At 36.7% G+C, this 461,373-nt stretch carries 404 protein-coding genes, 10 tRNA genes, 1 pseudogene and 1 riboswitch (2 of these 416 cut by a window edge); of the genes and pseudogenes, 186 read left to right on the top strand and 229 right to left on the bottom strand.

Features of this window, described 5'->3' with window-relative positions:
* Nucleotides 1–274: the beginning of a chromosomal replication initiator protein DnaA gene (dnaA, locus tag ACQWU4_RS16265; RefSeq protein ID WP_429936807.1), read on the bottom strand. It extends 1,181 nt beyond the left edge of the window; only the first 274 of its 1,455 coding nucleotides appear in the window; its start codon is at nt 272–274; its stop codon lies beyond the left edge, outside the window.
* A gap of 136 nt (nt 275–410) precedes the next feature.
* On the opposite strand from dnaA, the gene ACQWU4_RS16260 reads away from it, so the two are divergent.
* The 5 genes from ACQWU4_RS16260 to ACQWU4_RS16240 all read left to right on the top strand — a co-directional run bounded on the left by ACQWU4_RS16260 (nt 411) and on the right by ACQWU4_RS16240 (nt 5,747).
* Entirely contained in the window at nt 411–821 is a 411-nt protein-coding gene (locus ACQWU4_RS16260) for an acyl-CoA thioesterase (protein WP_429936956.1), read from the top strand.
* Nucleotides 822–938: 117 nt separating this feature from the next.
* Nucleotides 939–1,787, top strand: coding sequence for a prephenate dehydratase (gene pheA, locus ACQWU4_RS16255; RefSeq protein ID WP_429936806.1), 849 nt, complete (start codon nt 939–941; stop codon nt 1,785–1,787).
* Between the two features lie 378 nt (nt 1,788–2,165).
* Nucleotides 2,166–2,873, top strand: coding sequence for a hypothetical protein (locus tag ACQWU4_RS16250; protein WP_429936805.1), 708 nt, complete (start codon nt 2,166–2,168; stop codon nt 2,871–2,873).
* Between the two features lie 103 nt (nt 2,874–2,976).
* Nucleotides 2,977–5,187 carry a DUF2339 domain-containing protein gene (locus tag ACQWU4_RS16245; RefSeq protein ID WP_429936804.1) on the top strand — a complete coding sequence of 737 codons (2,211 nt, stop codon included), beginning with the start codon at nt 2,977–2,979 and terminating at the stop codon, nt 5,185–5,187.
* 119 nt (nt 5,188–5,306) lie between these two features.
* The gene (locus tag ACQWU4_RS16240; protein WP_429936803.1) at nt 5,307–5,747 is read left to right on the top strand and encodes a hypothetical protein; all 441 of its coding nucleotides are present in this window, start codon (nt 5,307–5,309) and stop codon (nt 5,745–5,747) included.
* 59 nt (nt 5,748–5,806) lie between these two features.
* Here the strand turns inward: ACQWU4_RS16240 and ACQWU4_RS16235 are convergent, their stop codons facing one another.
* On the bottom strand, nt 5,807–7,084 hold the full coding sequence (locus tag ACQWU4_RS16235) for a replication-associated recombination protein A (protein ID WP_429936802.1): 1,278 nt from the start codon (nt 7,082–7,084) through the stop codon (nt 5,807–5,809).
* Between the two features lie 101 nt (nt 7,085–7,185).
* On the opposite strand from ACQWU4_RS16235, the gene yidD reads away from it, so the two are divergent.
* Together yidD and lgt (ACQWU4_RS16225) are read left to right on the top strand one after the other, a co-directional pair.
* Nucleotides 7,186–7,437, top strand: a complete 252-nt coding sequence (gene yidD / locus ACQWU4_RS16230) for a membrane protein insertion efficiency factor YidD (protein ID WP_429936801.1) — start codon at nt 7,186–7,188, stop codon at nt 7,435–7,437.
* Between the two features lie 423 nt (nt 7,438–7,860).
* Complete coding sequence (gene lgt, locus ACQWU4_RS16225; RefSeq protein ID WP_429936955.1) at nt 7,861–8,727, top strand: prolipoprotein diacylglyceryl transferase; 867 nt, start codon at nt 7,861–7,863, stop codon at nt 8,725–8,727.
* Between the two features lie 69 nt (nt 8,728–8,796).
* Here lgt (ACQWU4_RS16225) and ACQWU4_RS16220 read toward each other — a convergent pair whose 3' ends face one another.
* Nucleotides 8,797–10,296, bottom strand: coding sequence for an NAD(P)H-hydrate dehydratase (locus ACQWU4_RS16220; protein WP_429936800.1), 1,500 nt, complete (start codon nt 10,294–10,296; stop codon nt 8,797–8,799).
* A 223-nt stretch (nt 10,297–10,519) separates the two neighbouring features.
* Between ACQWU4_RS16220 and mscL the strand changes: the two genes are divergently transcribed.
* Nucleotides 10,520–10,960 carry a large conductance mechanosensitive channel protein MscL gene (mscL, locus tag ACQWU4_RS16215; protein WP_429936799.1) on the top strand — a complete coding sequence of 147 codons (441 nt, stop codon included), beginning with the start codon at nt 10,520–10,522 and terminating at the stop codon, nt 10,958–10,960.
* A gap of 51 nt (nt 10,961–11,011) precedes the next feature.
* Here mscL and ACQWU4_RS16210 read toward each other — a convergent pair whose 3' ends face one another.
* The gene (locus tag ACQWU4_RS16210) at nt 11,012–11,971 is read right to left on the bottom strand and encodes a D-2-hydroxyacid dehydrogenase (RefSeq protein WP_429936798.1); all 960 of its coding nucleotides are present in this window, start codon (nt 11,969–11,971) and stop codon (nt 11,012–11,014) included.
* A gap of 101 nt (nt 11,972–12,072) precedes the next feature.
* Nucleotides 12,073–12,477, bottom strand: a complete 405-nt coding sequence (locus ACQWU4_RS16205; RefSeq protein WP_429936797.1) for an LNS2 domain-containing protein — start codon at nt 12,475–12,477, stop codon at nt 12,073–12,075.
* Nucleotides 12,478–12,842: 365 nt separating this feature from the next.
* Between ACQWU4_RS16205 and idi the strand changes: the two genes are divergently transcribed.
* From idi to gcvT, 3 genes are read left to right on the top strand one after another with little or no spacing between them, the layout of a single operon-like run.
* A complete protein-coding gene (gene idi / locus ACQWU4_RS16200; RefSeq protein WP_429936796.1) occupies nt 12,843–13,352 on the top strand; it encodes an isopentenyl-diphosphate Delta-isomerase in 510 nt (169 codons plus the stop codon).
* A 3-nt stretch (nt 13,353–13,355) separates the two neighbouring features.
* Nucleotides 13,356–13,826, top strand: a complete 471-nt coding sequence (locus ACQWU4_RS16195; RefSeq protein ID WP_429936795.1) for a hypothetical protein — start codon at nt 13,356–13,358, stop codon at nt 13,824–13,826.
* Nucleotides 13,827–13,835: 9 nt separating this feature from the next.
* On the top strand, nt 13,836–14,912 hold the full coding sequence (gene gcvT / locus ACQWU4_RS16190; protein ID WP_429936794.1) for a glycine cleavage system aminomethyltransferase GcvT: 1,077 nt from the start codon (nt 13,836–13,838) through the stop codon (nt 14,910–14,912).
* An 80-nt stretch (nt 14,913–14,992) separates the two neighbouring features.
* Here gcvT and ACQWU4_RS16185 read toward each other — a convergent pair whose 3' ends face one another.
* Both ACQWU4_RS16185 and ACQWU4_RS16180 read right to left on the bottom strand, forming a co-directional pair.
* Nucleotides 14,993–15,340, bottom strand: a complete 348-nt coding sequence (locus ACQWU4_RS16185; protein ID WP_429936793.1) for a hypothetical protein — start codon at nt 15,338–15,340, stop codon at nt 14,993–14,995.
* The gene (locus tag ACQWU4_RS16180) at nt 15,337–15,693 is read right to left on the bottom strand and encodes an arsenate reductase family protein (protein WP_429936792.1); all 357 of its coding nucleotides are present in this window, start codon (nt 15,691–15,693) and stop codon (nt 15,337–15,339) included. Before ACQWU4_RS16180 ends, ACQWU4_RS16185 begins: the two co-directional genes overlap by 4 nt.
* Nucleotides 15,694–15,814: 121 nt before the next feature.
* Between ACQWU4_RS16180 and ACQWU4_RS16175 the strand changes: the two genes are divergently transcribed.
* The 6 genes from ACQWU4_RS16175 (at nt 15,815) to ACQWU4_RS16150 (ending at nt 21,946) form a co-directional block, all read left to right on the top strand.
* Nucleotides 15,815–16,282: an acyl-CoA thioesterase gene (locus ACQWU4_RS16175; protein ID WP_429936791.1), complete on the top strand. Its 468-nt coding sequence runs from the start codon at nt 15,815–15,817 to the stop codon at nt 16,280–16,282.
* A 3-nt stretch (nt 16,283–16,285) separates the two neighbouring features.
* The gene (locus ACQWU4_RS16170) at nt 16,286–17,152 is read left to right on the top strand and encodes a sugar phosphate isomerase/epimerase family protein (RefSeq protein ID WP_429936790.1); all 867 of its coding nucleotides are present in this window, start codon (nt 16,286–16,288) and stop codon (nt 17,150–17,152) included.
* Between the two features lie 24 nt (nt 17,153–17,176).
* Complete coding sequence (locus ACQWU4_RS16165; protein ID WP_429936789.1) at nt 17,177–18,019, top strand: GLPGLI family protein; 843 nt, start codon at nt 17,177–17,179, stop codon at nt 18,017–18,019.
* 25 nt (nt 18,020–18,044) lie between these two features.
* Nucleotides 18,045–18,112: riboswitch (Fluoride riboswitch) on the top strand.
* 31 nt (nt 18,113–18,143) lie between these two features.
* Entirely contained in the window at nt 18,144–19,448 is a 1,305-nt protein-coding gene (locus tag ACQWU4_RS16160; RefSeq protein ID WP_429936788.1) for a voltage-gated chloride channel family protein, read from the top strand.
* Nucleotides 19,449–19,763: 315 nt separating this feature from the next.
* Entirely contained in the window at nt 19,764–20,642 is an 879-nt protein-coding gene (locus tag ACQWU4_RS16155; RefSeq protein WP_429936787.1) for a LysR substrate-binding domain-containing protein, read from the top strand.
* A gap of 362 nt (nt 20,643–21,004) precedes the next feature.
* Nucleotides 21,005–21,946: a YeiH family protein gene (locus tag ACQWU4_RS16150; RefSeq protein WP_429936786.1), complete on the top strand. Its 942-nt coding sequence runs from the start codon at nt 21,005–21,007 to the stop codon at nt 21,944–21,946.
* Between the two features lie 117 nt (nt 21,947–22,063).
* Here the strand turns inward: ACQWU4_RS16150 and ACQWU4_RS16145 are convergent, their stop codons facing one another.
* The 9 genes from ACQWU4_RS16145 to ACQWU4_RS16105 all read right to left on the bottom strand — a co-directional run bounded on the left by ACQWU4_RS16145 (nt 22,064) and on the right by ACQWU4_RS16105 (nt 28,770).
* Nucleotides 22,064–22,231 (bottom strand): hypothetical protein, encoded by a 168-nt coding sequence (locus tag ACQWU4_RS16145; protein ID WP_429936785.1) that lies wholly within the window; start codon nt 22,229–22,231, stop codon nt 22,064–22,066.
* A gap of 291 nt (nt 22,232–22,522) precedes the next feature.
* Entirely contained in the window at nt 22,523–22,708 is a 186-nt protein-coding gene (locus ACQWU4_RS16140; protein WP_429936784.1) for a hypothetical protein, read from the bottom strand.
* A 129-nt stretch (nt 22,709–22,837) separates the two neighbouring features.
* On the bottom strand, nt 22,838–24,079 hold the full coding sequence (locus tag ACQWU4_RS16135; RefSeq protein ID WP_429936783.1) for an MFS transporter: 1,242 nt from the start codon (nt 24,077–24,079) through the stop codon (nt 22,838–22,840).
* Between the two features lie 72 nt (nt 24,080–24,151).
* On the bottom strand, nt 24,152–25,720 hold the full coding sequence (rny, locus tag ACQWU4_RS16130; RefSeq protein WP_429936782.1) for a ribonuclease Y: 1,569 nt from the start codon (nt 25,718–25,720) through the stop codon (nt 24,152–24,154).
* A 228-nt stretch (nt 25,721–25,948) separates the two neighbouring features.
* Nucleotides 25,949–26,236 carry a cell division protein ZapA gene (locus ACQWU4_RS16125; protein ID WP_429936781.1) on the bottom strand — a complete coding sequence of 96 codons (288 nt, stop codon included), beginning with the start codon at nt 26,234–26,236 and terminating at the stop codon, nt 25,949–25,951.
* A complete protein-coding gene (locus ACQWU4_RS16120) occupies nt 26,236–26,538 on the bottom strand; it encodes a hypothetical protein (RefSeq protein WP_429936780.1) in 303 nt (100 codons plus the stop codon). The genes ACQWU4_RS16125 and ACQWU4_RS16120 overlap by 1 nt, the downstream gene beginning before the upstream one ends.
* 141 nt (nt 26,539–26,679) lie before the next feature.
* The gene (locus tag ACQWU4_RS16115) at nt 26,680–27,462 is read right to left on the bottom strand and encodes a porin family protein (protein WP_429936779.1); all 783 of its coding nucleotides are present in this window, start codon (nt 27,460–27,462) and stop codon (nt 26,680–26,682) included.
* Between the two features lie 3 nt (nt 27,463–27,465).
* Nucleotides 27,466–28,197, bottom strand: coding sequence for a bifunctional demethylmenaquinone methyltransferase/2-methoxy-6-polyprenyl-1,4-benzoquinol methylase UbiE (ubiE, locus tag ACQWU4_RS16110; protein ID WP_429936778.1), 732 nt, complete (start codon nt 28,195–28,197; stop codon nt 27,466–27,468).
* Between the two features lie 3 nt (nt 28,198–28,200).
* On the bottom strand, nt 28,201–28,770 hold the full coding sequence (locus tag ACQWU4_RS16105; protein ID WP_429936777.1) for a hypothetical protein: 570 nt from the start codon (nt 28,768–28,770) through the stop codon (nt 28,201–28,203).
* A gap of 101 nt (nt 28,771–28,871) precedes the next feature.
* On the opposite strand from ACQWU4_RS16105, the gene ACQWU4_RS16100 reads away from it, so the two are divergent.
* Both ACQWU4_RS16100 and ACQWU4_RS16095 read left to right on the top strand, forming a co-directional pair.
* Nucleotides 28,872–29,939: a 3-oxoacyl-ACP synthase III family protein gene (locus tag ACQWU4_RS16100; RefSeq protein WP_429936776.1), complete on the top strand. Its 1,068-nt coding sequence runs from the start codon at nt 28,872–28,874 to the stop codon at nt 29,937–29,939.
* A 66-nt stretch (nt 29,940–30,005) separates the two neighbouring features.
* Entirely contained in the window at nt 30,006–31,211 is a 1,206-nt protein-coding gene (locus tag ACQWU4_RS16095; RefSeq protein WP_429936775.1) for a metallophosphoesterase, read from the top strand.
* Between the two features lie 112 nt (nt 31,212–31,323).
* On the opposite strand, the gene ACQWU4_RS16090 is transcribed toward ACQWU4_RS16095, so the two are convergent.
* The 4 genes from ACQWU4_RS16090 to ACQWU4_RS16075 all read right to left on the bottom strand — a co-directional run bounded on the left by ACQWU4_RS16090 (nt 31,324) and on the right by ACQWU4_RS16075 (nt 36,630).
* Nucleotides 31,324–31,848, bottom strand: coding sequence for a hypothetical protein (locus tag ACQWU4_RS16090; RefSeq protein ID WP_429936774.1), 525 nt, complete (start codon nt 31,846–31,848; stop codon nt 31,324–31,326).
* A gap of 19 nt (nt 31,849–31,867) precedes the next feature.
* Nucleotides 31,868–32,620, bottom strand: coding sequence for a polysaccharide deacetylase family protein (locus ACQWU4_RS16085; protein WP_429936773.1), 753 nt, complete (start codon nt 32,618–32,620; stop codon nt 31,868–31,870).
* 84 nt (nt 32,621–32,704) lie between these two features.
* Nucleotides 32,705–33,670 (bottom strand): NAD-dependent epimerase/dehydratase family protein, encoded by a 966-nt coding sequence (locus ACQWU4_RS16080; protein ID WP_429936772.1) that lies wholly within the window; start codon nt 33,668–33,670, stop codon nt 32,705–32,707.
* Between the two features lie 104 nt (nt 33,671–33,774).
* Nucleotides 33,775–36,630, bottom strand: a complete 2,856-nt coding sequence (locus ACQWU4_RS16075; RefSeq protein ID WP_429936771.1) for a TonB-dependent receptor plug domain-containing protein — start codon at nt 36,628–36,630, stop codon at nt 33,775–33,777.
* Nucleotides 36,631–36,868: 238 nt separating this feature from the next.
* Between ACQWU4_RS16075 and ggt the strand changes: the two genes are divergently transcribed.
* From ggt to tsaA, 3 genes are all read left to right on the top strand, one after another.
* Nucleotides 36,869–38,557, top strand: a complete 1,689-nt coding sequence (gene ggt / locus ACQWU4_RS16070; RefSeq protein ID WP_429936770.1) for a gamma-glutamyltransferase — start codon at nt 36,869–36,871, stop codon at nt 38,555–38,557.
* A gap of 222 nt (nt 38,558–38,779) precedes the next feature.
* Nucleotides 38,780–40,060: a dicarboxylate/amino acid:cation symporter gene (locus ACQWU4_RS16065; RefSeq protein WP_429936769.1), complete on the top strand. Its 1,281-nt coding sequence runs from the start codon at nt 38,780–38,782 to the stop codon at nt 40,058–40,060.
* Nucleotides 40,061–40,106: 46 nt separating this feature from the next.
* Entirely contained in the window at nt 40,107–40,565 is a 459-nt protein-coding gene (tsaA, locus tag ACQWU4_RS16060; RefSeq protein WP_429936768.1) for a tRNA (N6-threonylcarbamoyladenosine(37)-N6)-methyltransferase TrmO, read from the top strand.
* Nucleotides 40,566–40,570: 5 nt separating this feature from the next.
* On the opposite strand, the gene ACQWU4_RS16055 is transcribed toward tsaA, so the two are convergent.
* The 7 genes from ACQWU4_RS16055 to gyrB form a co-directional block, all read right to left on the bottom strand.
* Nucleotides 40,571–41,461 carry a diacylglycerol/lipid kinase family protein gene (locus ACQWU4_RS16055; RefSeq protein WP_429936767.1) on the bottom strand — a complete coding sequence of 297 codons (891 nt, stop codon included), beginning with the start codon at nt 41,459–41,461 and terminating at the stop codon, nt 40,571–40,573.
* Nucleotides 41,462–41,465: 4 nt separating this feature from the next.
* Nucleotides 41,466–42,290: an RsiV family protein gene (locus ACQWU4_RS16050; protein WP_429936766.1), complete on the bottom strand. Its 825-nt coding sequence runs from the start codon at nt 42,288–42,290 to the stop codon at nt 41,466–41,468.
* A gap of 98 nt (nt 42,291–42,388) precedes the next feature.
* Entirely contained in the window at nt 42,389–44,326 is a 1,938-nt protein-coding gene (locus tag ACQWU4_RS16045; RefSeq protein ID WP_429936765.1) for a transglutaminase domain-containing protein, read from the bottom strand.
* Nucleotides 44,327–44,328: 2 nt separating this feature from the next.
* Complete coding sequence (locus tag ACQWU4_RS16040) at nt 44,329–46,221, bottom strand: DUF3857 domain-containing protein (RefSeq protein WP_429936764.1); 1,893 nt, start codon at nt 46,219–46,221, stop codon at nt 44,329–44,331.
* Nucleotides 46,222–46,240: 19 nt separating this feature from the next.
* Nucleotides 46,241–48,178 carry a transglutaminase domain-containing protein gene (locus ACQWU4_RS16035; RefSeq protein ID WP_429936763.1) on the bottom strand — a complete coding sequence of 646 codons (1,938 nt, stop codon included), beginning with the start codon at nt 48,176–48,178 and terminating at the stop codon, nt 46,241–46,243.
* Nucleotides 48,179–48,619: 441 nt separating this feature from the next.
* Nucleotides 48,620–49,042: a DUF5684 domain-containing protein gene (locus ACQWU4_RS16030; protein ID WP_429936762.1), complete on the bottom strand. Its 423-nt coding sequence runs from the start codon at nt 49,040–49,042 to the stop codon at nt 48,620–48,622.
* 84 nt (nt 49,043–49,126) lie between these two features.
* Entirely contained in the window at nt 49,127–51,061 is a 1,935-nt protein-coding gene (gyrB, locus tag ACQWU4_RS16025) for a DNA topoisomerase (ATP-hydrolyzing) subunit B (RefSeq protein WP_429936761.1), read from the bottom strand.
* A 230-nt stretch (nt 51,062–51,291) separates the two neighbouring features.
* Here gyrB and ACQWU4_RS16020 point away from each other — a divergent pair, with 230 nt between their 5' ends.
* Together ACQWU4_RS16020 and ACQWU4_RS16015 are read left to right on the top strand one after the other, a co-directional pair.
* Entirely contained in the window at nt 51,292–52,635 is a 1,344-nt protein-coding gene (locus ACQWU4_RS16020) for a cytochrome ubiquinol oxidase subunit I (protein WP_429936760.1), read from the top strand.
* Complete coding sequence (locus tag ACQWU4_RS16015; RefSeq protein WP_429936759.1) at nt 52,632–53,636, top strand: cytochrome d ubiquinol oxidase subunit II; 1,005 nt, start codon at nt 52,632–52,634, stop codon at nt 53,634–53,636. Before ACQWU4_RS16020 ends, ACQWU4_RS16015 begins: the two co-directional genes overlap by 4 nt.
* 63 nt (nt 53,637–53,699) lie before the next feature.
* Here the strand turns inward: ACQWU4_RS16015 and lysS are convergent, their stop codons facing one another.
* From lysS to ACQWU4_RS15995, 4 genes are all read right to left on the bottom strand, one after another.
* Nucleotides 53,700–55,394, bottom strand: coding sequence for a lysine--tRNA ligase (lysS, locus tag ACQWU4_RS16010; protein ID WP_429936758.1), 1,695 nt, complete (start codon nt 55,392–55,394; stop codon nt 53,700–53,702).
* A gap of 189 nt (nt 55,395–55,583) precedes the next feature.
* A complete protein-coding gene (gene rlmF / locus ACQWU4_RS16005; protein ID WP_429936757.1) occupies nt 55,584–56,510 on the bottom strand; it encodes a 23S rRNA (adenine(1618)-N(6))-methyltransferase RlmF in 927 nt (308 codons plus the stop codon).
* A gap of 3 nt (nt 56,511–56,513) precedes the next feature.
* Nucleotides 56,514–56,888: a c-type cytochrome gene (locus tag ACQWU4_RS16000; RefSeq protein WP_429936756.1), complete on the bottom strand. Its 375-nt coding sequence runs from the start codon at nt 56,886–56,888 to the stop codon at nt 56,514–56,516.
* Nucleotides 56,888–57,097: a hypothetical protein gene (locus ACQWU4_RS15995; RefSeq protein ID WP_429936755.1), complete on the bottom strand. Its 210-nt coding sequence runs from the start codon at nt 57,095–57,097 to the stop codon at nt 56,888–56,890. Before ACQWU4_RS15995 ends, ACQWU4_RS16000 begins: the two co-directional genes overlap by 1 nt.
* A gap of 169 nt (nt 57,098–57,266) precedes the next feature.
* On the opposite strand from ACQWU4_RS15995, the gene ACQWU4_RS15990 reads away from it, so the two are divergent.
* From ACQWU4_RS15990 to ACQWU4_RS15915, 16 genes are all read left to right on the top strand, one after another.
* The gene (locus ACQWU4_RS15990) at nt 57,267–57,833 is read left to right on the top strand and encodes a hypothetical protein (RefSeq protein WP_429936754.1); all 567 of its coding nucleotides are present in this window, start codon (nt 57,267–57,269) and stop codon (nt 57,831–57,833) included.
* 71 nt (nt 57,834–57,904) lie between these two features.
* Nucleotides 57,905–58,549 (top strand): hypothetical protein, encoded by a 645-nt coding sequence (locus ACQWU4_RS15985; RefSeq protein WP_429936753.1) that lies wholly within the window; start codon nt 57,905–57,907, stop codon nt 58,547–58,549.
* A gap of 250 nt (nt 58,550–58,799) precedes the next feature.
* A complete protein-coding gene (locus ACQWU4_RS15980; RefSeq protein WP_429936752.1) occupies nt 58,800–60,224 on the top strand; it encodes an anthranilate synthase component I family protein in 1,425 nt (474 codons plus the stop codon).
* A gap of 39 nt (nt 60,225–60,263) precedes the next feature.
* On the top strand, nt 60,264–60,872 hold the full coding sequence (locus ACQWU4_RS15975; RefSeq protein ID WP_429936751.1) for an anthranilate synthase component II: 609 nt from the start codon (nt 60,264–60,266) through the stop codon (nt 60,870–60,872).
* Between the two features lie 38 nt (nt 60,873–60,910).
* Nucleotides 60,911–61,900, top strand: coding sequence for an anthranilate phosphoribosyltransferase (gene trpD, locus ACQWU4_RS15970; RefSeq protein WP_429936954.1), 990 nt, complete (start codon nt 60,911–60,913; stop codon nt 61,898–61,900).
* 127 nt (nt 61,901–62,027) lie between these two features.
* Entirely contained in the window at nt 62,028–62,807 is a 780-nt protein-coding gene (trpC, locus tag ACQWU4_RS15965) for an indole-3-glycerol phosphate synthase TrpC (RefSeq protein WP_429936750.1), read from the top strand.
* 18 nt (nt 62,808–62,825) lie between these two features.
* Nucleotides 62,826–63,479, top strand: a complete 654-nt coding sequence (locus tag ACQWU4_RS15960; protein WP_429936749.1) for a phosphoribosylanthranilate isomerase — start codon at nt 62,826–62,828, stop codon at nt 63,477–63,479.
* A 31-nt stretch (nt 63,480–63,510) separates the two neighbouring features.
* On the top strand, nt 63,511–64,035 hold the full coding sequence (locus tag ACQWU4_RS15955; protein WP_429936748.1) for a hypothetical protein: 525 nt from the start codon (nt 63,511–63,513) through the stop codon (nt 64,033–64,035).
* The gene (locus tag ACQWU4_RS15950; RefSeq protein ID WP_429936747.1) at nt 64,019–64,579 is read left to right on the top strand and encodes a GNAT family N-acetyltransferase; all 561 of its coding nucleotides are present in this window, start codon (nt 64,019–64,021) and stop codon (nt 64,577–64,579) included. Before ACQWU4_RS15955 ends, ACQWU4_RS15950 begins: the two co-directional genes overlap by 17 nt.
* On the top strand, nt 64,569–65,747 hold the full coding sequence (trpB, locus tag ACQWU4_RS15945; RefSeq protein WP_429936746.1) for a tryptophan synthase subunit beta: 1,179 nt from the start codon (nt 64,569–64,571) through the stop codon (nt 65,745–65,747). Before ACQWU4_RS15950 ends, trpB begins: the two co-directional genes overlap by 11 nt.
* A 119-nt stretch (nt 65,748–65,866) precedes the next feature.
* On the top strand, nt 65,867–66,601 hold the full coding sequence (trpA, locus tag ACQWU4_RS15940; protein WP_429936745.1) for a tryptophan synthase subunit alpha: 735 nt from the start codon (nt 65,867–65,869) through the stop codon (nt 66,599–66,601).
* A 75-nt stretch (nt 66,602–66,676) separates the two neighbouring features.
* Nucleotides 66,677–67,414, top strand: a complete 738-nt coding sequence (lipB, locus tag ACQWU4_RS15935; RefSeq protein ID WP_429936744.1) for a lipoyl(octanoyl) transferase LipB — start codon at nt 66,677–66,679, stop codon at nt 67,412–67,414.
* Nucleotides 67,415–67,432: 18 nt separating this feature from the next.
* Nucleotides 67,433–68,296 carry a helix-turn-helix domain-containing protein gene (locus ACQWU4_RS15930; protein ID WP_429936743.1) on the top strand — a complete coding sequence of 288 codons (864 nt, stop codon included), beginning with the start codon at nt 67,433–67,435 and terminating at the stop codon, nt 68,294–68,296.
* A 60-nt stretch (nt 68,297–68,356) separates the two neighbouring features.
* Complete coding sequence (locus ACQWU4_RS15925; RefSeq protein WP_429936742.1) at nt 68,357–68,959, top strand: short chain dehydrogenase; 603 nt, start codon at nt 68,357–68,359, stop codon at nt 68,957–68,959.
* Nucleotides 68,960–69,331: 372 nt separating this feature from the next.
* Nucleotides 69,332–70,285, top strand: coding sequence for a protein-glutamine glutaminase (locus tag ACQWU4_RS15920; RefSeq protein WP_429936741.1), 954 nt, complete (start codon nt 69,332–69,334; stop codon nt 70,283–70,285).
* Nucleotides 70,286–70,354: 69 nt separating this feature from the next.
* A complete protein-coding gene (locus ACQWU4_RS15915; RefSeq protein ID WP_429936740.1) occupies nt 70,355–70,666 on the top strand; it encodes a hypothetical protein in 312 nt (103 codons plus the stop codon).
* 88 nt (nt 70,667–70,754) lie between these two features.
* Here ACQWU4_RS15915 and ACQWU4_RS15910 read toward each other — a convergent pair whose 3' ends face one another.
* Complete coding sequence (locus ACQWU4_RS15910; RefSeq protein WP_429936739.1) at nt 70,755–71,507, bottom strand: SDR family oxidoreductase; 753 nt, start codon at nt 71,505–71,507, stop codon at nt 70,755–70,757.
* Nucleotides 71,508–71,750: 243 nt separating this feature from the next.
* Here ACQWU4_RS15910 and ACQWU4_RS15905 point away from each other — a divergent pair, with 243 nt between their 5' ends.
* The 4 genes from ACQWU4_RS15905 to ACQWU4_RS15890 all read left to right on the top strand — a co-directional run bounded on the left by ACQWU4_RS15905 (nt 71,751) and on the right by ACQWU4_RS15890 (nt 74,085).
* Nucleotides 71,751–72,383 (top strand): NAD(P)H-dependent oxidoreductase, encoded by a 633-nt coding sequence (locus tag ACQWU4_RS15905; protein ID WP_429936738.1) that lies wholly within the window; start codon nt 71,751–71,753, stop codon nt 72,381–72,383.
* 31 nt (nt 72,384–72,414) lie between these two features.
* Entirely contained in the window at nt 72,415–72,849 is a 435-nt protein-coding gene (locus ACQWU4_RS15900) for a MarR family winged helix-turn-helix transcriptional regulator (RefSeq protein WP_429936737.1), read from the top strand.
* A 1-nt stretch (nt 72,850) separates the two neighbouring features.
* Nucleotides 72,851–73,273: an organic hydroperoxide resistance protein gene (locus tag ACQWU4_RS15895; protein WP_429936736.1), complete on the top strand. Its 423-nt coding sequence runs from the start codon at nt 72,851–72,853 to the stop codon at nt 73,271–73,273.
* A 161-nt stretch (nt 73,274–73,434) separates the two neighbouring features.
* Nucleotides 73,435–74,085 carry an NERD domain-containing protein gene (locus ACQWU4_RS15890; RefSeq protein WP_429936735.1) on the top strand — a complete coding sequence of 217 codons (651 nt, stop codon included), beginning with the start codon at nt 73,435–73,437 and terminating at the stop codon, nt 74,083–74,085.
* Between the two features lie 37 nt (nt 74,086–74,122).
* Here ACQWU4_RS15890 and def read toward each other — a convergent pair whose 3' ends face one another.
* Complete coding sequence (gene def / locus ACQWU4_RS15885) at nt 74,123–74,752, bottom strand: peptide deformylase (protein ID WP_429936734.1); 630 nt, start codon at nt 74,750–74,752, stop codon at nt 74,123–74,125.
* Between the two features lie 242 nt (nt 74,753–74,994).
* Here def and ACQWU4_RS15880 point away from each other — a divergent pair, with 242 nt between their 5' ends.
* The gene (locus ACQWU4_RS15880) at nt 74,995–75,567 is read left to right on the top strand and encodes a hypothetical protein (protein ID WP_429936733.1); all 573 of its coding nucleotides are present in this window, start codon (nt 74,995–74,997) and stop codon (nt 75,565–75,567) included.
* A 219-nt stretch (nt 75,568–75,786) separates the two neighbouring features.
* Here the strand turns inward: ACQWU4_RS15880 and ACQWU4_RS15875 are convergent, their stop codons facing one another.
* The 8 genes from ACQWU4_RS15875 to ACQWU4_RS15840 form a co-directional block, all read right to left on the bottom strand.
* Nucleotides 75,787–76,659, bottom strand: a complete 873-nt coding sequence (locus tag ACQWU4_RS15875) for a ChaN family lipoprotein (RefSeq protein WP_429936732.1) — start codon at nt 76,657–76,659, stop codon at nt 75,787–75,789.
* Between the two features lie 229 nt (nt 76,660–76,888).
* On the bottom strand, nt 76,889–77,917 hold the full coding sequence (locus ACQWU4_RS15870) for a hemin-degrading factor (protein ID WP_429936731.1): 1,029 nt from the start codon (nt 77,915–77,917) through the stop codon (nt 76,889–76,891).
* 4 nt (nt 77,918–77,921) lie between these two features.
* The gene (locus ACQWU4_RS15865) at nt 77,922–78,572 is read right to left on the bottom strand and encodes a class I SAM-dependent methyltransferase (RefSeq protein ID WP_429936730.1); all 651 of its coding nucleotides are present in this window, start codon (nt 78,570–78,572) and stop codon (nt 77,922–77,924) included.
* A 2-nt stretch (nt 78,573–78,574) separates the two neighbouring features.
* Nucleotides 78,575–79,348, bottom strand: a complete 774-nt coding sequence (locus tag ACQWU4_RS15860) for a heme ABC transporter ATP-binding protein (RefSeq protein ID WP_429936729.1) — start codon at nt 79,346–79,348, stop codon at nt 78,575–78,577.
* The gene (locus tag ACQWU4_RS15855) at nt 79,348–80,388 is read right to left on the bottom strand and encodes a FecCD family ABC transporter permease (RefSeq protein ID WP_429936728.1); all 1,041 of its coding nucleotides are present in this window, start codon (nt 80,386–80,388) and stop codon (nt 79,348–79,350) included. Before ACQWU4_RS15855 ends, ACQWU4_RS15860 begins: the two co-directional genes overlap by 1 nt.
* Nucleotides 80,372–81,250 (bottom strand): heme/hemin ABC transporter substrate-binding protein, encoded by an 879-nt coding sequence (locus ACQWU4_RS15850; protein WP_429936727.1) that lies wholly within the window; start codon nt 81,248–81,250, stop codon nt 80,372–80,374. Before ACQWU4_RS15850 ends, ACQWU4_RS15855 begins: the two co-directional genes overlap by 17 nt.
* Nucleotides 81,251–81,270: 20 nt before the next feature.
* Nucleotides 81,271–82,380 (bottom strand): HmuY family protein, encoded by a 1,110-nt coding sequence (locus ACQWU4_RS15845; protein ID WP_429936726.1) that lies wholly within the window; start codon nt 82,378–82,380, stop codon nt 81,271–81,273.
* A gap of 15 nt (nt 82,381–82,395) precedes the next feature.
* Nucleotides 82,396–84,501, bottom strand: coding sequence for a TonB-dependent receptor plug domain-containing protein (locus ACQWU4_RS15840; RefSeq protein WP_429936725.1), 2,106 nt, complete (start codon nt 84,499–84,501; stop codon nt 82,396–82,398).
* A 93-nt stretch (nt 84,502–84,594) separates the two neighbouring features.
* Between ACQWU4_RS15840 and ACQWU4_RS15835 the strand changes: the two genes are divergently transcribed.
* Both ACQWU4_RS15835 and ACQWU4_RS15830 read left to right on the top strand, forming a co-directional pair.
* A complete protein-coding gene (locus ACQWU4_RS15835; protein ID WP_429936724.1) occupies nt 84,595–85,389 on the top strand; it encodes a choice-of-anchor J domain-containing protein in 795 nt (264 codons plus the stop codon).
* Between the two features lie 202 nt (nt 85,390–85,591).
* Nucleotides 85,592–86,887: a T9SS type A sorting domain-containing protein gene (locus ACQWU4_RS15830; RefSeq protein ID WP_429936723.1), complete on the top strand. Its 1,296-nt coding sequence runs from the start codon at nt 85,592–85,594 to the stop codon at nt 86,885–86,887.
* 150 nt (nt 86,888–87,037) lie between these two features.
* On the opposite strand, the gene ACQWU4_RS15825 is transcribed toward ACQWU4_RS15830, so the two are convergent.
* From ACQWU4_RS15825 to ACQWU4_RS15815, 3 genes are all read right to left on the bottom strand, one after another.
* The gene (locus ACQWU4_RS15825) at nt 87,038–87,328 is read right to left on the bottom strand and encodes a putative quinol monooxygenase (RefSeq protein WP_429936722.1); all 291 of its coding nucleotides are present in this window, start codon (nt 87,326–87,328) and stop codon (nt 87,038–87,040) included.
* 88 nt (nt 87,329–87,416) lie between these two features.
* Complete coding sequence (locus tag ACQWU4_RS15820; protein ID WP_429936721.1) at nt 87,417–88,304, bottom strand: sulfite exporter TauE/SafE family protein; 888 nt, start codon at nt 88,302–88,304, stop codon at nt 87,417–87,419.
* 168 nt (nt 88,305–88,472) lie between these two features.
* The gene (locus tag ACQWU4_RS15815; RefSeq protein WP_429936720.1) at nt 88,473–88,880 is read right to left on the bottom strand and encodes an RrF2 family transcriptional regulator; all 408 of its coding nucleotides are present in this window, start codon (nt 88,878–88,880) and stop codon (nt 88,473–88,475) included.
* 146 nt (nt 88,881–89,026) lie between these two features.
* Here ACQWU4_RS15815 and ACQWU4_RS15810 point away from each other — a divergent pair, with 146 nt between their 5' ends.
* The 4 genes from ACQWU4_RS15810 to ACQWU4_RS15795 all read left to right on the top strand — a co-directional run bounded on the left by ACQWU4_RS15810 (nt 89,027) and on the right by ACQWU4_RS15795 (nt 91,865).
* On the top strand, nt 89,027–89,455 hold the full coding sequence (locus tag ACQWU4_RS15810; RefSeq protein ID WP_429936719.1) for a DUF4268 domain-containing protein: 429 nt from the start codon (nt 89,027–89,029) through the stop codon (nt 89,453–89,455).
* Nucleotides 89,456–89,654: 199 nt separating this feature from the next.
* The gene (locus ACQWU4_RS15805) at nt 89,655–89,816 is read left to right on the top strand and encodes a hypothetical protein (protein WP_429936718.1); all 162 of its coding nucleotides are present in this window, start codon (nt 89,655–89,657) and stop codon (nt 89,814–89,816) included.
* Between the two features lie 108 nt (nt 89,817–89,924).
* A complete protein-coding gene (locus ACQWU4_RS15800; protein WP_429936717.1) occupies nt 89,925–90,566 on the top strand; it encodes a hypothetical protein in 642 nt (213 codons plus the stop codon).
* A 60-nt stretch (nt 90,567–90,626) separates the two neighbouring features.
* Complete coding sequence (locus tag ACQWU4_RS15795) at nt 90,627–91,865, top strand: serine hydrolase domain-containing protein (RefSeq protein WP_429936716.1); 1,239 nt, start codon at nt 90,627–90,629, stop codon at nt 91,863–91,865.
* Nucleotides 91,866–91,921: 56 nt separating this feature from the next.
* Here ACQWU4_RS15795 and gldG read toward each other — a convergent pair whose 3' ends face one another.
* The 4 genes from gldG to kbl all read right to left on the bottom strand — a co-directional run bounded on the left by gldG (nt 91,922) and on the right by kbl (nt 96,320).
* On the bottom strand, nt 91,922–93,592 hold the full coding sequence (gldG, locus tag ACQWU4_RS15790; RefSeq protein ID WP_429936715.1) for a gliding motility-associated ABC transporter substrate-binding protein GldG: 1,671 nt from the start codon (nt 93,590–93,592) through the stop codon (nt 91,922–91,924).
* 4 nt (nt 93,593–93,596) lie between these two features.
* Nucleotides 93,597–94,325 (bottom strand): ABC transporter permease, encoded by a 729-nt coding sequence (locus ACQWU4_RS15785; RefSeq protein WP_111960437.1) that lies wholly within the window; start codon nt 94,323–94,325, stop codon nt 93,597–93,599.
* Between the two features lie 57 nt (nt 94,326–94,382).
* A complete protein-coding gene (locus ACQWU4_RS15780) occupies nt 94,383–94,934 on the bottom strand; it encodes a CopD family protein (protein WP_429936714.1) in 552 nt (183 codons plus the stop codon).
* A gap of 189 nt (nt 94,935–95,123) precedes the next feature.
* Nucleotides 95,124–96,320 (bottom strand): glycine C-acetyltransferase, encoded by a 1,197-nt coding sequence (gene kbl / locus ACQWU4_RS15775; RefSeq protein ID WP_429936713.1) that lies wholly within the window; start codon nt 96,318–96,320, stop codon nt 95,124–95,126.
* A 161-nt stretch (nt 96,321–96,481) separates the two neighbouring features.
* Between kbl and ACQWU4_RS15770 the strand changes: the two genes are divergently transcribed.
* Complete coding sequence (locus ACQWU4_RS15770) at nt 96,482–97,360, top strand: cupin-like domain-containing protein (RefSeq protein ID WP_429936712.1); 879 nt, start codon at nt 96,482–96,484, stop codon at nt 97,358–97,360.
* A 167-nt stretch (nt 97,361–97,527) separates the two neighbouring features.
* Here the strand turns inward: ACQWU4_RS15770 and ACQWU4_RS15765 are convergent, their stop codons facing one another.
* From ACQWU4_RS15765 to ACQWU4_RS15720, 10 genes are all read right to left on the bottom strand, one after another.
* Entirely contained in the window at nt 97,528–99,465 is a 1,938-nt protein-coding gene (locus tag ACQWU4_RS15765) for a M1 family aminopeptidase (RefSeq protein ID WP_429936711.1), read from the bottom strand.
* A gap of 87 nt (nt 99,466–99,552) precedes the next feature.
* Nucleotides 99,553–101,022 (bottom strand): D-alanyl-D-alanine carboxypeptidase/D-alanyl-D-alanine endopeptidase, encoded by a 1,470-nt coding sequence (gene dacB / locus ACQWU4_RS15760; protein ID WP_429936710.1) that lies wholly within the window; start codon nt 101,020–101,022, stop codon nt 99,553–99,555.
* 160 nt (nt 101,023–101,182) lie between these two features.
* On the bottom strand, nt 101,183–103,630 hold the full coding sequence (priA, locus tag ACQWU4_RS15755) for a replication restart helicase PriA (RefSeq protein ID WP_429936709.1): 2,448 nt from the start codon (nt 103,628–103,630) through the stop codon (nt 101,183–101,185).
* A gap of 501 nt (nt 103,631–104,131) precedes the next feature.
* A complete protein-coding gene (locus ACQWU4_RS15750) occupies nt 104,132–105,040 on the bottom strand; it encodes an AEC family transporter (RefSeq protein WP_429936708.1) in 909 nt (302 codons plus the stop codon).
* An 82-nt stretch (nt 105,041–105,122) separates the two neighbouring features.
* Nucleotides 105,123–107,600: a beta-mannosidase gene (locus ACQWU4_RS15745; protein ID WP_429936707.1), complete on the bottom strand. Its 2,478-nt coding sequence runs from the start codon at nt 107,598–107,600 to the stop codon at nt 105,123–105,125.
* Entirely contained in the window at nt 107,593–107,979 is a 387-nt protein-coding gene (locus ACQWU4_RS15740; RefSeq protein WP_429936706.1) for a GxxExxY protein, read from the bottom strand. Before ACQWU4_RS15740 ends, ACQWU4_RS15745 begins: the two co-directional genes overlap by 8 nt.
* 376 nt (nt 107,980–108,355) lie before the next feature.
* Nucleotides 108,356–109,018, bottom strand: coding sequence for a copper homeostasis protein CutC (locus tag ACQWU4_RS15735; protein ID WP_429936705.1), 663 nt, complete (start codon nt 109,016–109,018; stop codon nt 108,356–108,358).
* A gap of 22 nt (nt 109,019–109,040) precedes the next feature.
* Nucleotides 109,041–109,613, bottom strand: coding sequence for a hypothetical protein (locus ACQWU4_RS15730; protein ID WP_429936704.1), 573 nt, complete (start codon nt 109,611–109,613; stop codon nt 109,041–109,043).
* Nucleotides 109,614–109,671: 58 nt separating this feature from the next.
* Entirely contained in the window at nt 109,672–110,664 is a 993-nt protein-coding gene (locus ACQWU4_RS15725) for an isoaspartyl peptidase/L-asparaginase family protein (protein WP_429936703.1), read from the bottom strand.
* 145 nt (nt 110,665–110,809) lie between these two features.
* The gene (locus ACQWU4_RS15720; protein WP_429936702.1) at nt 110,810–113,077 is read right to left on the bottom strand and encodes a family 20 glycosylhydrolase; all 2,268 of its coding nucleotides are present in this window, start codon (nt 113,075–113,077) and stop codon (nt 110,810–110,812) included.
* 103 nt (nt 113,078–113,180) lie between these two features.
* Between ACQWU4_RS15720 and ACQWU4_RS15715 the strand changes: the two genes are divergently transcribed.
* Nucleotides 113,181–114,002 (top strand): DUF4197 domain-containing protein, encoded by an 822-nt coding sequence (locus tag ACQWU4_RS15715; protein WP_429936701.1) that lies wholly within the window; start codon nt 113,181–113,183, stop codon nt 114,000–114,002.
* A 225-nt stretch (nt 114,003–114,227) separates the two neighbouring features.
* On the opposite strand, the gene ACQWU4_RS15710 is transcribed toward ACQWU4_RS15715, so the two are convergent.
* Nucleotides 114,228–114,881, bottom strand: a complete 654-nt coding sequence (locus ACQWU4_RS15710) for a 3-oxoacid CoA-transferase subunit B (RefSeq protein ID WP_047398140.1) — start codon at nt 114,879–114,881, stop codon at nt 114,228–114,230.
* A 121-nt stretch (nt 114,882–115,002) separates the two neighbouring features.
* On the opposite strand from ACQWU4_RS15710, the gene ACQWU4_RS15705 reads away from it, so the two are divergent.
* A complete protein-coding gene (locus ACQWU4_RS15705; RefSeq protein WP_429936700.1) occupies nt 115,003–116,805 on the top strand; it encodes an ABC transporter ATP-binding protein in 1,803 nt (600 codons plus the stop codon).
* A 55-nt stretch (nt 116,806–116,860) separates the two neighbouring features.
* Here the strand turns inward: ACQWU4_RS15705 and ACQWU4_RS15700 are convergent, their stop codons facing one another.
* On the bottom strand, nt 116,861–117,562 hold the full coding sequence (locus ACQWU4_RS15700; RefSeq protein ID WP_429936699.1) for a CoA transferase subunit A: 702 nt from the start codon (nt 117,560–117,562) through the stop codon (nt 116,861–116,863).
* 157 nt (nt 117,563–117,719) lie between these two features.
* On the opposite strand from ACQWU4_RS15700, the gene ACQWU4_RS15695 reads away from it, so the two are divergent.
* On the top strand, nt 117,720–118,238 hold the full coding sequence (locus ACQWU4_RS15695; RefSeq protein ID WP_429936698.1) for a DoxX family protein: 519 nt from the start codon (nt 117,720–117,722) through the stop codon (nt 118,236–118,238).
* 134 nt (nt 118,239–118,372) lie between these two features.
* Here ACQWU4_RS15695 and ACQWU4_RS15690 read toward each other — a convergent pair whose 3' ends face one another.
* A complete protein-coding gene (locus ACQWU4_RS15690; RefSeq protein ID WP_429936697.1) occupies nt 118,373–121,111 on the bottom strand; it encodes a fibronectin type III domain-containing protein in 2,739 nt (912 codons plus the stop codon).
* A 292-nt stretch (nt 121,112–121,403) separates the two neighbouring features.
* Here ACQWU4_RS15690 and rplS point away from each other — a divergent pair, with 292 nt between their 5' ends.
* Nucleotides 121,404–121,760, top strand: a complete 357-nt coding sequence (gene rplS / locus ACQWU4_RS15685; RefSeq protein ID WP_034704964.1) for a 50S ribosomal protein L19 — start codon at nt 121,404–121,406, stop codon at nt 121,758–121,760.
* 199 nt (nt 121,761–121,959) lie between these two features.
* Here rplS and ACQWU4_RS15680 read toward each other — a convergent pair whose 3' ends face one another.
* From ACQWU4_RS15680 to rpsA, 4 genes are all read right to left on the bottom strand, one after another.
* Nucleotides 121,960–122,955 (bottom strand): alpha/beta fold hydrolase, encoded by a 996-nt coding sequence (locus tag ACQWU4_RS15680; RefSeq protein ID WP_429936695.1) that lies wholly within the window; start codon nt 122,953–122,955, stop codon nt 121,960–121,962.
* Between the two features lie 82 nt (nt 122,956–123,037).
* Complete coding sequence (locus tag ACQWU4_RS15675) at nt 123,038–124,018, bottom strand: EamA family transporter (protein WP_429936694.1); 981 nt, start codon at nt 124,016–124,018, stop codon at nt 123,038–123,040.
* A 128-nt stretch (nt 124,019–124,146) separates the two neighbouring features.
* Complete coding sequence (locus tag ACQWU4_RS15670) at nt 124,147–126,747, bottom strand: T9SS-dependent M36 family metallopeptidase (RefSeq protein WP_429936693.1); 2,601 nt, start codon at nt 126,745–126,747, stop codon at nt 124,147–124,149.
* A gap of 285 nt (nt 126,748–127,032) precedes the next feature.
* The gene (gene rpsA / locus ACQWU4_RS15665; RefSeq protein WP_184160952.1) at nt 127,033–128,823 is read right to left on the bottom strand and encodes a 30S ribosomal protein S1; all 1,791 of its coding nucleotides are present in this window, start codon (nt 128,821–128,823) and stop codon (nt 127,033–127,035) included.
* A 365-nt stretch (nt 128,824–129,188) separates the two neighbouring features.
* Between rpsA and ACQWU4_RS15660 the strand changes: the two genes are divergently transcribed.
* Nucleotides 129,189–130,496, top strand: a complete 1,308-nt coding sequence (locus ACQWU4_RS15660; protein ID WP_429936692.1) for a DEAD/DEAH box helicase — start codon at nt 129,189–129,191, stop codon at nt 130,494–130,496.
* Nucleotides 130,497–130,682: 186 nt separating this feature from the next.
* On the opposite strand, the gene ACQWU4_RS15655 is transcribed toward ACQWU4_RS15660, so the two are convergent.
* Nucleotides 130,683–131,576, bottom strand: a complete 894-nt coding sequence (locus ACQWU4_RS15655) for an SMP-30/gluconolactonase/LRE family protein (protein WP_429936690.1) — start codon at nt 131,574–131,576, stop codon at nt 130,683–130,685.
* Nucleotides 131,577–131,844: 268 nt separating this feature from the next.
* Here ACQWU4_RS15655 and ccoG point away from each other — a divergent pair, with 268 nt between their 5' ends.
* Nucleotides 131,845–133,287: a cytochrome c oxidase accessory protein CcoG gene (gene ccoG / locus ACQWU4_RS15650; protein ID WP_429936688.1), complete on the top strand. Its 1,443-nt coding sequence runs from the start codon at nt 131,845–131,847 to the stop codon at nt 133,285–133,287.
* Between the two features lie 28 nt (nt 133,288–133,315).
* Here ccoG and ACQWU4_RS15645 read toward each other — a convergent pair whose 3' ends face one another.
* The gene (locus ACQWU4_RS15645) at nt 133,316–134,050 is read right to left on the bottom strand and encodes a hypothetical protein (RefSeq protein ID WP_429936687.1); all 735 of its coding nucleotides are present in this window, start codon (nt 134,048–134,050) and stop codon (nt 133,316–133,318) included.
* A gap of 549 nt (nt 134,051–134,599) precedes the next feature.
* A complete protein-coding gene (locus ACQWU4_RS15640) occupies nt 134,600–135,481 on the bottom strand; it encodes an AraC family transcriptional regulator (protein ID WP_429936686.1) in 882 nt (293 codons plus the stop codon).
* A 185-nt stretch (nt 135,482–135,666) separates the two neighbouring features.
* Here ACQWU4_RS15640 and ACQWU4_RS15635 point away from each other — a divergent pair, with 185 nt between their 5' ends.
* Nucleotides 135,667–136,011 carry a MerR family transcriptional regulator gene (locus ACQWU4_RS15635; RefSeq protein WP_099766499.1) on the top strand — a complete coding sequence of 115 codons (345 nt, stop codon included), beginning with the start codon at nt 135,667–135,669 and terminating at the stop codon, nt 136,009–136,011.
* 188 nt (nt 136,012–136,199) lie between these two features.
* A complete protein-coding gene (locus tag ACQWU4_RS15630; RefSeq protein WP_429936684.1) occupies nt 136,200–137,474 on the top strand; it encodes a hypothetical protein in 1,275 nt (424 codons plus the stop codon).
* Here the strand turns inward: ACQWU4_RS15630 and rluF are convergent, their stop codons facing one another.
* From rluF to ACQWU4_RS15600, 6 genes are all read right to left on the bottom strand, one after another.
* On the bottom strand, nt 137,475–138,197 hold the full coding sequence (rluF, locus tag ACQWU4_RS15625) for a 23S rRNA pseudouridine(2604) synthase RluF (protein WP_429936683.1): 723 nt from the start codon (nt 138,195–138,197) through the stop codon (nt 137,475–137,477).
* Nucleotides 138,198–138,330: 133 nt separating this feature from the next.
* Nucleotides 138,331–139,029: a tRNA pseudouridine(55) synthase TruB gene (gene truB, locus ACQWU4_RS15620; protein ID WP_429936682.1), complete on the bottom strand. Its 699-nt coding sequence runs from the start codon at nt 139,027–139,029 to the stop codon at nt 138,331–138,333.
* Nucleotides 139,029–139,478, bottom strand: a complete 450-nt coding sequence (locus ACQWU4_RS15615; protein ID WP_429936681.1) for a hypothetical protein — start codon at nt 139,476–139,478, stop codon at nt 139,029–139,031. The genes truB and ACQWU4_RS15615 overlap by 1 nt, the downstream gene beginning before the upstream one ends.
* Nucleotides 139,479–139,482: 4 nt before the next feature.
* On the bottom strand, nt 139,483–140,301 hold the full coding sequence (locus tag ACQWU4_RS15610; RefSeq protein WP_429936679.1) for an undecaprenyl-diphosphate phosphatase: 819 nt from the start codon (nt 140,299–140,301) through the stop codon (nt 139,483–139,485).
* Nucleotides 140,302–140,400: 99 nt separating this feature from the next.
* Entirely contained in the window at nt 140,401–140,697 is a 297-nt protein-coding gene (locus ACQWU4_RS15605; RefSeq protein ID WP_429936678.1) for a DUF3098 domain-containing protein, read from the bottom strand.
* 2 nt (nt 140,698–140,699) lie between these two features.
* On the bottom strand, nt 140,700–141,599 hold the full coding sequence (locus ACQWU4_RS15600; protein WP_429936677.1) for a cell division protein FtsX: 900 nt from the start codon (nt 141,597–141,599) through the stop codon (nt 140,700–140,702).
* Between the two features lie 91 nt (nt 141,600–141,690).
* Here ACQWU4_RS15600 and rsmA point away from each other — a divergent pair, with 91 nt between their 5' ends.
* Complete coding sequence (gene rsmA / locus ACQWU4_RS15595) at nt 141,691–142,461, top strand: 16S rRNA (adenine(1518)-N(6)/adenine(1519)-N(6))-dimethyltransferase RsmA (RefSeq protein WP_429936676.1); 771 nt, start codon at nt 141,691–141,693, stop codon at nt 142,459–142,461.
* Between the two features lie 69 nt (nt 142,462–142,530).
* Here rsmA and ACQWU4_RS15590 read toward each other — a convergent pair whose 3' ends face one another.
* The 8 genes from ACQWU4_RS15590 to ACQWU4_RS15555 all read right to left on the bottom strand — a co-directional run bounded on the left by ACQWU4_RS15590 (nt 142,531) and on the right by ACQWU4_RS15555 (nt 155,191).
* A complete protein-coding gene (locus ACQWU4_RS15590; RefSeq protein ID WP_429936674.1) occupies nt 142,531–144,903 on the bottom strand; it encodes a choice-of-anchor L domain-containing protein in 2,373 nt (790 codons plus the stop codon).
* Nucleotides 144,904–145,011: 108 nt separating this feature from the next.
* On the bottom strand, nt 145,012–148,605 hold the full coding sequence (locus ACQWU4_RS15585; protein WP_429936673.1) for a choice-of-anchor L domain-containing protein: 3,594 nt from the start codon (nt 148,603–148,605) through the stop codon (nt 145,012–145,014).
* Nucleotides 148,606–148,776: 171 nt separating this feature from the next.
* Entirely contained in the window at nt 148,777–151,140 is a 2,364-nt protein-coding gene (locus ACQWU4_RS15580) for a choice-of-anchor L domain-containing protein (RefSeq protein ID WP_429936672.1), read from the bottom strand.
* Between the two features lie 228 nt (nt 151,141–151,368).
* Entirely contained in the window at nt 151,369–151,923 is a 555-nt protein-coding gene (locus tag ACQWU4_RS15575) for a DUF1003 domain-containing protein (protein ID WP_429936671.1), read from the bottom strand.
* 12 nt (nt 151,924–151,935) lie between these two features.
* A complete protein-coding gene (locus ACQWU4_RS15570; RefSeq protein ID WP_429936670.1) occupies nt 151,936–152,706 on the bottom strand; it encodes a TIGR02757 family protein in 771 nt (256 codons plus the stop codon).
* Between the two features lie 7 nt (nt 152,707–152,713).
* The gene (locus ACQWU4_RS15565) at nt 152,714–153,628 is read right to left on the bottom strand and encodes a ribonuclease Z (RefSeq protein ID WP_429936669.1); all 915 of its coding nucleotides are present in this window, start codon (nt 153,626–153,628) and stop codon (nt 152,714–152,716) included.
* 88 nt (nt 153,629–153,716) lie between these two features.
* Nucleotides 153,717–154,304: an RdgB/HAM1 family non-canonical purine NTP pyrophosphatase gene (gene rdgB / locus ACQWU4_RS15560; RefSeq protein ID WP_429936668.1), complete on the bottom strand. Its 588-nt coding sequence runs from the start codon at nt 154,302–154,304 to the stop codon at nt 153,717–153,719.
* Between the two features lie 56 nt (nt 154,305–154,360).
* The gene (locus tag ACQWU4_RS15555; RefSeq protein WP_429936666.1) at nt 154,361–155,191 is read right to left on the bottom strand and encodes a CPBP family intramembrane glutamic endopeptidase; all 831 of its coding nucleotides are present in this window, start codon (nt 155,189–155,191) and stop codon (nt 154,361–154,363) included.
* A 252-nt stretch (nt 155,192–155,443) separates the two neighbouring features.
* On the opposite strand from ACQWU4_RS15555, the gene ACQWU4_RS15550 reads away from it, so the two are divergent.
* Nucleotides 155,444–157,039 carry a peptide chain release factor 3 gene (locus ACQWU4_RS15550; protein ID WP_429936665.1) on the top strand — a complete coding sequence of 532 codons (1,596 nt, stop codon included), beginning with the start codon at nt 155,444–155,446 and terminating at the stop codon, nt 157,037–157,039.
* Between the two features lie 64 nt (nt 157,040–157,103).
* Here ACQWU4_RS15550 and ACQWU4_RS15545 read toward each other — a convergent pair whose 3' ends face one another.
* Both ACQWU4_RS15545 and ACQWU4_RS15540 read right to left on the bottom strand, forming a co-directional pair.
* Complete coding sequence (locus tag ACQWU4_RS15545) at nt 157,104–159,428, bottom strand: reprolysin-like metallopeptidase (RefSeq protein WP_429936664.1); 2,325 nt, start codon at nt 159,426–159,428, stop codon at nt 157,104–157,106.
* 14 nt (nt 159,429–159,442) lie between these two features.
* A complete protein-coding gene (locus ACQWU4_RS15540) occupies nt 159,443–159,937 on the bottom strand; it encodes a hypothetical protein (protein WP_429936663.1) in 495 nt (164 codons plus the stop codon).
* Between the two features lie 341 nt (nt 159,938–160,278).
* On the opposite strand from ACQWU4_RS15540, the gene ACQWU4_RS15535 reads away from it, so the two are divergent.
* Complete coding sequence (locus ACQWU4_RS15535) at nt 160,279–161,229, top strand: DUF4349 domain-containing protein (protein WP_429936662.1); 951 nt, start codon at nt 160,279–160,281, stop codon at nt 161,227–161,229.
* Between the two features lie 195 nt (nt 161,230–161,424).
* On the opposite strand, the gene ACQWU4_RS15530 is transcribed toward ACQWU4_RS15535, so the two are convergent.
* Nucleotides 161,425–161,790, bottom strand: a complete 366-nt coding sequence (locus ACQWU4_RS15530; protein WP_429936661.1) for a hypothetical protein — start codon at nt 161,788–161,790, stop codon at nt 161,425–161,427.
* Nucleotides 161,791–161,810: 20 nt separating this feature from the next.
* Nucleotides 161,811–162,950 (bottom strand): acyl-CoA dehydrogenase, encoded by a 1,140-nt coding sequence (locus ACQWU4_RS15525; RefSeq protein WP_429936659.1) that lies wholly within the window; start codon nt 162,948–162,950, stop codon nt 161,811–161,813.
* Between the two features lie 246 nt (nt 162,951–163,196).
* Here ACQWU4_RS15525 and ACQWU4_RS15520 point away from each other — a divergent pair, with 246 nt between their 5' ends.
* A complete protein-coding gene (locus ACQWU4_RS15520; protein WP_429936658.1) occupies nt 163,197–164,975 on the top strand; it encodes an AMP-dependent synthetase/ligase in 1,779 nt (592 codons plus the stop codon).
* 402 nt (nt 164,976–165,377) lie between these two features.
* On the opposite strand, the gene ACQWU4_RS15515 is transcribed toward ACQWU4_RS15520, so the two are convergent.
* Nucleotides 165,378–166,034 carry a hypothetical protein gene (locus ACQWU4_RS15515; protein WP_429936656.1) on the bottom strand — a complete coding sequence of 219 codons (657 nt, stop codon included), beginning with the start codon at nt 166,032–166,034 and terminating at the stop codon, nt 165,378–165,380.
* Between the two features lie 1,191 nt (nt 166,035–167,225).
* Between ACQWU4_RS15515 and ACQWU4_RS15510 the strand changes: the two genes are divergently transcribed.
* A complete protein-coding gene (locus tag ACQWU4_RS15510; RefSeq protein ID WP_429936654.1) occupies nt 167,226–168,419 on the top strand; it encodes a hypothetical protein in 1,194 nt (397 codons plus the stop codon).
* 157 nt (nt 168,420–168,576) lie between these two features.
* Here ACQWU4_RS15510 and ACQWU4_RS15505 read toward each other — a convergent pair whose 3' ends face one another.
* A complete protein-coding gene (locus ACQWU4_RS15505) occupies nt 168,577–169,353 on the bottom strand; it encodes a zinc ribbon domain-containing protein (protein WP_429936652.1) in 777 nt (258 codons plus the stop codon).
* 2 nt (nt 169,354–169,355) lie between these two features.
* Nucleotides 169,356–170,453, bottom strand: a complete 1,098-nt coding sequence (locus ACQWU4_RS15500) for a Nif3-like dinuclear metal center hexameric protein (RefSeq protein ID WP_429936651.1) — start codon at nt 170,451–170,453, stop codon at nt 169,356–169,358.
* A 62-nt stretch (nt 170,454–170,515) separates the two neighbouring features.
* Here ACQWU4_RS15500 and ACQWU4_RS15495 point away from each other — a divergent pair, with 62 nt between their 5' ends.
* Nucleotides 170,516–171,343 (top strand): ion transporter, encoded by an 828-nt coding sequence (locus tag ACQWU4_RS15495; RefSeq protein WP_429936649.1) that lies wholly within the window; start codon nt 170,516–170,518, stop codon nt 171,341–171,343.
* A 263-nt stretch (nt 171,344–171,606) separates the two neighbouring features.
* Here the strand turns inward: ACQWU4_RS15495 and ACQWU4_RS15490 are convergent, their stop codons facing one another.
* The 3 genes from ACQWU4_RS15490 to dnaE all read right to left on the bottom strand — a co-directional run bounded on the left by ACQWU4_RS15490 (nt 171,607) and on the right by dnaE (nt 183,565).
* Entirely contained in the window at nt 171,607–173,193 is a 1,587-nt protein-coding gene (locus tag ACQWU4_RS15490) for a GEVED domain-containing protein (RefSeq protein WP_429936648.1), read from the bottom strand.
* A gap of 234 nt (nt 173,194–173,427) precedes the next feature.
* Complete coding sequence (locus ACQWU4_RS15485) at nt 173,428–178,563, bottom strand: T9SS type A sorting domain-containing protein (RefSeq protein ID WP_429936646.1); 5,136 nt, start codon at nt 178,561–178,563, stop codon at nt 173,428–173,430.
* A 331-nt stretch (nt 178,564–178,894) separates the two neighbouring features.
* Nucleotides 178,895–183,565, bottom strand: coding sequence for a DNA polymerase III subunit alpha (dnaE, locus tag ACQWU4_RS15480; protein ID WP_429936645.1), 4,671 nt, complete (start codon nt 183,563–183,565; stop codon nt 178,895–178,897).
* Nucleotides 183,566–183,840: 275 nt separating this feature from the next.
* Here dnaE and ACQWU4_RS15475 point away from each other — a divergent pair, with 275 nt between their 5' ends.
* The 3 genes from ACQWU4_RS15475 (at nt 183,841) to ACQWU4_RS15465 (ending at nt 189,266) form a co-directional block, all read left to right on the top strand.
* A complete protein-coding gene (locus tag ACQWU4_RS15475; protein WP_429936644.1) occupies nt 183,841–185,964 on the top strand; it encodes a S8 family peptidase in 2,124 nt (707 codons plus the stop codon).
* A gap of 75 nt (nt 185,965–186,039) precedes the next feature.
* Complete coding sequence (locus ACQWU4_RS15470; protein ID WP_429936643.1) at nt 186,040–188,112, top strand: alpha-ketoacid dehydrogenase subunit alpha/beta; 2,073 nt, start codon at nt 186,040–186,042, stop codon at nt 188,110–188,112.
* A 128-nt stretch (nt 188,113–188,240) separates the two neighbouring features.
* The gene (locus ACQWU4_RS15465) at nt 188,241–189,266 is read left to right on the top strand and encodes a bestrophin family protein (RefSeq protein WP_429936642.1); all 1,026 of its coding nucleotides are present in this window, start codon (nt 188,241–188,243) and stop codon (nt 189,264–189,266) included.
* Between the two features lie 2 nt (nt 189,267–189,268).
* Here the strand turns inward: ACQWU4_RS15465 and ACQWU4_RS15460 are convergent, their stop codons facing one another.
* The gene (locus ACQWU4_RS15460) at nt 189,269–189,727 is read right to left on the bottom strand and encodes an Lrp/AsnC family transcriptional regulator (RefSeq protein WP_429936641.1); all 459 of its coding nucleotides are present in this window, start codon (nt 189,725–189,727) and stop codon (nt 189,269–189,271) included.
* 158 nt (nt 189,728–189,885) lie between these two features.
* Here ACQWU4_RS15460 and ACQWU4_RS15455 point away from each other — a divergent pair, with 158 nt between their 5' ends.
* A complete protein-coding gene (locus ACQWU4_RS15455) occupies nt 189,886–191,112 on the top strand; it encodes an aminotransferase class I/II-fold pyridoxal phosphate-dependent enzyme (protein WP_429936640.1) in 1,227 nt (408 codons plus the stop codon).
* Nucleotides 191,113–191,157: 45 nt separating this feature from the next.
* Here ACQWU4_RS15455 and ACQWU4_RS15450 read toward each other — a convergent pair whose 3' ends face one another.
* The gene (locus ACQWU4_RS15450) at nt 191,158–192,162 is read right to left on the bottom strand and encodes a glycosyltransferase (RefSeq protein WP_429936639.1); all 1,005 of its coding nucleotides are present in this window, start codon (nt 192,160–192,162) and stop codon (nt 191,158–191,160) included.
* 195 nt (nt 192,163–192,357) lie between these two features.
* Between ACQWU4_RS15450 and ACQWU4_RS15445 the strand changes: the two genes are divergently transcribed.
* Together ACQWU4_RS15445 and ACQWU4_RS15440 are read left to right on the top strand one after the other, a co-directional pair.
* Entirely contained in the window at nt 192,358–193,371 is a 1,014-nt protein-coding gene (locus ACQWU4_RS15445) for an SDR family NAD(P)-dependent oxidoreductase (RefSeq protein ID WP_429936638.1), read from the top strand.
* 39 nt (nt 193,372–193,410) lie between these two features.
* Nucleotides 193,411–194,226, top strand: a complete 816-nt coding sequence (locus ACQWU4_RS15440; protein ID WP_429936637.1) for a helix-turn-helix domain-containing protein — start codon at nt 193,411–193,413, stop codon at nt 194,224–194,226.
* 155 nt (nt 194,227–194,381) lie between these two features.
* On the opposite strand, the gene ACQWU4_RS15435 is transcribed toward ACQWU4_RS15440, so the two are convergent.
* Both ACQWU4_RS15435 and ACQWU4_RS15430 read right to left on the bottom strand, forming a co-directional pair.
* Nucleotides 194,382–194,789 carry a branched-chain amino acid ABC transporter substrate-binding protein gene (locus ACQWU4_RS15435; protein ID WP_429936636.1) on the bottom strand — a complete coding sequence of 136 codons (408 nt, stop codon included), beginning with the start codon at nt 194,787–194,789 and terminating at the stop codon, nt 194,382–194,384.
* A gap of 85 nt (nt 194,790–194,874) precedes the next feature.
* Entirely contained in the window at nt 194,875–196,041 is a 1,167-nt protein-coding gene (locus tag ACQWU4_RS15430; RefSeq protein ID WP_429936635.1) for a THUMP domain-containing class I SAM-dependent RNA methyltransferase, read from the bottom strand.
* 135 nt (nt 196,042–196,176) lie between these two features.
* On the opposite strand from ACQWU4_RS15430, the gene ACQWU4_RS15425 reads away from it, so the two are divergent.
* Nucleotides 196,177–196,905 (top strand): class I SAM-dependent DNA methyltransferase, encoded by a 729-nt coding sequence (locus ACQWU4_RS15425; RefSeq protein WP_429936634.1) that lies wholly within the window; start codon nt 196,177–196,179, stop codon nt 196,903–196,905.
* Nucleotides 196,902–197,630 (top strand): ZIP family metal transporter, encoded by a 729-nt coding sequence (locus tag ACQWU4_RS15420; RefSeq protein ID WP_429936633.1) that lies wholly within the window; start codon nt 196,902–196,904, stop codon nt 197,628–197,630. The genes ACQWU4_RS15425 and ACQWU4_RS15420 overlap by 4 nt, the downstream gene beginning before the upstream one ends.
* A gap of 85 nt (nt 197,631–197,715) precedes the next feature.
* On the opposite strand, the gene ACQWU4_RS15415 is transcribed toward ACQWU4_RS15420, so the two are convergent.
* Complete coding sequence (locus tag ACQWU4_RS15415) at nt 197,716–199,119, bottom strand: OmpP1/FadL family transporter (protein WP_429936632.1); 1,404 nt, start codon at nt 199,117–199,119, stop codon at nt 197,716–197,718.
* 29 nt (nt 199,120–199,148) lie between these two features.
* Nucleotides 199,149–200,213, bottom strand: a complete 1,065-nt coding sequence (locus tag ACQWU4_RS15410) for a prolyl-tRNA synthetase (RefSeq protein WP_429936631.1) — start codon at nt 200,211–200,213, stop codon at nt 199,149–199,151.
* Between the two features lie 144 nt (nt 200,214–200,357).
* On the opposite strand from ACQWU4_RS15410, the gene proS reads away from it, so the two are divergent.
* The 5 genes from proS (at nt 200,358) to dnaJ (ending at nt 206,580) form a co-directional block, all read left to right on the top strand.
* Entirely contained in the window at nt 200,358–201,833 is a 1,476-nt protein-coding gene (gene proS, locus ACQWU4_RS15405; RefSeq protein WP_429936630.1) for a proline--tRNA ligase, read from the top strand.
* Nucleotides 201,834–201,951: 118 nt separating this feature from the next.
* Nucleotides 201,952–203,241 carry a DUF937 domain-containing protein gene (locus ACQWU4_RS15400; protein WP_429936629.1) on the top strand — a complete coding sequence of 430 codons (1,290 nt, stop codon included), beginning with the start codon at nt 201,952–201,954 and terminating at the stop codon, nt 203,239–203,241.
* Between the two features lie 114 nt (nt 203,242–203,355).
* Nucleotides 203,356–204,687, top strand: coding sequence for an Nramp family divalent metal transporter (locus ACQWU4_RS15395; protein WP_429936628.1), 1,332 nt, complete (start codon nt 203,356–203,358; stop codon nt 204,685–204,687).
* Nucleotides 204,688–204,851: 164 nt separating this feature from the next.
* Nucleotides 204,852–205,388, top strand: coding sequence for a nucleotide exchange factor GrpE (locus tag ACQWU4_RS15390; RefSeq protein WP_429936627.1), 537 nt, complete (start codon nt 204,852–204,854; stop codon nt 205,386–205,388).
* A gap of 73 nt (nt 205,389–205,461) precedes the next feature.
* Nucleotides 205,462–206,580 (top strand): molecular chaperone DnaJ, encoded by a 1,119-nt coding sequence (dnaJ, locus tag ACQWU4_RS15385; RefSeq protein ID WP_429936626.1) that lies wholly within the window; start codon nt 205,462–205,464, stop codon nt 206,578–206,580.
* 105 nt (nt 206,581–206,685) lie between these two features.
* On the opposite strand, the gene ACQWU4_RS15380 is transcribed toward dnaJ, so the two are convergent.
* Entirely contained in the window at nt 206,686–207,585 is a 900-nt protein-coding gene (locus ACQWU4_RS15380) for a DUF808 domain-containing protein (protein ID WP_429936625.1), read from the bottom strand.
* A 165-nt stretch (nt 207,586–207,750) separates the two neighbouring features.
* Between ACQWU4_RS15380 and ACQWU4_RS15375 the strand changes: the two genes are divergently transcribed.
* On the top strand, nt 207,751–209,142 hold the full coding sequence (locus tag ACQWU4_RS15375) for a serine hydrolase (protein ID WP_429936624.1): 1,392 nt from the start codon (nt 207,751–207,753) through the stop codon (nt 209,140–209,142).
* An 81-nt stretch (nt 209,143–209,223) separates the two neighbouring features.
* Nucleotides 209,224–210,093 carry an alpha/beta hydrolase gene (locus ACQWU4_RS15370; protein WP_429936623.1) on the top strand — a complete coding sequence of 290 codons (870 nt, stop codon included), beginning with the start codon at nt 209,224–209,226 and terminating at the stop codon, nt 210,091–210,093.
* 38 nt (nt 210,094–210,131) lie between these two features.
* Here the strand turns inward: ACQWU4_RS15370 and ACQWU4_RS15365 are convergent, their stop codons facing one another.
* The 6 genes from ACQWU4_RS15365 to ACQWU4_RS15340 form a co-directional block, all read right to left on the bottom strand.
* Entirely contained in the window at nt 210,132–210,827 is a 696-nt protein-coding gene (locus ACQWU4_RS15365) for a DedA family protein (protein WP_429936622.1), read from the bottom strand.
* An 87-nt stretch (nt 210,828–210,914) separates the two neighbouring features.
* Nucleotides 210,915–212,027 carry a peptide chain release factor 2 gene (prfB, locus tag ACQWU4_RS15360; protein WP_184161135.1) on the bottom strand — a complete coding sequence of 371 codons (1,113 nt, stop codon included), beginning with the start codon at nt 212,025–212,027 and terminating at the stop codon, nt 210,915–210,917.
* Between the two features lie 104 nt (nt 212,028–212,131).
* Nucleotides 212,132–213,169, bottom strand: a complete 1,038-nt coding sequence (locus ACQWU4_RS15355; protein ID WP_429936621.1) for a tetratricopeptide repeat protein — start codon at nt 213,167–213,169, stop codon at nt 212,132–212,134.
* Nucleotides 213,170–213,184: 15 nt separating this feature from the next.
* Nucleotides 213,185–214,291, bottom strand: coding sequence for an NAD(P)/FAD-dependent oxidoreductase (locus ACQWU4_RS15350; RefSeq protein WP_429936620.1), 1,107 nt, complete (start codon nt 214,289–214,291; stop codon nt 213,185–213,187).
* 119 nt (nt 214,292–214,410) lie between these two features.
* Complete coding sequence (locus ACQWU4_RS15345; RefSeq protein ID WP_429936619.1) at nt 214,411–215,775, bottom strand: ATP-binding protein; 1,365 nt, start codon at nt 215,773–215,775, stop codon at nt 214,411–214,413.
* 132 nt (nt 215,776–215,907) lie between these two features.
* Complete coding sequence (locus ACQWU4_RS15340) at nt 215,908–216,903, bottom strand: alpha/beta fold hydrolase (protein WP_429936618.1); 996 nt, start codon at nt 216,901–216,903, stop codon at nt 215,908–215,910.
* A 181-nt stretch (nt 216,904–217,084) separates the two neighbouring features.
* Here ACQWU4_RS15340 and ACQWU4_RS15335 point away from each other — a divergent pair, with 181 nt between their 5' ends.
* The 3 genes from ACQWU4_RS15335 (at nt 217,085) to ACQWU4_RS15325 (ending at nt 219,608) form a co-directional block, all read left to right on the top strand.
* On the top strand, nt 217,085–217,996 hold the full coding sequence (locus ACQWU4_RS15335; RefSeq protein ID WP_429936617.1) for an ABC transporter ATP-binding protein: 912 nt from the start codon (nt 217,085–217,087) through the stop codon (nt 217,994–217,996).
* Nucleotides 217,989–218,834, top strand: coding sequence for an ABC transporter permease (locus ACQWU4_RS15330; RefSeq protein WP_429936616.1), 846 nt, complete (start codon nt 217,989–217,991; stop codon nt 218,832–218,834). The genes ACQWU4_RS15335 and ACQWU4_RS15330 overlap by 8 nt, the downstream gene beginning before the upstream one ends.
* A 141-nt stretch (nt 218,835–218,975) precedes the next feature.
* Complete coding sequence (locus ACQWU4_RS15325) at nt 218,976–219,608, top strand: hypothetical protein (protein WP_429936615.1); 633 nt, start codon at nt 218,976–218,978, stop codon at nt 219,606–219,608.
* Nucleotides 219,609–219,652: 44 nt separating this feature from the next.
* Here the strand turns inward: ACQWU4_RS15325 and msrB are convergent, their stop codons facing one another.
* The 4 genes from msrB to ACQWU4_RS15305 all read right to left on the bottom strand — a co-directional run bounded on the left by msrB (nt 219,653) and on the right by ACQWU4_RS15305 (nt 222,133).
* Entirely contained in the window at nt 219,653–220,750 is a 1,098-nt protein-coding gene (gene msrB, locus ACQWU4_RS15320) for a peptide-methionine (R)-S-oxide reductase MsrB (RefSeq protein ID WP_429936614.1), read from the bottom strand.
* 10 nt (nt 220,751–220,760) lie between these two features.
* Nucleotides 220,761–221,213, bottom strand: coding sequence for a DUF417 family protein (locus ACQWU4_RS15315; protein ID WP_429936613.1), 453 nt, complete (start codon nt 221,211–221,213; stop codon nt 220,761–220,763).
* Between the two features lie 79 nt (nt 221,214–221,292).
* Nucleotides 221,293–221,565: a hypothetical protein gene (locus ACQWU4_RS15310; RefSeq protein ID WP_429936612.1), complete on the bottom strand. Its 273-nt coding sequence runs from the start codon at nt 221,563–221,565 to the stop codon at nt 221,293–221,295.
* Nucleotides 221,566–221,578: 13 nt separating this feature from the next.
* A complete protein-coding gene (locus tag ACQWU4_RS15305; protein WP_429936611.1) occupies nt 221,579–222,133 on the bottom strand; it encodes a sigma-70 family RNA polymerase sigma factor in 555 nt (184 codons plus the stop codon).
* Between the two features lie 297 nt (nt 222,134–222,430).
* Here ACQWU4_RS15305 and alaS point away from each other — a divergent pair, with 297 nt between their 5' ends.
* The 4 genes from alaS (at nt 222,431) to ACQWU4_RS15285 (ending at nt 229,359) form a co-directional block, all read left to right on the top strand.
* The gene (gene alaS, locus ACQWU4_RS15300) at nt 222,431–225,034 is read left to right on the top strand and encodes an alanine--tRNA ligase (RefSeq protein ID WP_429936610.1); all 2,604 of its coding nucleotides are present in this window, start codon (nt 222,431–222,433) and stop codon (nt 225,032–225,034) included.
* A gap of 157 nt (nt 225,035–225,191) precedes the next feature.
* A complete protein-coding gene (locus tag ACQWU4_RS15295) occupies nt 225,192–227,606 on the top strand; it encodes a hypothetical protein (RefSeq protein WP_429936609.1) in 2,415 nt (804 codons plus the stop codon).
* Nucleotides 227,607–227,643: 37 nt separating this feature from the next.
* A complete protein-coding gene (locus ACQWU4_RS15290; protein WP_429936608.1) occupies nt 227,644–227,880 on the top strand; it encodes a hypothetical protein in 237 nt (78 codons plus the stop codon).
* A gap of 9 nt (nt 227,881–227,889) precedes the next feature.
* Nucleotides 227,890–229,359 (top strand): M20/M25/M40 family metallo-hydrolase, encoded by a 1,470-nt coding sequence (locus tag ACQWU4_RS15285; RefSeq protein ID WP_429936607.1) that lies wholly within the window; start codon nt 227,890–227,892, stop codon nt 229,357–229,359.
* Nucleotides 229,360–229,536: 177 nt separating this feature from the next.
* Here the strand turns inward: ACQWU4_RS15285 and ilvA are convergent, their stop codons facing one another.
* The 7 genes from ilvA to folP all read right to left on the bottom strand — a co-directional run bounded on the left by ilvA (nt 229,537) and on the right by folP (nt 237,816).
* A complete protein-coding gene (ilvA, locus tag ACQWU4_RS15280) occupies nt 229,537–230,796 on the bottom strand; it encodes a threonine ammonia-lyase IlvA (protein ID WP_429936606.1) in 1,260 nt (419 codons plus the stop codon).
* 10 nt (nt 230,797–230,806) lie between these two features.
* Nucleotides 230,807–231,853: a ketol-acid reductoisomerase gene (ilvC, locus tag ACQWU4_RS15275; RefSeq protein ID WP_429936605.1), complete on the bottom strand. Its 1,047-nt coding sequence runs from the start codon at nt 231,851–231,853 to the stop codon at nt 230,807–230,809.
* 53 nt (nt 231,854–231,906) lie between these two features.
* The gene (locus ACQWU4_RS15270; RefSeq protein ID WP_429936604.1) at nt 231,907–232,188 is read right to left on the bottom strand and encodes an ACT domain-containing protein; all 282 of its coding nucleotides are present in this window, start codon (nt 232,186–232,188) and stop codon (nt 231,907–231,909) included.
* 19 nt (nt 232,189–232,207) lie between these two features.
* The gene (ilvB, locus tag ACQWU4_RS15265) at nt 232,208–233,932 is read right to left on the bottom strand and encodes a biosynthetic-type acetolactate synthase large subunit (RefSeq protein WP_429936603.1); all 1,725 of its coding nucleotides are present in this window, start codon (nt 233,930–233,932) and stop codon (nt 232,208–232,210) included.
* A gap of 11 nt (nt 233,933–233,943) precedes the next feature.
* Nucleotides 233,944–235,623, bottom strand: a complete 1,680-nt coding sequence (gene ilvD / locus ACQWU4_RS15260) for a dihydroxy-acid dehydratase (protein WP_429936602.1) — start codon at nt 235,621–235,623, stop codon at nt 233,944–233,946.
* Between the two features lie 177 nt (nt 235,624–235,800).
* Nucleotides 235,801–236,697: a branched-chain-amino-acid transaminase gene (ilvE, locus tag ACQWU4_RS15255; protein ID WP_429936601.1), complete on the bottom strand. Its 897-nt coding sequence runs from the start codon at nt 236,695–236,697 to the stop codon at nt 235,801–235,803.
* A gap of 339 nt (nt 236,698–237,036) precedes the next feature.
* Nucleotides 237,037–237,816, bottom strand: coding sequence for a dihydropteroate synthase (folP, locus tag ACQWU4_RS15250; protein WP_429936953.1), 780 nt, complete (start codon nt 237,814–237,816; stop codon nt 237,037–237,039).
* A 394-nt stretch (nt 237,817–238,210) separates the two neighbouring features.
* Between folP and ACQWU4_RS15245 the strand changes: the two genes are divergently transcribed.
* Genes ACQWU4_RS15245 through tpiA form a run of 4 tightly spaced genes read left to right on the top strand, consistent with a single transcriptional unit; the run spans nt 238,211 to nt 241,095 of the window.
* Nucleotides 238,211–238,774 (top strand): DUF1599 domain-containing protein, encoded by a 564-nt coding sequence (locus ACQWU4_RS15245; protein WP_429936600.1) that lies wholly within the window; start codon nt 238,211–238,213, stop codon nt 238,772–238,774.
* A gap of 6 nt (nt 238,775–238,780) precedes the next feature.
* Nucleotides 238,781–239,890: a BT_3928 family protein gene (locus ACQWU4_RS15240; protein ID WP_429936599.1), complete on the top strand. Its 1,110-nt coding sequence runs from the start codon at nt 238,781–238,783 to the stop codon at nt 239,888–239,890.
* 49 nt (nt 239,891–239,939) lie between these two features.
* Nucleotides 239,940–240,290, top strand: coding sequence for a TerB family tellurite resistance protein (locus ACQWU4_RS15235; RefSeq protein ID WP_429936598.1), 351 nt, complete (start codon nt 239,940–239,942; stop codon nt 240,288–240,290).
* A 43-nt stretch (nt 240,291–240,333) separates the two neighbouring features.
* Complete coding sequence (tpiA, locus tag ACQWU4_RS15230) at nt 240,334–241,095, top strand: triose-phosphate isomerase (protein ID WP_429936597.1); 762 nt, start codon at nt 240,334–240,336, stop codon at nt 241,093–241,095.
* A gap of 131 nt (nt 241,096–241,226) precedes the next feature.
* Here the strand turns inward: tpiA and ACQWU4_RS15225 are convergent, their stop codons facing one another.
* The 3 genes from ACQWU4_RS15225 to dnaG form a co-directional block, all read right to left on the bottom strand.
* Nucleotides 241,227–242,489 (bottom strand): esterase-like activity of phytase family protein, encoded by a 1,263-nt coding sequence (locus ACQWU4_RS15225; protein WP_429936596.1) that lies wholly within the window; start codon nt 242,487–242,489, stop codon nt 241,227–241,229.
* Between the two features lie 339 nt (nt 242,490–242,828).
* Nucleotides 242,829–243,515 (bottom strand): ATP-dependent Clp endopeptidase proteolytic subunit ClpP, encoded by a 687-nt coding sequence (clpP, locus tag ACQWU4_RS15220; protein ID WP_047487818.1) that lies wholly within the window; start codon nt 243,513–243,515, stop codon nt 242,829–242,831.
* A 123-nt stretch (nt 243,516–243,638) separates the two neighbouring features.
* Entirely contained in the window at nt 243,639–245,624 is a 1,986-nt protein-coding gene (gene dnaG, locus ACQWU4_RS15215) for a DNA primase (protein WP_429936595.1), read from the bottom strand.
* A 223-nt stretch (nt 245,625–245,847) separates the two neighbouring features.
* On the opposite strand from dnaG, the gene ACQWU4_RS15210 reads away from it, so the two are divergent.
* From ACQWU4_RS15210 to ACQWU4_RS15175, 8 genes are all read left to right on the top strand, one after another.
* Nucleotides 245,848–246,309 (top strand): hypothetical protein, encoded by a 462-nt coding sequence (locus ACQWU4_RS15210; protein WP_429936594.1) that lies wholly within the window; start codon nt 245,848–245,850, stop codon nt 246,307–246,309.
* Nucleotide 246,310: 1 nt separating this feature from the next.
* A complete protein-coding gene (gene tsaE / locus ACQWU4_RS15205; protein WP_429936593.1) occupies nt 246,311–246,718 on the top strand; it encodes a tRNA (adenosine(37)-N6)-threonylcarbamoyltransferase complex ATPase subunit type 1 TsaE in 408 nt (135 codons plus the stop codon).
* A gap of 68 nt (nt 246,719–246,786) precedes the next feature.
* Entirely contained in the window at nt 246,787–247,980 is a 1,194-nt protein-coding gene (locus ACQWU4_RS15200) for an alanine dehydrogenase (RefSeq protein WP_429936592.1), read from the top strand.
* Complete coding sequence (locus ACQWU4_RS15195) at nt 247,980–248,351, top strand: hypothetical protein (protein WP_429936591.1); 372 nt, start codon at nt 247,980–247,982, stop codon at nt 248,349–248,351. The genes ACQWU4_RS15200 and ACQWU4_RS15195 overlap by 1 nt, the downstream gene beginning before the upstream one ends.
* A 49-nt stretch (nt 248,352–248,400) precedes the next feature.
* The gene (locus ACQWU4_RS15190; RefSeq protein ID WP_429936590.1) at nt 248,401–249,174 is read left to right on the top strand and encodes a sensor histidine kinase; all 774 of its coding nucleotides are present in this window, start codon (nt 248,401–248,403) and stop codon (nt 249,172–249,174) included.
* Nucleotides 249,149–249,859: a LytR/AlgR family response regulator transcription factor gene (locus ACQWU4_RS15185; protein WP_429936589.1), complete on the top strand. Its 711-nt coding sequence runs from the start codon at nt 249,149–249,151 to the stop codon at nt 249,857–249,859. Before ACQWU4_RS15190 ends, ACQWU4_RS15185 begins: the two co-directional genes overlap by 26 nt.
* A gap of 194 nt (nt 249,860–250,053) precedes the next feature.
* A complete protein-coding gene (locus ACQWU4_RS15180) occupies nt 250,054–252,336 on the top strand; it encodes a cation:proton antiporter (RefSeq protein WP_429936588.1) in 2,283 nt (760 codons plus the stop codon).
* A gap of 217 nt (nt 252,337–252,553) precedes the next feature.
* Complete coding sequence (locus tag ACQWU4_RS15175) at nt 252,554–253,069, top strand: hypothetical protein (RefSeq protein ID WP_429936587.1); 516 nt, start codon at nt 252,554–252,556, stop codon at nt 253,067–253,069.
* Nucleotides 253,070–253,079: 10 nt separating this feature from the next.
* On the opposite strand, the gene ACQWU4_RS15170 is transcribed toward ACQWU4_RS15175, so the two are convergent.
* The gene (locus tag ACQWU4_RS15170) at nt 253,080–253,730 is read right to left on the bottom strand and encodes a hypothetical protein (RefSeq protein WP_429936586.1); all 651 of its coding nucleotides are present in this window, start codon (nt 253,728–253,730) and stop codon (nt 253,080–253,082) included.
* A 149-nt stretch (nt 253,731–253,879) separates the two neighbouring features.
* On the opposite strand from ACQWU4_RS15170, the gene ACQWU4_RS15165 reads away from it, so the two are divergent.
* Complete coding sequence (locus tag ACQWU4_RS15165; protein WP_429936585.1) at nt 253,880–254,362, top strand: hypothetical protein; 483 nt, start codon at nt 253,880–253,882, stop codon at nt 254,360–254,362.
* 188 nt (nt 254,363–254,550) lie between these two features.
* Complete coding sequence (locus tag ACQWU4_RS15160) at nt 254,551–255,393, top strand: prephenate dehydrogenase (RefSeq protein WP_429936584.1); 843 nt, start codon at nt 254,551–254,553, stop codon at nt 255,391–255,393.
* 111 nt (nt 255,394–255,504) lie between these two features.
* Here the strand turns inward: ACQWU4_RS15160 and ACQWU4_RS15155 are convergent, their stop codons facing one another.
* Nucleotides 255,505–256,179 (bottom strand): hypothetical protein, encoded by a 675-nt coding sequence (locus tag ACQWU4_RS15155; protein WP_429936583.1) that lies wholly within the window; start codon nt 256,177–256,179, stop codon nt 255,505–255,507.
* 221 nt (nt 256,180–256,400) lie between these two features.
* On the opposite strand from ACQWU4_RS15155, the gene ACQWU4_RS15150 reads away from it, so the two are divergent.
* Genes ACQWU4_RS15150 through ACQWU4_RS15140 form a run of 3 tightly spaced genes read left to right on the top strand, consistent with a single transcriptional unit; the run spans nt 256,401 to nt 258,905 of the window.
* Nucleotides 256,401–256,673, top strand: coding sequence for a DUF2089 family protein (locus ACQWU4_RS15150; protein WP_429936582.1), 273 nt, complete (start codon nt 256,401–256,403; stop codon nt 256,671–256,673).
* 10 nt (nt 256,674–256,683) lie between these two features.
* A complete protein-coding gene (locus ACQWU4_RS15145; protein WP_429936581.1) occupies nt 256,684–257,265 on the top strand; it encodes a YIP1 family protein in 582 nt (193 codons plus the stop codon).
* Between the two features lie 5 nt (nt 257,266–257,270).
* Nucleotides 257,271–258,905 carry a serine hydrolase domain-containing protein gene (locus tag ACQWU4_RS15140; RefSeq protein ID WP_429936580.1) on the top strand — a complete coding sequence of 545 codons (1,635 nt, stop codon included), beginning with the start codon at nt 257,271–257,273 and terminating at the stop codon, nt 258,903–258,905.
* A gap of 102 nt (nt 258,906–259,007) precedes the next feature.
* On the opposite strand, the gene ACQWU4_RS15135 is transcribed toward ACQWU4_RS15140, so the two are convergent.
* The 7 genes from ACQWU4_RS15135 to ACQWU4_RS15105 all read right to left on the bottom strand — a co-directional run bounded on the left by ACQWU4_RS15135 (nt 259,008) and on the right by ACQWU4_RS15105 (nt 266,221).
* Nucleotides 259,008–260,426, bottom strand: coding sequence for an L-serine ammonia-lyase (locus ACQWU4_RS15135; protein WP_429936579.1), 1,419 nt, complete (start codon nt 260,424–260,426; stop codon nt 259,008–259,010).
* Nucleotides 260,427–260,530: 104 nt separating this feature from the next.
* Nucleotides 260,531–261,877: an ammonium transporter gene (locus tag ACQWU4_RS15130; RefSeq protein WP_429936578.1), complete on the bottom strand. Its 1,347-nt coding sequence runs from the start codon at nt 261,875–261,877 to the stop codon at nt 260,531–260,533.
* 106 nt (nt 261,878–261,983) lie between these two features.
* Nucleotides 261,984–262,625, bottom strand: coding sequence for an alpha/beta hydrolase (locus tag ACQWU4_RS15125; RefSeq protein WP_429936577.1), 642 nt, complete (start codon nt 262,623–262,625; stop codon nt 261,984–261,986).
* A gap of 450 nt (nt 262,626–263,075) precedes the next feature.
* Nucleotides 263,076–263,702 (bottom strand): YceI family protein, encoded by a 627-nt coding sequence (locus tag ACQWU4_RS15120; protein ID WP_429936576.1) that lies wholly within the window; start codon nt 263,700–263,702, stop codon nt 263,076–263,078.
* Nucleotides 263,703–263,780: 78 nt separating this feature from the next.
* Nucleotides 263,781–264,347: a YceI family protein gene (locus ACQWU4_RS15115; RefSeq protein WP_429936575.1), complete on the bottom strand. Its 567-nt coding sequence runs from the start codon at nt 264,345–264,347 to the stop codon at nt 263,781–263,783.
* 146 nt (nt 264,348–264,493) lie between these two features.
* Entirely contained in the window at nt 264,494–265,543 is a 1,050-nt protein-coding gene (locus ACQWU4_RS15110) for a glucokinase (protein WP_429936574.1), read from the bottom strand.
* 114 nt (nt 265,544–265,657) lie between these two features.
* Nucleotides 265,658–266,221, bottom strand: a complete 564-nt coding sequence (locus ACQWU4_RS15105) for a hypothetical protein (protein ID WP_429936573.1) — start codon at nt 266,219–266,221, stop codon at nt 265,658–265,660.
* Nucleotides 266,222–266,461: 240 nt separating this feature from the next.
* Between ACQWU4_RS15105 and ACQWU4_RS15100 the strand changes: the two genes are divergently transcribed.
* Nucleotides 266,462–267,838: a DUF1800 domain-containing protein gene (locus ACQWU4_RS15100; RefSeq protein WP_429936572.1), complete on the top strand. Its 1,377-nt coding sequence runs from the start codon at nt 266,462–266,464 to the stop codon at nt 267,836–267,838.
* Between the two features lie 25 nt (nt 267,839–267,863).
* Entirely contained in the window at nt 267,864–269,048 is a 1,185-nt protein-coding gene (locus ACQWU4_RS15095) for a DUF1501 domain-containing protein (RefSeq protein WP_429936571.1), read from the top strand.
* Between the two features lie 146 nt (nt 269,049–269,194).
* Here ACQWU4_RS15095 and ACQWU4_RS15090 read toward each other — a convergent pair whose 3' ends face one another.
* The 3 genes from ACQWU4_RS15090 to ACQWU4_RS15080 all read right to left on the bottom strand — a co-directional run bounded on the left by ACQWU4_RS15090 (nt 269,195) and on the right by ACQWU4_RS15080 (nt 272,806).
* Nucleotides 269,195–270,949, bottom strand: coding sequence for a hypothetical protein (locus ACQWU4_RS15090; protein ID WP_429936570.1), 1,755 nt, complete (start codon nt 270,947–270,949; stop codon nt 269,195–269,197).
* 246 nt (nt 270,950–271,195) lie between these two features.
* Nucleotides 271,196–271,303, bottom strand: a tRNA-OTHER gene (locus tag ACQWU4_RS15085).
* Nucleotides 271,304–271,423: 120 nt separating this feature from the next.
* On the bottom strand, nt 271,424–272,806 hold the full coding sequence (locus ACQWU4_RS15080; protein WP_429936569.1) for an RtcB family protein: 1,383 nt from the start codon (nt 272,804–272,806) through the stop codon (nt 271,424–271,426).
* 157 nt (nt 272,807–272,963) lie between these two features.
* Between ACQWU4_RS15080 and ACQWU4_RS15075 the strand changes: the two genes are divergently transcribed.
* The 7 genes from ACQWU4_RS15075 to ACQWU4_RS15045 all read left to right on the top strand — a co-directional run bounded on the left by ACQWU4_RS15075 (nt 272,964) and on the right by ACQWU4_RS15045 (nt 278,122).
* A complete protein-coding gene (locus ACQWU4_RS15075) occupies nt 272,964–273,296 on the top strand; it encodes a HopJ type III effector protein (RefSeq protein WP_429936568.1) in 333 nt (110 codons plus the stop codon).
* A gap of 120 nt (nt 273,297–273,416) precedes the next feature.
* A complete protein-coding gene (locus ACQWU4_RS15070; RefSeq protein WP_429936567.1) occupies nt 273,417–274,436 on the top strand; it encodes a helix-turn-helix transcriptional regulator in 1,020 nt (339 codons plus the stop codon).
* A 291-nt stretch (nt 274,437–274,727) separates the two neighbouring features.
* Nucleotides 274,728–274,862, top strand: coding sequence for a hypothetical protein (locus ACQWU4_RS15065; RefSeq protein WP_429936566.1), 135 nt, complete (start codon nt 274,728–274,730; stop codon nt 274,860–274,862).
* Nucleotides 274,863–275,051: 189 nt separating this feature from the next.
* A complete protein-coding gene (locus ACQWU4_RS15060; RefSeq protein WP_429936565.1) occupies nt 275,052–275,801 on the top strand; it encodes a nucleotidyltransferase domain-containing protein in 750 nt (249 codons plus the stop codon).
* A gap of 39 nt (nt 275,802–275,840) precedes the next feature.
* Complete coding sequence (locus tag ACQWU4_RS15055; RefSeq protein WP_429936564.1) at nt 275,841–276,572, top strand: ATP-grasp domain-containing protein; 732 nt, start codon at nt 275,841–275,843, stop codon at nt 276,570–276,572.
* 90 nt (nt 276,573–276,662) lie between these two features.
* Nucleotides 276,663–277,064 carry a hypothetical protein gene (locus tag ACQWU4_RS15050; RefSeq protein WP_429936563.1) on the top strand — a complete coding sequence of 134 codons (402 nt, stop codon included), beginning with the start codon at nt 276,663–276,665 and terminating at the stop codon, nt 277,062–277,064.
* Entirely contained in the window at nt 277,064–278,122 is a 1,059-nt protein-coding gene (locus ACQWU4_RS15045) for a nucleotidyltransferase domain-containing protein (protein WP_429936562.1), read from the top strand. Before ACQWU4_RS15050 ends, ACQWU4_RS15045 begins: the two co-directional genes overlap by 1 nt.
* Nucleotides 278,123–278,143: 21 nt before the next feature.
* Here the strand turns inward: ACQWU4_RS15045 and ACQWU4_RS15040 are convergent, their stop codons facing one another.
* Nucleotides 278,144–278,488 (bottom strand): TfoX/Sxy family protein, encoded by a 345-nt coding sequence (locus ACQWU4_RS15040; protein WP_429936561.1) that lies wholly within the window; start codon nt 278,486–278,488, stop codon nt 278,144–278,146.
* Between the two features lie 164 nt (nt 278,489–278,652).
* Between ACQWU4_RS15040 and ACQWU4_RS15035 the strand changes: the two genes are divergently transcribed.
* The 7 genes from ACQWU4_RS15035 to ACQWU4_RS15005 all read left to right on the top strand — a co-directional run bounded on the left by ACQWU4_RS15035 (nt 278,653) and on the right by ACQWU4_RS15005 (nt 288,794).
* Nucleotides 278,653–279,168, top strand: a complete 516-nt coding sequence (locus ACQWU4_RS15035; protein WP_429936560.1) for a DUF2975 domain-containing protein — start codon at nt 278,653–278,655, stop codon at nt 279,166–279,168.
* A gap of 1 nt (nt 279,169) precedes the next feature.
* Nucleotides 279,170–279,373, top strand: a complete 204-nt coding sequence (locus tag ACQWU4_RS15030; protein WP_040995723.1) for a helix-turn-helix domain-containing protein — start codon at nt 279,170–279,172, stop codon at nt 279,371–279,373.
* Nucleotides 279,374–279,518: 145 nt separating this feature from the next.
* Nucleotides 279,519–280,391, top strand: a complete 873-nt coding sequence (locus tag ACQWU4_RS15025; protein ID WP_429936559.1) for an ABC transporter ATP-binding protein — start codon at nt 279,519–279,521, stop codon at nt 280,389–280,391.
* Between the two features lie 2 nt (nt 280,392–280,393).
* Nucleotides 280,394–283,561 carry a M1 family aminopeptidase gene (locus ACQWU4_RS15020; protein ID WP_429936558.1) on the top strand — a complete coding sequence of 1,056 codons (3,168 nt, stop codon included), beginning with the start codon at nt 280,394–280,396 and terminating at the stop codon, nt 283,559–283,561.
* 253 nt (nt 283,562–283,814) lie between these two features.
* Nucleotides 283,815–284,255, top strand: coding sequence for a MarR family winged helix-turn-helix transcriptional regulator (locus ACQWU4_RS15015; RefSeq protein WP_429936557.1), 441 nt, complete (start codon nt 283,815–283,817; stop codon nt 284,253–284,255).
* A 5-nt stretch (nt 284,256–284,260) separates the two neighbouring features.
* Nucleotides 284,261–286,675: a TonB-dependent receptor domain-containing protein gene (locus ACQWU4_RS15010; protein WP_429936556.1), complete on the top strand. Its 2,415-nt coding sequence runs from the start codon at nt 284,261–284,263 to the stop codon at nt 286,673–286,675.
* A 52-nt stretch (nt 286,676–286,727) separates the two neighbouring features.
* Nucleotides 286,728–288,794, top strand: coding sequence for a M13 family metallopeptidase (locus ACQWU4_RS15005; protein WP_429936555.1), 2,067 nt, complete (start codon nt 286,728–286,730; stop codon nt 288,792–288,794).
* 324 nt (nt 288,795–289,118) lie between these two features.
* Here ACQWU4_RS15005 and ACQWU4_RS15000 read toward each other — a convergent pair whose 3' ends face one another.
* Nucleotides 289,119–291,371 (bottom strand): polyribonucleotide nucleotidyltransferase, encoded by a 2,253-nt coding sequence (locus tag ACQWU4_RS15000; protein ID WP_429936554.1) that lies wholly within the window; start codon nt 291,369–291,371, stop codon nt 289,119–289,121.
* A gap of 422 nt (nt 291,372–291,793) precedes the next feature.
* On the opposite strand from ACQWU4_RS15000, the gene ACQWU4_RS14995 reads away from it, so the two are divergent.
* Complete coding sequence (locus ACQWU4_RS14995; RefSeq protein WP_429936553.1) at nt 291,794–293,215, top strand: sugar MFS transporter; 1,422 nt, start codon at nt 291,794–291,796, stop codon at nt 293,213–293,215.
* 138 nt (nt 293,216–293,353) lie between these two features.
* Entirely contained in the window at nt 293,354–293,713 is a 360-nt protein-coding gene (locus ACQWU4_RS14990; protein WP_429936552.1) for a DUF4260 domain-containing protein, read from the top strand.
* 55 nt (nt 293,714–293,768) lie between these two features.
* Here the strand turns inward: ACQWU4_RS14990 and rpsO are convergent, their stop codons facing one another.
* Nucleotides 293,769–294,038 (bottom strand): 30S ribosomal protein S15, encoded by a 270-nt coding sequence (rpsO, locus tag ACQWU4_RS14985; RefSeq protein WP_048509788.1) that lies wholly within the window; start codon nt 294,036–294,038, stop codon nt 293,769–293,771.
* Nucleotides 294,039–294,212: 174 nt separating this feature from the next.
* Between rpsO and ACQWU4_RS14980 the strand changes: the two genes are divergently transcribed.
* The 6 genes from ACQWU4_RS14980 to ACQWU4_RS14955 all read left to right on the top strand — a co-directional run bounded on the left by ACQWU4_RS14980 (nt 294,213) and on the right by ACQWU4_RS14955 (nt 297,963).
* A complete protein-coding gene (locus ACQWU4_RS14980; protein ID WP_429936551.1) occupies nt 294,213–294,764 on the top strand; it encodes a pyruvate decarboxylase in 552 nt (183 codons plus the stop codon).
* 384 nt (nt 294,765–295,148) lie between these two features.
* A complete protein-coding gene (locus tag ACQWU4_RS14975) occupies nt 295,149–295,292 on the top strand; it encodes a bacteriocin-like protein (protein WP_429936550.1) in 144 nt (47 codons plus the stop codon).
* 9 nt (nt 295,293–295,301) lie between these two features.
* On the top strand, nt 295,302–295,490 hold the full coding sequence (locus tag ACQWU4_RS14970; RefSeq protein WP_429936549.1) for a bacteriocin-like protein: 189 nt from the start codon (nt 295,302–295,304) through the stop codon (nt 295,488–295,490).
* Nucleotides 295,491–295,552: 62 nt separating this feature from the next.
* Nucleotides 295,553–295,708, top strand: coding sequence for a bacteriocin-like protein (locus tag ACQWU4_RS14965; protein ID WP_429936548.1), 156 nt, complete (start codon nt 295,553–295,555; stop codon nt 295,706–295,708).
* Nucleotides 295,709–295,880: 172 nt separating this feature from the next.
* Nucleotides 295,881–297,203 (top strand): magnesium transporter, encoded by a 1,323-nt coding sequence (gene mgtE / locus ACQWU4_RS14960; RefSeq protein WP_429936547.1) that lies wholly within the window; start codon nt 295,881–295,883, stop codon nt 297,201–297,203.
* Between the two features lie 22 nt (nt 297,204–297,225).
* A complete protein-coding gene (locus ACQWU4_RS14955; protein ID WP_429936546.1) occupies nt 297,226–297,963 on the top strand; it encodes an ABC transporter substrate-binding protein in 738 nt (245 codons plus the stop codon).
* 282 nt (nt 297,964–298,245) lie between these two features.
* Here the strand turns inward: ACQWU4_RS14955 and ACQWU4_RS14950 are convergent, their stop codons facing one another.
* Nucleotides 298,246–298,695: a GAF domain-containing protein gene (locus ACQWU4_RS14950; protein ID WP_429936545.1), complete on the bottom strand. Its 450-nt coding sequence runs from the start codon at nt 298,693–298,695 to the stop codon at nt 298,246–298,248.
* A gap of 13 nt (nt 298,696–298,708) precedes the next feature.
* Entirely contained in the window at nt 298,709–300,136 is a 1,428-nt protein-coding gene (locus ACQWU4_RS14945) for a TonB-dependent receptor (RefSeq protein ID WP_429936544.1), read from the bottom strand.
* Nucleotides 300,137–300,190: 54 nt separating this feature from the next.
* On the opposite strand from ACQWU4_RS14945, the gene ACQWU4_RS14940 reads away from it, so the two are divergent.
* Both ACQWU4_RS14940 and ACQWU4_RS14935 read left to right on the top strand, forming a co-directional pair.
* Nucleotides 300,191–300,958 carry an MBL fold metallo-hydrolase gene (locus ACQWU4_RS14940; protein ID WP_429936543.1) on the top strand — a complete coding sequence of 256 codons (768 nt, stop codon included), beginning with the start codon at nt 300,191–300,193 and terminating at the stop codon, nt 300,956–300,958.
* Nucleotides 300,959–301,024: 66 nt separating this feature from the next.
* Nucleotides 301,025–301,104, top strand: a tRNA-Leu gene (locus ACQWU4_RS14935).
* A 226-nt stretch (nt 301,105–301,330) separates the two neighbouring features.
* Here the strand turns inward: ACQWU4_RS14935 and ACQWU4_RS14930 are convergent.
* The 4 genes from ACQWU4_RS14930 to ACQWU4_RS14915 are packed head-to-tail and all read right to left on the bottom strand — an operon-like array spanning nt 301,331 to nt 304,549.
* Entirely contained in the window at nt 301,331–301,891 is a 561-nt protein-coding gene (locus ACQWU4_RS14930) for a DUF6705 family protein (protein WP_429936542.1), read from the bottom strand.
* A complete protein-coding gene (locus ACQWU4_RS14925) occupies nt 301,891–302,454 on the bottom strand; it encodes a DUF6705 family protein (RefSeq protein WP_429936541.1) in 564 nt (187 codons plus the stop codon). The genes ACQWU4_RS14930 and ACQWU4_RS14925 overlap by 1 nt, the downstream gene beginning before the upstream one ends.
* A complete protein-coding gene (locus ACQWU4_RS14920; RefSeq protein WP_429936540.1) occupies nt 302,454–303,038 on the bottom strand; it encodes a DUF6705 family protein in 585 nt (194 codons plus the stop codon). Before ACQWU4_RS14920 ends, ACQWU4_RS14925 begins: the two co-directional genes overlap by 1 nt.
* A gap of 17 nt (nt 303,039–303,055) precedes the next feature.
* On the bottom strand, nt 303,056–304,549 hold the full coding sequence (locus tag ACQWU4_RS14915; RefSeq protein WP_429936539.1) for a hypothetical protein: 1,494 nt from the start codon (nt 304,547–304,549) through the stop codon (nt 303,056–303,058).
* 539 nt (nt 304,550–305,088) lie between these two features.
* On the opposite strand from ACQWU4_RS14915, the gene lgt (ACQWU4_RS14910) reads away from it, so the two are divergent.
* On the top strand, nt 305,089–305,925 hold the full coding sequence (gene lgt, locus ACQWU4_RS14910) for a prolipoprotein diacylglyceryl transferase (protein WP_429936538.1): 837 nt from the start codon (nt 305,089–305,091) through the stop codon (nt 305,923–305,925).
* Between the two features lie 286 nt (nt 305,926–306,211).
* Here the strand turns inward: lgt (ACQWU4_RS14910) and ACQWU4_RS14905 are convergent, their stop codons facing one another.
* From ACQWU4_RS14905 to ACQWU4_RS14895, 3 genes are all read right to left on the bottom strand, one after another.
* A complete protein-coding gene (locus ACQWU4_RS14905) occupies nt 306,212–306,913 on the bottom strand; it encodes a LytR/AlgR family response regulator transcription factor (RefSeq protein ID WP_429936537.1) in 702 nt (233 codons plus the stop codon).
* Entirely contained in the window at nt 306,894–307,967 is a 1,074-nt protein-coding gene (locus tag ACQWU4_RS14900; RefSeq protein ID WP_429936536.1) for a sensor histidine kinase, read from the bottom strand. The genes ACQWU4_RS14905 and ACQWU4_RS14900 overlap by 20 nt, the downstream gene beginning before the upstream one ends.
* A 65-nt stretch (nt 307,968–308,032) precedes the next feature.
* Entirely contained in the window at nt 308,033–308,425 is a 393-nt protein-coding gene (locus ACQWU4_RS14895; protein WP_429936535.1) for a DoxX family protein, read from the bottom strand.
* Between the two features lie 728 nt (nt 308,426–309,153).
* Between ACQWU4_RS14895 and ACQWU4_RS14890 the strand changes: the two genes are divergently transcribed.
* Complete coding sequence (locus ACQWU4_RS14890) at nt 309,154–309,582, top strand: cold-shock protein (protein WP_429936534.1); 429 nt, start codon at nt 309,154–309,156, stop codon at nt 309,580–309,582.
* 98 nt (nt 309,583–309,680) lie between these two features.
* On the opposite strand, the gene ACQWU4_RS14885 is transcribed toward ACQWU4_RS14890, so the two are convergent.
* Nucleotides 309,681–310,136, bottom strand: coding sequence for an SRPBCC family protein (locus tag ACQWU4_RS14885; RefSeq protein ID WP_429936533.1), 456 nt, complete (start codon nt 310,134–310,136; stop codon nt 309,681–309,683).
* Between the two features lie 484 nt (nt 310,137–310,620).
* On the opposite strand from ACQWU4_RS14885, the gene ACQWU4_RS14880 reads away from it, so the two are divergent.
* Genes ACQWU4_RS14880 through ACQWU4_RS14870 form a run of 3 tightly spaced genes read left to right on the top strand, consistent with a single transcriptional unit; the run spans nt 310,621 to nt 313,106 of the window.
* A complete protein-coding gene (locus ACQWU4_RS14880) occupies nt 310,621–311,502 on the top strand; it encodes a hypothetical protein (RefSeq protein ID WP_429936532.1) in 882 nt (293 codons plus the stop codon).
* A gap of 15 nt (nt 311,503–311,517) precedes the next feature.
* The gene (locus tag ACQWU4_RS14875) at nt 311,518–312,309 is read left to right on the top strand and encodes a hypothetical protein (RefSeq protein ID WP_429936531.1); all 792 of its coding nucleotides are present in this window, start codon (nt 311,518–311,520) and stop codon (nt 312,307–312,309) included.
* 2 nt (nt 312,310–312,311) lie between these two features.
* Entirely contained in the window at nt 312,312–313,106 is a 795-nt protein-coding gene (locus ACQWU4_RS14870; protein WP_429936530.1) for a hypothetical protein, read from the top strand.
* A 155-nt stretch (nt 313,107–313,261) separates the two neighbouring features.
* Here the strand turns inward: ACQWU4_RS14870 and ACQWU4_RS14865 are convergent, their stop codons facing one another.
* From ACQWU4_RS14865 to queG, 3 genes are all read right to left on the bottom strand, one after another.
* Nucleotides 313,262–313,912: a murein L,D-transpeptidase catalytic domain-containing protein gene (locus ACQWU4_RS14865; protein ID WP_429936529.1), complete on the bottom strand. Its 651-nt coding sequence runs from the start codon at nt 313,910–313,912 to the stop codon at nt 313,262–313,264.
* 6 nt (nt 313,913–313,918) lie between these two features.
* Complete coding sequence (locus tag ACQWU4_RS14860; RefSeq protein WP_429936952.1) at nt 313,919–314,596, bottom strand: TIGR02117 family protein; 678 nt, start codon at nt 314,594–314,596, stop codon at nt 313,919–313,921.
* A gap of 358 nt (nt 314,597–314,954) precedes the next feature.
* Nucleotides 314,955–315,908 (bottom strand): tRNA epoxyqueuosine(34) reductase QueG, encoded by a 954-nt coding sequence (gene queG / locus ACQWU4_RS14855; protein WP_429936528.1) that lies wholly within the window; start codon nt 315,906–315,908, stop codon nt 314,955–314,957.
* Between the two features lie 163 nt (nt 315,909–316,071).
* On the opposite strand from queG, the gene ACQWU4_RS14850 reads away from it, so the two are divergent.
* On the top strand, nt 316,072–316,371 hold the full coding sequence (locus tag ACQWU4_RS14850) for a rhodanese-like domain-containing protein (RefSeq protein WP_429936527.1): 300 nt from the start codon (nt 316,072–316,074) through the stop codon (nt 316,369–316,371).
* Nucleotides 316,372–316,398: 27 nt separating this feature from the next.
* Nucleotides 316,399–317,016, top strand: a complete 618-nt coding sequence (locus ACQWU4_RS14845; protein ID WP_429936526.1) for an HD domain-containing protein — start codon at nt 316,399–316,401, stop codon at nt 317,014–317,016.
* 590 nt (nt 317,017–317,606) lie between these two features.
* Here the strand turns inward: ACQWU4_RS14845 and ACQWU4_RS14840 are convergent.
* The 18 genes from ACQWU4_RS14840 to ACQWU4_RS14755 form a co-directional block, all read right to left on the bottom strand.
* Entirely contained in the window at nt 317,607–318,374 is a 768-nt protein-coding gene (locus tag ACQWU4_RS14840) for an alpha/beta fold hydrolase (protein WP_429936525.1), read from the bottom strand.
* Nucleotides 318,375–318,385: 11 nt separating this feature from the next.
* Nucleotides 318,386–319,330 (bottom strand): NAD(P)H-dependent flavin oxidoreductase, encoded by a 945-nt coding sequence (locus ACQWU4_RS14835; RefSeq protein WP_429936524.1) that lies wholly within the window; start codon nt 319,328–319,330, stop codon nt 318,386–318,388.
* Nucleotides 319,331–319,465: 135 nt separating this feature from the next.
* Entirely contained in the window at nt 319,466–320,830 is a 1,365-nt protein-coding gene (locus tag ACQWU4_RS14830) for a peptidylprolyl isomerase (RefSeq protein WP_429936523.1), read from the bottom strand.
* An 87-nt stretch (nt 320,831–320,917) separates the two neighbouring features.
* Nucleotides 320,918–321,841 (bottom strand): PfkB family carbohydrate kinase, encoded by a 924-nt coding sequence (locus ACQWU4_RS14825; protein ID WP_429936522.1) that lies wholly within the window; start codon nt 321,839–321,841, stop codon nt 320,918–320,920.
* 27 nt (nt 321,842–321,868) lie between these two features.
* Complete coding sequence (gene gldD / locus ACQWU4_RS14820) at nt 321,869–322,426, bottom strand: gliding motility lipoprotein GldD (protein WP_048503284.1); 558 nt, start codon at nt 322,424–322,426, stop codon at nt 321,869–321,871.
* A gap of 44 nt (nt 322,427–322,470) precedes the next feature.
* Nucleotides 322,471–323,505 carry an A/G-specific adenine glycosylase gene (mutY, locus tag ACQWU4_RS14815; RefSeq protein ID WP_429936521.1) on the bottom strand — a complete coding sequence of 345 codons (1,035 nt, stop codon included), beginning with the start codon at nt 323,503–323,505 and terminating at the stop codon, nt 322,471–322,473.
* 70 nt (nt 323,506–323,575) lie between these two features.
* Entirely contained in the window at nt 323,576–324,049 is a 474-nt protein-coding gene (locus ACQWU4_RS14810; protein ID WP_429936520.1) for a hypothetical protein, read from the bottom strand.
* Nucleotides 324,050–324,113: 64 nt separating this feature from the next.
* The gene (locus ACQWU4_RS14805; protein ID WP_429936519.1) at nt 324,114–325,475 is read right to left on the bottom strand and encodes a DUF5458 family protein; all 1,362 of its coding nucleotides are present in this window, start codon (nt 325,473–325,475) and stop codon (nt 324,114–324,116) included.
* Nucleotides 325,476–325,496: 21 nt separating this feature from the next.
* Entirely contained in the window at nt 325,497–325,943 is a 447-nt protein-coding gene (locus ACQWU4_RS14800) for a type VI secretion system contractile sheath small subunit (RefSeq protein ID WP_429936518.1), read from the bottom strand.
* 271 nt (nt 325,944–326,214) lie between these two features.
* Complete coding sequence (locus ACQWU4_RS14795) at nt 326,215–328,314, bottom strand: M13 family metallopeptidase (RefSeq protein WP_429936517.1); 2,100 nt, start codon at nt 328,312–328,314, stop codon at nt 326,215–326,217.
* Between the two features lie 310 nt (nt 328,315–328,624).
* Nucleotides 328,625–330,682 (bottom strand): M13 family metallopeptidase, encoded by a 2,058-nt coding sequence (locus tag ACQWU4_RS14790; RefSeq protein ID WP_429936516.1) that lies wholly within the window; start codon nt 330,680–330,682, stop codon nt 328,625–328,627.
* An 80-nt stretch (nt 330,683–330,762) separates the two neighbouring features.
* The gene (locus ACQWU4_RS14785) at nt 330,763–331,161 is read right to left on the bottom strand and encodes a hypothetical protein (protein ID WP_429936515.1); all 399 of its coding nucleotides are present in this window, start codon (nt 331,159–331,161) and stop codon (nt 330,763–330,765) included.
* Nucleotides 331,162–331,189: 28 nt separating this feature from the next.
* Nucleotides 331,190–332,440, bottom strand: a complete 1,251-nt coding sequence (locus ACQWU4_RS14780; RefSeq protein WP_429936514.1) for a CinA family nicotinamide mononucleotide deamidase-related protein — start codon at nt 332,438–332,440, stop codon at nt 331,190–331,192.
* 125 nt (nt 332,441–332,565) lie between these two features.
* Nucleotides 332,566–333,108: a lipocalin family protein gene (locus ACQWU4_RS14775; protein WP_429936513.1), complete on the bottom strand. Its 543-nt coding sequence runs from the start codon at nt 333,106–333,108 to the stop codon at nt 332,566–332,568.
* Between the two features lie 72 nt (nt 333,109–333,180).
* Nucleotides 333,181–333,915 carry a LytR/AlgR family response regulator transcription factor gene (locus ACQWU4_RS14770; protein WP_429936512.1) on the bottom strand — a complete coding sequence of 245 codons (735 nt, stop codon included), beginning with the start codon at nt 333,913–333,915 and terminating at the stop codon, nt 333,181–333,183.
* A gap of 104 nt (nt 333,916–334,019) precedes the next feature.
* A complete protein-coding gene (locus ACQWU4_RS14765) occupies nt 334,020–334,436 on the bottom strand; it encodes a DUF6326 family protein (protein ID WP_429936511.1) in 417 nt (138 codons plus the stop codon).
* Nucleotides 334,437–334,461: 25 nt separating this feature from the next.
* A complete protein-coding gene (locus tag ACQWU4_RS14760) occupies nt 334,462–335,157 on the bottom strand; it encodes a DUF4386 domain-containing protein (protein WP_429936510.1) in 696 nt (231 codons plus the stop codon).
* 86 nt (nt 335,158–335,243) lie between these two features.
* Entirely contained in the window at nt 335,244–337,031 is a 1,788-nt protein-coding gene (locus ACQWU4_RS14755; RefSeq protein WP_429936509.1) for a tetratricopeptide repeat-containing sensor histidine kinase, read from the bottom strand.
* Nucleotides 337,032–337,433: 402 nt separating this feature from the next.
* Here ACQWU4_RS14755 and ACQWU4_RS14750 point away from each other — a divergent pair, with 402 nt between their 5' ends.
* The 3 genes from ACQWU4_RS14750 to ACQWU4_RS14740 all read left to right on the top strand — a co-directional run bounded on the left by ACQWU4_RS14750 (nt 337,434) and on the right by ACQWU4_RS14740 (nt 341,076).
* Nucleotides 337,434–338,108 carry an SIMPL domain-containing protein gene (locus tag ACQWU4_RS14750; protein WP_429936508.1) on the top strand — a complete coding sequence of 225 codons (675 nt, stop codon included), beginning with the start codon at nt 337,434–337,436 and terminating at the stop codon, nt 338,106–338,108.
* Nucleotides 338,109–338,262: 154 nt separating this feature from the next.
* Nucleotides 338,263–339,864: a DUF4139 domain-containing protein gene (locus ACQWU4_RS14745; RefSeq protein WP_429936507.1), complete on the top strand. Its 1,602-nt coding sequence runs from the start codon at nt 338,263–338,265 to the stop codon at nt 339,862–339,864.
* A gap of 18 nt (nt 339,865–339,882) precedes the next feature.
* Nucleotides 339,883–341,076 (top strand): vWA domain-containing protein, encoded by a 1,194-nt coding sequence (locus ACQWU4_RS14740; protein WP_429936506.1) that lies wholly within the window; start codon nt 339,883–339,885, stop codon nt 341,074–341,076.
* A gap of 106 nt (nt 341,077–341,182) precedes the next feature.
* Here ACQWU4_RS14740 and ACQWU4_RS14735 read toward each other — a convergent pair whose 3' ends face one another.
* Nucleotides 341,183–341,872, bottom strand: coding sequence for a hypothetical protein (locus ACQWU4_RS14735; RefSeq protein WP_429936505.1), 690 nt, complete (start codon nt 341,870–341,872; stop codon nt 341,183–341,185).
* 193 nt (nt 341,873–342,065) lie between these two features.
* Here ACQWU4_RS14735 and ACQWU4_RS14730 point away from each other — a divergent pair, with 193 nt between their 5' ends.
* Nucleotides 342,066–342,641 (top strand): Crp/Fnr family transcriptional regulator, encoded by a 576-nt coding sequence (locus ACQWU4_RS14730; protein WP_429936504.1) that lies wholly within the window; start codon nt 342,066–342,068, stop codon nt 342,639–342,641.
* Nucleotides 342,642–342,674: 33 nt separating this feature from the next.
* Here the strand turns inward: ACQWU4_RS14730 and ACQWU4_RS14725 are convergent, their stop codons facing one another.
* On the bottom strand, nt 342,675–343,880 hold the full coding sequence (locus ACQWU4_RS14725; RefSeq protein ID WP_429936503.1) for an NAD(P)/FAD-dependent oxidoreductase: 1,206 nt from the start codon (nt 343,878–343,880) through the stop codon (nt 342,675–342,677).
* Between the two features lie 115 nt (nt 343,881–343,995).
* Here ACQWU4_RS14725 and ACQWU4_RS14720 point away from each other — a divergent pair, with 115 nt between their 5' ends.
* The gene (locus ACQWU4_RS14720) at nt 343,996–344,376 is read left to right on the top strand and encodes an STAS/SEC14 domain-containing protein (RefSeq protein ID WP_429936502.1); all 381 of its coding nucleotides are present in this window, start codon (nt 343,996–343,998) and stop codon (nt 344,374–344,376) included.
* Between the two features lie 84 nt (nt 344,377–344,460).
* Here the strand turns inward: ACQWU4_RS14720 and ACQWU4_RS14715 are convergent, their stop codons facing one another.
* Nucleotides 344,461–345,663 (bottom strand): MFS transporter, encoded by a 1,203-nt coding sequence (locus ACQWU4_RS14715; protein ID WP_429936501.1) that lies wholly within the window; start codon nt 345,661–345,663, stop codon nt 344,461–344,463.
* 195 nt (nt 345,664–345,858) lie between these two features.
* Between ACQWU4_RS14715 and ACQWU4_RS14710 the strand changes: the two genes are divergently transcribed.
* Nucleotides 345,859–346,719 (top strand): AraC family transcriptional regulator, encoded by an 861-nt coding sequence (locus ACQWU4_RS14710; RefSeq protein ID WP_429936500.1) that lies wholly within the window; start codon nt 345,859–345,861, stop codon nt 346,717–346,719.
* Nucleotides 346,720–346,763: 44 nt separating this feature from the next.
* On the opposite strand, the gene ACQWU4_RS14705 is transcribed toward ACQWU4_RS14710, so the two are convergent.
* Entirely contained in the window at nt 346,764–347,027 is a 264-nt protein-coding gene (locus ACQWU4_RS14705; protein WP_429936499.1) for a hypothetical protein, read from the bottom strand.
* 191 nt (nt 347,028–347,218) lie between these two features.
* On the opposite strand from ACQWU4_RS14705, the gene ACQWU4_RS14700 reads away from it, so the two are divergent.
* Nucleotides 347,219–348,520 (top strand): serine hydrolase domain-containing protein, encoded by a 1,302-nt coding sequence (locus ACQWU4_RS14700; RefSeq protein ID WP_429936498.1) that lies wholly within the window; start codon nt 347,219–347,221, stop codon nt 348,518–348,520.
* A gap of 67 nt (nt 348,521–348,587) precedes the next feature.
* On the opposite strand, the gene lipA is transcribed toward ACQWU4_RS14700, so the two are convergent.
* Both lipA and ACQWU4_RS14690 read right to left on the bottom strand, forming a co-directional pair.
* Nucleotides 348,588–349,454: a lipoyl synthase gene (gene lipA / locus ACQWU4_RS14695; RefSeq protein ID WP_429936497.1), complete on the bottom strand. Its 867-nt coding sequence runs from the start codon at nt 349,452–349,454 to the stop codon at nt 348,588–348,590.
* Between the two features lie 240 nt (nt 349,455–349,694).
* Nucleotides 349,695–350,255, bottom strand: a complete 561-nt coding sequence (locus ACQWU4_RS14690) for an RNA polymerase sigma factor (RefSeq protein WP_429936496.1) — start codon at nt 350,253–350,255, stop codon at nt 349,695–349,697.
* A gap of 113 nt (nt 350,256–350,368) precedes the next feature.
* On the opposite strand from ACQWU4_RS14690, the gene tyrS reads away from it, so the two are divergent.
* On the top strand, nt 350,369–351,664 hold the full coding sequence (tyrS, locus tag ACQWU4_RS14685) for a tyrosine--tRNA ligase (RefSeq protein ID WP_429936495.1): 1,296 nt from the start codon (nt 350,369–350,371) through the stop codon (nt 351,662–351,664).
* Nucleotides 351,665–351,762: 98 nt separating this feature from the next.
* Here tyrS and ACQWU4_RS14680 read toward each other — a convergent pair whose 3' ends face one another.
* The 6 genes from ACQWU4_RS14680 to ACQWU4_RS14655 form a co-directional block, all read right to left on the bottom strand.
* Entirely contained in the window at nt 351,763–352,524 is a 762-nt protein-coding gene (locus ACQWU4_RS14680) for a hypothetical protein (protein WP_429936494.1), read from the bottom strand.
* A 48-nt stretch (nt 352,525–352,572) separates the two neighbouring features.
* Nucleotides 352,573–353,577 (bottom strand): T9SS type A sorting domain-containing protein, encoded by a 1,005-nt coding sequence (locus tag ACQWU4_RS14675; protein WP_429936493.1) that lies wholly within the window; start codon nt 353,575–353,577, stop codon nt 352,573–352,575.
* A 55-nt stretch (nt 353,578–353,632) separates the two neighbouring features.
* Nucleotides 353,633–354,097, bottom strand: coding sequence for a hypothetical protein (locus ACQWU4_RS14670; protein ID WP_429936492.1), 465 nt, complete (start codon nt 354,095–354,097; stop codon nt 353,633–353,635).
* Nucleotides 354,098–354,461: 364 nt separating this feature from the next.
* A complete protein-coding gene (locus tag ACQWU4_RS14665) occupies nt 354,462–354,959 on the bottom strand; it encodes a hypothetical protein (protein WP_429936491.1) in 498 nt (165 codons plus the stop codon).
* 106 nt (nt 354,960–355,065) lie between these two features.
* Nucleotides 355,066–355,575 carry an outer membrane protein gene (locus ACQWU4_RS14660; protein WP_429936490.1) on the bottom strand — a complete coding sequence of 170 codons (510 nt, stop codon included), beginning with the start codon at nt 355,573–355,575 and terminating at the stop codon, nt 355,066–355,068.
* A gap of 197 nt (nt 355,576–355,772) precedes the next feature.
* Nucleotides 355,773–356,774 (bottom strand): T9SS type A sorting domain-containing protein, encoded by a 1,002-nt coding sequence (locus tag ACQWU4_RS14655; protein ID WP_429936489.1) that lies wholly within the window; start codon nt 356,772–356,774, stop codon nt 355,773–355,775.
* Between the two features lie 242 nt (nt 356,775–357,016).
* Here ACQWU4_RS14655 and ACQWU4_RS14650 point away from each other — a divergent pair, with 242 nt between their 5' ends.
* From ACQWU4_RS14650 to ACQWU4_RS14635, 4 genes are all read left to right on the top strand, one after another.
* A complete protein-coding gene (locus ACQWU4_RS14650; RefSeq protein ID WP_429936488.1) occupies nt 357,017–359,020 on the top strand; it encodes a tetratricopeptide repeat-containing sensor histidine kinase in 2,004 nt (667 codons plus the stop codon).
* Nucleotides 359,007–359,645: a response regulator gene (locus tag ACQWU4_RS14645; RefSeq protein WP_429936487.1), complete on the top strand. Its 639-nt coding sequence runs from the start codon at nt 359,007–359,009 to the stop codon at nt 359,643–359,645. The genes ACQWU4_RS14650 and ACQWU4_RS14645 overlap by 14 nt, the downstream gene beginning before the upstream one ends.
* A gap of 274 nt (nt 359,646–359,919) precedes the next feature.
* A complete protein-coding gene (locus ACQWU4_RS14640) occupies nt 359,920–360,138 on the top strand; it encodes a hypothetical protein (RefSeq protein ID WP_429936486.1) in 219 nt (72 codons plus the stop codon).
* Nucleotides 360,139–360,155: 17 nt separating this feature from the next.
* Nucleotides 360,156–360,395, top strand: coding sequence for a hypothetical protein (locus ACQWU4_RS14635; RefSeq protein WP_429936485.1), 240 nt, complete (start codon nt 360,156–360,158; stop codon nt 360,393–360,395).
* Between the two features lie 32 nt (nt 360,396–360,427).
* Here ACQWU4_RS14635 and ACQWU4_RS14630 read toward each other — a convergent pair whose 3' ends face one another.
* Both ACQWU4_RS14630 and ACQWU4_RS14625 read right to left on the bottom strand, forming a co-directional pair.
* Nucleotides 360,428–362,113 (bottom strand): helix-turn-helix domain-containing protein, encoded by a 1,686-nt coding sequence (locus ACQWU4_RS14630; RefSeq protein ID WP_429936484.1) that lies wholly within the window; start codon nt 362,111–362,113, stop codon nt 360,428–360,430.
* 188 nt (nt 362,114–362,301) lie between these two features.
* Nucleotides 362,302–362,724 (bottom strand): hypothetical protein, encoded by a 423-nt coding sequence (locus ACQWU4_RS14625; protein WP_429936483.1) that lies wholly within the window; start codon nt 362,722–362,724, stop codon nt 362,302–362,304.
* Between the two features lie 224 nt (nt 362,725–362,948).
* Between ACQWU4_RS14625 and ACQWU4_RS14620 the strand changes: the two genes are divergently transcribed.
* The 3 genes from ACQWU4_RS14620 (at nt 362,949) to ACQWU4_RS14610 (ending at nt 365,561) form a co-directional block, all read left to right on the top strand.
* Nucleotides 362,949–363,587 (top strand): alpha/beta hydrolase, encoded by a 639-nt coding sequence (locus tag ACQWU4_RS14620; RefSeq protein ID WP_429936482.1) that lies wholly within the window; start codon nt 362,949–362,951, stop codon nt 363,585–363,587.
* Between the two features lie 120 nt (nt 363,588–363,707).
* Complete coding sequence (locus tag ACQWU4_RS14615; protein WP_429936481.1) at nt 363,708–365,030, top strand: PDZ domain-containing protein; 1,323 nt, start codon at nt 363,708–363,710, stop codon at nt 365,028–365,030.
* A gap of 3 nt (nt 365,031–365,033) precedes the next feature.
* Nucleotides 365,034–365,561, top strand: coding sequence for a hypothetical protein (locus ACQWU4_RS14610; RefSeq protein WP_429936480.1), 528 nt, complete (start codon nt 365,034–365,036; stop codon nt 365,559–365,561).
* Here ACQWU4_RS14610 and ACQWU4_RS14605 read toward each other — a convergent pair.
* The 3 genes from ACQWU4_RS14605 to ACQWU4_RS14595 form a co-directional block, all read right to left on the bottom strand.
* Nucleotides 365,554–366,588, bottom strand: coding sequence for a L,D-transpeptidase (locus tag ACQWU4_RS14605; protein ID WP_429936479.1), 1,035 nt, complete (start codon nt 366,586–366,588; stop codon nt 365,554–365,556). The genes ACQWU4_RS14610 and ACQWU4_RS14605 overlap by 8 nt on opposite strands.
* 113 nt (nt 366,589–366,701) lie before the next feature.
* Nucleotides 366,702–367,460 (bottom strand): response regulator transcription factor, encoded by a 759-nt coding sequence (locus tag ACQWU4_RS14600; protein ID WP_429936478.1) that lies wholly within the window; start codon nt 367,458–367,460, stop codon nt 366,702–366,704.
* A gap of 529 nt (nt 367,461–367,989) precedes the next feature.
* The gene (locus ACQWU4_RS14595) at nt 367,990–368,505 is read right to left on the bottom strand and encodes a GNAT family N-acetyltransferase (RefSeq protein ID WP_429936477.1); all 516 of its coding nucleotides are present in this window, start codon (nt 368,503–368,505) and stop codon (nt 367,990–367,992) included.
* Nucleotides 368,506–368,620: 115 nt separating this feature from the next.
* On the opposite strand from ACQWU4_RS14595, the gene ACQWU4_RS14590 reads away from it, so the two are divergent.
* Together ACQWU4_RS14590 and ACQWU4_RS14585 are read left to right on the top strand one after the other, a co-directional pair.
* Complete coding sequence (locus tag ACQWU4_RS14590; RefSeq protein ID WP_429936476.1) at nt 368,621–369,286, top strand: metallophosphoesterase family protein; 666 nt, start codon at nt 368,621–368,623, stop codon at nt 369,284–369,286.
* Between the two features lie 31 nt (nt 369,287–369,317).
* Nucleotides 369,318–369,998, top strand: coding sequence for an aspartate/glutamate racemase family protein (locus ACQWU4_RS14585; RefSeq protein ID WP_429936474.1), 681 nt, complete (start codon nt 369,318–369,320; stop codon nt 369,996–369,998).
* Between the two features lie 106 nt (nt 369,999–370,104).
* Here ACQWU4_RS14585 and ACQWU4_RS14580 read toward each other — a convergent pair.
* The 20 genes from ACQWU4_RS14580 to ACQWU4_RS14485 form a co-directional block, all read right to left on the bottom strand.
* Nucleotides 370,105–370,178: transfer RNA gene (locus ACQWU4_RS14580), tRNA-Asp, on the bottom strand.
* Between the two features lie 33 nt (nt 370,179–370,211).
* Nucleotides 370,212–370,285 (bottom strand) — tRNA-Asp (locus tag ACQWU4_RS14575).
* Between the two features lie 33 nt (nt 370,286–370,318).
* Nucleotides 370,319–370,392 (bottom strand) — tRNA-Asp (locus ACQWU4_RS14570).
* 134 nt (nt 370,393–370,526) lie between these two features.
* Complete coding sequence (trxA, locus tag ACQWU4_RS14565) at nt 370,527–370,844, bottom strand: thioredoxin (RefSeq protein WP_027374941.1); 318 nt, start codon at nt 370,842–370,844, stop codon at nt 370,527–370,529.
* An 85-nt stretch (nt 370,845–370,929) separates the two neighbouring features.
* Nucleotides 370,930–372,105 (bottom strand): cysteine desulfurase family protein, encoded by a 1,176-nt coding sequence (locus tag ACQWU4_RS14560; protein ID WP_429936473.1) that lies wholly within the window; start codon nt 372,103–372,105, stop codon nt 370,930–370,932.
* 2 nt (nt 372,106–372,107) lie between these two features.
* Nucleotides 372,108–372,572, bottom strand: a complete 465-nt coding sequence (locus tag ACQWU4_RS14555) for a hypothetical protein (RefSeq protein WP_429936472.1) — start codon at nt 372,570–372,572, stop codon at nt 372,108–372,110.
* A gap of 23 nt (nt 372,573–372,595) precedes the next feature.
* Nucleotides 372,596–373,183: an HAD family hydrolase gene (locus ACQWU4_RS14550; protein ID WP_429936471.1), complete on the bottom strand. Its 588-nt coding sequence runs from the start codon at nt 373,181–373,183 to the stop codon at nt 372,596–372,598.
* Between the two features lie 5 nt (nt 373,184–373,188).
* Nucleotides 373,189–373,914 carry an SDR family NAD(P)-dependent oxidoreductase gene (locus ACQWU4_RS14545; protein ID WP_429936470.1) on the bottom strand — a complete coding sequence of 242 codons (726 nt, stop codon included), beginning with the start codon at nt 373,912–373,914 and terminating at the stop codon, nt 373,189–373,191.
* A complete protein-coding gene (locus ACQWU4_RS14540) occupies nt 373,911–375,233 on the bottom strand; it encodes an FAD-binding protein (protein WP_429936469.1) in 1,323 nt (440 codons plus the stop codon). Before ACQWU4_RS14540 ends, ACQWU4_RS14545 begins: the two co-directional genes overlap by 4 nt.
* On the bottom strand, nt 375,230–376,117 hold the full coding sequence (locus ACQWU4_RS14535) for a decaprenyl-phosphate phosphoribosyltransferase (RefSeq protein ID WP_429936468.1): 888 nt from the start codon (nt 376,115–376,117) through the stop codon (nt 375,230–375,232). Before ACQWU4_RS14535 ends, ACQWU4_RS14540 begins: the two co-directional genes overlap by 4 nt.
* Before the next feature lie 108 nt (nt 376,118–376,225).
* Nucleotides 376,226–376,915: an OmpA family protein gene (locus ACQWU4_RS14530; protein ID WP_429936467.1), complete on the bottom strand. Its 690-nt coding sequence runs from the start codon at nt 376,913–376,915 to the stop codon at nt 376,226–376,228.
* 25 nt (nt 376,916–376,940) lie between these two features.
* Nucleotides 376,941–377,432 carry a hypothetical protein gene (locus ACQWU4_RS14525; RefSeq protein WP_429936466.1) on the bottom strand — a complete coding sequence of 164 codons (492 nt, stop codon included), beginning with the start codon at nt 377,430–377,432 and terminating at the stop codon, nt 376,941–376,943.
* Between the two features lie 125 nt (nt 377,433–377,557).
* Nucleotides 377,558–379,240, bottom strand: a complete 1,683-nt coding sequence (locus ACQWU4_RS14520) for a S8 family serine peptidase (RefSeq protein WP_429936465.1) — start codon at nt 379,238–379,240, stop codon at nt 377,558–377,560.
* An 88-nt stretch (nt 379,241–379,328) separates the two neighbouring features.
* Nucleotides 379,329–379,952 carry a WbqC family protein gene (locus ACQWU4_RS14515; protein WP_429936464.1) on the bottom strand — a complete coding sequence of 208 codons (624 nt, stop codon included), beginning with the start codon at nt 379,950–379,952 and terminating at the stop codon, nt 379,329–379,331.
* Between the two features lie 58 nt (nt 379,953–380,010).
* On the bottom strand, nt 380,011–381,660 hold the full coding sequence (lepB, locus tag ACQWU4_RS14510; protein WP_429936463.1) for a signal peptidase I: 1,650 nt from the start codon (nt 381,658–381,660) through the stop codon (nt 380,011–380,013).
* 124 nt (nt 381,661–381,784) lie between these two features.
* Nucleotides 381,785–382,486 (bottom strand): 4-hydroxy-tetrahydrodipicolinate reductase, encoded by a 702-nt coding sequence (dapB, locus tag ACQWU4_RS14505; protein ID WP_429936462.1) that lies wholly within the window; start codon nt 382,484–382,486, stop codon nt 381,785–381,787.
* A 66-nt stretch (nt 382,487–382,552) separates the two neighbouring features.
* The gene (locus ACQWU4_RS14500; RefSeq protein WP_429936461.1) at nt 382,553–383,209 is read right to left on the bottom strand and encodes a DUF5683 domain-containing protein; all 657 of its coding nucleotides are present in this window, start codon (nt 383,207–383,209) and stop codon (nt 382,553–382,555) included.
* Nucleotides 383,209–384,099: a ParB/RepB/Spo0J family partition protein gene (locus ACQWU4_RS14495; RefSeq protein ID WP_429936460.1), complete on the bottom strand. Its 891-nt coding sequence runs from the start codon at nt 384,097–384,099 to the stop codon at nt 383,209–383,211. Before ACQWU4_RS14495 ends, ACQWU4_RS14500 begins: the two co-directional genes overlap by 1 nt.
* A 119-nt stretch (nt 384,100–384,218) precedes the next feature.
* Nucleotides 384,219–384,992 carry a ParA family protein gene (locus ACQWU4_RS14490; RefSeq protein WP_429936458.1) on the bottom strand — a complete coding sequence of 258 codons (774 nt, stop codon included), beginning with the start codon at nt 384,990–384,992 and terminating at the stop codon, nt 384,219–384,221.
* A gap of 162 nt (nt 384,993–385,154) precedes the next feature.
* Nucleotides 385,155–385,994, bottom strand: coding sequence for an energy transducer TonB (locus ACQWU4_RS14485; protein ID WP_429936457.1), 840 nt, complete (start codon nt 385,992–385,994; stop codon nt 385,155–385,157).
* A gap of 381 nt (nt 385,995–386,375) precedes the next feature.
* Here ACQWU4_RS14485 and ACQWU4_RS14480 point away from each other — a divergent pair, with 381 nt between their 5' ends.
* From ACQWU4_RS14480 to ACQWU4_RS14460, 5 genes are all read left to right on the top strand, one after another.
* A complete protein-coding gene (locus ACQWU4_RS14480; RefSeq protein ID WP_429936456.1) occupies nt 386,376–387,977 on the top strand; it encodes a hypothetical protein in 1,602 nt (533 codons plus the stop codon).
* A 79-nt stretch (nt 387,978–388,056) separates the two neighbouring features.
* Complete coding sequence (locus ACQWU4_RS14475; protein WP_429936455.1) at nt 388,057–389,958, top strand: hypothetical protein; 1,902 nt, start codon at nt 388,057–388,059, stop codon at nt 389,956–389,958.
* A 159-nt stretch (nt 389,959–390,117) separates the two neighbouring features.
* Nucleotides 390,118–390,945 carry an N-acetylmuramidase domain-containing protein gene (locus ACQWU4_RS14470; protein WP_429936454.1) on the top strand — a complete coding sequence of 276 codons (828 nt, stop codon included), beginning with the start codon at nt 390,118–390,120 and terminating at the stop codon, nt 390,943–390,945.
* 321 nt (nt 390,946–391,266) lie between these two features.
* The gene (locus ACQWU4_RS14465; RefSeq protein ID WP_429936453.1) at nt 391,267–392,061 is read left to right on the top strand and encodes an FkbM family methyltransferase; all 795 of its coding nucleotides are present in this window, start codon (nt 391,267–391,269) and stop codon (nt 392,059–392,061) included.
* Between the two features lie 9 nt (nt 392,062–392,070).
* A complete protein-coding gene (locus tag ACQWU4_RS14460; protein WP_429936452.1) occupies nt 392,071–393,549 on the top strand; it encodes a lipopolysaccharide biosynthesis protein in 1,479 nt (492 codons plus the stop codon).
* On the opposite strand, the gene ACQWU4_RS14455 is transcribed toward ACQWU4_RS14460, so the two are convergent.
* The 4 genes from ACQWU4_RS14455 to ACQWU4_RS14440 form a co-directional block, all read right to left on the bottom strand.
* Complete coding sequence (locus ACQWU4_RS14455) at nt 393,542–394,591, bottom strand: hypothetical protein (protein WP_429936451.1); 1,050 nt, start codon at nt 394,589–394,591, stop codon at nt 393,542–393,544. The genes ACQWU4_RS14460 and ACQWU4_RS14455 overlap by 8 nt on opposite strands.
* Nucleotides 394,592–394,662: 71 nt before the next feature.
* Complete coding sequence (locus ACQWU4_RS14450; RefSeq protein ID WP_429936450.1) at nt 394,663–395,517, bottom strand: glycosyltransferase; 855 nt, start codon at nt 395,515–395,517, stop codon at nt 394,663–394,665.
* 91 nt (nt 395,518–395,608) lie between these two features.
* Nucleotides 395,609–397,009, bottom strand: coding sequence for an aspartate ammonia-lyase (aspA, locus tag ACQWU4_RS14445; RefSeq protein WP_429936449.1), 1,401 nt, complete (start codon nt 397,007–397,009; stop codon nt 395,609–395,611).
* 70 nt (nt 397,010–397,079) lie between these two features.
* Nucleotides 397,080–398,105, bottom strand: a complete 1,026-nt coding sequence (locus ACQWU4_RS14440; RefSeq protein WP_429936448.1) for an N-acetylmuramoyl-L-alanine amidase — start codon at nt 398,103–398,105, stop codon at nt 397,080–397,082.
* A gap of 135 nt (nt 398,106–398,240) precedes the next feature.
* On the opposite strand from ACQWU4_RS14440, the gene ACQWU4_RS14435 reads away from it, so the two are divergent.
* The 3 genes from ACQWU4_RS14435 to ACQWU4_RS14425 all read left to right on the top strand — a co-directional run bounded on the left by ACQWU4_RS14435 (nt 398,241) and on the right by ACQWU4_RS14425 (nt 398,533).
* Nucleotides 398,241–398,325 (top strand) — tRNA-Ser (locus ACQWU4_RS14435).
* A 27-nt stretch (nt 398,326–398,352) separates the two neighbouring features.
* A tRNA-Pro gene (locus ACQWU4_RS14430) sits at nt 398,353–398,427 on the top strand.
* 32 nt (nt 398,428–398,459) lie between these two features.
* Nucleotides 398,460–398,533, top strand: a tRNA-Arg gene (locus ACQWU4_RS14425).
* 568 nt (nt 398,534–399,101) lie between these two features.
* Here ACQWU4_RS14425 and ACQWU4_RS14420 read toward each other — a convergent pair.
* The 4 genes and pseudogenes from ACQWU4_RS14420 to ACQWU4_RS14405 all read right to left on the bottom strand — a co-directional run.
* Nucleotides 399,102–400,061 (bottom strand): annotated as a pseudogene (locus ACQWU4_RS14420) (recombinase family protein); the annotation flags it as partial.
* A 68-nt stretch (nt 400,062–400,129) separates the two neighbouring features.
* Nucleotides 400,130–400,336, bottom strand: coding sequence for a hypothetical protein (locus ACQWU4_RS14415; protein ID WP_429936447.1), 207 nt, complete (start codon nt 400,334–400,336; stop codon nt 400,130–400,132).
* Nucleotides 400,337–400,434: 98 nt separating this feature from the next.
* Entirely contained in the window at nt 400,435–400,701 is a 267-nt protein-coding gene (locus ACQWU4_RS14410; RefSeq protein ID WP_429936446.1) for a hypothetical protein, read from the bottom strand.
* 358 nt (nt 400,702–401,059) lie between these two features.
* The gene (locus tag ACQWU4_RS14405; protein WP_429936445.1) at nt 401,060–401,452 is read right to left on the bottom strand and encodes a helix-turn-helix domain-containing protein; all 393 of its coding nucleotides are present in this window, start codon (nt 401,450–401,452) and stop codon (nt 401,060–401,062) included.
* Between the two features lie 796 nt (nt 401,453–402,248).
* Between ACQWU4_RS14405 and ACQWU4_RS14400 the strand changes: the two genes are divergently transcribed.
* The 7 genes from ACQWU4_RS14400 (at nt 402,249) to ACQWU4_RS14370 (ending at nt 412,372) form a co-directional block, all read left to right on the top strand.
* Nucleotides 402,249–403,802 carry a T9SS type A sorting domain-containing protein gene (locus tag ACQWU4_RS14400; protein ID WP_429936444.1) on the top strand — a complete coding sequence of 518 codons (1,554 nt, stop codon included), beginning with the start codon at nt 402,249–402,251 and terminating at the stop codon, nt 403,800–403,802.
* A 3-nt stretch (nt 403,803–403,805) separates the two neighbouring features.
* Nucleotides 403,806–406,718 carry a hypothetical protein gene (locus ACQWU4_RS14395; RefSeq protein WP_429936443.1) on the top strand — a complete coding sequence of 971 codons (2,913 nt, stop codon included), beginning with the start codon at nt 403,806–403,808 and terminating at the stop codon, nt 406,716–406,718.
* Between the two features lie 11 nt (nt 406,719–406,729).
* A complete protein-coding gene (locus ACQWU4_RS14390) occupies nt 406,730–410,470 on the top strand; it encodes an RNase A-like domain-containing protein (protein ID WP_429936442.1) in 3,741 nt (1,246 codons plus the stop codon).
* Between the two features lie 18 nt (nt 410,471–410,488).
* The gene (locus tag ACQWU4_RS14385) at nt 410,489–410,782 is read left to right on the top strand and encodes a hypothetical protein (RefSeq protein ID WP_429936441.1); all 294 of its coding nucleotides are present in this window, start codon (nt 410,489–410,491) and stop codon (nt 410,780–410,782) included.
* A 222-nt stretch (nt 410,783–411,004) separates the two neighbouring features.
* Nucleotides 411,005–411,568, top strand: coding sequence for a hypothetical protein (locus ACQWU4_RS14380; RefSeq protein ID WP_429936440.1), 564 nt, complete (start codon nt 411,005–411,007; stop codon nt 411,566–411,568).
* Nucleotides 411,569–411,578: 10 nt separating this feature from the next.
* Nucleotides 411,579–412,010 carry a DUF5958 family protein gene (locus ACQWU4_RS14375; protein ID WP_429936439.1) on the top strand — a complete coding sequence of 144 codons (432 nt, stop codon included), beginning with the start codon at nt 411,579–411,581 and terminating at the stop codon, nt 412,008–412,010.
* Nucleotides 412,011–412,129: 119 nt separating this feature from the next.
* Nucleotides 412,130–412,372, top strand: coding sequence for a hypothetical protein (locus tag ACQWU4_RS14370; protein WP_429936438.1), 243 nt, complete (start codon nt 412,130–412,132; stop codon nt 412,370–412,372).
* Nucleotides 412,373–412,584: 212 nt separating this feature from the next.
* On the opposite strand, the gene ACQWU4_RS14365 is transcribed toward ACQWU4_RS14370, so the two are convergent.
* From ACQWU4_RS14365 to ACQWU4_RS14355, 3 genes are all read right to left on the bottom strand, one after another.
* A complete protein-coding gene (locus tag ACQWU4_RS14365; RefSeq protein WP_429936951.1) occupies nt 412,585–413,190 on the bottom strand; it encodes a hypothetical protein in 606 nt (201 codons plus the stop codon).
* Between the two features lie 84 nt (nt 413,191–413,274).
* Nucleotides 413,275–414,099, bottom strand: coding sequence for an alpha/beta fold hydrolase (locus ACQWU4_RS14360; RefSeq protein ID WP_429936437.1), 825 nt, complete (start codon nt 414,097–414,099; stop codon nt 413,275–413,277).
* Between the two features lie 20 nt (nt 414,100–414,119).
* Nucleotides 414,120–414,491: a nuclear transport factor 2 family protein gene (locus tag ACQWU4_RS14355; RefSeq protein ID WP_429936436.1), complete on the bottom strand. Its 372-nt coding sequence runs from the start codon at nt 414,489–414,491 to the stop codon at nt 414,120–414,122.
* 92 nt (nt 414,492–414,583) lie between these two features.
* Here ACQWU4_RS14355 and ACQWU4_RS14350 point away from each other — a divergent pair, with 92 nt between their 5' ends.
* Nucleotides 414,584–414,928, top strand: coding sequence for a winged helix-turn-helix transcriptional regulator (locus tag ACQWU4_RS14350; protein WP_429936435.1), 345 nt, complete (start codon nt 414,584–414,586; stop codon nt 414,926–414,928).
* 507 nt (nt 414,929–415,435) lie between these two features.
* Here ACQWU4_RS14350 and ACQWU4_RS14345 read toward each other — a convergent pair.
* Nucleotides 415,436–415,822 (bottom strand): nuclear transport factor 2 family protein, encoded by a 387-nt coding sequence (locus ACQWU4_RS14345; protein WP_429936434.1) that lies wholly within the window; start codon nt 415,820–415,822, stop codon nt 415,436–415,438.
* A 216-nt stretch (nt 415,823–416,038) separates the two neighbouring features.
* Between ACQWU4_RS14345 and ACQWU4_RS14340 the strand changes: the two genes are divergently transcribed.
* Together ACQWU4_RS14340 and ACQWU4_RS14335 are read left to right on the top strand one after the other, a co-directional pair.
* A complete protein-coding gene (locus ACQWU4_RS14340) occupies nt 416,039–416,482 on the top strand; it encodes a nuclear transport factor 2 family protein (protein ID WP_429936433.1) in 444 nt (147 codons plus the stop codon).
* A gap of 13 nt (nt 416,483–416,495) precedes the next feature.
* The gene (locus ACQWU4_RS14335) at nt 416,496–416,846 is read left to right on the top strand and encodes a hypothetical protein (RefSeq protein ID WP_429936432.1); all 351 of its coding nucleotides are present in this window, start codon (nt 416,496–416,498) and stop codon (nt 416,844–416,846) included.
* Nucleotides 416,847–416,856: 10 nt separating this feature from the next.
* Here the strand turns inward: ACQWU4_RS14335 and ACQWU4_RS14330 are convergent, their stop codons facing one another.
* The 3 genes from ACQWU4_RS14330 to ACQWU4_RS14320 all read right to left on the bottom strand — a co-directional run bounded on the left by ACQWU4_RS14330 (nt 416,857) and on the right by ACQWU4_RS14320 (nt 419,742).
* On the bottom strand, nt 416,857–417,369 hold the full coding sequence (locus tag ACQWU4_RS14330) for a GNAT family N-acetyltransferase (protein WP_429936431.1): 513 nt from the start codon (nt 417,367–417,369) through the stop codon (nt 416,857–416,859).
* Between the two features lie 11 nt (nt 417,370–417,380).
* A complete protein-coding gene (locus ACQWU4_RS14325; RefSeq protein ID WP_429936430.1) occupies nt 417,381–418,193 on the bottom strand; it encodes a transporter substrate-binding domain-containing protein in 813 nt (270 codons plus the stop codon).
* A 115-nt stretch (nt 418,194–418,308) separates the two neighbouring features.
* Nucleotides 418,309–419,742: a PLP-dependent aminotransferase family protein gene (locus ACQWU4_RS14320; RefSeq protein ID WP_429936429.1), complete on the bottom strand. Its 1,434-nt coding sequence runs from the start codon at nt 419,740–419,742 to the stop codon at nt 418,309–418,311.
* A 161-nt stretch (nt 419,743–419,903) separates the two neighbouring features.
* On the opposite strand from ACQWU4_RS14320, the gene ACQWU4_RS14315 reads away from it, so the two are divergent.
* The 3 genes from ACQWU4_RS14315 to ACQWU4_RS14305 are packed head-to-tail and all read left to right on the top strand — an operon-like array spanning nt 419,904 to nt 421,672.
* A complete protein-coding gene (locus ACQWU4_RS14315; protein ID WP_429936428.1) occupies nt 419,904–420,413 on the top strand; it encodes a hypothetical protein in 510 nt (169 codons plus the stop codon).
* Nucleotides 420,401–421,219 carry a helix-turn-helix domain-containing protein gene (locus ACQWU4_RS14310; protein ID WP_429936427.1) on the top strand — a complete coding sequence of 273 codons (819 nt, stop codon included), beginning with the start codon at nt 420,401–420,403 and terminating at the stop codon, nt 421,217–421,219. Before ACQWU4_RS14315 ends, ACQWU4_RS14310 begins: the two co-directional genes overlap by 13 nt.
* A gap of 6 nt (nt 421,220–421,225) precedes the next feature.
* Nucleotides 421,226–421,672 carry a nuclear transport factor 2 family protein gene (locus ACQWU4_RS14305; RefSeq protein ID WP_429936426.1) on the top strand — a complete coding sequence of 149 codons (447 nt, stop codon included), beginning with the start codon at nt 421,226–421,228 and terminating at the stop codon, nt 421,670–421,672.
* 603 nt (nt 421,673–422,275) lie between these two features.
* Here the strand turns inward: ACQWU4_RS14305 and ACQWU4_RS14300 are convergent.
* Nucleotides 422,276–425,941, bottom strand: coding sequence for a hypothetical protein (locus ACQWU4_RS14300; protein ID WP_429936425.1), 3,666 nt, complete (start codon nt 425,939–425,941; stop codon nt 422,276–422,278).
* An 827-nt stretch (nt 425,942–426,768) separates the two neighbouring features.
* Between ACQWU4_RS14300 and ACQWU4_RS14295 the strand changes: the two genes are divergently transcribed.
* The 5 genes from ACQWU4_RS14295 to ACQWU4_RS14275 all read left to right on the top strand — a co-directional run bounded on the left by ACQWU4_RS14295 (nt 426,769) and on the right by ACQWU4_RS14275 (nt 438,317).
* Complete coding sequence (locus tag ACQWU4_RS14295) at nt 426,769–430,074, top strand: hypothetical protein (protein ID WP_429936424.1); 3,306 nt, start codon at nt 426,769–426,771, stop codon at nt 430,072–430,074.
* A 36-nt stretch (nt 430,075–430,110) separates the two neighbouring features.
* Nucleotides 430,111–433,845: a DUF6443 domain-containing protein gene (locus tag ACQWU4_RS14290; RefSeq protein WP_429936423.1), complete on the top strand. Its 3,735-nt coding sequence runs from the start codon at nt 430,111–430,113 to the stop codon at nt 433,843–433,845.
* A gap of 1,529 nt (nt 433,846–435,374) precedes the next feature.
* Nucleotides 435,375–436,652 (top strand): erythromycin esterase family protein, encoded by a 1,278-nt coding sequence (locus tag ACQWU4_RS14285; RefSeq protein WP_429936422.1) that lies wholly within the window; start codon nt 435,375–435,377, stop codon nt 436,650–436,652.
* A complete protein-coding gene (locus tag ACQWU4_RS14280) occupies nt 436,652–437,554 on the top strand; it encodes an ABC transporter ATP-binding protein (RefSeq protein ID WP_429936421.1) in 903 nt (300 codons plus the stop codon). The genes ACQWU4_RS14285 and ACQWU4_RS14280 overlap by 1 nt, the downstream gene beginning before the upstream one ends.
* Complete coding sequence (locus ACQWU4_RS14275; RefSeq protein WP_429936420.1) at nt 437,547–438,317, top strand: ABC transporter permease; 771 nt, start codon at nt 437,547–437,549, stop codon at nt 438,315–438,317. Before ACQWU4_RS14280 ends, ACQWU4_RS14275 begins: the two co-directional genes overlap by 8 nt.
* A gap of 46 nt (nt 438,318–438,363) precedes the next feature.
* Here the strand turns inward: ACQWU4_RS14275 and ACQWU4_RS14270 are convergent, their stop codons facing one another.
* Complete coding sequence (locus ACQWU4_RS14270) at nt 438,364–438,855, bottom strand: hypothetical protein (protein WP_429936418.1); 492 nt, start codon at nt 438,853–438,855, stop codon at nt 438,364–438,366.
* Between the two features lie 78 nt (nt 438,856–438,933).
* Here ACQWU4_RS14270 and ACQWU4_RS14265 point away from each other — a divergent pair, with 78 nt between their 5' ends.
* From ACQWU4_RS14265 to ACQWU4_RS14255, 3 genes are all read left to right on the top strand, one after another.
* The gene (locus tag ACQWU4_RS14265; protein ID WP_429936417.1) at nt 438,934–440,952 is read left to right on the top strand and encodes a M43 family zinc metalloprotease; all 2,019 of its coding nucleotides are present in this window, start codon (nt 438,934–438,936) and stop codon (nt 440,950–440,952) included.
* A gap of 303 nt (nt 440,953–441,255) precedes the next feature.
* A tRNA-Pro gene (locus ACQWU4_RS14260) sits at nt 441,256–441,330 on the top strand.
* 33 nt (nt 441,331–441,363) lie between these two features.
* Nucleotides 441,364–441,437 (top strand) — tRNA-Arg (locus ACQWU4_RS14255).
* Nucleotides 441,438–441,544: 107 nt separating this feature from the next.
* Here ACQWU4_RS14255 and ACQWU4_RS14250 read toward each other — a convergent pair.
* The 8 genes from ACQWU4_RS14250 to ACQWU4_RS14215 all read right to left on the bottom strand — a co-directional run bounded on the left by ACQWU4_RS14250 (nt 441,545) and on the right by ACQWU4_RS14215 (nt 455,206).
* Complete coding sequence (locus ACQWU4_RS14250; RefSeq protein ID WP_429936416.1) at nt 441,545–442,387, bottom strand: SH3 domain-containing protein; 843 nt, start codon at nt 442,385–442,387, stop codon at nt 441,545–441,547.
* A 17-nt stretch (nt 442,388–442,404) separates the two neighbouring features.
* Nucleotides 442,405–443,232, bottom strand: coding sequence for a 50S ribosomal protein L11 methyltransferase (gene prmA, locus ACQWU4_RS14245; protein WP_429936415.1), 828 nt, complete (start codon nt 443,230–443,232; stop codon nt 442,405–442,407).
* A 298-nt stretch (nt 443,233–443,530) separates the two neighbouring features.
* A complete protein-coding gene (locus ACQWU4_RS14240) occupies nt 443,531–444,244 on the bottom strand; it encodes a 3-ketoacyl-ACP reductase (RefSeq protein ID WP_429936414.1) in 714 nt (237 codons plus the stop codon).
* 460 nt (nt 444,245–444,704) lie between these two features.
* Nucleotides 444,705–446,270, bottom strand: a complete 1,566-nt coding sequence (locus tag ACQWU4_RS14235; protein WP_429936950.1) for a calcineurin-like phosphoesterase C-terminal domain-containing protein — start codon at nt 446,268–446,270, stop codon at nt 444,705–444,707.
* A 53-nt stretch (nt 446,271–446,323) separates the two neighbouring features.
* Entirely contained in the window at nt 446,324–447,772 is a 1,449-nt protein-coding gene (locus ACQWU4_RS14230) for a SusD/RagB family nutrient-binding outer membrane lipoprotein (RefSeq protein WP_429936413.1), read from the bottom strand.
* Between the two features lie 10 nt (nt 447,773–447,782).
* Complete coding sequence (locus ACQWU4_RS14225; protein WP_429936412.1) at nt 447,783–450,743, bottom strand: SusC/RagA family TonB-linked outer membrane protein; 2,961 nt, start codon at nt 450,741–450,743, stop codon at nt 447,783–447,785.
* Between the two features lie 568 nt (nt 450,744–451,311).
* Complete coding sequence (locus ACQWU4_RS14220) at nt 451,312–452,058, bottom strand: glycerophosphodiester phosphodiesterase family protein (RefSeq protein ID WP_429936411.1); 747 nt, start codon at nt 452,056–452,058, stop codon at nt 451,312–451,314.
* A 61-nt stretch (nt 452,059–452,119) separates the two neighbouring features.
* A complete protein-coding gene (locus ACQWU4_RS14215; RefSeq protein WP_429936410.1) occupies nt 452,120–455,206 on the bottom strand; it encodes a carboxypeptidase regulatory-like domain-containing protein in 3,087 nt (1,028 codons plus the stop codon).
* A gap of 238 nt (nt 455,207–455,444) precedes the next feature.
* Between ACQWU4_RS14215 and ligA the strand changes: the two genes are divergently transcribed.
* Nucleotides 455,445–457,451: an NAD-dependent DNA ligase LigA gene (gene ligA, locus ACQWU4_RS14210; RefSeq protein ID WP_429936409.1), complete on the top strand. Its 2,007-nt coding sequence runs from the start codon at nt 455,445–455,447 to the stop codon at nt 457,449–457,451.
* Nucleotides 457,452–457,696: 245 nt separating this feature from the next.
* The gene (locus tag ACQWU4_RS14205; protein ID WP_429936408.1) at nt 457,697–460,165 is read left to right on the top strand and encodes a DUF7619 domain-containing protein; all 2,469 of its coding nucleotides are present in this window, start codon (nt 457,697–457,699) and stop codon (nt 460,163–460,165) included.
* Between the two features lie 54 nt (nt 460,166–460,219).
* Here the strand turns inward: ACQWU4_RS14205 and ACQWU4_RS14200 are convergent, their stop codons facing one another.
* Together ACQWU4_RS14200 and ACQWU4_RS14195 are read right to left on the bottom strand one after the other, a co-directional pair.
* On the bottom strand, nt 460,220–460,681 hold the full coding sequence (locus ACQWU4_RS14200; RefSeq protein WP_429936407.1) for a hypothetical protein: 462 nt from the start codon (nt 460,679–460,681) through the stop codon (nt 460,220–460,222).
* Nucleotides 460,682–460,736: 55 nt separating this feature from the next.
* Nucleotides 460,737–461,373, bottom strand: the final stretch of a protein-coding gene (locus ACQWU4_RS14195; protein ID WP_429936406.1) for an ATP-binding protein. Its footprint extends 1,079 nt past the window's final position; the window shows 637 of its 1,716 coding nt (coding positions 1,080–1,716); its start codon lies off the right edge, out of view — the gene reads right to left on this strand; the stop codon is at nt 460,737–460,739.

Genomic DNA, 461,373 nt, shown 5'->3' with positions numbered 1-461,373 from the left:
CAGAGTACCACAATTTCACTCCTTTTCCAAGATTTTTCTTCAGGGCAGCAGAAAGCAGGGATAGGTAATTATCCTCAATGTATTCCTTGTAAAAATCGCTCGGCACTATAAGCGTAAGGTTATTGGCAACCAACGAAAGTGGCTGTACCTTATCGAATAGCATATCGAAGGATTTTTCAAGCTTTTTCAGGTCAGAATTGTCTTCAGCTGCGTTCAAATTATCACGCATGAACTGAATGCATTTCTGCCATATCATCATTAAATTTTCATCCATATTTATGCCCCGATTAATTCTTTGTTAGTACTTTTTTTAGAAGGAAGACAAAGGTCCAATTTTTTCTTTTTAAAAAAAAATATTGCAGGTATTGATTATTTAAAAATATATTTGTATGCATAAATACAGACCGAGAATGATACATACAACACACTCAATACGAGTACGTTACGGAGAAACAGACCCAATGAAATATGTGTACTATGGGAACTATGCCCAGTACTTCGAAATTGGCAGAGTAGAACTCTTCAGAAGCATAGGAATGTCATACGATGAAATTGAAAACCAAGGAATTTGGCTTCCTGTTTCAGACTATAAAATTAAGTATATCCGTCCGGCGCTGTATGATCAGAAATTAGAAATTCACACATATGTAAAAAAAATTCCGGGTGTAAGAATAGAATTTGAATATGAAATTTTCAATGAGGAGCAGATAAAAATCACAGAAGCATCCACTACTCTATTCTTTCTGGATGCAAAAACCAATAAGATTATAAGGTGTCCGGATTTTCTGATGAAGCTTATTGAGGAGAACTGGAGCAGGTAGCAGACAATTAGTTTATAGATAAGATGTGCAGTATATAATCCTTGATGGGATGGTTATTTTTAAACTAATTTGCATCTTTGCACTTCTTATATAATTCTAAATATTATTACAACGCATATGAAGATCGCATTTTTGGGCCCTCATGCAAGTTTCACACAGCTTGCGGCCACGCAGCTTTTTCCGGGGGAAGAACTTTTACCGCAGGCTAATATTTTAGACTGTTTTAATGCTGTTAATAACGGAGAAGCTGAAAAAGCAGTTGTGCCCTTGGAAAATTCCATTGAAGGAACCGTTTCCATGACGCTGGATTATCTCTATAAAACACCATCCATCAAAATTGAAGCAGAAGGTGTAATGCCAATTGCCCACCATCTGATGATCCATCCTGAAAACAATATGGAGGATATAGAAAAAATATATTCGCATCCACAGGCTTTAGCACAAAGTTTCCATTTTCTGGACACTCATTATAAAGAAACAATAAGACAGGATTTTTCATCCACAGCAGCAGCAGCAAAGCATGTGTCCGAAAATAAGGATTTGAAAATAGCAGCAGTAGCCAATCAGTTTGCTGCCAATTTATACGGCCTAAAGATTGTCCACAGGAATATCCAGGATTTTGAACAGAATCACACCCGTTTTATTGTCATTACCAAACAACAACCCGCTTATCAAAATACCAGTCTTGAAGTATTAGGTGAAAAATCCGGAATGCTGATCAATCTTCCGGAAGATCATGCCGGAGGCCTTCACCAGGTTCTTTCTGTTTTTGCCTGGCGAAAAATGAATCTCAGCAAAATAGAATCGCGAACACTGAAAACAGGTCTCGGCAATTATTTCTTTTTCATTAATGTTGTTGGAAAATGGGAAGAGGTACTTCATGGAAACGCCCTTCTGGAACTCCAATCGATTAATGCGGAAGTAGATTTCCTGGGAAATTATAAAGAATTTCTACTCGAAAGTTAAAAAAATTTACATCTGAACAAAACTGACACTGCTTTTTATGGCAGTGTTTTTTTTTGCTGACTATCAGCCTGTAACGTCATGTGTCTTTAAAAACACTGCCATAACTGCAGTTTCGGTTGTCACAAAAAGTGACAATTAAACAATTATTAATAAAATAATTAATTCATAACATAGAGATATATCAAAATAAATTATTTACTTTTACCTCAATTGTGTTTTAAAAATAATCACACATAACGTTATTATAAAACAACATACAGTGAAAAATAAAAATATATTTAAAATATTCACATCATAATGAATAAATAATTAAACAAATCACAAAGCAAGGCATGATTTTTGCATTACTTAATCAGAAAACTAACTAAAAACTTACTTATGAAAACCAAAATCTACAGCTTACTTTTAGCTCTATCTGCAGTTTCTGCATTTTCTCAAGTTGGAATCAATACGGCAGCTCCAAGTGCTACATTAGATGTGAACGGAACTATGAAGGTGCGTGACATACCTTCAACGCCAGCTCTGCCTGGCTATGAAATTTTAGCCCTTAACAGCGGAAGCGCACAGGTTTCCAAGGTTGACCCGCAATTACTTTTTGATTCAAATGTTAACACTTCCGTATACGCAGCGAAGAAATCTTCCGGAATCACCCTTCTTAGTCTCGGCCTTTTCCCTACAGGTTTCAGGGCGGTTAACTTTTTGGCAGCTGAAAGATCAGCAGGATCCGCTTCTTTATTTTCGGATAGTGATAATACATACATCATCCCATCGAACGGGGTATATGCTGTAGGATTTACTTTCCGCTATGGCAGCGGTCTTCAGGCAGCTATTCTTACCAATACTCCCGGGATAGGTATTTTAAGAAACAGAGGCGGAGTAGGAACTCTTGTTGACAGCCGTTCATTCAGTGGCCTTACAATTCCTCTTCTTTTGAGTTTAACAATTTCTGAAAGCAGCATCAATTCACTGTACACATTCGAGACAGGAGATAAAATCTCATTCGGACTTACGGGGTCTTCAGCTCTTGATGTAGGATTATTGGGAACAAGTATAGGTTCCTTCTATATCTACAAAGTATCGAATTAAAAAATAAATTTAATCACTCTGCACGGTTAATCCATCACAGAATATGTGGTGGATTAATTTTTTATCCTGTTACATTTACTCTATATTTGATAAAAACTAAAGAATGAGTGGAGTTTTTCTAGCCATATTAATCATAGTTATTATCTTTTTTATCTTCAACAATCTTAATAACAAGATCCGGAAGCTTGAAAAGGAGGTTTTTGATCTGAATTTAAAAATCAATCAACCCCAACAAGATGCAGCTGCCCAGCAGCAACCGGTATCTAACGAAGAAATACCAATACCCCATCAGATACGCGAAACCGTAACACCAATAGAAAATACTCCGGAAGAACTTCCCTCAACTCCTCAAAAAGACTGGCTGGAACCTGTTTTTAACTTTTTAAAGCAAAACGTCCTGACAATCATCGGTATTTTCACACTTGTACTTGGGATAGGCTATTTTGTAAAATATGCTATTGATAAAAACTGGATCGGAGAAACTGCAAGAGCAGGAATTGGTCTGGCTGTGGGAGCAGGAATTATGCTGACCGGACATTTTCTCAGGAAAAACTATGCTGTTTTCGCATCCATTATTACCGGAGGCGGAATTGCCGTTCTGTATTTTACCACTACCATTGCATTCCGGGAATATCACCTGTTTACTCAAAATATAGCATTTGTCATTACCACTCTAATTACTATAATCTCAATCCTGCTGGCATATTATTACAGAAGCGAAGTATTAATTATTTTTGCCCTGCTCGGAGGATTTTCGGCTCCTTTGATGATCAGTACGGGACAAAGCAATTATCTTTTCCTTTTCACTTACCTCACTCTCCTGAATATCGGAATGCTTACTATTGCATTTCTGAAAAACTGGAAAAGCGTGGGATGGACCTCCTATATTTTCACCTGTATTTATCTCTTTTCCTGGACGGTAAAACAACCTGAGCTGCTCAGTATTGTTTTTTATATCATCAATTATATTATTTTTTACATTTTTGCACTTCAGGATTATTTCAAAAAAAATATACTTTCAGTATGGGATACTTTAATGCTGGTATTAATTAACTTTTCCAGTATTATTGGCTTGATTTATATATTTAATACGTTAAGCTACGAACCTATAATCATCTTCCCTCTTCTTTTTGCTACCGCCAATGCTTTCCTGCTTTTAAAAGAATACGGAAAAAAGAATTTTGGGTTCAGTTATTCTATTTTTGCAGCACTTACAATCAGCCTTATTACTGTAGCAGCAGCCCTTCAGTTCAAAGCACATCTTATTACAAGCGTTTGGGCTGTAGAAGCCTCATTACTCCTTTATATATGGAAGAAGAGCGGACACAGTATCTTCAAAACATGTTTTTATGTCCTTTTCCCGCTTGTTATTATTGCACAAATCATGACATGGTCGGAATATCTGAACAAAGAAAATCTGGGCATTATATTTAATCCTGTATTTTTAACCAGCCTTGTAACTGTTACAACAACAATCATAAATCTCTTTTTGTTAAAAAAAATCAACGAGGCCCGGAAACAGGATGACAGCTTTTTTGAAAACCTTTTTGCTGTTGTAAGCTACACCGTTATATATGTTGCACTTCTGCTGGAAATCACTTATCACATTTCGGATATGCCCTGGCCGGCTATTACAAGTATTGGTCTGCTGTTTAGTATTTATTACATTTTTATTCTGTTGCTATTCAAGAAAAAACTGGGAATTGAAAGCATTATACAAACAGGTCTTATTTATCTGTTTCTCATCCTGATTGCTTTAAATGCCTCATTTGCAGCATCAGCTGTTGTTACGGCAGTTTTAGAGAAAAAACTCACATCCGGTTTTTATATGATCCACCTTCTTCACTGGGCTCCTTTTATATATATGCTGTGGAATACGGCTTCCAGTTCAGATTTCTACAAAACCAAGATCTCTTACTGGATGATTTCAATAGTGCTTGTTATTGCTATAAGCTGTGGGTTCTATCATACTTATATTCTAAGTTCGGTAGATGACATTTCACTTGTATATAAAGCACAAGAACATTTCAACATACTTTATCTTCCCATTATATGGACCGTCCTTGCAAGTATATTCATTTATATCAGTTTAAAAAGGAATATTCCCGAGTACAGCAGGATCGGCTTTGTCCTTATAGGGATTATGGTGCTTAAACTTTACAGTTATGATGTCTGGCAGATGGATAATATTTCAAGAATTACAGCATTTATTATACTAGGTATTATTTTACTATTAAGCTCATTTACTTTCCAGAGGCTTAAAAACATTATAAAAAATATGGTTGATAAAAAGGAGGAAAACCCTAAAGATTAAAGTTAAATTTTGAATAAAAACTTTTATTTCTAAATAATATTTAAAATATCCCAAAAATTAATTCATATTTTATAAAAATTATTTATATTTATCCAGTTTTTAACAGTTACATATCCGTTATGAAAAAAATACTCTATTCTTTTTTAATATTATCATCCGCAGCATTATCTGCCCAGAAAAACCCTTCTGTAAAGTTTGCTGTTGCAAATGATATTGTAGGAACAGTAGGCATGTTCACTGCAAAAAAATCCATTATTCAGAGTTCAAATGTTTATAAAAGCCCTGCAGGATTGCCTCAAGGTCTAAAAAAATACAGCTTCATTGCCGAAAAAGGACTGACGGAATTTAAAATCAAAAATGGCTACGAAGGTTTAGATACAATGTCATTAGCCCAGCTTAATTCCCAGTACGGAGTGCCTGAAAATACACCTGTTCTTATTGAAGGGTATGAATTTGCTGACAGCAGTATGAAAATCTATGGAGATATGATGGGTAATGCAGAAGTTAAAGATTACAATGGAAGAAAAACAGTATTCCTGAGTGCAAGCGCTTTAAAATAGATTATACATAAAATTATACAATAAAATAAAAGGATACTCTAAGAGTATCCTTTTTCTTTTTAGTATCTGTCGGTCCATTTTTTCTTAAGTTCTTCATAAATCTTCTTTTCTGTGGCATTATTTCCCGGCTGGTACAGTTTTGCATTTTTAATTTCTTCCGGCAGAAAATCCTGTTCTACAAAGTTGCCTTCGTATGAATGCGCATATTTGTATTCCTTACCATAATCAAGGTCTTTCATCAGCTTGGTAGGAGCATTTCTCAGATGCAGGGGAACGGGCAGATTTCCTGTTTGTTTAACGAGAGCCAATGCATCATTAATGGCCATATAAGTAGAATTGCTTTTAGGAGAAACAGCAAGATAAACAGCTGTCTCACTCAAAATAATCCTGGATTCCGGGTTCCCTATCACATTGATTGCCTGAAAGCAGTTATTGGCAATAACCAAGGCGTTTGGATTGGCCAGTCCAATATCTTCAGCCGCCAGGATCAGCATTCTCCGGGCAATAAACTTAATATCCTCCCCTCCAGCAATCATTCTCGCCAGCCAGTAAACTGCACCATTCGGATCGCCTCCGCGCATAGATTTTATAAAAGCAGAGATAATGTCATAATGCTGTTCACCGTTTTTGTCATAAAGTGCCATAGTTTCCTGAAGGACACCCAAAACGTCTGCATTGCTGATCTCTTTTATTTCTGAATTTTTATACTGATTCAGAACAAGCTCCACAGAATTGATCAGTTTTCTGGCATCACCCCCAGAATATTGTATAAAGGCTTCTTTTTCATCAATTTTAAAATCTGTTCCTTCATCTTTGTTGTACCGATTTGAAGCCGTATCAATCAGATCTTCAAGCTTTTCATAGCTCAATGCTTTTAAAATATACACCTGGCTCCTTGACAAAAGTGCAGATACTACTTCAAAACTTGGGTTTTCCGTAGTGGCACCAATTAAGACGATCCAGCCTTTCTCTACAGCATGCAACAATGAGTCCTGCTGGGATTTATTGAAACGGTGGATTTCATCTATAAACAGAATAGGAGATTTTCCTGAAAAGAGATTCTGCTTTTTAGCATCCTCAATCACATCCCGTACATCTTTCACACCAGAAGAAACTGCTGATAGTTTATAAAACTTCCTGCCTGATTTTTCAGAAATAATTTCAGCCAGAGTTGTTTTCCCAGTACCGGGAGGTCCCCAGAGAATCAGGGAATTCAGTGTATTGTTTTCGATCATTTTTCTGATCGTGCCTTTTTCACCGGTAAGATGTTCCTGCCCAAGAACCTCATCGAGGTTTTTGGGTCTTAATTTTTCGGCTAATGGTATATTCTGGCTCAAGATAATTTAATTTTTTGGGTAAACAGATCCAGGTTTTTGCCCCTGAAACTTCTAACAAAATTAAACCAATTTTAATTTATTTACCCTATTTTTGCATTGTTTTGAAACTTACATTCAATAAAATCATCAGTTTTCCTTTGGTAATTTTGATAAAATTTTACCAGTGGTTTATCTCGCCCCTACTTCCTAAGAACTGCCGCTATGAACCTACCTGTTCCCATTATATGGTGGAAGCCCTTCAGGTACATGGTATTTTCAAAGGATTATGGATGGGGATTAAAAGAATTTCAAGATGTCATCCCTGGGGAGGCAGCGGCTACGATCCTGTGCCACCTAAAAAATTAAATCAGTAACAAACTATTAAATCAATAGAAATGAGTAACCTATTTTTCAGAATTTACCTCATCGTATTTGCATTCTTTACACAGTGCATGTTTGGCCAAGATTATCCGGGAAATTTATCTGACGGAACTCTGAAGGTAAATGGAGGGAATGTCCCGGTAAAAATCTATTCCACAACAGAAATAGGTGATCTGAATGCTTTTCCAGACAAAAATACAGACAGCAATGTTCTGGTAATCCTGAACGAATCAAATTTTGAGCCCGCTTACCTGAATTACAGCATTAATACTCTAGAAAAATACAAGGACCTTCACTACCAGTTTTTCGATAAAAATTTTAAAGTGATCGAAAGTCCTGCTACAAAAGATAACATCACCAACTTTAAATATGCCGTAAAAACAGTAAAACCTATCAGCGGATCGGAAAGTGTAGCCCTGGAAACTCCTTTCAAAATATGGGACCCGTCAAAAGGGATCAAGATATGGTCAGCTACACTGCATTTTTATAGTTTGATGTTCGTTTTTGCTTTTGGTTTTGGTTATATTTTAATGTTAAGAATTTTCAAAATCGACAATGTAAATCAGAAATACCTGGAGCCGCTCTTTACCTGGACCCTGATCGGAACTATTTTAGGGGCAAGATTAGGCCACGTTATTTTCTATCAGCCGGAACTCTTCAAAGAGGATTTCTGGAGTGTATTTTTGCCGATCAGTACTAAAAACGGTTTTAAATTCACAGGATTTTCCGGACTTGCAAGTCATGGAGCAACCATTGCACTGATCTTCACCACTTTATATTATTCATTCAAGATTATAAAAAAGAATCCATTCTGGGTATATGACAGATTAGGAATTGTTGTTGCACTAGGAGGTGCATTTGTAAGACTGGGGAACTTCTTTAACTCTGAAATTGTAGGAAAAGCAGTAGCTCCCACTTCTCCTCTTGCGATTCTTTTCCCACAACAAAGCAGTGAATATGGACCAACTGTTCCTCGCTATCCGGGGCAGCTTCTTGAAGCAATAGGCTATGTATGTCTTTTTGTTTTACTGTGGATATTATACAGAAAAACCAATAAAAAATATCAGCAGGGATGGTTGTTCGGATTATTCTTTATCATCCTTTGGGCAATCAGATTCTTTGTTGAGTTCCTGAAAGAACCTCAGGGAGACGAGTTCATCCAGATTGGCGGATTGAATACGGGACAGGTACTTTCCATTCCGTTCATGATTGCCGGGGTTGTTATTATGATCATTTCAAAAAAGTTTAAGATTACTCAGGCAGAGAACGAAAAACCTGAATAATCAGCTTATCATAGAAAAATTAAAGCTTTTCAGATTGAATTCTGAAAAGCTTTTTTATTTAGACAGAGCTTATTTTCCCAAAAGTTTAAATACATTTCCCAACTCATTAATAACATCCGTTGGAAGCATAGATTCCCTGGAATATTTTTCAGCAGCAAAATCAGCAGCTTTTCCATGAAGCCAGACTCCTAAAATTACAGCATGCTCTTCAGAATATTGTTGGGCCGCAAGTGATGTTATAATGCCTGTAAGAATGTCACCGCTTCCTCCTTTTGCCAGACCCGAATTTCCTGTAATGTTATAAAATATTTTTCCTTCCGGAGTAACCACCTGGGTATGATGATCTTTTAAAACAATATAAATCCGGAATTCTTTTGCTTTATTTTTTGCTAATTCAAGTCTTGTAAAGGAATTCTCAGATTTGCCAAAAAGCCGTTCAAATTCTTTAGGATGCGGAGTTATTATTGATTTTTTGGGAATTAATTTTAAATTTTCTTCGTTCTGAGCAATTATATTCAAGGCATCGGCATCCAGAACCAAAGGCTCCGAATAACCTTTCAAAAATTTTAAAAATGCTTTTTGAGTTTCAGTATGAGTTCCCAGCCCTGGGCCGATTCCGGCAAATGAATCTTTTTCTGTCTCAAAACTGGTGATGTATTTTTCTCCTTTTTCAATAAACATAGCTTCCGGACAAGAGGTCTGGAGAATTTCATATCCGCATTTGGGAGCAAGGGTAAATGTAAGCCCTGCACCGGTTTTCAGAGCGGATCTTGTGGAAAGTACAGCAGCTCCGGTTTTACCATAACTTCCTGCTGCAATTGTGACTTTACCGTAAGTTCCTTTATGTGAAAACTCTGATCTTGGCTTGAAAATATTTTCAATGGTCACATCATCAATAACAAAATCTTCAGTTTCAGTATTAAAAACATATCCTTCACTTAATTCAATATCTAAAATGATAACTTTTCCGGCATATGAGCCTGTTTCAGGATGTAAAAAAGCTTTTTTCCAGGTCTGAAAGCTCAAAGTATAATCTGCTTTAAAAATAGCGGAATCCTTCTGGGAAACTGTATCTGCGAAAAGTCCGGAAGGAATATCAATTGAAATTTTAATATTACTCCGCTCATTTAATTTTTCAATGGCCTCTTTATACTCTCCTTCTATATTCCTTGACAATCCTGTACCAAAAAGGGCATCAATAATGATTGTTTTATGATCAAAATTATTCTGATCTATATCTTTGAACTCTTTCACCGATATTCCCGAAAAATCTCTCAGCCTTTTAAAGTTCACCGTACCATCTTCTGAAAACTTTGATTTTGAATCTTTAATGAAAACATCTACATCAAATCCCTTTAAATAAAGTATTCTCGCAACAGCAAAACCATCACCGCCATTATTCCCGTTTCCACAGAAAACAGCAAATTTTCTATGATTTTTACAGTTTTCAGAGATCCAGCCTGCCAATGCCTCTGAAGCCCTTTCCATCAGCTGTATGGATGAAACAGGTTCATTTGAAATGGTAAACTGATCCCAACGGTGTATCTGTTCTGCAGTAAAAATTTTCATAAGTATTACAAACTTTTAACCAAATTACGAAAGTTTTCCCGGACAGTTTACAGTAATTCATTACAACAATAAAATATTAACCAAAATTGCAAATTCATTGAAAAAAGCTAATTAATTACAGTTAACAATTCAATAATTATTGAATAAAAAACTTTAAAAAGTAATGTTTTTTACATTTTTAAATTATATTTTTGTGTGTATACTAATTAAAAAAATATAAATTATGGGATTTGTTAAAGAGTTTAAAGAGTTTGCTGTCAAGGGCAATGCTTTTGATCTGGCCGTTGGGGTAATCATCGGAGGAGCATTCGGAAAAATTGTAACGAGTGTTGTAGATGATCTTATTATGCCTTTGGTGGGGGCAGTTATAGGTAAACCGGATTTCAGCAGCTTATACCTTGTACTTGCTGATCCTAGCAATGGCGTAAAACCGGGTATGGTATTAGAGAATGCAAAGAAAGTAGATGGTGCGAGTATTTTTGCCTATGGAAATTTTCTGACGGTAGGTATTAATTTCTTATTACTTGCCCTGGTAGTTTTCATTATGGTAAGAATGATTAACAAAATGAAGAAGACAGAAGCGGAAGCTCCTGCAGGACCTACCGACGACCAAAAATTATTAACTGAGATCAGAGATTTACTGAAAAGTAAAAACAACATATAAAACAAAAGCACCTCAAATTGAGGTGCTTTTTATTTCTATCTAGTTCAGCCGTTACTGGATCTGTAAAATACTTGAAATCTGATCTGCCAAAGAAAGCCCGATTCTGTCCTGGGCTTCCAAAGTAGAAGCACCTGTATGCGGAGTCAGGGAGATCTTTGAGTGGTTCAGTATTTCTTTAGAAGGTGTAGGCTCATTGATGAAAACATCCAATCCTGCAAATTTCACTTTACCTGAATCCAGAGCCTCAATTAAAGCCGATTCGTCAATAACACCACCTCTTGAGCAGTTCACAATTGCAACACCGTCTTTCATGATATCGAATTCACTTTTCCCAATCATGTATCCGTCTTTCTGGGCCGGAACGTGAAGTGTAATAAAGTCTGAATGTTTCAGTACATCCTGAAGCGGCTCTGTTTCAATATCTACATTAATGAACTGGTTATTGTAGAATTTTACTTTGATGCTTGCTCTTCCTACATTATTATCTGCTGCAATTACTCTCATCCCTAATCCTAAGGCAATTCTGGCAACCTCCTGCCCTATTCTTCCCATCCCGACAATTCCGATGGTCTTTCCTCTTAATTCGATACCGGCAGTATATGTTTTTTTAAGACCTGCAAATTCTGTATCTCCTACTAAAGGCATTTTTCTGTTTGAATCCTGAAGAAATCTTGCTCCCGAAAATAAATGGGCAAAAACAAGCTCAGCAACAGATTCTGATGAAGCAGAAGGGGTATTGATGACATGAATTCCTTTTTCTCTTGCATAATCCACATCAATATTATCCATTCCTACACCTCCTCTTCCGATAATTTCGATAGATGGGCATCCGTCAATAATATCTTTTCTCACCTGAGTAGCACTTCTTACCAACAGGGCACGAACTTTATGCTCATTAATGTAATCCACCAAAAACTCCTGCGGAACTTTTGCCGTGATTACTTCAAAACCTTTCTCAGCCAGAGCATCAATTCCAGATTGATCCAGACCGTCGTTTGCTAAAACTTTCATAAATACAATTTGATATTAAAAAGTGAAAAGATTTAAAAATTAAAGAATTTTCGGTGCGGACACTTTTCTCATTTAATTTTTAAATCTCTGTATATGTTTTCTTAATCTTCTTTGAAAACTTCAATAGTAACCTGCTTTTCTACAAGGTCTGTAAATTTGCCTTTATATCTTGTAGCTCTTACCAGGTGATTGTCTATCCAGTGATAATTTCCTCCTCTTGGTTTGCCGCAGAGTACGCTGTGGTATTTGAAGCCATGCTTATCCAGCCAGTCGATGGTAATCTGCTTCAGGTTTTCTGTTCTTGAAGTAAAGAAACAGATCTGGTGTCCTTCGTCATACCACTTGTTGATGGTTTCAAGTGCATCCGGATAAGGCTCGCACGTAACCATTCTTTCGGGTTCTTCATTCGGAACATCGTCTGTAATGGTACCGTCTATGTCTATTAAGTAATTTTTTACCCCGTCCTTAAGAATCGGACTTAAATGCTCTTTGTATTCTAATTCCATCGTTAAAAATTCAGATGCAAAGTTACAGCTTTTATAGGTAAATGCAGTATTAAATTGAGTTTAAGTTAAAATAATACTATAAAAAATCATATTCAATGAATAATTTAAATAATTTATTCTATATTTTAATCTTTATGGTTAAAAATTTTCTTATTTGTATTCAATTCACAGTTGTTCTAGTTTTTTTGTAAGTAATTTCTGAAACCACCCCATCTTTCAAAATTTAATTTTGAAATCCACCCCTCCACAGGATGGAAATGTTGTGCCTGCACTTATTGAAGCCTGCCTACTTACCTTTGGCCTCCAAAATATGATGTTTCTCCAAAAATTTTCAAAATACATTTATTACACTTACATTTGTAGAAATGGAAGAATTTGTAGTTTTAGTAAATCCCGAAGATAAAGTTCTGGGTCTTATGGAAAAGCAGCAGGCTCATATTAACGGTCTTCTGCACCGCGCATTTTCTGTGTTTTTGTTCAACAGCAAGGGTGAAATGCTTCTTCAAAAAAGAGCACCGGGAAAATATCATTCTCCCAGCCAGTGGACTAATGCAGTGTGCTCTCATCCAAGAGCAAATGAAACCTATCTTGAAGCTGCCCAACGCAGAGTAAAGGAAGAACTGGGAATTGAAACTGAGCTTTCAGAAAAATTCAATTTTATCTATAAAGCAGATGTAGGAGGTGGTCTTTGGGAACATGAACTGGATCATGTCTTTGTAGGAAGCTATGAAGCTGATTTCAACTTAAACCAGGATGAAGTGGAAGAAGTAAGATTTATTTCCATGGACAATCTTGATCAGGAAATGATTGAAGCTCCTGAACATTTTACCGAATGGTTTAAAATTATCCTTGAAGAATATAAACACCATTTTTAACTGATGAAAAAAATATTTCTTGTATCTGCTTTTTTATCGGCAAGTCTGTTTTTTGCCCAGAAAGCAAAAGTGTATGACAGCCCCGGCTACTCCATTAATGTCCCGGAAGGCTGGAAATCTACCAATGACAGTGATATTGTCAATATTTTCCCTACCAATGAGATCGGAGCTATTACCATTTCGGAATATCATGACCTGAATCTTCCAAAAGCAGAAATGAAAAAATTTATTCTGGCTCTTTATAAGTCTGAAGATCCGGAGACCAAAATAAAGGAAAGCAAAGGCAGAAAAGGATATACAGAATATTCTTACGAGTATTTTGACGAGAAAGAGAAGCTCGTCTGGACCACTAAAGCTTTTCAGAAGGATAAAGACCTGTATCTGGTATCCATCAACTGCGGCCAGAAGTTCTGGAACGGAAATTACATGAACCTTTTTAACGAAACTTTCAACAGTTTTAAAATAAAGAAATAAAGATTAAATATGAAGAAAACAGCCTTATACGATAAACACGTTTCTTTGGGCGCTAAAATCGTACCTTTTGCAGGTTTTGAAATGCCTGTACAATATTCCGGGGTAACGGAAGAACATTTTGCAGTAAGAGAAAAAGCAGGATTGTTTGATGTTTCGCACATGGGACAGTTCTTTATTGAAGGACCGGGATCCAAGGACCTTTTACAGTTTGTTACAACAAACAATGTGGATGCTCTGGAAAACGGAAAAGCTCAGTATTCTTGCCTTCCCAATGAAAACGGAGGGATTGTGGACGATCTTATTGTTTACAAAATGGAAGATGACAAATATTTTGTGGTGGTAAATGCGTCAAATATCGATAAGGACTGGAATCATATATCAAAGTATAATACTTTTGGGGCTAAAATGACGAATGCTTCTGATGATATGTCATTATTGGCTGTTCAGGGACCTAAGGCTACCGGGATTTTACAGAAGCTTACAGAGACCAATCTTTCTGAGATTCCTTACTATCATTTTTCAGTAGGAAGCGTTGCCGGGGTAAATAATGTAATCATTTCGAATACAGGATATACAGGAAGCGGTGGTTTTGAGATCTATTTCAACAATGAAAATGCTGAACAGCTTTGGGATGCCATCATCAATGCCGGTGAAGCAGAAGGAATTATTCCTGCCGGACTTGCTGCAAGAGATACTTTAAGACTGGAAAAAGGGTTCTGTCTTTACGGAAACGATATTGACGATACCACTTCTCCTATTGAAGCAGGATTAGGATGGATCACCAAATTCGATAAGGATTTTGTTTCTAAAGACACTTTCGCAAAACAGAAAGAAGAAGGCGTTACAAGAAAATTAGTCGGGTTCGAGCTTACCGATAAAGGAGTTCCAAGACATGATTATCCTGTAGTGGATGCAGAAGGAAATGTGATCGGAAAGGTAACTTCAGGGACACAGTCGCCAATGAAAAAGATCGGTTTAGGGCTGGCTTATGTAGACAAGCCTCACTTCAAACTGGGATCTGAAATCTTCATTCAGGTAAGAAACAAGAACATTCCTGCAAAAGTAGTGAAAGCTCCTTTCGTATAATTGTTCAAAAAATATATAAAAAGAGGCTGTAATGAATAATTACAGCCTCTTTTTTTCTGACTAAAATATTGATAAACCAATTATTTCTCAGGCACATGCTGAAAACAATAATCATTTCCGATGCGTGTATAATGCTTGCATCTTGTTCCGGCTTTCGTCGTTCCCAGACATCGGTTTCCTTTATCTGTACCGCTTACTTTTTTAGCAGGTTTGGAAACAAGCCCGTACACTGTTGTCTTGGGAGGATTACATATTTTACAGGGCTGTAGTCCAATTTCCAAAGCTTTATTCACTTCAAGACCGGACGAGACATTTTTCACCATTCTGCATGATGACAAGTGATATTTCGTCCCTGAAGGTGTTCTATAAACAGTCTGTCCATAGAGACCTAAGGAAGCAAAAAGCAATATGGAAATCAGATATTTCATTCATTGATTCCAAAGAATTCTTTTAAAGCTTCAACATTTTTCTTGTCGTTTCCAACAAAAATTTCATTGTCTGTCAGGAAAACAGGACGTTTCAAAAATGTATAATGATCCAGCAGTAAATCTTTGAAGTCTTTCTCTCCAAGAGATTTCACATCCAGCCCTCTTAGTTTGATCTGGGTAGATTTTTTACTGAATAAGGCTTCATAGGATTTTGTTTTCTTATGCATAGCTGCCAGTTCTTCCTTGGTAACCGGTTCTTTTTTAATTTCACGGAGTTCCCAGTCTGTAAGGTCAAACTGTGCTAAAATCTTTCTGCATGTATCACACGTATTGAGATAAAATACTTTCTTCATTGTTACTTTTAAATCTGTTATAGGTTAAATTTCCTTCTTTATTGAAGTTTTGTCTTTCAAAAGTAGGATTTAATCTAAAATTCTGGAAATTATTAAATAACTTTATTCAAATTTTATAAAAATGCAGAACAAGCCTATTACTTTTCAGTTTATTTCAGAGCCTTCAGATGTAAATTACGGAGGAAATGTACATGGAGGAAGCGTTATGAAATGGATTGATCAGGCAGGTTATGCCTGTGCCACGACATGGAGCGGAAATTATTCCGTAACCGTTTATGTAGGCGGAATCCGTTTCTATGAACCTATTAAAATTGGCGAAGTGGTAAAAGTAGATGCTCAGGTTATTTATACAGGATCATCGAGCATGCATATTTCGATTAATGTTTTTTCAAGAAATCTAAAACAGCCCACTTTTGATAAAAAAACCCACTGTATCATTGTATTTGTGGCAGTAGATGAAAACGGCAAAAAACTTCCTGTACCCGCATGGGTTCCTGAAACCGAAGAGGAAAAACAAAAGGAACAATATGCAAAACGCCTGATGGACCTGAGAACACAGATTGAAGATGAAATGAAGCCCTTCTTATAACCAATGCAGAGAAAAGATTTCATTAAGCTTTCATCATTGGGATTTCTGGGTTTGTATTCCTGTGGAATTTCCAATGTAAGCCGTAAAAAGCCTTTAGCTGTCCAGCTTTACACAATCCGGGATGCTGTTTCTGAGAATCCTGAAAAAGCACTGGAAAAACTGGCCGCTTTAGGTTTTACAGAACTGGAAATCTATGGGTATAACGGTACATTCTTTGGAAAAAACAAAGCTGAATTTCAAGCTATTCTTAAACAGACCGGTTTGAAGGTCATCAGCTCACATCATACTACAGGAACGATCTATAAAGACAAAGGAACTTTACTGTACGGATGGGAAAAATCTGTAGAGGATTTACATTTCATAGGCTCGAAATATATGGTATGTTCCTATCTTTTCCCGGAAGAAAGAACTGTTGAAAACTATAAGAAACTTCCTGAATTATTTGGAAAAGCGGCTGAAACAACTAAAAAAGCCGGAATTCAGTTTGCTTATCATAACCATGATTTTGAATTTGAAGAACTGGAAGATCATAAAAGCGTTTATGATTTTATTTTAGAAAATACATCGCCGGAACTGGTTAAAATGGAACTGGATTTATACTGGATTTCAAAAGCAGGGCTTGATCCTCTGGCTTATTTTGAAAAATATCCCGGTCGTTTTCCTTTATGGCATGTGAAAGATATGAAGGCCGGAACAAATAAGTTTACAGAAATAGGAAACGGAATCATAAATTTTAAAAGAATTTTTGAAGCAAAAGAAAAAGCCGGGCTCAAATATTGGTTTTTAGAACAGGATTCAAGCGATAAAGATATTTTTGACAGTATTGCCATCAGTAAAAAATATATACTCGATCATTCTTATTTTAAATAAATTACCAATCAACGTTTGCCAGTTATGAAAAAAATTTTAGCTCTCATTGGTCTGTTGACGATTATTTCTCTGAGCTCCCAAACTCATCGGTTTGTTTATGAGCTTCAGTTAAAAATGGATTCCACAGAATCTGATTATCAAAAATTTAACATGAATCTGGATATCAATTCCAAAGATGTAAAATTCTATGGACGTAATCTTCTGATCGCCGATTCTCTGAACAAAAAATTCGGGAATATGGATAACAGGCATGTTGACATGACCGGGCAGATTGTCAAGAGAAAGATCAATACGTTTGATAATGAGAACTTTATCAACGTTAAATTTGGGTATTATTCTTTTAAAACCAATGATAAAATAACGTGGAATATTTCTAATGAAACCAAACAGGTTCAGCATTATACATTACAGAAGGCAACAGCAAGATTTGGAGGTAGAAGCTGGATTGCATGGTTTAATAAAGATATTCCTTTCAATGAAGGACCATTTAAATTTTCCGGACTTCCGGGTTTAATTTTTGAAATATACGACTCTAAAAAGAATTTCATTTATAATCTTGTAAAAAGTCAGGAACTTCCCGGCATCTATCCTACCAATGATTTTCTTGAATCTAATTTCGGAAACAAAGCCATTCCAATTAACGAAAAGCAAAAACAAAAGCTTTTATTGGAGTTTTACAATGACCCTTTTTCATTTGAGAGAACAAATTTCAACAAAACAGCAAATAGCAATTTAAATATAAACATCGGAGGAAAAGAAATACATTCTATTGATGAGCTGAATACACAGGTAAAAAACATGCAGGAGATTATAAAAAAATACAATAATCCAGTTGAAATTAATAAAGCTGTTCATTATAAAAATTAATATTTCAAAATAATAGCTATATTTGCAGCATAAAGGAAATGGTGCTCTTCCTTACCCAACCGCTTTACAAAAGCTGATGACGCCTGATTAACAGATTATTAACCAATAATTGATCAGGATTATTATGTCAGAAAAACAACAAAAATTACACAGAAAAGCAATTTTTCATACTCAGTATTTCTTTAGAAAATATCCGGCCCTGCCTTATATTTTAAAATGGTTCTGCATCAGTCTCATTATTGGTGCTCTGACAGGAACTGCATCAGCAGGATTCCTGACTTCCCTGGAATGGGCAACTGACTTCAGGGAAAATTACATCTGGCTTATTGCATTACTTCCTGTTACCGGGCTTCTTATCGGACTTTTATATTTTTACTATGGTAAGGATATAGAAGCCGGAAATAACTTACTGATTGATACTATCCACAATCCGAAAGAGATTATTCCGTTTAAAATGGCTCCGTTTGTATATTTGGGAACAATAGCTACCCATTTATTTGGTGGTTCCGCAGGCCGTGAAGGAACAGCACTTCAGATGGCGGGAGCAATTGCAGATCAGCTCAGTAAGCCTTTTAAGCTTGACAAAAGTGAAAGAGGGATTCTTCTCATCGCTGCTATTGCTGCAGGTTTCGGATCAGTTTTCGGAACACCTTTGGCCGGTGCAGTTTTCGGGCTTGAGGTTTTCCTGATCGGAAAAATACGGTATAATGCTATTTTCCCCGCTTTTTTATCAGCAATTCTGGCAGACTGGATCACAAAGCTTTGGAATGTTAAACATACTCATTATCATATTGATCTTATTCCGAAACTGGAATTTCTGCCTGTTTTATACAGTATTCTCGCCGGAATTGCATTCGGGATCTGTGCGGCAGGCTTCAGCAGAATCATTCATTGGATGAGTTCCGTTTTTAAATCTAAAATCAAATATCCTCCTTTCCGTCCGGTGATTGGCGGAATTATTATTGCTCTTGCCGTTTTTGCGATGGGAACAACAAGATACATCGGGCTGGGAATTCCGGTGATCTTAGAATCCTTTGAAAAACAGCTTCCATTATATGATTTTGTGTTAAAAATGATCTTCACGATTGTTACCCTTTCGGCAGGATTCAAAGGCGGTGAAGTAACTCCTTTGTTTTTCATTGGTGCAACACTTGGGAGTGCATTATCCTTATTTATTCCCTTACCCTATGGATTACTTGCAGGAATGGGCTTTGTGGCTGTATTTGCAGGCGCTACCAATACTCCGCTGGCCTGTATATTGATGGGAATTGAGTTATTCGGAACAGAATGCGGTGTTTATATAGCTATTGCATGTGTGGTTTCTTATCTTTTCTCTGGACATCACAGCATTTATACCAAACAAAAGATCGGAGAAGCCAAGAACAGAAGATATGAAAGTGACAGAGACAAGGTTTTTTCAGATTTGTAAGAGGGGTTTGAGAGTGGGGGGAGTGTTTTAGTGTTTTAGTGTTTTAGTGTTTTAGTGTTTTAGTGTTTTAGTGTTTTAGTGTTTTAGTGTTTTAGTGTTTTAGTGTTTTAGTGTTTTAGTGTTTTAGTGTTTTAGTGTTTTATGTGAAATAAAATACTTGATATATATTGTACTGTTTTTTTTCTAATCTGCAATCTCAGTCCCAAAACACTCAATTTGTATCTCGTTTACCCTCCATTCTCAAACTCTATTACACTCAACCCCTCTCGCTTTCCGCATAATTTCATTAAATTTGTTACTATAAGTTCACCATCAATGTTTGACTACAGATTAAAAGTTTTTCACACAGCTGCATCAAGACTGAGTTTTACAAGAGCATCGGAGGAACTGCATATTTCACAGCCTGCAGTCACCAAACATATTAAAGAAATTGAAAATCAGATGGGTACAAAACTGTTTGACAGAAAAGGAACTTCCGTACAGCTTACCCAAAGTGGGAAAATTTTATACGAATATGCAGAAAAGATCCGGAATATTTACCGCGATCTGGAATTCGAGATCAGCAAGATCAATGAACAGCATAAAGGAAAACTGATCATTGGAGCCAGTACAAGCGTTGCACAGTATATTTTACCTGAAATACTGGCCAAATTCAATGCATATTATAAGGACATTAAAATTGAGCTGATTACCCACAATACGGAAATTATTTCCGAGCTTTTAAAGGAAGGAAAAATAGATCTGGGCATTATTGAAGGGGAATCACAGTCTTCTTTTTTTGATTATAAAATTTTTAAAGCTGATGAAATCGTTCTTACGGCAAAGGCAGACCATCCACTGGCTCATAAAGCCCTGGGTTTAAAGGATCTTTATGAATTAAACCTGATTTTCCGTGAACAGGGTTCCGGCACTCAGGAATTTATTCAGAATCGCTTAAAGGAAAAAGGCATCAATATAGAAGACCTGAATACGATAATGCAGCTGGGAAGCAGTGAAAGCATCAAAAATTATCTTTTACATTCAGACTGTATGGCATTTTTGTCTATCAGCACCATTTTGAATGAACTAAAGAACAATACCCTAACCATTGTCGATATTAAAAATTTCAGCATTGAGAGGAATTTTCACTTTATTCTTCCGAAAGGAGATCAGTCTGAAATGATTAAGCTTTTTCTGAGGTTTGTGGGAAGTTAGTTTTTTAGGCAGCAGGTTGCAGATGACAGGTTGCAAGGATTACTGTCACAGTTGAAAACTTGTTCTTTAGATTTTTATTACAGTCCATTTATTCAATGGTGAATTTTACTTCGTAAGGGAATAGTGAATTTTGGGATCTGATTTCAGAATTTAACTGCAATTCAAAAAACTATGCACTAACAGCTAGCAACCAGTAACGGACAACTATCTCCAAACTCATTTACTCTCAAATTCTCCTACACTCAAACCCTCCTGCACAGAACTCAAATATCATAACAAAAAGTTATCCATTATAATAAAATACAATTTACTTTGTAATACTATATTTCGGAATTTTGGAGTCTGATTTCAAAACTTATTTTATGAAAGAGCTCATCCAAAATGAAACGATCCGAAAAACTGTCTTTATTATACTTGCCGCGATATGTCTTACTCCTCTGGTATCTTCTCCTATTGCACTGGCTTTAGGTTTTGGTCTGGCTGTATTTATTGGAAATCCGTTTGAACAGCATCTTCACAGATACATTCATCTGCTGCTTCAGGTTTCTATTGTAGGATTGGGTTTCGGACTTAAACTGGATGAAGCGCTTCAGGCAGGAAAGACAGGATTCTTTTTAACAGTCGTGAGTATTTTTACTGTAATGGTTCTCGGATATTTTCTGGGAAAAGTATTTAAACTGGAAAAAAAGCTTTCCTATCTGATTTCCGCAGGTACGGCAATCTGTGGAGGAAGTGCTATTGCAGCTGTTTCTCCTATCATCAAGCCCGGTACAAAAGAAATTTCTCTGGGACTGGCCATTGTTTTTACGTTAAATTCTATAGCCCTGTTCATTTACCCTGCTGTTGGGCATCTTCTGCAGCTTTCCCAGGAACAGTTCGGGCTTTGGTGTGCTGTAGGAATCCATGATACAAGCTCTGTAGTAGGTGCTGCCGGTAAATACGGAAATGAGGCTTTAAAGATTGCTACCACCGTGAAATTGGCCCGCGCTTTATGGATTATTCCGGTTTCTGTAATAACTATGTTTATCTTTAAAAATAAGGAGTCAAAAATAAAGATTCCGTGGTTTATCGGATGGTTTATCCTTGCCATCCTGCTGAATACTTATTTTCCGCTATTCGACGGTTTCAGCAGCTCTGTAGTAACTTCATTGGCAAAATCCGGGCTGAATCTTACCCTGTTTTTCATTGGTTCTACCCTCTCGACTCAGACTTTAAAAACAATAGGTATCAAGCCATTGGCTGCAGCTGTTATTTTATGGATTGTGATAAGTGTGGGAAGCCTTCTTTATATTATTAGCCAATAAGACAATTATAATTAATAATTTATATGAAATGACAAAAACCTTTTGGAAGGTCCAAAAGGCTTTTGCGTATTAAATGTGGAAATGTTTATTTCTTACTGAAATAAGTCTTCAACCGCCTTAATCAAGACAGTTATAAACCTGCGGGCATCCAATATACTGTACGCAGTACAATGGTCCTGTTACAGCTCCTGAGCAGCTGCATCCGCATTGTGAAAGATCAGGTTTTCCGATTCCTCCGGTAATGTTCTTCAGGTCTGTCTTTCTTAATTTTTTAGCATTTTTCATAATGTACGTGATTTGGTTTGAGATTTAATACTATAGTTTTGTTACTTCTCAAAGTTAAACAAATATTAATTATTCGCAACATAATTTAATTAAATTTTCAATAAAACCCTGATTTCATTGTTATTATTGAGTGAAAATAGAAATTTCAGCTTAAAACATTTTTAAACAATTTCATAAGTCAATCATTTCTGCTTTACTATAATGGATAAAAAACCTCCTACTTATTTCTTCCCAATAAAAATAAAACCTTCCAATTTCTTGAAAGGTTTTTATTAAATGAAATATTTTCTATTAGCAGGTCATTACCTGCAGACACTTCTTATATGTTGCACAATAAGACGGACCTGTTACTGCTCCTGTACAGCTGCAACCACATTGCGAAAGATCCGGGGTTATTACGCCGCTAATACCTCCTACAATGTTTTTAAGATCATCTTTTCTTAATTTTTTCGCATTTTTAAAAATTTCCTGTGACATGATGTTTTGATTTTTAATTAAACATATAATTTAGCTTACTTTCAAAAGTAAATAAATAATAATTACTTAAAGCACAAAAAAATGTTAATTAACTCATAATCTTATATTTAATACCAGAAATCGATTCGTTTATTCGGTGAATTCAAGGTCTTTGTCATGAGTTTCCGAGATAGTCAGCGAAGAATAAAAAGCCAGCCCGAATACAACAATTCCTACGATTGCCGCACTTATAATTACAGTGAAATTATTTTTCAGCAGATCAAATGCCAGGATCATTACAGGTACCAACCCTCTTACCATATTGGGAACAGTAGTGGTTGCCGTATTTCTGATATTGGTTCCGAACTGTTCTGCTGCAAGGGTCACGAACATTGCCCAATACCCTGTACCCAAGCCCAGCCAGATACAGAAGATGTAATATTTTGTTTCTGTATCGGTATTCCCGAACAACATGATAGCCACACCAATTATTGTAAATAAAAGCATATAAAAGATAGCCATTTTACGGGATTTCAATGCGTGGGAGATAAAACCACTCATAAGGTCACCAACAGAGATGCCTACATAAGCCCACATAATGGCTTTTCCGGGATTCAGGTCCTTTATACCCAATTCAGGGGCAAATTGATTGGCTAAAACCGCCAGAATACCTATACAATACCATGTAGGCAATCCTACAGCTATGCATTTGAGATATCGGATTAAACGTTCCTTATTCGTAAAAAAGGAAAGAAAATTTCCTTTAGAGACGCTTTTATGTTCTAAATTCTTATAAATACCTGACTCTGAAACACTCACTCTCAGAATCAGCAGCATGATTCCCATAATTCCGCCGATGATATATGAAATATTCCATCCTCCGGCCAGTTCTACGGTAAGCTGGGCCACCACCGCTCCCATTAATCCGAAACCGGCAACCACAGAAGTTCCGATTGCTCTGAGATTCTTCGGCAGGCTTTCAGAAACGAGGGTAATTCCTGCTCCAAGCTCTCCGGCCAGTCCTATTCCTGCAATAAATCTTAAACCCGCATATTGGTACACAAGATGCTCTTTGGGAAAATAAGGTAAAAATCCGCAGGCAATATTCGCTAAGGAATACACCAGAATAGAACCAAAAAGAACGGAAAGTCTTCCTTTTTTGTCTCCAAAAATCCCCCAGAATACTCCGCCGATAAGAAGTCCTACCATCTGGCAGTTAAGGATAAAGGTTCCGTCAGCATCCGGATTGAGGCCTAAAGCTTTTAAACTAGGGATTCTTACAATACCGAATAAAAGAAGGTCATAGATATCTACGAAATAACCAAGGGCGGAAATGATAACAGGGATTGAAAAAATGTACTTCAGTTTTGAAGACAAAGGCAGTTCTTGCATTTTTAAGTTTTGATAAAAATAAAAAACCTTCCAGTTTCCTGAAAGGTTTTTATCAAATATCTTTATCTGTTATTATCTTGCAATATTCACAGCTCTTGTTTCTCTGATTACCGTTACTTTTACCTGTCCCGGATACGTCAGTTCATTCTGGATCTTTTCAGAGATGTCATAAGACAGCTGGTTGGCTACTTCATCGTTTACTTTTCCACTTTCTACCATTACTCTAAGCTCTCTACCTGCCTGGATTGCATAAGCGCTTGATACTCCATCAAAGCTTAGTGCTGCAGATTCAAGATCTTTCAGTCTCTGGATATAAGATTCAAGCACCTGTCTTCTTGCTCCCGGTCTTGCTCCTGAGATGGCATCGGCAACCTGAATGATCGGTGATAATAATGACTTCATTTCAATTTCGTCATGGTGAGCTCCGATTGCGTTAACAACTTCTGCATTTTCACCATATTTTTCAGCCCACTGCATTCCTAACAGAGCGTGAGGAAGCTCAGATTCCTGCTCAGGTACTTTACCGATATCGTGTAAAAGACCTGCTCTTTTGGCTAATTTTACGTTTAACCCTAATTCTGCAGCCATCGTTGCAGCAATGTTTGCTACTTCTCTTGAGTGCTGTAATAGGTTCTGTCCGTAAGAAGAACGGTATTTCATTCTACCTACGATCTTGATCAGTTCCGGGTGCAATCCGTGAATTCCAAGATCAATAATTGTTCTTTTTCCTACTTCAATGATTTCTTCTTCAATCTGCTTTCTTGTTTTTTCTACTACTTCTTCGATTCTCGCCGGGTGGATTCTTCCGTCAGTTACCAACCTGTGAAGGGATAGTCTTGCGATTTCTCTTCTCACCGGGTCAAAGCATGAAAGAAGGATCGCTTCCGGGGTATCATCAACGATGATCTCAACTCCTGTCACAGCTTCTAAAGCTCTGATGTTTCTACCTTCTCTACCGATGATTCTTCCTTTTACCTCATCAGATTCAATATTGAAAACCGATACTGAATTTTCGATTGCCTGTTCTGTTCCGATTCTCTGGATCGTCTGGATAACAATTTTTCTTGCTTCGTTCTTAGCATTCAGCTGTGCTTCTTCCATGATTCCCTGAACGTGTGCCTGAGCTCTTGTTTTAGCTTCAGCCTTCATAGTCTCCACCAATTCTGCTTTAGCTTCTTCTGCTGTATAGTTGGCAATTTTTTCAAGGATTTCCACTTTTTTGGTAGTAGCCACATCCAGTTCCTGCTGTTTTCTTTCTAAGATTTCATTTTTCTTAGCGTAATCTGCAATCTGCTTGTCAAGGTCCTTTTCTAGTTTTCCGGTCTTGCTAAGCTCATCATTAAGCTTGTGTTCCTTGTCTTTGATTCTTTTCTCAACCTCCTGCATTTTTTTCTCACGGGATTGGATATCCGCATCGTGCTGGGATTTCAGTTCCAAAAACTTCTCTTTGGCCTGCAGATTCTTTTCTTTCTTTATGGATTCAGCTTGAACATTTGCTTTTTCTATAAGGTTTTCGGCATTTTTCTTTGCATCGTCTACAATAAATTTTGCCTTAGTATTAAGCGAGCTTTTGGAGAAAAGAGCTCCTATCACTGCACCTACCACTAAGCAAATAACGCCGACTATAATGGCTGTTGTCATAATATATATTGAGTTTAATTGTCTTACACTTATCTAAATAAAAAAAACCTACAACAATTCAGGGATTGAGAGTAAACTCCTAATCAACACGATTTGAACTGATTTCCCCTGTCTGTAATCCGGAAATCCGGCACGCCATTCAGCGGACATTTGCTCGGTAATTGTTTAGCGTTGAGTTTACCTTAAATGTGTTAGAATTATTGTAGGCAGTCTTGGTGGGAAAAAAATCTATTTCCCAGTTTCATTCAACAACTGATTAATCTTCACTAATCTTTCGTTGGTAGAATTTATATTTTTTTCGTAGTTCAGAGAAACTACTTCAGCATTGGTTCCCAGTTTCAGGGCACACATTGCCAAAGCATCCTGTTTGTCTCTTACATCGAAGTTCTGTTCAAAATCTTTAATCATACTTTCAATCTGCTTTCCAACTTTACGCAGAGTTTCTTCCTCTGCGGCCGGCACGTTCAGCGGATAAACCCTTCCTGCAATGTTGATGGTTATTCTTCTTACATCCATTATAATCCACTGTTTTGAAGCTGTGCAATACAGAAATCAATTTCTTTTACCAATCTGTTGATATGGTTTTTCATTAATCTGTTGTGTTCAGGATTCCCTGATATTGCTGAATAAAGTTTTATATTTTTTTGTTCTTCTGCTAATACCTGATTTCTTCTTCTTTCCTCATCATATTTCTTCTTCAGATCTTCATGCTCAATCGTTAATTCAGATAAACTTTCAGTAAGATTTTTATAGTTCTTTTGTAAAAGCAAAATCTTTTTCTCTAATTCTGAAAAATTATTTTCTAAATCTTGAAGCATTTCAGGTTTTCTATATTCTAACTAATAGCAAAAGTAAAAAAATAATAACAGTAACAAAAATAAAAGTCCCTATATTTTGATTAAGTATGAAAAAAAGGAGATGCATAAGCACCTCCTTTTGTATTTTTATTGTAATATTTCTTATTCGAATTTCAGAACGAACATTACAGCTCTTGTCTGAAGTGTAGACATTGCCGTTGCCCAATATGGAGGTGTGTTCACATTATCAGCTACTTTCTCGTTGTTCATGAAGAATGTTCCCCTGATCGCCGGAGTAAGTTTAAATTTGTTGAAATAAAACTGGATCCCCATTTCAGCAGACCATGCAAAGTTATGCGTAGTGGATCTGAAAACCTGTTGTAAGTTATCATCCTCAGAATCTGAATTGGACTGAAGGTTTACTACATAGTTCACCCCTGCCGCAATGTAAGGTCTGGAATTGTACCATCTCTGACCATGAAGTTCTAATAGTACAGGAACGTCTACCAATGTAGATTTGATATCTCTTGTTTTATCTTTATCCGTTAGCGGAATTGGAGTAAAAGGTGGGTTCGTCAATGTTCCGGCAGCGTACTGGTCATTAGACTGGGTATTGAAAATCAACTGCCTCTGAGCAAATTGCAAGCCTGGTTCCAATCTTAAATCCAGATAGTCGTTCAGTCTCCATTTGGCGATCAAACCAGCACCAAAACTGTAACTTTCTTTGGATTTAACAAGATTCTGATTACCCTCCGAACCATATCTCGGATGAAGGACGATACGGTAGTCCAGCCTGTTGCCGTTTAGGTAAAACCCCCAACTGAATTTCTGCTCGTCAAAGTCTTCCAACTTATCCATTCTGTTTCGGGTTCTGAATTGTGCATCTGCAAAAACTGCAATATTGACTGAGGCTAAAACCAGTGCTCTTAATAGAAATTTATTCATAGGTTACTTTGTTGCTTTATAAATTGTGGCTATACCTAAACTTAGCTTTTTATATTCTACTTTCTTAAATCCCGTATCTAAAAGAATTTGCTTCATCTTTTCCCCGAAAGGAAAAGCATTTACAGAATCCGGAAGGTATGTGTATGCCCTATTATCTTTGGAAACCAGTCTGCCGATGGCAGGTAATATATTTTTGAAATAAAACATATAAAATGGTCCTAAGAACCCCTCAACCTTTGAAAACTCCAGTATATAAACACTCTTGTTATCTTTAACTACTCTTCTTAATTCTGCCAAACCTTTGGTAAGGTTTTCAAAATTCCTTACTCCAAATGCAACGGAAACAGCATCAAATCTATTGTCCTCGAAGGGTAAATTTTCTGCATCTCCTTTTTGCATGGAAATTTTGCCGTCTAATTTAAGTTTTTTTATTTTAATAACGCCAACATTCAGCATTTGTTGTGATAAATCTAAACCAATTACTTTTGCATCGGTTCCTTTTTCAATGGTAATTGCTAAATCTCCCGTTCCTGTAGCCACATCCAGCACTTCCTGCGGATTGTCTTGTTTCATCATTTTCACCAGTGTATTTCTCCATAAAACATCAATTTTCATAGATAAAACATGATTCAGAAGGTCATATTTCGGTGCAATATTGTCGAACATATCCTCTACCTGGCTTTTTTTGGTAGCCTCGGAATTGTAGGGAGTAACTTTGGTAATATCTTTTGTCAAAACTTAAAACTTGTAATATTCTTTGTAATAATTTAGGAAATCCTGCTTTCTGAAGATCTTTGATCTGGATTCCACTTTCTGAATGTTTTTGATCACTTTATCGTAATCTTCATCTACATTATAATAAAAATCTTCGGTATAAAGCCTGTTGAAATGTCTCGCTCCTCCGAAATAATCTTTTCCGTCTATCTTGATTTTGTCCAGGGCCAAAAGTAATGAATCTTTTTTAAGATTGTACCCATAATATTGATCATTAATATAATAATCCTGATGTGCTATATTAATCAGTCCGCGGATTTTATTTACTTCAAATGCAGAATCATACAGCATTTTTTTATTCTGATCAAAAACCTGGATTGAATTTTTTCCCTTTTTAATATCTACATGAACGTACTGCCCCGCGGAGATAATCCCCTCGGAACCGTTATTGATCTTAAAATAATATGTATTAGAAGTAGGGTTGTCTACTACAAAATAATTTTTCTTGGCTAAAAAAAAGAAGTAGATCCCAAAGGCAACGATAAACACCACAGCTGCAATAAGTAAGCCTTTTAAGGATGAGTTATTTTTCATACGATTGTAAAGTACAATTTTTGCAAATTTAATAATATTTTTAATTCTCCGTTATTAATATTAATTATTAACTTTGCATCTTTAAAAAATCATATAAACGAATGCCGAATACGATCATTATTGGTTCCGGATCCTATATTCCTAACAGAGTTATTGGTAGAGATTATTTCATGGATTCTGAGTTCTACACTGAAGACGGAGTTAAGATTGAAAAACCTGCAGAAGAAACCATCGCAAAGTTTGTAGAAATCACAGAAATAGAAAACAGAAGATTTATTGAAGACGATCTTTCCAATTCACAAATTGGCTCTGCTGCTGCCAAAGCTGCCCTTGAGGACGCTAAAGTAGATGGTGAGGAACTGGACTATATCATTTATGCAAGCAACTTCGGAGAAGTTACTGTAGACGGATATGTGAATTTTATGCCGAATATGGCTGCAAGAGTAAAAAATAAGCTGGGCATTAAGAACAGAAAATGCATTACTTATGATATGATCTTCGGATGTCCGGGATGGGTGGAAGCTATGATCCTTGCCGACAACCTTATCAAAGCAAAAGCTGCTAAAACCATTCTTGTAGTAGGTGCAGAAACGTTAAGCCGTGTTACCGATCCGCATGACAGAAACAGAATGATCTTTGCTGACGGGGCGGGTGCAGTTGTAGTACAGGCTACTGATCAGGAAAACGTAGGTATTATTTCTCACAACACAATCTGTGACAATGGTCCGGAACTGTGCTATCTTGAAAATGCACCTTCCATTAACCAGAATGTAGACCAAAGACGTCTTTATGTAAGAATGCAGGGAAGAAAAATTTATGAGTACGCTCTTAAAAATGTTCCGGCTGCTATCAAAGAAACAATAGAGGACGCTAATCTATCCCTTGGAGATATTGATAAGATCCTGATTCACCAGGCCAATGCAAAGATGGATTATGCGATGATTGAAAGACTTCATAAGCTTTATGACGTGAAAGATTATGATCATGCAATCTCTCCTATGACGATTCAGGACTTTGGAAATACATCTGTAGCAACCATTCCAACAATGTATGATTTAATAATTAAAGGAAAAATGGATGGTCAAACGTTTAAGGATAAAGGTAACATTGTGATGACTTCGGTAGGTGCCGGAATGAACATCAATGCTATCGTTTACAGATTTCCTTAAAAATATTTAATTTAACAAAAAAATATAAAGCACAGGGAGATTCTTTGTGCTTTTTTAGATTTTATTATGCAAAGAAATTTTTTAATTATTGCCGCCATCTTCCTGTTCCTCGAGGTCTATATCTATCAGGCTATAAGAACATTAACTGATAATTCCTGGATAAGATTGGGATATTGGGTGATATCTTTAGCAGTTTATGGGATCTTCGCTTATGAAGTCACTCATTTCCAAAGATCGGACAGAAGTACCGTAAGAGCACAGATCATGATTTCATTATTCCTGATCTTTATTCTGCCTAAAATTTTTGTGGTCCTGTTTTTATTGATCGACGATATTTTCAGAACCGGAGGATACCTGATCGGATTAACACAGCCGAAGGAAAACTTTTTCCCGGAAAGGAGGAAGTTTCTTAGTATGGTAGGCCTAGGGCTCGGAGGTGTTCTTTCTGCCCTTTTTATTGACGGGATTACCTTTGGGAAATACAGGCATACAGTAAGGAAAATAAAAGTAAAAATCCCGGGTCTTTCAAAAAGCTTCAACGGTTACAAAGTGATCCAGATTTCTGATGTCCACAGCGGCAGTTTTTCAGATCCGAGTAAACTTCAACATGCCATTGATCTGATCAATGAGCAAAATCCCGACCTTGTGCTTTTTACAGGAGATATGGTGAATAATGTTTCGGAAGAATTCGAGCCTTTTATCCCGTTATTTTCAAAGATTAAAGCAAAAGACGGCAAGTTTGCCGTATTAGGAAACCACGACTACGGTGATTATGTGAGCTGGACTTCTCCGGATGCCAAGAAAAAGAACCTGGAGACTCTCATTGATTACGAAAGACAAGCCGGTTTTGATATGCTTAGAAACGAAAACAGGGTAATTGACAGAAATGGAGAGAAGCTTTACATTCTCGGTGTTGAAAACTGGGGACTGAAACCTTTTCCTCAATTCGGAAAGATTGATGAAGCATTAAAAGGAGTACCAGAATCTGCTCCGAAAATCCTGATGAGTCACGACCCTACCCATTTCGATTATGTGGTTAAAAAACACCCGGGAAACATCCATCTGACACTTTCAGGACACACCCATGGAATGCAGTTTGGTCTGGATCTTAAAAATGTAAAATGGTCTCCTGTACAGTACCGCTACCCAAAATGGGCAGATTTATATGAAAGCGAAGGAAAGATGCTGTATGTCAACAGAGGGTTTGGTGTTCTTGGTTATCCCGGAAGAGTTGGGGTTCTACCGGAGATTACGCTTTTTGAGCTATCTTAAAAATTAGAGAAAAGTCAATTTAATCAATACTATATTTAGTAAATCATTATAAAAACCTGATTTACTAAATATTTTTTTAGATATATACTTTGTTGATATTCCATCTAAACCATTAATTAATAATGCCATTCTTTTTGAAAAGATTCATTTTTTCAAGCCCATGATTATTCATTCTTACCTTGGTTAAATTTCCTCCATTCATTTGAAGATGATTATAGAGTTCATTGATTAATTTTTCGATTCCAGGAGTATTTTCGTCATCAAATTCATAACTCTTTGAATCAGTAATAATCTCTAACCCTGTAGTTCTTCGCCTATAAACCAATGGTATGCTAAATGAATTGATTGAAATAATATCATCCCATTTTATAAATTCCGATGATTTTTCTCGATTTATGTAAAATCCACTATCAGTATATTGAAAAATACCGTTAAAATTACTTAATTCATCCATTTCTCTTTCAACAGATTCATAATCATATTTCTCATCTGCAGTATAAAGCTTTGCACCTGCAAAACAAAGAATAACAAAACAGGAAAAAATGATCAAATAAGAGATTCCTTTACTGTCAAAAACAGGATAATTAAAAAAAATCCAAACTACAACAAGACAGACTATCAGAATCAGTTTTTTCATATTCTTTAATAAAAGATCATTAGAAAATATAGTCCTTCATACGCGAAGTAGCCATATCATTCTCGTTGATCCAGGTAAGGAGGGCATCTAACTTGTCCTCCATTTTTTTGCCCGAAAAAAGGCTTCTGTAAAACGGAATATCAAACCTGTATTTTTTAAAGTCTGTGAACTGCCAAGAATTGAGATAGATCAGAACAAAATCATCATTTTTCAGGGTTTCAAAAACCATATTCTGATAATATTTCATAGGCAGGATCTGAAACACAAAATCATTATACGGCAATTGGCTGTATGGTGAGATACTTTCAGGAACAATACTCAGCCCATCCTCTTCATTAATTTCTGTATCTCTTTTCAGCCTCTTGAATGGAAAAAGAATATCTGCATTATCAATATTGGAGACATAATTAAACTCTAATGATTTCAGATTTTCCTGGGATAATTTAAAATCTTTCTGCCTGATTCCTCTGATCTGTTTTTCCAGAAGGTCCTGGATATTCTTTTTGATTTCTTCAATTTTCTGAAGATCGGAACTCTTATTATAAAAAGCAATTTCATGCCCTTTGGATGAAATTGCTTTTATTAAATTCTGCAGTTTTTCCGCAATGGAAATTTCCACAAAAAAACTTGCTTTTATGTCATGAATATCTAAAATCCGAAGAATAGCTTTTGTATTATCTTCTGCAATTTTCAGTCTCTCCACATCAGAAATTCCTGCTCCGTTTTTTGGTTCAGCTTCAATATTCAGGATGTTAAAAGTCAATAAAATCATTTAAATTAAATTTTAGATAATATTTATAATTAATTAAAAATCAGATGTTAAAATTATTTTTATTTAAACATTAACTTTAAGTAATTAATTTTTGTTTAATTTCACTTTAAGATTCTTGATCATGTCTTTTGACATCTCAGAAATTCCGAAATCATAAGTAAGTCCCCAGTCCTTTTTTGCCACAGAATCATCAATTGAAGCCGGCCAGGAATCTGCAATCGCCTGTCTGAAATCCGGTTCATAACTGATTGAAAAATCAGGAATTTCTTTCTTGATTTCTTCCGCCAATTCTTTCGGGGTAAATGACATTCCGCCCAAATTATAAGATGAGTGTACGGTAAGATTTTCTTTTGGCGCTTCCATCAATTTTAATGTTGCATTAATTGCATCATCCATATACAACATAGGCATTCCTGTGTTTTCGGAAATGAAACTGGTGTACTTCCCTTCTTCTATCGCTTCATAAAAAATTTCAACAGCATAATCCGTAGTTCCTCCTCCCGCAGGTGTCTTCCAGGAAATAAGTCCCGGATATCTGATACTTCTTACATCTACTCCATACTTATCGAAATAATATTCGCACCATTTTTCCCCGGCCATTTTAGAAATTCCGTAAACTGTGGTAGGATTCAAAACTACATCCTGCCCTACATCATGTTTTGGAATTCCTTTCCCGAAGACAGCAATTGAACTAGGCCAGAAGATCTTTTTAAGCAGTCCTTCTTTTGCCATTTCACAGAAATGAAGAAGAGGCTCAAGATTAAGTTTCCAGGCGAAAATCGGCTGTTTTTCTGAAGTTCCGGATAAAAGGGACGCCAGATGATAAACAGTTGTAATTTCATAGTCTTTGATCACCTGTCTTACCAGCTGGGTATTCGTCACATCCATTCTTTCATAATGTCCGGCAGCAGTAATTCCTTTCTGCCATCTGTCAAGTCCTGATGCTACTACATTATCAGCTCCGTGAATTTCAACAAGCCTGTTAGTCAGTTCGGTGCCGATCTGTCCCAAAGCACCAGTAATCAATATTCTTTCCGTATAGGATTCCATTTTACATATTTTTTAGAATTGTACAAAAGTAAAAAAATCATATCAACCAAAATAAAAAAGGTATGCAAAAACATACCTTTTTCATAATATCTAAAAAGAGACCACTAAAAGCTCAGATTGACTCTCGCAAAAAGAAATCTCCCGTTCATTCCGAACTGGGATGTGTTTCTGGAATAAACGAACTGGTTTTGATTAGTAAGATCTATAGGAGCAGCATTAGCAACATAAATTAAATTACCGGAACCATCTAAAGCAGGTGTTTTTACTATAGTAGGTCCATAATTTTTATCCGGATAAATATCAAATAAGTTATTAGCACCAATAGTCAGCCTAAAACTGTTGCTGAATTTGTAGCCTACCGATAAATCTGTAATTACTTTTCCACCCCAAACAGGATGTTCTGTAGCAACAGCCTGTCCGTTAATAATCTCACCACTTACAATACCGTCTCCATTGGCATCCATTGCATTCGGATCTGTAACCTTTCCGAAATACACATTTCTCAGAAGCACATTAAATCTACTAATTTCCAGAGAGTTATTAAGAGAAGCTTTAAATCTGGGAATAGCTTCCTCAAGATAAATTCTACTCGATTCTGAGTAATAACGGTTAATCTGCCCAGCTTTAATTAAAGCATCAGAACCATGAATCTCTCCTATCCTGTTCGTTTTGGACACTGTCACTGCCAAATCGGAATTTAACGAAACACTTTCAGAAAATTTTCCTCTGTGAGAAATCACCCCTTCTACTCCTTTAGTCTGGGTATCAATAGCATTAGCAAAAAATGTTGCTGCGTTGGCATTGGCCTTATCAAAAAGATTCTGCAGGTTTTTTTCAGGGCTTCCATCTGGATAGGTTCCTGCCGGTCTTGAGAACTGATCGGTAAGAACCACTCTGTTCTTAATTTTAATATAATAGCCATCTACGGTAAAAGTAAGATTAGCCTGTGGAATTTTTGCTGTAAAACCCGCAGAATAACTCGTTGACTCTTCCTGTTTCAACTGTGGAATACCTAGAAGTCTTGCAGCTTCTGAATCATTTGAAAATGTACCTACCTCGAATGCAGTCCCTCCTACAAACTGAGTTGCCGTAGCATTGAAATAAATCTGCTGTAAGGAAGGCGCTCTAAATCCGGTTGAATGAGCCGCTCTTAAATTAATCTGATCGGTCAACTTATATCGTGTTGCTATTTTATAATTGAACGTAGACCCAAAATCTGAATAGTTTTCATAGCGTAAAGCAGCACTCAAAAGCCATTTATCCGTAACATCCAGTTCAGTATCCACATACGCCGCCACAGAACTTCTCCCTTTATTTAAAGCATTTTCAGGCCTGAAACCCGGAAACACCTGAGATCCGCCTGGTCTGGTAGCTCCTAAAAAATCAGTTGGTTTTAAAGAAGCAACAGTTGATGGAGTCTGGATCAGTCCATTGATATCATACAAAGCCCATGAAGCTTCTTCTCCATTTTTTATTTTATACCGTTCAAATCTTGCTTCACCACCGAAAGCCACATTAAAGCCCTTTAACCAATCAATTTTTGTATCGAAATCTGCATTGATTGTATTTTGCATAAAGCTCAATCCTCCTGCATCAAATTCTGTTTTACCGGGATATGCCATGGATGCATTAGCTGTATTTTTAATCGTATAATCAAAAGTATTCTGTCCGAAAGTATTACTTATATCATAATTGACATTCCCCAATTTCCCTTTAACTCCACCTGCAAACGAAAGATCAATAACATCTGAAGCTATTTCCGGCAAGAAACCGTTCGGATATATGGCTGTAGAAGTTCTGTTTTGATTAGGCCTTCTGAAAAAGCCCGCCGCATTACCATCTCGGTAAGAAATTCCTCCAAAAGCATACCCTTTCACAGATGATGAAAGGTCAAATTCAGAATTCATAAAAAACTGACCGGACGTCAATTTTGACTGTCCAACCCGCATATTAAAATCGTCTCTGGTTAATTTTCTATAAGCCAGTTCATTTTCAGTAACATCAATTTTCAATAAATTCTGTAACTGTGAAATAGTATTGGCGGCCTGAATATCCGCTTGCTGCTGTGCTGTAAAATAACCAACCGACGGAGCATACTGATGAATATAACCTATGATCTGCTGTGTATTCGGGGTATTAGCAATGTTTCCAAAAAGTGAAGAAATATTCACCCCTTGTTCCAGAGCTCTCTGTTCAATTGCATTATATGCATTAAAAATATCTCCGGTTGCCGCCTGTGCTCTTCTTGTATCATCTCTGCTCAATAAACTTGCCGTGAAATTGATGAATCCATTTGTCCCGATTTTAGTGCCATAATTAAGATCTACCTGATATTTTCCACCGTCCCATCCTCCATGATGATCATTGGCTCCTTTTGAATTAAAAGCTCCTGCCGTAATAGCAGCCGTAAAAGCATTGGTATTCTTTTTCATGATAACATTGATAACTCCTGCAATAGCATCAGAGCCATATTGTGCAGAAGCTCCGTCTCTCAGCACTTCCAACCTTTCAATGGCAAAAGCAGGAATAGCATTAAGATCGGTCCCTACCGAGCCTCTTCCCGGCGAACCATTGATATTAACCAAAGCAGAGTTATGTCTCCTTTTTCCATTGAGAAGAACCAATACCTGATCAGGTCCAAGTCCTCTTAATTGAGCAGGATCCACATGATCTGTTCCATCTGCTACAGTCGTTGAATTAGATGTAAAAGAAGGTGCTGCATAATTCAAAATCTGGTTAAGATCCATCTGAGGACTTAAAACCGCCTGAGATCCAATATTAATAACATCTACCGGTACCGGAGTATCCGTAGCAACCCTGGCTTTATTCCTTGAACCAATAGTGATCTTCACTTCATCCACCTGATTAGTCTTTATCGAATCATTAGTTTGAGCGTTGGCATTTGCAGAAATAAAGAATAATACTCCAAGCAAAGCAATTTTTTGGTAATTTTTATTCATATGTATTTTTTAATGTAAGCTCAATTTACAAAAAATATATTAAAACCACCAAAATCGTAATTGTTTTTAAAATAAATAACAGTTTTTAATAAACATTCATCACAAAAATTCATAATTCAATTAACAAGTGAATAATTTAATAAATAGCTTCATTTTTTATGACTGCCATAGATACAAACCACTATTAAAGGTATTTGGTTGTTTAAAAATTATCTACTTTTGTCTCAAACATAATCTTATGAAGAGAGTATTTCTGGCTGCCGTACTTATGGCATTTAATTTTTCCCCTGCGCAGTTTACAGGTTTCAACATTATCAAAGAAGTAAAAGTTAAAAATAAAGGGGTCGTGGTTTCTGCCCATCCTTTAGCAAGTGAGGCGGGATCAAAAATTATGAAGATGGGCGGAAATGCCTATGATGCTGTTGTAGCAACACAATATGCCCTTGCAGTAGTATATCCTCAGGCCGGAAATATAGGCGGAGGCGGTTTTTTGGTTGGCGTTAAAAATAATGGCGAAAAATTCACCCTGGATTACAGAGAAACTGCTCCCAAAAAAGCTTCCAAGGATATGTACGTTGATAAAAACGGAAAAGCCAATACGGATCTTTCGCAATACGGAAGACTGGCTGTAGGTGTACCGGGAAGCATCTCCGGATTTTTTGCGACTTTGAAATATTGTAAGCTTCCGATGGATAAAATTATCCAGCCAGCAATCGATCTGGCCGAAAAAGGTTTTGCCATTACAGAAATGGAAGCCGATATGCTGAATACCCACAGAGAAAACTTCTTAAAGCATAACAAATCCTCCATCGCATTTGTAAAAGATGTTCCGTGGAAAGCAGGTGATATTTTGGTTCAGAAAGAACTGGCTGAAACACTAAGATTAATTCAGAAATTAGGAGCAAAAGGGTTTTATGAAGGGAAAACAGCCGAATTAATGGTTTCAGAAATGAAAAAAGGCAATGGAATTATTACTTTGGAAGATCTTAAAAATTATAAAACAGCAGAAAGAAAACCCCTGGAATTTGATTATAAAGGAAGCCGTGTGGTAACAATGCCTCTTCCTTCCAGTGGAGGTGTATTACTTGCCCAAATGCTGACGATGGCCGGATATGAAAATCTGGAAAAATATCAGCAGAACTCTACGGAAGCCGTGCAGATCATGACAGAAGCTGAAAGAAGAGCCTTCGCAGACAGGGCTGAATATATGGGTGATCCGGATTTTATTGAAGATAAAACAGCTTATCTGACTTCCGATGCCTATCTGAAAAACAGATGGAAAAGTTTCAGCTTCAGTAAAGCCACTCCAAGTTCGGAAGTTGGAAAAATAATCAGCCAGCCAAATGAATCGACACAGACGACTCACATTTCCGTTATAGATAAAGATGGAAATACAGCTTCTGTAACGACGACTCTTAACGGATATTACGGAAGTAAAGTTGTGGTTTCCGGAGCAGGTTTCTTTTTGAACAACGAAATGGATGACTTCTCTATTAAACCGGGAGTTCCGAATATGTTCGGAGCCGTAGGTGGCGAAGCCAATTCCATACAGCCCAATAAAAGAATGCTTTCTTCCATGACTCCTACCATCTTACTTAAAAACGGAAAACCTTATATGGTTGTAGGTACACCGGGAGGAACTACTATCCCTACTTCAGTTTATCAGTCTATTGTAAATGTTGTAGATTTTAAGCTGAATGCCAATATTTCTGTCAATGCACCGAAATTCCATCATCAATGGCTTCCGGAAAAAATTACGGTAGAAAGTAATTTCCCTGAAAGCACAATCACTGCCCTTAAAAGCAAAAATTATGTGATTGATAAAATAAAATATATCGGGAAAACCGAATTGATACTGATGGACGACAACGGCAATATCCATGCTGTGGCAGATGGCCGCGGTGATGATTCTGTTGCCGTGGAATAATTAAGATACAGGATTCTATCATAGATGCTTCGACTTTGCTCTACATGACAATTTCTAAACTTTACAATTATATATTAGAGATGTTATGTAGAGCAAAGTCGAAGCATTATTTATTAATAAGGTTATGAATAGAAATTTACAATCGGGTTATTTTAACTGATGTTTGTCATGTTTTAAGATAAAATTCTTAATTTTCCGCGTTCAAAATTTAAAAAATATCACTTGAAAGCGAAAAATATACATAACCAGCTTTACTTCCAGGTCATTATTGCAATAGTCGCAGGAATACTTTTAGGAAGGTATTATCCGGAACTGGGTGAGAAAATGAAACCACTGGGTGACGGATTCATCAAACTGGTGAAAATGATTATCGCTCCGGTGATTTTCATTACTTTAACGTTGGGAATTGCCCATATGACCGATCTCAAAAAAGTCGGACGTATTGCAGTAAAAGCAATGATCTATTTCTTTACATTTTCAACTTTAGCTCTGATTATCGGACTGATCGTAGGAAATATTTTACAGCCGGGACATGGTTTGAATATTGATCCTGCCACTCTTTCAGGGGATGTTTCCCAGTATCAGCAAAAGGCCCATGATTCAACGCTGACAGGTTTTATCATGAATATCATTCCAGAGACACTTTTCAGTCCATTAGTTGGTGAAAACATACTTCAGGTGCTTCTGGTAGCTATTTTAATGGGTGTTGCATTAGTCTTGACTAAAGAAAAAAGTCAGAAAGTAACAGATTTTCTGCAGGATCTTTCAACACCTGTTTTCAAAATTGTTCATATGCTGATGAAACTGGCTCCTATCGGAGCTTTTGGAGCAATGGCATTTACTATCGGGAAATATGGTCTTCATTCGGTACTGAATCTTATATTTCTGGTAGGAACATTTTATATTACCTCTATCCTATTTGTTGTCATTGTTTTAGGTGCAGTAGCCTGGTATAACGGGTTTAATATTTTTAAGCTGATGTTTTATCTGAAAGAAGAACTTCTTCTGGTTTTAGGAACCAGTTCTTCTGAATCTGCACTTCCGGGAATTATGGAAAAGCTGGAAAAAGCCGGCTGCTCAAGGGCAATCGTAGGACTTGTGGTGCCTACCGGATATTCTTTCAATCTGGATGGTACCAATATTTATATGACACTGGCTTCTCTTTTTATTGCTCAGGCCCTAAATATTCATCTTCCTCTGGATAAACAGATAATGCTGCTTTTGGTCGCTATGTTAAGCTCAAAAGGAGCAGCTGGTGTTACAGGAGCAGGGTTTGTAACTTTGGCAGCAACACTTGCCGTTGTTCCTGAAATTCCAATTGCGGGAATGACATTAATTTTAGGGATTGATAAATTTATGAGTGAATGCAGGGCTCTAACAAACGTAATTGGGAACTCTGTAGCAACAGTAGTTGTAGCCAACTGGGAAAAACAACTGGATAAAACACAGCTACAGTATTGCCTTGACCACCCACATGAAATTGAGAAAAAATTAGAAATTTAGAGTATAAACCATCACCAAAAACACGCGATAATTAAAATTTTAAGATATGGAAATAACACTTCAACCTATAGCAACAGTTAAAAACTCCCGTACAGAACCAATAGACGATAATTGGGAAACAATCATTGCCGAAATTGAACTGGCCGATCATATTCCAACAGAAGCTTTTAACAGTATTTCAAATTTCTCCCATCTTGAAATTATTTACTATTTCGACAAGGTAAAAGAAGAAGACATTGTTTTTTCAGGGCATCCGAGAGGGAATACAAATTATCCGAGAACAGGCATTTTCGGACAACGCAAAAAAGACAGGCCAAATACAATAGGACTTGCCACAGTTGAATTACTGGAACACAATGAGAGAACGATCAAGGTTAAATTTCTTGATGCTATTGACGGAACTCCGGTACTGGACATTAAACCTGTATTTAAGGAATTTCAGCCGAAAGGTGAAATCAAGCAGCCTGCATGGGTAGCAGATCTTATGAAAAATTATTGGAAATAAGGAAATTACACCAGAATATTCAGGCTTGAAGGTTGTACTTTCACATGAACCGGTGATTTTATTTTATTAAATTCACCATCGAGGTGCCAGTTTTTAGTTGTTACCTTGAATGAAATCTCTGAAACAGGAAGATAGGTTACATATTCATCATCCTTCAGCCTTTTGGTAAACATCCTGAAGGCAAAAAGAGCCGAGTAGGTCAGTGGGAATTTTTTCACAAGAACCATATCTACCAATCCGTCACTTTTACTTGCCTGCGGAGCAATATAAGCGTTGTTTCCGAACTGGCGTGTATTGGCTATGTTCAGCATCAGGTACCGCCCGTTGTACTGTTGGTAGGCTTCATCAAAGAATTTAACCTTGATTGGTTTATAATTGAAGAATGTTTTCAGGGAAACCTTGATATAATTTTTGAATCCGCGGCTGGTCTTTTCAAATTCTTTAACCACCTTCCCATCAAATCCGGTTCCTGAAACATTGATAGACAATCTGTCATTAACGGTAAAAGTATCAATCTTTCTGGACGCTTTAGCTTTGATTTTTTCCAAAAGCTCGTCAAGGTTTTTACTGAATTTAGTCTCATTGGAAAAGCCGTTACCGGATCCGGCCGGAAATATCGCAAGGATCTTATCTGTATTAATAAGACTTTTCGCAACAGTGGAAATCGTTCCGTCACCTCCGATAGCTACAAAGATATCGACATTGTCAAAATTCGTCCTGATAAAATCATCAGTCCCCGGAATAGATTCGGAGATATAATATAAAGGATTACTGACCTTTTTCTTGAGCTCGTCAAGAAACGGCTGATAATTTTTTTTGGCCGAAAAAGGATTAATGATAAAAGCTGCTCTTTCCATTACCGCAAAAATAGAAAATGCTTCCAGATCCGGAAGCATTATTTTATTTTATTTTCATTCTTTCTTTGAATTGTGTATTCAATGTTCCTTTCAGTTCTTCCCAGGATACAGGAATCACAATATCTCCGGCCGCAAAAGCTGTAATTTCGTACGGACTGTAATGGAAGTACAGGTTTTTCTGATCAAAGTAAAAATTATCAGTAGCAGGGATGGCTTCCACCAAAAGCATATCTGAATTTTTCACTTCACCATTACCATCTGTTGTTCCGCTGTTGATCTTATTGATATTTTTCATCAACATGGCTTCAAGTTTAGCTTTTGGCATTGAAGTAATATCTTTAAGCTCCAGTTTTTTATTGTTTTTAAGATCAAAAACTCTTTCTGAAAATCCATAATTATCATGAGCTCCTCCCTCGTATGAGCTCCACACATACCCAATATGCATGTAGTCATTATCATTGGAAACCAGATTCATATGGGAGTTTGTATACCAGTTCTGTGCATAGGAAATATCTGAAATCCAATCTTTACTGTCACTTTTTACGGATTTGAAGTACTTATTTTTATCACTATCCAGATAGGACTGCAGTCCTTTTTTAGAAAAATCTTTGATTCCCTTATTCTGAAAATAGATACTATCCAACAACCGTTTGTCTTTCAAAGTTGGAAAAACAAGCAGTTTGGAGGCGAAACTTACGGTAAGTGAATCTGCAATCTTTGAAGAATCACTGACTTTCACGGAATCGACTGTAAATTTTTCTGCCTGGGGAGTTTCTTTTGTATCAGAATTTATGGTCTGTTCTCCTTTTTTACAAGCTGAAAAAGCAAGGAAAGAAGAAACTGCCAGAACGGCAATTGTATTTTTCATAATTATTTCTTTTGAGTGTGAATGCAAAAACCATTCAAAAAAAGAATGGTTTTGCAAAAATTATTTTAATTCTTAAATATCTGAAGGAAATTTCTCCTCTATGATTTTTTAATCAGGCTTATTACCTGGTTTTCACTTTTTGAAGCTGTCTCCCAAATTTGCTTGAATGCAGGATAGTACTCTTTGGGATAATCCGGACTTACAATTTTTGTGGTAGAGATTATTTCCAGCTTGTTACCTTTTTGTTCGGCAATATAGCTGTATTCAATTTCTTTATCCTGTGTTACAATTTTTTTACTTTTCGGCATTGCCTCTATAGTATAGTCTTCCGGTATTTCCAGGGTTACTTTTTTCACTTTGGTAAATGAGGAAATAAAGTCGATATCATATTTTCTCTCATCAGTCTGATCAAATTCATTGGAGTTTTTGTTCAGGAAAAGCATCGGGTTGATGATCATTTTCTTCCCAACTTTATCTATAAGATTATCTGAAGTGAATTTCATAGTACTTTCAAAATCTCCATTTTCCAGAGCTTTCGACTCAATTCCTGTAAAATCTATTGAATAATTATCTTTATACTGTTTTTTATATTTTTCAGCATTTTCATCATAGCTTTCTTTAACAAACATGGCATATGAACCGGTATCTTTATCAGTATACGTTCCGGAAATGCTCCCGTCTTCGTTGATCTTTGCTTCTGTAGTAAGATAATTGAAGCTGGTTGTAGCATTTTCCATCTGCAATAGGGTAGCTTTCTCTTTGGCCATCAGAACACCATACTGATTCCAGTCTCTTGGAGGAAGATTATTTACAGATCCTTGTTTTGCAGTAGCGTCATAGAGATAATATCTGTCCTTTATTTTAACAGCTGCTATAACAAAATTCATCCCGACGATGCTTGGTGAAACTAAATTGATCAAGCCGTTGTCCACAGTGGAGATTACAAGAGGATCAGCTTTTAATCCAGCTTCCCTAAGCATCATGATAAGGAAAAGATTAATTTCAGCAGCATTTCCTGTTTTAGTTTCTACCAGTTTTTTTATTCCGTCTTCTGTATAAACCCCTCGGTCTTTGTTCCAGGTAAATGTATTTTTTACATATTTAAAAATGGCATCTGCTTTTTCAGTATCTGAATTCAGACCTGAAATAATTGAGGTTACATTTTCTTTAGCCAGTTTTGTTTTTTTCAGTTCTTCCCCAAAATCGTCATCTTTATAAAGCTTTTCTTTGATTTCTTCCCATGAAGAGGAATACATTTTAAGTTGACCAAAATTAGTTGAATGAAGTTCTGCACTTACTTTCGTACGGTAATTCCTGTCATTCTTAACAAATTTTTCAGTTTTGAACCCTTTTAGGTTTTCATATCCGAATCTATAGGTCTTAAATGGCATTCCATACATTGTTTTCTCCTCTACCATTCTATATTTTGGAGCTAATGAACCTGTATAATTTACATTATAAGCTATATGTGAGGGGCTATCCAGAATATACTCTGTGTACAGTGAAGGTGCATCAGATTCTATTATGATCTGTGGAACCGAATATAAAAAGGGAGATAAAACTTCATACTGATATTCTATAACAGACCCATTTTTCACATTAGGAAAAGCAAATTTTGTGATGGTTGTATACTTGCTTTCCTTACTTTTATATTTTGAACTTTTATCTACTTTTGTACTTGCTGCCGCTCCATTTTCAAGATTATAGACGAAGGCTTTCATTTTGCTTAACGTTTCTTCATCACCTCCGGCATTTTTAAACAGTGGAATTTCAAGGTTCAACCAGTCTTCTGCTTTATCTTTATCATAGATTTTTACTCTGTAAAAAACATTCTTCTTAAGATTTCCTGTAGAAGTATCAATATTAAAATGGACTGATTTATATAAAATTTCTGCAGGCGCATTTTCATCCAGCGTTGATTTTACTTTGGAAAGATCAGCATTATCAAATTTCGGAGGGTCCAGAAATTCATGCTTCTGACCGTTTACAGAGATCAGAATTCCGAAGCAGAAAGCCGTTAATAAGTTTTTTTTCATGATTAGATTTTAGTCAGTAGTATTTTAGAATTATCAGTATTCAGAGTTTTTTTTCTGAAACTTACGTAATCGTTATATTTTTCTTTCGGAAATATTCCTTTATTAATTTTAATGAATCGTGTAACTTTCAACGATTCTCCGTTTTTCACAATATTCAGTTTATAGGTTCCAAATTCAGAATTGATGGTTACATTTTCCGGAACTTCATCAATTTTGTAATTTTTGGGAATTGCAAAATCAATTTCATATTCATCCTGAAAAGACTGTCCTATTTCAAATGGAAGCTCCCTGTTTTCATCAGATTTATAAAAATTATTGGTAAAAATAGGTACTGCTCTGAAAATCAAATTTGCTCCCGTATTTTTGGAATAATTATTTGCTTTAAAATCCAGATTGAATTTTATGACAGCATTATCTTTATCATTGACAAGATCTTTCATTTCTGCTTTTTCAAAATTCAGAACATCGAATCTTTTTTTCAAAACCTCAGTTTTTTCTTTTGGTGACAGATAGGTATAAGCCAGATTATTATCATACTGACTTCCTGTATAGGCAAACTGAATCTCTCCGTTGATGCTGTTATCTTCTGAAAGATTAATTTTTAGAGTCTGCTTTTCTCTGTTCTGCTCAGCTGTATATGAAGGTGTATTGATAAGTTCTATTCCTTTTTTAGTTACAGCAAGAACATTTCTGTCTGTAGTACTGTAGCCCAGATGATTGAAAGCAATCTGCTGTGAAGTATTTTCAAGCCAGATATTTCCTTTTTCTGTAGGTACCATCAGAATTGCATGATTCCCTCCCATTGATGGAAAATCCGGATCAAAAGAAATATCAGATGAACCGGAATTGATCACACAATAGTTTGATGGAATTCCTGCCTCATTCAATAAGGTTTTCATATAATTGGTCAATCCTTTACAATCGCCATAGCCCTTTTTCTGAACTTCATCGGGAAACATTGGAAGCCATCCTCCAATACCCAATCCTACAAATATATACCTGGTTTTCGACTGCATATATTGATACAGCTTTTTAACTTTTTCTTCTGTTGAACCTTCTAATTTTAAAGCAGCCACTTCTGCTTTAATAGCCGGAGTAGATGCAGAAACAGGCTCAACAAGATTAGTATAATACCAGGTTCCAAAATCTGTCCAACTGTTCAAAGTTCCTTGCTTACCTTCCAGATTGAATTTGGCCAAAGTAAAACTTACTTTAGGCAATATTTTCTCAGGCTGAGGCAGCATCTGCACATCATCTATTGCAGGAACATTCTTGTAAGAATAAGTCTTTTCATTACCACTATCAGCAGCAGTTACAGCTGTATAATTATATTTTGAAGGATAAGTTTTAGTCTTAAGATCAATTCCTGATTTATTGATTATTTTGAACTGAGCTTCTTCCAGAGATATATTCGGGGAGGAAAACGGTAAAAAATCGGGAATGAAAATGGTATTTTCATTTGTGATCTGATATGAGAAATCTACTGTATAAGGATAATAGGCTGAAGTATATGACAATGCAAGAACCCTGTTATCTGAATAAAATACTCCCTGGGTATTGTTGGCAAAGTCACCAAAATCAGATTTGGAAAAATTTTTTATTTTTTTTCCGGATTCATCATAAACAGTCACTTTCACATCGGAAATATTATCGCCTTTCTGATAGGGAATATAAATCTGCGCTTTAGAGTCACCATCTTTATTTAAAACGGTTGTTACCTTATTATATTGATATTTGATTTCGTCAATCTTATTGATCTGAGCTGTTGTAAAATCCTTTCGGATAACAATATCTGCATTTTTCTTTAAATTTTCAGGAATGGCAGAAACCGGATAGGTTTGTGCAAAGTATATTGAGGCTGTGGATAATGCCCCCAGAATTAGTATTTTCTTCATTAATTTTTTATTTGTATTCTTATTTTTTCACCAAAATAATCACTTGGTTTTCAGAGTCTGACATCACTTTCCAGACCTGCTTAAAGAAAGGATAATATTCTTTTGGATAGTTCTGGCTTGCAATATTAATTTTAGAGGTAATAATCAGTTTATTTCCTACAGTTTCCGACTTATAAGAATAGGCTATTTCTTTATCATCTGTCTGTATTTTTTTATCTTTTGGAAAACTTGTTACTTTATAATCTGCAGGAATCTCCAATTCTATTCTTTTCTCTTTCTCAAAGGCTGAAATAAAATCAATCTGGTACCTTCTTTCATCAGTCTGATTAAATGTATCATTTCCTGAAGTAAGGAACAGAAAAGGATTGATTACAATTTTACTTCCAACCACATCCATTAGGTTATTTCCTGAAAATTTCATCTGGGTTTCAAAATCACCATTCTCGGTAAGTTTGGATTCTACCTCTTTGATATCTGCTCCATATTTTGTTTTAAAGGATTCATTATACTTATCCTTATTAAAATCAAATTCATCATAAGCCTCAATAGCAAACATTCCATTATCTTTTTGAGTAAATGTTCCTTTGATTATAGAATTTTCTAAATCTACAGAAGCTTTGATCACCTGCTCTTTTTTGCTGATATTAGTATTGGAAAAAGAAAGATCTGTTCCCTTATCTTTTTCTATTAATATTCCGAAGTCATTCCAATCTCTCTCTGGCAAAAGATTTGCCTTAGAAGCATAAGATGTTCCATCATAAAAATGGATTTGGTCATTAATTTTAACAGAGGCCAGTACAAAATTCACCTCATCCAGACCGGGTGCAGTAATATTCAAAATCCCATGATCTGTTGTAGAGATCAAAACAGGATTGGCTTCAATTCCTGCATTTCTAAGGAGCATAATAAGAAAGAGATTAATATCTGCACTGTTTCCTGATTTTGTTTTCAGAAGCTTGCTTAATCCCTGACTGGCTATTACATCATCGTTCCTGTTCCACTTATAATTTTCTTTAACAAAATTGAAAATTTTATTCGCTCTTTCTAACGGATCATAGTAGGTTTTGATGCTTTCAGGTAGTATATCCTTTACATTACTATTCAAATAGTTTCCAAAATTATCCGAAGTATAAAGTAATTCCGCAATTTTATTCCAGCTTTTAAATGTAGTATATCTATAGTTTCCGGCTGAATAACTTTTTACCTCAGGTCTTACCTTTGCTCTGTTTCTGTTCAGGTCTTTTACAAAACTTTCCTTCTGTTTTGATTTTGTATTTTCATAGCCAAACCTGATTATATCATATGAAACACCAAGATGAGCTTCAGAATTGTTATACTGATGATCGGGCTTTATAACCGTACCTGTTGTATCAAAAGTATAATCAAGATTCTCATGCGGATACTCCAGATTAAATTCCTGATATACTACAGGAATATTATACTCCAGAAAATAGCTGGTGTTAAAAATATTTGATGATGAGATTTTGTACTTATACTCTATTACGGCTCCGTCTGATACATTGGGAATTGCCAGCTTGAAAAACCTTAAACCTTTTGTAAAATTTTCTTTAAGCTGCTCTTTTTTATCAATCAAAATTTTTTCTACCTTATTATTAACAAGGTTATATACCTTCACTTCATATTTATCCAATACATTACCGGAATAAATAGGAATTTCTATATTTAGCCATTCTTCTGCATTTTTCTTGTCATAAATTTTTATTTTAGAATAGTATTCTTTCTCGACAAGAAAATTTGGTCCAATGGAATTATTTGCAATATGATATCGAACACTATTGTAAAGGATTTCCGCTGGAGCACTTTTTTCTATCAGTGAATTTGTTTTCTTTAAATCAGTTTCATCAAAAGCAGGCTGGACAAGAAATTTATGTTGCGAAAAAAACATATTGAATGCGAAACAGCATACTGCTATATTGAATTTAGTATTGGTTATCATAGTTTTTTTAGTTTTTAAGATTTTCATAGAAAATTTCATCAAATTTATAGATCCACATTATGGTAAAATCCTCCTGGATAAGAGTATTAGCAGTTTTCTTTAAATTTTCAAGGAATGGTAGACCGAATAAGTTTGTGCAAAATATATAGAGTTTGTAGACAAAGCCTCTATAATCAAAATTTTCATCATAGTTATTAAAAGTTGAGCAAAAATAATAAAATCTTAATAACTGTTAATTTTTTATTTTAAAATAAACAAAAATACTTTATAAAAGACTAATATACAGCAGTTTATTTTATGGTAAATTTTAACAAATTACATCTCTCATTAAGGATTTTTATAATTTTCTCACAATAATCTCATCATAATTTTTCAATTATGAAATTGGAAACAAAAAAAGACTCCATTTCTGAAGTCTTCAAAATATCTTTTTATTGATTGTTAATCATTTGGAATTCTGTTGCTGTCATATTTATCACTGCTAAAAGCAAGAACCGGAACGAAAATAAATCCAAAGAAGAACAAAAGAATAGTATAAACCGGAGTCTCTTTTCCAAAAGCTTTCGCCAGCCTATCATTTACCACCCATCCTGCATATATATTAACAAAAGGAATTATCAGTAAAATAATCCACCATATGGGTTTCTTTACAATATCCAATAATACGATGATATTGTAAACCGGGACAAAAGCCGCCCAGGCATCTTCTCTTCCGGCTTTCTGAAATATTTTATACATACAGTATCCGTAAAATATATAAATCAGTAATCCGAAGATCATACTTCCCAATCCCAGTCCTGCAGCTGCAGCACCTGACATTGTATCTACCCCGTCATAAGGGTCTGTTTGTAAAAGAGTTAACATATTATTATTTTTTATTGGTTTTCACCAAATATAAAAAAAGCTTCTAATACATAGAAGCTTTTTTTAATATATTTTTAATAATAATTATGCATCAATCTTTGCATATTTCGCATTTTTTTCGATAAATTCTCTTCTTGGTGGCACTTCATCCCCCATCAGCATTGAGAATATACTATCAGCCTCTACCGCATTATCAATCGTTACCTGCTTTAAAATTCTGTGCTCAGGATTAAGGGTTGTTTCCCAAAGCTGCTCAGGGTTCATTTCCCCAAGACCTTTATATCGCTGAACTTCTACTCCTTTTCCGTCCGGAGCCATTTCTAAAGTAAACTCTTCACGCTCTTTTTCGTTGTAGGCATATATCTTTTTGTTTCCTTTCTTCAATAAATATAAAGGTGGCTGAGCAATATATATATATCCGTTTTCAATAAGTTCCTTCATAAATCTGAAGAAGAACGTAAGAATCAGGGTAGAAATGTGGGATCCATCGATATCGGCATCGGTCATAATCACAATTTTATGATATCTCAGCTTAGCCATATTTAAGGCCTTACTGTCTTCTTCTGTTCCTACAGAAACTCCAAGAGCTGTATAGATGTTTTTAATCTCTTCGTTATCATATACTTTATGAAGCATTGACTTTTCAACGTTAAGAATCTTACCTCTCAAAGGTAAAATAGCCTGGAAATGTCTGTCTCTACCTTGCTTAGCAGTTCCACCTGCGGAATCTCCCTCTACTAAGAACAGTTCAGATTCTGCCGGATCTTTAGATGAGCAGTCTGATAATTTCCCCGGAAGTCCGGAACCGCCCATAGGAGATTTTCTCTGAACCATTTCACGGGCTTTCTTCGCTGCCTGTCTTGCTTTTGCTGCTAAAACGACTTTCTGAACAATAATCTTTGCTTCAGTAGGGTTTTCTTCCAGGAAATTGGTAAGCATTTCCCCTACAATTTTATCTACAGCACCGGAAACTTCAGAGTTACCTAATTTAGTTTTAGTCTGTCCTTCAAACTGAGGCTCCATTACCTTTACAGAAATTACGGCAGTAAGTCCCTCACGGAAGTCATCACCGGTAATTTCCACTTTTTCTTTTTGTGGAATTCCTAAATCATCAGCATACTTTTTAAGGGTTCTCGTCAAAGCACGTCTGAAACCTGCAAGGTGAGTTCCTCCCTCATGGGTATTGATATTATTAACGTAAGAGTGAAGGTTTTCACTGAATGAAGTATTGTAACGCATCGCCACTTCTACAGGAATATCATCTCTTTCACCTTCCATGAAGATTACATTCTCCATGATAGATTCCCGGTTTCCGTCAATATGGGCAACGAATTCCTTTAACCCGCCTTCAGAATAGAAAATTTCTGTTTTGAAGGATCCGTCTTCCAATGTTTCTCTTTCATCGGTAAGGGTAATTGTAATTCCTCTGTTAAGATAAGAAAGCTCTCTTAAACGGCTTGCTAAAGTATCATAGTTGTATACCAGTTCTGTGAAAATACTATCATCAGGCTGGAAGAACTGTTTGGTTCCTCTTTTATCACTGTGACCAATTTCTTCAACCCCGGTTTGTGCTTTTCCTCTGGAATATATCTGCTGATAAACGTTTCCGTCTCTGTAAACGGTAGTAATCATTTCATTGGAAAGTGCATTCACACACGAAACCCCAACTCCGTGAAGTCCTCCGGAAACTTTGTAAGAATCTTTATCGAATTTACCTCCTGCTCCAATTTTTGTCATTACAACCTCAAGAGCAGATTTTTGTTCTTTTTCGTGGAAATCTACAGGAATACCTCTACCGTTATCACTAACCTCGATCCCGTTTCCTTCTTTAATGCTGACAAAGATCGTGTCGCAGAATCCTGCCAATGCTTCGTCAATAGAGTTATCTACTACTTCATAAACCAAATGATGGAGACCTCTTACTCCTACATCACCAATGTACATTGAAGGACGCATACGAACGTGCTCCATTCCTTCCAATGCCTGAATACTACTAGCTGTATATTGTTTCTGACTCATATAAATTATTAAAATCCTGCCAAATGCAGAGACTCACAAAGATCGTGATTTTTTTCGACTTATGAAAGTTAAAATATGTCAAAAAAGAGTAGAATTATAATGAAAACAAGAACTGAATTTTATCTAAAAAAGTTTAAAGTTATTACCTATTTCTCAAACACCAACTGTGTTAAATCATATTCTACATCCGTATTTTATGCTTAAATTTATTTACTCAAAAGTTGATTATTATGGATGATTTTATTGCAGCCCGGGCGCAGATGGCTCTCTCGCTGGGCTTTCATATCATTTTTTCCTGTGTGGGAATGGTAATGCCCTTTCTGATGGCCTTTGCCCACTGGAAATATCTCAAAACCAATAATGAAGTATATAAAGGCCTTACAAAAGCCTGGAGTAAAGGAGTAGCAATTCTCTTTGCCACAGGTGCCGTTTCTGGCACTATGCTTTCTTTTGAGCTTGGACTTCTGTGGCCTGGATTCATGAAGCATGCGGGACCCATTTTCGGAATGCCGTTTTCTCTGGAAGGAACTGCATTTTTTATTGAAGCCATTGCCATTGGATTCTTTTTATATGGTTGGGAGAAATTCAATAAATGGTTTCATTGGTTCTGTGGATTTCTGGTAGGTTTAAGCGGATTGGCCTCCGGTATCCTTGTCGTTGCAGCCAATGCCTGGATGAATTCGCCTGCAGGTTTTGATTATATTAATGGACAATATTTAAATATAGACCCTATTAAAGCCATGTTTAACGAAGCATGGTTTCCTCAGGCTCTTCATATGACCGTTGCAGCTTTCTGTGCTACAGGATTTGCCGTTGCAGGAGTTCACGCTTTGTTGATTATGAAAGGAAAAAATGTAGAATTCCATACAAAAGCTTTCAGAATTGCTGCCGGATTTGCTTTAATCGGGGCCTTTGGAGCGCCTTTAAGCGGTGACGTTGCAGCAAAATCCGTCGCTGAAAGACAGCCTATTAAACTCGCTGCCATGGAAGCTCACTTTGAAACTGAAAAAGGAGCATCATTTGTACTGGGCGGAATTCCTGATGAAGAGAAAGGAGAAGTGAAATATGCCGTTAAAATTCCCAAAGTATTAAGTTTTCTTGTTAGTAATGATTTCAATTCCGAAGTAAAAGGATTGAAGGATTTTCCCCGTGACGAATGGCCTCCGGTGGCTGTTGTTCACTACGCTTTTCAAATCATGATTTTTTTCGGCGTTGTGATGATCTGCATCGGGGCTGTGTACCTCTACTCTTTCTTCTTCAAAAAGGAATGGCTGAGTAAAAACTGGCTTTTAAAAACATTTCTGATCGCTACCCCTTTCGGATATATTGCTTTGGAGGCAGGATGGACCGTTACCGAGGTAGGAAGACAACCGTGGATCATCTACGGAATCATGAGAACGGCAGATGCAGTAACGCCAATGCCCGGAATACAGTATTCATTCTACTTCTTTACTGCTATTTTCGTATCATTATCACTGATTATCATCTTCCTTCTGAGAAGACAGATCCAGATGGTACCGAAACTTTATGATCCTACAGACGCTCAGTTTAACGATAAAAACAAAAAATCATGATTTATATTGTTATAGGTTTTCTATGGCTTTCTATCTGTCTTTATATCATTTTGGGCGGAGCGGATTTCGGAGCCGGAATTGTAGAGCTTTTTACCCATAAAAAAGCCCGCCATAAAACAAAGGAGATCATGTATGAATCCATCGCACCGGTATGGGAAGCCAATCATATGTGGCTGATTATTGCGATCGTTATTCTTTTCGTTGGATTTCCCGAGATTTATACAACAATGTCTACTTATCTCCATATTCCTCTGGTACTGATGCTTTTGGGAATTATTGCAAGGGGTACTGCTTTTACATTCAGACATTATGATGCGGTGAAAGACAATATGCAGGTTTTATATACGCAGGTTTTCTATTATGCAAGCCTTCTGACTCCATTTTTTCTGGGTCTGATTGCAGCAGCTACTGTTTCGCATTCTATCAATCCAGATGCGGTTGGATTTTTAGATTTATATATCTTTAGTTGGCTGAATTGGTTTGGTGTTTCCGTAGGACTTTTTACGGTAGCTCTATGTGCTTATTTAGCTTCCATATTTTCATTAAGGGAAACCCGTGACAAAGCTGATCTTACACTGATGATCAGAAAGTCTAAACAGACTATGATTTTTGTAGTAATTACAGGAATACTGGTATTCTTAACTGCCTATGCTTCGGACATTCCTCTTTTGATGTGGATATTTTCAAAACCGTTAGGAATTATGGCTATTGTTTTTGCTACAATTGCCCTCTTTCTTATCCTTCGGGCTATGAATCAGCGGAAATTACTTCCGGTACGGGCATTAGCAGGATTTCAAATGGTGATGATCCTTATTGCAGCTACTTATCAGCATAATCCTGATATTATTTTATTAGGAAACGGACAGCACCTTTCATTATTGGAACATATGGCACCTGCAAAAACAATATCAGCTTTGGGATGGGCTCTGATGCTGGGTTCATTGTTTATTCTGCCGTTTTTGTTTTACCTGATGGCTTCGTTCAGTAAACTGAGAAAGTAAAAATTCAAATAAAAAAAGACTACCAGAAAGTAGTCTTTTTTTATTTTTTATAACAATATAAGGTTATACTAATTTCATCAAAAGATTCTCATCAATCTTCTCCACTTTCACCAAATTATTCTTAGTCAAAGTCTTAGATGCCTTATCCCATTTCTTACCGGATAACTGGCTTTTTTGTTTTACATCATTTAATGGTAGCTGCTCCCCTGATTTTAAAATTTCAAGGATTACTTTTTCATCTTCTCCCAATTCAATTTGAGGTACTACTTTTTCCGGTCTCATCTGAGGGAAGAATAATACTTCCTGAATCGATGCATTATTGGTAAGGAACATAATCAGCCTGTCCATACCGATTCCCAATCCTGAAGTTGGAGGCATACCGTATTCCAATGCTCTTAAGAAATCCTGGTCGATGAACATTGCTTCATCGTCCCCTCTTTCTGATAAAGCCATCTGAGATTCAAAACGCTCTCTTTGGTCAATAGGATCATTAAGCTCTGAATAAGCATTCGCAATTTCTTTTCCGCAAACCATTAGCTCAAAACGTTCTGTTAACCCTTCTTTGCTTCTATGCTTCTTTGTCAACGGAGACATTTCAACCGGGTAATCTGTAATGAAAGTTGGCTGGATGAAGTTTCCTTCACATTTTTCACCGAAAATTTCATCAATTAATTTTCCTTTACCCATGGTTTCATTCACCTCAATTCCGATTGATTTGGCAAAATCAAACAATTCCTGTTCAGTTTTCCCTGTGATATCGAAACCTGTGTATTTTTGAATAGCTTCCGTCATGGAAACTCTTGGATAAGGAGCTTTCCAGTTGATAGTATGTTCCCCGAAAGTAGATTCTGCACTTCCGTTTACCTGAGTAGCACAGAATTCCAGAAGTTTTTCCGTGAAATCCATCATCCAGTTGTAGTCTTTGTAAGCTACATAGATTTCCATTGCTGTAAATTCAGGGTTATGTGTTCTGTCCATTCCTTCATTTCTGAAGTTTTTAGAGAACTCGTAAACCCCGTCAAAACCACCAACGATCAATCTTTTCAGATATAATTCATTGGCAATTCTTAAATATAATGGAATATCCAAAGCATTGTGATGCGTGATGAAAGGCTTTGCAGCTGCTCCACCTGGAATTGACTGCAAAATAGGAGTTTCCACTTCAAAATATCCTGCATCATTAAAGAAAGTTCTCATCGCATTGAACATTTTTGTTCTTTTTACGAAGATTTCTTTTATCTGTGGATTAACTGTTAAATCTACATAACGCTGTCTGTATCTTAGTTCAGGATCTGTAAATCCATCGTGCACCACTCCATTCTCATCAGTTTTAGCCTGAGGAAGCGGACGAAGAGCTTTGGTAAGAAGTGTAAAATTCTTTACCAAAACCGTCATTTCACCTACCTGAGTTGTGAACAGAGTTCCTTCAATTCCAATAATATCTCCGATATCCAGAAGGTGCTTATATACTTCATTGTATAATTCTTTATCATCTCCCGGGCAGATCTCATCTCTGTTAAAATATACCTGTATCTTACCTTTAGAGTCCTGCAACTCAGCAAAAGAAGCCTTTCCCTGAATTCTGCGGGACATTAATCTACCAGCGATCTTCACCTGTTTATTCTCAGAAAAATCCTGTTTTATAGATTCTGTAGTATCTGTAATAGTATACTCCTCCGCCGGGAATGCATTAATTCCCATTTCAGTAAGCTTGTTCAGCTTTTCTCTTCTAATGATTTCTTGTTCTGATAATTGCATTTCTTATTTTTCTAAAAGCGTACAAATTTAGGCATTTTTAGTGAGTTGTCAATGAGGAATTATGAATTTGCTTTTCAATGAATTTTCGAATATGAATTATCACTGACTATTAATATTTTAAATACAAATCGTCATTTGTGATATGTTTAGCTATAAATTGGCTTATGCAACAAAATTAACCATTGAGATTCAAAACCAATCTTTCCTGTCCTTTTGGGGAACAAAGGTCCACGCCAGCATTCTGCTGATTTTCTGTCCCTGTGCCATATCAATGGTTTTTACCTCTAATGCTTTAACCTTCTTTAAAAGTGTTGTTAATTTGTACAGATTGTCTTTCTTAGACACTAAACATGTAAACCAAAGGACTTGTGAGGAATACTGAGCACTTTCCTCGATCATTTTGGTAATGAAAGCAATTTCACCGCCTTCGCACCACAATTCCGACTGTTGGCCGCCGAAGTTAAGCAGAACCTTTTGGGACTTTGATTTTCTGATATTCTTTGTTTTCCTCAGGTTTCCCTTCAATGCAGATTCTTCAGAATCATGAAAAGGAGGGTTACACATGGAAAATGTAAAACGGTCTCCGGCCTCAATAATATTTTTGAAGATATGATGAGAATCAGGCTGTGGTTTTAATTGAATAACAGAGGATAAATCCGGATTATCATCTAAAATTCGCTGTGCATTTTCCAGAGAATCCTGACTGATATCTGTTCCCAGCATTTTCCAGCCATAAGATCTGTGAGCCAGTAAAGGATAAACAAGATTGGCCCCTGTTCCGATATCTAAACCTGATATAGAATTACCTGTGGGAATTTCAGAGCGATGTTCACCTAAAAGGTCTGCAATATAATGTACATAATCTGCACGACCTGGAATAGGAGGACAAAGATTGGTATCAGGAATATCCCAGTTTTTGACATTATAAAAATGTAACAGCAATGCTTTATTAAGCAGTTTAACGGCTTTTGGAATACTGAAATTAATAGTTGCCGTCTGATAGGAATTTATGAATACATAATGTTTCAGTTCCGGCACACAAGAAATAAGCTGATCAAAATCATAAGGATCACGATGCAGATTTCTTGCGTGCAGACTGGATTTTTCGGTAGGCATTATTTATTTTTTCTGACTCAGAATATATTCTACCATTTTTTTAGCATCTTCTTTAGACACCTGTGGATGGGCAGCCATCGGAACACCTCCCCAAACTCCGCTTCCGCCTTCTATAATCTTGGAAGCCAACAGTTCAATATCCTTTTCGGAGTATTTTTCTGCAATCTCCTTGTAAGAAGGTCCTATCATTCTCTCATTTACGGAATGGCAGCCTGAGCAGTCCAATGTTTCGATGATCTGGTCACCGGAAAGATTAGTTTTTGCCGGCTCCGAAACAGCGGACGTTTCAGAAGCCACAGCAGGTACCTCCGTGGTTTCTTTTTTAGAACAGGAAAGAATTAAAAATCCTACAGCTCCTGTCAAAAGGAATTTTTTCATTATTTTTTTGCTGCAGTAGAATCTGTTTTAGCAGCTTCAGGAGTTGTTGCAGCAGCCGGAGCAGCTTTCTTAGCCGTAGAGTCCACTACTGTTGGAGCATCAGGTTCCGGCAGCATTGTGTTGCTGTCCTGTAATGTATTTTCTGACTTTTTAGAGCAGTTTACCACGAATAAACTTCCGATGAATGCAATTGCTAATACTTTTTTCATTATTTTTTCTATAAAATTTAGACAAAAATATAAAAAATAAGCTTTTAAATGAATGACATTTTCCCATTTAATACTATTTTACTGTATTAAAGCCTTCAAAAAAATGTATTTCATCCATGAATTGAACTATCCTATTTTTAGTAATTTAGTCCTGCAAACAAAACCACAAATGAATTATCACAAAGAAAAGAAATCAAACAGGAGGCTTATCTGGATCTCATTCATTCTAAGTTTTTTTCTTTTATTTTTTGCAATTAAGATTTCCTTATCTGAATTGCCTGAAAGAAGCAGTATTACAGAAATAAAAGGTATTTTAAAAGATGTTAAAATAGAAAAAGGAAGAAGAAGCAGAGCTTTAGTAATTCATTTAAATGAATATCCTGAAATTAATTTTATGATTGGAGGTGTTGTATCGGATCAAATATCCTTTTATGATTTGATGAGCGAAAACAAACCGGGAGATTCAATTATGTTCTTTATTGAGAAGCAGGAGTATAACAGAAAAATATTAAAATCAGAAAACATCCCGTTTCCAGGAAACCTTTTGTATAAAAATAAGGTAAGTATTGTGGAAATCCATAACAGGAATACAGAATATTTATCTTTAAACAATTATAATAATGCGCACCGAAACAATAATTATCTGGTAATTGCAGTTCTCGGATTTTTTGGACTATTGATGCTGCTTGTCGGAATTAAAGGCATTAAATATTATAAAACAAATTTCAGTAAATAGGTAACATTTTCTTAATTTGTTTTTATTGTTTGAATTTTTTTAACTTAGTCAAAAATAATTCAGGCTCTCAAATGATTTTTATATCTAAAATCCTGTTTTTCACCAGCCATCATGGTTTTTATACTGTGATTATCCTTCTGGTGTTCTTTGGACTGCTTTCATTTGTCACAAAAAAAGGTTGGTTTCTGATACCGATTATTCCCTTGGCCATTCTGAATGGTTTTGCCGGACAATATCTGAATGCTTGGTTTTTAAACAAATACGGCGTTGAAAGTACAGCAATCATCACTTCAGATGTAGAAACCAACTCCACTCTGAACGATATGTATATTCATGACTATGAGGCCATTGTAAAAAAACAGGATGGCAAATATACCTCAACTTATTTTTCGACAACCAGTGCAACAATCTATCCTATTGAAAATGCTATCAGAATTCCTCGGACGGAGCAGCATTTTCCGGTTAAGTATATTCCGGGATACGAGAAAAACATTGTGATTCTTTATTATCAGTCCGAAGAAGGAAACGCTTTACTACAATATGAAAAAATGGCTCCTGTGAACTCTGCAAAGATCAAATATGAGGCAGACAGAACAAATAAGGAGTTTATTGAAGAATATATTTCGGCATTGGAAGAATACATAAAATCCTATGACAGTGAAGAATACGAAGTAAAAATTGAAGAATTAAAAAAGGAATTAAAGCAGCTAGAATAGAAGCATTCAATATTAAGTTTTGTATTTTTTCGCCATTTTTTTGTTTTTATATTGAAAAAAATTTCTACATTTGTCCCATGTTAAATATGAGCAACAAAAATTGGTGGTGGCTTTCAAACTCTTCGTCGGGTCTGGAAGTATTGTCATGTTGCTAATCGTATAGCAGATAATTAAAACAAACAATATATAGGCTTTGACGGATTCCGTTGAAGCTTTTTTTATTTCACTCAAAACAAAAAATACAAGTCAGATGACCACTCAGAAAATAAAAATAAAAACCGGTTCAAAAAAAACACTCGGAGATCTTTATACTCCCATGAACATCTATCTTCAGATCAGAGACAGATTCCGGGACACCATTCTTCTGGAAAGCTCAGATTCCAAGAATATTGATAATAACTTTTCATTTATTGCTGTAAATGCTGTGGCAGGAATTGAAGTTAAAAATCTTACTGAATTTGAAGTCAAACTTCCCGGCTCAGACCCTGTAAAACAACCGATAGGTGAACGTAATATCACTGATATTTTTGATGAATTTCAAAGTGTTTTTGATTGTGAAATTACCCATGATCCTATCGAACAGACGGCTCAAAGCCTTTTTGGATATACAAGCTTTGAAGCAGTGCAGTTTTTCGAAGATATCACTTTAAAACCACAAAGTCCGGAAGTGGAAATTCCTATTCTTCGCTACAGATTATATCAATACGTTATTGCCATCAATCATTACAATGACGAAATGCATATCATTGAAAATCAGATTCCCGGTTTAAAATCTGAGCTTTACCTGCTGGAAAACCTGATCAGAAACCAGAATACTCCGGTTTACCCTTTCGAAAAAACCGGCAGCGAAACCTCTAACCTTACTGATGAAGAATATATCGAACTGGTAAAAACAGCTCAAAAACACTGCATGAGAGGTGATGTTTTTCAACTGGTTTTAAGCAGAAGATTTGAGCAGAAATTCAAAGGAGATGAATTTAATGTTTACAGAGCACTCAGAAATATCAATCCTTCCCCGTACCTTTTCTTTTTTGATTATGGAAACTATAAATTATTCGGTTCAAGTCCCGAAAGCCAGCTGATCATCAAAGACCATAAAGCAATCATCCATCCTATTGCAGGAACTTTTAAAAGAACAGGGCATCTGGATACGGATCTTCAATCCATTGAAGCTTTAAAAAATGATCCTAAAGAAAATGCAGAACATACCATGCTGGTGGACCTGGCCAGAAATGATCTCGGAAAACTCGGTAAAAATGTAACCGTTACCAAACTGAAAGAAATCCAGCTTTTCTCCCATGTTATCCATATGGTAAGCGAAGTGACTGCCGATCTTCCCGAAAATCTTAATCCTCTGGATATGGTTTCAGCAACTTTCCCTCAGGGAACATTAAGCGGTGCCCCGAAACACAAAGCCCTTCAACTCATTGATCAGTATGAAAAAGATTCCCGCGGTTATTATGGCGGATGTATTGGTATGATCGGTTTAAACGGAACCTGCAATCAGGCGATCATGATCCGTACTTTTTTAAGCAGAAACAATACCCTTTATTATCAGGCCGGAGCCGGATTGGTAGCAAAATCTGTCCCTGAAAATGAACTGCAGGAAGTGAACAACAAATTAAATGCATTGAAAAAAGCAGTTGACAAAGCAGGTAAATTAGTGATGAATTAAAAGCATCTGCTATTATTTTAAACCATAAAAAAGCGAAAAATGAACAACAATATAAATCAACCGGCAACTAACGGACAATTAAAAGTGCTGGTTTTCGATAACTACGACAGTTTTACCTATAACCTCGTTCAAATCATTGAAAGAATTCTGGGTCAAAAAGTGGACGTTGTAAGAAATGACCAGATCACTTTAGAAGAGATAGGAAAATATGATAAAATCATCCTGTCTCCAGGCCCTGGAATACCGGAAGAAGCAGGAATTCTACTGGATCTGATCAGAGAATATGCGCCTACTAAAAGTATCTTGGGGGTATGTCTTGGGCAGCAAGCCATTGCAGAAGCTTTTGGCGGAAGTCTTATCAATCTTTCTGAAATCTTTCATGGAGTGGCAACTTCTGCCGAGCTTGTGAAAGAAAATACCAAAATTTTCAGAAATCTGTCCTCAGGAATAGAAGTCGGTAGATACCACAGCTGGGCCGTTAACCCGGAAGGATTTCCGGAAGAGCTGGAAATTACAGCAGTAGACAAGGACGGAATGATCATGGCATTACAGCATAAAAGCTATGATGTACACGGTGTACAATTCCACCCGGAAAGCATTTTAACTCCTGACGGAGAAGTTATTATCAAAAACTTTCTCTTAAATTGAAAACTACAGAAACGCTTAATACTATAAAAACACCTCAGATGAAAGAGATCCTCCAATACCTGTTCAATCACAACACTTTGTCCAAATCTGAGGCAAAGGCTACAATGATCGAAATTGCTCAGAATAAATTTAATGATGCCGAAGTTACTGCCTTTATCAGTGTTTTTCTGATGCGGAATATTACCCTGATGGAACTGGAAGGCTTTAGAGAAGCTCTCCTGCAGATGGCGGTTCCTGTACTTCTCAGCAATAACGATACGATGGATATTGTAGGAACCGGAGGTGACGGAAAAAATACGATCAATATATCCACATTAGCAAGCTTTGTCGTGGCCGGAACAGGACAGAAAGTGGCAAAACATGGAAATTACGGTGCTTCTGCCACTACCGGATCATCTAACGTAATGGAAGAGCTTGGCTATCAGTTTAAAAACAATTCTGAGCAGCTGAATGAAGATCTTGAAAAAGCCAATATATGTTTTCTGCACGCCCCTTATTTTCATCCGGCACTTCAGTCTGTCGGTGCATTAAGAAAAGCGTTAGGATTAAGAACATTTTTTAATCTTCTTGGTCCGTTGGTTAATCCTGCAAAACCAAAGTTTTCGGTGATCGGGGTTTATAACCTTGAAATTGCAAGAATCTATCAATATCTTTTACAAAAGGAAGAACGGGAATTTATCCTCCTTCACGGTCTGGACGGATATGATGAAATAAGCCTTACCCAGGACAGCAAGATCATTACAAAACACGGTGAAGAAATTCATTCCGCTGAAGATCTGGGATTCATTTCTGTAAGTCCGGAAAGCATCAAGGGAGGAGAAACACCTCAGGAATCCGCAAAGATTTTCAGAAATATTCTGGAAGGAAAAGGTACAGTACAGCAGAATTCCGTAGTTCTTGCCAACGCATCAACAGCTCTTTTCCATACTCAGAAATTCGGAACGTACGAAGATTGCCTTTTATTGGCCAAAGAAAGTCTGGAAAGCGGGAAAGCACTGAGAAGTCTGGAATTATTAGTTAATAGTTAAAAGTTACTGGTTGATAGTTACTAGTTGATAGTAGAAATTTTAAATGTCTTTGGACACCTCTAGCTTCTAACTTCTAACTTCTAACTTCTAACTTCTAACTTCTAACTTCTAACAAAAAAACAAACACATGACAATACTGGATAAAATTATTGAAAGAAAAAAAGAAGAAATTGCAGTTTCAATGGCGAAAATTTCAACTGACCATCTGAAAGATTCTGAATTTTTCGGAAGACCAACCTTTTCGCTCAAAGAATCTGTTAAAAATAAAAGCGGAATTATTGCTGAGTTTAAAAGAAAATCTCCTTCAAAAGGAATCATCAATGATAAAGTTCAGCCTTTGGAAGTAACTTCTGCCTATGAAAATTTTGGAGCCTCAGGAATTTCTATCCTGACCGACAAAGATTTTTTTGGGGGAAGTTTTGATGATATTTTAAGTGTGAGAAATCATATCAGTATTCCTGTTCTCAGAAAAGATTTTATGGTGGATGAGTACCAGTTTTATGAAGCCAGAAGTATCGGTGCTGACGCCGTTTTACTGATTGCTGCATGTTTATCTCCAACTCAGGTTAAGGAATTTACAGAGCTTGCCCATCAGCTGGGTCTGGAAGTACTTCTGGAAATTCATACGGAAGAGGAACTGAAGCATTTCAATTCCGGGATTGATCTTGTTGGCATCAATAACAGAAACTTAAAGGATTTCAAGGTTGATCTTCAGCATTCCGTCCTTTTAAAAGACCAGCTTCCGAAAGAGGTTTTATCTGTTGCAGAAAGCGGGATCTACAATGTAGAAGATTTTAAATATTTAAAGGAAAAAGGATTCGACGGTTTTCTGATGGGAGAATATTTTATGAAAAACGAAGATCCTGCAAACAAATTTGCTGAGTTTGTTTCCAATATAGCAATGTAACAGTTTAGCAATTTACCAATGAATAAGAACCTGAAACTGAAAGTATGCGGATTGACTCAACTGGATCAGATTCATGAACTGGTTTCCATGAAAACAGATTTCCTCGGTTTTATTTTTTATGAAAAATCACCAAGGTATGTTTTGAACCATCTGAAGCCGGAAGATATTTCAAAGATCAGCCATCCGGGAAAGACAGGAGTTTTTGTCAATGAAGAAATAGATACGGTTAAAGATATTGCAGAAAAGGCAGGATTAAACCTGATTCAGCTACATGGCGATGAAAATAAAGATTTTGTTGTACAATTAAGACAACAGCTGAAACCCGGGATTAAAATTATAAAGGTGATCAGAATCGGAAATAATGACCCGGAAACGAGAAAAGATACAGAACAAATTATTAATTCTCACGTTTCAATAGTAGATTATTTTCTTTTTGATACGGACAGTAAAGCATTCGGGGGAACTGGAAAACGGTTCGACTGGGCATTGTTGAATGAACTTGACATCCCGCTTCCTTATTTTCTGAGCGGCGGAATTTCAGAGGAAAACATTAAAAATGTCAGTTCACTGCTCAGGAAACCTTTTGCAATAGACATTAATTCAAAATTTGAACTGGAACCGGGAATTAAAAATTTAGAAAAAATAAAAAAATTCATTTCGAAAGCGTTCTGAAAAGACCGCAAAAAAATACACATTAAGAAAGATGATGAACATCCATCTGTTAAAAAAAACATTTTATAAAACCTTATTTCCGCCTAAGTTTGGAAACAAAAAGATTCAGGCTCTGTATCATTTTGTTTCTCAAAACGACAGCGATACGGAATATTGGACTATAGACGGACAGCTGCAGGAATTTATAGCAATTATCAAAGACTTTGATGAAAGTGATATCCAGTATTTCTTTGAAAGAATCAGCATGTGGAACAGCTATTATCTTGTCATTATTTCAGACAAGTTTTTAGACAGCCACGTTAAAGCAAATATCAAATACGATCTGGGAAAGATTTATGCTAAAATTTTTCTGCTTTATGAAGATTCTGATCCTTATTTTTTAATTGACAATCTGGAAATTGCTGTTACGATGTATGAATCAAAAATAGATATTGCCACTTTAATCGATCTGATCAGTAAAATTGAATTACTTCATCATAAAAAACTGATTACAAGACAACAACGAAATAATAACATTCAATTTATCAACAGTCTAACCGATGAATTATCAAATTAAAAATCCGGACGAGTTAACCGATCACAAAATAAACCATATTCTAAACCTTTGGGAGGTTCCCGAATGGAATGAAATGACAGCTTCGGATTTCCGCAGTTTTTTTAAAGATTCTGAATTTCATTTTATATTAGATTCGGAAGATGAAATACTGGCTGTGATTAGGCTTAATCTTGATTTCACTTTGGAAATCTCCGGAAAGAAATTTTCTTTTGCAGAAGCAGTCGGACTGGTTTCTGCCCAGGAAAAAAAAGGATATGGGTCAAAACTGGTTCAGTTTTTTAAAGACAATCTGATTCAAAGGAATATTGAAAGCATTGGATTTTGTGCAACTGATCTGCGGCCCTTTTATCAGCGGTGTGATATTGAAATACTGGAGAATAAGGCCAAAGCTATACTTGAAAGTACCGATAACGGCTGGATAAACTCTGATGATGATGATATTCTAATTTTTAATACTTCGGGAGAAATGATAGAGCTCCTAAAAGGTCTTGGACCGGAACAAAATGCTTATTTAATACCTAAAGAACAATACAATGAATTATAAAAACCCTGATGAACATGGATATTATGGTGAGTTCGGAGGTGCTTTCATCCCTGAAATGCTTTATCCGAATGTAGAGGAACTGCAGAAAAATTATCTTGAGATCATAGAATCTGAAGAATTTCAGAATGAGTATCAGGATCTCCTTAAAAATTATGTAGGACGTGCTACACCGCTTTATTTTGCCAAAAATTTAAGCAATAAATATAATACTCAGATTTATCTGAAAAGAGAAGACCTCAACCATACCGGAGCCCATAAAATCAATAATGCCCTTGGACAGGTTCTTCTGGCAAAACGCCTTGGAAAGACAAGAATTATTGCAGAAACCGGAGCAGGACAACACGGTGTGGCAACAGCAACAGCCTGCGCTCTGCTTGGTTTGGAATGTATTGTTTATATGGGAGAAATTGATATTCATCGCCAGGCTCCGAATGTGGCAAGAATGAAAATGCTGGGGGCAGAAGTTATTCCCGCAACATCAGGCTCAAAAACGCTTAAAGATGCTGTAAATGAAGCTTTAAGAGACTGGATCAACAATCCTGTGACCACTCATTATGTGATCGGAAGTGTGGTTGGACCTCATCCTTTCCCTGATCTTGTTGCCAGATTTCAGAGTGTCATTTCAAAAGAGATCAGAGAACAGCTGAAAGAGAAAACCGGAAGAGAAAATCCTGATTACGTTATTGCCTGTGTAGGCGGGGGAAGCAATGCTGCAGGAACTTTTTATCACTTTGTAGAAGAAAAAGAAGTGAAAATTATTGCCGCAGAAGCAGGCGGATTAGGCGTTAATTCCGGGAAATCTGCCGCCACTACTTTTTTGGGTACTTTAGGCGTTCTTCACGGAAGCAAAAGTCTTGTGATGCAAACTGACGACGGACAGGTTATTGAACCCCACTCTATTTCTGCAGGACTTGATTATCCGGGAATCGGACCGTTCCATGCTCATCTGTTTAAGGAAAAACGGGCAGAATTTTTCAGTATCAATGATGATGAAGCTTTAAAATCCGCTTTTGAATTAACAAAGCTGGAAGGAATTATTCCCGCACTGGAAAGCTCTCATGCACTGGCTGTTCTGGATAAAAAGAAATTCAGCGAAAATGATATTGTGGTGATCTGCCTGAGTGGCCGTGGAGATAAGGATATGGAAACGTATTTGAAGAACCTGTAAATCCTGTACAATGTAAAAAGTATTCATGTAAAATGATTTTAAATGCATAAAAGCTTAAACATTTTGAATTAGGATCATCAATACATTTTACATGAATACATTAATACAATAAAAAAGAAATGAAAAAACTAAACATATACTTCACAGCAGGAATTCCACAACTGGAAGACACCGCTGATATTATTAAACTGATCCAGAATTCCGGTGCCGATATGATGGAGATCGGAATGCCCTATTCTGATCCTGTAGCAGACGGTCCGGTGATTCAGCAGGCCCACGAACTGGCATTAAAGAACGGAATGACTATTGAAAAGCTGTTTTCCCAGCTGAAAACAGTAAAAAATGATATTCAAATCCCGATTATTCTGATGGGATATATCAATCCTGTTTTAAGTTTTGGATTTGAAGAATTCTGTCGTGAGTGTTTGGAGAGTGGAGTTTCAGGGTTGATTATTCCCGATCTGCCACCTATTGAATTTGAAAATAACTATCAGCAGATCTTAAAAAAATATAACCTTAATTTTACGTTTCTGGTAACTCCTGAAACTTCCGATGAAAGAATTCTTTATCTGGATTCTTTAAGTTCAGGATTTCTGTATGCCGTAAGTTCCTCTTCTACAACAGGAAATGATAATGCCATCCTGAAAAACGAAAATTATCTGTCAAGACTTGCCTCACTTCCCATTAAAAATCCTGTAATGATCGGTTTCGGGATCAAATCAAAAGATGATTTCGAGAATGTCACAGAAAAAGCAGCTGGTGGAATCATCGGGACGGCCTTTGTCAATACCCTTCTGAACCATAAAGACTGGAAGAATGCTGCCATAGATTTTATCCATGCTGTAAAAGGGTAAAATTCACTAAATTTGTATGTCAAAAATAGTATGGAACCATGATTCCGTATTCCATTAAAGAACTGACATCAACGTATGAATACAAATCAAAATAAATCAGTAGAATTTGAAGATCTTGGTGTAAAAGAATATCAGTCTGCCTGGGACTACCAGGAGAGTCTGATGAAGAATATCATTGATACTAAAATAAAAAACCGCGATTTACCTGCAGAACAGCATATAACCACTCCGAACCATTTTTTACTGGTGGAACACCCTCATGTTTATACATTAGGCAAGAGTGGTCATGAAGAAAATATGCTTGCCGGCATCGACAAGCTGAAAGAAATAGATGCTACTTTTGTAAAAGTGAACCGTGGCGGAGATATTACCTATCACGGATACGGACAGGTTGTAGGCTATCCTGTACTGGATCTTGAAAACTTCTTTACAGACATTCATTTATATATGAGAAACCTTGAAGAAGTGATCATCAGAACTATTGGTGAATACGGCCTTAAAGGGGAACGTTCCAAAGGTGAAACCGGAGTATGGCTGGATGTGGGAAAACCTTATGCCAGAAAGATCTGTGCAATGGGAGTAAAAGCTTCGCGTTGGGTTACGCTTCATGGTTTTGCTTTGAATGTGAATACGGATATGCGCTATTTTGAATACATCATTCCATGCGGTATTAAGGACAAGCAGGTGACCTCTTTAAAAAGAGAGCTTGAAAGAGAGCTTTCTCCGGAAGAGATGGAGGATCTTAAAGCAAAGATCAGAAAGCATTTTGCAGATGTTTTTGAAGCCGAACTTGTCACTAAGGTGGTTCAATAATACTTCCTGCACACAACAATGATTTTTCATTTCCCTCCTAAAAAGGCTGATATTAATGACAATACGTTTCTCGTTGTTGAAAACACGTTCTTTGCCAAATTTAAAAGAGAAAATACAACAACAACCAAAACAGTCTTCCTTACTCAGGATACATTGGTATTTATATTGAAGGGAAATAAACATTTACATATAGATAATGAAACGATAACAGTCAATTCTCGTGAGATCATTTTCTTAAGGAAAGGAGTGTATGCAATGGCGGAATATTTTGAGGAAGGACTCAATTTTGAAGCTATTTTATTATTTCTAAATCCTCAGATTGTACAGGAAGTGATCTCAGAGTATAGGCTTAACATCAGTCATTCCGTTTCTGATGTTCAGTTTTTAAAGCTATCCACGAATAAAGTTATTGAAATATATAAAGAGCAGCTGCAGGAATATTTTACCAACAGCAGCTTAAAGGATAAAGGCATTTTACTTCTTAAGCAAAAGGAAATCCTGTTGTATATTCTCAAAACAATGCCGCTGTCCCAAACCATGCCTTTCTGGAGTTCCGTACTCTCTGCTTCAACTGAAAGCATGACCTATACTGTTGAGAAGTATTTATTTCAAAAATTATCGTTGGAAGACTTTGCCAAACTTACCAACAGGAGTATTTCTACTTTTAAAAGAGAGTTCAATACAGCTTACGGCTCACCTCCTAAAAAATGGATCAACCAGAAACGTCTGGAGCACGCAAAACTTCTTTTAAACAATACCAAAGAGACTATTTCTCAAATATCAGATCAATGCGGGTTTGATAATTCCTCTTATTTTACGAGATTATTTAAAAACACCTATGGACTGACTCCTTCCGAGTTCCGGACCAATTGTTCTATATAATGAACTTTTTGTACTAACCCATCTATTATTCATATAATTAGCTTTGAAACAAAAAATTATATGAAAATATTGATTGTAGGTGGTAACGGAACCATAGGAAAAAAAGTAAAAGAATCTTTACAGGGCACTCACGAAATTATTACAGCCGGCAGGAACAGCGGAGACATCAGGGTAGATATTTCTGATAAAAATTCCATTCAACAAATGTTTGAGCAGCTGAAAACCGTTGATGCATGTATCTGTACAGCAGGGACAGGTTTTTATGGTGATTATTATTCAATGTCCGAAGAAGATATGATACCCGGAATAAAGGGGAAATTAATGGGCCAAATAAATCTTGTCCTCATTGGCAAGAATTTTCTTTCCCGGGAAGGCTCATTTACACTTACCTCAGGGATTGCCGCAGAGCATCCTGCAAAGAACGGAACAGCTGTGGCCATGATCAACGGTGCGGTAAACAGTTTTGTTCTTGCATCAGCTCAGGAGCTTAAAAATGATTTGAGAATCAACGTTGTAAGTCCAGGACTTGTAGAAGATAGTTTTGAAAGATATGGGAATCTTTTTCCGGGGTACAATCTTGCACCAATGAATAAGATTATCAATGCTTATATTTTAAGTGTATTAGGTGCGGTAAATGGCAAAATTTTAAAGGTTTATTCTTAGATCTGCAAAATCTGCGAGATATAAAAATTAACAACAAAAGCTTAACTCTACAGATAAAAAACTGTTTCATAGCTTCTGGTTCTTTTCTACAGAATAGTATCCCGCCATCAACTGTGCGGGATTTTTACATTTTCACAATTATTCAATCTTATTGAGACATTAATAACAAAAATCAACAACAAATAAGTAAATAACGAATTTAATTCAACATATAATAAAATAATTAAAATTTTATTTAAAAATAATTTGCTGGTATTTTATTTTTATTTACTTTTAATATCACAATAAAGTGAACTATTTTCAATTTATTTTCACAAAACGACACACCAAAACTTAGATAAATTTATCACTAACCACCAAATTATGAGAATTATGAAAAAACTTCTGTTATCAATGATGGTATTTGTGGCAGCACTGTCATTTAATGCCTGTACAGACTCTAATGCAGAGCAGCAAATGAGTCAGAATGAAACAATTGACAAAAAATTTACAGATCTCGGGAAAACAGTTCCGGTAGGGATAGAAGATGAAAATGGTACACTGAAAGTATCATTTATTGTTACGGCACAGTTCTATACCATTACTCCCACGAAAGAAAATGAAGAGTACATTACTTTAATCAGAGAGGCTGTAAAAAACGAAACTCCTATCCAGGTCTTCATCAAACCAAATACCCATGAAATTGCCAAGGTAGAAAAAGGAAACGAAGAAGATGTTCGCTTTTTTAAATCCAATCTGACTAAAGAGGTTAAAAATGAGGCTAACAAATTAACGAGTGTTCTTCCTAATGTAGCTACGCTAAATAGCATGTTCGCCCTGATTAAAAACCAGGCTTGCGGTACTTCTACAGCATCTTCACCATGCATCACATTCAGATATCCCGTAGACGGATGCTATGCAAGAGCTCATAAAATGAGACAAATTCTGATCAACAACGGCTATGACTGTGAAAAACAGTTTGTATATGGTAATTTAAAGGCATCTACAGGTACCTGCTGTGTTGCATGGAGTTATCATGTTGCCATTCTGGTAAGCTATAAAAATGCATCAGGTGTTACTGAAAAAAGAATTATAGATCCTTCCCTGTTCCCAAGCGGACCTGTGACTGATACAGCCTGGAGAAATGCCTGTATCAATACCAGCTGCGGATCTGCGTCAGTATCTTCTTATGCCAATACAGCAGGAAACGTATACTACAGAAGCCCTAGTGCATCTTATCTTTATGATAATAATTTAGTAAATACCAATTGTGTACTGAATATATTCTCATCACTTTCAGGATGTTCTCCGTCACCGGCTCCAAGTGTTGCGAGCTGTGGATTCTAATAACTTAAACAGCTTCTGCTGCTTTTTTTCATAACTTAGTTGCAGGAGCTGTTTACAAAATATTTTTCTATGAAAGTCTGGACTTATATACTATTACTATTATTTATGATCACATCCTGTTCCGGTAACTCAAGTTCGCAGAACCTGACCTGGTATAATAATTCAGTTATCACCAATGTAGCTGAAGATCCGGAGAAACCGGAAGAGTTCACACGCATATCTATCGGGATAAGTCCGCAGATCTTTTATTTATCAAAAAAAGGAACTGACTATAAAGCGCTTCTTGAAAAAACAAATCAAAGCCACAAAAAAGGAAAAGCATATAATATAGGTATTGAAAATAATACAAATATTATAAAACAGATCAATGAAATTCCCTGATCTGAGTACTTTCCGGCCAACAAACTGCATTTAAAAGCAGACTGAAAAATAAACGGATCCCATCACTGGTATGATGGGGATTTTTAATTTATCTTATAACAGAAATGCCTGCATCTACTTTTATTTCTGCTCCGTGAATGTAAGAAGCCTCTTCGGAAGCCAGAAACAGTACGGTATTAGCAACCTCTGCCGGCTCGCCCTGCCTTTTGAAGGGAATGGTAGGAATAATACCGTGAACTGCATTTTCAATCTGTTCTGCATTTAAGCCGGTATTATTAAAAATATTAGTTTTAATATGCCCTGGGCTGATTCCGTTTACCCGGATTCCGCGTTCTGTAAGTTCTACAGCAAAGGTTTTGATAAAGGATTGTACCGCTGATTTTGCCGCAGAATAAATGGAGAAATTAGGCATGGCAATCTCAGTAGCTACGGAAGTATTGAAAACAACAGAACTTCCCCGTCCCATTAAAGGCAGCATTTGCTGTACAGTAAAGAAAGAACCTTTTACAAGCGTATTGAAAAGCTCATTAAAATGTCCTTCATCTACGTTTTCAACCGGAAAAAATTTCCCGTATCCTGCATTGGCAAAAACGAGTTCAATGGTATCCGTATACTTTTTCACCTCTTGTTGCAAATTCATCAGGTCTTTCATGTTTCCTGCATCAGAAACAATTCCGAAGGCCTGATCACCCAACCTATTTAAAACTTTGTTGACTGTCTCTTCACTCCGCCCTGTGATAATTGCCTTTCCACCTTCACTGATGAACTGCTGGGCTGTTGCGAATCCCATCCCATTGGTTCCGCCGGTGATCAGGGCTGTTTTGTTTTTAAATCTCTGCATTGTTTTTTATTTAAAATTCTATTGCAAAGTTTCAAATAAAACCTATCGTAAAAAATCCGATTCCTGCTGAAAAATTAAGCTGACAGATTGAGCTAATTTGGTTTTTCTAAAATCAGCATAAATTAAATCTATCAAAATTAAATTGTACACAATACAATTGACTGTATATTTGCATAGTTATTTCCAGCTCAGTATTGAAACAAAGAGTTTAATAACAGAAAAAGATAATTTAAAATAATAGAAATGTCATTAATAAAAGACTTACAATGGAGACATGCGGTAAAAGCATATGATCCGTCAAAAAAAGTATCACAGGAAGATCTTAATACAATTTTAGAGGCAGCCAGACTGGCTCCAACCTCATCAGGGCTTCAGCCTTTCCGTATTATTGTTGTGGAAAATCAGGAGTTAAAAGAAAAAATGACTGCCGGAGCTTTAAATCCTGAGGTTATGAGAGATTCTTCTCATGTTCTGGTATTTGCGGCGTGGGACAGTTATTCCAATGAAAAAATCGATCAGGTATATGATTATCATACCGATGTAAGAGATTTGCCAAGAGGACGTTTCGGAAGTTATACAGACAAAATTAAAGCCATGTATAATGCACAGACTTCTGAACAGCATTTTGCGCATACAGCACGCCAGACTTATATTGCTCTGGGATTTGCTCTTGCCCAGGCGGCAGAATTAAAGATCGACAGTACACCTGCAGAAGGATTCAGCAATGAAGTGGTGGATGAAATCCTTGGTTTAAAGGAATCAGGATTAAAAAGTGTCAGCCTTTTATATCTTGGATACAGGGATGAAGAAAAGGACTGGCTGTCCTCAATGAAAAAAGTAAGGGTTCCGATGGAGGAATTCATCATTAAAAAATAATATATTTATTACATCTTTCATGTTCAGCCTTATGGAAAATTCAAAATCATTACAGTTAGAAAACCAGATCTGCTTTCCTCTTTATGTGATTGCAAAGGAAATTACAGGACTTTATCGCCCCTTCCTTGACGAGATTGATATTACCTATCCACAGTATCTCGTGATGATGGTGTTGTGGGAAAATGATGGTCTTGCAGTAAGCCATATCGGTGAAAAACTGTTTCTGGACAGCGGAACTTTAACTCCTCTTCTGAAAAGGCTTGAGAGTAAGGGAATTATTTCCAGAAAAAGAAAAAAAGAGGATGAAAGAGTGGTAGAAGTATTTCTTACAGAATCCGGCAGAAACCTGCAGCAGAAAGCCTGTGAAATTCCCGGAAAAATACAGAATAAAATTGGTGTGGAGACTGAAGATCTGCTGCACCTTAAAGAAACAATCTTAAAAATATTAAACAAAATAGAAAAATAAAATGAAAACATTATATACAACAGCAGTAACAGCACAAGGCGGAAGAAACGGACATGTAAAAAGTGAAAACGGAGTTTTGGAACTGGATGTGAGAATGCCTAAAGCTTTAGGCGGCGGTAATGATGATTTTGCCAATCCTGAAATGCTTTTTGCAGCCGGATATTCAGCGTGTTTTGACAGCGCACTTAACAGAGTGATCAGTCTTTCAAAAGTAAAAACAGGTGAAACAACCGTTACTGCTCAGATAAGTATAGGGCAATTGGAAAACGGAGGTTTTGGTTTAGCTGCAGAGCTGGATGTGAATATTCCGGGAGTTTCTATCGAAGAAGCACAGTCTCTGACTGAAAAAGCACACCAGATTTGTCCTTATTCCAATGCTACGAGAAATAATATGGAAGTAAAGCTTTCAGTTACAAATAACTAAGCTTAATTTCTTTAATTAAAATAAAATCTGTTTCTTATAGGAACAGATTTTTAAATATTATACAAACAAATATGGATAATAATTTTTTAATTATTTTTCTATTAATTCTGGGCATCTTATTCTTACTCATTAAATATTATACTCCAAAAATAAAGGGGTATATGGGCGAACGTACAGTTTCTAAAACCTTGAAAAGACTGAATAATGAGAAATATATTGTCCTGAATAATATTGAATTAAAGATTAAAGGCTCCACTTCCCAAATAGATCACATCATTGTTTCAGATTACGGGATATTTGTTATTGAAACCAAGAATTATAAAGGCTGGATTTTAGGCTATGAAAAAGACAGGTACTGGACTCAGGCTATTTATAAGTACAGGCGCAAGTTTTACAATCCTGTTTTACAAAACCAGGGTCATATCTATGCTTTAAAACATGTATTGAAAAATTATCAATTTCTGAGATATTATTCGATAATCACCTTTACAAAAAGAGCAACGCTTAAGACCAAGACATACACTGACGTTGTGTATACCAATAAATTAGTCAAAACAATTAAAAAATACGATTCAGCTTATCTTAGCGAACAAACCAAGAACGAAATTGTAGCAACCATTCTCACTGCAAGAACAAACAACCGGGATCAGGATAAAAGAATAATAGCCAAATCTAACATTAACAGGAATGGCTCATGCCCAGACTGCGGTGGAAATCTTATCAAAAGAAATGGTAAATATGGATTTTTTTGGGGATGTGCTAATTTTCCGAAATGTAAATACACAAGAAATGAAAAGCAATACTTTTATTAAAGTAAAATTTCCTCACTTCATATATGAAAACAAAACATTATCTCGTCGTTGAATCACTCCTTTTAAAAGCATCCACTTTTTTGTAAGAATCATTTTTCTCTTTCTCTTTTTTATCAGAAATCAGGATCCCGAAAAGATGGTCTATCTCATGCTGGAAAATAACCGCAGTAAAACCCTCCACAATCTCTGAATATTTCTGTCCTTTCAGATCAGTATACTCTAACTGAATGACTTTACTTCTGTAAAACTGATCCCTGAATTCTGGAATAGATAGATCGCCTTCCGACCCAAGATTCTGCAATTCTGATTTCCAGACAATTACAGGATTAATAAAATATTCCAGAGGATTTCCTTCTTTATCAAAACGCTGAACCCAGATCACTTTTCTGTTGATTCCTACCTGTGGTGCCGCAATTCCCACTCCTCCATCTGTTGAAAGCAGAGATTCTTTCATTCTTTTAACAAGAGTTGCCGCATTCGGATCAGCCGGATCTATTTCTGTAGAAAGGCTTAATAAGGTTTTATGCTGATGGGAATCGGTAGTTTGGTAAATTGGCAGTGCAGTGCTCATATCTCCCTGATTGATAATTGAAATTTCACCTGAAGTTAGTTTCTGGGCATTGATTAACCCGATAAAAAAGATGAACAGAAAAGATATTTTTTTCATTTTTATAATTTGTGATGTAAAGATAGAGATTGTGTTTAAATATTTTTATAATCTAAAATGTTAGCCGAATTTTTTATGTTTTTTAACCCCGCATATATTTCATATTCACCTGATTTTTGTAAGTTAGTGAAGTGAAATTAAGCTTGGTTTCAGAAATCAAAAACAAATTTTTAACTATGAAATTATTTTTTTTACTTATTTTTTTCTGTTTTTCATTTGTTATAGGACAGGAAACTGAAAAAATGCATATAAAAAGGGGAGATTTTCCTGAAGGCGTTTATAAAACTTTGGAAGACGTTCTGAACAAACAGCCAACTTCAACCGAGGAGGTGTATTTCAAGGTTGCTGATAAAAACGACAATTCTGATTTACCCGAAAAAGCATTCTTTTATTTTAAGAAAAACGACAAAAAAATTAATCTTCCATTAGCTGTTTCTTATAAGGGTGAAATGTATTTTCAAACTTACAGAAAGTATACCAACAAAAAAGACAAAGGCTATGATCCGGATGCTTATTCCAGATTCTGCAAAGTTACCAATTATGGAAGATTCCTTTATTTTGAAGAAGATATGAGAGGTTTTTTCTCTAAAATTCTTTTAGGAACAATAAATCCAATCACCTATTCAATAAATGGTAAAACAAAAGGAATTGTTTTGGATCTCGAGAATAAAGAATTTAATATGTTAAGAGATTGTGAAGACTTAAATGATTTTTTTAAACAACACGGAATTGCAGAGATTACATGTGATCCTGAAAAATTTACCATTCTGGATCTGAGGACAAAAATTGATGAAATAAACAGGCCTTATCAATAAAACTAAAGATCAAGTTCCGAATATGCACGGATACTTTAAATCAGTTTCAGCAATTATAATAGTATCCATACCTATTTAATTTACCCTATTTTTAACTTATTCGGCTTCAATATACTCAGCCTGATAGTTAATAACATTCGTAATATTATTAACTATCAGGCTGAGTATATTGATTTTTTTTATAATTCCAAGTCTTCCGGTTTAAAAGACTTTAGTATTTTAAAATGTTTTCGTCATATCCGTCGGAATAATCAGGTTGAAATCCGTCGGGACATAATCTTTTGCAGGAACTTTCAGTTCAGGATCTTCAGATTCAAAAACAGAGATCACCGCCATTTTAAGATTTGGATTTTTCTGTTTGATATACCAGTAAATTCCACCGAATTCCTTACTGTGATAGTTTCCGTTGTAGTGAATGAAGGTTTTTCCGGCCTGCCTGTTCTTCAAAATAGATTCCGCCATGGTAGCATCTTTTGTAGCCTGTGCAGAAATGAAATTCATCACTTTTGTTCCTTCGGCATGATCGCCCATCATCGCCTTCATTTCCTGATAGCCCGGTGTATCCAGCGTTACCTTAATGGGAAGCTGTGCAATATAGGTTTTCTCCTGAGCACTTAATTTATTCAGAGATTCAAGGCCTTCTTTTGCAGTCTGGGAAGCATATCTTCTTGGAATATTAGTGGCGATGAAATTCAGTTTTTTAGTTTTGGCGAAATCAACCAACGGTTTGTAGTCTGTAGCATAATTATTCCATAAACGGGCTGAATCTTTCAGTGTTTTGGCATCAAAATTACCGCTTAAATATTGATTCAGCTGTGATTGGTTATCTCTTTCGAACATTTCTGCTCCTAAAATGACCTGACCGTTTTTCTTTTGAAACAAACCTTCGGTAATCTTCAGCTGAAGCCAGTGATTGATAGAACTGTTATGATTTTCCCCAAAGAAAACAATATCATATTCAGCCAGCTCTTTAACCAGTTTATCTGTTTTTACTTCTTTTCCTTTTTTGTCATAGAACTGGTACGCTTTCAAATCCTGACCACTTAATGAACAGAAGCCAGCCAGCAGAATGGCAATGAATATATTTTTCATTTTTTATTTTATTTAAAGACAAATTATACAAATGTTTCCGCACAAATATCACAAATCTTTATACTTAATTTTTAAGCCACATTTTTTTAACACTTAAGTTTTATCTTAAGAATATAAAAAGTAAATTTAAAAAAGTCTTTTGTGACTTTTGTGGTTTAAAATTAATGATTTCATAAAAAAGGCCGCCTTGAATAAAAAACAAAACGGCCCATTCAAATCATCTAACTATTTATTTTTCTAGTTCTGCAACAAGGTCTTTCCATTCTTGCAGCTCTGGAATTCCAGGTTTTCTTTTTCCGAAGAACTGAACGATGAAATCCCCTTCTTTATTGAATACTTCAATAGCCGTTACTTCCCCGTCTTCAGTAGGTTTTTTAACGATCCATGCCTCAGCGATTTTCGTTACGTCCAGGTGTAAGTTGAAATCCGGGTCCATTACATTGAACCATTGCTGATGCCAAAGTGTTTTCTTTACATTTCCGGTGTGAATCTGGATAATTCCTCTGTTTCCAACGAATACCATGATTGGAATATTTTTTTCTGAAGCATCTTCAAGAACATTCACTACTTTGGCATTATCGATCTTTTTGGCAAATCCTTCCGGAGCCAGTCTCAATGCCTGAGTTCTGCTTACCCCGAATTTTCTGGTCATCATAAAGAAATCATGGGTGTCTTTCAATTCTGTCCATGCTTTTTTGAAGCCTTCTGCATCTATTTCAGAATCTGCTTTTTCAGGAGCTTTCGGAGCTACTGCCTCAATCGTTAAAGCCTGATTCTGATCCTCTGCTTTGAATTTTTCCACAATAGCATCAAAAGCAGCTTCATCGCTGTTCTTTGTCAGATAGATTTTATGAAGAGCAAGACCGTCTTTTCCGAAAAACTGAAGGCTTTTTTTGTCTCCCTCCACTACTGCGAAAGCAGATTTCCAATGATTAAGGAATATTCTGAGATCGATATCCTCTCCTACAAAAAGCTGTGCATGCGGGCTGCTGAAATCGCCATTCAGGTAAGTTCCTTTTCTTTCATGTACACATTCATCATTACGGGTAAGAGCCATTACTTTACCCAACTTTTCTGCTTCGGTAAGGATAGCAGGAAATTCAGGGTTCAGTACTGTTACTCCTTCACCTATACTTGTTGCCAGTAATTCAGCTTCACTTACGCCAAGCTGTGCTGCTGCATTTCTTATTCTTATGTGTGGATTTTCTGCTTTCAGAGCTTCCCATTTTTCCTTTAGATCGTTAACTAATGTGCTCATTATTTTATTTTTTTATGGTTAAAACTGTATAAATTCTATGTATGGTTTCGTTTCCTGATTTGCTTGGTATATCTTCTTCTTTTTCGGAAATTTTCATTCTCTTGAAATGGCTTTTGGAAACCAGCTGCTCCATTTCACTGTTGCTGTACATGGTAAAATTGTATTCTGTAAAAGGCAGTGTTTCCATGAATTTTTTCTGTCCGAAAGTAAGAACGAAGGTTCCATCCTTCTTTAAAACCCTGTAGATCTCATTGAGAAATTCAACCGGGTCTTCCCAGAAATAGACTGTATTAACTGTGAATATCTTGTTGAAAGTCTTATCTTCAAAAGGGAGTTTTTTTCCTTCATACAAAACAAAATCAGCCTGATTTTCAAATTCTTTATTGATTTTTATGGCTTCGTCGTGCATGGTTTCGGAAATATCAATTCCTGTATATTTCAGATTCCGGGCTCTGTTTAGAATATTTTTCAGATGTCCGGCATTTCCGTGTCCTATTTCAAGGATATGTTCATCATCTTCTATTAAAAGGGTTTTGATACTTTCTAATGTCATGCTGATGTTGGTGGCATGCATCATCTCACCGATCTCTATACCTTTTTCTCCCTGTGGATTGGCAAGGTTCTGAGCAAGGATTTTTAATTCATCTTTTTCCATGGTTATCCAAAAATGATCATTGGGTTATTGGTAATAGGGTGTCCGCAGATGGTGCAGGGAAAATTGTAAGCTTGACTGATGGTTTCAGCGGTAAATACTTCCTGCGGTATTCCGTATGCGGAAACTTTTCCTGATTTCATTAATAAAATTTTGTCTGCAAACTGGGCAGCAAGATTAAGGTCGTGCAGCACTACAATGGCACTGTTGGCTTTTTTGGTAAAGTTTTTAATAGTTTCTAAAGCTTTATATTGATGCTTTATATCTAAATTATTCAGAGGTTCATCCAGAAATACCAGTTTATGGGCAATATCGTTTTCGAGCTGCGCCATTACTCTGGAAAGGTGTACACGCTGCTTCTCACCTCCTGAAAGTGTATTGTATTCTCTGTCTTTTAAATGATAAACATCTGTTTCGTTCATCAGCTTATCTATTGCTTCAAAATCTTCTCTGTGCGGCTGCGAATCGAAATATGGATAACGCCCCATCATGACAACATCTTTTACTTCCAAAGGAATTTCATTGGAATTATGCTGGGAAAATTTAGATTTATGCTGAGATAATTCTTTTACTTCCCAATCGGTAATGGGTTTGTTCTTAAATAAGATTTTCGGTTTTCCCTGTTTCACTTCATTGGCCAGAACACTGAGAAGGCTGGACTTCCCTGCTCCGTTGGGTCCTACAATCGCTAAAAATTCGCCATAATCCAAAGAGACATCTACGCCGTCAAGAATATGGAAATTCCTGTGAAGGTAATTGATCTGATGCGCTTTTATCATTAGAGTGATTTTTTGAATTTAATTAAAATAGCGATAAAAATAGGTCCTCCGATCAGGGAGGTCAAGATACCAATCGGTAATTCTGACGGTGCCACAATGCTTCTGCTGAATGTATCTGCAATCAACAGTAAAATACTTCCTAAAATAGCCGATAACGGCAGGATAAATACATAATTTGATTTGAATAAAAGCCTTAAAATATAAGGTACGATAAGACCGATAAAACCTATCGTCCCTGAAAATGCAACGCAAGTTCCTACCATCAGGGAGGTGATAATTACGATCTGTTTTTTCAGTTTTTCGACATTTATTCCTAAATGTTCGGCATCTTTTTCTCCCAGCATCATGGCATTCAAAGCTTTTCCTTTTGGCAGCAAAACAGCATATGAAATGATCAGAACAACCGTTAAAACAATATTCTTTGTCCAGGTTGCAGCGGCAAGGCTTCCCATATTCCAGAAGGTAAGATCTCTTAGCTGTTCATCTTTTGAGATGTAAATAAGAAATCCTGTAATGGAAAAACCGATTGATGTAATGGCAACACCGCTTAAGAGCATCATGACAACATTGGTTTTTCCTGCACTGGTAGAAATCCTGTAAACAAGCATCATGGCTAATAAGGCTCCTAAAAAAGCAGAAATTCCCACTAATGAAAACTGTACCATTTCAGGAAGATATTGCTTGAAATGTCCTCCTAAAACAATAGCAATGGCAGCCAGTAACGTCGCTCCTGAAGTTAAACCTATCGCTTCACCCGTTGCTAAAGGGTTTTTGAATAATCCCTGCAGGGTTGTTCCTGAAACAGCCAGCATACTTCCTACCAATATTGCCATTATAATTCTGGCAGCTCTTACATCCCAGATCACATATTTATCGTTTAAGGCCAGGTTGGGATCTCCGTTTATAAACTGTGTCAGGACAGTGAACGGCGAAACACCATTGAAGTCGTAAACACCAATATAAAGTGCCACAATTGCCAGAATACCCAGCAATATGGCACTTATAGTAAGATAAAAGTATAATTTACTTTGCGTTCTCAATTAAAAGTTTGTTTAATTCTACTGCTGCCTCTCCCAGTCTAGGTCCGAAACCTGAAACCAGTCCTCCGTCCATTGCGATGATTTTTTTGTTTTTACCTGCGTTAGTCTGTGCTACACCCGGCATTTTAAGAGCACCATCGTTTCCTCCTGCACCCTGAAGTCCTGTTGAGAAAAAGAATAAAATATCCGGATTAGCCTTTACTACTGCTTCCGGTGTCAATGGTTTGAAGTCTTCAAAGTCATTTACAGCATTTTCTCCACCTGCAAGGCTGATTAAAGAAGCCATTGGTGTATTTTTACCTGACACCATCAACATGTTTCCTCTTGCGTAGATGAACAGTACTTTTGGTTTTTTAGCAATTGGCTGAATTTGTTTCAGATCAGCGTCGATTTTATCGTTTAATTTCTGATAATCTGTATTTCCTACTGCTTTAGCTACGTCAGCGATCAGTTTTTTAGTCCCTTCTACCGTGTATTCCTGCTTGAAAATTTCTGCCTGAATACCTGATGACTTGATCTTGTTCATCAGTTCGGGATTGATATCTTTTTCTGAGGCTAAAATCAAGGTAGGACTTACCGCCATGATAGGCTCGATTGTCATGGATCTTACGTGTCCCAGGTCCTTAGCTGTAGCTTTTAATGTTTCAGGGTATGTACTGGTAACATCAGTTCCTACAATTTCTTTTTCATGGCCCAGTGCGCTTACAATTTCTGTAATTCCGCCGCTCAGGGTAACAATTTTGTTATTGCTTTTCGGGGCTTCGGAAGAGGTTTCTGTTGTATTTTCTTTTTTAGCACCTTCTTCTTTTTTGCATGAATAAACTGCCATCAGAATGGAGGCTGCAAGGATTATTTTTTTCATGATATACTATTATTTGATTATTATAAAGGGTCGAATTCAAAATTGGTTGTTCCGCGGTTTCCGTCTTTGTCCTTCATTGTATTGAATCTTAGCTTAAAGTAGAATCCTTCGGCATCTTTCAGGACAAAAAAACGGTCTGCGTAAACATGAGGCTGCGGGTTATCCGTTGTTCCTGTGGTAGTTCTCCATTTGTCACCAAGTGCTCTCTGATCATTAAATACAAATTTTGACTGGTCTACATCTCCCAGCTTAAATGAGTTATAAGCCTGATCAAGATTTCCTGCCGGAGTTACCTGATACACTCCTACTCCATTAAGCGTATTTGCAACTATAAAATCTGCGAAAAAGTAACTTCCTGCACTTACATTAGGGGCTGTGAAGACTTCATTGGTAAAGGTGGTGAACCCTAGATCCCAATCTTTTTTCTTAGGCTGGATTTTTACCGTTGTACCCGTATTAAAACTGAAGTAAGTAAAACTGTAATCTGTATCTTTCGGCACGAAATACTCACTGTAGCTTGTTGTATTTCCTACATCAGCATAGCGTATTTTGTACCCGTTCAATGCTCTGAAAATCTGGATCTTTTTCCAGCCTCTTGCAGCACCTGACAAGCTAACAGAACCAGGCCCGATATTATCCGGCGACGGAATTTCTCTTCCGAGATTCAACAGATAGACCGGATTTTCTGCATCATTCTCTTTAATGGCTGCAATTCCTGAAGTCTGTGTAAGGAAACTTCCGTTGGGATTATCAATATACTGCATATTGGCGGAATCAAATGTTCCTACCAAAGCACTTTGTTTAAGGGTTGCAACATCTGCTTCCGTTACGGCTTTAATATCTGTCTTATTGGGTATTTTTGCCACAGTCATGGCAAGAGAACCGTTAAGTATAACATTAAATCCATCTCCGGTATAGAAACCAAGATCCCAGTCTGTTCTTTTGTTAACAGAAGGTTTTTCATAATCACTTAAATCTATCCAGACCTGGTTGGGTTCGGTAGCCCCTCCTACTTTTACTTCTACTACCGATCCGGTAATAGGTGGTGCAGGCACAGGATCTTCATCTGCAGAAACACAGGACTGTAAAGCAACAGCTGAAAAAAGAGCGAATATTTTTAAATAGTTCATAAGGGTAGCTTTTGTTTAGAATTGATAAATTAATCTTGCAAAATAACTTCTTCCGTAGTACAGATTAAGACGGTCTGCAGCTCCGGTATGGGCTGTTCCGGCAGTAGCAGTAGTATTGATAGTGGTCACATCAAATATGTTTTTCACTCCTACAGAAAGTTCCATGTGATCTTTCCAGAATGGCTGGCTTACAATAAAATCCATCATATGGAAATCATCTGTTTTTCCCAATCTGAAGCCTGTTGCCTCGCTTTCAAGTACATAATTTCTTCCTGGACCTGTATATTTATAGTAAAGGGCAAAAGCTGTTTTTGCATTTTTTAATTTATAGTTTACCGATGCTCCTGCCTGAGCAAGGTACTGGTAATCTGTAGGGGATGTATGGTAAAGTCCGCTGAGAGCAACTGAAGTTCCGCTTACAGAACCTCTTAAGGATAAAGCCAGCTGATCTTTTCTAAAGTCTATATTGGCCGAGAAAAGCATATTTCTGTATTTATCCATATTCATATACTTATATGTAGACGGATCTTTTATAAGCACCATTTCTATTCTGTCCCGTACGTCCAGGTATAATGCATTGATGCTGTAGGCAATTTTCCAGTCATTTGCTGTAAAATTCTGATCCCAGAAAGCTCCTGCAGAAAAACCTTTTTCAGGATTCAGATCAGGATTGCCCTGTACATCGTGGTTTATATTAACGAAGTAAGTATAAAGCTCGTCATAAGTAGGAAAACGGTTTGCAGTACCTGCTACAGCTCTTATGTTTGAATTTTCTGAAGTCTTATATCTTGCTGAAAGTGAGTAATTAAACTGATTGTCAAAATTTTCACTTACGGAAAGTCTTGCTCCCGGTCTTACAGAAAGCCTGTCTGAAATATTCCATTCGGCTGAAAGGAAATTTGAGTAAGTAAAGATCTTTCTTTTCACAGCTTCACCAAAGAAATCTCCGGCAATAAGGGCTGCATATCCGTTGGTATAATCCAGTTCATAGCCAAGCTGGAAATCGAAAGTTTTATTGTTGAGAAAATTACTGAACATTCCTCTTGAATAAATCACATCTGTTTTGTAATAAGATCTGTCTTCCCTGCTGATTCTGACAGCTCTGTTTGGAATATCGTAATTGTAGTCCTGATATTTTCTGTCCTGATTCTGGTAAGAAAAGTCTCCCATATAGCGGATATTCCCAATATTGGTCTGAATATTAAACTGATGGGCCCATCGTTTGGTATTGTACTCTCTGTCTATACTTTCGTAGAGGGCACCGCCCATTCCGTCGTTAAGAGGAATTCTGTTTACTTCCGGATTGTAGAAATTGAATTTTTCATACAGATAAGACAGTTTATAATAAAATGAGGTCTTGTTTTTCGAGTACCGTATTAATGCAGAAGCATCATATTGGTCTTTAGGATTCCATTCAAATCCTCTTTTATTATCTCTTTCAAAATATTTATATCCTTTACTTTCTCCTTCATACCCCATAAACTGGTTGTGATTGAAGCTGATATTGGCAAACCAGTTATTATCAATATTATAATCTACATTCAGATTCTGAATATGTCTTCCGTTTCCTTTTTTCTTCAGGTCATAATTGTCTCTTACGGTTTCTTCCTGAAGTGAAGCTCTTACGCTTATCTTTTTTGTACTGCTTTTTTTGGTGATGATATTGATAACTCCGGCTACTGCTCCGTTACCATATTCTACTCCCATGCTTCCTTTTACAATCTCTATTCTTTCTACATTGTTCAGTGAAAGTTTGGTAAGATCGATATTGCTTCCCAATCCTGTATCTCCTACTACGGGAATATTGTCTATCAGTACTTTTACATAATTTCCATCAAGCCCCATCATACTGGCTGTTGAATTTCCCGATCTGGTATCCGGTGTGATCTGGATATTAAGGCTTTGATTTAAAACATCGGCAACATTGGTTGCAGCCATATTTTTGATCTGTTGGGCATCTATAACCTCAACTTTATATATTGATTTGTTGATGGACTGCTGGGTGTACTGTCCTGTAATAACAACTTCCTCTATTTTATTTTTATTAAGAGAATCTTTTTCTTGTGCATTCATCCAAAAAGCAATGGACAATGATAGAACGGAAAGCACTTTCTTCTTCATAGAGTAAAATTTTTGGCAAATATAATGCTTTATTTAGAATAGTTAAAAATAAATACTTATTTTTGTAGAACAATTCTAAATAAAAATAACGTTATGAAATTAAAACTACTTTTAGGAACATTAATGTTTACGGCTTTTACAGTGAATGCACAAGTAGCGATGATTAATGAAAATTTTGATTCATTCACAACAGGTACAGGTGCAGCCTGGCCACAGAACGGATGGTCAAAAGTAGTTCCTCCGGGAGCAGGACCTTTTATATATGCAGACGGAACCACAGATAAATATGCTCAGTTTTATACACTTATGGCTCCCAATACTCCAGGATACCTTATCACTCCTCAGATTATCGCTCCTGACGGAACAAAATCATTGAAATTTACTTATTCAATGACAACCGGATCTGCAGGAACCGGAACTCTGGAAGTTGGTTTAATCTCTGCTGCCACTACCGCAGGTACCGCAGGTTTCACTTCTATCAGCCCGGTTTATGCATTAAATTCTGCAACTGAGCAAACAGTAACCATCAATGTTCCGGCATCTGCCAACCAGTATATCGCATTTAAATTTACCGGTGCTGTACAACATGCTGCACTACAGGTAGATGACGTTATCTATACTGCGGCTTCAACTCTTGCTGTTTCAGATAATGTAAAATCTAAAGAAGAAGTTCGTTTTGCTGTGAATCCTGATCATACGGCTTTACAGTTCATATCTAAAAAAGAACCTAAAAATATCCAGATTTATTCTGCAGGAGCTCAAAAAGTTGCTGAAGGTAAATTGAAAGGTCAGCAATTTGATATCAGCGCCCTTCAGGCAGGAGTTTATTACATATTGGTAGAAACTGCTGAAGGTTTGGTAATTAAATCTAAATTCATCAAAAAATAAGGTTTTATTATTATTAGACTAGTATTATGCCTTTGTGAAGCCGGCCGGAAAGTATTTCCGGCCGGCTCGTTTTAATAAGCCAATCTTTTTTTATGAAATAATAAGTGTAAAACAAGACAAAAGTCATGTTTTTATTTAGAATGATTAAAAATAATTATATACTTTTGTAGAATCATTCTAAATAATAATTTAAAAATAAGTTATGAAAACAAAACTATTATTGGCTTCGGTATTGGCACTTTCTGTTCAGCAGACTGTTCTGGCCCAAACTGATGCACTAGGATACACGCAGGCAAATATGACGATGGGACCTTCCTACCAAAATCGTGTGTTTTTTAATCTTGCAAATGGTAATATGGTTTCTCAGTCCGCCAATACCTGGGATATTGCTTTTTACAGAAATTCCAATTATGCCTTCGGATCCAGAGTTAATGATGCTTTGAATATTGAGGTATACACGGCTTCTACAAACTTGGCAGACTGGGATAATATCAATATCAACAATATATCGAGCTGGGGAGCGCCTTTATATAATCCTGATCAAACGACTGATATAAGCCAGGGAGCTTTTGAACAGGGCCCTGTTACATCTCCCAATCCTAATATCCCATCAACAGGTTGGGGAATATACAATGCTTTAAATCATCATATTGAGGGGAAAGCGATTTTTGTTTTGAAATATACAGGCTCCAATTCATACATTAAGTTTGCTATTGAAGATGCTTTTGCAGGATATACCTTCAAATATTCCAAGTGGAACGGAACTTCATGGGATCCAACTGAAACAAGAACTATAGCTAACGGATCAGATGATGCTTATTTTAACTACTTCTCATTCACAACAGGGGCAAAAGTACCTAATATGGAACCATCCAGAAGTGCATGGGACTTTATGTTTACAAAATATTACACTTTCTATAATAATGTAATGATGTATCCTCTTACAGGAGCTATTCAGGGACCAAGTGTAAAAGTAGCGAAGGTACAGCCTGAAACACAGGAAACAGCTTCATTTACTACTCCTGCTGACAGTAATTTCTCTTCCAATATCACTACAATCGGTCACTCATGGAAAGGGATCGGGACTGTTAATAATAATGTAGTATATTATATAAAAAAAGGAAGTGATTATTATAGAATGTACTTTACTACCAATGGCGGAGCCACTACCGGAGATATGTATTTCAAATACAAAAAGATCACTGCAACTTTGGGAATAACTGAAGTGAGCAAAAAAGCTTCTTTCGGGATCTACCCCAACCCTACAACGGCTGATAAAAAAGTAACCGTACTTTTCGATGTGAAGGAAAAGGCCAACAACAAAGGAAGCATCGAAGTTTATGATCTTACAGGAAAAAAGGTATATACTGCCGAACTGACCAATCAGGCCGGTTTCTATAAGCAGGATCTGAACTTATCCCACCTTACTGCCGGAAATTATCTGGTAAAGATCAACTTCGGGGGTAGTACGGAAACGAAAAAACTTATCGTAAAATAATCTCAAATTTTAATACTTTCTATTTTTTCTAATCAAAAGGCGGTTTCAGATTCTGAAGCCGCCTTTTATTTTGAAGATTGATAAATCAAATTACTGAACATTGTATCAGCAATTAATTATTAAATCTTTTAATTTTTTAGTATTCTTAAATCAATAGATTTTAAACCCTTTATACACCTCTGCAGAGCTTTCCATAATTTTTGAAGCATCTCTGCGGAAATCCAGAAGATGATCCTGTCCGTTATGTCTGTTATGGTGCTCAACGCTTTCCCACAATTCTATCAGGAAAAAGGTTCCTTTATTATCTTTGTCTTCAATAAGATCGTACTGAAGGCATCCTTCTTCTTTTCTGGTTTCTTTTACAAGGTTCTGAAACAGTTCTACAGCATCCATCAGATAGTTTTCATTAAACTTAAAAAGCGCTATTATATGCAAATTCATATTCTATTATTTAATGGTGTAAAAGTAGAATATTTTCAAAGCCAAAACGGTTTTTCATGTATTTATTTTTCTGCAAAACAGATAAATTTTACTTGAAAACTGATTTATAAATAGTTATAGAACTCATGACAATAACAAGGACTCCTATAACCAGGAACATTTTCTTAACGGGAAGCTTTGCCGTGAGCATGGCAGAAAAAGGAGCAGTAATGATTCCTCCTATCAAAAGGCCAAGAATAATATTCCAGTGCTGAATCCCAAGGGTAAGGAAGAACGTTACGGCAGCTGTAATGGTTAATATAAATTTAGCAACAGTAGAACTCCCGACTGCAAATCTGGGTGTGAAGGCATTTTTGATCAGAGTTCCGGTAACCAGCGGCCCCCAGCCTCCTCCGGCAAAGGAATCTATAAAACCTCCGATCACGCCAAGTCTTGTAAGATTGGTTTTTCTTTTCATAGCCTTATTCTGTTTATCTTTAAAGGCATTGGACAGAATCTGAATTCCAAGATAAAGGGTATAAAAGGCAATCAGTGTTTTTGTGATTTTAGCATAATACTCGCCTAAATAAGTTAAACTCACAGCTCCTATAATAGCTCCTATAACTGCAGGGATGGCCAATTTTTTAACCAGATGCTTACTCACATTTTTAAGTTTGATATGACTTAAACTTCCTGCTGCAGTAGTAAAACTTTCAGCAGAATGAATGCTTGCACTTACAATATGGGGCGGAATATTAAGGAACATAAGGGTTGTCGTACAGATCACCCCATAGCCCATTCCCATAGATCCGGCTACAATCTCAGCAAATACCCCCACCAGAAGCATCCAGTAAAAAATATAATTATCTTTGGCTAAAATATTCAGCAGCTCGTCCGTATATCCTAGCTCATACATGGATAAAACGGTGATCAGCAGTATCAAGGCTGTGATAAGGAATACATTGAGTCTTATCTGGATTTTTCTTGAAATTATCATATCAGAATATCATTACAATTTCCGGTCTATATTTTCACTCATCAGATATTAAAAAAATGAAATAAGACCTTTTTTGATCATGATTAAAGTATTTGGGTCACTGCAAATATCTTATAAAAATATTACTCTACCAAATAAGTAGACTAATTATTCAAAAAAAGGACCGGGTTAGTCAACCAGATCCATCAAAGTTTTTTTCTCGAGAATATTCAGGGAGGCATCCCGGACTTCTATCAGTACGTCATGCAGCCCGCAGTGATCTTCATTACAGTCTTCACATTTTTCATAAAAGTTTAAACTGACACATGGCAGCATGGCAATAGGACCGTTCACCAGACGAATAATCTTCGCCAGCTTTACTGTTTCAGGATTTCCTTTTAAAAAGTACCCTCCTCCTTTTCCTTTTTTACTGTCAAGGATCTCCGCTTTTTTCAATTCCAGCAGAATATTTTCTAAAAACTTTAAAGGGATCTTTTTGTGTTCCGCAATTTCGGAAATAAGAACCGGGCCGTCATTTCTTTTTTCTACAAGATATGACAGTGCCTTAAAAGCATATTGGGATTTTTTTGAAAGCATTACAGCAAAAATAAGAAAATAGTTTGAATTAGATAAATGATTGAAGATGCAGATATAAAAGCACAAGGAAAGATAAGAAAGCAAATCAGCGAATTTGCATTTTTGCCCTTTTTGACTTTCCTTATTAAATCCTTAAATTTGTTCGCATGTTCAGTAAACAAGAAGCACAGCAATTAAAAAAGGAATTTTGGACGGCTTTTGGAAAGTCTTTTCCGAGAAAATGGATCTTATATGATACCAAAATCAAAGACCTGTCATTTAAATTTTATGCAGACAATAAAAAAGCAGAGGTTTCGCTGGATATAGAAATGAAGGACGAAATTTTCCGTAATGCTTATTATGAGAAGATCTGGTCTTTGGAAGATATTTTGAAAGATTTTATAGGCGATTTTCAGAAAGAAGAATATTTTACCCTTGACAATGGAAAAGTGATCAGCAGAATCTGGATTGAAAAATATAATGTTTCTATCTTCAATAAAAATACCTGGCAGGAAATTTTCGAATTTTTCTATGAAAAAATGGATGGTTTTGAAAGGTTTTACTATGAATATGAGGATTTTATAAAGGATGTCTGATTCAAAATATTTTTGATATCACTCCGATTCTTTTCTACTTCAGCCCGATAGAAATCATTATCCGGACATTCAATATATTTCTGTATTTAAGGCTGGTCTGTTCCTTCCTTTCTTCTTATAAAAAAATTCATAATAAAAAATCAGATATAATTTCGTAATTCTCTGATTTTAAATATATTTGAACCCACAAAACTAACCCATGAAAATCGAATACAGAAATGAGAATTTTACGCTCATAAGCAGTCCGCACGCCTATGAGAAAAGTTCAAATGGTACAAACAGTTTTTATTTTACGGAATTCAAAATAAAAGATAAATGTCATTCTGACCAGCTTCTTCATGCCTTTCTGACATATGAATAAAAATTCATACCACATAATGTAAAAATGGCCCTGAAAATGCAATACCTATATGTGCATGCATATGCACTTTTATCATTTCCGTAACAACTATACATTAAACTACTAACCATGAAAAAAGTATATAAAAACATCTTTGGAGAAGTAATCTCAAAAGCGAAAGCCGAGAAATTGGACGACTATCACCTATATTATTATGAAAAAGATTCTGACGCACTGAAAGAGATTGAGTTCCTTACCGAAGACGAAATATACAGCATCAATTATTTTATGAGCCACGATGAAAATGAGGAACAGATTATAAATTATCTTAAAGAGAAATCTGACCTTTTTGATATTGAAAAAAGAGAATCTGCCGGAAATTTCATTATTGCCACCAACAAAATGTATTCATTAACCGTAGATGAAAAGCCGTTGATCTCAAAAACAGTTTTTCATCATGATGATCCTGAAAATTTTATCTGCTCTCAAATCCTTGATAATAAAACCCTGAAACCTATACCGGAAAGAACAACAAAATGCTGGTATACTTTTGATGAAAACGGTGAAAAATATGCAGCCATAGAGTTCAGCTATCAGGAAGACGGAAAGCTTGAGCTGGCTATAGATAAAACACCAAACCCTGATGATGATCTTGAATGGGAACATTATGAATATTCTACTTTCAAGGATCTGCAGAGCAAAATTCCAACTGATATAAGTTATTATAAAACTGCTTTACTGCTTCCTGAAATTAAAGAAAAGCAAAAATAATATACTTCAGGCCTGTAATAAAAATATTATACTGACTGTCATACTATTAATAAAAAGCATATGAAAAGAATTTTATTACTCGTTGCCGGATATATTTTAACATCATGCAATACTCAAAAAGTTGATCAAGCTTACACAGGAAAAAACATCAGAGATTCTCTGCATACAGAAATAAGCAGTATATACCGGCAGGGAATCTTCAATGGATTTGCTGTGGCTATAGTTGATGGCCAATCTGCACTTTATCAAGAAGGATTTGGCTTTTCAGACGTAAAAAATAAAAAGGCCTATACAGACCATACGCTTCAAAATATTGCTTCAGTTTCGAAAACTTTTGTCGGGATTGCCCTCCTTAAGGCCCAGGAGCTGGGAAAACTTCACCTGGATGATCCCGTTCAGAAGTATTTACCGTTCAAAATGGTTAATCCGAATTTCCCACAGGCAAAAATTACTATTCGCCAATTGGCAACCCATACTTCATCCATTACCGATAATGAATTCTATCTGTCCAAAACTTACTATTTAAAACCGGATCAGAATCTGGAAGGCGTAAAGTTGAATTTTGATGAGGAACAGGTTTTCAACCCTTCAGACTCCATCATTTCAATGAAAGCATTTTTAGAAAATGTGCTTGCAGAAAACGGAAAATGGAACAAAAACAGTTTTTCCCTTCATCAGCCCGGAAACATTTATGAATACTCCAATGTAGGTACAACACTGGCAGCTTTTATTATAGAACAGGCCACCGGACAGAGTTTCAGTGATTTTACCCAAAAGTATATCCTTAAACCTTTAAAAATGAATGACTCAGGGTGGAAATTTGAAGATATCAGTTTTTCAGAATTTTCCAGTCTTTACGAAGATCCCAAAACCCTTCTTCCCTATTATCATTCCATAACATATCCGGACGGCGGACTGATCACAAATATCAATGACCTGGGCAAATACCTGACTGAATTGATCAAAGGTTATAACGGCAAAGGAACAATTCTGGCTCCTGAAAGCTACAAAGAGTATTTTAAACCTCAACTTAACGCAGAAAACTTTACAGAAAGAAATGAGCAGAATCCATATAGTGAATCTTACAATTCCGGTATGTTCATAGGCTATGGTTACACAGGGTATATTGGTCATACCGGAGGAGATCCCGGTGTGATGTCTATTCTGTTTTTCGATCCTAAAAATAACCTGGGCAGGATTATGATCTTTAATACTAATTTTTCAGACAAAAAAGGAAATGATGCTTTTTACGGAATATGGAATGTGCTTGAAAAGTATCAAAGTAAACTCAGAAAATAACTTTATTCAGATATTACAAAAAAAGCCGTCTCAAAAATGAAACGGCTTTTTATATTTTATCCAAATTTCTTCTTCCTCATCCAGAAGAACAACCCTCCCAGCAGGCCAATCACTACTAAAGGCAGTAATAAATTCAGCCATTGCCAGTTTGTTTTTTCTTCTGTAATACGGTTTCTGTCCAGAAGTCTTTCTTCAATATTCCTGTTTCTTAAAGCCATCAGATTACTGTCGTCCAGAAGATAATCCAAAGCATTTCTCAGAAACTGTTCGTTACCGAATTCCTGATTAGTAAGACGGTCAATTCCCATCGGAAGCGGTTCTCCTTTATGCATTTTGTTTCTTCCCACATCTCCGTCAGCAATTACGATCATTTTATTTTCAGGACTCTGGCTCTTAAATCCGGGATAGCCTTTTCTTTCAATTCTTGATGCATAGGCAGAATTAAATTTCCCTTCCAATGCAACGGCAAAAATCTTCGGTGTACTTGGTTTTTCCATTTGTCCAAGGCTGTCTACACTCGCAATTTCTTTAAGATCCACATAGTTCGGAACCTGTTTCAGAAGTGTTCTCTCACTGGATTCAAAAAGAACTTTTGTCTTAATATTTTTTCTTCCGCCCAATGTATCAATGGAAGTCGGGAATTCAAATTTTACCGGGTTGATATTTTTCGTGACCGGATTATCATTTTCAGCAATTCCCAGTGGGAAATAAGGCCACGGAAGACTTGTATACTGAGGGTTTCCTCCTACTTCTCCCGTTACCAGTTTCAGCAATGCAAATTTCTTTACATCTTTTACCAAAGCCGGATTGATCCTGATTCCGTAATTGAAAAAGAAATCCGTCATATTGATATCCACAGGGAACGGCATTACCTTTTGAGACCTTGTCAATGTATCCATTTCAGCGTTTACAGCATCAATCATCCAGAGTGTTTTCCCACCATTCATAATAAACTGGTCAAGGATCACTTTTTCATTATCTGTGAATGCTTTTCTTGGTTTTGCAATAACCAGGGCACTCATTTGCTTAAGTAAAGGAAGATCTTGAAGGGTAAGCTCTGTCTGGTTTTTGGGAATAACAGGACCTGCATCATAGTTTTCAAGAGCCAGCTGCATAAAACTATGGAACTCTTCCGGTCCTAGTTCATCATGATTTACCAGAATTCCTACTTTCTTTCTCTTATCGGCTGCAATATTCTTGATATTTGAAACAAGGCTGTATTCCAATCCTTCTATAGATCTTGTCAGCTGCTGATCGGCATCTATCCCCGCCTGCTGTACAACCAGTGGAATAGATACTCCTCTTTTATCATATTTTATAACTGCATAAGGAAACAATGTGATCTGTGAAATTTTCCCGTCTTTAACATCAGGAAGAACCGAAGGCTGCATTCCCATTGCCATCAGGGTATCCTGAGACATCTTTGTTTTGATAGGATCAATGAATTTAAAATCAATTTTCGGATTGATCTTTCTGAATTCTTCCAGCATAAAACGGGTTTCACTCTGAAGCTGCTTAAAGCTTGCCGGGAAATCACCTTCAAGGTAAACATCTACCGTAAGCGGTTTTTTCACCGATTCCAATACTTTTACTGTATTGTCTGAAAGTGTGTATCTTTTTTCTTTGGTTAAATCCAGTCTGATTCCGGAAAACGTAAGCAGAAGAACCAAAGGTATCACTGCAATCAAGAAAATTCCCAACGGGGATTTAATATTGAACTTCTTCATACTGCTACTTCTTTTTAGTGATAAAATGGTTGGACAATAATAATGTAGCACCGATAATCAGGATAAAATAAGCTACATCTTTAAGATCGATAAGCCCTCTCGTAAACCCAAGAAAATGCTGATAGAATCCTATATTCTGAAGGATAAAATCTGCACCGCCCAAGAGTTTATAGCTTGCAAGCTGCTCTATTCCGAAATACATAATAAAGCACATGAAAACGCCCAGCAGATAAGCCATGATCTGATTCTGGGAAAGCGATGAAGCCAGAATACCAACTCCTGAAAAAGCAGCAATCAATACAATCAGCCCAATATAACTTCCAAAGGTCATTCCAAGGTCAATATTTCCGGCAGGAACACCCAGAACATATACAGTATAAAGATAAATCAGTGATGGAATAAGGCATAAAACCCCAACAATCCATACAGAAAGAAACTTCCCTGCTACCAGATCTGAAACTTTTAAGGGTTGAGAAAAAAGCCAGTTCAATGTTCCTGTCTGCTGCTCTTCTGCAAAAGTTTTCATGGAAAGTGCAGGAATAATAAACATCAGCAGCCACGGAACGAGGACGAAATAGCTCTGTAAAGAAGCCATTCCTATATCGAAAATATTGGAATCATTCTCGAAAAAAAACAGGAAAAGAGCGGTTATGAGACTGAATGCAGCGATGATCACCCATGCACTCCAGTTTCCAAAGTAACTCCAAAGTTCCTTTTTTAAAATTGCAATCATAGTTTTTTTGTACAATGTAAAAGCAGATGTATTTATGTATACATCCGGCTTAAACTATTATTTGTTTTTTTTATTCTTATTAACGAGTTTAACGGTCATCATGATCAGAAATACAAGAACGAAAAATCCTGCAATTAATTGCCACCAGTACTCAATAACTGAGGATTTCAGAATTACCGTAAAAACCACGAGGAACAAAATGAACGTAGCAATTTCGTTAGCCTGTCTCAACTTGATGTTAGGTGTTTCTATGGTTTCTCCGTTCAATTCTTTCAGTTTCAGTACTTTTTTCCAGCACCAGTAATGATAAACGGCAAGACCGATCAGGAAAGTAAGTTTTAAATGAAACCATGGCATTTTCATGAGCCCGGTATTCAGAAAGATCATGATCATTCCACAGACTGCCATAATAATACCTGCAGGAACTGTAATGATGTTCCACAGCCTCCTTGCCATGAAAGTATACTGCTCCCGCAGTATTTTCTTTTTCTCCTCTGCAAACTCATCCGTATCCTTATAGTAAACGAAAATTCTTACGAGATAAAAAATTCCCGCAAAATAGCTTACCATGAAGATAATATGCAGTGCTTTGATTATTGTATAAAGCATTTTTTAAAATAATGGCAAATATAATGTTAATAACAAAAATATTTGGTAGAAATAATATAAAAAATACTTCGACTCTGTTCATCATGACATTACTTATACTGACTGTTTTTATTTTATTAAAAATTTAAACGAAGTAATGAACACTGTCATGCTGAGCAAAGTCGAAGCATTGATATCCTGAATTTTTAATTAAGAAATAACTCCAAGCTCTTTTCCTACTTTTTCAAAAGCTGCAATGGCTTTATCAAGATGTGCTCTCGTATGGGCGGCAGAAAGCTGTACCCTGATTCTAGCTTTTCCCTTCGGTACTACAGGATAGAAGAACCCGATCACATAAATTCCTTCATCCATAAGCTTTTCAGCCATTTTCTGGGCAAGAGGGGCATCATATAGCATTACCGGAACAATGGCAGCATCGCCATCCGGAATATCAAATCCTTTAGCAACCATCTGGGTTCTGAAATATTCAGCATTTTCCATTACCTGGTCACGAAGTGAAGTATCGGCAGAGATCATATCCAGAACTTTCAAAGCAGCACCAACAATACCCGGAGCTAAGGAGTTTGAGAATAAATATGGACGTGAACGCTGTCTCAACATGTCGATAATCTCTTTTTTACCTGAAGTAAAGCCTCCAAGAGCTCCACCTAAAGCTTTTCCTAATGTAGAGGTAATAATATCTACTCTTCCCATTACTTCATTAGCTTCATGAGTTCCACGGCCGGTTTTCCCGATGAAACCTGTAGCGTGAGAATCATCAACCATTACCAAAGCGTTATATTTATCAGCAAGGTCACATACTCCTTTCAGGTCTGCTACGATACCGTCCATAGAGAAAACTCCGTCTGTAACAATGATCTTAAAACGGTGGTTCTTTTCGGAAGCAGCAATTAACTGAGCTTCCAGATCTGCCATATTATTGTTTTTATAACGGTATCTTGCCGATTTACAAAGGCGTACCCCGTCAATGATTGAAGCATGGTTCAGTTCATCTGAAATAATTGCATCTTCTTCAGTAAATAACGGTTCAAAAACACCTCCGTTCGCATCAAAACATGCAGCATACAAAATAGTGTCTTCAAGACCCAGAAAATCCGCAATCTTTTTCTCCAACTGCTTGTGAATATCCTGTGTTCCGCAGATAAAACGTACCGACGACATTCCATAACCATGAGATTCTATCATATCCTGAGAAGCTTTCATTACTTCCGGATTGTTAGACAGACCCAGATAATTGTTCGCACAGAAGTTTAAAAGCTTCTTTCCATTGGCTTCAATTTCTGCACTCTGCTGGGAAGTGATGATTCTTTCTCTTTTGTAAAGACCATCATTTTCAATGTTTTGCAGTTCGTTCTGTAAATGTTGAAGATATTTTTCAGAGATCATTTTTTGATAATTTTTTAGATGTGCTAATTTAATAAAAAGGCTTTAAAGTATCAGCTTTTACAAGTTTTAATTCTAAAAAACAGGATTGAATTTCAGTTTTAACATTATTAGTCTACTAATTTAGTAGGATAATAATTATATTTGTTCTAAAATTGAGGAATATGAGATTGAATCCGATACAAAAAGTAAAGAAAATAAGCTCCAGAAGCTTTAAAAACAATCACATGAAGCCACGCTTTCCTGTTATTATGGAGGATTTTATTGATCCCGAAAGTCCTGCCTTCAGGAAATGGAATTATGAATATTTCAAGGAAATAGCCGGTGATCATAAGGTCAATATCTATGGAAGCGAACTGGAATCTCTGGATAAAGTGGCAAGCAGCCCTATTGGCCAAAGCACTTTCGCAGAATATCTCGATCTGATAAGTACAACTCCAACAGAATACAGACTTTTTTTATTTAATCTGCTTACTATCAAGCCGGAACTTAAAGATGATATTCACTATAATGATGTGACTAACGGGAAAATATTAAAATGGCTGCCTTTTATGTTCTTCGGGGGTAAAGGTTCTATTACCAGAAATCATATTGATATTGATATGTCCCATGTTTTTATTACTCAGTTTCAAGGGATCAAAAGGATCTGGCTTTTCCCTTGGGAACAGTCGGATCTCATGTATAAGCTGCCTTATAATTTTCACAGCTTACCTAATATAAAAGATCCGGATTACAGGGAATTTCCGGCTCTACTCTATCTGAATGGTTATGAAGCTGTACTAAATCCGGGGGAAACACTTTACATTCCCTCAGGGTGGTGGCATTATATACAGTATGAAACTGAAGGATACTCTGTTTCTGTAAGGGCGCTTCCTTCAAGTGCTCTGGAAAAATGGCGCGGTTTTAAAAATATGGTAATCACAAGGAATTTTGATAATGCAATGCGCAGACTTTTCAAAGAAAAGTGGTTCAGCTATAAAGTAAAAACTGCGAGAAAAAGAGCTACAACAGCAGCCAGAAAACAAAAAAGCTTCCTGATCTGAAAGCTTTCATTATCGTTTTAACAATTAAATTATTTAACAATGGAATTTATATATGTAATATTATCAGCTGAGCGACCGTTGTATATTTTTTATCCGATTTTTTAAATTACTTTCCGGCATAAATAGAAAAACCTCCATTGCTGAAGGTTTTCCGGACAGTTAAAAAATTATTTCTTTATAAATTTGCCTGTATATTCTAAATCTTTTGCCAGAATATGTATAATATAAGAACCAGGGATCAGGTCTGAAATCCCAATTGCTTTTCCGGGCTGATAAACAGCTCTTTTTATCAGTTTACCATCTATGCTGTAAATTGAATATTCAACAGATTTGCTAACTCCTCTTATATAAAGTTCATTTTTGGCCGGATTTGGGTATAATGCAAAATCTTCCTTCTCTACAGATGACACGCTTAATGTATTGTCTTGAATCACTGTAGAATTTTTCTCCAGAATCTGGTATTCATAATTGAATTCAACACTGGCTACAGTGAAAGGAACTGTTTCCAGAAATCCCTGATTATTAGAAGTATGATTCAGAGCAAAATAGGCAGTTTCTCCACCGGTCCCGTTCACTTTGATCGGTAATGGCAATTCAAAAAAGCTCACAGTAGAACTGCTCTGGATCTGAGAAGCTTTAAACAGGATCTGATTTCCGGTTTGTTTCCATTTTATAGTGTAGCTGGGATAACCTTCTCCATATAACCAGTCATTAAAGAATCCTGTAAAATCTTTTCCGGTAGACTGCAGCAGCGATGCATTAAAATCTGCAGTTTTTGCATAATTATAAGCTAAATTCGGTCTTGCATGATATTCTCTTAACGCCTGGTAAAAAGCTGTATCTCCGAGAATCCATTTAACCATTCTTAAAATATAAGCCCCTTTTGCATACGTCAGCCTGTTATCGAATATCCTGCTTACATTGGGCAGGCTTGTATCGGGAACGTAAGTAGATCCATTGGGAGCAGAGGTAATATTATTGATTTCTCCCAGCAGGAAATTCTTGAATTCAGCACTGGTCATTAATAACTTTTCATTGGCAAGAATAGCTCCGAAAGTAGCGAAACCTTCATTCAGCCAGATATCATTCCATGCACCGCAGGTAACCTTATCTCCAAACCATTGATGCGCGAGCTCATGAGCAATAAGTCCCTTGCTCCAGCTTCCCATGGACGACATGGTCTGGTGCTCCATTCCACCTCCAAACTTAAACTGCATATGTCCATATTTTTCATTACGGAAAGGATAAGGCCCGAAATAGGTCTCGAAAGTATTCATAACCTGTTTTGTCCAGTCAATATTTGCCATACTCGCAGGATCGGCATTGGTTGACGGATATACATAATTCACAAAAGGAAATGGCGGGTTTCCCATCGTATCATTAAGTTTAACGAAATTGGTAATGGAAAGTGCAATCAGGTAAGCTGCCGTAGGATAAGCTGTTCTCCAGAAAGTAAGTTTCTGGTTGCCGGGAAGCGTTGTTTCAGACATTAATTTTCCGTTGGCCGCTACGTTATACTGTGAAGGGGTTGTAATTTTAAAATCAAATCTTTCAATCTTGTCATTCATGCTCTGTTTGGTCGGAAACCAGTCCTGTGCACCGTAAGGTTCACTCAGCGTACATAAAATAGGTGTACCGCTTTGCAGAGTAGTTGAAAAAGCATTTCCGGTAGTCGGAGCTCCTGAATAGTGAATCGTCAGTGAATCCAGTGTATTGGCAGGAATAGAGGCAGGGAAATCAATTTTTATTTCTTTTGTAGGCAGCTGCTGGAATGTAATATTACTTCCGTGATACTGTACCTGGGAAACAACCATATTATCAGTCAGGTCGAAATAAATACTGCTCATATTCAGATTTGGTTTGAAATGAGAGGTAACAGATCCCGAAATATTGTACACTGCTGGATCTAAAGTAACATTCATTCTTTGATACTGAAGATCGTAGTTTAAAGTATTAGGATTAATATTGTAAGCGGTCATTTTTTTCGTAAAAGATTTCATTTCTTTTGCGATCAGACCTTTCATTTCAATATTTTGATCCTGTGCCTGTCCATAGAACTGCTGGGAAATCAAAAACCCCAGAATCAGAAGATAAAATTTTCTCATACTCAGAATATTAGATTGTAACCAAAGATAAAAAAAACCTTCTAATCATTGATTAAAAGGTTTTTAGAATAATAAAATAAATATCTTTTAAAGATCCAGAGCCGGCTCAAGAATTTTTTCCATTCTTTTCTTTACCATATCTACAGATCCAGAATAATTGTTTACCATTAATGAAAACACCAGAGTTTTTCCTGAGTTGGTTTTCAGATATCCTGCCAATGTTTTTACTTTATTTAAAGTCCCTGTTTTGGCAAAAACCTGTCCGTTTCCTGTACCGATGAACATTCTTTTCAGTGTTCCGGACTGTCCGCCTACAGGCAGTGAAGTGAAATAGGTTTTGTAGTATTTTTCATCCATTAAAGATGTCAGAAACTTCACCTGGGAAATCGGGGTTACATTATTACTTCTGGAAAGTCCGCTTCCGTCCATATAATTTAGACCCATCATATCAAAATTTTCATCTTTCAGGTGGCTGGTTACCACTATTCTTCCAGATTCCGAAGTCTGGTCACCCATTTTCTGGAAACCTACTGTTTTCAGTAAAGCTTCTGCCAGTGAATTGTCACTGTGCTGGTTTGTATAAAATACAATATCACCTAATGTAGGAGATTTATAAGCCGAAACCAGTTTTCTGCTTTCCGGAGTTGCGTCCGTCATTTTAGGAGTTACTTTTCCTGTAACACCAATTCCGCTTTTTACCAGTGTTGTTCTGAGTGTATTGGCAAGATAAGCCGGAGCATCAGGAATTTTTGTTGTTAAAATACCGTCTCCTTCATATTTGTCTGCATATACCATCTGGTTCGCATAAGGAGACATATAGAAATACTTTTTGTCAGAAACCAGCCCTGATTTTTTCATAATCAGTTTTTCGTTGGCAGGATTAATCTCGCGGGTAGTTCCTACAGGTAAATAATAATTATTGTTTTCAAGCCATACAACATTTTCCGGAAGCCTTGTAATATTGCCTTTGAAAAGCGCTGTCTGAATGATAATATCACCGTTTACCTTTCTGATACCTTCGCGGGAAAGTCCGCCCATGAAATCTGAAATAATATCTCTGTAAGACCATGCTCCGGCTTTATTGGTTCCTAAAGAAGGGTCACCGCTGCCAATGAGATACAGATTTCCGTTTAAAGTTCCGGTTTCATCAATAGTCCCTGAATATTCCAGCTGAGTCATCCAACGGTAGTTCTCCCCTAAAAGGTTCAAAGCTGTTTCCGTGGTAAGAAGCTTTGTAGTGGAAGCCGGAACTAAAGGAGTATTTTCGTTGTACGAAGAAATGACCTTCTTCGTTTTCGGGTCGTACACTACGAATCCCCATTCTGCATTTTTCAGCACAGGGTCCGCCATCATTGTGTTTACATTAATATCTACAAGCTCTTTGGCCGACAAAACCGTTCTCTCCGCTATTGAAGTAACCGGAGAAGGGAGGTTCAAAGAATTCTTCTGATTATCGTAAGCCTGAGAGTAAAGAACTGTAGAAACGGTAGATTGAGCAAGGAAAAACCCAGAAGCCAATACCGCTACGCTTGAAATATATTTTCTGTAATTTACCATCTATCTTGTTTTGGTTCCATAGTTTGACAGTCTAAAAAATGATAAGTTAAATCATAAAGTTAAAGAGTCAAACACTTTATCAACGTCCAAAAGTAGAAATTATTGTGAGAAAAAGGATTACAGAGGTCTTATAAAAGAGTGTAAAGTTTGTTAAAAGTTGTTAAAAATCCACAAAAACATCTTTTTTAATACTTTGATAAGCAGTGATTTCATCAAATTCATTCAAACTTAACAAAACCATTTTTTTAAATTCATCATACTTTTTTCCGCGTGGAAGTTTAAGCATAATCTGGAACTGGTATAAATTATTCAGCCTTGCAATTTGTGCTCTTTCCGGTCCCAGAACACATTCTTCCGGAAGATATTTTCTTAAAACGGATCCCAAAAACTGAGAAGCTCTGTTCACTTTATCTTCTTTTCTGTGCTTCAGTTCAATCATAATCAGCTTTGTGAAGGGCGGATAATGAAATTTCTGACGCTCAGTAAGGATATATTTATAGATTTTCGCAGGATTATTCATCTTGATCAGCTGAAAAACAGAATGCTCCGGATTATAGGTCTGAATTAAAATTTTCCCTTTACCGGAAACCCTTCCTGCTCTTCCCGAAACCTGGGTGATCAGCTGATAGGCTCTTTCTTCTGCTCTGAAATCCTGAACATACAGCAGGGAATCCGCTTTGGGAATGGCTACAAGTTCAATATGATCGAAGTCCAGACCTTTTGATATCATCTGTGTTCCCACAATAATATCTGTTTCTCCTTCTTCTATTTTTTCGTACAGTTTTTCATACGCAAATTTCTTACGCATGGAATCTACATCCATTCTGTCCACCTCATTGTCAGGAAACATCTTGGACACCTCCTCATGAATCTGCTCTACTCCTACTCCTCTTTCATTAAGGTTTTCGGAATGGCATTTCGGACAGGTTCTTGGTTTTGAAGCTCTCTGTCCGCAGTAATGGCACTTCATTTCATTGGCAGCCTTATGATAGGTCATTACCACATCACAGTTAGAGCAATAGTTAACATAGCCACAAGTTTCACATTCTATAACATTGGCATAACCACGGCGGTTGTGAAGCACAATGGCCTGATTTTTTTCGTCCAGTGTTTTTTTGATCTCATCAATCAGGTGTAAAGAAAAATTCCCGGAAACTTTTTTGGATTCCTGGGCTTCTTTAAAATTGATAAGTTCGTATTCAGGCAGATTCACGTTCCCAAATCTTTCGTTCAGGAAAATATATTTTATTTTATCTTTTCTGGCGTTATAATAACTTTCTACGGAAGGCGTTGCAGATCCCAGAATAACTCCGGCTCCGTATAAATTTCCAAAAACAAGAGCAGCATCTTTTGCGTTGAAATAAGGTGAAGCTTCTCTCGGTCTGTATGCAGAATCATGTTCTTCATCAACAATGATAAGTCCAAGGCCCTGAAAAGGCAGAAATAAGGCATTCCGTGTTCCTATAAGAATTTTGATATCATTCTGCTTTATTCTTCTCCAGACTTCCACACGCTCAAAATCCGTCAGCTTCTGATGATAAAAACCAAGTTGTCTGCCGTATTTTTTTTCTAATCTCTGAGTAATCTGTTTGGTAAGAGAAATTTCAGGAAGCAGGAAGAGAACATTTTTACCTTCCTGAATGCATTCTTCAATTTTTTCCAAATAAATATGGGTTTTCCCTGAAGAAGTCACGCCGTGCAGCAATATATTTTTTCCTTCTTCAAAGGCTTCATCGATCTCAAGTTTAGCTTCTTTCTGTAGTTCAGAAAGTTCTTCAAGTTCTTCAATTTCGCCCTCGTAGCTTTCAATCCTGTCCTTCTGCATGTGGTATTCTTCAACAAGACTTTTATCGACAAGTGCTTTAAAGTGAGAATTTCCGAAATATCCATCTTCAAACAATTCGGACTTTTTAATTGGAATATCAGGATGTTCAGCCTGCTTTTCTAAAATTGCCAGGAACAGGTCTTTCTGCTTTGGAGCTTTATTGAGTTTTAAAAGAATATCTGTTAAATTCTGGTTATTTAAAACCTCATCGTTAATCTTAACATAAGCTACTTCTTTTGCTTTATATTTTTCAGCTATTTTTTCGTCTATTTCAATATACTGCAGATCGATCAGAGAATTGATCGTTTTGATGATATCTTTTTTAGGAATAAATGCTTCAATATCCGTAAGATTGATCAGCTGACGTACTTCCAGCGCCTGAATAAGATACATTTCATTGACATCCAGATTTTCAAAATCAACCGCTACATTGGGTTTTAATTTTAAATAAGTCTCACTTTCCAGCTTTAAAGAAGAAGGAAATGCAAAACGGTAAATTTCTCCCAGACCACAAAGGTAATATTCCGAAAGCCAAGTCCAGAAGTTAATCTGCTCTTCAGGAAGTATGGGTTTATCATCCAAAATACTGATCACCTCTTTGGCTACAAAACTTTCCGGAGCATTGTCATGAAGCTCAAAAACAATTCCGGTATAAATTTTCTTTCCTCCAAACGGTACCAGAACCCGCATTCCAACCTGAATTACAGGTATGAGTTCTTCGGAAACTCTGTAGGTGAAAGATCCTTTTAAATTAAGCGGTAAAACAATTTGGGCGTACTGCAAGGGAAATTTTTAAAGTGTAAAATTAGATTTTTCTTCAGAGAACTGCAATTTTTTTGTTGAAATACACCCAACGTTATAGGGGGAGAAGTAAAGTAAAATAATCGCTGATGTTTTTCTAATCAGTGATAAATTTTATCAGTATTACCGTTAATAAATTTGATTAACCTTTCTTAATATTTTTACTCTCGCAGATCAGGCAAATTAAGCAGATTAAAAATAATGTAAACATCTGCTAGATCTGCTCAATCTGCGAGAGGATATAGTTTTTAACGCAAAGGTTTATTTTAGGAAACGTTGAGTTTTAAGGAAAGCAAAGAGTTCGGCTGCGCCGTTGATGAAGCGTATGGTTAAAACATCTGCTTCGTCAAATCAATGATAATTGATTTCTTCTTTGCTTATCTCAAAATATTAAGCATTTAAAATAAAACTTTGCGTTAAAAAAATTAAAATAATAACCTTTGAAGCTCTTACAAAGAGGATTTCAATGATATGATCTGAATATTAAAAAAGATATTCTGTAATCTGATACCAAACAGCTGAAGTAAGAAATCCAACAATAATACTGAAACCGATAATGAGATTAGTAAGCTTGGTATTCAGCCTGAACTGTTCAGCAATAATACTTGAAGTGACAACAGTTGGCATTGCTGCTTCAAATATGGTAATTTTTGCCACATCTCCTTTTACATTAAGCAGTAAAGCCAGCCCCAGAACGATAGCCGGAGCCAGGATCAGTTTATAGAGCATAGAAGCTGACATTTGGGGTACCAGCTTTTTCCAGCCATTGAATTTCAATTGTAATCCTACAGAAAATAAGGCCAACGGACTTACTGTTGCCGCCAATTTATCAAAAAACGGTTCTGCTACAGTGAAATCAATAAACTGCGATAATACCAATGCTGCAACACATCCTATTAATGGTGGAAAAGTGATCAGTCTTTTTAAAATAAATTTGGCACTTACCTTTCCTGATCTGCTTCCTCCCTTCACTGCCGCTATGATTCCCAATGTAGAAAGGGCAAAAAACATAGTCTGATCACAGATAATGGCAATACTTAAAAGACTTTCACCGTAAAATGCGCTGATCAGGGGAAAGCCGATGAAGGATGTATTACTGTAACCGCTCGTCAGTTCCAAAGTACTTCTGGACCGTCTTGAATAACCTTTGCTTTTACTGTAAAACATCATGAAGAAAAAGCAGAAAACGGAAATCAGGAAGGTGGCTGCAATCGGGAACAGCATTTCGGTTGTCCATTTTACTTTGGGCAGATATTTAAAAGAAACTGCGGGCAGGGCGAGATAAAGAATCCATGTATTGATGCCTTTGTGAGCGTCGGGATGGATAGATTTTGTTGCTTTGAATACCATTCCTGCAATAATGCACACCGCAATCAGAACAAAATTTACCATACTGTTTTTAAATAAAGTGTAAAGTTACGGTTGATTTTTCAGTTAAGGTGTTAAAATTTCACAGATTCAACAGATTTTAATCTTACAGCGTATTCCAAAGACTCATCACCTTAATATTTTCCAAAGGTTTTGAAAGTTTGATTTTTTTTGAGGTATTGGGAAGCAGGTCAAAGAAGTTATCACTGAAATGGGTATCTCCCATCAGATAAATATCTTTTGCCAGAACATCTGTGGAAATTTCAACCTCATCTGCTGAGATTTTCTTAATCTTAATATCTGGTTTTTTCAACTGGAGATCTTTAGGTTTGGAAAAAAAATGTTGATTGGCAGCAATTACTTTTCCATTGTGGTCTTTTAATATCAGCTGTAAAAATGTTTTATTTTTATCAGAATCCGAAACCAGAGTTGTTGTTTGAACAGAATCAAATTTCAGCATACTTTCCAACGTTTTTTCTTTGGAAACGGCTTTGAATTCTTTTAAAACTTTACCATCAAAATTTATTGCCTGTATGTCTAAATTAACATCATCAAACGTTTTCCATGCATCATTAGCAGCATAAAAATTCAGAACATTATCTTTTTCTTCGGTTAAAATTACCTGCTGCTCAAAACTTCTTTTCATCTGATAATGCAGAGCTTTCCAGTTTCCGAGATAATCAATGGACGACCAGGAAACTACCGGCCAGCAGTCATTCAGCTGCCAGTATAACGTCCCCATATTGTAAGGTTTTGCACGGCGGTGTGCTTCAACGGCTATCTTCATGCCGCGGGCCTGAAGCAATTGGGAGATGTAGTTGTACTTTACAAAATCCGTTGGAACTTTGTAGTCCCTTTTTATATATTCACTGATAATCTCCCACCCTCTGGTATTCTTTTCATGGGCTTTGATCACAGTATTCTGAAGACTGAGATCAGGAGTTCCAGAAAACATAGATTTAACAGCTTCCAGACCCGGCATTCCCTGAAAACCGTATTCGGACATGAAACGGCCTACTTTTTCATTATACATTTCAAACGGCTGTTCGCCCCACCATACACCCCAGTAGTGGGAATCCCCTTCCGTAAGGCTTTCTTTATGCCCCCATCCGATTGAAGGTGAACTTGGCCAATAGATATTTTTATCGGGAGTAAGATTTTCTCTTAAAGTATTCGGAATAAGTTCGTGGAAAACTTTTTTATAGTCTTTCCAAACCTGTAAAGAATCTTCTTTTGAATATTTGAACTGCTTCTGATACCCCCAGTTGACAATGGCTTCATCAATTTCATTATTTCCGCACCATAAAGCAATAGACGGATGGTTCTGAAGCCTGTTTACCTGATCTTTTACTTCTTCTCTTACATTATTCAAAAAAGCTTCATCAGCAGGATAAAAGCTGCCTGCAAACATAAAATCCTGCCAGACTAAAATACCGTTTTCGTCACAGACTTTATAGAATTCATCATCTTCATAGATTCCTCCGCCCCAGACGCGGATCATATTCATATTGGCATCTTTGGCATCTTTAATCAGTTTTTGGTATTTTTCTTTGGTCATTCTGGGTGAAAAACTGTCTCCGGGAATCCAGTTTGTACCTTTTACATACAACGGTTTTCCATTAACTTCAAAATAGAAAGATTTTCCTTTTTCATCTTTTTCCTGAACCAATTCTACAGTTCTTAATCCAATTTTTAAATTCTTCCGATCTAAAGATGTATTATCCTTAAAAAGTTCAATTTTAAAATCATGAAGATTCGCATTTCCCCAACCGTTAGGCTGCCAGAATTTTAATCCAGCTACTTCATAAGGAACATCTATTTTATTGATCCCCTTCTTAAGAGAAAAAGATTTACGAATTTTGTTAATATTCAAGACATAATCTCCGGGAGCCTGAGCGTTGATCTCCATTTCAAATTTGAAATCCTGAACGTCAGAAGAAAAAATCTGATTATACTTAACATTCTCAATTTTCGCTGAATTCCAGCAAATCAATTGTACATCTTTCCAGATTCCGGCAGTCACCAATCTTGGTCCCCAATCCCAACCGAACTGATATTGGGCTTTTCTGACAAAGCTTCTCGGTGATTCCGGAGTGGTAAAAGGAACTTTTTTTGCAAGTTCTTTCCCTTCTTTTACAGCGGATGTAAATTTAATTTTAAGTTCGTTATTTCCTTCTTTCAAAAGTCCTTTTACGGGAATTTCCCATTTTCTGAACATATTGTCTGTCTTCTTCAGCAGTTTTCCGTTCAGATAGATCTCAGAGAAAGTATCCAGACCATTAAAAACAAGATCTAAATGATCATTTTCAAACTCTTTTGATGATATTTTAAAGCTGGTTTGATATTCCCAGTCTTCGTTTTCTATCCACTGTACTTTTTTTTCATTTTCATCTTTAAAAGGATCCGGAATTATTTTATTATCCATCAGATCAAGATGTACTGTACCCGGAACTTTTGCAGGCAGCCATTTCTGTTCCTGCGTATTTTTGAACTGCCATTTCTCCGCAGACAAGCTTCGTTCTGTAAGCTGTGCATTTATCATACTCTGAATAAAAAGGAAAGCAAAAAGGATAGATCTATTCATTAATAAGTTTGTTTACAATTCTGTGAATCCCATATTTAATGAGTTCACTATTAAAATTTATCAGTAATCCTAACTTCAAATTAGTCAGTTTCAGATAGGTTAAAACCTGGGAATGAAAAACGGGATTCAATTCAAGAACAGCTTTTACTTCTACAATAACTTTATTTTCTATAATTAAGTCAATTTTATAAGCATTTTCTACTGTAACTTCTTTATATTTTAAGAGTAAGGAAACCTGCTGCTTCACTTCCAGTCCCAGTTGTTTCAGTTCATAAGCCAGAGCTGTTTCATATGCGTTTTCCAATAATCCTACTCCCAGATTTTTATGTACTTCTATTGCTGCGCCTATTATTTTGTAGGATAATTCGTTTTCTGTCATTCATTTTGTGTTTTTATGTTTTTGTTGTCTATAATTAAGTAGAGGATTTCTGATAATTCATTATTTTTTTAACGCAAAGTTTTATTATTTATGCTTTATATTTAAGGGATGCAAAGGGAAGAATCAACAAGTTGATTCGATTAAGCAAGCGCATATCCACTCAACTTCATTTCGACGCAGTCGGATTCTTTGCTTTCCTTAACTCAACATTTCTTTATATAAAACTTTGCGTTAAAAAATATAATGTGATTTAACAAAAAATTTTTAATCTAGTATACTGCATGCTTTTAAATTCACACAGAAAGATTTTACTAAGCGTTTGTTCAGCCATTCAGTAGCATCTACGATACAGCCAAATTCTTTAGTCTTTCAAAAACTATTTATTTTTCAAAGCTATGACTTCATCCGCATTGGCAAAAGCTCCACCATCTGTAATTGCTGAAGAATGAAAATAAACTGCATGTGTGAATTCTCTGATCTCTTCAATATTGGTTGAACGAAGCCCGCCTCCAACCAGGATTTCAATCCTTCCAGCGGAAAGTTCAACAAGTTTTTTAAGATTTTCTTTACCTTCTGAAACGTTAGGCTTCTGACCTGAAGTAAGGATAGTTTTAAAACCGCAGTCAATCACTTTTTCCAGGGAATCTTCGAATCCTTCCGCCCTGTCAAAAGCGCGGTGAAAGGTACAGGGAAGAGGGTAAGCCATTTCAACCAAAATCCTGTTGTGTTCTACGTTTACCTGATTATTTTCATAGAGTATTCCAAAAACAAAACCGTCCACGTTAAGGGATTTCAAACGGATAAGATCTTTTTCCATCTGCTCAGATTCGGCTTCCGAATAGATGAAATCACCGCCTCTTGGACGAATCATCACAAAAATCGGGATGTTTATTTTTTCTCTGAGTTCTTTTACGGTTTCAAAATCAGGGGTTGTTCCCCCTTCGCTTAATCCGTCGCATAATTCTATTCTGTCTGCTCCGTTCTCAAATGCAATCATTGCTGATTCCGGGTTAAAGCACGCTATTTCTATTTTTGACATTTTTCTTATTTTATATTTTAGATTATTCCTGAGATACATTTGCAATCAGAAAAGAATCGTTTTCTTTTACCACTTCTATTTCAACCGGATATTTTGATTTCAGCTTTTCATCAGAAAGAATTACATCAAATAGGAATACAACCGGCTCTGATTTTAAAAGAGGAACAGATTTTAGCACCTGTTCGCACTTTGAGACCTTAATTTCTTCCCAATCCTGACCGGTTATTAAAAAACCGCTGTTGATTCCTGCTTTTCTTACATCAAATTTATTTTTCCACTTATTCTGAAATTCTTTTAGAGTAAGACTTCCGTCAACATCCATGTCAACATTTGTTGCATCCGTTTTATATTCATAATAGTCTTTGGTCGTGATCTTCTGCATTTCTTTATCAAGATTTCCCAGATCTGACTTGAAGTAATTTTCAATACTTTTTTCCAGCCACTTTTTTGCTTCTCCGGATTCATCAGGCTTATTTTCTGCCATCCCGGCTTCAATCTTTTGAGAAGATTCTTTCGGTGTCTGAATTTGGGGTTCTTTCTTTTCTTCTTTACATGCTGTGATCAGAAACAAAGAGGCAATGATCATTCTTTTCATATTGATCTTGATATTTTAAATTTTGGCTAATACCAATTGATGTTTTTAAACATGCTAGTTATTTCAAAGCGAATTCCGGTTTTTCAAGACGGTTTCCCTTCTGATCATAAACAGCGAAATTAAATCCGTCCTGAATACAGTAAGAACCATATTCCCCTTTTTTATTTAAAGCGATGAAACCAACCTGGATATCTTTCAGGTTCTTATTTCTTCTTCGGGCAATTTTCACAATCCTTTCAACTGCTTCTTTGCAGGCCTGCTGAGGATTTCTGCCTTGTCTCATCAGCTCAACTACCAGATGGGTGCCTACCGTACGGATTACTTCTTCGCCATGACCGGTAGCTGTAGCTGCACCAACTTCATTGTCTACAAACAGACCTGCACCAATGATGGGAGAATCTCCTACCCTTCCATGCATTTTAAAAGCCATTCCACTGGTGGTACAGGCTCCGGAAAGGTTTCCCTGTGCATCCAGGGCGATCATTCCAATGGTGTCATGGTTTTCAATATTGGCGACTGGTTTGTACTCACTGGTTTTCAGCCATTCTTTCCATTCTTTTTCTGAATCGGGAGTGAGGAGGTTTTCTTTTTTAAATCCCTGTGACAGGGCAAACTGCAATGCGCCGTCTCCTACCAGCATTACATGAGGTGTTTTTTCCATCACCCCTCTTGCTACAGAAATGGGATTTTTGATATGCTCTAAACAGGCAACCGAGCCAATATTATAGTTTTCATCCATAATACAGGCATCAAGCGTAACCCTTCCATCTCTGTCTGGTCTGCCGCCGTAGCCTACGCTTCTTTCTGTAGGGTCTAATTCTACAATACGAACTCCCTTTTCTACTGCATCCAATGCTTTTCCGCCTTTTCCAAGGATAGTCCAGGCTTCTTCATTGGCTTTCAGTCCGAAATTCCAGGTGGAAAGAACAATGGGTTTGCCAACTGTTCTATGATTTTCAGGCAGTTCTCCGGCAATCAGATCCAGTGGATTCACAGCAAGCGCCAGAGAGACGGCAGCTGTTTTTTTGATGAAGTTACGTCTACTTTGCATGTTTAGATTTATTTTGCTCCAAATTAGCAATTTTCCGCCTAGCATAAAAGGAAAAAGACCACAGAATATATACTGTGGCCTTTTTTATATTTAGATCAATGGGAAAATCTATCTCTGAAAATACTGTCCCTATTTAGCTTTAAAACTAATTTATTCCAATTTCATCAACAAACAGCCATGCTTTTGAATCCGCACCGGGATTTCCGGCAGGAATAATACCTGCGTTTTCTATTTTAAGTTTAATATAGGCTGAATTCTGATTTCCTACATTAAGCTTTATTTTCCCTTTTGAATTTTGAATCTCATCTTTTCCGATCTCTTTAATCAGTTTGAAATTTTTGCCGTCATCAGAAACAAAGATCTGCGCAGATTTAGCAAGATGAATCCAGCTTCCTTTATTTTCCAGGGTATTAAAATAAACTTCTGAAAAACCGGTTTTCTTTCCAAGATCAATTGTTGCAACAACATCTTTTCCCTGAAACCCTAACCATGTTTTACCCAGCTGTCTGATGTTTCCTATAATTCCATCTACCAAAGTAAATGCTCCGCCAAAAGAATAGTTCTCACTTGGCTGCTGTTCCAATGTAATTTTTTTTCCTGTCGTTTTTGAAATGATAAATTCCTGTGAAGAAACAGCACTTTTCAGTTTTCCATCTTCAAAATAAGCGGATTTAATGACTGAAGATTTTGAAACGGCAATCGGTCCCTGATAAATCTGCGAGTTTATGGAAGGTTCTGTTCCGTCTGTTGTATATCGTATTCCTTTCGGATCTTGTGATACGGTAAGCTCGTAATAGACACCATTATCGGCAGGACTTACTTTTCCGGAGATGTTATAAATACTTTTTGCATAATTGACTTTCATATTATCCAGAATTTTAAACTGACTGATCACTCTGCCTTCAAATTCTTTATAATTCTTAGGATCTGCTGTACCCCAACCTACCTCGGAAAGTGCCATCAGCCTTGGGAATATCATATACTGCACCTGCTTAAAATCTGTGATATATTCCGTCCATAAATTGGCCTGAACACCCATAATATATTTTGCCTGCTCTGCATTCAGTTCTGCGGGAACAGGATTATAGGAATACACTTTATCCAAAGGAGTAAAGCCACCAAAAGCATTAGGCTCAGACTGCGGATCACCCTGATAATGATCGAAATAGCAATAAGCTCCCGGAGTCATTACAGCAAAATGTGAAGATTTTGCGGCTTCTATTCCTCCGTTTATACCTGTCCAGCTCATTACGGCAGCATTCGGTGCAAGACCGCCTTCAAGGATTTCGTCCCATCCGATGATTTTTCTGCCTTTGCTGTTAACATATTTTTCAATTTTCTGGATGAAGTAGCTCTGTAAGCCGTGTTCATCTTTCAGATTATTCTTTTTAATCAGTTCCTGGCAGTGGGCACATTCTTTCCATCTTGTTTTCGGGCATTCATCACCACCGATGTGAATGTATTGTGATGGAAACAGGGCAATAACTTCATCAAGAACATTTTCAAGGAAAGTGAAAGTCTCTTCTTTCGGACAGAAAACGTCATCAAAAACGCCCCACTTTGTAGCGGATTCAAATGGTCCTTTTGTACAGGCCAGTTCTGGATAAGCCGATAAAGCAGCTAAGGCATGACCAGGCATTTCAATTTCTGGAACAATGGTAATATGTCTTTGCTGGGCATATTTAATGACATCTTTGATCTGTTCCTGGGTATAGAAATAAGGTCCGTAAGGTTTTCCGTCAAAAGTATTGTCAACGTACGCACCTATCATTGATTCTTTACGTTTTGAACCTATCTGGGTGAGTTTCGGGTATTTTTTAATTTCAATTCTCCAGCCCTGATCATCTGTAAGATGCCAGTGAAAGGTATTCAGCTTGTACATGGCTAAATAATCGATGTATTGTTTAACCTCATCAACACTGAAGAAATGACGGCAAACATCCAGATGCATTCCGCGCCAGGCAAATTTAGGCTGGTCTTCAATTCTTAATGCGGGAATTTCCCTGTCTTCCTTATGTTCCTCAAAAAGTTGAGCCAAGGTCTGAAGAGCCAGAAAATAGCCTTGTTTTGTATGAGAAGTAATGAATATCTTTTTGGGAGAAATGTCAATCGTGTACTTTTCTTTGTCCTCTTCCGGATTAATCGGAATTTTTGGCTGTGGAACCGGCATATACATCAGATGGACTCCTTCTGTTTTACTGCTGTTCTGAAATTTAATCCGGGAAGCGAGACGCTTTTTGAAATACTCTGTTTCTTCTTTTGGAAGTTTGTCATTCAGGATCAGGGTTTCAGGAATAATGAATTTACCTTCGTGCATGGCTACACTTTGAGGATAAGGAATCAGGTCAGTTTTTTTCTGAGCATGAAAAACAGTAGATAAAATAACGGAACACATAAAAAGAAAACGTCGCATTTAAGTATGATTAAGGTTTTAGCTAAGATAATTATTTTCCAAAACTCTTCGGCCATTTAACTTATTAAATAATAAATCATCTAAATTTGCAAAAAAGAAACAAATGAGAAAAAACATTTTATTAGCCGCCGGATTATTATTTTCAATTTCTTCACAGGCACAACTTTTAGATATCATCAAATCTGCCGTTAAAGATAAAACCGGTGTCGATCTCAGTACTCCGACAAAAACAAATAACACTACAGCATCGACCTCTACTACAACCTCTACCTCCACTACTTCTGCAAACACTTCGCCCATCAATCTTGGAAGTCTTACTTCTACACAGATATCTTCAGGATTAAAAGAAGCTTTAAGTATGGGAGTAACAGATGGTGTAAAGAAACTTGCTTTAACTGACGGTTTTTTAAAGAACGAAGCTGTAAAGATTTTAATGCCAGAAAAGCTAAGAAAAATCGATACTACTTTACGTTCTATAGGAATGGGAAGCCTTGCTGATGAAGGAGTGAAGTTATTGAACAGAGCCGCTGAAGATGCAGTAACTGAAGCTGCTCCTATTTTCACGAAAGCCATTACATCAATGACAATTACAGATGCCAAAAACATTTTGTTAGGAAGTGATAACGCAGCAACCAATTATTTACAGACAAAAACGCAAAGCCAGTTATTTACAGCTTTCCAGCCAAAGGTAAAAGCTTCATTGGGTAAAGTAGGCGCAGATACAGTATGGAAAAATCTGATTTCAAAATACAATACTTTCACGGGACAATCTGTAACGACTGACCTTAATGAATATGTTACCACTGAAACCATCAACGGTGTTTTCAAAATGGTGGCTGACAAGGAAAGCGGAATCAGAAATACTCCGGCAATGAGAACTACTTCTATTTTGCAGAAGGTTTTTGGGGCGCAGGATAAAAAATAATTTAGAAATTAGAGGCTAGAAGTTAGAAATTAGTTTTACAATCTGACTGCTAAATATTTATTCTAAAAAATTTTAAAATATAAAAGCTGTTTCATTTTTTGAGGCAGCTTTTCTTTTACTCTTGGGATAAAAAATCTGCGTCATCTGCAAAATCCACGAGAGAAAAATTAGTATCTAAATTTTCTTACATAAAAAAACCTTGTCGGTGACAAGGCTTTTGTTTTATTAGAATTGCATTTCAGGAATTTCTCCTTCAATGATCAGATCTGCTTCTGTTGATTGTATAATGTGTTCTACTGATACACCCGGTGCTCTTTCTACGAGTTTGAAACCGGCTGGTGTAACGTCGAGTACAGCTAATTCTGTCACAACTCTTTTTACACAGTTAACGCCTGTAAGCGGAAGGGTACATTTTTTCAGGATCTTGCTCTCTCCTGCTTTGTTCACATGCATCATGGCCACAATAATGTTTTCTGCGGAAGCTACAAGGTCCATTGCACCACCCATTCCTTTCACCATTTTTCCCGGAATTTTCCAGTTGGCAATATCTCCGTTCTCTGAAACTTCCATCGCTCCGAGGATAGTAAGATCCACTTTCTGGCCACGGATCATCCCGAAACTGAAGGCAGAATCGAAGAATGATCCTCCTTCCAAAATTGTAATGGTCTGTTTTCCGGCATTGATGATATCTGCATCTTCTTCTCCTTCGAAAGGGAAAGGCCCCATACCGAGAACTCCGTTTTCACTCTGGAATTCTACGGAAATACCTTCCGGAACATAGTTGGCAACCAAAGTAGGAATTCCTATTCCCAGGTTTACATAGTAACGATCTTTCAGTTCTTTTGAAATTCTTTTGGCAATTTGTTCTTTTGTAAGCATAGTAAAAACTTAGACTGCAATTTAATTCTTTTCAGTTGAATACAAAAGGGCTTTATTATTCAAAATTATTAATACCATAAGTCAAAATAATATCTCTAATTTTGCAGCATTATTTATTAAAATGAAAATACTTTTAAGATACCTTAAGCCCTACAAATGGTTAATTGTCATTTCTTTATTACTGGCAGCCATTAATCAGGTTTTTTCTTTGTTTGCACCGGCCATTACAGGTAATATACTGGATCAGCTGGTAACGCATCCTAATTTTTTTGATAAGGAAAAGCTATTACCGAGAAATCTGAATGAATATTTATACGGAAGCGAAGTTTATCACGGTGCTTTTTACTTTTTAGGATTACTTATCGGAACAGCGATGGTGAGCAGAATTGCCAAAGCTTTTCAGGATTATGCGGTAAGCGTGATCACTCAAAAATTTGGTGCCAAAATCTTTACAGATGGTTTAAAGCATTCAATGGCGCTGCCTTATCAGGAGTTTGAAGATCAAAGGAGTGGAGAAACCCTGTCTATTTTAACGAAAGTAAGGGAGGATTCTGTAAAATTCATCAATAATTTCATCAATATTTTCTTCGGGATTTTAGTGAGTATTATTTTCGTTTCGGTGTATGCCATCCGTTTGCATTGGTCGATCATGCCGGTTTATATCTGCGGAATTTTCCTGATTGCATTTGTTACCAATTTACTGAGTAAAAGGATAAAGGTTATTCAGAAAAACATTGTTTCGGAAACCACTGCTTTAGCGGGAAGTACTACGGAAAGTTTAAGAAATATTGAAATTGTAAAGAGTTTGGGATTAACCAATCAGGAAGTGATCCGTCTGAATAATAATACGTACAAGATTCTCGGCCTTGAACTCAGAAAAGTTAAAAGCATCCGTTCTTTAAGCTTTATCCAGGGGACGATGGTGAATTTTCTTCAACAGTTGATTACACTGACTCTTTTGTATTTAATTTTTAAAAATATCGTGACTCCGGGACAGTATTTGTCTCTGATGTTTTACGGATTCTTTATTTTCGGGCCGATGCAGGAAATCGGAAACATCATTATTTCTTACCGTGAAGCAGAAGCTTCGCTGCAAAATTTTGACCGTTTAATGAAAAAAGATGTGGAAGAAAAACCTCTTCATCCAAAACAGATCGGAGCTATTGAAGAACTGGAATTCAAACACGTTTCTTTCAAGCATCAGTCTGCTCAGTATAAAGCTTTAAATAATATTTCTTTCGATGTTAAAAATGGGGAAACCATTGCTTTTGTGGGACCAAGCGGTTCAGGGAAAAGTACATTAGTAAAATTACTGGTTGGACTTTACAGGCCACAGGAAGGGAATATTTTTTACAATACGATCAATGGAAAAGAGTTTGATTTTGATGAGCTGAGAAACCAGATTGGTTTTGTTACGCAGGATACCCAACTTTTTGCAGGAACGATCAAAGAGAATCTTCTTTTTGTGAATCCAAATGCTACGGAATCTGAGCTGGCCATTGCTTTGGAGAAATCAAGCTGTACAGCTTTATTGGAAAGAGCAGAAAAAGGCATCGAAACGGTGATTGGTGAAGGCGGACTGAAACTGAGCGGCGGGGAAAAGCAAAGAATTGCTATTGCCAGAGCACTTTTAAGAAGACCTCATTTACTGATTTTTGATGAAGCTACTTCTGCATTGGACAGTATTACCGAAGAGGAAATCACTTCCACTATAAAAAGTATTTCGAAAGAAAGGGAACAGATTACAGTTCTGATTGCGCACCGTTTAAGTACGATCATGCATGCAGACAGGATTTATGTGCTTGAACGCGGCCAGGTTGTAGAAATGGGATCCCATGATAACTTAATTGCTGAAAAGGGATTGTATTATGCTATGTGGCGACAGCAGATCGGGGAAAGAAAAATGCTTAATCCGCAACCATAAAAATAAAGCGCTGAAAATAATTTCAGCGCTTTTTTATTGTAAGATAGATCAGGAATTATTCTTTGCTCCTAACAGTTCTCTGTTCTATTCTTTTTTCAAATTTCTCACCCTGGAATATTCTCTGGATCATAATTCCCGGAATATGAATCTGGTTGGGATCCAGTTCTCCCGGTGCTACCAGCTCTTCCACTTCTGCAATGGTAATTTTTGCCGCTCCTGCCATAGGATGATTGAAATTTCTTGCTGAGCCTTTAAAAATGAGATTTCCGGCATGATCTCCTTTCCATGCCTTTACAATTGAAAAATCTGCATTGTAAGCATGTTCCAGAATGTGAGGTTTCCCGTTAAATTCTTTTACTTCTTTTCCTTCTGCAATTTCAGTTCCGTATCCTGCAGGGGTATAGAAAGCAGGAATACCCGCCTGTGCCGCTCTGCATTTTTCTGCAAGAGTTCCCTGTGGAGTAAGCTCAACGTCTAATTCCCCGGAAAGCATCTGTCTTTCAAATTCTGCGTTTTCGCCCACGTAGGAAGAGATCATTTTTTTGATCTGTCTTTTATGAAGCAATAATCCCAACCCGAAATCATCAACACCTGCATTATTGGAAATACATGTTAAATCCTTTACATCGCTTTCTACCAAAGCATTAATGGAGTTTTCAGGGATCCCGCAAAGGCCGAACCCTCCCAGCATTAAAGTCATTCCGTCCTGAATACCTTCTATGGCTTCCTTTGCATTTTTTACTCTTTTATCTATCATGAAATATTAGATTTTTCTGTCGGTTAAATTTAATAAATTTTCTCATATCTACAGTATCGGGGAATTTATTTGAATTCTGATCTAACTTTTTGTCTATTCTGCCATCATAGTTTATGATACGTTTTAAATCTAAAATTTTTAATTTATAATTTACCTCATGGAAAAAAGTACTTTCAATAAAGCCGGAGATGTATTTTATGTTATTTGCAGAATAAGTATTGGACTGTTCTTTTTTATTACAGGCTTCAACAAGCTTTTCCATCCTGTTTTCCAGGGATATATGCTGAAAACCATCAGCAGTTTAGGTTTTTCCAATCCTCAGTTCATGGCCAATTTTGTTGCTTTTAATGAAGCATTTTGGGGATTGCTTTTATTATTGGGATTATTTACCAGATTCAGTTCTTTATCGTTAATTGTTATTATGCTGGTTGCATTGGTTACTAAAGATCTGCATTCTATTCCAACTGAATTGGTTCCTATAGATCCTAAAGTTGGGATCCGCCCTATGGATAATTTCACATGGCTCACTTATTTTTTCTTTCTGCCACAGGTACTGTTTATCATGCTATTGGGAATGTTTTCTCTTTATGGATACAAAGCTTTTGGAATTGACTGGTTTGTAAGAAGGAAAGGAAAATCATCAGGACAGGAGACAGAAAGATATTTTAACCTGTAAAATTCTTCCTTCAAGAAGCCTATTATTTATTTTACGCAAAGGATGATGAATGATACTGTAGATTTTATTCTTGATTAAATAGGGCTCGGCCGGCTTAAAAAGCCGGCCGAGTCTCCTATGGTTTATATTATTTTTTACTGTATAATCAGCTTTAGAGTAAATAGTTTTCTGCTGTGAACTTTCACAAAATACACTCCTTTCGGAAGATTTTCGTTCACCAGAGAGAAACGCTGATTATTGATGTTTTTAGATTCGTATAATAATTGTCCCGATGCTGAAACCAGTTCAATTTTCTCAATCGGGTAATCACTTTTGATGAATGTAGGCTCACCCGGTTTGGTAGGATTCGGGTATAGAATCACATTTTTCTCAGTACTTTTTACTTCTTCCGTTCCCAGGGTTCCTGCTATTACCTGAAATTCTTTTCTGTTGGATACTTCTGTGTAAGAATCATTAGTGAACATGACCATATAATAATTTCCAGGCGTTGCAGGAAGTGCTGTACCCTGGATTGTTTTTGTTCCCTGAGTGACTCCATCAAAATAGGTATAGGAAACAAAATTATCATCCGGAGTCTGGATACTCTGAGGATAAATTCCCAGCCAGTCTTTGATAATTCCCGGAGAATCCGTCCATGAAGCCGTAATGTTTTCACCTAATGTATAAACGGGCTTGTTGATCCACAATTCCGTAACAATATCCCCTACTTTAAAGAATACTTTGTCCCCGATTCCTGTATATCCGTCTTCAAGCAGATATTGTGCGTAGTAATAACCTTTTGGAAGACCTGTGAAATTCAGTGTTCCTGAAGGTGTTGATACATAACTCCATTTAATAGAAGTATTTGTTCCTGGTGTCTGTCCCATTTTGTAAATTCCGATCCAGTCTTTTACCAGATTTGGTCCGTTGCTATAGTTGATGACAACTGTTCCGCCGACAGGATAAGTATCTGCTGTGGTCTGAAGTTGTACTTTTGGGCCTACATAGAAGCTTTTTCTTGGGGTAATTTCCGTGTAACCGTTGTTTGCGAAGAATCCTGCAAAATACTGACCTTTATTGACAAGACCATTCGGGAAAACAGCTGTTCCTGCCGTCTGTCCGTTTGTATAAAGGAAACCTTGAGAAGTCGTTGTTGCAGGCGTCTGTCCTTTCTTATAAATTCCTACCCAATCCTGCTGATTTCCCGGTCCTCCCGTATAAGTGGCTGTTATCGCTTCATTTTGAGTATATTCCGTCTTGTCCAATGCAAATGTAGGATTGGAAACCACACTTCCTGACACTTCAAACTGCTTTACATCACTCCAGTCACTCCACTCCAGGTTTCTGTCTCTGTAGCGTACTTTAGCGTAATAGATTCCGTTTGATATAGAATTGGCAGGAATGGTTGCTTTTGTAATATCAACTCCTGCATTTAAATTTTTCGTTCTGTCCGGGGTTCCGTTTCCGTCTTTTCCGAACCAGTTTTCATAATCACGGTAAAACTCTTTCTCAATTACTGAAAAATTGGGTGCTTTACTAATTAAAAACTGTGTGGTATTCAGCAATTCTCCATTGGAAGAGGCAAAAGCACTTCCATCCAGTGTTAAAGGCAAAGTTACCGTTCCGGAAAAAGTATTGGTAACAGATGGTTTTGAAGGTTTCGGCTGATTTTTATACCTGTGAAAAGTATCTACAAGCTCATTATATTTTCTGTTATACACTCCTCCTATAGAATAGCATTCTATATCTACTTTTCCAGTCTGTACATCTACTTCCACGATCTGGTAAGTCCAGTCTGTCAATGTTTTCTGAACGTCATCAAAATCCTGTTCATTGGACATTCCCCAATACTGGTCCCATGCTGTTCCTCCAGAAATGATCTGGTAATTCGGGGTATCTTTCAGCTGGCCTCTGTGGTATAAATGATGGTGGGCTCCAACGTGCATCAAGTACTTATTGGAAGTTGTCAACAGAGGGACAGCATTGTTTCTTACCCAAGTGGAAATATCTCCCACATACTGCTCTGCCTGATACGGCCTGTGACTTAAAGAAATGATCCAGTCTACCGTAGAATCTGCATTGGCTTCATTTAATATCTGTGAAAGCCATGTCTGCTGTACTGTTCCCGTATGTTCTGAACTTAAGCTTATAAACAGAACATTTCCTGCCTGCTGTGCATAATAGTTCTCATTTCCTGAGCTGATATTTTTGTATTTAATTTCATCGATATAGAAATGGGCGTAATAAGAATTCATCCCGAGAGTTCCGTAGGTCTCATGGTTTCCTACCGTTGTCTGGATGGGAAGATAAGGCGATAGTTTGATGTTCTTTTTAAAATGTACATTTTCATAATGATCCAATGTTCCTACATCCACCTGGTCCCCTACCATAAAGGTAAGCGCAATATTATCAGAAGGATCAGAATTAGGTCCGAATTTCTGTTTTAACTTTTTATAAGCATTTAAAGTCAGTGAATCATACCTCGGTTCTGCCTTGATCTGGTTGTCTCCCATGATCAGGAAACGTATTTTCCCGTCTGCAGTGGCAGGTTGTCCCGGCAAAGGCAGGGTCCTGAAATTATAAACTGCCGACTCGCTGGTTCCGGTTTTTATTTTATAATAGTATTTCGTATTCGGCTGCAGGCTGGTGATTTTTGCGGTATGATAATAATAGTTGTTATTATATCCTGTGTCGGAAAAAATGTTGGTTGTTCCCGTAACCGTTACATTCAGGCTGGTTGGGGATGTTCCGTAAATTACGGTTGTTTCATTATTGGAAGCCGTTTTCCAGTTGACAATCATTGAATTAGGCGTCGGGTTCTGCAGGTAAGGAAACAGTGCCTGCCCGAATGCTATCTGGACGGCAAAACAGAAAAAGAAGAAATAGTGTTTCATGATAGTTTACTTTTGGTATAGATTAATTTCGATTTGTAAATCAGACAATTAAGAAAATAATTACTGAGTTTTTTAATTTCGGGCAAAAGTAGAAATCCTATATAAACTGTGTCTGATGGGAATTTGAAAGAACTGTTAAGTTTAGGGCAGATCTGGAATAAAAAAATTATTGTTTTTAGCACATTAATTATTTGGCGGAATCAAAAACTATTTTGTATATTTGCAGCCTGTTATTCAACCTCTGACGAAGAACGTGTAAGTTGCTTAGCTTTAACATTTTATTTTATTAAAAATGGATTTATTAAAGTACGTACAAGATCAGTACATTACTAAAAAAGATTTCCCTGAATTCAAAGCAGGAGACACAATTACTGTGTATTACGAAATTAAAGAAGGACAGAAGACAAGAACTCAGTTCTTCAAAGGTACCGTTATTCAATTGAGAGGTACTGGAGCTACAAAAACATTTACTATCAGAAAAATGAGTGGTGATGTAGGTGTAGAAAGAGTATTCCCTATCAACATGCCTGCACTTCAGAAAATTGAAGTTGACAGAAGAGGTAGAGTTAGAAGATCTAGAATTTATTACTTCAGAGACCTTAGAGGTAAAAAAGCTAGAATCAAGGACGCTGCTTACAAGAAAAAGTAATTCAGACAACAATACATACGAAAAGAGACTATCTTATTTAGATAGTCTCTTTTTATTTTATTAAACCTTTACTGTTGTGATTTTTTTAAACGCAAAGTTTAATTATAACAATGCCTATTTAAGGAAGCTAAGGGGAGAATCAATTGGCATTGATCCGATTAAGCAGGCGGGCTATCTTATGTTTCAATTAAATCCAAGCTTATTTAATAAAATCATATAACGCACTGAAAAATTCCGGATAAACTTCTATATGTGGAAGATGTCCTACGTTTTCAAGTTCCACAAGTTTTGAACCGGGAATTTCCCGCTGTGTCTTTTTACCTAATTCCTGATACTGACCCATTTTAGGCTGAAGCTCTTTAGGAGCCCTGTCCTTCCCTATTGCTGTTCTGTCTCTTGTTCCTATAATAAGAAGTGTAGGAACTTTTATATTTTTGAATTCATAACAGACCGGCTGGTTGTAGATCATATCTGACGTCAATGCAGCATCCCATGCCACTTTCGGGTAATCTTTATGAAGAGTCCAGCCTGCAATAAGATCCAGCCACGGCTGATATTCATCTTTCCATTTGTTATCATAATAAAATTTCAGCTGATAATTTTTATAGGTTTCAGCGGTATTTTTCAGTTCGGACTGGTATGCCTGGTCTATTGTCTGATAGGCTGCAAAAGTTTTATAATCTTCCAATCCGATGGGGTTTTCAAGGATCAGTTTCTGGACCTTTTCAGGATAAAGAAGAGTAAATCTTGTTGCAACCATTCCTCCCATGGAATGTCCCAATACTATTGTTTTATCTATCTTTAACTGATCTAATATGGCTTTTGTATTTTTAGCCAATTGTGAAAAAGAAAACTGATAGCTTTGAGGCTTAGAAGATTTTCCAAACCCGATCTGATCCGGAATAATTACTCTGAATCCTTTATCTGAAAGATCTTTTGCCGTCTTTTCCCAATAAGCTCCGTTAAAATTCTTCCCATGAAGAAGCATGATGGTTTTTCCATTAGGTTTCTTGGGCTGCACATCCATATAAGCCATTCTCAGGTTATTATTCTGAGATTTAAGATCTATATACTGAACCTCATAAGGATATTGATATTCTGAAAGCACTGCATCCAAAGGTTTTACCTGGGCAAACAGGAAAACCGGAGCAGCTGAGAATATAATTACTGCTGCTGCATTTCTTAAATATTTCATTTGAAATTATATTTTGATGTATTAAAATTAAAAAAACCGCTCCAAAAGAAACGGTTTTTCATTATAATGTTTAGTTAATTATTTAAGCAACCTCCACTACTTTCAGCTCCTTTTTGGATGGCAGATTCATTAAAACAATGGCAAAAAGAATCAGGATAATTCCCACCCATTGTATCAACAAAACCTTCTCACCCAATAAAACAAAAGCCATGGTAACTGAAACCGGAAGTTCCAGTGATGAAACAATACTTCCCAATCCAAGTCCAGCATTCGGGAAACCTATATTGAACAAAATCGGAGGAACAATAGTTCCAAATAAAGCAAGAACAAATCCGTATGTCCAGAATATAGAATAATTAAATGAATGAATATGCTCTGTATTATCTGTAAAGTTAAGGTATAATGATTTTAAACCATCAAAATACATAGGTCCGATCTGTGCAAAAAACAGGAAACCAAATACAACCACCGCTCCACCGCAAAGCATAACAATACTTTTCCTGAATACAGGAAGATGGGTAGCCAGTGTATTAGATGTGAACATCGTCATTGTATATGATGCCGCAGCCATTAAACCCCAGAAGATACCGTGCCAATCAAGCTCTATATCCATATTAATCAGATTTGTAGCTAATATAGTACCTACAAGTACAATAACTACGGAAACTACTTTCCTTGCATTGGGCAGCTTCTTTTCTTTTATACTTTCCACCACAACACTAAACCAAACCGACTGCATCAATAACACGATAGCTATGGAAACATTAATATACTGAACCGCGATATAATAAAATAAACTGGTACAGCCTAAGGACGTTCCGGCAAGCAGCAGCATTCTTATTTCTTTAGAGCTTGGTGACGAAAGCTTCTGCTTTGACGTTATGGTCTGAATGAAATTTAATATCAAAAGCCCTATAAGGCCTAACAGAAACTGTGAAGTGGTAACTTCAGAGGTAGTAAAACCATCATGATAAGCCATCTTTACAAATGTAGCCAGCATCCCATATATACTGGCCCCAATCCCTACGAATAAAACTCCTTTGAGTATATTTTTCTTCTTCATAATTTTTTTAACAGCCTGCAAAGTTACAATATAATAATTAAAACTGCCGGAGACGTTACTATGATAGATAAATAAAATCGCCGCAAGCTTTGCTTGCGGCGATCCTCAAATAGAGATTATGTAAATTATTATTTCTTAACGATTACTTTAGAAGTAGCATCAATCCCAAGACCTTTAACTTTTACCATATAGGTTCCGTTTACCATGTTACTTGTAGAAATTGCTTTTTTAGCATCCGGTGAAATTTTATCCTCTGAAGAAACAAGTTTTCCTGACATATCATAGATTTCCAAACTCACTTTTCCGATAGTACCGCTTGGGAAGTTGATATAAAACTCATCTTTAGCCGGATTTGGATAGATAGACATCTTATTTTTAGCCGCCTTCACTTCTTCTGTTGAAAGTGGTGAACATCCTTCAGGAAGTGTAAAGCTTTCAGTCTGATCATTGATATTATTTGCAAGACCTGCTGAAGCTCCTGTTCCTAAACCTCTTTTGGCGAAAACTCTCCAGATCATACATTTGTCTTGTCCTCCTGTCAATGCCAGCTCGGCTTGAAGTATAGCATCTCTACCATTGATAAAAGTAGGATTACATGTTTGCAGTTTCAAGCCATTGGTTATCAGTTGCAATACCCTTGAACTTCCATTGGTTGCATTTGCAGTTACATCAGAAGAGTATCCATAGGCTTCAACATATTTCCAATGTAAATCCCAAAGCATGGTTGCCCATACAAATCCTATAGAGTGTACATCAGGTACAATATTTCCACTTTGGTTTGTATATTCCATACCATTTGTATCCCCATAAGTATAGTTATTAACTGTAAAATCAGGAGAATATTTTGCAGGTCTGATACCTCCACCTGATGGAGTCTGTCCAGCTGCATAAGTAGCCATTCCTCTAGGAATTGATGCATTATCCCCAGGTCTGTTGGTTAGCATAAGAGCAAAGAAATCTGACCATCCTTCTCCCATCTGTTCTTTACTTGCACTTGAACTTAAGCAAGTATATCCATTTCCTGTTAGTCTGTTAGAAATTCCATGTCCGTATTCGTGAGTTATAATACCATTGTCAAAACTTCCATCCGGAGTTATACTCGTAGCAGGATCATTTTTTAAGGTTACATTAACCGTTGTATTCGCTGCAAGTTGACTCTTGATATATTCGCCTTCAGGATTTAGGATAATCACTGAAGGAATAGTAATCGTAGCATCTGAACCGGACATTTGTGAAGGGAAGTTTGTAGCAGCCGCATTATTGTAAATAATAGCTGCTATTGCCCCTGCATCCTGTGCATTTTTTACTTTCAGTGTAAAAGGGCAGTTTATTCCACCTCTTTCCATTAACCCTATTTTCCCTGTAAGTGATCCTGCAGGAAGTGCTGTACAGCCATCAATTACTGAAGCAAGTTGCACATTACCTGTAACTCCTGTAGCATCCAATACGGGTCCGAACTGAGCAGTCCCAACTGTCGGGTTACGACTAGTAGCTGCGCTAGGAGCATTATAAAAAAACAATTGATTTACTGTAGACCATAAATACATCTGCATAGTAGGTTTACCTCCATCTGCAGGCGTTGCAAAGTTCGCATTATTGCTTCCGCCCCCATCTTGTGCTTCAGCTTTTACATAGTCATTTCCAGCACCTCCGTTTGCAAAATTACTTTGCTGGAAATTTCTGGCTGATTCTGTAAACCCAAATTTATAAAATACATCATGTACTCTATTATTTACATAAAATAAATTGGTAATGGAAGCATTTTGATTGCTAGTAGGGTCTGAGTGAATATTAAAGGGAAAGTCAAAATTCCGTGAAGCTCCACCTTCGGCAGATATACCACTATTGAATCCCCCAGTATCTTCATATGCATGAACATTATTACCTCTAGTCGAAGTATAATGCGTTGTTCCGTCGGAATGCCACCCTTCCGGTGAAGATGCCAAAATCCAAGGATTTGAAATAAGAGATCTTCCTCCGAATGTAGGAGCTTCTAAAGGGAAAGGAAATACATTGTATGAAGCATTGTCAGGTGCCAGAAAAGCAACAGTAGTATTTGATGCATTCATAGGACCTATGAGACTATTCTCCGCAAGGTTTCCATGATCATGAGAATAAGCACCGTGCTCAAAATTACATGATAAATTTAAATCGAGCTTATTAATAATCTCCCCTGTAGATGCATTTACCAGGATATTCCAATAGCTCGCAGATTTTGGTTCTCTTAAAGAGTATTCATAGGCAAGCTTAAGATCTCCCTTATCCTCAGCATATACAAGTCTTTGTTTAGCTCCACCGGATGCAGGTTCAGAGTCAGAGAAGCCAATAATAGGCAGGTTTAAAATTTCATCTTTTCTTAGATCTTTTGCAATGGATTTTAATGCTTCAAATTTTGTAAGCCCTGCATTTTTTGAAGCTGAAACTGTATAATCTTTTATAAAGTTATCTGTATAATAAACTATCTTATTATCCTTTACAAGCACTGTTCCTACAGAGCTATATAATGGCAGGCCGTTATACATCTGTTGAAACTTTACAACTTCTCCATTCATTGACGTTGAATAATCAATATTGTCAATGGTGAAATTGGTAAGATCATTCTTTTTATATTCCCGAGATTTGTTTTGAGAAATATAATCTTTAATCAGCTTCTCATTATCTTGAGCAAATAAAGTAGAAGGAAATACTGCGAATGCAGCAAATAAAAGAGGTAGAGTTATTTTCTTCATTTTTACTAATAAAGCCGCTAATGTACAAATAATTCATAATTAATATATTTTTTTTAATAATTATTTTAAAAAATAAAATATATTATTAGAAAATATCACATCAATATGAATTTTATCATTTTCACAAATAAGCTACATTAGGGATTCACAACAAAAAAGTCTGATTTGAAAAATCTACGCTACCAGATTATTTAATGATCTGATTTGTTTTAAAAAGTCAAAATCATAAGCAATAAAAAAGCCGCTCAAAAAATGAGCGGCTTCATATTATCAATGGTTCAAAGATTATTTACCTTCTTCCATTTTTCTTTTCAATTCTGCTAATGCATCGATATCTCCAAGAGTTGATCTTTCTTCGTTGTTTGAAGAAGAAGATACATTTCTAGAAGAAACTTCTTTCATGTTTTTCTTCTCTTCGTCTCTGAAGATTCCTGTATGAGAAACTACTACTCTCTTGAACTCTTTGTTGAATTCAATTACTTTGAAGTCAGCCTCTTCACCTTTCTTGATTTTAGATCCATCTTCTTTCTCTAATAATCTTGACGGGCAGAAAGCTTCAACTTCAACGTCTTCAAACTGTACAGAAGCTCCTTTATCGTGAACTTCTACAGCTTTACCAGCGTGGATAGTACCTTCAGCATATTTGGTTTCGAATTTATCCCAAGGGTTTTCAGTTAACTGCTTGTGACCTAAAGATAATCTTCTAGCCTGGATATCTAATTCAAGAACGATAACATTTAATTTATCACCAACTGCACAGAACTCAGATGGGTGCTTGATTTTCTTAGTCCAAGAAAGATCAGAGATGTAGATTAATCCGTCGATACCTTCTTCTAACTCTACGAATACACCAAAGTTAGTGAAGTTTCTTACAGTTCCTACATGCTGAGATCCTACCGGATACTTAGCTTCGATATTTTCCCATGGATCTTTAGACAACTGCTTGATACCAAGAGAAATTTTTCTTTCTTCTCTGTCTAGTGTTAATACTTCAGCTTCTACTTCATCACCTACCTTCACGAAGTCTCCTGCAGATCTTAAGTGAGTAGACCAAGACATTTCAGAAACGTGGATTAATCCTTCTACACCTGGAGCAATTTCTACGAATGCACCATAGTCAGCAAGAACTACTACTTTTCCTTTTACTTTGTCACCTACTTTCATGTCAGCAGAAAGAGCATCCCAAGGATGAGCCTCTAATTGCTTCATACCTAACTGGATTCTTGTTTTCTCATCATCGAAATCAAGGATAACAACTTTTACAGTCTGTCCGTCCTCAAGGATTTCAGATGGGTGGTTCACTCTAGACCAAGAAAGGTCTGTAATGTGGATCAATCCATCAACACCTCCTAAGTCAATGAATACACCGTAAGAAGTAATATTCTTAACAGTACCTTCAAGAACCTGACCTTTTTCAAGCTGAGCGATGATTTCTTTTTTCTGACCTTCGATATCTGCTTCGATCAATGCTTTGTGAGATACAACTACGTTTTTGAACTCTGGGTTGATTTTCACAACTTTGAACTCCATAGTTTTACCTACGAACTGATCGTAATCTTTGATTGGCTTAACATCAATCTGAGAACCTGGTAAGAATGCTTCGATTCCGTGTACGTCAACGATCATACCTCCTTTAGTTCTAGACTTAACAAAACCGTTAACGATTTCTCCAGTTTCGTGAAGCTCGTTTACTCTATCCCAAGCTTTAAGCGTTCTAGCTTTTCTGTGAGATAATTGTAATTGACCAGTTTTGTCTTCTCTTCTGTCAACCATTACTTCTACATCATCACCTACTTTCAATCCTGGGTTGTAACGGAATTCGTTAAGAGAAATAACACCTTCAGATTTGAAGTCGATGTCAACGATAGCTTCTTTGTCAGTTAATCTTACAACTTTACCAATGATAACATCGTTATCATTAAGGCTGCTTAGAGATCCGTTGTAGATTTCTTCTAAATCGCTTTTTTCTTTTCTCGCATCTGCATCAAGACCTGATTCGAATGAATCCCAATCAAATTGTTCTGGTGCTACGTTTTGGTTTAATAAAACCTCTGCTGAATTTGTCTCTTTTGACATTTTCTAATAAAATTTGTATTCCTTCTTTTTTAATGGTCTGAATAAATGCGGATTAAAAAATACGGAAGTAATTAATTATAAGTAATTTACTCTTCAAACCTTTACGCCACAAAAGTGGGTGCAAAGATAGGGATTTTATTTGAGATTAACAAAGGTTTTCTATTTACTCAGTTATCCCTTAAGCTACTGAATGTCAATATTAAAATTCTTATTAAAAGATCTAAGGATTAAAAAATTAAAAGATTACGACTGTGGTGATATTCACTTTAAGCTTCCAATCTCACTCCTCAATAACTAATAGCTACCTCCCAATCCCTGCAACCTGTCATCTGCTACCTGCCACCTAAATTTACTACCTTTGCAGTATGGAACTACAATCTATCTACGAAAAACTGCAGATTCAGGATATGAATCAGATGCAGAAATCTACATATAAAACTGCAGAAAACAATACGGATATTGTCCTGCTCTCTCCTACCGGTTCAGGAAAAACACTTGCTTTTTTATTTCCTGTCCTTCGAAATCTTAAAAAAGATGCGCAGGGAATCCAGGCATTGATTTTAGTTCCGGCAAGGGAATTGGCATTACAGATTGAGCAGGTTTTCAAATCGATGGGAACAGATTTTAAAGTTTCTGTATGCTATGGCGGTCATGATAAAAAGATTGAGGTCAATAATTTAATTGAAGCTCCGGCGGTTCTGATCGGAACTCCGGGAAGAGTGGTTTATCATTTAAGAAACAATAATTTTGATCCTGAAACCATTCAGACATTGGTTCTGGATGAATTTGACAAAGCTTTGGAGTTAGGTTTTCATGAAGATATGGAATTTATCACAGGAGCTTTAAAAGGTCTTTCACAAAGAATTTTAACCTCAGCTACCGCAATGGATGAAATTCCAAAATTTACAGGCTTAAAAAATGAAAAGATCATTAATTTTCTGAAATTAAGTGAAGTAAAACCGGATATTCAGTTAAGAAAAGTAATGACCATTCCTGAAGAAAAACTGGATACTCTGTTTAATTTAATATGTAAAATAGGAAATAAAAGAACATTGATCTTCTGTAACCACCGTGAAGCCGTAGACCGTATTTCCGAACTTTTAAGGGAGAAAGGAATTGCAAGAGAAACCTTCCATGGCGGTATGGAGCAGGATGAGAGAGAACGTGCCCTTTTAAAGTTCAGGAATGATTCTGCAAGGATTTTAATCACGACGGATTTGGCTTCCCGCGGTCTGGATGTCCCGGAAGTGGAATCTATTGTTCATTATCAGCTCCCTCCGAAAGAAGATGCTTTTATCCACAGAAATGGCCGTACCGCAAGAATGAATGCCAAAGGTTTTGCTTACCTGATCATGACTGAGGATGAAAATTTCCCATTCATTAAAAACAATACACCTGAAGAAAGTGTTTCCGGCTTCAATAAAGTTCCTGAAAGAACCCCTTTCCAGACAATTTACATCAGCGCCGGAAAAAAAGATAAGGTGAATAAAGTGGATATTGTAGGATATCTTATTAAAAAAGGAGAACTGCAGAAAGAAGACATTGGTATCATTGAAGTAAAAGATACTACTTCTTATGTGGCAGTTTCCAGAAATAAAACGGTTGCTGTTTTAAAGAAATTAAGTAATGAAAAACTGAAAGGGAAAAAGGTGAAAATGGAAATTGCCTATTAATACGAACCATTAAGCATTATTAAGCCTTTAAAAATATTAAGAGAAGCCTCATGTGGGCTTCTCTTATTTTTTTAATATATCTATCAAAGCTGTCATTGCGAACGAAGGTGAAGCAATCTCCAGAAATACGATAATATGTTCATAATAATCAGAGATTGCTTCGTCGCTGCGCTCCTCGTAATGACATTATTTAACTCCTTTTACTTTAGTCGGCAATGTATAAACAGATTTTGAAGCTGTGATAAATAAAACATTATTGTTCTCTCCTCCAAAGGTCACGTTGGAAGTCCAGTCTTCTTCAATAGGAATATGATAAAGCTTCTTTCCGTGACGGTTGAAAATATGTACACCTTTCCCTGTTAAATAAAGGTTTCCGTGCTTATCCAATGTCATTCCGTCTGAACCCATTTCACAGAACAGTCTTCTTTCAGAAAGTTTTCCTTCACCAAGAATATCGTAAACATAGGTTTTTCCGGCGTCAATATCTGAAACATAAAGCTTTTTAAATATCTCACTTCCTACAATTCCATTGGGCTGTACAAAAGTTTCCAGCTTTACCGTTTTACCTTCTTTGGTTCTGTAATAAAGGCTTTTATGTACAATTTCCTGTTTAAAACCAACCCAGTAATTTCTTTCATACAAAGGATCTGTAAAATACATTCCTCCGGATGAGTCGTTCCAGACATCATTAGGTCCGTTCAGTCTTTTCCCCTCGAAACCTTTCAGGATCACTTCTATTTTTTTATCCTTTGAAATTTTCCAGATTTCTCCCTGATCATCGGAACAGGTGATAAGATTTCCGTCTTTATCAAAATGAGTCCCGTTTGCCCGGCCTGTTTTCCCTAAAAATTCTATGATTTTATTGGTTTTCCAGTCCCAATAGTAAATTTTATCATTAGGCTGGTCAGTGAAATAAACATTTCCCTGTTTATCGGAAGACGGCCCTTCTGTAAAACCGAACCCATCCGAAATTTTTTCCGGCTGTACATCTTCATAAAACATTTTGTTATAATTTACTGATTGGCAGCTTAATAATGCGAAAACCAAACCAATTACGCCTATGTTCCCTATCTTTTTCATTCCTTTCTTATTTAAAGATTGCAAGTTACAATATCAGTCATAAGCTTCAAATATATTTGCTCATTTTGATATAATAAATTTAAAATCAAAAATGTCCTAATTATCCTATTTTTGAAGTACATGGTATTAGTTAAAAAATAGTTTTATCCGGACCTTTGCTACGGTAAGGTCAATACTATTTTTTCAATTCTAAAACTGACTGAAAAAACAGCTAGAGCAAACCACAAAATATCACCTTAATACTTTTCAACTTAACAAAAGTACCGTAATGAGTGCAGAATCAAGCAGCGATAAATTTATAGAAACAGAAAATGATGCGTTTAGGAATTCCGTAGGAACCATGGATGAAACCGGAAAAAGAAAATGGGTCTTTCCACGAAAACCAAAGGGGAAATATACCAACTACAGGAACTACGCAAGTTATTTCATGTTAGCCATATTTTTCGGGCTGCCATTTGCAAAGATCAACGGTAATCCTTTTCTTCTGATCAATGTAATAGACAGACGGTTTTTTATCCTCGGACAGCCCTTTTACCTGCAGGATTTCTTTATTCTTGCGTTGGGAGCGGTAACTTCTGTAATTTTTGTAATGCTTTTTACAGTGGTTTTCGGGAGAATATTCTGTGGATGGCTGTGTCCGCAGACGCTTTTCATGGAAATGGTATTCCGTAAAATTGAATATTGGATAGAAGGTGACAGAAATAAGCAAATGAAGCTTGACAGACAGGAATGGAATGCCGAAAAGATCAGAAAGAGAGTTCTGAAATGGTCTGTGTTTGCATTTATTTCATTAATCATTTCCCACTTTATGTTCATGTATATTGTAGGGTATGAGGAAGTATTCCGTATCATGAACGAAGGGCCGGAAAATCATTCCATGAAGTTTCTTGTAATGATATTTTTCACCTTGACATTTTATTTTGTTTTTGCCTGGCTCCGTGAGCAGGTATGTACTCTGGTATGTCCGTACGGAAGACTTCAGGGTGTATTGATAGACAAGCAGACAATTAATGTTTATTATGATTTCAAAAGGGGTGAAAACCGTTCTAAATGGAGAAATAATGAAGATCGCAAAGCATCAGGAAAAGGAGACTGTATCGACTGCTATCAGTGTGTTGTGGTCTGTCCTACAGGCATTGATATCAGAAACGGGCAACAGCTGGAATGCGTAAACTGTACGGCCTGTATAGATGCCTGTGATGAAGTGATGGATAAGGTAGGGCTTCCAAAAGGGCTGATCCGTTATGCTACAGAAGCAGAAATTGAGAACCGGGAAACATTTAAGTTTACCTCAAGAATGAAGGCTACCACGGTATTTCTGGCTCTGCTGATCGGGTTTTTAGGGTTTTTAATGTATGACCGGGGATCTATGGAAGCAAAATTTATCAAGCCGGCCGGTTCTACATTCTTCATTAAAGATGGTAAGATCACGAATACTTTTATTTATACACTTTTAAATAAATCCAACGAAAAGAAGATTCTCACGATTAAAGTAATGACTCCTGCCCATGCAGAGATCACTTATTTCGGTTCTGAAAAAATCATTCTGAAAGGTGACGAAATCCTGAAAGGGAATATCAATATTACTTTTCCTGAAGAAGACATTAAGTTTTCCAAACAAAAAATGGTGATTGGTGTATTTGATGAAAAAGGTGAAATGCTGGATTCTTTTGAGACTACTTTTGAGGGACCTTTCCAACTTCTATTATAAGTTATAAGCCTTATAATTCTTTTAAAAATCAACGTCCTGTAAAATGATCTAATTTAGTTTTGAAATACATAATGGTTCCCGAAACGCTAGATCCGGATGCGTCATACTGGATATGAATAAAAAAAAGAATAAAGAAAACAGGTGCTATAATCACAAAACTTTTTATTGTAGGAATATGATTAAATAATTCCTCATTTTTCTCTCTGTCAGGAAGAATTAGAATGACAATTAAGCCCAAAAGCACACAATAAGTATTGAGCCATCTGAACCAATCTACTCCCAAATAAAACAAAGGAGCTACAAAAATCAAAGAAAGAATGTTAATCAATAAAAACTTACTGAAATATCTTTTATGAAATTTATAAATATAATAGCCAAATTGAGAAATAACAAAAAGCAATTCAGCAATAAACAATGAAAAGGATATATACACTCTTCCTATAAAAGTAGGATCTTCTATTTTATCATAATTAAAGATGTTAAAATAAGCGAACTCAACGCCTCTATTTTTGAGAATTCCAATACTTTTACCCTGATTAATTTCTCCTCCAAAATAATAAATAACAGCAACAATAATAATGGACAATATAGCAAGAACATAAATCTCGGGGGAGTTAAGCTTCTTAGTTTTTAAGTAAAATATTGATAAAACGAAAGGTAAATAAAAGATAAACATTTCGTGAAAGAAAAGTCCTGTACAATATCCTGCAATTACGATTACAGATTTTAACCTTGATAAACTACCTGTTGCCAAATAGCCCATTAATGCAAATAAAATAATCTCTTTTCTCCCCGAATATCCTACATTTATGCAAATATAACTGAGACAAAGCGGCGATATCAAAAGTAATAGAATATTCCAATCTATCTTTTTTTGATTAATTAATTTAATGAATGAATAGTAGGTAATCCCATAAAAAAGGGCTTGTAACAAAAAAACAATGAAGGGTAACGAAAAGTGGGTTATATCCTGTAAAAAAAATAATAACTCTCCTCCAATTCCTCTTCTTTTAAAACCTCCGTCTTCATAATTAATAAGCCAATCAGAAACCGTCCATTCCTGTAATGAAAGCTTAGATTTCAGGTATAACTTATAAATGCTATAAAATAAAATCAATAATAAAAATGCTTTATACAAAAGTAAAAAATAAAGTTCCTTCTTATTTTTTTCCAGGGATAGCGTTTTTTGAAACATCTAACAATTTACATTTTTTTCAAAACTAAAGAAAAATAATTAGATTACATTTTTTACTCTTAAAATCATTGGAAAATCCATGATTCTAAAAATATCACAGATGCTTTCCTAAAATTTTTAAGCCTTATATTCCTTAATAAACTGCGTGGGAGTCATTCCGGAACTTTTCCGGAATACCCTTACAAAGTAGGAATATTCTTCATAGCCAAGCCTGAAGGCGATTTCAACGAGGCTTTCATCAAGATACATCAGCATCCTTTTTGCTTCCAACACTACTCTTTCCGTAATGACATCGGTTGCTGTTTTCTGAACAACGGTTTGTACGGTTCTGTTAAGATGTTTCGGAGTGATTCCCAACAAAGATGCATAATAGGAAATTGATTTTTCAGCAGTAAAGTGCTGTTCGAGCAGATTTTCAAAGTCCTGATAATGTTTAAAATAAGAAAGACTGGCAGAAGAAGCGTGAATATCAATTTCCTTCGAAAACAGCCTTGTTGCGTTAATAAAAATCTGCGACATCAGGGAAAGAATGAATCCTTCTTTCATCATATTCTGAGACTGATATTCCTTTTCCAAATCCTGAAAAAAACTGATATTTTTCGCTAATTCATCAGTATCCAGCTGTAGTTTTCTCGGAAAAGATACAGACCCGAAAAAAGGGAAATTCCTTAGTTTCTGATTCACATAATGCATTTCGTAAAACTCCTGTGAACAGAAGAAAATATATCCGTCAATATCTTCTGAAAGTTCCCAGCTGTGAACCTGCCCGGGAGAAAGGAAGAAAAAGCTCCCCTCTGAAACATCATACTTCTGAAAATCTATCTCATGAACTCCTTCCCCCCGGGTAAAAAGAACAGCAGCATAAAAATCATGCCTGTGAGGTTTTTCAATATGCCGGTGTCCTACAACCAGATGTTCTTTCATGGTATTGAAATAAAAATCCGAAGCATTCCTGCCGGACTGGAAAAGCTCAATATGAAGAACAGAAATCAGATTCATTATTGATGATATACGGGATAGTAGTTATTGTATAAAAGTACTGTAAAAAGAGAGAAAATACAAACTACAAAATGAAGTACTGTTTAAACAAATATCTTCATACAGAATATTTAGAAAGATATTAGCCATGCATATTTGCATCAGAGTTTAAAAAATTTTTATCTTTGACTTTTAGGATTCGTAAAATGAAGATAAATTTAGCTGATAAACTGTATTATTCTATAGGAGAAGTAGCAAAAGCTTTTGATGTAAACACCTCATTAATACGTTACTGGGAGCAGGAATTCCCTATTATCAAGCCTAAAAAAAATAAAAAGGGCAACCGCTATTTTACGCCTGAAGACATTAAAAACCTGCAAATGATCTATCATCTGGTGAAGGAAAAAGGCTATACACTGGATGGAGCAAGGATTGCTCTGACAACCAACAGTAAAATTTCTGAAACGGTTACCATTATTGACCGCCTTGAATTTATAAAAGCGGAGCTTCAGAAATTGAAAGCTTCTCTGGCGGACAGAGATTCAGAATAACTTTTTATAGAATAATAAGCTATTTTCAAGATATTCACAAAATATTTCTATATCTATTTCTTCAAATAATTCTATACAATATGTACACAAATGTAATTTAAAAATCATTTGAGTGAATTTATTGTACAAAACCATCCTTTTTGTATTTCACCATTGCTTAGACTTATTTTTATTGATAAGTTTACCCCATGATGAGAAAAAACTACTACTTAAAACTGGCATTCATGGGAATGCTGCTGATCGTTCTGCTGGCTTTTCAGAAGTATACCAGTAGAGAAAAAGAGAACTTTCCTGAGCTAAAGTTCATTACGGAAAATACTGTTCCTTTAAATATAACTGATTTTGACCCGAATGATCTGGATGCCCAACAATGGACACATTTAGGCTTTTCTGAAAAACAGGTTTCTACTATTCTTAATTATAAAAAAATTGTAGGCGGGCAGTTTACTTCAAAAGAACAGCTTAAAAAATGTTATGCTATTTCTGCTGAAAAATTCACTGAACTGGAATCTTTTATCCAGCTTCCCGAAACCGGTAAAGACAATCATTTTGAAAAATTTAAAAGCAATGAAAAGAAAGAAATCATTGTTTCTAAAAAATTCAATCCGGATGGGCTTTCTGCTCTGGAATGGATGAATATGGGTTTCAGTGAAAAACAGGCAGAAGCAATTATAAAATACAGGAACTACTTAGGTGGAAGCTTTGTCAGCAAAGAAAAATTTAAAGAATGTTTTATCATCTCTTCGGAAAATTACAGCAAGCTTGACCCCTATCTGCTGCTTCCTGTAAAGACACCAGATAACTTCAGAAGTTCAGGTAGGCATTATGCCCTAAAATCTAATATTCAATATCGCTCATTTGATCCTAATACTTTAGATTTAGAGGAATGGAAAGCTTTGGGATTTTCTGAAAAACAAGCTGCCACAATCATCAATTACCGTGACAGGAATCTCAGGGGAAGTTTCAAATCGCTTGAGGACATAAAGAAATGTTTTGTTATTTCTCCCGAAAAATTTCAGGAGCTAAGTCCTTATATTAAACTCAGTACAAATCCAAATATAGTTCAAAAGCAGGAAACCGATTTCTCAAAAATTGATCTTAATATGATTACATTTAAACAGCTTCTGGAATTTGGTCTGGATGAAAGAAGTGCGGGCTCTATTCTAGGGTTTAGGAAAAAACTGGGAGGATTTATTACCAAACAGCAAATCCTGGATACCTATAATATTGATAAAGATATTGTTCAGAAGCTTATTTCCACATGTCAGCTAAATACTTCAAACGTTCCGAAATACTCACTGACTGATGCACCTGAAGAATGGCTCAAAAATCACCCCTATTTCAAGTATTCCGCCGATAAGATCATTTTTTACCGAACAAGTCATTTTGAGGATGCAAAAATCTGGAAAATACTGAAACTAAAACCGGAATATGAGACGAGGATGAAGCTTTATATTAAATAATTAATCAACTGTTTTGCTGGAGTCAGTAAGTAAACTGTTAAGAGCATTAAATTCTTCTTCTGTAAGATCACGCCATTTTCCAATCGGAAGATCCAGTTTGATGTTCATGATACGGATACGTTTCAGCTTTTTTACTTCGTAGCCGAGAAATTCGCACATTCTGCGGATCTGTCTGTTCAGTCCCTGGGTAAGAATAATACGGAAAGTCATATCGTCGATCTTTTCCACTTCACATTTTTTAGTGACAGTATCCAGAATGGGAACACCATTCCTCATTTTTTCAAGGAATTTAGGCGAAATTGGTTTATCTACGCGGACGATATATTCTTTTTCGTGATTATTTCTTGCTCTAAGGATTTTATTTACGATGTCTCCGTCGCTGGTCAAAAGAATTAAGCCTTCACTGGGTTTATCCAGTCTTCCGATTGGAAAAATCCTTTTCGGATGATTGATATAATCTACAATATTATTTTTTTCACGCTTGGTATCCGTTGTACAAACGATTCCTATAGGTTTGTTAAAAGCAATATAGACAGGTTTATCCTGAGGTTCACGAATTGGTTTTCCGTCTACTTCCACAAGATCTTCATCAGAAACTTTTGTACCCATTTCAGGGACCTTCCCATTAATGGTTATCCTTCCTTCCTCCAAAAGCTTATCTGCTGCTCTTCTTGAGCAGTAGCCTACTTCCGATAAATATTTATTGATGCGTGTCTTTTCCATTAGTCTTCTCCGTAACCTGTATAGTTTTTATTGCTGAAAGATCCGGTTCTCAATGCAAAGTTAGGAAGAAAATTGTAACCTCCAATTGCTGTAATACCGTATGCTATTTTATCAATCCTCTTCTAATTTCTTATTATAAGCCTTCGAATCTGTATTCATTCTCAAGGAAATCAGTAGTGGCGTTTTCAATCGTGTAATCTCCGATCTTTGTACGTCTAAGCTGTGTCAGATAAGCTCCTACTCCCAATTCCTGCCCTATATCATGGGCGAGGCTTCTGATGTAAGTTCCTTTTGAACAGCCTACTGTAAAACTGACCAAAGGAAGATTAACTGAAATATCTTTAATGTAGAAAATTGTTGTTTTTCTGGATTTCATCTCTACTTCCTCTCCCGCTCTTGCCAGGTTATAAGCTCTCTGTCCATCAACTTTTATTGCTGAATATACCGGAGGTTTCTGCTCTATTTCGCCAACGAATTTTTCAAGGGTTTCCCTGATCTGTTCTTCAGTAGTGTGAGCAATGTCCTGATGAAGAATTTCAGGTTTCTCAGTATCATAGGATTCTGTCTGTACTCCTATTTTAATTTCCGTCCAGTATTCCTTGGGAGCATCCTGGATCTCAGGGATTTTCTTTGTAAATTTCCCACAGCAGACAATAAGAAGACCTGTTGCTCTCGGATCTAAAGTTCCGGCGTGGCCTATTTTAAACTTCTTGGGAAGATTGAATTCTCTTTTAAGCTTATACTTCATTTTATTGACAGCCTGGAAAGAGGTCCAGTCCAAAGGTTTGTCCAATAAAAACACATATCCTGATTGCAGTTCTTCAGCTGTCATTATTCTAAAATTTCTGTGATACTCACTAAGCTTGGCAGTTTATTGACTTTCTGCTTACAATCAGGTCCGTTTTCCACATTGACAAAGCATTTTTTGTCACCAATGAAGTAATATATATTCTGAAAAGGATATACTGAACTATTTGGAGTAATATTTACCGTATAATTTTCAGGTAAATTGAATTTATAACTGGTCTTATTAATTGCTGTGATTTTCTGATAATAACATTTTCCTTCTTTGCTATATTCCATGAAAGGTTTGTGATCCAGTTTTTCGTCCGGTACAAGCTCTTTACAGATCAGTAAATCTTCAGCTGCATGTTTTTCTTTGAGTTCAACAAAAAACTCTATTCTTTCCTTTGAATTATTTTTCACAAAAAGCGTATGCGCCGGTGTACAGGAAATAATTGAGCCTGAGAAAGCTAATATCTTTAAAATATTACTTTTCATATATTTATTTAAAGAAATAGAAATAGATCAAAAGGGCAACTCCCACAAAAATACGGTACCAACCCCAAGGCTTGAAGCCATATTTGTTCAGCACTCCGATGAATGCTTTAATAGCAATCAGTGCTACAATAAAAGCTACAATATTTCCTATGATGAAGATCATAATGTGATCCTGAGATGCCATGATCATTTCATAGCCTTTCTGAGGATTTGCAGTTCCTTTACCCCATGTTTTCAGAAAAACAGAATATACTGTTACCGCCAGCATAGTTGGAACAGCAAGGAAGAATGAAAATTCTGCAGCAGCTTTTCTTGTAAGTCCCTGCGACATCCCTCCGATAATGGAAGCCGCACTACGACTCGTTCCAGGCATCATCGCAAGACACTGCCAGAAGCCTATTGTAATTGCTTTTCTTACGGTAATTCCCTTCTCATCATCAATTTTAGGATTTTTGAACCATTGATCTGCAAAAAGTAAAACCACTCCTCCAAGTACCAGCACAGAAGAAATAGCAATCTGGTTTCCAAGAACGGCTTCAATTTTATCGTCAAATAAATATCCCAGAACCAATGCCGGAACAACGGCAAAGGCCAGTTTATAATAAAACTTAAGATTTTTCAGATCAAAGAACTTTTTCCAGTATGCTACAACAACAGATAAAATGGCACCAAACTGAATGGATACCTGGAACATTTTCAGGAATTCATCATCCGGCAATCCCAGAAGATTGGCGGCAAATCCCATGTGTGCTGTAGAAGAAATCGGAAGGTATTCTGTAAGCCCCTCAATAATAGCAATAATAATTGCTTTAATTAAATCCATATTTTGTGTATATAAAAATTTAAAGATTAAAAGATTTTGAAATCCAGAAAACCTTCCAAATCCCTTAACCTCTTAATCTTTAAATAGAGAATGTATTATTTATTTTCTTTTTAAAATAGCATAAACTTCTATTGCAAAGCCTATCACTACAAACAGCGGCGCAATTCTGATTCTGCGGATGGAAAAAATACCGTCATTCCATGAATTGGGATCAAATTTACCGTCTACTGTATTAGCATCCGGCCCCATCATCAGGAGGAAACCTACTACGATAAAAGCCAGTCCTATCAGCATCCACTTGAAATTCTGCTGCCCGAAATAAAAGGTGTTTTCCTGTGGTACTCCGGTTTCTTTGCCAAAATCTGAAGCAGCCAGTTTATTTGTTTTTTTGCTCATTATTAAGAGTAATATAAATCGTCAACGTTTGATTTTAAGAATCTCCATGTAGCGAAAATGGTACTTAAAACGGAAATAAAAATTCCTACTCCAAGCACTAAAACCACCAACCAGAAATACTGATTATTATCCTGTACAAAGGCAGATCCAATCTGGCTTGTAAAGTAATACCACACTCCTCCCAGTGCCAGAAGCCCGATCAGAGATCCTATAGCACCCAAAACAACAGCTTCAATGATAAAAGGTTTAAGAATAAATCTTCTTTTAGCCCCTACCAGCTGCATGGTTTTAATAATAAATCTTTTGGAGAATATTTTCAGTCTGATTGAGTTGTTGATCAAAACAACAGCAAGAATCAGGAACAAAATTGAAAATCCGAGAATCCACTTCAAAATTCTGCTTAAGTTATTATAAACATCCACCATCAAAGTACTGTCATTCTTGACATCTATAATACCGGGTACGGCTTTGATCACTTTAATGGCTTCATCAATTTTTGCCGGATCCACATATTCAGGTTTTAATGCCACTTCGATTGATGAAGGGAAAATGTTTTCTTCAAAAAGCGCATCACTGTCTATCCCCATTGTTTTTTTGGCTTCTTTAGCTGCCATGTCTCTTGAGATATAAGTTGCCTTTTTTACAGGAGCTAACGTCTGTACTTTTTTAAAAGTTTCTTCCTCCAGTTTTGCAATTTTTACAGAATCTTTTACATCAAAATTTTCGTCAAAATAAGCATTTACCACCAACTGTTCTTTGATATAGTCGGAATACTTTTGGGCATTGATTAAGATAAGACCCATTAATCCCAACAAAAATAACACTAATGCGATACTTATTACTACTGTAATATTGCTTGACCGAAGCCTTTTCTTATTAAACTCATCTACAGATTTAGCCATTAATATTAAAATTTTTGGCTAAATTAGAAAAAATCTTCCGAAATTTGGGACGAAATAAAGAAAATCATTGTTAATAAAATCATAAAAAACTTTGAGTGTAAAAGCAAAAAAACATCTTGGACAGCACTTTCTGACAGATGAAAATATCGCGAGGAAAATCGTGGAAGGTCTTAATTTTGAAGACTATAAAAATGTCATGGAAGTAGGTCCCGGGATGGGCGTCCTTACCAAATATCTGCTCGAAAAAGATCAGAATGTCTATCTGGCAGAAATTGATACTGAATCTATTGAATACCTGAAAAACAATTATTCAAAGATTACTGAAAATACTTTCGTAGGAGATTTTCTGAAACAGGACTTCCATTTTATCAGTGGAGAACAGATTGCCATTATTGGTAATTTTCCTTATAATATTTCATCACAGATTCTTTTTAAAATTGTTGATCATTATGAGCAGATCCCTGAAATGGTGGGAATGTTCCAGAAAGAAGTGGCTGAAAGAACAGCGGCTGTGCCCAGAACTAAAGATTACGGTATTCTATCCGTTCTGATCCAGGCATATTATGATGTAAAGTACCTGTTTACTGTTCATGAGAATGTATTCAATCCACCTCCGAAAGTAAAATCAGGCGTTATCAGACTTACAAGAAATCCGAAAGAAGGTCTGGCCGGAAATGAGGTTCTTTTCAAGCAGATTGTAAAAGCAGGATTTAACCAAAGAAGGAAAAAACTTTCAAACTCCCTGAAAATACTGAATATTCCTGAAGCTTTAAAGACTCATGAATTCCTGGATAAAAGAGCAGAAGAACTTAGCGTTATGGATTTTATCAGTTTTGCCAATCTCTGGAAGCAAAATCAATAAAATTTAATTCTAAAAAATAAAAAAGCCTTTCAATATAACTTGAAAGGCTTTTTATGTATGCTTTATTCCTTATTCCCGGTTCTTCAGCATGATCCATCCGGACCAGTTCATCTGAACTTTTGATTTAGGATATTCAAAATTGAATTTATACCAATATGTAGCTGTTGAAAGTTTTTTACCTCCTACAGTTCCGTCCCATACCGGTTTTTCTTTAGAGAATCTGAACATTTCCACCCCGTATCTGTCAAAAACAGATCCTGTGAAGTTTTTGAACTCTGTCAATGCCTTAAGATCCAGTACATCATTTACACCATCATCGTTAGGGGTAATGATATTATTGATCTGCAGGGTATAGAAATCAAAAGTTCCGATACAATGAGTACCTACTCTTCTGATCATTACTGTATAATTGGTGTTATCTAAAAGATTAGTGAAAACATTAGATTCCTGCCATGTAATTCCATTGTCTATAGAGTATTCCAAAGTACTTGGAGTATTGTTCATCAAAGGATTTTCGGCAATGATTGTTACTGTTTTTTTAGCACTTTCATAGTTTATTGCTGTTGCATAAGGAGTAGCTGCACCGCCTACTTTCGCTGTGAAGATTTTTTTACAGAATCCGTTATCTACTTCTACTGTATAAACGCCCCAGCTGTCCGCGGTAATAGTTTGTGTTGTAGCTCCCGTACTCCACAAATACTTATAATTAGGACCTGCGCCTGCATCTAAAGTAATACGGTCACCCAGACACATTTCTACATCTTTTAAAGGTGAAACGATTTCCGGTGTAACTTCAACTGTTATTTTGGCCGGATTTAATGAACGGCACCCTTTTACCCCTACAGCATAAACCGAGAATGTTGTAGTCTGGAATAAAGTGACAGTCTGTGTGTTTCCGGTACCAGGGAAATTAACCCACTGATACGTTGCACCACCTTCAGCAGTAAGAGTTACCGTTTCTCCCGGACATATTTTTATTCTGGAAGATTTTATTCCGGCTGTAGGTGTAGTTTCTTTAAGTAAAGTTAATTCTATCATTTTACTGCAGAAACCTCCGTTTGAAACTACAACATAAAGGATCTGCCCGTCTGTACCATTATAATTTAAAATATTCTGAATATAATTATCATTCTGAGCTACAGCATCAGCCTGATTTACATAGAATTTAAATACAGCACCCGACGTCGGACTTATTGACGGCATAGCATTAGTCAGATCAAAAGTGGTAATATCCGGCGTGCTGCATAGCAGAAGGCTTGCATTCTGCGCCTCCGGAGTGGTTCCTCCATGAATCTGGATAGTAGCTCTACCCGGACAAGGATTACCAGGAACGCTTACTTCAATGGTATATGTTCCCGGCTGTACAGCTGTAATCGTATTTGTAGTAGCACCCGTGATTGGCGCTCCGTTCAGATACCACTGATATAATAAGTTCGGGTCACTTACAGAAGCTGTAATCAGCTGTGGCACATTATCGCAGACATTAATATCAGAAGGTAACGTGGCACCGCTTGGATCTAAAAGTTCCACACCAATGTTAAATGATCCTCCTTCTAAAAATACAGCAGAGTCCCATCCATGATCTTCAAAACTTCCTGGTGAATAATCGGCAACTACCATTTTAAAGTGATATTCCTGCCCTGCCATTACAGTTGCAGTTGCAGTAAGAGGAATTGTTCTTCCCTCAAAATTTGTTTCAATATTGGTGGTATTATATCCTCCGAAATACTGTTCGTTAACTGCAGCACAGCTTCCCGGAATTGCCGGGTGAATGTTGGTAATACTTACAGGTCCTGCACCGCCCGGAAGCACAGCCATATTCTGATAGGCTCCTCCAGATGTCGGTCTAAGCAAAATGGCAAAGGCATCTGCGTACTGGCATGGAAATGAGCCTGAATACTCTTCAGATGCCAGAATATAATTAAACTTTATTTGTGAAGTTGTAGGAACAAAGTCGAACTCTAAAAGAACACCATCAGTCAGTGTTCCGGTAGACCCGATAGCTTGTGCCAAGTCAGAGTCTGTTCCTCCACCGTTAATATCACTTAAGTTTCCTTCCGGTCCGTTTCCTGCTCTTCTGGCTTTTCCCGTAGAAAGTACAATCCCATCTTTGAAAGGGAAATTGGTAGTCCCTTTATGGAAGTATCCCCAGGATCTGTCAGCATCGGTTACTGCATGGTTAGGAGTAATTTTTACATTGGATACCGTAGGTGTTACACAGGAGTTTGTCCCTGAAGAGATCAGGACATCTTTTACAAGCTGTGTAATTGAATATCCGGATTCTGTATATCCCGGCGCATTAACATCAATAAAACTTCCCGCTTTTTGAGTAACTGATCCCGAAGGCTGATTTTTAGGAGGCTTACGTGGCCCATTTATCTGTGAATATGAAAGTGTCGAGACGACTAAGAAAAATAAAAGGAATAGTAGATTTCTTCGCATAATACTTTTGTTTCAACAAATTTAATTTATTTCCAAATATATCCTACATTTTTTATCTATTTTTTAATATAAAAAATATAAACCTTCCAAATATGGAAGGTTTATCTATTAGTTTCTATTTTTTAGTAATATCCAACCTGAACGCTGTTCAAGTTTTTTACTGGCCGGGTTTTCCCATTGTACTTTATACCAGTATGTCCCTGTAGCCAGATTCAGACCTTTCAAAGTACCCTTCCAGACTGTCTCGGTTTTGGTTGCCCTGAAAAGTTCTGCCCCGTAACGGTCAAAGACGGATGCTGCAAAATGATTATATCCGCTGATTCCGGAGAAATCTATGATATCATTTATACCATCCATATTAGGAGTAATGGCATTACTGATCACAAATGTGAAATAATCCAATGTTGTACTACATTTTGCATCTACTACCCTTACCATCAGATGGTAATTTGTATTATTCAAAACATTATAGAATATATTGGATGACTGCCAAACTACTCCACCATCTATTGAATATTCTAAGGCTCCTCCTGTAGGATTGCTTGCCGTAAGGGTCAGTACATGATTATCATATACTATATTGGTAAACTTAGGCAGATCCGGATTTAATAATTTTCCGGTAAACGTTTTAGAGCACACTCCATTACTAATAGTAACAGTATAAGTTCCGGGAACATTTGTAGATATGGTTTGGGTAGTTGCCCCTGTACTCCATAAATAAGTATAATTCGGCCCTGCACCGGCATCTAAAATTCCTGTATCTCCTACGCAAACGTAAACATCTTCCAGTGTAGATACAATAGCAGGTACTACTTCAATTGTTACGGTTGCAGGATTTACCGAACTACAGCCGTTACCTCCCAATGCATATACAGAATAGGTTGTAGTAACCGTAGGTGAAACGACCTGTGTGTTTCCGTTTCCTGTAAGACCTACCCAGTTATAGGTAATTCCCCCGGTAGCAGTAAGGGTAACAGATTCGCCGGCACATATCTTTGTTTTAGATGCAGATATACCCGCAGTCGGTGGTCCTACTATAACCGTAACTGTTGCAGGAGTTGCAGAAATACATCCGTTTGCCGCCACTGCATATACAGAATAGGTTGTAGTAACTATAGGTGAAACCACCTGTGTATTTCCGTTTCCTGTAAGACCTACCCAGTTATAGGTAACACCTCCAGAAGCGGTCAACGTCACGGATTCTCCCACACATATTCTAGGTTGAGAGGATACAACTGCTGCCGTTGGCAATGTTGTATTTTGTGTAACGGTTACTGTCGCTGTATAAGTACAGCTTAAATTTCCCGGTTGGGATACATTGGTAACCGTAAGTGTATAGGTTCCTCCTGCATTTACTACAGGAGTAAGTGTATTGGCTCCTGATACAATATTTCCACCTCCTGATGCTGTCCACGCAATAGTGGATCCTGCAGGCACTACAGATGCCGAAGCATTTAATGTAATCTGAGGTGTAGTACAGGTAATTTCCTGTGGTGCCGCTATCGTAAGGGTTGTTTCAGCTGTTTGCAGTAGCTGAAGGGAAACTACATAATGGCATCCTCCGTTTTTCACCAATACATATATAGTTTGATTTCCCGGAGGTGAATAAGCTGTAGGTGTTGTAATAAAATTGGTATTTCCGGCAAGTGCATCCGCCTGACTGACATAATAGGTAAAGGTAACACCACCTCCCGCAGTAGTAATCTGGCTTTGAGCAGTTGTTAGATCATATGTAAGGCCCGGAGCGTAGCATTTATGTAATATTGCATCCTGTACAGTGATTGGCTGTGATACTTCAATAGTAATAGTTGCAGGGTTTTGAGAAACACAACCGTTGGCTCCTACAGCAGTTACTGTGTAAGTGGTGGTGGTGGTAGGTGATACTGTTTGAGTACTTCCTGTTCCGGGAAGTCCTGTCCAGTTATATGTAGTACCTCCTGATGCCGTTAAAGTTACGGATTCACCGTTACATATCTGTACTTTACTTGCTGTAAGGCCCGTAACAGGGGGAGCACTGTCTCCTGTAACTGTAACACTGGCTACAGCTGTACAGCTAACATTTCCAGGCTGATATGTTTTTGTTATTGTTAAAGTATAAGTTCCCGGAGCATTGATAACCGGAGTTAGTGTATTTCCTCCCGAAACAATATTTCCTCCCGTCGTAGCCCAGCTAAAAGTAGATCCTGCTGGATAAACTGAAGCCGAAGCATCTAAAGTTGTTTGTGAACTTGCACAGGTCAATACCGCTGGTGGTAAAATTGACGCAGTCATCTGAGGCGCTTTTACCAATTGTAATTCAGCTACTCTGGAACAGAATCCGTTCTTGACAAGAACATATACAGTCTGTCCACCCGGGCTTGAATAAGTTGCAGGACTGGGAATTGTATTGGTATTTCCGGCAAGCGCATCTGCCTGATTGAAATAGTATGAAAATGTAGCACCAGGTGTTGTACTTATAGAAGCATTTGCTGAAGGCAGGTTAAAAATTGCATTTCCTGCAGCATAACAGGCAGTCAGAGTAGCATTCTGTACTGTAGGGGAAGTTCCTCCTACAACTGTAATAGTACCTGTTCCCGGGCATGTATTTCCCTGGATAAATACCTGAACACTGTATACTCCCGGTTGTGTAGCTGTATAACTTGGTCCGGTCTGGCCTGCAATAGGGTTATTATTTAAAAACCACTGATAGGTTACATTAGGAGCCTGTACAGAAGCTGTAAATGTCTGAGGAGCATTATCACACATATAAACCGTATCAGGAAGCTGTACTCCGGCAGGGTCAAGGATTTTCACACCGATATCAAATGATCCGGCTTCCAGAAATACTGCTGAATCGTAATTTCTGTCGCTAAAATCTGCCAGAACCATTTTAAAGTGGTAGGTCTGGCCAGGAGTTACTGTCGCCTTTGCTGTCAAAGGTATAGTACGTCCATCAAAATTGGTTTCAACCATTGGGTTATTGATTCCCGCAAAATAAGAAGCATTAATTGCCGCACACCCATTAGGAATTGCCGGGTGAATGTTGGTTACACTTACAGGTCCTGCATTTCCGGGAAGCACTGCCAGATTGGTATAAGTAGGATCTGTTGCTTTCTTTAACAACAATGCAAACCCATCTGATTTGGTACATGCAAACTGGAATCCAGGTGCATATTCTTTGGATGCAAATAAGTACCTGAATGTAATTTCCGTAGAAGCCGGTACAAAATCAAATTCTATATAGGTGGCATCCCTCAGCTCATTGTTATTAATGCCTAAAGCTGTAGCCAGATCTGTATCACCAAAAGTATTTATGCCGTCATTCAAAGTTCCCTGATAGTTATTCCCTGCTTTTGCAGCAAATCCTGTTGAAAGAACAATTCCTTTTGCAAATGGAAAACCGGTGGTTCCTTTGTTAAAGAATCCCCAGCTTCGGCTAGGATCGCTTATCGCCAGATTGGGAGAAACAGTAACATTACTTACATTGGATGTGGAACAGGCTCCTCCGGAGATCAGTACTTCTTTCACCAATTGGGTAATGCTGTAATTGGATTCCGGATAATTGGGTGTATTTACATCTATAAAAACACCTGCTTTCATAGAGGTTGCATTAGCTTTTTTCGCAGGTATCAATGCTCTGTCTGTGTTTTGAGCAAAAACAAAGCTGCCGATTAATGCAAAAAATAACGCCAAAAATAAATTTCCAATCCTCCTGTTTAACATTTTATAGTATTTTAAACAAAAATACTATTTTTTTTGATTGAATTTGAATTTAACACAATTTACATTATCATCAATACAAGTTTATTTATTCTGCAATATAAATTTACTTTATCCGGAAATAATAAAAAAGGCTGACAAAAATGCCAGCCTTTCTGTATAATATATAAAAGATTATTCTAAGTTTTTAAGCAAAATCCATCCTGTTTTCACTGCTGTTTCTTTACTGGCAGGATCCTGATAGGTCACCTGATACCAGTAAGATGCCGTTGGCAGACGTTTCCCCTGGAAGTAACCATCCCAATACGGTCTGGTTTTCCCGGCTTTAAACACTTCTTTTCCATAACGATCAAAAACTAAGCCTTTAAAGTCTTTATAGCCGATTACTCCACTAAAATCAATAGTATCATTTACGTTGTCTCCGTTTGGTGTGATCACATTCTTTATCACAAATGTAAAGTATTCCAGAAATCCTACACAGCTGGTATTTTTTACCTTAACACGGATAGATATGACCGTATTTTTAGGAACATTGGAGAATACATTGGAATCCTGCCATGTAAAGCCGTTGTCTACAGAATATTCCAGTACCCCGTTACTCGGATTGCTTGCTGTAAGAATCATTGTTCCGTTGACGTTATAATCAACTTTTATGATTTCGGGAATTCCAGCACGTATTACCAGGGTTTTAAATTCTTTGGAACATACTCCGTTACTGATTGTTACCGTATATTCACCCGGAGTTCCTACTGTGATCCCCTGAGTGGTTTCTCCTGTACTCCATTCATAAGTGTAACCTGGTCCGGAACCTGCATCTAAAAGAATCATATCTCCTTCACAGATCTGCCCTCCTTTCAAAGAGGATACAATAGCAGGAACGACATCAATAGTAATAGTAGCAGGCTGCAATGATTTACATCCCTGTGCTCCGATGGCATACACTGTATAAGTGGTTGTCTGAGTAGGACTTACTGTCCTTACTCCTCCCGTAGAAGAAGTATCACTCCATTGATAGGTTACACCGCCGGAAGCTGTTAATATTAAAGATTCTCCTTCACAGATCCTCATTCTTGGAGCACTAAGATGGGCAACAGGTGTTTCTTCTCTTTTTAATGTCAGGGTTACCATTTTGCTACAGAATGCACCATTGGAAACAACTACATAGATAACCTGTCCGTCGGTTCCGTTATAGTTTGTAAGGTTGGTGATAAAATTATTATTCTGAGCCTGTGCATCTGCCTGATTGACATAAAAACGAAATACTGCCCCTGCTGTTGTACTGATCTGCGGTTTTGCATCTTCCAAATTAAAAGTACTTAATGCAGGGGTTGCGCAAAGCTTCAATATTGCATTCTGAGCTGTGGGAGAAGTTCCGCCTATAATGGTAATACTCGCTTTCTGACATTCGGTGCCGCCTACATAAGTTCTTACTTCATACACTCCCGGCGAGTTGGCTATATATATGGCACTGGTTGCATTAGGAATTACTACACCGTTTTTATACCATTTATAAGTCATTCCGGGAACAGTAGATACCTGTGCCTTTAATGTTTGTGGTGTATTGTCACACATATTGATGGTGTTTCCCAGAGGATTTCCGTTACCATCAACAATGGTCATCCCAATATCAAAGGATCCTCCCTGCAGAAATACGGCAGAATCATAACGCTGGTCCAAAGCATCTGCAAGAACAAGCTTAAAGTGGTATGCCTGTCCGGGAACAACAGTCGCCACTGCCGTAAGTGGAACTGTTCTACCTATAAAATTGGTTTCAATATTAGCTGTATTCAATCCGCCGAAGTACTGCTCATTAACAGTTTCTCCATCACATCCTACTCCATGCGGGATAATATTCGTAACACTTACCGGACCTGCACCTCCGGGAAGTATTGCCAGATTGGTATAGTTAGGGTCACCTACTTTTTTAAGAAGAAGTGCAAAACTGTCAGCAAAATCTCCGCATGGAAACCCGCTTGTATATTCTTCTGATGCAAATAAGTAATTAAATTTTACCTGACTGCTGTTCGGAACGAAATCAAATTCAACCGCCACTACATCCTTCAGCGTAACAGGAGGATTAACAGCAGCCACCAGATCAGGATCATTAATTCCTGAACCCGGAACTTCGTCTGAGAGCGGACCGGTCCCTTCATAACCGTTTCCAGCTCTTCTCGCTTTACCGGCTACCAGTACTATCCCATCATTGAAAGGAAAATTGGTTGTTCCTTTATGAAAATACCCCCAGGCTCTTTCTGTATCTGTTACCAGCTGGTTGGGAGATACCGTTACATTACTCACATTAGGAGCAGCACAAACAGAGCCTCCGGCTATCAATACATTTTTCACAAGCTGTTCAATCGTATAGGCAGACTGAGGATAAGTAGGTACGTTTACATCTATAAAAGCACCAGCTTTCATGGTCGCCGGGGTCGCTTTTTTGGGAGGTGATTTCCTTCTGACGTTCTGGGAAAATACTGCTGCAGAAGTAAACAGTAATACCAGAAATAAAAAGTATTTGTTTAATCTATAACCTAACATTTTATAATTGTTTGTTCAAATTTAGCAAAAATATTAGTAAAAACCTCTTTTTTCAGCAAATACAAATAATTCACCACACACATTCACAACAAATTCATTTTATAATTATATATTCCACAAAATCAGTAGGATTTTAATTACAGCCTGAAAAAAAACATAAAAAAAGCAGGCTGGCTTATATCCCAGACTGCTTTTGTTTTAAGAAACTACTCTTAATTATTGTTTCTATCAATCATTTTTTTTAAGCTGTTCTATTTCTGTTTTGAGCTGGCTGATAATATCTTTCAGAGCTTTAATCTCATTTTTATTGGAGCTTACATTACTTTTCAGAATTACATTTTTGGCTCTTTCATTATGATCTTCATCGTCATCTTCATCATTAATCTCCTCAATATCTTCCTGAATGTCTTCAATATCTTCATTAATTTCCTCGATATCCTCGCTGATCTCTTCAATGTCTTCACTGATCTCTTCGATATCTTCCTGAATGTCTTCAATATCTTCACTGATCTCCTCAATATCTTCCTGGATATCTTCGATCTTCTCATGGCTCTTGTTAACAGACATCTGAATAAAAATAGCCAGATAAATGGCTTCCAGGGAAACTACCGTGGTAAGAATCAGAAGCATCTTATCAAACTCAACAATTTTGAGCATCGGCAGAAGAAATGAGATAGCAAAAAACAAGGTATGAACAATAAGTGAGGGAATAGAACCTACCCACCACGTAATACCGTTCGCAATTTTTTCTAAAACTTCTGTTTTTTCTTTTTCCTTTTTCATCCTTTTCTAATGTTATAAGAGTTCTTTGGTTACACCAAGCCCAAATAAAGCGAAATCATACTTAGCCGGGTCATTATCATCAAATTTTCTAATGATCAAATCCAGTTCTTCAACTGTTTTCCAGTCATTCTGCGTTCTTGAAACCAATCCCAGCTTTCTTGAAATATTTCCCGTATGTACATCTAACGGAATTGAGAGGTATTTCTGATCTATATTTTCCCAGATACCAAAATCTACGCCACGTTTATCTTTACGTACCATCCATCGCAGAAACATGATGATTCTTTTGGAGGAAGAGTTTTTATAAGGTGAGCTGATATGTTTATGGCTTCTGTGCTTCCCTGATTCCAGAAAACTACTTCTGAATCTTTCAATCGCGTGCTGAAAATTCGTTTCCTGATCTTTTACTATAAACAGATTTTCAAGGCTTTCATTTTCTTTATAAACCTTATTGAACTGCCTGATGAAATAAGCAAAATCTTCACCGTTAAAAGTTCTGTGGATACTTTTATCCTGAAGGATCTCTAAGTCTTTTTCAGAAAAATTCAACACAAAATCATAGGGAGAATTTCCCATGATATCAAGCATTTTATCTGCAGATCTGATGATTGATTTCCGGTTTCCCCATGAGATCGTTGCAGCCAGAAAACCGGCAATTTCTATATCCTGTTTAAGCGTGAAACGGTGCGGAATCTGTATGGGATCATCTGTAATGAAATCTGGACTATTGTACTGGTCTGCCTTTTCATTCAAAAAGCTTTTTAATTCTTCAAAATTAAGCATACAGGTTCTAAATTTTTACACTTTCCAGCGCTTTCGGCAGGAAGGTGTTGGGAAAAATATTTCTGGCTTCATCGGTAAATACGGTAAGATCTGCATATCTGTTTGAAAAATGTCCCAGGATCAGTTTTCCCACTTCAGCTTTCTGAGCAACTGTTGCTGCTTCCAGAGCTGTGGAATGTCCGGTGTAGTCGGCCATTTCTTTCAGATCGTGAAGGAAAGTGGATTCGTGATACAGGACAGTTACATTTTTAATAATAGGAAGTACCGTTTCCAGATAACGGGTATCACTGCAGAATGCATAGGAAACCGGAGGAGCAGGATCCAATGTCAGCACTTCGTTTTTAAGGACATATCCATCACTAAGGACAACATCTTTTCCTGCCTTTATATTGTGATAATCGCAGGTTTCTATTTCACTGTATTTGGCAATTTCCTTCATATTCAGATGCCTGTCTTTAGGTTTTTCTTTAAAGAGATAACCGTTGCAGTATATTCTGTGATCCAATGGAATTGTATAGACTTCTACCCTGCTGTCTTCATAGATTTTTTCGGAATAATCTTTATCAAGCTCATGATAAATTACATCAAAGCCGCGATGGGTTTCTGTAATCGTAAAGATGGTTTCCAGCATTTTTTTGATACCTTTCGGGCCGTAAACATGCAGAGGATTGTCTCTTCCAAGTAAACGGAAAGAGGCAATAAGACCGGGAAGGCCAAAACAGTGATCACCGTGAAGATGCGATATAAAGATATGGTTGATCTTTGAAAATCTCGCTTTTGCTTTTCTCAGCTGTACCTGTGTTCCTTCTCCGCAGTCGATCAGAAAATGTCTTTCTTCCATTTCCAGCAGCTGTGCCGTCGGTGAGGAATTGATGGTCGGAATAGCCGAATTGAAGCCTAATATCGTTAAATAAGTACTCAAATCAATAGTTTAGTATAACAAATGTACGACAGAAAATTTAAACATATCTTTTAGATTTAAGTTTAAATACTGACTAGCATAGAATTAATTATTCTTTTACTTTCAGGAAATCCAGGAACAGATCCAGAGCCTGTTTGCGGTGGCTTATTCTATTTTTATCTTCCGGATTCATTTCTGCGAAAGTTCTGTCGTATCCTTCAGGAACAAAAATCGGGTCATATCCGAATCCTTTGTGGCCTTTATTTTCTGTAAGTAAGTTGCCATGAACTCTGCCTTCAAAATAACGGGCTCCGTTTTCATCATAATAACATAAAACAGTAATGAAATAAGCCTTTCTGTTTTCCTGGCCTTCTAGTTCGCTTAAAACTTTTTCAATATTTTTAGCAAAATCATGATCTCCTGCATAACGTGCGGAAAAAATTCCAGGCCTGCCATCAAGAGCTTCAACAGCAAGACCGCTGTCGTCTCCTAAACTGGGAACTCCCGTTTTTTCGAAGCAGTATTTCGCTTTAATCAGCGCATTGGCATTGAAAGAATCTCCATCTTCTATAATCTCTTCATGGATATTGTAATCTGTAAGGCTTTTTACAGTAAAATCATTTCCCAGTATCTGCTGGATCTCTTCTTTCTTATGTTCGTTATGTGTTGCAACCAATAATTCCATATCTATATTCATTTTTGCTCAGTTTATTCTTTCGTAAACCTGTTACGATACTGTATTTATATTGTTTATTATATTTCAGAATAGTGAACTTTGTTCCTTTTCGTGAAAAGATAGAAAAATAACGAAAAAAGTATAATTCCAATGGCAAGTATTACCCATTCGGAGATTTTAAAAGCATCTGCAAAGCTTTCATTCTTGGTATAAGTAACCAGCAATGATGAGCAAAGATTGTTGAACCCATGCAGCAGCATTGGCAGCAACAGGGATTTTGTTTTATAATACACCAGCCCCAAAACACATCCCAGCAATACTGCTCCTACAAACTGCCACGGATTGCCATGAACCAGTCCAAAAATAATGGAGGCATAAAAAATAGCCCTTTTGGGATCTACTCCTTTATTGATAAGCCCTTTCTGAATGATTCCCCTGAAAATAATTTCTTCAAAGATAGGCGCCATTATGACTGTCATTATGATCATAACTACCGGTTCAAAGGTCAGCTGCTCCATAAGATTTGAGAAAAACTCATAATACTTTCCCCAGAAAGGTCCGGTAACAGGAATAAGTGAGGTGATAAATTCAGAGATGAACATCATTCCGGTCATCATAGGAAATATCAGGAGATAAGTATAGAAATTTGTAGGAGAAAAGTTAAAATTCAGTTTTTTTCCTGTTGAAGGCCTTACGATGAAAAAGTCAAAAAAGGCAATAGCAGTTAAAAATCCCACTGAATTGGTCAGCATCAGAAACCAGTCTTTCAGTTCGAGATTTTCCCTGAAAGCGATCTTCCAGAAACTGCCGAAAAAAGAAACAGCCATTGTTCCTATAAATAATCCTGCCACTAAAACAAGACCGCCCATCCATGTGAAGGTAAACTTTGGATACCTGCTATTTTCCATACATTTCCCTGTAAAAAATTTATAAAAACAAAGATAATTTTTTTGAAAGCCCCAAGCAACTAAAAAGAAAAATACTTAAATACCGGGAATCTTTACCTTAGACAATCACTCACTAAAATTCTCCAACTCCCGACACTCTTACCCTATAACTCAAACTCTCAACGCATATTCAAAAGCAATCAGCCATTTATTCCCTTAATTTATTTGAAAACCTCACAAAAAATCCCGATTTTTGCAACTTCAAAATACACTATGTCAGACTTAATCAAAGAAATACAAAAAAGAAAGACTTTCGGGATCATTTCCCACCCGGATGCCGGAAAAACAACCCTTACGGAAAAATTACTTCTTTTCGGGGGTGCTATCCAGGAAGCCGGTGCGGTAAAGTCCAACAAAATAAAAAAAGGAGCTACTTCCGACTTTATGGAAATCGAAAGACAGAGAGGGATCTCTGTAGCGACTTCCGTATTGGCTTTTGAATATAAAGATCACAAAATCAACATCCTGGACACACCAGGTCACAAAGATTTTGCTGAAGACACATACAGAACTTTAACAGCTGTAGATTCCGTAATTGTTGTGATTGACGTTGCAAAAGGGGTTGAGGAACAGACTGAGAAGCTTGTAAAAGTCTGCAGAATGAGAAACATTCCTATGCTTGTTTTCATCAATAAGCTTGACCGTGAGGGTAAGGATGCATTTGATCTTTTGGATGAGGTTGAGCAGAAATTAGGATTAAGAGTCGTTCCGTTATCTATCCCGATTGGTATGGGAAGTGATTTCCAGGGAATTTATAATATCTGGGAGAATAATATCCAGCTGTTTTTGGAAGAAAAGAAGCAGAAAGTTGGTGAAACAGTTAAGTTTAACGATATCAATGATCCTTCAATAGATGAGGTAATTGGTGAAAAAGCCGCTCAAAACCTAAGAGATGAGCTCGAGCTTGTGCAGTCTGTTTATCCTGAATTCAGCCGTGAAGATTATATGAGTGGGGACTTACAGCCGGTTTTCTTTGGTTCCGCTTTAAATAATTTTGGAGTACGTGAATTATTGGATGCATTCATTGAAATTGCTCCGATGCCTCAGCCTAAGGAAAGCGATACCCGTCTTGTAAAACCTGAAGAAAGTAATTTTACAGGCTTTGTTTTCAAAATTCATGCGAATATGGATCCGAAGCACAGAGACAGGCTTGCTTTCGTAAAAATTGTTTCCGGAACATTCAAAAGAAACGAAAATTACCTGCTGGTAAGAGAAGGCAAAAAAATGAAATTCTCTTCCCCGAATGCATTCTTCGCAGATAAAAAAGAAGTGGTAGATGAAAGTTTCCCTGGTGATATTGTAGGTCTTCATGATACGGGAAGCTTCAGAATCGGTGATACATTAACTGGCGGTGAAAAACTGAGCTTTAAAGGAGTTCCAAGTTTCTCACCTGAACATTTCCGTTATATCAACAATAATGATCCGCTTAAGGCTAAACAGTTGGCAAAAGGTATTGATCAACTGATGGATGAAGGGGTTGCCCAGTTATTCACCCTTGAAATGAATGGAAGAAAGATCATCGGAACTGTGGGAGCACTTCAGTATGAGGTTATCCAATATCGTCTGGAACATGAATACGGGGCAAAATGTACTTACGAACCTCTTTCCATGCACAAAGCATGTTGGGTGGAAGCCGATGAAAAGTCTGAAGAGTTTAAGGAATTTGCAAGATTAAAGCAGCGTTTCCTGGCAAGGGACAAGTACAACCAACTTGTATTCCTGGCGGATTCTTCATTCACCATTCATATGACACAGGAAAAGTTCCCGAATGTGAAACTGCATTTTATCAGTGAATTTCAACAAGACTAAATTCCAATAAAAAATAAAAAACCGTTCAAATGAACGGTTTTTTTATTGAATCTACTTGGATAATTTACCTAGGAATCATCATTAATTTCTTAACAATTTTTTCTCCGTCTACAGTAACATGAATCATATAGGATTCAGTAGGCAGATGTTTTAAATTAATCTGTTCAAGAAGTTCGTCAAATATATATTTCGTCTTTTTAGGAACAATCAGTTTTCCATCCATTGAAAATAATTCATAAGTAATAACGTAAGGACGCAGCGGAACCTGTCTAGGAAAATCAGCTTTAATATAAACGTAACCATCATTTGAAGGCACCGGATATATCATCAGACCCTGGTATATTCTTGTAGGGACTGTTGGGTTCCCCGGATTTGGAGTACCGGGATCCACTGCCGCTGATGAATTAATTGTAAAGTTTTGTGAATTGACATTTAAAAATACATTCCCCACAGCTTTCACCATAATTCTGGCATTGTTAGAAATTGTACCAAGACCGCCCGGAACAGTATAATTATAAGAACCATTATTAGGAGTGCTTGCTACCAAAACAATCGGGAAAGTAAGACCACCGTCTTTTGACAACAGGATCGTTACATTAGGTGTACTTACAGGTGCCACTGTTGTATTGGCAACATCCCATGTAATTGTGTATGACTGGCCTTCACTCCAAACAACTCCTCCTGTGTTTTGTGAAGTAACCACAAAAGGTCCTGCTGTATCCACAACGGTAAGTTTCACATCATCACGACCTGTCTGGCCGCCCAGAGGGTTATTATCTCTTACAAGAACTGAAAAATTAAGATCTCTTCCTCTTGAAGCAAGTTTCTCCCATGCCCTTACATCTCCAGGAGCTACAATTGCAGGATCATATCCGGAAACAATAGTTGACAGTCTGGGAAAATATCTTGAAGGTGATGCTGTAGGCATTACAGATCTGAAAAGAGGTCCCACTCCATTTGCCGATTGAGGAGGCATAGTTGCAACCCCAAAATCAGTTTGTTCCCATGTATATGTAAGAGCATCATTATCCGCATCTGTTGCTGTTGCTGTTAACATAAATGGTGTACTCTTCGGTATGCTTTTATCCGTACCGGCATTTGCAATCGGCTCTGCGTTTGCAATCGGTGTTTTAACCCCGCAGTTAGAGGTAGTACCTGAAGTTAATCTGGTATACATTTCTGCAATACTTACAGCATGAAAATAAGCATCACTATGGGCTTGTACATTTGGAGCACAAATACCGGCATATCCCATAATGGAGCTTGCACTTCCCGGCTCTATTGATGTAGGTGTATTTCTGTTACAGTTATTATTTTGCGTATGGTTTGCACCAAACTGATGTCCCATTTCATGAGCTACATAATCTATTACAAATGGATCTCCTACCGGAACTGCAGAACCCGTAACTCCTCCTGCTTTACTGTTTCCGCAAATGGAAGGAGTAGCTGCCAAACCGTTATCATTTCCTGCATTTGCCTGAAAGAACAAGTGTCCGATATCGTAGTTAGCAGAACCGATAATATTATTGGTAACCGTGATATTTTCACTTAACATCTGACCTGCATCCAGGGCATTAAAGGTATCTGTACTGATGAAGAATAAAGAATCTGTATTCGGAATGAGCTGCAGTCTTACTGAAATATCTTTTTCAAAAACTTCATTCAATCTTGTTACAGCCAGGTTAACTGCTGCAAGAACTGCTGCTTTTTTCTGGGCATCCGTTCCTGTGCCTACACCAGCCTGACCTGCAATATAAGCAGTATATTCTGTTGTGGTTGTAATAGCCAGCCTGTACTTTCTGTTTAATCCGTCAATAACTGTTTTCTGGGCATTTAAGGCTGATTCATTCAACTCATTACTGTCATTAAAAAGGCATTCAAACTGATTGGAAGATGAAGCATTTTTTCTGTCATAAAGTTTATAAACCTTATTATCTTTTGTATAAGAATCGATATAATAAATTCCCTGATTATTTCTGATTATACCATTAAATCCAAAATAAGGATCTATGGTAAACTTCAATATTGATGATTTGTCACCTTTTTTGAAACCGGTATAAGACCGGATTTCAGAATACCTGTTCTGAAGGTCGGGATGCATTGTTGATGATTCGAAAACCTCGTAAGTATCAAAACCTCCTTCAAGGTTTGGAAAATTCAACATCACTCCTTTCCGGGACAAATGCAAATCGCTGTCCGGCAAATTTTTGAGTTGATTTTGAATCTGATCAACATTAAGTTTAAACAAGGTGAAATCAGTAATTCTTACTTTACTTTCACGAATTTCATTGCTGATTTTTGAATCAAGCTTTTTCCAATGATTTTGCTGAGCAAACCCCACTGCCGAAAACATGAGTAAAGTACCCAAAATCAGTAATTTTTTTTTCATTTGATCTTTATAAATTAAGTGGTTATCAGTTTAATATTTGAAGGAACTTTGCCTTCTATCTTAAGAATCAGTATGGGATTCTTTTCTTTATTTAATAAATATTCTTCGTTATTAATTTCTTTATAATAGACATTTAAAACAGATTTCTCTTCTTCTATCTTCTCTATTTCAATATCTCCGTACTGCTTTGTTTTCAACTTAGGTTTCAGCACAAGAAGAAACTCATTTTCAGCCAGTGTAGGAATTGGTGCTCCCCGGGAAAATCTTTTATCTGCCATTAAACTGTATAATTTTACCGTTTCTTCAAAAGATTGTAAAATTGTGTACTCTTTTAGCGGTATATCTTTATTCAGTCTTCTTACTTCTGAAAATTTTATTTCGTTATTATTTTTACTCATTACCGATTGCGCTTCAACAGCATTTTTTGTAGCAGAAACGTTTGCACAGCCTAATGCACCTCCCAATCCAAACAAAAACAATAGAAAGATTAACAAAAGTACTCTTTTCATTAGAAAAATATTAATACGCAAATGTAAATATTCATAATTATCTTTTGAATTTTTTTTGAAAAAAAATATTAATTTATTATAAATCAATCCCGAAAATACAATAATGAGTTATTAAAATTATATGATTGAAAAAGAACTGATCAACTGGAGAGCATTAAAACCTGCCGTTTTATCCATGATATAAAGGCAATAATTATAAATTCTGTTTTGTAAATCTTTTGTAAAATAAGTTCAATCAATTGATCTTCAATTATTTAAAATTTTACTAAAATAATACTTTCTATTTACAAAAGTCCGCTTCTTATCACCCCTAATTTTACTTCATCAAAAAAATTAATGTTATGAAAAAGTTCATATTACTGGTGGCTGTATCAGGCACTTTCATTATGTGTAAAAAAGCAGAAGCGACAAAATCCCAGATAGAAGATACTTTACATGCTGCAGACAGTACTGCTGCCGCTGTGAATGAAGCAGTAAATTCTATCAGTAATACTGCTGATAAAGTTCTGGACTCGGCCAATGTCAGAATAAAAGATTTTGAAGATGCAAAAGGAGAGATTCAGCAGAAAATAGACAATACTTCCAAGATCGTAGATTCTTTAACTGACAAAATTGCTTCAACAAAACTGGAATCAAAGATTGAGAAAAAAGATTCAGCGGAGAAAAAACCTGAGAAGATCGTCGTGAATGTTCCGGCTCCGAAAGTAATTAAAGAAACCAAAATTGTATATAAAGAAAAGCCTCAGAATGACAGCTATGAGCTCAAAAACAGAATGGTAAAAACAGGGATTCTTTCAGTAAAAGCTGACAATGCGGAAACCGTAAAGGAACTAGTAAAAGAGGAAACCATAAAAAACAACGGTTACGTAAAAAGCGAGGAGCTTTCCTATATTTCCGCAGAACCGTCCAACAGAAATTCTTCTTATTCTGAAAACAGCCAGAAGGTATATTATATGGATATCAAAGTTCCAATGCAGAATTTTGACGGCTTAATGAATGATCTGAGCAATATCGGTGATATTGAGGCTAAAAACATCCAGGTTTCAGGAAATAGTTACGCAGAAAACACTTTATGTACAATAACCGTAACTCTTACTGATAAATCTGAGTTTGAAAAAGAGCCTAAAACTTTCGGAGAGAAATCGCTGGCAGCAGTTTCATCCGGCTGGGACGTTATTGCTTCTGCTTTTCTTTTCCTCCTTCCGCTATGGCCTTTATTCCTGATCGCCGGAATAGGATACTATTTCTACAAAAAGAAAAACAAGAAAACAACTGATAACAATCCTCAGTAAAACAAGGTCCATCTTCTGATGGATTTTTTAATATTATTTTAATAAAAATCCAGTACCTCCATAATGCCTTCTTTGTATATTTGAAATGAATAGTTTAGTAGGCATTACATGATTTATTCAGCCTGGCTAAATGTATTTACGTATATTATAAAAAGTGGTTTGTAAAAAGAAAGGCTCCCGATTGGGAGCCTTTCGCTATTTCATATTCACAACTTTGTCTACAACAAACTTTGTATTGCCTCTCCATGGAAGCGCTCCGTTGTATTCTTTGTAATGAAGATCAAAAGTTTTACCACTGTTGGTTTCCAGCTGCTTAAAAATTTCAGGATCTTCTACAGAAAATTCAAATTCATAGCTTGTAATGGTTCCGGTTTTTCCTTTCCCAAAACCTTCCTGAATGAGTTTTCCTTCATAGGTTTTGAAAACATAGCCTTTTTTCATGGCATAATTCAAATAGCCGGATTTTACCCCCTCCCCAAAGACGAAATAGTATTTATACCATACTGTTACACCTATCAGAAGGAGCACTACTCCCAGGATTATCCACAAAGTTTTTTTCATAAGAAGTGTGTTATATTAATTTATTTCGCGATGCTTCTGGAGATCACAATTTTCTGAATCTCGGAAGTACCTTCATAGATCTGCGTGATTTTCGCATCTCTCATCATTCTTTCTACGTGGTATTCTTTCACATATCCGTATCCACCGTGGATCTGTACAGCTTCAATAGTGGTATCCATTGCCACCTGAGAAGCGTATAGTTTTGCCATTGCACCACTTTCAGAAATATCTTTACCTGCATCTTTTTCGCATGCCGCTTTAAAGCATAACATTCTTGCTGCAGTAATCTGTGTAGCCATATCTGCTAATTTGAATGCAATTGCCTGGTGGTTGATGATCTCAGTTTTGAAAGCTTTTCTTGTTTTGGCATATTTTAAAGCCAGTTCATAAGCACCTGATGCAATACCTAATGCCTGAGAAGCAATACCTATTCTTCCTCCGTTCAATACCGCCATTGCAAAATTGAATCCAAACCCGTCTTCCCCGATTCTGTTTTCTTTAGGAACTTTTACGTTGTTGAAGATCAAAGAATGTGTATCACTTCCTCTGATTCCCAGTTTGTCTTCTTTTACCCCTACTTCAAAACCTTCCCATCCTCTTTCAACGATAAATGCATTAATTCCTTTATGTTTTTTCTCAGGATCTGTCTGCGCAATTACAATATAATAAGTAGCAGTACCTCCATTGGTAATCCAGTTCTTAATACCGTTTAATAGATAATAATCACCTTTATCTTCAGCTGTAGTTTTTTGAGAAGTAGCATCAGAACCTGCTTCAGGCTCAGACAATGCAAAAGCACCAATCACCTTTCCGCTTGCAAGAGGAGTAAGGTATTTCACTTTCTGTTCCTCGGAAGCAAATTTTTCAAGACCTGCACATACCAAAGAATTGTTTACGGACATTACAACAGCTGCAGAAGCATCTATTTTTGCAATTTCTTCCATTGCAAGAACGTAAGAAACACTGTCCATCCCTGCTCCTCCGTATTTAGGATCTACCATCATTCCCAAAAGTCCCATCTCACCCATTTTCTTTACTTGCTCTGTAGGGAATTTCTGATCGCGGTCTCTTTCAATAACTTCAGGTAATAGTTCATTTTGTGCAAAATCTCTTGCAGCCTGCTGAATCATCAGCTGTTCTTCCGATAAATTAAAGTCCATAAAAAATAATAATTAGATAGCCGTAAATTTACACTTTTTAACGAAACCTGAAAATAGAATTGAAAATTAGGAAACAGGTTACAGGGATCAGGTTATAATATATGTATCCATATTTTTTTAACAATGATCATAAATTCTTTGTTTGTTATGGCAGGCATTCAATTAATTTCTAATTAGTGATTTCTGTTTACTACAATTAAAAAAAATGCTTATATTTAAAATTGTTTAAAAATTGCTTAAAAAATCATGACAATCAAAAGATTATTCGATATTCCACACTATGCTTTAGAAAAATTTCCTAAAACGGATATGTTTGTGACCAAATATCAGGGGGAGTGGAAAAAAACGTCAACACTGGAGTTTATCAACCAGGGAAATAAAATATCCAGAGGGCTTTTGAAGCTGGGGATAAAGCCCGGAGACAAGATTGCTCTGATTACAACCAATTCCCGCACGGAATGGGCTGTCATGGATTTTGGATTGTCCCAGATCGGGGTAGTTTCTGTTCCCGTTTATCCGAGCATTTCTGCTGAGGATTATGAATTTATATTCAATAATGCTGAAATACAGTATTGCTTTGTATCTGATAAGGAGCTGCTTAACAAAGTAATGAAGGTAAAACATAATATACCTACCCTACAGGGAATCTTTACTTTTGACAATATAAGCGGAGCAGCCAACTGGAGAGAAATTCTGGACCTTGGTGAGGACGATTCTACACAGATTGAAGTGGAAGATCTTTCCAATGCCATCAACTCTGAGGATCTGGCTACCATTATTTATACTTCAGGAACTACAGGAAGGCCAAAAGGTGTAATGCTTACCCATCATAATATTGTATCTAATGTACTTGGTTCAGTTCCAAGAATTCCCAAGAAAAAGAGTCTGGATTATAAGGATACAAGAATACTGAGCTTCCTTCCAATATGTCATATTTTTGAAAGAATGCTTTTCTATCTTTTCCAGTACAATGGTTTTTCAGTTTATTTTGCTGAAAGCATTGATAAAATGGGTGAAAATGTGAAAGAGGTAAAACCACATTACATGAGTGTTGTACCCAGACTGGTGGAAAAAGTATATGATAAGATCTACAACACCGGTTCTTCAGCCGGCGGCCTGAAATCTAAAATATTCTTCTGGGCTTTAAATTTAATCAGCAAGAAAAAAGAAATTTCCAAACCTTCAGGACTACAGGGAATCATAGCTGACAAGCTGGTATTTTCCAAATGGAGAGAAGGATTGGGTGGAGAAATCATTACTTTGGTTTCCGGTTCTGCAGCTCTGTCCACAAGATTAAACCTGATGTTCCAGAATGCCGGTATTCCTATCCTGGAAGGCTATGGCTTAACTGAAACTTCACCGGTTATTTCTGTAAACAGCTTTGAAAAAATGAAAATCGGTACAGTTGGCAGACCGCTGGACAATTTACAGGTAAAAATTCAGGAAGATGGGGAGATTACTGTAAAAGGGCCGTCTATTTTCAAAGGTTATTTTAAAAATGAAGAAATGACCAAAGAAGCTTTCACTGAAGATGGCTTTTTCAAAACAGGAGACATCGGACATGTCGACAGTGAAGGATTTCTTCAGATCACCGACCGTAAAAAAGAGATGTTCAAAACATCGGGAGGAAAATATATTGCCCCTCAAACAATTGAAAACCAGGCGAAAGCTTCAAAATTCATTGAGCAGATTATGGTGGTAGGTGATGGTGAAAAAATGCCATGCGCCCTTATACAGCCAGATTTTGAATTTGCTAAAAACTGGGCTATGAGAAACAATCTGAATATCGGTACCACACCTGCAGAAATTGCGAAAAGCCCTGAATTAAAGGAAAGAATTGAAAAAGAGATGGAAGGTATCAATGAGCATCTCGGGAACTGGGAAAAAATCAAAAAAATTGAACTTACCCCGGAAATCTGGGCCATTGATACAGGACTTCTTACTCCTACATTAAAGCTGAAAAGAAAAGCAATCAAAGAGAAGTTTATAGATCTGTACAATAAGATGTATGAGCATCACGAATAACATAAAAACCGCTTCTGACCGAAGCGGTTTTTATTTGGGGTCTATTATTTATCATTATGAGAATCCTTATCTGCTATTTCCAGCTTTTCAGACTTAAGTTCTGTATATTTTCTGCCTTGTACAGATTTATAGTATTTATGTGTTTTTAGAATCGTAAACTAAATGGAATTAAAATGATATTCAGCATTGTAAGGGATTAATAAAATTTTACCGAGGGATGATAAAATTGTATAAAATGCATCTATCTGTATAAATTAAGTTAGTTTTAAGTATTACATCTGTTGTTTTCTTTCTTAGCAGACAATAAGCTCTATTATTTTATTTATTGTATAAATAATTTTATAAATCTCTGACACTCTTCCCTATTCTTAAAAATAACCGGCTGAGAGTAACAGAAAGTATCTAATTCCAGCATACATAAGAATAAGTCATCCTGTCACTTCCGTCTACTTTGGAAATACTGGAGGCCTGAACTCTCACTGTATGAAGCCCGGTGGCTAAATTACTTGGTGTCACATAACTGTAAGGAATAACTACGTGCATATTCTGCGGAGATGTGTTTGTAGTAACAACACTGGCAACTGATGTAGTCATATTGTCTATATATAAAACTGTTCCTACACCTGTCACTTTATCAGACCAGCCGGTTGGGTATAAATCAAGTTTACATTTTGCAGCTGAGGGCAGAGTAAATGTAAATTGATAATAGCCTGCTCCATCAGCAGCACTTGGACTTGCAGCTGCAACAGAATTAGAAGAACCTCCTGCCAGCACAATGTTTGAAGAGGCAACAGTAGAAGTAACCGGGGTTTTCCATGTTGGAGAAGAAGGTATTCCGTAATTGAATTCCAAACTGGATGTTGTAGTATTGTAAATAACAGCTCCTGAAGGAGGCAATACCATAGCATCTCTTTGTGCAGTCGTCATTCTTGGAGGAATAAATGCACCTGTATTACTTACTACATCCAGGGCTCCTTGTGGGCTGGAGGTATTAATACCTACCTGTGAATAAGCAATTGCAGAAGTTGCAGCCATTAATAAAAAGAATAATTTTTTCATTTTTTTCGTTTTAAAGTTGTTATGTATATTATTGAGTTTTATCTGTATCAGACTGAGTATAACTTTTAATAAAGTATAAGATCATATAGATAAAAAGACTGTCTTTTAATTATATAATATTTTGACAGTAAGCAGCTATGTCAGAAAGCAGGATTAGAAGATTATTTTTCATCAGCCAGTATGTGTTTAATTTAAAATTTTAAGCCATGTCCTTAATGATTCTCTACTGCAATATTACATCAGAATGCAAACTCTTCATTAAATATCGGATATTACACGGATATTACATACACACAACCAATTGATAACCAGCACGTTTTTTACTGATCATTAAAAAAGTATCGTTAATTTAAACTTATGTAAGAATCAAATTTGAAAATCCTACAACATCCCTATCGTTTAAAATAAAATATTTCTACGTCTGATAATACCGGTCTGCACCATGGAACTTGTAACAGAATTTATTTATGACAATCCGAACCGGAATAAACACTACTCTATAGCCGAATATTATCAACTTTGCAACATTTTTTGGCTGAACTGTCCTTTAGAATGACAAAAGATTTCCCCCAAAAAAAAATCATAAATACAACGTATTATATCTATGTCGCATGTTCCTTGGATGCCTGTATTTTGTGAATTTTTATTATTATCCTAAAATAATACCGCTCAAATTTCACTCTGGATTTTTCAGAAAAATAAGATATCAGAAATAAAGCAGCATAAATGTACTTTTTGCGAAAACATGGATCCATGGATGGAAAGTATCAATATTTAAAAACTGATATTCAATACAGGTTTATATCTTTTTTAAATTCAATTCTATTTAATAACTGTAATACCTAAGTAATATTTATTTCTTAGGTGAAAACAAGCAAATAATACAAATTTGCAAATATTATTAAGCCACCCGTACAAAAAATTCACAATTACATAGTTAAGAACAGAGACTTAGTAAAGAAATTTATCATTTTTTGTGATACAAGTGTTTGTCACTATTGGCCGGAGTTATGATGCCCCATCTCCGGCCTCCTTTCGGGGATTACTATTTTATCCGTTACAGACCTTACAAAAGCAGGATTAGCCAGCTATAAAAAATCAATGATCCCCTCATCATTAATTTTAGAATATAAAAAAGCTGAGTGTACTTCAGTGGCTAAATGAAAAAAATGTATATAAAACACTAATTATATGATGAAAAATGTATTATTTTCAAAAAGATCGTTGCATTTAAAGCTGGCAACATTATCCTTATTTACCGGAACAACGATGTTTAGTCAGGTGGGAATCGGCACCACCACACCTGACCCATCCTCAATTCTCGAACTTAATGTCAATAATCTTGCAACAGGAAATAAAAAAGGTTTTTTAGGACCGAAAGTTGCCCTGACTTCAAAAACGGATATTGTGACAATCCCCAATCCGGCAACGGGATTATTGGTATTTAACTTAGGAACTGACTCAAACTTTAATTATGCAGGCTACGTTTTCTGGAATGGGACAGAATGGAGAAAACTGGATAATTCTTCACTGGCAACAGGAACCATTGGTGCTATCAACTGTAATTCGGTATCACTTACTCCAAATACCTATACAGCAGGTGTCCCATATTCCGGAACAATGAGCGTTCCCTATACCGGCGGAAACGGCGGTATATACACTGCCCAGTCGTTAGGGCCTGTAAATGGGCTTACAGCAACTTTATCTGCCGGTAATTTTGCAAATGGTTCGGGAACTCTCAGTTATACCATTTCAGGAACTCCTACGGTTACAAGCCCGGTTACAACTACTTTTGTTATCAATATAGGCGGACAAACCTGTAACGCTGTAATTGGAGCAGGAAATTCGATTCCTGTCGGCCAGGAAGCTTATTTCTATGGAGAAGCTCCAGCCAACGTAGGAAGCGGCGGAACTAATGCAACGACAACAGTTGCTACCAATTATTTGAGTAACTATGCTCCTGATGTTCCTGTAATGGACGGGATGATGTTTGATTTTTATTTTATCAGCCCGGTAAGCGGTGCCGGAACTATTTCCGGAATTCCTCGTTTGGTAAATGTTTCAGGAGGTAATTTAAAAGTTAATTTTTCAGCGATGTCAAGTGTTGAAAATTATGGATCCTCTAATATTTTGCTGGGCCCAAATCAGTTTATCAATCTTGATAACGGGATTTATAACGGAAATGGATTGAATATGACAACAAGCAATACTCCTGCAAGTTATACTGCGCCTGCTACGAACCATACCGAAATAGAAACAGTGGATTTATGGGTAAATGATCATTGGTACAGGGCAAGCTACTTTCCTGTAATTGATAATAATAATACCGTTTCTTCAGCCGATGATATCAGAAAAATAGCAATTTCAATAAGAAGACTGAAGTAAAAATTTTTCAGAAACATATTTATGATTTGGGTCCAGAACTTTAAACTCAGTCAATTTTACGATGTGGGCTGTAATTCGGAAAATCAATCATAGCAATATTATTTCATAAAAAAAGCTGCTTTAAATTAAAGCAGCTTTTTATTTTTAATGTCAGCAATTAGAATTTAATTACCGTTTTCATTCTTTCGTTTTCTTCCATTACCAACTCGTCATCTACAAGGATTTTCCCTGAATGCTCATCAATGATAATTTTCTTTCTCTGAGCGATTTCCATTTGTTTCTGAGGAGGGATAGTGAAGAATGATCCTTTTGGAGCTCCTCTTTCTAATCCTACAACTGCAAGACCGTTAATAGAGTTCTTTCTGATTCTGCTGTATGAAGAAAGCAACCTTTCGTCAATTTTACCTGCAAATTCTTTAGACTGCTCTATCAGGTATTCCTCTTCTTTCTGAGTTTCAGATACAAGACCATCCAATTCTTCTTTTTTGAATTTCAAATGGTTCTTAAGATCACCTATTTTCTCATTAAGTTCGCTTAAAGTTTCATTTTTGTGAGCAATTTTAACTCCGAATTCTTTAATTCTCTTTTCAGCCAGCTGAATTTCAAGATCCTGGAATTCTATTTCTTTTCCTAATGCTTCAAACTCTTTATTGTTTCTTACATTATCCTGCTGAGATTTGTATTTTTCAATTAAAGTTTTTGCATGGTTAATCACTTCATGCTTCGTTTTGATCTGGTCGTCCTGATCTTTGATATCTGCATGAAATTTTTCAGCTCTTTTTTCAAGTCCTTCGATCTCAATTTCTAGATCTTCAACTTCAATTGGCAATTCTCCTCTGGTATTTCGGATTTCATCCAATCTTGAATCAATGATCTGCAAATCGTATAAAGCTCTTAATTTTTCTTCAACTGAAATATCGTTGGTTTTTGCCATATTTAAATGAAATAATTTACTGGGTTTGTTTTCTCAATAGATTTTGAAATTGCAAATGTACTAAATTTTTGTGACAAAATTTCAAATAATTGTTGAGTTACAAATTGTTCTGATTCATAATGGCCTATGTCACAGATCAACATTTTGGATTCTGCCTGAAAATAATCATGGTATTTGATATCTCCTGTCAGGTATGCATCACATTTTTGGGATAAAGCTGCTTTTATTCCGCTGGCTCCGGATCCTCCAAGCACTCCTACCCTTTTGATTTTTTTATGGGTAAAATCAGAATGCCTGATAATTTCCAAAGCAAATTTTTCTTTCACCATTCCCAGGAAATCCTGCTCATCCATTTCTTCGTCAAGCTCGCCAAACATTCCCAGCCCTGAATGCTGATTTTCATTTTCCAGCTGGTAAATCTGATAGGCTACTTCTTCATACGGGTGTGCAGCCTTCATTGCAGAAATGATTCTTCCTTTTTTGTAATCTTCAAAAATAACAGAAATCATATCTTCATCAGCATTTTCACGGATATTCTGCTGTCCGGAAAAAGGATTTGAACCTTCGGTCGGCCTGAACGTTCCGTTTCCGTTCAAAGTAAAACTGCATTCATCATAAAAACCTATATTTCCTGCTCCTGCAGCAAAGAGTGCTTCCTTTACTTTTCCGGTATGATCTTTTGGTACAAAGACGCTCAACTGTTTTAAACTGTTTTTTTTAGGCTGAAGTATTTTCAGGTTTTTTAACCCTAATTGACTGCAAATTTCATGGTTGACACCAAAAAAATCGTTATCAAATGCGGTGTGTATGGCATAAATAGCAATTTTATTTTCAATGGCCTTTAATACTGCTCTTTCCACATAATTTTTTCCAGTCAGAGATTTTAATCCCGAGAAAATAATAGGGTGAAAACATACAATCAGATTACAATTTTTTTGAATAGCCTCATCCACAACATTTTCCAAAGCATCATGACATACCAGTATTCCGCTGACATTCCGGTCCGGAACTCCGCACAGCAGTCCTACATTGTCAAAATCTTCTGCCTGCTGCAAGGGAATACGGTTTTCTATTTTTGAAATTACTTCGCTTATTGTCATTTTATTCTGTATGTTTGCTACGAAAATAACGATAATTTGTTAATTTAAAAAAACATTCAAAAATGGAGAGAGAACATAATCTTGTTCCTGAAGATAAGCTTTGGAAAAGATTTCTTTACAGGATTATCTACCGCGCAGACACTAAGCTGGGAAGGTTATTCGACATCACATTATTATCTCTGATCCTTATAAGCACTGCCATTATTATGATGGAAAGTGTACCTCAGCTCGACAAAAGATTCCATTATACATTTCTGATCCTGGAATGGATCATTTCTATTTTCTTTACAATTGAATACTGGATGAGAATCAGTGTGGTGAAGAACAAAAAGCATTATATTTTCAGCTTCTTCGGCATCATTGATTTTCTGGCGCTTGTTCCTTTCTATCTGAGTTTTTTCTTTCCTGTGACTAAATATTTCCTAATATTCAGAATGCTCAGAATGCTGAGAATTTTCAGAATCTTCAATCTTCTGGATTTTATGAATGACGGCTACCTCATCGTACGTGCCCTGAAAAACAGTTCCAGAAAAATCTATATTTTCCTTTTATTCCTGATTATTTTTTCGGTGATCGTAGGCTCGTTAATGTTTATGGTAGAAGGCGGAAGACCCGGTTTTGAAACAATCCCCCAGGCTATTTACTGGGCAGTGGTTACTGTGACTACGGTTGGCTATGGAGATGTTTCTCCCATTACTCCGATGGGTAAATTTTTTGCAGTTATTCTAATGCTTGCAGGTTATTCTATTATTGCTGTTCCCACAGGGATCGTAACCGCAGAGATGCGGAATAAAAGACAGAATCTGGAAAAGATCTGTGACCAATGCGGGAATGAGGATATAGATGATGATGCCAGATACTGCAAACAGTGTGGCAAGAAATTAGCTTAGTATTTGGTATTGACATTAATCTATTAACCAAATACCACAAAAGTCATGGAACCACAAAAGAAAAATAAGCCCAACAGTCTGGTCATTATCCTTTTCGCTTTAGTTGTATTAATGATCATTATTTATTTTATACTCGTTATGTTTTTCCCAACAGTTTTTGAACATATGAACACGGGTGATATACAGCCGGTACCAGATAAGTAGTTCTAACATAAAAAAAGACGGCTGATTGCCGTCTTTTTATTTAAATGTTATATTCTATGTTATTTTTTGATAGCCTTAATCATCTGCTTGGATCCATCTTTCATATTTAAAGTAACAAAGTACAGTCCTTGTTTCAGATCTGCTAAATGAAGAGCAGAAGACGGATTTTCAATGGTTTTCACCAATCTTCCGGAAACATCGGAAACAGAAACCGATTTTACAAGATCTGCTTTTGAGATATTCAGTACATCTGTGAAAGGATTCGGATAGGCTTCAATATTTTCTTTTGCTTTAGAAACTTCGGATGTTGCCAGTGTAGCAGCTTCTACTTTAAAGTTATCAATAAAGAACTCATAATCTTCAGAATCATTTACAGAGCCTTCAGAAGCATAGAATGCAAATACAGTATTTGCTCCTGTATAAGATGTCAGATTATAAGAATAAGCAGTAGAAGTATTCGAAGGGGCATTAGCAGCATTCCAGGTCTGCAGAACAGTCCATGTACTACCTCCGTCACTTGAAACCAGGAACTGAACTACATCATCAGATCCCATCGCTGAAGGAGTTGTATCAAAATATTCCGTAACTCCATAATCAAACTTCACTCTGTATCCTCCTGCTGAAAGATTGAAAGGTACAGTCTTTAACCATGCCTTAGTTTCGTTATAATAAAGATTTATTTTAGCTGAATTATTGTCATCTCCTGCATTCAGGAAGTCGCCGTCATACCACAATTCATCTGTACCGGTAGGCCCTGTGGTGGCATCTCCGTCAGAAGCCTGCTCCCAGCAAGCTCCCGGGAATGTGGAAAAATTATTGGTATAAGCTGTTGTAGGTACTATAGTGGCACAAGCTGTAGTAAATGATGTTCCTACGGACCATCCGCTCTTATCAGCAGCACTGCATACAGATCTTACCCATACATAATAAGTAGTTGCAGGAATTAAAGGTGATAAGGTGGTTGATAAGGTAGATCCACCTACTACACTTCCTGTTGCTGCAGTAGTACTTATAGGTGCCGTATTGGTTTGAGAGGTATAGTATTCATATCCAACTCCAACTGTACTGGTAGGAGCCGTCCAGGAAATTGAAGCAGAATTCGATGTAACAGTTCCTGAAGTTAAATTATTTGGAGCCAGACAGCTTGGAGCAGCCCCTATGGTCACCGTATAATCGTGTGCCTCTCCATAACCGGCTGTATTACAAGGTACCGGCTGGCTTGAATATCTATCTCCTACTCTCATACGATAAGTTCCCGGTGTGGCTGTTGACGGAATTGTTATTGTTCCGTTGGTAAACAATTCATCTCCGCTGGAAGCCTCAGCAACAAGTTCCGGTGCTGTATCATCAAAGGTTCCGTTATTATCAAAATCAATCCAGATACGCACATTCTGAGTAGAATAATCATGAGTAACAGAGAATGGATAATTAACCCCTGCATTCAGGTTGATTGTTTGGGTAGTATAATCTCCATATGCAGCTTGAGAGCATCCAGTATCAAGATGGCTAAATCCAGCTGAGGGAATGGTAAAACTGTCAATCAAATCTCCCCCATTGCATCCGCTTGAAAATGCAGGTGTACAATAGGTCTGTGCAATTGCACACGTGCTAATTGTTAGCAAATTCACAAGTAAAAACTTTTTCATATAATATTTATTTATAGTATAAGCTAATTTAATAAAAAAAACACAATAATATTTTTTTTATTCAAAGAAAGAAGGATCATTATTTTTTTCTTTGGGGTATCAGGAATTTCTTAAAAGGACATGTTTAGATTAATCTAAAGTATGTTCAGAGCTACACTAGTAAAAAATATTCAGCTTATTTATAAAAAAATAGCAGCCTTCCGGCTGCTATTATAAATTATGGTCAATAAAGATTTATTTCTTAATTGCTTTGATCGTTTGTTTCGATCCGTCTTTCATGTTAAGAGTTACAAGATACATTCCTTGTTTCAGATCCCCTAACTGAAGAGCTGAAGAAGGATTATCTATTATTTTTACCACTCTTCCAGCAAGATCTATTATGGAAATAGATTTCACATTAGAAATATCAGAAATATTCAATACATCTGCAAAAGGATTTGGATATGCTTTTAGTCCTTTTCCATTAGATCCAACTTCACTTGTACCAAGACCAGAAGCTATTTTCGCATAAGATAGAAAACCTGAATAACTAGCAGCTGCCAATGCAGTAGTAGATTGTGTGGTATTTGGCGTACCAGCAGCATAAGTGCCTGTAGTACCAAATAAACTATCATATACTCCACTTGCAGTTGGTGCAATTACCGGGAAATTAACATTTGTAATTGCATTATCTCCTAATCTTACATTAATTGTTGAGAAAGTACCAGATACTAAAGGCGCTTCCCATCTTCTCGTAGCTAAATTTTGGATTGCAGCAGATGCTGTTCCTGAGTTAGTATCAAATGCTTCTGCCTGCATAATCGTTACTGCAGTAGTAGCCGGAGCCAACCAAACTGGTGCATAAGCCGTTTTTCCAACCGGATAATGAATGTAAGCCGTATTGGAGTTAGCAATAGTTCTGGCAAAAGGCCCATTAATATAAGCTGTTGCACTACCTCCTGATAATGTACCTGCTACTGTTGGTGTACCTAATGTTAATAAACTAGCATTGGTTGTATTCACTAAACCTGCTGTTAATGTTAATGTACCACTTACTGATAAAGGAACATTTAAAGTAACACCTGCAGGGTTTGAATTATTAACAGTTAACGAAGTTAAATTAGCTGTAGGAGAAGTTGCTAAGTTTCTAAACACTCCACTTCCTGATATAGTTTGGGCATTAGTCGATGCCGAAACGGTAAGTGTAGTTGATGTTGCTGATGTTGCATCTGCAAAATTTAGCCCTCCTGCTGTAGTAAAGGTTCCATTATTTATAATGTTACCCGTAAAATAACTTGCTCCAGTAGTTGTACTAGTTCCTGAATTTCTAAATTCTGCGCCTGAGTTAATGGTTAAATCTCCATTCATGACAAAATTATAGTATGTCCCATTGGTTAAAAAGAATCTGTTTGACCCTCCAGTAACAGTTTCTAAAACAACATTCTTAAATTTAAAAATTCCTGTTCCAGCCCAACTATAAAAATAAAACCCATTAGCTCCTCCATTATCTGTAGAGATTCCATCACCAAATTTAAATGTATGTGTTCCTGTAGCTGAAATTGCACCCGCTGTAGGAGCTGTCACCCTAAAGACTTCAGTAGTAGCATAATGTGGATCTACAATAGTGAAAGTCCCTCCCGTAAGATTAATATCCGTATTAGCACTTGGAGTGAAATTTACAACATATGTTCCAGAAGCAACACTTCCTGTAGCTGAACCGGCGTTGTTTCCATCAACATTTATTTGTCCTCCTGATTGATTAAATTTAGCTCCCGAGTTAATTGCTATATTTCCATTAATATTTAATGTTCCTCCTGAAACAGTCAATGTTCCGTTGTTGGTAAGGAAATTATTGTTTAATGTACAACCTACCGTTAAATCTCCAGAACCATTTACCAATGTTCCTCCAGCATTGATGGTAACATTTTTAGACACATTTCCTGCAGAGTTTACTGTTACTGTGGTACCAGATCCAATTTGTACCAGATCTGTACAAGCAGGCACTGTTCCTTTGTTCCATGTAGAAGCAGCATTCCAATCGCCGTTTGCTATAGACATAAAAGGGATATCCGAAGCTGCAACACCTAAATAATAGGTATCTGCCAGGTTAGCCAATGGTACAACTGTTCTTTGTGCATTTACATAGCTTGTTCCTGTTTGGTGTGTTCCTGAAGCAGGAGCTGAAGCTAATGTAATTCTACTATTTCCATTAGCAGCACTATAAATATTTTGTCCGTTTATTGCCATACTATAAGTAGGTGTTCCTGTAATACCTGATTGAGAAAGAACCCAATTAGATTTTGCTTGCGTATCTACAGTATAAGCTCCGTCTACAATGCTTACAGCATTTGTTCCTGCAACGTCATTGTATTGTACTGCAATTTTTCCACCGGTTGCAGCAGCAGCACTTTGATATAAATACATGTTTCTGGCCACAAATGCAGTGCTTGTTCCTATAGCAAAAGGATAAACTCCTGTTGATGTTCCTGAAGGCGTGGTACTTGCTGTAATAGTTGCGCCAGTAGCCGTGGTGGTTGGCCACCATCTTGCAAAAGTACTACCTGTACTAAAGCCACCTGCAGTATAAGATAAAGTTCCGTTAGAAGTAGCTGAAACTCCTAAAATAAAAGTATTAGCACCAGTGTTTACAAAACCTGTTGTCATGGTTAAAGTTCCAGAAACAGTTCCTGTATTTGCCCCGCTCAATAATGAATTTGCATTGGCAAAAGTAACACCTGTTGAAGAACTATTATTAATTACTACTGAATTAAAATTGGCAGTAGAACTTGCTGTAACAATATTATTTCTAAATACACCGGTTCCTGAAACAGCCTGAGGTGTAGTAGAAGCTGCAGCAGTTGAATTCTTGAAATTTTGGAAACTCAAAGTTGAAGCAGTATGTGTAAATGTACCATTATTGGTAAAGTTACCAGCAATACTTATTCCAGATGTTGGCATTCTAAATTCTCCATTTGCATTAATAGTTAATGTATTAATACCAATTGTTGTGGAAGAATTTGATACATATCTATTTGTACCTGAAGCTCCGTCTATTATTACATTATCAAAATATATTTTACTTCCTGCATTGTTCCAAATAAATCCTCCCGCAGCTGAAGCAGTTGCAGTAGTTCCTCCTGCATCGGTAGAAGATCCGTCACCAAACTTTAAAGTCCAGCCTACTGTATTATCAATAGCAGTTCCACCAGAATAGGAGAATGCGTATGAAGCAGTACTATTAGCTGCATGAGGATCTACCACAGTCATCGTTCCACCAGTAAGTGTTACATTTCCGGTAGCTATATTCACTATGTTTGTACCCGAAGCTACACTTGTTGCTGTAGCCCCTGCATCGTTTCCATCCACATTTATATTACCTCCCGTTTGGGCAAAAGTAGAACCCGATACATTATTAATGTTACCATTTACTACTAAGCTACCTCCAGATACTGATAAAGTACCGCTGTTATTAACATAATTATTTTTATTAACGCAACCCACTGTAATAGATCCTCCTGTTACAGATAAAGTACCTCCTGAATTGATGATAACATTATTTGGGGTTGCAGTTGTAGAAGAAGATACAGTAACTGTATGCCCAGAAAGAATAGCTCCATTCGCACAAGAAGGTACTACTCCACCTACCCATGTACTTGTACTTTCCCAAGGACCGGATTGAGCCGATTCTATAGGAGCTTCTGATGCAATTGAAGCCAATGTATAAGTAGCTGTTATATTTGCAGCAGGTACTGCAGTTCTTTGTCCCATAGGTTGGTTTGTACCTGCCTGTGCAGTCCCTACCAACGCTCCATTGTTTAATACTGTAACATTTGGAGAAGTTGCTGTATATGTACCCTGCCCTTGAATAGCAAAATTATGATTGGCAGACGATGCGTAACCAGCCGAAGTAGTAACAACCCAATTGGCATTAGTTTGTCTGTCATAAGTTAAAGAACTTTCTGTTATCGGAGTAATAGCAGAAGTTCCCGTTCCTCCATTAAATTTAACAGCGAATTGACCTGCTGTAGTTAATGCAGCAGTAGCTCTGTGAAAATGATTAGACAAAAGTCCAGTTGTAGGATTTCCCATTACGAAAGGATATGTACCCGCACCTGCTGAAGGTACAGTTGATGCAGCTATTGTCGTTCCTGATCCTGTTGTTCCATACCATCTACTAAAATTAGAGCCAGAAGCAAAACCACCTGCTGTATAACTTAAAGTTCCTACAGTTGTGCCAGAAACTCCCAGTGTAAAAGTATTAGAACCTATATTTACAACCCCATTGGTAAAAGTCAATGTTCCCGAAACAGTACCTGTATTTGCGCCACTTAGTAACGAATTGGCATCTGCAAAAGTAACACCGCCTGCACTTGAATTATTGATTAATAAAGAAGTGTAATTTGCCGTTGAAGCTGTAGCTGAATTTCTAAATACACCACTTCCTGAAATGTTCTGAGCAGTAGTATTTACAACACTTGATGTACCTGAAGGCAGTGCAAAAGTAAGAGTTGAAGTGGTAGTTAATGTTCCATTATTAATCAAATTACCTCCAATTACATTAGTTCCTGAAGGTCTGTATTCACTCCCTGCATTAATGGTCATATTACCAAAATTACCTGTACTAAAAGGAGAAGTAACAAATCGGTTTCCAGTTGTGGTACCTGTATTAAATACTATAGTTCCAGTATTTAATTTGTTAGAACCTGTATATGAATCGTAAATAAAACCACTTGTATTTGTTGTAGCATCTGTTGATACCCCATCTCCAAGTTGAAGCGTATGAGCTGTTGAAGCATTTACATTTGCAGTAGAATTGGAATAATTAAATGAATAACTAGAAGTCGTAGTTCCTACATGTGGATCTACAATAATAATTGTACCTCCTGTTAAATTAAGAGAAGTAGTAGATATTACAAACAATGAAGTTCCACTTGCCACACTTCCTGTTGCTGAACCTCCATTATTCCCATCTTCTATAATAGTTCCACCACTCTGGTTAAAAGTAGCTGCTGATGCTATTATCACATTTCCATTTACATTCAAATTACCTCCTGAAACAGTTAATGTTCCTCCTGCTACATTTAATGTAGAGTCAAATGTTCCCGCTTTACTTACCGTAAGGGTGTTTGCTGCAACTGTTAAACTTCCAGAATTAATAGTAAGCTGTCTGACTGAAGCACTACCGGGAAGTGTCATTGCCGAAGCATTTTGAATAACAAAATTGTCTGAATTACTTATAGAACCAGGCGATGTTCCTGTCCCATCAGCATTCGTTCCCCACGAAGCCACATTTGTAAAATCCGTGGCCGAGGCTTTGGAATAATACGTTGTTTGTGCTTTCATTGTTGCAAAACTGCAGACCAATAAGAGCCAAAGATAAGTTTTTTTCATACGTAGTAAAAATAAAATTAGAGGGTAAAAATAAACAATTATTACACTTAAAATCAAAAATTATCATAAAACATTAAACCAAAACATATAAATTATTAATTTCATTAAATAAAACCAAATACATGTTTAATTTTAGTATTAAATCATCAATAATTGAATATATTATAAACAATTGATTTACAATGATTTAAATCCAAAATAAAAATCCCGAATAGTGGATAAATTTCAATTTAACATAAAAAAAATATTTATTTTTTCACTCAATAACGAATTAAAATCAACAAAAAAAACGGCAAAATGCCGTTTTTTTATAATTAATATTTCACTTTTCTTAATTCAAATAAAACTCATACTTATTAAGAAGCTGAATTTCCTTAATAAGATCTCCGTTCAAATCTACAGAATGTTTCATGGACTGAACTTCGATTTGTGAATCATCTTCAATATTTTTTATAAAAAACTTTAATTTCTGGTTTCCTTTGTTTCGGTCGAGAACCGCCCTGAAAAAATCAAGATCTTCCGGGCGGACGTCCATTACGTCCATTACCAGTGAAATGCTTTTTGCAAATCTCTCAAAGGCTTCCTGAAGCTCGATAACATCATTCACATTCACAAAAACCCTTCCGTCCTTTACCTGTGCAAATTTTATCTTGAAAATCACAAATCTCTGAACTTCAAGCTTCTCCTTCAAACGCATATAATCCCTGTCTCCCAGCCTGAAAGAATATGACCCGGAATAGTCTTCCAAAGTAACAAAAGCTACTTTTTCACCACTTCTGAAGCCGTCCTGTACTCTATATTCAGTAATCAGCCCAGCTACCGTGTATTCTTTTCCGCCGCCACCGTTTTCTCTTTCTTTCTGAACTGTTTTCCAGTCTTTCTTTTTTTCCTCGAAAAGTTCTTCCTGTTTATTGGAAAAAGCCTGCTCTTTGTAAGCATCCACTTCATCCAGATTTAAGAACAGAAAATTTCCTTTTGGCTCAGCCTTCTTTGTTACCTCTTCTACAATCTCCTCTTCCCCATCTCCTACAGACATATCATCGGAAACAATTTCTATAAGATCTACGGCTTCATCCTGGGAATCTTTCTCTAAGATCGGAACTTCATCTGTAACTGCTTTTTCTTCGTCTTTTTCAAGGACGCTTTTTTTAGAGAGTCTGCCCTGCATAAACTGGAACTGGTATTTGAATTCATCCAGCGGGTGGGCCGAAAGATAGAAACCAATGATTTCTTTTTCCTTATTAAGCTTATGCATGTTTGGCCATTCAGGGCAAGGAAGCAGTTTGGGCTGTTCAATCTGAACTTCATCGGCAAAATCAGCAAAAAGAGAATGTTCCATTTCGTTTTTACTTTCCTGGAAGCTCTGACCGTATCTTATTAATCTTTCAAGATTCGTTTTTCCGGACATGTCAATATCAAAATACTGTCCTCTGTGGTAAGAACCTAATTCATCAAAGGCTCCGGCCAGCACCAAACTTTCCGCAACTCTTTTATTCATCTGGGAAGGCAGGATTCTTTCAAAGAAATCATAAATATTTTTAAACCTTCCGTTGGCTCTTTCTTTTGTAATCGCTTCACTCGGCCCTTCTCCGATTCCTTTTATTGCCCCCAGACCAAAACGAATCTGTCCTTTTTCGTTTACGGAGAATTTATACTGGGATTCATTTACATCAGGTCCCAAAACATCTACTCCGATACTCTTACAGTCCTCCATAAACAGGGTGATTGAATCCGTATTGTTGATGTTGTTACTCATTACACTCGCCATATATTCAGCCGGATAATTGGCTTTCAGATAAGCGGTATGATAAGCAATTAAGGCATAACATGTAGAATGGGATTTGTTGAAGGCATATTCTGCGAAGGCTTTCCAGTCATTCCAGATTTTATTTAAACGGTCTTCATCGAGGTTGTTTTTCTTACCACCTTCAATGAATTTCGGATACATTTTATTAAGAACATCAATCTGCTTTTTACCCATTGCCTTCCTTAACGTATCGGCTTCACCTTTGGTAAAGTTGGCCAGTTTCTGGGATAAAAGCATTACCTGCTCCTGATAAACGGTAATTCCGTAGGTCTCTTTTAAATATTCTTCGGTTTCCGGTAAATCGTAAACAATTTCTTCAATTCCGTGCTTCCTGTTGATAAAGTTCGGGATATATTTGATCGGACCTGGACGATAAAGAGCATTCATGGCAATAAGATCGGCAAAAACCGTTGGCTTAAGCTCTCGCATGTATTTCTGCATTCCCGGACTTTCATACTGGAAAATCCCGACTGTTCTTCCTTCTTTAAATAACTGATAGGTTTTTACATCATCAAGGGGAATCTCATCCGGATCAAGATCAATATTATGCCTTTGTTTAACCAATTTCATTGCATCTTTAATGATCGTCAGGGTACGAAGTCCCAGGAAGTCCATTTTCAGAAGCCCTGCACTTTCCGCTACCGAGTTATCGAACTGGGAAACCAAAATATCAGCATCTTTCGCTGCAATGGTTATCGGAACAAGATTACTTACGTCTTCAGGCGTAATAATTACCCCACAGGCATGAATACCTGTATTCCTGATACAGCCTTCCATTTTCTTGGCACTAGCCAGTACATCAAAACGAGGGTCTTCGGGATTATCAAGCACCATCCTCATTTCATCCACCAGCATCTGCTCTTCCGGCTTCAGTTTATCATATTTGGATAAAGCTTTGGCAATATTCATTCCCGGGCTGGGTGGAATCAGTTTTGCAATATTATTGGTATCGGGAATAGGGACATCCAATACCCTTCCGGCATCTTTAATAGCAGATTTCCCACCCAATACCGAATACGTAATGATCTGTGCGACCTGGCTCTGTCCGTATTTTTCAATTACCCACTTAATGATCCTGTCCCGTCCTTCATCATCAAAGTCAATATCAATATCGGGCATTGAAATCCTTTCCGGATTCAAAAATCTCTCAAAAAGCAGATCATACTTAATAGGGTCTACATTGGTAATTCCAGTACAATAAGCAACTACAGAACCAGCTGCAGAACCACGTCCCGGACCAACCCAAACACCCATTTTTCTTGCCTCGTTACAGAAATCCTGTACAATCAAAAAGTAGCCGGGATAACCTGTATTGGCTACAACTTCCAGTTCAAAATCTAAACGTTCTTTGATTTCATCTGTAATTCCTGTATCAACATATCTCTTTCTGGCACCTTCATAGGTAAGATGGGTAAGATAAGCCATCTCCCCTCTTTTTCCGCCGTCTACCTCGTCTTCTGCATGAATGAATTCTTCCGGAATATCAAACTTGGGAAGGAGAACGTCTCTTTTTAACGTATAAGGGCTGAATTTTGCAAGAAATTCTTCATAAGCTTCGAAAGCATCCGGATAAGCCAGAAATGCTTCTTTGAGCTCTTCACTGTTTTTAATATAATATTCTCCCGTGGTAAGTCCTCTTCGTTTTCCAAAGCCTTTTCCTACGGGCGTGGTTAGTTTTTCACCATCCTTAATACAGCTTACAATATCCTGAATATTGGCATCATCTTTTTGGGTATAAAAAGTTTCATTCTGCGCCAGAATTTTAGTATTATATTTATCTGCCAGATAGAGTAAAACTTCGTTCAAGTGTTCTTCTTCAGGTAAGTTATGATTTTGGAGCTGCACATAAAAATCTTCTCCGAAAGTATCTTTCCACCATTTAAAAAGCTCTTCCCCTTTCTGTTCCCCGGTATTAAGAATCGCATCAGGAATATCTCCTAAAATCCCTGAAGTTACAGCTATCAAACCTTCTTTATATTCAGCAATAAGTTCCCTGCTGATCCTTGGTACTCCAAAATAGAATCCTTTTAAAAATCCTATACTGGAAAGTTTAGCCAGGTTTTTATAGCCGTTAAAATCTTTTGCCAAAAGAACCATCTGAGTTCTTCTGTCCGGATCATCTTTGGTAAACTGCTTCTGCTCATAGCGGTCTGATATATAAAATTCACAGCCTACAATAGGAATAAGCGGTTCCGAAACAGGTTCCTGTTCTGTAAATTCTGTTCCGTTTTCTTCAGCTTCCTGTTTTTTTGCAAGAAACTCTTTGTGCTTTTTCGAGCGATCGGAATTGGCAGATTCTACTGCGGAAACAAATTTAAAAGCTCCCATCATATTACCTAAATCGACCATTCCTACGGCAGGAAAGTTATCATCAGAAGCTTTTTTAATCAGATCATTAATGCTGGAAGTAGCCATCAGTGTAGAGAACACACTGTGATTGTTAAAATTGAAATATTTACCGATATCAATTTCATCAATACTTCCAAAATCCTGCTGCTTTTTCTTATTATTAAAATCAGCAACCTGTCTTCTGATAACAATATTAAACGGCTTTATCGGATCAGGATAAAGTGTTTTAAAGTAGCTCAGCTGATCTTCAGAAATCTTTAATATTTCGGCAGGAATGATGCCTATTCTCATCATTTCAAAGAATACCCGCGCAGTTGCATTTACGTCGGCAGCAGCATTATGGGCTTCGTCAAATTTGTGGCCGTAAAGCTTTTCATACAACTCTTCGAGTTTCGGAGATTTATACCTTCCTCCCCTTCCACCGCCAAGCTGACAGTAGTCGGTTCCCAAAATCATGGTATCGGCTTTGGGCTTATCCTGAAGATTGTCTTTTATATTTTTTCTGTAGAATTCTGCTCCTACAATATTGTAATCAAACTCTACATTATGTCCTGATACTACTCTTACCCTGTCAAGAACTTTAGAAAATTCTTCAAGGATTTCCTGCAGGTCCCGTCCTTCTTCGTTGGCAATTTTAGTGGTAATCCCGTGAATTCTTGCAGCATTGAAGGGAATATCATACCCTTCAGGCTTTATAATATAATCCTGATTTTCAATTAAATTACCATCATCATCATGTACCTGCCATGCTATCTGAACCATTCTTGGCCAGTTGTCTGAATCTGAAAGCGGTGCATTGAAATTTTTAGGTAATCCGGTTGTTTCTGTGTCAAAAATTAAATACATATAAGTTTCTAACTTTTTTAAAAAGAGAATGTAAAGTTACTTCATTTTTTCAAAAATCCTGCAGTAAAATGAAAAAGAAGCGAATGACTTTTTTACAAAAAAACATATTATAAATAAAAAGTAAAATTTATATAAAACAAAACTCAAAATAGTCACTTCCAGTCAGTCATTTCTATAGCAATAATCATAATACCAGCCTTATAAATAGAAAAAAATCGATACTTTATAGCAGATATATTTATTATCTTTGGTACCGCAAACACAATTTAGATTTAATGAAAAAACTTTTTATTCTGGTGAGTACCTTAAGTATCGTACTGGGTAATGCACAGAAAAATGAAGACCTCAGTAAAGAGTTTGAGAGACAGAATGCAGAGAACAATAAAAGATTTAATTCATATATCCTCAGACATTACGGCAACAATAAAACTGAGGAAACCTTAAAAGAAATTGAGGAAAAAAGAACAACCCTTGCCGGCTTCCTTCCCAACGATAAACCTTATTTTCTTGAAGTTACGGATAAAAATCAGATTTTAAATTCAAATTCCGATTTTTTACAGGACGGCAATATTTCCGGATTAGCAGGTTCTTTCAACGGCGAAAATATCAACTTCACCATTTTTGACGGCAGTTCTACAACAAGCGAAGCAAGAGTATACGACGGCCATTTCCTGTTTAATAACTTTCCCGGCAGAATAAGCAATAAGGAGAGTAACAACTTCATCTATGGTGATCACGCAACAGCTGTTGCAGGATTTATTGGTTCCAAAAATTATCCTTCCACCATCACAGTTAACGGAGCAACCAAACAGGTCAATTTTAAAGGAATAGCTCCTAATTCAACGATAGATGCCTATTCTTTTGGAACAACACCACTTCCCGGTAATTCTGCAGCAAGCAGCGTATTTCAAAAATTATTGATTGCTCAACCTAATATATCCAATCATTCTTATGGAGCCAACAGCGGATGGACGTACAAATCAGTTGCCGGAGAGGATGCATGGGTTTGGCAGGGAGGCTTTACAAGCCCTGGTACTTATTATGATGCTCAGGGAGTTTATCTCGCGAACGACCAGAATTATGACAGAGTTGTATATAACAACCCTTCATTCATCATTGTAAAATCTGCCGGTAATTTTTTCGGAGATGGTCCACAGGCTTCCAACAAAAAAAAATATTACGAAAACGAATACGGGTATCTGGTTGAATTCGCAGCTACAGACATCATCCCCCCAAACAATTGTGCTCAGGGTTATGACTGTATCAGTACAGGAACTTTAGCAAAAAATATTATTGTAGTAGGCGCAGCAGATATTATTTCATCCAATGGAGGCAGATACACTTCGCCATCTGACGTAATACATTCCAGCTACAGCAGCGCAGGTCCCAGGGATGACGGAGCCATTAAGCCAGACATCATTGCAGTTGGAACAAACGTAATAAGTGCAAACATTTCCGATACTACAGGAGGAAGCAATGCCATTCCAGGAAACGGCACTTCTTTTTCGGCCCCGGTTGTCACCGGAATTATAGGACTCTGGACACAGATCAGCAAGCAGCTGTTTTCAGGAAGTGTTTTAAATGCGGCATCAGCCAAAACCTTAATGGTACACTCGGCATCAGAGGCAGGAAATATAGGTCCTGACCCTCAGTTTGGATGGGGTTTTATTAATGCTAAAAAAGGCGCAGAACTGCTGGTAGGAAAATCAAACAATACGGTTATTTTTAATGATGAGACTCTTAATAACAATACTGTTAACAAGAAAGATATTATTGTTTCCGGATCAGAACCATTAAAAGTAACAGTGTCATGGACCGACCCTGAGTTTGCCAATTTTGGCAGCCTTTGGACTGAAATTCATAATGACAGAAGTTCCAAGCTTATCAACGATATCGATGTAAGAATTATAGATACTGTCACCAATACCATATACGCTCCGTGGAAGCTCAACCCTCTCAGTCCAATGACACCTGCTATCAAAGGAGATAATACCGTAGACAATGTTGAACAGGTTGTTGTGGATAATCCTGCCGGAGGTAGAAAATACAGAATTGAAATTTCGCATAAAGGGATATTGAAAAATAATTCAGGAGCTGCTGCTCCTCAAAACTATTCCATTATTATAACAGGTCAGAATGGAGTTCTGGGAACCGCCAATCCTTCACCTTTAAACAGTCTTTCCGTGGCACCAACTATCACAAAAGACAACGTTTATATTTTAAAAGCACCAAAAAAATCGGTATTTACTGTTTATGATATTTCAGGCAAAAAAATAAAAACCGGCATCATTAACAGTGATAAAGAATCTATAGATTTTTCAAGCTCCGGTAAAGGAATTTACATCATTGAAATAAAAACCGGCCAGGATGTTATTTCTAAAAAAATCATTAAGGAATAACCTTTTACATAGGATAGTCTTCATAAAATACTAACACTTGTTAGTATTTTATTTTTTTGTGTATATTTGCTTTCTATGGAAAATACACTTCACGAAAAGGTTTCTCAGGATATTCTGCTTAAAGCGTATAATCATATGATGCTGGCTAAGGCAATGGCGGATATCTATGAAGAAAACAGAAATATCTGCAAATATGTTCATAGCACTTCAAGAGGTCATGAAGCCATTCAGTTGGCAACAGCTTATCAGTTAAAAAAGGAAGACTGGGTATCTCCTTATTACCGTGATGAAAGTATTCTTTTAGGAATCGGTTTTGAACCATACCAACTTATGCTGCAACTGCTGGCAAAAGCGGAAGACCCATTTTCAGGGGGAAGATCTTACTATTCCCATCCTTCAAGCAGAGACGAAAACAAGCCAAAGATTATTCACCAGAGCTCAGCTACGGGAATGCAGACCATTCCTACTACAGGGGTTGCTCAGGGGATAAAATATATTCAGGATTTCAATTTACAGAACTTTGAAAATAATCCGGTTGTTATTTGCAGCCTTGGAGATAATTCGGTAACAGAAGGTGAAGTGAGTGAAGCTTTACAGTTTGCTGCTCTTCACCAGCTTCCTATTATATTCCTTGTACAGGATAATGAATGGGGAATTTCTGTAACCAAAGAAGAAGCCAGAACATGTGATGCTTATGATTTTGTGGCAGGTTTCACAGGACTCGGCAGAATGCGTGTGGACGGAACTGATTTCGTGGAAAGCTTTGAAGCTATGAAAAAGGCTGTAGATTTCGTAAGAACCGAAAGAAAACCTTTAGTGGTTTGTGCCAAAACCGTACTTATTGGTCACCATACGTCCGGTGTAAGAAGGGAATTTTACAGGGACGAGGAAGATTTAGCGAAACACAGAGCCAAGGATCCGGGCGAAATTCTCAGAAAGCAGCTTCTTGAATCAGGAGTTGATGAAGATCTTTTAAAACAGATCACTAAAAAAGCACGTCTTGAGGCAGAAGAAGCTTTTGAAAGAGCTAAAAATGCAGAAGATCCAAAGCCGGAAACAGTTATGCAGCACGTTTTCGCTCCTACTCCGATTACAGAAGAAACTGGAACACGCGAACCTGCCGGTGGTGAAAAAATCGTTATGGTAGATGCTGCCATTCATGCAGTTCAGGAACTGATGTGGAAACATCCGGAAGCTCTTCTTTACGGACAGGATGTGGGAGAAAGAATCGGTGGTGTTTTCAGGGAAACGGTGACTTTAGGTAAGAAATTCGGCAGCAAAAGAGTATTCAATACGGCTATCCAGGAAGCATATATTATTGGATCAACTGCGGGAATGAGTGCTGTAGGATTAAAACCAATTGTAGAAGTTCAGTTTGCCGATTATATTTATCCGGGTATCAACCAGCTGATCACTGAAATCTCAAAATCAAGTTATTTAAGTCAGGGGAAATTCCCTGTAAGCAATATTATCCGTGTACCGATCGGTGCTTACGGCGGCGGCGGACCTTACCACAGCGGAAGCGTTGAAAGTATTTTAGCCAACATTAAAGGGATCAAAATCGCTTATCCAAGCAATGCAGCCGATTTCAAAGGTCTGTTAAAAGCGGCTTATTATGATCCGAATCCTGTGATTATGCTTGAACATAAAGGTTTATACTGGAGCAAAGTTCCAGGAACTGAAGATGCCAAAACCATTGAACCGGCAGAGGATTATATCCTTCCTTTCGGTAAAGGTAAGGTGATCATTGAAGCAGATCAGAGCGAAACCGGAAAAGGCAGAACTTTATTGATCGTAACCTATGGAATGGGAGTTTACTGGGCAAAAGAAGCCGTAAAAAATTTCAATGGCAGAGTTGAAGTAATCGACCTCAGAACTATAATTCCTTTGGATGAAGAACTTGTTTTTGAAAGAGTAAAAGCCCACGGAAAATGTATCGTTCTTACAGAAGAGCAACTGAACAACTCGTTTGCCGAGGCATTTGCACACCGTATTTCAAAGAACTGCTTCAAGTATCTTGATGCCCCTGTTGAGACAATGGGATCTCTGGATGTTCCGGCTGTTCCTATCAATCTGGTGCTGGAAAAAGAAATGCTTCCAAATGCTGAAAAGCTAAGTAAAAAGATCGAAGAAATGCTGCAATACTAACCAGCAATATTAAATATATGAAACCTCTAATTTTTTAGAGGTTTTTTTATTACTTTTAATATTGGATTTTGATTTCCGGACTTTGGTATTTAATTTGTTCATGTCCACACCAACTTGATGAAAACAGTATGATCACCACAAAATATTTCAATTACAGACAAGTTCTAAACCTCGCAGGCGGCCATATCATCTGGCTTACAGCCTGGTGTACCTTAGTGGCAGCACTTTTTTATTTCTTTAAATGGAAATGGATGATCATTCCCTGGGTACCTGTAGCCCTGATTGGTACCGCAGAAGCCTTTTATGTAGGTTTTAAAAATAACCAGGCTTACGACAGATTATGGGAGGCACGAAAAATCTGGGGCGGAATCGTGAATTCCAGCCGGTCTTTTGTTTCTATGCTGTATGCTTTCAATACAACAGGAGAAGGCAACAGTGAAACCGAAACCATGAAAAAGAAAATTGCCTACCGCCATATTGCCTGGCTGTATACTTTCCGTGAACAGTTATTGATTCCTACGGAATGGGAGCATATGTCACAGAAAAGACATTTCGGGGATATTAATATAAGAAGACACAGACTGATCAAAGCCGGATTCCCAGACTATGGAAGAACGCCCATTTTCCTTCATAAATACCTTTCTGAAAAGGAACTGGATCTGCAGTCCGAATATAAGAACTTTGCCACTTATCTGATTTCACAGCAGGCAAAAGATGTGAATGATCTGAAAAATCTTGGAGATATTACAGATTTCAACCAGATGCAGCTTCAGGATACGCTCAATCTTTTTTATGATTATCAGGGACAGGCGGAAAGAATTAAAAAATTTCCTTCTCCGAGACAGTTTGCCAGTACAGCCTTTATTTTTAATGTGATCTTCATTATGCTGCTTCCTTTAGGCTTGGTTAATGAGTTTGCCAAATTAGGAAACTGGGGAATATTGGTGAGTGTCCCTTTCTGCGTTATTATTGGCTGGATCTATATTGTCATGGAACTGGTAGGAGACTATTCAGAAAATCCGTTTGAGGGAATGATGTTTGACATTCCTATGCTTTCCATCTGCCGAACCATTGAAATTGATCTTTTGCAGATGATTGGAGAACATGAAGACCTCCCTGAACCTATTGCTTCCAAAAACGGAGTCTTAGTATAAATTTAAAGTACAATAGCCGTTGTATTTTTCACCTCAGAGATCATAAAAGAGCTGTGGGTACTTGCTATATGCTGAAGCGCCGTTAGTTTCGTAAGCATAAAATTACGGTAATCCGCCATATCCTTCACTCCTATTTTAAGGATATAATCGTAATCGCCACTCACATGGAAGCATTCCGTAACTTCCTGCAGATTCATAACTTCTCTTTCAAACTGAAGGACAAACTCTTTTTTGTGTTGTGTCAGCTTTATGTGGCATAACACGATAAAATCGCGGTTTACTTTATGCCTGTCCAGCAAAGCCACATATTTTGAGATCACTCCCAGATTCTCAAGCTTTTTTATACGCTCATAAACAGCCGTTACAGACAAATTGAGCTTGTAAGACAGCTCTTTGGTGGTCTGCTTGCAATCTTCCTGAAGGAAAAGCAACAGTTTTTTATCAGTTTCATCAAGATTCATAGATAATTTTTTGGATAAAATTTAATAAATTCAAATATAATAAACATATTTTCTATTCAATACATAAATTATAGATTTATATTCTACATATTTAAATATACCTTGTAATAATTATTAAAACAGAGCATATTTAGGCCGACAAATAAAATTTAAAGCTTATGGAAAATTTTAATGCGGCCAATGAAATCCAGGATCTGCAGTATTTTGGTGAATTTGGAGGAGTAAATCCATCCATTTCTGACAGCTCTACCTATACCTTTCTTTCTGCAAAAACGATGTTTGATACATTTGAGGGCAATGCTGAAGGGTGCTATTTATATTCCAGACATTCATCCCCGATGAATCTTTACCTGGCTCAGGCACTGGCAAAAATGGAAAATACTGAAGCTGCCAATGTTACAGCATCCGGAATGGGAGCTATCACTTCTGTATTGATGCAGGTTTGTAAAAGTGGTGACCATATTATTTCCAGCAGAACCATCTATGGCGGAACGTATGCTTTTCTCAAAAACTTTCTGCCTCCTTTCCATATTGAAACCACTTTTGTAGACATCAGCAATTTTGAGTCTATAGAAAATGCTATAACACCCAACACCAAAGTGATCTACTGTGAAAGTGTAAGTAATCCGCTTCTTGAAGTGGCAGACCTTAGAAAGCTTTCCGAGATCTGTAAAAAACATAATTTAAAGCTGATCGTAGACAATACTTTCTCTCCTCTTTCTGTTTCACCGACATTATTAGGTGCTGATATCGTAATTCATAGTTTAACCAAATTTATCAACGGAAGCAGTGATACCGTTGGCGGTGTATATTGCGGAAGCCAGGAATTCATCAACGATACCAAAAATGTAAACAACGGAGCCTGCATGCTGCTGGGACCTACAATGGACAGCTTCCGTTCTGCAAGCATCCTGAAAAACCTCAGAACACTTCACATCAGAATGAAACAGCATAGCCACAATGCAATGTACCTGGCTGAAAGGTTTGAAAGAGATGGACTTAAAGTATCTTATCCGGGACTGAAATCCCACAAGGATCATGAACTGATGAAAAGCATGATGCATGAAGAATACGGCTTTGGAGGACTTCTGACCTTAGATGCAGGAACTACGGAAAAAGCCAATGAGCTGATGGAAATGATGCAGCAGGAGAACTTAGGTTATCTGGCTGTAAGCTTAGGGTTCTACAAAACTTTATTTTCATGCTCGGGAAGCTCCACTTCATCGGAAATTCCGGAAGAAGAGCGTGAAGCAATGGGTATATCAGACGGTTTGATCAGATTCTCTATCGGATTGGACCACGATATCGCCAGAACTTATGAAAAAATGCGGGAATGCATGCTGAAAACAGGCGTTCTCAACCATGAGACCATATTCATATCCTAATTTATTGTTACAAAAGCTGTTGGAACTTCCGGCAGCTTTTATTTTTTATCTGATGTGAAAATGTCTCGGAAAAGCATCCTGGGGCTTCATTCTGAAAATATTCAGCAATACCCACGATTTCAGGAAACCGTATCCGTAAGAAAACATCTGGATATAGGTTGAAATTACTGCCATTCCGGCAATACTGATATTCTTCGTCACAAACATAGCATGGAAAAATACAAGGAATGTATATACCCCATAAAATGCAAGGATAATTCCTCTTCCCAGAAGAAAGTATTCTATAAAGCCTAAAATATATCCCAGCATAAACAGTGTCGGAAATGCAAATGATATCTTGACATAATCAGGATGTCTCTGGTTTAAGATTGGTCTTGCACACCCAAACTGATAAACCTGCTTTGAAAACTTACCCAAATCTACCCTACGTTTATGGTATACGGCAATATCATCAAAAAATGCAGTGGTAAATCCGTTTTCCCAAAGCGTCATGGAGAGATCCGGGTCTTCACCGATCCTCATTTCGGAAAACCCGCCTACTTTTTCAAAAACTTCTTTCTTTACCCCCATATTAAAGCTTCTCGGCTGGAATCTGGATACCGCTTTTTTACTGCCTCTGATTCCTCCTGTTGTAAACACTGAGGTCATAGAATAGGAAATGGCTTTCTGCATCAGGTTAAAACCTTTATGAGCCTTGTCCGCTCCTCCGAAAGCATCACACGGAATGGTTTCTATATCTTTTTTAATATTTTCGATATAGTCTTTTTCTACAATCACATCACTGTCTACAAAAAGAAGCCAATCATTCTGGGCTCTTTCCGCACCATAATTTCTCGTAAGTCCCGGACCGGAATTATTTTTTCTGAAGTATTTGATATCCAGTATTTCCTCGAAGTTCTGAATGGTCGGTTTCAGATCAATAAGAGAGCCGTCATCTACAATAATCACTTCAAACTCTTTGTCCGTCTGAAAAGTCAAAGAATTCAGCAGTTCAAAAAGTTCGTCTTTTCGGTTGAAAATAGCAACGACAATGGAAATGGTAGGTCTCAAATTGAAAATTTTTCAAAATTACTTATTCGCCGATGAATCCACAAACAGTTTAACAGCTTATTCAAAGAAATTAACTTTTAAACAAACTGAATAAAAAAGGATTCTGAAATTTTAAACACAATAATTTGACACTTTAAACAAAATCATCAACATCAGTACAGACTACCTTTGCTATAGAATTTTAAATACAAAAAAATGATACAGAATACCAATCCGCTACAGCATCCTGTTAGCTCTGGTTTTAACACACAATCAACAGCTCAGGAAGTCATTAAAGGAATTGATCTCACAGGGAAAACAGCAATCATCACAGGCGGTTACGCAGGAATCGGTCTGGAAACTACAAAAATACTTGTTTCGGCAGGTGCAAAAGTTGTTGTTCCGGCAAGAGATATCGAAAAAGCAAAGAAAAATTTAGCCGGAACAGAAAATGTGGAAATAGAATCCCTAGATCTTATAAATCCTGATTCCATTGATGCTTTTGCAGAAAAGTTCATAAATTCAGGCAGAAATCTTGATCTCCTGATCAATAATGCCGGAATCATGTGGGTCCCTTTCCGAAGAGACAGCAGAGGTATTGAATCGCAACTAGCAACCAATTATCTGGGATTGTTTCAGCTTACCGCAAGATTATGGCCTGCCCTGAAAAAAGCAAACGGAGCCAGAATCCTTAATGTATCTTCCTATGGACATCAAATGTCTCCTTTCAATTTTGAAGATCCTAATTTTAAGCACAGAGAATATCAGACTCTTTTGGGCTATGGCCAATCTAAAACTGCGTGTAACTTATTTGCTGTTGAAATGGACAAGAGAGCCAAAGAATTCAATGTAAGAGCCTATTCCCTTCATCCCGGATCTGTTTATGGAACGGATCTTGGACGGGAAGAACCCATTGATCTTTATATTCAAATGGGAACTCATGACAAAGACGGAAAGATCAAACCTGAAGTTGAAGCCAGATTAAAAACAATTCCGCAAGGTGCTGCGACAACGGTATGGTGCGCAACAAGCCCATTACTTGAAAATATTGGCGGCGTTTATTGTGAAAACTGTGATATTGCAGAAATTGATCTGGGGCAAATTGAACACAGGTTTGATGATCCTTCAACGATAAGAGGTGTGCAGCCCTATTCTATTGATAAAGAAAATGCAGAACGTTTATGGCTGCTAAGTGAGGAAATGACAGGAGTAAAATTCGACGTGGAATAATCGTTTTTTTAAGTAAATTTATTTCTGAATTAAAGAAAAATGGATTTTCAGATCAAGTATATCACACCGGACATTAAGTTATCAACTTATGAGGATAAATTATTCAAAACTGAAACGGTTTTTGAGTACCATATGCTGGTGTGGTTTATTTCCGGAGAAACGAAAATTATTCAGGCGGACCGTACGTATTTATTTAAAACAGGGGATATATTTCTGATCCCGAGAAATATTCTGGCGACTATCATTAACTATCCAAAAGATGGAAAGCCTCACAAAGCTGTTGTAATGCATCTTACAACTGATCGTCTGAAACAATTCTACTCTGCTGTTGATTTGGAGCAGAAAAACATTCATGAAGACACAAAAATTCACAGTTTCAATAAACACCCTTTACTGGAAAGCTGTCTGGCATCGCTGATTCCTTATTTTGGTATGAAAGAACCGTTTCCCGAAAACATTGCCTCATTAAAAATTACAGAAGCCATCAGTATTTTAAGGGAAATTGATAGAAATATAGACTCTGTCCTGGCTGATTTTGAGGAACCCGGAAAAATTGATCTGGTCAGTTTTATGGAAAGGAATTATATGTTCAATATGACCTTGGAAAGGTTTGGTTATTTAACAGGAAGAAGTCTTTCCACTTTCAACAGGGATTTCAGGAAGAATTTTCAGATGACACCGCAGCGATGGCTTACACAAAAGCGCCTGGAACTGGCCTATTATCATTTAAAGGAAAAACAAAAAAGACCTTCTGATGTTTTTTTGGAGGTTGGTTTTGAGGATTTTTCCCACTTTTCTTATGCATTCAAAAAGCAATATGGACTTGCTCCTTCTGCTTTGAGCTATAATCCGTGATTTTTTAAGGCAAACGTTATTATTGTAACTTACTATTTGAAGGAACAAAGAAAGAATCAACAGAGTTAATTCAATGAAGCAACCATATCAAAAGCTACAAAGAATCTGCGTAATCTGCGAAACCATTCTTCAACTGAGAATTACTAACTCAACTTTTAAATGAACAAACCTGATCTAAAATAAATACACAATACAAGGGAAATAAAAAACAGAATCACCGAGCCACTGAAAAATAACAGCTTAAAAATATTTTTAAAGTAGTAAAGCTCCAGAACATGCAGAAGAAAAAACAAAATACCTGAAACAGCAATACCAATCAGTGAAGCCACAATGAGGGTCTGTATATAATTTTCTGCCGGCAACGGATCCTTAAACACAAAAAACAACAGGACCGCAGCTATTGCTATACACCCCAAACTTATTTTTTCAATAAAATATTTCGACCTTTTCTTTTTTACAAGATTATCATTATAATTAATGCCTGCGGAAGAAGATGAGCCATTTGAAAACAGACTCAGCGCATCCAATACATTTTCTAATACTTCCAGAAAATCCCAGGCCATTTTTTATTTGAGTTTTAAACAAAAATAAAAGAAATATTCAAACAAAAAAACCTTCCTGTTCTGGAAGGTTTCTATTTAAAATGGATTAATCTTTCGTTTCGATTTTGTGAAGTTTCTTGGTGCCTTCGTACATTTCGTACTGAAGGAATCTGGTTTCAAGCTTTCCATTGAAAAGTTTGATCTTTCTTGAAGGGCGAAGACCTATTTTCTTCACAGCTTCCAGATCGGAGGAGATCAGCCAGGCCAATGTATTTGGGTAGCTTGTCTTGAATGTATCACCTATCTTTTTATAGAAATCATCATCGTTAATGGATATTCTCTCATCATACGGCGGATTGAAAACCATTAATAGTGGGAAATGTTCTTTTTTGGATTCAAAGAAATTCTGTTTTCTCACTTCAATCACATCTTCCATTTCTGCTGCTTCAATATTGATTCTGGCTGCATTCAGCATTCTGGCATCAATATCATAACCGATAATTTTTCCTGCAAATTCTTTTACCCTGTTTACTCTGACTTCTTTAATTTTGGCAAAAAGATCAGCATCATAATTATTCCAGTTCTGGAAGGCAAATCTTCTTCTGAAGATCTGTGCAGGAAGATCCATCGCAATCATCGCAGCTTCAATAAGAAGTGTTCCTGAACCACACATTGGGTCCAGAAAGTTTCCTTTTCCATCCCATCCGGCCAGCTGAAGCATTCCGCTTGCCAGTACTTCATTGATAGGCGCTTCTCCCTGTTCTCTTCTGTAACCTCTCTTAAATAAAGGATCTCCTGAAGAATCTAAGGAAATGGTTACCAATTCCCTGTCGATATGCAGGTGAAATTTGATATCAGGGCTTTTGGTCTCTACATTGGGACGTCTTTTGAATTTGTCCTGAAAATAATCTACAATAGCATCCTTCATTTTCAGGGTCACGAACTGAGAATGTTTGAATGTTTCGGAATTCACAGTGGAATCAATTGCAAAAGACTGTTCAACGTCCATAAATTCTTCCCAGGCAACCGCAGAAAGTTTACTGTAAAACTGATGCTGGTTGAATGCTTTAAATTCAAAAACAGGAATTAAAATCTTTAATGCTGTTCTTGCAGAATAGTTAATTTTATAAAGAAAGCCAAGGTCGCCTTCACAATTAACTGCACGATTTTTCACCTCAACATTTTTTCCGCCTAGTTTTTTGATTTCTTCAGCAAGAATCTGCTCAAGTCCGAAGAACGTCTTTATCTGAATCTTTAGATTTTCTGTGTCCATAAATTTGTATTAAAAGATTTAATGATTTAACAATGAAAAGATTACGGGTTCAATTTTGCTGTCAATTGATTTTTCCGATCTTTCATTATTTAAATACTTTGCTTTTAACCGCACAAATTTAGTTATTTTTGCATTATGGAATGGTTTGAATCTTGGTTTGATACACCTTATTATCATCTTCTTTATAGCAACAGAGACTATACGGAAGCCGAAAATTTCATTACGAAACTCACTGAAGACCTTCAGTTACCCCCTTCATCCAAGATTATTGATCTGGCGTGTGGAAAAGGCAGGCATTCTGTTTTTTTAAATAAGCTGGGATATGATGTATTGGGGCTTGACCTTTCCAGACAAAGCATTGAGTTTGATAAACAGTTTGAAACCCAGACCCTTCTTTTCAATGTTCACGATATGCGTAACCCGATTGATGCAGATCCTATGGATGCTGTCTTCAATTTATTTACCAGTTTCGGGTATTTTGATAATGAAAATGATGACAAAAAAGTTTTCCAGTCGGTTTATAATGTCTTAAAGCCGGGAGGTTTTTTCGTGCTGGATTATCTGAACGAAGAATATGTAAGAAGAAATCTGGTTCCTGAATCTACCATAACCCGTGGCAACATTGATTTTAAGATCCTGAAAAAGATCGAAGGAAGACATATCGTCAAAGACATCCGTTTTGAAGCAGACGGAAAACCTTTTCATTTCTTTGAAAAAGTAAAGCTTCATACTCTGGAAGCCATCAATTCCTATGCAACAGACTGTGGTTTTGAAAGAATAAAGATCTGGGGCGATTATCAGCTGAATGAATTTGACCGTGAGGTTTCTCCACGCTGCATCAATTTATTTAAGAAAAAAGCATGATAACAGTTGTTTTACTGATATTAAGCGTTATTACAGGGGTATTTCTCGGCAAGCATTTCGGAAAAAAAGAAAAGCTGGCTAAAAATCTGCTGGTACTGAGTGCAGGATTTTTAATCACCATATGTCTGAATGAAGTTTTTCCTCAGGTTTATACTTCCGAGGCCGGAAGTAATCTTGGAATTTTTGTGATCGCAGGGGTATTGCTTCAGATGATCCTCGAAGCCCTGACAAAGGGTTTTGAACACGGACATTTCCATCATCATAATGAGCACAATATACTTCCTGTGGCATTAATGGTAGGATTATTTGTACATGCCTTTATAGAAGGAATTCCTTTGGCCAATGAGGAACAGCAGTTATCTCCTTATCTGCTGGGAATTGTATTTCATAATCTTCCTATTTCCTTTATTCTGGGAGCCTTTTTATTTAACAGAAAAAATGAATCCAAGACGTCACCGTATCCTTCACTTCTGATCGTGGCTTTATTTTCCCTTGCCTCTCCGATGGGAATGCTGCTTGGAAATTATTTCAATCCCGGTCTGCAGCCGTATTTTCTGGCAATTGTTGGAGGAATCTTTCTTCACATTTCATCTGTAATCATTTTTGAAAGCAATAAAAACCACAATATCGACTGGGTAAAGATAGGTCTTGTGATCGTAGGTGTTTCTTTAGCGTTAATAATGCATCTTTTCCATTCTCATTCTGCTGCAGGACATTCTCATTAATTCTTTTATTAAACTAAACACAAATAAAAAAGCCCCGAATTAAATCCGGAGCCTTCAATTTAATCACTCATTACACAATCTGGAATTAGAACTTCCAGCCGAATGTAATAAAGAAGTTATTCCTGTTATTTTTCACTTCCGAAACAGCGAAATAATCTGATGACATAATTGTTGTATCAGAATAATAAGCTGTATCAGTAGAAGGATTTCCTGTTTCAATACCTCTTAGGAAAGGATTGCTGTATTTAGAAGTTACATACTGATAAGATGCATCTATATAGAATGATTTGAAATCATATCCCAAACCAAATGAGGCAAGATTCCTGTTATTAAGCATCATGTCACTGTACGATCTGTCCGATGTAGAAGCATCCGGATTTACCTGGCTTACTGTTAAAGCATCAAAAGGGTTGGATATATAGGAATAACCACCTCTTAATCTGAACTGTTTCACCCTGTACTCTGCACCGATTCTTACTTCAGACACATTCTTATAATTGTCTTTGAAGAAACTGTTCAGTTCGCTTTCAGCACCTGTAACTACTTTATATTTAGGTCTTGTAAGTCCTAATGTATAATCTACGTTCAATGAGAAGTTTTTGCTGGCAACAAATGCAGCACTTATTGTTGCTTTTAATGGTGTTGTAAGATCTCTGTCTTCATAACCTACACCATCTCCGTTATCCGGATCATTATAAAAGTTATAATCCTTCTGGATACGCCAGAACGTAGGTGTTTCGATAGCACCACCAATTCTGAAATTAGGGCTAAGCTTTCCGATTACCCCTACAGAAGCAGAAAAACCTGAAGATCTTTCAAAATAAGGTGTATTCTGTCTGTTGAAATATTCTATAGAACCGTTATCCAGTGACTGGAAAGCTGCAGAGTCATACTGGTCAATAGATGCATTGAAGAAATTCAGTCCTGCACCTATATATAAATTATGATTATAGTTGGCCCCTACCCCAAAACTTGTCTTTGAAAGGTTTCCGTATCTGTTATATGCATGGCCTGCAAGAGATGCACTCCTGTCAGTAAAATCCTTAATTACATCACTACTTCCGGGAGATTCTACATAATTATCCAATGATTGATTGGAATAATTGATCCCAATATTGATAAACTTCCATCCTGATTCACTTCTCAAAGGAAAAGCAATTACACCTCCGATATTTCCAAGATCTGTATTTGTTTTGCTGTAATCAATTGTAGATCCTGCCCAGGTACTTTTATTTTTATTTCCCGCAATAGATAATGTTCCGGAAACTTCCCCGGAAATAGCTACTCCCAAACCTGCAGGGTTGGTAAGCAGTGAATTGGCATCACCTCCTAATGCTCCGTTAGCTCCTGCCATAGCATTAAACTTTGACGAACCCACCATAGGAGTGCTTGAATAAACATCTACAGTATTTCTCAATATAGAAACATCCTGTGCCTGTGCATAAAATGCAGCAGCAACACCCATTAATACTAAAGATTTTTTTAACATTATTTTTTTAATAGTTATTAAGTTTGAAATTATCTGCCGCCTCTGAAGCCGCCGCCTCCGCCGCCGGATCTCATACCGCCGCCTCCACCGGAAGAACCGCCTCTGAAGCCACCACCTGAATTAAACCCTCCGCTTGATCTGAATCCTCCGTTATCGTTGGATCTGAATCCTCCATTATTATAGTTTGGCTGAGAGTTATAATTAGGTCTTTGCTGAGAATTTGAATTACGGAATCCTCCGGACTGTGGCTGTCTGTAACCGCCATTTGTGTTCCCTTGTCTGAATCCTCCGTTGTTATTGTTATAAGAACCATTGTTTCTGAAACCACCATTTGTACTTCCGTTTCTGAAACCGTTATTATTAGTGTTAGTCGATGTATTTCTGAAACCGTTTCCTCTGTAGGTATTGGTTCTATATACTGCATTTGTTAAGCCCGGATTGCTGAATCCGCCGCCGCTGGTTCTTCTGTAAACCGGTCTGTAGCCATTACCCCAGTAACCGCCACCCCAATATGGATAACCGTAACCATAATAACCACCTCCCCAGAACGGGTCATAATATCCGCCCCAATAAGGAGAATATCCATATCCCCAGTAAGGACTTCCCCAGCCCCAGCCGAATGATCCTCCCCAGCCCCAGGATAAATTCATACCCCAGCCCCAGCCGCGGTTCATTCCCCAATAAGGGCTGTAACCACCATACCATCCCCAAGGAGAATATCCCCAGGAATTGTCATAATAGTTAGTCTGAGTACCGGCAAATGCTCCCCAGTCTGAATCGGTAGCATTCGTATTCCAGTTGTTATCACTCCACGTATTATATCTATTCTCTTGTTCTCTGGAATTTGTCTGCGCATTCTGGATGACATTAGAGTCCTGGTAATAATCATAGTTTTCCCCTACTCTGTTACCACCGTCATTGATGATCACCCCTTCCGGCAGTGTATCTTTATTAGGGTCATAGTACACCCCATCGGTCTCCGTGTATCCGCCCATCTGAGCTCCACAGGACACAAGCAGTAATCCGCCTGATATTGCTAAAATCCCTTTGGATTTTAACAGACCGAGCAAATTTTTATGTATATTTCTTTTCATGATAACGTAAAGATTTTTAATTTAAATTATATTTGCAATCTGTACCAAAAATGTACCAAAATACTGGTAAAAAAATCTATCAAAAATAGATTTTTATTTTTAGATGACAATAATGAACAAAAGTTAAAAAAATTTTAAAAAATAATGGCAAAATTAACCTCAAGAAGCGAAGATTACAGCAAATGGTATAATGAGTTGGTGGTAAAAGCTGACCTGGCTGAGAACTCTGGAGTGCGAGGATGCATGGTGATCAAACCATACGGCTATGCAATCTGGGAAAAAATGCGTGATGAAATGGATAAAAAATTCAAAGAAACAGGTCACGTTAATGCTTATTTCCCGCTTTTTGTGCCCAAAAGCCTGTTCGAGGCAGAAGAAAAGAATGCAGAAGGTTTTGCTAAAGAATGTGCAGTAGTTACCCATTATAGATTAAAAACAGATCCGGACAATCCACACAAACTTATTGTAGATCCGGATGCCAAATTAGAAGAAGAGCTTATTGTACGCCCTACTTCTGAAGCAATTATCTGGAATACATACAAAAGCTGGATCCAGTCTTACAGAGACCTTCCGATATTAATCAACCAGTGGGCCAATGTTGTCCGTTGGGAAATGAGAACCCGCCTGTTCCTGAGAACGGCAGAATTCCTTTGGCAGGAAGGACATACTGCACATGCTACTAAAGATGAAGCAGTAGAGGAAGCCGAAAAGATGAATAATGTATATGCTGATTTTGCAGAAAATTTCATGGCGATGCCAGTTGTTAAAGGATTAAAAACACCATCTGAAAGATTTGCAGGAGCTGATGAAACTTACTGTATCGAAGCATTGATGCAGGATGGGAAAGCACTTCAGGCAGGAACATCTCACTTCCTAGGTCAGAATTTTGCTAAAGCTTTTGATGTAAAATTTACCAACAAGGAAGGTAAAATTGAACATGCATGGGCAACTTCATGGGGAACTTCCACACGTTTGATGGGAGCTTTAATTATGACCCACTCCGATGATTTCGGATTGGTACTTCCTCCTACCCTGGCGCCAATACAGGTAGTTATTGTTCCAATCTTCAAAGGAGAAGAACAACTGGCACAGATCAGCGAAGTAGCATTTGATATTCAGGCAAAATTAAAAGCCAAAGGAATCTCAGTAAAATTTGATAATGATACCCACAACAAACCAGGATGGAAGTTTGCCGAATATGAATTAAAAGGTGTACCTGTAAGAATTGCTCTGGGACCTAAAGATTTAGAAAACAAATCTGTGGAAATCGCCAGAAGAGACAATCTTACCAAAGAAGTGCGCTCTATCGACGGTCTTGATACCTATATTGAAGAATTATTGCAAACCATCCAGAAAGATCTTTATGAAAAAGCTCTGAACTTCAGAAAAGACAACATTACAAGAGTTGACAATTATGAAGAGTTCAAGAAAGTTCTTGAAGAAAAAGGAGGCTTCATATATGCGCATTGGGACGGCACTGCCGAGGAAGAAGAGCAGATTAAAGATGAAACTAAGGCTACAATCAGATGTATTCCTTTAGATGACGACATCGAAGAAGGTGTTTCTTTAATCAGCGGAAAACCCTCTAAAAGACGTGTATTATTTGCAAAAGCTTATTAATTTTATTTGTTGATTTTCAAAAACTTAGCAGGAAAATAAAGAAATATTCAAAAAAAATGACGTTTGGACAGATTTTTGTTTAAATTTATGCAACATTAATCTAAAAAAATAATTTATTATGTCTTTAAATGTCATTGATTTAATTAAAGGACAACTAGGTCCCGCTTTGGTTTCACAAGCAGCCTCTCAATTTGGGGAAAGTGAATCCGGTATTTCAAAAGCAATCGGTGGATTACTTCCTGCAGTTTTAGGAGGATTAGCAAACAATTCTGATAAACCGGGAGTTTTAGATGCCATTACAGGTGCATCGTCTAGTGGAATTTTAGGAAATTTATTAGGCGGATCATCCAGCAACCCTATAATTTCTACCCTGTTGACTTCCATTTTTGGAGATAAGGTTAGCGGAATAGTGAATGCTATTGCTACTTATTCAGGAATCAGTAATAATTCTTCCAGCTCACTATTGAATTTAGTAACAGGAGCTGCGGTAGGTTCTATCGGAAAATATGCTACTGATAATAATTTAGATAAGTCAGGAATTTCAAGTTTATTAGGTGAGCAAAAAGGAATCGTTTCTTCACTTTTACCTGCAGGACTTTCTCTGGCATCCCTAAATTTAGGAAGCTGGTTTGGCGGCAGCTCTAATGCAGACGCTACATCAAGATACGAAGAGCCTAAAGTAGAAGTTACAAGAAGTACTACATCTTCAGGAACCAATCCTGACAGAAACAATAATAATGAAGGCGGAGGTTCAATCTGGAAATGGTTGCTTCCGCTTTTACTTTTGATTGCAGCTGCTTATTTTATCTGGAAACAATGTGATAAAAAACAGACTACAACGACTACAACCACAACTGATTCTACAGCATCAACAACTGATACTGCTACCATTGCACCTGCAGATAACACTGCATCCGCTACAGCAGTAACCAAGACCGATGAGGACATTGATCTTAACGGTGTAATGCTGAAAGGTTACAAAGGAGGTATGGAAGATCAAATGATCACTTTCCTTAAGTCCGGTGATTACAAAAATGCAGCTGATGATGCAGCATTAAAAGATAAGTGGTATGATTTCGACCATGTAAACTTCAAAATGGGAAGTTCTACTGACCTGGAAGCTGGTTCTCAGGGACAGCTTGATAACCTGGTAGCGATTTTAAAAGCATTCCCGGATGCAAAAATCAAAATCGGAGGTTATACTGATAAAACAGGAAACGAGGCTTCCAACGTAAAATTATCTCAGGCAAGAGCTGATTTCATTAAAGCTGCTTTAGCAAAAGCAGGAGTTGGAGCTCAGGTTCTGGGAGCTGAAGGTTACGGAAGCAAATTTGCTACAGTAGATGCTAAAGCTTCTGACGCAGAAAGAGCTGCAGACAGAAAAATGTCTGTAAGATTTGCAAAATAGATCTTTAGAATCTTTAAAAATAGAATCCCGGAAATCAGTTTCCGGGATTTTTTTATCATCCGATTTTTGTATTTATATTTATTTAATTAAATTTGTTAGTCATTTCTAACATTTATGAATTTCAAATTAAATAACGCTTGGCGTAAAGATAAAACTTCCCATTCCCTTTCTGAGGTGTACTCATCTATAAAAGTACCCCGGAATGCCCCATTCTGGAGAAAATATCTGGCTTTTGCCGGCCCCGGATTAATGATCGCCGTAGGATATATGGATCCGGGAAACTGGGCTACTGATATTGCAGGAGGTGCTCAGTTCGGGTATACCCTTCTTTCGGTGATTCTTATTTCAAATATTTTTGCCATGGTTTTACAGCATTTATCTGTAAAATTGGGAGTCGTTGCCGAACGAGATCTTGCACAGGCCTGTCGTGATCATTTCAGCCCCACAACCAACTTCATTCTCTGGATATTTTGCGAAATAGCCATTGCCGCCTGCGATCTCGCCGAGGTAATTGGTTCTGCCATCGCATTAAACCTCCTGTTTCACATTCCTCTGACCTGGGGAATTGTAATTACCACAGTGGATGTTTTAGTTATTCTTTTACTTCAGGCTAAAGGTTTCAGATGGATAGAAAGTATTGTGGGCGGGCTTATTTTTATTATTCTTGCCTGTTTCGTTTATGAAATTATAATTTCAAAACCAGCTTTCAATGAAATCCTTGGCGGTCTGGTTCCACAAAAAGAAATCATTCAAAATCCGGCAATGCTGTATATCGCCATAGGAATTCTGGGTGCTACCGTTATGCCTCATAATTTGTATCTGCACAGCAGTATTGTTCAGACAAGAGACTATACAAGAGACAGAGAAGGAAAAAAAGAAGCAATCAAGTTTGCCACTCTGGACAGCACTGTTTCATTAATGCTGGCTTTCTTCATTAATGCAGCCATACTTATTTTAGCCGCAGCAACCTTCCACACTACAGGAAATGAGCATGTAGCCGATATTCACGATGCATACAAAATGTTAACCCCAATTTTGGGTGCTTCTATGGCAAGTATCGCGTTTGCCATTGCTTTACTTGCATCAGGACAAAATTCAACTTTAACAGGAACTCTTGCAGGGCAGATTGTCATGGAAGGTTTCTTAAATATCCGCTTAAAGCCTTGGCTAAGAAGACTTATTACAAGACTGATCGCTGTAATTCCTGCTTTAATAGTTGCCATCATTTATGGTGAACAGGGAACGACCGACTTATTGGTTCTAAGCCAGGTAATCCTATCTATGCAACTGAGTTTTGCCGTAGTTCCTTTGGTTATGTTTACCAGCGACAAAGCCAAAATGGGAGAATTTGTAAATAAGCCGTTTCTGAAGATCATTGTCTGGATTATTTCTATTATTATTATTGTTTTAAACCTGTACTTGTTGTACCAAACGTTTGCAGGATAAAAGAAATGAATTATGAGTCGTCAATTGTTGATTTTTCATAACGAATATTGACTATTGACTGGTCCAGCAAAATTGACCATTCCCCTTTTCTTTTTCTGCCTTAATGTCCATTTTTTGTATTTGGCAGGCTCTTTGTCAAACAACTCTTTAAATAATATTGAATTATGGAAAATCAGGATATTAACGAAGAAAGCATCAATAATCAAGAAGTAAACAACGTTCAGGAAGAAGTGGTGTCTGAGGAAAATGTGACAGCAACACCTTCTGCAGAGGAACTTTTGGCAGAAGAGAAAGACCGTTACATCAGATTATACGCTGAATTCGAAAATTATAAAAAAAGAACAGCAAAAGAGAAGATGGAATTCTTCCAGTATGCCAACCAGGATATGATGGTATCTATGCTTGGTGTTTTGGATGATTTCGAAAGAGCTCTAAAAGAAATTGCGAAAAACGGAAATCCATCCGACCTTCAGGGTGTGGAACTGATCTATCAGAAATTTAAAAATAAACTTACCGAAAAAGGCTTAAAAGCTATGGAAGTAAATGCCGGTGATTCATTCAATGTGGATTTCCATGAGGCAATTACCCAGATCCCTGCGCCATCTGAAGATCTAAAAGGCAAAATCGTAGATGTTATTGAAACAGGATATACTTTAAGTGACAAAGTGATCCGTTTTGCAAAAGTAGTAACGGGAAACTAAAATATCAATGATAAGTGGTGAATGATAAATGATGAAACAGTATATCATTCATCAATAATCAATTATAAGCATTATGTCAAAAAGAGATTATTACGAAGTTCTTGAGATCAGTAAATCTGCATCGGCCGACGAGATAAAGAAATCATACCGAAAAATGGCCATCAAATATCACCCGGATAAAAATCCAGGTGACAAAGAGGCTGAGGAAAAATTTAAAGAAGCTGCTGAGGCGTATGAAGTACTGAGCGACGATCAGAAACGTGCCAGATATGACCAGTTCGGACATGCCGGAATGGGTGGTAATGGTGGTTTCGGAGGCGGAGGCTTCGGCGGAGGCATGAACATGGAGGATATTTTCAGCCAGTTTGGAGATATTTTCGGTGGAGGCTTCGGAGGCTTTGGTGGAGGTGGCGGAGGACGCCAGCAGGTGAAAGGTTCCAATTTAAGAATCAGGATCAAACTGAATCTTGAAGAAATGGTAAACGGGACCCAGAAAACCATCAAAGTAAAGAAAATGAAGATGGCGGAAGGTGCCACTTCAAAAATATGTCCTACCTGTAATGGTTCCGGTGTTCAGCTTAAAGTAATGAACACGATGTTCGGGCAGATGCAGACACAGACAACCTGCGGTACCTGTCAGGGAATCGGAAAAGTGGCAGATAAAATTCCTGCAGGGGCTAATGCACAGGGACTTATCAAAGATGAAGAAGAAATTTCCATCAATATTCCGGCAGGGGCAAGAGACGGCATCCAGCTTAATGTAAGAGGAAAAGGAAATGATGCTCCTTTCGGCGGAATTCCGGGAGATCTGTTGGTGATCATTGAAGAAGAAGTAGATAAAACTATTAAAAGAGAAGGAGATAATCTTCACCAGGAATTATATGTTTCGTTTGCAGAAGCAGCTTTAGGAACTAAGAAAGAAGTTCCTACAGTAGGCGGTAAAGTTAAAATTACTGTTGATCCGGGAACACAGTCCGGAAAGATCCTCAGACTGGCAGGAAAAGGCCTTCCAAGCATCGACAGCTATGGAAAAGGAGATATGTTCATTCACATCAATGTATGGACTCCTCAGAAACTGACGAAGGATCAGAAAGATTTCTTTGAAAAGCAGATGTCAAGCGGAGAAATGGTTGCAGAACCTTCCGGAAAGGAAAAAACTTTTTTTGATAAAGTGAAAGATTTATTCAATTAATATATGGAGAGGCTTTGCAAAGAGCCTCTTTTTTATTGAAATAAAAAAACTCAGCGGTGATTTACTGCTAAGTTTTTTTGTTGTTATATCTTTCTTTAATTGATATTATTTTTTGATGGCAAGCGAATAGATTTTTTTTCCTACTGTAAAAATAGCTACAGCACCTAATCCACCTGCAAGTCCAAGAAGAATTTCTTTTAAAATAGTAAGAAACTCATTCGAAGACCAGGAAGGTAAAACATGATGAAGAAATTCTACTCTATGAGCAAAAATACCGCCGGCTACCATAATTAAAGCAATTGTACCGATAACTCCCAAAGCCTTAATTACAATAGGCAAAGCTTTTACCAATAAATGTCCAAGTTTTCCAAAAAAACCTTTGTCATTACTTTTTTTGATTAGTTTAAATCCTGCATCATCCATTCTTACGATCAAAGCAACAATTCCGTAAACTCCTACTGTAGCTATAAAGGCCACCAGACTCGTTACAAGAATCTGTGTAATGAAAGGGTGATTCTCTTCCAAAACCGTTCCCAAAGCAATGATGACAATCTCAATAGATAAAATAAAATCTGTAGTAATAGCCGATTTTACCTTTGCTTTTTCTATTTCTTCATCACTTTTTTCGTCTTCTATAATTTCCTCCACCACTTCATAGCCTTCTTTTTCCCGGTGAAAAAGAAATTCTATAATTTTTTCAACGCCTTCAAAAGCCAGATATAAACCTCCCAGAATCAATACATAGTTAATTGCAGGGGGATAGAGCCAGTTGAGAAGGAATACAACAGGAAGAATGATCAGCTTATTAATGAAAGAACCTTTTGTAATTGCCCATAAAACCGGAATTTCCCTTGAAGAAAGGAAACCTGTGGCTTTCTCTGCATTCACAGCCAGGTCATCCCCCAGAATGCCGGCCGTTTTCTGTGTTGCTATTTTACTTGTCACTGCTACATCATCCATCAGCGCAGCAATATCATCTAAAATTGCAAAAAAACCAGATGCCATATTATTTTAATATTTTTTTAATATATGTTAAGTCGAGCAAAAATAATTATTAAAATCTATTTTTATTTATTTCTGTATATTAAATTTAAATATTTTATGAGATAAACTGCTTATCTGAACAAAACTCTGCTTATTTTTATCCTGTTTTTTCACAACAACACTATCATGAGCTGCAAATATTATATTTTCTTTTTAGGATGTATGACTTTTATATTCAGTACATTCTGCTCTCCGTACAAAGCACAGAATAAAACGGATATAACCAGGGAAAACCTTGAAAAGAAAAAACAGGAAATAGATGATATCATCAAAGCTTATGCTGCAATCAACAAATTTAACGGAACAGCGCTAATTCATGATCAGCATAAAACGATTTTCGAAAGGTCTTATGGCTGGCAAAACGCAGAGAAGAAAATCCTTAATCAAAACAACAGTATTTACCAGATTGCTTCTTTAACGAAATCTTTTACTGCGTTAACCATTATCAAGCTCAGCGAAGAAGGAAAACTCTCCGTGAAAGATCCTATTTCTAAATTTATCCCTAAATATCCCAGAGGAAATGAAATTACGGTTGAACATTTACTCACCCACACTTCGGGAATTTATGAACCTCTGAGAAACAAAGACTATTTCCGGCTTCTTCATACCGGAGAAAAGATTAGCAGGGATCAGGAAATTTCCTTTTTTAAGGATGAACCTTTGGATTTTGAACCCGGCACTCAGTTTTCATATACCAACTCAGGATATATTCTGCTCGGAGCCATTATTGAAAAAATTACGGGTCTTTCTTATGAAAATGCTGTAAGAAAAATCATTTTAAATCCGTTAAAAATGACTCATACCGGCTTTGACTATCCAGCGTTGAAAAGTCCGGACAAAACAGTTCCTTATGCTTACCTCTCAAAAACAAAACAGGAAAAAACAGAAATATGGAATCCTGAATTAACACGCTCTGCAGGGCAGATTTACAGTACAGCTCAAGATTTATACAAATATTACGAAGGGCTTAGAGATTATAGAATTGTGTCGAAAGAAAGTTTTAAAAAAGTGACCACTCCTTTTCTAAGCGGTTATGGCTATGGCTGGTTCATAGATGATCTTTACGGAAAAAAAGTGATCAATCACGGAGGAAATATCGAAGGGGCAACAAGCTATCTGGCAATGCTTCCCGAAGATGATATCTGCGTTATACTGCTTAACAATATCACCAGCAAAAAACTGGAAAAGGCTGGAAATACTATTCTGGCAGCACTTTTAAACCAATCTTATGATCTTCCGAAACCTAAAAAAGAGGTTGCGCCGGATGATTCAATACTAAAAAAATATGCGGGCAATTATGAGCTTTCGGAAGGTAATGTGATTCATATTCTGTATGACAACGGCCGTCTTTTCCTTCAGAATAATAATGAACCAAAAGTAAAAATGTTCGCAGAAAGTAACGATTCTTTCTTTCTGCAGGATGATGACAGTGAAATCACATTTATTTTCAAGGAAGGTGAAAAAGGTGTGATTACCATCAAAAAAGGGCTTTCATCAAAAACCGGGGAGAAGCAATAAACGGTAAAGAATTATTAATTGCATGGTAAAAATCATATCTTTATCTGCAGATATCAGCTGTATTTTCTCTAATTTTAATATATGAAAACGCTTGTTCTCAGATACCATTTTTTCATTGTAGGATGTCTCAGTTTCCTGTTGCAGTCGTGTAATACAAAATTCAGGGTTTGGGTAGGTACAGGGGGACAGCAGAAAATTTACAATCTAAAATACGGGGAACATAAAAGACAGAAAATGGATGTCTTTCTTCCGTTGGATTATGCAGAAAATACACCTGTAGTTCTTATTGTTCACGGCGGTGCATGGACTATCGGAAAAAAAGAACATATGATCCAGATTCAGAAAATGCTTTTTGAACATAAAATTCCAAGCATTAACATGAATTACAGGCTGGTTTCAAAACGGAAAAAAATTACCTATAAGCAACAGCTGGAAGATATTGGCTTTGCTATGGAAAAGTTTAATACTCTGGCCGAAAAAGCGGAACTTCAACCCAACAATTATATTCTGCTTGGCGAAAGTGCCGGAGGACATCTTGCCCTTCTCTATGGCTATAAGCATCCTGAACAGGTAAAAAAAATCATTTCAATGAGTGGTCCAACAGATTTTTACAGTCCGGAGTATCTTGACTCATTCTATTCAAAATATACTTCCCCCACTTTTCAGAAAGTAGTCGGGACAAAATTTGACCGTAAAAATGTATCCGAAGCCTTTAAGGAAGCAAGTCCTATTGCCAATATATCCAACGTACCTACGTTACTGTTTCAGGGAAATACTGATTTCCTGGTGAATCAGCATCAGGGATTGTCAATGGATTCTGCACTTACAAAACAAAATGTACCTCACAAACTTGTTTTCATGAAAAAAACGGGCCATGTTCCTAGGTTTTTCAGCAAAATAAAAAGAGACAGCATTATCTATCCGAACATTCTGGAATGGATAAAAAAATAACCTGCAAAAAGCAGGTTATCTATATTTTGTAATTTTTCTTATTCAAAGTCTTTGTCTTCGTATTTGGAAATATTATCTTTCTTGCCGAAAACAAATTTGATGATCACCGGAAGCGTTGTTACCAGAACAATGATAATAATAATCAGTTCCAGTTTCTCTTTCAGGTTGATTCCGAACTGTTCCTGGAAAAGCTTATCCAGATAATGTCCGGCAAAGATCAGGATAAATGACCAAAGAATCGCTCCGATAATATTATCTCTTAAGAATTCTTTTTTGTCCATTTTTACGATACCTGCAACAATCGGAGTAAATGTTCTTACTACAGGTAAAAATCTGGCCATAATGATTGCCAGTGCACCGTGCTTTTCAAAAAAGTCGTGTGCCTGATAAAGATATTTCTTTTTAAACAGCATGGTATCTTGCTTTTTGTATAAAGCAGGACCAGTTTTCACCCCAAAATAGTAACCAATTTCATTTCCGATAATGGCAGCAAGCGCTACACAGGAAGCCAGAATAGTTGTATCCAAGAAATCGCTCCCTGTGGAGCCGAAAGTCTCTTTGATGATTTCAACAGCATAAATTCCCGACACAAACAGTAATGAATCTCCAGGTAGAAAAAATCCTACAAAAAGACCTGTTTCCGCAAAAATAATAAACAATATAAGCCAGAATCCACCCATTTTAATGTAAAACTCGGGATTCAGTAAATCTCTCCAACTATTGAAATCTTCCATATATAACGATTAACAACAAAAATAAGGGTAAAAAGTCTGAAACAAAAATTAATTATAAGATTTTAACTAAAATACAGACATGATATTTTACAAGTCCAGATCATCATCTGAAACAGCAGTACCATCAGCCATCAGAAAGGCTTTCAGGAATGGTGTGATATTTCCGTTCATCACGGAATCCACGTCTGAAGTTTCATGGGCGGAACGGACATCTTTCACCAGTTTATACGGATGCATCACGTAATTTCTGATCTGGCTGCCCCACTCTATTTTCATCTTATTGGCTTCTATCTCGTTTCTTGCCTTCATTCGTGCCTCAAGTTCCATTTCATAAAGTCTTGAACGAAGGAGCTGCATCGCTTTTTCCTTATTCTGAAGCTGAGAGCGGGATTCGGAGTTTTCAATAATAATTCCGGTTGGCGCGTGGCGAAGACGTACGGCAGTTTCCACTTTGTTTACGTTCTGTCCTCCGGCACCGGATGATCTCATGGTTTCAAAGGAAATATCAGCAGGATTAATATTGATTTCAATGGTATCATCCACTAAAGGATATACATATACGGAAACGAAACTGGTGTGCCGTTTTGCATTACTGTCAAAAGGTGAAATTCTTACCAGCCTGTGTACCCCGTTCTCTCCTTTCAGGTATCCGAAAGCGTATTCGCCATCAATTTCAAGGGTAACGGTTTTTACTCCGGCTACATCTCCTTCCTGGAAGTTAAGCTCACGGATTTTGTAGCCCTGTTTTTCAGCCCACATAGTATACATTCTCATCAGCATTGATGCCCAGTCGCAACTTTCCGTACCACCGGCTCCTGCTGTGATCTGAAGAACTGCAGAAAGCTCGTCTCCTTCATTGGAAAGCATATTCTTAAATTCCAGATCTTCTATTTTTTCTACAAGCTGCGGGAATGTTTCATCCAGCTCTTTTTCAGAGTCCGGATCTTCTTTGGCAAATTCTGCAAGAACCTGCAGGTCTTCAAACTGGGTGCTGATTTCTTCATAATCTTCCACCCATTTCTTTTTGGAACGGAGCTGCTTCAGGAAAACTTCTGCTTCCTTAGGATTATCCCAAAATTCAGGGGCAGCAGTTTTTTCATCATCATTCGATATTTCTATCTTCTTTTTTTCAATCTGAAGGTATTTATATAAGTCGCCGATTCTGGACTGGACTTCTTTTATCTGGTCGTTGTTGATCACGAAATTTTAATTTTATGCAAAAATACGGATAAAATTATGAGTAATGAATAATAGGTAATGAGTAATAAAAATTTCAATCCATTTATATTGACTCGTTTTGTTTTCTATTTCAATTTATCTGTAAAGTCTTCAATCAAAGAATCTATAGTATTTCCATAGATCGTCTTTGCATTTTCATAGGTCTGGTTATTATTAAGTTCAAGAAATCTGGCTTTATCATAATTGATTAAATACTGTACAAATGCTCCTGAAACCGGATACAAAACTTCATTGCCGGATTTCTGATTTTCGGCCCATACTTTTTTGATGTCGATGGGCGATTTTTTATAAACTTCTTTAGCAGTCTCCAATTTATTATTTTCATTTTGGTCAAAGCATACTCCTATTCCTTCATTAATAAATTCCGTTCTGATCTTTCCTTTATTTCCCTGCCAAAAACTAAGATTATGAGTTATTTCATGCCCTGCAGTCTGATTCAAACGGTTATGGGAAACACAGTAATTGGCCAGAGTGAATCCTAAGCTTCGTTTCAGAAACTGGTTATACACGTCATTGGAGCCCCAGACAAAAAAATCAATTTTCTTCGGCAGTTTGGTTTCAAAAAATTCGTTCACTTTTACAAAGGCTTTTTGCCGGGTTTTTACAATTTTATTCCTGGTTTCCTGGTTGATGGAAGGATCGAAATGAAATATCATATTTTCAGTTTCTATGGTAGTCCACTGATCATAAAAACTGTCAAAGCCCAATACCTTTCCTAAATTGTCCAGTTCCACTACTGTTTTTTCCTGTGCATTAATTTTTTTTGCCTGATCATAGTACTTCCTTGAAGTTTCTTTATCATCCAAACCATAATTGGCTACCATTAACTGCATAAATGTCCAGCTTTTCTGTTCGTCACTTTCTGCTATAACCTCAAGCTTTTTTGAATATGGAAGAGCTTTCTGAAAATCTCCAAGACTGTTATAAGATGCAGATATAATGAGATTGGCCTCAAAATCACCGGAATTATTTTCAAGTACTTTTTGTCCCAGGGAAAGAGCTTCTTTATAATTTTTGGTTTTAAATGCAGTTGTCATTTCTTTTTTCTGCGAAAAGCAAAGGACTGAACCGGCCAGCCCGCAAATAAGTAGTATTTTTTTCATCGTTTGTGTGTTGTATCAAATCATTTCAGCAACAATTTCTCCAATTTCCGGAGCCAGTGCCACTCCCATTCCTGAAAGTCTTACGGCACAAAACTGTCTTTCTGAAAGCTGTTTTACAATGGGTGTTTTTTCTGAACCCATAGCCATGATCCCTGACCACCGTAAAGATATTTTAACTTGCTGATCCGGCAGAATGACTTCCTTCAAAAAGTTCTCTAAATGGTTCTGCAGAAATTCTGTGGTTTCAAAATCGGTTGTTTCTTCGGTTTTAAAATCCTGATTTCTTCCGCCACCTAAAAGAACCCTGTTTCCAAGATTCCTGAAATAATAAAACCCTTCATCATAATGGAATGTACCTCTAAGCTTCAACCCCTCAATAGGTTCTGTTAAAAGAATCTGTCCCCTTGCAGGAATAATCTCCTCTTTTTCAAGAAAATTTGAACTGAATGCATTGGTGCAGTAAATAATTTTGTCAGCTTTTATGGAAAGATCTTCCGAAATATGAATCGCTACTTCTTCAGTATTTTCATCAATAGTTTTGATTTCTGTCCCAAAAAGAAATTCCACTTTCAGCCCGTAGCATTTTTCCAAAAGCTTCTGCAACAACTTTCCGGAGTGCAGACTTCCCTCACAGGGATTTTCGATCAGAAACTCAGATTTTCCCAAGCCGAATTCTTCGATCTTCTCCTGATTAAGGAAATAAGTTTTATCAAGACCTGTTATCGCTTTCAGTTTTTCATTTACAATATCTAATTGTTGTAAAGATTCACCATTATTTAAAATTTCGTATCCGCCGTTCAGGTCAAAATCTATTTCGTCGTTTCTGAAATATTTTCTGATTTTCTGAAGTCCTCCGAACCTCATCTTAACCAATTCCAGTGTCTTTTCCCAACCCATTTTCTGAGAATCGGCAATAACTTCCGTTAAGCTTCCAAAACATGCAAAACCTGCATTCCGGGTTGAGGCACCCAACGGAATGGTATTTCTTTCAATTATTAAAACAGACTTTTCCGGATATTTTTCCTTGATGGATATGGCAGTCCAAAGCCCGGAAAATCCGGCTCCAATAATGACAATCTCTCTTTTTCTGTAAAAGGTTTCGAGTTCCCAGATGCTGTTCATTTTTTGTAGAATGTAAAAGGTATTAATGTATTAATGAATGATGAAGTGTATTTTTGAGAATAAAGATTCTTATCCCTTAAAACTCTCCAACTTTCAAACCCTAAACTCAACAACCCGCATTATCCCTGTCCAACATTTCCTTCTTCTTCCCCATTATGCTGAAACCCAATTGCTCTTCTTGGCTCTTCAACGGCTTTATAGGTATCCAGTTCTTTTTTGAGAGCCTGGATTCTGAATTTGAATTCATCAAAATTGTTGATAATAGTATCTGCCAAAAATCTGGCAATCTGGTCCAGATATTCTTCTGTGAGTTTTCCGGCAGCATCTCTAAGTGCAGCATCCAGAAGCTTCTGGTCAATCTTGATATTTTCATTTCTGGTTTGCTGGTATTGATTTTTAAGGCGTTTTTTAAGACTCTGTGTAAAATCAATGAGCATGGTGTTACTGAATGCCTTCATTTTGGAAGAAACCTCATGCCAGAACGGCACTTTATCAGCTTTATTCTTTTTGAGAATCTTATAAAGAAGAGAGTCTTCTTCAAGCTCCCTGGTCATGGCGTAAAGGATAATTTCCGAACGTTCTGCCGCATTAGGCGGGAATATCGGAATCATCACATCAAATCTTCCCGGAGCAAGAATTTCTTCGTCAATTTCCGAAACGGAATTTGCTGAACCTACCATCAATAGCTCTTCTTTTTCAAATTTTCCGATATAATGCAGGATCAGTTCCTGGGTTTCCAGATTACAGGAAGCAACATCTGTTTCTGCTCTTCTTTCCATCATAATTTCATCAAAATCATCCAGGAAAAGCAATACTTTTTCTTCTTTCATCATGGTAAGAAGGAAATCGTTGAAATTTGTTTTATTCCCGTCTATGAAAGATGTTCCCAGGTAGTGTTTTTTGACTTCTTTAAACTGGTATCCGATAATCTCTGCAATTTTAGTAGCCCAGAATATTTTTCCACTTCCCGGAGGACCATAAAGGACAATTCCTGCCGGCTTATGAATACCCCAGTCTTTAATCTGCTGTGGATTTAAAAATGGCTCTAAAACTGATGATATATAAAAAAATAAATCCCTGTACCCAATAAAATCTCTGTGCTGAAGGCTGGTTTTGTGCCCGAAGTAATCATAAACAAACTGGTAATTGCCACCAAGTTTATTATCAATACCATAGCTTGAGATGGACGAACGGAAAAATCCGTTATCAAAAATATTGGGGTTGGTTTCTTTAATGGCTTCCTCTACTTTTTCTTTAGGCTGATTGATTACCTCAGCAATCTGTTCCAGGGTTTTATTTTTGTCCAGATCTTTTTCATAAAGCTTCAAAAAATCCAGGTTTTCGCGGGCAAACTTTTCGAAATCTTCTTTCACTTCGAAGTTTGTACTGATGCAGGCTCCAAGTTCAAGATCAAAATCCTGAATAAACTGTTTGATGGCTTCTGCTGAAACATTAAGCTCCTTAGCTAACTCAATTAACTTCATAAACTACCGATTAATTCTATCAAATGTAAATATTTTAATTTTGAAAATGTATTGATATATGTTAAAATAAGCAGTTATCTGAAGTTAAAGGTTTTACCGTTGCCTGAAATTAAAGACAGGTTCATCGTAATTTTACTTCTCTGAAACTTTTTTCACCATTTCATTGACAGCATCTTCAATGATCTTTGGCTGATCCTGATTAATATAATGACCTCCTACGGATGAAACGATCTGTTTGCTGTCCGTAGATAAATTAAGTAGATCTTTCTGCATTTTTTCCCAGGCTCCAAGCATTTCAGCTTTTATTCTTTCATCTTTAATAAAACTGTCGTATCTCGTTTTATTGTCTGCCGTAATGACATACAAAGGAACTGAACCGAAAGAATTGATCGCTGCAGCTTCTTTTTTAATGGATTTCATATGGTCCTGCTCTTCCAGTGTAGCATCTGCACTTTTGTAAAGCAGTGCGGGCATGACAGTATTCTGATATTTATACTGAGCATCTGCCGGAAACATATTTTTAAACATAAGCCTTGCAGCTCCAAAAGTGTTGGCAAATTTTAAAAATCCGCCGGGCAGCCCCTGATTCACCATTTTATACAGTTCAGGAGACAGGTATTTTTCATCAGAGGGATACTGGCTGTCTACCAATATGACTCCTGCAACATCCTGAGGATATTTCTGAACAAAAAAACGGGTAAGCATTCCTCCAAAAGAGTGCCCGACCAGAATATACGGTTTAGGAGCCTTTGATTTTTCCAAAAGGATATGAAGTTCTTCGGCTATTTTGTCACCGGCTTTGGGATTGGTTCCTCTTTCACTCCATAAAATTCCGGATCTGTCATAGGAAAAAGTAGTATAAGTTTTGGGAAGATTCTTCTGAATATGATACCATTGAAGATGTCCGGCGGGATCAAAAGCAGTTTCAAAAACTACAGTCGGGCCACCTGTTCCTTCTTTCAGATAATGCATCTTATGATTTTCAACGTCTGCAAACTGGCCGTCAGCCTGAATTTTTTCAGCTTTTGCCCTGGATATTTTCTCAAAAACAAACCCTGCAATCAACAGCAGAACGAGGATTAAAAACAGCAGCATGAATAATCTTTTGATCCATTTTATAATTTTCATAGTTATATAGTTTAATATGATGTTTCCAATAAGTACTTTTTCTTTGCAAATAGTTACAATCATAAAACAATGATATTCTGAATCTTATTACATCCAATCCTAAAACGAATCAGGTAAAAAGGTTGCAGAAATTGTAACAATCTCAAAATTACATAGACTACTACTATGTAAAACAAATTACATGGAAAAAATTTTGTCAGTAAAGAATTTAACCAAAAAATTCAAGAGAACTGTAGTGAATAATATTTCCTTTGATGTGGAAAGAGGAAATGTTTATGGTTTATTAGGCCCCAACGGAAGCGGAAAGTCTACTACCTTCGGAATGCTTTTGTCCACCATTAATCCTACCAGCGGAGACTGGTATTGGTTTGGGCAAAAGGGAACGAATCCGGATATACTGAAAAAAATAGGAGCTATTATTGAACAGCCTAATTTTTACCCTTATCTGGATGCTGAAACGAACCTGAGAATTGTAGCTGAGATTAAAGGAACTCCATATACAAGGATTGACGAAGTCCTGAAAACAGTAGGGCTTCTGGAAAGAAAAAAAGATGCTTTCAAAACCTATTCTTTGGGAATGAAGCAGCGTCTGTCCATAGCATCGGCCATGCTGAACAATCCGGAGGTTATGATCCTTGATGAACCTACCAACGGACTGGATCCTGAAGGAATCATCCAGATCAGAGAGATCATAAGTAATATTGCCAAACAGGGCATTACCATTATCATTGCAAGCCATCTTCTGGACGAAATAGAAAAGATCTGCAGCCATGTGATTGTTTTGAAAGAAGGAAATTCTATTTATTGCGGAAGAGTGGATGAAATAACATCCAATAACGGATATTTTGAATTAAAGGCTGATAATAATACACTGCTTTTAAATGCTCTGGAAGAACTTCAATGGTTCAGTGCTGTAAAAGCTGATGGGGAAATCATTAAAGCCCAGATCCGTGAGGATGCTTCTATATCTGCTTCAACATTAAATCAGAAACTTGCTGAAAAAGGAATTTATCTTTCTCATCTGACGAAGAAAAAACTGTCTCTGGAGTCTCAATTCCTTGAACTTGTAAAAAACACGAATACCCATGCTTAAATTATTAAAACTAGAATATTATAAAAACCTGAACTACAGACCGTTCAAGGTTTTCACGATCTTATACTTTGCCATTCTGATTGCACTTCTCTTCATTGGGCTAGTAGATCTGAATATTTTCGGAGGCACAATCAACTTAAAGGAACAGGGGATTTATAATTTCCCGGAAATCTGGAACTTTACCACATGGATTGTCGCATTACTGAAAGTATTTCTGGGGCTGATCCTTGTTTTTTCGATCTCTCAGGAGTTCACGAACAGAATGTTTAAACAGAATACTATTGACGGGCTTAGCAGAAAGGAATTCATCGGATCGAAGCTTTTAACCATCACTATTTTTACAGCGGTTTCCACATTGATTGTATTTGTGATTACTATGTTTCTGGGGTATCAATATTCTAAGGTAACGGATGCCTCAAAGGTTTATGAAGAGGTTTATTATATCGGAAATTACTTTGTGAAGCTGTTTACATTCTTCTGTTTCCTGATGTTTCTTTCGGTACTGCTAAGGAAATCCATGTTTGTATTTCTTGGTTTCTTTGCCTATTGGGTTGCTGAAAAGGTTCTTACAGGTATAGAAGCTTATCAGAAATTAACAGGAATACAGGAAGAACAAAGGAAAGCAATACTGGAAAATGATTTTTTCGTTACCAGCCTTTTACCATTGGAAAGTATGTCAAACCTGATCCCTAATCCGTTAATGCGATTGGATATGGTCAAAATAATGGGTGTAAAATATACTGCTCACTACCCTACAGAAAGTATGTTTGCCTGTATTATCTGGTGTGTAATCTTTATCGGAGCTTCTTACTGGATTCTGAGAAAAAGAGATTGGTAGGTTTTGGAGCTGAAAGATGAATAATTAAAAAAATAAGTGGTCCTTTGGATCACTTTTTTTGTTTTTATGGCTAAAATGTTAAAAATAGTATCTCATCGTTTGGATATTGAATTTTTCATTAATTTTATGAAAAGGGTGAACATGAAAAAAATCTATTATTTTCCCGGGCTGATCAGCGCTGTATTAATTCCGGTGCTCTTCTGGTATTACGGAAATCAAAGGGTTCACCCGCAGTATACCGTAATGGATCTTGGAATTCCTGCTAAAGAAAAGTATAATCATACTCTTGACAATACTTTTGAACCATACAGAAACTGGAATTATAAAAAGATAATTGTAAAACCCAATACAGCTCTTCAAAACCAACAATTTTATGTTTCGGAACTGAAAAAACTCCAGGCAAATAATGAAAAAGAAACCGGAATAGAGTTTATTATTGATGATCATAACAGTTATCAGGATTTTATAGCTTTAATTGATGCTATGACGCTTTCCGGGCAGGAATCCTACGGTGTGGATATGGGAAAAACCGATCATTTTTTTGCTGTTCATTTCTATAAAGATCCCAATACAATTGAAAAAAGACACGGAATTGATTGTGGAACCATAGATGCAACTGTTTTCTACACGGTGGATGATCATTATAAAGGCATTGAGAAATTCAAATATTTACTCGAACTGCCTAAAAAATCTTATTATATTGTCTTCGGATTTTTACTGTTTCTAAATATTTCCATGCTCAGTATCAAAGAAAGATTTCAAATCTCCCATTAATTAAATAAAAAAAGACCACTTTTCAGCGGTCTTTCTCTTTATCATTACTTCTTATCCAGCAAAGAGATATAATCTCCGTAGCCTTTTTTCTCCATTTCAGCTTTCGGAATAAACTTCAGCGAAGCACTGTTGATACAGTAACGAAGTCCGCCTTTATCCGTAGGTCCGTCTGTGAAAACGTGTCCGAGGTGGGCATCTCCCGTTTTACTTCTTACTTCCACTCTGGTCATTCCTGCAGATCTGTCCAGTTTTTCATCAATCAGCTTTTTGGTGATTGGTTTTGAGAAGCTTGGCCATCCGCATCCTGACTCAAATTTATCGGTTGAAATAAACAATGGTTCACCAGTTGTGATATCTACATAAATTCCTTCACGGGTTTCGTTCCAGTATTCATTTTGGAAAGGTCTTTCTGTTGCATTTTCCTGAGTAACATTGTACTGTTCAGCAGTCAGTTTTTCTTTCAGAACTTTTTTATCCTGCTTCTGATATTTTGCTTTAGGAAGCGGGTTTGCATTTTTAGCCATTTCAAAAAGTCCCGGCTCGATATGACAATAGCCTCCCGGATTTTTATCCAGATAATCCTGATGATAATCTTCAGCTTTGTAGAAATTTTTCAAAGGAATGGTTTCTACCAGAACAGGACTGCTGTAATTCTTAGACAATTTTTGAACTTCTTCTTTTACAATTGCTTCTGTAGCCTTATCAGTTGAATAAATTCCCGTTCTGTACTGATCTCCCCTGTCATTCCCCTGTTTGTTTAAACTTGTCGGATCAATTGTTTTAAAATACAGATCAATTAAAAGTTTAAGATCAACCTGCTCCGGATCATATTTTACCTTTACCGTTTCTGCAAAACCTGTGGAATGGCTTACTACCTCTTCATAAGTAGGATTTTCCTTGTTTCCGTTGGCATATCCAACTTCCGTTCCTACAACACCACGGATCTGCTGAAAAAAGTGTTCCGTACCCCAAAAACATCCTCCTGCAAAATAAATTTCTCTGACATTTTTATTATCCATAATTTCCTGATTTTCTTTTTCTTTTGTTAATTCTTCAGACTTAGTGTTTTTAAAAAGTCCCGATCCGGCAGCAAAAACTGCGATACCCAGAATAATTCCGAGCACGATAAATATATTTTTCATTTTTTTCTTTTTATCCATTATTTCTATTGTTTTGAACGATCATCAATCCGAATCCTAACAGCATGAGATCTTTTAATATAAAGAAGTCTGTGACAGGCACACCGTCCACTGTTTTCCAGATTCCGGGTGTAGTGAAAAGATAACTCAACGTGATCAGAAATGTGATCACCATCCCGATCCCGGCATACTTCTTTAATGATGCAAATTTCACACTAAATATCAGTAATAATGCAATGATAATTTCTATCACTCCGATAGCATTTGACACCGTTTGAGCATCCGCTATTTTATATACGAAAAAAGTGAGAAAATGGTTTTCCACCAAAGGTTTGATTGCTGCAGCTTCAGTAGGAGTGAATTTAAATATCCCGATCCAGAATAAAATAAGAGCAGCCCCAAAGAGCGAAATATAATACCCTGCTTTGTACGTCAGGGATTCGAAGTTAAGTTGTGATGTTCCCATGTCTTTAAGATTTTGAATGATACTTTATTGTTTTCAAAAGTATAGTCGGAAACATTCCAAAATCCTGACACTATTTTTTCTAAATATCTAATTTTTTAAAAATCTTATTCTTAACTTGCTGAATATCAGAATTATTAATTTCTATATTTTCTTTATAAGAAAGTTTTCTTTTCAAAATATCATCTAAAATTTTAAGCTTTTCTTCATAAGCCTTACACCATTTACAGATTTTCAGGTGCATGGAAAGCCGCCAGTCTTCCCTTGGGGAGATGGATTTTGCATTCCTTTTTTCCATCAGCATCGTAGCTTTGCTGCATGGCAGGAACAGAATATGAATAAGTCTTCTCAACATTTTTATGATATGGTTATAGTTTGGCAAACCAGTTGACATCAAGGCATTCCCTCAGCTGCATTCTTCCTCTCTGAAGGATCTTCCAAAGATTAGTCGCAGAAACCTGCAATTCCTGACTCACTTCCGGTGCTTTTTTTTCTTCAAGATAATACATTTTCAACGGAATCTTCCATCTGGCGGGCAAATCTTCGATACAGTCTTCCAGAGTTTTATTAAAATCTTTATTATCCAAAAGTTCCGGTTCTTTCTCTGAAACATCCCAGTCATTCAGAACACCGTCATTTTTCCAGGAACCTGTTTCATCAAAGAAATGATCCAGTTTTATCTCCGGTTCTGATTTATATTTTTTTCTGTAGAAATCTGCGGCCTTTCTTTTTAAAATGGTCGTCAGCCAGGTCAACGGTTCACTTTTCCCCTCAAAAGAATCATAGGACGAAAATGCAGCTAAAAAAACATCCTGCACCAGATCTTCCGCTTCCAATTTATCTGAAAGCAGATAGACTGCTCTTTTCAGAAGAGGTCCGGAATACTGCTCTATCCAGCTTTTCAGCACTTCGTTTTTCGTCATTTCTTATCCTTTAATATGATCAAAAACTACAGATTTACTAATCCGGCAGATCAATATCTGCAGAGTCTTTATTTAATATTAGAACGAATATAGAAAGTTAAATGATACCAAGCAAAATTTATCACAAATGGAATTACAAGCTATGATGTAAGCAAACTTCTTTACATTTTGTTTTTACTTTTAATAAGCTGTATCCGGCACCATTCAAAACATAGCATAAAATTATTACAAATCACCTAAAAACATTAAATTTGCATCTTATCAAAAATCTGATAGTTTTAAAAGCAAAGCAATACTATGACATCACAAGAGATACGTCAAAAATTTTTAGATTATTTTAAAAGTAAAGACCACCTTATCGTTCCTTCAGCTCCTATTGTGCTGAAAGACGACCCTACCCTTATGTTTTCCAACTCCGGAATGACGCAGTTTAAGGATTTTTTCTTAGGCTACAAAACACCTACGGCCCCTAGAATTGCCGATACACAGAAATGTCTGAGAGTTTCCGGGAAACATAACGATCTGGATGATGTAGGTAGAGATACTTACCACCATACCATGTTTGAAATGTTGGGGAACTGGTCTTTCGGTGATTATTTCAAAAAAGATGCTATTGCTTTTGCCTGGGAATTGCTGACTGAAGTATTCGGGATTCCAAAAGAAAATTTATATGTAACCATTTTTGAAGGTGATGCTTCTGAAAATCTTGAAAGAGATCAGGATGCTTACGATTTCTGGAAATCTCATATTTCGGAAGACAGAATCATCAACGGAAACAAAAAAGACAATTTCTGGGAAATGGGTGAAAGCGGACCTTGCGGACCTTGCTCAGAAATTCACGTTGATTTAAGAAGTGAAGAGGAAAAAGCTAAAGTTTCCGGACTTGATCTGGTAAACAACGACCATCCTCAGGTAGTGGAAGTATGGAACCTGGTTTTCATGGAATTCAACAGAAAAGCAGATAAATCTCTTGAAAAACTTCCTGCACAGCATGTGGATACAGGAATGGGCTTTGAACGTCTTTGTATGGCGCTTCAGGGAAAGTCTTCCAATTATGATACAGACGTTTTCACACCGCTTATTGCCAAAGTGGAAGAACTTTCAGGTAAAAAATATACCGGAATTTTAGAAGACGAAAAAGATATTGCGATCCGTGTTGTGGTAGATCACATCAGAGCGGTTGCTTTTGCTATTGCAGACGGGCAGCTTCCTTCAAACGGTGGTGCAGGTTATGTAATCAGAAGGATTTTAAGAAGAGGAATTTCATATTCTTACAGATTCCTTGGTATGAAAGAACCTTTCCTTTACAAACTTGTTGCTGTGCTTCAGGAGCAGATGGGGCCTTTCTTCCCTGAGATTGAAAAGCAGGGAAAACTGGTTGCTGAAGTAATCAAAAGTGAGGAAGATTCATTCCTAAAAACGATTGAAAACGGATTGATCAGAGTTGAAAAATTAATTCAGCAGACTATTGCCGATAATTCAAAAGTATTGCCAAGTGAGGAAGTTTTTGAATTATATGATACTTACGGATTCCCTGATGATTTAACGAGAATTATTGCTGAAGAAAAAGGTCTGACGATTGATCAAGACGGATTTAAAGCAGAAATGGAAAAACAGAAGCTCCGTTCAAAAGCTGATTCTGCACAAAAAGTTTACGACTGGGTAACTTTAGAGGAAAGAAGTGAAAACTTTGTAGGCTATGACCAGATTGAAGCTGAAACCTATATTACAAGATACAGAAAAGTAGAAAATAAAGACGGGGAATTTTACCAGGTGGTATTGAGCAACTCCCCTTTCTATCCAGAAGGCGGAGGTCAGGTTGGAGATAAAGGAGTTCTGGAAAATGCAACTGAAAATTTTGAAGTTTTAGAAACCAAAAAAGAGAACGGACTGATTATTTCTTTAATCAACGGTCTTCCGAAAGATGCAGGAGCTGTATTCTATGCTAAAGTGGATGCAGCTGACAGAAAAAATTCACAGGCTAACCACTCTGTAACCCACCTTTTACATGAAGCGTTAAGAGAAGTTCTGGGAACTCACGTTGAGCAGAAAGGTTCTTATGTTGGTCCTGATTACCTTCGTTTCGACTTCTCTCATTTCAACAAAATGACCGAGGAAGAACTGGCTCTGGTAGAAGAAAAAGTAAATCATAAGATCAAGGAAAGTATTGCTTTACAGGAATTCAGAAGCATTCCTATTCAGGAAGCTTTGGATAAGGGAGCTATGGCTTTGTTCGGTGAAAAATACGGTGACAATGTGAGAATGATCCAGTTTGGAAGCTCTAAGGAACTTTGCGGTGGAACTCACGTAAAAAATACCATTGAGATCGGTCATTTCAAGATTGTTTCTGAAGGTTCTGCAGCAGCAGGGATCAGAAGAATTGAAGCAATTTCCGGAGATAAATCTGATGAATATTTCAAAAATTTAGAAAACCAGATTACCGAGCTTTCTCAATTGCTGAAATCAAAAGACGTTGTAAAATCCATTGAAAAGCTGATTGAAGAAAATGCTTCATTAAAAGCTGAAGTTGAAGGATTCAAAAAAGAAAAAGCAAAAGGAGAAATCGGTGAATGGAAAAATGCTTACGAGCAGAAAGGGAACAAACAGTTACTGGTGAAGAAAACTTCTCTGGATGCCGGTTCTGTAAAAGATATTGTTTTCCAGCTGAAAAGAGAGATTCCAGCTTCGGTAACGATTATTCTTTCTGATGCAGACGGAAAACCAATGATCACAGTAGGTGTTTCTGATGATCTGGCAGCAGATTATCAGGCAGGAACTATTGTAAAAGATCTGGCAAAAGAAATCCAGGGCGGCGGCGGCGGAAACCCAGGTTTTGCAACAGCTGGCGGTAAAAACCTTGACGGTTTGGAAAATGCTTACCAAAAAGCTTTAACTATTTAGGATTAATCATTCTTTATAATAAACATTCAACTCCCGAGATCTTCGGGAGTTTTTTCTATATTTTTTCTATCAAAAATTTAGATTAAATCAATGTATTAACAAATCATAAAAACTTTCTCAACACAAGAAATATTATTACTTTTGATCTAGTTTTTGCATGAAAAGGTTTTTAGTTTTACTGTTTTTATTAATGTATTTCTTTGGTTACGCCCAATCAAGGATCAGGGTTATTGACGAAACCGACCAAAAACCAATATCCAATGCGAAAATATCCTGTGACGGAAAAGTTTTAGGCTTTACCGATATTCAGGGCAGTCTGGAATTTAAAGCAGCATGCAGAACTATTGAAATTCAGGCAGAAAAATACCAGAAAGAAACAGCGCTGATAGAAGCTGATATGGAAGTTTCAATGCTGAAAAAAGTATCAAAAACAACTGATATTGAAACGGTTGTCATTGAAGACCGCAGCGATCCGAGAGCTTTAGAGATTCTTAAGAAAGTCAACAGGATGTTCAGGGAAAATTCACCGAAAAGCTTAGAGTCCTATTCCTTTAAATCTTATGAAAAAGTTTCTCTGGATATAGATCAGGACAGTATTAGCCAGTTCAATCAATTTTTTAATGATTCTAATTTCTTCAAGAAAAAAAGGGAGAAAGATTCGTTAAATGATATTTCAGCAAAACAGATCTTTTCAAAAAGCAAGCTCTTCCTCTGGGAAAGGGCTCAGGAATTTTTATATTCCAGACAATATGGTGAAAAGATCAATATTCTTGACAACAGGATTTCCGGTCTTAAGCAACCCATTTATGAAATGATTGCTATCCAGCAAAGTAACCGTGATAAAATTCCGAACCAGATCAAACAGGAAAACAGAGGACTTTACCGTTTTTTCCTTTCGGATACCATAGAAGTGAATGGAAGAAAAACTTTCGTGATCCGTTTCCGGGAAGTGAATTACAAAAAACAGGACAAGAAAAGGAAATACAATGGAGCAATCTACGTTGACATGGAAACTTACGGAATCCAGAAGATTGAAAACTTCAGCAAGAGCAAAAACGACGGTATCATTACAAGTACCTGGGTGTTTTATAATAACAAATGGTTTCTGGCTCAGGAAAAGGTGAAGCTAAGGATGAGCAGAGTGGCCATGGAAGAGGATGACAAGGTAAAAACAGAAGAGCATCATGAAAAGAAAGACAGAACCAGTTTCGGGACCTATGCTTTCCTCACTTCCACTTATTTTGATTTCAAATCGCCTATTGAGGAAAACCGAAATGATTTTAAAGGCTATACATTTTCTGTAAAAAATGCTGACGGACGGCTTCTGGATCAATACAGGACCGATCCTCTGACGGAAAGGGAAAGTAATACATATACCACTATAGACAGTCTTGGCAAAAAATATAATATCGACAGTAAAGCGAAAATACTGACAGGTCTTATCAACGGACAGATCCGCATGGGAATCGTAGATTTTGCAGTGGATGAAATTGTAAATTATAACCTGTATGAAGGTTTCAGATTAGGTTTAAAGGCAAAACTGAATGAAACTTTCAATCCTTATTTTTCACCGGATTATTATTTCGCCTACGGTTTTAAGGATGATAAGTGGAAATATGGAATTGGTCTTGACATTAAAACCAGTCTTGATAAAAACTCTTTTTTCAGGGCAGAATATTATGATGATGTAACGGCATCGGGAGAGTTTTACAGAAGACTATGGAATTTCAAAATGAGGATGATGAATTACGGAAATAACCTTAACAATGATAAATATTACCATTTCCGGGGGGCTTCTTTATCTTATCTGAATGATATAACGAATGGCCTTACATTGGTTTTTGCAGCAAAAAGGAATATTGAAGAAGCTAAGTTTGATTACGAGTTCAGAGGAAAAGGCGGCGAATTTGACAATTTCAACACTTTATTTACTTTAAAATATTCCCCGAATTCTACGAATATTATGACACCTCAGGGAAAATCTATCATTGACCAGAAGTATCCTGAGCTGTATTTCAACTACGAGCAGAGTTACAAAGCTTTGGGTGGAGATTTTAATTATACCCGTTTTGATGCCCTGTTTGTTCATAATTTTAAAACAATGCTCGGTACTACCGGCTTCAGGCTGTATGGCGGAATGGTACTGGGGGAAGCTCCTATCTGGAAGCATTTTACCATGAACGGACTGGCATCTCCGAGAAAGGATTTTAATTTCAACCTTACTTCATATCTTGGTTTTGCAACACTGGAAGGTGGAAAATATTACAATGATAAATTCGTTGCGTATTATTTTACCCATAAATTACCTTTGTATTTTAAAAGTTTCGGGCAGAATATTTCCAGCTTTGATTTTGTATTGAGAGGGACCATCGGAGATATGAAGCATCCTGAATATCATGATTTTAAATTCAGAAAACTGGATCACCTTTATCAGGAAGTCGGCCTTGAATGGAATAATTTCTTATCAAGCTATTTTAATTTGGGACTATTCTACAGAGTAGGATATTATACCACTCCCAATTTCAAGCAGAATTTTGCCATCCAGTTCAAACTGAAAGTATTAGAGTTTTAACCAACCTCATAAATTCATAAATAAATAAAAACGAAACATGCAGAGAATAGAAATAAAAGCGGAACAGTTTTTTGAATTATTAAAATTAAAAGACACTTCGATGTGGGCAATTTTCTCACAGATGATCGACGGCAATGAAAAGGAAATCATATTTCTTGATAATGAAGATAAAATCCTTTTCAATTATATCCTTCCTTCTGAACAGGAAAAACTGGAGGAAGACAGAAAGGAATTTTCAAAACAGTTCTCAGATAAATTGGCTAACTTCAATTAAAAATTTTAGATGAATAAAAGTTATATATTCTCTATTCTGGGTTTTCTTCTGTTTAGTTTCGGGAATGCCCAAAACTATAAAAATCCACTGGTTTCTGCTATCAAGGAATCTGATCTTAGAAAGGATATGTATGAACTGGCTGCAGATCAGTTCTGGGGCCGTGAAGCCGGAACTCTTGACGAATTGAAAGTTTCCATGTGGCTTGCCGACAAGGCAAAGGAAGCAGGAATGAAACCTGCCGGGGATAACGGAACTTTTTTCCAGTTTTTTGATATGTACAGACATCAGGTGACACCTCAGAGCAGTTTAAAAATTGGCGGTACCGATCTTAAGCTCTGGAAAGATTTTCTGGTAGCTGAGCCTGTAAACGCCTCCATTGATGCAGAGATTGTTTATGCAGGAAACACAGAACCTGAAGAACTTTCTAAATTGAATCTCAAGGGTAAAGTTCTTGCCATTAACGTTTCCGACAAAAATATAGAGAAAGAAATGACTCTTTTCGTAAGAAGATATCCCGGTTTTGTAAGAACTAAATATTACAATAAAGCCTTTGAATTGGGAGCAAAAGCAATTATTTTCATTACCGACGATACTTCTGAGAAAAGCTGGGTGGAAGTTCTTCCCCAAATGACAAGAGGAACCTATGGCGTTGAAGGCCTGAGAGAAAAAATAACGAATAATATCCCTGTTCTATGGATCAAAAGAGAAAATACAAACTGGGTAAAGAATAATCCTAAAGTTTCTCTTAATCTGATGACAGAAACCTACAAATATCCTTCCGTAAATATCATTGGAAAGATTGAAGGCACTGATCCCCAACTTAAAGATGAATATGTTTTACTAAGCGGACATCAGGATCATGACGGAATCAGGCATCCTGTAAAAAATGACACCATCTACAACGGCGCTGATGATAATGCCAGTACCTGTGTCGCTATGCTTGCTATGGCCAGAGCTTATAAGAAGCAGCCGGGAAAAAGAAGCATCCTGTTTGTTTTTCACGGAGCTGAAGAAAGAGGATTACTGGGTTCCAGATGGCATGCTGCTCATCCCGTAGTTCCCAAAGAAAAGATTGTTGCCGTTCTGAACGGTGATATGATCGGAAGAAATGACAATAATGAAGCTGCTCTCCTTGGAGGAAATACACCCCATAAAAATTCTGAAGAGCTTGTAAAAATGGCTGAGGAAGCCAATAATGAAAGTACAAAATTCAAGTATCTGAAAGACTGGGATTCTCCAAAGCATGCTGAATATTTCTATTTCAGAAGCGATCACCTGCCATATGCAAAAATTGGGATTCCGGCAGTGTTTTTTACGAGTGTACTGCACGATCAGTATCATACTCCTCAGGATCAATCTGAGAATATCAATTACAAAAAGCTGTATAAAATGACGGAATGGATGTACAGAACATCCTGGAAAGTAGCCAATGAGGCTGAACGTCCGAAAGTTATTTCTAATTTTACGCTTGAGAGATAAAGGTTCGGCGGCCCGAATGGGCCGCCGAACCTATTTTTTTGTCATTGCGAGGAGCGTAGCGACGAAGCAATCTCTGATTATTATTTTATTTTTTTGCCTTGAAACAAAAGAATAAAAAATTCAAGACCTGGAAACTTTCGGTAAATCCGAAATATATCCATTACCTATCAATACATTTCAGGTAAACAGATTCATCATAGACGGATCATTATTCAGATAAGTGACGAAAAAATCATATTTCTTCATATTATTGAGCAGCGGATCAAAATCCTGACTCTGCTTCAGAACAATCCCTACAACAGCTATTCCTTTTTCTTTTGAGTTTTTTTGAGTGTATTCAAAAGTAGTAATATCATCATTAGGTCCAAGAACATTCATAACAAATGTTTTCAAAGCTCCCGGACGTTGGGCAAATCTTACAAGAAAATAATGTTTTAAGCCTGCATGCAGAAGAGCTTTTTCTTTGATCTCCTCCATACGGGTAATATCATTATTGCTTCCGCTGATAATACATACTACATTCTTTCCCTTGATCTGATCTCTGTATTTTTCCAACGCAGTTACTGAAAGAGCCCCCGCGGGTTCTACGACTATAGCATCTTTATTGTAAAGTGAAAGAATGGTTTCGCATACCATCCCTTCATCCACTACAGCCATATCATGCAATATATTTTTGCAGAGTTCAAAATTGAGATCCCCAATTTTCTGTACAGCAGCCCCATCCACAAAACGGCTGATTTTCTCAAGAAGCACCGGTTTTCCTTTTTCCAGTGCTTTTTTCATACTGGCCGCGGCAGAAGGTTCTACTCCTATGATCTTTGTCTCTGGAGACAGTTCCCGGAATACTGTACAGACTCCGGCAGCCAGACCTCCGCCGCCTATAGGAACAAAAAGATAATCAATAGGTTCCTCCGACTGCTCAAGGATTTCCAGCGCTGCCGTAGCCTGGCCATCAATAATATCCTGATCATCAAAGGGATGAATAAATATTCCTTCATGATCTTTACAAAATTTCACTGCGGCATCTTTTGCTTCATCAAAAGTATCCCCGTAAAGCACAACATCTATATAATCGCCTCCGAACATTTTCACCTGCTCCAGTTTTTGTCCCGGAGTAGGTAAAGGCATAAAAATAGTTCCTTTCACCTTCATGGTATTGCATGCAAAAGCAACTCCCTGGGCGTGATTTCCTGCGCTGGCGCAGACTACACCTTTTGCAAGGCTTTCAGGAGACATTACAGCCATTTTATTGTAAGCCCCCCTGATTTTGTAAGATCTCACCCTTTGCAGATCTTCCCTTTTAAAGTTTATTTTGGCATCATAAACTCCGGAAAGATTATTATTTACAGCCAAAGGTGTTCTTACGATTACATTTTTGAGCCTTTCGGCAGCATTATAGACATTAACCAAACCTGAAGGATACTTTTTTTTCATCATTTATATTAAATTAATTGTTTTCCGGTCTCAAACTACGGACGGTTTTGCCAGCTCTCCACATTTCACTTTCTCTCAATTCTGTCAGCTCCACTTCCAGTTTTTCCCTGTAATCGGCCTTGCTGTTGCTGTCAATAGATCGCTGGGCTTCATTTCCTTTCGCAACACTGTCATACAATTCCTCAAACAAAGGAGAAGTAGCATCTCTGAAACGTTTCCACCAATCTAAAGCACCTCTTTGAGCTGTGGTACTACAGTTTGCATACATCCAGTCCATTCCGTTTTCTGCTACCAGCGGCATTAACGATTGAGTCAATTCTTCCACCGTTTCATTAAATGCTTCAGAAGGGCTGTGACCATTTTTCCTCAGCACATCATACTGAGCCGCAAATATTCCCTGTACAGCACCCATCAATGTTCCTCTCTCTCCTGCAAGGTCACTGAATACTTCTTTCTTAAAATCTGTTTCAAATAAATAACCGCTTCCTATAGCTATTCCCAGTGCAGTTACTCTTTCTCTCGCTCTTCCTGTAGCATCCTGATATACCGCAAAACTGCTGTTCAATCCCCGATCCTGAAGAAACATTCTTCTCAATGAAGTTCCTGATCCTTTGGGGGCAACCAGAAAAACATCGACATCATCGGGGGGAACAATCCCTGTGCGTTCATTGAAAGTGATTCCAAAACCATGGGAGAAATATAATGCTTTTCCCGGAGTAAGATGCTGTTTTACTTTTGGCCAGTATTCGATCTGGGCAGCATCACTTAAAAGATAACAGATAATGGTTCCTTTCTGCAAAGCTTCCTCTATTTCAAACAGGGTTTCTCCCGGAACAAATCCGTCTGCAACTGCCTTGTCCCAGGATTTTGAATTTTTCCTCTGGCCTACAATGACACTGATTCCGTTGTCTTTCTGGTTAAGCGCCTGTCCCGGTCCCTGTACTCCATATCCGATCACGGCTACTACTTCATCTTTCAATACTTCCTGGGCTTTCTGCAATGGAAATTCCTCTCTTGTCACTACATTTTCTTCTACTCCGCCAAAATTCAATTTTGCCATCTCTTTAAATTTTTATTTGTTGTTAATTAATATTTTTTGATTGTATTATTTGATCAGCTTGCATGTACTATCGCTGTCAGATATGGATTTCTGTGATAATGAACTTCCAGAACATCTACCTGTTTTTCCATCTGTCTGGTAATCTTCTGTACGGATTCTTCCGTTTCCCTGATAACGATTACAAACTTTTTTACTTTTTCTATTTCGGAAGGTCCTGCACTGAAATTCACGATCGAGACTCTTCTTCTTGAAAAAATAGCATTGATCCGGCCGATCAGTCCCAGATAATCTTCTGTGTAAGCCGTGATCGTATATTCTTTGTTTTCTGATTTCATCTTTTCCTTATTTTATATTTTAAACTTTGTTGGTAAGCACAATTTCTGAAACACTTTTCCCCTGTGGAATCATCGGGAATACATTATGTTCTTTACCTGTCATTACTTCCAGAAGGAAAGCTCCTTTATGATGAAACATTTCATTAAGACCTGCTTCCAGTTCTTCCCTCTGAATTACCTTTTTCCCCGGAATATTATATCCTTTGGCAACCTGTACAAAATCCGGACTCTGAATATCTACCGAAGAATATCTTTCTTCATGAAACAATTCCTGCCACTGTCTTACCATTCCCAGATAACAGTTATTAAGAATCAGGATCTTGATATCAGGCTTATACTGCATAAGTGTTCCCAATTCCTGAATATTCATCTGGGCTCCTCCATCCCCCATCACCGCAATAACAGGACGGTTTGTTACTCCATAAGCAGCTCCTATAGCAGCAGGGAGACAAAATCCCATTGTACCCAATCCACCGCTGGTAATATTACTTCGGGAATGTTTAAAGCTTGAATATCTGCATGCAGCCATTTGATGTTGCCCTACATCAGTAACAATTACAGCTTCTCCCTTTGTCATTTCATTCAGGTAGCGGATTACTTCACCCATTGTAATTTCTCCTTCTGAGGGATACAGTTCTTCGCTTATCAGTTTATGATGTTCTATTTCATAACAGTCTTTAAACTTTTGATGCCAGTCCGTATGTTCTTTTGACTCTATCAGTTGTGTAAGAAGAGGCAATGTTTCTTTACAGTTTCCCAAAACCGGGACATCAACTTTTACATTTTTATTGATCTCTGCTTTGTCAATATCCAGATGGATGATTTTAGCCTGTCTGGCATATTGATCCAGTCTTCCGGTCACACGGTCATCAAAACGCATCCCGATTGCAACCAGAACATCACATTCATTGGTAAGGATATTAGGCCCGTAATTTCCGTGCATTCCTACCATTCCTACTGCCTGCGGGTGATCTGTGGGAATCGTACTCATTCCCAATACAGTCCATGCTACGGGAATTCCTGATTTTTCAGCAAACTGCAGAAACTGTTTTTCTGCTTTTCCCAACATAATTCCCTGTCCTGCAATGATGAACGGCCTTTCTGCGTTATTGATCAGAGCCGCTGCCTTTTCAATATTTTCTGTGTTGGGAACCGGATCAGGTCTGTAGCTTCTCAAAGAATCACAAGGTGTATATCCTCTATCCAAAACTTTTTGCAGCTGAGCGTTTTTCGTAACGTCTATCAATACCGGTCCGGGTCTTCCTGATCTTGCGATATAGAATGCTTTGGCCAATACTTCGGGGAGCTCTTCGGCATCGGTTACCTGATAATTCCATTTAGTGACAGGGCTGGTAACATTCATCACATCTATTTCCTGAAAGGCATCAGTTCCTAAAAGATGCTCAAAAACCTGTCCTGTGATGCAAACAACAGGAGTATTATCCAGTAATGCATCTGCTAGTCCTGTCACCAGATTGGTTGCTCCGGGCCCGCTGGTAGCCAGAACCACTCCTACTTCTCCCGAAACTCTTGCCAGTCCCTGTGCAGCGTGAACAGCTCCCTGCTCATGACGCACCAGAATATGTTCCAGCTGATCTTTATAATCGTAAAGGGCATCATAAATCGGGATAATGGCTCCTCCCGGATATCCGAATATTGTTTTTACCCCTTCCTGAAGAAATGCTTCAAGGATGATCCGGCTTCCGCTAATTTCTGTTTCTATGGATACATTTAGATTCTTCATTATATTTTTTATTAAGTGATTTCATCTGTTACACAACCTTCGGCAGCTGATGAAACTGTGAGTGCGTATTTGTACAGCAGCCCTTTCTTTATTTTAAGTTCAGGTTTTTGCCATCCTTTTTTTCTTTGTTCAATTTCTTCTTGGGAGACTTTCAACTGGATGGTATTATTTACCGCATCAATTTCAATGAGGTCGTTGTCTTTTACAAAAGCGATCAGACCTCCTTCATACGCTTCGGGAGTAATGTGCCCTACCACAAAGCCATGAGTTCCGCCACTGAATCTTCCATCGGTAATTAAGGCAACACTTCCGCCTAGGCCTGCCCCTATCAGGGCGCTGGTAGGTTTCAGCATCTCAGGCATTCCGGGAGCTCCTTTGGGTCCTTCGTGCCGGATTACAATAACGTCTCCGTGCTGAACTCTTCCGTTTTCAATTCCTCTGATCAGGTCTTTTTCTCCGTCAAATACTCTGGCTGTTCCCGAAAACTTTTCGCCTTCTTTTCCTGTAATCTTGGCTACACTTCCCTTCTCTGCAAGGTTTCCGTACAGGATTCTCAAATGTCCCGTTTCTTTGATAGGATTTGATAAGGGTCTGATAATCTTCTGTTTTGTAAAATCCAGACCGGGAACATTTTCAAGATTTTCAGCAATGGTTTTCCCGGTAACTGTTAAACAGTCGCCATGCAGTAAATCTTCTTCAAGCAGATATTTCATTACAGCTGGCGTTCCTCCGTGTTCATGAAGGTCCTGCATCAGATATTTTCCGCTTGGTTTAAGATCTGCCAATACAGGAGTACAATCACTCATCTTCTGAAAATCATCCTGTGTTAAAGAAACACCGACACTTTTTGCCATTGCTATGAAATGAAGAACAGCATTGGTACTACCTCCTAAAATAACAATCAGGCGAAGGGCATTTTCAAAAGCCTTACGGGTCATAATGTCCGAAGGTTTGATGTCTTTCTCCAGCAATATTTTAATATACTTTCCTGCTTCAAGGCACTCACTCTGTTTTTCCGGACTCAGTGCAGGATTGGAAGATGAATATGGAAGACTCATTCCCAGTGCTTCTATAGCTGAGGACATGGTATTGGCAGTATACATTCCTCCACAGGCCCCTGCTCCGGGACAGGAATTTTTAATCACTCCATTGAAGTCTTCTTCTGAAATTTCTCCGGCAATTTTTTTCCCTAAAGCTTCAAAAGCTGAAACAATATTTAGCGGCTCGTTTTTGTAGCATCCCGGAGCTATAGTTCCACCATATACCATAATGGACGGTCTGTTCAGTCTTCCCATAGCGATAATGGTTCCCGGCATATTCTTGTCACAGCCCGGCAATGCAATGATTCCGTCGTAATACTGTGCCCCGCAAATGGCTTCGATGCTGTCTGCAATAACGTCACGGCTTACCAGTGAATACCGCATACCATCTGTACCATTGCTCATCCCGTCACTCACTCCTATCGTATTGAATATCAATCCAGCAAGGCCATGATCCCAAGTGCCTTTTTTAACTACTTTAGCAAGATCGTTGAGATGCATATTGCAGGTATTTCCATCATATCCCATACTGGCAATACCAATCTGGGCCTTGTGCATATCTTCTTCTGTAAAGCCTATTCCATAAAGCATTGCTTTTGCTGCTGGCTGTTCTCTGTTCTGTGTGAATGTTTTTGAATATTTATTTAACATATTATCCTGCATTTGTTGTTCTTACATCTCCCGGTATGATAATTTTTCCGAAATTCATAAATGAAGTTTTAGCTTAATTTTGGCCCAAAACTACAGCTTGTCATATTTTTTTCATTTTCACTTTTATGAAAACTACAATATTCAATTGTTTGAAAAAACGACATATCAATTTGATAATTAAATACTTATATCACTTAAATTTACAATAACAGAACTTCTTACCAATTTCTGATAGGCCTGCTGTATCTTTTCACTTGATGTATCTTTCCAGTCTTTAGTGAAAGGAACATCATCCAAAGAGTCCAACGCTACAATTTCAGCTGCAGTACCACAGAAAAAAGCAGCATCTGCCCCTCTCATTTCTTCCGGTTTAAAGAAGGTTTCCTTAACAGGAATATTAAGTTCACTGCATAATTCAAAAACGGTCTGTCTTGTGATTCCGGGCAGTATGTTTCCTTTTGCAGGAGTAAATAATGTTCCGTCCTTTTCATAGAATATATTGGCTCCTGAACTTTCGGCAACATATCCGTTTTCATCAAGTAAGAGGGCTTCATCATAGCCCTTGTCTTTTGCATCCTGACAGGCAAGAATAGAATTAACGTAATGGCCGCCTACTTTGGCTTCTATTTTAAAAGCCTGAGGATTTGGGCGTTGAAAACCGGAGGTCATAATCTTCATTTTATCTGCGAGATATCCGTTGCTCCATTCCCAGGCAAGGAGGGACAGGTAAGATTTTTTTCCCTTGGAAAGAGACATGTTGGGGGAACAGGTTACCAATGGGCGGATGTAAGCATCACTGAATCCGTTACGTTCCAAAAGTTCATAGGTAAGATCTGTAAGCTCACTGACTGAATAATCGAATGGGATATGCATAAGTTCTGCTGATCTTTTCAGTCTTTCGTAATGTTCTTCTGCTTTAAAGATCTTCGTTCCAAGATCGGTTTTGTAAGATTTAATACCTTCAAAAACAGAATAACCATAGTGGAGAGATTGTCCATAAAGATCCGTTCCTGCTTCTTCAGCCTTTAAAAAGTTTCCATCAAAATACACGATTGTTTTTTCGCTGTAATACATTGTATAGGGTTTAAAATTTAATAAAAGGGAATAAAAAAAGCCCTCTCACAATGTGAGAGGGCTCAAATATGTACGGTCATACTCTATCCTTCTCACCAACGCAAGGGAATAATAATGACGATAATAATTACTGTTAACAAATGATACATAATTCCTGAAATAAAAAAAGCCGTTTCAAAATATGAAACGGCTTATATAGTTTAATTTAAAATATTTTACAATGCCGCTTCTTTACTGTTGTTAATTACAACAATAATAGTAGAAATGACAATAATATTTTTCTGATTCGTAAAATTCATACTGCAAATGTATTGATTTTTTAATACTGAGCAAGTTTTTTTAACATTTTTTATTTTTTTTACAAAACTGCCTGATCGTTACAGCTGTTTCAGCAACATCGTGCACTCTTAGAATTTTTGCCCCCTGCTCTAAAACTTTTATATGAAGTTTCTGTGTTTCTTCATTGATGTCCAAAGGAGATTTACCAAGCGGTTTATAGATAAATGATTTTCTTGAAATGCCTATTAATAAAGGAAATTTCCCAAAACCTAAATACTCTGTTTCATCAATCATTTTCATCTGGTCTTCCACTGTTTTTCCGAAACCGAAACCGGGATCTAAAATGATATCTTTCACACCTTTCTGAAAAAGCTCGGCTGTCTTTTTGGAAAAATAGCGGTTGACTTCCAATGTGATGTCTTCAAACTTTATTTTGTCATGCATTGTTTCATAAGATGGATTTACATGCATCAAAATGTAGGGAAGCTTCGTTTCAGCTACGGTATCGAACATTCTGTTATCATACTGCCCGCCTGAAATATCATTGATCATATCGATTCCCTCATTGAATCCAAATTTTACAGTTTCAGAGTAGAATGTATCAAGAGAGATCAATGCCTCCGGAAATTCTTTTCTGATCCGGGAAACTGTATTTCCAATCCTTTCTATTTCGTCTTTACTACTCAAAAATTCAGCGTTGGGACGTGTAGACTGCGGCCCGATGTCAATAATTTCAGCTCCGTCCTTTAAAAGCTTTTCAGCATGTTGTAAAGCTGATTTTTCACTATTAAACTTTCCACCATCTGAAAAGGAATCCGGGGTAAGATTCAGGATACCCATAATCTTGGGAGTATCCAGTACCACTAATCTACCATTACAGTTAATGGAGTAAGTTGAGGAGCTAGAAGATTGAAGAGTTTGAGAGTTTGAGAGCATATGATAATTGATGAATAATGATTGATAAGTGATCTTTATATTCTGCAAAATTAAGGTTTATTGTGGAATGTGTTACTTGTTGACAGGTAACAGGTAACAGGTGACTGTTATCAGTAATAGTTGAAAAAATCTCTTACTTTTAAAATTTATGACCAGCAACTGACAACCAGCAACCCACCCACCGATTCTCAAACTCACACACCCTCCTACCCCAAAAGCCTTAAACTCTGACAAAAATCAATTCCTGATTCCTGCTACCTAAAACCTAATTCGTATATTTGGAAGATTAAGAGAATTTATGTCAAAAACATCAGTACAGTTCGGGAAAGTTATCAGTGAGTGCCGTGACCTATTCAGCAAAAAACTGCAGGATTACGGTGCAGCATGGAGGGTTTTAAGACCCAGTTCAATTACAGATCAGATTTATATCAAAGTAAACAGGATCCGTACCCTGCAGATGACTGATAAAAAAATGGTGGATGAAAGTGAAGAGGATGAATTCATTGCAATTGTAAATTATTCTATCATCGGACTTATCCAGCTTGAGAAAGGGTTTTCCAATGATTTTAATGAAAATAAAGAGGAAATTCTGAGTCTTTACGACAAATATTCTCATAAAGCCCAGGCTTTAATGGAAAAAAAGAATCACGATTATGGTGAGGCATGGAGGGATATGAGAATTTCTTCCATTACCGATCTTATTTACCAGAAAGTACTGAGAACGAAGCAGATTGAAGACAATCAGGGGAAAACAATTGTGTCTGAAGGACTGGATGCGAATTATTTCGATATGCTGAACTATGCTGTTTTCTGCCTGATCAAGTTCTCTGAAAAAGAAAATATTTCCGAACCTCAAAAATAAAATCATATGATCAAAGGTTTATTACGCTTTATTATTGCTGTTATCTTCATTCTTTCAGGCTTTGTGAAGGCTGTGGATCTGGTAGGATTTTCTTTCAAAATGGAGGAATATTTTGCGCCACCGGTTTTCAATATGCCGTTCCTTGAAAAATTTGCGCTTCTGTTCTCGATCATTGTGGTTGTACTGGAGCTTTTCTTAGGATTTATGCTGCTGCTGAAACTGAAGCTTAAGTTTACTCTTTCGGCGTTAATTGCCCTTTGTATCTTTTTTGGGTTCCTTACATTTTACTCGGCTTATTTCAATGTGGTAACAGACTGCGGATGTTTTGGAGATGCCGTGAAGTTTACCCCTTGGCAGAGTTTTATTAAAGATATTGTGCTTCTTATCGCCCTTATTATCCTGTTTATTCTTTACAGAAAAGAATTCAGTAAAAAGGATGCCTATGGAGGTACTGCAAAAGAGTCTTCAGGTAAGGTGAGATACTATATTTTAGGACTTTTCTCACTAATCATGGTGTACATTATGGCGCAGGGAATTATGCATGAACCTCTGATTGATTTCCGTGATTATAAGATCGGAACCAATATAAAAACCGAAAAGGAAAAAATCAATAAAAATCCTTCTGAATACAAAACTTTTTACTCCCTTAAAAATCAGAAAACAGGAGAGGTTTTAAAGATAAATCAGGATGATTATATCAAAGAAACGAAATACTGGGCGGAAGGTTCTCCATGGAAAATAGAGGAAGGAAAGAATGAATCTGTACTGACAAAAGAAGGTTATAAATCTGAAATTGTGAAATTTAAAATCGAAGATCCTACAGGCATTGATATTACAAATGAAATCATTAATGCTCCAAAAGCTGTACTGATCTTCTCTTATCATCCAAAAGAGGTTTCTGCAGAACTTTTGCAGAAAGTTGAAGCTAAAGTTAATGCGCAGAAAGGTGCAGCTATCTATGGTATTTCTACTGATCCGAATACCTTTAAAACCATTAAAAATGCCATGATGGACGGAACAGCAATCAAAACTATTGCGAGAAGCAATCCATTTATTCTGATACTGGAGAAAGGGAAAATTGTAGATAAGCAGCCTGCAAAAGATTATATCAGGTAGGAAAATGATTGTCAAATCTAAACACTAAACTTAAAACATACATTTACAAATGCAAAAATCAAATAAATCAATCGCCGGTTATCATCTGCTTATGATCCTTTCTTCTGTGGACGGAGAGTTTGCCCCTGAGGAAGGAATGCTGATTCAGCAATATATGGCAGACGAATTTCCGTTCAGAATGAATCTTGACAATGAACTGGAAACACTGGCTCTTTTGCAGCCTGAGGAATGGAAAGACCATTTTGAATTCCATGCAAGATGTTTCCATGATGATTCTACGGAGGAAGAGCGCGTGAAGTTTGCAGAATTTGCCAAAACACTTATCAAAGCTGACAATAAGGTGACTGATGAAGAGCATACTTTTTACAAGCTTTTGAAAAATCTGTGGAATTTAGCATAAACCACAAGAAAACATATCAATCAATAACTTTTTAATAAAAACTATGAGAAGAAAAATAGTTGCAGGAAACTGGAAAATGAACAAAAATGTCATTGACGCACAACAGTTAATGATTCAATTACTGAGTTATAAAAATAATAACACCACCAACTGCGAAGTATGGATTGCACCACCTTCTTTATATTTAATGATGGCAAAAGATATCTTCGAAAAAGATGAAATCGGTGTATTTTCCCAGGATATGAGCGAACATGAAAGTGGTGCGTATACCGGAGAACTTTCTGCAGATATGCTGGAATCTATTGATGTAACAGGTTCACTGATCGGGCACTCTGAAAGAAGACAGTATCATGGTGAAACAGATTCTCACTGTAACAGAAAGATCAAATTAGCTCTTGATAAAGGTCTGATTCCTGTATACTGTAACGGTGAAACACTTGAGCAAAGAAAAGCGGGACAGCATTTTGAAGTGGTAAAAAATCAGACCGAAGTTGCCCTTTTCACACTTTCTGCTGAAGAGATTAAAAAGGTGGTAATTGCTTACGAGCCAGTTTGGGCTATCGGAACAGGAGAAACTGCTACTCCGGAACAGGCTCAGGAAATTCATGCACACATCAGAAGCATCATTGCTGCAAAATATGGACAGGAAGTAGCTGACGAGGTTTCTATCCTTTACGGAGGTTCTGTGAAGCCGGATAATGCTAAGGAAATTTTCTCTCAGCCGGATATTGATGGTGGACTGATTGGAGGTGCAGCTTTAAAACTGGAGGATTTCTCTAAAATTATTGAGGGATTTAATTCTTAAGTTTTGGCTGAAACCGATAGAGTTATACCTTTATTGAATGAGCTAAAGACTATTTCTACTGAGTTTATTCAAATAATATATGATTAAAAACGGCGGCCTCTTCGAGGCCGCCGTTTTCTTAAAAAATCTAATTATTGAATATCGACTACGTACATTGTTCCTTTATCTACTTTTCCAGTTTTAGGAAGGATCTTTGCTTTAGGATTTCCGTTTCCATCATCTAAAATTCCAAAATCGTCATCGTTGAAAACCGCTATTTTATTGTTTCCTAAATAAACGATTCCTTCAAATTTATCATGCTCGTATCCTAGTTTTGCTACCAGATCTACAGCTAAAACTTTTGAAACAGGTTTTATTCCAACATTTGTTATTTCATCCCAGGTAGACTGTTCAAGAGCTTTGTTATTGATCTTCATTCCGTCAACGGCTGAAATATCAGTTCCGTTCACATCTGAAGCTCCTGATATATTGATTCTGTATACTTTTTTACTTCCACCCTGTGATCCGAAATTCCCGTCCCTTTCAATCACCAGAAATTCTGTATTACTGATGGCTGTAATATCACATACAGAATCTGAAGCCCCGCCATTCTGTTTATACAGATATTGTTTCGTTTGTCCTGTTGCAATATCGAAAGTGACAATTCTTGTTAAGGTTGTATTTGTTGCCAGAGCTTTTGCAGGCACATACATTGTAGACTGTATGGTTCCTACCAGGGTTTTACCATCCGGAGTGATACACAATCCTTCCATTCCTCTATTAGCTCTTCTTTTAGCCAGAACAGCAGGCAATTTTCTTGATCCTGTATTAATACCTATCGGACTTATTCTTTCCAATTCTACTCCTTCTGCATTATAGTGAACAATGTGCGGTCCGTATTCATCAGAAACCCAAAATGTCCCGTCTGCCGCAGCTACAATACTTTCACTATCAAGGCCATAGTTATCCGTTCCTAAAACATTTCCTGACGAATCATAGGCTGTTTCTCCTGTACTGCCCATTCCTGCCGGATTCGGAAGACCGGTGATTGGCTGCCCGGAAGGATTTTTCAGTTTAATATATTTGATGACCTCAATATTTCCTTCTGCATTGATCTTAAAATGCATAATGGTAGGGGTAAAATCAGGAGCCGGAAACTTTTTCCCGTTCAGGTAATCAGTATTCGGACCACGATCGGTAATTACATAGAATTCACCTTTTCTGGTAGGATGGGCTGCTGCACCGGAACCAAATCCTCCATTAATAACATCCACTCCATTAACTGTTGCTAATTTGGAGAAAGGAAATTCCTGCGGAAGCTTGCCATAATTGGCATCCTGATTATTCATATTGTCATCATCCTTGCATGACACGATTGCCGTAAGCAGTATAGCTGATAAGAGCAGTTTTTTCATATTTACTTTTATGCCCCGAAAGTATACATTGATTGTAAACTGATCCTGAACTTAATAATAATTGTGCTTTAACAATGGGCTTTATAATGCGTTTGTAAACCACCCCGTCAAAAATTTAAAAATTTTTGCCACCCCTCCAAAGGAGGGGAATTCTGATCCGACGAATTTTTGTCATTCATTATGAAAATCAGAGATTTTCATGGAACTTAGGTGATCTTCTATTTTCAAACTTTTAAACTTCAAAAATAACTAAAGTGTTAAAAAATTTTTGTGTCTTTTGTGGTTAAAATAAAAAAACGCACCTCATCGGCACGTTTTTCAATATTCCAGAAAAGGAAATTATTTTTTCTCTGTGGATCTCTGTAAAACTTCGTCTACCATTCCGTAGCCTTTTGCTTCTTCAGAAGTCATCCAGTAATCTCTGTCTGATGATTTCTCTACCCACTCATAAGTTTGTCCTGAGTGGTGTCCGATGATTTCGTAAAGCTCCTGCTTTAATTTCAGCATTTCTCTCAAGTTGATCTCCATATCTGAAGCTACTCCCTGAGCACCTCCTGAAGGCTGGTGAATCATTACTCTTGAATGCTTAAGTGCAGAACGCTTTCCTTTTTCACCTGCTACAAGTAAAACTGCTCCCATTGAAGCTGCCATTCCTGTACAAATTGTTGCTACGTCAGGCTTAATAATCTGCATTGTATCATAGATCCCTAAACCTGCATAAACGCTACCTCCCGGAGAGTTGATGTAGATCTGGATATCTTTCGACGGGTCTGCACTTTCAAGGAATAAAAGCTGTGCTGTTACGATATTGGCAACCTGATCGTCAATTCCTGTTCCCAGAAAGATAATTCTGTCCATCATCAGACGTGAAAATACGTCCATCTGTGCAACGTTCAATCTTCTTTCCTCCATGATGTACGGCGTAAGATTCGTTGGGCCGTACATTCCCATATACTGATCGGTAACCAGACCGCTGTTTCCTAAATGTTTTACAGAGAAATCTCTGAAGTCTTTTTTAATGTCCATATTTCTATTATGTATTATTAAATATTTTTTTTCGAAGTTTAAATTACAACTTTTATTCCTAAATTTTTATAGGACTTTTTGTCACAGAATACCTGACTGATGATCAACGGTATGTCTGTAAATCTATCTTTTTCTGTCTATATAAATTCCCTTGATCGGTGAATACTCAATAATATTACTCAATCTGATGGAGGCCTGTTTCAGCAGGGTTATTTTTTTGATCAGTTCGTAGTATTTTGTTTCATCGGTGCCACTGTATTGATCCAGCTGTCTGGCGGTTTCTTTGATTAAATAATCAATATATCTGTATTTATGCAGCAATACATCACCCTGTACCTGTTCTGCAATTTTGTCGCCGTAATTGGGAGGATAAATATTTCTGGAACCCCAGTTTTCCAGCTCATCCAGAGGCATCAATGCGTCTACCACTTTGCTGGTGATCTCTTCATCCATAAAGGTCACAAAAAAATTCCCGCTTCTCAGCTCATCTTTTTGGATACCTTCTTTTACCTGATTGATAATAATTTCATTGCCTTTCACTAAAAAACTATACTGCTCTTCCTCAAAATGCAGCAGAATTTCTTCAATAACAGTGATTTGATATTCCTCGTTTTTTTCATTCCTTCTTTTCAAAATGATATCTCCAAACATCAGCATATGATCGACCAGCTTACTTTCCATAAACAGGACATCATATAGATAAGGATCTTCTTTCTCCTCATCCAATGGTACTATTTCCAGTTTAGACTGAACTGTTTTTTCTTTCTGCTGCTGAACGTGCTGGTTCTGGTTCTGTGTGATCTGCTTCTGAACATCCAGCTCATTAAAAAGGCTCTGCTCAGACAGTCCGAATTTATTGGAAACTTCTTTAAGATAAACTTCTCTTTTTAAAGCATTCTGGACAAAGCCTACAGATTTTACGATATCACGGATCGCTTCAGCCTTTTTGATGGGGTCATTTCCTACTTCCCGTAAAAGAATTTCCGCCTTAAAATCAATAAAATCCTTCGCTTCATTTTCGATGAATTTTTCAACATATTCCTGAGGATGTTTTCTGGAAAAAGAATCCGGATCATCACCATCGGGAAATAACAGGACACGAATGTTCATGCCTTCGGTAAGAAGCATATCAATACTTCTGAAACTGGCTTTTATTCCTGCATTATCACCATCAAAAAGAATCGTTACATTTTCCGTAAGCCTTTTGATCAGCTTAATCTGTTCCGTTGTTAAAGATGTTCCTGAACTTGCCACAACATTCTCTATTCCGGCCATATGAAGTGCAATAACGTCCATATAACCTTCTACAAGAAGACAGATATTTTTCCGTGAAATGGCCTGCTTACTCTGGTTTAAACCATAAAGAACATTGGATTTATGATATATTTCCGTTTCCGGAGAGTTCAGGTATTTGGCTGTCTTTACATTATTTTTAAGGATTCTGGCTCCGAAACCTAAAACCCTTCCCGAAAAACTGTGAATCGGAAAAATAACCCTTTCTCTGAAACGGTCTATTCCGGAAGGTGTATTTTCCGGAAATATGGAGAGTCCGGATTTCTCAAGGATTTCCTTTGTATATCCTTTTTCTTCAGCATAAACTGTAAAAGCATTTTTCTTCTCCGGTGAATATCCAAGCTGGAATTTTCTTATGATATCATCTTTCAGCTCACGTTCTTTGAAGTAAGCCAAACCAATATTTCTTCCTTCTTCCGAATCCCAAAGAATGTCCTGATAATATGAGTTGGCAACCTCATGAATTTTATACAACTGATCTTTTTCAGTCTGTGCATTCTTTGCTTCTTCCGAAAATTCGCGCTGATCTTCTTCAATTTCGATTCCGTATTTTTTAGCAGCGTGACGAAGTGCTTCAGGATAAGTAAAATTCTCGATCTCCATGAGAAAGGAAATAGCAGTTCCTCCTTTTCCCGTTGAAAAATCTTTCCAGATCTGCTTGCTTGGTGAAACAACGAAACTCGGTGATTTTTCCTCATGGAAAGGGCTGAGCCCTTTGAAATTAGACCCTGCTCTTTTCAGCTGAACGTACTCCCCTACAATTTCTTCTACCCGTATCGTTGAGAAAATTTTATCTATGGTCTGTTTGGAAATCATGATGTAAAATTAAGAAATTAGTTTTTCAATGTTAAATTTAAATGTTCAAAAAAGCCATAATTTTCTGTCAAAACCTTATTTTTGGTGTTTATATTTAGATAAAATCTTGATACTTTCAATGACCAACGATTACAAAACATTTAATATCTATAATCCTTCTAAAAAATTTGTCTGGACAAGATCGAGGATAATTTGGATTTTAATATTCATTTCATTGATTTCTATGCTTTTTATATTATATATTTTAAAAATTCCTGAAAAACAGATTCCCGGCTGGTTGTCCTGGGTTGTTTTTACTCCAATGATGGTCGGCTTTTTAGGATATATGATAAATATCTGGTTTCCGGAACAACTAAAAGGTAAAATTGAAGGAAAACTTATCTTTGAAAAAGAAAAAATAACCATTAATAACGAAGTTTTCCTTATTAAAGATTTGAAGTATGTTGAAATCATCCAAAATGATCATAAAGGCCGCTACATTTTTCACAATGCTTTTGACGGAATGTTTTCGCAAGGCTGTAATAACACACTTAAAATAAGACTTTTAAACAATCTGGAAAAAAAATGTTTCTTCCAGATTAATCATCCACGGGAACTTTTGCAAATATCAGATCAGCTAAATTTTTATATAGAAAACGGTTTACTCACTAAAGAAGCAAGAAACAGTACATTAAACTATAATTAGTATGGATTTTAAAATCAAAACAATAGAAGACTGGCAGGAAATCGTAGATCAGATTATTCCTGATTTAAAGCATACTATCCTTCTTTTAAAAGGAAATCTTGGTGCCGGTAAAACTACCTTCACCCAGTTTCTTCTGAAAAATCTGGGAAGCAGTGATGAAGTAAACTCTCCTACTTATTCCATCGTCAATGAGTACAATACACCCAAAGGAAAAGTTTATCATTTTGATCTTTACCGTTTGAAAAATATTGAAGAGGTGTACGATATCGGTATTGAAGAATATCTGGATAACGCTTTTTTATGTATCATAGAATGGCCGGAAGTATACGAAGAAGAGCTCTACGGGCTTAACTACCACACAATGAGTATCGTGAATACCGGCGATGAAAGAGAAATTTCATTCGAGTAAATATTATGTATCTTTGCTTATTGATTCAATGTAAAATAACAACCTGTAAGACCTAATTTAATTAAAGAATGAGTACCACAAATATTTTCACTCCTTTTACTGAAGAAGAATTGATGCCGAAGGAAGAAAAGTTGGAGGTTATAAAAAAAGGAAAACAGTTCAGTATTGGAATTCCTAAGGAAACCTGTCTTAATGAAAGGAGAACCTGCATTACTCCGGACGCAGTACAGGTTCTTGTAGAACATGGCCACGAGCTCATTATAGAAGCAGGTGCCGGAGAAGGTTCTTTTTTTACAGATCTGCAGTATTCGGAATCCGGAGCCAGGATCACCAATGATCCCAAAGAAGCTTTCGGACAGGATCTTATCTTAAAGGTTAATCCTCCTACAGAAGAAGAGATTGATTATATGAAGCCTAATACTTATCTGGTTTCTGCTCTTCAGATCAATTTGAGAGATAAAGATTATTTTTTAAAGCTTGCAGAGAGGAAAATCAACGCCATCGCTTTTGAATTTATTGTAGATGAGTATAAGCAGCTTGCTTTGGTAAGACTGGTAGGTGAAATTGCAGGTACCGTTTCTATTTTATATGCATCAGAACTTCTTGCATTATCAAATGGTTTAATGCTGGGGGGAATCACAGGAGTAAGACCTGCAGAAGTTGTTGTTTTAGGAGCTGGAATTGTAGGTGAATTTGCTACAAAAGCAGCCATTGGACTTGGAGCCAGTGTAAGGGTTTTTGATAACTCGCTTTCAAAGCTGAGAAGACTTCATACTCTTGTAGACAGCCGTGTTCCGACTTCTATTATTGATCCGAAAGAATTAAGCAAAGCACTGAGACGTGCAGATGTTGTTATCGGCGCGCTTCCAAGATTAAATATGACCCCGATCGTTACTGAAGAAATGGTCGCGAAAATGAAAAAAGGCAGTGTCATCATTGATATTACCATAGACAATGGAAAGGTGATTGAAACTTCCGAGCTTACGACAATGGACAACCCTTACGTCATCAAACACGGAGTAATTCACTGCGGCCTTCCGAACCTTACTTCAAGAATGCCGAGAACCACGACAAAAGCAATCTCCAATTTCTTCCTTTCCTATATTCTGAATTATGACGAAGAAGGCGGTTTTGAGAATATGCTGATCCGCAAAAACGAAATGAAACAGAGCTTATACATGTATAAAGGAAGACATACCAAAAAAGTGATCTGTGACCGTTTCGGACTTACCTACCACGATATCAATCTTTTAATTTTCTAATGAAAAAACTTAAATTCTATTTAATAGGCCTTATTCCGGGGCTGATCCTTGTATTTTTTATTTTAAACAAAAAAGGGGCAAGCTGCAGCGGATATCTTCCCAACAGCCGCGTGATTGCAGAAACCCTGTCTAAAGAATTCAAATATTCCGAAGACTTCAAAAACGGAATGAGCACTTATAAGATTGATGAAAAATTTGTAAAAGACAGTATCCTTACCAAAGGAAAAGTAGATTTCGATAGAAGTCATGCGCAGAAAAAACCTTGTCCTGACTATGTTTTGACATATCCTGAGAAGAATCCTTCTTATGAAATCACCTTTGAAAAGTGTGAGGAAACTGTGACTTTAAACAGTCTGAAAAAACTTAAATGATCCTGAGATCTTTTATTAAATTTATATAAAGACCATTAAAGCTATTTTTATGGGAGGCAATTACTACATGATTCATGATTATCTGATATTCATTGGAGTTTTTGCTATTTTCTTCCTGCTCACGGTCAGCATTTACCTTTTCAGCCAGAACAGCAGGATCAAACAGAGAAATACACGTCTTTCCGAAACCAACAAGATCATTGAACAAAAACTGAATGAAGTTCAGCTGGAACATATCGGTACCAAGCTGAATCCCCATTTGTTTAAAAACATTCTGAATTCTGTACAATCGCACGCCTATCAGACGTATATGTCTTTGGATAAACTTGCGAATGTTCTGGATTATATTCTGTACGAGAGCAATAATAAATTCGTCAGTCCGAAAGAGGAACTGAATTTTGCTTTAAGTCTTATCGAGATCAATAAAATAAAGATCAATCCGCTTTTCGATTTCAGGATCAGATCAAAGATCAATAAATCGGATGCTGTTTATGAAGAAAAGGTTTTCGCCCCTCTGATCTCCGTTGATCTTATTGAAAATGCTTTTAAACATACGGATTTTCTGGCACAGGATTCTTTTATCTCGATCCATATGGAATTGGAAAACGGGGTTTTTACCATGAAAGTAAGCAATAAAGCTTCGTTAAAAAATGTTCTTGAAAAGGAAAACAGCGGTTTCGGGAGTCAGTCTTTGGATCAGAGGCTTAAAATGATCTACAACAATCATTATCAGCTCGAAAAAAGTTCAAAAAACGGTATATTCACTGCAGAATTAAAAATCAATTTAGGAGAATTCTATGATAAAATGCGTTATTCTCGATGACGAATTACTGGCGATCAGCTATTTAAAACTTCTATGTGAACAGATCGAGAATGTAGAAGTGGTAAAAGCATTTAACGATCCTAAAATTTTCCTCAGTGAGATAGACAATATCGACTGTAATCTCTGTATTCTGGATATTGAAATGCCGGGAATGACCGGACTTCAGGTGGCAGAAATTATTTCCGGCTCCAAAAAGATTATTTTTACAACAGCCTATAAAGAATATGCGGCAGAAGCTTTCGACCTGAATGTGGTGGATTATGTAAGAAAACCTATCAAAAAGGAAAGACTGATCCAGGCCTTCGAAAAAGCAAAAGAACTGATAGATATTCCCCATAAAAAGGATCTGATTGAATGGAATACCAATATCGGCAGAACCGTGATTTTTACGGAACAGATCGCTTATATAAAAACATCTGAAATCGACAGCCGCGACAAAGATATTACCCTGCATGACGGAACCACGATCGTCCTTAAAAACCTCAGCTTTAAAAATCTCCTTGAAATGCTGCCTCCAAAAGATTTTGCACAGGTAAATAAAAAAGAGATCATTGCGCTCTCTTCCATCAAAATATTTTCCACCAACGAAATTATCACTACCATTCAATCAGAAGGAGATAATTTTCTAAAACTACAAATTGGTGAAGCTTATAAAAATTCCTTAATGGAACTGTTTGGAAAATAGATCTTTCATACATTTATCGTTTCACTGCAGAATGTAGTGGTTTCATTACATCTTCCTTTTTCACATGAGTATACTGTGTATTTTTGCTGCTGAATGATTTTATTACATTTTTTAGAACATTTATTACATTTTAAGAAGAATAGTATTTAACATCAATATATTCTCATCAACTTTGCATTAAAATATTAGGAATCATGAACTGGGGAAAATACAGAAATTTAATTTTTTACATATCTACTATCGCTTTCTTTTCCTGCCTGATGTACTTCTTTATCATTGAAGGACAGACACTGGAAATCAAGGAAAATATAGTAGCAAAAACCACAACAGGTTCTACCTGGGAGAACTTCCAGGAATCTTTCAAAGCGAACCTTCATCATCCGCTCGCTCTTCTTCTTGCACAGATCGTTACCATTATTCTTGTCGCAAGACTTTTCGGGTGGATCTGCATGAAAATCAAGCAGCCTACGGTAATTGGAGAAATGATAGCCGGGATTGTTTTAGGACCTTCATTATTAGGCATGTATTTTCCTGAATTTTCAGCTTTTCTTTTCCCGAAAGAATCTTTAGGCAACTTACAGTTTCTGAGCCAGATAGGTCTTATCCTGTTTATGTACATTGTAGGAATGGAGCTGGATCTCAGCGTTTTAAGAAAAAAAGCACATGATGCAGTGGTAATCAGCCATGCGAGTATCATTATCCCTTTTGCATTGGGTATAGGACTTTCTTATTTTGTATATCAGGAATTTGCGCCGGAAGGTATTCAGTTTACTTCATTTGCCTTGTTCATAGCTATTTCGATGAGTATTACTGCATTTCCGGTACTGGCAAGAATCGTTCAGGAAAGAAATCTTCAGAAAACCAAACTGGGGACCATTGTAATTACCTGTGCCGCAGCCGACGATATCACGGCATGGTGTATCCTTGCGGCAGTTATTGCCATTGTAAAAGCCGGATCTTTCGCCAGTTCCATTTACGTGATCATCATGGCCATAGCTTATGTATTTTTAATGATTAAAATAGTAAGGCCGTTTTTGAAAAGAGTCGGAGATCTTCAGGCGGGTAAAAATACCATCAGTAAACCGATGGTGGCTATTTTCTTCCTGACCCTTATCCTTTCTGCTTACGCAACTGAGGTTATTGGTATCCATGCTTTATTCGGAGCATTTATGGCCGGAGCTATCATGCCTGAGAATGCAAAATTCCGTACACTTTTTATTGATAAGGTAGAAGATGTGGCCCTTGTGCTTCTTCTTCCCCTGTTCTTTGTGTTTACTGGTCTCCGTACGCAGATCGGGCTTCTTAATGACGGGCATTTGTGGATGACTGCAGGATTAATTATTATAACAGCTGTTACAGGTAAATTTATAGGAAGTGCGCTTACAGCACGGTTTGTGGGAATCAACTGGAAGGAAAGCTTAACAATTGGTGCCCTGATGAATACAAGAGGCTTAATGGAGCTTATTGTACTGAATATCGGATATGATCTTGGGGTATTAAGCCCGGAAATCTTTGCAATGCTGGTGATTATGGCCTTATTCACTACTTTTATGACAGGCCCGGCTTTAGACTTTATTAATTTTATTTTTAAATCTAAAAAAAGCTCCGATGAGGATACTCACAACCATAATGATTCAAAATACCGTGTACTGCTTTCTTTCGACAAACCTGAATCCGGAAGTACCCTGCTGAAACTGGCTCATGATTTTACCAACAAAATGAACGGTAATAAAAGCATCACCGCAATGAATATTGCCCCGGTGGACGAGATGCATGCTTACGACATCAATGAATATGAAGATGCACAGTTCAGAAATGTTATTGAAACCTCGCATGACCTGAAACTGGAAGTTACGACCCTTTTCAAAGCCTCCACAGATATTGAAAACGATCTTACGAGTATTTCAAATAAAGGAAATTATGATCTTCTTCTGATCATGCTTGGGAAATCTATGTATGAAGGAAGTTTGCTGGGAAGGCTGCTTGGATTTACTACAAAGATTATCAATCCTGAAAAACTGCTGAATACAGTAAAAGGTAAAGGAAATATTTTTAACAATTCTCCTTTTGATGATTTTACCTTGCAGATCCTTGATAAAACCAATATTCCGGTAGGTGTTCTGGTAGAAAAAGATTTCAGATCTGCAGACAGGGTTTTTGTTCCTATTTTTAACCTCAGCGATTTTTATTTGCTTGAATATGCCAAAAGGCTGATCAATAATAACAATTCTCAGATCATTATCCTTGATGCTGCCGGACAGATCCGTAATAATATCGAGGTGAAAGAACTGATCAGAAGTATTGAACAGGTAGCACCTAACCATATCACTTTATACAACGAGAAAAAAATCGAAAAAGAATTTCTGAACTCACAGGATCTGATGCTGGTCAGCAGCAAAAGCTGGAAAAACCTGATCGATACTAAGAGCCTTTGGCTGTCTGATATTCCTTCGACCTTAATTATCTCTAATCCATAAAAAACAGTCCACACAGTCCATATTAATTTCCGTATGGTATTGATGCTAAAGTTCTATTTATAACTCTGCAAAAAAATCAATACATTTACGGAACTGTAGATCCGGCGGTTTTCCTTCCTGCAGAAGGGAATACCGCCGGGAATTCTGCAGAAAAGAAGGATCCATTTCATTATTAAAAAATTGCAGTTTATAGCGTAAAAATATGTGCCGATATGCCATGAAAGCCTACAAGCCACACTATGCATGTTTCAGCTGTCAAAAAACTTTTAAACGCCGCCTGTTAAAGGATATTGACAGGGACATGCAAACTTCTGCTGAAGCAAAATGCCCTCAGTGCGGCGGGCTAATGGCCAGTATGGGGATGGATTTCAAATCTCCCCCGAAAAATGACAACAGTCAATGGCAGCATATCCAAAGCCTGTATAAGGTAGGAATTACATTTCATTCCTGCGGATGTTCAGGACCGGGCTATATTCCCCAGGATAAAGAAACCATGATTTCTTATCTGGAAAAGATCCGTTCCCAATACGAGGAATCGCTTACATTCTGGAGAAACCGTATTGAACCTGAGACCAAAGAGGAGCGTAATAAAGATTATCAGAGAAATTGGCTTATACTATCAACGGTAAGCGGTAACGCCAAAAAGCAAGGGGTAAGCAATCATGAAGGAATAGATTATTGGATCAGGAGAATACATGAAGTAGAAGAGCGTCTGCGTCTTGCTGCTATATAAAACTTAATCATTACTTTTCCTTTGCCAGTATCTGAAGCTTTTTGAATATTCCGGATATTCTCAGTTCCTCCTCTTTAATATATTCACTGCTGAACGGAGCGCCACAATCCAGACTGTTGATTACATGAATAAGCTTACCTTTTTCAAAATAATTTCTGTTTTCTTCTGTTTCAGATTTTTTAAAATCAAAAGCTTCGGTATCATTATTTTCTTTCATCGCTTTTACATCATAAAATAAAGGCCGGTTATACTTGTATATTTTTTCAAAAACGAAAGATAAATGGCCGTCAAGCAGATAATATTCTGTGAGTACCTGCCCCATTTCTCCGTAAAGACGTGCTGTAACTTTTTCCAGGCGTCCATTCTTTTTATAAAATACAGCTTCACCTCCTTCTGCCGATTCCCCTTCTATATCTCTTTTTTTAACAGATGTCCATTTGGTAATTGAGTTGATTCTTTTAAAATTGGCCCGAATCGGTTTCAGCCTGTCTGTTAAGAATTCATTGACAGGGAGATCATTTTCGTTAAACGATTCTTTGATTTTTATTGTGTCTGTTTTTATCGTCTGATCTGAAGCAGAAATCTTCATACTTTGAATCCGGAAACTTAAGTTTACAGAAACGGCAGATATCAACAGACTGTAGAAAAAAACTTTATTCATGATATTTGTCTTTTGGGATTAAATATAAACAGACTGATATTCAAATCTATACAAATATAAAACTTTTAAAAACGCAGATTAAATCAATTTTAGGAAGAATATTCATTATTTTTAAGATACTTTCAAATATTAAAAAATAAATCTTTTCCATGAAAAAAATGAGTTTCGTATGCCTTGGACTTTTAATTTTTACGGGGTGTAAAAACGATTCAAAAAAAGTAATGAACAAAACAGTGGTTACTAAAAACGACAGCATACCTGTCAAAACATCTGAAGTAGAAAATATCTCCGTTGTCCAGCCTAAAGAACTCCCTGTACTGAAAGAATGTACCGAAAAACAGATTGAATACGAAACCGAACAGGAATGTATCTTTAAAAATTCCAGTATAGATGAAGTTTATAAAAGAACAGTAAAACATAAGGAAATAGAAAAAGCAGAACTGCTGTTGACCAACCTTCCGAAAGAAAACATCACAAAAGAAATCAATGAAGACGGCTTAATATCCATAAGCTACAATATTGCTTCCCGGAAAACTGATATTGAATTTCAGTTTGCAGGAGGTGTAACAACTTTAAGCCTGGAATCGCTGGGCAAGGATGTTAAAAGAATAATTATTCACAGTGCAGACTAAGATTAAAATGAGTATTTGAGTCAAAAATATTCTGAGTTTAAAAAATATTTTATACCTTCACTTCGTGAATTTCAATAACGGAACATATTATTATAGAATTTTTAACTCAGATCTGGGCTAGGATTCTTATGAACATAACTTAAAACCTCGTCCCAGGACGGGGTTTTTTATTTTAAAAATTTAAAAAGATGAAAATAAGTATTATTGGGACAGGTTTGATCGGGGGTTCAATGGCTTTAAAATTAAGACAGAAAGGCATTGCAGATTTCATCTACGGAATTGATAATAATCAGCAGCATATTACGGAAGCACTGACTCTTAATATTATTGATGCCGGTACGGATCTCGAATATGGAGTTAAAAATGCTGACTTCATTATCATTGCTATTCCTGTAGATGCCGCCAGGAAATTGCTTCCTACCGTCCTCGATCTTATATCTGACAAACAAACAGTGATGGACGCAGGATCCACCAAGGCTGGAATTGTAAATGCAGTAAAAGACCATCCGAATCGTTCCAGATTTGTAGCATTTCACCCAATGTGGGGTACGGAAAACAATGGTCCGGGATCTGCTGTTTCTGATAGCTTTGCAGGAAAGGCCGGGGTAATCTGCAATAAAGAAGAGTCTGCACCCGATGCGCTTCAGTTAGTAGAAAAAGTTGCGGAAAGTCTGGATATGCACCTTATTTACATGAATGCAAAAGATCATGACATTCATACGGCTTATATTTCGCATATTTCTCATATCACATCATATGCTCTGGCCAACACTGTTTTGGAAAAAGAACGTGAAGAAGAGACTATTTTCCAGCTTGCCAGTTCAGGTTTTTCCAGTACGGTGCGTCTTGCGAAATCTCATCCTGAAATGTGGGTCCCTATTTTTAAACAGAACAAAGAAAATGTTCTGGATGTCCTGAATGAACATATCACCCAGCTCAGAAAATTCAAGGCTGCACTGGAGAAGGAAAACTACGAATACCTTGAGGAACTGATCAGCAATGCAAACAGGATCAGGGGTATTCTGAGATAAAAGAAGGAAGCTATTTTAAAGAGATAAAAGTAATTACGCAGATTTATATCTGACTTTGACCGGTTAAAAAAATCCAACCTTTTCATCTTTTTAAAATAGCTTCCTTTATTTTTAAAATTTCATCATCAGACCTACTCCATTGCTATCATTAAGAACATAATAGCTTGGAGTAAATCCTGAAGCGTTTGCATTTTTGTAATTATTAACAGCGTCTTTCATTTGGGAATGTCCAACCAGTTTCAAGGTAACGCCTACTCCTGCACCAACAAGACCAATGATTAACGGAACCGGTGACCCGCTGGATTCACCATTCTTTACATTGCTGCTGTTCGATTTAGACAAGTTTAAAATTCCGCCAACAACAAAGCATGCTGCACCTCCCACTACAAATGCTGTTCCCAGATTATTAATCCCTTTTCCTTTTATATACGCCGGATCTTTCTGCTGCAGAAGATAATTTTTGATATCATGCTTGTCTGTAAGCTTAAGATTTTCTTTTTTCGGTTCAGCTGCTGACATTACCGGAGTTTGAGCCGGGGTCTCTGAAACTTCATTCGCATTGGCTTCCTGAACTGCTTTCACTGAATTTTCATACAGAAATTCCTCTGCTCCGTTCTGTACATTTTTATAGGTAACTTTTCCTTTACTGAATTTCAGATCTTTATATTCTATAACCATTCCGTTCTGAGTGGTAATTGTTCCTTTTAATGAAGTTTCAGGAATAGTGATTTGTGAATACGCAGCTAAAGACATAGCTATACACAGAAGTGTAAAATATTTTTTCATGGTAGTTTATTTTCTGACAAAAATATCTGTTTTTATCTGAAATCCAAATTTTATATTCAGAGGAGCAGATTGCAGGATTTGGCCATGATATTTATTCATTTGATATCTCTTATTTCAGTAGTATCTTAAAAATACTTCTTCAGATTCATTATTTTTTTAATAAAATTAAAAAATATTTTAACTTTATTAAAAAAAATATTACTTTCGTAAAAAATTAATTGATGAAACTTCCTACCGTCTGTCCAAGTTGTGACAATACATTAAATGTAAGCCAAATGAAATGCCCGAACTGCAAAACGGAAGTAAACGGGGATTATGAGCTTCCGGTCCTGCTGAAGCTAAACCGCGATGAACAGGAATTCGTACTCAACTTTTTCCTTTCCAGCGGAAGCATTAAAGAAATGGCCAAACAGGCAGGACTTTCCTACCCGACCATGAGAAACAAAATGGATGACCTGATCACCAAAATCGGACAACTAAAAACTAATATGTAAACCAACGATGATGAACTGGAAAACAATTTTTAATCCTTTTGAGAAGTTTGATGATAAATTACTGCTTGGTATTGGATTATGTGGAGCAGCTTTAGCCATTTTGACAGGATACTGGACCGGAACATGCTTCAGCAGTATTTATAAGATCAGCAATTTGGAAAAAGTAACGCTTCAGGCTGTGGCTATTCCTACTTTGATCAGTTTTGCTTCGGCCATCATCATCCTTTTTATATTAGGCAGAATTTTAAATAGTAAAACGAGATTTATAGACATTGTCAATACCGTATTGATTTCACAGCTTTTACTAGTCGTTCTGCAGGCTACGGATAAAATTTCTTTTATAAAAAAAGCTCAGGATAGAATGATAACCCACAAGGATCATCCTACAGAAGTCCTGCCCATATGGGATGTTGCGGTTATGATAAGTATGGCCTCACTTACCCTTATTATTTTAATCTATAGTATAACCATCTATTATAATGGTTTTAAAACAGCTACCAATATAAAAAAATGGCAGCACATTGTTCTTTTTGCAGCCATATCCCTCATCATGACTCTGGTATGCCAAATTTTAACATCTAAATACTTTTAAATATCATGAAAATCAATTTTTTACTTGTGCTGGTTTTTCTGGCACAGATTTGTCACGCCCAAATCGACGGAATCTGGAACGGTGAACTGGATCTCCAGACCATGAAACTTCCTGTAATTCTGAAGGTTAAAAAAATTCCTGGAGGGTACACTTCTCTTCTTAACAGCCCCAAACAAAGCAATGATGATATAGCTGTGGATAAAACGGTTTTCATCAATAATGAACTGAGTTTTGATATAAAGAAAATCAATGCCGCTTATAAAGGAGTTTTTAAAGTGGATCATTTTGAAGGAAACTTTAGCCAGAATGGAAGAATCTTTCCTTTAAATCTGTTCAGAGATCTTCCTGTTTCCAAAAGCCCTGATATTTCCTATCTCAATGGCAAGGCAATTAACAAGGAAAAAATTGATGATTTTCTGGATTATATTGCCGGAAAGAATCAAGGGATCGGAAGTGTATCTATTTTCAGAAACGGTGTTCAGGAATATCATAAAGACTTCGGCCAACAGAAGCTAAAAAATGTGACCTATAATACGGATACCCAATACCAGATAGGCTCTATCAGCAAGATGATCACAGCCGTTATGCTGATGCAGCTTGTGGAGAAAGGAAAGATTAAACTGGATGAAAAACTTTCAAAATATTACCCTGAAATTCCCAATGCAAAAATAATCACTCTACATCAGATGATGAACCACACAAGCGGACTCGGCGATTATGTAGGTCAGGCAAAAGACAACTGGCTTTTCGGGAAACAGGTTGGTGATAAGGCAATCATTGCAGAAATCAAAAAGCAGGGCACAAGCTTTAAACCTGGAAGCAAAACCCAATACTCTAATTCTGCATATTTTCTTTTAAGCAGAATCCTGGAAAAACTTAATGATAAGCCATATAATGTTTTGTTGAAAGAAAATATTCTTGAAAAGGCAGGAATGAAGCATACTTTTTCAGTATTGGATAATCCTCAGAATATTTTCAGATCTTATCAGTTCACAGACAGCAATTGGCAAGAAGTTCCTGATTTTGACTTCCATAATTGCATAGGACTTGGGGATATCGTCTCTACTACAGAAGATATGAACATCTTTATGAATGCTTTATTTAATGGCAGTTTCATTAAAAAAGAGACTCTTCAGATCATGATACCTAATGAAAATGAAAAGTTTTTTGGAACAGGAATGATGAAAATACCTTTCTACAACATTATTGCTTACGGGCATGGCGGTGATACGGCCGGATCTCACTCTGTATTGTCATACGAGCCCAAAGACAAGCTTTCTTTTGCTGTAACTATAAACGGTCAAAATTTTCATCATAACGATTTATATATTGGAATCTTAAGCCTGTTGTATGGAAAGGATTACAAATATCCGGATTTTGGTACTGGAAAACCAGATTCTGAACTGGAGAAATATACCGGAGAATATGAATCAAAAGAAGCTCCGATTCCTTTAAAGGTGTTTTCCAAAGACGGAACCTTATACGGACAAGGAACGGGACAACCGGAATTTCCACTTACCAATACCGGAGAAAATAAATTTCAGTTTGAAAAGGCGGACATTAGTATTCAATTTATTCCTGAAAACAATCAGATGCAGCTGACCCAGGGAGGGAAAACTTTTCTGTTTAATAAAAAGTAAATTGTATTCTTTAACCATTAAGGAAAATTAAACTTAAATTCCACCATAAAAAAAATCCTTAGACTCATCATCTAAGGATTTTATATTTATAGTAAATCTCTGTTAACATTCAGGAACGTTTACTGCAATAGCCAATCCGCCTTCTGAGGTTTCCTTAAAACGGTCACTCATCGACAGAGCTGTTTCCCACATGGTCTGAATTACTTCATCCAGCGTTACTTTCGCTTTTGAAGGATCACTTTCCAATGCAATATTTGCTGCTGTGATTGCTTTCATAGCCCCCATTGTATTTCTTTCAATGCATGGGATCTGTACAAGTCCTTTAATCGGGTCACAGGTAAGCCCAAGGTGGTGTTCCATTGCAATTTCTGCAGCCATCAGTACCTGCCCTATGCTTCCGCCTAAGATCTCCGTTAAGCCTGCTGCTGCCATAGCCGAAGAAACTCCGATCTCCGCCTGACATCCACCCATTGCAGCGGAAATGGTTGCATTTTTCTTGAATAAAGTTCCTATTTCACCGGCCACAAGTAAAAATCTTACAATATCATCTTCACTGGTAAATTCGGTAAATGCCTGCGAATACATTAACACTGCCGGAATAACACCACTGGCTCCATTGGTAGGGGCTGTGATAATTCTTCCGAAACTTGCATTTTCTTCGTTCACTGCCAGTGCAAAACAGGCAATCCATTTATTGATATTGGTAAAATTTTCTTCTGCATCCACAACAAGCTGGAACCACTCGTCAATATTTGTATAGATCTTATCTCCTAAAAGTTTTCTGTTGATCCCTGCAGCTCTTCTGGTTACATTTAAACCTCCCGGAAGGATGCCTTCTTTATTGACACCTTTGTAGATACATTCTTTAATATTTTTCCAGATATTCAGGGCTTCCTGTCTGGTTTCTTCCTGAGTTCTCCAGCTTTCTTCATTGATGAAGATCAGGTCTGAAAATCTTTTAAATCCTAATTTGTCGCAGTATTTCAGGATATCAGAACCGTGATGGCACGGATACAATGTCCGGATACACTGCTTTTGTATGGAATTCTTTTCCTGGCTTGCAATAAAACCTCCTCCTACAGAGTAGAAATCCTGAACAAGCTCAGTTCCGTCTTCAAAAACCGCCCTGAAAATCATTCCATTAGGATGAAAATCAAGGGATTTCTGCATATTTAAAACCAAATGATAGCCATAAATGAAGGGAATTTCTTTTTCCCCACCCAGGTTAATGATCTGGTCTTTTTTTATTTTCTCTATTTTTTCGTCAATTTTTGAAGTATTGATGGTCTTAAAATCTTCACCATTCAATCCAAGCATTCCTGCAATATCCGTCCCGTGTCCTATTCCGGTTTTAGCCAAAGAACCGAAAAATTCAAGGAAAACTTCTTTTACCTCAGCAATTGATCTTTCTCTTTTTATAATCCTGATAAATGCAGATGCTGCGTTCCACGGTCCCATCGTGTGTGAACTGGATGGGCCTATTCCTACTTTAATAATCTCAAAAACTGATATTGATTCCATAAATCACAGTACATTTTCCTCTGAAAACAAAGATACGTGATAAAATATTAATATGTTGGGTTTGACATAAGGTTTATACTTTATTTAATCATTGAATCGGAAATTTACCATTTCAGGCTTTCTTCATGCTGAGAAATATCAAGTCCTTTATTTTCAGATTCTTCGGAGACTCTCAGAGTAATCATCGCATCCGTAATTTTATATAAAAGCAGCGAGCCAAAGAATGTAAAAGCGGAAACAAGCAGCAAAGCAATCATATGATGGGCAAAAACTTCAATTCCGCCGTGAAGAAGGCTTGCATTCTCACCATGGGCAAAAATGGCGGTAAGGATCATTCCCATAATTCCTCCTACTCCATGGCAGGCAAAAACATCTAGGGTATCATCTATTTTCTTCAATGCTTTCCAGTTTACCATTAAGTTTGAAACGATGGCTGTTGCAAATCCAATAAAAAGGCTTTCCGGAATACTTACAAAGCCACAGCCCGGAGTAATGGCAACAAGTCCGACAACAGCTCCGATACAGGCTCCCAATGCCGAAACACTCCTCCCGTTGATACGGTCAAAAAATATCCAGGTCATCATAGCAGAGGCAGAGGCAATAGTAGTAGTTCCAAAAGCCGTTGCAGCAGAAGCATTGGCACTTAAAGCAGATCCTGCATTAAAGCCAAACCATCCGAACCAAAGCATTCCGGTTCCAAGAAGTACGTAAGGAATATTGGAAGGTTCATGATGCGGATTTTTCCTGTTGCCTAAAACCAAGGCGCCTGCCAAAGCAGCAAAACCCGCGCTCATATGAACCACAGTTCCGCCTGCAAAGTCTTTTACACCAAAGTATTTATTCAAAAGGCCTTCAGGATGCCATACCATATGACAAAGCGGTGTATAAATGAATAAGCTGAAGAGCACCATGAACAACAGATAAGAAATAAAGCGCACTCTCTCAGCAAAAGAACCTGTAATCAGTGCAGGAGTAATCACTGCAAATTTCATCTGAAAAAGAGCAAAAAGGACAAAAGGAATAGTGGAAGCCATCATTTTGTGGGGCAATGCTCCCACATGGTTAAAAAACGGATAACTCAAAGGATTTCCAATAATTCCATAATGTACCCCATTGATCTCAATACCTAATGAGTCTCCAAATGACAGAGAAAATCCTACAACCACCCATAAAATAGAAATAACACCGAGTGCAATAAAGCTCTGTAGCATGGTGGAGATCACATTTTTCTTACCCACCATTCCTCCGTAAAAGAATGAGAGCCCCGGAGTCATGAGTAACACAAGCCCCGCAGCAGCAAGTATCCATGCTACATCTGCACCAACAATCTTATCTTCACTGAGAAATTCTCCGGTGTTGGGAAGATCTGCAACCGGACTCCAAAATAATCCTCCGAATGCTACAAGGGTAATAACTGAGAATGAAACAATCCATTTTAAACCAATTTTCATATAATTTATATTTAACCCTATCAAAATTAAATATAAATTTTATAAAAACATATATTTTCACAAACTAACCCCTAAAAAAATAACATTAAATATAAATTTTTATATTTTAAATAAAAACTTCTTTCAATATTTTAGATACTTCTTTATATTTTGTTGCCGGAAATAAATGGGTTCCCCCTTTTATTACATAATCCGGTTTTGAATATTTAATAGGAAAGACAATATCCTTATCTCCCAGTATCTGAATAACATCGGGAGTTTCTTCAAATTTCCACTCGGAAACTTTTTCTACAGACCATTTCAGATAATAAGGATCTCTGACCTTGAAGTATTGAAGAATTTTAGGATTTTTAGGATCAAACAGCTTTCTGACCACAGAATAGACATTGGCTGCTTTATCGTTAAACATACCAACAGGCAGTATTCTCGGAATTTTGGTGATCTCCCCGGTCTTTATAAATTTAGATTTTTCCTTATCAGATTTGATACTCCCCATGATAACTACTTTCCGGGCAGGTTTCAGCTTATTGATCTCCTGTACCATGATACCGCCAAAAGAATATCCCAAAAGGCAGAACGGCTCTGAAACATCCACTTTTTCTGCCATTCTTTCGACATAGGAATGAAAAGGCTCGTCTTTTTCCGGAATGAGCCAGTCTATAAAAATCAATTCGTATTTCTCGGGAAATTCTAATCTTTCTAATACTTTAAAGTCTGCACCGAGACCGCTTACTACATAAATTTTCATAGTACTAATTTAAGAAAAACATGGTAAAAGATATGGATAGAATTTTAATTGTGTGTTATTTATGAACTGTTAAGAAAATTGAAGGTTTTGAGAATGTTAAAAGGAGTTTCGCTTTTTTAAAACAGTGTCTGAAAAAATCGTTTGGGTTTTCCTTTTAAGCGGTAAAAGATTGGATGAATTTTAATGCAAAGCTTATGATTGTTTCTGGTTTATTTTGAGGGAAACAAAGAGTGGTGGCTACGCCGCTGATTAAGGTATGGGATTATTCTGCTGCTGTATCGAATCAATCAAAGATTGATTCTTTCTTTGAAATCTTATTGAATGGTTATAATAATTTCTTTGCATTATAAAAGGATATCTTGTATTTATTCTTTAGCTATTGGGTTCTAAGCATAAAAAATGGACGATTTTTATAAACCGTCCATATATTTTTTGATAGGATATTTTTACTTATTTTTTCTTTACAGGAACTCTGTTGTCATTATCCAGCTTTTCTGTAGAAACTCTGAACTGGATGTCCATTTCATTCTTAATAAAATAATCTTTCAGAGAAGATTGGTAAAATACTTTAAAGTCTCTTCTGTTCAGGGAGAATTTAGCAGATTCTACTACTACTGTAAACTGGGTTACATATACGTTTGCCGGGAAAGTAATTGTTTTTCTTACCCCTTTAATCGTTACATCACCATATACGGTTGAGTTATACTCACTGTTTGCCAAAGGAATAATTTTAGTCAGATGGAATTTTGCGATCGGGAATTTTTTAACTTCAAAGAAATTGGTACTTTTTAGATCGTTGGTAAGTTTGATCTGATCTTCCTCCGAAACATCCCCCGCCATCATGCTTCTCATATCTATAATAAATTCACCGTCTACAAGAACCGTCTTATCAAAATTGAACTTCCCGCTTTTAAGCTTTACCGTTCCTGAATGTGAAGAAGCCTCGGTTTTTACAACTTTATATCCCCACCACCTGATCTCTGATGAAGTCACTTTTGAAACCTTATCAAATTTCTTCTGTGCAGAAACAAATGATATGCTGATGCACATCATAGCAAACAATAGTAATCTTTTCATTCTTTTTTATTTACAATTCAACAAAAATAAAAAAAAGTGTAGAACTTCTACACTTTTAATAATCTTTTTTTGATTAAATTATTTAGCAGTCACCTTTACAAGCATTTCAATGTCATCTTTCACAAAAACATCCTGCATTGTAGATTTGTAAGCAACATCAAATTTCTGTCTGTCGAAAGAGAATTTGTTAGAAACCAGGCTTACTACTCCTTTGCTGTAAGAGATTTTTGCAGGGAAAGTAACTGGGTTTGTTTTACCTTTAACAGTAAGGTTTCCTGTCACTAAAGAATTATAGATTTTATCGCTGTTTTTCTTTACAGAAGTAATCTTGAAAGAAGCAGTCGGGAATTTTTCAACTTCAAAGAAGTCACCATTCTTAAGGTGTCCGTTCAGTTTCTGCTGATATTCTCCGGAAAGGTCAGTTGAGTTGATAGAAGTCATATCCAAAACAAAGCTTCCTCCTACAAGGTTATTTCCTTTCATCACCATGTCTCCGGATTTTACTTTCACAGTACCGTCGTGAGAGCTTGCCTCAGATTTTGCCACTTTGTATCCCCACCAGTGAACATCAGATGCCACTACTTTTTTTGACTGTCCGAATGCAAGACCACCTGCTAAAACTGCTAATAAGAATATTTTTTTCATTTGAATAAAGTTGTTTACTTGTTTAATGGTGCAAATGTAGCCAACTTATCTGATAGATTTCATTGATGTATATCAATAAAACCAATTATTTTTATGAATAATATCATCTCATAAAAAAACTCCGAAAGCTTCGGAGTTTTAGTATTTTAATTTTGATAGTAAGCAGTATACAGTGCAGCGCCTTTTAATGCTGTGTGATTCTGTTTAATCAGATAAATAGGTGTGCTTTTCAGCAGTCCTTCCATCTTGTCGCTTATCTTGAATTTATCATAGAACTTTCCTTTGTCGATATATTCTCTGATTGTTTGCGGAATATCTCCGGAGATCAGTAGCCCTCCCGTAGCTTTAAGCTTCAGCACAAGATTATTTGCTTCTCTTGCAAGGAATTCAAGGAATGTATCCAGAGCAATTTTACAGATCAGTACGTCTTCTTCCACTGCTGCCTTGTAAAGCTCTTCAACAAAGTTTCCTCCGGCAAAACGTTCAGCAAGCCATTCCGGCTCCGGATGTCTTTTTACATCTCTCAGGAATCTGTAAATATTAAAAAGACCGGTTTTAGAAAGTACATTTTCCCAGCTTACAATACCGTAGATATTGTTCAGGAACTGATAAAACTCTACTTCTACATTCGTTCTTGGTGAAAATTCCGAGTGTCCGCCTTCCGTTGCGAAAGGTCTAAGGTTTTTTCCGTCAAAGAAATATCCTGCTTCACCCAGTCCGTTTCCTGGAGCCAGGATCGCTACATTTCCTTTTTCAAGATGCCCGCTGGTATAGATCGGGTCCAGATCGCTGTCTTCAAGAAGCCCCATTCCATAGGCTGATGCTTCAAGGTCATTCAGCATATCTCCTTTTTCAAAACCAAAATCTCTGGTATACTCTTCAATATCTAAGTCCCAGCCCAGTCTTGCAGGACTGCTTTTTCCATCAATTACAGGTCCGGGTACAGCTACCGCCAAACGTTTCACATTGCTCAGCTGATTATCCTGGATGAATTTTCTCAATATATCAGAAAATGAAGTATAGTCTTTAGTATTATATTCATTCTGAATTTTCACCTCAAGGCCCCCGTTACTGGAAACAAAATAGCCTAAGATCGTTATATCTTCACGGAGACTTGCACCAATGATACTAACATTATCATTATTGGTATTCTCTACTCCCGGTAAATAAAGCGGAAATTTTGGATTCAAAATCATAACCTCAAATTTTATCAAATATAATAATAGTTTTCGTAAATCCTGCAGGGAAAGAAAAAACCTTTTTATTTTCATAAAAAGGTTTGGTTAATAATTGTTTATATATAAATCTAACTACTTTCCTAATGGAATATTGTATCCGAATCCTACTCCGATGTTCCCCACATTATAGTCCTGTCCTGCCATATCACCTTTATCTCCTACAAAAACTTTCTGATACTGTACGAAGAAGTTCCAGTCTCTGTTGTGGTACCCGATTTCCGGTTTGATATAGAAACCTCCGTCCGGTCTGTTAACAGAACTGTTGGCAGCCACTTTATCATCACCTACAAGGAAACCGTACCCTAAATCTGTTCCGAAATAGAAACCGGTTTGTTTAGGATAGATTCTTATTAAAGCTCCTACAGGAATTACTCCTACATCATTATTATCATATCCGTTGTTACTTTTTCCGAAATAATGAGTATATCCTGTTGCAATCCCTAATCCAAATCCGGGGGTGATCAAGTTCTGATAAGACACATCCACACCTGCTGCCGCAGACAGATTATCTGCAGGTACTGCTAAACCAACATTAGCGCCTACTTTGATCATATTATTCATCTTTGAGTTCTGCGCGCTTGCGATACCTGCTGTTAAGATTCCAGCTAGTAATATTGCCTGTTTTAACATTTTCATAACTCTAATTTTAAATTTTACTAAAGCAATAGGCTGTAAAAATCGTGCCAAGGGAGGGTTTTTATCTTATTTTAACACTCACCCATTTTGTAAAACAATGAATATCAATATGTTAATTTATATTAAAATTAAATGATTGTTTAAGTTACCTCTTAAAAAAATAATAATATTAAAGGCTCTTAATCGTTATTATTTTAACCTTTTCCTTTCAAAACTATCCAAAAATTAAATTCTCCCAATATGGCCGATTCACTATTGCATAATAAACATCTTCTTTGGCGAGCCGGTTTCGGAGCCGGAATTAACCAGGTTGATGGGCTTAAAAGTAAGAATACAAAGTTGCTGGTTGATGAGCTATTTAAAGAACAAAATTTCACTGAAATCAGTTACGACACTCTAAGTACTGGTGTTTCCGACATGATGGACAGCAAAACTCCCGCAGAAAAGAAAAAGGAGATGCAGCGTATCAGCAGAGAACAGAATAATGAGCTCAATCTGAATTTTCTTGACAAAATGGTCAACAGCAAAGATCAGATGAGGGAAAAGATGGCTTTTTTCTGGCATGGGCATTTTGCAACAAGGGTCAATAATTCAAGATTCAATCAACAGCTTCTTAATGTTATCAGGAAAAATTCATTAGGAAATTTTAAAGACCTCCTTTTTGAAGTTAGCCAATCTCCTGCAATGCTGAATTTCCTTAATAATCAGCAAAACAAAAAAGGTCATCCGAATGAAAACTTTGCCCGTGAAGTCATGGAACTATTTACAATGGGAAGGGGAAATTACACTGAAAAAGACATCAGGGAAGCTGCAAGAGCTTTTACAGGATGGGGATTTGACAAAGAGGGCAATTTTAAAGAAAGAAAAAACGTGCACGATGAAGGTTCTAAAATATTCCTTGGGAAAACCGGAAATTTTACAGGAACCGATATTTTAAATATGATTCTGGAACAGAAAGCCACTGCAAAATTCATCACTGCAAAAATATACAGGTTCTTCGTTAATGAAAATGCAGACAATACCATTATAGAACAGCTAAGTACAAGTTTCTACAATTCCGGGTATGATATAAAAAAACTGATGTTTGAGATTTTCTCAAGCTCATGGTTTTATAACCAAAAGAACATCGGGAACAGGATAAAATCTCCTATAGAACTGATGGCCGGAATAATGCGGATGCTTCCTATGAATATTCAAAATCCGGAAAACCTTATTGTTTATCAGAAACTGCTCGGGCAGATGCTTCTCTATCCGCCTAATGTAGCGGGATGGCCAAGCGGCAGATCATGGATAGACAGTTCGACGCTGATGCTTAGGTTACAGATTCCACAGATATGGTCCGGCCTGCGTCCTTTGGAATACAGTCCGCGACAGGACGATGACATCGACATGGGAATGAAATCCCGTGAAACTGCGTTAAACAAATCATTCAAAAATCCTAATATCACCATTGACTGGAGCAGGCTGGAAAAAGTATTTGCAGACAAAAACTGTGAAGATTACCTGATTCAGAATACAAAAACCCTTGATATGAGTTCTGTTAAAAATTTTTCGGATAAAAGTATTAAGATGAATATGATCAATCTGATGTCGACACCAGAATATCAGTTAAGTTAGGTAGCAGATCTTAAAAAACAAAATTATGCTAATCAAAAGAAGAGAATTCCTAAAAATAAGTTCATTGGCAACCACATCACTGATGATGCCTAATTTTTTGAAAGCCATGACACTGGATGAAGCTTTAAAACCCAGTCAAAAGATTCTCGTGGTGCTTCAGTTTACGGGTGGAAATGATGGTTTGAATACTATTATCCCGACAAAAAATGATATTTATTTTAAAGAAAGAAACGGTATTGCCATCAAAGATTCTTTACCTCTGAATGATGAAGCAGGAATCAATCCGGCTCTCTCCTATTTCAAAGAACTTTTTGATAACGGTGAACTTTCGGTAATGAATAATGTAGGCTATCCTGATCCCGACAAATCCCATTTCAGAAGTATGGATATCTGGCATTCCGCCAGCCGCAGTGATGAATTTCTTGAAACCGGATGGCTCGGACGTTTTCTTGATGAAGAGTGCTACCGGTGCGAGCATCCGACCCAGGCTTTGGAAGTAGATGATATGCTGAGCCTTGCCCTGAAAGGAGAAAACAATAAAGCATTTGCTTTTAAAGATCCTAAAAGGCTTTATCAGACGAGTCAGGAGAAATATTTTAAGTCTTTGTATGACCATCATCATGACGACGAAACGGTTTCTTATTTATATCAGACCCTTGGTTCTACCATTAATAATGCAGATTATATTTTTGAAAAAAGTAAATCTAAAAAAACAGACCAGACTTATCCTAATTCACAGCTGGGAAAAGATTTTAAAACTGTAGCTTCACTGATTAAATCTGACATTAATACCCAGGTTTATTATCTTTCCGTAGGAAGTTTCGATACGCATGTTAATCAGAATGAAAGGCAGAAAAAACTGTTCAGCGACATTGATGAAGCGGTAAAATCTTTTGTAGCCGACCTGAAAAGTAATGGCATTTTCGAAGATGTCCTATTAATGACTTTCTCGGAGTTTGGCCGCCGGGTATCTCAAAATGCCAGTAACGGGACAGACCATGGAACTGCCAATCAGATGTTCTTTATCAGCGGAGGCCTTAAAAAGAAAGGACTTCTGAATGCTCTTCCTGATCTTCAGCATCTGAATGATGGTGACCTGATTTATACGGAAGATTTCAGAAAGGTTTATGCTACCATCCTTAAAAACTGGCTTAAAGCGGATTCTTCCAAGGTATTGGGCTGGAAAAACGGAATTTATGATTTTATATGATGTGTTTTTAAAATAAAACTGCCATTCTGAAAAGGTATTCCTAATCAAAATGGCAGATGAATTAATATGCAAATAAATTTCTCGCAGATTTTGCACATGACGCAGATGTTTGCGTTATATTGTCAATCTGTTTTTATCTTTATTTATTATCTGAAAATCTTTGTAAAACTATCTTTTTCAAGGGTTTCCAGTGAGAAATCAAAATCGGCTTCCGCTTTTTCTGTTGTAACCTCAGCTCCAAGCTCTTTTACAAGCTCATTGAAAGACATAGCTTCGTACCATTGCTGATACAATGCACTTGTTGCCATCATAGAAACCTGATTATTTCCTGAAACATGGGAATGTCCGGCTCCGAAATTCAATAGTACGAAACATTGCTTTTCGTTTTTTGTCACCAGCATACCGAGAATCATTTGTTTCTGAACAGAATTACATCTGGCTTCAGCAAAGAGATTGTTAGGATTCATCATATAGTCATAGGAAATATGATCTCCTTTTCCGATCACGATTTTATATCCACAATTTGTGTCTCCGCTGAAAACATTATTCATGACAAGTGTCGGTGCACAATGTCCTTTATTGGCGTAAAGATATTCAACAGCACCGTTAGGAGCGGAAGTCATATCTCCAGAATACATCAATTGTCCGTCACCGTGATTATAAGCAGCATTCCAGCCTATTTTTCCGGCGATATTCAATCCTGAAAGGTCAAGGTCACGGGCACCCCATCGATCTTCCCAATAGATACCCACAGCCAGTCTATCATCATAAAAACGGGTTCCGGCAGGAATATTTCCAACAAACATTTTTTCAGAAGTTGGCAATGCAAATTCTACATTTTCAGGGAAATAAAATTTCTTTCCGGATAAGCTTTCATATTTCAGTTTCAGATAATCCAGAATAAAATCATAGTTAAATTGATTCACGTAAGTTTCCTTACCTTTTTTCACCCACGATTTTCCGTTTCGGACTCTGTAAACAAAAGTATCCTGACCATACATTCTTGAGTAGCAAGCTGACAATGCCTTGAACAATGCAAACGGTGTCGCATTTTCCAGCCAGTGCCAATCGCTGTTTTCCAGCAGTGTATTTGTAACATCATTCAACGGATTTGAAATCAATGGTTTATGATGTACTTTAGACAGTTTTGAAATCTTATTGATCGCTTTAGGCGCCCTGTTTTTATAAGCAAGGAATAACGGTTTAAATCTGTTAAAAATTTCCGCCAGTTTTTCCATTCCAAAGCTTTCGAATAAATATGTTGGATTGAATTTATTTTGCTTGATTAAATCAATCAGATCATCACTTTTGATTAAAAGCGTTGTATTGGTCGTTTTATAAATTACATACCGGAAAAACTCAACAGGATTCTCAGGATAAATATCATACTGATCGGCTATTTTTATAACAGCTTCCTTATTTCTGATATTTTCTTTTCCTGTAAAATCATATTCCAGCTCTGTATGTAAAACATAAAGCAATTCATCAATGGTTTCTTCTTTTAAAGCAATTCCTGATCTTAAAAGAGAAAGGCATTTTTCCTGCATTTCTTCTACAGTATAAGCTTTGATTACTTTAAAAACCAGCTTCATATCAGGAACGTTCAGCACTTCATCGGGAATATAAATTTCACTTTGAAAATTGCTTCCGTACGTTGAAATATAATGACTGATCTGTTCAAAAAATAAATCAATTCTGGAAGTATTTTTTATTTTCTCCCAGGATTTATGAAAGGTTTTATTCAAATCATTTCCATTTAATTTTTCCTTTTCATAATAAGAGATGATTTCATTTTTTGCCCAGACAGCATCCGGTTCAATGATAAAACCGTTATCAGAAATAAACAACTTTTCATCTGATTTTCCAGCCAGTACAGCATTGAATAATTTTAGTGTTTTCATTGTTATTATTTAAAAAAATAAGTGAGGAGTAGATTCATTAAAAGTGAAGTGTATAGGAACTCCTTTTACCTATAGTTTATAAAAAGCGGGAAGTAATTTATCCAAAAAATATAGGAACTTCCTTTGCCTTATAATTTGTAAAAAAGCGGAAAGTAAATCTGAAATACAGGAACTTTCTTTGTTTTCATTTTTTTTTTAACGTATGAAAATGACTGATATGTGAATATAAGCATTTCACTTGTTTTGAGGAGCAGACAGGACTCGAACCCGTGACACACAATTGGAATTCATAGGAACTTTATTTGCCTGCAGCGAAAAGTAATTTTGTTGCTCTACCATCTGAGCTACTGCCCCTGCCGTTATGAAAAAGTTTTCATTAACCTTACAGGCTTTTACACCTGTAAGGTTTGGTTATTAGTTTTCCGTCAATCTCAAAGGCTTTTACCTTTATAAGATTTACAATTAAATTAAAAATTATGCTTTTCTGAATTTCTTCTTTTTCTTCCAGGGTGCATTTTTTCCTACATCCCCTGCCATGATACATCCGTAAGGCATCACCTCATCCAGAACTTCGCAAAGTCCGTATTCCTCAATCTGTGCTCTTACGTTTTTAGCACTTTTATAAGCGCTTGGAAGTTCGGAAATATCAATTTCGTTGGAGAAGAAACGGATATCCAGTCCTTTGGTTTCTTCGTCGAAAATTTCTTCGACCGTTTTATGGGCCAGCGATCTTTTATGTTGTGTTCTGCTGAAATTTCTTCCGGCTCCGTGAGGTGCAAAACCCAGATTTCTTTCATTCGTTTTTCCCTGAACAATCAAAACGGATTCTGACATATTCAGCGGAATTAACCTCGGGCCTGTGATATCCGGCATAAACTTATCATCCAGCGGAGTAGCTCCTTTAGCATGATAAAACATATCTCCGTCCCTGAAAACAAAATTATGTTCGTTCCAGTATCTATCCTGCTTTTCTGTCTCCAGTTTATTTAAAACCGCGTCATGAATAGCAGTATGGTTTTCCTTAGTCCATGTTCTTATCAATTGAAGAGCTTCCCAATAGGCCTGTCCTTCTTCCGTATCGAAAGGGATCCATGCATTTTCTCTCAGTGTTTCAGGGGAAATTTCCTGTCTGAAACGGTTTGCCACTTTCATTCCTTTATCATATAGGGCTGCACCCGGAGCTCTTGAACCGTGATGCGTCACCAGCATTGTATTTCCTGTATTTCTGGATTTTCCGACAAACAGGAAATGGTTTCCGTCTCCCTGGGTTCCCATATGAGAACGAGCAATACTGATCAGCTTTTCATCATTTAAGAAATAGTTTTCTCTGAATGCATCCATCAGTTCCTGAGACATCGGCATCTGCTCACCTCTTGGTCTTCCTCCATATCCGAAATGGGTCACCGAATGGGCTGCATCCAGTACTTCTTTAGGATCAGCATCTCCAAAATCGGTTAACATCACAGAACAGCAGATATCTGCGCTATGAAATCCGGGATGGATTGCATTTTTAGCAACAACTACCCCACCTACAGGAATTAATCCTTCCGGTCCTGTAGGACAGGCATCAGGCATCAGTGCTCCGGCAGTCAGCGTAGGGGTTTTCATCAGAACTTTCATGGTATTGATTACTTTCTCCACGTTATCATTCTCATTTTCATGTTCAGCTCTGATATTAATGATGAAATCTTTCGCTGTTTCGTGAAGCGGAATTATATCAGACTGTCTGAACTGTTCTAAATATTCTCTGATCTGAACTTCATCCAGATTATTTCCGTTGATATGATTAATAGCATCTTTAAACCATTTGGCTGGTCTATATCCTAATTCAATTAAATGATTTCCGTTAAATTCCATTTGTCTTTTCATTTTGATAGTGCAAAGTAACAATACAAGTGCGCAATAATTCTGCGTAGATAAAATTATTTTAATTATTTTTGTAAAAAAGCTAAGATTTAAATTATTCATTTACTTTCTTAGCTTTACTTATCCGATAATTTAAACTTAAAAATATATGATATTAGAGCAATTAAGAAACACGCCTGAAACGATTCAATTCAAAGATGTTATTACTTATATTGATGAACATTACGATTTTAAGCCAACTTCTTTCAAAAATGGAGATACTGTAAATGAGGCAGGTCAGAATAACGGTTCATGCAAGGTCTTCAGCTTTGCAAAACTGCAGGGGCTTTCAAATGAGCAAACCCTTCCTCTTTTTGGAGAATTCTACAGAGAGGATGTATTAAAAAATCCTGAAGGAGCAGATCATCAGAATATCAGGAACTTTATGAAATATGGATGGGAAGGAATATCCTTTGAAGGAGAAGCATTGACAAAAAAATAATTTCAAGAGTCAATGATGAATTTCACTTCACAAGTGAACAGTCAATTAAAAAAAACGTCTGAAATATAAAAATTGGTTTTTCACCATTCACTCCACCCATCAACCAAAAACACAAAAGCCATGTCATCCAATAAAAATGCCCTGATCCGCTACAAAACATTAGATAAATGTCTTAAGAACAAATATAGAAAATACACGCTGGAAGATCTTATCGATGCGTGTTCTGATGCCCTGTTTGAATTTGAAGGAAAAGAGTCCTACGTAAGCAGACGGACCGTCCAGCTCGATCTGCAGAATATGCGAAGTGAAAAATTCGGTTATGAGGCACCCATCGAAGTATACGAAAGAAAATATTACCGCTACAGCGATCCTGAATACAGTATCCATAATATTTCAGTGAATGAAAGTGACCTGAAAGCAATGAATAATGCAGTACAGATCCTGAAACAGTTTAAAGATTTCTCCATGTTCAAAGAAATGAACGGGGTTATTCAGAAACTGGAAGACTCTATTCATTCCACCGGGCAGAAATCGATTATCCATCTGGATAAAAATGAACAGCTGAAAGGGCTTGAACATATTGACATTCTTTACGAAAGCATTTCAAACAAAAAAGTTCTGAATATTCTTTACCGTAGCTTTACCGCAAAAGAATCCAGCAATTATATTGTTCACCCTCAGCTTCTGAAGGAATTTAACAACAGATGGTTCCTGATCTGCCAGCATAAAGGCAAAATGTATAATTTGGCCCTGGACAGGATGGAAAAGATTGATGTGGAGGAAAGTATCCAGTATATTGACAAAGATCTGGACGGTGATGAATATTTTAAAGACATCGTCGGAGTTACCGTTTCAGATACAATGGCTCCCAGAAATGTTGTTTTCTTTGTAGAGTCCTCAAATGCACCCTATGTAAAAACAAAACCTCTTCATAAAAGCCAGGAAATCATAAATGAAACTGAGGATGGTACCTTATTTAAGATCTGTGTGCAGATTAATTTTGAGCTGGAAAGGCTGTTATTGGGCTTTGGAGAATGCCTGATTGTTCATAGACCTAAAAAATTGAGATTGAAGCTGCAGGATAAATTTAAAGCAGGGTATAAAAATTATGAAAATCTGGTAATTCCGGATGAGAATTGATATTTTTTTAACCACAAAAGAGGCAATTTTTTTTAAGCTAAATATTTTGAAAAAGAAGATCACTTAGGTTTCTTTGAAAAACTTTGATTTTCAGGATAACAAAAACTCGCCGGATCAGGTTCCCCTCCCTTGGAGGGGTGGCGAAAATTCAAAGAATTTTTGACGGGGTGGTTTATAAAAAATAAAACTCCATTATAAAACTTCTACATTACCTTCTAAAACACTTATCAATAGCTATATTTTCAAAATGGCTTGGAAATTGTAGTAATCTGCACATTAAAAAATCATACTATGAAATCAAGAATATTTAAAGCATTGATTGCCATTATAGCACCTATTGCGATAGAATACATCGTAAAAAAAGTATCTGAGAAATTAGATAAAAAAGAAGATAAAGGAAACGGACCAAAGCAGATTACTGCTTAAACGTAGAAGTAGTTAGAATTTAATTTTATTGAAAAGAGACTGTCATGAATATGTACAGTCTCTTTTTTATGATATTGATCTTAAAAATATTCAGCTGCAAACCCTCAAATACCTTCATTCAAAAACCCAAAAATCACAACGCAAAAAGACTGCGCACTATCTGGCTTACTTTGCATTAAAATAAATGTGATGACGCCAAAAATATTAGAAAAAATAAAAGAAATAGAAGAAACGCGTAATGTAGAAGTTCTTCTGGCTGTAGAATCCGGAAGCAGAGCCTGGGGATTTGCTTCTCCGGACAGCGATTATGATATACGTTTTATCTATCGTCATGAAAAAGACTGGTATCTTTCACCGTGGGATAAAGATGAAACCATAGAATTCATGACTGAAGATGATCTGGATGGCTCCGGATGGGATCTTCGCAAGACTTTCCATCTGCTGCTAAAATCGAATGCAGCTTTACTGAGCTGGTTTTATTCCCCAATCGTTTATAAGGAAAATATAAAATTTGTTGAGTTATTCAGACCTTTGGCAGACGCCTGTTTCTCTCCGGTAGCCGTTTCTTACCACTACCTGAGCATGAGCAAAAAATATCTGGAAGCCTGCAGAAGCGATGAAGTTAAACTGAAAAGTTATTTTTACTGCCTGAGAACAGCACTGACCGGAAAATGGATCATAGAAAAAGGAACGGTTCCGCCGGTTTTATTCAATGATCTGCTGGTTTTAGTTGATGATTTTATGAGGATAAAAATAGAAAACCTTGTTGCCCTGAAAGCAACTAAAGGAGAATCTTATTATCACTTGAATGATTGGGAACTTTTTGGATTTTTGGAGAAAACAATTGCTGAGACTGAAGAGAAATCTAAAGTACTTGCAGGAGGAAAAGCAGATAAAAAGGAAATGGAGAAAACTTTCCGTGAAATATTAAAATTATAGAGTATTATTAAACCAACTTAAAAATGTAAAATATAACCAATGAAAAATATAATAGCGCTTTCTCCCATGTATACGGAAGACAGCAACAATCTGAAAAAAGCATCTATAAATTCACCTTATGAACTGAACCGCTTCAATGCCAGATGGAACGTTCCGGAAGAATTCAGGGATGATGTTATTGCGGTATATGGTGAAGATATTTATGCAGAAATTGTTTCTGATCAGTGTGGATTGACGCTTATGAAACCTGAGGACAACTGGCTTTCTTTAGTTTCGGAAGAATTTACAAAACGTAAAATTTCTTACGGACATTTGAAAGACTATATCAGTCAGGAAAATATTTTCATCAAATGTTCTGATTTTAAAAGCTTTAAAGCCGGTGTTTTTGAAAAAGTAACGGATATTAAAGGATTTGATTCTCTCGACCTGAAGAGTATGGTTTTCACATCAGAAGTTGTAGAATGGGAACTGGAAGTAAGATGCTTTGTTTCAGAAAGCAAAATCAAAACCTTTTCTTCCTACTGGCGGAATGATGTATTTGACATGAATCCGCTTTCTGAAACAGAAGAAAAAGAGATGCTTTCATTTTTTGAGACATTTATCGGTCAGTATGCTTCTACTCTGCCAAAAGCTATTGTTTTGGATTTTGGGATTATTAAAGGAAAGGGTTGGGCATTAATTGAAGCAAACCCGGCATGGTGTTCAGGATTGTATGCCTGTGACGCGGAAAAAGCTTTGGAAGTGATTGTTGAAAGCTGTATTAAAAACTAATGTATATTAATTTTTAACACAAACAATAGAAAAAGTTCCCCGTAAGGAGCTTTTTTCTTATTATTAACAAATTAATTAAACCAGATCAGTATGTGTACACCTAATAACGATATTAAATTTTGCACCTGCGCTGAAGGAGACATTTATGAAATAAAAAACATCTATATCTGGACTTTGGAAAGCTATATTGGCTCAAATGAAACAATGAGACTTGGAAAAATTATGCTGCCGACCGATAACTTTGGAAATGGTATTTCCACTGAAAATATTATACAGGAATTAAAAGCCGGAAACATTTTTGATTTTGATTATATTCCTCAGGAAAGAGATACACTGCGTATTTCTTATAACGCAGAAAACCATAATGATTATAAATATTTTTCATTAATATTTATAAATAATAACTGGCAGGAAGGAAGAAATCCCGCATTCAGAAGCATCGAAAAAAATATTGCTGCAGGAGAAATTATTATTAATCAAAAAAAACAATAATGACCATACAAGATTTAAAAAATAAAAAACTTATCCTTCTCGAGACCATCTCCGGAAGCCGTTCTTTCGGGCTTGCGACGGAAAACTCCGATACAGATATCCGTGGAGTATATTATCTGCCGAAAGAAGATTTTTTCGGTCTGAATTATATTCCGCAGATCTCTAATGAGACGAATGACATTACCTATTACGAGATTGGAAGATTTATAGAACTTTTACAGAAAAACAACCCCAATATTCTGGAAGTGCTGGCAAGTTCGGAAGACTGTATTATCCACAAAGATCCGTTGATTGATCTTCTCAGGACCGGAGATTTTCTGTCCAGGTTATGTAAGGACACCTTTGCCGGGTACGCCGTTTCACAAATCAAAAAGGCCAAAGGACTAAATAAAAAAATCCTTAATCCAATAGAAAAAGAAAGAAAATCCATCCTTGACTTTTGCTACATACTTCAGGATCAAGGCTCAATTCCATTGAAAAAATGGCTTTCAGATTACGGAAAAATTCAAGAAAAATGCGGACTGGCCGGTATTGACAATACAAAAGGTATGTTTGCTCTTTTTTACGATGAAAAAGGAAGTCTGGATTACAAAGGAATTATTCAGAATGAAGAAGCCAACCAGGTTTCCGTTTCTTCAATCCCTAAAGAGGAAAAACCTGTTGCCTATCTCTTCTGTAATCTGGATGCCTACTCCACTTACTGTAAAGACTACAGGGAATACTGGAAATGGGTTTCTGAACGTAATGAAGACCGTTATAACGTCAATCAGAAGCACGGACAGAATTATGACAGCAAAAATATGATGCATACCATCCGCTTATTGCAATCCTGTGACCATATATTTAAAACCAACTCTTTACAGATCCGTGTAGATAACAGGGAGGAATTACTCGACATTAAAGCTGGAAACTGGTCTTATGAAGCGGTAATGCAAAAAGCAGAAGATCTGATAAGTTCTATAGAACACCATCATTCAGTATCCACTCTCCCTGATTATCCGGATGCAAAAAAGGCAGAGAAAATTTTAATAGAAATCCGGGAAAAATTATATCATTAAACCTTAATAAATTCTTTAAGATTACTTTTTCTTTGAAGCTTTGGCTGTTGCATTATAATCCAGACATATTTTTACCCAGTATTCGAAATCTTCAGGTTTTTTATAGCCCACGGGTTCTACATAACAATATCCTTTAAGCTGTTTCCCTTTCATGATCATAGGAAGAAAACCGGTTCTTTCTGAAACGTCCTCTTCCAGATCAGGGTTGTAGCGGCACATCAGATTATCATGGCTCACATTGATGCACATTTTATCATTCACGAGAAATGATAGCCCGCTGAACATCTTCTTTTCCCTGATTTCCAGATCAGGAACCAACGAAAGCCGTTCCCGGATTCTATCTGCCAGTTCAGTACTGTATGCCATTAAAATAATTTTTATAGTTTAAATTTAGACAAAAAAAGCCTTAAACAAAGCATATTTTTAATTTTCAATCACTTTCATAAGTTTATGAAATAAAATTTTATTTAAAATAATTATTGTTTTACGATAATTAATTATACATTTGCAATAGTTAAATAATTATTGCCATGAACCAGACTAAAATTATTTCCAGGATTCTGTATTATATCTGCATCATTTTGTCGGCAGGTTATCTTATTAGTTTAATTTATTCAGCTTTCTGTCTCGCAACAGGTTTTGCTGTTACGCCTTATAAGAACGGTCAGTTCCTTCATATCAATTATCCTTTTACAGAAGAGCCTTTTATGAACATTGAAAATAATTATCCCTATATTATTTTCTCTTTTTTACTGGTTTTAGTTTCCTATGGAATTTTTTTCTGGCTTTCGGCATTAGTTTTCAGAGTATTTTTTCAGTCAAAATTATTTACAAAAGAAAATATACTTCAGCTTAAGAGATTTTACATGTATAATATTTTCATTCCATTGCCAGTGGTGATCACGGCAAGTCTTTTTGTAGAGGTTGAAAGTATTATCTGGGGACTGGTATTTATCCATTTCATGCTTGGAATTTTCTGTCTGTTTCTTGCGAATATCTTCAAGCAAGGACTACATTTGCAAAACGAACAAGACCTATTTATATAAAATGCCAATTATAGTCAACTTAGATGTCATGCTAGCCAAACGAAAAATGCAGAGTAAAGAATTGGCAGAAAAATTAGGGATCACCCCTGTAAACCTCTCTATTCTTAAAACAGGAAAGGCAAAAGGAGTACGCTTCGACACCCTGGAAGCCATCTGTAAAATTCTGGAATGCCAGCCGGGTGACATCCTGGAGTACCGGGAATAGTTCTTGAGTTTAGGAGTTGGTGTGTTAGAGAGTTTTGAACACATTAATATTTAAATTCCCGATCTTCAGTTCCTCTTCAATCTTTCTATCTTTTTAAGCAGCCGTAAAGGTCTGCCTTATCCTTCTATTATCCAAACCTTATCATATGAATACCTTAGCTATCAACAATCTTAACCTTATTTATAAAAATGGTTATCAGGCGGTTAAAAATATATCGCTTGAAATATCGAACGGAATGTTCGGACTGCTTGGACCCAATGGAGCCGGAAAATCCTCATTAATGAAAACTATTGTAGGACTGCAGAAACCTACTTCCGGGAATATCATCTTTAATGGAACAGATGTTTCAAAAGATCCTGATCATATTAAACGGAATCTTGGCTTTCTTCCACAGGATTTTGGCGTTTATCCAAAAGTTTCCGCATATGACCTTCTGGAACATATTGCAGTATTAAAAGGAATTACCAGCGGTACCGAGCGTAAAAACCAGATTCTGAACCTGCTTGAAAAAGTCAATCTTTCGGAGTTCAGGAAAAAAGAAGTTCATACCTTTTCCGGAGGAATGAAGCAGCGTTTCGGAGTCGCCCAGGCATTATTGGGAAATCCGAAGATCATTATTGTAGATGAACCCACCGCCGGCCTTGACCCTGAAGAACGAAACCGTTTCAATTCTCTCCTGAACGAAATCAGCCAGGATGTCATTGTTATTCTTTCTACTCATTTGGTAGAAGATGTAAGAAATCTCTGCTCGGAAATGGCTGTTATGAACAAAGGACAGATTCTCCGGCAGGGAAAACCGTCAGAACTGATTTCTGAACTGGAAAACAGAATATGGTCAAAACCGATAGACAAGAATGAACTTGAAAACTATCATTCCAGCCATGAAATTATCAGCCGTCAGCTGATCGAAAGAGAACTTCACATTACAGTATTTTCAGAGGAAAAACCAAAAGACTTCAATGCTGTGAGCCCTCTACTGGAACACGTTTATTTCCATACCCTCACCCAAAAACCTTAATCATGAACGCTATATTTTTATTCGAAGCCGGACGCATTTCCAAGCACTGGCCAGCCTATCTCATATCCTTTATTTTATTAAGCATAGGTGTTTTTTGCGGAAATCAGTTCAATCTTACTGCAGGAGACGGAATTTTCCTGAACTCACCATATACCATAGGTTTTATGACAGGAATGCTAAGCCTTTCCATCCTCTTTATTGCTGTAATTTATGCCGTACAGCTGCTTTTTAAAGACCAGGATTCAAAGTTTGATCTTGTCCTGTTTTCTTTTCCTTTTTCTAAATGGACTTATCTGAGTGGAAAATTCATCACTTACTTTTTACAGACTTTTTTAAGTTTTACCTTTCTGATGACCGGTTTCCTCATAGGCCAGGTTCTGCGGACCGGAAGTGAAATGCAGCCTTATTTTAATATAGGATATTATCTGTATCCGATGCTGGTTTTCGGGTTTATCAATAGCTTTTTCATATGCAGTTTTCTGTTTTTCGTTTCATTGATTGTTAAGAAAAAACTATTGACTGTAGTCGGCGGATTGCTTCTTTATGTCCTTTATATGGTTGTTTTGGTCTTTTCCAATTCACCATTTATGTCCGGAAGTCTTCCACAATCAATAGAAACACAGCAGATCTCTTCCTTTTTGGACCCGTTTGGACTGTCAGCTTATTTTTTTGAAGCAAGAACATTTTCTGTACAACAGAAAAACACTTTAATTGTACCCTTCACAGGATATTTATTGCTTAATAGAATTATCTTTCTCATTACTTCTGCAGTTTTTCTCCTACTCACCTATCGTTTATTTTCTTTCTCCGGTGTTTCAAGGCAAAAGTTTAAAAAAACAGTACCGGAATCTGAAATTCCTCTAATACCAACATTCTCCTACACTATATCACAAACAAATTTCGGCAGAAAAAATAAGTTCATTTCTATCTTGTCATTTGCAAAGATTGATCTACTTTATCTCATCAGAAGCATCAGTATTCCTGCAGTTTCCATATTGCTCCTTTTCTTTGTAGGTATGGAAATGTATGCCGAGATAGAAAAAGGGATTCGGCTTCCTCAGAAATATGCCGGGTCAGGTCTTATGGCAACAACAATTTCAGAAAATTTTCCTCTGTTCGGACTTTTGCTTGTAGCTTATTTTATCAACGACCTGTATTGGAGAAGCCATTCATCAGGATTTTCTCTGATTGAAAGTACTGCCTTTTTTTCGAAAAGTAAATTATCAGGCCATTTCATTGCAATCAGTGTTCTTCTTTTCTTCTTTACCGGAATTTTAATTATTGAGGGAATTTCATTTCAGGCAGCCTATCAATACCTTTTTATTGACTGGAATGCATATCTGGGCGTTTTTCTTTTCAATACTTTTCCGTTGATACTTTTCTCAGGATTTATCCTGTTTGTTAATGATAATATCAGGAACAAATTTATTGCTTTGGGAGTTTCCGTTTTAGCAGTATTCCTTCTGGCTGGTCCGGCTTCAGGTAAAATACTTCCCTATCCTTTCTTAAGGATATTTTCAGATTTTAAGGGTAGTTACAGTGATTTTAATGGATATGGACCGTATATCATTGCTTTCGCAAAAAGACTTTTATTTGGCTGTGGAGTCATTTCATTTTTATGGATGATTAATAAAGTTTTAAAAACGAAAAAGATAAGTTCCATTTCACTTGTTTTCAGCATTCTTTTGCTTTCTGCAGGGATTTTTGCCGGAACCTTTTTCATGAAAGGCTATATTCCGAAAAATGAAGAAAAAGCAGTCATAGAGGCCATTAATTATGAAAAACAGTTTAAGAAATATAAGAACCTGCCCCAACCTGAAATTTCAGAAGTTATTACAGAGATCAAGCTTTATCCTTCGGAAAATTCTTACGAAATTACAGGAAAATATATTCTAACTAATCTTTCTGATCAGCCAATTGAGAAAATTCTCATTCATTTTAGCCCTGATCTTAAGATGGAATCGGCTGTTTTTGAATCTGGCCCGGAAATCATAAAAATAGATAAGACCGTATCGGAAATCCAACTAAAGCAACCTCTGAAACCTAATGATACAGCTTATCTTAATTTCAAATTATCCTATAAATGGTATGCTGTAAACGGACACCAGTCTTTTAACGCTATTATAGAAAACGGTTCTTTTATGAGGATCAGCAGGTACTATCCGGTGATTGGATATCAGAAAGATGAAGAAATTCAGGATGAAAAGCTTCGGAAAGAAAATCACCTTGGAAAATTGGAAGGATTGCAAAAGCCGGAGGCACCGGAAGTCTTAAAAAAAGATTTTATCAATTTAAATATGACAGTTTCTACGGATAAAACCCAAACTGCGATAGGTACAGGAGATCTGGTTAAAAAATGGACTAAGTCCGGACGTAATTATTTTATGTATAAAGCTGAAAATATTCCCTTCCGGTTTGCTGTTTCTTCAGCAGATTATCAGGTAAAAAGTGTTTTGTATAAAAGTATTCTTGTGAATGTTTATTATCATGAAAAACATTTTGAAAATGTGAATCATCTCTTAGAAAATGCTAAAATTACACTGGATTACTGTACTCATAATTTTGGAAAGTATCCTTTTAAGACGGTCAATTTTGCTGAAATCTCATCTTTTACCAGAGGATTTGCTGCAACCGCCTATCCTTCTGCAATCTTTATGCCTGAAGATATGGTATTCCATGCCAATATTCAGGCAGATAAAAAACAGGACGTTATCAATGAACTTGCCGGACACGAGCTTTCCCATTTGTGGTGGGGAAACAGTCAGATTAATCCCGATGACAGAGAGGGTGCTGTAATGCTTACTGAAACCCTCGCCATGTATACCGAAATGATGCTCTACAAAAAAATGCACGGCAAAGAAAAAATGATGGAGAGAATAAAGGTACATCAACAGATCTATGATACTGAAAAAGGATTTTCCGAGAACCGCCCGATCTACAGAGCTATAGGCGATACTCCGCATATTTCCTATTCTAAAGGTGCTGTGGCAATGGTAAAATTAAGTGAGCTGATTGGAGAAGAAAAGGTAAATGAGGCTTTGAAAAATTTCCTTCAGCATAATCAATATCCTAAAAAACCATCTTCCTTAGATCTGCTCAAAGAATTTTATAAAGTCTGCCCCGATGAAGCTGCAAGAAAGCAGGTTGATCTGTTATTCAAAACAATATAGATTCATCAATAAAGCTATTCAGAATTTTACACAAACATCTGCGTAATCTGCTAAATCTGCGAGAGATTAATTTTTTTCTCGCAGATTTAGCAGATTTCTTTATTACTACCTATTATCTGTTTTGGAATTCATAGAAACTTTTCTACTTTTTTTTAAATATTTCTAATAATGTGTAACGAAGTAAAAACATTTGCTACAAATTAATTGATATATCAATAATTGATTAATCATTTTAATTTAAAATAACAGAACCATGGAGAAATTAAATTCAATCATATTCTACAATATAGACAAAGCGATCAGATCGTACAGAAATTACGCCCAGAGACAGCTCAAAGCCAATGGGTTTACCATTACAATTGATCAATGGCTGATCATCAAGGCTATTCTGGAAAACCCAGGAATTACTCAGAACGAAATTGGAGATCTGGTTTTTAAGGATAATGCTTCAGTGACAAGAATTATTGATCTCATGGTGAAATCGGAATATATTATACGTCATGCACATGCGGAGGACCGCAGAAAAACCAATCTTGAAGTAACGGAATCCGGAAAAAAGATCATCAGAGATGTACAAAAAATTGTAGAAGGCAATAGAAAAAAAGCTTTAAGCAATGTGACCAAAGAAGAGCTGGAAACCATGAACAATGCCCTGCTCAAAATATCAGAAAACTGTATCAATTCTAAAAAATAAACACAATGACCAGATTATTTTTACTCATACTGACCTATACGCTGGTTTTTTTCAGCAGTCTGTTTTCAGCACAGAGTATACAAAATTTTTCACTGTCGGGAAATATCAGCGGACAGAAAACCGAGCAAATGGAAATCAATCTTTTTGATTCCGGAAATGCCTTGGTTAAAACAGAAATTACAGAACAGAATGGCAGATTCATTTTTAATGATCTTAAGGAGGGGAATTACCACTTAAAGATCAGTAAAAATGGTACTGAAGTTTATCAATCAGACAATATCCAGATAGCGGAAAACAAAACGCTCTCTCCTATTGACCTTAGTGTAAAATCCATAGAAGGAGTGACGATCACAAAGACCAAGCCCTATATTGAACGTCAGGAAGGCAAAATGATCCTTAATGTGGAAAACAGCATTGCCAGTACGGGAAATTCTGCTTTTGAGGTATTGGAAAAGGCTCCGGGAGTGAATGTAGACAGCAATGACAATATCAGCCTTCGTGGAAAAGGAAATTTGCTGGTACAAATTGACGGTAAAAATACCCCGATGACGGGATCAGATCTGGCAGCCTATCTGCGCGGAATTCCATCATCAACAGTAGAAAAAATAGAATTCATTACCAATCCATCTTCAAAATATGATGCAGCGGGAACTTCAATCATTAATATCAGGTTAAAGAAAGATCAGCGAAAAGGAACGAACGGAAGTATTTCAACTTCTCTGGGAACCGGAAGATTCATCAAGAACAATAACAGCTTCAGCATTAATCACCGCAATAAAAAAGTGAATGTTTTTGCAAATTACAGTTTTGCCTACAGGGAATTTTACAATCATCTGGTTCTGGACAGGAATTTCTACGAGGGCAATACTTTTGATAAAGCTTATCTGCAGGATAATTTTTTAAAATTCAATTTCAGGAACCATATCGCAAAAACAGGAATGGATTATTACATGAATGATAAAAACGTTTTAGGGTTTTCCGTGGGTTTTGTGAGCAATAAATTTGATCCGAAAGGTGACAATTCCAGTTTAATCCTTGGAAATGATCATCTTCCTGCCGGTAGTTTTACCACTCAGAACCGTTCTCATGACCACTGGAAAAATATTTCCTTCAACCTGAACCATAAATATACAATTGATTCATTGGGTTCAGAGATTACTACAGACTTTGATTTTATTAATTATTCAAATGCTTCATTGCAGAATTTTGAGACGAGGAATTATGAAAAATCGGGAAATCTGAAAAGCCTTGATATTCTACAGGGTGATATTGATGGAAACCTGAATATTTATTCTTTGAAATCTGATCTAACGAAAAATCTGAAAAAAAGCTGGAAACTGGAGACAGGGATCAAAACAAGTTTTGTAAAGGCAGATAATGATCTGAAATTCTTTAATGCAAGCTCCGGTGTTCCGGAATTGGATCTGAATAAAACGAATCATTTTATCTATGAAGAAAACATTAATGCTGCTTATGGAAATGTCTCCAAAAAATGGGAAAAGTTCAGTACCACATTCGGTTTGAGAGTCGAAAATACCAATGTAACCGGAACTCAGCTCACCACCAGTCAGGTAAACAAAAAAAATTATACACAACTGTTTCCAAGTGCCGTTTTCTCTTATGATGTAACAGATAAAAGTAATCTGGAAATCAATTTCAGCCGCAGGATTACAAGACCGAGCTATAATCAGCTGAATCCTTTCAAGTTTTATCTGGATCCCACAACCTACAAAGCCGGAAATCCTGAGCTGAATCCACAGACAACAATGAATTATGAATTAACATACAGCCTGAACAGTAAGTATTTTGCCACATTAAGTTATAGCAAAACAAAAGACAATATTACGGATGTCATCAAGCCTGTTACGGAAAACGGAGAAAATATTACGGTTCAGACCAATGAAAACCTGAATTCCGCATCCTATTTCGGTCTGTACCTGATTGCCCCAGTAAAAGTGACCAAATGGTGGGATATGAACAACAGTGCGAACTTCTACTATGGATCATATACCGGAAATGTGTCGGGAACGCAGATCAATAACAAAGGAAATTTCACATTCAACCTCAACAGTATCAATTCTTTTAAACTGGGGAATGGTTTTACTGCCGAGCTTACCGGAAATTACAGAGCAAGAGAGGTATATGCTTACATGGATGTAAAACCGAACTGGTATCTGAATATCGGAGCTCAGAAGAAGTTTAAAAATAACAGCACGCTGAAGTTTTCTTTCAATGATATTTTCTTTACGAGCAATCCGCAGGCACAGACCACCTTCAATAATTATGTAGAGAATTTCGTGGTAAAAAGAGATTCCCGTGTAGCGACAATTTCTTATACTTACAATTTCGGATCTTCCAAAAACGGACAGCCAAGAAAAACAGGGGGTGCTGATGACCTGAAACAGAGAATCGGAGTATAAAAAAGTATTAACAATTAAGGATAAATAAAATTTAACGATAAAATATAGCACTATGAAAAAACTTAGCATTACCTTATTGGCTATTGCCTCTCTATTTACCTTTGACCAAGTACAGGCTCAAAAATCCGGGCCTAATGCAACATCGGTAACTACTGCAGGGACTGATCAGGGACTGGATATATCCTTCATGGATACATCAGTACGTCCGCAGGATGATTTCTATAACTTCGTCAACGGAAAATGGATGAAAACGGCTAAAATCCCTTCTGACCGCTCGAGATGGGGAAGCTTTGACCAGCTTAGGGAAAGTACGGATAACAACTCTATTTCCATTTTAAATTCGCTTCTGAAAGATAAGTTTGCAGATGGAAGTGAAGGCAAAAAAATTCAGAATCTGTATCTCACCTACATGGATATGGATAAAAGAAATAAGGACGGAATCTCTCCTTTGAAGGAAGATCTTTCTAAAATTGATGCCATTAAAACCGTTGCAGACTTAAACCAGTATCTTACGGCAGCTACAAAACAGGGAGATAATCCTTTTTATGGATGGGGCGTAAGTGCTGATCTTTCAGATTCCAAAATGAATGCAGTGTATCTGGGCGGAGGTTCGTTGGGAATGGGCCGTGATTATTATCAGAAGGTCAATGAAAAGAATACAGAAGCTATCAAAGAATACACAAAATATGTTGCTTCAATGCTGAATGTTCTGGGCTATAAAAATTCTACCGAAGCCGCAGGAAAAATCGTTGACTTCGAAAAGTCTATTGCCAAAACCTTACTGACCAATGAACAGATCCGTGATATCAATCTTCAGAACAATCCGAAGACAATGGCTGAACTTTCTTCTTTGGTTAAAAACGCAGATCTTCCTTCTTATCTTAAAAAAGTTGGAGTACAGACTGACAAAGTGATTATCGGGGAACTTAATTATTACAAAAATCTTGACAGCTTTCTTGTTCCTCAGAATATTAACGTTATCAAAGATTACCTCAAATTCAATCTTTTATCAGGAAATGCTTCTTTCCTGACTCAGCAGCTTGATGAAATGAAATTCAATTTCTACAGTAAATACCTTCGTGGCCAGAAAGAGCAGAGAGCATTGAACAAGAGAGGCTATGAACTGATCAACGGCAGTCTGGGCGAAGCTTTCGGGAAATTATATGTTGAAAAATACTTCCCCGCAGAAGCAAAAGCACAGATGGTTGAACTTATTGATTATCTGAAGAAAAGTTTTGCACAGCACATCAGTAATCTGACATGGATGTCTTCCACCACAAAGGAAAAAGCATTGACGAAGCTTAATAAATTTGCAGTAAAAGTTGCTTATCCGGATAAATGGAAAGATTATTCCAAACTTAATATCCTGTCTGAAACACAAGGCGGAAACCTGTATAATAACCTTCAGAATATTTCTGAATGGAGGTATCAGGAAGCCCTGGACAAAGTGGGAAAATCTGTTGACAAATCCAAATGGGGAATGTCTCCGCAAACGGTGAATGCTTATTACAATCCACAAAACAATGAGATTGTTTTCCCTGCCGCTATTCTGCAGCCTCCGTTCTTTAATCCAAAAGCTGATCCGGCAGTCAATTTCGGAGCTATCGGAGGAGCAATAGGCCACGAAATGACCCACGGTTTTGACGATTCAGGAGCTCAGTTTGATGCAGACGGAAATCTTGTAGACTGGTGGACACCGGAAGATAAAGCCAATTTTGAAAAAGCTACAAAATCCCTTGCAGCACAATATGACAAGTATGAGCCAGTAAAAGGAACTTTTGTGAACGGAACCTTTACCAATGGTGAAAACATTGCAGACCTTGGAGGCGTAAATATAGCCTATGATGCTTTGCAGATGTACCTGAAGGACAAAGGACAAGTTGGAAAGATCAGTGGCTACAGTCAGGATCAGAGATTTTTCCTGAGCTGGGCAACGGTGTGGAGAACACTTTATACGGAAGCAGCTTTAGTTAACCAGATCAAAACAGATGAGCATACACCGGGAATGTATAGAGCGTTTGCACCTTTGGTGAATACGGAAGCATTCTACAAAGCTTTTGATGTAAAAGCCGGAGATAAGCTTTATAAAAAACCTGAGGAAAGAGTGAAAATCTGGTAGGATTATAAATTGTCCATAAACTTATTAAGGGCTCAAAATAAAGCATAATTAAACCAAAGCAGAACATTTTGCTTTGGTTTTTTATTTTAATGAACCTTGAACTATCAGTATAATTTTGAATCAGAGGTTTTTTAAGAATATATCCTTTGGTACTAAAAAAGGCTTCGACTCCGCTCAGCCTGACAAAACAAATTACAAGAACACGTCATACTGAGCACAGTCGAAGTGTTATCTAAAAAAAATAATCGAGACGATGATTCTTTATACTTTATAACAAAAAATCCCTCAAATTGAGGGATTTCATTATATAATAAGATTTAAATCTTAAGCTTCTGCTGAAGGATTTTGATCCACCGCCGGTTTTTCACCTTCCGGTCTTGCATTTTCTTCATTTCTTGCCGGTCTTTCATTTCTTTCAGGTCTTCCCTGTCCTTCCGGTCTTGGTTTTCCTTCCGGTCTCGGAGGTCTTGGTAAAAGAACTTTTCTTGAAAGTTTCATTTTCTTACGGTCATCGTAACCCATGAACTTCACCTCTACTTCATCACCTTCTGCATAAGGAACTTTATCTAAACGTGCCCATTCTATTTCAGAAATGTGAAGAAGTCCTTCAGTACCTTTTGCAATTGCTACGAAAGCTCCGAAATCCATTACTTTCACTACTTTTCCTTTGTAAACTTCACCTACTACAGGAACGAAAGTAATTTCGTTGATCTTGGCAACAGCTGCATTGATTTTCTCTCTGTCTGTTCCTGCAATCTCGATACGTCCGATCTCTCCGATTTCTTCGATAGCGATCACTGTATCTGTATCTTTCTGCATTTGCTGAATGATTTTTCCACCAGGCCCGATTACTGCTCCAATGAAATCTTTGGAGATCTCCATTACTACCATTTTCGGAGCGTGTGGCTTCACATCTGCTCTTGGCTCAGCGATAGTTTCAGTGATTTTATTTAAGATGTGTAATCTTCCGTCTTTAGCCTGCATCAAAGCTTTTTCCATGATGTCCATAGAAAGTCCCTGAATTTTGATATCCATCTGGCAAGCAGTGATACCGTCTGCAGTACCTGTAACTTTAAAGTCCATATCTCCAAGGTGATCCTCATCTCCTAAGATATCAGAAAGTACTGTAAATTTACCTGATTTAGTATCTGTGATAAGACCCATTGCAATCCCCGAAACAGGTTTTGTAATCTGTACACCTGCATCCATTAACGCCAGTGTTCCTGCACAAACTGTTGCCATTGAAGACGAACCGTTTGATTCAAGGATATCGGAAACAATTCTGATCGTATATGGGTTTTCTTCAGGAATAACTGCCTGTAATGCTCTTTGGGCAAGGTTTCCGTGTCCTACTTCTCTTCTTGAAGTTCCTCTTAAAGGTCTTGCTTCACCGGTTGAGAATGGAGGGAAATTATAATGTAAGAAGAATTTTTCGTCATGCTGAGTGATAACGCTGTCCACCATGTTTGCATCTTTTACAGAACCTAGTGTTACAGCAGTAAGAGACTGAGTTTCCCCTCTTGTAAATATGGCAGAACCGTGAGCTCCCGGAAGGTAGTCAATTTCAGACCATATCGGACGGATCGTCTGAGGGTCACGGCCGTCAAGACGGATATTGTCTTCAAGGATCATCTGACGCATTGCTTCTTTCTCTACGTCATGATAGTATACTTTTACGAAAGGTGTTACTCTTTCAAGTTCTTCTGCATCATCTGCATATTGTGCAAGGAATTCTTCAAGGACAGCCTTGAATTTTTCGCCTCTTTCTTCTTTTCCAGATGGAGTTTTTGCTACTTCATATACTTTGTTGTAGCAGTCGTTCCATACTTTTTCACGAATAGCTTCGTCGTGAGTTTCGTGGCTGTATTCTCTTTTTGGGAAAGCTTTTCCTACTTTTTCAGCTAATCTTTCCTGAGCTTCGATCTGTTTTTTGATTTCAGCATGAGCGAAAATGATCGCTTCAAGCATTTCCTGCTCAGAAATCTCCTTCATCTCCCCTTCTACCATTACGATAGAGTCTTTGGTAGCTCCAACCATAATGTCAAGTTCAGAATCTTTCAGTTGTTCATAACTTGGGTTGATTGCTAATTTCCCATCAAATCTTACTACTCTTACTTCAGACATTGGTCCGTTGAAAGGGATATCTGTAATAGCAATTGCAGCAGAAGCTGCCAAACCTGCCAAATCATCAGGAATCGTTTTTCCGTCATAAGAGATTAAAGAAATCATTACCTGAACTTCAGCATGGAAATCCTCAGGGAAAAGCGGACGTAGAACTCTGTCTACCAAACGCATCGTTAAGATTTCCTGATCAGAAGGTCTTGCTTCTCTACGGAAGAAATTTCCTGGAATTTTTCCGCCTGCATAGAATTTTTCTCTGTAATCTACCGTTAATGGTAAGAAATCTACACCAGGGTTTGCTTCTTTATTGGCTACAACAGTTGCTAAAAGCATTGTTCCACCCATTTTTACTACCACAGATCCATCAGCCTGCTTGGCCAATTTCCCCGTTTCAATAGTGATTTCTCTGCCGTCTGCAAGAGTAATCGTTTCTGTAAACGCTTGAGGTACACTCATAAATTTGTCGTCTTAATACTCCGTATTGAGTATGAATTAATATTTAAACTCTTTAAATTTTCGTGTGCAAAGGTAACATATAATAATGAAATATTAAATTTTCAGCCCCGGAAATAGCATTCCGGACCGTAAGATTCCGCCTATATATTTCAACAAAGCTGAACAAATTACTTACAGAATGTTCAGTTTTGTCATCACATTTCATCATTTAAAGCTTTTTTCAAAAAAATTAATCAAAGAATCCGGTCATTTTCGTATTATTGTCTCAAAAAGTGAAAATAATATTTTCTTTCTATTAAAGGCAAATTAGTTGCGAAAAGATGGGTCGCTGCCTTATCTTTGCCCTGCTTCTCAAAATAGATATGCAGCAGACGAAAATAACTGAAAGAGCTTAACAACTCTTTTCAAATAAATAAATGTTTATGAACAGTAAAGAAGTAAAAACACAGAGCAGGAATTACACCATTCCTTTAATCACAATCACCCTGCTCTTTTTTATGTGGGGATTCATCACCTGCATGAATGATATTCTGATCCCTTATCTGAAACAGCTTTTCAAACTTACCTTTTTCGAATCGATGCTGGTACAGTTCTGCTTTTTCGGAGCCTATTTTATCGGTTCACTGATCTATTTCCTGATCTCAATTTCAAAAGGCGATCCAATTAATAAAGCAGGGTATAAAAAAGGAATTATGTTCGGTATCTTTCTCGCAGCTTTTGGCTGTGTTTTATTCTACCCGGCAGCTACTTTTTCTTACTATCCTTTATTTTTGGGTGCTTTATTTATTCTGGGATTGGGCTTTACTGTACTTCAGATTACGGCCAACGCCTATGTTTCATTGCTTGGCAGCGGAGAATCTGCTTCCAGCCGTCTGAATATGACTCAGGCTTTTAATGCATTCGGAACAACGATTGCACCGGTTCTCGGAGGACATTTAATTTTTGAATTCTTTTCAGCTCCGGACGGTTCATTCAGCGCAGTGGCCACCAGAATTCCTTATCTGATTTTTGCAGGCATCCTTTTACTGGTTGCCCTATTAATTTCAAGAGTAAAACTGCCCTCTTTCCAGACTCAGGAAGAAGAGCTTGTAAAAGGCTGGGGAGCTCTTCAGTTCAGCCATCTGAAATTCGGAGTTTTTGCCATGTTCTGCTATGTAGGCGGAGAAGTGGCGGTAGGAAGTTTTATCATCAGCTTTCTTGAGCAGCCTCAGATTATGGGCTTTAATGAAATTATCAGTAAAAATTATCTTTCCCTTTATTGGGGCGGTGCAATGATCGGGCGTTTTCTTGGGGCTATTTCTTTGAATCAGTCATTAAGCCAGGGGAAAAAAGCAATTTATATGTTGGGTGCAGCAGCAGCTGTTTTCCTTGTGATTTTCAGTATTGTAGATTTAAGCTTTTCACAGATCAGCTTTTTCATTGCATTTATAGTCCTCAATTTTATTGCTTTCTTTATCGGTAAAGCAGCTCCGGCAAGGACATTATCCATTTTTGCAGCAGTGAATGTTCTTCTTCTTATCTCTGCAATGGTCAATCAGGGTGAACTGGCCATGTACAGTATTTTAGGAATCGGGATCTTCAATTCCATCATGTTTTCCAATATTTATACACTGGCTATTTCAGGTTTAGGCAAATACACCAGTCAGGGATCGTCTTTGGTTGTCATGGCCATTTTAGGAGGTGCTATCGTTCCTATTTTCCAGGGATACCTTGCAGATCAGCTGGGAGTACAGCATTCGTTTATTGTTCCTGTTTTCTGCTATCTTGTGATTCTGATCTTCGGAGCTTATTGCAGTAAATATTTGGGACATATTAAAAATACAGAAGCCCAATCGGGGCATTAATGTATTTAAAAGCAATATTTTAATTAATGATTTAAAGTGGGACGATTCTAAAACGTCTCACTTTTATTTTTAATCCCCTTTTAAAGTGTAACTTTTATCATAAGTCAGATACTTATCAGATAATCAATATCTTTTGTTATGAAGATTCAGTTACAGCTGGAATATTTTGCTTTTTTATTGCTTGGAATATTTGCTTTTGGGCAGACAGAGCTTTCGTGGTGGTGGTTTGCTGGCCTCTTTCTCGCCCCGGACCTTTCTATGCTCGGGTATGTTTTTAATAATAAGACAGGTGCATTTTTCTACAACCTGTTTCATCATCTCGGTTTGGCTATAATAATCTATCTTGCCGGAACAGCCCTGTCTCTCCCCTATCTTCAGATGGTGGGAGCAATTATGTTTGCACACTCCTCATTTGACAGAATACTGGGCTATGGGCTGAAATACCCGGATAGTTTTCAGAATACACATTTAGGGAAAATCGGAAAGGAAAAAAAGTAAAGGCATAAAAAAAGCAGCTTCTTTCGAAACTGCTTATCTTGACAATCTTTGTAGATTATTTTCTTAAACCTAGTTCAGCAATAATTGCTCTATATCTTGCGATATCTTTGTTTTTAAGGTAATCTAGTAAACTTTTTCTCTTACCTACCAATTTCACTAGAGATCTCTCTGTGTTGAAATCGTGACGGTTAGCTTTTAAGTGCTGAGATAAGTGGTTGATTCTGAAAGTGAAAAGAGCGATTTGTCCTTCAGCACTTCCTGTGTCCTGTGCAGATTTTCCATGTTTTGAGAAAATTTCCTGCTTTTTTTCTGTTGTTAAGTACATTCCAATATTGTTTAATGATTATTATGTAACGGGTGCAAAATTACAACTATTTTTTAATTCAGCAAACATTATTGATTTCATATATCAAATTTGATAGAAAAAAATGTTAAAAATTTCTTAATAATTTGCATGTCATCCGGCGAAAAGGCAGTAATTTTGCATACGAATTACACAATGAGAAAAATTATATTCTTTACAGCTGTCAGCACTTTTTTACTGGTCGGTGTTATTTCGGTGAAAGCACAGAAAAATGCCGATAGCAAGACGAAAAAGATTTTATACTTCAATCCCGAGGTAGATCCTGATATTGAGGAAATTAAAGAGCCTACCAATCTCGCTTTCTTCAGCGCCGTTTCCGATAATTTCAGCGGAAGAAAGAATAAAATGCTCAGAGCCGAAGTTCAAATTCCCTTTGATAATATTGAAAAACAAACCATTACGGATTACTGTATCAATAATGATGCTGATTTTGCTGTTGTTCCCAAAGTAAGATATTTCAAAGTAGGAATCGGCAAATATGTATTTTCCAACCAGGTTGTAGTGAGTATGAAGCTTTTTGATGCAGCAGGAAACCTGATTACGGAGGCAGATTATGATACTTACCGGAAAAATATACGTCTTCTGGGCTCCACAGTAAACTCAATTAAAATAGGGACTGATGGTGCGATAAAGGATATTCTGAAAAAACTCAGAAAACTGAAATCTTCAACCGGAGCAGAGTTATAATGATGAATGGTCATTTTGCTTTGCAAATCAATAGTTAAGACTGATAAAGTCCACAATTGGCAATTCACTGTTCATTACATAATCCCCGTTTTTTTTAACTTTAAACTGTCACTTCTGCTGCACAGGTCAATGTCAATTGGGCTGTTAATTAATAAATCTTTTTTCCCCTGGTAATTCATTTATTTTATTCAGATAAATCCGTATATAAGGATATTATTTTTCTCAAATTCAAGGCTATTTAGCATTTTTTAATATTGAATTATTTATTTCACAAAACCAAACACACTACCAAACACATTGATTATCAGATTTTTATTTTCATAACATAGTGAATAATTAAATATTTTTTATTATTTTGGTTCTACAAATTAAAACTTATACAATATGAAAAATTTAAAAAAGCTCAGTAGAGAAAAACAAAAGCAAGTCAATGGAGGAATAATCAAGCAATGCATCAGCCATGATCAGTGCTTTATCGGATGGTGCTGTAACTATATGTGTGTAGATTACATGTGTCCTGAGGTTTAATTAATCTGTATGAATCCAAATTTAATTAATATGAAAAAATCAAATCTAAAAAAGCTCAGCAGAAAAGAACAAAAAACAATCAAAGGAAGTGGGATTGTCAGAAAATGCAGCACTTCATCACAATGCTGGCCAGGTGAATGCTGTGACGGCGGAAGTTGTATTGCTTCACCATATCCTATGTGTGAACCTCTCGAATAATATAAGTACTTTATAAATAAAGTTTTTCCAGTTTTCAGTTCTACAAATTAAAACTATACAATATGAAAAATTTAAAAAAACTTAACAGAGAGCAGCAAAGACAGATTAATGGCGGAGTCTATTATGGCCAATGTGGCCCGACAAGACCATGTTCTGTCGGATGGTGCTGTAATGGGACATGTTCACCATTCAAATGCTTAGAGCCTGACCAACTATAGGGATTTTATGAATTAAAATTTAATTTTTGAACATCTGCTCCGGCGGGTGTTTTTTTTATTTCCAAAAAGATATTCTGATGTATTTTAATCTTTAATTAATCCTTAATTTTACCGCTTTCCTTTACAGTCTTAATTTTTTGGGTTATTTTTGCATATCCAAAAATTTCACGTTTTGAATTCCAGAGACGAACTTATCTTTAATCCTGCCGATATTGCCGAAACTCTTAGCAACCTTCATGCTGATGAGAGGCTTCTGGCATTTTTAAAAGTTCCGAAAGAATACAAAGCAGAAGTCTTCTCCCATCTTGATCCTGATTTTCAAGAGGATACCATCAGAAGTATCGGAAGTGAGGAAGTATCGGAGATCCTGAACGGAATGACACCGGATGACAGGACTTCCCTTTTTGAAGACTTCCCGGATGAACTGATTAAATATTCCATCAATCATCTTAATCCACAGGAAAGAAGGATTGCCCTGAAACTTTTAGGGTACGATTCAGATTCCATTGCGCGTCTGATGACCCCTTATTATATTCAGATCCGTAAGGAATGGACAGTGAAAAGATGTCTACAGCAAATCAAAAAGGTAGGAAAAAGAGTGGAAACCATGAACCACCTTTATGTAGTAGATGAAAGAAACCGCCTGATTGACGATATAGCCCTGGGAAGCTTACTTTTGGCTGAAGAAGATACATTGATATCAGATATAACTGACAATCACTTTGTTGCAATAACCACAACCACTTCAAAAGAAGATGCAGTAACCTATTTTGAAAAATACGACAGAACTGCCCTTCCCATCATTACTGAAGCAGGTGTTCTTGTAGGTATTGTAACCATTGATGACATTCTTGATCAGATTGAGCAGCAGAATACCGAAGATATTCAGAAATTCGGGGGTCTTGAAGCATTGGATGATCCATATACGCAGACTTCCCTGATGGAGATGATCAAAAAAAGAGGAACATGGCTGATCATTCTTTTCTTTTCGGAAATGCTGACCGCTTCTGCAATGGGTTATTTTGAGGATGAAATCCAGAAAGCAGTTGTACTTGCTTTATTCGTTCCATTGATTATTTCCAGTGGAGGAAACTCTGGTTCTCAGGCTGCAACCCTTATTATCAGGGCGATGGCTCTTCAGGAAATCGGACTTAAAGACTGGTGGTATGTCATGAGGAAAGAAATCTTCACCGGGCTGGCTCTTGGAGGTATTCTCGGTATTATTGGCTTTTTAAGAATCCTGATATGGCATAAAATAGGACTCTTCAATTATGGAATATACTGGCCTTATGTAGGCTTAAGTGTCGCTGTTTCTCTTGTTCTGATTGTTCTCTGGGGAACACTTTCAGGCTCTATGGTTCCTTTTATTCTGAAAAAAATGAATCTTGACCCGGCTACTTCTTCTGCCCCTTTTGTAGCAACCCTTGTAGACGTTACCGGTCTTATTATTTATTTTTCCGTTGCCGGACTTTTCCTGACAGGAAAACTTTTGTAATTTAGGCAGACAAAGTCTGAATATGAAAGTTGTTTCTCTTGTACCCTCCATCACAGAGGCGTTATTTGATCTTGGCCTTACTGAAAATGAAGTTGTTGGCAGGACAAAATTCTGTATCCATCCTGAAAATAAAGTAAAAAATGTATCTGTTGTCGGCGGAACAAAAAACATTAATATTGATAAGATCAAAGCTCTGAAACCTGATCTTATACTGGCCAATAAAGAGGAAAATATTAAAGAACAAGTAGAAGCATTGATGAATGATTTTAAAGTCACAGTAACTAATGTGGAAACCATTGAAGACAATTATTACCTTCTCAAAACTCTCGGAAATATTTTTAATAAAGAGGAAAGAGCACAATTATTCAATCTCAAGATCTATGAGGTTCTGGAACAGGCTAAACTCGACTCAACAGTAAAAGCTGCCTATCTCATCTGGAAAAATCCTTATATGACCATCGGTTCAGATACTTTTATACACAGAATCCTGTCTGAGATCGGGTTTGAAAATATTTTTAAAGATAAAACCCGTTATCCTGAAATTCAGATGAAAGATCTTGCTGATGCAGATGTTATCATGCTCTCTTCCGAACCTTTTCCTTTCAAAGAAAAACATATTGAGGAAATGAAGGCATTTTATCCTGATAAAAAGATTATGATCGTGGATGGCGAAGCATTTTCATGGTACGGTACCCATATTGCAAAATGTGGAGATTACTTTAATGAATTGCTTGCTGAGATTCATACCATGCAGCGTTGATCTTTTTAAATATTTAAGGTTTATAAGCAATTATCCGGATAGCAAAGAAGACCACTTAAGTTTTTTGAAAATCTTTGATTTTCACATTGACAAAAATTAGTCGGATCAAAATTCCCCTCCCCTGGAGGGGTGGCGAAAATTCAAAGAATTTTTGACGGGGTGGTTAAAACCGTAATAAAGCCCATGCTAAATCAACCTTCAGTGGCTTCCCACCAATGATCCAAACAAAAAAAGCTCCGATTCCAGATCAGAGCTTATTTTATATTTCAAATGAAATTTCAATTACAAAATCTTGGAAACCTCATTACAAAGCCATTCCAGCAATTCACGGTCTTCAGCGGTAAAAGGATCAATTTTGTGTGAATCTATATCAATCTGACCCACATTTTTACCGTCTTTAAAGATAGGAACCACAATTTCAGCCTTTGTATCAATGGAACAGCTTAAATAATTGCTTTCCTGATGAACATCCGGAACTACAAATGTTTCATTGGAAACGGCAACCTGTCCGCAGATTCCTTTTCCGTAAGGAATAATAGTATGATCAGTAGGAGCTCCTACATAAGGCCCTAATTTCAGTTCATCTTTGTCACCATTTTTAAAGTAAAATCCTGTCCAGTTGAAGTAAGAAATTTCCTGATCCAAAAGGTGACATACCTTTTCAAGCTTTTCTTCTGTATTATGTTTTGGACTTTCAAGAATGGAAGAAAGTCTTTTCTTTATTTCTGACATTTTATTTTGTTTTTTAGGAGAATTGTTTGAGGGAAAGCTCTTCTTTATAGCCGAACATTCCACGCTCTTTTATCATTTCTGCAACACCTTCAGGAACCTGGTTTTCCCAGCCTTTAATACAGCATGCAATTTTTCTTAAAATCTCTCTTGAATAAATTTCCAGGAACTCAGGATTATGGTTGGTAATATCTACAATACGGTTGTTGTGCTTGAAATATTTATAAAGCTCTTTTAAGTTTTCTTCTACTTTTAAATTTGAAGAATCCAGTAATTCGTGGGTTTCAGGATCTTTGTAAGGATAAAGATACACCCTCATCCCGTTTCTGAAGAACTTCCCGAATGCTTCCAGAATTCCTCCTGAAAGGTCCTTATAATATTTCTCGTCAAATACCATCAGAAGGTTATTTACTCCCATAGCAACACCAATATCTCCGCTCGTATAGGATGCAAAATAATCAATTAGTCTGTAATATTCGGAGAAGTTTGAAATAATTACGGTATAGCCAAGCTTTCCGAGAATGTCAACCCTGTCCATAAAATCTCTTTCGTCAATATCACCATCCGCTCTAAGGTTTGAAATAGTAATCTCAATAAGTACCTCTGTTTCTTCCTGAGTACAGATCGCATCTTTCTGGAACATTTCAAGACCGTTTTTAAGCATGTCGATATTCACTTTCGTCACAGGTCTGAAACTTCCTCTTACCGCGAATATATTTTTTTTGTATAAAACATCGGCAGGAAGCATATTGCTTCCCTGAGAGTTGAAGATCACAGCATCTGTCATTCCGTGTTTCACGAGCTGTAAAGACATCAATCTGTTATCAACATAGTCAAACGCAGGACCGCTGAAATCGATCATGTCAATTTCAAGACCGTCTTTTGCAATGTCGTCGTATAAGGATTCAATTAAAGTTCGTGGATTGTCGTAATAGTTGAAAGCGCCGAAGATAAGGTTTACACCCAGATTTCCTAAAGTTTCCTGCTGCAGGGTAGCATCATTTTCTTTGAATTTTACGTGAATTACAATTTCATTGTAATCTTCATTTTCTTTGGTCTGGAAACGGATTCCTACCCAACCGTGCCCCTTCAGCGTCTTATCGAAATTAATGGTAGTAACCGTATTGGCATAAGAGAAAAATTTTCTGTTTGGATTGTTTTCTCTAGAAATCCTTTCCTCAATCAATGCTACTTCATAACGGAGCATTTTACGGAGCCTGTTCTGGGTAACATACCTGTTTTTTGCTTCCTTTCCGTAAATGGCGTCACTAAAATCTTTGTCGTAAGCAGACATTGCCTTAGCAATTGTACCGGAAGCCCCTCCTGCTCTAAAAAAGTGACGAACAGTCTCCTGCCCTGCTCCAATTTCTGCGAAAGTACCATAAATACTAGGATCTAGATTAATTGTCAATGCTTTTTGTTTCGGAGTAAGTTTCTGATACATTAGGACGTAAAATTTTTCGTAAATTTACCAAAATTAAACCAACCTCAAAAGAAAATGAAGTTGAAATTTTTAGGAACCGGTACTTCCCAAGGTGTGCCCGTTATAGGCTGTACATGTGAAGTATGTACTTCCAAAAATCCCAAAGACAAGCGTTTCCGCTCCTCAGTAATGATTACTACAGAGGAAAGTAGAAAAATACTGATCGACTGCGGACCGGATTTCAGAGAACAGATGCTTCTCAACCATGAAAATAATGTAGACATTGCCCTTCTTACCCACGAACACAACGACCATGTGATCGGGCTTGATGATATGCGCCCACTTATTTTTAAAAGTGGAAAAGATATGCCTGTTTATTGCTATCAGAGAGTTGGAAACGAGATCAAAAAACGTTTTCCCTATGCTTTCACAGACGTAAGATATCCGGGTGCTCCGGCTTTTGAACTTCATGAAATTGAAAATAAACCTTTTCACGTTTTAGATACGGAGATCACTCCTGTTGAAGTAATTCATTATAAAATTACGGTCTTCGGATATAAATTTAAAAACCTGGCGTACATTACGGATGCCAACTTTATTTCAGACACAGAAAAGGAAAAACTGCAGAACCTGGATGTACTGATTTTAAACTGCATCAGAAAGTTTGATCCGCATCCTGCCCATTTTGTCCTTCCTGATGTGATCGCCCTGTTTAAAGAGCTTAAGCCTAAAAAATTATTTCTAACACACATCAGCCATCATCTGGGACTGCATGATATTGAAGATAAGGATCTTCCGAAAGGGATGCATCTGGCTTACGATGGTCTGGAGATAGAATTTTAAAATTTTCTCTCAAAAAGCTTTTGAACATTAAAAAAAGTTTCTATATTTGCACACCAATTTAAAGCAGCCCAGGTGGCGGAATTGGTAGACGCGCTGGTCTCAAACACCAGTTCTTAGGAGTACCGGTTCGATCCCGGTCCTGGGTACAAAAAAAGGTTTAATTAATTGATTTTCAATTTTTTAAACCTTTTTTACATTATATTTTACCGACATTTTCCCAACTTTTCAAAAAAATATAGTTTTCTAAATAATAGATAGAAAGATAATATGCTTGTTTTGCTTAATTCTGAAGTATTTTATTTCAATATTATTTCAACTATTCTTTTTTTGTAGGCAAAGCACAAAAAAACCGCCAATAGGCGGTTTATATTATTATTGTTTAGTAAAAACTATATTCTCAGGCTCATAAGGCAAATTTATTTTTATGCCACCAGCTGGATAATCTGAACAGTTTTTATTTGTAATAACTGTTGATTGAGGTTGATAGTGCCAATTCAGATGGGAAGGGTCAATATATTCAGTATTAATTATTCCCCATCCTACAGTGCATTTTCCACCTTCATAACTAAATGCAACTGAATTATCTATTTCTGTTCCCATACTTACTATATTAGTGTTATCATTAGAAGAATTCACTGTGCTTTCTATTATTTGGTTATTAATTAAAACTTTATATCTAATTAATAAAACATCTCTAAAAAAATGTTTTGTTAATCGACTTATTGGTCTATCCACCTGCTTAGTTACATAAATATAGATTTCTTTATTTCCTAATGTAGCCTTCCATGTTCCAACAAATTTATCATATTCATTATTAAGATCTTTAATGTGAGAATTGTTTGGAATAGTTTCGTAATCGGTATTTAATGAATATTGTTGAGCTTTACAGGAAAACACAAACAATCCTAAAAAAATAAGTATCCAGCTTCTCATTACAATTTAGTAAAGATCAGGTTTTCACCCTCTGGAAGATGGATTGTCTTATCTAAGCTTGGAGAGCATCTATCACTAGATGTTGCAACAGTTTCCGCATAATAACGCCATGAGATTTGAGTATTATTAAGTTTTTTTAAATAAATATCTCCCCATCCTATATCACAGTTTGTTCCATTGTAACTTAATACAACCATACTCATTCTTGTACCTCGGCTATGAATAAGATTTTTTTCTTTCATAGTAGTAAAATTTAGATTTTGTGTACTTTGAAGAACTATATCTGAAGAATTTTTTACAGAATATCTTACTATAAGGACATCTTTATAAAACTTTATATCACCTAAATCAAAATATTTATGATCTTCTTTGGTGATATATAAAGTAATTTGATTACTATTGATATTGGCTTGATATGTTCCAATATAAGGATCAAGTTCATTATTTAAATCTTTCAAATAAGCATTTAATGGTAGGTTATCAAAATGTGTATTTAAAGGAAGTGTTTGTGCTTTACAGGAAAACACAAACAATCCTAAAAAAATAAATATCCAGCTTCTCATTACAATTTAGTAAAGATCAGGTTTTCACCCTCTGGAAGATAGATTATTTTATCTAAGCTTGGAGAGCATCTATCACTAGATGTTGTGACAGTTTCAGCATAATAACGCCATGAGATTTGAGTATTATTAAGTTTTTTTAAATAAATATTTCCCCATCCAATATCACAGTTTGTCCCATTATAACTTAATACAACCATACCTAGATTTGGATTTGTTCCAAGACTGTGAATAAGATTTTTTTCCTTCATAGTAGTGAAATTTATGTTCTGAGTATTTTGAAGAATTGAACCTGTAGAATCTCTCACTACATATCTTACAATGAGAACATCTTGATAAAATTTCAAATTATCTAAATTAAAATATTTGTGATCTTCTTTTGTAATATAAAGTGTAATTGTACTTCCATTAAAAATACCTTGATAGTTTCCTATATAAGAATCTAATTCATTATTTAAATCTTTTAAATATGAATTTGTTGTGATATCTTTTAATTTTGTATTTAAAGGAAGTGTTTGTGCATTACATGATATTACTGTTGTAATAGCTATAAATAATACTAAAAATTGATAATATATTGTTTTCATTATAAATGTTTTTAAAATTATGGACAAGGAATGCCTTTTGTTGAGCCATCACTATTTAAACTGATTATTTCTACTTTATTACCATCTATTCTTTGTAAAATTACTTTATTTTCCAATTCCATAAGTTTTACACCTTCAAAGAAAAGTTTTTGCAAGCCTTCCATATTTAAAGTAAATCCACCATCATTAGTATTTAAAGCATCTAATTTTAATTCACTTGCTGCTTTTTCATATTTTTTCTTTATATCATCAAGCTTTTCATCTGTAAAACTATGCTCAACAGCTTCCTGATAACTTCCATTAAAACGTATTATATAATTAAGATAAACAAACCCTCCACTCCCATCTTGCTCTGCAGCAATCATGCCATGAAAAGCATCGGACGGACCAGTGATAGAATTATGCTTAACTAGCGTTAAAAGAATATCAATATCACGATGAGAAAGCATATGTGTCCCTCTTAAAGTATGGTTATGATATGCTCCATAAGAACTTGAAAGATCACCATAGTCTACCTCATGCTTTGAGGTTTGCGAAGCATCTGCTATGTTGCCGTTGGTATTTATTTTAAATCCGTTCTCGCCACCGTTAGGATTTACCGCAGGTAATTGGGCCTGCAATTTCAATGCTGAAATTTTTGCCTGTACTTCCGGCTTTGCCAGTGTGCTCTTAGTTTTCTCACAAGGGTTTTCAGGAGTATTATTCCCTACATTAGGTTGTGTAACAACACCCCCTCCACATAGTCCCGGACTGCTTACAGGATCGGTTGGGTTTTCAAAACCTTCTGCCTCACATCCTCCGGATCCCGGAGTACTGCCGCCTCCGGTATCACCTGTATCCGTTCCAGTTCCTCCGTCTCCACTGCCACCACCGCTTCCGCAGTTCCAATAGGCAATAGTATATGCAGATGGTGCCACATCGGCTGTACATTCTCCCCATGCAAAAACATTGGATTGGTTATGTACTCCTTCACTGCATTCATGCCAAATCGTTTCTTCGGTATATGTACACATACCAACTTTAGAAGAAGCTGAAGGGGCATCCAGATCTGTAATAGTAGTTTTACCTTTTGTATCTACCGGAATACCATTAAGAAGACTTTGTTTTTCGGCCTGTGTAAAACTATAGCTAAAGAGCAGCCTTTTATAACTGCCATCAGGAAGCGGCGATAAAACAAGATTTTCTAAAGGAGCATCTGCGGAAGCATTTTCCCTCACAATCCTAAAAGTATACGTGTAATAATTAGGTCCGTTTTCAATGTAGATCACATGGTCTGTATCTACAGAAACACCGTTTCCGTTTTTACCCAGTTTACCTTGAACTTTCTGCACTTCCTCTCCAAGCAATACTTTATGTTTAGTATCTTCTAAACGAATGGTTTTTGAAGTGAGCCGAAATTTACTGCTATTGTTAACGGTTTCTTTTTCAGGAAAATAATCATTCCTGCAGGAATACAGCGAAGCGCTGAGGGCTACTAATAGAAGTAGCCTGAGAGTAATTTTTTTTCTCATTAACTTTTTGTGTTTAAGCGTTAAATATAATTAAATTTTTCATATCACCATGACGTGATGTTTAAAAAGCTCAGACAAATTATTTTATAAGCCTTGAAAACCGGTGCACGAATCTAAAAATAATTGTGAATTCCTGATATGGGGGAAAACACGATATTTTAGATAATAAGTCTTTTTACCCGGATCGGTTACGTATTCTCATATAATATTTTTTAAATTGTTTCTGTCTTTTTCATATAAAAATATAACGACACAGCGACAGAACCTGTCGTAATTATATGATACTTAGCACAACTCCGATAAATTTTCATTATTTTATTATGAAATAAATGCAAAAATAATGAGAAGTGAAGCTATTCTATTGTGTATGATATTTCCTTTGCTATTCTTCATCTTAAGCTAAATTAGAATGAGGAAAAAATATCCTCCAAAACATGATATTTTCCCCGAAAACATCCTAAAGATTTATTTCCATTCCTTAAAAACGGCAATATCCTGCTATATTTGCCCCTGAAAAAATAATTCTACAATTATCATCAATGAATTTATTATACATCAACTGGGATGTAAGTCCCGAAATCTTCAATATTGCCGGGTTTCCTTTAAAATATTACGGAATGCTGTTCCTTGCCGGACTTGTTTTGTGTTATATGATCTTAAAAACTATCTATAAGAAAGAAAACCTGAGCAGCCAGGCCCATGAAGCTCTTTTTTCCTATGCATTTATTGGAATTCTGGTTGGTGCAAGACTAGGACACTGCCTTTTTTATGATTTTGATTATTATTCCCAGCATCCGATCGAGATCTTCCTTCCTATTCAAAAAGGTGCTGACGGAGCTTATCATTTTTCAGGATATGCTGGATTGGCAAGCCACGGTGGTGGAATCGGACTTATTATTATGCTTCTGATTTATGCCAGAAAATTTTCGATCAAATTCATGACTGTTCTGGATGTCATTGCGATTGCAACACCTTTGGCCGGAGCCTTTATCAGATTAGGCAATCTTATGAACTCTGAAATTATAGGAACCCCGTCTGATGCTCCCTGGGCTTTTATATTCAGACAGGTAGATAATATTCCCAGACATCCTGCTCAGCTGTATGAAGCAGTCTGCTATCTTACAATCTTCCTTCTGGTCTATTTTATTTACACAAAAAATCTCTTTAAGGTTGGAAAAGGATTTTACTTTGGAATCACTACCCTATTAATTTTTGTTGTCCGGTTCTTTGTTGAATTCATCAAAGTAGATCAGGTTGATTTTGAAAAAGGAATGAGTCTGAATATGGGACAGATTTTAAGTATTCCGTTCCTGTTTCTGGGACTGTTTTTTATTATTAAAAGCATCCGTGACAGAAAGGAAGTAGGAGTTTCGTAGTCTTAAAAATATCATAAAAGCCCCTGAAATTAATTAATTTCAGGGGCTTTTTTTGAGTCTGTACAAATAAAAATTGGCTTAAGGTCATTAAGCCAATCCGTATTCTGCAGCCAGAATACTAACATCCACATATATTCTAATTATTGTATTCGGTTATTGTTTTTGAAATCTTCACTTACTGATATTTAACAGTTCAAATTTGCTCAAAACTGGAGAAGAAAAAAAGAAACAGCTATCAAATAAAGTTTTTGGTCTATGAAGGATTTTAATAAATAAAATATAAAACCTAAAATTCTATAGACGGCTTATAGGTCCTGCCTATCGGAAGTTTCTTGCCGTTTACCTGAATCATACTGGCGGATCGTACTTCAATCTTTGGTTTGGAAATAATATAGGATTTGTGAATTCTGACAAACATTTTAGGATCAAGGCTTTCTTCTATCCTGCTGATCGGCATTTTTACAGTAATTGTTCCTGCTTTGGTATGAATGTGAATATATTCCCTCAAACTTTCGATAAAAAAGATGTCATAAAGGATAATTTTAATCTGCTTTTTCCCGCTGCTGATAAAAATATGTTCACGGTCTGCGGCTTCCAACAGAGCTTCTTCAGCATTCATGAGGTATTTAAATTTTTCAATAGCCTTAGTAAACCTGTCATATGGAACCGGTTTCATCAGATAATCCACAATATCAAGCTCATAGCCTTCTACAGCATACTGATGGTAAGCGGTAGTTACAATGACGAGAGGTGGGTTTTTCAGTTTTTTAAGGAAATCAAAACCTTTTACAACCGGAAGGTGCAGATCAAGGAACATCAGGTCAATATCATGCCTGTTTAAAATGCTTCCTGCGTAAACGGCATCAGAACATTTTGCCAAAAGATGAAATTCTTCATCCCTGGAAATAAAATTCTCCAGGATCTCAGCAGCTATCGGTTCATCTTCCACGATGATGCAGTTGTATTTTTTAGAAACGGATTGGGTCATTGAGATCAATAATTAAGGTTACAATATATTGTTCACTGGTGCTTTCAACGGTAAGTATATGTTTTGGATAAAGCAGTTCAAGCTGTCGGCGGATATTTTTCAGTCCTATTTTTGTAGAATTTCCGTGAGGTTTTTCTTCTTTTGAGTTTTCAATATGATAATGAAGAACCCCGTTTGTCAGTTTAATATCAATATGAATAAAACTCCGGCCTAAAGTTTCAGAGACTCCATGTTTAAAAGCATTTTCCACAAACTGAATCAGAATGAGCGGTGAAATCTCCCGGGAAGGGTCATCAATGTCCTCATTAAAACAGATCACAAGATCATGGTGACGAATCTGCTGAATCTGGAGAAAATCTTTGATATTTTCCACATCTTTTTCGATGGAAATATACCGTTCGGATGCTTCATAAATATTATATCTCATCACTTTGGAAAGCTGCAGGATCACATCAGGTGTTTCATCTGCTTTTTTAAGAGCCATTCCATAAATATTATTGAGGGTATTGAACAGGAAATGGGGATTGATCTGAGCTTTCAGCATGGTAAGCTCCTGATCAAGTTTTTCTGATTTTAACTTTGAAATCTGCTCTTTCAGCACGTTTTTCTGCCTTGTAATTTCAACCCCGAAGATAAGTCCTGCCATAAATATAAGGTCCATAAAGGAGTTGAAAGCCACAAGCCCGTTGATAAATCCTGAAGGCTGTTTTCCGTCTAATGTTTCTACACCTCCATAAATATAAGGATAGATGATATAATGGGTAAAAAATCTGTGAGCCAGTACGGCAGTAATCAGGCTAATAACAGAGAAGATATAGGTAAGAAATCTTTTTGCATTAATCCTTTCATAAAGGTACAGCAGGGCATAACCCAGCGGGATTTTAATTAAAAGATATCCAAGCTCAAGAATCAGAGTATGCTGAAGCCTTATCTGCCATTTCACATCAGGAAACTGATATCTTGACCAGTAAAAGTCCAGATAGACTTCCAGAATATAATACAGTATCCAAAAGAGCAGATGGATATGTAATTTTGATTTTCTGTCTGACTTCAAGTGTGATAAGATTTACTATGCAAAATACCATATTTCAGTTGAAAATAAAAATATCAGCCGCCAATCTACTGCAATTGTCTATCAACTGCATTTTCTTTCTGTCTGGTAAAGATAAGCTGTAAAAAGCAGCATACTAACAGCACATTGAATTCAATGCCATTGGTTCCTCCGCCAACTACATACCAGCCGTTCTGCCAATGGACAAAATAAATTCCTAAAATAAGGATGAATATATTGCTTACAGAAACTGCTTTTATATAACGGTCTGACCAGATCAGGAATACTGAGAAAAGATGAATAAGTTTCACCGCCCAGGCCAGATAAATCCCGAAAGGACTGAAGCCTATGGTATCAAGATAAAGCCGTCCGAAATTATTGACATCCCCACTGAAAACAGATATCACACTATGCATCAGTAAAATAACCGACAGGGCTGAACGGAGGTAGAAATTTTTCATGAATCTAAATTAAACAACCACAAAAAAGAATGATTATCACTGTATATCAAAGACTTAAAAACGTATATAAAAGAATGAAGCCTGATCATGGATATCTGTAATAAATTCCGAATATCCAACGCCATATAAACAGTAAATGTTAAATTAAAAAAAACTACATTTTTTGAAACTTAACATAAAATAGCATATTCCATTACATACCAGCCGAATACACTCCATAACTGCTCTGAAATACAGCTTTTGTTCAAAAAAAATCCAAAATACGTGAGTTTTAGGCACAGCATTTGCTGCTTTACGAATCATATTATACACCACTTCATTTTTATAATATATTATTTTCCACAATCCTCAGTACGCTGAGGATTTTTTCATTATACCTGTTTTGATGAAATAATGCTCCACTTTATCAGAGAGAAAATACATTTTTGATAATCAATGATTTAAAATAGGTTTATTCAGTTTATTGTCGTACATTTGTGTATTAATAAATAGGCCTCTGCCTTTGCCCTCTGTTTAGAGTATAGAAATTCTTTCTTTTCAGTTCCCGCTTTTCAGATGCCTCATTTTTAAAAAATCACTTCTTTTACTGATGAACGGCCAAAAACAAAAACTGCTTTCGACGTTTCGTTTTATAAAGAAGAGCAGACGGACTACTGCAGGCTTTACACAGCAAATGGCAGATCGGATAAACAAATATTACAATTTAAAATTAAATACTAAAATAATTTATGGCAGACTCTTTTTCTAAAAAAGAAAATTTCAAGAAAAAAATTCAAAAACAAAAAGAAAAAGCGCTGAGACGCGAAGAACGTAAAACGAACAACAACAAAGGAGCGGAAGATGTTTTTATGTATGTAGATGAGTTCGGAAGACTTACCTCTACCCCTCCTGAAGACAGAGAGAGACAGGAAGTAAATATTGATGACATCCAGCTTGGTGCAGCTCCGATTATTGAGGAGGACATCAGAAAAACAGGAATCATCACTTTCCACAGCGAAAAAGGCTATGGCTTCATTACTGAGGACAACAGTAAAGAAAATGTTTTCTTTCATAACAACAGCTGTGCACAACCTGTAAAAAAAGGGAACAAGGTATCTTTCGAGAAAGAAAAATCTCCGAAAGGATTCTCTGCTGTTAATATTCAGATAGTCAAATAATCAGACTTCAACAAATCTGCTCAAATGGCAGATCTTGTAAAATATAAAAAAGCCATCCCATGAGGATGGCTTTTATTGTTTAGATAAAATTCACATTCTTAACTGAACATTTTCTCCAATACTTTATAGCGATAATCAAAAATATGTTCCAGTTTCTTCTTAACAAAAAGCGGACGGGCTATTTCTCCCAGAAACCCCATCGGAAGCTCATAGTCAATCGTATCTTTCATCAATACTCCTTTTTCATTGGGAACGAACTCATGATGATGATGCCATAGTTTGTAAGGTCCTTTTTTCTGGAAATCTATAAAGCTCTTTTGAAAATCCACCTTAATGATCTCGGTCTGCCATTTCATTTTTATCCCGAATAATGGCGAGACGTAATAATCGATAAGCATTCCTTCATAAATTTCATCATTTTCCATTGTGGTAAGTACAATGAAATTCATGTCTTTCGGGGTGATCTCCGAAATATTATTGGCAGAGGAAAAGAATTTCCAGGCTGTTTCTATAGTACAGTTGAGCTGCTGCTCACGGTAAAGACGGTGCTTCATATCATTTTTATATCAGAAAGAATACCAATTCATTTATTTTCCACCCAAAATTGAATAATCAAGAATATGTAAAAACGGTTGATTTTCAAAACAGCAATCACCTATTTTAATTTAAAAATACACCCCTTCTATTTATAATATTTTATAACCTCATCAGTAAAACAGTTATAATATGTACAATTAAAACATATTCAAATAATGACTATAATAGAATTGGAGCAAGTTTTCCAGCCTAAACAAACACTATTATATTTTGAAAATCAAGCACTTAATCAACTGTCATATCTATGTAATATTTCATTTTTTCTGCAAAATGAATAAATAAAATATGTTTGTCTCAGAATTAAAAAGAAAGCAATTTAAATTGTGATATCATACAATTATCTACTTTTTTTATGAATGCTTCTCGAAATTCAACGGTTAAAATCTGATATAAAATTAAATTTTAATCACAAAAAAACAAAAATGATTTGGAAAAAAAATAATGAATACCAACTGGTTCAATGCCGGCCGGCATACCAATACATTCAACAAATTTTTATCCGAAACACAAATTAAAATAAAACACAAACAGGATAAAATGAATTATCATATGAAAAACAAATTATTATTAATAGCAGTTTGCTGTTCAAGTATGTTCAAAACACAAGTAGGCATAGGAACGACAACTCCTAATTCAAATTCAGCCTTAGAACTATCTTCTAATTCAAAAGGACTATTATTACCACGCATTGCTCTTACCAGTACGGTTTTACCGGATCCGCTTTTGAAACACGAAAAAGGTATGGTGGTCTACAATACATCGGTAGTAAACGATGTCGTAGAAAACATATACATAAATGACGGTACCAAATGGTATAGATTATATACCAATCAGCCTAATATTGGTGACGTATATTACAGTTTTGCAACAGCCGATCACCAGGGATGGTACAAATTGGACGGCAGAAGCTTAACTTCCTTACCTGCAGTGGCACAAGCAAATGCATCTAAACTGGCTATAGTATCAACATTACCTGACACTACCGACAGATATTTAAAACAAAGAGGAGCTTCTGCCATGTTATCTGCCAACGGAGCTCAAACTTTTACTCTTACACAATCAAATCTACCCAACATTACCTACTCAGGAACTACTACCACGGATGGAAGCCACACTCACACTTATGTTGATCGCGGTGATAAACCATATGATCACCTTATAGGAACAGCACAGTATGCAAGCTCTGCTACATCTGTCCAAACAACAAATGCAACAGGAGCACACATCCACGCTGTTCAAGTAAGCTCAGGAGGATCAAATACAGCAGTAACTGTTGAGCCAAAGAACTTGGCAGCAAATGCTTTTATTTATCTAGGTTTCTAATTTTAAAATTGTATAATGAAAAATATATTGTCTTATATCATATTAATCCTGGCCGTATCTGTTAAAATTAAAGGCCAGGTCGGAATAGGAACCCCCAATCCAAGTACAAATTCAGTATTGGAAGTTTCTTCAACAGATAAGGGAATATTGTTAATGAGAAACAACATTACCAATACCACTTCCCCTGCACCATTATCAGCACATGTACAAGGAATCATTACCTATAACCTTTCCAATTCAAATGATGTTTCGGAAGGACTTTATCAAAACAATGGAATACAGTGGACCAAATTGTCTTATGATTATCCTTATGGTACCATCTCAAATAGTTTGGCAACAACAGATAACAACGGATGGTATTTACTGAACGGAAGAGCGGTTTCTTCACTTCCAGCCAATGTTCAATCTCGGGCAGTAAGCCTGGGTTTTGCAACAAATTTACCCAATGCTGATGACCGGTTTATTAAAACAAAAGATACTTCTGAGACCTTAGGTTTGTTATCCGGAAGTTCTACTATCGCATTAACACAAGCCAATCTGCCCAACGTTACTTTTATGGGGAGTACCAATTCTGCGGGAGACCATTCTCATACTTATATAGATAGGGGTTCCGGCACAACTACTAACAGTGGAACCGGACCTGCAGGTATGAATCCTGAAGCTGATGATACTGTAGGAACATATACTACCGGCACTAGTGGAAACCATAGCCATCAAGTTTCAATGCTTTCTGGTGGAAGCTCCCAGCCTGTTAATATAAACCCAAGCTACTTAGTAACCAATGTATTTATTTATTTAGGAAATTAATTATGAAAAAGTTAAATAATATCATCATCATATTTGCCATTGTACTTATTAGCAATACTCTAAACGGGCAAGTGGGCATCAATACGCCTAATCCTAATAAAGAATCCCTGCTGGAATTATCTTCTACCGATAAAGGGTTCTTACCTGTAAGGCTGTCTTTGGTAAGTATGACCAGCGCTGCTCCTCTTTCTCAACACGTTAAAGGTATGGTAGTCTACAATACAGCAAATACAAGTTCTGTATCAGAAGGACTTTACGTGAATAATGGTACAGAATGGCTTCGGTTATCTACAGCAGATATACCTGTAGGGAACATAAAATATAGTGTTCAGACAACGGATCACAACGGATGGTATCTGCTAAACGGAAGAGCAATCTCATCATTCCCTCCGGTTGCACAGTCGAATGCAGCAGCTATTGGTTTTACGGCTAATATTCCCAATGCCACGGATAAATATTTAAAAGCAAAAACCGGAGCTGAAGTTTTAGGTTCATCAGGAGGTAGTACTACTTTCACCCTTGTGCAGGCCAATTTACCAGCTGTGACTTTTTATGGTATGGCTCTTTCTACGGGCAACCATGCTCATACCTATACTGACAGAGGCAATACGACTGTTGACGCAGGAGTAAATACTACTGTCAATATGCAGGCTGATGACACCTCAGGAACATATACAACAGATCCGGCGGGTAATCATAGCCATAGCTTTACTGTAAATACGGGAGGAGCAGGTGTTCCGGTATCTATTAATCCCAAAAATATTGCCCTCAATGTCTTTATTTATTTAGGACAATAATATATTGATACAATTCTTTTTCATCTGTATAAAAGCAACTATACATAAGTGTTCACTTTTTGATATACGATTCTAAAACACAACAGCAAAAACAAATGAAAAGTACACAAGCCGTATTCTCTTACGGCTTTTTTCATTTTAAAAATATTATTATTCTATTGATAAATCCACATCAGAACCGGTTTTTTTGTTTTTTGAATCATCGGATCAATTTCCCTCATCGCATTATTGGAAACCGTAGGACAGCCCCACCCTTCAGGAGAACCTTTTGGAAAAATTTCATCATCACTCATCTGATCCCACGAATGGAAAACCACAAACCTTTTCAAAGCATTACTGTTGGTTGCTTCCAGACCATGCATCAGATACTTGATATTAATTCCCCATTCACTATACGCTCTTCCCTGCAGCTTATATTTTCCTAAAGAGGAAAGATGGCTTCCGTCTTCATTACTGAACTTCGGATTATCTTTTGAACCGTCCGCACTCCATGGATTTGAACCACAGCCATGCCCTACAAGATACTTTTTAACCACTGAATCCGTTTTAAAATCCCAGACAAAAAATCTTTTAACACCGGAATGAAGACTCATATCGATCAGGATACAAAAATCTGTACTGAGCTTTTTTGAAACACAGAATTTCAGAGCTTCTTCCGCTTTTGCTTTAATTTCAGGCAGATTTGCTTCCGGTCTTTTTTCTGTTTCAACAACAGGCACTGTAATGACAGAAGAATGGTTTACTCCAGGCTCATTACTGCATGAAAGTACAAGGTAAACAGTAAAAATAGCGGTAAGAATTTTCATTGACAATTATTTATAGTGTCTGAAAATCCCAAAATCGGAAGGGGTCCACAATGCTGCTTTCTGGCCTGCTGCTTTCAGCGCATCGTTTGCCCAGGTATTGCAGGTGTTCAGGAAGCTGTATTTTCCTTTGGCATCATAAAATGCATCATTTACGTCATACACAGCATCGGTAGGAATAAGAATGAAATTTCCGTTCTGATCCCTGTCGAATTTATCTTCTACAAATTTCACCAAATTCTTGTACTGCTCTTTGCTGATCATGATCATTTTGCAGTCTTCACCTTCTTTCATGGTTTTGTAATAAGAACAGTGCATAGCTGAATCACTCAGCCAGAAAGCAGCTTTAAAAGCAGTGGAAAATTTCAGATCGGCCCAGGTTGGAGTATCAAGATAAAAGCCTTTGTCGCCCCAGCCTATTCCTATATAAGTATAATCTGTTCTTTTTGATTTCGTATTGGCAAACGGAACTTTTGCCCCCCAGTCCTGAAGATCATTTTTTACAGGCATTACGATGTCAGTATGCACTCCGTTTGTGTAGATATAAATCGGAACATCCTTCGGTTGTCCGTCATTATCCCCGGAAACTTCTATAAGAGGCAGCAGAAGCGCCATAATAACATACAGGGCAACAATTCCCAGAATAACACCCAAAGTTTTCAGAACGTATAATAATACAATTTTCACACTCATGTTTTAATAAAATTTAATCTTCAATTTTCCGTAAAAGTATTTGTTTTAATCGAAAAAATGATTAAATTTAGTTACGAAATATTCACAAATATGCGTAAAAATACAAAATCACAAAAAAGATTTAAAGTAAGAGTAAAAACAGCTCCAAAAAGAGTACAAAAAAAACGTTGATTTTCGGTGGGACATTGGTCTCCTGAAGGTCAATTTTTCTTTTCTAGGAAAAGTTTTTCAGAGATTCTTATTGAATAGATCTTATCCTCCTTAAGGCTTACAATTTAAGGAATGGCCGTTTATCCTCTTAAGTTTTGGAACCTGAAAATTCCAGATGAGGATTTGTCACCAAAAATTTATCCTAAAGTTTATCTGAAGAGCGTTCCAGAAATTCGATATTACGCTTCAGACCTGCAAATTTTGTTCTCTTTACGGGAGATTTTCTGAAGATCTCGGAGAATATTTCTTGGGTAATTTCTTTCCACTCTCCTTTTTTGAAATTTTTCAGCGATTCATTGGGAACAAACCGGCTCTGAAGATTTGGGGCAGAAAACCTGTTCCATGGGCATACATCCTGACAGATATCGCATCCGAACATCCAGTCTTCCATTCTGTCCTGAAAATAATCCGGAATTTCGTTTTTGAGTTCTATGGTTGCGTAAGAAATACAACGGCTTCCATCAATGACCTTTTCTGAAACGATGGCATCTGTAGGACAGGCATCAATACATTTTCTGCAGGTTCCGCAATGATCTGTAGCAGCATAATCGGGAATCAGTTCAAGGTCGCAGATAATTTCTGCCAAAAAATAGAAAGAGCCGTTTTGCTTGGTGATGAGATTGGCATTTTTCCCTACCCAGCCTATCCCGGATTTTCTGGCCCAGCTTCTTTCCAAGACAGGTGCGGAATCTACAAAAACCCTGAACCCGAACTCTCCTATTTCCTGCTGAAGCTCTGAAACCATCTCACGGAGAATTTCCTTTACCACTTCATGATAATCTTCTGCATAAGCATATTTTGAGATCTTGTAGTTTTCTAAGGCAGAGATTTTTTCTTTTGGAAAATAATTATAGGATAGTGAAATAACAGATTTTGAGCCTTCCACAAGCAGTCTGGGATCAAGTCTTTTGTCAAAATGGTTTTCCATGTACTTCATTTCGCCATGGAAATTATTTTTAAGCCATTTTTCAAGATTTGAGGCATCTTCTTCCAGAAAACCAGCTTTCGAAATACCACAGCTCTGAAACCCAAAATGTTCTGCTTTGGATTTTATGAGTCTGGAATATTTTTCGGCACTGGTATTCAGGATTTCCATTCTGCAAAATTAAGATTAATTTACGAATCCTGCATTTTTCAATAACAGTGGATAAGCCCAGGTTTTTAAGCATTTTTGTGAAAATTTATGGTTTGTTAAAATACTTTTTCAGGAAAAAATTGCGTATTTTCGTTCTTATTTTAAATCTAATACATTAAAAGTTATGTCTTTAATAGAAGTTATACAATCAGGAAATTATGAATTAGTTGACGTTCGTGAGCCAATGGAGCTTGAAATGGACGGAAATATAGACGGAGCCAAAAATATTCCGCTTGGTGAGGTAGAAGACAGAAAAGAAGAAATCTTATCTGTTGAAAAGCCTGTGATCTTATTCTGCAGAAGCGGAAACAGAAGCGGAAAAGCATTGGAATATCTTAATGGCCAGGGCTTGAAGGACGGTTATAACGGCGGAGGCTGGGCTGAACTGAAAGCAGTACTGGAAGCAAATCAAGGAGCTTTTTAAAAGTTCCTTTTTTTATCTTAATCCATCATGAATCTGCAAGAAAAATTCACGGATCTTTGTCTTCATTTTACGAAAGACGGGACACTTATTGAAAGCCTGTGGCAGGAAATTGAAAAAAAATACTCCGGAAAAGGCAGGCATTATCATAATCTTTTTCACCTTGAAAATATGTTCCTGGAGCTGGAAAGTGTAAAAGGCCATATTACAGATTATAAAAGCATTGCATTCTCTGTTTTTTATCACGATGTTATTTATGATGCTTCTTCAAAATCCAATGAAGAGAAAAGTGCATCTTATGCTGCGGAACGGCTTCAAAGAATAGGCTTGGATAATGGAATGATTTCAAAAATAGAAGCCCAGATCTTAGCAACAAAGTCTCATCAAAAATCAGATGACACAGATACGGATTATCTTCTGGATGCAGACCTTTCTATTCTGGGGAAAGACTCTGAAACCTATTTTGACTATACCCGGAAAATCCGGAAAGAATATGCCATATATCCCGATATCCTCTACAAACCGGGAAGAAAAAAGGTGCTGAAACATTTTCTTGAACTTGAGAGTATTTTTAAAACCAAGCATTTCAGAAACGAATATGAGCAGCAGGCAAAACTGAATCTGACTGCAGAACTTCAGACTTTATAAGTATATGATATAAAAGGAGATGCAGCTAAGCTACATCTCCAACATGGAACCATTCATTCAAACACAACTAATCATCAACTAAAAAACCAAAGGGGGAACTTTAGAGATCTCTTACAGGGGTGATTTTTCATCAGATTTTGTTTTTAGAATCTTCTGCATCGCTGTTTGATGTTTCAAAAATAGAAAACAGAATATCACCTTGTAGTGATTTCAAATGTAGATTTTGTGTAATTTTCAGCATAGAACATGATATAGTATCCTGAAAATCTGATATCAAAAAAGTTAATGATTTTAAAATAATCGCTTTAAAATTTATCCGGAATATAAATTATTTATTTTTTTATTTTCGCTAAAACATGTACATGTATTAATATGGAAATTAACATGAAAAACAGCTATACTACCCGTAATAATATGTATACTCATACAAATAATAAATTTTCCAATAGAATTTGTACATAAAAAAGACTAATTCAGCTTGAATAAAAATCCGGAAATGGCATTAAAATTTCCGATATTTTCCTGATTAAAAGAAATGAAAAAGCATCTTGTTAAATCAAGATGCTTTTATTATTAATGCTAAATTTAAGCTAAATAATATTTAAAAATTCCGATACTTTATTGAGGACAAGTTCAGGAACTTCTTTATGCGGTGTATGCCCAGTTCCCGGAATAATATATTTTTCCGATGTACCGCTTACCTGAGTGACTGTCTTTTCAACCTGTTCCAGCGTGCCATACTCATCAGCATCACCCTGAATGAAAAGTAAGGGGCAGTGGATATCTTTTAACAGGTATTCAATATTCCAGTTTCTGTAATCTTCGCGGGTCCAGGTTTCCGTCCAGGCTTTGAAAAGCATTTCCACTTTATCTCCATGATACTTTGAAAGACGTTCGGCAAGATTGGTCGTTTTGTAAGCTTCCCAGGCTTCATAAACCCCTTTCAATGTAATATCTTCTACGAAAATATGTCCTGCTTCACAGATTACTCCCTTTATTTTTTCAGGATATTTAGCTGCTGTGATAAGGGCAATGGTCCCTCCATCGCTATGTCCGAATAAAACTGCATTACTGATATTAAGACCGCTAAGCAGATCGTTAAGCAAGTCGGCTTCCAGCTCCATATAATTGACCGGTCTTTCATGAGTAAGCATCGGTCCGGATTTTCCATACCCTAATCTGTCATACACCAGAACATTACTGTTTGTAATTTGAGACAGCTTAAGCGGAAAGTCTCTCCAAAGCTGTGTACAGCCCAAGGAATCGTGGAGGAAAACAATAACAGGTTTTCCTTCAAATGCATTATGATATGCAATATACAGTTTCTGATCTCTTACTTCAATTATTCTCTCTTCCATTCATTCAGATTCTATAAACTTGGCTCCTTAGTTCCCTGAAATTCCTTTAATAAGTTTGCAAATACCGTTTCCACCGGAAGTATTTCGTCAATTAAGGCAGAAACCTGGCCTATTTCCAGTTCGCCGTCTTCCATATCTCCTTCAAACATTCCCCGTTTCGCTCTTGCACGCCCCAATGAAGCTATTAAAGCATCTTTATCTCTTCCCGACTGGTAGATCTCTTCCAGTTCTCCAAAGAATTTATTTTTAACCATTCTTACGGGTGCCAATTCTTTTAAAGTAAGATGAGTATCTCCTTCATTCAGTTCTGTGATTTTCTTTTTCCAGTTTTCGTGGGCACTTGCTTCAGTAGTCGCAGCAAAGCGGGAACCAATCTGTACGCCGTCCGCTCCTAAAATCATGGCAGCTTTCATCTGTGATCCCAGTGCAATTCCTCCGGCAGCAATCAGTGGCTTGGAAATATGTTTTTTAACATTTGGAATAAGGCAGAAAGTCGTTGTCTCATCTCTCCCGTTATGTCCCCCTGCCTCAAAACCTTCAGCTACGACAGCATCTACTCCTGCTTCTTCACATTTTACTGCAAATTTGGTAGACGAAACTACATGGGCTACTTTTATTCCTTCTTTTTGAAGGGTTTCTGTATAAGTTTTAGGATTTCCGGCAGAAGTAAATACAATCTTTACCCCTTCTTCCAGAATAATCTGAATAATTTCCTCAAGATTAGGATACAGCATGGGTACATTAACACCAAAAGGCTTATCCGTAGCCAGTTTACATTTCCGTATATTTTCTCTCAGGATATCAGGATACATGCTTCCTGCACCTATAATCCCTAATCCTCCGCAGTTCGAAACCGCCGAAGCCAGTCTCCATCCCGAATGCCAGATCATTCCGGCCTGAATAATAGGATATTGTATATTAAAAAGCTCTGTAATTCTATTTTGATCTGTCTTCATGTCATGAAGTTTTTTTGCTGAATTGAAATCTATAAAATTGCTCATGCGTAAAAATACTAAAAACAACGGTTTCTATAGAAATAACTTGACTTTTTCAACATAAAAAAACCTCCAGAAATTCTGAAGGTTTGGTATTTATTTTTTGATTGATTCTTTTTTCCAGTTGGCTTTGAATTTACAGTTATCATAGCGTCCGTCAATCGATATGAAGGTTGTCGGTAACTTAGAATTGACAAACTTTTCAATCATTTCATTACGCTTTTTATTGAGCGCCATCTGCTTGATCCTGTTATAATCTGTTTCCAGTGTAATCTGGTGAGCAGGAATAACATCTTCCTGTTTGATGATCTTTATAACTTTTCTTTTATTGTCTTCATCTTCGAAAGGAGCTGTAATATCTCCTTTGTTCAGACCTGCCAGTTCGTAAGTGATAGATCCCGGAATACTTTCTCTTTCAATTTTATCAGAACCATCTGCACCTGAAATAATTCCTGCATTAAACTTCGTCTTTTTATCATCTGAAAATTTAAAAGCAGCATCTTTAAACGTTATTTTTCCGGCAAGAATAAGACCTTTGATACTGTCCAATTTTGCTTTTGCCGTTTTTATTTCGTCATCTGTAGGTGTAGCTTTCAGCAGGATGTGTCTCGCATCATACACCTTTCCCGATTTCTTGATCAGCTGTATAATATGGTATCCGAATTCAGATTCAATAGGATCTGAAATTTCATTTTCCTGAAGGTTTAATGCAGCTGCTTCAAACGGCTTTACCATCTGTCCTTTGTAAATATTTTTATATAGACCTCCGTTTGCAGCAGATCCTTCATCTTCAGAATAAATTCTCGCCTGGCTTTCAAAAGTTTCTCCGCCAGCAATATCCTGCTTGATTTTATTCAATCTTTTGATAAGATCTTCTTTATGAGCTTCTGTAAGCTTAGGGTAGATCATGATTTGCGCTAAAGAGATTTCATCCTTAACCTCCGGAAGCTGCATTTTATACAGATTATAGAAGTCTGTAACCTCATTCGGGGTTACGTCTGCTTTTTCTGTAATACGCTGGTATTTTGCCTGCCCATAGTATTGATCCACATCTATCTTTTCGATAGCGTTTTTCATTTCATATCCGTTTCTGAATTTATATGCAGCAAGCATTGTTTTTTCATCCGGAAACTGGGAAAGTAACTGACGGTATTTTGCATTAGCCTGCTCTTTAATAGCAGCAGAACGGTTTTCAATTAATGTATCTTTCTTTGCTTCATATACAAGAAGCTTATTACTGATCAGGTTTTCAAGGAAGTCGCATTTATCTGTTTCAGAGGCTCCCTGTTGTTTGGCATAGTTCATCTGCTCATTCACATCCGATTCCAGAACAATTTCATCCCCGATTACAGCAGCAATACCATCCACCAATTCTCCCGGTTTTAGCTGAGCATTCATGTTTGAAGAGAATATCATCATGAAAATCCCAAGAAGAAAAGTGATTTTTAGTTTATTTGTCATTTTACTATTTTAAACAAGTTGCAAATTTAGAATACTTAACGAATTAGTCTAAATTTTTTATTATAAATATTTCTTAAAAAGACTTATTTATTGCAGTTCAACATCAAATGTCGTTAATTCTTTAAATTGTCTTAATCTGCTGAACATATCAGATTCTTTTACTTCCTGAATTCTCACTGTTCCGAATTTCTCAACAGTGAAAGAAGCCATTGCAGAACCTACGATCAGGGCTGACTTCATCGTTTCGAAGTCGAACTTACCTTTTTTAGCAAGATAAGCAGCAAAACCTCCTGCAAAAGTATCTCCGGCTCCGGTTGGATCAAAAACATCTTCCAGTGGAAGTGCAGGAATAGCAAATACCTTATTATCATGGAAAAGTAAAGCTCCGTGCTCCCCTTTCTTGATGATTACATAATCAGGGCCCATTGTATGGATCTTTTTAGCTGCTTTTACTAAAGAATATTCTCCTGAAAGCTGTCTTGCCTCTTCATCATTGATAGTAATAACGTCTGTTTTAGCAATCATATCCATTAAGATATCCCAGGCTGAATCCATCCAGAAATTCATGGTATCAAGAATAACAAGCTTTGGACGATCGTTCATTTTTTCCAATACGGACAATTGAACACCAGGGTGTAGGTTTCCAAGCAGAAGGATTTCTGCATCCTGCATAGAATCCGGAATTTTTGGGTCAAAATTCTCAAGAACATTCACTTCAGTAGCCAAAGTATCTCTGGTATTCAGATCATTATGGTATTTTCCGGACCAGAAGAATGTTTTTCCTTCTTTTACAATCTCAATTCCTTCAATATTTATGTCTCTGTCTGTGAACATATCAAGGTGCTCCTGTGGAAAATCTCCTCCAACAACGGAAACAATACCGGATTTAACGCCTAAAATAGATGAAGTGATACCAATATAAGTAGCTGCTCCTCCTAAAATTTTATCAGTTTTACCAAATGGCGTTTCGATTGCATCAAATGCAACGCTTCCAACAACTAAAAGTTTCATATATTTTTCAATGTATTTTAAAGTAAATTATTTTTTCCATTCAAAAGTGTCCAGCAGGTGTTTCATATCATTTTTGATATAATTTACCGCCGGGGCCAAAGAATCCGGTTTCGGTCTTGTGTTAAAGTATAAATAAGCAGTCACGAAATGTTTCGTACTGTCTGTAATGTAAAATTGAAGATTGGAAGCACTCTGTCCCTTCAGTTCATAGAAGTTTCCGTATACCTTTTTGTCAGGATATTCGAAAGATTTGGTATCTATGGAACTTGCTTTAATGGTATGCTCATAAACCATTTTCTCAGCTTCTTTGATATGGTCTGCAAAATCATTCTGTATCGGATAATAGGTCACAAAGACCTTTGCTTTCATTTTTGGATAGTTAATATAGTACCAGCACGGCTTTTTGGCATCGGAAATTGATGCGAAATCTGAATATTCAAATGTATAGGCACAGTTATTCTCAAACTTCTGGTATTTCGGTTCCGGATATTCCAGGCGGAGTTCTCCATAAGGTTTTGGAACATGATCTTTTCCGCACGAAATTAAAAGCAGTGATACAAAAATAAAAATGACGTTTTTTATCATTTTGCAAAAGTACAAATTAGATTTTAGATTTCAGGAGACAAATTTCAGTCTTTCAGCGAGTTTTGAATATAGTTTTCCAAAGGCTTGGGAAAAGATTTGTCATGTGAAGCTTCAAAGTCTGTAATGATGTACTGATTTTCTGCTGCAAAACGGTTCCAGGCAGCTTCTGAATGAACCTCAACGCCCGAAATCTCAATGGTCAGATTCTTATGCGTAAGCTTGTGGGTAAGTGTTTTTACATTGCTGATAAATGGTTCAAGTTCTGCAGAAATAGCGGGTGGAAATTCAAATAATTTTTTCCAGATAAAATCGTCTTTCCTTTGTTGAATTAAAAACTGTCCGTTTCTGTGTATAAAATAATATTTCAGGAAAAGGTCTTCTGTTTTTACTTTTTTTGTTTTTACAGGGTAATCCGATGTCTTCTCCATAGAGAATGCGAGACAGTCATCATTTACCGGACATTCCCCACAGAGAGGGTTTTTAGGCTTACAGATTTCTGAACCTAGATCCATCATAGCCTGATTAAAATCACCAACATTTTCAGGCATGACCAATTCTGCAAGCTGGGAGAAATAGGAAAAAGCTCTTGAGTTGGAAATATCAAAGTCATCAGCAAAAATCCGGCTCAAAACTCTGTAGAAATTACCGTCAACAGCAGGCATTCTGCCTCTGAAACAAATGCTTGAAATGGCTGCTGCGGTATACTTGCCGACTCCCTTTAATTTTAAAATCTCTTCATAATCAGCAGGAAAATTACCATGATAATCATTCATGATCTGTTGTGAAGCCTTATGGATGTTAATGGCTCTTGAATAATATCCAAGTCCTTTCCAGTACAGCAGGACTTCATTTTCTTCAGCTTCAGCCAGTGTCTTTACGTCCGGAAATCTTTTAATGAAGTTATTATAATGATTGAGTCCCTGACTGATTCTTGTCTGCTGAAATACTATTTCACAGATCCAGATTTTGTAAGGGTCTTTTGTCTGTCTGAAAGGCAGATCTCTTGCATTCTTTCCGTACCAGCTCAGCAGTTTATTTCCGATATGGAGAAAATCTGAGCTTTTATTATCTTTTTCCAAAAAACTTTGTCTGTTTAAATGATTTTCAGGGAATTTTCAGGTCTCTGTTTCCCTTTCTGCAAAGATAAAATTATTTATCCTTTTTCACAGAATACACCGGAGCAGCTTTCAGCCACTGATATTTGAGATTTCTTTCTGCTGCGATGAACCTGAAACCTTCAAGTTTTTTAAGGTAAAGATAAATTGAGTCGTTTTTCAGCTTAAGCCGTTGATCGGAAAGAAACATAAAAGGGTAATCTGCAACAGAATCTCTTATTGTTTTTAATACTTTTCCGGATCTTACTTTATAAAGGAAAAAGTTTTTTCCTCTTCCCTTTGAACTGTCAGCCAGCTTTACTTCTGAACTTGCAATAACAAGCTCGCTACCGTCAAAGCATTCTTCTTCATTCATGATATAAGCTTTTCCCTGCTGTCTTTCGTCTTTAAAAAGATCCACTGCATAATGATCCGGCGCCTGGTATTTTTTTTCACAGCCTGATAATACAATCAGCAGGAATGCGGGCAGTAGGAAGCTTATACTTTTTTTGATCACATTAATTTTCATATGATTTGGAATAAAAAACCGATGTAAAAATGCATCGGTTTTTCTATTTAAATTTGGGTTCTTATTATTCCTGAGTGTATTGTGCATCCCATTCGTTACCATCATCTCCTTTATGTCCGTCTAATTTAATAACGAAACTTTTTGTAGGGAAATAAGGTGTCATACGGATATCAAGCCATACTCTGTCTTTATTCACTCTGTCCTGCTCGAAACGAACAATCTTGAATTTTTCGATCAGTTTATCCGGTCCTTTGATATTGTCAAGGAAGGTTACGATCTGTCTTCTCAAATCGTCTTCGTTCTTGGCATTCCAGTTTTCGAAGGCTCTTCTGTTCAGGAAGTCAAGTAAAACTTTAGTTACATAGTCGAATACACGTACTACAGAATAGGTCTGAAGACCGATATTATCTCCTGTGAACAATGTTTTCGCAGAGAATGCCATGATTTTACCATATTCATTCACCATCGGAACAAGGCCCATTTTTTCCAGCTGAGAAATTTCACTTTTCTTCAGTTCGAATTTTACGGCATCCACTTCGTTGATGTTACCATGCTTTTTACCTGCAGCTACCTGAGACATCAAAGTTTTATGAATTTTCCCGGCTAATGAAGTGGAAGGCGGAAGTTCAACATTTTCTTCTTCTCCTACTTCTTCAGCTTTACCTCTACCTACAAGCCAGTTACACGTCATGATAACGTTACTTCTGTGAAGTTCACCTCCTGTAAGGTTTGCCGAGTGGAATAAATCTACCACGTCATCCGGTTTGTCAAGGTTGGCAAAATCGGTAACCATCATTACTTTGTTCTCGTTACAGATTTTTGCCCATTTTTCAATGACTTTGTTTGAACCTAAATATCCAGGTATTGCCAGGATGGAATAGTTATCCCTAAGATCCAAACGGTCGTAATAGTTTTTGAATTCTTCTGAAATAGCATCGATGAACAACGGATTATCCAAATCTGAAACCTGTTCAAGACTTGCATTTACAATGCTAACGTTATCCACTTTATCCAATTCTGTGTTTTTGTAGAATTGGGCTACGGTTCTATAGTTGGTTTCCAACAAACGTACTGCATCTAGTGCATTCTTTAAGTTGGTCTTTAAATTCTGATCTGCTGACTGCGCTTTTGTTTTGCAGGTATCTGCCATTTTATCTGCAGATTCGTTTCCTTCCAAAAGGCTTACCCAAAGGTTAATCTTTTGAAGAAGTTCTTTTCTTTCGTCTGATTTATTATTGTCGGTCAGGAAAATTTCTTTCCTGGCTTTTCTTGTAGGGTTCATATTGGCGATACCGTCTACAACGGATTCAACAAAGCCAAAACCTCCTAATTTATTAAGTTCCGCAAGCGGGTTGCCTTTCGGCTGCCCTGAATGTTGCTGCTGACCCTGCTGTTGGCTTTCTTGTGCCTGTAATTTGCTATCCATGATTTGATTTAGTGTAAATAATTATTTTTCAAGTTCTTGTGCCACATCTTTCAATACTTCGATGAACGCAGCTCTGGTCTGGTCATTCTCAAGCATATTACGCAGAATTTTATTGGTTTTCAGCTGGCGTACGATCTTGTTGTACTGCTCCTGTTCCATGCTAAGCTGCTGTAAATAGTCTGATTTCTGAGTAAGATTTTTGGGTGTGAAATCTGCAAGATTCTGAAAACGGAATTCTTCTTCAACTACAGCACCATCCTCTGTTTCGTGCTGTACAGCTACAGAAGGCTGGAAATGTCTGAAGACGTCATCCACTGATTTTAATCCTGTTACAATTTCAGGGGTATATGATTCCTCTGTTGTAAGCTGGCTCACAATCAGTGATTTGTTCTCCTGTATTTCCTGAATTGCTTCATTAGCGTCTACTTTAACTTCGTTACCGCCAACACCATAATTAAACATTGCCATATTATTATTATTTTGAGATTTTTGATTTTGGTTTGGATCTGTCTTTGAGTAATTTACTGAAGAATCAAATAAATTACCAATCCAATGTTTAAATTTAAAAAAAAACTGTAACATACAAAATTTTGTAAAGATTTTTCTTGAAATATTTAATTTAACCTTTAATATATCTAACGTAAAATCATGACTTTACGATATCACTAAACTATGAAAAAATAAATAAAAAACGCATCATTTCTGATGCGTTTTTCTTTTCTAACAATTTTTGGCTGTTTTACCAAATTTTTATTCTGTCCTGAGGCGCTTTGTACATTTTGTCTCCAGGTTTTATATCAAATGCTTTGCTGAATGCATCCTGATTCACCAGCGGACCGAATGCTCTGAACGTTCCCGGAGAGTGCGGATCGGTCTTTACCTGATTGATCATATACTGTTCTGTGGATTTTGTTCTCCATACCGTTGCCCAGCTCATAAAGAATCTCTGATCCTGTGTAAATCCGCTGATCTTTCCAGGATTTCCTTTATCTTTAAGATACATCTGAAGGGCATCGTACGCTACTGCTACTCCACCAAGATCACCAATGTTTTCGCCGCTTGTAAATTTACCGTTTACAAAGCTTCCTTTTACCGGCTCATAAGCACTGTACTGAGCAGCAAGCTGACCTACTTTTGCATCAAAGTTTTTACGGTCTTCATCTGTCCACCAGTTGTTAAGGTTTCCGTCACCGTCAAAACGTGAACCACTGTCATCAAATCCGTGAGAGATTTCATGACCGATAACGGCTCCGATACCTCCGAAGTTTACGCCAGCATCCGCTTTAGGATTATAGAAAGGCGGCTGAAGAATTGCAGCAGGGAAAACGATTTCATTGTTTGATCCGTTGTAGTAAGCATTTACAGTTTGTGGAGACATCCCCCATTCTGTTTTATCTACCGGTTTTCCAACTTTGTCAAGGCTTCTCTGGTATTGCCATGCCGATACATTCTGAAGATTGGAATATAATGTAGCTCCCTGCTTAGGAGATTCTACTTTTAACTGGGAATAATCTTTCCACTTGTCCGGATAAGCTATTTTTACAGTGAATTTAGACAGTTTTTCCTGAGCTTTCACTTTAGTGGCAGGGGACATCCAGTCTATATTGTTGATATGGGTTTTGAATGATTTTAAAAGATAATCAATATACATTTCCATCTGAGCTTTTGCTTCGGGAGTGAAATATTTTTCAACATATAATTTCCCGAAAGCTTCACCAAGAACTCCATTGACAAGAGTAAGTCCTCTTTTGTCCATAGGACGCTGCTCTTTCTGGCCCTGAAGATATTTTGAATAGAAATCGAATCTGATCTGTTCAAGTTTATCATCAAGATTGCTTGCATTACCATTGATCAAGTGGTATTTCAGATAATCTTTTAATAACGGAAGGTTCTTTTCAGTGATAAACTGATCCATATTCTGGTAATATTTCAGTTCACCTACAATCACTTTGTCTGTATTTACACCCGCATCTTTCAGATATTTAGCCAGATTAACGTTTTTCACCAATCCTGAAAGTTCAGTTACATTTTTTGGATTGTATCTTAAATTGGCATCTCTGTTCTGCTCCAAAGTCAATAAATAATTGGCCAGTTGTTTCTCAAATGCCACAACATTTTGTGCAGCCTGATCAGCATTTTTATTTCCTAAAACTCCAAACAGCTTTCCTACATAAGTCTGGTATTCTGCTAATGTTTTGGTATTGGCATCATTTACTTTCTGATAATAATCTCTTCCCAATCCAAGATCCGGACCGCCAAGATACACTGCATTCATTTTAGAATTCTTCATATCTGCGCTCACTCTCCATCCATAGAATGAGTTATCTCCTAGTTTTGTAGCTTCAAGAAGATATTTCTGCAGGTCATTAAGGTTTTTAATAGCGTCAATTTTTGCCAGATCTCCTTTGATGGGAGACAATCCATCTGCATTTCTTTTGTTTACATCCATAAAAGATGCATACAGGTTCTGGATTTTCTGTCCTTCTGATCCTTCGGCATAGCTTTCGGATAAAATTTTGTTCAGAATATCCAGAGAAGCATCATCCACATTTTCTCTCAAAGCATTGAAAGATCCCCAGCTTGCTTTATCTGAAGGAATCTGAGTGGTTTTCACCCAATTTCCGTTCACGTAGCTAAAAAAGTCATCCTGCGGACGAACGCTCTTATCCATATAAGATAAATTGATTCCTTCTTCTTTCATTTCTTCTTTTTTTACTGGTTCTGTAACGGCAACTGTAGTTTCAGCTTTGGTCTCTGTACCGGCAGTTTTAGCGGTTCCGCATGAATTCAAAAATACAATGCCGGAAAGGGCAAGTATTCCAATATTTAGCTTTTTCATTAAAGGTAATTTTTGATTTAACACAAACTTATCAAATATACGAACTTTAATGATAGGTGATTAATGATAATTGATAAATGATGAAGAGTTGGTAGTTTGAGTTATTGAGTTTGAGAGTATGGAGGGTTTTTAGGGTTTGAGAGTATTGAAATTCATAAATTCAAATTAAAGAATTTTGCTTTGCCTGAGTACCTGAAAATCATCTCTCTGCAAACTTTAACCTGTAATCTGCTACCTGCTACCTAATATCTGACACCTGAAAAACAAAAAACCGCTCATTGCTGAACGGTTTATATTCTTTTGGTAATGATTACCAGATTTTGATTCTGTCTCCCGGAGTTTTGTATAATTTGTCTCCTTGTTTTACATCAAATGCTTTGTAGAAAGCATCAACATTGATAAGCGGACCGAAGCTTCTGAAATATCCCGGAGAATGCGGGTCAGTTTTTACCTGGTTTATCATATATTTTTCGCTGGATAAAGTTCTCCAAACAGTTGCCCAGCTCAGGAAGAATCTCTGATCCTGGGAGAATCCGCTGATCTGTCCCGGATTTCCTTTATCTTTCAGATACATCTGAAGAGCATCGTAAGCAATGTTTACACCTCCCAAGTCAGCAATATTTTCACCGTTTGTGAAAGTACCGTTTACGAAAGTTCCTTTTACAGGCTCATATTTATCATACTGAGCAGCAAGAGCTTTTGTTGCTTTCTCGAAATTGGCCTTATCTTCCGGAGTCCACCAGTCTACTAAGTTTCCGTCTGCATCGAACTGAGCTCCTGAGTCATCAAATCCGTGGCTCATTTCGTGACCGATCACAGCACCAATTCCTCCGAAATTAACTGCAGCATCAGCTTTTGGATTAAAGAAAGGCGGCTGAAGGATTGCAGCAGGGAAAACGATCTCGTTATTTACAGGATTGTAGTATGCATTCACAGTCTGTGGTGTCATACCCCATTCTGATTTGTCAACAGCTTTACCGATTTTCGCTAAATCTTTGTTGTACTGCCATTCAGTGATGTTCTGAAGGTTGCTGTACAGATTTCCTCCTTTAGCTTCAGAAACGATATCTAATTTTGAATAATCTTTCCATTTGTCAGGATAAGCCACTTTTACAGTAAACTTGTTCAGTTTCTGCATTGCTTTTTCCTTCGTTGTAGAAGACATCCATGCTAAATTGTTGATGTGAACGGCAAAACTTTTCTTTAAATAATCGATCAGTTCTACCATCTGTGCTTTTGCTTCAGCAGGGAAGTATTTTTCAACATATAATTTACCAAACGCTTCACCAAGAGTACCGTTGATCAATTCAAACCCTCTTTTGTTTAACGCTCTCTGTTCCTGTTGCCCTCTTAGATATTTACCATAGAAATTAAATCTCATATCACCCAGTTTCTCACTTAAGTAAGAAGCACTGCCGTGAATCATGTGAAACTTTAAATAATCCTTGATCACAGGAAGATTCTGAGCATTCACCAATTTATCAAATTCTTTGTAATATCCGATTTCCCCGATGATTACTTTATCTGTATTTACTCCTACTTTTTTAAGGTAAGCAGGAATATCAACACCTTTTACCAATGTTGAAAGCTCAGCTAAAGTTTTTGGATTGTACTGCAGTGTATTATCACGGCTCTGCTCGTTGGTAAGATAAGTCTTTGCAATACTTTTTTCATAATCAACGATTCCTTTTGCCGCTGCGTCAGCATTTTTGTAGCCTAATTCCTTAAGCATAGAAGCTACATATTTCTGATATTCAGCGATAGCTTCTGTATTTTTCTCGTTTACTTTCTGATAATAATCTCTTCCTAACCCTAATGAAGCATTTCCTAAGTAAACAGCATTCATTTTGGAATCTTTAAGATCCGCATCAACGCCCCATCCGTAAAGGGTATTTTCACCGTCTTTAGTTACAGAAGTCAGATAATTCTGAAGATCAGCCATATTTTTAATAGCATCAATTTTATCCAGATTAGCCTGAATAGGTTTGATACCGTCTGCATTTCTTTTCTGCATGTTCATATAAGTAGCATACAGATCCTGAATTTTCTTGCCTTCACTTCCGTCTGCAAATTTATCTTTCAGAAGAGAGTTCAGAATGGTCATGGAGTTGTTATCCGTATCTTCAGCAAGTTTGTTGAAACTACCCCAGGTAGGCTTATCGGATGGAATTTTGGCTGTTTTCATCCAGGTTCCACTTACGTAGTTGTAAAAATCATCCTGCGGACGTACAGAAGTATCCATAAGGCTAATATCCAAGCCTTTATCTGTGCTGTTAACTGCTGTTTTTACGGCTTTTGCCTGTGCATTCACTGTATTTTGTGAACAAATCCCGGCCAATAAAAACAAAGAAAGCGTTAGTTTTTTCATTATGATAGCAATTTTATAGTATAATATGTCTATATTTTTTATATTTTGTTACTTTTATAAATAACAAATTTAAACAAATATCAGGACGCTGCGATCTCTTTTACATTTCCTGTTCTTTTTAAAAATCCCCAGGACTGCATTTCTCCTTTCAGTGCTTTTCTTAAACTTCTGAATAACACAATATACATCAGCCATCTGTATCCAAATCTCTGAGGGATAATATACAGCAGGCCACTCAGTTTTTCCCGCTGCATAACAAACGCAGTGAGAGCCAGAGAAGCATCTACCAACAGGAAAATCAGATAATAAGTAAGTATTTTTCCTCCGTTTCCGGATAAAATTCCAAAGAACATGATCAAGTCTGCCAATGGGGAAAAGGACGGAATGATATACTGGAATAATAAAATATTAGGCATTGCCCAAAGCCCGAGCCCTTTGTATTTCGGGTTAAGGAATGTCTGGCGCTGTTTCCAGAACATCTGTATAACGCCACAAATCAACTGACATCTAAGTATTTACAAGAAGCCCTACAAGATCCTGAATAATTTTCTGGGAAACAAAATTCATAAAATCAAGTCTTTCCAGATGAGGCATATATAATTTTGAAGTTACTTCCTTATCCTTGATCCGGATGGTATAAAAAACAGTTCCCACTTCTTTACCGTCCTCACCCTTTCCCGGGCCTGCTACCCCTGTTGTAGAAAGGGAAATATCAGTATCAAACAATCTCTGGCATCCTTTTGCCATTTCACCTGCTACCTGCTCGCTTACCACCGTGAACTCTTCTACCGTCTCTTTGGAAACCTGTAAAATTTCAATTTTCTTTTCTGTGGCATAAGCTACAATACCTCCGATAAAATATTTTGAACTTCCGGAAACGGATGTGATCATTTTTGCCAGCTCACCCCCCGTACAGCTTTCTGCTGTAGAAATGGTCAGTTTTCTTTCTGTAAGGATCTCTGCCAGAATCTTTTCAATTTTATCTTCAGTTACTGCGATCACATGATCTCCCACTAAAGGTAAAAGTTTCTGAATTTCATCTTCTGCCTGCTGTTTCAGGATCGCTTCGTTTTCACCTGAAGCAGTTAACCTGAGCTTTACACGTGTTCCTACCGGAAGATAGGAAAGTGCCATATTTTCAGGAAGAGCAAGTTCCCAGTCTTCAATGATGTCTGCAAGAATACTTTCGGGAATCCCTACTACGGAAACTATTCTGGTATGGATATAATAAAGGTTGAATTTGTCTTTTAAATAGGGAATAATCTGATCCTTAATCAATGGTTTTACTTCATAAGGAACCCCTGGAAGGCTGAAAGATAGTTTTCCATCCTGCTCCATCATCATACATGGTGCGGTTCCGAAATGGTTTTGAAAAACAACGGATTTTGTGGGAACGAAGGCTTGTTCTCTGTTTCTTTCGAGAATATCAATCCTGCCCCTTCTTTCCATATAATTTTTAAGATGGCTGAAAGTAGCCTCGTCCAGTGCTATTTCATCATTGAAAAATTCAGCAAGTGCTTTTTTGGTTTTATCATCCCTCGTCGGTCCAAGACCGCCTGTAGTAATAACAAGATCCCCAATTTCAAATGCCGTTTTCAGAGTATTTTTAATGGTCTCAATCTCGTCTGAAATCGTAAAGATCTGTATAACCTGTATGCCTATATTTTTAAGTTCCGTGGCAATAAAATTAGAATTGGTATCAACGGTGTTTCCGGAAAGGATCTCGTCACCGATAGTAATTAGAACGGCTTTTTCCATATTTAAATTCTCGAAAAAAAATCTTCTGCAAATGACGGTAAAATCTGTGGCTGCGACAACATAAAATGATTTTTTCTATCTCTGAATGATACTGTTTAAAACTATAATCATCAGGATTATCCTAATCACTGGTTATGTTTCACCCAGATAAGATCATCTGTATTATAACCGATCTTTCTGGCTTTTTCAATAAAGCGCTGCCTGATGCTTTCGGGAAGGGATGTTGTTCTGGATAGGATCCACAGATATTTTAAGCTGTTTCCTGCTACTAAGGCATACTGATAATCCTCGTCTATATCAATAACGTTGTATCCGGCCCAGATTGGTTTGAAAAATGAAACTTTAAGACGGCCTATGGTTTTATCTTTTACAAATTTTGCTTCCCCGATGGATTCTTTCCAGACTTTTTGAAGATAATCGTATCCTTTATTGCTGACACGAATGGAGCCGTCAGGATTTCCAGAATATTCGGCAGTGACACTGTCCATATTTTTCTCGAATTTATAATCGAAACGGGCAATTTCATACCATCTTCCGAGGTATTTTTTAGCATCAAAATTATTGACTGCCGTTGCTCCTTTCGGGATTCCCGCAGAATATGAATTGTAGATCATCAGCCCCAGAACACCTAATGTGACCGGAACGGCAATTTTCTGAAGGGTTTTCATAACCGGAATATTTTGTGATTGTGATGAAAACGTCAAAAATAGTGCCTTTAGACTGTTAAGGAACAATAAATTCTAAGAAAAGACTTTCAGAAAGTTATCTTTAAAACTGCCGGAAACTTCAATTTCCGTATCATCCGTAAGCATAACGGTTCCGCTTTTATGGTAAGATTTTACAAATCCTGCATTGATGATATGGGAACGGTGAACTCTTACAAACGGATTTTCAAGCAGATCATCAAAATGTTTTAAAAAACGGCATACCATTTTTTTTGAACCGTCCGTAAGATAAACTTGTGTAAAATTTCCGTCTGCCTGCAGCCTTAAGATGTCTTCGGTTTTTACCACATCAAATCCCTGAAGTGTCGGCAGGATAAGCTGTTGTTTTTCAGGCTTTAATTTTAAGTTTTCAAGGAGAATTTTATTGCGGTTGAGCTCTTCTTTCTTTTCAAGGCTTTCTGCCACTTTATTCACAGCTAAAATAAGCTCCTGAATATCAATAGGTTTTAAAATATAATAGCTTGCAGATTTATTGAGCGCCTGTAGTGAGTATTGTGAAAATGCCGTGATAAAGATGGTTTCATAGGAGAAATCTTTGGTAGCTTCCAATACATCAAAGGCATTCCCGAAAGGCATTTCTACATCCAGAAAGACTAATTGGGGCTGGTTTTCTGCAATCAGCGGAACGGCTTCTCTGATGTTTTCCGCCTCTCCCGCAATTTCTACCTGCGGACAGTATTTTGTGAGATAATTCCTGAGAACTTCTCTTGCAATAACCTCATCGTCTACAATTACGGATTTTATTTTCATTTTTCAATCTGATCCGGTAAAACATCCGGATATTCATGTAAAAATAAAAAATATTTGGCTTACAAAATCATTATGCAGAATAAAACTCAAACTCATCCGGTCTTTTATGCCCGTTTCCATTTCCAGGCATAGATTACAATCAATATTGTTATAAAGCTTTCCAACAGGGCCAGGAAAACATAAAATGCACGCCATGCCGTAAGGGAAATAACCGCTATAAGCAGCATAACAGCTGTAAAAAATATGCCTAAAGCAATATTGAGTATTCTGTTGATCTTTGGTTTTAAAATGAGTGACAGAAAAACCATTACTGCCGGAAGTGATAGTGCAAAAGCTGCAATGAACAGTTTTAGAGGGGTATCCAGCAGGTTGGTTCCTTCCACAAGTCCTTTTGCTTTATCGGGTACATAGAGTTCAAAATAATCTCCGTAGAGATAGCACAGCGTGACAGCGGCCCAAAGACCTGAAAGTATAATTTTGATATTGACTTTCACGTCTTCAAATTTTGCAGAATTATTCATGATTAAGGTGTTTTTAAATTAAAATTTATTTGTTAAGATTTTTATTTTTCACTCCGGCAATCAACAGCCATAAACACGTACCTATTTCTCCTATGGAAGCAGGAAGTGTCATGTAATCTGATACAGCATAATCTGAAAAATGAGGAATGACTGTTCTGCCAAAAACGTTAAGTACATAGCCCAGACAGCCCAACATCAAAAATAGACCTAAGATCCGGGGTAAAAAGCCTGATTTATACACCAGATATCCGAATGGCAGAAGCCAGAGCCCCCAAAAGATCTGAACAATTAAAATTCCTTTATTGTACATATTCAGCAAAAACATAACCTGGGACTGCAGCTGTTCTTCATTAAATGCTTTTAAATACCCGGCTCCTTCAACAATGGTAAGGACAGAAAATTTGCTCTGCAGATTGATAAAGGAGACAGGAACACTGATTAACGCAAGAACCACCATGAGTTTTGCATAGTTCCCATTGACATTTTTCAACAATTTATACAGAATAAGGGGAAGGAAGGTAAAGGCAATATAACAGAGCATACTTCCGGCAATCCCTGCCCTGAATAACTGTGCTGAAGAAGAAATATTCTGAAATGTAAGCGAAGGGTTTTCCCAGACTATCAGTTTTGAGGGCACATACATTAAACTGAAAAGCCCTGTCAGTATGACAACGAGATAAATAAGCCCTGCCAGTCGTGCTGTTTTGTTTTCAATAGTCATCTTTTTAGTTTTAACTAATAAGACGAGACCATTTTTATTTTGTTACATGAAAACGAAGTATGTTAATAAAATTTTAAACAATTCTTTTAAAAATTGTTATTTTTATAACTAATCTCTACCAAAACCCCTGATTTATCTTTTTTATCCGTGACTCTGCATTGAATATCCTGATGATAAAGGTCATTCAGCAGGCTGATCCTTTCGAGTGTATTTTTCATTCCCCTGCCTTCTCTGGTTTTCTGGTGCTGTGTTTTCTGTTTTTTGCTGTCTTCAATACCTATTCCGTTGTCCTCAATAGTGATTTTTAAGCGTTGACTTTCTTTGGTAAAATTCAGTTTTAAAAATCCTTTTTCGGCTCTGTAGCGCAATCCATGCCATACTGCATTTTCGAGGAACGGCTGAATGAGCATTCCCGGAATTTTCAGGTTTTGCATATTCAGGCTTTCATCTACATCAATTTCGTAATCGAACTTATCAGCAAAACGTGTCTTTTCGAGGGCAAGATAATTTTGAAGCAGATCCAGTTCCTGCTGTAAAGGAATGAAGTCTTCGGCGGAATTTTCCATTACACCACGCATTAATTTGGAGAATTTCGTCAGATACTGATTGGCTTCCAGTTCATTATTGGTTGCAATAAAGTGATTGACGCTGTTTAAACTGTTAAAGATAAAATGCGGATTCATTTCACGCCGTAATGACTGAAGGGCAATTTTTTTATTTTTGATCTGAACTTTCTTCAGTGTCCTGAAAATAAAAACAATCAGTCCGGTAAGCAGGACCAAAGCTCCAATCAGACTGTAATTAAATATATTTTTTCTCCGGATCAGTGCATCTTTCAGCTCTTTTTCTTTTTCAAGCTGGGAAATCCTCTGCTCAGTATCTTCCAGAATTTTATTGTCTACAAGGCTTCTGTCCTTAGAAACCAGATCAGGAAGTTTTCCAAGAAAATCTCTGTACAGTGAAACTGAGGCATCGGTATTTCCTGTTATATTGTAAAGACTGTCCAGTCTTTTTACACTTTTTTGTGCTTCCAGCGTATGTCCTTTTTCCAGAGCAATTCCATAGGCATTTTTTAATAATACTACGGCTTCTTCGGGGTCATTTTTTTTAATATAAATATCGGCCAGTTCCTGAATCTGATTGACTTTTTCCTGTGAGTTTTCTTTAACGAAATCTTCTTTCAGGACTTTCTTTTTGGCTTCAATGGCCTTTTCAAAATTCCTGTTCTCGACATAGAAATCTGTAAGTTTCTGATTGATCTCCAAAGCCTGCTGAGGCGCTTCTTTTTTGGAAAGAACATAAGCATTATTTAGGTTTTCTTCTGCTTTGGGAATATCTTTCTGCTGTATATTCACATCTGCCATCTGGCTATAGCTTGTGGCAAGATCACCTTTATCCTTGTCCTTGAGGCTTATATTGATATTATCCTGAATGGCTTCCGCTTTCTGTTCAGCTGAAGGGGAAGAAAGTCTGGCTGCATCATTGGTATTGACTGCTCTACTTTTTTCACTATAACTTATCTCCGCAGCTCTGTTGTAATTACTGATAGCCGGAGTTATTTTGTTCTGCTTTTCCTGTGACTGGGCAATTTTCCGGGTAACTGTCTCCAGGTTTTTTTTGTCATTAAGGTTTTTATAAATGTTTCTGGCTTTAACCAAAAATTCTTCGCTTTTGGCATAGTTTCCCTGATTGTAATAATCGTTGGCAATTCCTACATAAGAATCTGCCACTCCTTTATTATCATTATTATCTACAGCTTTTTTCAGTCTTACTGCAGATTTATAGGCCTGTGTAACCCGTGTAGAATCCTGTGCTGTACAGAAATTTCCTGCAGCAAGGATAAAGATGAAGAGTATTTTAAAAACTAATTTCACGGATTTCAGATCTTTAGTGCAAAGTAAGTAAAACTTTATATAATCTTTTCAATTCTTTACCAAGTCAAAACTCTGTTTCACCAAGTTGTGTGGATTAAAAATGAGGCTGTTAGGCTTTTATTATTTTCTTAACCATTAAGATTTTATTAAGCTGTGAAGTTTAGTTGAGATAAATCATTCTGATTTTTAAGCTCTCAAGCAAAGCCTCTTCTTAATATTCTTAATAACTTAAATACAATCTTAATGATTTAAAATCCCATTTCAAAAATGGTAAAAAAACTCCTATCCAAAGGTTTTTCCTATTTCGAGTCATCCACCAAGTGAAAGCCTCAATTCACCAAGTCTCCCAATTTCAGGTTCCGGATCGCAGTAATTTTACTTCAGAATTTAAAACAAGAAATTATGAAATTAAGACATTTTTTATTGATCGGTATCTTTACTCTGGGAAGTTTTGCAAATGCACAGGAAGTAAAGAAAAATGCAATTGAAGTAACAGGTATTGCAGAAATGGAAGTGGAACCGGATGAAATTATCTTCAGTATCGGTATTAAAGCAGATAACAAGAATGAGTTGGCAGATAATGAAAAGAAACTGTTTGAAACGTTGAAAAATGCTGGGGTAAAGAATGATGACATCAAGTTTAAATCCATGTATCAGAATATATATGCCAAAAACGGAAAATTTACAAAAAGCTATACATTCAAAGCCAATACGAAGGCGAATATCAGCAAAATATTTGAAGACCTGAACCAGAAATGGGTAAGCAATCTGAATATAGCAGAAGTAAAGAACACTAAAATTTCAGATTTTCGGAAAACGGTTAAAATCAATGCGTTAAAAGCTGCGAAAGAGAAAGCTGATTATCTGTTGGAAAGTATGGGCAAAAAGACGGGTAATCCTCTTGAGATTGTAGAAATTGAAGACTATACAAGTGATACCGTGCTTCCCGTGGCTTACAAAAGCAGTATGAGAAATATACAGCTGGAAGCAGCGGATGCTCCTGCAGACATTTCTTTTGATAATATAGAGAATATCAAAATTAAATACAGTATCAAAACAAGATACGAAATCCTTTAGAATGAACAGATTTAAGAAACAGTCCGAAAGGGCTGTTTTTCTTTTTAAAGCTCAGTTTATAAGCTCACCAAGTGAAAGCTATGTTTCACCAAGTCTACAAATTTTCAGCTTTAAATACGGATAATTTTACTTCAAGAATTTAAAACAATAAACTATGAAACGTTATTTATTACTACTCATCGTATTTTCTGTTTCGTTTTTAAATGCACAGGAAATCAAAAAAGAAATCGAGGTAAAGCAGGCCACCGTATACCTGCAAGGCGCTAAAGTTGTCGGGAGCACTCATTTGAATCTTCAGAAAGGAAGAAATATGGTAAGAATCATCAATCTTCCCAATAATCTGGACGAAAACACTTATAAGATCAATCTTGAAAAGAATACTACCCTACTTTCCATCACGCCCCAGAGTAATTTTCTGAAAAATGATGAATTATCTGACAGCGAAAAAAAACTTGATGATGAAAGAAAAAAATTACAGAGACAGGTCAATCTGCTGAACATCCAGATCAAGAATCTGACCGGAGAACAGAATATCATCAACGATAATTTAAAAGTTTCCACCAATGACAGGTCTACTCCCCAGGAACAGCTGATGAAGCTGACCGAGTTTTACAGAAAAAGAATGCTGGAGATCGATAACCAGGTTTTTATTTTGAATGAACAGAAAACAGCTTTGGATGAAGGTATTGCTAAAATCAATAAGCAGTCTGCAGAAGAACAGACGAATAAAAATACCAACAGGAAAGAACTTGTTCTGGAAATCCTTGCAGACAATGAAACCAGTCTCAATTTAGGAGTAAGCTATATCGTTTCTGATGCTGGCTGGGTTCCTTCCTACGATTTACGCGCTGAATCTGTAAAGAAACCGCTTGAAATGGTTTATAAAGGAAAAATTTATCAGAAAACAGGACAGGATTGGAAAAATATAAAATTATTTGTTTCCACCTACAGACCTTCTTACAATCAGGATAGACCAATTCTTTCTCCACTTTATGTGGCTGAATATTCGGCTTATAATGCTCAGAGTGAAACAGCGAACTACAGACTAAAAGCTGTTGCAAAAGAAGTAAATTCTTATCAAATGAGAGAAGATGCTGCTGTGAAGCCAAGCCAGATTCCGGTAGCAACAGTATCGGACAGCCAGATGAATGTCATTTATGAGCTTAATTATGACCAGACAATTTTGAGCCAGGAAAAAGAACAGTATGTAATTCTAGATAAAAAGCAAATTGATGCTACATACAAATACCATACAGTTCCGAAACTGAACAACCAGGTGTTCCTGATGGCTTTCATTAAAAACTGGCAAAATCTTAATCTGATCTCCGGTGAAGCCAATATCTATTTTGAAGATAATTATATCGGTAAAACCAATATCACAAGCAATTATGTAAAAGATGAATTCCCGATTTCTCTGGGTGCAGACGAAAGAATTACCGTAAAAAGGATCAAACTGGAAGACAAAATCTCTCAAAAAACACTGAATACTAATAAGTGGGACACTGAATCCTATCAGATCAGCATCAGAAACAATACAAAGGAAAGCATCGAGCTGGAAATCCTTGACCAGCTTCCGATCAGTGAAAATTCTAAAATACTTGTTAAAGCTTTGGAAATAGGAAACGGAAGTTTTGATGATAAAACAGGAAGCATCCTTTGGAACAGAAATATCAACAGCGGAAGTTCGGACAAAATCAATTTCTCTTATGAAGTGAAGTACCCTAAAGATATGCAGATACAATATTATAACAGATAACCAATAAAAAACAATATTATGACAACTTTAAAAATCTTAGCACTGACAGCCGCTACCGCTTTTTTAAGCTCCGGAAGTTTTTCAGAAATCCGCTGTTCAAACAGTAATACACCCGGCAGAGAGGCATTGATCCAAAATGCTTCTGCAATTCCGGCAATAACAACCACGAAAGACAATAAGATTCAGGTGGCACTGCTGCTGGATACTTCCAACAGTATGGACGGACTTATTGATCAGGCGAAATCGAGACTGTGGAATATTGTGAACACCTTAACCACACTGAAATACAACGGGCAGGCTCCTCAGATCGAAATTGCGCTTTATGAATACGGAAATGACGGCATACGGGATGAAAACTACATCCGCCAGGTAACTCCGCTTACACAGGATCTGGATCTGGTTTCCGAGAAATTATTTGCCCTGAGAACCAACGGCGGAAATGAATATTGCGGTGCCGTGATCAGAGATGCTTCAGCAAATCTGAACTGGGATGGTAATGAAAAAAGTATGAAACTGATCTATATTGCAGGCAATGAGCCCTTTGATCAGGGGAAAATAAATTACAAAGAAGTAATTTCAAAAGCAAAAAACAAAAATATCTACACGAATACTATTTTCTGTGGAAGCAGAGATGAAGGCACTCAGACGTTCTGGCAGGACGGAGCTGTTACAGGCGGTGGAAAATATTTCAATATCGACAGCGACAGGAAGGTGATTTATATTGAAACACCATATGATGTAAGGATCTCGGAATGTAATACAAAACTGAATGACACTTACATTTATTACGGAAGCCACGGCTCTGAATATAAGCTTAAGCAGGCTGCTCAGGACAAAAATGCCGAAGTGCAGTCGGTTTCCAATTATGTGGAAAGAACCGTTGCCAAGTCTAAGAAGAATGCTTATAAAAATGATCACTGGGATCTTGTAGACAAAGCTGAAAAAGATGCAGATTTTATTACCACCGTGAAGGAAGATGCATTACCTGCTGAATTAAAAGGTAAAAATAAAGAAGAGATCAAAAAAGCAGTTGCTGCAAAATCTGCGGAACGCGGAAAGATTCAAAAGGAAATTGAAGAACTGTCTAAAAAACGCCAAAGTTTTATTGATGCAGAAATGAAGAAAAGAGGCAGCTCGGATTCTGATGATCTTGGAAAAGCTATAGAAAGTTCTATCATGGAACTTGCCAAAAAGAATGGCTACAGTCTTTAGGTGTCAAAAAGCCGTTTCAAACTAATGAAACGGCTTTTTCAATGGTTTTCGGATCTGACAGTGTCTTCATATCCGTTTCATTTTGTAATTATCAATCATTCTGCTTCTATTTTATCTGATGAATAGTAAACAATGATGAAGTTCCCGACAGTAAATTCAAGGATACGAGTGTTGTTTTCACACCGAAAAGCAGCTGGTCTCCTGCATTTAAAGCTACCATGGTCTGGGTTCTCCTTGTAGGCGGGGATACATTAATTGCAGTAAGAACAGTCACATTTGTATAGGTTTCTTCTGCTATTAACGTAGGAACAGCAGATCCCTTTTTTACAAAAATGCCTACTCCCAAATCATCAAGGGAAACCAGGGAAGAGACTTTCATCTGTACATATACTTCATAAATTCCATCTTTTGGGGCAGTAAATGTATTATTAGATATATTGAAATCGTTATGCTCATCTATCAGCTCCTTATCAAATACAATCTTTAACCAATTGGTAAGTCCTGAAATAGCAACCAACGGAATCGTGGTATTTACTCCGGTACCGGAAACATATGATCTTCCACTTGAATTGAATACCTGATCTCTTGAAACTGTCTGAACATATCCCCCACTGTTTCTCACCAAAAGAGAATCTGCACAAGATGCTTCTATACATTTTTCCGCTTCGCGAAGCCTAAGATTACCATTGACGTCTAACATCGCTGTCGGAGCATCAGTGTTTATACCTATCTGGGACCAAACTCTTACTGTCAACAGAACAAACAGTAATACTAAAATACTTTCTTTGCTTTTCATGATCTGTAGGATTTGTTAGTTAAGCAAATTTAGATTTTAGAGAGAGAATATGTTTACTTCAATTTCATTAAACAGTGATTTATTATCTAATGCTAATCTATTTATTAACCAATGTTAATAATAGAATTAAAATAAATTCATTAGTCCTAATAAATTAAATAATATTTATAAATTCCTGATTCAAAAACACAATATGAATTACGACGAATTTATAAAAATTTATTTTGACCAGAATGAATTTTTAGATGAAAATGATAAACAAAAACTACTTGGTATGGTAAAAATAATAAATTATCCTGCCAATAAAATAGTATTATATAGAGGTGACGAAACTGATCATGTAGGTGTAATTGCGAAAGGATTAATACGCGCTTACGATAAAAAAAACAAAACTGTGTGGTTTTTTCATGAAAATAATGTCTACGGATCTATCGAGGTTTTAATGCAGAAACGTCCCTCATCATTAACCTATGAAACCTTAGAAGAAACAACAATATTTTTATTCAATTATAATGATCTGGAGAATAATATCAACAAACACCCCAATATTTCAGCACTACTATTAATGTTTTGGAGAAAAACAGCAATGGAGATCTATCATAAGTTTTCTTCTTTTCTTCATCTGTCCCCCGAAAAAAGATACCTGAATTTACTTAATCATAATTCAAAATTAATTTTACGGGTAAAATCTAAAGATCTCGCTACTTATCTTGGTATGCACCCCGTTTCCCTCAGCAGGCTGAAAAAAAGATATTATAACAAAAAATAAATCTGACAGTTTCAGCACTTCTCCGCCCGGTCTTTATCTTCCGAATTTAAAATATCCTGAAAGTACATGCTTCCTGTTTTTCATAAAATCGGAAGCCATTCCCATTCCCGTCACAGAAAAAGTGATTCCATTTCCTCCGAAACCCAGAACAAAATAAGAGTTTTTAAATTTTTTATGCACTCCGATATAAGGCAGTCCATCCTGAGTTTCTCCAAAAGTTCCGGCCCAGACAAAGTCGGTATAGAAATGACAGTCGGGTTTTATCTTTTTAAGGCTTTTCAGGATCTCTTTTTCTTTTTTGTTTAATAAAGCATCACGCTTTCCGGCATCATAGAAATCCTCATCACCACCACCAATCAGAAGCCTTCCGTCATCTGTCGTCCGCATGTAGATGTAAGGATCATCTGTATTCCAGACCAGTGTGCTGCTGATATTTCTGAATTTGTCATTATCTATTTCCGAAACAATGGCATAAGTACTTTTTAAATTAACAAAGTTTTCTTTCAGCAGGTTTTTACTTTCATAACCGATACAGTAGATGACTTTTTCAGCTTTGATCTGAAAACCGCTTTTTGTTGTTACCAGATTAAAACCTTTATGGTATTCCACCTTCTTCATTTCAGTTTTATCAAAAATTTTCAGTCCTTTTTTTACGTTATGCTCAAATAATTCATGGGCAAACTTAAAGGCATCAATACTGGCTCCCTGCCTGGAAACAATTCCGCCGTATGTATTTTCAAATCCAAACTGTTCCTTAATTTGATCTGCTTCGAGCCACTTCACCTCAAATCCGGCATTTTTCCTCGCTTTGTATTCTTCTTTAAGCCAAGCCACATCTTTCTTTTTCGAAGCAAAGTACAAAGATTTCTTACGCTTAAAACCTGCTTCAGATTTAATCAGTTTTGAAAGCTTTTCAAGAGTGTCTATAGCATCAGAACAGGCTTTATAACTTTCCAATGCTCCTTTTTTTCCTATTTTTTCAGTCAGTTCAAAAAGGGGAACATCTATTTCATACTGCAGCATGGAAGTTGTGGCAGAAGTACTTCCGTTACAAAGCTCACGCTTATCAATCAGGATCGTTTTATAACCATCCTTTATCATCTGATGAGCAATAAGACTTCCTGTAATCCCACCTCCTATGATTAATACATCACAGATTTCATCAGATTTCAGGGAGGGATAGGAAACTGTTAATCCATTCTTTAAAAGCCAGAAAGGTTCATTCGATTTTAAATCCATAATTGAATATTACATTAAAAACAATAATATTTATAAGTATTTTAACTATTTATTATCATTTTATGGTGCAATTATTGTACCCAGTTCTAAAATCCAACCACCTAAAATAATTATTATGATAACGATTATTCCAGAAGCTCCGGAGAATGTTGCAGCATTCAATGCAACCGGAGAAGTGACTAAAGAAGATTTTGACAACCTTGTCATTCCTCATGTAAAAGAAAAAGTAGATCAGTTTGGCGAGCTGAATTACTTATTGTATTTGGATACTGATCTGGATAAGTTTACCGCAGGAGCATGGCTTGAAGATGCCCTTTTAGGATTAAAGAACCTTACAAGATGGAACAGGACGGCTATTGTTACGGATAAAGAGGGTGTACAGAATTTTACAGATATTTTCAGTGTTCTGATGCCGGGAGAGTTTAAATCTTTCCCTAAAGAAAACTTATATAATGCACTTTACTGGTGTAAGAACGGTAATGAAGTAGAAGTGTAAAATTATTTTATAAAGAAAAAAGAGACTTTGTTCATGTGGACAAAGTCTCTTTTGTATTTAAATTGTTATTTCAATTGTCATATTTTATTTATCACAAGGGACGCATTCCATAGCTGTATCCTCACTGTCGGGAGCTTCTTTGCCGTACAGATACCTGTATCTCAGACTTATTGCCAGTCCGATGAATGTCATCCCCACTCCTACCAGTGAAGGATATTTAAATGAGAATCCATATTCCAGAGGAATTCCCCCTAAAAATGCCCCCATTGCATTGGCAATATTAAAAGCGGCCTGCATAAACGCAGCAGCCATCATTTCACTTTTAGGTGCGGCTTTCATCATCATGATATTGATAGGTGCAGCAACGGACATCGAAAGTGCTCCACAAACAAATGTCAGTACAAGGGCTAAATTCTGATATTCTGCAAGGAAAAATACACCTGCAAGGGAAATCATCATCAGAAAGATCAGTAATACACATGTTTTTTCAGGCCCAAGTCTATCGGAAATAAATCCTCCGGCAAGGTTTCCGACAACCATTCCTGCTCCTGCAAGGATCATGACATAAGCCATCTGATTGCTTTGAATCCCCGCAACTATTGTCATTAAAGGTGTAATATAGCTGAACCATGTAAAAAGCCCTCCAAATCCAATGGCAGTTATCCCTAAAACCAGCCAGGACTGTTTGTTTTTAAGAAATTTAAGCTCTTCCATAAAATGGGTATCCTGATTGGACTCTATAGCAGGAAGCCATAATTTCAGGAACAATATGGCAAAAAGCCCTATTAATGCTACAATTGCAAAGTACAGCCTCCAATGATAAACATGTCCGATATACGTAACCAGCGGAACCATCACAAGATTAGCCACCGTAAGCCCTGTAAACATCAAGGATATATAAAATGCCTCCTTCCCTTTTCCGGCCATACGGGATGCCACTACAGTTCCAACTCCGAAAAATGCGCCATGAGGAAGCCCGGACATAAACCTGATAATCATCATTGTTGTATAGTCGGGTGCTACCGCGGAAAGTCCATTAAATAATGTGAAAAGGATCATCAGAACCATCAACACTTTTTTTGGCGGAAATTTTACGGAATACCCAATCAGGATTGGTGCTCCGATCACAACTCCCATAGCATAAGCTGAAATCAGGTGGCCAGCTTCAGGAATGGTAATTTTTAAGGTATTGGCAATATCGGGAAGCAGTCCCATAACGGTAAATTCGGTAGTTCCGATTCCCAGCCCGCCTATTGCCAGCGGTATTATTCTTTTATCAATCTTCATTTGTCAGTAAACTTCTTTTTCGAATTAATTTTAATTGATTTTTTTCTAAAAAATAAAAGTAGCAGCTAATTTTATTTTGAAAAGGCAAAATTCGTGAGAAATATCGGTTTCCACTTCTCTTAAAATGATAAAAATTTGCTCCATATTAACCTATTTGTGTAATTTTAAAATCAGAATCAATCAAAAGAGAACAGTATGAAAATTCAGAAAGAGGTCATAGAGTTTGAAAACGGTAAATCTTTTAAGCTTTTCTCACCGTCTTTAAAAAACTGTTTTTTCTGGCATCATCATCCGGAAATAGAACTTGTTTATGTGGAAGCAATCAATGGAATACGCCACGTTGGACGGGATATTTCTGTTTTTACTGAAAGTGATCTGCTTCTGATAGGTTCCAATGTACCACATCTTAATTTTGATTACGGTATCCAGACGGAATGCAGACAGCTGGTGCTTCAGATGCGGGAAAATTTTCTTCAGGATATTATTATTCCCGTACCTGAGTTTGAAAATATTAAAAAACTTCTGGAAAGATCATATCTGGGACTTTCGTTCTCAGGAGAAACAAAAAAAAGGGTTGTTGAAAAACTAAATACCATCAAGGATAAAAGTTCTTTTGAATCCCTGATAGGGTTAATCGAAATCCTGCAAACCCTTGCTTCTTCAGATGAAGTAAAAGAACTGAACAAGGAAGATACAAGGATAAAATGGTTTCTGAACGACAAAATCAGAATGGGAACCATCTATGATTATATTCACGAAAATTACGACAAGAAGCCTAACGTTAATGAAATTGCAAAGATTGTAAGTCTCAGCACTCCTGCCTTCTGCCGCTATTTTAAAAAGCAGACGAATATGACTTTTACGGATTTTGTTAATAATTACAGGATCAATCAGGCTAAGATATTCCTGCTGAAGGACTATTCTGTGACGGAGGTTTGCTTTCAGGTGGGTTTTGAGAGTCTGTCTTATTTTAATAAGTTATTTAAGCAGCATACCGGTGAAACTCCATCAGAATTCAGGAAAAAACATTTGAAGAATATTGAAGTACATAGTTAATAACGGATATACTAGCCTGATTAATACCTGCAAGGAAAGAATTGCTATTTAAATATTTCTAAAAGTTCCAATGCTGTCGTAATGAGTACGAATCCCAGCGTTGCAAGATATCCCATAAATGTAACATAGGTCCCTTTTTTATAAGAATCAAAATATTTAATATGGACCATAAGCCCAATACCATTTAAAATAATTAAAGCAGAAAGCACTATTTTCTTACCAGGAAAATAACTGCCTAATATCCAATAATAAAATGCAATTCCCAGTAAGATAATCACACCAGAGAACAGGTCTGTTTTTCTGATCATTTCATAATGTTTTTTGAAGCTCTTCTTTTCTGCAGTAAAGAGAATTATTGCTAATATAATGAATACTCTCTAAAAATTCAGTTTCAAAAGAGTAAATAAAAAATATTGATATATACAGTTAATCGATATATTTATAAATAATTAAGAACTTCCAGATAACATCCAGATTATTATAAATTAAAAAAACTGAAATGAAAAATATTATTTTATTTATCCTTCTTTTTTCAATAAAAGGGTATTCTCAAAATATAAGCAAAATCAGGATTGACAGCTTAATAACCGCTATTGAAAACAATAACCAGGACATGGGCTCTGTTTCTGTTTTTAAAAATGGAGAAGAAGTCTATAAAAGAACTTTTGGAGACATCAATATATCAGCATTGAAAATAACTCCTAACCTAAAATACAATATAGGTTCTGTTTCCAAAATGATTACCGCAACATTGGTGTTCAAATTAGTTGATGAAAAGAAAATTACTTTAAATGATAAACTTTCTTCCTTTTTCCCTGAAATTCCAAACTCAGATAACATAACAATTAAAAATCTTCTGGAACACACCAGCGGATTGCAGAATTTCATAATAAAAGACAGCAATAACCATTGGTTGAAAAAACAAGCCTCTCAAAAAGAAATTATTGATGAAATAATAAAACAGGGTTATGCATTTCAACCCGGTGAAAAAGTTTTATATTCTAATTCTGCCTATTATTTACTTGCCAAAATCATAGAAAAAAAATACAATTCCAGCTACAGTGCGGCTTTAGAAAAAACAATAATAAAACCTCTTAAGCTGCAGAATTTTGCTTCTTTTCATAATCATAATTACAATAATATTGCTCCATCCTACCTGTATGAAGACGGCTGGAAAAAAACAGATGATTTTTATTTTGAAAATGTAATTGGTGTTGGTGACATTGCCTCTACCATGTATGATACCAATCTTTTTATTTCCCAACTGTTTACAGGCAAAATTATTAGCAAAGCTTCTTTAAAAGCAATGACCCCCACAGATGGAGATTTCTTTGGAAGAGGATTAATCAATACTTCGTTTGGTGGAAATATTTTATATGGCCATCATGGAGATACTTATGGTTCTCACAGCATTGTTTTATATGATCCCAACAACAGAATAGCCATTTCACTGGTTTTAAACGGGGAGAGACTCAGCAAGGATGATTTTGTTTATTACCTTCTAAACTGTATTTACAAAAACAAAAGGAGTTTATCAGAAAGACAGATAAACAGTACAGAAGCCGGGCTCTATACCGGAACTTACAACTCATCCGAACTTCCCATTAAATTGAAGCTGTCTTATGAAGGTAAATTTTTAAAGGCCGAAGTTATAGGGGACTCTCCATTCGTTCTCGATAAAATTGGAGAAAATAAGTTTGAATATTTTGCCTCAGGAATTATCATTGAATTTAATCCTTCAGAAAAGAAAATGCTTTTAAAACAAAGAGGACAAAAATATCAGTTCACTAAAGATCAATAAGTAAAAATTAATGTGTTAAAAAGCATACATCATAAAAAACCGCTTCAAAGTGAAGCGGTTTATATTTTTAGTGGATATGTTTTTCAGCGTGGTAAGAACTTCTTACTAATGGAGAACTTTCTACGTGTCTGAAGCCTAGGCTTCTTGCAAAATCTCCGAATTCATCAAACTCTTCCGGTGTAATGAATTTTTTTACAGGCAGATGCTTTTTGGTAGGCTGAAGATACTGTCCAAGCGTAATCACATCTACATTGGCATTTCTGATGTCTTCAATCGTCTGGAAAACCTCATCTTTAGTTTCGCCCAGGCCAAGCATTACCCCAGTTTTTGTTCTTCTCTGGCCTGCTTCTTTTAAATATCTCAGAACTTCTAAGCTTCTTTCATATTTAGCCTGTATTCTCACTTCTCTCGTAAGACGTTTTACAGTTTCCATATTGTGGGAAATTACTTCCGGAGCTACAGCAACCAATCTGTCAAGGTGTTTCGTAATTCCCTGGAAGTCGGGAATAAGCGTTTCCATTGTTGTACCCGGAGAAATTCTTCTTACTGCATTTACAGTTTCACCCCAAAGGATGGATCCCATATCTTTAAGATCATCACGGTCTACAGAAGTAAGAACCGCATGTTTGATCTTCATCAATTTGATGGAACGCGCTACTTTTTCAGGCTCATCCCAGTTTACATCAAGCGGTTTTCCTGTTTTTACACCGCAGAATCCGCAGCTTCTTGTACAGATATTCCCCAGGATCATGAACGTTGCCGTTCCTTCTCCCCAACATTCACCCATATTCGGACAGCTTCCGCTCTGGCATATGGTATTTAATTTATATTTGTCGACCAAAGTCCTAAGCTCCCTGTAGTTTTTTCCGGTAGGAAGTTTTACACGGATCCACTTTGGTTTCTGAACGGTAGTATCTTGAACTAAATTTTCCATTTCTAAAATTGAAGTTCAAAGTTAAGGAATTTTTAATGGAAACCATCTACCGGAAAAATTGATGGAACAGATAATGTGAAACAGAGAAATTACTATTCCTAAAAAGACAAAAATTCGTCGGCTCCAAATTCCCCTCCCCTGGAGGGGTGGCGAAAATTCAAAGAATTTTTGACGGGGTGGTTGACCATTAAACTCTCTTAAGCCAAGCCTTTTAAGTATAGATTCTTAATAATTAAATTACTAATTATCATCAAATTCATTATTTTTCAGCAGTTCAGCAAGAACCTTTTTGGCACGCATCACCCTTACTTTAGTATTGGCAATGGAAATTCCAAGTTCTTCTGCAATCTCTTTAATGCTTTTTTCCTCAAAAAACCTTAATCTGATAATATCCTGGTAATTGGCATCGAGTGATTCAATGGTTTTGATGATTTTTTTCTGTTCTTCATCAGAGATCATCAGCTCTTCAGGGGATTTTGCAAATTGGTTTTTAACCTCATCTAGGTTTTCGGTCGGATCCTGATTTTCACGGCTTCTTTTTCTCCAGAAATCAATCACTGTATTCTGGGCAATGGTTAATATCCAGGTTTTAAACTGAAAATGAGGATCGTACATATCCAGTTTCGACAGTACTTTGGAAAAAACATTTACCGTGATCTCATCTGCATCATTTTCATCTCTTACTTTCTTCATCACAAAAGAGAAAACATCCACCCAAAAGATATTGATGAGTCTGGTCTGGGCTTTCTGGTCCTTTTCTTTTGCCTTTTGAATAAGCAGAAATAGCTGTTCGTCGTTCATTACTAACAAATATAATTTTTTTAAGTGAAAGAACAAAGAGGCATATTTCTCTGTTCTCATTATACCCATGAATTTCTTATCTTTGCACGGTAAAATTTTAAAGAAAATTATAGATGAATTCCTTTATAGAAGAACTAAAATGGCGTGGTCTTTTTGCCGATATGATGCCAGGAACCGATGAACAGCTGAATAAAGAGGTAACTACTGCATATATTGGTTTCGACCCGACTGCTGATTCTTTGCATATCGGAAGTCTTATCCAGATCAAAATTTTAGCGCATTTCCAGCAGCACGGGCACAAGCCGATCGCTTTGGTAGGAGGTGCTACAGGGATGATTGGTGACCCTTCAGGGAAGTCTGCAGAAAGAAACCTGCTGGATGAAGCTACTCTTCTTCACTATGTTGACTGTTTAAAGAACCAGCTTTCAAGATTTCTGGATTTTAACGGTGACGGTCCCAACAAAGCAGAATTGGTCAACAATTATGACTGGATGAAAAATATTTCTTTCCTTGATTTTGCCAAAAACGTAGGAAAAAACATCACAGTCAATTATATGATGGCGAAAGACTCTGTAAAGAAGAGATTTTCGGGAGACGGAGGAGCAGACGGGATGAGTTTTACGGAATTTACTTACCAGCTTATCCAGGGATATGATTTCCTTCATCTGTATCAGAATAACAATGTAAAGCTTCAGATGGGAGGTTCTGACCAGTGGGGAAATATTACCACAGGTACGGAACTGATCCGCAGAAAGGCCCAGGGAGAAGCATTTGCATTAACCGTTCCTTTGATCACCAAAGCTGACGGTTCTAAATTCGGGAAGTCGGAAAGCGGAGAAAACTACTGGCTGGATAAAAAGAAAACTTCACCGTACAAATTCTACCAGTTCTGGCTGAATGCTACGGATGAGGATGCTGAAAGATTTATCAAATTCTATACATTCTTAGGTAAGGAGGAAATTGAAGCTTTAATTGAAGAACACAAAACAGCTCCCCATGAAAGAAAACTTCAGAAGAAATTAGCTGAAGAAGTTACTGTATGGGTACATGGCAGAGAAGAATATGAAAAAGCGGTGAAAGCCTCTGAAATCCTTTTCGGACGTTCTACTGCTGAAGATCTGGTAAGCCTTGATGAGGAAACTTTCCTTGAGGTATTTGACGGTGTTCCTCAGAAAGAGCTTCCAAAGACAGATGTTCTGGGAGTAAGCATCATTGATCTTCTTTCTGAAAAATCAGGGTTCTTAAAGTCTAAAAGTGAGGCCCAGAGAGAAATCAAAGGAAATGCAATCTCTGTAAACAAAGAAAAGGTAAATGACACCTATACAGCCAACGAAAGTGAGCTGATTGACGGTAAATTTTTACTGCTTCAAAAAGGTAAGAAAAGTTACTTTATTGTAAAAACAATATAAAATAAAAGAGGCGGTTTTGATTCAGACCGCCTCTCCACTATAAAAAATTATATGAAAAGACTAAAGTTGTGTTTTTAGTTTTTTACATCATTTACTGATTACTTTTTTTGCTGAGCATTATCAGGAAGACTGTACGTAATATTCCCTTTTTCATCAAGAAAATCTATTTTTGCCTCACCTCCTGCATCTACAGACAGTCTCAGCCTGGGTTTTCCGGCCCGGTCAGCCAGCATTACAGTAGCTTTCTTTTGTTCATCTCTTCCCACAAAAACCCTTTTTGCAAACGCAGGTTCACCGGAACGGGGTTCCATAAGCTGCTTAATTTTTTTACTTCTTTCCTCTGCATCGGTTATTTTTGCCGCCTGATGATACTGCTGATTCCATTCGGAGAATACGGGTGATTCCTGCCAGTCATCTACATTCAGCCCCATTTTGCGGTTTCCGTTCTGGTCACCGTATGACAAATAAAGAATTTGATTTTGATTATGCTGGTCAAACGCCAGATGGCCTGATGCAGAATACTTTCCATTAGCGTCTGTTTTTCCTGAAAATATTAACCCTCCCACTTCGCTTTCTTCTTCATTAAAAAAGATAAGCCCTGTACGTTCTCCTCCTTTAAGGCCAAAAGGCTTTCCTTTAAACAGAGGTTCCGGTGAACGTTCTTTATTTGAAATGGTCATTCTCAGCTTTCCGTCTTTTTCAATGATATTGATCCGCTCCACATCTATCTGATCAAATCTTTTTTTGTCCTGTGAAACAAATCCGGATAATAGAATGAGGCCGGTTGTAAGAATCATTACTGTACAGATAATCTGCAAACGGATTATCTTCTTTTCAAGCTTATTAACTTTATCCATCATAAAACCAGATTTAAATATTAATTCTATTCAATCAAATCTCCAGAAACGTTACTTCCTGATTATTTTTCTGGTTTGAATTTTTCCGTCTTTGAATATGATCTTCATCAAATAGATTCCTGAAGGAAATTCTGAAATATCTATTTTATCAGCCTTTTTAAGCTCAGTAATCTTTCTTCCTTCTGCATCATTCATTTCTATTTTTACTATTTTTTCCCCATTATTGATGTTTATATAATCTGAACTGGGATTAGGGTAAATATCAACCTGCTTATTGGCTGTAACATCTTCAGTACCTAGTGTAAGCGTATTTTTCCCGTAAGTAAGATAACGGCTATGGATCGCAGGAAAACCTACAATTGTTGTGTCTGAAAAACCGATCGCCAATAGAATTCCAGCATAACCCGATGAGATCCAGCTATAACCTACAAATATCGTATTTGATGTTGGACCGCCTGCTGTATTACTTGTGATATTTTTTTCCACTTTCACTCTTAATGTATTGGGAAATATACCCAAAGCTGTTTTAAGTGTTCCGTAAGCATCTACGGTAACGGTCTGTGTTCCCGTCTCAGTAAAGGATGTCGAAGTATTGTGACCGGCCCATGTATCCGTAAAAGTCTGTAAATAAGTAACCGGAAATTTTAGTTCCAGTGATGGATCGGTATAGGTATAATAAGTAGTTACTCCACCACTTATCGATTTAGTTCCAAGAGTCAGAAGCTCATTATTAGCATACTGGAAATAGGAATAACTTTCTCCACCACCTGATTCAACAATTTTATTAGCCAGTGGGAAATGGGAATCAGAGCAATTGGAATTACCACCTGGGCAGTCATATCGGGTCTGTGTACTTGTGTTGGCAGATGTATACTGGGAAAAATCCCATGAAACGTTAGCTCCGGATGGTCCGGGCGTTAAAGCACTCAACTGTGTGAGATCTACCCCGTAATAAGTAACAGGACCTGGCTGGATGGCATGCGTAGCCGAAACAACCGGCTGCGCACCTATTTTTGCAATGATAAGAATCAAAAGAGTAAGATATAACTTTTTCATAATTTTTTTATTTATAGAAATTGATTGTACGGTATTGGCAAAAGTCACCTGTATTTTATTTCATCTTAATCTCTATGCTTCCTTCATCAAAGCTTTCAATATTTTTATCGGTAAAAATACTTTTTGCTTTCGGCTGTACAGTTTCCAGCAGCTTCTCCGAGCTTCCCGTGTGCATTACCGTGATGGTGGATACTGCAGCATTATACTTCATACTGGTATCAGTCACCCCGCCTACTCCCGAAATGATACCATCCAGTTTTTTAAGGTTAGTAAGATCTATACCGGAAATTTTTATAATGGTTTTATTACTGTCTTCACTGGCTTTAGCAGTGTTCTTTTTATTCTTCTTACCAAATAATGACCCCAGTTTACTGCCTGTACCGGAAGCCCGGTCAGCAGTATTCGATGCACGGTCTACTTTATCTATTGTCCGGTCTATTTTGTCTAAAAAACTCTGTGCTTTTATCATGGAAATATTACATACTGCAAAAGCAAAACTCATGAATACTATTTTTTTCATACTCTGTTTTTTTAAGGTTAATTGAAAATCTTTTATGTTTGTTTTACAGTACAAATTTTGGGTAATCGGGATCAGGAAAAAACTGTATCCATAAATATTTTATAAAAAACAGCAGAACTTTTTATAAAAAGTAAGGCTTCAAAAAAAATTATAAAAAACTCATTTCCATAGAATTAAACATCAAACTCATGATTAAAACTCAATCAGGAATTTCAGGCAGTATGATATATGAAAAGAGAGACTTTGATTTCAAGGTCTCTCTTTTTTATACAAAATTTTAAACTGAAAAAATTACTTAATCTTTTAAAAAAAACACTACAGATAAAATTATAAAGCTGTACTGTTTCTTCAGAAAAACAGTCAATTAGAGTGAATATTGTTTTGTAAAATCGGCACCATCTGTCGTTAAATTGATCGTTTCATTCACTATTGCTGTGCCGTTCTTTTCTACCTTATAAGTTCCTGTAATGGCAGAATGAAAATTAATAACCTGAATTGAGGCTGCTAAGGCTACAATAGGAGAATTCGTTTCAATAATATAGGTTTTGGTAGCGCCCTCAAAGTTACTGTCATTCAATCCTACAGCTGTCTGACCATTCTGAACGGTCCCATTAATTTTCCAGATAGAAGTGCTGTTTTGATAATCGCTCCCGGAAGCGACTACCGAAACATAGTCATCCGTAGCATTTACCCCATTCAAAGTAACAGTTATTTTATAATTGGCACCACCGTTTCCAGGTCCGTCACCGCCTCCCGGTTCATCATCATCTTTGCTGCATGAAGATACAAAGCCCAAGAGAAGCGCTGTCAGTAAGAAGGCAAAGGCATTTCTGAATGTTCTGTGTAAATTGATTTTTTTCATAATTCTCATATTTTAATTTATAAACTAATTCCTATTTAAATTTTTACGCATATCTGACCGGTTTTGTTTCAGAAATTGCTGAAGGTTGTTGCAACCATATTTTATCCTAAAACTTATATGAAATACCAGCTTTACCTCCTGAAGCCACAGTTCCGCCTCCAAACTCCACATTTACGGCAAAATGATCGGTGAAATAATATCTGGCTCCCGCCTGGCCTGCAAAACCTACTCCTGAAGAATCTCCGTCATAGTAATCATCAAAATCCTGATCTTCGAACTTATACGAGAATGAGTTATAGGCAAGAGTTACTCCCGCATAAATGTCCCATTTGTTAGGAATTTTAAAAAGTGAATTAAAATGGTAGTTTCCATTAACTCCTATTCCGAACCAGGACCCCTTGATGTTTCCTGTATATTTTTCGGTAGAGTAACTTCCTTCCAGCCCTACCGTAATATCATTATGCACTCCATAATCAAGTCCGGCATATACCGGCATTCCCCAGCCACTTGAAAAACCTATTCCTGCATTGATCTGCGCTTCGCCTTTCTGAACTCTCTGTGCATTAACGGTGCTGAAAAGACCGATAAGCCCGAGAAAAATAATTTTCTGTTTCATTTAATTTTTTAATGTTTTATGTTGATTTTAATTTGGTTTGTTACTAAAAATCCGCTGTGCATTTTGAAGAAATACCTGAGAGTTATGAAAGCCGGTCGATATGCCTAAATCTGAAAAAACTAGTAAAATTTAGTTAGGGCACATCTGCTGATCTGAAATGATGAAACCGAAACCTGGCCAAAATGCACATGCCGGATCTATTTTTTAAGAAATTTTTTCACAATAGATTTCCCGTTTTTCAATTCTGCTTTCAGAATATAACTTCCCGTAGACAGGTGAGAAATATTGATTTTATCTGTTTTCAAAGATTCCCAAACTATTTTTCCTTCCATATTGCTGATCTCTGCTTTCACAACAGATTCTCTTGTTTTTAAATTAATATAATCCGAACTGGGATTGGGAAAGATATCCGCATGAGCATCCTCAGATGCATCCAGATCCATAGTAGACAATTGGCCATTATTGCCATAGGTGAAAGAACGTGTTTGATTTGTGGGAAATCCTGCAAGAGTTATATTATTAAACGAAATAAGCAGTAAAGTCCCTTTATAATTGGGGGACAGCCACATATAAGATTCGCTTACAACGGTCATCGTAGGGCTTCCTGTTACATTTGTAGTGATATTCTGTACCCTTTTAATCCTTAAAGTATTCGAAAAAGTCCCTGCAGGAGTAATAAGTGCTCCGTATCCATCTACAGTAATTGTCTGAGTTCCTGTTTCTGTATTTCCTGCAGGATCAGAATGAGAGCTCCAGGAATCACTAAATGTTTGCTGGTAAGTGATCGGATATTTCTGGTCCAACTTATAATTGTCAAAAATTTGCTTTGCCACATTATTGTTTTGGTCAACAACTTTACTTCCTACCGTTGAAATTTCATTATTTGAAAACAGCATATAAGAATAAGAATCTGATCCTGCAATTCCTATTAGCATGTTTGCTACAGGAAAATCCGAACAGTTAACATTTCCCGGACAGTTATAAGTTGTTTGCGAAGTAGTTCCGGCAGAGGTATATTGAGAAAAATCCCAGGTCTGGTTAGCTCCTGAAGGTCCCGGTACTAAATTAGCAAGTGTAGTGCCGTCTGCATGACTATACGTTAAGGTTCCCAACTGACTGCCATGACTTGCCGGAATTACAGGCTGTGCAGAGATAAAAACGCCTGTACATATTAAAAAGCTGAAATAAATTGTTTTCATAATTTAATGTTTTTGGATTATTAAACTCTCACAAGTTGATCTGGATGCGTATCACAAAACTATTCTGTATCCCTGACAGGAACAATACATAAAAAACAGTATTTACTTCTACCAGTTTTTAGGTATTTTGTACCCGTTCCCAAATCATTACCTTAAAAAGATAAAACATGCTGCAGATGCATCTGTTTTTTTTAATAAATTCACAAAATATTTATAATATCAATCATGACTCCACAAAAAATATGAGAAAAGGATTATTTTTATTATTAATCTCGTTTTTCGGTATCTTAAATATTAATGCACAGTCTATTTATTTCTATTACCTTGAAAAAAAGAACAATAATTTTGATAGTTTGGTTATAGCTGCCAATAACGAGACTGTTGATACAGTAAAGGCTATTAAGTCTTACCAGATTGCCGCGACCTATTTTACCCGGCAGGACATGGAAAATTATCAGAAATACCTGAAGCAGGGCATCGAAAATTCATCTAAAAGTCCTGTATACAGAGATATCGGACTTTATTATCAGTCGCTTGTAAATTATACAAAACCTGATGTTGTCAACCTTCTTGAAAAAGATTTCACAAACATAGAATCACTCCTGAAAAAATATAAAAGTAATGAAGCAAAGAAGATAAGAATCATTATGTTTCAGAATAAAGCATTATTCAGGATCATTCAGAATAAAGAAGTGGAATCGATGAATATTATCACAAACCAGGCAATACCGCTAGCCAAATCCCTGGGAGATTATGAGCTGACAGGAGCTTTATATAAAAGCATAGGCATTTTGTTTTACAATTCAAAAGATTATTCTAAATCAATAGAATACATGAGCCTAGCTGAAAATTCTATCAATAAACTAAAAAAGCAGACATCACAGTCCAAAGCAATTTTGGGAGAAGCTCTTTTGCTGAAAGCAGACGGACTGATCAGAGAAAACAAAATGTCTCAGGCAAATGCAGAAATAGAGAAAACTTATTCTATCATTAAAGACTATCCGGAATCCAATTTTTATTCGCTTTATTACTGCACTTTGGGATATTATCAGATGAAACAAAAAAACTATCCGGAAGCGGTAAAACTTTTTGCCACAGGATTGAACAATGCCGAAAAATATAAAAATACAGCTATTGCAGAAAGAATAAAGCTATTTGAAGGACAGCTTAACAGCGAACTGAAAAAGTATGGGAAATCCAACCAGATCTTTAAAGAGGTATATGAAAATACGCCCTTTCAAAAAAACAAACAGGAAGTTTTAAAAGAGCTTTCCAAAAATTATACCGCATTGAAAGACACAACAAAAGCCAACCTGTATGCTGAACAGTATATAGATTCTTTTGACAGCCTCAATACCGTTTCTATCCATAAAAACATTGCTGTTCTTGAAGCAAAATACAGAAAATCCGAAAAAGATAAAGAATTGGTTCAAAAACAGCTGGAAATCAGCAAAAAAAACAAATATATGTGGATTCTGGGGCTTGCCTCCCTGTTATCTGTATGCTTTATTATTTTAGGATTTTTAAATTTTAAAAAGAACAGAAAAATTTCGGAACAGCGAGAAATAAATCTTCAGCAGGAAATAAAGGAAATTCAGCAGAGAGAAGAATTAGCCCTTACAAAAGCTATCCTGGAAGGTGAAGAAAGAGAAAGAGCCCGTATTGCCAAAGATCTTCATGATGGTCTGGGAGGGATGCTTGCAGGCGTTAAAATAAATTTTTCTACATGGTCTTCAACCAACCTTGAAGCAGACCGGCATAAGGATTTTTATAAAATTTTAAACCAACTTGACAGTTCAGTTACTGAACTGAGGCATGTGGCCAGAAACCTGATGCCTGAATCCCTGTTGAGCTTCGGACTGGAAACCGCCCTTAAAGATCTGTGCGATTTTTATATCCGAAAAGATCTTAAAGTAGACTTTCAGCCTATTAACATCAGTAAGGATATGCCTTTATCCATACAGCTTAATATCTATAGAATTGCACAGGAATTACTGGCCAATTCCGTTAAACATTCGGAGGCTACCAACATACTGCTGCAGTGCTCGCAATCTGATGAAAACTTCATGATCACTATAGAAGATAACGGAAAAGGATTTAAGGAAGAGGATTACAGAAAGTCCAAAAGCATGGGGCTTCATAATCTTAAAAACAGGATTGATTATCTTAAAGGGAAGATGGAAATCAATTCGGATGACGAAGGAACAACTATTAATATTGAATTGAATACCAATGCAGTCTCATAAAATAAATATCGTTATCGTAGATGACCACCCTATCGTTATTGAAGGATTAAAAATGATGCTGAAAAGCCAGCCGTTTTTTAATATTTCAGAAAGTTTCACCTCCGGTTCGGAAATCATCAGCTTTCTCCGTTCAAATGAAATAGATATAATTCTTCTGGATATCACACTACCGGATGCCAACGGAACAGAACTTTGCCGGGAAATCAAGAAAATTTCACCAAGTACTTCTGTGATTATGTTCAGTAACCGTTCGGAAAGAAGCATTATTATGCAGGCTATACAGAATGGAGCCAGCGGATATATCCTTAAAAACACCTCAATAGATGAGCTGGTTATATGCATTAAAGGAGCCCTGTCCGGAGATATTGTTTTCTGTGAAGAAACAAAGCAGATCATCAGCAGACCTTCGCAGAATGACCTCCCTGTTCCAAGGATTACCAAACGGGAAAAACAGATTCTTCAGATGGTAGCCCAAGGTAAAACGAGCGCCATGATTGCCGAAGAACTCTTCCTCAGCCCTCTTACAGTGGATACACACCGCAAAAATTTACTGCAGAAATTTCAGGCCAAAAATTCTACGGAGCTGATTAACCGCGCTATGCAGCAGAATCTGATCGAGGAATAAAAGATATCATCTCACAAACCAATGCTCTCCATCCATTATCTTGAAAATTTATTTGAAGCAGTAAAAACAGCAGAACTTTTTATAAAAAGTAAGGCTTCAAAAACAACATAAAAATCTTATTTTCAGTAAATTAAACTGAAAACTATTATTTTAAAACGCTCTCTCTCCGTAACCGTATTTTTGCTTCACATTAATGTTTAATTTTACATCAATCTCTATTCCTATAATAAAGAAAACTGATATTTAAGATTAATACTCATTAAAAATAAGCACTATGGAAATTAAATTCAATTCGAAGGTTAGAAAATTATCAAGAAAAGATCAGTCGGTTCTGGTTGCCGGACAGTCTTCATTTAATGATGAAGGAAGTTCTGGGGGATCAGGCGGCGGGGGAACCAATAATGGAACCGGATCAGGAAGTGTAACTCTTATAAGAGTCTCAAGGTGCGTTTTCCAGAACCAATATACAATGGAATATATTACAGTTTGTTAACCCCTTTTTGAAAAAATATGAGAACACAATTTGAAAACAGCTTAAAAAAATTATCAAGAAAAGACCAGCAAAAGATCATTGCCGGCCACACTTCTCTTAGCAACGGAGGCAGCGAAATTGATATTGATGAAGGAAATGGCGGCGGGGGAACCAATAATGGCGGAGGATCCGGTAATGTGGTAAACCCCTGTCTTGTAAAAATAAACAAATGTCTTTCCTACAACAGATGCATACAACAAGACGTTCCGTTGTGCTAAAAGAATACTTTATCTTATATAAATACTTTTAATTAAGATAAATTTTCAGCATTTAATTTTTCAATATACTGAAACGGGGTAACTCCCGTTTTTTCTTTGAACGTCCGCGCGAATGATATTCCACTTTTGTATCCTACGATGCCTGCCAATGCCTGGGTAGTATAGTTCCGCAATTTTTTATCTTCAGAAAGTTCCTTCAGTATATAATTGATTCTTAGCTCATTGGTATACTCGCTGAAGGATTTTTTCATATACTTATTAATGGTCTGGGAAAGATAAGTAGTATTGGTATTCAGTTTCTTAGCCGCAAAAGCCTGATTATATTCCTGTTTAAGGTAAAGCTTTTTTTCTTCCAGTTCCAGCAGCTTCTCCATGATTTCAGCTTCTTTTTCGTTGCTTATTGTAAAGCTGTTTTTATTTTGTGAACCGGTCAGGCTATTATTTTTCACCTGCAGCAGTAAATCATCCAGATTCTTTTCGAGTTTTTTCTTTTTCCTGATCTGAAAAAACAGATAGCCAGAGATACACCCTATTAATATGATCAGAGCAATAATAAGAAACAGCCGGTTTCTGAGTAAGGAAGAGCTTTTACTGATCTCATCATTAAGATTTTTAGAATTGATCTCCCTGTAAATATCCGCAATATTCTTTTTTTCTATTTCTGAATTTTTCTTGTACAGCTCTATGAACTTTTTATTATAAAACTCTACAGAATCTGTCTTTCCTTCTTTCAGGTAAATTTTGGCCAGATAGTCCTGGGCAAAAATATAATCTGTATTCGTCATAGAATCTTTCTCCATAGTATGGGACATCTGTAGGAAATTCTGCTTCGCCTGTGCATAGTCATCAGATTCATAAAAATTGACTCCCAGATTATACTTAATATTAAGGGTTTCATCTTTCAGCTGCAAAAGATTATACATATCAAGACTCTTTAAATAATACCCGGAGGCTTTAGTATAATTTTTCTTTTTATTATTCAGCGTACCTAATTTCAGATAGGTTCCGGCCAAAAGTTTCTTATCTTTTGAAGAATAAAGCAGGTGGTTAAAATTATTCAATGCACTGTCACCATAGCTTTTGTTTTTTTCTGGATCAGAAATATATTTATCAGAATACAGATGTCCAAGATTGGAAAACACAGTATTATAAATGATTTCATAGTTCTCCTGATCATACAGCCGCCTGTTCTCCTTTAAAAGTTTGAGAACTTCACGGGTTTCTGTAATGGCATCATCAGTCTGTTTTATATTAAGTTTTACAAAAGCAATATTCCCTTTAATTTTTATATGCTGTTTGATATCATTATTCTTCTGGGCAAAATAATCTGCTTTTACGAACTTTTTTAAAGCTTCGTCCGGATGCTGGTTGGCCATATCCGTATTGCCCATAATATTATAAATATGAGACAGATTTGTATAATTGTCTTCCTGCTCCGGTATTTTCTTCAGGTAATTATTAATTTTTGGAAGATATAGTTCAGCATCATTTTCCTTACCGGTAATGGTAAGCAGGTATCTTTTTGCTGTAAATGCAAATGCAAGATCGGCATCATTTTTTGAAGAAAGTACCTTATCTACATACATTAATGCACTATCTGTTCCTATTTTCTGATAAACAAAGAATTGCTGTTTGTAAAATTCTATATCTTTTTTATTTTGCGAGAAAGCAGATATAAATACAATTAAAAATAGGCTTATTGTAATTTTTCTCCACATTTGTTTGGGAATAAAAGTGAATACCAATATACTTAATTTAGTCCTGATATATAAAAATTTTGATGTACAATTTCAACGATAAATATTAAAATTATTGATATAGCAAAAGCTACAGAACAGAAAAGGTTAATTTATAAAAACAAAAAACCGCTTTAAAAGCGGTTTTTATCTATAATAAGTAAATATTCTTATAATTCTAAGAAGCTGTAATCAATAGAAGCTACCAACGGGCCTGCTCCCACCATCTTTTTCGTTCTTACAATTTCGCCGTCTATCCAAAGATTCACTACCAGTTCTGAGTCTGCATCCGGAAGATCTGCTTTAGCATCAAGGTTTAACTGTGCCTGGCTGGAATTTACAAAGAATTCACCGCTTGCCCATGTAGTTCCTACAGGATCAAAGATATCAGTTTTGGTTGTTCCTACCTGTGTTACAATAGCTCTGATCACTCCTCCGGTAGTTGTTTTCACTTCAAACTGAACAACATGATCTGCAAATTCCTCGTCGTCGTTGTCCTTTTTACAAGAATTCAACACAGTAACTACCGAAAATAATAGAACGAATAAAAAAGAAAGTCTAAGTAAACTTTTTGATTTGTAAAATTGCTTCATTTCTCCAAATAGATTTTTAATGTTTCAAATATAAGTTTTTTATTAATATAAAAATAATTTTTATGATAAATTTCCAACAAAGTTTTCCAAATAATATCAAATCAGCAAAAAGCACAATTACGCTATCAGTCTATATCTTAGCATGCATTCCTCTCGCCGGTTAAGGATCAAAAAGGTGCTTCCGTTTTAGATTTACAATATGATTTATTAATTATATTTGCTGTATGAATTTAGATTATATTGTAAGAGAACCGGAACATATCACCCCAAATACAACCGTCCTTTTTATGCTTCACGGCTACGGCAGTAATGAGCAGGATCTTTTCAGCTTCAGGGAGACTCTTCCTGCTGACTGGCTTATTATAAGCTTCAGAGCACCAAGAGACACCCAGTTTGAAGGATATTCCTGGTTTGATATTGATTTCAACAACCCAGAAAATTTTATTGACATTTCCCAGGCTAAAGAATCTTTAGACGGAGTGCTCGAAAACATATTGAAAATTGTCAATCATTATGGAGTTACTGAAGGCAAAGTTCATTTATGCGGTTTCAGTCAGGGGGGAATATTATGCTATGCATTGGCATTGAAACATCCTGATCTGTTCAATTATGTAGCCTGCCTGAGCAGCTACCCTGAGGAAAAACTTCTGGATGGCATTGTAAAAGACAAAAAGAAACTGGAAAAACTCCGTTTCTTCGTATCCCACGGAACAGATGATGCTGTTATCCCGATGGAATGGGGAAGAAAGGCAGCAGACCTTCTTTATGACCTGAGCTGTTATTTTACGTTCAGAGAGTATATGAGCGGACATGGTGTGAATCAGAAGAACTATATGGATCTGATGGACTTTTTCTCAAAATAGCTTTAATTCATTTAAAATTATTTTAACGGATATCACTACTTCATTGTAGTTTGTATAAACATTCCTACATTTGGAATGTTTTTTTATTGACATTAGGGATTATTTCAGTAAATTCAGTAAATGAAACTTAAGCTTTTTTTACTAGGATTATTCTTCAGCATTTTTATAAATGCACAAAATTCTTTTGAGCTGGTTAATGTGAAAAAAGCAGTCATCCCTTTTAAGCTTATCAATAATCTTATCTTCATTCCCATCAATGTTAATGGTGCCGAGCTTACCTTTATGCTTGATACCGGGGTTGCGGAAACCATTCTTTTCAGTCTGGAAAATAAAGATGTTAAATTGCAGAATATAGAAAAGATTAAATTTTCAGGCCTTGGAGGCAATGTAAGTATTGATGGATTTAAATCTGACCGTAATACTGCCAAAATAGGTGATAATATCATCAATTCCTCTATGATGCTGTATATTGTTATAGATGAAGAATTCAACATTTCATCTCACATAGGAATTCCAGTGAATGGCGTTATCGGATACCATTTTTTTAAGAATCATCCTATTTCCATAGATTATACATCAAAAAAAATAACAGTCTATCAGGATGCTGACCTGTTTACAAAGAAAATCCGAAAGTTTGAAGAGCTTCCTATGAGTGTGGAAAATGACAAGCCTTATGTGAATGCTGATGTAGAAATGACTAATACAAAGAAAAACTCAAAGTTATTGATAGATCTTGGCAACAGCGATGCAATATGGCTCTTCCCTACTCTTATTAAAGATTTTGTATACAACAGACCTAATATTGATGATTATCTGGGCCGTGGATTCAACGGAGATATTTTCGGTAAAAGAAGCCGTATCCATAATTTTTATCTGGGAGATTTCAAATTCGAAATGCCACTCACCGCAATGCCTGATGAGTATTCCATTCAGCACGTAACCCTGGTGAAGGACAGAAAGGGATCTGTAGGAGGTGAAATAATGCGTAGATTTTCAGTCGTTTTCGATTATAAGGGCGGAAAAATATACCTGAAAAAAAACAGAAATTTTAATGATCCTTTTCATTTCAATATGAGTGGATTAGATTTTAAACAGGACGGTCTGGAATGGCAGGAAGACAAGGTAAAAATCGAACCTAAAAAATTATCCGAAGCCAACAACGAAATTTCCGTGATCAATAACTTTCAGTATAAATTTACTTTAAAGCCTGTCTTTTCGGTAGCAGGCGTAAGAAAAGATTCACCGGCATTTAAAGCAGGGCTGAAGAAAGATGACCGTATTATGACCATCAACGGAAGCCGGACTTCCGACATGAGCATGGAAAAAATTATGGAAATGATGAAATCCGAAGAAGGCAAAAATATCACCATGGTAATTCAGAGAAAAAATCAGGAAATGACCTTTAGTTTTGTATTGGAAGATCCTATCCCCTATCAAGAATAAAATATGAAGACAGAAGAAAGCACAATAGATAAAATAAGGACCCGCCCTAGATTCAAGATGTTCACGCACCTTACCAAAGAAGAGTATGCGGAGAATCTAAAAAAATATCTTGCCGACCATAAGGATGAATTTTCCGGAAACATCAATAAGGAAGTAGCTACGATATATGTGGAAACAAAATATGACAATTACTGGAAGCCAAGGCTTTCTTTACGGATAGAAATTGAGGACGATGAAACAGCGATACGGGGAGTATTCGGTCCCAGTTCTGCAGTATGGACTTTCTTTATGTTTCTTTATTTTTCCTTTTCTATTCTGTGGATGACTTTTTTCACCATGTATTACGTGGAAAAGCAGATAAAAAGCGCTGAGTTCCCGTGGGCCCTGAGCGCTTCATTTATTATGTTATTCTGTATTTTTCTTACTTATGCAGCTGCCAGATTCGGACAGCACAAGGGAAAAGAAGAAATGCTTAAGCTTAGAAAATTTGCAGAAGAATCTACTTTACAGTTTGAAAAAAAAATTAATTAGCAGGCACTTCTTCAGGTTTTTCATTCTGAACCGGAGCCATAGCTTTGGCTGCTTTAATAGAATCTGATACTTTTTCCCTGTTATCCTGTTCTTTGATCATTCTGTCTACATGAGGTTCCAAAAGTTGAGTCATTTCCTCCACTGAAATATTATTGGCATTGGGATCATCCAAAAGCTTTCTCCAAGGTTTTCTGCCACCCCATTTGTAATCCCCGAATACCATTACAGGTGTTCCTTTTGCCTTGGTTGTTGCACCTCCCGGATTCAGAATCCAGGTATCTGCATACGAATAAAGCCATTGTGCATCTTTCATCAACAAGCGTAAACATGAATGGGATGCCGGATACCCCGGAAGATCATACTGATGCCATCCAATACCTCCAACATTATGAATATTGAAATTATAAGGAAGCTTCCACTCGCTGCTCACCGTTGAAATGGAAAGTTTCTTTTTCCAGTTGGCAAAAGTAAGTCCGCGTGTTGTCTGGGCAGCCTTTTTCCCCATACTTGTCGGTCCCCATTTCACCAGGCTTCCGTTGGAATAGACTCCGTAAGCCTGTATAGGATAGGAAAATATCACAAACTTTTTCACACCGCTCAATATATCAAGTTGCATCGGAAAAGGCGAATATTCCATAAGTGTTGTATCGATCTTTGCCGGAACCACCAATGTATCAGCATTCCATCTATTTTTAGAATCAAGTCTGTTTAATGCCAGAATAGCATACCGCTCTTTCTCGCTATATTTTTTGCTGAACTCTGCATATACAGAATCCCTGAGCTTTTTATCTTTGGGAAGAACAAAAGCATTATAAAAACCATTTTCCTGCATTGCCGGAGGTACAGATTCTTTTTTCACCACAGAATCCTTTTTAATGGAATCTTTTTCCACTGCAGGTGTTTCTGATGATGAAACTGTATCTTTAAAAGTATCGCTTATTTTTTCAATTTCTTTCTTACATGAAATCAGCATTGCAGCACAGAAGAGGGCATATAAAAATGACTTTTTCACAGGCGTGTTTTTCATAAATAAAATCGGCTATTTAGTTTGACTATCTTGTGCAAATATCAGACCTAAAATTGAATCACAAAAGACATTATAAAAAATACCGTAAAAAAACGGTATCAAAGCATATTGGTTTAGAGCAATTTATTGGTTTTAACATAGTCCAGAGCTTCTGCAATATTATTTACTCCAATTTTTTCGAAGAGTTTTTTCCTGTGAAATTTTACAGTATCAGCAGAAATAAATAATTTTTCTGCAATCTCATTAATAGTAAGTCCGCTTGCATAAAGACTAAGGATCTCATATTCTCTTTGGGAAAGCTTTATTTTTTCATCCCGTTCCCATTTACTAATTTCAGGATCATATTTCCAAAGTTCATCCGAACCTTCCCTGCTTATCACAATATTTCCGGCTGAAGTGCTATTGGAAAGTGAAACGATGCATAATGCTTTCCAGATCTGCCCTTCTTCTGTAAGAAACATAGGAGTAAGTTTATGATTGACCAGAATCATATCCTTTTTACCATTCAGAAGATAAAAATCATATGAAATAGAATACAGTTTTCTCTCCTGCACAGGAATCCCTTCATAAAACTCAAATCCGGCTTCATTGATTTTAATTAACAGTTCAACATCTTCAGGTTTTACATTCTGAAAATAAAAAGCATAACCTAGCTCTTTCACTTCTTCTGAGGATTTCCCACATAAAAACAACGGATTATCAGATACATAATCGAAAGCTCTGGTCTGATAGTCTATAACATACAGACTCTGATAAGTAAGTCTTGAAAATGCCTTTACAGCTTCCAGATAATCCCCCATCTGGCTGCGGTCTATCTCAGCATCACTGCGAACTTCATTCTTATCGTTAAAAAATCTGTTAATTTCTTCCATACATTTTTACAAATCAATAAAGTACTACCCAAAAGTGTAGTATTTTTCATTCATAAGCAAATCTACACAAAAGTGTAGTGGAAATCAAACTACCGTGATCTAATTTTGTTAAAAATAACCATCAATTCTGTATCAAAGAAAATAAATTAACAACCTGAAAATGAAAAACATTTATTTTTATTCGCTATTTATTTTCAATACAGTTTCTGTTATTTTCTCTTTCAATTTCAAAAGATCCCAACCCAATATATATATCAACAACCATGAAATAAAGAAGCTGCCTGAAAATGATTCGGTCAAAGTTGAAATAAATTTCATCCATCAAGTTTTTATCGTAAATAAACTTAATCCATAGGGGTTAATTCAGACTGAAAATATTAACAACGGCCGAATTAAAGCAGCCCTTAAAGATCAGCATCTTAGAATTTCTACAAAAAAACACACAAACGATTGAAACATCATATTGCTGGTCTTATTACTGTCTTTAAGGCAGTAATTTTTGTTTATGGAATGGCATTTGGGCTTAATCTCACGCTCCAGACAAATCAATTTCAAACAAACTGAGTTCAGCATTATGATAATGTCCGGGAAGACCGTCTGTATCTTTCAGCTGTACCAATCCCAGAAAATTAAATCCGCATTTTTTATAATGATTGATTAAAGGAATATTTTCACCAACAGTATCCATCCTTATGAACCGTTTATTGTGCTGTTTTGAATACTTTTTTGCCCAGTTCACAATTTCAGTAACCATATTTTGACCTCTGAATTCCGGATTGGTTGCAATGCGATGAATATATATTGCAGGGTCAGAATTTTTTTCACCCCAGATCTGCGGATCACTGAAAGCTACGGCCCAAATGCAGGCTATTTCATTATTTATTACGATTTTCCATTGTCTGTTTTCGTCAATTTCAGTTTCTATCATACTCCTTTCAAATTCCGGCCACAATACAATATTTTTCGTCTTTTGAAAGTCGGTTGCCAAACGGTATAGTCTGAAAATTTCTTCAATATCCTTTCGGTTGCTGTTTTCTATAATCATATTTTGAGCTTGATGGGTTATTCAAACAAAATTAGAGATAAAAAATAACTCTGTACATCTTAACAATACTGTAATACTGGGAAATATTCAGATACGAAGCTGTTTTTGTTTAATTTTGTCTCATGAGTTTTTTATTATTGGTGATGTACACGGGTGTTTTTACACTTTGGAAGAAATGATAAGACATTGGGATGCAGATCATGAAACCTTAATTTTTCTTGGAGATTTAATAGATAGGGGCAATTACAGTTCAAAAGTTCTTGAAAAGTGCATGGAACTTCAGAGATCTTACACTAACTGCATTGTTTTAAAGGGAAACCATGAGTATGAGTTCATTGAGTATTATGACAAAGGTGAAAACCTTAACTGGACCCGGCAGTGCGGAGAGAAAACACTGCATGATTTTGATCAAAATAATATTGACCACAAAAAAATCCGGAACTGGTTTAAATCACTTTCTCTAAAATACGAAACAGATTTTCTGATGATCACACACGCTGGAATATCAGAAACAGATAATCCTTACAATGAAGATCATGATGACAGTGTGCTATGGAATAGAAAAAGCCTGAAAAATATTGGTAAACTACAGATACACGGACACACTCCCTTGAAAAATGCTGAACCTTTATTTAACCAAAATTCAAACTCGGTTAATATAGATACTGGAGCAGTCTACGGATATGGATTGACAGGGTTAAAAATCTCCGGTGATTCATCAATCCTTGAAGTGATCAATATCCCAACCGATATCCGGGATACATTGGAAACTTTTATCTAGATTTGCTTTCAACTACAAATAACAGAATACTATGAAAAAAATTGGCCTGGTAGGCGGAATAAGCTGGGTATCCACGTTGGATTATTATAAATTCATCAATGAAGGGGTCAATGCCAGACTGGGAGGCCTGAATGCAGCTGAATGCATGGTATATTCTCTAAATTTCGGAGATGTTCAGGCACAAGGATGGGTAAATTCTTTTGAGCTCTTGCTTAATGCCTGCCAGCAGCTGAAAAACACGGGGGCAGAAAGCATTGTTCTATGTGCAAATACAGCTCATCTGTTCGCAGACAAACTTCAGGATAGTATAAAACTACCAATCATTCATATCGGGGCAGAAACTGCAAAAGTAATACGCTGCGCAGGATTAAAAAAGGCCGGGCTGTTGGGAACAAAGTTTACCATGGAAATGGATTTCTACAAAGATAAGCTTGAAGAATATGGCCTTGAAGTACTGATTCCGGAAAATCAGGAAACAAGAGATTATATCCAGCATACTGTAAAAGAGGAACTGGGAGTGGGATTCATTAATCCTGAAACTAAAGCTAATTATATTTCTATTGCAGCAGATCTTATCAGCCGTGGTGCAGAATGCATTATCCTGGGCTGTACGGAAATCCCGATGTTGATCAGCCAGGATGACTTTACAATTCCTGTTTTTGATACTACAAAAATACATTGTGAGTCTATTGTGGAGTATATTGTTTCGTAATTCTTCCAGAATGTTTTAAAGTAGTATAATAAAGACTTTCTTTTTAAAGACAATTTATTGCAAATAAAAACCCCTTCAAATAATTGAAGGGGGTTTAAAGATCTTGCGATCCGGACGGGACTCGAACCCGCGACCTCCGCCGTGACAGGGCGGCATTCTAACCAGCTGAACTACCGGATCAATTTTTTTAAAAAGAAATTGAGAAAACTTCTGCGATCCGGACGGGACTCGAACCCGCGACCTCCGCCGTGACAGGGCGGCATTCTAACCAGCTGAACTACCGGATCTAATTTTTTTAAAAGTAAATTATAAAACTTTTGCGATCCGGACGGGACTCGAACCCGCGACCTCCGCCGTGACAGGGCGGCATTCTAACCAGCTGAACTACCGGATCATTTTCTGTTGTTGTAAAGAACGTTGTTTCTTTTTTGTGATTGCAAAATTACACCTTTTTTAATTACCTGCAAATTATTTGTTAAAAAAATACCTCCCAAAAATGGAAGGCATTCATTATCAAAGTTATTTTTTTTATAAGTGTGCGCTTAGTTTTTCAGCGATTACCTCTTTTGGAGCCACACCAACTAATTTATCAACCACTTCACCGTTCTTAAAAATCAGAACCGTAGGGATATTTCTGATGCCGTACTGCATAGAAATTTCCTGATTGTTATCTACATCAACTTTCCCTACTACTGCTTTTCCTTCAAAATCTGATGCTACTTCTTCGATGATTGGTCCTAAAGTTCTGCATGGTCCGCACCATACTGCCCAAAAGTCCACCAATACCGGCTTATCTGATTTTAAAACCGTGTCCTGAAATGAGCTGTCCGTAATTTCTAAAGCCATTTTGTTTCTTTTATTTAAATTAATATTATATTCTTATTTCAATCCTTAATCGGATGTTCAAAATTACGATATTTAAGCAATAAGACTATCTATGCTCAACATTTGTTTTTTCTATAGTAAAGTCTTTTGAAATTTCTTCCAAAGCTGTCACCAAAGCATCTATTTCTTCTTTTGTCGTCATGTGGCTGAAAGAGATACGCAATGGCGTACAATGATCCATTTCATCCTCTGTAAGAACCATCATCATTACCATAGAAGGTTTGGATGCCCCTGAAGAACAGGCACTGCCCTGAGAGATTGCAATTCCTTTCATATCCAGTTGAAGCCCGATCAATGGGTTTTTGTATGGAAGCAAAGCACTTAAAACCGTATAAAGGCTGCTTTCCTTCTCTGCACTTCTTCCATTGAATTTAATTCCCGGAATCACTGCGGAAAGCCTTTCTATTGCATAGTCTTTTATTCCCTGCATATGGCTGGTGTATTCATCCATATGAGCTAAAGAAAGTTCCAGTGCTTTTCCAAGACCTACGATACCGGCTACATTCTCAGTTCCTGCTCTTAAACTTCTTTCCTGAGGTCCGCCTGTAATAATTCCTTTCATTCCTGTTGATTTTCTGATGAAAGCAAAACCTACTCCTTTCGGACCGTGGAATTTGTGGGCACTGCATGAAGCAAAATCCACCATGATATCAGAAAAATCAAGATTCATATGGGCCATTGTCTGTACCGTATCTGAATGGAAAAGAGCATTATTTGCCTTACACAATTCAGCAATTTTTTTGATGTCTGCAATATTCCCGATCTCGTTATTGGCGTGCATTAAACTTACCAAAGTCTTTTTATCGGAAGCTTTCAGTAATTCTTCCAGCTTGCCAAGATCAATATCTCCTTTTTCATTAGGACGGATGTAGTTTACCTCTACTCCTTTTCTGCTTTTCATATCCAGAATACTTTCAGAAACACATTTGTGTTCCAATGGTGAACTGATGATCCTTTCAACGCCCAAATGTTCTACACTGGATTTGATGATCATGTTATTCGATTCTGTTCCGCATGAGGTAAAGATAATCTCCGCAGGAGTTACATGAAGATACTCTGCAACCTGTCTTCTCACGTTTTCAATAAGAATCTTTGCTTCCTGTCCAAAACTGTGGGTAGAAGACGGATTCCCGAAATTCATCTTCATGGTACCAACCATTGCGTCTATGACTTCTTCTGAAAGAGGAGTTGTTGCAGCGTTATCTAAATATATTTTGTTCATTTTTATTTTGAATATTTTAATTCTACTGAGGTAAACTGATAATCTGAAGGAACAGCAAAAATAAACCAAGGGTTTGAAAGTACCTGAATTTCCATTCCGCCCGATCTTTCTGCCGGAACTTCCACATACAGTACATTATTCTTCACCGATGCATTTTTGATACTGGTAATTCTATGGCTGCCCGATCTGAAAGTTCCCATATGGTACATAACCACTTTTTTATTTCTCGGAAAATCCGGATAATTGACAGACGGCTCTTTTTTCAATCCTATAAGACCGAAACTGCCTTTAATAGCGTTACGGAATTCTTTTTCATTCTTAATAATAGTAAATCCGGCTTCATCTGTACCTCCCTGCGACTCGGAAACAAGCAGCTCTGCATTTCCCGGCATATCGGATGCTCTTTGAGATGGTATGGCTGTACAGTTCATCAAGATTGCAGTAGATAAAACAAGCAGTCTTTTCATTATTACATTTTTACCACCCAAAATTAGTGAAAAAATTGGTAATGACCCTCATTTGCCCACTTAAGCATCTGGCGGTCTCCGGAAGTATCTCCGAAAGCGATTATTTTATCGTATTTAGTGTCGTGAATTTCTGCTTTTATTCTCAGAAGTTTTTCTTTTCCGTTGCAGTTTTTGCCAATGAAATTTCCTGTAAAAACACCATTCTTAAACTCTGCACGTGTGGATATCAGCTGCATCTGCAGCTTTTCAGCAAAAGGCTTTACCCAGATATCCAGCGATGCGGTAACCAATAAACTCTGTGTATTATCCCTATCGATATTTTTTATAAAGTCCAGGGCGTTTTCCCTTACAATTTTTGGATAATGGTGTTCGAAAAACTGTTTGGATTTCATTTCGATCTTTTCCTGGGTCTGCCCTTTCAGAATAGATCCTATAAAACTTTTTTTTACTTTCTCAGCTTCGGCAAGCTTTAACTTTAATAATATAAAAAGAGGAACATGTCTCAAAAATTGTATCCTGAATTTGGTAGAATCATAGAATTTAAGATACATAAACATCGTATCCTTATACGTCAGGGTTCCGTCAAAATCAAAACAATACAATTTTTTCATTTTTACTAAAGCTTTAATTTTTTAAATATAAATTCAGGAATATTCCTGATAATCAACATAATAACACTCCAGACAGGCAAAACATATGCTACATTCTTCTGCTTTTTGAAAGCTTTATAAATACATGCTGCCGCCTGCTTCGGTGTTGCAGTCAGTTTTGGATTCAAAGGCAGTCCTTCCGTCATTTTTGTGGCCATGAAGCCCGGTTTTACAGTAAGAACATGTACTTTTTTCTCAAAAAGATAATTACGGAGTCCACTCAGGTAGGCCGTAAATGCTGCTTTTGCACTTCCGTAGATAAAATTACTCTGCCTCCCACGGTCTCCAGCTACTGATGACAGGCCGATAATCGTTCCTGATCTTCTGCTTTCAAATTTTTGGGCAAAAAAGTTCATTACCGGGATCAATTTTGAATAATTGATACTAATGATTTTTTCCGTATTCCTGTTATCATAAAGACCTTCCTCGGTTCCGTCTCCTAAATATCCCACGGCACAAAATAATACATTTGAACTGACATGATCAAATTTATTGTAATCAATCTCTTTCATCAGATCAATTTCAATTACTTCAGACTGCTGCAGAAACTTTACATCAATATGTCTTGCAAACCTCTCTGTAGTTTCTTTACTTGAGGTAAAAAGATATATTTTTTCAAATTTTTCTCCTTCCTGCAAAGCTTTTTCAACAAAAGCCTGCGCCACTTCAGATGTACTTCCCAGAACTATCATGATGCATTATTGTTTATGATTCTTTTGTGCTGTAAAGACACAAATTTTGAACTTTGAATATTTTTAAGGTAATTCGTGAGTGAAGATCTGCTCATGCTGTCTTTGGTAAGATATATTCTTCCCCCAAATTGCTGCACAATATCATCCAGCTTCTCTACCAGCTTCTTCAGCTTTGAATTGACCTTAAAATCGAGAGCCAGCGTATAGCCTTCAAACGGGAATGAATTATAAGCTTCCGGGTTATTCTTGCCGAAAAGCTTTAAAACAGCTAAAAAAGAACCGTTTCCGCTTGCTGCAATAGTTTCAAGGATCTGTTTCATCCCTTCTTTACCGGCTTCTTTAGGAATTACCATCTGATACTGGATGAAGCCTGATTTACCATAAATTTTATTCCAGTCGTTGATGGCATCCAACGGATAGAAAAAGGTTTCGTAATCAATAAAGTTTTTAACTTCTTTTTTCGTCTGTTTTTTATAGTACAGAAGATTGAATATTTTTACCGTCAATGCATTCAACACAAACCCAGGAAAATAAAAAGGGACTGTAGGCTGCAGTTTTTTCTTCAGTCTTAATGGCTGTTTTGCAAGGTTTTGCGGAAGTTCATGCTGAAAAGCGTGTTCTCCTCTCATCAAAATGCTTCTTCCCAGGTTTTTGCCCTTCTGAAGGCAGTCGATCCATGCTACCGTATACGTCCAGTTTTCACTTTCTTCAAAGAGCCTGAAAATTTCATCCAGATTCTCTGCTTTTATGCTTTCCTGGCGTATGTAGGCGGATTCTATATTTTTAAGCTTAAATTTTACAGTAAGTATTATCCCGGTAAGCCCCATTCCTCCAATGGTAGCCCAGAATTTATCTGAATTTTCTTCTCTGGAACATGTTATGATATCTCCGTTTTCAGTCATCAGTTTAAATTCAGTCACATATTCTGAAAAACAGCCTTCTGCATGGTGATTTTTACCATGAACATCAGAAGCAATAGCTCCTCCTACCGAAATAAATTTTGTTCCGGGTGTTACGTAAAGAAAATATCCCTGCGGAACCGAAATTTCAAGCACATCTGAAAGCAGTACTCCGGATTCGCATTCTATAATCCCGTTGAGACGGTCGAAGCTTATAAATTTATTCAGTTTTTTGGTTGAGAATATGGATTCTCCCAGGGAAGCATCACCATAACATCTTCCGTTACCTCTTGCAATAATTTCGTTATGATTGAGTACAAATTCTTTTATTTTTTTGAAGCTGTCCTCAGATCTCATTTCTTTTTCTACAATGGGGAAATTCCCCCAGTTTGTAACTTTCTGTGTGAAATTCGGCTTCATTTTTTAAAATAAATCTGGATTAAAAATGCAGCTACCCAAAGCACTAATGTTATCTGGATATACCGGTCTCTGTATACAATTTTAGTAGGAGATTCTGTTCTGTTGTATACCAATGTCTGCTGCAGATATCTTAAAAATGCAAAGACTACAAATATGACGGTATAGAAAACTCTTTCATGGAATCTTGCCTGGACTTCAGGTGAGAGTGTAAACATAAGATAGCAGACAATAGCCAGTGTCACTGAAATAGATAATGCAATATCTGCAAACTGTACATTATATCCGTCCAAAGCTTTTCTTGTTTTCCCGGAAACCTGTGCATTGATGAGTTCTCCTCTTCTTTTTCCGATAGCCAAAACAAGGGCAAGAACAAATGTCAGTAAGATTGCCCACTGCGAAATCCCTATTTCTGTAATGTAACCTCCGGCGAGAACCCTGAATACAAAACCTAAGGCAATAATGAATATATCTATAATAGGAACATGCTTAAGCTTGAAGGTATAGGCAATGTTAACTACAACATAAAGCCCAATAATGGTGGCGAACTTCCATAATGGTTTGTGGAAATAAAGCTGTGCAAGAAATACAAGGGCAACATCAACAATAATAAGTCCTGTAAGAATTCCCAGAGCTTTGGATTTTGAAACAGCTCCGCTTGCAAGAGGACGTCTTCTTTTTTCGGGATGCTTTCTGTCTGCTTCTATATCATTATAATCATTAAGGATATAGACAACACTTGCAGCAAGGGAGAAAATAATAAACGCAAAAATGCTTTTAGTAAGTAGGTCTAGATTTGTAATATTTCCGGAAAAGAACAGAGGGACAAAAACAAACAAGTTTTTCACCCATTGCTCCACACGGAGGAGTTTAAGATATTTCTTCATTTATGCTATTTCGGTTACAAAAATAGTGAATTCAAAATTTACAGCATAAAAATACAAAAAAAACCGCCGAGGCGGTCTTTTACGAAAATATTTATATAATTAAATTAATTACTGCCCTTGCTTGGCTTCATTAATCATTTTTTCATTAGCAGTAATGGCAAATTCCACTCTTCTGTTTTTAGCTCTTCCTTCGTCTGTATCGTTTGTAGCTACAGGCATAGATTCTCCTTCCCCTTTTGTAAACATTCTGCTGGATGCAATTCCTTTTCCTGATAAATAAGCTTTTACCGCATCTGCTCTTCTTTGAGAAAGGTTCAGGTTATAAGCATCAGTACCTTTACTGTCTGTATGACCATAGATATTGATATTTGTATCAGGGTTATCAGCAAGAACTGTTGCTAATTTATCAAGGTTGGTCTGAGCAATAGAAGTTAAATTTGAAGAGTCAAAAGCAAAGTTCACAATGCTTTCGTTCATGGTAATCTTGATACCGTCTCCTACTCTTTCTACTTCAGCTCCAGGTAAAGTTTCTTTAATCTGCTTAGCCTGCTTATCCATTTTATTACCGATCACGTTACCCGCAACACCACCGATAATACCTCCTAATACAGCTCCTAATGCTGAGTTTTTACCACTTCCTACATTATTACCCAAAATACCTCCGATTACAGCTCCTGATGCAACACCTACTGCTGTACCTCTCTGCTGGTGGTTAGAATTCTGAACAGCTTCACAGCTGGTTAATAATAATGCTGATGATAAGAAAAGAGCTCCTATATATGTTTTAGTAAATTTCATTTTTTTGATCTTTTATATTGATAAATTATTTCATTCCTGTTCTCTGGAAGTTGTAAACAACCTGTACTGTGCTTCCGTCGAATGGAACGTTCTGTACAAGTGAAAACTGGTCTGTAGACTGGTTAGTAATCGTTAAAGAATACCCTACAGTATTTTGCTTAGCTTTAGTTCCTTCAGCGATTTTTTTGAACATGAAAGTATTGCCGTCTTTTACTTCAAATTTGATTGGCTGTGTAAGGCTTGGACAAGCTCCCCCACCGTTTAAAGTATAGGCACCGGTGTAGTTATTTGGAATTAGTCTCCAATGACTTCCTACAAAACACTGAGCATCTGCTCCTTCATCAAAAGGCTTGATTTTAAACCCTTTCTCGTAGTCTACGCTTACAATCTGCCAATCCCCTTTTAATTTCAGGTATTCGGCTCTCTGGTTTTGAGATGTTTCTGCTTTTTTCACTGAGGAACAAGACACTGCAAAAAGTGATGTTCCAATCATCCCTGCAAGTAGTAACTTTTTCATTTTGTTGTTTATTATTTTGTTATTTATAAAGTTACAAAAAACCGTGCCAAATTGAATAATAAAAATAAAAAAAGTCCGAAAATTTCGGACTTTAAATGCTTTCTCCTTATATACAGGGAGATATATTATTTTTTAACAGCCTTTTTTACGGATTTCGCAGGCTTATTACTGCTTGATGATTTTCCGTTATAGAAATTGGTATAGGCATATTCCGCTGCTTTTTGAAGATCTATAACACCTCCCGCCTGAGAATATTCAGGGAATTTATTATCTGCATTCGGATTGCTGCTCTTTACAAGTGCTTCAATAATCTGATTAGGCTTCAGAGTAGGCATGTAAGCCAATAATACAGCTGCTGCCCCGGCTACTACCGGCGATGCCATGGAAGTCCCCTGAAGATATTTATATTCATTTTTAGGCACTGTAGAATAGATTTCTTCACCCGGTGCGAAAACATTGACCATTTTCTTATTATAGTTAGAGAAATCTGCTCTAAGCTCATTATTTCTGTTGGTACTTGCTCCTACAACCAATACATTGTTTACAAATGGGGTTTCATCTGCAACACTTTTAAAGTTGGTAGGATAAGCCAAATGTTCAGCAACATCTTCATTTTCGTTACCTGCTGCTTTTACTAAAAGAACGCCTTTGTCTTCAGCATATTTAAATGCATCCCATACTACACTTTTTCCAGGGGAAACTGGTTTTCCGAAACTCATGTTTAAAACTTTTGCCCCATTGTCAACCGCATACCTGATTGCATTGGCAACGTCTTTATCTCTTTCATCTCCGTTTGGAACAGTTCTTACAGACATAATTTTAGCAACTTTAGAAGCTACACCATACTGTATTTCTTTACCCTGAGGAAGTCCTGCAATGATTCCTGAAACGTGCGTTCCATGTTCTGCATCCGGCCCTTCGTAGTCATTATTTCCGTAGTTTTTCTCAGAATAATCATCATAATTATCCCCTACAATTTCTTTTCTTGTATCATAAGCTAGATCATATTGTTTTGATGCAGGAGTAAAATGATCTATTGCTTCTTTCATCTGCTCTTTCATCAGCTTTTCAAAATCTGCGGAAGATTTTCCTTTAAATTCAGGGCTTTGAGAAACCTGCCCAAGAACCTGAAGCGCAATAGCATCTTTCTGATCTGTTGGCGGCTTAATACCTTCCAGTGTTTCAGCTGTAACAGGCTTACCTCCCAACAACTTTACCATGTTCGGAATGATACTGTTGATCATGGTATATGTCTGCAGCCCTTGTTTAGATTCTACACTTTTTTTGTTGAAAAGATCTTTAGATTTCATATACATTGCAAATTCTTCCGGCATTTTTGCCTGGTTTGCTTTGTTCTTTGTAGAATCATCTCCTTCAAAAACAGGTTTATATTTGGCAACAACCCTTGTTACTTCCATATTGTCGATATCAACATCGCCATTCTTCCCACCGATAAAATTCCAGCCGTGTACATCGTCGATATATCCGTTTCCATCATCATCTTTTCCGTTTCCGGGAACTTCATTAGGATTTGACCATATATTTTTTACAAGTCCGGGGTGATCTACCTGAACACCACTGTCTAAAACTCCTACAACAACTGTTTTAGGCTTAAGACCTTTAGATTCCAAGTATTTATATGCATTTGCAGTATTTACTCCGTATACTTTTGTTGTAGAAAAATCTTTATGATACCATGTCATAAGATCTTTATCTTCTTTTGGATCAACGCTCTTAGCCTGAGCCTGCTGAGCATAAGAGAAACTAAAACCTGCCAGAAAAACAGCAGCCAGTAATACCTTTTTCATATGATGATATTTATTTTGTCTAAATTCATATGTAATTGCCATTTTCATTGATCAATCTCCGGGAAATTTCATTAACGGCAATTTCATGTTAATATGATTGTTTAATATTTTTTATATAAGTCAGAGATTCAGGCCCTTTGTTACAAATAAGGTCCAAAACTGACAAATCCTCCAAAAATCCTAATTTATCAGAGAAGGTCTGGTAATATTCCTCCATTTGAAATTCTGAAGGATGCTTAGCCGAAAACTTTTCTCTTAAATTTATACTTTCCGGATTTTTGATATATTCTTCATTCAAAGACTGTGCCTTTTCTGTTTTAAGAATCTGCTGTATAATTTCTAAGCCTTTTATATTGAAATCAATCAGAAATTTCTCTTTCAGATCATATATTTTTCTGAACTTATCTTCATAATATTCAAAGTAAGGCGAGCTTTGATAAGCAGTTTTAAGAGATTTCCAGTGAAGGTTTCTCCAGTCTTCCCTGTAAGAGATCTCAATATCTTTATATTCCCTTTTACCGTTATGATTGATAGGAATTATTAATGAAAGTTTTCCATTTGCGCCATAGATATTGGCTCTATTTCTATAGGTTTGTTTAGGGAAATTTTCAAACTGTTCAAATATAATCTCATTTTCAGGGTTTAAAAACACTGAAAACCATGAAACCGGGGGCATATAAAATACCGGCAATAATACATTCGTCATATTCATAATGCAAAAATGAAGTATTTTTTCAAATACTTCATTCTATTTTAAGTTTTAATTTTAATTATACCTCGTCTTCTGTTTTTTTCTTTCTGAATAATTTCATGAAATACTCCCAACCGAAGAATAGAATAAGGATCATGGCAGCAATCCACCAGTAAGAAGTTTTATTGGCTTCTCCTGTGTTGGTCGCCTTAAACATTCTGTCCCAACGGATCTTTTTAGGAGCCTGATAAGTTGAGCTTGCATCAGCAAATGCTCCCTGTATACTTAACCATGTAAACATTGGCTTTCCTACAATATTTTCTTCCGGAACAAAACCAAAGAATCTGGCATCAAGTGAAGCGTCTCTGTTATCTCCCACCATCATATAATAATCCTGTTTGATAGTATATTGAGTAGCTTCTTTACCATTAATGAAAATTTTCCCGTTTTTGTTTTCCAGGCTGTTGTGTTCATATTCAGAGATAATCCATCTGTATTCAGGCAGGGTTTCCTGATTAAGCGTTACAACGTCTCCTTTTTTAGGAATTTTCAAAGGTCCGTACCAGTCCTGATTCCAAGGTTTGTTGATCGGGAAAATCGACTGTGTAGTATCTATTCTTGTTTTTGCTTCATCTCTATAATATACTGCAGCTTCTCCTTTTGGGGTAACATCCTCTTTCATATCAACAACCTGAGGAAGTTCTCTGATTTCTTTAGCTGTTTTGTCTGTCAACCCCTGGAAAGCATAAATATACCCTTCTTTTTCACCCTGAATTTCCTGTACAGGTAAGAATCCATAAGTATTATACAATGAAGGAATATCCAACTGGCTCCCGGTATTCACAATATATCTGTGCTGTACTTCCTGATCACCCAAAACTGTTTCCGGTTTTCCGTTAACAAAAAGTCTTCCGGCTCTCATTTCAAAAGTATCTCCTGCCGCTGCCACACATCTTTTAACATAAGGATCTTTTCTGTCGATCGCTGTATGCACAGAATCCTGGGGATAATTAAATACTACCACATCATTTCTCTGAGGCTTGCTGAACTGGAAAATTCTTGTGTAAGGAAGTTTTATTCCATCCACATAAGATTTTGGATCATCTTTAGGATTCCCTTTCTGTCCGGTATCCATAACAGTTCCCTGTAGGAATGGTATAGCCACAGGACGCATAGGCATTCTGTACCCGTAGCTCCATTTGTTTACAAAAAGGAAATCACCTACCAAAAGTGTTCTTTCCATAGATCCTGTAGGAATTCCAAATGGCTGTGTTACGAAAACGTGGATAATGGTCGCAAACACAACAGCAAAAGTAATAGATCCAATGAATGTATCTTTCTTTTTTGCAGTTTTCTCTTCATCTGTAATAAACAGGTCGTTCGCATCTTCATCTTCTATTTCCGCATCTTTAGAATAGTTCACGGTAGCCATATAGATAAATGGCAGGATCACTGTAAGAAGCTGGTGCTGAAAAAGGTTTTTCCCAAATTTCTTCATTAAATAAATATGGAAAACAGACATCATGATAGGTCCTACTATCGGAAGATAAGACAGGATAGCCCACCATTTCGGATGTTTGGTTTCTTTTAATATAATGAAATAATTGTAGAAAGGTACAAAAGCCAGTAACGGATTATATCCCATCTTTTTGAACAGCTTCCAGGTGGAAATCCCCATTAATACGGATAAAATGAGAACATATACTGTATAGGTTAAAAAATAATTCATAGTTTTTTGTGCTATTCTAAATATATAAATGATGAGTAATAAATGGTTACAGCGCTCTGCTACTTATTATTTACTATTCATCATTTCCTTTTATTGGTATGCAATTTAAAGAATTTGTTACAAACTAAAGCCCCAAAACGTCTTTCATGGTGAAGTTTCCTTGTTTTCCTTTAATCCATTCTGCAGCAACTACAGCACCAAGCGCAAACCCGTTTCTGTTAAAGGCAGTATGTTTTATTTCAATCTCGTCCACTTCGCTTTTATAATAAACGCTATGAGTACCCGGAACTTCATCTTCACGGATCGCGAAGATTCCCAATTCCTGTCCCTGAGTTTCTTCCAGTTTCCAGGCGTTAAATTTAGGATTATTTTTAATGATACCTTCAGCTATGGAAATCGCTGTTCCGCTAGGAGCATCTTTTTTATGGATATGGTGAATTTCTTCCAGCTGACAAGAGTATTCATCCACATTTTTCATAATCTCAGCTACTTTTTCGTTCAGAGCGAAAAATAAATTCACACCTAAACTGAAATTAGAGCCGTATAGAAAAGCACTTTCATTATCTACAGCAATTTTTTCAACCTCTTCTTTTTTCTCCAGCCAGCCTGTGGTACCGCAGATCACCGGAACTTTATTTTCAAGGCATGCTTTGATATTATCATAAGCCACTTCAGGTAATGAAAATTCAATGGCTACATCCGGATTATTAAGATTTTCAGCTGTTGGAGTTTCTTTCAGGCGGGCTACTACTTCATGGCCTCTTTTCTGTGCGATCTCATCAATGATCTTCCCCATTTTACCGTATCCAACTAATGCTATTCTCATGTGATATTCTATTTTATTATGGTCTCATGAACTGTAAAGTTCAGATGAATTGTATTAAATTTTACTTTAAAATCTATAGCTTAAGCTTAAGCCTGTTTTCGGATTTGAAAATCCATACTGATCCTGGATTACTGTAGGGTTGAAGCTTAAATCCGGGTCGTGGCGGCTTTCATAAAGATGTGCATCCACTACGGCATCTACAATGTTAAGAATGTAGATCAGACCTGTGATGGCTATGGCATAATCTCTTTGTCTTTTATACCTGTCCTGAGCATTACCGAAGGCTTTTTTATCAAGCCATGGATGGCTGTCGACAAATTCATTGGGTGTACCGTTAAGTTTTGCCACATAATATTCACGGTATTTTTTGTACTGGTTATTACTCCAGATCGTATATCCGATACCTGCTCCTACAGCTCCCCAGACAATAGGAATTTTGATATACTTTTTATTATAATACTGTCCCAATCCCGGAAGTACTGCAGAATACAGTCCTGCCCTTGTAGGATTCAGTTTGATGGTTTTCTTTGTAGGTCCATTTGCATTTTCGAGATCCTCAATGATCTTGGCTTCTGTTTTTGCAGGTTTCGTAGGCTTTACGGTTTTAGTAACAACTACGCTGTCTTTAGGAAGAGGCTCTACACGTACTGTGTCGCCGGGAGTTACCTGCGAATAAGCGAAAGCAAAAATGCACAAAAAGAATGTGAAAAATAGTTTCTTCATTATTTAATATGGGATAAAATATATTCCAGTTCTTCTTCATTTTTGAAGTCCAGAAGAATTTTACCTTTTTTTCCGTTTCCGGAGGTTTTGATTTCTACTTTTACATCTAAAATATCAGCGATTGTTTTCTGTGCTCTTTTATAATTGTTGGAAAGCTCAGTTTTTACTTTTTTCGCTGCCGGTGATTTAGGGTTTTTCAATGCTGCGGCAGCCTGTTCAGCCTGGCGTACATTGAGTTTTTCTTTAATGATCAGGTCAAATAAGATTTGCTGATGCTCTTCATTTTCAAGACTGATGATGGCTCTTCCGTGTCCTGCAGAAATTTCCCCGCTTCTGATCGCATTCTGAATATCAGGATTCAACCTCAGAAGCCTGATAGAATTGGTAATGGTACTTCTGTCCTTTCCTACTCTCTGACTCAGATTTTCCTGAGTAAGACCAATTTCATCCAAAAGTCTCTGATAAGTAAGAGCGATCTCGATGGCATCAAGATCTTCTCTCTGAATATTTTCAACAAGAGCCATTTCCAGAAGCTCCTGATCGTTCACCAAACGGATATAGGCAGGAATCGTCGGAAGTCCTGCAATTTTACTTGCACGGTAACGTCTTTCCCCTGATATGATTTCGAATTTCTCGCCGTCTTTTCTTAAGGTAATCGGCTGGATCACTCCTAAGTTTTTGATCGACAGGGCAAGTTCGTTTAATGCTTTTTCGTCAAAATAAGTTCTCGGCTGGGTCGGATTGGGATAAATATCTTCAAGGCCTACCTCTACAATATTTCCTACAAACTTATCTGCTCCTTCATCGGTAGCGGAGTTGACACTCGCTTTGGATTCCGCACTTAAAATAGCGCCCAAACCACGTCCCATAGCTCTTTTTTTGTCCTTCATAAATATATTTGATAATGATGGCTTAACTTTTACTTATAAATGATAATTGATGAATCATAAATGATTGATAACAACCTGTTCTGAATATTCATCATTCATTTACTGACTATTTACTGCTATTAATTTTTTACTAAATTTTCATTTTTCAACAGAACTTCTTCTGCTAGCTGAATATATTGGATTGCCCCTTTACTTTCCGCATCGTAGTTAAGGATACTTTCTCCGAAACTTGGTGCTTCACTTAGTCTTACATTTCTGCTGATGATCGTTTCAAATACCATGTCCGGGAAATGCGAATTCACCTCTTCCACCACCTGATTGGACAGTCTCAGTCTGCTATCGTACATTGTAAGCAGAAGACCTTCAATACCAAGGTCTTTGTTGTGAATCTTCTGCACATTTTTAATGGTATTCAAAAGCTTACCCAATCCTTCCAGTGCAAAATATTCACACTGAATCGGAATGATCACAGAATCTGCTGCAGTAAGTGCATTAACTGTAATAAGTCCTAAACTCGGTGCACAGTCTATAATGATATAATCATAATCATTTCTCACTTCTTCCAATGCCTTTTTCAGCATATACTCACGGTTTTCTTTATCCACAAGCTCAATTTCCGCTGCTACAAGGTCAATATGTGAAGGAATGATATCCAGATTGGGACTGGCAGTTCTTTTGATACATGTTGCCGTATCTGCACTGTGCTCCAGAAGATTATATGTGGAATACTGAACATCTTCCACACCAAGTCCTGAGGTTGCATTAGCCTGTGGATCAGCATCGATGATCAATATTCTTTTTTCCAATACCCCTAATGCTGCCGCCAGATTTACAGCTGTGGTGGTTTTTCCTACTCCTCCTTTTTGATTAGCGATACCTATGATTTTTGCCATTATTAGAACTTTAGGTTTCAAAAATACACTTTTTTCTTTGCTCTGTATGAATGGCGAAATTCAAAATTGAGTTAAAGTATTGTTAATAAACAGTTTAACAATTAAAAAAATTATCCACAAAAAAAATTCTTTGTGGATAACTTTTAAGATTTGTTTTTATGACTATTCAAAGTTCATTGTAATAGGAAATTTGAAATAACTTCTTACAGCATCACCTTGTTTATTTAAGCCTGGTTTCCATTTTCCTTTAATATTCTTAATGGTTCTGATTGCTTCATTATTAAATTCAGCATTCCCTCCATTTGCTTTTATACCGGAAATTGTACCATCTATTTCAACTACAAAAGTAATTGTTGTTTTCATAACTCCAGTTGCTCCATCAAAATCTGAACCGTCAAAATTATTCATCACTTTATTTCTGAAAGAATTAATTCCTCCTTCATAAGCTGCTTCAACAGCGAGATCTCCTCCAGTAACAATTTTACTCTTATCAACAGAAGGTGTTGTAGGAACAGTAGCTACTGGCCCGGTTGGTATTACCGGAGCTGGAGGAAGATATCTATCAGGCTTCACCGGATCTCCTTTGAAATCGTCTACTAACCCGGGACTTGCATCCTGAGGTTTCGTTTGTTTAATTGGTTCTATTGCATCAGCCGAAGGTGTTGGAACAGAACTATCAAATTGTTTCGTATGAGGGGGTGAAACAGGCTGAACCGGTTTTATAATTTCAACAGGCGGCCTTTCTATCTGATCAACTTTTTTTAATTTAATAACTACCGGAGGGCCGTCTACAGGTATATGCACAGACGGCTCACTTCTAAATGCTGATATTGCCAATGGAGTTATTGAAATCGCAGCCAATAAACTTACCCCCACAAAAAGCGCTTTGGTTAGTATTTTATCTGATTCATTTCTTAATACATAGGCACCGTATTCTTTGTTCCGGTGCTCAAAAAGAACCTCGTTAAAACGAAATTCCTGATTTTGGTTTAGGTGTTTCATCACTATTAAATATTTAAACTGTTAAAATCAGTGATTATTAGTTTTATGGGTTCTTATCGATAAGTATTGTTTCAATATCAAAACATTTGCCAAAATTTTGACAAAACATCAATATTTTAAAAAATATTATAACAAAATGTAAATTTTAACATTCTAATCAGCCTGAAATAGTCAAAAAGCGCATGTAATTCATTTTATTTTTCGCAAAAAACCCATTATTAATTACAAAATATATATCATAAAATTAAAAATAGTGAAAACCACATCAAAATATAGGAAAATCACTGAATAATTAATTTAAATACCAAAATACATTTGTACCATAGAAAATCGGGGACGCTGAAAACCAAAAAGAGTAAGCAATTTTAAAAACTTATAATTATGCCAACTTTAACTCAAGAAGCAAAAACAAATTCACTAATGAGTATGCTTTTAAAGCAAGTCTATGACACACTAACCAACGGAGGGAATCCTGAGTATCTGGGAACTGATGATTTCATCGCGTTTGATCCGGTAGGAATTACACTTTCAGAAGATACTTTTGATTATGCACTGAACGGATTATTCGGAGATGCTCCTTCTCCAAAGCCAATGCTTGACGGAACAGGGAAACCAATCCTGGATGCAAATGGAAATCCAAAAACAGACATGGAAGCTTACCAGACCGCCTTATCCAACAGCAAATTCAAAAAATATTTACAGATGGAACAGTTTGCAGCAATGGCTGATGCTATTCCTTCACAGCTTCCCCCACTTACCGAAGACGGAAAAGGAAGAGCTATTACCATTATGAACGATTCGCAAAAGAGGGTTTCCAAAGTATATGAGGATCTTTTACAATGGTCTGTGGTAGTGGATACAGATTTTGACCAGAAAGTAGAAAAAAAACTTGATTCTCTGAGAGACAAATTATTCAAAATAAAAAAGGTAAAGAATCCTGATTTTGATGAAAATGCTCCGGTGGATGACATGAACAAGCCCGAACTGATCCACACGTTTGTAGCGCCAACTTATGCAAAATATGTAGAATACCAGATGAAGTATTATGACATTGTGGACGCAAATAATGAGATCAGAACCGCAGCAGATAATGGTGACACGGATGCAATGGCAAAATTATCCATTGACGGAAAAAATATGAAAAAGCGTGAAGATGCAGCTTTAAAAGCATGGCAGTCTTTAGGATATAAAGAAGCTGTTGAAAGAATTCAAAATTACCTGAGCGAGATTGAAGAAAAACATATGTTGGTGATCAAAAAAAGAATTCAGGCTGAGTTCAGAAACAGCCAAAGAACAAGAATTTTAGATTATACGAACTATTCTCCATGCATCCCGGTAGCAGCCAATGCTTTGAGAGAATCAAAAGGCTGGCCTGAAATTTCTATCTCACAGGGAAAATCGAATTACGATTATTCTAAATCTATTCATAACTGGGGAGTTGCAGGAGGTTTCAGCATGGGGCTATTCTCCATCGGGGCAAAAGGTGGAGGAAAAAATGAAAAAACCCAGATAAAATCCGATTATACGAGTATGGATATTTCCTTTAAAATCGGAAAAGTAAGAGTGGAAAGAGGCTGGTTCAACCAACAGTTTATAGAATCAAAATACTGGAAACTTCATGAACAGTCGCCTCAAACACTGAACGGTGATATGATCAGTGACGGAAACGGCAAGGGATTAATGCCATCTATCATTACGGAACTGATTATTGCCAAAGATGTTTCCCTGAATTTCAAGGACAGCAGTTCAGCATACACTGAAGCTAAAAACTCTATAACTGCAGGCGGCGCTGTGGGAATAGGACCTTTCGTAATCGGAGGAAACTACAGCTACGATAATCAGAACGTAAAATCCAGCTATGAATGGGACGGTAAAAAACTGATCTCAAAAGGAATTTACATCATCGGCTACAAATGCCATATTGTACCAAAATCTCCAAATCCGAATCCGGAAATCAAAAAATGGGCAGACGGAAAATCCTAACCTAATATATCCTTCTCAATAGAATAGCCGGCAGAAATTCTTTTCTGTCGGTTATTCACCTAAACTAAAAACAATAACCATGAAATATTTTGTAGCCGTCTACCAGAAACTCAAAAATATCTACATGTCACAAAGCTCGATGGAGAATGACCTGCCTATGATCTGTCCCTCTCTTCGTATCTATGACAATGAGGAATTAGAGCTTCTGAAACCACAGAGCCTGCTGAATGATGAACAGAAAAAAGCGCTTTCAATCATTAAAAAACAAAATGTAGCTTATGAGCTGAACTCTGTTCCTATTTCAGCTAATTTCTGGGACTTAAATCCCAATAATTCTTTATTTGATATTTACAGGGACATTCTGGATAAAAACAACCTGAAGAATTTAGAAGAAAATCTTGATAAGGTCCTTGAGAATAAAAGCACTATTCTTTTTGATGCCAAAAACAGCGATACCAAAGAATTTAAAGCTTATAAAAAATACAGGGTTTTATATGAAGATTCCATCAATAAAGTTACAGATCATCTAATGTTGTTTGACGGTCTTGATACAGATGAAGAAAAAAGCAACTGGAACGACAGGCTTGTGAATTTAAACAACCTGAAAGAGCTGGCCTTTTCTGAATGGAAAGTAAAAGGCAGTAAAGATAATATTGAAAAGGAACTGGCAAGAATCAACAGATCATCCGATGCTGATCTTTATCTCGCTATGGCACAAAATGCAAAACACACTTTTGAAGCTGCCGAGAAAATGGATGTGATCAACAATTCTTCAATTCATGACATCAATTTTATTCCATATGATTTTATGGAAAATGAATCAGGATGGAACAGCATTCGTATTGAAAGGTCTGAACTGGACGGACTTCATTCTGAAGCAAAAAACAGCAATGAAAGTCTTCCTTCAGAAATTTTGTCCATAGATTATGATGAAAGCATGATCCAGGCTGTGGAAGTGGACTATTCCTTTGTACACCTGAAAAGAAACTGGTTCAATAAAAACTTTATGCTGTCCGGTTATTTTGAATGGAATGAGCCTAAAAAAATATCAGACGGACAAACAATCTCCAATGATTTCAAGCTTCCTGCATTTCCGAAAACCATGATCCTGATTAAAAACCTGAAAGTGATTCTCGATCCTTCCATCAACGCTGCCAATGTAAACAATACTGAACAACTTGTTTATTTCGGGCCTATGATCATGAAACAACAGGTTTTTATCAATAAAAATAATAACCAGAAGTTCCTGAAAGCAATTACCAATGTAAAAACAATCAAATCTGATCAGCTTAATTATCTGGCCAAGAAAACAGCTATAGCCGAAGCCCAGAAAACAGCCGTCATTAATAATTTTTCAGTCAAAACGGCTGCAGATCCCGAACCTGCACAAAATATAAAAGCTGCAGCCAGTACAGCATTTGCCGGAAAAATAAATACGGGGGACCTTCTTGATACTATTAAAAATTTAAGGCCTCTCAATCCTGTTCCGCACGGAGCCAGTCCGGTACAGCCTGCACCCCAGCCCACCACTCCCATTAAAGGACCATGGGGATCATGGGGGCCTAAATTTCCAACTATTCCAATACCCACTCCCACTCCGGTACCAACGCCAATACCGACACCAACTCCCATCCCCGTTCCGGCACCACCCACAGATGCCGTTGTACAGTTCAGGGTTTCAGACAAAATCAATAATGAACCTATTTACAAATGTGCCATTTCAATCAAAGGAACCAATAATAACAGGATTTTTGAAATTGAAAGCAATGAGTCAGGCATAATCAGCCAGCTGATTCCTTTCGGGGAATACAGCATTGAACTAAGGATTGATGATTATTCAGTTTTAAATCAGAATTTTAGCGTTACCACCGCAATGCCACTTAATCTGGAGTATAAGCTTCAAAGAGAGGAAGTGAAATTCAAATCCTTTTTCCTGATTGGAATGATCTGTGAGAAAATGCCGCAGATACCGGTTAGTTAGATATCAGATTCCAGACTTCATATATAAAACATCAACATACAAATATCGAACTTCAAATTGTGACATTTATCTAAAAAATTCATCATTCATCATTCATCATTCATCATTCATCATTCATAATTCATAATTCATAATTCATAATTCATAAAAATTATCACCATGAAACTTTTAAAATACTATACAAAGGCACCGGAAGTACTTACTTTATGTGAGATTCTTTACAAACTCGGCTATGATCTCAGAATTACAGATTCATTCACTTTGGAAGTGGATGCAGCCGTGAAAGATTTTCAAAGAAAAAATTCTCTGGTTGTGGACGGAATTGTAGGGGTAAAAACCTGGGCCGTCCTTTTTGAAAAAGACGAAAGACCCGAAAGCCAAACTAATAAATTCTTAAAAGAAGATGATCTGATCAATTTCGCCAACGAATACAGCCTAGAACTGGCCGCAGTAAAAGCGGTAAATGAAATTGAAAGCAGTGGAAAAGGGTTTCTGATCAATAACAGGCCTAAAATATTATTTGAAGGTCATGTTTTCTGGAATGAGCTTAAGAAAAGAGGTATTGATCCCAGCTCTTATTGCAATTCAGAGAGCCAGAACGTGCTTTATCCGAAATGGACAAGAGCATACTACGAAGGCGGCGTGAAAGAATACGACCGGCTGAATGAGGCAATCAGCCTGGATAACAACCCCAGCTTCAAAGAAGCTGCACTGTCCTCTGCTTCCTGGGGAAGTTTTCAGATTATGGGATATCATGCTAAAAACTTAGGCTATGCTGATGTAAACGATTTTGTTTCAAAAATGGAAATGAACGAAGGTGAACATTTGAAAGCATTTGGAAGGTTCCTGGAGAAAAATGGCTGCCTGATTCATCTCAGGAATAAAAACTGGGCAGGATTTGCAAAACTTTACAACGGCTCAGGGTACAAGGAAAATAAATATGATGAAAAACTTGAAAGGGCTTATGCTAAATATTCACAGAATTAAATAGATAAATTGTTTTTTTAATTCCCGCGGATTCCGCAGATTGTACAGAGAAGGTTTTTTCTCTTGAATTTGTAGATTTTGCGGGATTTTTTTATTTCTAAACAGATTAAAACCACCCCGCCAAAAATTCTTTGAATTTTCGCCACCCCTCCAGAGGAGGGGAATTTTGATCTGACAAATTTTAGTGATTAAAAGAAATTTATTTTTTTTATAAAATACGTTTCAAAAGCTACAAATTGACAATCAATCGGTTATATTTATTATTTTTTAACATTAGTTTAACATTTTTGCTTATCTTTGCTTTTCGTCAAATACCCAAGGATGTCTTTATATCAAAAAATTGCAGAAAAACTACAGTATATAAGTCCGAGTTTTTACAAAAAAAGATATTTTAAGAGTTTAAACAATCTTACTAAAGATAATTTTTCGGCACGTAATGTAGAACCGGAACTGGTATGGATCAAGGAGTACCTTCCCAAAAATGCTGTAATACTTGATATCGGGGCCAATGTAGGAACTTTTCTTTATCAGTTGGAACATAAGCTGAACCACGAGCATATTTATGGTTTTGAGCCGAATAAGAAACTTTACCGCCGCCTGAAAAGGCTTTTTCCAAGAATGAGAATATTTCCTCTGGCACTTTCTGACGAAAATACAACAGCTGAATTTAAAGTTCCGATCATTAATGGCAAACTGATTGCCTCACGGGGAACTTTAAATACCTCTTACAAAGAAAAAGGCGAGGAGAAAAGCTATACGGAAAAGGTAAAAGTGATCAAGCTGGACGAATGGGCTGCTATAGAACATTTTGACAGACTGGATTTTATTAAAATAGATGTAGAAGGTAATGAAATGAAAACCCTTTCCGGAGCAAAAAAAATAATCAAGCGGTTCCTTCCGACACTAATGGTGGAAATGGAACAGAGACACCACGAAAAGCCTATCTGGAATGATATTTCTGAAGTAAAAAGCTGGGGATACGAAGCAAAATATCTTAACCGCGACAGTTTTAAGCTGGAACTCCTCACGGAAGAGATCCTGATATACAACACCAATGATGAAAAAAACAAAACCAGCTATATAAACAACATTATTTTTACGCCAAAAAACCATTAAAAAGACATTATGAGTGTAGTAGCGAGACAGGGCTTCAAATATTCCATCATAGGTTATATTGGTTTTCTGCTGGGTACCATATCCGCCATTTTTATTTTCCCGTATAACTTCGAGTTTTACGGAAAACTCCGTTATATCCTGACTGGTGCTGAAATGCTGGTTCCTATAGTGGTTATGGGTATTTCTTATTCAAATGTGAAGTTTTTTCACAGGGTGGAAAAAGACGGCAAAAAACAGAATATGCTGTCGCTGTCGCTGCTTACGGTATTCATTAATTTTATCATTTTTATGGGTGTATTTTTTATACTCCCCTATTTTTCCGAAAAGTTCAAACATTCGGAGGCATGGAAACTTAAGGAAATGATTCTTCCGCTGATCCTTATCCTGTCTTTTTGTGCTATTTTTAATAAGTATACATCCAATTACAAAAGAATTGTAGTTTCCAATATTTTCGACAATCTTTTTCCTAAAATAGCAAACCTTGGAGCTTTTTGCCTGTTTGCTTATTTTTTACTGTCTCAGGAAATAGCATTTGCCTTCTTTTTCGCAATGTTTGCTTTAATACTTTTCGGATATATTTACTATACCAATAAACTTGAACGGATAGAACTGGATTTTAATACGGATTATTTCAGGAAGGACAATTTCTGGAAAGAGTTTTTTAACTACAGTTTTTTCGGATTTTTGGGAACTTTTGGAAATTATCTGGCAATCAACAGTGTGATGATTGGGGAATTTATGGGAATGGAGGAAGCCGGAATTTATTCTGTTCTGTATGCTCTGATTTCACTGATCTCTATTCCTCAGCTGGGATTATTTAATATTTCAGCTCCGATTATCAGTAAAACATTGGCAGACGGTGATATGGAGGAACTTGACAGGTTTCATAAAAAGACGTCTTTATCTCTATATTTTTTAGGTGCCGTTCTGTTTTCATGCATTATGGTAGGCTTTCCTTATCTGACAGAGTTTATGCCTAAAAACGGAACTATGTTAAGAGAATACGAGCCTGTGGTTTGGATCTGGGGATCTGCCGTTTTAATTGATCTGGCAACCGGTTTTAACGGAAATATTATTTCACTTTCCAAATATTACAGATTTAACATTCTGATTATGCTTCTTCTTGCCGGGCTTACCGTTGGACTGAATTATTATTTCATTAAAAATACAGATCTGAAACTGATTGGAATTGCCTTATCTACAGCCATTTCACTTACGACTTACAATGTCATTAAAGTTGCCTTCAATTATTTTGTTTTCAAAGTTTCTCCGCTGACTATTGAAATGATTTTCGTTTCCATTATCTGTACTTTAGCAATTACTGTGGCCATTGTACTGCCAAATTTCAACAACAACTTTATCAATCTGGTGTATAAGCCTGCTGTTGTTTTGATTCTGATCTATATCGGAAATTATTTTACAAAAGTATTCCCACTCGAGGATTATCTGAATGCAAAATTTATTAAAAGTATTTTCAAATTCAAATAGAAATCAAGCCGGAAAGAACATCTTCCAGCTCATGCAGGACTGTCGCTTTATTATAGCTTTTCTGAAAATCAAAATGGTCCCTTTTGAGGGTTTTAAACTGCTCCAGAATATTTTCTTCCTCAGGAACAATGAATTCCAGTTTTGAAGGATAATCTTTAGGGAAAACAGCTATTTTTCCATATTTAATGGCATCCCCGAGGTTTCCTGTCATTTTAGTCACCCCATAGGTTTCCTTCCTGCTGAAAAATTCTGCTTTCTGACGGATAGGACACCATAAAACATCTGCCTTCTGCATCCATTTTTCAAAATCGGTATGGGAAACCCTGTCTGAAAAATATTGTATGGTGACATTTTCCGGAAGTCTGTGAGATAGATTCACCAATTGTTTCAACTCATCATCTTTAGCCTTTCCAAGAAATATAAATTCACATTTCTCTTGTGTCTTCAGGTTTTGAATGGTTTTAAAAACATGATGATAATCCCTTCTCTTTTGTGAAACACCCCCGGGAATTACAACGGTAAGATGATCATTTTCCTGTCTTTCAAAATTTTCACTGTAAAAAAGGGGTAAAAATTTATATCTGCCGGATACAAGTTCTTCATCCAGCACCATTAAATTTCTTGCATTTCTGTATGCTTTTGAAGTGTAAAACAAGCCTTCCTTCCACCAAAGTTTCAACCGGTAAATGATATCTCCCTTAAAAATACTTTTCATCAAAGTACCTTTTGAAGCTACGGAAAAATTCATATTATGAACAATAACAGCTGTATTATTATATTTCTGAACCAGTGCATGAAAGGTATTGAAATACCTGTGAACGGTTCCGATAATAATTAAATCATACTTCTTTAATTTCAGCTGTTCCAGAAGCATGGAACTGTCGGATAAAAATACCTGCTCTCCATCTTCTTCGACCAAATCCTTAATCTTTTTTGAAAAATAATAATCTACATTAAAATCTGAAGAATGTTTCATAATATTGATGAAAGCCTGTGCAATTTCTGCATGGGTATCTATTTCTATGTAAGCGATTTTTTTCAATTAGAGATCAGAGGTTAGGATTAGCAAATATAAAATGTTTGATTGAATTTCAATCTTTGTTCTTTAAATGATCAGATTTTCAGCCACTTCTTTTTCAACATTTTCCATCGTTTGTCGTTGATGAATTTTTGCTCCTCTTTCGATATTTTCAGTTCCAGCTTTTCAGATTTGCAGGTTTCGTAAGCTTTGATAATTTTAAAGAAGAAAGAAACTGATTTGCTTTTTGCAGCTTCCTTTGCAGAAGCAACATAAGCAAGAAATCTGTTCAGTCCCAGAAAGTAAAAATACCTTCCGTAATAATCTGCAGGTCTTATGGTATAATCTGCACCCTTTACCTTGATCAGCTTTACCTGCATTTCGGGAAGAACAATTTCTTTCCAGCCCAGATTTTCCAGAAGAATGGAATCAATATTATCCCATCCCAGTGTTTCCCTCAATCCTCCCATCTGAATGAAGCATTCTTTGCGGTAAGCCTTCATAGGTCCCCTTACATGATGTTTATTTGAATTTCCTTCATACACCCAGCTTCCTTCTTTTTCTATATACAGCAAACCACCAACAAGCCCATATTCAGGATTATTTTTAAAAGCATTTTCTATTGTTTCAAGATAATTTCCGGGCAGGATAATATCTGCATCAAACTTACAGATGATATCAAATTCATCCGTATTCTGAGTCTTAAGTCCGCTTTTGAATGCATTCACGACTTTTGAACCCGGCTGATGAGCTGATTTCTGAAGATCCACCGTTTCAAAGCGGGGATCATTTTCCGTATATTTTCTGATGATTTCCTGCGTTTTGTCTGTAGAACCATCATTAACAACAACGGTTTTAAAGTCTTTAAAGCTCTGCTGCTGTAAAGAATCCAAAGTAAACGGAAGATTTTCTTCTTCGTTATGGGCAGGAATTATGATTAAAAACCTCACGTCTTTAAATTATAAATAATGAATGATCAATGATAAGTGATTAACTGATGTAAGGTCATTATTCATCACTTATCATTGATCAACTATGATTTTATTTGTTATGCGGTTTCAGCATGTTTTTAGGATCAAGAATTTCATCTAATTTTTCCTGGGAAAGAACTCCTTTTTCCAAAACCAGATTATAAACACTGTTTCCGGTTTCCAGAGCTTCTTTTGCAATTTCCGTAGATTTTTTATACCCGATATATGGATTAAGAGCTGTTACGATGCCAATGCTGTGTTTTACCATATTCAAACAAACCTCTTTATTAGCTGTAATTCCTACCACGCATTTCTCACGAAGCGTATCCAAAGCGTTACACAGGAAATTAATGTTTTCCATAATAGCGTGGGAAAGCACCGGCTCCATTACATTAAGCTGTAATTGTCCTGCCTCTGCGGCAAAAGTTACGGTAAGATCATTTCCAAATACTTTAAAACACACCTGGTTTACTACCTCCGGAATTACCGGGTTTACCTTTCCGGGCATGATGGAAGATCCGGGCTGCATCGGAGGAAGATTGATCTCGAATAATCCTGCTCTTGGACCTGAAGAAAGCAGTCTCAGATCATTACAGATTTTCGATAACTTCACTGCAAGACGTTTTGTAGCGGAAGAATAGATTACATAAGAACCAGTATCCGGTGTAGCCTCAACAAGATCCGGTGCGGAAACAACAGGAAAACCGGTGATTTGAGCCAGATTTTTTGCACAAAGGGTTGCATAACCTACCGGAGCGTTCAAGCCTGTACCGATAGCTGTTGCACCCATATTGACTTCTACGAAAAGACTGGCGTTATTATTTAATTTAGAAATATCTTCTTCCAGAGTGGCTGCATAGGCCTCAAATTCCTGTCCCAAAGTCATTGGAACTGCATCCTGAAGCTGGGTACGGCCCATTTTGATCACATCATGAAATTCTTTTCCTTTGTCACGGAAAGCTTCAACAATTTTTTCAAGCCTGTCCACAAGCCCGATATTCATCTGTAAAAGTCCCATTTTGATGGCTGTAGGATATGCATCGTTAGTAGATTGGGAAAGGTTGATATGATCATTTGGTGAACAGAATTCATACTCACCTTTATTTTTTCCCAGTTTTTCCAAAACGATGTTGGCAATTACTTCATTCGCATTCATGTTGATTGAAGTTCCGGCTCCTCCCTGAATCATATCTACAGGAAACTGTTCGTGATATTTTCCTGCTACAATATCATCACAGGCTTCTGCTATTTTGAAATAAAGATTTTCATCAAGCAGACCCAATTCATAATTGGTTTTCGCTGCTGCTTTCTTCACAAAAGCCAGACCTTTGATAAAGTCCGGATATGAAGACAGAAGCTGTCCCGAGATTTTGAAATTATTGATCGCTCTCTGCGTCTGTACCCCGTAATAAGCATCTGCAGGCACATTGAGTTCGCCTAGCAGGTCACTTTCTTTTCTGAAATTTTCCATTACAGATTTTTTTTACTTTTTTATTTTTAAATATAGCAAAAAACGCATCTGAAACGATGCGTTTTAATCATTATTTCGCCGGATATTTTTGATTTAAAGCCTGAAGGATTGCCCATGTTTCGGCATCCATAATTCCGTCATAATTTTGCGGACGGAAATGGTATTGGAAAGCTTCAATTGTTTTTTTCGTACCATCATCCCATTTACCGCTCAGATCCAGATAGTATCCGAATTTCTGCAAAGCTGTCTGAATAAGAAATATGAACGATGAATCGTTATACTTTAACGGCACCTCTTCTTCTGCCAGTGCAAGAAAATTCTGTTTTGCCGTTTCATCATACCACATTCCGATCTGGTATTCATCATAAAGCTTTTTCCATGGGAACAAAGGTCCCGGATCCTGCTTTCTTGTAGGCGCAATATCCGAGTGGGCAAGTACATTGGTTGCTGGAATCTGATACCGGGTTACAATATCTTTAGCAAGTGCCGCTACTTTTTTTACCTGATCATCATTGAAAGGCACAAAAACCTTTTTCCCTGAGGCATCTGCTGTATATCCTGTATTAACAATTTCAATTCCTATAGAAGTATCGTTAAGGTTTTTATCATTTCTCCAATTACTTACACCCGCATGATAAGAACGTTTGTTTTCATCCACCAATTGGTAGATTTCGTTATCTCCTGTATTATTTACCAGGTAATGAGCACTTACACCCTGCTGGGTAAGAACTGTAATAGATTTATCGTCAGGCAGTGCTGTATAATGTAATATAAGATAACGCTGTCTGAAGTTTTGTCCAATGGCTGGAAAATAAGTCTTTACTACTTTATATCCGGCTGGTTTTGCTGATACAATGGAACCATAGCTGGCTGTATTGTCATTGTTTTTAGGATCAGCAAGATTGACTGTGAAAAACTCTGCTCCGTGATCGTTCGTAATTTTAGGTTTCGGAGCTGTGGCTACCGGGGTTTTAACTGCCGGTTTTACCTGTGATACCGGGGTTTTTGGCTTGTAAGTATTTTTCGTTACATTTTGCTGGGAAGTACATGAAAAAACAAAAGTACTTAATCCGATGATATATAATGTCTTACGCATCCGTTTAATTTTTTAATCATTTATCTCCTCAAAAATACACAAATTTTTCTTGAATTTTATTTGGTAAATAAAGAAATCTATTCTATATTTGCACTCGCAATAACGGAACAACGATCATTAAAAAATAAGAAAAAAGGAGGGTTGCCAGAGTGGTTAATGGAGCAGTTTGCTAAACTGTCGACGCGAAAGTGTCGCAAGGGTTCGAATCCCTTACCCTCCGCATTTTTTCTTACATCAATATACACTTCGGGGCGTAGCGTAGTCCGGTCATCGCGCCTGGTTTGGGACCAGGAGGTCGCAGGTTCGAATCCTGCCGCCCCGACTGTTTTAGTAGTTTTCTCAAAATTATTTAATGGGTGCGTAGCTCAGCTGGATAGAGCATCTGCCTTCTAAGCAGACGGTCAAAGGTTCGAATCCTTTCGCGCTCACATGACCGACCTTTGAAATTTTTAAAATTTCTGGTCGGTCTTTTTTTGTTCGTAACTTACTGTTAGATAAGAAGATATATTCTACAATCGAGTTGAGTTTTGGTGTTCGAAACTTAGTTCCGTCAAATTCCAGCTTTTCCGGATAAATCGAACACGCAATCGTTCTTTTAGCTTCGCAATCCCCCTGTTTATAAAGCGTTGAGATATTTGATACAGCGTGCAATGCTTTTTCTAATTTTGCTGTAATATCAAATGCTTTTGATTCTGAAGTTAGCCTACTCAATTTTTCCTCAAGCTTTTCAATTTGTTCTTTACTCTCTTTTTTTATTTCTTTATAATCATCTTCATCAAGTTTATCTGATAAAAACAAATCACGGGCTTTGGATACTTTTTGATTTAACCCATCAATATCATGTGAGATTGATTTTCTTCTGTCGTCTAAATTTCCGGTAAAATCTTTATAGCTGCTTATCAGGAGTTTTTTCAAAATATCATTAACAACAGGATTAAATTCAAACTTTGTGAGTTCTTTTTCAAATGCCTGATTAAGCAATTCAGAACTGCACCTGAATCCACATTTATAATTACAATGATAGTAATAATAATGTTTAGCCTTACCTTTTGAACCGCTTGCTGTAAGGTTATTGCCACAACGGGGACAGATCAGCATTCCCCGTAATGGAAAGCGTTCATTGGATAGCACTTTTCCTCCTGGTCTTTTGGGTTTCTTTCTGCCATTTATAACATCCTGAACTTTATTGAACAGGGATTCACTAATAAGAGGTTCATGCTTGCCAATAATATAATGAGCTTCTTCCTGTTTGTATTCCCCAATATATATTTTACCACAATATACTGGGTTACGCATGGCCATGAGAAAGGTATTTCTGGTAAGCTCTTTTCCTTCTTTTTTATTCATCTCTACTCTAACGTGTTCGGAAGGAATTATCCCCTTGGCTACTTCATTAAAAGCCCAAATTATATTAGAGGCTTCCGGCTCTTTAATGGCAACATACTTCTTCCCATCTTCCGTACATTTATTGATATATCCATATGGAGCAGTTCCCATCATACGTCCTTCTTTTTTGGCCTTACGCATTCCATAGAATGTGTTTAATGCTCGACGGTCATTCTCAACTTCAGGAGTAGATAAATAGATTGCAAGCATCAGTTTATTTTCAGGAACGGACATATCTAAGGGCTGTTCAATAGCTTGTGTTGTTACCCCATGTTTTTTTAAAAGGTTTATCATCTGATAAGCATCACCCGCATTCCTGCTAAACCTATCCCATTTGGTAAATAAAACAAGATTGGTTTTAGTGCTTTTCTTTTTAATATATGTTATATAATCATTCCATTCGGGACGGTTAAAATTCTTTGCGGAATGGTCTTCATAAATGACTTTGCCAACAGTAATATTATTACTAAAGCAGTATTTACGTAATCTTTCATCTTGATCTCTTTGAGAATATCCTTTATCCGCCTGTTCATCAGTAGAAACACGGATGTATAAATCTGCGGTTATCATAAAAATATGTGTTTTAGTGGGTTAGGAAGTAAGTAGGTTGTGGAAATTGTAACGAATGTACAAAACTTTTATTCAGACAAGAAAAATTCTTTAAGAGTTATTTTAGTCAGGGTATAAAGAAACTCTAGAATCTGTTCAGCTTCCTGGTGATTTACCTCTATACCACTCTCTTTAAATTTTTCCATAATCTGCTCAGGAGATATTTTTTTCACAGTTATCTGTGAATGATGTATCAATTGTTTTATGATGGGCTTCCCTTCTGAATCTTTTTTCATCTCCTGTTATTTCTGTACTATCCTGTGTGGTTTCCCTTCTATACAAGACAGCAGCTTACTAAATAACTGAAATAGCTATTACAGATTCAGATTGTGGGTTATGGCAGTATAATTTGGCACACATAGTCTCCAAGCATTAAAGGTTTTATTTTTTCTTTTTCTCCGAAATTTATTCGGTAATGAGAGGAGAAGCTTATTTGTTTTCTTTCTATTGATAATATATCTTTTCTATTTTCAATTCTATTTTTCATAACTGACATTTTTTTTATTCGTATAAAGAGCCGGAGTATGCCTGATTCGTTTTCAGGAGCACTAAAAAGGTAGTGTTTAGCAGCAGCAAGGTTTTGGTGAAAAATACTACCCATCGGGTGGAGATTTTTTGCCAAATCCCCTGGGACCTGACCTTGCTGTTGCGTTAAGAACACGAATATACCTTTGCTCCTAAAATGAATCAGGCATATTCTGGTTTATTTAATAAAAAAGAGGAAGTAATGAATCAATAAAAGGCAAGTAATGCATAAGACAAAATATATCTGTCCGGATAAGTATAAATTATCCTATATCTAAAATCAACTTCCAAAGAAAGAAGTAATAAAGATATAATAGAACTTACTCTTAAAAGGGTAAGCTATCTATACAGGTTGATAAAGGGTACAATCTATTTTCTAACTTCTTCTTATTTCAAGCAGTTAAAAGATTCTCCTGATTTTAGCTGATCTATTCTTATGATTTAAGTTTTTGAATTAATGCTTCAATAAGCTGATTCTGATTATTGAGCAATTGAGTAATATCTTTCTGGTTAGACATGACACTTTCAATTAGTTCTGCCGAGTGTACATTAAAGGTGGCATTGTATACTGTGCCTATTGCATTTGAAGAATAAGAATCGAATGTATTATTCGATATAATATGCCCGGCATCATCAACTAATTCTTTCAGATCTATGCCATAGATATTGCTAATTTTAAACAGGTTTTCCAAGTCTGGTCTTACAGCGTCAGATTCCCATTTCGAATATGCCGGCTGCGATATTTGCAGCTTATCCGCTATCTCTTGCTGAGTATATCCTTTATTATTTCTTAGCCTTGTCAGCTTGGTTCCAAGTGTCATAGTCATAGGGCGATTTTTATCTGGCTAAAATATAAATTTTAAATTTATCATGTACAATCCTATTACAATGAGAGTATAAATATTTTGCCTGATAGGATTTTTTCTTCAATTTATTTTTTTATATTTGATTTATGGATTTTTGGACAATTATAGGTGTTGTTTCTTCTGTTTTCGGGATTATATCATTCCTGAGAAACGATGCTATGTTGTTTTTACCTTTAAAAAAAAACATATTTCTACACGAAGTGAAATAAACAATTAATCAGGTTGCATAACCCTGATCGCTTTCCTATAGCACTTTCACGAAAGATTCGCCAGTATATTTTTTTACAACAATTCAATTTATAAATTCTAAGTCTTTGGACCGTGTATAACATGATTTTGTTTTACTGATCTATTGTACATAGTAACAAGAATTCTATCCCCTATTTCCTTTGCTCTTCTAAGGAGCTTTATTTCAACTGCATTTAAGCAATCTTCCAAATGGTCAAGACTATAAAAATTGAATAAAATATATCTGTATGTATTTTATAACTTAAGTTATAAAGATTATAATCTGAGTTATAATGAAGATGAGATTATTATTATACTTTAGTCATCGATGATATATCCAACCAAAAGCAAGAAAACTGCATTTATATTTAATGCGACAGGTTCTGTCGCTATGCTGAATTAGCTTTGTCATAACAATAATGTAAAGGATTAGATTCACCCTAACAAATCAAATGAAAAATATAGGACTTTCCCCATTGTGAGAAATAAATAGAATTAATAAGTTCGCGACGCTAAAACCAACATGCCTATGAAAAAAAATTATTCATGTGCACTTATAATGTGCACTCTTCTATCTGTATCTGCTCAGGAAGTATTGTGGCAAAAAGATATTAAATCCAATACCCAGGATTTTCTAAGCCAGGTTACCACAACAATAGACCAGCAATATCTTATTACCGGAAGCAGCATCCAGTCAGCCCCTTCGACAGGCTCAGGGATCTCAAATAGTAAACAAAATAACGGTTACGATTTTCATGTTGTAAAGCTGAACCAGCAGGGAGAAGAAATCTGGGAGAAATATTTCTCAGGACAGAACCATGATTACCTCTCCGCAACTGTATCCACTCAGGAAGGCGGTTTTCTTCTGGCCGGTACAAGCTATTCTTCAAAAGGACTGGATAAGAAAGAAGATTCGAAAGGGGGTTCCGATATCTGGTTAATCAGATTGAATGAATTTGGAGATGAACTATGGCAAAAGACACTGGGCTCCTCTTCAGATGAAGAGGCCAGATCCGTAATTCAGAGTACAGATTTAGGATTTTTTGTTGCCGGAAATTTGCAAAATTCTAAAAAAGGATATGGTTCCAAAGATGTTTTGATTATTAAAATGGATAAGGACGGAAAAGAACTTTCTCAAATCGTTTTAGGAGGAAAAGGCTTGGACGAGGTAGAGAAAATAATTCCTACCAAAGATGGCGGCGCCTTGTTAGGGATCTATTCAAGAAGCAATGCCGGAGGTTCCAAGAAAACAGAAAACTATGGTGAAGGAGATTACTGGATCATCAAACTTAACAAGGATGGAAAAACAGAATGGGAAAAGAACTTTGGAGGAAAAGGAGATGACCATATACGAACACTTGCTTTAACATCTTCCGGTTATTTGATTGGTGGAGAATCCAGATCTGAGAGATCAGGCAATAAAGCTGCAGGTATAGAAGAGGGAACTGATTTGTGGCTTATTTCCTTAAATGAAAGAGGTGAAGAGCTTTGGCAGAAATCCTACAATTTTGGAAACAGGGATATTCTGATGGGAACAAGTGTACTTTATTCAACGGATGATAAATCTTCGAAGGGAATTCTTTTAGGGGGCTACACCCAGGCAGAAGGCAAGATACAGACTGATGACGAAACCTTCTGGATGCTGTATCTGGATCAGAATGGAAATGAGAAGTGGAGAAAACACGTGAAAGGTGAATCCAGAAAAAGGGAAGAAAGACTTTCAGATATTAAACTGAACAGAGACGGATCCATCATTCTGGCAGGAACCAGCGCAGAAGAATTGGGAAAAGAGAACTGGAAGATTGTAAAGCTGGGAGATAAGCAGCTTGACCAGCTGATTGAAAAGCAGGACATCAAAATTTATCCGAATCCTGTTTCAGATTATGCTTATGTGGAAATAGGCTTTGATTTTAAGGAAGCTGAAATTCTTTTATATGACATGAGCGGAAGACAGCTTCAAAGCCTGAAAACAAAGAATAAAGTTACTAAGATTAATACTCAGAATTTAATTCAGGGAGCTTATTTGGTGACGATAAAAACGGATACTAATAAAACAGCAAGTGCTAAACTAATCAAGAAATAAACAATGATGAATAAATTAATAAATGGAAAGGAATATCTTCTTTTCCTACTCTTATTTTGTGCCGGTAATATGTATAGCCAGCAGAGCTTAGGAGAAGGGAGTACAGCTCCTATTGCCTCACCTTCAATGGCTTCAATGTCAAGATTTACGGACAATCCCGTAAATCAGGTGACGGGTCAGCCTAATATCAATATTCCTGTTATAGAGATTCCAATACAAGATAAAAATATTAAAAATGTCTTTAATTTAAGTTACAATCCTGTTTATGTATGGGACAGTAATTTTTCAGCTAGTGATGTTGGTGCAGGCTGGAGCTTATTTGGAGGAAGTGTAATTTATAAAAAGATTGTTGAGGAACTTGATGAAAGGTATGATGATATATCAAGACCGGAATATCAAAAGAATGCTTTTGATGATTTTTACTATTACAACTTACCAGGTATATCCGGTAGATTTCAGATCAAAAGAGATGTGGTTAACAATACTTTTAGCCTTGTTAACATGACTCCCAACAATCTGAAATTTGAATATCAAAGAAGTACTAATACCGCGACATTAAAAGTTGAAAACTTTACCATTACAGATGGAAAAGGATATAAATATATTTTTGATGACTTTGATTACGAAATGCGATATGACGAAGATTTTTTTATTCCTAGGAAAGGATATAAATCCGCCTATTTTTTAACCAAAATAATAAGCCCCATTGGAAAGATACTGGCAACTTATAATTATGATAAAAAGTCAAAAAATAGAGCTTCTACCGGAGAACTGATGTATCAGTACTGTAAATTAAAATCTGTAGATACGGATCTGGGGAAAGTGATATTTGATTATCAGTTTGATGAAAGCTTAAGTGGAACTCCGAATGATCTTTACAGTCTGAAAAAAATAACATTAAAAAACTCTCTTGATCAGATTATTCAAACCTACACTTTTAATTATATAACCTCTGCCGAGCCATATGAACAAACCCTGAGAAAAAGGCTTCTTTCTTCTATTGTTACGAGTAACAGAAATGATGCAGAAATCGAAAGGACTACATTTGTTTATAATCAGGAAAATAATAACTTCCTGCCAACGGTAAACAACAGTTATTGTGATTGGCCAGGATCAGCACCTCAAAGCTTTTACACTAATTATAAGTTTACCAATGTTCTGGAAAAAATAATTTCGCCATCTAAAGGAGTTACACAATATGAGTATGGAAACCATGAATACTTCTTTGAATATACACAGGAGTATCTGGATTCCATTTTACCTACCTATATTGATTCGGATATTCAGACTGTTGTGGCACAGCCCGATTTCCAATTTAATAGGGCTCAGTCAAATACTTATACTTTTACAATTTCTGGAGATCCTAATAAGAAAGTGGGTTTCATGTTTTCTTTTATTGTGCAGGGCTATGGTGAAACTCCGGGAACCGGCAATCCTCTTGATCCTGAGCCGGAACCATTTCATACTGATTTTACAATCAGCAGCAGTTCCGGTGAAGTATTGTATGGTAAAGAATGTTTTCCAAAAACAATTGAGCAGGCCCAAAACACTTATTATGGCTACCCTGGAACATATACGGTACAGTTTTCAGGGCCAGGAAAAAGCTATGGTATTTTTCAGATCTATGAAATTAAACTTAAAACAGGACCAATCCGAAAAGCAAAAAATACAGTCCACTATGGGCATATCCGGTTAAATAAAATTAAATACTATACAGGTATTAATGAGACTTCTCCCATCAAAACACTGATTTATAATTATGATAATGTAGAAGGTACAGGTTCGAGCGGCTATGTGTTTAATTATGACAATGATAGCAAGATGAGTCCTAACGATGGTTTTATTATGTATAAAAATATAAAAATCTCTGAAGCCGGAAACGGATATACAAGAATTTCTTACCTGACTCCGGATGATTATCCTAAATACCAGGATGGAGGTACTCCACAATTTCCTGTATATTATTACCCATACTATAATATTACAAAAGAAGGCCTGATTTCAAAAAAAGAAATCTACAACGAGCAGAATCAATTATTACGTTCTGAAAACTATACATATGAGCTTAATAATTTTACTGATCAGGTTCGTGAATTTTATATTAATTACGGTTTGCATCTTACAAAGCCGGCTTTTGTAAAAAGAATTTCACAGGCCAATAAAGATTATACAAAAACGGGAAGTATGGTAGAAAGTAAAAAAGAAACCGTTATCAATTCTTCTAATCTTGGCCCCGATTCAATAAAGGATATAACTTCAGATGGTAATGCCATAGAGCAGCAGTTTATATACCCTGCCGGTACCTCCGGATATGCCCACCTTGAAAATGCCCATATTCTATCAGAAGCTGTTCAGACTATCAATAAGAATAATGGTAAAACAGTTTTAAACTCTCAGGTTAAATTTGCAAACAATAGCCTTTTGCCTACTTCAGTTGTTTTTGTTAATCCGAATGATAGCAGTACCAAGACAAGTATAACCTATGATCAATACGATTCCGCAGGTAATACCCGTCAATATACGAGTGTGTCTGATGAAAGTACAGGAAAAGGTTTCCCTTCCGTTATTATTTGGGGATATAACAATACAATGCCTATTGCTAAAATAGAAGGAGCTACTATAACGGATATAGCAGGATTGGCAGATAATATCATATCGAAATCAAACTTAGACATTGATGCTGCTTCTGAAACAGAGCTTATTAATGCATTGGACGCTTTCAGAACAAACACTGCGTTAAAAAAATTCCAGATTACTACATATACTTATGATCCGTTAATCGGTATTACAACACTGACTCCGCCAAACGGGGTAAGAGGGATTTATAAGTATGACCAGAATAACAAATTGAAGGCTGTTGTTAACGTCAACGGAAATATTATCCAGGAATATAAATACAATATCAAACAGCCATAAAAACATAGATCATGAAAAAAATATCAATTTTTATATACTTTTTTGTATCTGCTTTGTTTTATGCACAAAGTCTTAGTAATACAGAGAATTATACCTATAGCAGGACCTATCTTGAACCTGTAACCACCGAGCAGCCAGGAGCCCAGCAACAGCAGACTGTTCAATATTTTGACGGACTGGGAAGAAGTATACAGAGTATCGGCATAAAGGCTTCTCCACTGGGAAAAGATATTGTGGTTCCCGTATCTTATGACAATCTGGGAAGGCCATCAAAAAATTATCTTCCCCTTCCTGTGGATTCTCAAAATGGTGCTTACATACCAAGTGCAGGGGAAAACTCTGTAAATGCCTATTATAATGTTTCCAATGCATTTTCTGAAGTAGCTTACGAAAATTCACCATTGGGGCGAATCGAAAAAGCAGCCGCACCCGGATCTGAATGGCAGCTTAGCGGGAGCCACACACCAAAAGCAGAATACTTGTCAAATGCAGCCGGTGAAGTAAAAAGGTTCAAAGTGGCAATTACTTGGAATTCTTCTTTACAGCTTAATGATGCGGTGTTGAATTTTGCTGCTAATGATACCTATACAACCAATGGGTATTATAATGCCAACACACTTTATAAATCAGTGTCCAAAGATGAAGACGGGAATGACTCCCATTCCTTTACCAATTCTCTGGGCCAGGCTATTTTAGTACGGAAAATTAATGTAAAAGAAAACGGAGCAGTTGAAAATCTGGATACTTATTATGTGTATGATGATTTCGGTAACCTTTCTTTTATGATTCCCCCGAAAGCGGCAATTGCCAACACAGGCGCAGAAATCCAGCCTCTACTAAATCCTTTATGTTATCAGTATAAATATGATAAATACAACAGGCTTGCAGAAAAAAAACTTCCTGGAAAAGGCTGGGAATATTTTGTCTACGATAAACAAAACAGACAGGTGCTGGTACAGGATGCCAACTTAAGAACAAATGTTAATAATTTTGGAAAGCCGGGTTGGATGTTCACCAAGTATGATGCATTTGGAAGAGTGGTTTACAGTGGTTTTTTTGCCAATACAGCGTCAAGGGTAGCTATGCAGACTGCATTAAACAATATGTCTGCTAACGCAAATAATAATGAAACAGTAAGTACTTCTCCATTTACGCAGAATAATATTAATGTTTACTATACAAAAGAAGCGTTTCCCACAGGGAGTATGACCATCTTATCCGTTAATTATTATGATGAGTACCCTGAAGGGGCCCCTCAACGCCCGGACCAGATACAGAATAAGCCTGTTTTAGCTTCTATTCCGACTCTCATTACTTCCAATGGGCTGGCATCTGTAAGAAGTACAAAAGCACTACCTACCATCAGCTATACTAAAAACATTGAGAATGACAATTGGTCTTCAGATGCCATATGGTATGACCAGCTGGGAAGAGCGATTGGAAGTTACAGTAAAAACCATTTGGGAGGGTTTACCAAAACAGAGTCTTTGCTTGATTTTTCAGGGAAAGTTCAATTGGCTTTTACCTATCATTCAAAAAATACCACCAATACTGAAGTTACGGTGAAAGACAGGTATACATATAGCCCTCAGGGATATTTACTCAAGCATTACCAGCAGGTGGATAGCGGAATGGAAGAGCTGCTTTCCGATTACACTTACAATGACCTGGGACAGGTTATTAATAAGAAAGTGGGTAATAATCTTCAGAGCATAGATTATACTTATAACATCAGGGGATGGCTTACGGGGATCAATGCTGCTGATATAAATAATATGGGAAGCAAACTGTTCTCCTACAAAATAAAATATAATACGATAGAAGGAGCAGAAACTCCCAATAATGAATATCCCGGACTGAAAGTAAAGCCTAAGTTTAACGGAAGTATTACAGAAACAGACTGGAAAGTTTCAGGAGAGAATATCCTGAAAAGATATGGATACAGCTATGACGGGGCCACAAGACTGCGTGCCGGCTTTTACCAGAATGAAATGAACCCTTATCTCAAGGAATACAGTGAGATTGTGGATTATGACAAAAACGGAAATATTTCTACATTAAAAAGAACCGCAAATTCTCCCGCAGGTATTGCAATAGCTATTGATGATCTTACTTATACGTATAACGGTAATAGACTAAGTACCGTAACGGATTACTCACTGAACTATGCAGGGTATCCATCTGTATCCGGGAATGTTATAGATTATGATGACAATGGTAATATGACGAGCCAGAAGGATAAGGGAATATTAAATATAAAATATAACCACCTCAACCTTCCTTCTTCTGTTATTTATGATAAAACCTATTTCATTCAGGAAAAGAATGGTACTTCTGCAGAAAGAAATTACAATACTCAATATATCTACTCTGCAGACGGAACAAAACTGAAAGCAGAATATACTTATTATGCCAATAGGACTCAGCTTGAGCTTAAAAGGATTACCGAATATCTGGGCGGCTTTCAGTACGAGAATGATTGGCTTCAGTTTTTTGCCAATGAAGAGGGTTATTATGATTACACTCAAAAGAAGTATATTTACAACTACGTTGACCACCTTGGAAATGTAAGAGTAAGCTATGCCAGGAATGACAGCGGAAGCGCAGAGATCATTGAAGAAAACCATTATTATCCTTTCGGATTAAGGCACAATGCTTCTACATTAGTAACAAAACCTTACCGTAAAAAATATAACGGGAAAGAGCTTCAGGAAAACGGGATGCTGGATTACGGATGGAGGCAATATATGCCGGAATTGGGAAGATGGAACGGTATGGACCAGCTTTCTGAAAGCTATCATTCTGCTTCTCCTTATGCCTATGTGTTGAATAATCCTGTCAATATGTATGATCCGGATGGAAGAATGAGTTTGGATCTGGGTGCAGGCTTTTGGAATAACTCTCAGGATGGTACGACTTGGTACAATACCGGAGCAGGTTTTACAAGTAGTGATGGTATTTCAATGGATTATGACGGGAATGGCATTAATTGGAGCCAGCCTTATACTAATATGCTGCTTGCCAATATTGGCATTGCAACAGGTTCAAGTACTGATGGTGAGGGTGGCGTCCATGTGAATATACCTCCTATTGTACTTTCTAAGAGCAGTTTCTTTTGGGGAATGGAGATCCGTAGCCATGTAAATGAATACATGGAATGGTGGAATGCTAAGAGCGATTTTGCGTGGGACCGCACTTTAAATGCTGGAAGATATAATGATGGCCCTGTAAAAATGATTGGAGGAGCTGGTGATCCGGCAGGTATTTTGGATGTAGGGGCACAGGTTTTAAGTACTTGGAAGCCAGAAAATCAATATGCAGCAATGGGTGTAGGACTTGCAGCTATATTAATAACAAGATCACCAAGTGTTACAAGGGCAGCAGGTTGGCTTGCTTATCATGAAGCTCCAACGTTAGGACATACTTTGGCAAGACATGTGGGAAAAACAGATGCTGATTTGATTGGGCGTTTAGCTACTCAAAGAGGAATCACAGGAGCAAGTTCATTTACTAGTGAGGCAATAGCGGAATCGGTTATTTCATCAACCATAAAAAGTAACAGAGCCGCAATTAAATCTTGGTTAAATAGTGGAAGTACACGTAATTTGCCGCTAGATTTTACAGGTTCAACAAACATAGGTAGGGGTATTATGAGAAGAACAGGTATTGTTAATGATCTAACTAATGCAAGAATTGTTCTTAAACAAAATGGCTATGGGGGCTATTTTATTCTAACAGCTTTTCCAAAATAATTAAAAAAATAATTGAACATGAATTTTATAAAAGACTATCCAAACTTATTTCATTTTTTTGCCGGATATTTTCCAGATGCTGATTTTGATAATTTAACGGATGAAGAAGTAGTTGCAAACTATATTGATGATTGTAGTAAATCAGAGTTCTCAAAAAAAGAATTACAAAGAACTAAAGAAGAGTTAGATATTTTGATAAATAATATTGATAATTATTGGTTCGAGGTCGGTGATGAAGCAAATCGATATTTTGAGAATTCTCAAGATGCACTAAAGTGGTTAAATATGATTAAAACAGAGTTAAGTAAATAAAATTAAATAGAGTATTGATTACAATACTCTATTTTAAAAATATGTTTTGGAAGAAACAGTTCAGGTGCTATTGAAATACTAGATGATATTATTATCTTTTCGGGTTAAGACATAATTCTGGTAGTGTTCCAAATGTGTTGGTAAATAGAATAATGTCCTATTATACTTTCTAAGAGCAGTTTCTTTTGGGGAATGGAGATCCGTAGCCATGTAAATGAATACATGGAATGGTGGAACTCGAAGAGTGAGTCTGCTAATATTTATAGCTTTAGAAATAGAATTGGAGATCAGGTATTACCTGCCAAGGAAAGTATTTTGGGTAAAGTATGGTCATTTATGAGTCCCCGTGAATGGGAGGATTCTGATGGATTATCATACCAAGTGAATTCTGCTGGTAGAATTACCAATATAGCTCCTTTAATGGGAGATCTTCCTCTTAGTGGTGGAGGAGGAATAAAAAATATAATAACTGCTGAAGGATCAATAACGAAAGCAGTATTTGCTGCTGAAAAGGAAATAATATCTTCAGGAGATTTTTTAAGAATCGAAAATGCTGCAACAAGAATTAATAAACCAATTACTGTAGTGGGAAGTAGAGCAAGTGGAAAAGCTAAAGCATATTCAGACTGGGATTATGTTATTGAAAATCTAAGTAGTAAGGAATGGTCGAAAATAAAAAATTCTATCCCCGGTGCTAGATCTACAATAGATAATACTCCAAGGAATATTGATATTTTTAAAAAACTTGATTTATCAAGGCCATATCTTACTATTCATCCACGTTAAATTTATAAATATGTTAGGAATTATTGATCAAATTTTTATTAATAAGTATGGACAAGATCTTGTAAATATTGATCCTTTTAAAATACTGTTTTCAAATTTTAATATAGAAAACAAAAGAGATTATTTAGAAGGAATAATATCTCTTATAATACAATCTAAACCGCAGAATGAAGATATAGAACCAGCTATAAAAGCCAGTGGTTTAAGGCCGACTTTTACACCTTGCGTTCTATTGAAAAAAGGTGTTGCAAATCATAATTTAATAAAGTTAATTAATTTACCTGATTTTGAATTAGAAAAGACATTGGTTTTATTGATGAGCTTATTTAAAATTGGATATAAAAGACGGTTTATAGAGGAAAAAAATAATCCTGATAAATGGTGGTATTGGGACTTATCACAACCGAATATTGAAAATGAGATTTTAAAAGATCATAGTTGAAATTATGCAATAAGCTTTTACAGGGCTTTAAAGAAAAGAAGCTATATTTTTTAAATAAAATGATGATATATAAAATTACGGTATTGATTTCAATACCCTAAATTTTTATTATTAAAAATATGCAAGAATTATTTGTAAAAAAATTTTGGGAAGAAGAAACTATATGGTTTTATATACATTTTCAAAATAAAGAAGCAATCAGACAACTTGAAATTAGGTCTAAAGGAAAAGTATTTTTAATATTAGAAAATCCACAACAAGGAGAATCTAAGTTATATGACCAATCTATTGAAGAACTTGATTTACAAGATTCTGACTTCATTACAAAGGAAGAGTTTGAAGATACTTGGAATGACCAATAATGATGAAGCCCCAAATGGGGCTTTATTTACCCTTATAATTTTCAACTATCAATAAATAAAATGCAACCAGATGGTCTGCCACATGGAATTTTATCAATACAACATCTTAATGCTCTACATTCAGAATTTCAAAATCCAGACTGTCGGCTCTTCAAAATTCGCATGTCTTATTTTTTCTCACTTACTCCTACATACTCAACCCAGTTTAGCTGTTATACACGCCTCATCGGTATCTGCAAATTGGTCGGACGGTTTTCTTCTGTATCAAAACCACGACCATCTATGTTTCTTGCGCCCCAAAACATCATACCATTATACAAATAAATCAGGTCGTATTCTTTAAAAATCTGTCCTTCTGATAAACCGAATGGTGCAAATGTTTTTTTGAAAATGCTTTGTGGTTCACCTACTTTCCATTCGTTAAATCCTTTGGAGTATTGGTTTAGCACATCAGCAAATCCCTGTACCAAAGGTGTTACTGTATATTCTTCATCGGCGCTAAAATCTACTTTCTGTGCTCCATCTGCAATAGGATGCTCACCCTTCCATTCTGTATGACCTTTGATTTCCATTTGTGCCAAAGGTACTTTTCCGTATGGGTCGGCATAATTGGTTACAGTCAGCTCAAATTTATTATCCTGAAGGAAAGTGGGTTTCCTCATTAGATAAAAAGGCTTTAATGTCCCATCAGGATTTTTAGAGTTGCTTGGGCGTATTTCTGTTGCAATACTTTCCCAGCTACCCAAAGATTGCTGTTTTACTTGTTCTGTTGTCATTACTTTTTGCTTTTTAAGATGGGTATTATTTGTTTGTGCGATAACATTATTAAATGATTCAATTGCTATATATTAGTAATACCTACAAGATAATTGTTTCTTCTTTGTATGAAGTTTCAAAATTTCTTACCTGAGCTTATAATCTCCGTTAATCCATGAAACAACTGTTTCTATATATTCGTCTGTGGCCTCTTCCCAAACACGATGCTCCGCATCAAGCAGCAGGTATCGGTTATTCGCAAGACGGTCAGCAAGAAATTGACCATTTGCTGGAGGTACAATGCTGTCATTTTTGCCACCAATAATAAGTGAAGGTGTTTTTATATCTGACAACTTAGGTTCTAATATGGCACTGTCGGAAAGATAACCACGAACAAACTGAGTAGCTTCATCAAGACGGCGACCGGCTGAAGCCGCTTTGAAATCTTCAATAATTGCGGGTGGCGTTATAAGCGCCGCATGGTCAAGATAAGGCTTTATACCGTCAGCGCCAACTTCTGCAAGGGAGCCAGAATGAATCAATTCTTTTAAAATACCATCCGCAAGATCTGGCAGCATGGCTGCACAACCAATAACAAGGCTCTTAAAAAGCTGTGGTTGTTTTGTAGCTGCGAACAAAGCAGCAGGTGTTCCCACATCCGGCGCAACAATGTGTGTTCGTTTGATTTGAAAGTGATGAATGAGTTTGATTAAAAAATCTCCCATCGCTTCAGGAGCCATTACATCCGGTCGGCTTTGTGAGTGCCCGAAACCAGGCAGATCAACTGCTATCACAAAATGATTAACAGCCAGACGTGGGATTAAGCGATGAAAGGAGTAAATACTTTCCGGCCAGGGTGCAGTAAGCAACACAGGCGTGCTATCTGGAACACCGATTGTTGCATAACGAATATTTAGGTCGTCTATTTCCTCTGTTTTTATAACACCAATATTTGGCAAATTATCTTTCATATTTGTTCTTGCCCAGACTTTTATTTTATAGGAAACATGGCATTGCCGTTTGCAGACTTATCAGCGGTTACTTCTTCCTGCATCACATCCCAATGCTCTGTAATTTTTCCATCGGTAATTCTGAAAATATCCACTGCAATCATATTTTTACCGTTCCAGTTTTCATAGCGTCCGTGTATCATTACAATATCTCCATTTTCAGTTACCACGCCTGGTTCGTACTTTAGATCAGGTGGAAGGGTCGGTACAACTTGCTTTAAAAATTCGGTTCCGTTGGGGAAAGTCGGGTTATGTTGAATATAATTTTCCCCGAAATACTTGTCAAATGCTGTAATATCTCTGTTTACAAATACATCCGTGATGGCTTTTAAAGCTAATTCTTTGTTGTTCATTTTAATAAAATTTTGTTGCAACAAATTTACTACCTTAGTAAAATATTTGAAAGTAGTCAATAATAATGTATATAGTATAAAATTTTAGACCATTGGAAACTAAAAGAAAAAATAAAGACTTTAATCCCCATAATTGTGGAGTAACACATTTTCTCAATAAGGTTGGTGGCAAATGGAAGGTTTTGGTTATATTTTCCATTGATAAAGGACATAATCGTTTCAGCTCTATGCAGAAGATTATTCCACAAATCAGTAAGCAGATGTTGATTAATCAATTACGGGAGTTGGAAGAGGATAATATTATTGAAAGGACTGTATATGCTGAAATACCACCGAGAGTTGAATACAATATATCCAAATATGGCAAATCAATATTGCCGCTTATTACTGCTATTCAGGATTGGGGGTTAAAAGATATGAATAAAAAAGAATGTTAGCTTCGGCCTAAGTAACTGAAAGTATCACGACAGTAAGTCTATGTAATCACTCCAATAAATTATCTTTTGTTGTTGAATAGTTTCGAGCCGGCCGGCCATCTTCATTGTTTATTGAAATTATCCAAATCGAAATTGAGAGCCTGTTGGGAAGAAACAACACAAGTGCCAGATTAAAACCCGATTTTTCATCGGCATAATATTGACACTTGTGTTGTAACATCATATCATTTTTTATTTTGAGCTGGGTTGTTCCTGACAAATTTAAATACTTCTTTATTCGACGCAAGGCGTTCGGATAAATCCACTTCACAGTCTAAGCCACCATGCCAGATGCCTTTCTCTACAAATGGTTCAGACTTAACGTCTGAAGCCTGTAACTTTCAGTCCAGGCGAACAGAACTGCTTGCAAGGAATATCACATATTCATCAACTATATATTTCCCGGATGTACAGAAAAAAAACAGTTTAATATCTTCTTATTTCACAACGTATCTATATTTTGTGTACTCATTCCTTTACAGGTATATGAAATAACTTCGAAATAACTTTCCATTCGCCCCCCACTTTAATTAGCGAATGATAATCTATCCCCTCTTTACCGGCAGCATTTCTTTCATAACCTACACGGGCAAGGGCTGTATTTTCAGTTTTATCCAGTATATCAATATGCGCTGCCAAATGCGGCGCTGCTCCATGCTTTGCCACGGAATCGTAAAGATTGGCAATACCGCCTTCGATAAAATATTCTTCCCAAAAGCCATACATGATTGCATCCGGGTGAAAAGATTTCTTTAACAGTTCAATATTCCCGGTTCTTAATCCTTCAGCATAATTTTCTAAAACCGCTACTATCGCTTTATAATCCTGAACATTATTTTTTGTTGATGTTTCCATATTCATTCTTATTGATTAATAAACACAAAAGTAATTTTTTTTTGTTTACATAAAAGTATAATAGAGTCCAAAGTATACTTCCGTGTATGGTTTAAAATTGGTTTGTTGCATTGGAATACTGAACTATTATAATAAAGTAAATCAACAAAAAAGTTTGGATTACTCTTATCTATTTTTCATTAAATTAGCTTCCTATAAATATTAAAACAAGAAAAAATGGATAGCAAAACCAAAGTGGACAGAAATCACCCGGCATTCAGAGAAAATGCTGAACCATTTTATCAAATTGTAATGGAAGGCCTGAATGGCGAAGTGGATGGAGAACATTTTTGGGATGCGGTGGATGAAAATGCCGTTTTCGAATTCCTCTATAAATTTGAGGGGTTCCCAAATAAATTAGAAGGACGAAAAGCTTATATGGACTGGTTTGGCGGATATAATAACCAGCTTCATTCTGCGGACAATTTGAGGGTTTATAAATCTGCCAATCCGGGCGACGTAATTATTTTGGAATACGAAGTACACGGCACCGTTCCTTCAACCGGAAAAAAATATGACAACCGTTTTTGTTCGATCGTAACAATTAAAGATAGAAAAATTGTACATTGGCGGGATTATATGGACTCGCTTGCAGTAGTATTATCAACAACACCTGATTAAAAAGAAAATAACAATGGAAGCAATAAAAAATCAAATATTTTCCCTTTCTGACAGTATTCGTTATGTGGCGATTTATGCTGATGGTAAACTCATTTCCGGGGAAAAGCCTGGTTTGGAAAATACGAGTAGCTCGGAATCCGACAAATATGAAGAATTAATCGTCAATCCAACGCTTTTAAAACTTGTTACACAACGGGGAAACATTGATTGTGGTGGTGTTGAATATGTAATAATAAAGTATGGCTCATTTTTCGAATTTGTCATGTCAATAAAAAATGGTCATGTTTCTGTCGGTATAGAACAAGATTCAAATCTAATGGAAATTGCAGGTAAGATTAAGAACTTTGTTGTTTCTTACTGTTAAAAAATCAATATTAATTTTCAACAGTAATTTGAAATAAACTTACCGTTGCATTATCATAATGTGCAGGGAGCCCGGTTGTATTTTGAAGTTTGGATAAACCTAAAAAATCAAAACCGCATCTTGTGTAATAATTAATAAGTCCCGGATTGTCGCCAACAGTATCCATTCTTACAAATTGTTTATTATTCGCTCTTGCAAAATCATTCGCCCACTTTACAATTTGTTCAACAAGGTTTTGCCCACGAAAATCAGGATTTGTTGTAATCCGGTGAATGTAAATTGCCGGATCGGTATTCCGGTTTTCCCAAATCTGTGGGTCACTAAAAGCTATGGCCCAAATGCAGGCTATCTTACCATCAATCGTTATTTTCCACTGCCTGTTTTCTGCAATTTCAGCTTCAATAAGACTTTTATCAAATTCAGGCCAATGGACTGTAAATTTGGTCTTTTGGAAATCTGTTGCAATTTTATAGAGCCTGAAAATTTCGTCAATATCGTTATTAGTGCTGTTGTATATTTCCATATGCTGTTTATTTAATATTTTTTATTAACCACAGGGTCAATCTCTGTATCTATAATTCCATATTTTGCCATTTTGGTACGATGGTCTTCCGTTCCTAAATAGACACAGAGTTGCTCATTTACCGCATTAATTAATGCTATACTTTCTTTATTAAATGAGAAGGCACCAACTGGTATTTCCTCTTTATCGGTTATTTGATGAGGAATTGATTCCAATTGAGGGTTGGCTTTGGCAATAGAATTATTTCCAATAGCGGTTGCTGCAAATGCATCTATTTTACCCTCAAGCAATGCTGCTATTACTTCCGGCTGGTCTTTAAACATAATTATTTGGCTATCATTTACGCCCGCAGCTTTTGCTTTCTCAAATTGAACCTGACCCGGTATCAACCCTAAACGTACATCTGCCCGCTTTCCTACAGCCTCATAACTTGTCAGATTTTTAGGATTTCCTTTCAGGACTACAAACCCGTCTACTAAAGCCCAAACAGGGGTACTAAATGCTACAGTTTTTTCACGTTCACTTGTTACGAAAATCGGAACGTTCATATCCCATTTGCCAGCCTGAACACCGGGCAAAAGATTTTCAAATGTTGTATGGATATATTCAATATCCGTGATGCCAATAGCATGAAGAATTGCTTCTGCCAATTCTATATCAGCTCCTTCTACGCTACTATCCTCTGTCCAGTAGAATGGAGGTTCATCAACATAAGCGATTTTTATTTTTGTGTGTTTATCCAAAGGTTTTGATTGGAAATCCTGTGCTTGCATAACTTTAAAATTTAGTAATAGTATAATGACTGCTAATAATCTTCTACTCATTCCGTTTTTTGACTTGGCTCAATGCCGTTACAAAATTAGGAATGATTTTAATGCTATAACAGATACAGATTATATATATATTACTATAACAGATTGTATTAGCTAATCCAAAAAATTAGTTTTCAAATTCATCAAGAGCTTTGCTAAAAAGTTTCCCTAAGGCGATTAGCGCATTTTCTACCTTTTTCTCCCAAAGGCTTGAATAACTGATACGGAGGTAATGGAGATAATCTCCTTTTGATGAAAAGATTTCACCTGGGGCATAAGATATTCCTTGCTCCATTGCTTTTGAAAGAAGTTTGGAAGTATTGAGAGGGGCAGGAAATTCTATCCAAATATAAAGTCCCCCGTGAGGCTGGGTGATTTTTGTTCCTTTAGGAAAATATTGCTGGATAAAAAAAGCATAACGATTGAAATTTTTGTGCATTTCAAGCCTGAATTTCAACAGATGCCTTTCAAGCATTCCGGAACGAAGAAATTGGAGAATAACCTGCTGATTAAAATTAGAAGTCGAATGATTTAACACTGATTTTATCCGCGCGACGTCATATATAAACCGCCCTGCTGCACACCATCCAATCCTAAATCCCGGAGCCAGTGTTTTGGTAAATGAGCTGCAATATAATACCCAACCATCCGTATCATAGGTTTTAATAGTATCTGGTCTTCCTCCTTTAAAAAATAAGTCGGCATAAAGGTCGTCTTCTATAATCGGGATATGCAAAGTATTGGCTAATGCTGCAAGTTCTTTTTTCTCTTCTGTACTAATACTTGCGCCATCAGGATTATTGAAATTGCTGACGATAACACAGGCTTTGACGGCAAATTTTTTACAGGCTTTTTTAACCTCACTGGCTGATATACCTAATACTGGATGTGAGGGTATGGAAACAACTTTCAGACCGAGGCATTCGATAATTTGTAGTATACCAAAAAAACAGGGTTCTTGCACCAGTACTGTATCTCCAGGTTGGGTTATGGCTTTAAGGCAGCATAAGATAGCTTCTGCAGCACCATTGGTGATAATCAACTCATCAGCATGTATATGACCTTTCAAGTGTAGCGACCGCTTAGCTATTTCTTCCCGTAAATGTAGATTACCGTACCGGCTTTCTAACCCCAGATAACTGCCGCTATAATCTCTTGAAGTTTGCTGAATGAAGCGCTTAATGCTGTTGAATGGAAGTAATCTGTTATCAGGAAGTGCATTGGTAAATGAAACGAATTTTTTACCACTGCCATCGAGCGGTAATTTTTGTAATAAGCTGTCAATATGTACTGTTTTTGCCGATAATGAAACAGGCATTACTTTAGGTATCGGGATCTCCTGACTGGATATATCCTGTACAAAATATCCTGATTTCTCTTTAGAAACAACCAATCCTTTGTCTAGCAAATAATTAAAAGACTGCAATATTGTACCCACACTCAAACCTTTTTTTTGATGCAGGCTTCTTATAGATGGCAATTTATCTCCTGGTTTAAAAGTGCCATTATCAATCATTTTGGCTATTTGGTTGGCAAATGTGATATATATAGGTTCTTTCATGAAAATTTAATCTGTTATAGGGTTTTATACAAGTTTAAAATCTGTTAAATGTACAGAGAATTTAAAGATATATAGCTGAACCTTTTAGAAACTAATATTTGAGCCTTTCAGAAAGTTGTATTCCAATTTGTTTTTAGAAATTTGTAATATAAAATAGGATTATGGATATTTTGAAATTAAGTACGGAATGGGCAAAAGCAGAATTGTTTTCCGCAAAAATGGTATGGGTATTTAGTGCCCTTATTTTGCTGGCTGCAATAGGGTTTGCTTCATGGGGGAAGACAACTATGGCAAGTGCTTTTATAATTCCTTTTATAATAGCTGGTGCTTTTTTGCTTGCCGTAGGAATAGGCTTATATGCTGCCAACAAACCCCGCATTACACAGTTTGAACAGGAGTATAAAAAGGATTCCTTTGCCTTTATCAAAAAAGAGATCGCCCGAACAACAAAATCAGATAGTGAACTTAAGCTGGTGTTCAAAATACTGCCTGCAATAGCTATTGCAGCAGCCATTTTTCTTATACTTTTTTCTTCTCCAAATTGGAGAGCAATAAGCATTACCATAATGCTTACCGTAGCTTTTTTAATGGTAGTTGACAGCAATATTTCTGCCCGTAATGCTGAATACCGCGATCAGCTTTTAATAAAAGAGAACACATGGCAACAGTAATACCGTATATTAATAACTCGTTTGTTTATTCCTGTACTTCGAAAGAACAATGGGGCTATGAGCAATTTGTTCCTGAACATACATTGGCATTTCAGGTATCAGGCGAAACACATATCTTTCACCAGCAAGGCAATATGGTATTGAAAAAAAATCAGGTATTACTGGCTCATCGAAACCAGTTTGCCAAAAGCCTGAAAATACCAGCAGCCGATAAAGAGTATAAAGCCATTTCTATTATTCTGAAAACGGAAGATTTGAAGAAATATGCAGCAATCTATAATATCGAACAGAATAAAAAATATACTGGTCGATGGAATGTCGTTCTAAAGCCGGACGGCTTTCTGAAAAGTTATTTTCAATCATTAATACCTTATTTGGAGCAACCGCATAAGGGCAATGTAAAAATGGCATTTTCAAAAGTAATAGAAGCTATAGAACTGCTACAGAATATTCGTCCGGAGTTCCGGGAGTTTCTTTTTGATTTTACGGAACCATACAAGATAGACATCGAAGAATTTATGCTCAAAAATTTCCGGTTCAATTCATCGGTTGAAAACTTTGCTAAACTGACTGGCAGAAGCCTGGCCGGATTTAAACGGGATTTTATAAAAACCTTTAATATACCTCCGGCAAAATGGTTAAAGGAAAAACGTTTGGAAGAAGCGTATTATCTTATTCATCATAAAAGCGAGAAACAATCCGATTTTTATTTGAATTTAGGTTTTGAAAATTTATCACATTTCTATACAGCCTTTAAACAAAAATACGGTGTAACCCCAACGGAAAGTTTAATCATAAAAAAGTAATACAAAATGAACGCAGAACAAAAAATTCAGGAAATGGAAGACCGTCTGGCAATCCGGGAATTAATAGACAGCTATGCTTATTGCGCAGATACAAGAGATGCTCAGGGACAGATGGAGTTATTTACAGAGGACACCTTATTTGAGGTCTTTTATGACCCCAAATCGGAAACACCCTCGCAGGTTGTTAATAGCAGAGCCGATTTATTCCCTGTGTTTGATAACCTGAATACCTATAAGGCCACCATGCACTTTAACGGGCAAAATACAGTGAAGCTGAACGGAGAAACAGCAACGGGAATTGCATACTGTATGGCACACCATCTCACTATTGAAGATGGGAAACAAAAACTAATGGTGGCGGCAATCCGCTATCAGGACAAATTTGTAAAGCAAGATGACAAATGGCTTTTTGCTGGCCGTAAGCTATTGGTTGATTGGATTGAAAACCGATAATGAAGAAATCAAAGTTTAAAGCATTTTGTAATGGTTTTTCGTCATTATAATCATCCTGTGATGCTGAATATTTCATTTCTTTTTCTTCATCCAGTTGACAAACGCCTGCCTACATCACTTATTTTATTTCTTTTACTATATTCTATATTTCATTCCATTAAATTTAATAAACCCCGACTTTGGAGGGTGTTTTCTGCCCCCTGCAAGGGCAAGTTGTTTTGAGCTGCGCAAAGTATTTGGAGCAGCTCAAAACACAACTTGCTATTACCTGTTGGTAATATGTCAACCATACTATAAATAATATAAATTTATCCCATTGTTCTGTACATATAGTAATCCTTAATTGCGTACAAGCATGGAAAAAGAAGTAAGAATGTTGGTATGTATTTACGTACAAATATGAAAATACATTTGCTGAAGTATGTCGGTGAATAGAAAGTAAAGAAAGTATGTTATCTGATAAGCATAACCTCAATTAATTACCATTGTAACTATATACATAAATTGATACGGACAAAACAATATAGGTTTACTCATATGCACATATATATATGCTAACATACATAAAAAAGAGAGTGCCCTTTTGAGACACCCCCATATAATTTAGATAGACCATTCATCCAAGAACTCATGTTTTCTTTCCCATTCAATTTCAGCTTTATAAGCATTGATTTGATTTTCTATAAAATTAAGATGTTCTAGATATTCTATATTGTTTAAATTCTGTATGTAATCTCTTAAATCCTCATAAATAGTAATCTCTTCTCTAATTTTAGGTATTCTACTATTAACGGTTACGCTATTCCCTGCATAAAAGTCTAATCGTTTAAAAAATTCTATTGTTGTATTTTTCTTTATTATGATATTCAAAAAATCATATTTTGATTCATTAAATACAGATATTACAATGTTAAATACCAATTTTAATATTCTTTCATCAGTTGTCTTATTTACTAAGTAATAGAGAAAATTCAAACCATTTTCTCCACTACCTTGAAAAATGGTAGATACTTCAGAACGAACATTTCTGAAAATAGAAGGAAACTTACTTGAGAACTTTATAATATCTTCAAACACTTCATTTCTATTTTGCAAATTCCATAACTTTCTAAAGTTCGTTCCCGAAAAATCATTTTTGCTTATAAATGATTTTCCTTCAAAAGTTGACTCTAATAATTTGTTTATAAATTTTGGCTTGATTTTAAGGATTAATTCCAAAACATTTAATTCATAATCAAAGTGCCTGTTTTTATTGTCTAATACAAGGTAGAGAGATTGAATATCCTCCAATCTATTTAAAAAAATATGATGATAGTCTTTATGTATGTATATGAAAAATTCATTACGAATATAAAAGTTTTTCGCATTAGATTTATCTATTAAGTAATCCAGCATCTTGTTCAATTCTTTTTCAATGTCAATATCTAATTTTTTGAATTTTACAAAAATGTCTTCAAGAAAATTGATCCAAACCGTTTCTTCATTCTTAAAAAAATCCATTAAAAGTTCATAATCCTTGTATATAATAAATTCAATTGGAAGATGTGACAAAAAAGGAACAATGCAATCTAGACTAATTTTATGTTTAATAATTAAATCCCGTAATTCATTTGATTTAGATTCACTATATTCAATATCCCTGAATATCATGCCAATGAAAAGATAGTTTGAATATTCATATTTAAAGAGGCTTTCAAAAACTACAAGAAATAGTGCAAAATTACTTTTTGCAAGCTTTATAAATATATGAGATATGGAATCGTTAATTACAGAATACCCCGAAAAATAATTTTTCTTGTACCTGCTAATTACATCAATTTGTTGTAATAAGAAGTGATAATCTTCTAGATCAAAATTTTCGATATACTGATATAGTAATTCTCTTTTATCTTCTGCCCTTTCGTTAAGTAAATACCATAAATCAACTTCTTTATTTTTAAATTTTCCTTTAAATCTCTTATCGTATGAAACATTATAGAATCCTAAATTCTTTAAAAATCTATATACAATTTTTGTTTCTCTAAAATCAGGATTAGGTAAGAAGCTGTTAGTAAAAAAATCCAAAACCAGTTTTTTATCAAATTTTATAACTACATCATTTTTTAGATAATGGTGTTCATACCGGTGTTGTTCAAAAAAATCTAAAACATAATTTTTCAGATTTTCATTTTTATAACAATCAAAAATGAAAATCCATAGTTTATTCCTAAACTCTTTTTGTTCTTCTGACAGATATGTCGGAATTTGATTTGTATGTATCGTATTACCTTCCCAAACGGAGGATTGGAAACTATCAATTAGATATTTATGGGCAATAAAAAGTATTATCCTGGAGTAAAAAGCACTGTTTTCTTTTTGAACCTTATCATATAAAAATTCAAATAACTTTATTTGAGTAGCGTATTTTAAATTGTAGTCGTATTTTCCATAGGTGAAAGATTGGGTAAATACTTTAAGCAGTTTTGTAAAATGAAGTGGGCTTAATAAACCATATTTCATAAGCAAATCCAATGAAAGTATAAACTTGTCAGGAAACTGTTGAAAATTTAATAAAATTTCTATAATACTGTCATCATAAGTTTCTATATGATTACTATTATAAATTTCAAATGAAAGAGAATGCAAATCAATAGTATTATCCTTTGGAAAAAGTTTATTTACAAACAGTAATGATTCTGTCGGTAAATAAAACCAAAAATCTTTTAGAAATTTTAAACATTTATTGCTATCATTTAAACTGTTCCATTTTCTTTTGATGTCATTAATAATAAGAAGTTTTATTTCTTCAAAACCATAATTGCTGACAATAGGTGTAAGTAATTTAATTAATGAGAATTTATTTTCATCCACATATAAATCAAGAAGTAAACTGAATGGGATTTGTTTTTCTTTGATAAAAACCAAATAAAAAATATATTCTCCCAATATCTGATCTGCAACTTTATATGAATCGTTGAATTCATCTGCAATTTCATATTTGAAAAGCAATTCAAGATTTTCAATCAACTCATATTTTGAAATTTCAAAATATTTTTCAATTTCTTCAATTGATTTAGAATGACTAAAATCTATAGTTCTGAATAATGATAAAATGCCGGCAGTTTTAATTAATTGGCTATTTACATTTAATTGTCTATTGACTGAAGAAAAATATTCCTCCAATATTAAAGATGCATTATTGAGCTTCTCAATTTCTCCATTAATCCCGGCAAGAGCTGCCATTATCGCTATTCTTGGGTTTCCTTTTGATATGGAATATATTTTATCTGAATAATATTCGGTAATGTTAAAATCCGGAGATTGTAATATTTGCTTTAGTTCTTTCTTTTCAAAATTCTTAAGTTCAATTAATTGATAGGAACTAAGTTTTCCTTGAATTTCTTCTTTCATATAATTTCTGACAGTAAAAATTAATTTTATATTACCCTTAATAAAACCCTTTTTAAAATTTATTATTAGGTCAAGGTTACTTTTTAATTTATTAGCGTCATCAATTACTATCATATAATTTTTACCTTGTATAAGTTGAACTTTTAGATCCTCCCAAATATCAAGTATGCCATTAGCCCTTATATACTTTACTTTATAATCAGGATGATTCCCCTGGAAATTTCTAACCAATTCTAATGAAAATCTCGTTTTTCCTACACCAGCTTGTCCAGATACAACTAAATCATTTTTTTCTAATAATAAGATGCCTTCGTTTAATTCTTTATCCCTATTAAAGAAATGATTTGAAAGAGGGGTTGAAAATTTTGATTTTTCATATTGAGAAATAAATTCGTCAATCTCAAGTATTTGGCCCGAATCAATTGTAACACCTAATTCTTTTGCGATAGATGGATATTCTCTAAATACAATAGTTGAAAAAGCATCAATACCTATTAATTCTAAAACAACAGTAGAATTAAATGAGTTTTTGTGTTTGTTCAATTCTTCCTGAATAGAGGTGGTAATTTTATTGTTACATATAAGTATTATTTTGAGAATTTTTTCTGAAGGAACATCTTTTTGTATAAAACAATGTTCTATATCTGATTTTAATTTAGGTAACAACCTTTTTTTATCAATAGTAGTAATTTCATTAAAAATGTAAAAATCTTTAACTGGAATAAAGTTGTCTGGGGTTCCTTTTTTAGATTTTTCCTTCCCTAAAACAAAACCTGTTGAATTAATAATATCATATTTGTAGGAAAGGTATAGTCTACACAGATTAGCAAATTTATCAGCATTACAGCTTAAGAGGCGGTGTTCAATTTCAGTAATCATGAATTAATAATTATTAAACGTACTTAGTTAAACTAATTTAATAAAATGTGATTAATTTATTTGTGTTTTAATTAAATATAAACTGTATATATTTTTAATGTTGGATTAAACTTATTCCTATTACAATTCTTTTGTTCTTCCTAACAATATGAACCAAATAGATTTATTATTTCATTTTAATACTGTAGGGAAATAAGCCTTCTAGTAAAGTAATGTATTAATTGCCGGAACAATATTTCTAATTTTCGTAATACAGATTTGATAATTTGTGAGACAAATAACGCCAAAGGCTGCCAATGGAAGCCAAAATGCTTAATTTGGTAAGAAACCCGGATATTTTTGAAACATAAATATGTGAGGAACCAGACAAGGTTTTTAGCATTGAAAAATATGTTTAAGAAAGAAAAAAATCATAACCGATTCAAAAGACTCTCAAATTAATAATCATACATAAAGCCGGGCCTGGAAATCGACATTTTTCTACCTGTTTCTACATTGTTTTACTTAAATATACATAAACCTACCTAAAGTGGATAGGGGGCCTTTGTGCGCGACTGTATGTTTGTATAAATCACATTTAAGCACTAAAAAATATGAAACGTGAAACAAAATATAGAGCACACAGCATAGCCACGGCTATCATCGGTAATGCAGTAGAAACGCGGCCAGAGCAAATGATCTTAAACCGGCAACGGGAAAATACCCGTTCTCCTACCGGGGATTTTCCCGGTCGAATATTTTTTGAACTCATGTGTAATTCAATAATTTTTGCATCCTTATATAATTATACCCCAGAAAAACAAATAAAAAATACTAAAACCCTGTATATGAAAAAACTACTGTACACACCAATGTTGTTATTGACATTGTTCTGCTTCTCTTCGCATTTTTACGCTCAGCCAAAACATGCTTTACCACAGGTAACACCCCATTCTCCTAATGCGGCAAGCCTGGGCAAGTATGGAGAAATTCCAACGACCCTAAGCAATGGAAGAATTAACCTTGAAGTTCCATTGCTGACATTTAAAGTGGGCTCTTTTGAGCTGCCTGTCAGCCTTACATATCATAATAATGGGTTAAAGGTCGATGAAATCCCTTCCTGGGTAGGTCTCGGCTGGGATTTAACAGTGCCGGGCGTTATTAATTACAACCAGCGTGGGCTCCGTGATTTTTCACCAACAGGTATTTTTAGCAGTGTATCAGCAGATTCACTTACAAAATACTTCAACAATGAAATGAGCCCATTGCGCAAGGCGGTATATTTTGAGCAATTAATGAATGGGCAGCGGGATGGCGAGTACGATATGTACAGTTATAATTTTCTGGGCAGAACCGGGTCGTTCTACCTGAACAAAAACCAGAGTGTTGTTACCTTCCCTAAAAATGATTTAAAGATAGCCAGGTATGATGATGTGTCTTACGAAATAACCGATGAAAGCGGCAACCGGTACCTGTTTATTACAAGAGAGTACAACAAGGCGATTTCAGGTGAGGAAAATTCAAACCCGATATCGGAGTTTGAAGGCTATGCAACGGCTTATATTACGCAGATTACCACTGCTGATAACCGTATTATAAACTTTGATTATGACACTTACAGCATGCCATATTCAAGAACAAGCAAGAAAATATCTGTTAACGCATTTCCAAAACCCAATAGTGCCTGTCCCAGTCTTGATTTTCTTACGGCCAACACTACTTATTATGACCACCAGATGCTGCTGCTGAAAGCTATCACCAGCGATGATGTGAAAATGCAATTTGTTCATAGTGCTGTAGGCAGGAGTGATTTAAAAAACATCAATACGGCAATCAATGTTCCGTATTTAAGCAAAATCATTCTTACAAAAAATAATGTGCCCGTATCAGAAGTAACATTAAATCAAAGTTATTTTCTAAACACCTATGGCAGGTTAAAATTAGACAGTATTACTATAAAAGGCAATGACAATGCAGTCTCCAATGCGAATACATGGCGATTTACATATTACCAGGTGGAAGGTAGCTTTCCCAATTACTTTACAACAGCAAAAGACCATTGGGGATATTATAATGGCAATGGTGGGGTAACCTCCATTCCACAAGCTAATAATTATTCCCAGATGATTGACCATTGGTCATCCAGTAATGAATCATTCCTTACAAACAGGACGAGTAATTTTGAAAAATCGAAATTGGGTATGCTGGAGAAGATAACCTACCCGACTGGAGGCGTTACCGAATTTATTTATGAAGCCAACCAGTTTAAGTTCAGCAGCAGCGATGCCAGCGTTACCAGTAACCCATTCCTGCTTATTCCGCCTACAACATCCCAGGTGCAAACGACAATATTGGATGTTAATACAAATAATAATGCTGAAGAGTATGGAAGCTTTACGCTCACTGCCAGCACCCAATTACATATAAAAGCAGAAAGGGCGTATGATCCTCAGAACCTGGTTGAATCTTATGCGGTATTATCTAATACTAATCCCGGCAATAATCTTTTATATAGTATAACACCTGTTGTGGCCTATGGAGTGGAGACAAGAGAGGGTGACATGACCCTGCCTGCCGGTACTTATTACTATGCATTAAAACGAGGTGAGGATGAATTTGCCACAAATGGCTATGCCTCGATGGTTATTTCAAAAATAACAACTGTTGAAGTTACAGATATTCCCTATACAGTAGGAGGAGGAAGGATCAGCCGCATTAATAATTACTTAAATGGACAAAAGGTAGGAACAAAAAAATTTGAATATAATGATAAACTGTCCGAACTGGTCTTTGCCAACCAGCCTTATTATTTGAGTAAACAGGAAAAAGGGACTACTTATGAGGGTGGAGGTTTTGGATGCGGCAACTGCGGCATCTATAGTTTTCTTTATGATGAAAGCCTGTTGCCATTTTCCGGAGATCCTCTGGAATATGTTTATGTAACAGAATATGATGATGAAAATGGTGTATCCGGCAAAACAGCGTATAAATTTTCAACTGCGGAGAACCTGCAGCAACAGGTTGGCGCTCCTTATCTGCCGCCATTTGTTGCCACATGGCGTTCAGGCAAACCTCTTGAAACAAAAATGTTCAGGAAAAATGGCGCAGCTTACGATCTTGTGCAACAGAACAACCAGGCATTTACCTATACTTATCCTTATGATTCCCTTACACAGGGTTTAAAGGTTGACTTTTTCTATCAATGCGATATACCTGCATCGGCATTAAATCCGCTTACTGGTACTTCCAGCACCTATTCGCCGATTGTAATAAACTTTCAAACCGAAAAGTATTATCCTTCGGCTACTACCAGCACTTATTATTCCGGTAGCGGGAGTTTTACCCAAAGCTCGGTTTTCAAAAACACATCGGCGAGGCATGTTGAACAGACAGATGCGGCTAGTCTGAATGCAACTAATGATACTATCAGGGAAAAAACAAAATACTCTTTTGATTTTGGTCCAATCGGTACAGCGAATGATGATATTACTGCAGGGCTGAAAACAGTGATTGATAAAAATAAATTAATACCTGTTGAAAAAGTTACAGTCGAAGACATTAACGGTGTTAAGTATGTAACGGGTGGAGAGCTATACACTTTTAATGCTTCGGGCTTATATGCTAAAATGTACAGGCTCAATATAGAAAAACCGGTATTGGAAAGCTCGTTTACCTATGCTTCTGTTCAATCCGGCCTGTTTGTTAAAGACAGCAGGTATAAAGAAAAAGAGCTGTTTACCAAGTATGATGAATATAATAACCTGTTGGAAAGCAGGTCCAGCGATGATGTTACATCCTCTTACCTGTGGGGCTACAATAAGCAATATGCTATTGCCACTATTACAGGGGTTAACTATGCCACTCTTGTATCAATTGTGGATACCCTATTACTGAATAACCCTTCTTCCACTGAGGCACAGATGCGCACCGAACTGGGCAAGCTGCGAACCGACAGCAGGACAAAGGGAGCACTTATAATCACCTATACCTATAAGCCGCTTGTGGGTATTACCAGCGTAACCGATCCTGCAGGAAGAATAAGCTATTATGAATATGACAGCTTTAACCGGTTAAGGTTTATAAAAGACGAGCAAGGCAATGTGGTTAAAAAGATTTGTTACAATTATGCCGGTCAGCAAACCGAATGCAATTAACCCTACCTATAAAACAAACTCCAAAATTTTAAACTCATGAAATATCAATATATAAAGACATTACTGCTTTCAATAGTAGTGTTTGCCACCGGCACCTTAATGGCACAGCCAACATTACCGGCTCCCTATGCTGCGGGCACACCTGTTAATTATATCCGCACTTATGATGCCAAAGCGCCGGTTACCAACGGTGATAACCTGAACATTAATACCGGGCTGCATACAGCGCAGGTAAGCACCCAATATTTTGACGGCCTGGGCCGCCCATTACAAACGGTGATTAAAAAAGGCTCGCTGGTAACAACCGATCCCAATAATCCTGCTGATACTACTAGTGCTAAAGATTTAGTAACACCTTTTTTGTATGATGAATATGGCCGCGAACAATATAAGTTTTTACCCTTTGCTGCCACTACCAATAATGGCCTGTTTAAAACAGACCCCTATGTGCAGCAGCAAAGTTTTATGAGCACTAAGTATGCGGCCCAGCAGGAAAGTAATTTTTACGGACAGACTGTATTTGAAGCCTCTCCCTTAAACAGGGTAATGGAAAGTTTTGCTCCCGGTAAAAGCTGGGCGGGCAGTGCATCCCAGGCGTTGGAAGCTAATCGTCGCAGCATTAAGACAAAATACTGGATTAATACAGCTGCTGACAGTGTAAGGATATGGACGGTTTCTTATGCTGCAACTACCGGCGACTGGACCAGCTATAGCAGTAGCAGTATGTATGCCGCAGGTAGCTTACAGAAAACCGTTACGGTAAATGAGCATGGTAAGCAGGTGGTAGAATTTAAGGACAAACAGGAGCGTACTGTGTTAAAAAAAGTACAGCTTATTGCCAATACTGATGATGGTACCGGCAAGGGCCATAGCGGCTGGATATGCACTTACTATATCTACGATCATTTTGGCAATGTGAGAGCGGTCATTCAACCGGAGGGGGTAAGGCAGTTGACAGTAAACAGTTGGCAGTTGACAGCCACTATAATTGCGGAGCAGTGTTTCAGGTATGAGTATGACGAGCAACAACGCATGATTATAAAGAAAGTACCGGGGGCAGGCGAAGTGTATATGGTATATGATGCCCGGGACCGTGTGGTGATGGCACAGGATGCCAATATGCGCACCAACAGCCAGTGGCTGTATACCAGGTACGATACTTTAAACAGGGCTATTGCTACGGGAAAATGGTTCAGCGCGACATCATTCGTCACGCACAGAACACAGGCAGCCAGCAGTATCAATTATACAGATAACCTTAGCGGAGCGGAAGAGCTGACAACCACTTTTTATGATAATTATGATTGGGTAGCCAATCCTGCCTATTCGACGGACATCCCTTCAAATTTTGCAGATTATGATAACAGCCTTGATGCAGGCAATTTACTTACCCCGTCGAATACTGCTTACCCTTATCCTCAAATCAATACAAAAGATAGCAGGACAAAGGGATTAGTGACGGGCAGTCGTACAAAGGTTCTTGGTTCAGCCAACACTTTTCTGTACACCGTAAACATTTATGACGCCAAAGCAAGAATTATACAGGTAAAAACTATCAACCACACTGGAGGTACCAATGTTACAATCACTCAATATGGCTGGGCTGGGCAGCCATTGGCGATGATTGTTAAGACCAGTAAACCAACCGGTACGGCTATGAGTAATGCACTGGTTACCTACAATACTTATGATGCTTTAGGCAGGCTAACCAAAACAACCAGTAAGGTGAATAACAGTACTGTTAATAGTGGTGCATTTAGCCCGGAGAAAATAACAGCGCAAAATTATTATGATGAATTGGGACAGTTAAAAATAAAAAGACTGGGTGTAAATGCAAGCAATGTGGCGCTGGAAACCCAGAACAATGATTACAATATACGTGGCTGGTTGCTAGGCATGAACCGGGATTATGTAAAAAGCGGCGTAGCTGCTAGTGCCAATTATTTTGGTTTTGACCTGGCTTATGATAAAACCAGCAATAGCAATTATACAGCAGGCAGCTATACCAATACCAATCTTAACAGTTATGTGCAGGCAATGTATGATGGCAATATTACAGGTATGACCTGGAGAGGACAAAACAATGGCGCACCTATCCGCAGGTATAATTACAGCTATGATGCGGCCAACCGTATTATGAAAGCTGATTTTACACAATTTAATGGCAGCAGTTATACAGCAGGAACAACAGGTGTTACCGGAAGTGTAAAATATGATATGCAAATGGGCGATGGCACTAACCCCGCAACAGCCTATGACTTTAATGGTAATATTAAGAAAATGGTGCAGTATGGGTTCGTTGCAGTTAATAATAACTCCATTAAAATAGATGACCTCAATTATAATTATAAAAACAGTGAGGGTTCTAACAAATTGGCAAAGGTTACCGATGGAGTAACCACGGTAAATAACCTGGGCGATTTTACCAATGGTACTAATGGAGATGATGATTATGATTATGATGTAAATGGCAACCTTATATTGGACAAAAACAAAGGCATCAGCTCCATTACGTACAATCACTTAAACCTGCCACAAACAATAACTGTTACAGGTAAGGGAACAATTGAGTATATTTATGATGCCAATGGCAGTAAGCTAAGTAAAAAAGTTATCGAAGGGGCCAGCCAGAAAATAACCAATTATGTGGGCGATATGGTGCTGGAAGGCAGCAATGGCGAAGTTCTTTCTTTTGTTGGTTCTGGTGATGGACGGATGAGGCCGAATAGCAATAACTCTGGTTGGATAACAGATTATTACCTAACAGACCATTTAGGGAATGTAAGGGCGTTAATTACTGATGATGCTTCTTTATCAAATAAGCTGTTAGAAGAATCCAGTTATTATCCATTTGGATTAGTACAGAAAGGAATATCCAGTATGAACCCAATCGCTTCTTTGCAAAATAAATACAAATACAACGGCAAGGAAGAGCAAGCCGAACTTGGTTTAGACTGGCTGGATTATGGTGCAAGAATGTATGATAACCAGATAGGAAGATGGCATGTAGTTGATCCTTTAAGCGAAAAAATGCGCAGGCATAGCGTTTATAATTATGCATTTGATAACCCGATTAAATTTATAGACCCGGATGGGATGAATCCTAATGATATTATTCGTGTAAATGCTCAAGGATATATAACAGCAGTTGAGAAAGCAGAAGGACCACATAAAGTTGTAAATGAAAAAGGTCAAGAATTAAAGTTTAATGATCAAGAATTTGACCAGAAGCAGCTAGAAGTAATAATTGGAGAAGAGAGTTTTAGATATACAGCAGATTGGTCTGGCGAAGATAAGACAAGGTTATATACCTCTTTTTCTGATGAATCATTGGCAAATCTGCTGAATGAAAAAAAGATTAGTGAGACTTTAGTAAAAATGGCATTTCTTCAAAATGCTGGATTTCCGGGAGCTCTTATGGCGGCAGCGTATTATTATAAACTTGGTAGTGGAGATTTTGATTTTGCAGATGATATGGCTGAAATTTCAAATACGAATGGCAATGCAAATCAAGGAGCAGGAGTTTTTCCACCTGACGGTACAGGAGCCTTTATCAAGTTTCAACAAGATGATATTCTCTATAATGTTTACGACGCCGGGAATTTCGCTACCGGTCTGGCCTTTGGATTAATTGGCACTACAAACCAAGAAGCAAGAACAGGTGCACATATCAATAGCCTCGTTTCATTTGAAGGTCCTGATACTGATGCAGATCAGAGAGCCGTGAAAAAGGGAGGCATTTATAAGGGTATTACGTGGAAAATGAAGTAGAAAATATATTCTTATGATAAAAGAAAAAGTAGAATTAAATGCGATTATGTCATTTGGGATTTTTACACTTTGTTTAATTAAGTTCCTAATTGTCAATCATTTTGAAATAGTGTCTCCTTTAGGGCCTCCGAATAGAATAATTAGCTGGTTAATTATTCTCCCTTTATCAATTATCGGATTGGTACTTTCTCTTCGAATAATAAAGTCAAAATGGGTAACCAACAAAAATGTTTTAAAAAATCCAAATGTAATTCTTTCTCTTCCATTGGTTTTATATTGGGTGTTTTTACTAGCATTACTATTTTACTCTTTTATTTTAGTATTATTAGATAATTAGCTATGAGTTATACATTTCTTCTTGAATTGTAGATTGTAGTAAAAATATAGGGTTATATTAGACGGTAACAACTATATAGGAATTCATTGAATAACGAAAAAATACTAAGTGTGAAAAGAGCAGGTATTAACACCAAGGCTATCATTTCGTTCTGTACATTTGCAATTGCAATTCTGAAAGATATATTAGTTAACGGTTTTGAAATTATTCCTGCAAGGTCACGTTTAAACTGGCATTTGACCTATTGCTTTATAATGCCGCTATTAATTATAGGATTGGTTTTATCAATATGGGTCCTCTGGTCCAATTATATAAAGTATAAAAAATTAAAACAGCCATTCTTCGATATTAGTTTTTTTCTATCGTTTCCGACTATTCTCTGTTTTGTATATGGCTTTTTTCTTTTGTGTATCTTTTATCTAACGATTAATTAGACAGTATAAAAATAATCCATTATAAATAGCGGCTTTCTTTTTGCTCCTTTTTCTTGCGGCGCAATACGGCAAGAAAAAGGAGTTTTTGTAATATGGCAAATTACGTGTTACAAAAATGCCCTTTTTATATAAATAAGGGCACTAAAAATTTTTATCAAGCAATAATTTTCACGCTATCAAAAGACAAATTCTTTCCAAGTCTTTTATAAAAGTGTTCAAGTTTAGTCCTGTCGAGGTCACAAAAAGCTCACAATTTTTATTGTGAGCTTTTTTGTTTTTAATCCTTCAATCTCTTATCCAATTCCCTTTTCAGAAATCACAAAATATACAGAAATAGGCTTTTCAATATTTTAGAGTCTGGTACATTTTTATGTATGCAGGCTGCCTTTATTTTCATCAGCATTTCCTGTTACTTTTTATTATGTCTTTCTTATCCCAATTAGCGTACAATATATTACGCTTACTAAGGGAAAGTATACATTTATTAATTTGTAATCAACAGCCTTTCCTTATTGAATTACATTGCAATAACAAAACTAAAAATAATAAAACATGAGTCTTGGCTTCTACCCTATTTGTTAATTAATAATCCTTTTTCATTTTGACTAAAGCATAATGTCAAACCGTCAGTAACCTTACTACCGGCATTGTTTTCGTCATTTATAAAAATAATTCACACAAAAGAGTAACAATACTTACTAAAATAACACCTATCAAGAAAAAAACATACTATCCAACAACTATGTAAATTTCAATTAATGAAGAAAATAATTTATGCTTTCATAATTTCTATTATTGCAGCTTTTGTTCTGAACAAAGTGGTTTATCAGGAAATTCCTCAAAAGGAAAAACAGAAATTACTTTCTGAGGTTACGCATTATAAACATCCTGTTAAGAGTATTTCCATGGAATACCGTGATAACAGTGATCTTAAAGTACTGGATTCTGTTTTAAAAGACAATCAGGTATTGATGCTGGGAGAAAATACTCATTATGACGGGGCCACTTCTCAGGCCAAAAGCAGACTGATCAAATATCTTCATGAGAACCTGGGCTATAATGTTGTCCTGTATGAAGCCGCACAATATGATACCTGGATTATGAATGAGGAAATGAACAATCACAGCATGAAAGTTCCTGCAGATTCCATTGGCGGACTGGGTCTTTTCTGGTTCTGGTGGGCAACTAATGAAGCAGAACCGCTTATTAAATATTATGAGAAGACTAAAATTTCCGGTGCTCCTATTGAGCTCGGAGGTTTTGATATTCAGTTTACCGGAGACAACCTTTCCGGCAGACGGGGCAAACTTCTGAAGGATTTTTTAAACAAAAACAAGATCAATATTAACAGCTTTCCCGTTTTTAACAGAAACATCAATGAACTCGAGAATTTAACCTTTGAATATTATACAAATAAACTGCTTAAAGGAAATCAAAAAAATGAACTTCTCAAAGAGATCACCAGGCTTGAGCAAACCGTTCTGAAGCTGGAGAAAACATCTGAAAATATAGTGTATGCCCAATATCTGCATGATATGAAAAATAATTTTCAGAAGTCCTGGAAATACAAACCGGGGTCAATTCCCAGTATGCAGTTCAGAGATTCTCTGATGGCCAGAAATCTTATTCATCAGATTGATTCTGTGTACAAAGATAAAAAGGTCATCGTATGGTGTTCCAATATCCATACTTTCTCAGAAAGGTATGATAAAAACTATCTTCCATTGGGAACTTATATCAAGAATAAATATGGCAAAGCTTCTTATATGCTTGACTTTTCATCTTACGCTAAAAGGAGTGAAAAGGGCAATCTCATTAACAGACCCGGAAAATTTGCCATTGAAAATATATTTCACGAAACAAAAACCCCTTATTTCTTTATCAACTTAAGGAATATTCCCGAAAGCTCATTATTAAGAAAGGAGTTTGTATCTACAATCAATCAGGGAATTGATCAGAAAAGAAACTGGAGCCGTTCTTTTGACGGGATCTTCTATATAGACACGAATACCACTTTAACATTACGCAAAAAATAATGGAAAGCATAAAAACACAGGACCTGAGCTATGCTATAGGCTCTAAAATGATTTTAAACAATATCAGCCTGAGTGTCCCTGAAGGCAGCATCTATGGCTATCTGGGAAGAAACGGAGCAGGAAAATCCACTACGATAAAGCTTCTTCTAGGGCTTCTGGAAGAAACAAGCGATAAAATTTTCATTCAGAATAAAAGTTTAAGCCAAAACAGGACAGAGATTCTTTCTTCAACAGGAAATCTTATAGAATCTCCTTGTTTTTATACGAAACTGACGGTTTTTGAAAATTTAAAATATCTGGATATTATTTACAATAAAGGCAGTAAAAGAATTAATGAAGTTCTGGAGCTGGTAGATTTGCACAGGGAGAAAAAGAAAAAAGCCAGCGCCCTGTCTATGGGGATGAAACAGCGTCTTGGAATTGCTATGGCCATATTTCATGATCCAAAGCTGCTGATTCTTGATGAACCTTTAAACGGTCTTGATCCCCAGGGAATTTTTGAAATGAGAAAGCTTTTCCAGAATCTGAATGATCAGGGAAAGACTATTTTTCTTTCAAGCCACATCTTGAGTGAACTAGAAAAAACAGCCACTCACATCGGGATTATCGAGGGTGGAAAAATGATTTTTCAGGGAACAAAAAATGAACTGCTGAGCCAGGTTGAAAAGAACATTATTTTAAAAGTAAACAATGGAGAAAAGGCAGCATCCGTCCTACAGGGAACTTTTTCTGTTTCTCAGAACGAAAACAATAAAATTTCAGTAAAAACCAATGATGATAAGGAATTCAATACGCTCCTGAAAACGATGATAGAGAATGATATTGAAATCTATGACATAGAGTCTCAAAGTGCCAATCTTGAACAGATCTTTATTAACTTAATTTCTAAAAGCCATGACTAATACTTTCTATAAAGCCTTTTCTTCTGAGCAGTATAAACTTTCCAAAAACAAAGAAATTTTCGGAATACTTCTCATTCCCGCTCTTGTTGTTCTGGCTATTACATTCTATATCATTTATGACGTTATCAGCTCCGGAAGTGCGGAAGGAAACGGAAATCCGTGGAAACTGACACTGGGAAGGTATGTATTTATGTTTTTTTATCTGCTCTACCCTATTCTGGTTTCTCTTTTTGTTCATGCCTGCTGTGATGTGGAATATAAGAATAATAATTATAAGATCCTGTTCACGATTCCCGTTTCAAAATCGAAAATTTTTCTTTCCAAAGCATTATTTATCCTGATAACGGTTTTGTTATCCATCCTGCTGTCATATATTGTATTTCTGGGAAGCGGTTATGTTTTAGGGATTTTTTTTCCCGACCTAGGTTTCCAGAATTATGATTACAGAGAAGTGATATTTTATGTTTTCTTAAAATTCTATATCACTCTTTCTGCTATTGCAATGGTACAGCTGGCTTTGAGTCTGGTATTCAAAAATTTCATTTATCCTATCGGTTTCAGTATGTTCATGCTTCTGTTTTCAGGAATGGTAAAGGACAAAATGTTTTCAGATTTTTTAGTTTATACCGGAGGTTTTAAGTCATATGAAAACTTTATGGGTGAAAACATTTCCTTTGAAAGACTTGATTACTGCAATATAGCTGCTGTATTTATTTTTACAGCAGTAAGCTTTTATCTGTTTGTCAGGAAAAAAGGAAATTAAAATATTTATCATACTCTCCGGAATTTAAGATTCCGGAGAGTTTTTTTTAACGGAAATTCTTCTTAGGAAGGGCCGGTTTGGCTTTTGTATCTTTAAAAAGGGCCATATATAATCCTTCTAATTCTTTTGGAGGTCTTCCTGCATCAAAACTTGATGACTCATATACCTTACCATTGGCCGTAATCAGAATACTGGAGGCTAAAGCTCTGTCTGAAAACCTTCCTTCTGAAGAAGACTTGAATGATGCTATTTGATCAAGATTTATTATTTCAGCCTGTTTTACAATGGCTGCCCAGTCTGCAGTTGACAATGCAGAAACTGATACATTCCCGTTTAAAGATGTTGTTTTAGAGCCTGGAGTAAATGTAATGAGTCTGTTGGTTCCTCTCGTCTGTTCTGTTACCTCGATCTTTTCAATCTTAGATTTTTTCTGGGCAGTATTTGATGCAGATTCACCTGAATTTCCTTTTTGCTGAGAAGTACAGTTCACATTACACAAAACAATGGAAATAAATGTAATTAATAGCCTGATATTCATTTTATGTTTTTTTGAAAATTTAATTTAAATTATTAGTAAAAATAAATATATTTACAATATTAATTAAAATATATTTAGATGAAAGAGAAAATTACTTTTAAATTACCGTTTTTACTTTTTTTAACTTTTTTCTATTTTGCTTTTGGTCAAAGAAAAAATCTTAATGATAAGATTGTTTTTGGCAAAACCTATACTTTGGATGAGCTAAAAAAAGCAAACGGAGTGATCAGATGTGCTTCCTCAGAATATGAAGCCATGCTGCAGAAAAAAGATCCAAACAGAATGACTGAAAGGGAATTTGAAAACTGGATCGGACCATTAATTGCCAATGCAAATAAACAGAGCAACAAATCTCAAAACGGAGGAATCATTACAATTCCTGTCGTAGTACACGTTATCCATAGCGGACAGCCTTTAGGTACAGCTCCTAATATTACCGATGCACAGGTACAGTCACAGATCACTGTGATGAATAATGACTATAGAAAAATAACAGGTACTCCGGGATATAATACCAATCCTGTAGGGGCAGACACTATGATACAGTTTGCACTGGCAAAAGTAGACCCTAAAGGAAACCCAACGAACGGAATAGACCGTGTAAACCTTTGTCAACCTTCCTGGTCTACTTCAGTTATTGACAGTTACGTAAAACCTGTTACAATCTGGGATCCTACAAAATACATGAATATGTGGAGTGTTAATTTTTCAGATGATACCCTGCTTGGTTACGCACAATTCCCTTCCAATTCCAATCTTGCAGGACTAGACGTTGATGGCGGATATGCAGATACAGACGGAGTTGTTGCCAATTATTCTACATTTGGAAGCATTACTTATAATGACGGAACTTTTTTATTAAATGCTCCTTATAATTTAGGAAGAACAATGACCCATGAAGTAGGTCATTTCCTGGGTTTAAGACATATTTGGGGAGATGATACCTGCGGAGATGATTTCTGTGCTGATACCCCTACTGCCCATGAGGAAAACTATACATGTAATACTACAATAGCCAGCTGTGACAACCCTTCTGTTTATGAAATGGTTCAAAACTACATGGATTATACAAATGATGCATGTATGAATATTTTTACCATCAATCAAAAAGACAGGATTACAGCAGTAATGAACAATTCACCGCGAAGAATGGAGCTAAAATCATCCACAGCTGACATTGCTATTCCGCTATTTGCAAATGATGCAGAATTAAAAGGTGAAAGAAACTGCAATGAAACATCATGTGCTGATTCTCCTGCAATAATTACAGCCCAGTTCTCCCTATATAACAGAGGAACAAGCCCTCTTACAGCTGCTGTTATTACTTATTCCGTAAATGGAGGTCCTCAACAGACTACTAACTGGAGCGGAAACCTAGCTCAGGACAAGTATGCTATCATCAATATTCCTTCAGGAGCAGGAGCAGGCAGCATTTCAGCTAAGATTACCTCTGTAAACGGAACTGCAGATCAAAGAGCAAGCAATAACTATTCATCCGTAGCTTTAGGAAACACTGCACCTGTAGCAAGTACAAACTTTACATTCGAACTACAGCTTGATTATTTTGGAACAGAAACAACATGGGATTTAAAGAACAGTGCAGGTACTATATTATACAGTGGAGGAGGCTATCCTGACAGTGTTCCCAATTTCCCTGCTCTTATTACTCAAAACTGGGTTCTGCCTCTTAATGACTGTTATACTTTTACTATCAATGACAGTTATGGTGATGGTATCTATGATTATGACGGTTTTTATAGAATTAAAAACTCAGCAGGAGCTATCGTAGTTGCAGGAAGTGAATTTACAGACAGCCAACAAAAACAATTTAAAGTATTGGGAGCATTAGCTACGAATGAAGTAACAAAAGATAAAAATACAGCAGGTATTTATCCAAATCCTGTAAATGACATCTTAAATGTTACAAATATAGCTGACAATACCAAATATGATATCTACAACGCTGTTGGACAAATTGTAAAATCCGGCTCTATTGAAGATCAGAAAATACATGTAGCTGAATTGACAAAAGGAACGTATTTCATCACATTCAAAAACGACAAGAAAACAGAAAGTGTAAAATTTATAAAAAAGTAAATCAAATTTTATAACTTATTTCTTACACTGATAATTAATCCTTCGGAAAATTCCGGAGGATTTTTTATTTATCTTAAAACTTTATACAATTTTTAAAATCTGGACGTCCTTATCGATAAGACACTGATATTTAACAGACAATATCATCTGTTTACAGAAAAGTACTATTTCCCGTAACCATTACCTTTTGATCCACCTTATTTTTTAATCAATCTTTTCTTAAAAATATTTTTATTATTCAAAAAAAGTTTCTATCTTTGCACTCGCAAAAACGAAGTAAAATTCGCTTAGATGACCATCAATCGGGGCGTAGCGTAGTCCGGTCATCGCGCCTGGTTTGGGACCAGGAGGTCGCAGGTTCGAATCCTGCCGCCCCGACTTTTTTTTAGTAATTTTTCAAAATTATTTAATGGGTGCGTAGCTCAGCTGGATAGAGCATCTGCCTTCTAAGCAGACGGTCAAAGGTTCGAATCCTTTCGCGCTCACTTAAAAAAGACTCAACAGAAATGCTGAGTCTTTTTTGTTTTTTTACATGATCCTTTTTTATAAAAAACCACTGTAATTCTACAGTGGTCTATTTTAAAATGTGATCTTATTTAAGTTTATAAGAGCTTCCGTTCCAGAGATATGTTTTGTAAGATCGCTTTTTCTTTTCGCGGTCTTTATCATCTTTTTCCATTTCCTCCATTTTAAAGATAAAAGCATTGGGTGTTCCTCCTTTATCATTAGGAAAAACAAATTCTTCAGAATGGTAATATACATCAGCATCACCAACGTTCATCAGCTGCGGCAGGATAACCAGTTTTTTATCTTTAAAGAAAACGTACTGATCATAGCTTGCAATTCCGCATGCTTCACCGGAAACCATAGCTTTAAGGGTCAATTCTACATTTTGAAGCTTATGACCACTTTCAATGGTAAACGTGGCATAGCTTAGCTCTTCTCCCTTTCCTGTATCAAAGTATACCTCATCAATTAAAGTGGTACCTTCAATAACTTTTATTCCGGCAATATTCTGCTTTACCGTTTCATTATAATCTTTATTCTTCCGGTCTACTGTTTTAGAAAGCCCGAAAAGAAAGTCGTAGCCATTTTTATTTCGGTATCCTACACAAAGATTTCCTCCCCAGATATAACCTTCCGAAACCAGGTTTCCTTTCTGATAAGAAACTTTATACCAATTGGCTCCTCTTTCCCCCAGCCTGAGAATTGTTTCTTCTTTTTTAAGAATCATTACCTGTTGATTGGTTTGTAATGAATCCGTTACTTCAGATTTTACATCCGGCTCTCTTCTTACCCTGGTCCAGTCCGTAAAAATTTTCTGGGACTTATTTTCCTCAAAGCTGAAAACTCCGTCAGCATAGACCGTATTTTGTTCCTGCGCAGAAAAAAACTGCAGGAACAACAGGCATAAAACCGTCAATAAAGATTTCATATGTCTATTTTGCTTCATTATTTTTCAAGTAGGAGACTTACCCATTCTTCACGCTGAAGCTTCTTTTTAAGCTCAAGCCCACTTTCTTTACATACTTCCAGGATATCGTCCACATCAAAGAAACACAGTCCGGAAAGCAGTAGTTTTCCACCTTCATTCATTACAGAAACATAAGTTGGAATATCGGAGATCAGGATATTTCTGTTGATATTTGCCAGAATGATATCAAAATGCTCTTTGCCTAAGTTTTCTGCTGTTCCCTGTTCAATATCAAGCTCCACACTGTTTCTGGCAGCATTTTCTTTTGAATTTTCTACAGACCATTCATCGATATCAATAGCTTTTGTATCTCCTGCACCATTTTGTTTTACATAAATAGCCAGTACAGAGGTTCCACAGCCCATATCCAGCACTTTTTTATTGTTGAAATCAATATCCATCATCTGCTGGATCATCAGGTGTGTAGTAGGATGATGTCCTGTTCCGAAAGACATTTTAGGCTGGATGATGATTTCATGCATTCCCGGTACAGATTCATGGAATTCTGCCCTGATCAGCACTTTATCATCAATATTGATGGGTGAAAAGTTCTTTTCCCATTCTTCATTCCAGTTGATGTTTGGCATTTCTTCGAAAGTATAGCTGATCTGTACATTTTCGTTCTCAAGAAGAGGAAGCGTTTTAAGTTCTTCTTCTTTAAACAGCTCTTTCTGGATATATCCTAAAATTCCGTCGATTTCTTCTGTAAAGCTGTCAAAACCTATTTCGATAAGCTCTGCCATTAATATCTCGTTCCATGGCTGTAACGGAGAAATCTTGAAATTGAATTCTAAATAATTTTGCATTGAGTCAATAATTTAATGCAAAAATAAGGATGTTATTACTGTTAAAAAAATTGAAGTGCTATGAGTAATTGCATATTTTGAGAATAATGGTTTTATTTAAACGCAAAGACGCGATTTTTTTGAAAAGATATATGTTTTTAAGATTGCAATGACGTTGATACTTAACAGAGGCTGGGGAAATTTGACTATTTTATATTTTGACTAAAGCCAGATTAATTTGTATTAATTAAAAAAGCGGGCTAAAGCCCGCTCCTATTGAATATTTTATTGTTCAGTTAATTTACTGCATAAATCTCCTTTACGGATTCGTTGAGAAAATAGAACCATTGGCAATCAATGCTCTTCTGTTCATTTTTAAAATATCCCTTACCCATTCTGCAAAATCTTCAGGTTGAAGTACTTTATCAGGATTTCCGTCTGTAAGTCCTCCCTGGATACTCATATCAGATGCAATTGTACTTGGTGTCAAGGTGATCACACGAATATTCTGCTTTCTCCATTCTGCCATCATCGACTGTGATAAAGAAACTACCGCTGCTTTTGATGCCGCATAAGCCGACATGTTCGGACCGCCTTTTAAACCCGCTGTAGAAGCCACGTTTACAATATCCCCCTCTCCTTTGGCTTTCATAAACGGATGAGCTGCTTTTGCCGCGTAATATACTCCGAACAGATTGGTTTTAATGACCTGCTCCCAGGTTTCAGAAGGCATTTCTTCGATAGTTCCGAAATCTCCGATCCCTGCATTGTTGATCAGAATATCAATACCTCCCAATTGTTCCGCCAAAGACTCTATTCCTGCTTTTACCTGAATTTCATTGTCTACAGAAAAAACAGCATATGTTGAGTTCACTCCCAGTTTTTTGATTTCCTCAACCGTCATTTTAAGATTCTCTTCGTTTCTTCCGGTAACAGCAACATTTACTCCTTCATTAGCCAAAGCTAAGGCAACTGCTTTTCCAAGTCCTCTTCCGCCACCGGTTACGATGGCATTTTTTCCATTTATATTCATAATAGCATTGTTTCGTTTTGCAAATTTACGAAAGATCATTTTTACAAAGCCCGAAGGAGATAGATTTAATAGAATTTTAATAGCATCTGCATTCTTCTTTAACCACAAAAGTCACAAAAGTTTTTTTGACACTTAAGTTATTTTAGAGCCTGATGATTCAAGGATAAAAAGTTCACTTAAGTTCCCTATTCTTTAAAAGACATAAAAAAATCTGCGTAATCCGTATAATCTGCGAGAGATAAAAATATTAATTATAAAGATAGAGCAACTTTAAAAATAAAGATTCCAGAATTGGCAACTATTGAACTAATGGGCAAAAATTCCCCTCCCATGGAGGGGTGGCGAAAATTCAAAGAATTTTTGACGGGGTGGTTTAAGCCACAAACATTTTAAAATCAAAAAAAACAAAACCGACTTAAAAAAGCCGGTTTCTGTTGAAAGTATAGTAGTAAATGAAAAGCTAAGGAATCTGTACAGCATTCTGTACCTCGAATTCTTCAAAAGCCGTAAACTGATTTCCGTACATATCTGAAGCTTTCACCTCCAGTTTATGTTTTCCTAAATCAAGCTTTTTAGGGAAACCTGCAGTCCAGATGTGCTTTGACATTTCAGGGTTGGAAGGTCTTCTTCCCGGAAAAAGATTCTGCGTGGAATCCCATTTGAATACCGAAAGTGCGAAATTTGGGTCTACAGATTCATCGTATTCCATTTCTTCCCAGTTTCCGTTGTCTACCCTGTATTCCACTTTATCTTTTTTACTTCCTATAAAGAAGTTGGCCAGGATTTTCGCAGAAGTTTTCGAAGGATGAGGAATTACTTTCGGGACATAGAGTTTGATCTGATAGTCATCAGGTTTTCCGGCTGTTTTGTATTTAACTTTATATTGGTTATCGTTAAAGCTGATAAATGAATATCCTTTTGCTGTTCCGTCTCTCATCGTTGAGGTTGGTAATCCTATTTCGTCGGCTGTTCCTGACCACCAGTCGCCGCAAGTAGTCCCAACATTGTATTCGTGAAGGTCTTTTGAACCGTTCCAGCCAGCCTGCTTTCCATAAAAAATCTGCTGCTGAATGTGTGTATGAGCCGATAAAATCAATGCATTCTGGAAAGGTGTCAGATAATCAAATAATTTCTGACGGTCTGCATTTCTGAAATTATCTTCGTTTTTATGCTCCAAAGGAATGTGGAAAGAGACAACGATCAGTTTATTCTTATCAACCAGTTTCAGATCATTTTCAACAAATTTCAGCTGATCTTCACGGAACCCGCCCCAATAGCCTTTCCCATCTCTTGGATCGGGATACAGAATATCGTCTAAAATAATAAAATGTACATTTCCATAATTGAAAGAATAATTAGCTGGGCCGAAGTTGGATTCAAAGGTTTCATCTGAGAAACGGTCTTCTTTAGCATCATAATTCATGTCATGATTTCCCATCACGTTATACCACGGCAGTCCTATTTCTTTCATTACATCGGCATAAGGTTTCTGAAGGCTGAGATTATCTCCCACCAAATCTCCTAAACTTATTCCCAGTACTGCATTTTTTTTGGTCCCTTTTACTTCATTTACGATTGCTCTTTTGAAATAATCAAGCTCTTTTTCTGTATAGGGCTGAGGGTCTCCGAAAACAAGAATATCAAAATTTTTGTTTTCTTCTTTTTTGTAAAGAGGAAAATTCAGCTCTTTCGGAAGCTCTCCGGTTGGCGCCGTTCCTTTGTATTTAAAATCAGCAGGTGAGCCTTTCGGTTTATGGTGATAATAAAACTGAGGTAAATTATTACTGTTTAAAGCAACCTGGTATCCTGACGGCTTGATCACAAAGATTGTCTGATCTTCCTGAACAGGTAAGCTGTATCTTCCGTTTTTATCGGTAAGAACCACCTGAATTCCATTGGAGACTGCAACTCCTTCAATTCCTTTTTCGCGGCTTTCTTTTTTTTGGTTTTTATTACTATCTTCAAACACGTATCCTGAAACAGAATCCTGTGAAAATGCCATTGCAGAAACCAATATACAAGGCATTAAAAGTTTTATACTGATACTCATTTCTTTATTCTTATTTTTTATTTTTTAATTTACTTATTCCACCACATTTTTACATTGATATTATCTCCGCCCATAGCCTGTACCGCTGCATTGTAATTTTCAGTATTCATCACTTTTGTAGTGGTAGGATACATGAATCTTACCGGCATTACTCCACCATTCTGCAATCCACCGTTATTAGGAAGCACAGGAAGTTTTGTACGTCTGAACTCATACCACTGCTGATGATCTACAAAAAACAGGGAAATATATTTCTGAAGCATGATCTTCTGCAAAGACCCATCATAAGCCACATAACCATTAGTGAAGTATCCTGCAGGAACGGTAGCTCCCCACTGTTCAATGATAGATTTCACACCTGTTTCGTAAAATGTTTGCTGACTTCCCGCGATAACACCTCTATTAACAAGTTCTGCCAAAATAAACTGCACCTCGGAATAAGTCATGATCAAAACTTTTAACGGTGCTTTTGCCAGATTTTGATTCAAGTTAGAAGGCTGGTAATTGAATATGGTTCCCAAAGCATAACCGGAAGGGGCTCCTTTGTAGCCTAAATCTGCTCCTGCTGTATTTTTAGCTTTGGTAAAGAACATGGCTAATCTCGGATCGTTATTATTTTTCAGAGCATCTACGAAAAACTCACCTGCAGCCCTCGATGTTGTAAAATCCTGCGGACGGGCAATTGGCGGCAGATATGGAGATATCCCGGAAAGAGAAAGGACAGCACTGTCATTATTATTCTGAAAAACAGGATATTGTGAAGGATTATTCACGATCTCCTGGATTCTTTCATACACATTCACTTCTCCGTTTTTGCTTAAGATTCTCGTCAGAAGTCTTAATGAAAGCGAATTACAGAATTTCTTCCATCCTAAAATACCCGTCTGGCTATTGGCGTTGGCATTATAAAAAAGATCTGTTTCCGAAAGAGCTTTTGTAGCATCAAATAGAGAATTGGCTGTTTTCAGATCATCTAAAAGCTGCACGTAAATATCTTTCTGCCTGTCATATTTAGGCTTTAAAATTCCTTCCTCACTTCTTCCGGCTTCAGAAAAAGGAATATCCCCAAAAGCATCAGTAAGATTGGCTGTAATCCATGCATTAAGAACCATTGATATGGCGAGATAGTTATTATTCTCTTCCTTAATGGCATATTTTTTAAGATCACCGACTTGTTTCAGCCACCTGTAGGAATTATCCCAATATCCTGCCCCGCTTTTTTCGTTAAAATAATATCTGCTGAATGTATTCCCTTCATTAGGAAAATCCAGGGCATCCTGCATGATATCGAAGGTAAAATCATCTGCCTTGTTATATCCATAGCTTCCCATTTCATATTGGATAGGCGCCAGAAGACTCCCTACAGACGGGTCCTTGATTCTGCTGGTATCGGTATTAATTTCTTCAAAGGTTCTGTCGCACGAGTGAAGGGCGAAAACAGAAACGGCCAATGTAAGATTTATGATTAATTTTTTCATTTTCTAAGATTTAAAATTTAAGATTTAACTGAAAACCAACTGTTCTTGCGGTAGGAAGCTGTCCCATTTCAACACCGGGAGTAATAGTTGCATTATCCAGAGTTGCCACTTCGGGATCAAACATCGGGAACTTGGTCCACATCCACAGGTTTTTACCGAAAATGGCCAGAGTAAGATCTTCAAGTCCCAGAGGCTGTATCATATCTTTTGAGAAGGAATAGGATATTCTTGCATCTCTGAGTTTGATAAAATCTGTGCTGAAGCTGTTGGTTTCCACATTTGCCCTTCTGTAATAATCTCCGTAATATGATGAAACCGTCACAGCTTTGGTATTTGGACTGTAGCTTCCGTCAGGATTCTGGACGACGCCATCTCCAATAATCATCCCGCCTGGGTTTTCTCTTCCCGGAAGTGTAGATTTAAGCTTACCTTGCTCAGACATTTTATGATGGGACTGGGAGTAAGCAATACCGCCGTACTGCCCGTCAAATGAAAAGCTGATGGTAAAGTTTTTAATTTTAAAATCATTCTGAAGACCTGCTCTCCATTTCGGGAATGCATTTCCTACTTTTTCTATTCCTGCAGGAATTTCTGTTAATCCGTCCCTGTAAACAACTTTTCCGTCAGGTGAACGAAGCAATTTGTAACCGTACATGTCTCCAAGAGAACCGCCGACTTCCATTTTATAGAAGACTACACCACCTACGTTCGAAACAATTCCGTCAAATCCTTCAGGAACGCTCATCACCCGGTTTTCGTTGGTAGACCAGTTTCCTCCGATCTTCCATGAGAAGTTTTTAGATTTTACAGGATAAGCATCCATTGAAAGTTCAAGCCCTCTGTTCCTGATTTTCCCGGCATTGATGATTCTTTTGGAAAATCCACTCTCATTAGGCAAGGACACGGGAATGATCTGATTTTCACTGACGTTTTGATAGGCTGTAAAATTAAGGTTCAGTCTGCTTTTGAAAAGGCTGAAATCCATCCCGGCTTCAATATTGGTATTTTTTTCCGGCTTCAGAGCAGGATTGTTGAACGTGGTTGGAGATATTACACTTCCCGTGATATTACTTGCTGTGTAATAATTATCCAGCAAATAGGGATCACTGTCTATCCCTACTTTTGCCCATGAGCCTCTCAGTTTCCAGAAATTTAAGCTATTGCTTTTCAGATTAAAGATATCAGAAAGAATGAAGCTGGTGCTTACCGATGGGTAAAAGAAAGACCTGTTTGCTTTTGGAAGTGTGGAGCTCCAGTCATTTCTACCTGTTACATCCACAAAAATCTTATTGTCATATCCTACTGTAAATAAACCATAAACACTGTCTACCTGCTTATCCCTCGGAACCGGATATTTAACGGGAATCGATAAGGCATTGGTAAGGTTGTATTCGCCTGCGGTTTTTAAACCGATAGCCTGGTAATCATTCATTACATATTCATTATAACGCATACTTCCTCCGGCGGAAGCTGACAAACTGAATTTGTTCAGATCAATTTTATAGGAGAATAAAAGGTCATTATTATACTCATGGTTTTTGATAAACTGTTCCCTATAATATCCTTTTAAATAGTTTGCAGAGCTCCAAGGTCTTCTAGTAGTTCTTTTTTCATTTAAAATTTCAATACCGGACCTCAGCATCAAACTGAAATTATTATTGAACTGATAATCTGCTGTAATGTTTCCCGTAATGGTCTTTTTCTTTACACCATTCAACATTTCATAAGCAATAAGATATGGGTTGTCGATATAGGAACTGAACGGGTGTATTTGGTCAACCTGCTCCTGACCATATTTCCAGATAGGTTTATACCACTCAAGATCTACATTGGGATTCTGGAAGATCATAAAGTAAGAGATCGACTGGTTGTTATATCCTGTAGCCGGAAGATTGTCACTGGTTGTTGTATTATATGAGAATTTCGTTGAGATCTTTAATTTCTTTGTCAGCTGATGAGCGAAAGAGAGCGCCAGATTGAACCTGTCAAAACCTGTATTAGGCATCATCCACTCATTATTCAGATAGGTAAGCGATGTTCTGAAACTTGTCTTTTCGTTGGAACTTTCCAAAGAAACACTGTTTGAATAAGTGGAACCTGTTCTCCAAAAGCCTTTGATATTGTCTTCATAAGGTCTCCACAGCTGTCTTTCTTTGCTCTGGCCCTGTACGGTAGGATCATACTGAAAATAATATTGTCCGGCAAATTTGGGCCCGAATGCACTACTTGTTCCGCCTGTGCTCACTCCATCTGCTGAAAGACCGTAAGAGTAGTAAAACTGACCTGCAGAATTTTTAGCAAGTGTTCCCTGGCCGTATTCGTATTGCCAGTCCGGCCATTTCAGTACCGTATCAAAACTTGAATAGGAATTAAAAGTTACTTTCAGCTTACCGTTTTTGGTTTTTCCTGATTTTGTAGTGATCATCAAAGCTCCGTTGGCAGCTCTTGAACCGTATAAAGCCGCTGCAGAAGCTCCTTTCAGAACGGTTACAGACTCAATATCATCAGGATTGATGTTGTTCAGGCCGTTCCCCATATCGATAGGAACGTCCCCTCCGGAACCCGCACCATAGGCAGGTGTATCGCTTCCTGTTGTGGAATTTCCCATAGGAACACCATCTACAACGATCAAAGCATAATTATGATCCATCATAATGGATTTTTCACCTCTGAGCGTGATTCTGGCAGTTCCCAGCGGCCCTGCTCCTGCTGTCTGAACTTTTAATCCTGCCACTTTCCCTTCCATCGACTGCGCCCAGTTGTTGTTCTGGGTTTCCTCAAATGTTTCGGAGCCTACTTTTTCAGCAACGTATCCCAAAGCTTTGTCGTGTCTCTTGATTCCCAAAGCAGTTACCACCACTTCATCAATACCTTTAACAGTATCTTTTTTTACTTTCTGCTGAGCTGCCAGATTGACACTGACTAATCCTAACAGTGACAAAACCAACAGTTTCTGTGTCTCTTTACGCATATCCTTTTTGTTTGCGCAAAATTAAAACTACATTATGGCTATGATTTTAATACGATTTTAACATTTATTAAAATATTATTAAACAAAACATGAACACAATTTTAACATACTACACATAACATTGATAACCAAACGTTTAAATAATTAATAATTTTTAATGTCGGTTTACAGTTTCATTAATGTATCTTTATTGTCTTGCTCTGGGAAAATAAACAAAACTCTTTCAAATAAGAGGAATTTGATCAATTTCTTTGTTATTAATCAGACTTACTATTCTGAGGTTTCTTTTTTAACGCAAAGTTTCATTTAAATACTTATTATTCGAGATGAGCAAAGGTGATGGCTTCGCCATTGATTAAGCTGTCGGATATTACACGCTTAGTCGAATCAATCAAAGATTGATTTTCTTCTTTGCATTCTTAAATTGACAATGTTATTATAAAATCTTTGCGTCAAAAAGAATCACTCTATATTTACTCCTGTATAAATCAAGTATATAAAAAAAGCCTGTCTTCAAAAATAGACAGGCTGTAAATTATTATCCGGCTTTATTTTTAAGCCTAATCTGTTATTTATTCTTTAACTGATCAGGAATATTGGTAGTGACAAAGCCGATTCCCTGCTTTTTTAACTCGTCATAAACCGCAGGATCATTTACTGTCCATGAGTTTGTGATTAAGCCTAAGGTCTTTGCTTCCGAGATCCATGTCGGATTTTTCTGGAAGACACTGTAATGGTAGTCCATGCCGTCAAGACCTTCTTTTTTGATCTGCTCAGGAGAAAGTTCCCCGTTCAGGTACTGTACTTTGAATTTCGGTTCCAGTTTTTTGATCTGCTTGCAGATATTTAAGCTGAAGGAAATATATTCGCTCCGCCCTTCCAGCTTCATATCCTTGATCATTTTCAGGGTTTTCTGAGTGATCTCGTTTTCTATTTCGGGAGTTTTGGCAGGTTTGATCTCAACGATAAGCTTTAAGGAAGGATCTTTCTTACCCTGCTTCAGGTAATCTTTCAGTGTTGGAAATTTTTCACCGTTAGAAAGCTTTACTGCTTCCAGTTCTTTGAAATTGGTTTCAGAGATTTCCATTTCTCCGTGATGCTCATCGTGATTAATGACAAGAATACCGTCTTTGGTCATTCTCACATCAAATTCAGATCCGTAAATCTTTAGTTTCTGAGCATTTTCCAAAGATTTTAAAGAATTTTCCGTGGTAGGCGGCTGGGCCTGGAAATAGCCCCTGTGCGCGATAATCTGGGTTTGTGCCTTCATTACAACTGTGCTTAAAACTGCTAACCCTAAGATAAATTTTTTCATAATATTATTTCATTATTAAATAAAAAATCTAAAAACATCTGATAAAGGTAATGTTTAAATATTAAAAACTGTACTTGGCCCCGATCTGGATCTGGTAAGGATTTCCTGAAAGCGGTGCCAGACCGCTGTTATTTTTAAGATATTCAAACTGTCTGGTAGCCTGATTGAACTTTGTCACCCTGTACAGTGCCATATTTCCGTAGGATTTGTTCACACCCCATTCTTTATTAAGGAGATTGGCAAGGTTGAAAATATCTACGGAAAGCTCAAATGCACCAATCTTTTCAAATTTAAATTTCTTGGCTACTCGAACGTCCCATACACCGTAAAAACCATTTTTACCTCCGTTACGTTCAGCAATGGCATTGTTGTATTTTTCAACATAATCTTTCAGCGCCTGTCCTACTTCCGGATCATTAAGAAGCGGCTGGGTAATGATTTCCGGGAAGATATAAGCAAGATCATTGGAATCCACAAAATCTCCGTTGATATTTCCTCCGGCAGTCACTGAAAAACGTGTTCCTCCGATTCCTGAATAACGGACACCAAGCGTAAATCCTGCAATGGTAGGCGAGTTACCGTAAACCACAATTTTATTTCTGAACTGATTATCCGAATAGCTCATTCTTAAATCTCTCGGATCGCTCTGAACCGGCGTGGAAAGCGTTGCAGAATTCGCCACATTCCCGTTGTATGAAGTATTGTCTTTGATATCAGACCAGGTGTAGCTTGCCGTAATCTCCCCGTCTTTCCAGTAACGGTAGCTGGTATCCACTACAAATGAAAACTGGTTCACTTTACCGTCACTTACTAACTCCAGAACTCTTCCGAATTTTTTATTGATTCTTCCTTCTTTCCAGTCGATACTGACACTTTTATTATCATTATTAATGATAGTACCGGCAGGCACATATACTCCTCTTCCCCCTTCATTGGCTAATGTGAAGAACGGATTGGCCACCATGTTTCTGTCGTAGTAGAAATAATTGTTTCTTCCCAGGGCCATATATCCTGCAATTCCTGCTCTGAATCTTTCATTAAAGAAGTGAGTATAGGAAATATTCGCTTTATAAACGATTGGAATTTTTGCATCTTTTCCTGTATAATTGATCGTTGGAATCTGATATTGTGAAAGTGAAGGAACCGTTCCGTAATCATTTCTATAGGCAGGAAAATCAGGAGTCAGGCCAATTGTACCCGGATTCACATCTACTGTTGCCAGGTGGTTTCCGTCAAAAACAAGATTATTGATGATCATATAATTATTGATATCGGAAGAGAAAATTCCGGCACCAAATTTTACGAAATCCTTATTTCCTTCATTGATATTCCAGTCAAACTGAAACCTTGGCTGAATAACAAAAGACTTGATCTGATTATCCGTTCTGATTCCCATTTCGTCAAAGAGCTTCTGATTGAATTCTGCTTTCGGATATCCTCCGTAATCGAATCTCAGTCCGGCCATAAAGTCAAGACCTGTAGCTATTTTAGTCTGAATCTGGCCATATAGCCCTGCATTCCAGATGCTGGATTTTACAGATGGATCATCCATTAAAGGTACTTCCCTGTAGAATCTGTAAGGAGTCAGATTGTTGAAATTCGTCATTCCCTGAAACTGGAATCTTCCGTTCACCTCACTTCCATAGACAGATTTGGATCTGGTGTACATCAGATCAACTCCAAACGTATATTTGATTTTATCTGTGTTGTAGTATAAATTATCCACTACCTGGAATACATTATTCCTGAAGCCTTCCTGACCGAAACGATGGCCTCCGATCTGGATATTGGTTGTCCCGACACTGGAAGCGACCCCTTCAACCACAGCTCTGGGAACCGTCCTGCCTAACTCGTCGTTCTGATAACTGTCCTGAAACGTATATAAATACTGCGCTTTTAATTCATTCGTGATATTCGGCTTAATGTTTGTCCTTAAAGTCAAGAGTAAGCTGTTATCAAGGTTTTTATCATTTCCGTAAGATTCAAAGAAATTGATCGCAGTATTGTCTGTCAATCCGTTTTTATTGAGATCATACGTGAAATTATTTCTTAATGTCAATAAGTTCTTCTCGTTAATCTGCCAGTCCAGACGAAGGAATCCTGCATCAGAATTTCTTACTTTATCAAAGCTTCCGAACTGCGGACTATTTCCCACACCATATTTCGATCTTGCAATGTCTAAAAACTGATTAAGCGTCTGAGTAGTCGTATTAAACCTTTTCTCATCATCCGGAGATTTGATATCTGCAATGATCAGCGGCCTTGAGTCCAGTTGATGATCCCATGCCACGAAGAAGTGTAATTTATTTTTAATAATCGGTCCGCCTAATGAAAACCCGAACTGGGAAGTAGAGAAATCATTCTCCCTCTTATTTCCTCTGATGTCATATGGACTGGAAAGCCAGTTTGTTCTCAGATATTCCCATGCGCTTCCTGAAAATTTATTCGTTCCGGATTTGGTAACGGCACTTACCGTTCCTCCGCCACTTCTTCCCAGTGTTACATCGTACTGGTTAGTGGTAATTTTAAATTCACGGACCGCTTCTATCGAAATAGAAAACGGTGCACCACTCCGGCTGGTTGTTGCTCCGGCAGAAGTTGGATTTTTGGCCGTCATTCCGTCAATGGTAAAGTTCGTTGAAGAGCCCAGCTGACCTGATAAGTTTCCGCCTTTACCGCTTAACGGGGAAAGTTCGGTAAGATTGTTGAAATTCCTTCCATTCACCGGAAGCATGCTGATGTTCTTAGCTGAAATAGCTGTGGCTGCTCCCAGGTTCCCGATTTTATTTTTCAGATTTCCGGTTACCACAACTTCTTCTATCTGATTTTGTCCTCCGTCTAAGTTCATGTTGACAGTCACCTGATCTCCGAAGTTCACTGTGTAACCTTCTTTTTTCTCTTCATTCACAATCACCGTATAAGGCCCGCCAAGAGGAATTTCTTTAAAAATATACTCTCCTTTCGAGTTGGTCTCCGTCTCCGTCCTGAACCCTGTAGACTCGTTCACGATCGTTACTTTCACTTTTTCCTGAGCAGCACTGCCCAGTCCGGTTACTTTTCCCACAATAGAAGCCTGCGTAGTCTGCGCATAAGCCAGTGTTCCAAATCCCAAAAACAATAATCCTAGTACAATCTTTACTTTTCTCATCTCTTCAAATTAGATGTGCAAAGGTATTTTGACTTTCCGGGCTGTCTGTTTAAGGGAGCTTTAACAAATTTTCAATTAAATCATAACATTATGTTAAATTAATTTAAACAAGTGTTTTAAAATAAAGATAATCAACAACTTAAGGCATATTACAGCTTTTTAATATTTCTATATTATTTAATAATGGTATTTTCTAATGAAATTAGTTTAGCTATTTTTGCTCAAAAGATAGAAAGCAATGTCTGAAAATATACAGCAAAAAATAGAACAGCTCCGAAAAGAACTTCACCAGCATAATGAAAACTACTACCTTCTGGATGCAGCCACAATCTCTGATTTTGAATTTGATATGCTCCTGGAACAGCTTCAGGATCTGGAGGCAAAATACCCTGAATTTTACGATGAAAATTCACCTACCGTACGTGTAGGCGGCGGAATTACTAAAGTTTTCCCGACAATTCAGCACAAATTCAGAATGTATTCCCTGGATAATTCTTATGATTTTGACGATCTTGAAGACTGGGAAAAGAGAATTATCAAAACAATTAATGATCCTGTAGAGTTTGTTGCCGAGCTGAAATATGACGGTGCTTCTATTTCCATCCTGTATGAAAACGGAAAACTGGTTCAGGCTGTAACGCGTGGCGATGGTTTCCAGGGTGATGAAATTACGGCAAACGTCCGTACTATCTCAGATATTCCATTGACATTGAAAGGTGACTTCCCTGCTTATTTTTTCATGAGAGGTGAAATTTATCTAACCCGTAAAAACTTTGATAAGATCAATAAACTGCGTGAAGAAGAAGGTCTGGATCCTTTTATGAATCCGAGGAATACAGCCAGCGGAAGTTTAAAAATGCAGGACAGCGGAGAAGTAAGAAAACGCGGACTGTCATCCGTACTTTACCAGTATATTTCAGAAGATGTTCCTGCACAAAGCCATTGGGAACTGCTTCAGAAAGCACAAAGCTGGGGCTTCAAAACGTCACAGCAGGCAAAACTCTGCAAAACCATGGATGAGGTAAAGGAGTTTATCAGCTTCTGGGATACGGAACGTCATAATCTTCCTTTTGAGATTGACGGTATTGTTTTAAAAGTGAATTCCTTACAGCAGCAAAGGCAACTTGGTTACACCGCAAAATCACCGAGATGGGCGATGGCCTATAAATTTAAGGCTGAAAAGGTAGAAACCGAGCTTCAGAGTGTATCTTATCAGGTGGGAAGAACGGGAGCCATTACTCCGGTTGCCAACCTGAAACCTGTTTTGCTGGCAGGAACTATTGTAAAAAGAGCCTCTCTTCATAACGAGGACATCATCAAAAAGCTTGATCTGCATGAGCATGATTTTGTTTATGTGGAAAAAGGCGGCGAGATTATTCCAAAAATTGTAGCTGTAAATACAGACAAGAGAACGGAAAAAAGCAAAGAGATAGAATATATCAAACACTGCCCTGAATGTGCTACAGAGCTTGTGAAAGTTGAGGATCAGGCGATCCATTTCTGCCCGAACGAACTTCACTGTCCGCCTCAGGTGGTAGGAAGAATGATCCATTATGTTTCCAGAAAAGCTTTAAATATTGAAAACCTGGGCAGCGAAACAATAGAACAGCTTTACAGGGAACGTTTAATTGAAAACCCTGCTGATTTCTATGCTTTAACTAAAGAACAACTTCTTCCTTTGGAAAGAATGGCGGAGAAGTCTGCACAGAATATTATTTCAGGAATTGAAAAATCAAAGGAAATACCTTTTGAAAAGGTTCTGTATGGAATCGGGATCAAGCATGTGGGTGAAACAGTTGCCAAAAAACTGGTGAAAAATTTCGCGACAATTGATGAACTGAAAGCCGCTACTGTGGAGGAACTTTGTCAGGTGGAAGATATTGGTGCTAAGATCGCGGTAAGTATTGTAGAATTCTTCCAGAATTTGGAAAACGTTCTGATGATCGAACGTCTGAAATCTTATGGTGTACAGCTTGAAAAAGGAGAAAGCACGAATGAAGTTCTGTCTAATGTTCTGGAAGGAAAAGCTTTTCTTTTCACCGGAAAATTATCATTATTCACGAGAGAGCAGGCAGAGGAAATGGTGGAAAAACACGGCGGAAAGAATATTTCTGCAGTATCTAAAAATCTTAATTTCCTCGTTGTTGGGGAAAAGGCCGGAAGCAAGCTGAAAAAAGCTCAGGATATCGGAACCATCACAATTCTGGATGAACAGGAATTTCTTGATCTTATAGAGAAGCAATAATTTCTTTAACAAATAATAAATAAAACCATTGAGATTATATTTCAATGGTTTTATTTATATCTATCCCCTAATAAAAGAATAACAAATTCAACTGAAAACAAAATAACATTAAATCAATATTTCAATAAATTAATTAAATAAAAACCAACAAATAAGAAACAAACAATAATTATAAAAAAGAAAAAGTAATTATTTTTCATAATATAATTTTTTATATATTTATAAAAACAAATTATCACTACACCATGAAAAAATTCTACTTTTTTGTGCTATTTCTGGCACACTTATCTGTCGCAGCACAGATTGTAAACATTCCTGACGCTCAATTTAAGGCCAATCTCCTTTCCGGTACTGCTACAAACCATATAACGCAAGATCTGGCAGGCAACTGGATAGCTATGGATACCAATAACGACGGAGAAATTCAGGTTTCCGAAGCTGCCAATATCAGGGATATTACAATCTACAGTTCAAATGGCAGTCCGTTCCAGATTTCATCAATAGAAGGCGTAAAATCTTTCGTCAATCTGGAATATCTGGATGTATCTGACTCTCCGAATATTCTTTCGGTAGATATAAGCGGTATGCAGAAGGTAAAACTGGTAAGCTTTGATAATAATATCAATATGTCTTCAGCTAATTTTACGGGTTGTCCCTTATTGGAAAACATTAGTGTTAAGAACGCACACATTGTAAATCTTGATATTTCCAACCTACCTAAAATGAATATCCTGACCTGTACGGGAGGAAAAGTTCAGACTATTAATTATGCAGGAAGTACAACAATGAAATACCTGCTTTGCAGCGACAATGAGATAGCTAATATTGACTTAAGCTCACTTGTTGATCTGTACAGGCTTCATATTTCCGGAAATTTACTGACGAGCCTGAATTTAAGCAACCTGACAAAACTTGAAGACGTGGTATGTTCGAGCAATCAGCTTACTTCTATTATTCTTCAGAATACTCCCAAGCTAAAATCACTTGAAGCGAGTTACAATAATCTGTCTACCCTTACTATAAATCAAAGTCCGATATTAAATTACCTGAGGATTATCAACAATCAGTTCACAAGTATCGATCTTTCTGCAATCCCTTCATTGCAGACCCTTTTCCTTAATAATAACCAACTGACTTCTCTTGACATTACCCATAACACGATATTGAATAATTTTAATGCTCCCAATAACAATTTACAGAGCATATTTATGAAAAACGGCAGGAATACGACCGGCCTCTATCAGAACAATCCCAATTTAAGCTATATATGCTGTGATGATTCTGAAATTAATCAAATCATTGCAACCAACAATTCGTACGGCTACAATAATGTTGTCGTAAATTCTTACTGCTCTTTCACTCCCGGCGGAACCTTCTATACCATCAAAGGAAATACAAAATATGACCTTAACGGGAACGGCTGCGATCCGGCAGATCAGGATAAAGCGTTCCAGAAATTTACAATTACAGGAGGCGGAACTTCGGGAAGTATTATAAGTAACAATTCGGGAAATTATTCTATTCCGGTACCGGCAGGAGCTCATACCATCACTCCGGTTCTCGAGAACCCTGCCTATTTCAGTATATCACCAGCTTCTTTTACCGCTAATTTCCCAATGCAGACAAGTCCGCTGACTCAGAATTTCTGTATTACGGCTAACGGTTCCCATCCGGATCTTGAAATTGTAATCATTCCATTGGATTCTGCAGTTCCGGGATTTAATTCAGATTATAAAATTGTTTTCAAAAATAAGGGAACCACTATGCAGTCCGGAACCGCTGTATTCAGTTATAATGACAATATCATGGATTTTCTGAACGCCAGTGTGACTCCTAATTCACAATCAACAGGAAGCTTAAGCTGGAATTTCACAGGTCTTCTTCCTTTTGAAACAAGGGAAATCAAAGCTAAATTTGAACTGAATACCCCTACAGATATTCCTCCGGTAAATGATGGTGATGTCCTGCATTACACAGCCCAAATCAACGGAGCGACTGATGATACACCCGCAGATAATATATTTACCCTGAACCAAACGGTTGTAAACTCTTTAGATCCTAATGATAAAACATGTCTGGAAGGAACCATGATCGCACAAACCCAGGTAGGAGATTATGTACATTACCTGATCAGATTTGAAAATACAGGTACTGCCAATGCAAAAAATATTGTGGTGAAAGATGCAATTGATACTTCAAAATTTGATATTTCTACATTAACTCCATTAAATGCGAGTCACAGCTTTGTAACAAGAATCTCCGGAGCCAATGTCGCAGAATTTATTTTCGAAAATATACAGCTTCCATTTGATGATGATCATAATGACGGCTATGTTTCGTTTAAGATCAAGACTAAATCTACCTTGGCAACCGGTGATGCGTTCAGTAATACCGCAGGTATTTATTTTGATTACAATGCTCCTATTATTACCAATACATATACAACGACTGTAAGAAATGTACTGGCTGTTACGGAAACTAAGGCAGATAAAGAAGGTATAAGCATTTATCCAAACCCTGTACAGAATATTCTCTACATTAAATCCAATGAAGAGATTACAAAAGCTGAAATTTATGATGCAGCCGGAAGAATTCTAAATACTACAGGACTGAAGAACAACATGGTGAATGTTTCTGAGCTGGCTAAAGGAAACTATATCATCAAATTATTTACCAAAGATAAAGCTACGGTACAGAAGTTCATCAAAAATTAAACTAATAACTTCAACTATATCTCAAGCAGGGCTGTAATTTTTACAGCTCTGTTTTTATTTAAAAACAAGGATCGCGTAAGCATCCTGCGCTGTTTCAGGCTGAACAATCCTGATCTGTGATTTACCTTTGAAGTAATCCATATAGTTTTCACCAGTAATGATTTTCCCTTTTTCTGTCTGTTTGTAGCCGGCAGTAAGAACTGCTTTTACATAGGCATCATATTCTTTCCTGTCCTTGAACTGAAATTCTATATGATTCTGGGAAGCCTCTTCCGTATATACAAATTTTCCGATCTTGTAGGTATAATCCGGACTCTCATATTCGTACAAGACAAACTTGGGACTTTCCGTTCGGTCATAAAATGTGTATTTAAGCTTTTTAATTTCTGTTTTAAAAGCATCCATATCAAGTTTGTTGAATCCAGCAAGCTCTTCCAGTTTGAAAACCTGTCCCGATACCTGTGAATGAAACAAAATGAAAAAAAGAAATAATAACAGACTAACTGATTTTTTCATGAGTGGGTTTGTGATTGTGGTTTGTAAATTTAAAAAGAATTTATTTAAAATCAATTTAAACCAAAGGCAGTCTGAAATAAAAAGTACTACCCTGGTTCGGAGCACTCATCACGCCTATCTCGCCGTTCTGCTTTTCAATAAAATTCTTGGAAATAGCCAGCCCAAGGCCTGTTCCGTTCTGCTGCTCACCCGGAACCTGAAAATATCTGTCGAAGATCTGGCGGTGGTATTTTTCATCAATCCCGCTTCCGGTATCGGTAATACTGAACTGAATCATTGCATCTATCTTTTCTACCAGAATCTGGATTTTTTCGTCCTGGAAAGAATGCTTTAGCGCATTGGTAAGGAAATTATTGATTACCCAGACTGTTTTGTCGAAATCTGCATTAACGAAATCATTATCACCAATAAGATATTCAGTATTAATGGAAACATTTTTCTGTTCTGCCAGCTTCTCCACATTCTTCACAGCCGTCTGTACCATTTCTTTCGGCAAACATTTTTCAACTGTAAGTCGGATATTTCCGGTTTCTACCTGTGAAAGATTTAATAATTCTCCTGTTATATTCAACAGCCTTTGTCCGTCATCATTAATGCTCTTCAGAAGCTCCTGCTGCTGCTCATTCAGCTCCCCGAACTTTTGATTTCCAAGCAGCTGCACACCCATTTTTATAGCAGATATAGGCGTTTTA

The organism is Chryseobacterium sp. MIQD13 (genome assembly GCF_050496705.1).
Lineage (GTDB): Bacteria > Bacteroidota > Bacteroidia > Flavobacteriales > Weeksellaceae > Chryseobacterium.
This window is presented reverse-complemented; position numbering and strand designations above follow the sequence as displayed.

Excerpts from the sequence above, each read along its gene's own strand:
- ACQWU4_RS15365 (WP_429936622.1), bottom strand. The coding sequence starts at position 210,827 with ATGGAAGATTTCAATAGTTGGAGAGATTTACTGAATCCCGAGTTTTAC.
- ACQWU4_RS14250 (WP_429936416.1), bottom strand. The coding sequence starts at position 442,387 with ATGAAATCTTTATTGACGGTTTTATGCCTGTTGTTCCTGCAGTTTTTT.
- ACQWU4_RS16120 (WP_429936780.1), bottom strand. The coding sequence starts at position 26,538 with ATGCTTCAAGATTTAGAAAATAATTTTTCAGAATTAGAGAAAAAGATT.
- ACQWU4_RS15580 (WP_429936672.1), bottom strand. The coding sequence starts at position 151,140 with ATGTTAGGTTATAGATTAAACAAATACTTTTTATTTCTGGTATTACTG.
- ACQWU4_RS15730 (WP_429936704.1), bottom strand. The coding sequence starts at position 109,613 with ATGAAAAGAATGATCATTGCCTCTTTGTTTCTGATCACAGCATGTAAA.
- ACQWU4_RS14930 (WP_429936542.1), bottom strand. The coding sequence starts at position 301,891 with ATGAGAAGCTGGATACTTATTTTTTTAGGATTGTTTGTGTTTTCCTGT.
- ACQWU4_RS15380 (WP_429936625.1), bottom strand. The coding sequence starts at position 207,585 with ATGGCATCTGGTTTTTTTGCAATTTTAGATGATATTGCTGCGCTGATG.
- ACQWU4_RS14200 (WP_429936407.1), bottom strand. The coding sequence starts at position 460,681 with ATGAAAAAATCAGTTAGTCTGTTATTATTTCTTTTTTTCATTTTGTTT.
- ACQWU4_RS15645 (WP_429936687.1), bottom strand. The coding sequence starts at position 134,050 with ATGGGCTATTTGGCAACAGGTAGTTTATCAAGGTTAAAATCTGTAATC.
- ACQWU4_RS14680 (WP_429936494.1), bottom strand. The coding sequence starts at position 352,524 with ATGATGGATAAAGTTAATAAGCTTGAAAAGAAGATAATCCGTTTGCAG.
- ACQWU4_RS15290 (WP_429936608.1), top strand. The coding sequence starts at position 227,644 with ATGCAGAGAATAGAAATAAAAGCGGAACAGTTTTTTGAATTATTAAAA.
- ACQWU4_RS15045 (WP_429936562.1), top strand. The coding sequence starts at position 277,064 with ATGACCATACAAGATTTAAAAAATAAAAAACTTATCCTTCTCGAGACC.
- ACQWU4_RS15540 (WP_429936663.1), bottom strand. The coding sequence starts at position 159,937 with ATGAAAAGAGTACTTTTGTTAATCTTTCTATTGTTTTTGTTTGGATTG.
- ACQWU4_RS15295 (WP_429936609.1), top strand. The coding sequence starts at position 225,192 with ATGAAAAGGTTTTTAGTTTTACTGTTTTTATTAATGTATTTCTTTGGT.
- ACQWU4_RS15700 (WP_429936699.1), bottom strand. The coding sequence starts at position 117,562 with ATGATAGATAAAAGAGTAAAAAATGCAAAGGAAGCCATAGAAGGTATT.
- ACQWU4_RS14595 (WP_429936477.1), bottom strand. The coding sequence starts at position 368,505 with ATGATTATAGAAAACAGCAACCGAAAGGATATTGAAGAAATTTTCAGA.
- ACQWU4_RS15445 (WP_429936638.1), top strand. The coding sequence starts at position 192,358 with ATGATACAGAATACCAATCCGCTACAGCATCCTGTTAGCTCTGGTTTT.
- ACQWU4_RS16015 (WP_429936759.1), top strand. The coding sequence starts at position 52,632 with ATGATTTATATTGTTATAGGTTTTCTATGGCTTTCTATCTGTCTTTAT.
- ACQWU4_RS15310 (WP_429936612.1), bottom strand. The coding sequence starts at position 221,565 with ATGTTGAGAAGACTTATTCATATTCTGTTCCTGCCATGCAGCAAAGCT.
- ACQWU4_RS14955 (WP_429936546.1), top strand. The coding sequence starts at position 297,226 with ATGAAAGTTGTTTCTCTTGTACCCTCCATCACAGAGGCGTTATTTGAT.
- ACQWU4_RS15355 (WP_429936621.1), bottom strand. The coding sequence starts at position 213,169 with ATGAAAAAAATACTACTTATTTGCGGGCTGGCCGGTTCAGTCCTTTGC.
- trpA (WP_429936745.1), top strand. The coding sequence starts at position 65,867 with ATGAAAAAACTAAACATATACTTCACAGCAGGAATTCCACAACTGGAA.
- ACQWU4_RS14215 (WP_429936410.1), bottom strand. The coding sequence starts at position 455,206 with ATGAGAAAAGTAAAGATTGTACTAGGATTATTGTTTTTGGGATTTGGA.
- ACQWU4_RS14265 (WP_429936417.1), top strand. The coding sequence starts at position 438,934 with ATGAAAGAGAAAATTACTTTTAAATTACCGTTTTTACTTTTTTTAACT.
- tsaA (WP_429936768.1), top strand. The coding sequence starts at position 40,107 with ATGGAAATAACACTTCAACCTATAGCAACAGTTAAAAACTCCCGTACA.
- ACQWU4_RS14465 (WP_429936453.1), top strand. The coding sequence starts at position 391,267 with ATGTCTTTATATCAAAAAATTGCAGAAAAACTACAGTATATAAGTCCG.
- ACQWU4_RS15815 (WP_429936720.1), bottom strand. The coding sequence starts at position 88,880 with ATGCTTTCAAAAAAATCCCAATATGCTTTTAAGGCACTGTCATATCTT.
- kbl (WP_429936713.1), bottom strand. The coding sequence starts at position 96,320 with ATGATCTCTGAAAAATATCTTCAACATTTACAGAACGAACTGCAAAAC.
- ACQWU4_RS14560 (WP_429936473.1), bottom strand. The coding sequence starts at position 372,105 with ATGAACAAAATATATTTAGATAACGCTGCAACAACTCCTCTTTCAGAA.
- ACQWU4_RS15390 (WP_429936627.1), top strand. The coding sequence starts at position 204,852 with ATGGAAAATCAGGATATTAACGAAGAAAGCATCAATAATCAAGAAGTA.
- ACQWU4_RS15550 (WP_429936665.1), top strand. The coding sequence starts at position 155,444 with ATGTCAGACTTAATCAAAGAAATACAAAAAAGAAAGACTTTCGGGATC.
- ACQWU4_RS16180 (WP_429936792.1), bottom strand. The coding sequence starts at position 15,693 with ATGAAGAAAGTATTTTATCTCAATACGTGTGATACATGCAGAAAGATT.
- ACQWU4_RS14950 (WP_429936545.1), bottom strand. The coding sequence starts at position 298,695 with ATGTCAGAAATAAAGAAAAGACTTTCTTCCATTCTTGAAAGTCCAAAA.
- ACQWU4_RS15485 (WP_429936646.1), bottom strand. The coding sequence starts at position 178,563 with ATGAAAAAAACTTATCTTTGGCTCTTATTGGTCTGCAGTTTTGCAACA.
- ACQWU4_RS14585 (WP_429936474.1), top strand. The coding sequence starts at position 369,318 with ATGAAAAAAATTGGCCTGGTAGGCGGAATAAGCTGGGTATCCACGTTG.
- ACQWU4_RS15875 (WP_429936732.1), bottom strand. The coding sequence starts at position 76,659 with ATGAAAAATATATTCATTGCCATTCTGCTGGCTGGCTTCTGTTCATTA.
- ACQWU4_RS14835 (WP_429936524.1), bottom strand. The coding sequence starts at position 319,330 with ATGAAGACAGATCAAAATAGAATTACAGAGCTTTTTAATATACAATAT.
- ACQWU4_RS15960 (WP_429936749.1), top strand. The coding sequence starts at position 62,826 with ATGAATAAGAACCTGAAACTGAAAGTATGCGGATTGACTCAACTGGAT.
- ACQWU4_RS15705 (WP_429936700.1), top strand. The coding sequence starts at position 115,003 with ATGAAAATACTTTTAAGATACCTTAAGCCCTACAAATGGTTAATTGTC.
- ACQWU4_RS14660 (WP_429936490.1), bottom strand. The coding sequence starts at position 355,575 with ATGAAACAGAAAATTATTTTTCTCGGGCTTATCGGTCTTTTCAGCACC.
- ACQWU4_RS14315 (WP_429936428.1), top strand. The coding sequence starts at position 419,904 with ATGGATATTTTGAAATTAAGTACGGAATGGGCAAAAGCAGAATTGTTT.
- ACQWU4_RS14415 (WP_429936447.1), bottom strand. The coding sequence starts at position 400,336 with ATGAAAAAAGATTCAGAAGGGAAGCCCATCATAAAACAATTGATACAT.
- ACQWU4_RS15680 (WP_429936695.1), bottom strand. The coding sequence starts at position 122,955 with ATGAAATATTTAAGAAATGCAGCAGCAGTAATTATATTCTCAGCTGCT.
- ACQWU4_RS14925 (WP_429936541.1), bottom strand. The coding sequence starts at position 302,454 with ATGAGAAGCTGGATATTTATTTTTTTAGGATTGTTTGTGTTTTCCTGT.
- ACQWU4_RS15105 (WP_429936573.1), bottom strand. The coding sequence starts at position 266,221 with ATGAAAATGTTAAAACAGGCAATATTACTAGCTGGAATCTTAACAGCA.
- ACQWU4_RS14375 (WP_429936439.1), top strand. The coding sequence starts at position 411,579 with ATGTTAGGAATTATTGATCAAATTTTTATTAATAAGTATGGACAAGAT.
- ACQWU4_RS15600 (WP_429936677.1), bottom strand. The coding sequence starts at position 141,599 with ATGGCTAAATCTGTAGATGAGTTTAATAAGAAAAGGCTTCGGTCAAGC.
- ligA (WP_429936409.1), top strand. The coding sequence starts at position 455,445 with ATGTCTGAAAATATACAGCAAAAAATAGAACAGCTCCGAAAAGAACTT.
- ACQWU4_RS14720 (WP_429936502.1), top strand. The coding sequence starts at position 343,996 with ATGATAACGATTATTCCAGAAGCTCCGGAGAATGTTGCAGCATTCAAT.
- ACQWU4_RS14690 (WP_429936496.1), bottom strand. The coding sequence starts at position 350,255 with ATGAACGACGAACAGCTATTTCTGCTTATTCAAAAGGCAAAAGAAAAG.
- ACQWU4_RS14920 (WP_429936540.1), bottom strand. The coding sequence starts at position 303,038 with ATGAAAACAATATATTATCAATTTTTAGTATTATTTATAGCTATTACA.
- folP (WP_429936953.1), bottom strand. The coding sequence starts at position 237,816 with ATGGGTATCCTGAATCTTACCCCGGATTCCTTTTCAGATGGTGGAAAG.
- ACQWU4_RS14520 (WP_429936465.1), bottom strand. The coding sequence starts at position 379,240 with ATGAAAAAGGTATTACTGGCTGCTGTTTTTCTGGCAGGTTTTAGTTTC.
- ACQWU4_RS15055 (WP_429936564.1), top strand. The coding sequence starts at position 275,841 with ATGAAAAATATAATAGCGCTTTCTCCCATGTATACGGAAGACAGCAAC.
- ACQWU4_RS16160 (WP_429936788.1), top strand. The coding sequence starts at position 18,144 with ATGTCAGAAAAACAACAAAAATTACACAGAAAAGCAATTTTTCATACT.
- ACQWU4_RS14295 (WP_429936424.1), top strand. The coding sequence starts at position 426,769 with ATGAAAAAACTACTGTACACACCAATGTTGTTATTGACATTGTTCTGC.
- ACQWU4_RS14665 (WP_429936491.1), bottom strand. The coding sequence starts at position 354,959 with ATGAAAAAAATCAATTTACACAGAACATTCAGAAATGCCTTTGCCTTC.
- ACQWU4_RS16145 (WP_429936785.1), bottom strand. The coding sequence starts at position 22,231 with ATGAAAAATGCTAAAAAATTAAGAAAGACAGACCTGAAGAACATTACC.
- ACQWU4_RS14865 (WP_429936529.1), bottom strand. The coding sequence starts at position 313,912 with ATGAAAATTCTTACCGCTATTTTTACTGTTTACCTTGTACTTTCATGC.
- ACQWU4_RS15425 (WP_429936634.1), top strand. The coding sequence starts at position 196,177 with ATGGAATGGTTTGAATCTTGGTTTGATACACCTTATTATCATCTTCTT.
- ACQWU4_RS14540 (WP_429936469.1), bottom strand. The coding sequence starts at position 375,233 with ATGAAGCCGAATTTCACACAGAAAGTTACAAACTGGGGGAATTTCCCC.
- ACQWU4_RS14825 (WP_429936522.1), bottom strand. The coding sequence starts at position 321,841 with ATGAAACTTTTAGTTGTTGGAAGCGTTGCATTTGATGCAATCGAAACG.
- ACQWU4_RS14915 (WP_429936539.1), bottom strand. The coding sequence starts at position 304,549 with ATGAGAAAAAAAATTACTCTCAGGCTACTTCTATTAGTAGCCCTCAGC.
- ACQWU4_RS15515 (WP_429936656.1), bottom strand. The coding sequence starts at position 166,034 with ATGAAAAAATTATTCTTTTTATTAATGGCTGCAACTTCTGCAATTGCT.
- ACQWU4_RS15770 (WP_429936712.1), top strand. The coding sequence starts at position 96,482 with ATGAGATTGAATCCGATACAAAAAGTAAAGAAAATAAGCTCCAGAAGC.
- ACQWU4_RS15980 (WP_429936752.1), top strand. The coding sequence starts at position 58,800 with ATGACCACTCAGAAAATAAAAATAAAAACCGGTTCAAAAAAAACACTC.
- ACQWU4_RS16105 (WP_429936777.1), bottom strand. The coding sequence starts at position 28,770 with ATGAAAAATAACTCATCCTTAAAAGGCTTACTTATTGCAGCTGTGGTG.
- ACQWU4_RS15510 (WP_429936654.1), top strand. The coding sequence starts at position 167,226 with ATGATGAAAAATGTATTATTTTCAAAAAGATCGTTGCATTTAAAGCTG.
- rpsO (WP_048509788.1), bottom strand. The coding sequence starts at position 294,038 with ATGTACTTAACAACAGAAAAAAAGCAGGAAATTTTCTCAAAACATGGA.
- ACQWU4_RS15395 (WP_429936628.1), top strand. The coding sequence starts at position 203,356 with ATGAATTTCAAATTAAATAACGCTTGGCGTAAAGATAAAACTTCCCAT.
- ACQWU4_RS15245 (WP_429936600.1), top strand. The coding sequence starts at position 238,211 with ATGTCAAAAACATCAGTACAGTTCGGGAAAGTTATCAGTGAGTGCCGT.
- ACQWU4_RS14310 (WP_429936427.1), top strand. The coding sequence starts at position 420,401 with ATGGCAACAGTAATACCGTATATTAATAACTCGTTTGTTTATTCCTGT.
- ACQWU4_RS16155 (WP_429936787.1), top strand. The coding sequence starts at position 19,764 with ATGTTTGACTACAGATTAAAAGTTTTTCACACAGCTGCATCAAGACTG.
- ACQWU4_RS15100 (WP_429936572.1), top strand. The coding sequence starts at position 266,462 with ATGGCCGATTCACTATTGCATAATAAACATCTTCTTTGGCGAGCCGGT.
- ACQWU4_RS15890 (WP_429936735.1), top strand. The coding sequence starts at position 73,435 with ATGGGCGAACGTACAGTTTCTAAAACCTTGAAAAGACTGAATAATGAG.
- ACQWU4_RS14405 (WP_429936445.1), bottom strand. The coding sequence starts at position 401,452 with ATGACTATGACACTTGGAACCAAGCTGACAAGGCTAAGAAATAATAAA.
- ACQWU4_RS15500 (WP_429936651.1), bottom strand. The coding sequence starts at position 170,453 with ATGACAATAAGCGAAGTAATTTCAAAAATAGAAAACCGTATTCCCTTG.
- ACQWU4_RS15570 (WP_429936670.1), bottom strand. The coding sequence starts at position 152,706 with ATGCTTAATTTTGAAGAATTAAAAAGCTTTTTGAATGAAAAGGCAGAC.
- ACQWU4_RS16195 (WP_429936795.1), top strand. The coding sequence starts at position 13,356 with ATGAAAAAAATATTTCTTGTATCTGCTTTTTTATCGGCAAGTCTGTTT.
- ACQWU4_RS14475 (WP_429936455.1), top strand. The coding sequence starts at position 388,057 with ATGAAATATTTTGTAGCCGTCTACCAGAAACTCAAAAATATCTACATG.
- ACQWU4_RS15200 (WP_429936592.1), top strand. The coding sequence starts at position 246,787 with ATGAGTACCACAAATATTTTCACTCCTTTTACTGAAGAAGAATTGATG.
- ACQWU4_RS14545 (WP_429936470.1), bottom strand. The coding sequence starts at position 373,914 with ATGATAGTTCTGGGAAGTACATCTGAAGTGGCGCAGGCTTTTGTTGAA.
- ACQWU4_RS14400 (WP_429936444.1), top strand. The coding sequence starts at position 402,249 with ATGAAAAAAAATTATTCATGTGCACTTATAATGTGCACTCTTCTATCT.
- ACQWU4_RS15040 (WP_429936561.1), bottom strand. The coding sequence starts at position 278,488 with ATGGCATACAGTACTGAACTGGCAGATAGAATCCGGGAACGGCTTTCG.
- ACQWU4_RS16135 (WP_429936783.1), bottom strand. The coding sequence starts at position 24,079 with ATGCAAGAACTGCCTTTGTCTTCAAAACTGAAGTACATTTTTTCAATC.
- ACQWU4_RS14730 (WP_429936504.1), top strand. The coding sequence starts at position 342,066 with ATGAATTACGACGAATTTATAAAAATTTATTTTGACCAGAATGAATTT.
- ACQWU4_RS15015 (WP_429936557.1), top strand. The coding sequence starts at position 283,815 with ATGGAGAAATTAAATTCAATCATATTCTACAATATAGACAAAGCGATC.
- ACQWU4_RS14605 (WP_429936479.1), bottom strand. The coding sequence starts at position 366,588 with ATGAAAAACACGCCTGTGAAAAAGTCATTTTTATATGCCCTCTTCTGT.
- trpD (WP_429936954.1), top strand. The coding sequence starts at position 60,911 with ATGAAAGAGATCCTCCAATACCTGTTCAATCACAACACTTTGTCCAAA.
- ACQWU4_RS15870 (WP_429936731.1), bottom strand. The coding sequence starts at position 77,917 with ATGAGCACATTAGTTAACGATCTAAAGGAAAAATGGGAAGCTCTGAAA.
- ACQWU4_RS14495 (WP_429936460.1), bottom strand. The coding sequence starts at position 384,099 with ATGAAGGACAAAAAAAGAGCTATGGGACGTGGTTTGGGCGCTATTTTA.
- ACQWU4_RS14645 (WP_429936487.1), top strand. The coding sequence starts at position 359,007 with ATGCAGTCTCATAAAATAAATATCGTTATCGTAGATGACCACCCTATC.
- ACQWU4_RS15165 (WP_429936585.1), top strand. The coding sequence starts at position 253,880 with ATGAAAAAAATGAGTTTCGTATGCCTTGGACTTTTAATTTTTACGGGG.
- ACQWU4_RS15720 (WP_429936702.1), bottom strand. The coding sequence starts at position 113,077 with ATGCGACGTTTTCTTTTTATGTGTTCCGTTATTTTATCTACTGTTTTT.
- ACQWU4_RS15725 (WP_429936703.1), bottom strand. The coding sequence starts at position 110,664 with ATGCAAAGTAGACGTAACTTCATCAAAAAAACAGCTGCCGTCTCTCTG.
- ACQWU4_RS15135 (WP_429936579.1), bottom strand. The coding sequence starts at position 260,426 with ATGGAATCAATATCAGTTTTTGAGATTATTAAAGTAGGAATAGGCCCA.
- ACQWU4_RS15780 (WP_429936714.1), bottom strand. The coding sequence starts at position 94,934 with ATGCTTTATACAATAATCAAAGCACTGCATATTATCTTCATGGTAAGC.
- ACQWU4_RS14325 (WP_429936430.1), bottom strand. The coding sequence starts at position 418,193 with ATGAGTAGAAGATTATTAGCAGTCATTATACTATTACTAAATTTTAAA.
- ACQWU4_RS14895 (WP_429936535.1), bottom strand. The coding sequence starts at position 308,425 with ATGAAAAATTTCTACCTCCGTTCAGCCCTGTCGGTTATTTTACTGATG.
- ACQWU4_RS14330 (WP_429936431.1), bottom strand. The coding sequence starts at position 417,369 with ATGGAAATATACAACAGCACTAATAACGATATTGACGAAATTTTCAGG.
- ACQWU4_RS14320 (WP_429936429.1), bottom strand. The coding sequence starts at position 419,742 with ATGAAAGAACCTATATATATCACATTTGCCAACCAAATAGCCAAAATG.
- ACQWU4_RS15070 (WP_429936567.1), top strand. The coding sequence starts at position 273,417 with ATGTCATCCAATAAAAATGCCCTGATCCGCTACAAAACATTAGATAAA.
- ACQWU4_RS16175 (WP_429936791.1), top strand. The coding sequence starts at position 15,815 with ATGCAGAACAAGCCTATTACTTTTCAGTTTATTTCAGAGCCTTCAGAT.
- truB (WP_429936682.1), bottom strand. The coding sequence starts at position 139,029 with ATGACAGCTGAAGAACTGCAATCAGGATATGTGTTTTTATTGGACAAA.
- ACQWU4_RS16250 (WP_429936805.1), top strand. The coding sequence starts at position 2,166 with ATGAAAACCAAAATCTACAGCTTACTTTTAGCTCTATCTGCAGTTTCT.
- ilvC (WP_429936605.1), bottom strand. The coding sequence starts at position 231,853 with ATGGCAAAATTGAATTTTGGCGGAGTAGAAGAAAATGTAGTGACAAGA.
- ilvD (WP_429936602.1), bottom strand. The coding sequence starts at position 235,623 with ATGTTAAATAAATATTCAAAAACATTCACACAGAACAGAGAACAGCCA.
- trxA (WP_027374941.1), bottom strand. The coding sequence starts at position 370,844 with ATGGCTTTAGAAATTACGGACAGCTCATTTCAGGACACGGTTTTAAAA.
- ACQWU4_RS15845 (WP_429936726.1), bottom strand. The coding sequence starts at position 82,380 with ATGAACTATTTAAAAATATTCGCTCTTTTTTCAGCTGTTGCTTTACAG.
- ACQWU4_RS16045 (WP_429936765.1), bottom strand. The coding sequence starts at position 44,326 with ATGAAAAAAAACTTATTAACGGCTTTCTGCTTCGGAATTCTGATCTCT.
- ACQWU4_RS15735 (WP_429936705.1), bottom strand. The coding sequence starts at position 109,018 with ATGTCAAAAATAGAAATAGCGTGCTTTAACCCGGAATCAGCAATGATT.
- ACQWU4_RS14885 (WP_429936533.1), bottom strand. The coding sequence starts at position 310,136 with ATGAAGCACCGTCTTTACCGTGAGCAGCAGCTCAACTGTACTATAGAA.
- ACQWU4_RS16100 (WP_429936776.1), top strand. The coding sequence starts at position 28,872 with ATGCCGAATACGATCATTATTGGTTCCGGATCCTATATTCCTAACAGA.
- ACQWU4_RS15025 (WP_429936559.1), top strand. The coding sequence starts at position 279,519 with ATGAATACCTTAGCTATCAACAATCTTAACCTTATTTATAAAAATGGT.
- ACQWU4_RS16020 (WP_429936760.1), top strand. The coding sequence starts at position 51,292 with ATGGATGATTTTATTGCAGCCCGGGCGCAGATGGCTCTCTCGCTGGGC.
- ACQWU4_RS15880 (WP_429936733.1), top strand. The coding sequence starts at position 74,995 with ATGCATATAAAAAGGGGAGATTTTCCTGAAGGCGTTTATAAAACTTTG.
- ilvA (WP_429936606.1), bottom strand. The coding sequence starts at position 230,796 with ATGATGAAAAAAAAGTATCCTTCAGGTTTGGTTAATGTCTATAATGCT.
- ACQWU4_RS14305 (WP_429936426.1), top strand. The coding sequence starts at position 421,226 with ATGAACGCAGAACAAAAAATTCAGGAAATGGAAGACCGTCTGGCAATC.
- ACQWU4_RS15740 (WP_429936706.1), bottom strand. The coding sequence starts at position 107,979 with ATGACAGAAAACGAATTATCCTACAAAATAATAGGCGCAGCAATAGAA.
- ACQWU4_RS15150 (WP_429936582.1), top strand. The coding sequence starts at position 256,401 with ATGAAACTTCCTACCGTCTGTCCAAGTTGTGACAATACATTAAATGTA.
- ACQWU4_RS16115 (WP_429936779.1), bottom strand. The coding sequence starts at position 27,462 with ATGAATAAATTTCTATTAAGAGCACTGGTTTTAGCCTCAGTCAATATT.
- ACQWU4_RS14205 (WP_429936408.1), top strand. The coding sequence starts at position 457,697 with ATGAAAAAATTCTACTTTTTTGTGCTATTTCTGGCACACTTATCTGTC.
- ACQWU4_RS14220 (WP_429936411.1), bottom strand. The coding sequence starts at position 452,058 with ATGAAAAAATTTATCTTAGGGTTAGCAGTTTTAAGCACAGTTGTAATG.
- ACQWU4_RS15585 (WP_429936673.1), bottom strand. The coding sequence starts at position 148,605 with ATGTTAAACAGGAGGATTGGAAATTTATTTTTGGCGTTATTTTTTGCA.
- proS (WP_429936630.1), top strand. The coding sequence starts at position 200,358 with ATGGCAAAATTAACCTCAAGAAGCGAAGATTACAGCAAATGGTATAAT.
- ACQWU4_RS15865 (WP_429936730.1), bottom strand. The coding sequence starts at position 78,572 with ATGGAAAAAGATGAATTAAAAATCCTTGCTCAGAACCTTGCCAATCCA.
- ACQWU4_RS14270 (WP_429936418.1), bottom strand. The coding sequence starts at position 438,855 with ATGAATATCAGGCTATTAATTACATTTATTTCCATTGTTTTGTGTAAT.
- ACQWU4_RS15470 (WP_429936643.1), top strand. The coding sequence starts at position 186,040 with ATGGAAAATACACTTCACGAAAAGGTTTCTCAGGATATTCTGCTTAAA.
- ACQWU4_RS14700 (WP_429936498.1), top strand. The coding sequence starts at position 347,219 with ATGAAAAATATTATTTTATTTATCCTTCTTTTTTCAATAAAAGGGTAT.
- ACQWU4_RS15910 (WP_429936739.1), bottom strand. The coding sequence starts at position 71,507 with ATGCAGAGATTTAAAAACAAAACAGCCCTGATCACCGGCGGAACCAAT.
- ACQWU4_RS15155 (WP_429936583.1), bottom strand. The coding sequence starts at position 256,179 with ATGAAAAAATATTTTACACTTCTGTGTATAGCTATGTCTTTAGCTGCG.
- alaS (WP_429936610.1), top strand. The coding sequence starts at position 222,431 with ATGACATCACAAGAGATACGTCAAAAATTTTTAGATTATTTTAAAAGT.
- ACQWU4_RS16000 (WP_429936756.1), bottom strand. The coding sequence starts at position 56,888 with ATGAAAAAATTCCTTTTGACAGGAGCTGTAGGATTTTTAATTCTTTCC.
- ACQWU4_RS14500 (WP_429936461.1), bottom strand. The coding sequence starts at position 383,209 with ATGAAGAAACTATTTTTCACATTCTTTTTGTGCATTTTTGCTTTCGCT.
- rplS (WP_034704964.1), top strand. The coding sequence starts at position 121,404 with ATGGATTTATTAAAGTACGTACAAGATCAGTACATTACTAAAAAAGAT.
- ACQWU4_RS14485 (WP_429936457.1), bottom strand. The coding sequence starts at position 385,994 with ATGAAACACCTAAACCAAAATCAGGAATTTCGTTTTAACGAGGTTCTT.
- ACQWU4_RS15465 (WP_429936642.1), top strand. The coding sequence starts at position 188,241 with ATGATCACCACAAAATATTTCAATTACAGACAAGTTCTAAACCTCGCA.
- rny (WP_429936782.1), bottom strand. The coding sequence starts at position 25,720 with ATGACAACAGCCATTATAGTCGGCGTTATTTGCTTAGTGGTAGGTGCA.
- ACQWU4_RS16205 (WP_429936797.1), bottom strand. The coding sequence starts at position 12,477 with ATGGAATTAGAATACAAAGAGCATTTAAGTCCGATTCTTAAGGACGGG.
- ACQWU4_RS15020 (WP_429936558.1), top strand. The coding sequence starts at position 280,394 with ATGAACGCTATATTTTTATTCGAAGCCGGACGCATTTCCAAGCACTGG.
- ACQWU4_RS14670 (WP_429936492.1), bottom strand. The coding sequence starts at position 354,097 with ATGAAAAAAATAGTATTCATGAGTTTTGCTTTTGCAGTATGTAATATT.
- mscL (WP_429936799.1), top strand. The coding sequence starts at position 10,520 with ATGGGATTTGTTAAAGAGTTTAAAGAGTTTGCTGTCAAGGGCAATGCT.
- ACQWU4_RS15840 (WP_429936725.1), bottom strand. The coding sequence starts at position 84,501 with ATGAAGAAGAAAGTGCTTTCCGTTCTATCATTGTCCATTGCTTTTTGG.
- ACQWU4_RS14780 (WP_429936514.1), bottom strand. The coding sequence starts at position 332,440 with ATGGAAAAAGCCGTTCTAATTACTATCGGTGACGAGATCCTTTCCGGA.
- ACQWU4_RS14335 (WP_429936432.1), top strand. The coding sequence starts at position 416,496 with ATGGAAGCAATAAAAAATCAAATATTTTCCCTTTCTGACAGTATTCGT.
- ACQWU4_RS15410 (WP_429936631.1), bottom strand. The coding sequence starts at position 200,213 with ATGAAAAGAAATATACATAAAAATTTGCTCGGTCTGTTAAAATCCAAA.
- ACQWU4_RS14995 (WP_429936553.1), top strand. The coding sequence starts at position 291,794 with ATGAACAGTAAAGAAGTAAAAACACAGAGCAGGAATTACACCATTCCT.
- ACQWU4_RS15210 (WP_429936594.1), top strand. The coding sequence starts at position 245,848 with ATGCTTTTTATATTATATATTTTAAAAATTCCTGAAAAACAGATTCCC.
- ACQWU4_RS15905 (WP_429936738.1), top strand. The coding sequence starts at position 71,751 with ATGTCATTAATAAAAGACTTACAATGGAGACATGCGGTAAAAGCATAT.
- ACQWU4_RS15370 (WP_429936623.1), top strand. The coding sequence starts at position 209,224 with ATGAAAACGCTTGTTCTCAGATACCATTTTTTCATTGTAGGATGTCTC.
- ACQWU4_RS14225 (WP_429936412.1), bottom strand. The coding sequence starts at position 450,743 with ATGCGTAAAGAGACACAGAAACTGTTGGTTTTGTCACTGTTAGGATTA.
- ACQWU4_RS14370 (WP_429936438.1), top strand. The coding sequence starts at position 412,130 with ATGCAAGAATTATTTGTAAAAAAATTTTGGGAAGAAGAAACTATATGG.
- ACQWU4_RS14740 (WP_429936506.1), top strand. The coding sequence starts at position 339,883 with ATGACAACTTTAAAAATCTTAGCACTGACAGCCGCTACCGCTTTTTTA.
- msrB (WP_429936614.1), bottom strand. The coding sequence starts at position 220,750 with ATGAAAAATATATTTATCGTGCTCGGAATTATTCTGGGTATCGCAGTT.
- ACQWU4_RS14890 (WP_429936534.1), top strand. The coding sequence starts at position 309,154 with ATGGCAGACTCTTTTTCTAAAAAAGAAAATTTCAAGAAAAAAATTCAA.
- ccoG (WP_429936688.1), top strand. The coding sequence starts at position 131,845 with ATGAGTGCAGAATCAAGCAGCGATAAATTTATAGAAACAGAAAATGAT.
- ACQWU4_RS15060 (WP_429936565.1), top strand. The coding sequence starts at position 275,052 with ATGACGCCAAAAATATTAGAAAAAATAAAAGAAATAGAAGAAACGCGT.
- ACQWU4_RS14280 (WP_429936421.1), top strand. The coding sequence starts at position 436,652 with ATGGAAAGCATAAAAACACAGGACCTGAGCTATGCTATAGGCTCTAAA.
- pheA (WP_429936806.1), top strand. The coding sequence starts at position 939 with ATGAAGATCGCATTTTTGGGCCCTCATGCAAGTTTCACACAGCTTGCG.
- lipB (WP_429936744.1), top strand. The coding sequence starts at position 66,677 with ATGAATACAAATCAAAATAAATCAGTAGAATTTGAAGATCTTGGTGTA.
- ACQWU4_RS15605 (WP_429936678.1), bottom strand. The coding sequence starts at position 140,697 with ATGAGCAAAAAAACAAATAAACTGGCTGCTTCAGATTTTGGCAAAGAA.
- ACQWU4_RS15505 (WP_429936652.1), bottom strand. The coding sequence starts at position 169,353 with ATGGCAAAAACCAACGATATTTCAGTTGAAGAAAAATTAAGAGCTTTA.
- ACQWU4_RS15420 (WP_429936633.1), top strand. The coding sequence starts at position 196,902 with ATGATAACAGTTGTTTTACTGATATTAAGCGTTATTACAGGGGTATTT.
- lysS (WP_429936758.1), bottom strand. The coding sequence starts at position 55,394 with ATGCAATTATCAGAACAAGAAATCATTAGAAGAGAAAAGCTGAACAAG.
- ACQWU4_RS16075 (WP_429936771.1), bottom strand. The coding sequence starts at position 36,630 with ATGAATAAAAATTACCAAAAAATTGCTTTGCTTGGAGTATTATTCTTT.
- ACQWU4_RS14765 (WP_429936511.1), bottom strand. The coding sequence starts at position 334,436 with ATGAATAATTCTGCAAAATTTGAAGACGTGAAAGTCAATATCAAAATT.
- ACQWU4_RS14785 (WP_429936515.1), bottom strand. The coding sequence starts at position 331,161 with ATGTTCTGGAAACAGCGCCAGACATTCCTTAACCCGAAATACAAAGGG.
- ACQWU4_RS14705 (WP_429936499.1), bottom strand. The coding sequence starts at position 347,027 with ATGATCAGAAAAACAGACCTGTTCTCTGGTGTGATTATCTTACTGGGA.
- ACQWU4_RS15530 (WP_429936661.1), bottom strand. The coding sequence starts at position 161,790 with ATGAAAAAAACTTTGTGGATAATCCTGGGAGTAGTGCTCCTTCTGATA.
- ACQWU4_RS14550 (WP_429936471.1), bottom strand. The coding sequence starts at position 373,183 with ATGAAAAAATTGTATTGTTTTGATTTTGACGGAACCCTGACGTATAAG.
- ACQWU4_RS15525 (WP_429936659.1), bottom strand. The coding sequence starts at position 162,950 with ATGGACTTTAATTTATCGGAAGAACAGCTGATGATTCAGCAGGCTGCA.
- ACQWU4_RS15175 (WP_429936587.1), top strand. The coding sequence starts at position 252,554 with ATGAAAGCCTACAAGCCACACTATGCATGTTTCAGCTGTCAAAAAACT.
- ACQWU4_RS14300 (WP_429936425.1), bottom strand. The coding sequence starts at position 425,941 with ATGATTACTGAAATTGAACACCGCCTCTTAAGCTGTAATGCTGATAAA.
- ACQWU4_RS14710 (WP_429936500.1), top strand. The coding sequence starts at position 345,859 with ATGAAAATTCAGAAAGAGGTCATAGAGTTTGAAAACGGTAAATCTTTT.
- ACQWU4_RS16260 (WP_429936956.1), top strand. The coding sequence starts at position 411 with ATGATACATACAACACACTCAATACGAGTACGTTACGGAGAAACAGAC.
- ACQWU4_RS16210 (WP_429936798.1), bottom strand. The coding sequence starts at position 11,971 with ATGAAAGTTTTAGCAAACGACGGTCTGGATCAATCTGGAATTGATGCT.
- ACQWU4_RS14525 (WP_429936466.1), bottom strand. The coding sequence starts at position 377,432 with ATGAAAAAGTTACTACTTGCAGGGATGATTGGAACATCACTTTTTGCA.
- ACQWU4_RS14360 (WP_429936437.1), bottom strand. The coding sequence starts at position 414,099 with ATGAAAGATAATTTGCCAAATATTGGTGTTATAAAAACAGAGGAAATA.
- dnaJ (WP_429936626.1), top strand. The coding sequence starts at position 205,462 with ATGTCAAAAAGAGATTATTACGAAGTTCTTGAGATCAGTAAATCTGCA.
- ACQWU4_RS14990 (WP_429936552.1), top strand. The coding sequence starts at position 293,354 with ATGAAGATTCAGTTACAGCTGGAATATTTTGCTTTTTTATTGCTTGGA.
- ACQWU4_RS15835 (WP_429936724.1), top strand. The coding sequence starts at position 84,595 with ATGAAATTAAAACTACTTTTAGGAACATTAATGTTTACGGCTTTTACA.
- prmA (WP_429936415.1), bottom strand. The coding sequence starts at position 443,232 with ATGCAAAATTATTTAGAATTCAATTTCAAGATTTCTCCGTTACAGCCA.
- ACQWU4_RS15925 (WP_429936742.1), top strand. The coding sequence starts at position 68,357 with ATGAAAATATTGATTGTAGGTGGTAACGGAACCATAGGAAAAAAAGTA.
- ACQWU4_RS15340 (WP_429936618.1), bottom strand. The coding sequence starts at position 216,903 with ATGAAAATTATAAAATGGATCAAAAGATTATTCATGCTGCTGTTTTTA.
- ilvE (WP_429936601.1), bottom strand. The coding sequence starts at position 236,697 with ATGTATTACAGCGAAAAAACAATCGTGTATTTTGATGGAAACTTTTTA.
- ACQWU4_RS14625 (WP_429936483.1), bottom strand. The coding sequence starts at position 362,724 with ATGAAGCAATTTTACAAATCAAAAAGTTTACTTAGACTTTCTTTTTTA.
- trpB (WP_429936746.1), top strand. The coding sequence starts at position 64,569 with ATGAATTATAAAAACCCTGATGAACATGGATATTATGGTGAGTTCGGA.
- ACQWU4_RS15715 (WP_429936701.1), top strand. The coding sequence starts at position 113,181 with ATGAGAAAAAACATTTTATTAGCCGCCGGATTATTATTTTCAATTTCT.
- ACQWU4_RS14945 (WP_429936544.1), bottom strand. The coding sequence starts at position 300,136 with ATGTATCAGAAACTTACTCCGAAACAAAAAGCATTGACAATTAATCTA.
- gldD (WP_048503284.1), bottom strand. The coding sequence starts at position 322,426 with ATGATAAAAAACGTCATTTTTATTTTTGTATCACTGCTTTTAATTTCG.
- ACQWU4_RS15285 (WP_429936607.1), top strand. The coding sequence starts at position 227,890 with ATGAATAAAAGTTATATATTCTCTATTCTGGGTTTTCTTCTGTTTAGT.
- ACQWU4_RS14395 (WP_429936443.1), top strand. The coding sequence starts at position 403,806 with ATGATGAATAAATTAATAAATGGAAAGGAATATCTTCTTTTCCTACTC.
- ACQWU4_RS14790 (WP_429936516.1), bottom strand. The coding sequence starts at position 330,682 with ATGAAAAAACTAACGCTTTCTTTGTTTTTATTGGCCGGGATTTGTTCA.
- ACQWU4_RS16030 (WP_429936762.1), bottom strand. The coding sequence starts at position 49,042 with ATGTTAACTCTTTTACAAACAGACCCTTATGACGGGGTAGATACAATG.
- ACQWU4_RS15305 (WP_429936611.1), bottom strand. The coding sequence starts at position 222,133 with ATGACGAAAAACGAAGTGCTGAAAAGCTGGATAGAGCAGTATTCCGGA.
- ACQWU4_RS15080 (WP_429936569.1), bottom strand. The coding sequence starts at position 272,806 with ATGGAATTTAACGGAAATCATTTAATTGAATTAGGATATAGACCAGCC.
- ACQWU4_RS15190 (WP_429936590.1), top strand. The coding sequence starts at position 248,401 with ATGGGAGGCAATTACTACATGATTCATGATTATCTGATATTCATTGGA.
- ACQWU4_RS16040 (WP_429936764.1), bottom strand. The coding sequence starts at position 46,221 with ATGAAGAAAATACTAATTCTGGGGGCATTATCCACAGCCTCAATATAC.
- ACQWU4_RS14480 (WP_429936456.1), top strand. The coding sequence starts at position 386,376 with ATGCCAACTTTAACTCAAGAAGCAAAAACAAATTCACTAATGAGTATG.
- ACQWU4_RS15475 (WP_429936644.1), top strand. The coding sequence starts at position 183,841 with ATGAAAAAACTTTTTATTCTGGTGAGTACCTTAAGTATCGTACTGGGT.
- rlmF (WP_429936757.1), bottom strand. The coding sequence starts at position 56,510 with ATGCCTACCGAAAAATCCAGTCTGCACGCAAGAAATCTGCATCGTGAT.
- ACQWU4_RS16125 (WP_429936781.1), bottom strand. The coding sequence starts at position 26,236 with ATGGATGTAAGAAGAATAACCATCAACATTGCAGGAAGGGTTTATCCG.
- ACQWU4_RS15710 (WP_047398140.1), bottom strand. The coding sequence starts at position 114,881 with ATGCTTACAAAAGAACAAATTGCCAAAAGAATTTCAAAAGAACTGAAA.
- ACQWU4_RS15635 (WP_099766499.1), top strand. The coding sequence starts at position 135,667 with ATGAAGATAAATTTAGCTGATAAACTGTATTATTCTATAGGAGAAGTA.
- ACQWU4_RS14800 (WP_429936518.1), bottom strand. The coding sequence starts at position 325,943 with ATGGCAATGTTTAATTATGGTGTTGGCGGTAACGAAGTTAAAGTAGAC.
- ACQWU4_RS14940 (WP_429936543.1), top strand. The coding sequence starts at position 300,191 with ATGAAGTTGAAATTTTTAGGAACCGGTACTTCCCAAGGTGTGCCCGTT.
- ACQWU4_RS14795 (WP_429936517.1), bottom strand. The coding sequence starts at position 328,314 with ATGAAAAAGCTAAATATTGGAATACTTGCCCTTTCCGGCATTGTATTT.
- ACQWU4_RS15325 (WP_429936615.1), top strand. The coding sequence starts at position 218,976 with ATGAAAAAAATCTATTATTTTCCCGGGCTGATCAGCGCTGTATTAATT.
- ACQWU4_RS14675 (WP_429936493.1), bottom strand. The coding sequence starts at position 353,577 with ATGAAAAAGTTATATCTTACTCTTTTGATTCTTATCATTGCAAAAATA.
- ACQWU4_RS14810 (WP_429936520.1), bottom strand. The coding sequence starts at position 324,049 with ATGAAAATTAATGTGATCAAAAAAAGTATAAGCTTCCTACTGCCCGCA.
- gldG (WP_429936715.1), bottom strand. The coding sequence starts at position 93,592 with ATGAAGAAGTTCAATATTAAATCCCCGTTGGGAATTTTCTTGATTGCA.
- ACQWU4_RS15915 (WP_429936740.1), top strand. The coding sequence starts at position 70,355 with ATGAAAGTCTGGACTTATATACTATTACTATTATTTATGATCACATCC.
- ACQWU4_RS15615 (WP_429936681.1), bottom strand. The coding sequence starts at position 139,478 with ATGAAAAGTAATATTTTAAAGATATTAGCTTTCTCAGGCTCAATTATT.
- ACQWU4_RS14850 (WP_429936527.1), top strand. The coding sequence starts at position 316,072 with ATGTCTTTAATAGAAGTTATACAATCAGGAAATTATGAATTAGTTGAC.
- ACQWU4_RS14390 (WP_429936442.1), top strand. The coding sequence starts at position 406,730 with ATGAAAAAAATATCAATTTTTATATACTTTTTTGTATCTGCTTTGTTT.
- aspA (WP_429936449.1), bottom strand. The coding sequence starts at position 397,009 with ATGGAAAATTTCAGAAAAGAAAGTGACCTGCTAGGCGAACTCAATGTG.
- ACQWU4_RS14530 (WP_429936467.1), bottom strand. The coding sequence starts at position 376,915 with ATGAAATTTACTAAAACATATATAGGAGCTCTTTTCTTATCATCAGCA.
- ACQWU4_RS15655 (WP_429936690.1), bottom strand. The coding sequence starts at position 131,576 with ATGAAAAAGATAGGGAACATAGGCGTAATTGGTTTGGTTTTCGCATTA.
- ACQWU4_RS15330 (WP_429936616.1), top strand. The coding sequence starts at position 217,989 with ATGCTTAAATTATTAAAACTAGAATATTATAAAAACCTGAACTACAGA.
- ACQWU4_RS15415 (WP_429936632.1), bottom strand. The coding sequence starts at position 199,119 with ATGTTAAAAAAATCTTTAGTATTAATGGGTGTTGCTGCTGCATTTTAT.
- ACQWU4_RS15050 (WP_429936563.1), top strand. The coding sequence starts at position 276,663 with ATGTGTACACCTAATAACGATATTAAATTTTGCACCTGCGCTGAAGGA.
- ACQWU4_RS14340 (WP_429936433.1), top strand. The coding sequence starts at position 416,039 with ATGGATAGCAAAACCAAAGTGGACAGAAATCACCCGGCATTCAGAGAA.
- ACQWU4_RS14615 (WP_429936481.1), top strand. The coding sequence starts at position 363,708 with ATGAAACTTAAGCTTTTTTTACTAGGATTATTCTTCAGCATTTTTATA.
- ACQWU4_RS15430 (WP_429936635.1), bottom strand. The coding sequence starts at position 196,041 with ATGGACACAGAAAATCTAAAGATTCAGATAAAGACGTTCTTCGGACTT.
- dnaE (WP_429936645.1), bottom strand. The coding sequence starts at position 183,565 with ATGTATTTAATTTTTGACACAGAAACAACCGGATTACCTAAAAATTTC.
- ACQWU4_RS14630 (WP_429936484.1), bottom strand. The coding sequence starts at position 362,113 with ATGTGGAGAAAAATTACAATAAGCCTATTTTTAATTGTATTTATATCT.
- ACQWU4_RS15975 (WP_429936751.1), top strand. The coding sequence starts at position 60,264 with ATGAACAACAATATAAATCAACCGGCAACTAACGGACAATTAAAAGTG.
- ACQWU4_RS15110 (WP_429936574.1), bottom strand. The coding sequence starts at position 265,543 with ATGATTTTGAATCCAAAATTTCCGCTTTATTTACCGGGAGTAGAGAAT.
- ACQWU4_RS15670 (WP_429936693.1), bottom strand. The coding sequence starts at position 126,747 with ATGAAGAAAATAACTCTACCTCTTTTATTTGCTGCATTCGCAGTATTT.
- ACQWU4_RS14735 (WP_429936505.1), bottom strand. The coding sequence starts at position 341,872 with ATGAAAAGCAAAGAAAGTATTTTAGTATTACTGTTTGTTCTGTTGACA.
- dacB (WP_429936710.1), bottom strand. The coding sequence starts at position 101,022 with ATGGTAAATTACAGAAAATATATTTCAAGCGTAGCGGTATTGGCTTCT.
- ACQWU4_RS15065 (WP_429936566.1), top strand. The coding sequence starts at position 274,728 with ATGAAATCAAGAATATTTAAAGCATTGATTGCCATTATAGCACCTATT.
- dapB (WP_429936462.1), bottom strand. The coding sequence starts at position 382,486 with ATGAGAATAGCATTAGTTGGATACGGTAAAATGGGGAAGATCATTGAT.
- ACQWU4_RS15120 (WP_429936576.1), bottom strand. The coding sequence starts at position 263,702 with ATGAAAAGATTACTATTGTTTGCTATGATGTGCATCAGCATATCATTT.
- ACQWU4_RS15805 (WP_429936718.1), top strand. The coding sequence starts at position 89,655 with ATGAAAATCGAATACAGAAATGAGAATTTTACGCTCATAAGCAGTCCG.
- ACQWU4_RS15090 (WP_429936570.1), bottom strand. The coding sequence starts at position 270,949 with ATGAAAACACTAAAATTATTCAATGCTGTACTGGCTGGAAAATCAGAT.
- ACQWU4_RS16140 (WP_429936784.1), bottom strand. The coding sequence starts at position 22,708 with ATGTCACAGGAAATTTTTAAAAATGCGAAAAAATTAAGAAAAGATGAT.
- ACQWU4_RS14980 (WP_429936551.1), top strand. The coding sequence starts at position 294,213 with ATGAGAAAAATTATATTCTTTACAGCTGTCAGCACTTTTTTACTGGTC.
- ACQWU4_RS14870 (WP_429936530.1), top strand. The coding sequence starts at position 312,312 with ATGAAAAAGTTAAATAATATCATCATCATATTTGCCATTGTACTTATT.
- ACQWU4_RS15240 (WP_429936599.1), top strand. The coding sequence starts at position 238,781 with ATGATCAAAGGTTTATTACGCTTTATTATTGCTGTTATCTTCATTCTT.
- ACQWU4_RS15535 (WP_429936662.1), top strand. The coding sequence starts at position 160,279 with ATGAAAAAGTTCATATTACTGGTGGCTGTATCAGGCACTTTCATTATG.
- tyrS (WP_429936495.1), top strand. The coding sequence starts at position 350,369 with ATGAATTCCTTTATAGAAGAACTAAAATGGCGTGGTCTTTTTGCCGAT.
- queG (WP_429936528.1), bottom strand. The coding sequence starts at position 315,908 with ATGGAAATCCTGAATACCAGTGCCGAAAAATATTCCAGACTCATAAAA.
- ACQWU4_RS15660 (WP_429936692.1), top strand. The coding sequence starts at position 129,189 with ATGGAACTACAATCTATCTACGAAAAACTGCAGATTCAGGATATGAAT.
- ACQWU4_RS15675 (WP_429936694.1), bottom strand. The coding sequence starts at position 124,018 with ATGAAGAAGAAAAATATACTCAAAGGAGTTTTATTCGTAGGGATTGGG.
- ACQWU4_RS16080 (WP_429936772.1), bottom strand. The coding sequence starts at position 33,670 with ATGGAATCCTATACGGAAAGAATATTGATTACTGGTGCTTTGGGACAG.
- ACQWU4_RS14715 (WP_429936501.1), bottom strand. The coding sequence starts at position 345,663 with ATGAAGATTGATAAAAGAATAATACCGCTGGCAATAGGCGGGCTGGGA.
- ACQWU4_RS15180 (WP_429936588.1), top strand. The coding sequence starts at position 250,054 with ATGAACTGGGGAAAATACAGAAATTTAATTTTTTACATATCTACTATC.
- ACQWU4_RS14515 (WP_429936464.1), bottom strand. The coding sequence starts at position 379,952 with ATGAATATGACGAATGTATTATTGCCGGTATTTTATATGCCCCCGGTT.
- tsaE (WP_429936593.1), top strand. The coding sequence starts at position 246,311 with ATGGATTTTAAAATCAAAACAATAGAAGACTGGCAGGAAATCGTAGAT.
- ACQWU4_RS15825 (WP_429936722.1), bottom strand. The coding sequence starts at position 87,328 with ATGAATTTGCATATAATAGCGCTTTTTAAGTTTAATGAAAACTATCTG.
- ACQWU4_RS15810 (WP_429936719.1), top strand. The coding sequence starts at position 89,027 with ATGTTCAGTAAACAAGAAGCACAGCAATTAAAAAAGGAATTTTGGACG.
- ACQWU4_RS14385 (WP_429936441.1), top strand. The coding sequence starts at position 410,489 with ATGAATTTTATAAAAGACTATCCAAACTTATTTCATTTTTTTGCCGGA.
- ACQWU4_RS15185 (WP_429936589.1), top strand. The coding sequence starts at position 249,149 with ATGATAAAATGCGTTATTCTCGATGACGAATTACTGGCGATCAGCTAT.
- clpP (WP_047487818.1), bottom strand. The coding sequence starts at position 243,515 with ATGGACATTAAAAAAGACTTCAGAGATTTCTCTGTAAAACATTTAGGA.
- ACQWU4_RS15225 (WP_429936596.1), bottom strand. The coding sequence starts at position 242,489 with ATGAAAAAACTGCTCTTATCAGCTATACTGCTTACGGCAATCGTGTCA.
- ACQWU4_RS16055 (WP_429936767.1), bottom strand. The coding sequence starts at position 41,461 with ATGCTTCCGGATCTGGAAGCATTTTCTATTTTTGCGGTAATGGAAAGA.
- ACQWU4_RS15495 (WP_429936649.1), top strand. The coding sequence starts at position 170,516 with ATGGAGAGAGAACATAATCTTGTTCCTGAAGATAAGCTTTGGAAAAGA.
- ACQWU4_RS15130 (WP_429936578.1), bottom strand. The coding sequence starts at position 261,877 with ATGAAAATTGGTTTAAAATGGATTGTTTCATTCTCAGTTATTACCCTT.
- ACQWU4_RS14440 (WP_429936448.1), bottom strand. The coding sequence starts at position 398,105 with ATGCGTAAGACATTATATATCATCGGATTAAGTACTTTTGTTTTTTCA.
- ACQWU4_RS15895 (WP_429936736.1), top strand. The coding sequence starts at position 72,851 with ATGAAAACATTATATACAACAGCAGTAACAGCACAAGGCGGAAGAAAC.
- ACQWU4_RS15010 (WP_429936556.1), top strand. The coding sequence starts at position 284,261 with ATGACCAGATTATTTTTACTCATACTGACCTATACGCTGGTTTTTTTC.
- ACQWU4_RS14240 (WP_429936414.1), bottom strand. The coding sequence starts at position 444,244 with ATGAATATAAATGGAAAAAATGCCATCGTAACCGGTGGCGGAAGAGGA.
- ACQWU4_RS15920 (WP_429936741.1), top strand. The coding sequence starts at position 69,332 with ATGAAAAAACTTCTGTTATCAATGATGGTATTTGTGGCAGCACTGTCA.
- ACQWU4_RS16245 (WP_429936804.1), top strand. The coding sequence starts at position 2,977 with ATGAGTGGAGTTTTTCTAGCCATATTAATCATAGTTATTATCTTTTTT.
- ACQWU4_RS14830 (WP_429936523.1), bottom strand. The coding sequence starts at position 320,830 with ATGACAAATAAACTAAAAATCACTTTTCTTCTTGGGATTTTCATGATG.
- ACQWU4_RS14230 (WP_429936413.1), bottom strand. The coding sequence starts at position 447,772 with ATGAAAAAATTAATCATAAATCTTACATTGGCCGTTTCTGTTTTCGCC.
- ACQWU4_RS14490 (WP_429936458.1), bottom strand. The coding sequence starts at position 384,992 with ATGGCAAAAATCATAGGTATCGCTAATCAAAAAGGAGGAGTAGGAAAA.
- rluF (WP_429936683.1), bottom strand. The coding sequence starts at position 138,197 with ATGGAAAAGACACGCATCAATAAATATTTATCGGAAGTAGGCTACTGC.
- ACQWU4_RS15125 (WP_429936577.1), bottom strand. The coding sequence starts at position 262,625 with ATGAAAATTTATGTAGTAAGCGGTCTCGGTGCAGACTTTAAAGTATTA.
- ACQWU4_RS15140 (WP_429936580.1), top strand. The coding sequence starts at position 257,271 with ATGAAAATCAATTTTTTACTTGTGCTGGTTTTTCTGGCACAGATTTGT.
- rpsA (WP_184160952.1), bottom strand. The coding sequence starts at position 128,823 with ATGTCAAAAGAGACAAATTCAGCAGAGGTTTTATTAAACCAAAACGTA.
- ACQWU4_RS15350 (WP_429936620.1), bottom strand. The coding sequence starts at position 214,291 with ATGAACAGCATCTGGGAACTCGAAACCTTTTACAGAAAAAGAGAGATT.
- ACQWU4_RS14345 (WP_429936434.1), bottom strand. The coding sequence starts at position 415,822 with ATGGAAACATCAACAAAAAATAATGTTCAGGATTATAAAGCGATAGTA.
- ACQWU4_RS16050 (WP_429936766.1), bottom strand. The coding sequence starts at position 42,290 with ATGAAAAATACAATTGCCGTTCTGGCAGTTTCTTCTTTCCTTGCTTTT.
- ACQWU4_RS14975 (WP_429936550.1), top strand. The coding sequence starts at position 295,149 with ATGAAAAATTTAAAAAAGCTCAGTAGAGAAAAACAAAAGCAAGTCAAT.
- ACQWU4_RS15955 (WP_429936748.1), top strand. The coding sequence starts at position 63,511 with ATGATGAACATCCATCTGTTAAAAAAAACATTTTATAAAACCTTATTT.
- ACQWU4_RS14275 (WP_429936420.1), top strand. The coding sequence starts at position 437,547 with ATGACTAATACTTTCTATAAAGCCTTTTCTTCTGAGCAGTATAAACTT.
- ACQWU4_RS15440 (WP_429936637.1), top strand. The coding sequence starts at position 193,411 with ATGGATTTTCAGATCAAGTATATCACACCGGACATTAAGTTATCAACT.
- lepB (WP_429936463.1), bottom strand. The coding sequence starts at position 381,660 with ATGAATTATTTTTTAACCTATACAGTATATGTTCTCATTTTATCCGTA.
- ACQWU4_RS16220 (WP_429936800.1), bottom strand. The coding sequence starts at position 10,296 with ATGAAAATTTTTACTGCAGAACAGATACACCGTTGGGATCAGTTTACC.
- ACQWU4_RS14760 (WP_429936510.1), bottom strand. The coding sequence starts at position 335,157 with ATGACTATTGAAAACAAAACAGCACGACTGGCAGGGCTTATTTATCTC.
- ACQWU4_RS14285 (WP_429936422.1), top strand. The coding sequence starts at position 435,375 with ATGAAGAAAATAATTTATGCTTTCATAATTTCTATTATTGCAGCTTTT.
- ACQWU4_RS15690 (WP_429936697.1), bottom strand. The coding sequence starts at position 121,111 with ATGAAACACTATTTCTTCTTTTTCTGTTTTGCCGTCCAGATAGCATTC.
- ACQWU4_RS14460 (WP_429936452.1), top strand. The coding sequence starts at position 392,071 with ATGAGTGTAGTAGCGAGACAGGGCTTCAAATATTCCATCATAGGTTAT.
- gyrB (WP_429936761.1), bottom strand. The coding sequence starts at position 51,061 with ATGAGTCAGAAACAATATACAGCTAGTAGTATTCAGGCATTGGAAGGA.
- ACQWU4_RS15545 (WP_429936664.1), bottom strand. The coding sequence starts at position 159,428 with ATGAAAAAAAAATTACTGATTTTGGGTACTTTACTCATGTTTTCGGCA.
- def (WP_429936734.1), bottom strand. The coding sequence starts at position 74,752 with ATGAAAAAAATATCTTTTCTGTTCATCTTTTTTATCGGGTTAATCAAT.
- ACQWU4_RS15335 (WP_429936617.1), top strand. The coding sequence starts at position 217,085 with ATGGAAAAAATTTTGTCAGTAAAGAATTTAACCAAAAAATTCAAGAGA.
- ACQWU4_RS14965 (WP_429936548.1), top strand. The coding sequence starts at position 295,553 with ATGAAAAATTTAAAAAAACTTAACAGAGAGCAGCAAAGACAGATTAAT.
- ACQWU4_RS15695 (WP_429936698.1), top strand. The coding sequence starts at position 117,720 with ATGGAAAAAAGTACTTTCAATAAAGCCGGAGATGTATTTTATGTTATT.
- ACQWU4_RS15000 (WP_429936554.1), bottom strand. The coding sequence starts at position 291,371 with ATGAGTGTACCTCAAGCGTTTACAGAAACGATTACTCTTGCAGACGGC.
- ACQWU4_RS14750 (WP_429936508.1), top strand. The coding sequence starts at position 337,434 with ATGAAATTAAGACATTTTTTATTGATCGGTATCTTTACTCTGGGAAGT.
- ACQWU4_RS16085 (WP_429936773.1), bottom strand. The coding sequence starts at position 32,620 with ATGATTTTATTGACTTTTAACATCCTGAATATTGAAGCTGAACCAAAA.
- idi (WP_429936796.1), top strand. The coding sequence starts at position 12,843 with ATGGAAGAATTTGTAGTTTTAGTAAATCCCGAAGATAAAGTTCTGGGT.
- ACQWU4_RS15520 (WP_429936658.1), top strand. The coding sequence starts at position 163,197 with ATGACAATCAAAAGATTATTCGATATTCCACACTATGCTTTAGAAAAA.
- ACQWU4_RS15950 (WP_429936747.1), top strand. The coding sequence starts at position 64,019 with ATGAATTATCAAATTAAAAATCCGGACGAGTTAACCGATCACAAAATA.
- ACQWU4_RS14410 (WP_429936446.1), bottom strand. The coding sequence starts at position 400,701 with ATGGGTAGTATTTTTCACCAAAACCTTGCTGCTGCTAAACACTACCTT.
- ACQWU4_RS16165 (WP_429936789.1), top strand. The coding sequence starts at position 17,177 with ATGAAAAAAATTTTAGCTCTCATTGGTCTGTTGACGATTATTTCTCTG.
- ACQWU4_RS14845 (WP_429936526.1), top strand. The coding sequence starts at position 316,399 with ATGAATCTGCAAGAAAAATTCACGGATCTTTGTCTTCATTTTACGAAA.
- trpC (WP_429936750.1), top strand. The coding sequence starts at position 62,028 with ATGACAATACTGGATAAAATTATTGAAAGAAAAAAAGAAGAAATTGCA.
- ACQWU4_RS16240 (WP_429936803.1), top strand. The coding sequence starts at position 5,307 with ATGAAAAAAATACTCTATTCTTTTTTAATATTATCATCCGCAGCATTA.
- ggt (WP_429936770.1), top strand. The coding sequence starts at position 36,869 with ATGAAGAGAGTATTTCTGGCTGCCGTACTTATGGCATTTAATTTTTCC.
- ACQWU4_RS14650 (WP_429936488.1), top strand. The coding sequence starts at position 357,017 with ATGAGAAAAGGATTATTTTTATTATTAATCTCGTTTTTCGGTATCTTA.
- ACQWU4_RS15030 (WP_040995723.1), top strand. The coding sequence starts at position 279,170 with ATGCCAATTATAGTCAACTTAGATGTCATGCTAGCCAAACGAAAAATG.
- ACQWU4_RS15800 (WP_429936717.1), top strand. The coding sequence starts at position 89,925 with ATGAAAAAAGTATATAAAAACATCTTTGGAGAAGTAATCTCAAAAGCG.
- ACQWU4_RS15640 (WP_429936686.1), bottom strand. The coding sequence starts at position 135,481 with ATGAATCTGATTTCTGTTCTTCATATTGAGCTTTTCCAGTCCGGCAGG.
- ACQWU4_RS15375 (WP_429936624.1), top strand. The coding sequence starts at position 207,751 with ATGAGCTGCAAATATTATATTTTCTTTTTAGGATGTATGACTTTTATA.
- ACQWU4_RS15795 (WP_429936716.1), top strand. The coding sequence starts at position 90,627 with ATGAAAAGAATTTTATTACTCGTTGCCGGATATATTTTAACATCATGC.
- ACQWU4_RS15765 (WP_429936711.1), bottom strand. The coding sequence starts at position 99,465 with ATGAGAAAATTTTATCTTCTGATTCTGGGGTTTTTGATTTCCCAGCAG.
- ACQWU4_RS15575 (WP_429936671.1), bottom strand. The coding sequence starts at position 151,923 with ATGAAAAAGGAAAAAGAAAAAACAGAAGTTTTAGAAAAAATTGCGAAC.
- tpiA (WP_429936597.1), top strand. The coding sequence starts at position 240,334 with ATGAGAAGAAAAATAGTTGCAGGAAACTGGAAAATGAACAAAAATGTC.
- ACQWU4_RS15820 (WP_429936721.1), bottom strand. The coding sequence starts at position 88,304 with ATGATAATTTCAAGAAAAATCCAGATAAGACTCAATGTATTCCTTATC.
- ACQWU4_RS15270 (WP_429936604.1), bottom strand. The coding sequence starts at position 232,188 with ATGAAATCAGAAAACAAAGAATATACGATCACGGCTTACACAGAAGAT.
- ACQWU4_RS14745 (WP_429936507.1), top strand. The coding sequence starts at position 338,263 with ATGAAACGTTATTTATTACTACTCATCGTATTTTCTGTTTCGTTTTTA.
- ACQWU4_RS14970 (WP_429936549.1), top strand. The coding sequence starts at position 295,302 with ATGAATCCAAATTTAATTAATATGAAAAAATCAAATCTAAAAAAGCTC.
- ACQWU4_RS15930 (WP_429936743.1), top strand. The coding sequence starts at position 67,433 with ATGATTTTTCATTTCCCTCCTAAAAAGGCTGATATTAATGACAATACG.
- ACQWU4_RS14905 (WP_429936537.1), bottom strand. The coding sequence starts at position 306,913 with ATGACCCAATCCGTTTCTAAAAAATACAACTGCATCATCGTGGAAGAT.
- ACQWU4_RS14610 (WP_429936480.1), top strand. The coding sequence starts at position 365,034 with ATGAAGACAGAAGAAAGCACAATAGATAAAATAAGGACCCGCCCTAGA.
- ACQWU4_RS14620 (WP_429936482.1), top strand. The coding sequence starts at position 362,949 with ATGAATTTAGATTATATTGTAAGAGAACCGGAACATATCACCCCAAAT.
- ACQWU4_RS15985 (WP_429936753.1), top strand. The coding sequence starts at position 57,905 with ATGATTTTTATATCTAAAATCCTGTTTTTCACCAGCCATCATGGTTTT.
- ilvB (WP_429936603.1), bottom strand. The coding sequence starts at position 233,932 with ATGAAGAATCTAAATGTATCCATAGAAACAGAAATTAGCGGAAGCCGG.
- ACQWU4_RS14655 (WP_429936489.1), bottom strand. The coding sequence starts at position 356,774 with ATGAAAACAATTTATTTCAGCTTTTTAATATGTACAGGCGTTTTTATC.
- ACQWU4_RS15235 (WP_429936598.1), top strand. The coding sequence starts at position 239,940 with ATGCAAAAATCAAATAAATCAATCGCCGGTTATCATCTGCTTATGATC.
- ACQWU4_RS15995 (WP_429936755.1), bottom strand. The coding sequence starts at position 57,097 with ATGAAAAAAGTATTAGCAATTGCATTCATCGGAAGTTTATTCGTGGTA.
- ACQWU4_RS15610 (WP_429936679.1), bottom strand. The coding sequence starts at position 140,301 with ATGGATTTAATTAAAGCAATTATTATTGCTATTATTGAGGGGCTTACA.
- lipA (WP_429936497.1), bottom strand. The coding sequence starts at position 349,454 with ATGGAAAATTTAGTTCAAGATACTACCGTTCAGAAACCAAAGTGGATC.
- ACQWU4_RS14235 (WP_429936950.1), bottom strand. The coding sequence starts at position 446,270 with ATGCCTTGTATATTGGTTTCTGCAATGGCATTTTCACAGGATTCTGTT.
- ACQWU4_RS14600 (WP_429936478.1), bottom strand. The coding sequence starts at position 367,460 with ATGGAAGAAATTAACAGATTTTTTAACGATAAGAATGAAGTTCGCAGT.
- ACQWU4_RS15035 (WP_429936560.1), top strand. The coding sequence starts at position 278,653 with ATGAACCAGACTAAAATTATTTCCAGGATTCTGTATTATATCTGCATC.
- ACQWU4_RS15115 (WP_429936575.1), bottom strand. The coding sequence starts at position 264,347 with ATGAAAAAAATATTCTTATTAGCAGTTTTAGCAGGTGGTCTTGCATTC.
- ACQWU4_RS15170 (WP_429936586.1), bottom strand. The coding sequence starts at position 253,730 with ATGAATAAAGTTTTTTTCTACAGTCTGTTGATATCTGCCGTTTCTGTA.
- ACQWU4_RS14880 (WP_429936532.1), top strand. The coding sequence starts at position 310,621 with ATGAATACCAACTGGTTCAATGCCGGCCGGCATACCAATACATTCAAC.
- ACQWU4_RS15490 (WP_429936648.1), bottom strand. The coding sequence starts at position 173,193 with ATGAAAAAGTTTTTACTTGTGAATTTGCTAACAATTAGCACGTGTGCA.
- ACQWU4_RS16150 (WP_429936786.1), top strand. The coding sequence starts at position 21,005 with ATGAAAGAGCTCATCCAAAATGAAACGATCCGAAAAACTGTCTTTATT.
- ACQWU4_RS15830 (WP_429936723.1), top strand. The coding sequence starts at position 85,592 with ATGAAAACAAAACTATTATTGGCTTCGGTATTGGCACTTTCTGTTCAG.
- ACQWU4_RS16095 (WP_429936775.1), top strand. The coding sequence starts at position 30,006 with ATGCAAAGAAATTTTTTAATTATTGCCGCCATCTTCCTGTTCCTCGAG.
- ACQWU4_RS15160 (WP_429936584.1), top strand. The coding sequence starts at position 254,551 with ATGAAAATAAGTATTATTGGGACAGGTTTGATCGGGGGTTCAATGGCT.
- ACQWU4_RS15095 (WP_429936571.1), top strand. The coding sequence starts at position 267,864 with ATGCTAATCAAAAGAAGAGAATTCCTAAAAATAAGTTCATTGGCAACC.
- ACQWU4_RS15345 (WP_429936619.1), bottom strand. The coding sequence starts at position 215,775 with ATGAAGTTAATTGAGTTAGCTAAGGAGCTTAATGTTTCAGCAGAAGCC.
- ACQWU4_RS14355 (WP_429936436.1), bottom strand. The coding sequence starts at position 414,491 with ATGAACAACAAAGAATTAGCTTTAAAAGCCATCACGGATGTATTTGTA.
- rdgB (WP_429936668.1), bottom strand. The coding sequence starts at position 154,304 with ATGAATATAGATATGGAATTATTGGTTGCAACACATAACGAACATAAG.
- ACQWU4_RS14380 (WP_429936440.1), top strand. The coding sequence starts at position 411,005 with ATGGAATGGTGGAACTCGAAGAGTGAGTCTGCTAATATTTATAGCTTT.
- gcvT (WP_429936794.1), top strand. The coding sequence starts at position 13,836 with ATGAAGAAAACAGCCTTATACGATAAACACGTTTCTTTGGGCGCTAAA.
- ACQWU4_RS16170 (WP_429936790.1), top strand. The coding sequence starts at position 16,286 with ATGCAGAGAAAAGATTTCATTAAGCTTTCATCATTGGGATTTCTGGGT.
- ACQWU4_RS14555 (WP_429936472.1), bottom strand. The coding sequence starts at position 372,572 with ATGAAAAGACTGCTTGTTTTATCTACTGCAATCTTGATGAACTGTACA.
- ACQWU4_RS14635 (WP_429936485.1), top strand. The coding sequence starts at position 360,156 with ATGAGAACACAATTTGAAAACAGCTTAAAAAAATTATCAAGAAAAGAC.
- ACQWU4_RS15745 (WP_429936707.1), bottom strand. The coding sequence starts at position 107,600 with ATGAATAGATCTATCCTTTTTGCTTTCCTTTTTATTCAGAGTATGATA.
- ACQWU4_RS15630 (WP_429936684.1), top strand. The coding sequence starts at position 136,200 with ATGATGAGAAAAAACTACTACTTAAAACTGGCATTCATGGGAATGCTG.
- ACQWU4_RS15145 (WP_429936581.1), top strand. The coding sequence starts at position 256,684 with ATGAACTGGAAAACAATTTTTAATCCTTTTGAGAAGTTTGATGATAAA.
- ACQWU4_RS15785 (WP_111960437.1), bottom strand. The coding sequence starts at position 94,325 with ATGATTGCAATTTTAAAAAAGGAACTTTGGAGTTACTTTGGAAACTGG.
- ACQWU4_RS15990 (WP_429936754.1), top strand. The coding sequence starts at position 57,267 with ATGAATTATCACAAAGAAAAGAAATCAAACAGGAGGCTTATCTGGATC.
- lgt (WP_429936538.1), top strand. The coding sequence starts at position 305,089 with ATGAATTTATTATACATCAACTGGGATGTAAGTCCCGAAATCTTCAAT.
- ACQWU4_RS16090 (WP_429936774.1), bottom strand. The coding sequence starts at position 31,848 with ATGAAAAAACTGATTCTGATAGTCTGTCTTGTTGTAGTTTGGATTTTT.
- ACQWU4_RS15195 (WP_429936591.1), top strand. The coding sequence starts at position 247,980 with ATGAAAAAACTTAAATTCTATTTAATAGGCCTTATTCCGGGGCTGATC.
- ACQWU4_RS15590 (WP_429936674.1), bottom strand. The coding sequence starts at position 144,903 with ATGCGAAGAAATCTACTATTCCTTTTATTTTTCTTAGTCGTCTCGACA.
- ACQWU4_RS14470 (WP_429936454.1), top strand. The coding sequence starts at position 390,118 with ATGAAACTTTTAAAATACTATACAAAGGCACCGGAAGTACTTACTTTA.
- ACQWU4_RS15750 (WP_429936708.1), bottom strand. The coding sequence starts at position 105,040 with ATGGTAAATTTTGTTCTGATTGCGGTGTGCATTATTGCAGGAATGGTA.
- ACQWU4_RS14805 (WP_429936519.1), bottom strand. The coding sequence starts at position 325,475 with ATGGATAGCAAATTACAGGCACAAGAAAGCCAACAGCAGGGTCAGCAG.
- ACQWU4_RS16185 (WP_429936793.1), bottom strand. The coding sequence starts at position 15,340 with ATGAAATATCTGATTTCCATATTGCTTTTTGCTTCCTTAGGTCTCTAT.
- ACQWU4_RS14290 (WP_429936423.1), top strand. The coding sequence starts at position 430,111 with ATGAAATATCAATATATAAAGACATTACTGCTTTCAATAGTAGTGTTT.
- ACQWU4_RS15400 (WP_429936629.1), top strand. The coding sequence starts at position 201,952 with ATGTCTTTAAATGTCATTGATTTAATTAAAGGACAACTAGGTCCCGCT.
- dnaG (WP_429936595.1), bottom strand. The coding sequence starts at position 245,624 with ATGATTTCCAAACAGACCATAGATAAAATTTTCTCAACGATACGGGTA.
- ACQWU4_RS14640 (WP_429936486.1), top strand. The coding sequence starts at position 359,920 with ATGGAAATTAAATTCAATTCGAAGGTTAGAAAATTATCAAGAAAAGAT.
- ACQWU4_RS15850 (WP_429936727.1), bottom strand. The coding sequence starts at position 81,250 with ATGAAAAAAATAATCCTTGCAGCCTCCATTCTGATGGCAGTTTATTCA.
- ACQWU4_RS14775 (WP_429936513.1), bottom strand. The coding sequence starts at position 333,108 with ATGAAAACCCTTCAGAAAATTGCCGTTCCGGTCACATTAGGTGTTCTG.
- ACQWU4_RS15455 (WP_429936640.1), top strand. The coding sequence starts at position 189,886 with ATGGAAAATTTTAATGCGGCCAATGAAATCCAGGATCTGCAGTATTTT.
- ACQWU4_RS14875 (WP_429936531.1), top strand. The coding sequence starts at position 311,518 with ATGAAAAATATATTGTCTTATATCATATTAATCCTGGCCGTATCTGTT.
- ACQWU4_RS15315 (WP_429936613.1), bottom strand. The coding sequence starts at position 221,213 with ATGGGAACATCACAACTTAACTTCGAATCCCTGACGTACAAAGCAGGG.
- ACQWU4_RS15460 (WP_429936641.1), bottom strand. The coding sequence starts at position 189,727 with ATGAATCTTGATGAAACTGATAAAAAACTGTTGCTTTTCCTTCAGGAA.
- ACQWU4_RS14840 (WP_429936525.1), bottom strand. The coding sequence starts at position 318,374 with ATGGAAGAGAGAATAATTGAAGTAAGAGATCAGAAACTGTATATTGCA.
- ACQWU4_RS15900 (WP_429936737.1), top strand. The coding sequence starts at position 72,415 with ATGGAAAATTCAAAATCATTACAGTTAGAAAACCAGATCTGCTTTCCT.
- ACQWU4_RS15435 (WP_429936636.1), bottom strand. The coding sequence starts at position 194,789 with ATGGCCTGGGATTTTCTGGAAGTATTAGAAAATGTATTGGATGCGCTG.
- ACQWU4_RS14535 (WP_429936468.1), bottom strand. The coding sequence starts at position 376,117 with ATGAAGAAATATCTTAAACTCCTCCGTGTGGAGCAATGGGTGAAAAAC.
- ACQWU4_RS15555 (WP_429936666.1), bottom strand. The coding sequence starts at position 155,191 with ATGGAAAATAGCAGGTATCCAAAGTTTACCTTCACATGGATGGGCGGT.
- ACQWU4_RS15075 (WP_429936568.1), top strand. The coding sequence starts at position 272,964 with ATGATATTAGAGCAATTAAGAAACACGCCTGAAACGATTCAATTCAAA.
- ACQWU4_RS15860 (WP_429936729.1), bottom strand. The coding sequence starts at position 79,348 with ATGATAAAAGCGCATCAGATCAATTACCTTCACAGGAATTTCCATATT.
- ACQWU4_RS14725 (WP_429936503.1), bottom strand. The coding sequence starts at position 343,880 with ATGGATTTAAAATCGAATGAACCTTTCTGGCTTTTAAAGAATGGATTA.
- ACQWU4_RS15005 (WP_429936555.1), top strand. The coding sequence starts at position 286,728 with ATGAAAAAACTTAGCATTACCTTATTGGCTATTGCCTCTCTATTTACC.
- ACQWU4_RS14770 (WP_429936512.1), bottom strand. The coding sequence starts at position 333,915 with ATGAAAATAAAATCCGTAATTGTAGACGATGAGGTTATTGCAAGAGAA.
- ACQWU4_RS16035 (WP_429936763.1), bottom strand. The coding sequence starts at position 48,178 with ATGATAACCAATACTAAATTCAATATAGCAGTATGCTGTTTCGCATTC.